This is a genomic window from Secundilactobacillus kimchicus JCM 15530 (genome assembly GCF_001433995.1).
Lineage (GTDB): Bacteria > Bacillota > Bacilli > Lactobacillales > Lactobacillaceae > Secundilactobacillus > Secundilactobacillus kimchicus.
On record NZ_AZCX01000002.1, the window covers coordinates 1 to 438,769 of the forward strand.

Sequence of the window (438,769 nt, forward strand, 5' to 3'; positions counted from 1 at the left end):
CAGCATTGGCACTTGGCTTACCACTGTTGTTATTGACCTTACCACTGTGGTTCTTGCCAGCACTGCTGACGTTACCACTCTGGTTCCCAATTGCGCTTTGGGCATTACCATTGTTACTGGGTACTGGCCTTGGCATGATTCTTAAGGGTCTTGCTGACTTGCTTAAGTTCGCACTTGGTTCACTGTTTGGCTGGTTATTCCCACTGTTGGTACTCGGTGCCTTGGCACTTGGGTTGCCGCTGTTGCTATTGACCTTGCCACTCTGGATCTTACCTGCAATCTTAACTGCGCCATTCTGGTTGCCAATCCTTCTTGGATTGTTACCATTCTTAGCTGGTGCAATCTTAGCAGCTCTTGCTAAGGGTCTCTTGGATCTATTGAAGTTCGGTCTCGGCGCTATCTTAGGCTGGCTCTTTGCTCCAATTATTCTGGGTGCCCTGGCACTTGGCTTACCACTATTGTTATTGACCTTGCCATTGTGGCTATTGCCAGCATTGCTGACATTACCACTCTGGTTGCCACTCTTGCTTGCAGCACTGCCACTGTTGTTAGGCAACTTGTTGGGGGCATTCGCTAAGGGCTTAGCCGATCTTCTTAAGACCCTCGCTAAATTCCTGTTAGGCGCATTGCTCGGGACCTTATTTGCACCAATTATTCTGGGTGCCTTAACACTTGGTTTGCCACTCATACTACTGACACTCCCACTGTGGATTCTGCCAGCATTGCTGACATTGCCACTCTGGTTACCATTGTTGCTTGCAGCATTACCATTCTTACTTGGTAATCTGTTAGGTGCATTCTTCGGAAATGGATTAGGTCATCTGTTATTTACGGCAGCCTTGTTCTTGCTTGGCTTACCATTGTTTGGCCTTTTACACTTCTTGAGTAAATTGCTGAAGGGGATCTTCCTGTACCCATTGTTGGCACTCTTAGGGACGCTTCTCGGTGGTCCACTTTACTGGCTATTAATGCCACTCTTCATCTTGTTGCACTTGTTGCGCAAGGGCTTGAAGGACTTGTTGATTGGGGCATTATTATTCCCACTCGGCTTGTTGCTCGGTGGACTTCCATTCTTGCTGAGCTTGTCATTGCTGATTGGTGGGTTCTTACTCGCCAAGGCAATTGCGGATGCTTTAGCACTTGGTTTAGCTGGCCTCTTGACTGGTTTGCCATTCTTGTTAGCCTTGCCATTGGCCTTCTTGGGTCACTTACTTGGCTTGCTTGCTCTTGGCCGCTTACTGTTCACTGGTGCCTTGTTCTTACTTGGTTTACCACTGTATGGTTTGCTTCACGCTATTAGCAAGTTCTTGAAGGGTCTCTTCCTCTATCCATTGCTTGCATTGTTAGGGACGTTACTCTTCGGACCATTGTACTGGCTAGCAATGCCACTCTTGATCCTCTTGCACCTTCTTCGGAAGGCCATCACAGACGGATTGAAGTTCCTATTGTTCTTGCCACTCGGTCTGTTACTCGGTGGTTTACCATTCTTGTTATCACTACCATTCTTAATTGGTGGGTTCCTGTTAACAAAGGCACTCGCTGACTTGATTGGTTTGTTGCCAGCAGCATTGCTTGCAGCACTGCCATTCCTACTTGGTTTGCCATTAGCATTCCTAGGTAACTTCTTATTAAACAACTTGCTGGGCCACTTACTGTTCACGGCAGCCTTGTTCTTACTCGGCTTACCACTGTTCGGCTTGTTGCACTTCTTGAGTAAGTTGTTGAAGGGCATCTTCGTTTACCCATTATTGGCATTACTTGGTACGCTTCTCGGCGGCCCACTCTACTGGTTATTAATGCCACTCTTCATCTTGTTGCACTTGTTGCGCAAGGGGTTGAAGGACATGCTCATTGGGGCATTATTGTTCCCACTTGGCTTGTTGTTCGGTGGATTGCCATTCTTGCTAAGCTTGCCATTGCTCATCGGTGGGTTCTTACTCGCCAAGGCGATCGCGGATGCTTTAGCCTTCGGTTTAGCTGGTCTCTTGACTGGTTTACCATTCCTGTTAGCACTGCCACTGGCCTTCTTGGGTCACACCTTGTTACTCGGGTTGTTGTTGAAGCTTGGGTTATTAGGGAAGAGCCTGCTTGATTTGATCGGCTTCTTAGCCGCAAATGGATTGGGCGCGCTACTTGGTTTCGCCTTGTTGCCATTGTTGGCACTTGCCTTACCATTACTTCTAGCTGGTTTGCCACTCCTGTTATTAGCACTGCCACTGCTATTACTTGGCTTACCACTATTAGGCCTTGCATTACCGTTGTTAGCATTACTTGGTTTGCCATTAGCCTTGTTAGCATTACCAGTATTGGCCGGGTTAAAACTTGGCTTACTTGGTGGGGTACTCGCTTGGTTGGCCGTTCAATTTGGCAAGTTCTTATTGTCATTGTTACCAGGTTTCATCCTTGGAACGCGCTTATTGTCGTTACTTGGACTGGGACTGTTAGCCTTGCCACTGATCTTGTTGCTCGGTTTGCCACTGTTCTTCTTGGCACTGCCACTCTTACTGTTGGCCTTACCACTCTTGATCGGTCTTGGTTTATTAGCTTCACCATTGCTATCGCTTCTTGGGTTACTTGCATTGCCAATCTTGCTTGGCTTAGCATTGGGCGGCGTCTTCGGATTGCTAGCTCACTTGTTAGGCGACTTGATTAAGTTCTTACTTGGTTTACCAGTTGGGTTCTTACTTGGTTTTGCTTTGTTACCATTACTTGGCTTTGGTTTGCTACTCTTACCACTGTTATTACCGTTGTTGCTGTTAGGTTTGCCAATCACTTTGATTGGTGGCTTACTGGCACTTCCGTTCATTCTGTTAGCACTGCCACTGTTGGGAATTCTTGGTCAATTAGCCTTGCCGTTCGTTTTAGGCTCAGTCCTAGGCGGCTTAGCAGGCTTGATTGCATACCTGTTGACTAAGTTGGTTAAAGGGCTGATCAAATTGGCGTTGGCAGCAGCTGTGCTGTTACCATTGCTCGGCTTGCTAGCCTTACCAGTTCTGCTTGGATTACCATTCATTGCAGGATTAGTTCTCGGTGGACTGTTACTTGGCAGCTTGCTACTACCACTTCTGTTAGGTAAGTTCTTACTTGACGGGTTGAAGGGGATTAGCAGATTATTAATCGGTGGATTATTGCTTGGTGCTTTGTTGCTAGGCTTGCCACTATTGCTTCTTGGCTTGGCCGGCTTGATTGGCTTACCATTAGTCCTTGGTAAAGCCTTAATCGATGGGTTGAAGTTCCTGGGTAAATTACTCTTGGGTGGTTTGCTGTTAGGGCTTGCACTATTGGCCTTGCCACTGATTCTTCTGGGGTTGGCGACACTCCTTGCCGTACCTGTACTGCTTGGATTGGGCTTACTTCTGTTACCACTAATGCTTGGTAAGTTGTTCTTAGATGGGCTTAAGTTAGGCTTGTTGCTTGGCTTACCAATCATTCTTGGCTTGTTATTCTTGCTAGCCTTACCACTGCTACTTGGTTTACCATTCTTGGCCGGTCTTGCTCTGGGTGCATTGCCATTCCTTTTGGGATTACCATTGTTACTCTTAGCCTTGCCGTTGCTGCTTGGCTTACCATTTATTGCAGGAGCCTTGCTTGGATTGTTGCCACTCGGCTTACTCTCACTCTTAGCCTTGCCGCTTCTCTTAGGGAAGATGTTCTTAGACGGGTTGAAGTTGGGCGTTAAACTGATGTTGCCACTCCTCGCATTGCTAGCCTTGCCACTATTAATGGGGTTACCATTTGTAGCTGGTCTTGCCCTTGGTGCATTGCCACTCCTTCTAGGACTGCCATTGTTGGCCTTGGCTTTACCGTTACTCCTTGGATTACCACTATTAGCTGGATTGTTGTTATTACCACTATTACTGGGTAAGTTGTTCTTAGATGGTCTGAAGTTAGGCCTTCTGATGGGCTTGCCAGTCGTTCTTGGCTTATTGTTCCTGTTAGGCTTACCAGTATTACTTGGCTTGCCATTCCTGACTGGTCTTGCTTTTGGTGCATTACCGCTTCTTGGTCTTGGATTATTAGCTCGGCCAATTCAGATTGCGATTGCCTTGCAATTTGGCTTGCCGCTCTTGGGTGGTCTTGTGCTTGGCGCTTTACCACTACTAGCAGGATTGCTGTTATTGCCACTATTACTGGGTAAGTTGTTCTTAGATGGTCTGAAGTTAGGTCTTCTGATAGGCTTGCCAGTCATTCTTGGCTTACTGTTCCTGTTAGCCTTACCACTATTGATTGGGTTGCCATTCGTCGCTGGCCTGGCATTGGGTGCGTTGCCAATCCTTCTTGGGTTGCCATTGTTGCTCCTTGCTTTGCCACTCATCCTTGGCTTACCATTCATTCTGGGGCTGGCTCTTGGCGCGTTGCCATTGCTGTTAGGGCTACCGATCTTATTAGGTCTCTTAGGACTGCCAATCTTATTAGGTCTACTAGGTTTACCGTTGCTCCTCTTAGCACTGCCACTGCTCTTGGGCTTGCCACTGTTGTTACTTGGTTTGCCGCTGTTGGCCTTGCCATCACTGGCACTGCCGCAACTGTTAGGCTTACCACTGTTGTTACTTGGTTTGCCGCTGTTGGCCTTGCCATTACTGGCACTGCCGCAACTGTTAGGCTTACCATTGTTGTTACTTGGTTTGCCACTGTTGGCTTTACCATTCTTGGCCTTACCACTGTTGTTAGGCTTACCATTGTTGTTGCCACTATTGCCGTTGTTATTGCTAGGATTACCGTTACTTGGATTTGCCCTTGGCCGTCAAAAGCCACAGCAACCCGATGACAGTATTACGCCAGCAGAACCAACTCCAATTGTGCCAACGACTCCGGTTAAGCCAGAACGACCGGAAACGCCTGTTCAACCAAGTAACTTCTATCCGTTTGCCGTATATGGCTTGAAGAATATGTACCTGTACAGCGATCCAACGTTTAGTAAGAAGAATCGAGTTGCTTCTTACCGCGCTAAACCTCGTGTTTACCGTCCAATGTGGGTAGTTGTTGGGACTGCACGTTCTAAAGCAGGTCGGCTACGCTTTAAGGTTAAAGACGTGAACCACTTGTCTGCAACCAACGGCAAGACCGGCTACATTACAGCTCGGAAAGACTTTGTTGTGCCGGTATATTACCAGCAGGTTCATCAGACGGTCACGGTGATTAATCCTCGGGGTGTTAATGCTTATACCCGCAAGAATTTATCCGGGAAAGTCACGAACTACAAACAAGGCACAATTTTACATGTTAAGGGGATTGTTCGCCATCACTTGACGACCCGTTACGAACTAACGAACGGCAAGTTTATCACGACGAACAAAAAGTATGTGATTTATGGCAAACGGACCTTTGTTAAGGCCGTCCGGGCCAAAACTGCTTTGAATCGCTATAACAATGTAAATCTCACAAAGCGTAATAAGCACTACGCAAAGAAGCTTCATAAGTTATTCAAAGTTTACCGTTGGGATTATTCTCACGGTAACAGCAACAGGGTCCATGGGACCAAACGTTACCGGATTTCAGGTGGTTTCATCACCGCTAATCCACGGTACGTGTCTGTTGTTCGTTAGAACTGAGAACTAAAATTTGGAACCCTTTGCTAGTGTGAAAATCGCACTATGAGATCATCTATGACTGAGGAGTCTACCCGTAAAATTGCCACTTTTACGGATAGGCTTTTCGGCCATTCTGATGGGGGCCTTGCAAGGGGTAATTATCGGGGGATAATATAAATGCTTGAAACGAGAGAAACAGAAAAAAAGCTGTTCGATGCTTTTGTTTCAATGGTGCTGACTGAACAGTTGCCGATTAAAAAGGTAACGGTGACGCGGATTACCGCAAAGGCTGGCGTCAACCGACGGACATTCTATACCCATTTTGAAGATGTGTATGATTTGCACCGCCAGCTGCAAAATTGGTTGGTAGCTGAATTTGATACTCGGGTTGACCATTTGGTTGAACGGGGCGTCTTCGCTGCTAAGCCAATGATTTCGGATATTTTGGACTGCTTGGTGGTTAATCGCGACTACGCGTTAGCGATTGCGCAACTCGACCCAGAATATTTGCCAACCCACGTCGCCAATTTCATTGGCAAAGCGATTTTGGCAAGTTCGAAACTTTTGACGTTTGCTGATCAGAAGGGGATATCTGACAGCGAAATCAAGTATCAAGCTTATTTTCTGAGCGATGCGACTAGCTGGATCAGTTATCGTTGGCTAAAAAACGATATGGATATGTCTAAGGACATGTTGGTGGAGATGATTTATCGCCACGTTTTGGTCAGCGTGAGTCAGGTCTTGGACACAAATGTGACCGATTTGATTGATTAGGTGATATCGCAAAGAAGCGGCGTTCCGGAGTTTTCCGGAACGCCGCTTTTTGCGGGTGTGGTTGCTTAATGGGTCAGCAACCACACCCTTAAAGTCAGAAGATAGGATTCAATGATCGGTAAGCTAGTGGGTACTTTTAATTCCGATTCAACAACGTCAATGCACTGTTGGGACCAGTGGTGAATGGCGCTTTCGGTTGAGATCAAGGCGAGTTGGTCAGGCGTGAAGAGTCGGTCCAGTGATGCGCGCTTGACTCGGCCGTACTGATAACGCATATTAAGTGTCCACAAGTAATTGTATACTGCCTGCCAAGTGTCAATGTTAACGGTTTCCAGTTCACTTAACTGGTCAACTTGGGCGGCTAACTTGGTTTCCATGGTTGGGGCATCCAAAACGTAACGCGTTTGCCGGTCGCTCGTTTTTAGGTGGCCAAGTAACTCTTGAATGGCGCGAAAGACGTTGGCTTCCCGGCCATAAATGGCGACTCGTTGGTCAACGGAAGGATCCACCACGAGGTCAAAAGAATGAAGGAAGGTCGCCATCCAATTGAGATCGTGGTGCAAAACATCAGCGGGTTCGCCAAAAAACGTTTCAAGGTCAGTAAACGCCACGTGTCGTGGGGTATGAATAAGTAACCAGAGGGTGAATTTTAACTGACGCTGAGTTGGGGTGGATTCAATGACTTTAGGCATAGTAATAGCTCCCTTCATGAATACAGTATGAGTTGTAAGCGATTTCTTACTGTGTTAATCTAATCATCGCAGTTTATGATTATGGTGTCAAATTGAAAGCGACATGAAAATAAAATGAATGATAATTTAAGTTTGACATTTTATTTTAATTACCGTACAATTCAGAAAAACCCGAAAAAGGAGGAAACCACCACGTTTAATTCAGTTCAATGTGCTATGTGTATGTGTCTGACTTGCCAGCGAACTGACGGTGGTTTCTTTTAGATTGGAAAATTTTTAAGGCCAGCTCTGTGTGGGTGGCGAAGTTCCCAATCTCGAAGTGCCTAACTGTCAGTGATGACAGTTAGGCACTTTTTTTGTGGCGGTAGCGTTGGAGGTGATGAGATGGTTAGTGGTTGTTGGATGAATCGTCAAAAAAATTTCAAAAAAATAAAAACTAGGGGACGAAAAAAATGAAAATAACCGGTCGGAAATTTGGAGCAGTCTTATTAGCCATTGGGGTGGTACTGGTATTAACCGCCTGCGGCCAAACAAAAAAGTCGCAAGACAAGCAAACCCTAAACCTAAGCGCAACAGCGCCCTTGCCGACTATAGATATCTCAAAATCAACGGGTTATGGTCAAACCGGAAACGTGTTTGAAAGTTTCTTTCGGTTGGGTGCAAACGGACAAACTGAACCAGGACTGGCCAAGTCGGCCACCGTTTCAAAGAACGGCTTAACATGGACGTTTAAGTTGCGCGATGCGAAATGGAGTAATGGTGATCGAATTATCGCCCAGGACTTTGTTTATTCGTGGCGTCGGACCATTAATCCAGCTACGAAATCGCAGTATGCCTATTTATTTAACGGCATCAAGAACGCTTCAAAAATTAATGCTGGCAAAGCGAGCCCCAACACGCTGGGGATTAAGGCTTTAAATAGCCGGACTGTTGTGGTCTCGCTAGACAAACCGATGACTTACTTTAAAGTCCTCATGGCTTATCCGTTATTTGCCCCGCAAAATCAGCGGGTCATTAAAAAGTATGGTAAAAAGTATGCGACAAAATCCGAATACATGGTCTATTCGGGCCCATTTAAAATTCAACACTGGAACGGGACCGGTAATAAGTGGCAGTTTGTCAAAAATCCGAATTACTGGGATGCCAAGGTTGTAAAGCTTAAGAAAGTGAACTTTACAGTCGTTGCGGATCCTGGAACGGGATTGGATTTGTATCAGCGTGATAAGTTAGACTTAACGCCGCTAGCTAATCAGCAAGTTAAGAATTACAAAAACGATAAGGCGTTCAAGGAATATCCTTACTCGTATGTCAGTTTTTTAAAGTACAATTTACGTGACAGTAACGCAACACTCCGGAAGGCGCTTAACAATCGTAATATTCGCTTAGCCTTGTCGCTGGCGCTGAATCGGCAAGCCTTAACAGAAAAGGTGTTAGGCGATGGTTCAGAAACACCAACTGGGTTTGTGGCCAGTGGATTGGCGACAGACCCAAAAACAGGAGTCGACTTCTCTAAGCAACAGGCGGTTAAGAACACAGTTAATTACAATGTTAAGTTGGCAAAAGCGGACTGGCAGAGGGGCATGCGCCAAATTGGGGCCAAAAATTTACACTTTACCTTGCTGGCTGGAGCTGATCAGACGGTAACGAGCCCGTTGACCCAGTATCTGAAAGGCCAGTGGGAGAAGGAATTACCCGGTTTAACCGTTGATATTAAGACGATGGCGACTCAACAGATTGCCTATCAAAGTGCCGCAAAGGGTGACTTCGATGTGCTGATTTCTGGTTGGGGTGCCGATTTCAATGACCCAATTTCATTTTTACAAATCCCGATGAGCGGCACCTCCTATAACTTCGGTCACTATCGCAATGAGGCGTATGACCGGCTAGTCAACCGAGCGGTAAATGCGGATGCTAACAATCCTGAGAAACGTTGGCAAGACTTGGTTTCAGCGGCTAAGATCTTCAATGCTGATCAGGGGATGACCCCGCTATACCAACAGGTGACGGCTTATCTGCAACGCAGTGATGTTCACGGCATCGTCCACAATACGGCGGGGACTCAATGGAGTTATAAAACAGCTTACATCAAGTGAGGGTGACTAATTGACATTAAAAAATGGCGGTGGGCTCAAAGCCTGCCGCCATTTTTTGTTATTTCTCGTGATGAGTGATTAGAGGACGTGGGTTGGTGTGGGGTTCACTGTGAGGGCCCGAACTGTATCCTGAGCAGTGAACAATGGTGTTTGGTGGCTCAAAGCAGTGGTAATAAGCTGTTGAGCCGTTGCGTGTTCATCATCCGAGGCAAGGGCGAAAACGACGTCGTTAGGCCACTCTTGGTCGGCTTGGAACGTGATAGGGGAATAGCCAGATTCACTTAAATGTGCCATTAGAGCTGTGTTTTGGGTATCTAACGGTGAAACCACGACGGTCCCAACCTGCGAGCTATCATAGTGATAACTATCAAATAATGCTTGGTGAAGGGCCTCAGTAAAGGTGGCACCGCGACCGAGATCTTCGCCCGTTGATTTCATCTCGGGACTCAGAGCCGTTGGGGCGCCTGGCAACTTGGCAAATGAGAAGACTGGGGCCTTAACATACACGTCAGCGGGTTCGGCGCCCAGTCCCGGAGTCAAGCCCAAGGCTTCAAGGGATTGGCCGAGAATTAAGTGGGTGGCGAGTTGCGCAAGGTGCTGGTGCGTAATTTTACTCATGAACGGCACTGTCCGAGAGGCCCGAGGGTTGACGTCGATGACGTAGACTTTATCTGCAATGATAAACTGGATGTTCATCATGCCGATGCAGTTGACAGCCAGGCCAATAGCTGTAGCAATCCGAACAATTTCGGCTTTTTGGTCAGCTGACAGGTGTTGTGGTGGAAACATCGCGATAGAATCACCTGAGTGCACCCCGGCACCTTCTAGATGTTCCATAATACCGGGAATATAAACTTGGTGGCCGTCGCTTAAGATGTCAACTTCACATTCAATGCCCGAGATATCCTTATCGACCAAAATGGGTTGGCCGTGGCTATTTTTTAAAGCGGGAATCAGGTAGTCATCTAGTTCGGCTGCAGTGTGGACAACGGCCATTCCTTTGCCACCCAGCACAAAGCTTGGCCGGACAAGGACCGGGAAACCAAGCTGAGTAGCGATTGCATGAGCTTCAGGTAAGCTCATGGCCGTATCACCTGCCGGATGGTCAATGTGGTGAGTGGTCAAGAGCGCCTCAAAGTCGTGCCGGTTTTCGGTCAATTCAATGCCATGCATTGAGGTACCGAGAATCTTAACCCCCCGATCGACGAGGGCTTGGGTGAGGTTGATAGCAGTTTGCCCGCCAAACTGAACGATGACCCCAAGCGGCCTTTCGAGGTTAATGATGTTCATCACGCTATTGATGGTTAGAGGCTCGAAGTACAATTTATCCGAAATCGAAAAATCAGTTGAGACGGTTTCGGGGTTGTTGTTGATAATGATGGCGTTGTATCCCGCCGCTTGAATGGCTTTGACCGAATGCACGGTTGTGTAGTCGAATTCAACGCCTTGCCCAATTCGGATGGGTCCAGCACCAATGACGACGATGCTGTGACCAAGCGGTTGACTTTCATTTTCGCTTCCAATAGTGCTATAGAAATAAGGTGTGCTACTCTCAAACTCGGCGGCGCAAGTATCCACCATTTTATAAACCAGATGTTGATCAGCCATCGCATGAAGCCGGTCGAGTTCATGATCCGTCACCTGACGAACCGATTGAATCATCATGTCACTAAAGCCGATTTCCTCAGCCGTTTGGACCAGATTAGCCGTCAGCATTTCAGTCATGAGCTGTTTTTGCACGGTCATGATCCGCTCGAGTTTGGCCAGAAAGAATGCATCAATCTGGGTTGCAGCCTGGAGTTGGGCGAGCGTAGCCCCCTTAGCGATGGCTCCGAAAAGCTGGAACAGCCGGATGTCAGTTGGGGTTTTAATGCTGGTCAACAGCGTTTCAAGATCAGTTGTGGCGAGATTCTCGGGGACCAGTTTGTTTTGTAAATCAGTATTGAGTTCTAGTGATTGGACCGCCTTTAAGAGCGCTGCTTCGATGTTGGTCCCAATGGCCATGACTTCGCCGGTGGCTTTCATTTGGGTGCCAAGGGTCCGGTCCGCATGGGTGAACTTATCAAAAGCAAAGCGCGGAATCTTAGCAACCACGTAGTCAAGGGTGGGTTCGAACATGGCGTAGGTGGTTTTGGTAATGGGATTCATAATTTCGTCAAGGTTTAGCCCCACCGCAATCTTGGCGGCAATTTTGGCAATGGGGTAGCCGGTAGCCTTAGAGGCCAGGGCTGAGGAACGACTGACCCGGGGATTCACTTCAATGACGTAGTAGGCTTCACTGGTGGGATCCTGGGCAAGTTGGACGTTACAGCCCCCCTCGATGGCTAACGCGTTAACAATGGTGAGTGACGCGTCTCTTAGGCGTTGATATTCCTTGTCAGTCAATGTTTGGGTGGGTGCAAAAACAATTGAGTCGCCGGTGTGGACACCGACGGGATCGAAGTTCTCCATACCGGTCACGATGATTGACGACCCCTTATGATCCCGCATGACTTCAAATTCGATTTCTTTATAGCCCGCGATGCTTTTTTCAATCAGGCATTCGGTTTCTGGAGACATCGTTAATCCCCGAGCCAGGATGGTCGTCATTTCGGCTTCATTATGGGCAATCCCGCCACCAGTTCCGCCAAGGGTGTAGGCGGGGCGAACGATGACAGGGTAGCCGATGGTTTTGGCAAAGGCCAGTCCAGCATCGAGGTCGTAAACGGTTTTAGAGGCGGGGATCGGTTGCTTCAACTCGTCCATCAACGCTTTGAAAGCCTCCCGGTCCTCTGCTTGGTTAATCGTTTGCAGGTTAGTACCTAGTAAGGCCACATTTAAGCGGTCGAGCACACCGGCTTGACTGAGTTGAACGGCTAGATTAAGGCCGGTCTGGCCACCCAATGTCGGTAGCAGCGCGTCGGGACGTTCCTTTTCAAGAATGGCGGTCACACTTGGGACGGTCAGCGGTTCTAAGTAAACCTTATCGGCAATCTCAGAATCAGTCATAATCGTAGCTGGATTCGAGTTGATGAGGACAACTTCGTAGCCTTCATCTTTCAGGCTTAAGCAGGCTTGACTGCCCGCATAGTCAAATTCAGCAGCTTGGCCAATCACGATTGGGCCGGAGCCGATGATCACAATTTTATTAATATCAGTTCTTTTTGGCATTATTTAATCCCCCCGTTTGCGTGCATGAGTTCAACAAATTGGTTAAACAATCGTCGCGCTTCATGGGGGCCTGGAGCGGCCTCAGGGTGATATTGGACGGAAAAGACCGGCCGGTTAGGATATTCTAAGGCTTCGCAGGTGTTATCGTTGATTTCAATTCCCGTGACTTCAAGGGGCGTATTATCAACGGAATCAATGTCGACCGCGTACCCGTGATTTTGGGAGGTCATGATGACTTCGCCAGTTTTTAGGTTCTTAACGGGGTGGTTGATTCCCCGGTGGCCGAACGGCATCTTATAGGTATGCGCGCCGTTAGCGAGGGCCAATAACTGGTGGCCGAGACAGATTCCGAAGAGTGGGTACTGGTTTTGGAGCTGGCTGATGACAGGCAGAAAAGCCGAGAAGTCTTCAGGATTACCAGGCCCGTTTGATAGTAAAATTCCGTCTGGGTGGAGCGCTTCAATATCTTGGAATGTGGCTTCGGGTGTCACCACAGTTACGCTGACGTTAAACGCCTGAAGGGACTTGATGATGTTGGTTTTGACGCCAAAATCAACAAGGACAACGTGCGTCGCTTGAGCACCGTCGGCTGGGCTGTAGGTGGCTGATTTTACAACGTCAGCGACCGTTTGACTACCGTTGAGCTGACTTTTAGACAGCGGCTGATTTGTCAGACTGGCCGCCATGGTACCGTGTTCCCGGATAACCTTCGTTAACTTTCTGGTATCGACACCGATAATGGCCGGGACACCAGCTTTTTCAAGAAATTGAGAAACTGTCATAACACTTTGATAGTGATAGACCGTCTCCGCAAATTCTTGAGCCACCACGGCTGCTGCAGCAACGCTTGGTGATTGATTGGCACCAAGGGAGATGCCGTAGTTACCGATTAGCGGGTACGTAAAAGTAATCATTTGGTTTGTATAGGAAGGATCCGTCAGGGTTTCTTGGTAGCCGGTCATACTCGTCGTAAAGACCAACTCACCGTGAATTTCCTTAGTGAGATTCCCAGCGGCTGTTCCAATGAACACATCGCCATTTTCTAACGTTAGGTATTTTTTCATATTGAATGCTGCCTCCTCAATGTCGCCTCTCTGGACGTGGTTAATTGCTTTTTTGAATAAGATAAGAGAAACATTAGAAAATGTCAACTCTTTTTATTCATAAAAAGTGGATATTCTGGGTTAATATAAGTAAATCACCCCACAATTCAATATAATATACATTTTGATGAAACTCATAATGAGAAATGAGAGATCCATCACACTTCTAAGTAGTGTACTGTAACCACACTATCTACGCAAGGGAACCGTCGAATTATTTTTAGTTGGCATGACGACTTGATTGTCAGTTATTCAGAGATTTGAATATACATAAAAAAATTTGAGTTTTTTTGGTTTCTGATAGAAGCGAGCCAATAAGCCCGATCGTAGATAAAAAAAGACTTTGACCAGCAAAGTGCTGACCAAAGTCAAACCAACAGGTATTCACGATAATGATTATGAATGAACCGTCTTTAAATGAGCTGTGACGAACTTTTTGACGTCGCTATCGGCCATTGTCATAAATGGTTTCATTTGTTCTTCCGTTTTGAGGGTATCGTGTCCATTGTGAGCCATTAAGTAATCCCAAACGGCGTCGCGAATTGGCATTTCGTCCTTACTCCAATCAAAGACCACGTTCATATTTTCATCAATCAACAGTGTTTTTTCGACTGTCATGATAATCCCTCCTCTTACAATTCTAATTATAATCAGATTGGCTCAAATGGTAAGTATTTTGCCGTCATAATGGCAACTTTAACAAATGATCGAAAAGGTGCTATGATGAACTTGTTGGACTAGCTTCTAACAAAATTCACATCAAAAAGGGAGCGGAATCATATGGCAAAATTAAGTAAAGAGCAACGTAAAGCTATGATTCAAAAAGCGGAGGAAGAGCGCGCAAAGCACCCAAAGCCAAAGAATGCGAAATCCGGTTTCGAAACCATCGATGAAGAAGCCGAAAAGTTAGAGAGCGAACGCTAATTTCAACGGTTGCTTTTTGATCTCAAACATCCGACTTTCGGGGCAGTCCAATGGGCTGTCTTTTTTTATACCCAAAGTTAAGTATTATCCGTGAGTTTAACGGGAGATATGAGTAGGTGCGGGGTTATTAGGATCCGTTCCAATAAGCCGAATAGTTTGTCAATTTTTACGCCAATTTTACAGACGTTTACCTGGCCTTTACAGGGGTTTTACGTTCGCTTTGTATAGTGAACTTGTACAAAAAGTAGAGGAGGAGTTGGAGTTGTTCAAACGTGGGATGAAAGCAGCAACGTTAGTCACGTTGCTGATGGGCAGCAGTTTGATCATGGCAGCGTGTTCCAATGGGAGTGCGACTGGGAACGCTGATAACAAGACGTTAACGGTTGTTTTTTTACCGGGGGATTCTGCAAAGGAAGTCACGGGCGCTCGCCAAGCCTTTTCAAAAGAGATCAGTAAAGCAACTGGAAAGAAGGTTAACATTTTAACGACGACGGACTATAACGTTGCGATTCAATCGATTGCGTCTGGAAAAGCCCAAATTGCCTTGCTGGGACCAGATGCTTATGTTGAGGCGAATGCTCAGAATCGGCAGGTTCAACCATTGGTCACGGCCACGGGTGCTTCGGGGACGTTAAAGGATGCGCAATATCACAGTTACATCATGGTCCCTAAAAATAAGGCTAGTCACTATAAAGTTCAGGGTAAGTATCGCTTGAAAAAAGTGGCGGGTCAGACAATGTCGTTTGTCTCGGCGACCTCGACTTCGGGTTTTGCGGTGCCAGCTGGGGCGATCAAAACAGCGCTTGGCGTTAAACAATCGAGTCAGTTGCAACAAAGCGGTGGGGTGTTTAAAAAGGTTCTGTATGGGGGTTCTCATCAAGGCTCGGCCCTTAACCTGTTTAACGGGGATGCGGATGTAGCGGCCTTTGATGACATTGACATGACACCATACGGCGAACTTATTGGGAATCCTAACAAGGCAGGGGTGATTTATAAAGTTAAAAAGGATGCTCCAGCGCCCTTTACAAAAGTGGCAGGTGCGCAGAGTCAGGCCATTGCGGCGTATCCGGTTCAAAATGAACCACTTGTTGCCAATCGAAGTCAGGTTTCTGAAACGGATGCAGCCAAAATCATTCAGCGGTTAACGTCAAAGCAAGCGACCAATAATCCGAACTTTTTTGCGCCAATAAATTCGAAAACACATGGGATTTTTACCAAGAAGGGAAAAATGCACTTTATAAAGGTCACCGATCGCTGGTATGAACCGACCCATAAAATTATTGGTAAATAGGAAAGGAAGCTGATCATGATTCAAGTGACCAATTTAACCAAGTACTACTCAGCTGATAAGGCGTCGTTGGCGGATGTCTCAGTGACTTTTCAACCAGGTGAAGTTACCGCGATCATTGGACCTTCTGGAGCGGGGAAGACCACGCTTTTAAGAAGCTTAAACCAATTGATTCGAGACGATTTGGGCACTATTTTGTTCAATGACCAAGACGTCCGACAACTTAATCGCCGCGGTCTTAAGCAGGTTCGACGAAAAATCGGGATGGTTTTTCAAAACTATAATCTGATTGAACCCCTAACGGCCATTGAGAATGTCCTTCATGGTCGACTAGGAGAAAAGGGTACTTTGGCTGGGATGTTATCGTTATATTCTCAAGATGAAAAAGACCAGGCTCTGGGGTTGCTGAGTGAAGTTGGGCTAGGCGACTTTTGTTATCAGCGCTGTCACGATTTAAGTGGTGGTCAAAAGCAACGGGTGGGCATTGCCCGAGCGTTAATGCAAGCGCCAGACGTTTTACTCTGTGACGAACCTATTGCGTCGTTAGATCCCAAGTCAGCCATGGTTGTGATGGATATTTTGAGCCGGTTGGCGCGCACTAAGAAAATGACCGTGATTGTTAATTTGCACCAAGTGGATGTTGCGAGGACATATGCAGACCATATCGTGGGCATTAATCAGGGACGCGTCGCTTTTGATGCACCGGTTAGCGCGCTTGATGATTGGGCGGTCACCCAGATTTATCGGTAGTTCACTTTACCAGAAAGGACACATTTATGGACCAACAAACAACCAAACAATGGGCCTTTTTCCGTCGAAAGCACACGCGATTGTTCTTAGTTTTATTAAGCGCCCTGATGCTTTACATGGGGACGGCCAGCTTGATGAACTTTCAGACCCGTTCATTGTTAGGCATTGGAAGTGGTTTTGCCTGGATGGCGACTAATTTCGTTCCTAATCAAGCGTCGTTAAGTCTCTTACCAGCCATCTTATATCAGCTATGGCGAACGTTTTTAATTGGGATCAGCGCGGCAACGTGTGCAGGTGTGGTGGCCTTTTTACTAGCCTTGATGGGTGCCCGAAATATTGGGTGTCGCGTTACATTAGTTCGGGTTGTAATCCGTGGTTTTGCGTCGGTTTTGCGGAACGTTCCAATCGTCGCTTGGGCTATGATTTTATTATTTTCTTTCAAACAAAATGATTTAACCGGATTTTTAGCTCTGTTTGTCATGAACCTTGGCTTTTTGATTCGAGCATTTATTGAAACAATTGAGGATTTTGATGGCGACAAGGTCCTCGCATTGAAGGCAACTGGTGCCACTTACGGCCAAATTGTTGTTCAAGCAGTTCTGCCAGAAGTCAGTGTTCCCATCGTCGAGTGGCTCTTGTACATGATTGAAAATAATATCCGGGACGCCACCCTAGTGGGGTTGCTGACAGGAACCGGGATCGGATTTTTGTTTGACCTGTACTACAAGGGATTGCAGTACGGTGCAGCAGGCTTGGTGGTGTTGGTCATAGCCATATTAGTGATTGGAATCGAGTTAAGTGCTAGTAAAATTGGGAGGGTGATCGCATGATCGAACAGTCAAATAAACCGGTGAGTCTCCGACCAACCGTTGCAGCTAGTCTGCACCGTCGAACCGGAATACACGATCGTCGAAAAATTACGATTTCCCTGCTTCTAACGAGTCTTTTAATCCTCACCGGGTACACTTTGACGACGCTTGCGCCCGCCCACTTTAGATGGGGGGCAGCTGTGGCGAGCTTTGTCGATAACGTTCGGGTCATGATGATTAGTCCTTCATTGGGCAATGATACATGGTCACAATTGATGGCGGCCATGGGTGAAACCGTCGGATTAGCCATTTTAACGACGCTGATTGGGGCGGGTGGCGGTTTTGTCATGGCGTTACTGTCTGCCGATAATCTGGCCCCGAAGGCCGTTGCAAGCGTTGTTAAGGCAATACTGGCCTGGATTCGTGCCGTTCCCACGATTTTGTGGGTATTGATTTATAGCGTTTCACTGGGATTAGGACCAAATGCGGCAGTGATTGGCATTAGCTTTCACAGTGTTGCTTATCTTGGAAAGGTCTATGCGAACAGCTTAGAAGCAATACCGGCAGCGAGTATCGAGGCTCTTAAGGCTAGCGGTGCCGGGCTATTCCCAATTTTATGTCAGGCGGTATTGCCCGTAGCAGCAGCCCGGCTATTGAGCTGGACGTTCATTCGTTTTGAAATCAACTTTGCTGATGCAGTGGTCGTCGGGGCTGCAGCGGGCGCCGGCGGCATTGGTTATCAGCTGTTTACGGCCAGCAACTTCTACTTTGATTTTCATGAGGTTGGGCTTCTCATTTATTTGATTCTTGGCTTTGCAATCATTGCAGAGTTGGTGGCAGTTAAGCTTCGTGCTAAGTTCATGGATTAAAACCAGTGGAGGAATAAGTATGAAAATTAAAGCAGTAGTGTGTGATTGGGCTGGAACGACAATTGATTATGGAAGCCGTGCACCGATTATTGGGTTTCAACAAGCATTCGCTAAATTTGGGGTGACGTTGGACCCGGCACTTATTCGACAGGATCTGGGCTTAGATAAGCGAGCACACGTTCAAAAGATGTTAGAGGATGCAGCGATATGGCAACCGATAAGCCAGCAGTTGGCCAGCACATCACAACAATTTGTAACGGATACTGTATACAAAGAATTTCAAGAAACTATCAATCAGGCGTTGGTTGAAACCGCAATCCTTAAACCGGGTGTTTCGACCTTACTAGCGTACCTTACCGAAAAGCATATTGCGGTTGCAACTACGTCGGGATACACTCAAGCGATGATTGAAAAGCTACTGCCAACCGTTGCTTCTCAAGGCTATCATCCCCGCGTTAATATTACGTCGGAACTAACAGGTGGTATTGGTCGCCCACATTCGGCCATGCTCGATCTGGCGATAAAAAGGTTAGGGTTAACTGATTCAAGTGGTGTCATTAAAGTGGGTGATACGATTAACGACATTAAAGAGGGCGTGGCGGCTGGTGCGATTTCAGTCGGGGTTGTTGAAGGCAGTAATTTGATTGGGATGAGTGAGACGGAATTCACCGCTTTACCACAATCTGAACAGACTCAATTAAAAGTTGCTGCGCGGGCGCAGTTCTACGCCTCTGGTGCAAATTACGTGGTGACAACAATTGCCGATGTCATTCCCTTGATTGAACAGCTTGAACAGCAGGCAGCCCGTTCAAATGCCCCGTTGTTATTAACTCCCGGACCATTGACGACAAGTGAGAGTGTGAAGGCCGTCATGATGGTTGATCACGGAACTTGGGATGATGAGTATAAAAAAATGACGCAGCATATTCGTCGGCAATTGCTCGAACTCGCAAGTGCAGAGGCATCAGACTTTTCGGCCGTTTTGCTGCAAGGGAGTGGTACGTACGGGGTCGAGGCAACACTTGAGACGATTCCAAAGGATTCTAGCGCCACTTTATTAATCGCAATTAATGGGGCCTATGGGCAACGAATGAGTGAAATTGCTGACCGAATAGGGGTGAAACACTTAGATTTGATCTTTGACGAAACAGAACCCGTTGATCTGGATAAAGTGTCCGATTTTGTAACCGTTCATCCTGAGATCACCCATTTTGCGGTCGTTCACGGCGAAACGACCACCGGTATTTTGAATCCCATTGAAACGCTCATCCCAGCAATGGTAGATCGCAACATTGTCACAATTGTGGACGCCATGTCGACCTTTGGTGGGATACCCATTAACGTCAACCAGTTAAATGTGGATTACTTGATCAGTAGTTCGAATAAGTGTGTCCAGGGTGTCCCAGGGTTTTCGTTTGTTATTGCAAATGTCCACCAATTAACGCAAACCGCTGGGAATGCCCGTTCGCTCTCACTTGATTTATATGACCAGTGGCGGTGTTTTGAAGACCATGATGGGAAGTGGCGATTCACGTCGCCGACCCATGTTGTGTACGCTTTTGAACAAGCCCTATTGGAGTTGAAGCAAGAGGGCGGGGTGGCAAAACGGTATCAGCGGTACAGCGAAAACGAAGCCCGCTTGCGTCAGCGGATGGTCGCGGCGGGATTTACGCCGATTTTAACACCAACCGTTCAGTCGCCGGTGATTACATCCTTTAAGTACCCTTCTGAGTCGTTTCGTTTTAGAGATTTTTATCTGTATCTCAAAGAACGGGGATTCATCATATATCCGGGTAAAGTATCTAAAATGAACAGTTTTCGAATTGGGAATATTGGCGAAATTTACCCAACGGATATCGATCGGTTAGTCGATTTAATTCAAGCGTACGTTAGTGAACCGGTTCAGAGTTAACCACGGAGGCGGGCCGTTATGACAATTTCGGTTAAAGCACAGATTCAATCACTCTTACAGTTACCGACGACTAATCGGCTATTTTTAATCGTTTCACCCCGGCTTGATTTAACGGTTCTTCAACCCCTAATTCAACGGTTTTCAGGGCATCAGTTAGCGCTTTTTCAATCGTTTTCTCAGCCACCGACCGCTGCTGATACCCTTAAGGCTTGGCATCAGTACCGTGTCAGCAAGGCGACGGTCATTGCCGCAGTGGGCGGGATGGATGCGATTAGTCTGGCCAATAATCTTAGGGTTGTTGCTAATATGAATGATCAGGTTTTCTTCTTGTTTCCCAACATCATTGCCGAGATTATGAAACATTTAGTCGTTAATAACCCAGTGGGCAGACACTAACCATTGAACAAGCACTGAAAAAGGCTCAGAACACAATGCTGAGGAATACCTCAGCGTCATGGTCTGGGCCTTTTTCGTGGCCGGTTAACTGACTTGGACTTCCACCAGCCAATTTTCTTTTGGCTGGTGTTGATTGACCAGTTCCGGCTGGCTAATTAGAGTCGAGTTCCGGTTGATAATTTGACCGGTTACCGGTGATTTTAAGGTTTCAACAGCCTTTTCACCCTCTAACTCAACTAAGTCATCGCCTGTCGTAATTGCCGTCTCATCGGTTGAAAAATCCAAGAAGGAAATGGTCCCAATATCGTCGGTAGCCATGGCGCTGATCCCAACGCGGACGAGACCGGGTTTGATGACTTGATACCAGACACCATCTTTTTCTTGCGGGTCAAACGCGGTCTGCTTATGGAACAAACCAGTAAACCACTGTGAAAATCTATGCCAAAAAGTGGGGGATGTGTCCTGCATGTCAATGCCTCCTTAATCGTTAATCACTGTCCTTAGTATAACGGTTACATTGGCGAAAGAAAAGGATTGTAACGTAGGTAGCCGAACGTTGCAAAATCGCTTACAATAGACTAAAAGGGTTCGGAGGTAGGGTGACATGTTTTTAATTGATACGAGTCGCGATGGCAAGCCGGTCTATGACCCAATCGTGAACCAATCGCTAGATAATTATTTGATTAACGACAAGAAAATTTCGGGTCACGGCTTTATGATGTATATTAACCGACCGTCAGTGATTATTGGGGTTAATCAAAATGCTTTTGCGGAGGTCAATATGACGTATCTCCGTGAGCATGGCGTTGAGTTAGTGCGGCGGACCTCCGGTGGTGGAGCCGTCTACCATGACATGGGCAATCTAGTCTTCGAAAACATCGTGGTGGGTGATCCAGGAGATCGGAGCCAATGGGCAGACTATGAGGGGTTTGCCAACCCCGTTTTAACGGCGCTACACGAAATGGGGGCCACAGCAGCCACGTTGCGCCCACATAGTGATCTGGTCATTAATCAGCATAAGTTTACGGGGATGACGATGGTCAAATCGGGTGACGCATATGCAGCTGGCGGGACACTGATGTACGATATGAATATTGAAGCGGCAAGCCAAGCGTTACACCCCAGTGAACAGCGAATTGTTGGGAAGTGGGTTGATTCTAACCGGAGCGAGATTGAAAATTTGCGTGGCTATTTAGCGCCCGAATACCAACAATTAGACAGCGACGGGTTTCGTGAAGCCTTTTTGAAGCACCTTTTTCATGTCGACCGGCTAGCTGATATTGAAACGGTTCGGCTAACGGATGAGGACTGGGCAATTATTGACCAACGATTGGCCGATAAATATCAAACAGTTGACTGGAATTATGGGCAAAATCCTGGGTTTAACCGCTACCGGGAAATTGATGTCGCCGCGGGCCGGCTTGGGGTTAACCTCATGGTCAGCGACGACGTCATTACTCGGGCGGTCGTGTACTCGGATTTTGGGTCTGAAAAGATTGCCGCAAAACTCGAGAAAGCACTGACTGGCACCAGATTGACAGCTGATGATTTACGGGAAGCTCTGGGTAAGCGGTGGCTCAAAAAGGTCTTAGATGATTCTGACCGATCAGCGTTTATGACAGCCCTTCTAATTCCAAAACAGTAGGTGAAGAATTATCGCAAAAACTAAAACAAAGTATGACGTCACCCAATACATTGGCGTTCCCGTCGAACAGGATGCAACCGGTCGATACGTGATTAAAAATGCTGAGGAAATTCAGCTTCATTCTTGGCGAACAGGTAAACACACCAAGGGCCGGTATACGAAGCTAGGACAGGTCTTTTTAACGGAAAACAACCTCACAGTGGCAGTGGTTGCAACGGCCCCTGTGGCGTTTAAAGATCGTCATGACTTTACACCGTTACAACGATTTACCAGCGAATTTATCGAAGAAAACGTGCTAGCAGTGGCTCAACAACAGTTAGGCCACTCATAAATCAGGCCCCATTCCTTGAACGAATCACCAAGGAATGGGGCCTGATTTATGCATAAACTTAAGTTAAATGGGTCTTTATTCTTTAACGGCAATTGCTGATACACTGGGCAGGCCCGCTACGAAGGCTTCGTAAGCGGCCTCTTCATGAGTTGTTGCTACCGTAGCCGTTGCCTCAGTGACGTTGGCCTGGTGCAATTGGGCGTCATCAACCGTAATTAAATGGGTTTCGGTCGCATTGCCAATCAGCTCGATTGTATCGCGAGCTTTTGAATGATGAACCACTGTTTTAACCATACCGCCGGGATTGTAGATCGTCATTTGACGACCAAAATGGCCGAGTTGTGGGTGGGTCATCGCAAAGGCAAGACTTGTCGCAGACATTCCAGTCCCACACGCATTCGTGAAGCCAACGCCACGTTCAAACGTGCGAACAAAGAGTTGGTCGGGACCAAGAATCTGAGCAAAACTAACATTGACCCCGTCCGGGAAATACCGGTTCGGCCGGTTTAACCGGGCGCCAAGGTCGCCCAGTAACGGTCCGTTCATGGTGGTAGTGTCCACAAAACTAATGAGGTGGGGGTTTGGAACGGCAATAGCTGTGAAGGTTAGTCCGTCAGCAAAGGCCCGGACTGGCGCATCAATGAGGGTCTCGCCGCCGAGATGATCAAACGGAAAGGCGGTTTGATTAAATCGGACAGGTGAAATCTCAACGCTGAAGGCGGGGACGTCTGTGGCCAGGTCACTTTGCCGACTGACTTGCAGGTCAGCCGTAAGCGTCTCAACCTTAAACTGGTTACTGTGGTACTTTTCGGCTAAGTAGCGAGATACCGTTCGTAACCCATTACCACACATGGAGGCTTCGGAACCGTCGGCGTTGATCACCCGCATCTGACCTAAAACGTTGTCGTGGTTGGATGCGTTAACGACAAGAATCCCGTCAGCACCGTTCAAAAGCCCCGTTTTAGGGTGAGTCATTTGTTGTGCTAAAGCCACTAGCTCTGGGTCAGTAAGTGGCTGTTCAAGGGTGGTTTGATCCAGTAAGAAAAACCGGTTTTGGGAACCGTGAACTTTGTGTAATACGACCATGAATGAATCCTCCTCAGTTAATGGGCAGCTGTGACTGCCTGGTCTGTGAAAAAACGGCTGTAAATATCCTTAACCGCGGCGTCGGCGTCGGCTCGTTTTGTGCCTAGCATAATGGAAATTCGCGAGGCTCCTTGATTGATCATGTGAACGCCAATGTGGTTATCGGCCAGTGGGGCAATGATGTTTTCAATCACGCCGACCTGGTTGCGCATCCCTTCACCGACAACCATCAAAATTGCATAGTCATCAATCCATTCGAGGGTGTCAGGATGGAGGGTCTCTTGAATATCATGGCACATTGCCTGAATGGTGGCCGCGTCTAATTGTTGTTTATCAAAGATAATGGTGAGGTCATCAATTCCGGATGGCATGTGTTCATATGAAACGTTGTATTTATATAAAATTTGTAATAGTTTCAAGGTAAAGCCGACTTCTTTGTTGAGCAAGTAGCGGTGCAGATAAAGGGCTTCAAATCGGTTAGAACTTGCCACCCCAGTAATCGTATGAGCAGGGGAGAAATCTTTCTCCGGCACGATGAACGTGCCTGGTAGGTCAGGCCGGTTTGTATTTTTTACGTTAATTGGTACCTGTCCTTCAATGGCCGGAATAATGGCTTCATCATGGAAAACGGAAAACCCGGCGTACGATAATTCTCGCATCTCACGGTAGGTCATTTTATTGATAGCCAAGGGGTGTGCGACAATGTTGGGGTTAACTGCGTAGATGGCGTTAACGTCCGTAAAGTTCTCGTACATGTCAGCGCTTAAGCCGCGGGCCAAAATGGCCCCTGTAATATCAGAACCGCCACGGGAAAATGTGGCGATGTCGCCGGCTTCCGTAAAACCGAAAAACCCGGGAAAGATGAGTCGCTTGGTTCCCACCGTCATCGTTGCTAAATGCTGGTAGGTTGCTGGTAGGACCGTTGCGTTGTTTGGATCTGCGCTGACTAGTAATCCAGCATCCTTGGGGTCAACAAAGGTGGCGGGGATATTCAAGTGGTTCAAGACGGCAGCCATTAGCCGTGCGTTTAACCGTTCCCCATGAGCTTTAAAAGCGGCCATGAGATAGTCGTTATTCGGATACGATTGTGTCGGCAGTTGTTGAATGGCCGTTTCGATGGGAGCCATGGCTGGGGCTTCAAGCTTAAAATAATCGGCAATGGCTTGGTATCGACCAATCAATTGACGCACAATGGCGGTTGAGTCACCGTGGTTCATCGTTAATTTTGCATATTTAATCAAAAGGTCGGTGACTTTGGTGTCGGTTTTATCGCGTTTACCGGGTGCTGAGGTGACGACGACTTGCCGGTCGGCATCACTCTTGATGATATCAATGACTTTTTGAAATTGCGGCCCGTCCGCTAGGGAACTACCGCCAAACTTAACGACTTTCACGATTTGACACTCCTTTGAGTGGCCAATTATGAGATTGGTCACTAATAATTAAATTGCATTCTAACATTTTAATTTTTGAGTGCAACCGTTAAATAGCTTAAAATCAGCCTAATTCTGAGCCCCTTTATAGTAATAAAGAAATTTTGATGAGTTAATTATTAAAAAGCCCTTGACACTCTCACGGATTAATAATAAGCTGTTTGTAAATCGAAGAGGTTGCAACCAACATGAGTCAGTTAGCTGAGTTCCCATTGCGAACGAGGAAGTTAACCAAAAGGGGCGGTTGCCGAAGCGCTGGCGAGGATGGTCGTCAGTTCGCTGGGACGTGGTTTAAGAGACCGCGGACTGTCGCGAAGGCTACCTTCGCGGGGCGCTATCGACAAAATTGAGACCGAATTATGAAGATGAACATTTATCTTTGGGATCCTTTTGTTTGTGCGCAAACAAAGGGTCCCATTTTTTTATCCCTTCGAAAAACTTGAAATCTCTGGAGGTCACTTATGAGTGAACAATTATCAATCAACCAACAAAACGCAGCCGGTCAGTTAACGATCGGCGGAGTCGCTGCAAGTCAGTTAGCTGAGGAATTTCAGACCCCGCTCGTGGCGTACGATGTGACTAAGATTCGGGATCAAATCAGACGATTTAAATCAGTTTTTGAAGATAACGGCGTGTCATACGCGGTCAGTTATGCCAGCAAGGCATTCGCAGCAATTGCGATGTACCAGGTAGTTGACCAAGAGGGTGGCCACATTGATGTCGTTTCGGCAGGTGAACTATACACCGCCATGCAAGCGGGCTTTCCAATGGCAAACGTTAGCTTTCATGGAAACAACAAATCCCGAGAAGAACTGGAATTAGCAGTGGCCCAACACGTTGGTGTCATCGTATTAGATAACTTCCACGAAATTGAGTTGTTAGATGCTGTGTTAGCTGAGGCGAACACAGCAGTTCGGGTGATGCTTCGCATTACCCCGGGGATTTCGGCCCACACTCACGAGTATGACCAGACCGGTCAGGAGGACAGCAAGTTTGGGTTTGACCTCAATTCCGGTCAGGCGGCCCGCGCCCTCCAAACCGTGCTGAAGAACCCACGGATGAACATGATTGGGATTCACGCGCACATTGGGTCTCAGATTTTTGAACTGAACGGCTTTCAAATGGCGGCTGAAAAACTGGTCCAAGTTGCCAGTGATTGGCGTGACCAGTATGGTTATCAGCCAAGCGTTATCAACGTTGGTGGTGGCTTTGGAATCCGCTATACTCAAGCTGATGATCCCATTGCACCAGAAGCGTTTGTGGATGCCATTATCAAAACGATTAAACAGAGCGCTAGCGATCATGGGCTTGACCTACCGGCAATTTGGATTGAACCAGGCCGTTCAATTGTTGGCCCTGCCGGGTACAACCTCTACACAATTGGCTCCCGAAAAGATGTACCAGGGTTAACCTCATACTTAACGGTCGATGGTGGAATGGGTGACAACATTCGCCCAGCACTGTATCAAGCGGGATATGAAGCAGTTTTGGCTGACAACCCGATGGGGGAACCAGTTGAAACGGTTCATGTCGCCGGTAAGTATTGTGAATCAGGTGATATCTTGATTGACCAACAACCACTTCCTGAAAGTCAGCCTGGCGACGTCTTAGTGATGCTGGACACTGGCGCTTACGGCTACTCGATGGCATCAAATTATAATCGGAATCCACGGCCGGCCGTTGTGTTTGTCGAAAAAGGGCAGGCCCAGTTGGTCATCAAACGTGAAACACTCGCTGATTTGACGCGGTTAGATCAGCCGTATCGTCCTTCAACAGACTAAAACTTCCTATTATATGAAAAGGAGATTTCACTCAATGGCACAGTTAAACGCGCAAGAGATTATTGATTTTATTGGTAACGCCCCTAAGAAAACCCCCGTGAAGGTCTACCTCAAGGGCCAACTTGGAGAGCTAAAGGTCCCAGCAACGGTGAAGGCGTTTATTGAAACAACAACGGGCGTGGTGTTTGGTGACTGGGCCGATGTTGAACCATTTTTAGCAGCAAATGATGTGGTGATTACTGATTACGAGGTCGAAAATGTGACCCGTAATTCGGCGGTGCCGTTACTGGATCTTAAGCCGATCAATGCCCGTATTGAACCTGGCGCCATTATTCGTGATCAAGTTTTGATTGGCGATAATGCTGTCATTATGATGGGGGCGCTGATTAACATCGGTGCTGAAATTGGCGAGGGCTCCATGATTGACATGGGGGCCGTTCTTGGCGGCCGAGCCATCGTTGGAAAACACAGTCACATCGGTGCCGGGACCGTGTTAGCCGGGGTCGTGGAACCTGCGTCAGCCCAACCGGTTCGCGTTGGTGACAACGTGATGATTGGCGCTAATGCTGTTGTTCTTGAAGGCGTCCAGATTGGTGACGATGCAGTGGTGGCCGCTGGGGCGGTTGTTACCCAAGACGTAGCCCCTCATACGGTGGTTGCTGGGGTACCGGCACGCTACATAAAAGATGTGGATGGCAAGACAGAATCAAAGACGGGACTAGAAGACGATTTAAGAAAGTTGTGATGAAAATGGCTGTACTAACAGAGGATCGGTTAATTCAAATTCGGCGCGACCTGCATGCAATTCCAGAGTTGGCGCTAGCGGAAAAACGCACGCATGCGTACTTAAAACGGATTATTGACGGCTTAGACCAGCGGTTTATCACCGTTAAAACGATCCCCGAATTACCGACGGCTCTGTTGGTCCGCGTGGCTGGACGGCAACCAAAACGCACGATTGGGTATCGAACGGATATTGATGCGCTACCAGTGAGTGAACAGACTGGATTGCCGTTTGCCTCAAAAAATCCGGGAGTCATGCACGCTTGTGGGCATGATATTCACATGACGGTGGCATTAGGAATCCTCAGTTATTTCAGTGAGCATCAGCCTGAAGATAACCTAGTTTTCTTTTTTCAACCGGCTGAAGAGAGCCGCAACGGCGGTAAGTTAGCCTATGAGTTGGGCGTGTTTCAAGGCAAATGGCGACCGGATGAATTTTATGGTCTCCACGACAATCCGGACTTACCAGCTGGTGCGATTGGCGTTCGGATGGGGACCTTATTTGCGGGGACAACTGAAGTCAACATTGATTTGGTTGGAAAGGGTGGTCATGCGGCTTACCCCCAAGATGCCAATGATATGGTGGTGGCCGCTGCGCAATTGATAGGTCAAGTTCAGACCATCGTGTCTCGCAGTATTGATCCGATTGAAGGGGGCGTTATCACCCTAGGCAAGTTGGAAGCCGGCACAATTCGAAACGTTATTGCCGGTTCAGCGCATATTGAAGGGACTATTCGCGGCCTGACCCAGGCAATGATTGAACGCATTGATGGGCGGCTAAAAGACGTCGGAGAAGGAATCGCCCGGTCGTATAACGCAGAGGTTACAGTGACTCTGAATCAAGGTGGCTATCTCCCGGTTGAAAATAATCCCGCGCTGACCAAGAACCTGATTCGGTACATGAAGGGCGCGCCAGACGTGACGTACATTGAAACCAAACCGGCTATGACGGGGGAAGACTTTGGTTACCTCCTATCAAAAATTCCTGGGACGATGTTTTGGCTAGGGGTTGAAGATAAGTCGCAACTTCACTCGGCGACCTTGAACCCTGATGAACGGGCAATCCAAAGTGGCGTCAACGCGATTACTGGTTTTTTAACTGACAGAATGACTCAGAACTAAGAAAGAGGTTGAGACTTATGACAAGTTTTGAAAATGCAGATTTAATGACGGCAATCGTGACCCCATTTGATGCTCAGGATCACATTAATTATGAAAGTTTAGCTCAATTGACGGACCACCTGATTGAGACGGGTTCTCGGGGGTTCATTATCGGCGGGACAACTGGGGAGACGCCTACTCTTACCCACGACGAAAAGATCGAGCTCTACACCCGGTTTGCCGCCATCGTTGCCGGCCGGGTCCCCGTGGTCGCTGGTACAGGGAGCAACAATACCCGCGAGACGGCTGAATTTAATGCCAAAGTGAGTCACATTGATGGTATCGATATGGGACTGGTCGTTGTGCCATACTATAATAAGCCCAATCAACGAGGATTAGTCGCCCACTTTACCGCCGTGGCCGAACAATCTGAAATGCCAATTATCATGTATAATATTCCGGGTCGAACCGGGGTGACGATGGCAAATGATACCATCGTCGAACTTGCTCAGAACCCAATGATTGCTGGGGTTAAGCAGTGTACTTCAATTGAAGATATCGAATACTTGGTCGAACACACACCTAATGACTTCATGGTGTATAGCGGCGAAGATGCTCAGGCTCTTGCAGCCCGGACAGTCGGTGGCGCGGGTGTAATCTCCGTGGCAGCTCACGTTTATGGCGCTCAAATTCGGGCCATGTATGATGCCTTATACGCGGGCGATTTTGCAACGGCGGGCCAACTGCAACGACGGCTAACGCCTAAGATGCAAGCGCTCTTCATGTTTCCATCGCCGTCGCCAGTTAAGGCGGTCTTAAACGCTCAGGGCTATCAGACCGGCGATTGTCGGTTACCCATCCTGGCGTTAAACGACGCTGAAAAGCAGCAATTAGCCGACCGGTTGGGGCTGGCAAGCGATGCCTTGATTCACCAAGTTGCCGTAGAGTTAGGAGTTTAATCATGACAAAAGTATTAGTAGCTGGATTTACCGGGGCCATGGGTCAACAAGCAGTTGCTCTGGTCAATCAGACCGACGGCTTCGAACTAACCGCCGTTTTCGCACCAGGCGTGACGTCAACTGATCCGTCAGCATACGGATTACCCGCCACTGTCACCGTTTTTGACCAGTTATCGAGCATTACGACGGATGCTGAGATCTGGGTTGATTTTACCTTACCGGAGGCGGTTTATCCCAACACGCGATTTGCGATTGACCATGGTATCTCGCCCGTTATCGGGACAACCGGCCTCACTGATGAGCAGGTTGCTGACCTTCAGCAACGGGCAGCTAGCCAGCACCTCGGTGGGTTAATTGCGCCAAACTTTGGGTTGTCTGCCGTTCTCTTGATGAAGTTTGCCCAAGAAGCAGCGGCCTATTTTCCAGACGTTGAAATCATTGAAATGCACCATGACAATAAAAAAGACGCGCCATCCGGGACTGCGCTAAATACGGCCAAGTTAATTGATGCGGTTCGTCCAGCACATCAACAAGGAAATCCAGACGAGCACGAAACCTTAGCACATGTTCGCGGTGGTGACTACCATGGCATCAAAATTCACGCGGTTCGGCTACCGGGATATGTCGCGCATGAACAAGTTTTGTTCGGCGGGGCTGGTGAGGCCCTCACAATTCGTCAAGATTCATTTGACCGGAGCTCCTTCATGAAAGGCGTCAAAGTGGCCTTGCAGAAAGTTCGCCACCTCAACGAATTAGTTGTGGGGCTCGAAAAAGTGCTCTAATTGTTTTATAATGTTAGAATCAAAAGGAGTGAAGGCCATGCCAGAACTGGCAAATGAACTAACCAACCGCGTCAACTCGCGGTTAAACCAAGTTGGACCCTCCGGTATTCGGGAGTTTGACCAACGGATATCGGCAATTCCTGGGATCGTCAAATTAACGATTGGTGAGCCGGATCTCAATACCCCGGAGCACGTTAAACAGGCTGCAATCGCAAGTATTGCCGAAAATGATTCGCACTACTCGGCCCAAAAAGGCACCCTCGCGTTGCGTCAAGCAATCAGTGGGTTTCTTAAACGGAGCCAGGGGTTAACCTACGATCCTGATACGGAAATTATTGCGACGGTGGGCGCAACTGAGGCATTGACCGCGACCACGTTGACCATGTTAAACCCTGGGGATAAGGTCATTGTACCAACCCCAACCTTTGCGTTGTATTTTCCAATTATTACCATTACCGGGGCAACCCCTGTCATGGTCGATACGTCACAGGACGACTTTGTCTTGACGCCAGAAAAATTGGAACAGACGTTGCAAGCAGAAGGCGACGCTGTTAAGGCCGTTTTGTTGAACTATCCAAGTAATCCGACCGGGAAAGAATACCCGCAGGATGTTATCACAGGGTTAGCAACAGTGATTGCCAACCACGGGCTGTTTGTCATTTCAGACGAGATTTATAGTGAATTAACCTATGGTGTTGACCATTTTTCGATTGCCAAATTAATTCCAGAACGGACCGTTTTGATTAACGGGTTGTCCAAGTCCCACGCCATGACCGGGTACCGGATGGGATACGTTGTTGGCCCTAAAGCCTTCATCGCAAACGTGACGAAAATGCATGCGTTTATGGTCACGTCACCGTCTAACCCGGCACAAGCAGCTGCAGCGGAAGCGTTGAACAATGGTGATCAGGACCCGATTGAGGCGAAGGCCATTTACCAACGTCGGCGCGACTTTATCACGACGGCGTTAGCTGATATGGGGGTCTCGACCGTTTCGCCGGAGGGCGCGTTTTACATCTTCGCCAAGATCCCTGACCAGTTCGGGACGGATGATGTGGCTTTTGCTGAGAGACTAGCTAATGAAGCAAAGGTTGGCGGGACACCTGGTAGTGCTTTTGGTGCTGGCGGAGAGGGCTATATTCGGTTCTCGTATGCGGCATCCGACGCAGCACTAGCAGTAGCCATGACCCGAATGAAAGATTTTTTGACGGCGACGGCAGAAGTTCAGTAAATTTGATGGGAGCGTTATAAAATGAGTAAGGATTTAACGGTTGCAATTTTAGGGGCTACGGGAGCCGTCGGGACACGGCTAATTCAACAGTTGGCCGATTCCACAATTCCGGTCGGTCAGATTAAGTTACTGGCTTCAAGCCGCTCAGCGGGGGAAACCCGTCAATTTCGAGGCCAGGACGTGGTTGTTGAAGAAGCGACCAATGATTCTTTCGACGGCGTTGATTTAGTTTTGGCGTCGGCTGGTGGTGGAGTTTCAAAGAAGTTCCTGCCAGAGGCTGTTAAGCGTGGGGCCGTTTGTGTGGACAACACTAGTGCCTTTCGGATGGATCCGGAAGTCCCACTTGTGGTGCCGGAAGTTAACGAGCAAGCGCTGTATCAACACAAGGGCATTATTGCAAATCCCAACTGCTCAACGATTCAGATGGTTGTGGCGTTGGAACCGATTCGAGCCGCATACGGGTTGAACCGCGTGATTGTGTCCACCTACCAAGCCGCTTCGGGGGCTGGCCAGTCGGCCTGGAATGAACTAGACCGAGAAGCACAAGAACACTTGGATGGTCAGGAAATGCACGCCGAGATCCTGCCAACGAAGGGCGATAAGAAGCACTACCCACTAGCATTTAACTTACTGCCACAAATTGATGTTTTTGAAGATGATGGTTACACCCACGAAGAGTGGAAGATGATTCACGAAACTAAGAAGATTATGCTCGGTGACATGGATGCGCCCGACATCAAGGTGACGGCTACCTGCGTTCGGGTTCCCGTTGCTGTGGGTCATGGTGAATCAGTTTACTTTGAAGTTGCTGATGATAGCGCCACGACTCCTGAGCTACAACAGAAACTAGCAGATGCGCCAGGCGTGACGCTGCAAGACGATCCCGATCACCAGATTTATCCGCAACCGATTTTGGCTGAGGGGAGTCGGGAAACCTTTGTGGGTCGGGTTCGTCCAGATCAAGAAAATAAAGGGGCTTTTAACATGTGGGTCGTTTCTGACAACCTGTTAAAGGGCGCTGCGTGGAACACGGTCCAGATCGCTGAACGCTTAGTTGCGGATGATTTAGTTCGGGTGCCATAAGAAACTGCGGTAATGAGTGACAATCGATTTCTCAAATCAAAATTAAAAAATTGACGCTAGCTAACCACCATTAGCAATAGCAAAAAAGCGTTCCGATTGACTTATGTTCAGTCGGAACGCTTTTTGTGAGCTTAAAAATGAGGCTATTTGACCAAGTAGGCACTCTTATAATCGGTGGGTACGCCACTCACGTTATAAACGACCCCGTTGAGACGGGGGTTCGTTAAGTATGAATTTGCTTGCTGGTACAAAGGGACAACCGGTTGATCCTTCATTAACAAGTTTTCAGCGCGAACCATTTGTTGCCAGCGGGTCTCTGGATTATCTGTTCGGTATTCGGTAACTTCAGAAACCAGCTTGTCGTAGTATTCGTTGTGCCAGTGCCCAAAATTGTACTGGCTATTGGTTGTCATAATTTGGAAGAAGGCTAACGGGTCAGGATAGTCGGCCCCCCCAACCAGTTAGCAGTAATTGATAATGGCCACTTAGACCTACGTTGGCGGTATTGTCTGACTGGTACGAGACCACCTTGACCGTCAGACCCGGCAGTGTGTCCTGCAACTGCTTTTGAAGATTTTGGGCAGCGGCTAAACTAGTGGGATCGTTGGGGGTAGTCAGATTGATCGTCACGTCTTTTTTCCCCAATATTTTTTTGGCTTGAAGCCATTCTTGTCGGGCTTTCGGACGATTGTCTCGGACGAACCCCGGGTATTTATTTTGATCCGCAAAGTCAGCGTTTGTCCGGTTATTGTTGGTCAGTCCTGCTGGCACGAAGCCGCGGGGCGCGAGTGAAGCGGTCTTAATGCCGTGATCAATTAAGTCGTTACGGTTGATGGCATGGGTAATTGCGAGCCGAGCAGCCCGAATGTGAATCAGTTTTCTGATCGTTTTGTCAGCTGTGTTAAAATTGTACGAGATAAATCGCATGAGTGCGAATGGCCGAACCACGTAATCAGTGTCGCCTTCGTTCTTAGGAATTTGATCACCGATGAGCTGAATCTCGGCGACTTTTCCAGCCCGAAACTGCGCTAAATTCTGCTGAGGCGATTTTGAACAAGTAAACGTCAGCGAGTGTAGATAGACGTGCCGACGATCCCAGTAATAAGGGTTCGGTTCTAGGGTCCGACTGTTCGCATTATGGTGCCACTTGACGAGCTTAAACGGCCCGCTGTACAGTTGATGAGCAGCACTTTGTCCGTATTGCTTGCCATACGTGGCGACCATTCCTTGATGCTGAGGCGCAAATAGGGGGTAGGCCAAGAGTCGCGTAAAGTAGTAAATCGGGTGGTCCAAGGTGATTTTTAGCGTCTTTTTAGCCGTTGCTTTGACCCCTAACTGATTGGCTGGTAATCGTTTCTCCCGAATGGCGGCCGCATTTTTAATGCCGTCAAACATGTTTGCGTTGACGGAGTGGGTGCTTGGGGTGACGGTTCGTCGCCATGAATAGACGAAATCCTGAGCGTTAATCGGCTCACCATTGCTCCATCGCGCATTAGGTCGGAGTTTAAAGACGTATTGTGTGCCCGCGTGAGAGACCTTATATGATTCGGCAAGGCCAAGTGCCACATGGCCGTTTTTACCCAATCGGAAGAGTCCCTCAGTCGAACTGGTCAGCATTCTAAAGCTAGCCACTTTTGAAATATCGACAGTGCTCAAGCGGGTATTTTCAATAATATGCACATTTTGGTTGTGAACCATCAGCCCCTTATTATCGGTGTTTGACTGCGATGTTTTAGGGGCTTGGCAACCGGTCAGGGCAAGGGTCATTAGCCCAAGGGCGCCGATTTTTAACCGAGTTAATTTCATGAGCGACAACCTTTCATGAAAACGTTAATTTTAATTGATGATAAGAAACAAGTAACAGCTTGTCAAGTCGAGCGACGAGCTGATTGGGAAACGAGGAGTCCAAATGAACGATGAAAAATACTTAACAGCTGGCCAGTTTGCCGAGATGCTTCACATTGACCGGCACCTACTGGACACCTACGATAAACGCGGATTATTTCAACCTGAGTACCGGGAAAATAACGGCCATAAGTGGTACTCACTTGGTCAAATTAATGACTGGCAACTGTGTTTTAGCTTAAATCAACTGAGCAAAGCGTCGCCGGCATCCCGGCCGACTGACTACCAAAGTGCTCTGCGGCAACAACAACGGTTGTTAGAGGCCCAAATTAATCAGTTGGTTCTGGCTCAAGAGCGGGTCTCAGAGAGCCTGACGCGGCTTGAAACAGCCGCTCAGGTGGTTCTCGGCCGAATCACAGAAGTTGACCGCACAATCGCCCCCTTACTCGTCACACCACGCCCCAAAACCAGTGATGACCTGGCCGCGTTAGTGGTGAAGCATGTTAACCGGTACGTTTTGGCTGGGACCATGCCATCGCCAATCGTGGTTGGGCAGCGCGTCCGGCGTGGGGAGGCGACGGTCAATGCGGTGTATACCCCGTTGACTGAGGGAACTAGCCACGAGGCGGATGTGACGTTACCGGCTGGCCGTTACCTGTTGAGTTATCGAGCTGGCGATCAGCCGGCTGAGACCGCATTTCAAAGCATGCATGACTATGCTCACGACCACCGACTAATTCTGGGCGACAGCTTCTACCAGACCCCGGTCCAAACGACGGTGGGTGAGTCGCCGTTAGCCCCCAAGATCGTTAAAATATTAATCAAAGTTCGGAGTTGACGAGATGATTGAATGGTCGCCATCAAAAATTAAGGCGTTTCAAGAAACCCTATTAGCTTGGTACGACAAGGAAAAGCGGGACTTACCTTGGCGTCGTGATCACGCGCCATACCATGTGTGGATTTCAGAAATTATGCTACAGCAAACACAGGTTCAAACGGTCATTCCGTACTACGAACGGTTTATGGCGCAGTTTCCAACGGTTGAAGCCCTGGCTAACGCTAAGGAAAGCGACCTAATGAAAGCTTGGGAGGGGCTCGGCTATTATTCACGAGCCCGGAACTTACAGCGGGCGGCCCAACAGTTGGTTACTGATCACCACGGTGTTTGGCCGACGACTGCTGAAGGTCTTCGAGAACTGGCAGGCATCGGTCCCTATACGGCGGGGGCGATTGCCTCGATTGCTTTTGGTCAGCCCGTTCCTGCAGTTGATGGGAACGCCTTTCGGGTATTTTCGCGCTTATTAGAAATCGACGATGATATTGCGAAGCCCAAAACGCGGTCCGTATTTGAAGCCGCCATTCAGCGCATGATGCCAGCGGACCGACCGGGTGACTTTAATCAAGCGATTATGGATCTTGGCTCAAGCTATATGACGGCTAAGAACCCGGATTCAGCCCACTCCCCGGTCAAGGCGTTTAACCAAGCTTATTTGGATGGCATTGAAGACCAGTTTCCCGTTAAGACCAAAAAGCCTCGCCCAGTTCCGGTAGACTTGTTAGCGTTAGTGATTCGTCGGGGGGACCAACTCTTGCTGCTTAAGCGCCCAAATTCGGGGCTACTCGCGGGGTTTTGGACCTTCCCCATGGTGGATGTCGCTGAATTACAGGCCGCTTCCGAACGGGACCTAGTGCTGGAATCGGACCTCAGTCGGGCCCTTCAAAAGTGGGCGATGGACGAGTTCAAATTAGCATTGACGGCGATCGGATTTACGGGTGGGCAGCAGGTCACTCATACTTTTACCCACCGAAAGTGGCGCATTTCACTGGTTGTGGCAGACCTAGCAGTCGATGCCGATTTAAGTTACTTTCCCGGGCAATGGCTAACGCCAAAGGCAGTGGCAAAAACGGCTTTTCCGAAGGTTCAAACAAAACTTTTTGACCAAGCGCGAGCCTTAAAACTCATGGAATAGGATTAAAAAAGACGGGCTGCCCCGTCTTTTTTCGATGAATGATATACCGGTTTAATCGACTGATTGTTGGTTGTGCAGTCGTCTACGAGTGCGCCACTGGGTCCAGGCAAAACCAATGAGTCCAATGAGACTCGCTAGGATACCAGCGGTTAAACCAGGCACTTTATAGGCCAGTTTAACGGTGGCATGGCCTTTTGGCAATTGAACGCCCATCATGCCGTTTATGAGCTTGGTGGGCTGGACTGGCCGATGGTTAACGGTGAGCTGCCAGCCTTCGTCAGCCGGAATGCTCATGTATAACAAGCGAGCGGATGATGTTTGAGCTGAAATCGTGAGGGCGTTATACCGGGTCTGTTTGACCGTTACCGGTTGGGCAGCCAGACGGTCAGCAACCCGGTTGACCGCCGCGATATCAAGTGTTGCGAATTGGTAGTTGCGGCGTTGATCCTGCGGGTGGCCGGTGATGGCGACGGTGACTTTATCCCCAGCCTTGAACGTGCCAAGTGGATTAACGGCCGGACTAAAATCATCGGCGACGTTTCGGTTCTTGACGTGGCCATTCACGGTCAGATTGGTGTATTGAACCTGAGTCCCGTTGGCTGGATAGAAAAACAGTGGGCCAGAATGGCGAACGGTAAAGGTGAATCGATAGTCACTTAGGCCGTCATGCCGGTCTTTCTTGGTTGAAACTAGGTGGGAAACGTCAGTCAGATAGGTACTGCCCCGAGGCGAAAGCGCCTGCATAATTGTCTCAAGGTTGGTGAAGGCTTGCTTGGGTTGGAGTTGAACCCGATTGACAGCCTTAGGCACAAAGTACGCTGTTCCAGCAAAGGATGTCGGTTGGGTGACTGCGACGGTGTTGTCCGTTAAGAAGTCCAGTCGATGGGCCACCCCAAATAGCAGGTCAGTGACTGGTGTGGTTCCCGGAGAACCGATTCGCCGAGCATTTCGACTAAATAAGCCGAGGTCCCTAAGCATTTGCCGGGTCTGATCATTTAACGTTGAACTGTAGGAGGTCAATCCGTTATAGCCAAATAAAACGGGGTCGTTATAACTGTTCAATTTGTCGATTCGCACCCCGTTAAGTAGTGAAGCAGTGGTGTCAATTCGTGAAAAATCCGCACTATTTTGATACGGGGCAAGCATCGCTTTTTCGGTCTGGTACCGAGTGGCGTAGAGGCTGGCAGAGCCGTATCCGGCATTGGTCATATTAACCAGATAGTTGCCCCCCAGTTCAACGCCGACTACCAAGGTCAAAGCCGCTGCTTGAACCCGCCGATTCCTGAGGTGAAAGATGGCTAACCAAGTGAGGCCAATTGCCACAACGCTCATGAGTAATGAGGTGTAGGGTTGCTGGTTGCTCAGATAGTAGTAAGGCAAACCTGGATCGTGAAAAATCCCGAAAATGAGGTTTGGAATGGTCCAATCAGCTAGGTACCCCACGCCAATAAGACCAGTTGGAATCCAAAGGGCCAGTTGTCGTTGCCGGCGGGTAAACGATTGAGCTGGTCGTGTTCGCCACGTTTCGTAGCCTAATACGATACACATAAACGAGAAAAAGTAGACTTGCCGGAACGGGAACCCCTGAGGTTGTTGAAAGGCGTGCCAAACGGTATTAAGAGTTGTGAGTAGCATTCCCAGTCCAAGAAGTGTTAAGAACCAAGCACTGCGTCGTTTAGCTTGATGCTGAATTTGCTGGGAAAGGAAGTAACCCACTAAAAGGATTAAGACAAAGCTTCCCACGAAGACGGAGGGCGCGTGGAACTTCCGGTCTAAGAAAGTATTGGCGCCCATTCCGAGTTGGGCGAGGACCTCTGGCCCAAAGGATGGAAACGGCAACCAGCTTACCCAATTGAGGGAAGCCTTGCCCGTTTTCATCATTCCCAAAAGAGTGGGCAACAATAACCAAAAGCTCATCAGGCCGCTAAAGATAGAAACTAATAAGAAGTGGCCAATTTGTCGTAAGTGGCGACTGATAAACCGGCGCCAGCCTTCTTGCGGTTGACGGTCGGCAACCAATAAGTAGCCAAAGTATAAAACAACAAAAAGACAGGTCATGTAGCCCAGATAGTAGTTGGTCACCAAGGTCAACCACAGGGTGATCACATACAGGTCGGCCCGCTTATAGGTGACGAACCGTTGGACCCCAAGCATTACTAAAGGCAGCAGTATCAAGGCATCCAGCCACATGATGGTGTAATAATAACCGGCGACGAAGCCGCAAAGCGCAAAGGCGGTCGAAAACAAGACGCTCGCCAGGCGGTTTTCTCGGTAAGTGAATTTGAAATAAATGGAGGCAGTTAAGCCAATTGTTGCAATCTTGAGCATCAGTATCACGCTTAGCGCCAGTGGGACTTGATTGGCCGGGAAAGCTAGGAGTAACAAGTTGAACGGACTCATCAAGTAGTAAGCTAAGAGCGGGATGGTATTATCCCCAAGTGATAGGGCGAAGGAATAAGTGGGTAAATGGCCCGCCAATAAGTCAGCCCGAAAGCGACTGAAAAATGGCACATACTGGGCACCACCGTCACTGAACATCAAGACGTTATTGCCAAACGGGGCAATGTGGTTAATGGCAAATACGATGCCTGTAATCAATAACGGTAGTCCGAAGGCCAGCAATAGTAGTAGCCAAGTCGGAATCCGGTGTGGCGTGTGATGCGTTGAATGCATGTCAATTTCTCCTCAAAAACGATAGTTGATTAAAATAAGCTACGTTATCATTTTACACGGTTTTACCAGTTATTTTCGAAGTTTTAATAGAAACTGGTCATTGCGATGAGGACAGCCTTGAATTTCGTGTATAATGACAGCAATGATAAATTGATTAGAGAAGGGGTCAGACGGCATGGATAATCTATTCGATGTATTAAAGATGGTGAACGTTAACCACCGGGGGTTTGCCAGCAAACAAGTAGTCATTACGGACCTGGCAGGCAAGCCCAACGGATTGTTGACTGACCTATTTCGGGACACGGTGAGCAACATTCACTTGTTTTTGGACATGGCGCAACTGGAGTCCGCTGATGATGTTTTGACGGCCTTGGCGGACCACACGCCACTTCCAGATGATGTATTAGACGAATACGCTAAGATATTAAAAGAACCACTTTTAAAAATTAACTTTGCTCCCCAAAAGGGCCAAATTGAGTTAGTCGTCCGCGGCTAAATGAGCTTTTGTCACCCTTTTTTTAGTTGTCTGTGGTATTAATTAAGCTACAAATAGGACACGCGACAAAGGAGTGCGGTTATGGCAAACTTTCAACTAACTGGAATTCATCACGTCACGGCGATGACGAGTTCGGCACCAAAAATATATGATTTTATGACGCGAATTTTAGGGTTACGACTGGTTAAAAAAACGGTCAATCAAGATGCGATTGATACGTACCATCTATACTTTACGGATGATCAGGGATTACCAGGGACGGATCTGACGTTCTTCGATACCAAGGATGTTTCATGGAATGTCGCTGGCCACCATATGATTTCCCGGATTTCATTACGGGTCCCAGACGATGCGGCCATTGAATTTTGGCAGCAGCGGTTTAGTGATCTGGAGGTGACTTACGGGTTACCTGATCGCCACTTTGGGGCATTGACGCTGCCCTTTGAGGACTTTGATCACCAACAGTACCAACTGATTTCAGATGAACATAATCACGGTCTGGCGGGGGCCTACAATAAACTGGGGACGCTGGATGAGGCAGTGGCAATTCGGGGCTTGGGTCCAGTCTATGTGACGATGGATGATCTGGGCGCGATTGAACCGGTACTAACCACCTTAATGGGGTTCGAGCGGGTTGCCAGTTCAAACAACGAAACGTTATTTGAACTGGCTAATAATGGTCACGGCGCGCAATTGGTCGTAGTGGCGGACCCGGCGGCTAACCTAGGCTCATATGGTTGGGGCGGCGTGCACCACGTGGCCTTTAGAACCCCCAATCACGACACGTTGATGGCTTGGATTGAAAAGATTCAACAGACGGACTTACCAGACAGTGGTTACCGAAATCGCTACTACTTTGAATCCGAATACTTCCGGCCGGTCCCACGGGTCTTGTTTGAGTTAGCTACCGACGAACCCGGATTTTTTGAAGACGAAACGTACTTGGATGCGGGCAAGAAACTTGAACTGCCACCATTCTTGGAAGCGCAGCGGGCAGCCATTGAACGGTCGTTGACGCCGTTTGACACGGCCGACTAACGTAGAGGAGGCGCAAATTTGACGCAGTTTGAGCTAAAGTCGTTTGACGACTTAACCAATCGGGAATTATTTTGGATTTACCATTTACGAGTGGCAGTTTTTGTCGTTGAGCAGACCTGTTATTATCAGGAAGTAGATACGGATGATTTGGTGGCGAAGCACGTTTTTGCTAAGGATCCGAATGGTCGAGTGATCGCGTACGCGCGGATTATTCCCGAGCCTGATCAATCAGCCGTTCGGATTGGCCGCGTTGTGGTTGACCCGGATCATCGGCAAGATGGCCTGGGCCGCTCACTCGTCAGTGAGGTGCTTCGCCAAGTTACCCTTGAGTTTCCATGGGCGCAGCAAGTATTGGCGCAGGCTCAAGCCTATCTTCAGACGTTTTATGAGCGGTACGGTTTTCGGGCCACCAGCGACATTTACCTTGAGGATGGGATTCCTCATTTGGATATGGTTCTAAATGTTGCGGAGATTAAGGGATAATTGTTGCACTTTTTGAGATTAGCTGGTATTCTATGGTTAATGTATTTATGCTTCGGGATTAAGGTACAACGTTCTAATAAGAATGGCTCCTTTATTCAAAAGTTTCAAATGCAAAATATAATAGCGCTAAGCGCACGGAGGTTTCATTCTTATGGAACAAGGTACTGTTAAATGGTTCAACGCTGACAAGGGTTACGGTTTTATCACTTTGGAAAACGGCTCAGACGTTTTCGTTCACTTCTCAGCAATCAACGCTGACGGCTTCAAGACTCTTGAAGAAGGTCAAAAGGTTACTTTGGACGTCGAAGACGGCGACCGTGGCCCACAAGCTGCTAACGTTACACCAGCTTAATGTTAAATTAAGTGAAAGTCGGTCACTTCAGTGGCCGGCTTTTTTATTTTCAAAATTTAAAATGGTGAAGGTGAGAGTGTGAACAATTACGTTAAAAACCCAGTCATGATTGTTATCGTTGTGGTGACCATTGGATTATTTATTCTTAGTGGTCTGGGCCGGCTTAATCAAGGGTACGCGTTAATGGGGGCCGCCGCTTTCCTATTTGGCCGGGCCATACTGGGGTATTTGAGTCTGCGAAAACTGGACCTGAGCGTTTTTTACTGGGGAATTCTCGGCTTGATCTTTCTAATTTGGGGAATTGTTTCAATCTTATAAACTACGGGAGGTGGTAACGTGAAAACTTTGATTTTAGTGGCCCATCCACGGATTGAGGATTCATACAGTCAGCAGTTTTTAAAGCACGGCGCGTTAGCTGAAGCTGCCACCTGGCACGTGTTGGATGACCACCAGCCGTATGATATTGACCACGAACAGGCGCTATTGCGGGCTCATGATCGGATAATCTTTCAATTTCCCCTGTACTGGTATAGTGCACCGGCTAGCCTAAAGGCCTGGCAAGACGCGGTTTTAACGCGCCAGTTCGCTTATCCTAGCTTGGGTGGAGCCCTCGTGGGTAAGGACCTTGGGTTGGCGATCAGCCTGGGGCTCCCCGAAAAAAATTACGCAGTTGGTCGTCCCGAACAGTTTTCGTTGGATCAGTTAACGGCACCTTTTCAAGCGGTGGCCAATAAAGTCGGCATGCGGTTTTTACCAACCTTTATTATTGATCGGTTTGGGAGCCAGACAGCACCGCAAAAACAGCACCTACTGACGCGTTATCGCCGATTGATTAGTCAGCCCACGCTCGGACACTTAGCTAATGACGTCGATTGGACTGTGTCGCGATTGCAGGTCTTGCAATCGCAACTGCCTGCCGATCAAGCTCAGCGCCTTGGATTTGTCATTGAGGCCTTAGAAACCGGTCAGCAGGACCTCAGTGATCTCACGACAACGCTGGCCATGATTCGTGATGCGGAGGATCAATGATGGAAAATACGACGTGGTTAATTGACGTTCTCAAAGAGTTACAATCCCAACAGCCGAAGTTTGTCGATCAGGCGCTCTTAGCGGATACAGCCGTGGTTGTGACAGCGCTTGACCAGCGGTTAACCGAGTTAAACGGCGAGTTGGATGGCCGCACTTGGAATCCGGCTAATTGGTAGGCCGTTGACTTTGGTGGGCGAATTCGATATACTTTGGCCATTAACTAAGAGAGGGACCGGTGTGTGAACCAATGAAATAAGTAACCTATTGACGCAATTGTTAGAGAGAACAGTCGTTAGTTGTTAGACGATGTTTCTTTAGCTGGGCGATAGGTTACAGACGCTACCGGACCATAAAACGGGATAAGTCTGCCGCCTATCAACGATAGGGGGCTTTTTTCGTGTGAATTTAAAGTTAACTTCCAACGAATTTACTAAAAGGAGTGACTTTAATGTCAGAATTTCAAGTTCAACCACTGGTCCAAACAATTGGGGCGCGTCCGCTCTTTAAAACACCACTGTTAACAATGAATCATCGCGATCGAATTGGCCTGGTTGGTCGGAATGGTAGCGGTAAAAGTACGTTTCTCACCCTGCTCGCTAACGGCGCGATTCAGCCTCAAGTCAGGGCCAGGCTGGTGCCACAATTGCAACCTAAGGCGGCCCTTAGTGGCGGTGAGCAGGTCAAAAAGGCCCTAGGAGCGGCACTGGCGACGCACCCTGACGTGTTGTTGCTGGATGAGCCCACCGCTAATCTGGATATTGACACCATTCACTGGCTGACCCAACAACTGAGTCGATTTCGAGGAGCTGTTGTGGTGGTTTCACATGACCGTGATTTTCTTGATTGCGTCGCCACAACAATTTGGGCGTTAAACAATGAAACCATCGTTTCATATCCGGGCAACTATCAAGGGTATATAGCGCAACGCCAGACTGAGCAACAACGGGATGAGAAGCAGTATCAGCAATACCGAGATGAAAAGCGACGACTCAAAAAAGTTGCTGAGGTTCAGCGTCAACGGGCTGAGCATGCCACCGTTGTTCCTAAAAATAAACGTGGCACGTCAGAGGTTCACGGCTCAAAACCCTACTTTGAAAAAATGAGTAAAAAGGGCTTCCAAGTGGCCAAAGCCACTGAGTCACGTTTGGCCCAACTGAATCACGTGGGCCGACCTAAGGCCGAAAAACCCATTAAGATGCAGGTTCCGGATGCGCCAAAATTGGCTGGGAACACGCTTTTAACCGTTCACGACTTAACGGTTAAAGCTGGCAGTCGGCCCTTAATCAAGGCCGTCTCATTCAAGGTAAAAGCGGGCCAGCACCTTGCTATTACAGGACCTAACCGGGCGGGGAAGACAACGTTAATTGAGACGCTTTTAACTGCAAATGTCCCCGAGATTAAGTGGTCGGCGTTAGCCAAGTTCGGTTACTTTCACCAGAATTTAGCTGATTTGAACCCGGCTGTGACCTTGATTGAAACGGTTAGTGCCACAGCTGTTCAGAGTCAGGAAGTCATCCGGTTGGTGCTGGCAAGGCTAGGCTTTCCGGCTGCTACTTGGTCAAAACCCATCAGTGTGCTGAGTGGTGGGGAACGCGTCAAGGTGGCCCTAGCTAGGCTGCTAGTCAGCGATATTAACGGCTTAATTTTAGATGAACCCACCAACTTTTTAGATGTTGAGACGGTTACGGCGCTCGCCGATATGTTGCGCGACTACGGTGGGACGTTAATTGTCATCTCCCACGACCGTTGGTTTGTACGACAGGTGACCGACACGATTTACCGGATTGGAAATCACCGGTTGGTGTTGCCGGCCAATCAGGTGGCTGAAAAAGCCCCGGATCGAACGGCGACCCTTATGCAGCTTCAACTTCGGCAGGCTCAGTTGTTAGATCAGTTGAGCACTAACTCAGCATCTCAAGAAATTGAGGATGCCTACTTGGCGGTTTCAAAGCAGATTAACGAGTTAAAGTAACAGGTTTTAGATTAATTTGACGTCATGAACGAGCAAACGCCTTGGTGCCGAAAAGTACCAAGGCGTTTTAAATCCTGATGTTTTAAATAAGATTGCAAGAACCATGTCATCGCACTTGCTAACCGCAAGTGTCACGGTGGTCATGTTCTTCAAAATGCCTAAGAATCAAGGGGTCTTCAATTCGTAGCTTGCTTAATTGGGCACTTTCCTAGAGGATAATGAGTGGTATACAACGAACATTTTGAACTAATTGGTGAGGTGTTGAAGCATGCATTTTAATTATCGATTTTATAAAAGCTTTGATTTCTGGGTCGGTATTATTCTGACGATAACAAATCGAGATATTTTCTGGCGGGTTGATCTATCAAATCCGTTTTGGTATATCAACGTTATCCTGTTTATTAGTGGGGTATACGGTCTGATAGCTGGGTTAATTATTAAGCAGGACCGAAAAAAAGAAAATCAAACCGTTAAGCATTCTTAATGTGGCAATTTTGGGTGGGCTTGTTGTGCTTCCCAGTGGCAATCTCAGTGAGCGATGATAATATGTCTTGCTTCCCCGAATGGTTTAATTTCGGGATGCTGGTTCTTCGGATCGTGATGGGGTTCTACATGATTGGGTACTCGATGTTTAGCCAACGTCGGTAATGCCGATTACAAAAAGTGCTAGGTAGTTGCAATCGCAACTACCTAGCACTTTTTGAATGGTGATTGTTAGAATTAAAATTACCGGTTCATCTCGTCTTGGGCGGCCCAATGGTTGATGGGGCCAAATTTATGACCCACCTCAATCGGGTTGCCGATTGCGATATTAACGTATTTTTTCGCTGTTCGAATTGCGGCCTCAACACTTGTGCCCTTGGCAATTTCAGCTGTGATGCAAGCGGATAACGAATCCCCAGTTCCATTAACGCGGTCGGTGTGGTGGTAAGGCTCGCTAAGCCAAAACCCGGTACCGGATTCAAGTAAGACGTAGTCGCGAACCTCGGATTGATCAGCGTCTTGGTGGTAACCCTTAGCCACGACATTTTTGGCCCCCATCAGTTGGAGCTTTCGGGCGGCTTTGACCATGTCATCCTCTGATTCAAGGGTCATTTCTGCCAGCTTTTGGGTTTCGTAAAAGTTCGGGGTTATGACGGTGGCGAGGGGAATTAGGTCAGTTCGTAGTGTTTCAAAGGCGCTTTCTTCCAGCAACATGTTCCCGTGCTTGGTCATAATGACGGGGTCCACGACGAGCGGGCCAAAGTCAAATTGAGTGACGTTTTTCGCCACCGTTTTGATTAGTGTCGAATCGGCTAACATCCCTGTCTTAGCTGCCCGAACCTCAAAATCGTCGGCAACGTCGGCAAATTCTTGGTCAATGAAGTCTGTGGGTAACGAAACGCTGGCGTGAATGCCATACGAATTTCCGGCCACTGCGGTCGTCATGACGGACATGCCGTAAACACCCCGCGTAAAAAAAGTATGTAGATCTGCTTGCATGCCTGCTGAGCCATCACTATCGGAGCCCGCAATGGTCATAGCTTGTGGATATTCATTTGCCATCAAATTCCTCCTTTACCGGTTGGGTCTACTTTATCACAAAAAACGTTAAATGGGCGCACTAGAACTGTTATGGATTGGCATCAAGGTTAAATTGTTCGACATCGTTAGTTTCGCCAACCACCGCGACAAGGTCGTTTTCGCGGAGAATATCGCTGGGCGCTGGCGAGGTATTGACCTTACCATTGCGGGTAATGGCAATCACGTTGACGTGGTATTTATTTCGAAGTTGAAGTTGATCGATACTTTTGCCGATAAAATCGGGACTGTCAACCTTGACCTCGGCCAGTGTCACCTGAGCGTTTAACACCAGATAGTTCACGATATTGGGTTGCAGTTGGTGAAAGACGATTCGACGAGCCATGTCCCGTTCTGGCTGAACAATTTGATCAGCCCCAATTTTCTCTAAGACGCGCGCGTGACTGGCATTCTCAGCCTTACAGATGACGTCTTTTGCGCCGAGCTCCTTGGCAAGTAAAGTCGCCATGATGCTTGCTTGAATGTTGGACCCGATTGAAATAAAGACGTGATCGAAGCTGCCAATGGCCAGTTCTTTCATGGTTTCTTCCTCCTGAGCATCTGCAATCACGGCTCGGGTCACCATGTGGGAATAGGTGTTGACCGTTTCTTCGTCAATATCGATGGCCAGGACTTCCTGCTTGGCTTCTACCAGCGATTCGCAGATGGCACTTCCAAACTGGCCGAGACCGATGACGGCATAGTTTTCGCGTTTTTGTAGTTTAACCAATGAGCACACTCTCCTCTGGGTAGCGGTAGCCTTTTTGCTTGTGATCCGCGTTTAAAATTGAAAACATGACGGTGAAGATGCCGACCCGACCAATGAACATGAGGGCCATGATGAGGACCTTGCCAAGAAGCGTGAGGTGCGGCGTTAGGCCTAGAGAAATACCAGATGTTCCAAAGGCGGCAAAAGCCTCAAAAGTGACGTATTCGATTCCCGACGTTTTGGGGATAGGCTGTGTGGCTGCCAAAATTAGGATGGCAATGGCCAAGATGGTAATGGCCACAAAAATTAACGTTAATGCTCGTAAGACATTTTCCTGGGTAAATCGACGATGGTTGAGCTCCGTGTCTTTGCGGCCACGCAACGTGGCGATACTCTGGAGCGCCAGTAGCCCAATTGTGGTGGTTTTAACACCACCGGCTGTAGAGCCTGGCGTCCCCCCAACGAACATCAAGAACATGGTAATGGCTATCCCGGCAATTGAGAGGTGACTATAAGGAATGGTGACTAATCCCGCGGTTCGTGGGGTGATGGCCATAAAAATGGTGTTCATGAATCGGTTAGAGGCCGACAGTTGATGGCTCAATTGCCCAAGATTATTTTCCGAGAAAAAGTAGATGATAGCTGAAATGATGGTGATAATGCCACCAGTGCCCATCGCTAGCTTGGTGTGAAGGCTGAGACGGTGACGTTTGCGGTATAGCAACAGGTCCTGCCAAACCAGAAAGCCAAATGATCCGGCGATGATCAGAGCGGCCATCACACTGAGAAGGTAAGGGTCGTTAGCAAACGATTCAAGACTGTTCCCGAATAAATCGAATCCGGCGTTACAAAAGGCGCTAACCGCGTGAAATAAGCTAAACCATAGCCCACGAACTAACCCGTATCGGGGATAAAAATCCGCAAAGAGCAAAGCCGTTCCGGTAAGCTGGATAATCATGGCAAGAACGATGATGAGACGAATCAGGGACAGTTGCGATAAGTTTTCGAGGTTTAAGGATTCTTGGGCCAGCAGTCGCGTGGAGAGCCGTAATCGACGGCGCATGAAGAAAAATAAGATAACGGTAAAGGTCATGAATCCGAGACCACCGATCTCCATGAGAACTAAAATAACGAGTTGTCCAAACAAGGACCAATGGAGGGCTGTGTTGACGAGGGTCAAGCCAGTTACACATGTCGCGCTGGTGGCTGTAAATAAGGCGGTCATAGCGGACGTTGAATGGCCCGATTGCGTGGAAAGGGGCAACGTTAACAAAACTGTTCCGATTAAAATAATAATCAAAAATCCAAGAGTCAGGGCTTTTGGAAGCGATAAGTGACGCTTATTTAGATTAATCACGCGCGTTCTCCATTCTGATTGATATATTTAGTATACGGCATGTCGAAAACGCCTTCAATGGTTCTGGTGCGCAGTGGTATAATGTACCGAATAAGAACTGGGAGGGTTTAACGTGTTAATTAAATCTGTCACCATTGAAAATCAAGAACAACCAAAGGACGTCCGGATTGAGGAAGGGCAATTTAAAGCGATTGCCGATCATTTGGAACCGTCTGGCAATGAAAAGGTCGTTGATGGTCATCACAAGCTGTTGCTGCCACCCTTTGTTGATCCTCACGTCCACTTAGATGCAACGTTGACAGCCGGTGATCCGGAATGGAATCAGTCTGGGACGTTATTTGACGGGATTCGAATCTGGTCAGCCCGAAAGCAGAAGCTGACGATTGAAGATGTGAAACAACGAGCCACGCAAGCACTGAAGAAGCAGGCGAGTCATGGTACCCAGTTTGTTCGCTCCCACGTTGATGTTACGGATCCTAATTTGACGGCGCTTAAAGCCCTCCTGGAAGTCCGCGAAGAAGTGAAAGACTTCATCGAATTGCAGCTTGTCGCCTTTCCACAGGAAGGCATCCTGTCATTTCCAAATGGTAAGGCGCTCATGACTAAGGCGGCTGAGATGGGGGTCGACGCCTTGGGTGGGATTCCCCACTTCGAATTTAACCGTGAGTACGGCGTTGAATCGCTACATTTTGTGGAGGATCTTGCCGAAAAATACCATAAACTGATTGATGTTCACTGTGATGAGATTGACGATCCGGCAGCGCGCGGACTTGAAACGTTGGCAACCATTGCTTACGAGTCGGGAATGCGGGATGCTGTGACGGCGAGTCACACGACGGCTTTAGGCTCATATAACGACGCCTACGCTTATAAGTTGTTCCGGTTACTTAAAATGTCAGGCATCAACATGATTGCGAACCCGTTAGTCAACACCTTTCTTGGTGGCCGGTTTGACACGTATCCCAAGCGGCGTGGCATGACCCGGGTTAAGGAATTAGCGGCGGATCAGATCAACGTGGCCTTTGGTGAAGATGATATTAAGGACCCGTGGTACCCGATGGGGGACGGTAACATGCTTGACCCACTTCATTTGGGCTTGCACGTGGCGCAAACGATGGGCTACGACCAAATTAGGTCATCATACCGCTTTGTGACAACTAACGGTGCCAAAGCAATGCACATTTTGGATCACTACGGTATTGAAGAAGGAAAACCAGCTAATTGCATCCTGATGAATCGTAAAAACTTCTACGATGCGTTAAATGAACGGGCAGAAGTGTTGCTATCAATTCATAATGGGCGGGTGGTTGTCGAGACCCAGCCCCAACAAGTCTCAACTTTTTTTGACTAAGTACCGCAAAAAAACCAGCCAATTTTAATGGGTCCTGTCAACTTGACGGGAGCCATTAAGATTGGCTGGCTTTACTTAATTAGTGCTTTTTTGTGGGTACCTTTTTCTTGGCGTGCGCTTTGTGCAGATCGCGAAGTTCATTTTTTAACTCGTCAATCTGGTCTTGGTTGTGATCCATCCAGTCTTTAAAAGACATCGAGGAGTCGGAATCACCAGGCTTTAACCCGGTCGCCAACCAGAACAACGCTTGACTGAGACTTGAAAAATTATGCATCCAAAGGGTTTGACCGTTTTCTGAATCAAAGGCAACATAGGACTTATACTGCCGTTTGAGGAAAATGTGTTTGCGAATTTTGAACGCTTCACGCTTCCGAGTGAGACGATAGTCAGGTAAAATATACTGGCCGGTTGTCGCTAGTTTTGGAATGAATTCGTCTTTTTGGCTTTTGGATTCCTTGAGAAGGGCGCGGGCTTCGTCAAGGGTAATTAAATTTGCGCGGACTTCTGACATCTGAGATCCCCCTATGCGATTGTGGTAACTGAGTCGATACTAACGATGATTGCTCTACCAATAACTTTAGCATATTATAGTTTAAATGAGAATGATTTACGTTTACATATTTGTTTCTTAATAAGATTTTACTAACTAAAGGAGCGGTTGAATTGGCTGGTAAGAAAAAAGTATACGCCGTTAAAGCTGGACGCAAGACAGGACTATTTACGACGTGGGACGAGACAAAGGCCCAGGTAGACGGGTTTCCGGGTGCTAAATACAAGGGATTTACGACTCGAGAAGAGGCAATGGCCTACCTAAAAGAAGCGGCGGCTCAACCGCTGAGCAAGCAACCGGCAGCGGCCCGGTCAGCCGACCGGCACGCTGCCGGTGATGTGATTATTGGGTATTCAGATGGTGGATCGCGAAACACCGGGAACGTTAAAAACGGGCATGTTCGGCAAGGTGACAAAGCGGCCTGGGCGTACCGTCTCGAACTAGCCGGGCGGGTTGTCGCCGATACCGGTGGTGAGTGGGGGGCAACCAACAACCGCATGGAAATCATGGCCCTCATAAAAGCCCTCCAAAAACTCAAAGCACTCGGTCAGACCAAAGCAGAAATTGCCATGGTCTTGGACTCCAAGTATGTCCTAGACGCTGTTACCAAGGGCTGGTTAAAGAGTTGGAAACGCCGCGGGTGGCAACGGTCAGCTGGTGAGCTGAAAAACGCCGAATTGTGGCGAACGCTAGACCAGCTGTTACCCCAGTTCCCGAATTTGACCTTTAGCTGGACAAAGGGGCACGCAGACAATGCAGGAAACGTCTTTGTTGACGAATTATTGAATCAAACCATGGACCATATGGGGACTGGCGGGGCCCAATCAGCGCCGACTGCTAAGCCAACCCCAAGCACCAAAATCAGTGCAACCAAGCCAACGCCACCAAAAAAAGCGCCAACGACGAAGCCTACTCAGGCCGAGCCGATGACGCCAGACGTTCAGAAGTCGGTTGGTGATATTGAAAAAGCACTGTCTCAACTGGATCTATTCAAAGACATTGACTAGCCCTATTTCCGGTCACGATTCACTGCCTTTCGGAATCGTTGATCCACTTCCTTGCTCCAGAACCCGCCGGATAGTTCGGTCGGTTCGTTAACCATGACGAAGGCGTTTGGAGCCAGCTCGCGAATGAGGGTCATCAAGCGGTGGTCGGCCCGGCGCGGCGCCAAGATACTCATGATGAGTCGCGACCCGTTCCGGCCGTAGCCCCAGGTTTCGGTGACTCCGTAACCTTGATTTCGGATATCTTCAGGCAATTGCTTATTGCGCTGATAGTCGGGACTATCATTGTCGATTTCGACCGTGACTTGAAAGTTGACGTAACCCAGCGCGATACGATCTTCAATTAAGATTCCCAAGTAGATCCCAATCCCGAAGCCGATGGTGTAGGCGGCCACATTAACGGGTGAGTTGATGTTTTGCAACGCAATGGCTAAGGCAATCACGTAGACGAGTTCTTCGACCACGGCGAGTAGGGGGGCCCACAGGCGCTGTCGGCGAACCACCAGCATAGTTCGGAAGGTGTTTAAGGTAATATAAAGTGCATTTAATAGAAAAATCGTTATCGCAAGTTTCAAAGTCAACGCCCCTTTCATTTAACGTTTAGTTTATCACTTTGACGAACGGATAAAAGTAACTCGCTCTGTGGTAGAATGACGTTGAAAGGGGTTTTAACCTAGAATGAAAACAGAACGGCAAAAAATGACGGCGGGCGAGCCGTATAATCAGTTTGACCCAGAGTTGATTGAACGGCGCGTCTTAATGCGCAAAAAATTGGCGGTAATTAACGCCGAGCCAGATAACACGAAACGCAATGAGGGCTACAAGGCGCTGATTGAAGACACGGGTGCGGATTTCTTTGTGGAAGCTGATTTTAAGTTTGATTATGGATTTAACATTCACATTGGCGATCACTTTTATGGCAATTATGACATGACGTTCTTGGATACGTGTCCAATTACAATTGGGAGTCACTGTTATTTCGGCCCCAACGTTGGGCTGTACACGCCCGTTCATCCGCTGGACTACAAGCAACGCGATGCGGATGTTGAACTGGGAGCGCCCATTACTATTGGAGATTCGTGCTGGTTTGGGGGCCGGGTCACTGTATTACCTGGCGTGACCCTCGGCAACCACGTTGTGGTCGGCGCCGGGTCCGTGGTGACCAAATCATTTGGTGACGATGTTGTCATCGCGGGCAATCCAGCCCGAATTATTAAACATCTATAAAAATAGGGTTTTGCTTATTATCCATCTCGATTTTACTTATTTAAGAAAACGTGTATAATGAAATTCGTAAATTCAACCAAGAGTCTTTGGAGAATGGCAATTTGTTGCAGAAACGCTGTTGCAGGTGGTCTTTAAGATCTGAACAGCGTTTTTTTGTATATTGAGTTGTGCTTGGCTGAAAATACCCACCGGCTTAGGGGCTAATTTGTCCACAAGTTGGGTATAAGAGAGTATTAGAGGAGGATTATTATTTTAAGAAGCAAGTTTATCAACAAGTGGGTGTATATTCCTACCGTTGGTCTGTTCTTGTTGGCAACTGTTGCGTTGATGATTGGTGGGCAAGGTCTACGAGGGCCACTGACCGATTTTCTTCATGTGATTGATCTCAAGATGGGCTGGTTGTTTCTCGGAATTTACATTATCAACTTTGTCTTCTTAATTGGTCTGGCCATCAGTAAGTTCGGTAAGATTAAAATCGGGCATCCGGACGATGAGCCAGTCTATAGTGGATTTAAGTGGGGCGCTATGGTGTTCGCTACGGCAATCGATGCAAGTATTATGATGTTATCGATTACCGACCCGTTACAGGTCATTCAAACACCGCCGTTTCACCTTAAACCGTTTTCCCATGGGGCCTACATTGCTGGGACCATGTTGGGGCAGTTTAACTGGGGACCGATGGCTTGGATGATGTTTGCGCCAGCCGCAATCTTAATCGGCTACCTGATGTACCGGCGCAACCGGCCGATTCAAAAGCTTAGTGACGGGCTTGACATCTTGGCTGGTGACAATTCGGTCAAGAAACTGTTGCGCGGGCTAGTGAACTTTCTGGTGGTCGTTGGCATCATTGGTGGCGTTGGTAGTTCAATCGGGATGGAAGTGCCGATTACGGCTAGAGCATTCTCAAGTGCCACTGGCATTAAGTTTGGTTTACCGCTTGAAAGTGCCTTATTCGTCGTGTTGTTTGGCCTTTTTGCCTTCACGGTATTTAAGGGATTAAATGGTGGAATTGACCGGTTGAGTATGGCGCACATTTGGCTGGCCATTGGCTTTTTGGTATTGATTCTACTGGCCGGGCCAACCCGTTACTTAATTGGTAATGAAGTGCAGAGTTTGGGTCAGTTGGTCACGCACTTTATTCCGCTAGCAACGGATGTCACACCAAGTACGACTCAGCAAAACACGTTGTTTTATTGGGGCTGGTGGTTGTCTTACATGCCTGTCATGGGGCTGTTTATTGCGAAAATTTCGCGGGGTCGGACAATTCGCCAATTACTTGGTGGCATGATGCTGTACGGTTTCACGGGATGTGCTTTGTTTTACGCAGTCATGGGTGGTTACGCTTTGTGGTTGCAAGAAAACGGCGTCTTCAACTTAGTTCATATTCTCAATACGCAAGGTCAAGCTGCGGTTATTGCAACGGTCATTGGGACGCTGCCAATGAAGCAATTGATGACGTTGGCTTACTGTCTTTCATGCTTTATTTTCTTAGCGACGACGATTTCTGGATCCGCCTATATCCTGTCGTCGTTCACCAGTACGCCGCTGAAGAATCGTGAACCCAGCCGGTTTAACCGGATGACCTGGGTTGTTGTTTTTATGATTTTTGCCTTTTCACTCGTTCTCGTTGGTGGCTTTCAGGTCATTCAAACCATCTCAGTTATTGCCGGATTACCATTGATTGGTGTCTGCGCGATTGTTTTGGTTTCGATATACCGGTTGGTCAAGCGCGATTCCGAATTGGTCTTTGTTCCCAATCCACATCCGGTTCGACCGCAACCAACAGTGGAGCGTCGAGCCGCAATTCGTGGCCGGTTAATTTTACCGCCAACGCGCATTAGCGAAGCGACTCAGAATAATTAATGATCTTAAAAATCAAACTTGATGAATCGTTAACTGATGTTAATAACTAGGGTGCCCTGAGTTTTTCAGGGCCCCTTTTTTCTTGGCTTTGAATGGCTTATTTGCGGCTAGCAGCAATTAGGATCGACTGAAGCCGCCATATTTTGAAGCATTTTCGGTGGGTTTCCATAACAGAAATGCGTATAATGTGACAATAAAGAGGAGGACGTTTTCATGACACAAAAAGTGATCGTTCCAGCGAACAGTATCGCATTGACGGATGACTATTTACGAAAACAGGGTTATGACGTGATTGAAGTCGCTGATCCGACACCGGATGCCATTTTGAGTGCAGCTCCAGATGTCGCGGGAATTGTGATGCTTGTAGCACCATTTCCCAATACGCTATATGATCAATTGCCCAATTTAAGAGTGCTCGCTCGCTACGGTGTTGGCTATGACAACATCGACGCTGATTTTGCGGCCACCAAAGGCGTTTGGGTCACGAATACGCCCGGCGCTAACGCGGTTAGTGTGGCTGAATCAGCCGTGACCGATATGTTAATTATGGCTAAGCACGCCGTTCAGGTGACGGAAGCCATGCGTCAGGGTGAAAATGCCACGTTTGGTGGCGGTGTGATGGGGCGTGAATTATCAGGCGCTACCGTCGGCATTGTAGGCTACGGCAACATCGGCCAAATGGTTGCCAAGATGTTGCGGGGCTTCGGTGGTAGAACGTTGATTTATAATCGGACGCAAAAACCAACCGAAGACGGCACGTATGTTGACTGGGAGACGTTATTTCGCGAATCAGATTTTATTACGGTTCACTTGGCAGCGGTTCCCGAGACGGAAAAATTAATTGGCGCAAAAGAATTTGCGATGATGAAGTCGTCTGCGATTTTGGTTAACCTGGCGCGAGGCAGTATTCTTGACGAGCCCGCATTGATTCAAGCGCTGTCTAATCACGCCATTGGCGGCGCAGCACTCGATGTCTTCACTCAAGAACCGTTACCCGCGACTAGTCCGTTATTTGGTCTCGATAACGTTTACCTGACCCCGCACACTGCAGCCAATACCCTTGAAGCGCACCAGAATATGGCGATGGGGGCTTCCAAAATGGTGGCAGATGTCCTATCAGGTCACACACCAAAATGGGCGGTTAATAAGCCGGTTTAAAGGAGTCTCATGGCTTGATTTGGTCAAGGAAAGCGGTTACACTTGCGTTAAATATGCAAGGAGGTCCAAGCCAATGACAGTTGAAGGTTCTTTGTATCATGCTGAAGCGGTAAATGAAAAGGGATTAAGTGGCGTTAGCTTTATTCGTGGTAATGAGCAGTTAGCATTAGGGGTTTCAAGTTCGCTGGTGAAGGGGGCCGGAACAAATGCTGAACAGTTGATTGGGTTAACGGTCAGCACTTGTTTTAACGGCACCCTTGAGTTGGTTGAGCGGAGCCATAATTTACCCCACAAGAGTGTGGTCCACACCGGGGTTGACATGGTGAAGGACGGCGAAGGCTATGCGTTTATTTTACGCATCCAGATCTTGATGGAAGGGGTTGCTCACGATCAGGCTGAGGCGCTGGTCGAAGAAGCCAAGGACCGCTGCCCCGTTGCGAAATTGATCAAGGCAAACAGTAATGTGACCTTTACGGTTGTTGACCAATTTGAGTTTTAATCTCAGTGTGAGATAATAAAAGCCAAGGCATAAGTGCCTTGGCTTTTATTAGGCTTGAAACAACTTTTGGTGTTTGAGTCGGGGAAAGAGGAGCCGGTCGCTAATGCCGATAAAGGTCCCTTGGAATAGCAGAGAGACCAAGGTGCCAACGTTCACAGCCCAAATGGCCTGGCTGATAAAAAAGCAACTCACAATTAAGATAATGGGCGGCAAGTAGGCGACAAACTGAGCGATGATCGGATTGCCGTGAAGGTAGCGAAAACGTAGAATCTGCATGAGGTCGTCATTGGGATGAAGCACGATGTTAATGCGCTGATAAATTGAGATTCCAGCGCCAATCATCATGACACCGACCACGTCAATGATAACCGCTAGCCAAGTCGGCAGAGATTGGATTCCAGTCACCACCAAGAGCCGGGTTAGCCCGCCTACTAGGTAGCTGAAGGGGATCATGAAGATGAGGTTACCAATCATCCGGTGCCAGTCAATACTTCGTAGGAGCAAGGCATTGGCTAAAATAACCGCAATTCCTTCGAATAGGAGCATGTTGCCGAGTGAAACTGAAAATAGGTGGCCCAGGTTGACCGCTGAGGCTGTCCAAAGGGCGCTCCCAAGGTTAAGCGACACGGTCAGTGCGTTGCCAAGTGAATTGATGAGAATTGAGATACAAAGCAGGATAATCTGACCCAGCCCAGTTGGGCGATCGTCAGGATAGTACATGTCGTCTGTCAGCTCCTTTAGTTCCAATTAACAATTATTATCATTGTAGCAAATTTTGGCGTTAAGCATGGAGGAAATCACGATTATGACAGTATTTGAACCCTTAGTTTTTAACCGCATCTTATTGACGATTGACGAGGACGATAGCGCCTCAACCAAACGAGCCTTTCGATATGCAGTGACACTTGCTCAAAGCGCAAACGTTGAGTTGGGCATTTGTTCGGTCATCGAAAATCACGATATTAACATTTATGATTCCATGATGCCGGCTAAACTCGACGAAAAACGTGAACAGTTGCAGACAGTTGTGGATGGTTATGTGAGCCAAGCCCAGGTGGCGGGGGCTAAGAATGTGACGGGCTTCATTGCTGAAGGCGGCGATGTTGATGATGTTATCTTAGAACAGGCTTTACCTGACTTTCATCCTGATTTGATTGTCTGTGGCGCCGATACAGAATTTACGGCGCATCGGGTGGCAGGTGCGGTCAGTCTTAGATTGGCCAAGAAGGCACCGATATCCGTAATTGTTGTTCGGTAAATTAGACTCGGATGAATTAAAAAAGCTGTTAGGCGTTGGCCTAACAGCTTTTTTGTTATCGGTATCAGTAGCGAATGTTTAATAATGGTGCGTGCTTAACGTCTTCAATTGTTTGAGTTCCGGCTAATTGCATAATGATCTTCAATTCGTCGTTCAAGTGGTTGAAGACGGAAGCCACGCCTTGAGCACCACCCAAAGCCAAGCCGTAAATGGCTGGTCGTCCGATGGCGACTAAGTCGGCTCCGGAAGCCAACGCCTTAAAGACGTCAGAACCCCGCCGAACGCCGGAGTCAAAAATCACCGGAACCCGACCGTGAACCGCCTTGGCTACGTCTTCTAAGACGTCAAAGCTAGCCGGGCCACCATTCAACTGACGACCACCGTGGTTAGAAACGTAAACCCCGGCAGCACCGGCTCCGACAGCATACAGGGCATCTTCAGCTGATTCGATCCCCTTCACGATGACCGGGAGATCGGTGTATTCAATAATTCGACGAACGTCGTCTGGGCCGATTTTTTGAGCCGCAGCCGCGTAAATTTCGCCGATTCCCTTACCTGCGCCATCACCTTCGCTAAACTTCGTCAGGTTGGCCATTGGGATTGGAAATTGGAAATGGTTAACGATATCCTCTTCACGATAGCCATCGACAGTTGCATCAACCGTTAAAATAATCGCTTTAACGCCAGCTCTTTTAGCTTCGTCTAGGAGTGATTCGTTGAACGTCCAGTCCTTACTCATATAGAGTTGGAAAAACTGTGGGGCGCCATCGCCAGCTGCTGCCGTATCAGCGATTGACGTTGAAGAATAAGTACTCTGAGCCATGAGGCCGCCCACGCTAGCAACGCCCTTAGCCGTATCAACTTCACCCTTCACGTGAGCGAGGCCTTGAGCTGCAGCTGGTGCCATCATAATTGGGGTTTTGAGATTCAATCCAAAGACCGATGTATCAGTTAATGGATTTTCAATGTTGCTGAGGGCCTTCGGAACAATCTGCTTGTGGGTAAATGCCGACCGGTTTGCGTGCAGTGTCCATTCGTCTTCAGAACCGCCGACAATGTAGCCAAAACCACCCTTTGGGATAATTTCCTTAGCTTGGGCCTCTAGTGACGGTAAGTTTAAAATGTCTAGTTCTTTTTCGTTTTCGCTTTGTTCGTAACCATTAATAATTGCCATAATATGGCGCCTCCAATAAAGTTCGTTTTGAATTAACAAATACACTCTACATCACTTACTAAAAGTAAGTCAACGGAAACGTCTTATTTTGGGCGTTTTTTTTAAAGGCCGGTGAGGTATTCTTGCAGTACGACGGCCTGGTTATGCGTCTCGTCCTTGGCCCCATATAGGAGAATGACGTCGCCATCCTTAGCGTGATCCGCCACAAGTTGCTCGAAAGCGGCTCTGTCGGGGTTAGCCTTAATTTCAGCTAGGTAGCGTGTTTTAAAGGCCGGAAATTTTTCAGGTTCGTGGTTAAACCATTGCCGAAGTTCTTTTGTTGGGGCGATGGTTTTGAACCAGTCGTCCAAAGCGGCCTTTTCCTTTGAAATACCACGGGGCCAGACCCGGTCGACCAGAATTCGGTACCCGGACAGATCGGCGGGCTTCGTGTAAATTCGTTCAATTTTAATTGCCATTTGCGTTTCCCCCTTTTCATGATTAATATTACAGTTAGAACGTTAAATTGTTAAGGAGGAAAGTTGATGACCGCATTAGCTGATTTTTTTAGTGGCCGCCCCACGCCAGAAATTGCCCAAGCAGTGCTTGGAAAGCAGCTGATTTATGAAGGGCCAAGTGGCCCGGTAGGTGGCTTGATTGTGGAAGCAGAGGCTTACCTGGGACCAAAAGATTCTGCCGCCCACGCTTATGGGGGTCACCGTAGTCCTGCTAACGAGGCTTTGTATGATGAGCCAGGCACAATCTACATTTATTCGCGGCACGGTCAGTACCTCTTTGATATTGCGGTTCAGGAAAAGGATAATCCTCAGGGCGTGTTAATCCGCGGGTTAGAGCCAACCATTGGGGTTGCACAGATGGCGGCAATGCGAGGCAAAACAGGCCCGGAAATTTCGAACGGCCCTGGGAAGTTGATGGCGGCTTTTGGCATTCATGATAAAGCCTTAAACCGCCAGCTCTTAAACGCTGGCCCGTTACAGTTGAAACTCGTGGGTGGGCGAGTACCTGCTAGAATCGCAACGACTGCCCGCATCGGGGTGAGCCAGCGAGGAAATTCAACGGATGCGCCATACCGGTTTTACGTGGCAGGCAATCCGTATGTTTCAAAGATGTTGAAGCGAGACGTTGACCAGAAAAACCATGGTTGGCAAGCCTAAACTAAAAGCCACCGGTATCTTGAGCGCTGAACGGCTCATCCGGTGGCTTTGAGGGTTAAGGTTTATAGGGCCGGGCACCGATGTGTAATGCGGCGGCACCAAGGTCGAACGTGCGATAATGAACGGCTTTGAATCCGGCGGCACTGAACATGTCTGCCAGCTTTTCAGCAGAAACAAACTCAGCCGTCGTTTTCTGTAAATAGGCGTACTCTTTTTCCTTGTTAACTGCTAGTTTAGCCATTTTAGGCACCAGGTTGAAGTAGGCCTGCCAACCGAGTTTAACAACCGGTTGGGTGGGTTGTGAGGTCTCCAGGCAAGCGGCTAAAGCGCCTGGCACAATCACGCGGTATAATTCGCGAAGCACTTGATTGGCATCAGGAACGTTTCGAAGGCCAAAGCCGATTGTTGCGACGTCAAATGTGCGATCATCATACGGTAAGTGCATTGCGTCGCCCTGAACAAGGGTAACACGGTCTTGAAATCCAGCTGAAATGACCTTTTTCCGAGCGATTTCGAGCATTTTTTCACTGAAATCTAGACCAACTACGTGGCCTGCAGGTCCTACGGCTTCAGCAAGGGCGATGGTCCAGTCACCGGTGCCGCAGCAAACGTCAATGGCAAATGCACCGCGCTTGACGTGGAGCTGTTTCATGGCCACTTTTCGCCAATGTTTATGGGTACCAAGACTGATCAGTGAGTTCATTTTGTCGTAGTTATCGGCGATTTGATTGAACATGGTCGAGACTTTCTCTTCAGGTGTGTGATTAGTAAGTGCCATTGTCGTACTCCTTTTAAACTGATTGCTTGTATTATACCCCTTTCTAAAAGTGGGGTGAAACCAAGTAGTCTGAAGGTATCAAACATATTAATATTTGAAGACAATTAAACAACATGGTTGAAAGCTTGAAAAACTTCCGGTAATCTATACTTGAAAGTTAAAACTTTCAAATCATTCGGGGGAGTGATCAAGATGGATAAAAAACATGTCGCCATTAGCCGGGCTATCGTTTTGTCTGGTCTACGGACCATGGCTTGGTGGTTTTTCGCTAGTGCGTTGATTTTGTTAGCTGTTAGTTATCAACATCTTGGCCAATCATGGCTTAGCGCTGCTGTTATGGCTTTGGCTGTCGCAGTAGTTGCAGCGGTATTTCGGTTTGTCATCGGGATGAACCGAAACCGAGCAGGGGAGCGGCAAGAACGTTAGATACATATAAAAGGCCCGAATACGGCAATCTGATGCGTTGACAATCAGATCGTGGTATTCGGGCCTTTTATGGTTGTTTACAGATACTTAGCATCCATTTCAGAATCTTGAGACGTTAAAATTTTGGGACCGTCTTTTGTGATGACTAACGTATGTTCATATTGAGCGGATGGCGTACCATCGGCTGAAACGTAGTATTCCCAGGTATCACCAGGCACTTGTTTAGAAGAGATTCGCCAAGTGCCAAGGTTAACCATGGGTTCAATCGTGATGGTCATCCCTTCGCGCAAGCGCAATCCTTTGCCTTGTTCACCGTAGTGAGGTACGTTAGGCTGTTCGTGCATGGTTGGCTGAATGCCATGACCAATCAGTTCGCGCACATCTCCCATGTGATTTTCAGTTTCAACATACTGCTGAATCGCGTAACCAATGTCGCCAATGCGGTTCCCCACAACGGCCTGATCAATCCCTAAATACAGGGCCTTTAAGGTCACGTCCATCAGGTGTTGCTTCTCTTCAGAGATGTCTCCAACGGCGTAGGTCCAGCATGAGTCACTCATGAAGCCATCTAGGTTCACCACCATGTCAACCGCAACAATGTCACCACTCTTTAAGAGTAAGTCCTTGCGTGGAATGGCGTGAGCGACTTCTTCGTTCACACTGACACAGGTGGCGTATTTGTACCCTTCAAAGCCAATTTGTTCGGCAATAGCGCCATGGTCTTCAATGTAATGACGGGCGAATTTTTCAATATCCCACGAACTAATACCGGGTTTAATGATCTCTTTTAATCCGTTATGAACGCCGGCTAACACAGCGCCTGATTCGCGCATTTTTTCAATTTCTCTTGGTGATTTTAATGTGATCAAGGTAATGGCTCCTTTTTTGACGTGCGCACCAAAGCAACCCTCCAATAGATAACCACTAATTGAGTTGGGTTAATGATTGAGTGCTAATGACTTTGGGCCACACTGCTATCCGTGAATGCACCCTCTAATTTACACCTTTTTAGCCTAAGATGCGAGGCAACCGGGTTCGTAGTGGCTAAGATAGACTGGTGATTTGACCGTCATGGACAGCCTGCATGATTTTCTTGGCTTCGTCCAACCGGGATTCAACCAAGTACGTCATCGTCACGTTTTGGTCTTTTTGGGCCTGTTCGTACTGGTCCGTTAGGAAGTTAATTTGGTCGTTTAAATATGAGATGAGATCCATTGGCTTGGCCTGCTTTCTTAAAATTCAATAGTTTAAGTATAGGCCAATTCGACCTAAATCGCATCCTTTGCGGTGATTAATTATCATCACGATTACCACCGAATAGCAAAACAAGGCGGAGCAACTGAAGAAAAGTTGCAAGAGCGGCTGCCACATAGGTCAAAGCAGCTGCAGTTAATACGCGACGCACCATTGGGACTTCGGCTGCGGTTAACAAGCCGCCGTCTGACAGGATGTTGATGGCTCGTCGCGACGCATTGAATTCGACGGGGAGCGTCACAAGTTGAAACAGGAGGGCAAATGAAAATAGAAAGATGCCAATGTGAATCAACGTTTGATTAAAGCTAAGAATCACGCCGAGAATAATCAGCGGGAGTGAGGCGGACGATCCGATGTTGGCCAATGGGACAATGGCGGTTCGCAGACGCATCGGCCAGTAGTTCTTGGCGTCTTGAACGGCATGGCCGCATTCGTGCGCGGCCACCCCAATGGCTGCGACGGATTGAGACTGGGCGGTGGCTTGTGACAGACTTAAAACCTTCGTCTGGCCGTTATAGTTATCGGTTAAATTGCCGGCAATTTCTTGAACGGCTACGTCGGTGATCCCGGATTGCTGGAGGATATACTGAGCAGCTTGCGTTCCGGTTACCCCACTCTGAGAGCGGTAGCGGTTGTATTTTGAGAACGTGGAATTCACGTACCCCGATGCAGCCATTGAGATCACTAAACCAATGATCACGAGGAAGTAAGTCGGGTCAAACAGGGCAAAAATGGGTGAAGTCAAGTTATCGTCTCCTTTTTTCTAAATTGTAACAAATCACCAATCAATTCGTCACGTAATGGACCAGCAAGGTGTCATTTTAGAGGGAAAATTAAGAAATTCGCGATTTTACAAAGGTCGCTGCAGGCGCTATGATAAATGGGTAGTTGATAATTATTCTAATTTATATCAGAGGGGCGACGAGTTGTGAGTGAACCAGCAGTTTTGAAGGGCAGTCAGCGGCGGTGGTTCGTCTTCACGCTGTTAATGGGGACGTTTACCATGTCCATCAGTCAATCGGCGTTGTCGACGGCCTATCCAACACTAATGAGGTATTTTCAGATTCCAGCCTCAACGGTCCAGTGGTTAACCACCGGGTTTATGTTAATTATGTGTGTCATGATGCCGGTCAGTCCGTGGCTGCTTAGCAACATTGGCTTTAAGTCGCTATTTTTAGCCGTCTTAGCGATTTTTGACTTGGGAACCCTATTAATTATTGTGGCCCCTACTTTTTGGTTGGTTCTGTTGGGGCGGGCAATGGAAGCCGTTGGCGTCGGTATTCTGTTTCCGTCTTACCAAACCGTTTTGTTAAGCATCACGCCGCGGACTGAGCGTGGTAGTGTGATGGGGGTTGCTGGATTAGTCATGGGTTCAGCGTTAGCTGTCGGGCCAATTATTTCGGGCCTGGTTTTACGCGTTACCACTTGGCAGGGGCTGTTTGTGACCTTTTTGCTGATTATTACGGCGGTGCTGTTGGTCGGTTTTGGGACCATTAAAAACGTGCTACCCAGTTCACAATCGGCCCTTGATTGGCTTTCGGTCGTGAGCTTAGTCGGCTTTATCGGGATTTTATACGTGGTCAATTTGATTGGACAGCCAGCCGTTAATTGGGGCACGGCAGCTGTGCTTTTGGCCGTTAGCCTTGTAGCGGTCGTTGGTTTTGCAGTGCGGCAGTTCCGCCTGACGACGCCGCTTTTGGACTTGCGGGTGTTCGCTGTTCGGCAGTTCAATGTGGGGGCTTGGTTGACCAGTTTTTCCTATATTGCGCTCATTGTTGTCACAATTATTTGGCCCCTTTATTACCAAGAAGCGCTGGGGGTGAGTCCGTTCATCTCGGGGATGGCGTTAGTGCCAGGCGCAGTGGCGTTGAGTTTATTAAACCCTGTGACGGGACGGTTAGCTGACCGCTTGGGCTTTAAAACCGTCCTACTTATCGGTATGTTGATGATTTTGCTTGGCTGGGGCATGGTTGCCTTGATACCGGGGCGGCTGCCGCTCTGGGCCATGATGGGCGTTGCGATGTTGATTGAGGGCGGTAATGCCTTTGTGATGATGCCGGCGGTAACCCTTGGAGCAGATGCGCTACCTGACCACTTGGTTGCGCATGGCACAGCCGTTATCACGACAATGCGACAGTTACTCGGTTCTACCGGGGTTGCTGTGGCGACGTTAGTCCTAGCAGCTGGCGGTTTTCGGCTAGTTTTTTGGTCCTTTTTCGTCCTTGAACTCGTCGGATTGGGATTAGCCCTAACGTTAAAGGAGCGTCGTCAGGAAAAACCGAATAATTAGAGAGTGCATATTATCGGTATTAATTTTCAAACACCGATTAAAGTCAATGGTGCCTTACTATAGCGGGAGCGAGCGCTCTTTTATTGTTTCTCTTTTTTTAATAAATTTATTTTTATCTAATTTTTCGGTTTTACCCGGTTGTTAAATGGGCTACAATGCTAATATGGTGGTTAACGGAATTGGAAGGAGCCTGTTTTATGACGGAGTCAAAAAATGTTGAAACGTCAGCACTTTACATGAACCCAAACCGGTCCGTGGCGGTGTTGAACTACAGTAACAAGTATATTTCTGATATTTTCACCCTGATGAATAGTCCAGAGTTACGTGAGGTCGTTCGACTGTTTTTAGCTGAACGCGGCCACGAAGCCAATGGCAACAGCTTTGAAGATACAAATGCAGAAACATACCTTGAAACCATTAAATCGGTTTTACTCGATCGCGGTGATGCTTATGAGCACTTTACGCGTGAAGAAATGTTGCAAAGCATTGAAGACCTCTATTCATTTTACCGGTCATACTTGCGAATTGCGGTGTTGAACATGCACCGGTCTGATGTGATGGCCAATAACTTTATGGAAATCGATAATCAGTTCAATGATTTGGTTATTCGGTTATACCGGACCGTTGAAGAAAAACTGCAGGGCTTTTCCAACAAGACTTACCGGCAAGTGAGTGCGGGCTCATCAGCCTGCATTTTGACCCAATCGCAAGACTGGCCAATGCCGAAGGGTTACGAGGCACTGAAACCTATCCGGTTCATCGATACGTTGATGTTGCGACCACCAATGATGATGACAACGCCCAGCAACAAGCGGGAAGGGACGTTTAGTGCGGTTCCCGATAACCCGATTGCAAAATTTCATGGTGATCGGGATGAATGGTACTGCTTCCCAGCAAAAATTGGCGAAAGTTTAGCTTACATTTATTTCCACCGGGACTATTTTGTGAGCGGAATTTCTCTAGCCAATTTGTTTGAAGTTGCGAGTGCTAAAGACGTTGCGGGTCACAAACCGGATGAAATCTTGCTGTTTGGCCTGGCCGAGACCGAGGGCGATGTTTCTCATTATTACCACGATGAAGAAAACGACATCTGGGTCGGGGAAGTGCCATACAATGACAAGACAACTTACTTCGGTTATATGAAAAAGATGTGCTTGACGCTTCATAACTTGCACATGATTTATGAAAACCGGTTGCCCATTCACGGTTCAATGGTTCGAATTAAATTCTCAAATGGTAAAAAGAAAAACGTGGTCTTCTTTGGCGATTCAGGTGCCGGGAAGTCAGAATCGCTCGAAGCGTTACAAGAAATCGCCGATGATAAAATCATCAGTCTTGAGACTATCTTTGATGATATGGGCAGTTTTACCTTTGATAATCAGGGTAACATGTATGCACAGGGAACTGAAATTGGGGCCTTTGTCCGGCTCGATGATTTGAGCTCTGCCGTGGCCTTTAATAACATGGACCGCGGTGTGTATCTGAACCCTGACCGGAAAAACGCTCGGGTCATTATCCCGGCCGATTCATATAGTCGGGTGGTCAAGCATCATAAAGTCGATATGTGGGTCTATGCTAACAACTACGACAAAGAAATCGGCATTCACCGATTCGATAACAAAGAAGCCGCCAAGGAAACCTTTATTACAGGTAAGCGGTTTGCGCTTGGCACGACCGATGAAGTTGGCATGAGCACCACGTTCTTTGCCAACCCATTCGGCCCAGTTCAAGAGGAAGCTAAGACCCGTCCAATCATTGATAAGGCCTTTGACTACTTCTTTGACAACGATATCTATGTGGGTGAAATCTATACCCACTTAGGCACCGACAAATCGTCCGAAAGTCTGAACGAGTCGGCTCGTGAGCTGTTAGAAGTCTTAATGAATTCATAGCGTCAATCAAAACCGCCTTAAGCGTCTCGTGCTTAGAGCGGTTTTTGTGTTGTAGCGGTGGTGGCCATGCTGGTTCGGCGCTGGGGCTTATTTCCAGTAGTGGCGCAATGGAGAAGCTAACCGCGGGCTTCGACCGAAGTGGATCTCCTCCATCACGCGTGTTTCTAAGCGGTGCCCGCTAAGAAACACCGACACTACAGGAAACCGCCCCAGCGCCGAACCAGCATTACATAGTGTTTGTGGCTCCACTCAACCGGTTATCGGCTAGGATTTCGGTGCCTCATGACTTGTGGGCCGACTTGACAATGAATCGCATCATCACAGAGGCAGTGCCAAACCAGCGTTACGGCAGTGTTTGTGGCCTCGTTCAACCGTTTCTAGGATTCCAGTACCTCATGACTCGTGGACTAATTTGACAATGAATTGGATGGCGCTCGGTGTGCTGTGACAATGCAAAGGACGGCCGCAGAAGGTAGCTCAACTGATTGTCAAACCACTGGCTGAGTCTCGGCACCAGTAACAGCATCAGCCAATCAACCGACCCACGGGCGAAGCATAACCACTACTCTGAACCACTATTTTCAACAAGCTTTGCAACCCACTTAACTCGGCATTGAAATTCAAATGAACAAATCGAGTTAATTTTCTAAAGAAACAAAGAAAAAAACGATTCTTTAGCTTAATTTCAGGCAGACCCAGTATAATGAAAGGGTAACCAATTATGATTTTAGTAAAACTTTTACTACAACGGGGTTCTGCGTTATACTGAACCTGTTAATAATTGAGACTTAAGGAGCTGACAAGAAATGACCTGGCAAGACACTTATCAATTGTGGAAAAATAACCAAAATTTAGACCCAAAGATTGCAGCGGAACTGCGTGACTTGGAAACGGACCAAGACGCCCTAGAGGCGGCCTTTGCGCAACCAATGTCGTTTGGGACTGCCGGAATGCGGGGATTAATTGGTCCGGGGATTGGCCGGATGAACTTGTACACGGTTGGCGCAGCAACTGAGGGGTTAGCCAGTTTTATGGATACCCTGGATGAGGCGACTAAGCGGCGCGGAGTTGCCATTAGTTTTGATTCTCGTTACCAATCACGCGAGTTTGCCCACCATGCAGCTGAAGTGCTGGGTGCCCACAACATTCCAAGCTTTGTATTCGATGATATTCGGCCAACACCGGAGCTTTCGTTTGCGGTACGCCATTTAAATACGTATGCCGGGATTATGATTACAGCCAGTCATAACCCAAAGCAGTACAACGGGTTCAAAATTTATGGTCCAGATGGTGGGCAAATGCCACCAGTAGAATCGGACAAAATTACGGCCTACGTTCGAGCAGTCAAGGACATGTTCGCTGTGGTGACGGTTCCCGAAACTAAATTACGTGACCAAAATCTCGTGACCATTATTGGGGAAGACGTTGACGAAGCTTATCTAAGTCAGGTTAAGTCGGTCGCCATTGATACCGACCTCATTGATGAAATTGGTTCCGATATGACGTTGATTTACACACCTCTTCACGGAACAGGACGAGTTATCGGGTATCGCGCACTTAAGGAGGCCGGGTACGCCCACTTTACGATGGTGGCGAAACAAGCTGTTGCTGATCCTGAATTTCCGACGGTTGAACACCCGAACCCTGAGTTCCCGGAAGCCTTTGATATGGCGGTGAAAATGGGTAAGGATCAGGGGGCTGACCTTTTGATTGCGACTGATCCGGATGCTGACCGGTTAGGGGCTGCTGTTCGGATGCCAAACGGCGATTATCAGTTGATGACGGGTAACCAGATTGCCTCGGTTCTGCTGAATTACATTTTGAAGGCGAAGCAAGCGGCGAACGATTTACCAAAGGATGGGTTGGTCGTAAAATCGATTGTTTCGACGGAATTGGCGACTAAGATTGCTGCCCACTACGGGGTCACAATGAAAAACGTGCTGACCGGATTTAAGTACATTGCCGAACAGATTAAGTTAGCAGAAGAACACCATGATCATACCTTCCTATTTGGTTTTGAAGAGAGTTTCGGTTATTTGATCAAGCCGTTTGTTCGGGATAAGGACGCGATTCAGTCCACGATTTTACTAGCTGAAGTTGCCGCTTACTATAAGAAACAGGGAATGACGCTTTACGATGGGATTCAGGCGCTATACCAAGAATATGGTTACTTCGCTGAAAAGACGACTGCCAAGACCTTTGATGGATTAGATGGTGCGACACAGATGGCTAATATCATGAAATCGTTGCGGGAGAAACGGCCAGCGGCATTTGCGGGAACGCCGGTTGAGACCGTCGACGACTATCAGACACAAACAGCAACGCACGCTGATGGAACAACTGATTCAATCAGTCTTCCTGTTTCGAACGTGTTGAAATACTGGTTGGCAGATGGGACTTGGATCGCGGTCCGCCCATCGGGAACAGAACCGAAAATTAAATTTTACATTGGCACAAATGGTGAGACTCAAAACGCTGCTGATGCTCATTTAACGGATTACGAGCAAGCTTTAACGGCCTGGGTGAATCAGTTAAACGGGTAAAAAATAAGAAACCGCTTTCAGTTGACAATTACTACCGTTCGGCGTAAATTAAAAGCAGTAAAACTTTTAGTAAAAATAACGGAGGCGCAATCTAATGGACACTCAAGGGTTAAAACAATCATTCAACGATGCATTTGGCTACACGGCTGAACGGGTCTACTTCTCCCCAGGTCGGATCAACTTGATTGGTGAACATACTGATTACAATGGCGGGAACGTTTTTCCCTGTGCCATTAGCATGGGGACTTACGGCGCATATGCCAACCGTGAGGACGACACCATTCGGGTCCAATCGGCGAACATTCCAGATGCCGGCCTGATTGAGTTTAAGACGACCGATATTGCATTTGACCAGTCTGTGAGCTGGGATAAATTTGTTCGGGGCGTCATGTTTGAGTTGGGTAAGCTCGGTCACACGGTTGACCATGGGTTTGACTTGTTTGTCCATGGGGACTTACCTGATGCGTCAGGGTTATCAAGTTCCGCCTCTATCGAGTTGCTGATTGGCAATATTTTGAACGAAGAATTTAACTTTGGTCTCGATCAACTGAGCTTGGTTAAAAATGGTCAGGCCGTTGAAAACGACTACCTTGGCTTGAACACGGGGATTATGGACCAATTCGCAATCGGAATGGGTAAAAAAGACCACGCTGTGTTGCTGGATACCAATACCTTGAAATACGAGTACGTTCCGGTTGAACTTGGGGATAACGTGGTTGTGATCATGAATACCAACAAGCGACGTGAGTTGGTGGATTCAAAGTATAACGAACGGCGTAGTGAATGTGAGACTGCCCTGGCTCGAATCCAAGCAGGGGGCGAAGGTTTTAGTACGCTAGGTGATATGACTCAGGAGGACTTTGATAAGGACACGTATTTGATTGATGACGATACGTTGATCCGACGAGCCCGGCACGCAGTCATTGAAAACCAACGGACATTGCGGGCAAAAAAGGCGCTGACAGCCGGGGATTTAACGGAATTCGGAAAGCTGGTTAACGCGTCTGGTGTGTCGCTTCGTTATGATTATGAGGTGACTGGTGCTGAACTTGATTGTTTGGTTCAAACCGCGCTGAAACAGCCTGGCGTCTTAGGGGCTCGGATGACGGGAGCCGGCTTTGGTGGCTGTGCCATCGCCATTGTGAACCAGGCCAATGTCGCCAGTTTCACTAAGGCCGTAGGTGATGTTTATAAACAAGAAATTGGCTATGACGCCAGCTTCTATGTGGCTAACATTGCTGACGGTCCACGGGTTTTAGAGGGATAGTTTTGAGAAAAAATTAGGAGGGTATCTTACATGACAGTAGTTGTATTAGGAGGAGCCGGTTATATCGGTTCTCATGCCGTCGATCAATTGGTTCAAAAGGGCTATGATGTTGCAGTAATCGATAACTTGATTACTGGCCACCGAAATGCCGTTAACCCGAAAGCACGGTTTTACCAAGGGGATATCCGGGATCGCGCCTTTTTAGACGAAGTCTTTGGTCAAGAACAAGATATCGAAGGAATTATTCATTTTGCTGCCTTTTCGGTAGTTCCAGAATCAATGGCTAATCCGCTTAAATACTTTGATAACAACACGGGTGGCATGATTACCCTGTTAAAGGCGATGAAGGATCACGATATCAAGAGAATCGTATTCAGTTCAACCGCTGCAACGTATGGTGAACCTAAGCAGGTGCCAATTAAGGAAACGGATCCGCAAGTTCCAACTAACGCCTATGGTGAAAGTAAGTTAGCCATGGAAAAAATTATGCATTGGTCAGACGTTGCGTACGGCATCAAATTTGTGGCCCTTCGGTACTTTAACGTCGCTGGTGCAAAAGCCGATGGTTCAATTGGGGAAGACCATTCTCCTGAGACTCACTTGGTTCCGATTATTTTGCAAGTGGCAGCAGGCGAACGCGATGGTCTCAAAATTTTTGGCACGGATTATCCAACTAAAGATGGGACCAACGTCCGCGACTATGTTCACGTGGTCGACTTAGCGGATGCCCATATTTTAGCCTTAGAATACCTGAAGGCAGGCCATGATAGTGACGCCTTCAATTTGGGGTCATCTAACGGTTTTTCTAACCGGGAAATTTTAGCCGCTGCAAGAGAAGTTACGGGTCAACCAATTCCAGCAGAGGACGCGCCACGTCGGGCGGGTGATCCAAGTACCTTGATTGCGGCAAGTGATAAGGCACGATCAATTTTACACTGGGAACCAAAGTATGATGATGTTAAGGAAATTATCAAAACGGCGTGGAACTGGAAACAATCCCATCCACACGGTTACGGTGATCGGGGGCAATAAGATGACGGATACAGTAAAGGCGTTTGTGAACGTGATTATCAACAGCGGGACCTACGAACCACTAGATCGGATCTATGTGACCAACAAAGTGTTGGGGTTTGTCGGTGACCAGCCAGCTGTTGAACCCGTTTCACTGGATATCTTAGATTTGTTAAGTGCGTTAATTTCAACGGCGATTGAAAACGGCAAAATCGAAGATACGCCTAGTGACCGCGATATTTTGGAGGCCCAACTCACTGATTTGATGACCCCGACACCAGCGACGGTCAACGCTTCTTTTTGGAATCGTTACGCGGATGATCCTAAGGTAGCCACTGACTACTTTTACAAACTCAGTCGGGAAAATAACTACATTAAGACGCGGGCCATCGCTAAGAATGTGAGTTTTAAGACCCCAACAGATTATGGTGATTTAGAAATTACGATTAACCTGTCGAAACCGGAAAAAGATCCAAAGGCGATTGCAGCGGCTCGAAATCAAACGAGTCATACGTATCCACTTAGCCAGTTGGCGATTGAAAACGAAGGTTACCGCGGTCGGCTTGGATTCCCAGCTCGGAGTAACCATCGGATTATTCGACTCACACTGGGTGGCGAAACCTGGGGATTTCAGTATTCGCCTTATGCGTACTTTAACGAGCACGCCATTTTCTTAGCGGCCGCCCACAAGCCAATGGTCATTAACCAGCATACGTTCACTAATTTATTGAGTATCGTGCGGTTGTTGCCACACTACTTTGTTGGAAGTAACGCTGATTTACCAATCGTTGGCGGCTCTATGCTGGCTCAGGACCATTATCAAGGAGGCCGGCACGAATTTCCGATGATGAAGGCCCCGGTTGAACGCGTCGTAACATTACCAGGATTTGCCGACGTATCAGCAGGAATCGTGAAATGGCCAATGTCAACGATTCGACTGAAGGCGGCCAATCAAGAATCATTGATTAATGCGGCCAACCAGATTGCTGAAAGTTGGCAGCATTACAGTGATGAAAGTGTGGACGTTCGGGCGTATACTGGTGAGGTTCGGCACCACACCGTGACGCCGATTGCTTACCGTCAAAGTGACCAGTACGTCTTAGACATTGTGTTGCGAGACAATCAAACGTCGGCGGAATTTCCGGACGGCATTTTCCATCCGCATCCTGATGTTCAGCACATTAAAAAAGAAAATATCGGGTTGATTGAAGTGATGGGACGGGCAATTTTACCAGCTCGACTCAAAACCGAGATGCAGGAAGTGAAAAAGTATTTGTTAGGTCAGACCAATGAAATGGCCGATTATCACCGTGAGTGGGCGGATGCACTGAAGGCTACGACGCCAATTACGGCTGATAACGTTGATGATGTGATCAACCAGGCATTGGGTGACGTGTTTGCCCGCGTGCTGACGGATGCTGGTGTCTTCAAGCGAGATGCACAAGGTCAGCACGCCTTTGATCGGTTTATTGACCAACTTTAAGTGAAACTGAGGTGTTCAGGGATGAAGACAACTTTAAAAGACATTGCCGAACGAGCGGGGGTTTCTCTGTCGACGGTGTCGCGGGTGCTCAATTATGACACCACCCTTTCCGTGAGTGATACCACCCGTCAAAAAATTTTCGAAGTTGCCGAAGCCCTAAACTACTCTAAGTTTAAGCGCCCGGCAGCGGGCCCGGGTGGGCGACGGATTGCGGTTGTTCAGTGGTATTCCGAGAATAAGGAAATGGATGATTTGTATTACATGGCCATCCGAATGGGAATTGAAAAACGAAGCCAGGAATTACAAATCCAAACAACGCCGGTCTTTCAAAATCAGGTCTCAGAAATTACGCCAGATATGGATGGCATTATTGCCGTCGGAAAATACAGTGACGCTCAGGTTGCGGAGCTCGGTAAGTTAACCGACAATCTGGTGTTTGTGGACTGGAACGAACTTGATAAGGGTTACGACAGTGTTGTCACTGAATTCAAACGGCCGGTTGCTGAGGTGGTTAACGAACTCAATGGTGATCGCGAACCCGTTGGGATTATTTCCGGATCTGAACTCACGACCGACAAAAAAATGCGGATTCCAGATCCAAGATTGCGGGCCTTTAAAGCCGCTATGGGGGATCAATTTGATGACCGATTGGCCTTCGAAGGGGATTACACCAACCAGTCGGGTTATGATGAGATGATGAAGGCCGTAACAACTTTGGGAGACCAGCTTCCCCGGGCCTTTTTTATCAGCAACGACCCCATGGCGATTGGCGCATTAAAAGCCTTGGGGGAGGCCGGAATTGCGGTGCCACAACGGGTGAAACTGATTAGCTTCAACGACACTTCGGTGGCCAAGTACGTCTATCCTGAATTAAGCGCAGTCCACGTGTATACAGATCAGATGGGCGTTACAGCGGTTGATATGATGAAGAGCCGCTTAGATGGTGGCCGGATCGCCCCAATGAAGGTTAAGGTTGGGACGAAGTTGGTGAAGCGGGCAAGTAGTTAAACAGATGATGAACGTTTAGTTCTTGGCGAATCAACCTAAAAAAGCCGACTTTGAAGTCGGCTTTTTTAGGTTGATTTTTTAATTAGCTACCAGATTTTCACCCGGTCGGTTTCTGCTTTAAACATGCCGTCGCCATCATGGATATCAAAGGTTTGAAAGAAATCCTCGAGGTTTTGGACCTGAACGTTAGCCCGGAGTTTTGCTGGGGCGTGGACGTCGATTGAAAGGAGGAGCTGTTCGCGTTCTGTCGTGGCTTTTTGCCGCCAAATTGTTGCCCAATTAATGAAAAAGGCGCGTAGGTCAACGTCCGGTTCGCCTTTGGCCGCCTCTAAGGCGCAACTCAAACCGCCGGCGTCAGCGATATTTTCTGAGACCGTTAGCTTACCATTCACCTTTTGACCAGCAAATGGAAGACCATCAAACTCTTTGACCATATCGTCAGCCAAAGCCTGGAAGTGCTTGTTATCGTCGGCGGTCCACCAGTTATTCAGGGTGCCGTATTCGTCAAATAACGACCCGTTGTTGTCGAAAGCGTGAGAGATTTCGTGGGCAATCACCGCACCAATGCCGCCAAAGTTTTGGCTTGAGGTTTGGTCCAAACTGTAGAATGGGGCCTGTAAAATGGCTGCTGGGAACACGATGATGTTGTGGAACGGATGAAAATAGGCGTTGACTGTGTTAGCACTCATTTCCCATTTTGTCCGATCGACAGGTTGATTCCATTTGGCAAACGAATCTGCGGTCGCAATCCGATCAAAGGCCAAGACGTTGCTTAAAAGTGTGCCACCTTGGGCCGCTGAAGTCACCTTAAACTTCGAAAAAAGTGGGTCGATTTTGTCGGGATAACCAACTTGAATGCCCAACTTATCAAGTTTGAGGACCGCTTTATCGCGGGTAGCCTGACTTAGCCAGTCATTGTTGGCAAGCCGCTTTTTATAAACGTTGACCATTTTAACCACCATGTCATGGACGTCATTTTTCGCTGCTTCGCCGAAGTATTGGCGACCGTAATAGTCACCAACGACTTGATCAAAGGTGTTGATGGCGAGGTAATAGGCTGCCTTTTTTTGGCTTCGCGGTTCTTTTTGGCCCGACAATGCCCGACCGAACAAACCACCGGTTACCCGAAAGTCCTCAGTCAAATAAGCCGAAAGGGCATTCACCGTTTTAACAATCATCCAACTCTTCATCAAGTCGAAGTGGTCAGGCGTGAGAATGGTGTTGAGCGCTTCAAAATAAGCGGGTTCTTGCGTAATAATTTTTTCTGGCGTTGCGCCGACTAGCGTGATGATCGCTTGTTTCAGATCTAGCTGGTTAGTGCTGTCTGCGATTTCTTGAAGGGATCGCGGATTATACATTTTACTGTAGTCTGCGGACTCTTCAGCCGACTTAACGTGGGGCGCAATCAACTGGTCAAACTGTTTAGCTTGATCAACAATTTCCTTGGCTGAGTCAGCTGGGTAGTTTGCCAATTGAAGGAGTCGTTCACTCATGTCTGTGAAAATGGGCATCAGTTGGGCGGCCGCTTGGTTACCCTCGCTGTAGTAGGTTTTATCTGGCAAGAATAGGCGTGGGCCACTTGCAAATAATGCGTAAATCTTAGAGTTTTTCATGTCCGAGTCAATGTCTAACGAAAAGGGCGTTGGTAGGCCACTTAGTATCCAATCAGCCAATTGATCGGACAGATCGGCATAGGATTTTAGACCCTCAATCCGTTGTAAAATTGGTTGAAGAGGGCTGGCGCCATCTTTTTCGCGTTTGTCAAAGTTTGAGACCAGTGTGTAGAAGTTCTTAAATTCGGCCATTTCAGGATTTTGTGGGGCCATCTTACCTGCTAATAGGTCGGCAAAGTCACTCATTAATGTTTCTTCGATGTTATCTGCCAAGTCCATAAAACCACCGGTACTTGAATGGTCTGATGGAATGGTCGCCTGGGCGATCCAATCGCCGTTGACCGCTTCGTACAAATCGGTTTTAATTGCGGCGTTATCAATGTGTTCGGCCATTAAAATCCCTCCAAATAAACTAGAATAATGCCATTATACACCGTGTTTAGGTCCTGTTAAAAAAGAAAACCCGGACTATGGCGTTCTGCCCTAGTTCGAGTCGTCGTTATTATTCTATTTTAAGTAACCGCGCCAGATCCAGCCGCCATGTTGGCCATCAGTGCTCTTGACGTGATAGTAAATAATGTAGTCATGAGTGGCTTTGCGGTATAGTTTTTCGTGTTTATCCGTCACCCAGGTCACATCGGGTAAGTCACTGTTGTACCCGTAGCGTGTGCCGAGGTGGGCAGAGTACCGGGCGCCCTTAGTGGTTGTATAAGTGTGGTGGCCCATGTTACCCCGCCAGACTAACTTCACGCTGTATAATCGGCTCTTGGAATACTGACTCCCGACCTGCTTGGGAGCTGGTAACTTCACCATTGTGGGGTCTTCTTGCCCCGATTGTGGCGTCGTCGTTGGTGTTGTTGACGTTGTTTGATTTGTTGGGGTCGTGCTAGTTGTCGCACCACCTAAATAATAGCTGTTATTCAACTGACTCACATCAAGGTTTTGATGTTCGCCGTTGAAGACGTAATCACTAGCCCACTGCCATGCGTTGGCACTAGTATAGTTTTCGCCAGTGGGATTGGCCGGCCAATTGGCGATCCAGCCCTTGTTGGCGTCATTGGTATCAATATGGTTGCCTACCCAACTCGACATGGTGTAAAGGTCGGTTTTATTATAACCAGCTTGGTTTAATACGCTATCAAACGTCGCTAGGTTAGCGTTGTTAGCGGTTTTGGAAAGGCCAGCTAACTCGGATGATTCAAAGTCGACGACCATCACAATATTGGTGCTACTGGTGACGGACTTGACTGCGTTGATAAAAGCCTGGGCCTCGGCCGTGGCTTCGCTGGCAGAGGTGAAGTGAGCGAAGTGGTAGAAGTTGACAGATAAACCCGCGTTTTGAGCGTATTGGACTTGTTGGCTCAGATAAGGATTGACATAGCTTGTCCCCTCGGTTGCTTTGACTGTAACGGCTTTGACACCTTGCTGAGCCAGGTTATCGAAGTCGCTCTGGCCCAAATTTCCCTGATAACTTGCCAGATCTACCATGTCAGTCCGCGGTAGTGTCGATGACGGTGTTAAGCTCGCATGAGCTGGACGGGTTGATAACATCAAACCAACGGCAAGACCCGACAACATCAGGCCAGTTAAACGTGTTGTTTTCTTCATTTTTAATTGCTCCCCTAAAGTTGATTCGTCTCGTGAGATGACTACGTTTAGGGTACCATCTTTGACCGGTGTGATAAATGGTGCGGGGACGATTCCGACAAACTGTAATATTTCTGTGTTGATTTTGCAACCTTAATGGGACCCAGCCCCTTCCGAGTGCCAGAAATTCACTGACAATTAACAGTTGCGAGACCGTTTTGAAATCAGTTGATTAATTTGTTGAACCTGTGCTTTGATAGACTGACTGAAAATGATCCAGAAGAAGACGTAAATCAAGACGAAAATGAGGGTGTAAAGCAACAGCCAAAGTGAGTTAACTGGAAACCAACCCGCCCAAATAGCTAGCGGCGTGAAAAGTAAGTAGCTGATTAGAAAGTGAACAATGGTCTGCTTGAGACTACTCCAAAATTCAATCTCGAATATCAGCGCCGTACCAGAGAATAGGAGCCCAATAGTGGCCCAAATGAAGGTCGATGCCCAAATGGCTTGTAAGTGAGTAGCAAAGTGAGACACAAACTGTGGGGCGGATGGTAAGAAGTTAGCGGCCTTAAACACCGTTGAAAAGGTGAGTGCCGTCAAAAAACCGATGCCAATACCACTAAAGGCACCAAAGGTGAGTTGCAGTAAGCGCCGTTTAAAGTTTTTCATTTTAGAAGCTCCTTTCGAAGTTTGGTCATGAAGCGTCGAGAAATGTATGAGTGTTTGCCCGTTGTGAAGTTCACCTGATACACACCGGATGGGCTAGCACTTAAGTTGGCTAAAAAGTTTAAATTAATAATTTCTGAACTCGATATTTGAATAAAGTCGTCCTTTTCCAAGAGCTTGGCCAGTTCGTAAATCCGATATTTGACCCTATAAGTTGCCTCAATCGTCTCGCAGACAACATGTTTTTCAGCCGTTTGAAACCGGATGATTTGATAAAGCGGGATTGGGACGGTCTTAGCCCCAGATTGACCCACAATCAGCCGTTTTGAAATCAGTCGCTCAATGTTGCGACCAAGCTGGAGGAGATCAGCCGATTCGGTCTTGGTGTTAATTGAAATAAACGGAATCGAAAATCGGGGCGATATGTTGAACTTAACATGCATGACGGCTCACCACCTTTCAAAGCTAACTATAAAGTAAGTGACTGCCGAAAAGCGACCCAATCCCGATAATTGGTCAAATTTAGGTGGTCGGTGGTCGACTAAGCCATCAAAAAAAGACCTGCTCGGTTCATGAGCAGGTCTTTGTAGCGTTACTTTGTCATTAAATCATCAATTGAGTTAATGTTTTTCATATAAGTTGGGACAGCCAGACCGGTTTTAGCGCCCTTTAAGTTAATGCGAACATCAACAAACTGGCCCTTATACTGCTTGGCATAGATGCCTGAAGTAGTGGGGAGCCAGGCGGAGACGGAAGCATCAGCTGCGTTGGTTGCAATTGACGCCCACATCGGCTGGGCTTCCATTGGTTGAATCGTCGTTTCATACCCCTTGGTATCTAGTAATTGCTTAACCACGTTGGTTGAAGCAATTTCTGAATCCCATGCAACATAGGTCATTTTGACGGCTTTGCCGTGACCATCTGGCACACCGGCTAGCCATTGTTTGACCTGGTCGGGATGCTGTTTGATGTAGGTCTTGGCAGCCTTGGCTGGATCAACCCCATTGTTGACCTGCAGCATCACACTTGAACTTTCAGCCGGTGTCCAGTTGAAATTCTGGAGTAATTTATAGGCACCTGGATTGTCTTTTTTTAGACCAACCCGGGCAATGGTGTGAATGCTTTCGGCTTTCCCATAGACGTTTTTCGGATCCTTCAGAAACTTTAAAGGATACTTCGTAAACATCCAGTGCGGTTGCCAGCCGGTCACAACGATAGGTTGATGGTACTTAATTGCCTTGTCCAAGGTACTCGTCATCGCTGCTGTTGAGCTGGTCTGAAGTTGCCAGTTGTGGGCCTTTAAACCGTATGCCGACAAGGCCTTTTGCGTACTGGCCATGATTCCAGCCCCAGCATCGATCCCGGTGATCGTATAGTTGATTTGAGGGCCAAGCTTTTTAGCAGGGTCGTAGGCTGCAGGTTTACTATTGCAAGCTGCCAGCACAACCGTTAATGCGAGGATGGACAGGCCGCTTAACACTTGTTTTAGTCGTTTCACGGAATCCCTCCTTAGCTGTGTTGTTGACCCTTATTCAGGGCTTGGGTAATGCGGTCCAAGATGATGGCCAAAATAACAATCGCAATTCCGGCAGTGAATCCGGAACCGGCGTCGTTTCGACCGACGGCAAAGTAGACTTGAGTTCCCAAACCGAGCGCCCCAATCATTGAGGCAATGACGACCATGGATAGGGACAGCATCATGCTTTGATTGACCCCAGCCATTAACGTGGATTTAGCAAGTGGTAGCTGAACTTTGATCAGCTTTTGCCAGCTTGTTGAGCCGTAAGAATCGGCGGCTTCAATTAAGTCCGCTGGTACTTGGCGAATCCCTAGATTGGTCATCCGAACGGTCGGTGGCATGGCGAAAATGACGGACGCCAGGACGCCGGGAACCATACCGATTCCGAAGAACGCAACAGCCGGAATTAGATAAACGAAGGCTGGCATGGTCTGCATGAGATCCAATACTGGCTTCATGATCAATTCCACAATGTCACTTTTAGCCATCCAGATTCCCAGCGGAATCCCGATAACTAAGGCAATTAGACTTGACGTGAGCACCAGTGTCAACGTTTGGGTCATATCACGCCAGTAACCAAGGTTCCAGATTAGCAGTAACCCGAGTAATTCAAATGTCAGCAAGGACCACTTCTTGCCCCTTCGCGTTGCCCAGAAGGTGAGGGCGAGAATCAGGACAATGAATAGCCACTGGGGAATTAGGTCGAAGACCCATTGAAAAGCGTTAACGATCGCACCAATGAAGTTTGTAATGGCGTTAAAGAAACCAGTAAACTGTGTCAGCCATTTAACCAGTGCGTTAATCCAGTCGGCTAACGGCAATTGGCCCATTAAAATTGGCATTATTCAGTCACCTCATTTCCTGCAATGGCGCCTAATACGGCACCTCGAACAATGATACCAACCAAGTGTTTTTGATCGTCCAGCACGGCGAATGGAACTGGCGTGCTAGAAATTTGATCCATCAAATCACGAACTGGCGTGTCCGGTGACGTGATTGGAACTTCCCGTTTTGTGACAACCGATGATAGGTCCCGATTCCCTTGTTGAATAAGGGCTGCCACGTCATCGGCATCCGCAAAGCCGACGAACCGACGCTCGTTATCAACGACGTAAATGGAAGAAATATCGTTATCCCGCATCCGCCGTAGCGCAATCCGAGGACCGTCCTTATCAATGTTGACGGTGTTTGGCCGAATCATGACGTTGGCAACGGTCAGGACCTTTGTCCGGTCAACGTCTTCAATGAAGCGTTCAACGTAGTCATCGGCGGGATTGGTCAAGATGTCTTCTGGCGTCCCGGTTTGAACGATCACCCCGTCTTTCATGATCATAATCCGATCACCAATTCTGAGCGCTTCGTTTAAATCGTGACTGATAAAGATAATGGTTTTGTGCATCTTTTCTTGTAATTCCAGCAGCTCGTCTTGCATGTCCTTTCGGTTCAAAGGATCTAAGGCTGAAAATGCTTCGTCCATTAGGAGCACCTCAGCATCATTGGCCAGGGCCCGAGCCAGTCCGACCCGTTGCTGCATCCCACCAGATAACTGTTGCGGATACTGGTCATCGTAACCATGCAACCCAACTAACTCTAAGGAATCATGAGCCTTTTTGTCACGGGTGTCTTGGTCAACGCCCTGAACTTCAAGGCCATATCCAACGTTTTGGAGAATGGTTCGATTCGGGAAAAGGGCAAAGTTTTGGAACACCATGCTCATCTTTTTGCGGCGAACCTCACGGAGTCCGTTTTTATCGAGTGTCATGAGGTCTTCGCCGTCAATGGCAATTTCGCCTTCGGTGGGTTCAATCAACCGGTTAATCATTCGGATCAACGTTGATTTCCCGCTACCTGAAAGTCCCATGATCACGAAGATTTCGCCATCTTGAACCGAGAAATTTGCCCGGCTGACCCCAACGGTCGCACCGGTTTCTTCGAGAATCTCGGCTTTACTCTTACCTTCACTCAAAAGTTGTTGTGCGCGTGGAATTCGACGCCCAAAAATTTTGGTTAGGTTTTTCACTTCGACTTTTGCTGTCATGTAATACCCCCTTTGGTATATCGTTACCGCCGTTTTTCTGACGCAAATAAGTTGTCGATATTGTTTGTTTTAAAAACAATAGATACAAGTATAACAAAAGATGACCGGGGTAAGTCAAATGATTGCCTTGACTTTTGGCCAGGACGGTAACGGTTTACGTGGTGGTTTAATAGGCTTTTGAGCGGACAAAAAAAGTCGTATTGAAAGTGACTTCAAGACGACTTTGATTAAGATTCGGCAGCTGTTTGCCACCATTTTTCGCTCAATACTTTAACGGTTTCGAGGTCGGCCAAGCTAAATTGCTCAATATCACCTTCGTGAGTTAAGTAGAAGTGACCGTCACTAAAGTAGGTATTCACCATTCCAGTCACTTGGGTTTGCCGTTTAAGCTTTAATTCGATCACCCAATTATGATGATAGGCATCCTTAATCGTGGCTAATAAGTTTGTGGTTTCCATGCATATTCCTCCCCCGAAATCGACTGACTGAATTCCATTATAGGAACTGAAAAAGTGATATTCAATCTTGACTTTTGGGGCACCTAGGCAATCCCAACAGGGGCGTGGGTTTAATAATGTTGCTCATTTTTAACCCGTTGGGTACAATGAACCTAAGGAGTCGAAATGCCCGTCACATCAACGTTTATCCTATCTTGGTTAACTGTTAGTGCGGTGGGCACCACGTAAAATGAAGTGAGGGATGATCCTATGACGGTATTTCGAAACGGTAAAATTTTCACGGCGGAAACGCAAACGACGACGGTGTCGGCCATGCAAATTATTGATGGGCAAGTCGTTTGGACGGGAACCGCTGAAAAGGCGCCTGATGATTCTGAGGTGGTGGACTTGGCAGGCAAAACGGTCTTGCCAGGACTCTTAGATATTCATACTCACCCTAAGTACATTGCTGACGCTTTGCACGGGGTTGCTTGTACGCCACCCGATGTGATGAGTATTCAAGACATGCAGGCGGCTTTGCGCTTATCACCGGCGTATGGGCAGGGCGCTAATGTTTGGATTGAAGGCTGGGGTTTTGATGAAAGTAAGTTGGCAGAGCACCGGACCCCAACAGTCACCGATTTGGACGAGGTTTCAACAACCCAACCCATTTTTATTTACCGTTCTGATTGCCATTCTTCGGTCGGCAATTCCAAGGCGCTCGCTCTAGCGGGAATCACCGCGGGAACGCCGGATCCAGTTGGCGGTGAAATCGGGCACTTTAAATCCGGTGAGCCCAATGGGTACATGAAAGAAGTGGCGGCAACCCAACTGTTAATTCAAGCAAAATCCGCTCAAAATTTTGAGACGGACGTGACCAACATGACTCAAACCTCGAGGCACTACCTAGAAAACGGACTGGTGGCAATTGGCGAATTAATGGGACGCAAATTACCTTACGATACCCTTCAGTTATATGAGGCGGCTTATCAAAAGGGCTTTCAACCGCGGACGGCCATCTACTATGTTTGGAACGAACTTAAGGGTCTGAGCGAACCGTTACAACACCCGAACCATCGCGACCTGACGATTGCGGGGGTCAAGGTTTTCATGGATGGCAGTATTTCTGGCGAGACCGCGTGGAATAAGGTCCCATACCCTAGCGGCAAGACCGGCGTCTCACTGACTTCTACGGACGAATTATTGGCAGCGGCGACGTTTGCTCGTGAGCATCAGATGCAATTAGCTGTTCATGCGATGGGGGATGCTGCGATTCAACGGGTGTTAGACGCAACCGCGTCGCTGACTCCCTGGCTAGGGGTGGTACCATCGGTTCGAATTGAGCACGCCACGCTGTTAAGTGACGCTATGTTGGCCGAGATTAAAGCAGCTCCCATGAACTATGGGTTAGTCACCCAGCCGATTTTCTTGTTTGCTGAAGATGAGTCCTATCGCCAGTTTTTGAGTGACGAGCAGTTTAAAACCGCTTATCGAATTAAGTCAATGAATCAAGCCGCTTTGACGGCGCTAAGTTCGGATGCACCATGTACGCCGTGGGCAAAGCCGGATGATCCGTTTATTGCGATGCAAGCGGCTGTGACCCGAACGGCTGCCAATGGTGACGTGGTGAACGCGAACGAGGCCATTTCGGTGACTCAAGCGGTGCTGGGGTATACGGCTTGGGCCGCTCAGGTTGCAGGGTTGGCGGATAGTGGTCAACTTAAACCAGGTTATCGTGGTGATTTTGTCGTGTTGTCACAAGACGTTTTGACGGTTGCTCCCGACCAGATTGGCCAAACCAACGTGACTCAGACGTGGTTGGGCGGCCAGTTAGTGTACGAGCGTTAGCGCACCATTTGTGGTAGCATAATGATAAGTTAATGAGATGGAGGTGGCAGCGGATGTTTGAAAAAATTCTCGTTCCGTTGGATGGTAGTGAAAATGCGTTTGAAGCACTTCGGGCGGCGTTTGATGTTGCTAAGCATTATCAATCAGAACTCGTGGCAGTTGTGGTGGCTAGTGACCAGAGTTACTCCCAATATGGGGCGGTCTTTGGTGGTGACATCATGGAGCATTTAAAACAACAGTCAGAGTTGACGCTGAAAAAGGCCAGTGACGAGGCTGAAAGGGCGGGTGTCAAACTGGCGACTAACTTTGAGATTGGGGTTCCAAAACAAGCAATTTCAGTGAGTCTACCCGAAACCTATCATACTGGGCTAACCGTTATCGGAAAAACTGGGGTTCACGGATTAAGCCGGGCGGTTCTTGGTTCCACCACCGGATACGTTGTCAGACACTCGACGACTCCCGTCTTAGTCGTTTAGTTACCGGATAACCAATAAGTGACAAACGCGCGTAGCCGGGAACGGTTACGCCTTTTTTGATGGTGAAACCGGTGCTAGATGTGACCGCTTAACGGTTAGTCTGCTTGGTCAGGCTTTCCGACCGGGTTCTGGCAAAAGTTGCGGTAAACTATGATTAAAAGGACTAAGGAACGGGGGGGTTATATGATCCGGACATTACTTAAATCGGTGCGCGAGTACCGGAAACAGACCATCACAACGCCAATCTTAGTTGTGATTGAGGCTGCGATTGAAACGTTAATTCCGTTTTTAATGGCGATGATTATTGATCGGGGGATCAATGCCGGAAACATGACAATTGTGATTCGAGTGGGTGTTTTGCTCTTAATTATGGCAGTTTTATCATTAATGATGGGGGCGGGGGCCAGCTGGATCTCAAGTATTGCGGCGGCAGGATTCGCTAAAAATCTGCGGCAGGATTTGTTTTATCATATCCAAACATTTTCTTTTCAAAATCTGGACCAGTTTCCAACATCAAGTTTGGTAACCCGGTTGACCACTGATATTACAAACCTTCAAACCGCATTTCAGATGGCTATTCGAATTGCCTTTCGGGCGCCGTCCATGCTTATTTTTTCAATTATTATGGCGTTTACGGTCAGCTCGGAAATGGCGAGTCTCTTCGTCGTTGCCATTCCAATTTTAGCAATCGGTCTCTGGCTGATTGTGCGCTACTCGCGGCCATTGTTTCGCCAGGTATTTCAACGCTATGATCAGTTGAACCGGGTCGTGCGTGAAAACTTACGGGGCATTCGGGTCGTTAAAACGTACGGGCAACAGGCAGCTGAAATTAGTAAGTTTAAGGCGGCTTCAGGTAGTATTTTTAAGACCTTCTCAAAGGCTCAACGGATAGTGGCCTTGAACATGCCCGTGATGCAATTTGTGATCAACACAACGATGTTGCTCCTTTCCTGGTATGGCGCGCATCTGATCGTAGGCAATCAGCTTCAAGTCGGCCAACTCGTTAGTTTGTTCTCATACAGCATGTCGATCCTGTTCAGTTTAAACATGTTATCCATGATTTTTTCACAGTTGTCCGTCGCTCAAGCGTCGGCCGAACGGGTGATTGCAGTGATGCAAACAAAGCCGTCAATCACTGATGACGACCAGGCGTTGACCACCGTCACTAATGGAGAGGTCGTTTTTGAACATGTTTCGATGCAGTATCCGGGGACTCATACGCCACAGTTAAAAGATGTGAATCTTCGCATCAAATCGGGCAGTATGGTTGGCATTATTGGCGAGACTGGATCGGCCAAAAGTACGTTAGTTGAACTCATCCCACGTTTGTATGATGTCAGTGAAGGGCGTGTTCTCGTGGCAGGCCACGATGTTCGAGACTATGACCTCAAGGCACTTCGGGATAACGTGGCGATGGTGCTGCAAAACACCATGCTGTTTTCCGGAACGATTGCGGAGAACTTGCGGTGGGGGAATGCTGACGCGACCGATGAGCAGCTTCAAACAGCGGCTAAAATGGCGCAAGCTGATGAGTTTGTCCAATCATTGCCGCAGAAATATGACACCTACATTGAACAAAACGGTCAAAACATCTCGGGAGGCCAACGTCAGCGGCTCACAATTGCCAGGGCACTCTTAAAGCAACCTCAAATCTTGATTTTAGATGATTCTACGAGTGCCACGGATACCCGCACTGACGCGGCCATTCGAGCGGCTTTTAAGACACAATTGCCAAACGTGACAAAGCTCATGATTACACAACGGGTCACGAGTGTTCAAGAGGCCGACGAGATTATCGTCATGCAGGCTGGTCAGGTTGCCGCGGTGGGAACCCATGCCGAATTGCTGGCGACGAATGGCTGGTATAAACAGTTGGCTGACTCACAAGAAAAACAGGGAGGTGACGCCCATGCAGGTCTCACGCAATAAGCAAGTGTTAACGGTCTCGAAAGCCAAACGGATTGAAACGTTTCGCCGGTTGCTTCGCCTGATTTTTTCTCAGTACCCGGCCTGGCTAGTTGTTAGTTTTGTGGCGATTGTCATCAGCGCCCTAGCTTCGGTAGCGGGGTCCCTGTTTATTCAACGGTTGATTGACCACTACATCATGCCGCTGATGCGGGCGAGCCATCCTAATTTTCAACCGTTATTGCTGGCGATTTTAGTAATGGCTGCCATTTTTTATGCCGGGGTCTTAGCCACCATTTTATATACGCAAATTATGGCCACAATGGGTCAACGGATTCAAAAGTCCATTCGAGACCAAATGTTTACGAGAATGGAATCGCTCCGGCTTCAATATTTTGATCAAAACGACTACGGCAATGTTATGAGTCGTTACACTAACGATATTGACACCCTAACGCAATTGATCACCCAAAGTTTGCCCCAGTTCATCGTTGCATTATTTAATGTTACATTTGCGCTAGTCGCCATGGTGTCACTGAGTCCCATTCTAACGATTGTGTCGCTCTTGATTTTTGCGACTAGCATTACCGTTGTTCGCTGGCTGACAAGCCGCTCATCAAAGTATTTTCGGGCTCAGCAAGCGTCGTTGGGAACCTTGAACGCGTTTATTGAAGAAATGTTAAACGGTCAAAAAGTAATCAAGGTGTTTTCCCACGAACGGGAGGTCAAGGACCAATTTGATGGTGTGAACGGTGCGTTACGTCAAGATGCACAGTATGCGAATGGCTATGCCACCATGTTATTTCCAATCATGGGAAACCTTGGGAACCTTCTCTACGTTTTGATTGCCATTATTGGTGGTGCTATCGCTGTGGGGCATTCTAGCCTGCTGACGCTTGGGACGATTGCAGCTTTTCTACAGCTGAGCCGTTCTTTTAGTCAACCGATTGCCCAGATCTCGCAACAGTTAAATGCCATTATTCAAGCGATGGCCGGGGCCGGTCGGATCTTTCAGTTGTTAGACGAACAGCCAGAAGAGGATGATGGAACGGTGACGCTGGTTAAGAAGGGACCTCAGCAAGCCGAGTGGTACTGGCGGGTTGACGATGATCCGACGCACGATATTGCGGTCAAGGGCCATATTCAGTTCAATCACGTTAACTTCACTTATCCCGGCTCCGACGCTGGACTTCATGATATTACGTTCGAAGCCGATGCCGGTGCGAAAGTGGCACTGGTTGGGCAAACGGGAGCTGGTAAGACCACGATTACAAATATGTTGAACCGCTTTTACGATATCGATAGTGGCGAGATTTTATATGATGGTTTAAACATTCAGACCATAAAAAAAGCGGACTTAAGACGGTCGTTAGCCATTGTGTTGCAAGACAATCACTTGTTTAGTGGTAGCATTGCGGATAATATCCGTTATGGCAAACCTGAAGCGACGGATGCAGAGGTCCATGGGGCTGCTCGGTTGGCTAATGCGGATCACTTTATTGATGATTTACCCGATGGCTACGAAACGCAGGTGACCGGGGACGGGTCCGACCTATCTTCAGGCCAACGGCAAATGTTGGCGATTGCGCGGGCGGCCATTGTTGATCCGCCAGTCATGATTTTGGACGAGGCAACCTCTAATATTGATACCCGGACTGAACAGCTTGTTCAAGCTGGGATGGATAATTTGATGGCAAATCGGACGACGTTAGCGATTGCCCACCGCCTCTCTACAATTTTTAACGCTGACTTAATACTGGTCGTTGGCGGCGGCCGGATCATCGAGCAAGGGACCCACGATGAACTGTTGGCTAAGCGGGGCACGTACTACGAACTTTACACGGGTCAAAAAGGTGACGATTAGTGATGAAGACTGAGCGTCCGTTCTATCTGTACGGCTTTTTGCGTTAAACAAAAACAGGTTGTGACTAACGCTGACAAGTGTCAGGGACAGTCACAACCTGTTTTTGATTTTAAAGCGACAAAAAAGCGACCCTGTAAAACAGCTGCTTTACGTGTCGCTTCTTGCTTACTTCTTGTTTTTAAGCCATTGTTGCAAGTCGGCAATTTCTTTTTGGCGTTTTTCGCCCTTTTTGGCGTTAATTGGACGACGTCCTTGCACGCCATTTGGATGTGCTTTTCTCATTGTCTAACCCTCACTTCGTCAAAATGTTTGTAGTAAACCAATCGTTTAAACAGTTTACACATTATTGGTCAAAAAATCAAGTTTCATTTCGTCGTTGACGCCAGTAAAGCCCGCCAACGAGGATTAGGGCGAAGAAAATTAACCCGACGGCGTACCAGTATGAGTAACGCATCCCGGCTAAAAACCAATCGGGATGCCCCTGAGGGTAGTGGGTCACCGGCCGCCCCACTTGCCGCTGCATGCCCCAGTACAAGGTCGTGGTGGCTAAAGATAAGCCAACAGCCATTCCCAGATTTCTGAAGAGGGCGGCAATGCTGCCGGCAACACCTTGAGCTTCAGGAGGGGCCGCATCCATAATCATGGGGTTATTTTGAAAGGTACCGTTGCCAACTCCTAAGGCCAGTAAAACCAAGACGAGTTGCCAGAAAATAGGCGGGTTAGGCAACCAAGTTAAGTACAAAACCGGTACCGCGTATATGATGAGGCCAATGACCGAAACTGAGACCGGGTTAAAGCGATCAACAAATTGGCCGCTTACTGGAGCTGCTATCATATTGGCAATCGGGATCAACATTAATATCAAGCCAGCCCTGGTGGCTGAAAATGCCAGGGTCTCTTGGAAGTAGAACGGTAGTGCGACGTTTGCAAAATACCCGACGGCGTATACCATCAGGGCACTGATTAGACCGAGGCTGAACCTCGGAGCCTTAAACAGACTCAGGCGAATCATTGGCTGAGCAACTCGATGCTCAATTGCGATAAAACCAATTAGGAAACCAAGGGCAATCGCCATTAATATCAAAACTCCGGGGGTGGCAAAACCAGCTGCCTGACCCCAATAAATGGCAATAAAGAAACTAGCAGTTGTCACAGCATAGCTTGCAAATCCTAGCCAGTCAATACTTGGCGTCAGATACTGCCGGTCATTTGGTAATACATGGCGACCATATAGGTAAATGATGAGGCCGACGGGGAGGTTGATCAAAAATAGCCAGTGCCAAGATAAGTGCCCCAGTAAAAGCCCCCCAAGACCGGGACCGCTGATGTTTCCTAATTGAGCGATAACGCTATTAAGACCGAAGGCCCGACCATGTTCTGTCATCGGGAATAACTTTGCGATAAGGCCAAAGTTCGTGGACATGGTCATACTAGCGCCAATTGCCTGAACGATTCGACCGGTGAATAACAGCCAAAAGTTGGGGCTGAGCGCACACATTAGCGACCCAGCTAAAAAGTAGAGTGAGCCGGCCTGAAACAGCCGAACGCTACCAATCTGATCGGAAAGGCGCCCCCAAAAGAGCAGCAGAATACAGATTAACACTAGATAGACGGATACCAGCCACTCAGCCTGATTCATTGGGACGTGAAGTTGTCTTGATAGCTGGGGCATTGCAACGTTGACGATACTAGCGTCTAACGTATTCATGAACGTGATCATGCTGATTGCAAGCAGGGTGAACCAGTGTTTCATTTTAAAAACCTCCAAAGGTTAACGGTTTTCTAAAACTAGTCGCACGGCCGTTGGCGTTGCGAACGCCTGTGATATGATGAAACTTGAATTCATAAGGAGAGAGGCGCAGCTATGAAAACCAAGCGGCTTCGGTGGCCGGGATGGTTGACGGTTCTTATCATTGCCGTCGGTGGGTTAATCGTGCTAGGCGTGGCCCATGATGATGGGCTCTATAAGAACCCTATCATGAAAATCACGGCAGTCAAAACAATTTCCTCGGATAAGTTAACGGATCAGTACCAAAATGCCGATCGTGCGGTGACGCAGCAGTTAACCGGGGTTATTACAAATGGCCAATACCGGGGAAAACGGGTGAGCGTGACTAATACGTACAATGTGTCACAGGCTAATAGTCAACAGTATCGGCGTTCACAGCGCGTTTTTTTAACGGTCCACAGTACCAATCATAAATTTGTCGCGACCATTTCTGATTTAAAACGGGATACGAGTATGGCTATGACCGTGTGGCTTGTGTTGAGCTTGTTAGTCGGGTTGATGCAGTTTGGCGGGTTAATGGCATTTACCAGCGTATTGGCCAACGGCGCCTTGTTTTGGGTGGCGGTTAGGTGGAATGCCCACACCCAGGGTGCCCTCGTGTTGACCATTTTCGGTGGTTTAGCCATTTTATTTACCGCCATGACGTTAAGCATTGTCATTGGTCTCAACAAACAAATGTTGATGACGTTTTTGACGACGGTGGTGGGGACGGCCTTAGCCGTTCTAATTGCGGTCGTCGTCTTTCAGTTGACTAACCGAAAAGGGGTTTACTTTGAGTCAATGCAGTACGTGACGCAATTACCACTCCCCTTATTTTTAGCTGAAGCTATGCTGGGATCGCTAGGCGCTGTTATGGACGAAGCAACAGACATTATTGCGTCGCTAATGGCGTTGAAGGAAGAGCGTCCGGATATTAGCGCCCACCAAATTTTTCGGTCGGGTCGCGAAATTGGCGGTGAGATTATGGGACCACTCGTTAACGTCTTGTTCTTCATCTTTGTGGCCGATACATTACCCATGGCGATCTTGTTTTTAAAAAATGCCAATTCGTGGGGCTACACCTTCAACATGACCATGTCGTTGGGGGTCATTCAAAGCCTGATTAGTGGCATTGGAATCGTGTTAACGGTGCCCATTGCTTGCTGGATTACGAGTAGTTTGATGGGAGGGTTGCCGCGATGGATACAATTTCGGCGTTAGGTTTAATCCTACTGATTGCGATGGTTTTAGTCGGCGGCCAGCAGGGATTTCAGGCTTTTTTGAGCCTATTATTTAACTTTGGGGCGCTATTTTTTGCGGTGGTTCTCATAGCTTTTCATTTTCCACCCCTGGTTGTCACATTGATTACCGGGGTCATCGTGTTGGCTCTAACCGTCTTTTTGGGTGGGAAAGATAATGCAAGCACTCAAATTGCGTTTTTTGCCTCAGCTGCGGTATTACTGATTCTGGTGCTGGTTATTGTCCCAATTGAGCACTGGGCTGTCGTTCCCGGCTTTGGCCCCGAGGACAGTGACGATTTAGAGCAAATGTCACTGGTGCTCGGGATTAACTTTTTAGAGGTGGCCATGGCGACGGCCATTTTAAGCACGTTAGGGGCTATTGCGGAAGCGGCGATGGCCATTTCAGCAGGACTGGCAGAAATCCTTGACCAGCACCCTAAAATTACGCTGTCTCGGCTTCGAGGAGCAGGGTTGAAGGTTGGCACCCAGATTATCGGAACGACGTTTAATACGTTATTTTTTGGGTTCTTTGGTGGGTTCTTAGCACTCTTTATTTGGTTTGCTGGTGTTCACTATTCGCTGGGGCAAATTATTAACGACAAAATCTTTGTGGCCGAGTTGTTGATGGTCCTATTCTCAATGGTTGGGGTTATTTTAACCATCCCATTAACAACTTGGTTAATGACGATGCAGGAAGCTAAAAAAAGAAAAATGAACAACTAAAAACCACCGTTGCTGTGAAAAGCAACGGTGGTTTTGTTCGTTTAAGTGAGATTGCTGTGGCTTACAGGTCTAAAGCTGGACCGTAAACCCAGTAGTTTTTAGCGGAGCTTGAGTTACTGAATGTAATTCGGTACCAAGTAGTGCCTTGCTTGTCCTTAACACCTTTTTTGTTGACGTAAACGGTTTGACCAACTTTGGCGCCAACTGAAGACCATGAGTAACTCTTCATGTTAGCGTAGGCGTTTTTAACATGGTTGTACAATTTGTACTTGCTGTAAGAACCTGACAACATCGAAGTGGTGTTAACGTCAGAATACGTCACAGCGTCCAGCGAAGAAGCAGCCGGTTCAGTGTCGCTTGAACCGTTGTTGTAGTACTGCTTAACCAATGTGTAGAACTGCGCCATAGTGTATGTTTGGCCGAACCAGTTACGGCCAGAAGCGGCGTAGTAGGAAACTGGGTCTGTATGGTCAGAACCACCGAGGTACTTGGCAACGGCGCGGTGAGACCAAACCGTTCCCTTTCCGTCATAATCAGCACGGTTTGGCGTTAACCCGTATTGGTGCAACAACTGAGCGGTATACCAAGCGGCGTTTGCCACTTCATGGGCGAATGCTGACTTACTGTGAACCCGGACTTGTTCGAATTGGATGAAGCGCGAGTTCCCTGGGTAGCCAACACCCCAAGAAAGATAGTTGGTGTTGGCAATGTTAATAATGCGACTTGCATCAACGAAGGAGTGCACAAAGGCGTTTTGGTAGTTCGACTTCATGTAGGCAATTTCGTTATAGATGGTCGAACTGTTGTTGGCCGTTTCGTGAATGACAATCCCCTCTGGCTTGCCAACCCCATTTCGGTACTTATACTTGGGGAAACCGCTCCAAACACTTGATGTGACCTGTGCAGGTGTGATGTTTTCACTTTCGATATAGTCGTTAACGGCTGAGGCCGCATTGGCGTGGATTGAAGTTGCGGTACCCATAGCAAGGAAGGCTACGAGCCCGGCAAGTACTGTTGAAATTTTTTTCACGTTAGTCATCTCTCACTTACTGTTTAGTATTTTCTTCACGGTATGAATCATTTCTGCGATTATCATACCGACAATAGGACCAAAATACAACCGTCCCACCGGTTCCCACTAATTATGTGACAGCCTAACCATGCGTGGTAACAGGGTTTTGAGCAATGTTTTCAATCATGTTAAAACTAAGTAACAAAAACAGCCAACCCGTGAACAACTGATAGTTCAATGGGGTGGCTGGTCTAACTCGATAAATTTAGTGGTCGGCTAGTCGTCGCTGGCAATCGGCGCAGAGGCCATAAACAGTGACGTGACTGCTGTCGATCTTGTAGTCCGTGAGCCGTTCTGCCTCTGATTTTAAGCTAGCTTCAATCTGGGGGAACAGTGGCGAGTAGATGTCAGTTACCTTGCCACAATTCTCACAGATTGCATGGTAGTGGGGCTTGCCAAAATAATCGTACCGAATCCCACCATTTTCATTGGGAATCTCAATCACCAAGCCTAGTTCGACGAATAGGTTAAGGGTATTGTAAACGGTCGCTAGGCTCAGTGTCGGCATTTCTGGTGCTAGTTCTTGGTAAATCGTTTCAACGGGCGGATGGTTTTCATGGGTCAACAAATAGTTGAGGATGAGCTTCCGCTGCGGCGTGACCCGAATATGATATTTGCGCAGTTCACCGACTGCTTCATCGATTGTTGTTTCAGCCATGTTGATTCCTCCCTTCCGATAAACGCTTACCCCTATTAAACCACTTTTTTAGAACAATTCCAATATAGTAGTATTAGGCAAGTCGGCAGGCTAATACACCAGCCTCTGGGGTGGTCGCAAAGCCCATGGCAGCCCAATCATCTAAATGTGATGACGCGGCTACGGTAAGCGTTTTTAAGTGAAGTTCCTCATTGGCAAATGCCATCATATGGGGAAGAAGTTCAGTGAAAATAAAGTCGCCGGCTGATTGGCTTTTATCGCTGAGTTCTAGGACAATCTCGCCCGTTTGATTAGTCAGATCAATGGGGTGAAAGCCGAAGAGGCCGAGAAAGTCGTCAGACTCGCGATCACCGATCCCCCAAACAAGCGCGTTAGCCTTCATAATTTGGCTCATTTGGCGGTTAACAAAATCGGCCGTTTCCACAATTCCTTCGTGGTGACCGTTCTTAATTCGCAACTCATTGATAGCATTAACCCGAAATTGGGTCAGCCAGTCGAGCTGGAAATGGGCGGTTAAAATGGGATGGTACTTTTCAAACTGCGCCATGCTGGTGCCCCCTTATTAAAAGTTACTCGGTTAGTTTACCACACGTGTCAAAAATGACCGTCCCAGCAGGTTTAATCTTCGTGAAATTTCGCTCATGTGCTATAATTAGTTACATTAAACGTGGATTAGGAGGGGTTTCATGATTGAAAAAATCCTGGTAGGAACGTACACCAAAAAGCACAGTGAGGGGATTTACGAACTTTCACTTGATACGGAAAAGCGTGAGTTAAGTGAGGTAACGCTGGTTGGTAAGGCCGGCAACCCGACCTATCTGGCTAAATCAAAGGCTAACCGGGTATATGCCATTGATGCGGAGTCTGACAATGGTGAAAAGGTTGGCGGATTAAAGATTTTCGATGCTAGCAACCGGCCCTTTGATGAAATTGGCAAGACGTTGGCTCCTGGCTCATCACCGGCCTATGTGACGGTAGACGAAGGCCGCCAACTGGTTTATACGGCCAACTATCATATGGGGACTGTCACAGTTTATAAGATTGAGGCTGATGGTACTTTGACGCAGGTTGATCAAGTGAAGCATACTGGCGCCGGTCCTCGACCTGAACAAGCCGATGGTCCGCACCCGCACTTTGCTGACCTAACACCTGATGGACGGTTAGTGGTCTGTGACCTGGGTAATGACACGGTTTATATTTACAATATTTCTGATGATGGTCACCTAGAAGAAAATCACCGGTTTAACTGCGCGCGTGGCTTTGGTCCCCGCCACATTATCTTTAACCCGGATACGAATATGGCTTACATGGTGGGCGAGCTGGCTAGCAAAGTGGCCGTCTTAGCTTATGACCCAGCTGCTGGGACACTAGCGTTACAACAGGGGATTTCAACAATTCCGCGTGATTGGACAGCTCACAACGGGGCTGCGGCCGTCCGAATGAGTGCTGATCACAAGTTTCTCTATGTATCTAATCGCGGGTACAACTCAATTGCGGTTTTTGAAATTGCTGAGGATGGCACTCTGACCCTGATTGATAACACCCCAAGTGAAGGCGATTTTCCACGGGATTTCAATCTAAATCATGATGATCAGTTTTTGGTTGTGGTCCATCAAAACAGTGATAACGCGACGCTGTTTGCTCGAGACGCAGTCACTGGAAAATTGACAAAGATTCAACAAGACGTTACCGTACCAGAAGGCGTCGCCGTTTTATTCGAAGATTAAATTAACATCCCCACAACTTACGAGTTTGAGACCTCCCCCTGAAGTGATGTCACTTTAGGGGGAGGTCTCGGTTTGTGGGGGATTTTGGGCGAGGAGACGGTTAAATGATTCCTGAATTTCAATTTGAAGGTAACCCAGAAAACGCAACCGCGATGGCGGCCTATATGCGGCAGCGTTATCAGTTTGTCGGCGTAAAGACACCAACTAGAAGGCAGCAGTCAAAGGCGCTTATCAAACTCACCAAAAAGACCGATCCGGCAACGGTTTTAACCTGGATCGCTCATTTTTATGCCCGTCAGGAACGCGAGTACCAGTACCTGGCGATTGACCTTGGGGTAGCCATTGTGCCCCAGTTAACACTGTCCCAGTTACATCAACTCGTCGCTTACATTCCGCAAAAGGCCTGGTGGGATTCAGTCGACGCCTGGCGCAAGGTCTATGATGGCTATTTGAAACGCCATCCAGCGGATAAAAGTCAGATATTTGGTTGGTTTTACGGGCAGCCCAATTTCTGGTTACGTCGGATTGCTATTACGCTGCAGCTATTAGAAAAAGACACGTTGGACACGACCTTGTTAACCCAAGCGATTGAAGCAGACCTGGAAACAGATGAGTTTTTTATCCAAAAAGCCATTGGTTGGGCGCTTCGAAACTATAGTAAGTTCAACCCGCAATGGGTGCGTCAGTTTATGGCTACTCATCAGCTACAACCGCTGGCACGTCGGGAGGGTGGCAGGTATTTGTAAATAGAGGTATCAAAAAACGCCGCACAACAGTGAAGTGACAAACTGTTGTGCGACGTTTTTTGGTAAATTAGTGTTCTTGCATCGTTTCTGGGTGCTTCTTTTCAAAACGGTACTCACTAAAGAAGTAAAGGGTAATGTAAAGGTAGCAAAGGGCAGGAACGACAAATGATAATTGCATTGAGCCAGTCAAGTCTGAAACGAGACCTTGGATAGCGGGAATAATCGCACCACCGATTAAAGCCATTACGATAATTGCGCCACCAGTTTCGGTGTATTTCTTTTCTTGAATATGATCCAACGTATGCGTGTAAATGGTAGGCCACTCTGGACCAAAGAAGAAGCTGGTTGCGATGGCGGCGTAAACGGCCGTCATGTTTGGTACCGTAAAGGTAATGACAAGGGCCACGACCCCGAGTAATGAAAAGCCGGTTAACGTACCAGTAATTGAGAAACGGGCCATGAAGAAGTTGGCCACCAGTTTTCCAACGAACCATGCAATGTAGCTGTAAATCATGAAAGTTGAAGCCGCACTATCGGTGATACTGTGGTTTAAGTTCAGGGCTAACCGAATGGTGAATGACCAAACAGTTGTCTGAAGACCGGCATAGATAAATTGAGTGAAGACACCCTTTTTAAAACCGGTGTTGTGCCAGAGGTACTTGATTGTTTCTCCCAAGCTTGGGCGTTCTTCTTCAGCAACTGAACCGTCAGCATTAGTAGCCGTCGCTTTAGCACGAGGCATTGGTACCAATGCGAAGATGATGAGCATTGCGATAAGAACAATCAAAATGTACTTGTAAGGACGAAGGGTGAGTTGGAGCATTTGTTCACCATAAGCAATTCGTTCGGCACCGTGCATGTGAGACATTTTTTCGGCAAGGTTACCAACGGAACCAAAAATCAGATATTTACCTAACAAGATTCCTGTAATGTCACCAAGCGGTACCAAGGTCTGTGAGAAGTTGAGTCGTAATGTCGCATATTTTTTCGGTCCGAGCATTGAACTATAAGTATCACAAGAAGTCTCAAGGAAACTCAAGCCAATGGCAATCGCAAAAATAGCGACAAGGAACATACTGTAAGTTGCAACACGAGAAGCAGGGAAGAAAATAGCACATCCAATAATGTAAAAAATAAGCCCTGTCATGATTGCAAATTTATAACTGGCCTTTTTGATGACCAATGAGGCAGGAATAGCGATTAAGAAGTAACCACCATAAAAGGCGCTTTGAACGAAAGCAGTGGCAGCATCATTTAACATGAAAACTGTCTTAAACTGTGTGATTAAGATATCGTTTAAACTAGCGGCGGCTCCCCAAAGTGGAAAAATTAGAGATACCATTAAAAATTGAAAGATTGGGGTCTTACTTAAATAACCGTCAGATAGTTGCACCCAACCATGTTTTTTCTCAGCAGTTTGTTGCATGGAAGATCTCTCCTTTACGTATGAGCGTTTTCATAAAACCTTTTACCTAAAATGGAATTTTAGAATGTTACGCCAGATTCTAAGATAATATTTGAGAAGGGTGTCATTTCACCAGTTCGAACAAAAGCGTGGGTTTTGGATAAATCCTTCTTTAACTGACTGTGAGGCATGAATTCGATTTCAACGTCTGGCAGCAATTCTTTGATAGCGGTGAGTTGCTTAGGGTTTTGTGTTTTGATTTCATCCGCTAAGTAAATTTTTTGCACTTCCAGTTCGGCCAAAATATTTTTCAAAACGTCGATAAAACTTGGCAATTGCTTGGTTAAGGCAAGGTCAATCTTCTTAGTGTCCATAGGCACTGGCATACCGGCGTCACCGATGCTTAGCCAGTCCATGTGGCCCATTCCGGCAATAACGGTTGAGAGTTCTGAATTAATTACAGTTGTTTTTTTCAACAAATATCATCCTTTCAATTTTGTTTGAGAAACAAATCGCAGATATGTAAACCGTTTTACTAAGTACATCACAACCGCTACTTAAGTTTCTCTTAAACGTTAAACACCATAGCACATGATGAAAACGATTGCAACGGCATAATTACGCGATAAATAACTGAACGGTTTGAAAGGATCCGATGAAAGCTTGTAGTTAAAAGGTTTTACTAAGGGCTTCACAAATCAAAAAAAGTTAACGGGGAATGAATGCTTGTTAAGCGATATTGGCCCACAAAGGAGATTTTGCAGAAGAAAAGACAGCCAGACTCAGGATACCAATCAGCTAGCTGTCATTGTTAATAGTTCAAATAACGATTCATCATCGTGAGGTGGTGCGTCAAAGTCAGGGCTTTAATGATGCCCATACCAGGAAAATGGTGCTCATTGGCGAGGGTTAATAATTGATCCGTAGCAGGGGTCTGATTGATAGTCGGGGCTTGGTTAATCCACATCACGGCCTTGGTAAGAGCTTGAAAGAACTTTTCGCGTTGGTGACGAAAGTCCGCGTGATCGTCAGACTGAAAGTGTCGAATTCGAACCCGGCCGTCTTTTAGGTAGGTGAGGTGGAGGGTGACCGCCTTTGTGGGAAAACCATGTTCGCTGTATGGTTGGCCGACGGTTAAGAAGTCACTGAAGCCAATTTCACCAAAGGTCGCCGCAAATGACCGGTCGTCGCTAAAAAAACTGTCCATGAGCTGAGCAGTATCTGTTGCGTATTCGCCAGGAACGAAGTGGTCCACAAGATGGCCAAACGGTCGGTCCCGAAGCTGGCGACGAATTCGGGCTTCGGGTGGCACCAAGAGAGTCAGGGTTTCGGGCAGCCAATCGCGAGCCAAGAATAAGGCGAGATCGTCGAAGTGTTGCACGATCACGATGGCAGTAGGATGGGCTTCTAGTTGTTCAGGAGGTAAAAGCGGTGAGAGGATAAAGGCCGGCGTGACAGCGCCCGTCGCTAAAACAGACTGGATTGGATGCTTCGCTGGCGCATCAAAGTGGTAGTGCCCTACTCGGGGATTTAATACCAATGCAATGGGCTGGTCAGCCTGAATAAAATCAGTTAGGGTCTGGGGAAGCGCTGGGATATCTCGCACGGGTTCAATAATTGGCGTTATGTTATTAAACGGGGTCTGAGCAAAGGCTTGCAGTGCTCGAAGGTCGTATTGGCGACCTCGAAAGTAGGGAAAATACCTCATGATGGATTCCCCCTTAATTGGGCTTGTAACTCGGCCAGTTCGTGGTTCAAAGCATCGACTTCTTCTTGGAGTGCTAAAACAGCGCTGGATTGGGTATCTTCGATGAATTGATCGTAGAAATTGGTTTCTGGGGTGCTAATGTCATAGTGCTGGTACCGCTTCTTGAGTTCCTTGTACAACCGGTGGGAGCTAAACTGTCCAAGTCCCTGTTCGGCCTGCTTGGCTTTATAAACTTCGCGGTTCAACGAGTGGATGAAGTGGTTCGTCAATAGATCCTCTGCGACGCCAAGGTCTTGATAACGGGCCTTTTTTTCCACTGTTAAATAACCCGGGGTCGTCACCGGATCGGTTGCTTGAGCCAATCGGATTGCATCGTAGGGTTGGTAGCTGAGGACCCCAATTTCAGTCGGAATTTCGGTTGCCACCGTGACATAAAGGTCATAGGGGAGCACGAAGTAATTGTAATGACCGATGAAAGAAAGCTGAGCCTTGGAGTGAAAATCGGTTTTGGTCACCTTAAGTTCATAGCACCGCCACTCGGTTTGACCGTCGGGTAATTGCTGGTAACTGAGTGTGTCCACAATACCGCGGTTGTCGGGCATGGTCACTTCCTCAACAGGAACGGCGCCATTTTCCATACAATAAGCGTATAACGTTTCCTCAAGTTGTTTAGTGAGTTTCGTTTTCATGAGGGCTTCCCTTCTGGTTTAATTGCCAAAATTGATCGAGCGTCGGAGCGAGTTCTTCGGGTGTGGCAAGCAGTCTAAAGTATTGCCAATGTGGGGGAAAGTAGCGGGTGTAACGACGCTCACTAAAGCGGCGATCCATCAGTAAGACGACGCCTTGATCAGCCACCGTTCGAATGAGCCGGCCCGCTGCTTGAAAGACGTGGTTGAGGCCAGGCAGTTGGTAGGCGTAGTCAAAGCCTGGTTCACCCTGACTATCAAAATAGTCGCGTAGGAGGTCATTTTCCTCGCTAATGCCAGGTAGTCCTACCCCAACGATGCCAACTCCGATTAGCCGGTCGCCTGTTAAGTCGATCCCCTCAGAAAAAATGCCCCCAAGAATGGCAAAGCCAACAACGGGTTCCTGCGGGTTCGGCTGGAAAGCGGCAAGAAAGGCGGCCCGTTTAGCTTCATCCATGTCACTAGACTGGATAATCGTGTCCACGTCGGGATAGGCCAAATGAAAGGCCTCATAAACGGTTTGGAGGTAGTGATAGGAAGGAAGAAAAATCAAGTAATTACCGGGTTTTGCGGAAATGAGCGTTTTGATACTTGTAATGGTTGCCGCTAAGTTGGCTTCGCGCTTACGATAAGTTGTCTCAATGTAGTTGGCGAGTAAAATAGCCTGGTGTTTGGGCGGGAAAGGGGAGGGAAGTTGGTAACAGAGCGAATCCGTGGCCCCACCCAACATCCGTTGGTAGTAGGAAAGGGGGGAAAAGGTCGCGGAAAAAAGAACCGCACCACGCCCTTTGAGCAGCGAGTCGTGCAGAAAAGCGCTGGGATCTAGACAGAGTTGTTTAAACGTGATTTCACGGTCCTGGTTCGGGCCAACAGAAATCTTGGTGCGAAAGGTTTCGTCGTAGAAATCGGCAATTTTTAAGTAGCTTAAACAAGCAAAATAATAGTCAAGGACGGCTTGGGTAAACGGGGTTTGTGGTTGTTGTTGAGCCAACCAATCGCTAATTTTTTCCGTTAGTTCGGTTACTGCCTTATTAAACCCGCTGACGCTGTCGTTAAAAATACTGTCTGCTTTGCCGCTTTCCATGACGGGACCGCTGTACTGATAAAAGGCTTTCCGCAATTTTCGGAAAGCTGATACAAGGGGCGGGTGAGTCTCGAAGGTTTCCTTAGCCAATGAAATGAGATCGGTTAAAGGGGCCACGGTGAGTTCAGCTGAATACATAGATCGAGCGCGGCTGACGAGGTTGTGGGCTTCGTCAACAAGAAAGAAGTTATCGTCATCGTGGTCGATAGCAAAGAACCGCTGAAGGTAAACTTGCGGATCGAAAAGGTAGTTGTAGTCGCAGATAATGACATCACAAAATAAGCTCAGATCTAATGAAAATTCAAAGGGATCGACCTGATGCCGACGTGCGTAAGTTTCGATGACGGCCCGTGTCAGCTGCGTTTCATTTTCTAAAACATCCTTTAGTGCGGGCTTTAACCGGTCGTAATAACCAACCATGTAGGGGTTTTCCTCCGGTGGTAAATCGGCTTCCTCAGGGAAGGTGATGGTATCCTTTGCCGTCAGCGTCACACTCCTCAACACCAGACCGTTTTGGGCTAACAGGGTCATCGCCTCTTCGGCTACGTGGCGCGTGCTTTGTTTGGCAGTTAGGTAAAATAGCCGTTGGATTTCATTTTCACCCATGGCTTTGATGCACGGAAAAACGGTGGAGATGGTTTTGCCAGTGCCAGTTGGCGCTTCGATGAAGAGTTGTTTCTTTAGCCGAATGGTTTTGTAGACGGAAACGGCGAATTCTCGCTGGCCCGCTCGGTAATGATCGAACGGGAATGGGAGGGTTGCAATACTGGCATTCCGGCTCGTCCGTAACTCACTACGAAGTAGTAACCAACTTTCATATTCTGAAGTGACTTGTTCAAAAAAAGCAGTTGCTTCTTGCTGGGTATAGTGATGCGTCGTTTGGGTGACGGTTTCAGTTGGTCGCTGAAAGTAGGTCAATTGAAGCGTGACCGCGTCAAGGTCTTCATCGGTCATGAGGATGTAGGCGTAGATTTGAGCTTGCGCCCAGTAAAGGGTCAGTGTGTTTTCGGACAGTTCTTCAAACGGTGCGTCGGATGTTTTAATCTCTTCAATCAAAGGATTATCGGTGTCTAGAATCACCCCGTCTGCGCGGCCATGAATCAGGAAAGGCCGGTCGGCTAAGGTAAGTTCTCGTTCTAAATAGTATTCTTTTTGGTAGTTCGCGCCCCGTTGCTTTTGTAGCCGTCGGTGAATAATGGCCCCTTCTAACGCTGTGTTGTTACTGTTAGCACGCGCATTAAGATCACCGGTTCGCAGTGTAAATTCGACGAGTTCACGAACGCCTATTTTTTGAGTTTCCATGCTGTCTCCTCACAATTCTCTTGATGATTATACCATCTCAATAGCCAGGATGGTAAAGACGTTGCGGAAAGCTGTGAAATCGCTTACAATATTAATTACAAGACTACGACGAGGTGATGATAATGAAATCAATCGGTGTTCCGTTACTGGTTAACCCCAGCCTACCAGAAGATGAAGCAACTGTTCTTCAAAAAATCCTGGCCAGTTACCAATCGACTGCGTATTTACGAGTGGGAGATCAGGTCTTGGATCTCGCGGTCCAACAGGATGTTGACCAACTCCGAGATGCAGACGGTCAGATGGTTCAGATCGTCGCGGATGGTGGTGCTGACGCTGGCGAATTATTGACCGCAGTTCATTCTGAATTGGTGAAACGGAAGTGTTGTTATTAGCCCAAATTTAAATCGCAGATTGGGCTTGTTATTTAGGATTCAATAAAGTATAGTAATACCAATCAAACCTTTAACATTAGTCCTGTGAGGCTAAGAAGGGTCGGTGCATTTTGCGAACAAATTTGTTCACAACCCCTCTGTCCACAGGCGACGGAGGGGTTTTTGATTATGGCGATTTAATTGTCTCCCGTGAGAGCAAAACGTCCTTAGGTATGAAACTCGACCTAACTACGCGCTTTGCGAACACGGCAAGGCGCGTTTATTCATTAGGAGGACGAGTTAATGTTAGAAACCACCAAGCCGTTAAGTTACGCAAATGTTTTGTCAATGAGTGACCTCAGTGCTGCTGAAGTCTTGCAATTTATTAAGGAAGCCCAACAGTTTAAGGCTGGCAAGCAGGTTGAATTTAAGCGGCCGGTTTACGCGGCCAATTTATTTTTTGAGAGCAGTACCCGGACCCATAGTAGCTTTGAAATGGCTGAACGAAAATTAGGCCTGCAAGTGATTAACTTTGATCCTAAAGCAAGCTCCTTGAACAAGGGTGAAAGTATGGCCGATACGGTCAAAACGTTCCAAGCTTTAGGCGTTGATATGGTCGCCATTCGTGATTCGCAAACCCGGTATTACGAGACGTTAATCAACGATCCAGCCATCCATTTGGGAATTGCTAACGGTGGTGATGGTTCGGGTGAACACCCGTCCCAGTCGTTGTTGGACATGATGACCATTTATGAGGAATTTGGTCACTTCAACGGGCTCCACGTGGGCATTGTTGGTGACTTGGTTCACTCCCGGGTGGCTCGATCAAACATGGAAATTCTGACCAAACTCGGCGCTCAAGTTAGTTTTAGTGGGCCTCAAGAATGGTATGATGACAGTTTTGCGGCCTACGGCGACTGGCAACCCTTGGACGACTTGGTGGCCACGACCGATGTTTTGATGTTTTTGCGGGTACAACACGAACGGTTGGCAGATTCTGAAAACACCGGGTTCTCAAAAGCGGCTTATAACGCCCAATTCGGGTTGACGCCAGCACGAGAATCACGAATGAAACCGGCTGCTATTATTATGCATCCGGCGCCAGTGAACCGGGGAGTTGAAATTGCTGACACCCTTGTGGAGTGTGACCGGTCACGAATCTTTCAACAAATGAGCAACGGTGTTTTTATCCGGATGGCGATTGTCACCAGCTTGTTGCGGTATCGCGGCCTGGTTGAGGAGGGCTATTAATGATGGAACGGTTGGTTTTAAGTCACGGTCAGCGACTCATCGGGGATCAGCTTGTTGCTTGTGACGTTGTGATAACGGCTGGAAAAATTAGCCAAATCTCCGATGCCGGTTCCGCGGATACCGGCGATAGTGACGTCATTGACTTGCAAGGGGCCTTTGTCAGTCCAGGATTAGTGGATGTCCACGAACATTTTCGAGACCCTGGTGAGACTGAAAAAGAAACCATCAAAACCGGGACTCAGGCAGCCGCTCATGGTGGATTTACGACCGTAGCGGCCATGCCTAACGTGTTGCCAGTCCCAGATACACCGGAACGGTTTGCCGCTCAGCTGCAACGAAACGCTGACCAAGCGGTTGTTCATGTTCAGCAATACGCCCCAATTACTCAAGGGCGAACAGGTGACCAGCTGGTGGCCTTTGACCAAATGGCCGCGTTAGGAGCCATGGCCTTTACTAACGACGGTAATGGTGTTCAAACGGCGGATACGATGTACTTAGCGATGCAACAGGCCGCCGTATTGGGGGTACCGATCGTTGCTCACGCGGAAGCGGACAGCCTGGTTCACGGTGGGGTGATGCACGAGGGCGAAATTTCGCGAAAGCTAGGCTTACCGGGAATTCCGAGTGTGAGTGAAACCGCCCAAGTCGCTCGAGACGTGACTTTAGCCGCTGCAACGGGTGCCCATTATCACGTCTGTCATGTTAGCGCTGCGGGAACTGTTGCCGTGCTTCGGGCAGCCAAGCAAAATGGCGTCGCCGTCACAGCGGAAGTGTCACCGCACCACCTGTTGTTAAACGACCATGATATTATCCGCGACGACGCTCAGTTTAAGATGAATCCACCGTTGGGCGCACCTACTGATCAGCAGGCGTTACTGGCGGGATTACTTGATGGAACGATTGATATGATTGCCACCGATCATGCTCCCCATACGGCCGCCCAAAAGGCCCAGTCGATGCGGCAGGCGCCCTTTGGAATTGTTGGCAATGAAACGGCGTTTAGCCTACTTTATACCAAGCTAGTTCGGCCCGGAGTGGTGAGCTTGGCACAACTGATTGACTGGCTGGCAAGCCGACCTGCGGAAGTCTTTGGCTTATCCGGGGCTGGTCGTTTAACCGTTGGTCAACCCGCTGACATCGCGGTCTTTGACTTGGCCACTACGGAGACGGTAACCCCTGAATACTTCCAATCAAAAGGGCATAACAGTCCGTTCATGGGTGAGACTGTAGCCGGACAGACAGTTTTGACAATGGTCGGTGGAACTGTCGTCTATCAGCGTTAGGCTTTCCTGAAAGTCCCTCATCCGCTACAATGGGTGAGAAAGGGAGTGGCACCATGACAGTTGAACAGTTGCGTCGCCTAAAACCGTTGCTGGCCCGTTACCAAATTAAGCTAGAAACGTCAGCCACGAAAATTTTGCGGGTCAATGGTCACGCCGCAACGTTAGATGCTAAGGATTACATGCCTGATCAATTGATTTCACTGTGTTTAGAGATTGTCGGGGCGGATTTGAGACGGGCCTTTTTCGAAGCCGACCACGCGTAATGTGTCAGTTATGTGACAAATATGTCAATTACGGTTGAAAGGTTAACCTAGTTGAGACTTTATCGTAACGTTAATTTTCTATAATGACAGGGTTGTGTTAACTCGGCGGGTGATGATTGTCACCCATAAACGTCTAAATGAGGAGAATCGACCTTGTCTTTAAAGAAAATTTCGTTGGTTATTGTGTTATTTGTTGCCCTAATTGGTGGGACATCGTTTCTGTTCGGCCGTCAAGCCGAAACCCATGTTGATGCAAAGTCCCAGTATAATCCGGCCACCGATGCTGTGATGACGGTTAAAGCGTTCAAACGGATGGGGCGGGTTCATTACCACAAGCGGGTGTTTACCTACTATTCACCAAACGGTTCCAGAGCACTTGGAATGGGTGCTTACACGTCTGATGGGACGTTCACATTGAATGGTAAGGATAAAAACGGTTACTTGATTCTGGCAAATAGCAAAAAATTTGGAACAAAAATCAAGACGCCCCTCGGCGTTGGGGTGGTTCACGATCGCGGGACGCGTGGTAACCACTATGATATCGTTGTTAAATAAACGACAAAAGCGGGTGCTTTCAAGCACCCGCTTTTTTTGTTTAATGGCGGTTGACAACTCATTGTTGTCTCGCTATAATCTAAATTAAATTTAATGTTAATCTAATCAAGCGTTGAAGAGAAGAGTAGTTGGTGGCCGCGTTAAAGTGAGCTGGGATAGTGTAAACCGGTACGCGTCAAGCTAATGAAGATGAGCTCTGAGCTGAAGTCGAGTTAACGCTGGGCTTCCGGGTGCCACCGATAGCTGGCCGGGTATCAATAGGTACCTTGAGATGTGGTCTGTGAGGGTCACATGAACTAGGGTGGTAACGCGAGCTTTCGCCCCTAAAACGAGTGGATCGTTTTGGGGCGGAAGCTTTTTGTTTTGCCGCAAAGGGGGTCTCGCAATGAGTGGCCAATGGTTAAGTACAGGCGGCCGTGCATTGATGCGGGAAACGAAACAGATGGATGACTGAAAATAAGGCACCAAGGAAAGGAAGAGTTAACATGAGTGAACAAGTATCAACCCACTATTCAAAACGGACAACGTCACCATTTCGGTACGACGTTGTCGGCAGTTTTTTACGACCAGATTCATTGAAATTGGCTCGGCAGCAGTTTGCGGAAGGTGCCATTAACCGTGAAGAATTAACGGCGGTGGAAGATCAGTCGATTATCGAATTGATTCATCGTGAAGAAAAGGCTGGTCTAAAATGCGTGACCGACGGTGAATTTCGGCGTAGTTGGTGGCATCTGGATTTCTTTTGGGGCCTACAAGGCGTGGCCAAAACGCAGGCTGCTGCGGGTTACGCGTTCCACGACGAAGTGACTCGAGCAGAAAGCGCTCAGTTGACCGGACAGATTGGCGGTGGTCAACACCCATTTGTTGACCACTTCAAGTTTACCCGATCCCACGCAAGTCAAAACGTGGAAGTTAAGCAAACGATTCCAGCCCCCGCCCAATTTTTGGCCGAACTGCAACGTCCGGAAAACAGAGCGACGACTCAGGCCATTTATGCGACGGATGATGAGTTGATTGAGGCGATTGCGACGGCTTACCGTCAAGTTATCCTGGACCTGTATGCGGTGGGTTGTCGTAGCATCCAATTCGACGACTGTACGTGGGGGATGTTGGTTAGTGCTCATGATGGTGCACAGCCTGATTTTGCGCCAAGTGATGAGCAGCTCGCCATTTTAAAACAGCAATACGTCACGGTAAATAATTTAGCCTTGGCCGAGTTACCAACTGATTTAACGGTGAACACGCACATTTGTCGCGGCAATTACCATTCGACTTGGGCGTCAGCTGGTGGGTATGATAATGTTGCAGACCCATTATTTTCACAGGAAAACGTCTCGGCTTACTTTTTAGAATACGATAGTGAACGGGCCGGGGGATTTGAACCCTTGAAGAAAGTGACAACTGACAAGTTGGTAGTTTTGGGCTTGATCACGTCAAAGGACGGGCAGCTTGAGGATCCAGAAACCATCATTGATCGAATTCATGAAGCGGGCAAGTATGTGCCACTTGATCGGTTGTGTTTAAGTACGCAGTGCGGTTTCGCTTCCACCGAAGAAGGCAATGTGCTAACGGCACAACAACAATGGGATAAAATTGCCTTGGTTAAAAAGATTGCCACGATTGTGTGGGGAGACTAAAATAAAAAAAGGATTGGCCATATTTTTGGTCAATCCTTTTTTGACGAAGGAGCCTAATTATTTTTCCAGCGATCAAAGTCGCTGAGGTGACTACCAAGGTAAGCCATCGCTTCGACAGCCATTTTATCGGCGGCCTGCTTGGCCTGTGCCTGGTCTAAAGCCGGTTGGTCGTCTGAAATGAAACCTTCAGCAACGGCAGTGTAGACGTGTTCTCGGGCTTCACCTTGGTCGTTGAAAAGGGTGTCGAGTCCTTTCAAATCGTTCTTAGCCGCGTTGTATACCGTTTCGGCTAGGTCATTTTTATTCCCCAAACGGCGGGCAGCGTACTCTAAAATAAAATCGTTCATGTCGATGATGACATTATGACGGGTTTTGCTTTCGTTTTGTTTTGTCATATGATTCACCTCTACAATTATTCTAGTGCAAACCAGTGGTGGCATGCAATGGTTCTGCGTTTGAAGTTAGTGGTGCATTTTGAATTCCAAGTATAAATCATTGTACAACCCGACCATATTTGGTGAGAGGTTCTTGTAAACCTGTAGGTGCTTCATGGTTTGGGTATCCGGGTAGAATTGACGGTCGTTTCGCACCCGCTTAGGCAGCCGCTTTTTGGCCGCCATGTTGGGGGTGGCGTAGCCAACGTAAGTCGCATTTTGCGCGGCGTTTTCGGGTTTTAACATAAAATTCAAGAATTGGTAGATGGCGTCAAAGTGTTTGGCCGTTTTCGGGATGACTAGGTTGTCGAACCAGAGGTTGCTACCTTCTGATGGCACGACATAGTGCAAGTGAGCGTTGTTACTAATCATTTCAGAGGCATCCCCGGACCAATCAACGGCTAGGGCTGCCGAATTTTGGGCCATATACATCTTGATCTCATCGCCGACGATGGCTAAAACATTGGGGGATAACCGCTCAAGTTTGCGCTGAGCCGCCCGTAAAGTAGCGGGATCAGTCGTGTTCATACTAGCGTGATTCGAGGCTAAGGCAAACCCCATGACATCACGTGCAGAATCAACTAACATCACTTGATTCCGGTATTTTTTAGCCCAGAGATCATTCCAGTGTTGAACGGCACCGGGTTTCACCATTTTATCGTTATAGACGATGCCCAGTGTGCCCCAGAAGTAGGGGATCGAATAACGATTGTTTCGGTCAAAAGGTTGATTCAAAAAGGCGTGGCCGATGTTTGAAAGGCCATGAACCCGCGATTGGTTTAAGGGTAATAGCAGGTGGGCCGACCGGAGCTTTTCAATCATATAATCACTAGGGACGGCTAAGTCATAGCTTGTTCCCCCCTGTTGAATTTTGGTGAACATGGCTTCGTTACTGTCGAAGGTTTCAAGGTTGACGTGGACGCCGGTTTGACGCTCAAACTTTTGGATGAGTGCCGGGTCAATGTAGTCCCCCCAATTGTATAAATTGAGCACTTTTTTGCCACCATCCGGCGCGTCATTTTGCTGGAGCTGATTGGCCGAAAAACCAAGCAGCCCACAAACAGCTAAAATGACGATGACAAGCGACATGAGTCGTTTCACGTTAACGCGCCTCCCTTCGACGCCGTCGGCTAGCTGATTGTTGAACAAAGTAGTAACCGACAATCATGATTAAAGTCACGATAAACATGAGGGCCGATAACGCGTTAATTTCAAGGCTAATTCCCTGCCGAGCGCGTGAGTAGATTTCAACAGATAGCGTTGAAAAACCGTTACCGGTAACAAAGAATGTCACTGCAAAGTCGTCTAACGAGTACGTTAAGGCCATGAAGAAACCGGAAAAAATGCCAGGTGTGATGAAGGGCAAGATAACAGAACTGAAAATCTGACGCCGATTGGCGCCCAAATCGGCCGCCGCATCCAACATACTCCGGTTCATTTCCCGTAGTCTAGGCAACACCATTAAGACCACAATCGGAATGGAAAAAGCGATGTGACTCAGCAACACCGATGAGAAGCCCAACGGCACGTGCAACATCGTGAAAAAAATCAGAAAACTAGCCCCGATGATAACGTCTGGCGACACAATCAAGATATTGTTGAGTGATAACACCGTGTTTTTAAAGAAGGGCCGGCTTAGGCGGTCAATCCATAAAGCGCCCATAGTCCCAATGGTTGTTGCTAATAAGGCTGACAATAAGGCAATCAAAAGGGTATTTAACACGATAGCAATCAGCCGGCTATCTGCCAGGAGTTCGCCATAGTGTTGTAGGGTAAACCCGTCAAAGTGGTCCATGGTGGTGCCACTATTAAACGAATAGAAAATCAAAAAGGCGATGGGTGCGTATAGGATCAAGAAAACAATCAGCAGATACACATTAGACCATCTAAATCGGAACTTACTCATCGCGTTAGCCTCCCTTCGGATGACTTGCGATCGCCAGTTAGAATCATGATAATCACCATTGCAATGATTAAAATCACCCCAATCGTTGATCCCATGCCCCAGTTCATGGTTGTGAGGAAGTGTTCCTCAATCGCCGTCCCAAGGGTGATGACTTTGTTACCACCGATTAGCCGGGTCAACATGAATAGGGAAAGCGACGGGATAAAGACCGATTGAATACCGGCTTTAACCCCTGGCAGCGTCAGTGGCCAAGTCACCTTGGAGAAAGTTTGCCAATTTGTTGCGCCCAGATCACGACTCGCATTAATAAATGAAGGATTTAGATCATCTAGAGCGTTATAGATGGGCAAAATCATAAACGGAATTTGGATGTACGTGGCGACAAATAAGAAACTGGCGTTCGTGAACAAAAACTGCTCGGGACCAATCCCGAATAGGCCCAGAAATTGGTTAATAATGCCAGATTGACTAAAGATACCAATGAAAGCATAGGCCTTGAGCAAGATATTGATCCACGTTGGCATAATCACCAGCAGCAGCCAAAGCTGAGCGTGTTTCAACTGGTGAATGAAATAGGCTGTTGGATAACTAATCAATAGGGTGAAAATAGTGATTAAAAAGGCCCACCAGACCGAATTAACCGTCATCATCAAGTAGGTTGATGACTTAAAAAAAGTGGCGTAGTTTTCGAGACTAAAGTGGTGGTCGAGGTTTAAAAAAGACTGGTAGATAATGAGTGCAACCGGTGCAATCACAAACAACCCAATCCACAAACCGTATGGAACGTAAAACGCCCAGTTAGAAAAACGCCGGTTACTCATGACTGGCCGCCCCCTCGTCTTCAGGGGTCTCTTCGGTATAGGTCTCAATTCGCGCATCAAACTCTGCTTCGGATTCGTGTAAACGCATGACGTGAATATCGTAAGGCTCAAAGGTCAAGCCAACGGTTTCGCCGTCCGTTGCTGGGTTGGTCGAATGAATTAGCCACTCGTTATGGTCACCGTCATAGGCGATAATTTCGTAGTAGTCGCCACGAAATAGCTGGCTGTCGATGGTGACGGTTAATTTTCCGTCGTCAACCGTGGTAATGTCGAGGTCTTCGGGCCGCAGAACCACTTCGACGGGTTCGTTAGGGGCCATCCCCCCATCGGCGCACTCAAACCGTTTGCCGACAAATTCCACTTCATAATCGCGAATCATTTTGCCGGTTAAAATGTTGCTCTCACCGATGAAGTCGGCGACAAAATGGTTAATCGGTTCATCGTAAATATCAACGGGAGAACCACTTTGTAAGACTTGTCCCACATTCATGACGAAAATTTCATCGCTCATCGCTAGGGCTTCTTCCTGGTCGTGGGTGACAAATAAGAACGTGATCCCAAGGCGTTCTTGCAAGTCGCGGAGTTCATATTGCATGTCCCGACGCAGCTTAGCGTCCAGTGCCGATAACGGTTCATCCAGAAGTAGCATTTTGGGTTGCATGACAATGGCCCGAGCAATCGCAACCCGTTGCTTTTGACCACCCGATAGCTCACTAATTTCGCGGTTGCCATAATCAGCTAACCGAACGGATGTCAGGGCCTGTTGGACCCGGTCGTCAATTTCGTTTTTGGCGGTTTTTTGAAGGTTTAACCCGTACGCCACATTATCGTGCACGTTCATGTGTGGAAACAGGGCGTAGTCTTGAAAAACGGTGTTAACTTTGCGTTTATTGGCTGGTAAATCATTAATCCGGTCGCCGTTAAAATAGACATCACCTTCCGTGGCGTCAGAAAAACCGGCGATGATTCTTAAAATGGTGGTTTTACCACATCCCGAGGGGCCCAGCAGAGTGTAAAATTTACCCTGCTCGAGGTCGATGGTGATGCCCTTTAAAACTTCGGCATCACCATAGCGCTTGTGAACGTTTTTCAAGGAAACGATAGGTTCTACCATTATTCCCCTCCTAATTATGTTAAAGTTTAAGTTCGCGTTGATTCGCAACTTTTATTATACGGTTAAGCAGCGGCAAAACCAACTTATTGCGTTTAATTACTAAGGTTGATTAGAGGCGGAATAGTGGACGATTAGCGCTGCTAAGGCACCGTGATGATGTGAAATAACGGTTAGTTAGGCGCTAACTTCTCCTTGCTGACACTCTTTCAGCCAAGTGGTTATATGCGGTATAATGACGGTAATCAAGCCAAATAAGGGGAGGGGTTTAGTGATGCATCATGATGCAGAGGCCTGTGTGCGACTAGTGCCAATTTTTACGGGGCTGTCGGATGCCGCGATTCAAGCGGTTGCCGGGTTGGTTAAAGAGCGGCATATTGAAAAGGACGGGTTTATTTTTATGGCCGGTTCGGCTGCTGATACGTTGATCATTGTGGCTTCAGGGCAGGCGAAGGTTGTGCAAGAAACGGCGTCTGGCCGTGAACAGTTGATCCGAGTATTGAACAGTGGCGATTTCGACGGCCAAGCTGGTCTTTTTACTGCAGGCACCCGCGAAACTACTGCTCAGGCCTTAACGGATACCGATGTTTGTGTCATTGAGCGGGCGGATTTCCAACAACTTCTGGTTGAGGCGCCCGCTGTTGCGCGTAATATGTTAAATGTCTTGGGCCAACGTGTTGTCCAATTGGAAAACCAGTCTGCGCAAACACTCACGGCGAGTGTTGCTGAACGACTGGCGAATTATCTGATTGAAACCAGTGCGGAACTTTCGAGTCGCGCCTTTAAGCTACCGTTAGCCAAAAAGGACCTGGCCGCGTATTTAGGGACGTCACCTGAGTCCATTAGCCGCAAGTTAACCGCGTTTTCAAAGGCGGGGCTAATCAACCAATCCGGTCGTAACCATATTGAACTGGTTGACGTTGATGGGTTAATGTTGGTTAAAAATTAACGTTTAGAAATTCTTTACTTGCATATTGAAACCTGGCGATATATAGTTAGCTAGTCAAGTAACTAACCTATTGTTTGGAGGACAAACGGATGAAAAAACTTTGGATTGGCCTAGCCGTGGTTGCCATTTTGATTGCCGCACCATTTGTTGTTGGAAAAGTCTACGATGGTTGGGGGACCAGTTATTACGGTCAGGTCGGCGAAGCAAGTAGCCGCCAGCCATCAAAGGACGATCAGGGCACCATACAAGGCTACTACTATGTCTACCACATTAAGGGGTATGATAAGGACGGAAAGTCCCGGATGCTGACAGTGAATACAATGGGTGACAAGAAGTTTACTAAGGGTCACTACATTAAGATTTTATGGACGGCCGCTAAAGGCGTTAAGAATTATGAAGGCGTTAAATGGGCAGCGGTGCCACAAAAGGCCCAGAACCATTTGCGTCATTAAATGATATGGATAGTGAAAAGCCGTGGATTAGGATTCGTCCTAAGATCGACGGTTTTTTTGCAATTAAGGTTGTTTAGGCCTTGATTGGCGGTACAATGAATTGCAGCAGAGTCAGTCGGCCAAGCCGTTGGCAAGTCGACTAAAGGAGGAAAATAAATGGCCACTGTAAATACGGGCCGGTTGCTAAGGCGCGCATCCAATCAGCTAGTTCACCAGTTTGATCGCTTTGCAGCAACTTACGGGTTAACCAGCATGCAGATGTCGATTATTGATTTTTTAAGTCGTAACAGCGAAAAACAGTTGATTCAGCGCGATATTGAACGCGAGTTTAACGTTCAACGTTCAACAATGACGATGATTCTACAACGAATGGAGAAAAAAGCGTTGATTCAGCGGGTTTCTGTGCCCCAAGATGCCAGGCAAAAGCAGGTTATTTTAACGGCTAAGGCCACGAATCTGGCTCACGATATTCGGGTATACATGACCCGCCAAAACGCTGAGGTCGAAGCCCGGTTTGGAGCGAGCCAAATGCAGGCATTTAACCAAATTCTGGACTACTATACGTCATTAACTAATGAGGATTTTACGACCGACTAAGCCGGGTCAACGTGGTCGTGATGAATGAATCGAACGGCCCCGAGTAGTAGAACGGCAATAACGCCGACGGTGATAAGCCGGATTCCGTCACCACGAAGTGAAGCGTCACCCCCCAAAGCATAGAGGGCGGCAGTCGGCAAACTGCCAAGAAAGCATAGGGTAAATCGTGTCGGACCGGATGAAATCAGACGAGAAGCGGCTAGGTTGACGACCATACTAGGGACAAAGGGAATGGCATAGCCAAGCACAAGTCCCAGTCGAGGGTGGCGAACCTTTAACAAATCCCGGTATAACCGACTTGTTGAGGGCGGTTGTTGGCGCCGTTTTTCGAGGAGCGGCAGCAGGCTAGTGACCGAATAGTTTCCTAGGGTGGCCGCTGTCAGATTTAAGGCAAAGCCAGTCCAATGGCCAAAACAGATGCCGGAGACAACGGCCAGGATTGAATAGGGGGCTCCCGGGAGCCAAATCATTAACATCAATAAGAGCGTGTAAAGGGCCAAGTCAATTGGCCTTTTATTTTGGAAAGCGTTAATTAAAGTTTGCCGATCGGTTGTGACGTCCGTTAGGTCTTGTAGTTCGGCCTTAAACCGCCAGATAATTAAAATCATGATAAGCGTTGCAGCAATCATCAAAATAGCTGCAAGCCGTTTGTGACAGCGAATAAAAGTCATCTCATCCCCCCCTTTTCAAGGTAGTATACCGTCAAATCAGCATTAAAAAAACCACCGTCATTGAGGGGGAATGACGGTGGCGAGGAGTGAAGCGTATGAAGTTTGTTTTGAATCGTTGTGGACTTTTAATGTAGGGGGACATTAAAAGCTCTAAAAGTGAATTTAATTCTGTTTGTTTGGGGAACAAACGTGAGGAGTGAAGCAGGTTTTAAAACCTATTTGAGTTCAATCATTGAGTGGTTGGACTGCGAATAACTTGTCATTTGCAGGACTTCCTTTCGCTTTCTATGGTCCCTACTTTACGTGGTGGAGCTTAATTCAAGCTTAAAAGCGTGTGACTTTTTTGTGATGATTGGTCAAGGTGAGTGTCGTGAATAATCGTACAATAATTTTGAAACCGGATAATGGGATTAAATCCGAAATACTAGTTTTCGGAAGCGATTACAACGGCGCTTTAGCAACCCTTATAAGTAATATTTATGACTACTGTGGTATTTGACTATGAAATCATCCGGGGCATAAAGTATAGACATCGTAATGTTGTACACAAACAAGTTAATTTTTTCACATATCTTGAAACCAATTATTGGAGGGTGTATTACTATGGAAAACTACCGTGTTGAAGAAGATACTTTAGGTCCAGTTAACATTCCTATTGATGCTTTATGGGGCGCGCAAACGGAACGGAGTCGGCACAATTTTCCGACCGGTGCCAAAATGCCGTTGGAATTGATTCGGGCGTTGTTACAAATTAAAAAAGCAGCGGCTCAAGCGAACAAGGAAGTTGCTGCAATTGCTGGCGAAAAAGCTGATTTAATCGTGAAGGCGATTGACGCATTGCTTGCACTGAGTGATGAAGAACTCCGTAAAGACTTCCCGCTGGTGGTTTACCAAACCGGCTCAGGTACGCAAACCAACATGAACGTTAACGAAGTTGTGGCCCACATGGCGGCCAAGATTGACGGTTCTATTGAAATATTGCCAAACGACGATGTCAATCACGGCCAAAGTTCGAATGACATCTTCCCAACGGCAATGAATATTACCGCTGCGGTTGCTGTTGATAAGCTGGAAGCCGCCGCTCAACATCTGCTTGACGAGTTGCAGGAAAAGCAGGAAAAATACTGGCGAACCGTTAAAATCGGCCGGACCCACTTGCAAGACGCGACGCCGTTAACCTTTGGTCAAGAGGTTAGTGGTTGGGCCAGCATGGTTGAGCACGATCTTGGTTACTTGAAGACTTTGAACGCAACTTTGAGTGAGGTGGCCATGGGCGGGACCGCTGTTGGAACCGGCTTAAATGCTGCGCCACACTTTGCTGACACCATTGCCGAAAAAATGAGTGCCGTTTATGAACATCCGTTTACTGCTGATTCAAACAAGTTTTATGGGTTGGCTGCGCACTCAGGGTTAAACGTGGTTCACGGTGCCATCAAGACGTTAGCCGCTGACTTGATGAAGATTGCAAACGATGTGCGGTTCCTTGCGAGCGGGCCGCGAGCGGGTTACGGAGAGCTTAACATTCCAGCTAACGAACCCGGATCTTCCATCATGCCAGGAAAGGTCAACCCAACCCAAGCTGAAGCCATCACCATGGCTGCGGTACGGGTGATGGGAAACGACGTCGTAGTTGATTTAGCTTCAAGCCAAGGAAACTTCGAAATGAACGTGTACAAACCCGTTTTAATCAGCGCCTTCCTCGAATCTGCTGAATTGTTGACTGGGACTATGACGGGCTTCGCAGACAAGATGATTCACGGCTTGACGGTTAATGCTGAACGGATGGAGGAATTAGTCGATCGATCATTGATGACGGTTACGGCTCTCTCACCTCACATTGGGTACCACGACAGCGCCAAAATTGCGCAACAGGCTGAAAAGGATGGCGACACCCTAAAGGAAGCAGCTGTTAGATCGGGCCAAGTGACCGCTGAACAGTTTGACGAGTGGGTTGTCCCAATTGATATGACCAACATTGACAAGTAATAGGAGGCAGTTTAATGGCTGACGGATTTAAATTTACACCAAGCAACCCGAATAACTTAGCTAACAACTACGATGTCATCATTATTGGATCGGGTGGTGCTGGCTTAACGAGCGCTATTCAAGCGTACGAACTTGGGTTGAATCCGGTGATTTTGGAGAAAATGGACAAGATTGGTGGCAACACCACGCGGGCATCATCTGGGATGAATGCGGCTGAAACGCTTGTTCAATTGAAACACAAAGTAGTCGACAGCTTCGAAGACTTTTACGCTGAGACCTATAAGGGCGGGGGCGAACAAAATAATCAGGAACTTTTAAAGTATTTTACGGAACATAGTGCGCTGGCGATTGATTGGCTTAGCGACCACAACATTGAATTAGACGACCTCACCATTACGGGTGGAATGAGTAAGATGCGGACCCACCGGCCAAGTTCCATGGCTGCCATCGGGGGCTTCTTGGTAACTGAATTATTGAAACAAGTTGCCCTTGATAACATCCCCTTATTCACTAATGTCAAAGTTGACGCTTTGTTGACTGACGATGATGGTGTCGTTACGGGCGTTAAGGCGACGGCAAATGATCAAGAAGTTGTCATTAGTGGGAAAGCAGTTGTCTTGGCAACCGGTGGGTTCGGTGCCGGAAAAGATTTGCTGGCAAAATACCGACCGGATTTAGACGGCCTCAATACCACGAATCAGCCGGGCGCTACGGGTGATGGTATTAAGCTTGCAACCGCCGTTGGCGCAAAGTTGGTGGATATGGACCAAGTTCAAGTTCACCCGACAGTTCAGCAGGATACGGATCACGCGTTCTTAATCGGAGAAGCCGTTCGTGGTGAAGGGGCCATTCTGGTCAATAACGAAGGGCAACGGTTTGTTAACGAATTGGATACCCGAAAGAACGTAACAGCGGCCATTGATGGGTTAGGCGGCACGGGCGCTTACCTGATTTTTGACCGTGGTATTCGTAATCGGGCAAAGGCCATTGAATTTTATGATTCGATTGGATTGGTCAAGACGGCCGATTCGCTACCAGAACTCGCAGAAGTGACAGGCCTGACCGGCCACCATCTGGCTGATACGGTTGCAATCTGGAATCAAGCGGTAGCCGATCACAACGATGCCGACTTTAACCGGACAACAGGGATGGACCGTGATATCGCGAGCGGACCGTTCTATTCAATTCACATTGCCCCGGCCGTTCACTATACCATGGGTGGCGTTGCCATTAACCACAAGACCGAAGTCCAAAACGAATCCGGTCAAGCAATTCAAGGCCTATATGCTGCTGGTGAAATTGTTGGTGGCCTGCACGGTAACAATCGAATCGGTGGTAACTCAATTGCTGAAACGATTATTTTTGGGCGTCAGGCGGGACAACAGGTGTTTAGTTATATTAACGCTTAAACGGTAAATAAAGCTTAGGCAATAAGGCTCCCAAAGTCGGTGACGGTCAAAAAACCAGGAACGGACGAGGGAGCTTTTTACTATAGTGAGGTGACGAGAGTTGAGAAAATTTATTGCGCTGGTAGGAACTAATTCAAGATTATCCACTAATCGACAGCTACTGGAATTTATGAAAAAATACTTTGCGAACAACGTGGCAATTGAACTCGTAGAATTAGGAAATCTACCAATGTTTGATAAGCCACTGGGGAAAGCATTACCCCAAGAAGTTCTGACGATTGCTCAAAAAATTAATGAGGCGGATGGTGTGATCATTAGTACGCCAGAGTATGATCACGCGGTTCCTGCTGTCTTGATGAACGCCTTAGAATGGCTTTCATTTGGCATTCACCCGTTTCTTGACAAACCGGTTATGATTATTGGCGCTTCTTTTGGGGCACTTGGGACATCACGCGCCCAAGCTCATTTGCGACAAATTCTTGATTCACCAGAACTTCAAGCACGGATTATGCCGAGTTCAGAATTTTTAGTTCCAAATTCGCTTCAGGCGTTTGATCAAGCAGGCGTTTTAATGGACGCAAACACGATTGAAAAGTTAATCAGTCTAGTTGCTGATTTCCAAGAATTTATTGACTTGAACCGGCATTTAAAACACGGTTATTTGTTGGATCAGGCCCAGATTTAAATCACGATTGAAAACGCTTTTAATTCTTGATTGAGCAATCAAAGGATTAATAAGGGTCGGTATTTTAGATTGAAAAATAGGAAAATGAGGGATTTTATCCCGAAAATTAAATGATATTTTTTAAAAAGATAAAAAAATCACCATTATTTTTAAAAAAGTTAACATTTTTCTTTGAAATGCGGTATACTCAATGTGACATTAATAACAAACCATTTCGCTCTGAAACAACGATGGCTTGTTAGTAAAGAAAGGGGTATCCACATATGGAAGATTCAAAGAGAAAAGTTGTTCTTGTCGGTGACGGTGCAGTGGGGTCTTCGTTTGCGTTCTCACTATTACAATCAACTCAGGTTAGCGAGATGGTCATCGTCGACCTTCAAGAAGAACATGCACAAGGTGATGTTATTGACCTTCAAGATACGCTACCAGAAACGACACCTGCAAAGTTTTATACTGGGACCTACGAAGATGCTAGTGATGCAGATATTGTCGTGATAACCGCGGGCGTTCCCAGAAAATCCGGTGAAACTCGGTTAGACCTAGTTAATAAGAATGCCAAAATTTTAGATAGCATTGTCACACCGGTGGTTAACAGTGGGTTTGATGGTGTATTCCTCATTTCTAGCAACCCAGTTGACGTTTTAACCTCAATCACGCAGCGGTTATCCGGATTTCCTAAAAACCGAATTATTGGGACTGGAACCTCATTAGACACTGCTCGTTTAAGGGTATTATTAGCGCAAGAACTGGGGATTGGAACCAAAGGAGTCAATGCCACTATCTTTGGCGAACATGGGGACTCATCATTTGCAAACTTTGATGAGGCTACTGTCAACGGAAAACCGTTACGTGGACTTCCTGGCATGACAAATGATCGTCTGGACGAGATTGAAGAGGCTGTTAAGCGGCGTGGTGGCCAAATAATTTCGAAGAAGGGGGCGACCTTCTACGGGGTGGCAGTTAATCTAGTTCGAATTTGTCAGGCTATATTAAATGATTCAGACGTTGTTCTACCGGTTTCTGCACCGTTAAGTGGGCAATATGGGTTGTCAGATATTTACATTGGTACACCAGCCGTCATTAATGCGAATGGTATTCAAAAAGTGATTGAATATCCGTTATCAGAAGCTGAACTTAAGAAAATGCGTTATTCAGCTGAAAAGTTAAACGAAGTCTTACTCGAAGCCAATTAGGGGTTTCGTTTTACAATCCTTTGTGCAAAACAGAACAATCAAAACGACTAATTATTTGGGGTTGTTTTAGCTTTTATTCATACCATTCATAAACTTGTTACAGCACACGGGAACTTGAATAGCGAGGAACGTAGGAGGAAGTTATGGAACTCAACAAAATAGAGTATAAAAAATTTATTTGGCCAATTATTATTGGTTTAATTATTTGGTTCTGTTCACCGTTTAAGCCAGCGTCGGTTTCGATGGCGGCTTGGCATATTTTAGCTATTTTTGTAGCAACGATTATTGGCTGTATTACCCAGCCACTCCCAATTGCTGGGGTGGCGCTAATTGGGCTAACTATTACAGTTTTGTTGGGCGTTGTGCCTTTGGATACGGCGGTTGAAGGGTTCGGTAATGGAACCGTCTGGATGATTGCAATGGCCTACTTTATGTCTCGGGGATTCATCAACACTGGTCTAGGTCATCGAGTGGCGTTAATATTTGTCAGACTGTTTGGAAAACGAACGTTAGGGTTGGCCTATTCGTTGATTGGTGTGGATCTCGTTACCTCACCGGCAACGCCAAGTAATACGGCCCGTGCTGGTGGAATCGTGTACCCTATCATTCAATCACTGGCCGAAACCTTTGGCTCAAATGCTAAGGATGATTCTCGAAGTAAGATTGGGTCATTTCTGGTTTTTGCTGAATTTCATGGGGATATTATTACCAGTGCAATGTTTATGACAGCCATGGCGCCTAACTTAGTTGCCGTGACATTAGCCAAATCATTGCACGTTCAGATTTCTTGGTTTAGTTGGTTTTTAGCGGCGATTGTCCCTGGATTAATTTGTTTAATCGTTGTTCCTTACCTGATTTACAAAATGTATCCACCTGAAGTTAAAGACACACCTAATGCTAAAGAGTGGGCAGACGGACAGCTCGAAAAAATGGGTAAAATGTCGCGTCCTGAAAAAATCATGGCAGTCGTTTTCGTTCTAGCTTTAATCCTATGGATGCTTTCAAGTTTCATTGGGTTGGAGGCTGCGACGGTGGCGTTCTTAGCCGTTTCAATTTTACTTGTTTGTGGCGTTTTATCTGTTAATGATATATTGCATGAAACGGGTGCTTGGAACACGCTGGTTTGGTTCTCAATTTTGATTTTTATGGCAAATGAGCTGAATACTCTTGGCTTTATTCCATGGTTGTCTGGTGCAATTGGTGGTGCGCTGCACGGCGTCAGTTGGGGGATCGTTTTACTGATCTTAGTTGTTTTCTACTTCTACAGCCATTATTTATTTGCAAGTGGAACGGCTCACGTATCAGCGATGTATGGTGCTCTATTAGGGGTTGCCATTTCAGCTGGTGCACCAGCAACATTATCAGCATTATTGCTTGGATTTACTGGTTCAATTTTCGCATCTACAACACATTTTGCTAATGGACCAGCCAGTGTCTTGTTTGGTTCAGGCTATGTGCCACAAAGTGACTGGTGGAAATACAACTTCATTTTAGGGTTGTTCTACCTAGTTGTATTCGGTGGAATTGGGACTCTTTGGATGAAGGTTATCGGAATTTGGTAATCAAAAAGCAGCCCTTGGCTGCTTTTTTAATACCGTGATGGTGTTGAAGGGAGGTGGTTAGTTGAAATTTAAAACAAGTGATCACGTTCTCATTGACTATTCGGATGTTGGTGAAGGTCAAGCTGTTGTATTACTTTGTGGGCTTGGTGGTAAGAAAGAAATATGGTACTCACAAGAGCAGTTTTTGTTGGATCAAGGTTATCGAGTCATTAACTTGGATGCTAGGAATCAAGGTTATTCAGGTAAAACCATTAAAGGGCGCCGAATTTTTCGCCATGCTCAGGATTTGTATGAGCTACTCGGGCATCTCGACATTAAACAGTTTATTGCAATTGGAAACTCAATGGGAGCGTCAACGTTTTTCGCCTACATGGCGCAGTATGGATGTGGTTCAATCCTTGGGATGATTGATATTGATCAAAGTCCGAAGATGATTGCTGATCATTCTTGGGCGTTTGGGTTTAAGCAACTGACCTGGGAGAATTTTCCGGATTATTTGAAGATTCCCTTTGGCTCAGCTTCGTATCATCGATTAGATGATTCGGTGTTTATTCACCTTCAATCTATTCAAAAAGCACCCAAATATGATGCTCATCTTAATTATTCTTTTTTAGTGGATCATGCGTTCCAAGATTGGCGTGATGTTGTCGCGTTGATGCCAGTGCCACTTTTAGTCGTTGCAGGAGAAAACTCCCCGTATTTTGATCCGGCATTTGCAGAAGCAACAGCTAGATTAGCAAAGTACGGGGAGTACGAGGTGATTGGTAACGCAGGACACGTTCTAATGGCCGAACAACCCTCGGCGTTTAACAATATTTTATTGAAATTTCTATCGAGGTGGAACTGAGTCTACGAAGTTGTTTCCATTTCCATTAAGACTCGGTTAGCGACTGATTCGTTTGTAACAAAATCGGTAATTAACTTTCCACGTAGTGCACCAAGTAAAGGACGGGCTTTAAACTTACTTTTTACAATAGCAATTCGGGTTGGTACGGCTAGTAAGGTATCGATAGACGCACCAAATAGTTTATCAGTTGTTGGGTTTAAGATGTTTCCTTGAATGTCAAATGGTCGTCCGTACAACATTCCGACAATTTGAGAAAGATCAACGCCCTCAAAAATTTCACTCAGGTGTTGTTTCCATACGGGAATGGTATCGACTGAGGCTAGAGTGCCAATACCTGCAAATATCATGTCCATTTTTGACATTGTTGAAAAGGCTGGTATAAACGCTGGTTCCTTTGCAAGCTCCGTCCTGACGTCGTTATTCAAAATATACAATGGTGCGGGGACTGTTTGATATTGGGCGCTATACCTGGCAGCCGCTTTTTGAACTAACGGAGTAGAACCAGAAGCGTAGTTATGTTTTAAGTTATGGCCCATAATTTGATTAAACGTCAGGTCGTCACGAACTTCAGCTTGAAAGTGGTTAATGACGTTCATGACGGTTCCCCCCCAAGAGACACCAACTGTTCGACAAGTCCGGATCCGGTCTTGAATGTTTTGAGCAGCGAAATTAATAATGTTTTCGTAATCGTCATTCGTTGTGTCAGCGTCCTTTATGATGAAAGCATTTCGAAGATCAAAGAGTCGCTTGAAACGGGCTTCTAACTCGAAATTTCTATTTATCGGGGTGTTAATGCTAATTTTAACTAAGCCGGAAGCTAATGCTTCATCTAATTGTTTAGTGATTAGGTATCGACTAATATTGTATTTACTTGAAATTTGAGCAATTGTCAGGTCGGAGAGGTAATAGTCTCTGGCAATGTTTGCAAGCTGTTCTTGGTGTTTCATATTTTCCAATGATTGAGACCTCCTAAATATTTTTGTTGGTTTTATCATACCAATTCTTTTTCAAAGTTGCTTGAATTTTTAACAGCGATTGAATAAGTTTAATCGCATTTTTAAATTATTGAAAATATCTGATAATAATTTGAAAAAATTAAAAAAACGCGGTACACTATGAGTGACAAAAGAATTGATAACAATTGCACAATCCGCAGTTGCTTAAACTAAGGAGTAATGTGTATGACGGAATCAGAAGATATTTTGAGACTGCATGCCGCTCACACCGGTGTGTTGGATATTAAGTCCGATTTAAGTGTGACATCTAAGGCAGATCTGGGGAAAGCATATACTCCTGGAGTTGCAATTATTTCTAAAAAGATTGCTGCTGAGCCAGAGCTTAAGAACAAATACACAATGAGTGGAAAATTAGTCGCACTTGTAACAGATGGTTCTGCCGTATTAGGTCTCGGAAATATTGGCCCTGCTGGTGGGTTGCCTGTTATTGAAGGAAAGGCCTTATTATATAAAGATTTGGCTGGTATTAATGCCATCCCGATTGCAGTTAACCAAGTACCTGCTGATGAGGTAGTCGCGACAATTAAAAATATTTCATTATCGTTTGCGGGTATTCATCTTGAAGATATTGCGGCACCGCGGTGTTTTGAAATTGAAGAAAAATTAAATCAGGAACTGGATATTCCGGTTTACCATGATGATCAAGAAGGCACTGCAATTGTCGTGCTGGCGGGTTTAATAAATGCTTGCAAGGTCACTGGACGCGATTTGAAATATGCTCATGTTGTGATTAATGGCGTGGGGGCTTCAGGATTAGCGACCGCTAAGTTACTCTTTCATGCGGGCGTCAAGAACCTAACCCTTGTTGATGTATACGGGGTTGTGACAGCAGAAGATAGCCGGTATAACAAGTATCAGCGGGATTTTGCCCGTCAGTTGGGAACTGCACCTTCACTGAAGAATAAAAAGTTAGCTGATGTTATCAAAAATCAAGATGCTTTTGTAGGACTTTCTGATAAAAATGTTTTATCAGCTTCTGAGGTTGAGACCATGAATGCGGACCCCATTGTTTTTGCGCTTGCTAATCCAGATCCTGAGATCAATCCCAAAGTGGCGATTGGTGCGGGGACTAAAGTGATGGCGACGGGATCTAGTCAGTACCCCAACCAAGTTAATAACATTTTGGCTTTTCCGGGACTATTTAAGGGCTTGTTAGGTAGCGGTTTGAAAAAGGTCGACTTTGGTTTGCAAGTCGCCATTGCTTCTGCGCTGGCTGATACGGTTGAAAGCGTCACGGCAACGGAAATTGTGCCAAGTGTTTTCAATGAAAACGTGGTTAAGAAGGTTAATCAGGCCGTTATTGATTATGCAAAGCATCAAAAGAAATAGCAGATTCTGGAGGTGAATTATGGATAGTGAAGTACGTGAGCTTCGCCTAAGAAATCCTAGCGATTACAAAAAATGGCGAACATTTTTAGAGTCGCTTAATATCTTTAATTTCGAAGAAAGCGAAGTTTCCGGGATTGATTTAACGCTGGGTATTTTTTCTGGCGAGGATCTCGTTGCAACAGGATCTTTAGCAAACAACACGCTAAAATACATCGGTGTTTGCAATAAAAATGTTGTCACGGGTTCCAGATTTAACGTCATCGTTAGTGCTTTAGTCAATCGGGAATTTCAACGCGGCATTTTTCACATGTTTGTGTTTACCAAGAAAAAATATTCGGCTAGTTTTCAACACGTTGGCTTTTCTGAATTAGCCAGTACAGAAGATGCAGCAGTACTTGAAAACGGTAAGCCAGGCATTGAGGATTATTTGGGTGAAATAGCTGAGTCTAGTGTTAGTCCCAGTGAAAAAATTGCGGGGATTGTGATGAATGCTAACCCGTTCACTAATGGTCACCGCGCACTTGTTGAAAAAGCGGCTAGTGAAAACGATTTTGTTTACGTTTTTGTTGTTCAGACAGAAGCCTCTCTATTTCGATTTGATGAGCGACTGAGATTGGTTCAGGAGGGAACTCAGGATTTAACCAACGTGAAGGTTGTTAGTGGCGGTAATTATATGGTCAGTTACCTCACTTTCCCAGCGTACTTTTTACCATCTTCTGAAGATACCATCCGATATCAGACGACATTAGACGCCCGAATTTTCAGAAATAAAATTGCACCAAGGCTAGGGATCAACAAACGGTATGTCGGAACCGAGCCCTTTTCAAGGACGACAGGTGTGTATAATCAGGTTCTAGCCGAAGAATTACCACCCAATGTTGAATTAAGCGTCGTCGATCGAGTTCAGGCTGAAGACAAGCCGGTGACGGCGACCGCTGTCAGGCAAGCAATAAAGGCGGACAAGCTGAGCGCAATTAAAGCATTAGTCCCAACGTCAACCTATGATTTCATCAATAACAATAAAAATGAACTGATTGCTCGTATTCAGAAAGGAATGAACATTAATGGAAATTAAAGAAACAGCAATTGCAGGCACCCTTGAATCATCAGATATTCAAATCATGTTAGCGAAAGGGGCTAACGGAATTGAAATTGACTTAGAATCAGATGTTAAAAAGCAATTCGGACAACAAATTGAATCAGTAATAACAACGACACTCAATCAATTGGGGATTGAGTCAGCCAGTGTTAAAGCAGTTGATAAGGGTGCGTTGGACTGTGTTATTAAGGCCAGAACTATTGCCGCGGCTCAGCGGGCAGGTCAAACGACTGATGAACCAGCATGGGAGGTATTGTAAGATGGCACAAAAGAACGAAGAACGATTACGCCGAACAATGATGTTTGTTCCCGGCAACAATCCAGCGATGGTTAAAGATGCAGGAATTTATGGGGCAGATTCAATCATGTTTGATCTTGAAGACGCTGTTTCAATGGCAGAAAAAGACGCTGCCCGCGATCTTGTTTACGAGGCAATTCAGTCTCAAGACTATGGGAATGCAGAATTGGTCGTTCGAGTTAACGGTCAAGATACGCCTTATTATAATAATGACGTTAAGGCTATGGTTAAAGCGGGCATTGACGTTGTCCGATTACCGAAAGTTGAAGATGCTCAAATGATTCAAACGCTGGAAAAAGATGTCTTAGCAGCCGAAAAACAGTTTGGTCGTGAAGAAGGTTCGACGCATGTGATGGCAGCGATTGAAAGTGCCAAAGGCGTGTTGAACGTCGCTGAGATTGCAGCAGCTTCGGATCGGATGATTGGTGTCGCTCTTTCTGCCGAAGACTATACGACAGATATGAAGACCCATCGTTATCCTGATGGTGCTGAACTTGAATTTGCTCGGAATATGGTTCTGCATGCAGCGCGGGCGGCTGGAATTGCAGCCTTTGATACGGTCTTTACTAACATGGATGATACGGAAGGCTTTTACCGTGAAACGCGCTATATTCATCAACTTGGTTTTGACGGCAAGTCTTTGGTTAACCCCCGTCAGATTTCGATGGTTAATAGCGTTTATGAACCCACCCAAAAAGAAATTAAAAATGCCCAAAATGTCATTACCGCAATTGAAGAAGCTCGTATTAAAGGTTCAGGGGTTATTTCAATGAATGGTCAAATGGTTGACCGTCCGGTGGTATTACGAGCTCAACGCGTTATGCGACTAGCTAAAGCATCAAACCTAGTTGATGAGGAGGGAAATTACATTGAAAAATAGTGTAAATCGCGAACTACCAGAAGATATTATGAATGAGTTGGACTACAAGGGATTCGAGTCAACCGAAATTGGTAACCCTGAAATTCAACGGGTAGCCCCAAAGGTCCATGTTTCCACTGGAGACAACAAAGTTGTTAGTTCTATTGAAGATGTTGTTAAAAAGACGGTTAAAGATGGGATGACAATTTCGTTTCACCATCATTTTCGGAATGGAGACTTTGTTTTTAATAAAGTGATGCGGGTCATTATAGATGCTGGAATTCAAGATTTGACCTTAGCACCGTCCTCATTAACGGGCGTGATGAATGACATGGTGATTGAAGCGATTAAAAAAGGTACGATTACCAACATTACGAGTTCTGGGATGCGTGGTTCACTGGGAGACTTTGTTTCTCATGGGGGCTTAAAAAATCCTGTCATTTTCCGTTCTCATGGTAACCGGGCAAGAGCGATTGAACATGGTGATATCAAGATTGATGTCGCTTTTCTAGGGGTACCAAATGCTGATCGATTAGGAAATGCAAATGGTATGAACGGGAATGCGGTATTTGGTTCACTGGGCTATGCATTGATGGATGCACAATACGCAAATTCTGTGGTGTTATTAACCGATAACATTGTCCCATACCCTAATACGCCAGCGTCAATTAAACAAACCCAGGTCGATTACGTAGTTGAAGTCGATAAGGTTGGCGATCCCGAAAAAATTGGATCTGGTGCGACTCGATTCACTAAGGATCCTAAAGAACTAAAGATCGCAGAGACGGTTAACAAAGTGATTACGAATTCACCATACTTCAAAAATGGATTTTCGTTCCAAACTGGGACGGGTGGTGCGGCGTTAGCTGTGACCCGTTATCTTAGACAAGAAATGATTGATAATAAAATTAAAGCATCCTTTGCCCTAGGCGGTATTACTAAACCAACAACCGATTTACTTGAAGAGGGGTTGGTTGAAAAAGTCATGGACGTTCAAGACTTTGATAAAGGTGCGGCCGATTTCATGCATACTAATCCAAAGCAGCAAGAAATTGATGCTTCGTGGTATGCTGATCCTGATAATAAAGGTGCGATGGTGGATCAACTGGATGTTGTTATTTTAAGTGCTTTGGAAATTGACACTAAGTTCAATGTGAATGTGATGTCCGGTTCTGATGGTGTCATTCGAGGGGCGATCGGGGGGCACCAAGACGCTTCGACCGCTAATCTCACCATTATTTCTGCACCATTGATTCGGGGGCGGATTGCAACCGTTGTTCCCGACGTTACAACGGTTGTAACGCCAGGGGATTCGGTTGACGTGCTAGTGACGGAGTATGGAATTGCGATTAATCCTAAACGAGACGATTTGAAAAAGGCTTTGAGCAATATTCCGGGAGTTCCGATTTACGATATTAGTGAACTTCAGCAAATGGCTGAAAAACGGGTTGGCAAACCAACACCGTTACAGTTTACCGATAGAACAGTTGCTATGATCGAGTATCGCGACGGTTCAATTATTGATACAATTAAGCAGGTTAAGGATTAATTTAAAAGCACCGTAATTCAATTTGCGGTGCTTTTTAGTTAACCTGGAAAGGCGTAAAAATGTTTTCAGAAGGTCAAAAACAAACAATTGAAGCGGTATTGGCAAACCGAGACGCCCGCGTGGTTAAACAAACGCAACTTATGGATGAGTATCCGAGGCGGACAATCGTCGCAGTAAAATTAAATATCCCTGGACCGATTAAAAACAACCCTAGCATTAAACGGCTGTTTGATACTGGCATGACGCGAATGCTCCATTTATTTGCCAATCGGAATATTCCGGTTAAAGTGATTGAGACATGGGATAAACCGACTGGAAACGAACTTTTTTTGGTAGCCAATGCCACCCCTGAAATGACGAAACAGGCCACCGTTTATTTTGAAGATGAGGATGGATTGGGTCGACTATTTGATGCAGATGTTCTGGATTCAAGTGACCAGATGCCAATCTCTAGAACAAAATTTGGGTTTCCCGTTCGACGATGTTTCATTTGTAACCGGATTGCGAAGGATTGTGCTAGGTCACGTCGTCATTCCGTTTTAGAACTTCAGGCAAAAGTTGCCCAAATCGCTGAAAGTGAGATTAATTGAAATGATTAAACGACCCCAGTCCGAAGAAATGAAAGCCAAACAAAACAAAATTGTGACTAATGCGGTGAGGGCGCTTCTATATGAAGTGAGCGTACAACCTAAGCCAGGGCTAGTTGATCCGGTTTCAAGTGGTCCGCATCCTGATATGGACGTGTTCACGTTTTTAGATAGCTCAGTCAGTTTAACCGCTTATTTTAAAGCGTGTGTTCAGACGGCTTGGTCGTTTAATGATGAGGCCACACTTCCGACTTTATTTGAACAAATTCGGCCGTTAGGTATTCAGGCGGAGGCAACGATGTTTGATGCAACTAGTGGGATTAACACTCATAAAGGAGCCGTTTTCTCTCTGGGAATTGTCGTGACCGCTACCGCCTATGCTGAGAGTCATGACCGACAGGACGTTTTTAAAATTGTGAAAGAGATGCTCGTTGGCCTAGTGGAACGTGATTTTTCAAAAGTGACCGAAAAGGCAGAAAATGAGATGACGGCTGGCGAACGAGAATACGTGCATTTTGGCATTACTGGAATCCGAGGCGAAGCTGAGCATGGTTATCTGACGGTTACTCAAGTGGCGCTTCCTCAACTCTCAACAGCACGGGGAACACTTAATGAACGGCTGCTTGACACACTGATGGCCATTGTCGGCCATTCTGTTGATACAAATTTGGTTAAGCGGGCGGGTAGTATCGATATTATACCGTGGGCTAATGACCAAGTTAGCCGTTACTTTTTGGCTGGGGGTAGCCGAACCGAGGCGGGAATGGCTTATCTTAAACAGCTAAACCAGGTTTTTCTGGAAAAAAATTTGAGTTTAGGCGGGTCTGCTGACCTCTTAATTGTGACTATTTTTGTGGCTTTAAGCCAAGGAATAATCTAAAAAAGTCTGTGAAACTTATGGGAAAAAATGGTTACCCAACTAAGTTTCGCAGACTTTTTAATTGACAAAGATTGAGACGATTTTTTTCTCTATTGGACTAAGAATATGGGAGGACCGGTAGGCCAGGTACACGTTAAATGATAATGGCGCATCAAATAAGATTGAGTGTTGAATAAGCGGATCGTCGTTATCAATCGCCAAATCGGTTAATAATCCAATTCCCGCGCCAGCTTCCACCATTTTTTTAAGTGATTGAATTTCACTAGTCCGGAAAATGATTTTTTTATTAAAGTCACCCTGTTCAAATAAGTAATTCATTACGGTGGCATGAATAAAATTGTCGTCAAGGGCAATGAGAGGAAGATTCAGGAATTCCTCAGGCAGAAGAGGACCCGTCTTGGAGATAAGAGGCTGTTGAACGTTATCAATAATAGAAAATGAGTGTTTAGCTAGTAAAATTTTTTGGCCAATTTCGCCCCAGCGATTACTTTGGGTAATAGCGGGCGCGTGGGCAATTAACGCAATGTTAATTGTGCCAGAGACTAGTTCATCCAGCAATTTATCTGATCCAATAGTAACTGGGTTAATTTGTCCCAGCAAATTCTTCTGAATGAGTTTTGGGACGTATTTTGGAAAGAAATATGTCGCAATGATTGGTGGTAATCCGAGGGGAATCACTTCTTTTTTTAAGTTGTCAATTTCTCTTTGGGCTTCTGCAATGTCTTGTTTGATTCGGTTGGCATGGACGAGTAACTGGCTTCCAGCAGTTGAAAGCTGAATTGAGTTTTGTTTCTTATCTCGAAGAAATAAAGGTGTGTCAAATTGTGATTCTAGTCGTTTAATAGCTAAAGTAATCGTTGGTTGAGTGACTTGAAACTGCTTTGCGGCGCCAGTAAAGCTTAGGTTTTTAGCAACTGCGATGAAGTAATCTAAATCTCGAGTTTGCATCCAACCACCTCCATTCCTTATAAAGTTATTTTATCACATTGGCCACATTTGACTATCAATATTTATAGGGGGTAGGCTGACGATGATGAATAAATGGGAAGGGTGATTGAGATGCAAGCACAAGAGCGATTAAATAATCCATTTTTGAACAAAGGGACCGGATTTACGGCGAAAGAAAGGCAACAGTATGGACTCGAAGGCTTATTACCACCCGTTGTTAGAACAATTGAGCAGCAGGCTGAGGAGGTTTATCGCAGTTACCAAAATGAAGCAACGGCGTTAGGAAAACGGGAATTTTTGATGCATATTTTTGATACGAATCGGCGTCTTTTTTTCTATGTTTTTTCGCAACATGTTGCGGAATTGTTGCCCATTGTTTACGACCCAACCATTGCGGAAAGCATTAAAAAGTATAGTCATATCTATCAAAAACCTCAGGGAGCAGTTTTCTTATCGATGGATGAAGCACCTGATAAGATTCAGACGAGTCTTCTAGCAGGTGCGGCTGGTCGTGATATTCGTTTGATTGTTGTGACAGATGCAGAAGGCATCCTTGGCATTGGTGACTGGGGCGTCCAAGGGGTTGATATTGCGGTTGGCAAGTTAATGGTGTACACGGCTGCCGCCGGTATTGATCCTACTCAGGTGCTACCCGTTATTATTGATGCCGGAACGAATAACCAAAGCCTGTTAGACGATCCATTGTATCTAGGAAACCGACACCCGCGGATTACGGGAGCAGCCTATGACGGCTATATCGATGCCTTTGTGGCAGCTGTTAAAACGGCCTTTCCCCAAGTCTACCTACACTGGGAGGACCTCGGTCGGGACCACGCAGCCCAGATTTTGCAGCGGTATCAAGACCAACTGACCACCTTCAACGATGATATTCAAGGGACTGGTATTATCACGTTGGCGGGCGTCTTAGGGGCTTTAAAAATATCGGGGCAAAAGCTGGCAGACCAACGTTACATTCAATTTGGCGCTGGGACCGCAGGCGCTGGGATTGTTAAGCGAATGTATGATGAAATGCGCGAACAAGGGCTTGATGACAAGACGGCTAAGGCTCACTTTTACCTGGTGGATAAGCAGGGCTTGTTGTTTGAGGATACCCCGGGATTAACACCGGAGCAACGACCGTTTGCGCGGCGGCGCAGTGAATTTGATCAGCCCGATGACTTGGTTGATTTGCTGTCGGTGGTCAAAGCCGTGCATCCGACCATCTTAGTCGGGACATCAACGGTGGCTGGCGCCTTCACAGAACAAGTCGTTCGTGAGATGGCTACCCACACAGATCGGCCCATTATTTTTCCAATTTCGAATCCTACTGAAAAAATGGAGGCCAAAGCGGCCGATTTAATTCGGTGGACTAATGGTCGCGCGCTTGTTGCCACGGGAATTCCGAGTGAGCCGGTAACCTATGATGGCGTTACTTACAACATCGGCCAAGCGAACAACGCACTTGTTTATCCAGGACTCGCATTGGGCACCATTGCTAGCACCGCCAGCCGGCTAAGCGATGAAATGATTAGCGCGGCTGCCCATTCTTTAGGTGGGATCGTCGACGCGGCCCAGCGTGGGGCAGCTGTATTGCCACCAGTTGAAAAATTAACCGAGTTCTCCCAGGCAGTTGCGATTGCGACAGCCCGTGCCGCAGTTAAGCAAGGGGTGAATATGAAGCCAATCAGCGATGTACCAGCGGCTGTGACCGCAATGAAGTGGACGCCACAGTACTAGCTTCATGAGTGATGAATCGTATCAAGAAGCGACCCGATGAATATCTAAGGGTCGTTTTTGACTACTTAGGGTTGAGTAGCTGTTTGTTTGGAACGGTTTTTAGGAAGAGTTACCAAGAATAGCTTGATTAACCACTATAACATTGACGTGGCGGCACTTTCATGTAGTTCGTCCAGTGCGCAGTAAGGGTGGCGGTTAAAAACCTAAACTAGGGCAATCAATATCAAAAAAGCCAGCTTGCAAACGGCAAGACTGGCTAGTCACTGTAAAAATTGGTCTTATCTTGAACCCGGTAATAATGGCAAACCATAGAAGATCTAATAGTTGAAACCGTTTACAAGATAATGATTTAAGGTTACACCATTGATGACTATTTGTGAAGAATAGCGTCTCGGAAAAAAGCGTTATTCGGGTAAGGTCAGGTGCCGATTCCGTTGACATTACAAGGGTTGCGCGGTAAAATTGTAGACAATTAATTCTAACCGAAATTCATAGAGTTGGCAGTGATGAGAAGAGTAGAAAACAGGTCTGTGACAAGCGACCGCCGAGGGTGAAAGGGCGGCACAGATCAATTTTTGAAGATGAACTCGGAGCCTTTACGTCGAGTGAGAGCTCAACGTACGCGGCATCGCGATATCAACCTTGAGGCAGCCAGTGTTGCAAATTTGGGTGGTACCGCGGAGCTCCCGTCCCTGTGCGTGTTTGCACGGGGATTTTTTTGGCTAGAAGAGGGGGGAACAAGATATGTGGCACATCATCGTCACATCAACGCCTCAGCTGATTGAAGCTGGGCTAAAATACACAATTCCAATTTCAGTTATTTCATTTATTTTAGGATTGGTTCTAGCATTGGTCACAGCGTTAATCCGAATTTCGACAAAGAAGGGTGCCTTCTGGATTTTAAAAGGCATTGCGCGGTTTTATGTCTGGCTATTTCGGAGCACGCCCCTACTGGTGCAATTATTTATTGTTTACTTTGGGCTGCCCTATTTAAAAATTGCGGGGCTGTTTCCTAACGGGATTCAGATGAGTCCCGTCACCGCCGGAATTTTGACCTTTTCGCTGAACACTGGGGCCTACTGTGCGGAGACGATTAGGGGCGCCATTTTATCCATTCCCAACGGGCAGTGGGAAGCTGCTTATTCTATCGGCATGACGCGGACAACGGTCCTACGGCGCATTATTCTGCCACAGGCCGTCCGGGTGTCGCTGCCACCGCTGGCGAACAGTTTTATTGGCCTTGTCAAAGACACTTCGTTGGCCGCTTCAATCACCATTGTCGAAATGTTTGAAGTCAGTCAGCAGATTGCGGCCCAAAATTACCAACCTCTGGTTATGTACTGCTTGGTTGCGGCCCTTTACGCCGTTGTCTGCACGGCCTTATCCTGGTTACAAGGGTATCTTGAAAAAGTGACGTCACGGTACGTCACAACGTCGAATTAGGAGGGCGCCATGATTGAAGTAAAGCACTTAAATAAGACGTTTGATGGTCATAACGCGTTAACCGATATTTCGGTTCAGTTTCCGAAGGACCAGACCACGGTGATTGTGGGCCCCTCGGGTTCCGGCAAGTCCACTTTGTTGCGATCACTGAACTTTTTGGAACGGCCAGAATCCGGCATTTATCAATTTGATTCAGACGAGATTGATTTAAGTCAACCCATCTCGAATAAAACCATTTTAAGTATTCGGCGCCGCACGGAAATGGTCTTTCAAGGTTACAATCTATTTCCCCATCTTTCCGTCTTGCAAAACGTGATGGAAGGCCCTATCCAGGTTCAAAAGGTCAAAAAAGCGGCCGCCCAACAAGCGGCTATTGACCTTTTGGGGAAGGTCGGGTTGGCCGAAAAAGCATCGGTCTATCCGAGTCAACTATCTGGTGGGCAGGCCCAACGAGTTGCCATTGCCCGCTCATTAGCGATGCATCCTGAATATATTTTTCTAGATGAACCGACCAGTGCCTTGGATCCGGAGTTGGAACTTGAAGTGTTGAAGGTGTTACTGCAAATTGCAAGTGAAAAGCAGTCAATGATTATTGTGACGCACAACATGGCCTTTGCTCAGCAAGTGGCGAACAAAATTGTGTTTATTGAAGATGGTCATGTGTTGTATGATGGCGGGTCAGACGCCTTCTTTGAGACAGATAACCAACGAATTAAGGATTTTATCTCAGCAATGACATTTTCGAATATATAAATTGAGGAGTGTTTTCAAAGTGGTATTTTCAAGAATCGTTAAAAGAGTAGCCTTGTTGGCAGGGGTCGTTTTGGTTGGGGTAACCTTAGCGGCTTGTGGGAGTCAGTCGTCTCAATCAGGAAATTATAAAGATAATTTGGCCCAGTCTGGGAAACTGACCATTGGTCTTGAGGGCACTTATCCGCCATACTCTTACCGTCAAAATGGTAAGCTGACGGGATTTGAAGTGGAGCTAGGGAAGGCAATTGCGCAACAGCTTGATTTAAAAGCCAACTTTGTCCCGACTAAGTGGGATGGATTAGTTGCCGGGCTGGGCAGTGGTAAGTACGACATTATTTTAAACAACATGTCACAGACCCCAGACCGAAAAAAGGCGTACCTTTTCTCAACACCGTACATTTATTCAAAATACGCCATGATTACCCGTTCAGATAATAAGGACATTAAGACGGCTAAAGATATTAAAGGTCGTAATTTCGTGGCGTCTACTGGTTCAGATAACGGCGTTGTGATCAAGAAGTTTGGTGGCAACCTGCGACCAATCGAACAGTTCCAAACCGAACTCGACCAGATTCGTGAAGGACGTGCAGACGGTGCAATGAATGCGGAATCTGCCATCACCACCTATGCTAAGGATCATTCCCTTAAGGGGCTCAAGTACCATGTGCTGACTGAAAACGAACAGCCAGCTGCAAAAATTTCGGCGCTGTTTAACAAGCAGGACGGAAAGTTGCGGGACAAGGTTAATGACGCTTTGAAGCAATTAAAAGAAAATGGCACGTTGAAGAAGCTGTCTGTGAAGTACTTCGGGACGGATATTACTACAAAGTAAACTAGCTTGGACTAATAAAACCACCCCGATTGGGGTGGTTTTATTAGTTGTTGATCGTTAATCATTAACCATGGTGGGTCGAACGATGACCACCAGAGCGCCGACCTTTCAACACCTTACGCTTGAATTTTGGCCGTGCATCGTCTGCGACAAATTGAAAGTGACGAACCTTACCGGCGTACGGTTGGCCGTTCATGCGAATCCGTAGCCAATCATGCATGGTATCAACGAGCTGGTTGGCATTGGCCACTTGGGCGGGTTGGCCAGCTTTTTGAGCTGTGGGTAAGACGTCTTCTTGGATTTGTTTGATAAGTTTTTGGTGGTAGCTCACCAATTCCATGGTTAGCGGGGCCTGAAGGTACTGGTTAAAGAGTCCTTCGATATAGCGGAGCGCATCCTTTGCGTCCTTAGGCTGATAATATCGATTTTCGTTCATACATTCACCTCAAAAGTTATCATAGGCACGATTGGGATGTTTGTCAAAAGCTTCTTGGGGTAAAATATCATTAGATGGGAAGGGGGAATTAGTGTGGAACTGCGATTGCTACGATATTTTTACACGATTGCTGAGGAGTTAAATATTTCGCGTGCTGCGGAGATATTGCATATTACGCAACCAACGCTGAGTCGGCAACTGCGAGAATTAGAAATAGAGTTAGACACTCAGCTGGTTGATCGCACCGGCCGCACGTTAGCCTTAACGGAGGCGGGCCATTTTTTAAAGAGTCGGGCGGCTGAGATACTGACCCTTACAGACGCGACCACTGAGGAGTTTATGGACCGCAAAAAGAACCTGTTTAGCGGTCATGTGGTCATTGGCTGCGTAGAAGCAGATAATTCTGACACGTTAGCCATGTTACTGGAGGATTTTGTGAATGACTATCCGCGAGTCACGTTTGAGATTTTTAGCGCAACCTCAGACTTAATTATCGAACGTTTAGATCGAGGGCTGTTAGATATGGCCATCTTGCTAGAGCCTGTAAATACGGCTAAGTATAAGACGCTAGCTTTACCTCGAACTGAAACTTGGGGATTATTGGTGGGCAGCGACAGCTATCAGGCTAGCCAAGAAGTCATTACACCAGAGATGCTGCCGGGATTACCACTGATGCTTTCAGCCCGCCCAGAGGTCTGTCAAATGTTACTTGACTGGGCCGCTGTCCCGGCGGAAAAGTTGAATGTTGTTGGCAATTTCAACCTGAGTTTCAATGTTATTCCCCTCGTAGCTCACGACGTCGCAGCCGCCTTAATGATTGAAGGCGCTGTGACAGGTCGAACCGGTGATGAGACCGTTTTTGTCCCATTGGCGCCTAAAATGGCTACCGAGTGCGTGCTTGCCTGGCGTCGCGAACGACCATTATCGCCCGTCGCGGCCGAATTAATTCAATACTTCAAAGATGCTTTTGGACATTAATGCGTTTCTTTCCCTTGGAGCCAAGGGGAGGAGGCGTTTTTTTGATTGTTGTATTCATGACAGGCATGATTTGGTAGCAATTAGGCATTGGATGGCAGTCAGTTTAAGTCCTAAGATAGACCTAATCTGGCGAAGATAGGAGGCTAAGGTGGTGCCCATCTATTATTTTTCGGCTCAGCAAATTGGTAGCGTGACTGAGCAAGTTGCTCACAAAATCGGTCAGGCGACAGCATCGGTTCCAATTCGGATCCAAGTTACGCCAAAGTACCCCAATGACTGGCACCAGCTGCTGGATCGCGTTCAAGCCGAGAGAGCTGGGGAGCAACCGTTGACGGTTCATCCTATTCTAGTGTTGAGTCAAGCAGAGCCATTGTTGATTTGCTATCCCAATTGGCAAAATCACCTCCCCCCAGCCGTTACCTGGTGGCTGCGACGACTAGAAATAAAGGGGCCGACAATCTACCCAGTCTGCGTGCATGAGGGGAGTGGGATGGGTGATAGTGAAGCCGACATTAAGCAGTGTATTCCCGCGGCCAAGTTGCAGCTAGGACTGCCCATCCGAGCCTCCCGGGTCGAGCTGGCAGGAAAGGCGATTGAACACTGGTTAGTTGAAACTCATTTTGTGGGGGCCAACATATCCACGACTGATTTGAAGAAAAGGAGTATCTAGAAAATGACAAAAAACGAAGCTGTTAAACAAGGTGTGATATTTCCAAGGGGTCCGGAGAATACGGACTATGCCCAATACTTTACGGGTCAGAGCTATCTTCAAGGGTTAGTCAGTGACCCGGAAGTGACCGTTGGTGTTGGTAATGTGACTTTTGAACCAGGATGCCGCAATAACTGGCACATCCACCATGACGGGTTTCAGATTCTGTTGGTAACGGGTGGAGAAGGCCTTTATCAAGAAGCTGGGAAACCGGCTCAATTACTGAAACCAGGCGACGTCGTGGTGACCCATGACGGGGTGAAACACTGGCATGGCGCAACGGCATCAAGTTGGTTTTCACACGTGGCCATTACGGCAGGAACACCAGAATGGTTAGAAGCTGTTGATGATGACGACTACCGGAGCGCCAACAATACAACTAAGGGGGCTGAGTAAAATGACTAAAAAACAGACAGCTGGTCGTGAGAACCTGGGCGAATTTGCCCCTCAGTTTGCAGCTTTAAACGACGATGTTTTATTTGGCCAGGTTTGGGCCCGTGAGACCGTATTATCCGCACACGACCGCAGCCTCATTACGGTAGCGAGCTTACTGACTCAGGGTGTTCCGCAATTGGAAGCCCACATCAGACTGGCGAAACAAAATGGGGTGACAGAAAGCGAAATGGTCGCGTTAATTACCCACTTGAGTTTCTATGCCGGTTGGCCTAAAGCATGGTCAGCATTTAGCCTAGCTAAGGCAGTCTATGCGACGACTGATGATCTTTAAGCCCAATTGACGAATTTCAAAAACGCTGACCTAACCGGACATGTCTACGGGTTAGGTCAGCGTTTTTAACTCATTATTGAGGCCGTTTTAAGAGTTTCTTGAAACTTGTCAGCAACCAGTCCCAGGCGGGTCCCCAGTTCATTAGACCACCAGAACTTGGTGGTGTTTTGACATCTACTTTAATCTCAGGTAAGCCATTTTTTTCGGATTTCTTTTGGGTCAACTTCCCACCTCCGATACGACCCTCATTATACCCCATCCGGCCCGTCATCGAAATGTGCAAAGCGACCCGCGACGGTCATTAGGTAGTGGTTTTGGGGGCAATGTGTTAAACTTAGACATCAGTTATGAAAGTGGGTGAACCGATGAATTCTAAAGTGAATGACCTTCAGTATGCGTTACGAACAGGAGCATTAGTCAATGTGTACCAAGTTGATGATGATATTGTGTACACGGGATTTGTGCTAAACATGGACGAACAAGGCATTATCGTGGCCACATATGACGATGGTGGCGAAGAAGACGGTGCGGTTTACCTATCTTATTCAACCGTCGAAAGCGTCGAATTTAGTAGTAGAGACTTAGATAACATTGAATTTCGAATTAACTATGCCGAGGATCATCAATCGCTGGGCTTAGGGCAGATTGCCACTGATTTTAATGATGAGGAACCGTTATTGAACCAGGTTGTTGAATCCGTCATGCAAAACGAAGCGTTCGCCATGGTCACCCTTAAAAATACAGATACCTATCTCGAAGGTAAGATTACCCGGGTGTTTGACAGCGACTTGGAGTTTTCGCTATTTGACAAGTTTGATTTAGGGCACCATGAGCGGTTAACTATCGCATTTGAATCGGTGGGACTCATTGAATTCAACGGAAAGGAACTCAGCATCCAGGACCTGGCCATGGCAGGGATTGAGAAGTTGAAACCGGTTGAGGAAAGTAGTGTTGAGAGTGCATCGGCCATCGGCCAAGTGTTAGAAATGGCGCAGGCTGAAGACCAATTCCTGTCCTTTGTCCCGAAGTCGGATCCGGAGATGTTTTTTGTGGGCCAAATCAACACGCTGACTGCCGATACTGTCATTGTGAACCTGGTCGACATGGCCGGGCAGTTTGGTGGGTACTGGTTAACCAAGCGGTCAGCAATCGACCGAGTCACGTTTGAGTCGGATTATTTGCAGGTGATCAGTCAGTTTGTCATGCTGAATAAGGCATTGGCGGGACTGATACCAACGGCCTTAAACGATGAACGGTTATTTGATCCGACAACCGATTTGTTTCAATCCGTATTGGGCCAAGCTGCACAATTCAAACGGGTGCTCAGAATCCGACTGCATAGCGGTGAGGTGATGGTCGGTTATCTCAGTCAAATTGGCGCCGCCCAGTTTATTTTTCATGAAGTGGATGAGGGTGAGGTCCAAAACCCGGTTGGTCAACTGATTGCCACCAAGGATGTTGAAGAGATTGCCTTTGATTATTTAGAGGCGATTCTAATTGAAAAACAGTTAAAAGTGCAGGGTGACCTGTAAGTTTGGAGGATGTTGAGGTGTTTGATTTTTGGAATAAATTACCCCGTTGGTTACGGGATTCGGTTTCGGTAACGGTGCTCATGGCCATTTTATTGATTGCCTACGATTTGCTGATGCCGTTGCTGACGCATCAACCGTATTCCATCACAGCGGTGATGTCTTTTCCATTTCAAGTAATCGTTGCTTTTGTGGTCGTTGCGTTATACAACCGGCATAAGACGCAGTCGCAAGAAAAGGAACGTCGCGCCAAGCAGGCCAAGCTAGAAGAGGAAGCGCGACGGGCAGAACTAAAAAAACAACAGCAGGCGCACCAACATCAGGTCAATGAGAAACGAAACCAGGTTGCCGCTCAAAAGCAGCACCGGACGAAATAACAAATTAATTAAAAAAGCGTTCCAGCAAGCAATATGAAATGCTTGCCGGGACGCTTTTGTCATCTTAATCAGTATAATATTCGATAGCTAATGCCCCAATACCAGTGTAGGTACTGATGACGGGACCCGCCTCATGAATCGTGACGAGGGTCTCTGGAAGGGCCGCTTTTATTCGTTGAGAGATTTCGCTAACGGTGGTGAGGTTGTCCACGTGGGTCAGACCGACCTTTGCTGGGGAAACAGCCTTAATGTCATCAATGACCGCGTCAATTTGTTTATTCAGAAACTTCTTGCCGCGGCCTTTGGCTGCAACTTGTAGTTCACCATCGACAACTTCTCCCATGACCTTAATGTTCAACAGACTTGCGATACCGCCAGCTGCTTTACTCAGCCGACCACCCTTGATTAGGTTTTCCAACGTGTTTAAAAAGACATAGATTTTGGTGTGGCTACGGTGAAGGTCAACGGCTGCGATAATGGCTTCTAAAGGTGCGCCATTTTTAGCCAGTTTAGCTGCCGTGATGACTTGAAAGGCCAATCCCCTATCGATGGACAGGGAATCAATAACCGTCACGTCGGTTGCCGACATATCGGCTGCTTGGCGGGCCGCATTGACGGTCCCGCTTAAAAAGTGAGTTAGCGATAAGCATAGAACGCTGTCGCCATTCTGGCCAAGGCGGTCAAAAACTTCTAAGAATTGACCGATTGAGGGTTGACTCGTTTTAGGCAGCTCGGTGTCGTTGATTAAATGAGTCAGAATCTCGGTATTTGTAATATCTTGACCGTCGTTAAAATATTCTTGATTACCAATTCGAACGATTAGCGGAACGACTGTTATTGGTAATGTTGCAAGTTCTTCCGCAGTTAATTGGACGGTTGAATCTGTTACGATTTGAATTGCCATTAAAAGCACTCCTTTTGTCAATGCCGTTAACCAATTGAACCACATATTTTGCAAAATGTAAAATTGCGGGCGTTTTTTCGCACTGCGGCGAAATTGCCGGTATAATGGTTTTAATTAGAAACGGAGGTGGCCTTCATGAGCCAACAACAAAATTTTTGTGCAAACTGTGGTGCTCCGGTGACGAGTGACATGACCACCTGTCCAAACTGTGGGGCCACGTTAAAGCCAGTGGTGGTTTCAACGGATGACCGGCCACCACTAAGCCTCAATGCGTTAGCCGGAAATCCGATGAAGGTGGGGATGGCCCGGATGAAAAAGAACGCACCGTCAAAGCAGGGACGTTCGTGGTGGCAATTTTGGAAATGGGGGAAGCAGTGATGGCTAATCTTCGGATTGTTCGGGGTGACATTACTCAAATCCCGGCCGATGCCATTGTGAATGCTGCCAACCCAGGTTTATTGGGAGGTGGTGGTGTTGATGGGGCGATTCACCGGGCGGCTGGGCCAGAGCTGGATGTTGCATGCCGTCGACTAAATGGTTGCCCGACGGGGGAAGCCAAGGTAACGCCAGCATTTCGACTGCCAGCAACCATCATCATTCACACGCCAGGACCAATTTGGCGTGATGGGTCCTTTGAAGAACCTAAGTTACTGCAATCCTGCTACGTCAATAGCTTGAAGCGGGCGGTTGAGAACGGCTGTCAAACGGTGTTATTTCCGTCTATCAGCACGGGGGTCTATGGCTATCCACTGGCCCTAGCCGCACCCATTGCGGTTCAGGCGATTCAAACTTTTCCGGCTAACTTAGACGTCAGGATGGTCTGTTTTGACGACGTCACTTATCAGGCGTACCAGGCTCAAATGGATTAAAAAAGAAGCGGGTTCATTTGAAGGACCCCCAAATTAAAGAGATTTCACTTTAACTTGGGGGAGACCTCAATTAGCGAGCCTGCTTCTTTTGACGTTCTGATTGACGTTTAGATAATCACTAACCAATAAACTTCCGAAGTTGAGCGACTTCTTCGGGGGTTGGTTGGTACTCCATTGACTTGATGTCATGGAGTTTTTCAATTGTGGTGTGAATATTAAGGGCCAGGTCCCCGTCTGTCATTTCGTGTTTCTTCTGGTATTGAATAATTTCTTCAGCAATGCCGCTTACTTCTTCTTCCATGTTATCCCTCCGTCTTGAACTACCTTAATCCACTTTATTATAGCCGATTTTTCAAAAAAAGGGCAATTCAGCGACCTGATTCCATTTAAAAGCAATGGTTCAAGGGCTGGTTGATGTGATATGATAAGAGTTGCGTAGTTCAGCGTGTAAACGATCCCTTATTAGGGATTGAATTCAATGAGGTGAATTTTTTTGAAGTTAAAACAGATGGCATTAGTCGCTATTGCGGGGCTCGGTTTTTTAGGCGGCGCAGTGGTGAATGCTAATGCAGCAACCATTCAAGCGTTACCTAATCAAACTGCAGCAGATCAGGCCTATAAGGCAGTCACGGGTCGCAATTACGTTTACCCCGCAACGACGGCGACCACAACCGTTTCAGCTGCAACGACTAGTCAGGACGTGACCGAAAATGCAACGCAGGCCCAAAAGGTCGTGGCGATGGCGAAGGACTTGGCCGGTGACGGGATTCCATACGTCTGGGGTGGCGAATCCATGAGTGGGATGGACTGTTCAGGGTTGACGGACTGGGTCTATCAACACGCGGCTGGCATTTCACTAGGACACTACACAGTGACCCAAGAAAGTCATGTGGCAAAAAAGTCGGTAGCGGATGCGAAACCTGGTGACCTGCTCTTTTGGGGGGACCAAGGGGCTTCTTACCATGTCGCGATTTACATCGGCGACAACCAATTCGTTGCGGCACCACAACCCGGCCAAAATGTTGACATTGAAACAATCAGTACGTTCTTCATGCCAAGTTTTGCGGGAACAGTGACTCATTAACAGCGAAAAGTAGGCCTTAGCCTACTTTTTTATTTTTCCGAAAAAGCGCCAATCCGACGACATTTAGGTTGACGGTCTGCGCTGGGTTTGTCATCATGGACTTAGCTTACTAACGGAGGAACGACGATGTATAAAATGATTGTGAGTGACCTAGATGAAACGTTACTGCGCGCGGATGGTAGCATTTCTGACAGCAACATTGCTGCGATTAAGGCGGCAACGGCACGTGGCATCAAGTTTGTTCCCAACACGGGTCGGAATTACTTAACCGTTCAGCCACTCTTAGAAACGTTAGGACTGGTTAATCAGCCAGACGAGTATGTGATTTCCTATAACGGTGGCGCAATTGTTGAAAATGCTGGTAATCAGGTTTTGGCAACAAATGGGATGCCGCAATCGGAAGCCCAAAAGGTTTTCGATGTGATGCGAGCATTTCCTGAGACAGACGTTCACGTGTATACCCTAACCAATCTGTACATTTACCGATTACGCGCCGATGATCAGGCGTATTTGAAAACCCGTGGTGTGCCGTTCAGTGCTCTTGAAACGATGGATTTAGGGTCGCTAGCTGGAGAGACCATCATTAAGGTCATTGCCATGAACCCAAGTGCTAACGTTCAAACGGCGCTATTTCAAGCAGTTAACGCGGCCTTTGACGGTCAGATAAATTGTACGTATTCGTCTGGCATCTACGTTGAAGCCAACCACTATGGTGTCGACAAAGGAACCGCTACGATTGAGCTGGGGGATCGACTGGGAATTTCACCAGCAGAAATTATTGCAATCGGGGATAACGCCAATGACTTGCCGATGTTACGACGAGTGGGCATGCCGGTGGCCGTTGCTAACGGGATTCCTGAAGTTCAAGCTGTCGCTAAGTTGATCACGACAGCCGATTATGAATCAGGGGTCGCTGAAGCAATTGAAAAGTTAGTTTTGAGCGATAACTAAATGGTCTCAATTGGCAATGATGATATAATGAACTTAGAACAACAAAGGGGGGAGGGTGTGGCCAAGTGGCCATCACCAAAACAATGAAAAAAAAGGTTATTGGATTGTTAATACCTGTGTTACTCGCTGGCGTTTTAGTGGGGTGTGGCGGTCAGCATCAGAAGTCCGAAGCCACCTCTTCAACGGTTTCTTCAAGCTCTAAGCCTAGTGAATCAAGTTCAAGCGTGGCGTCGCAGTCAAGCGATTCATCATCAACAGCGACGAGTTCGCAAAGTGCCACGGTCGCTTCGTCTAGTTCGCAAGCTTCGCAGCAGTCTTCAGCGGCTGATCAATCAACGAGTGCCAGTTGGAACTCACCAACGCATAAACGAAAGAACCGGGTTTCCAAAACGGCCGTTCTAAATGCTGTAGCCAACCAGATGAGCAGTCAGTACAAACGGCAGGATCTGCTTATGGCTGCAACCCAGTTCAACGGTATTTACACCGTTCAGGTCCAGGAAAATCACCAATCAAAGAACATGCAAAATCAAGGGGTTGACCCCTCAGTTAATCCGACCGTTGCTTGGTTTCAAACCAACACAAGCGGTCAACTATTACGGTCCGATAATGGTGGCGCCAGCTACTACGTTGTCGGTCGCGTGAAATAATAAGCGCAATCAAAAACGACACGTGTGATGAGTTCACACGTGTCGTTTTTTGGTTGTTCATTGATTAATCTTGCCAAGTATTATGGTTGATGCGAACCGTTTCTCGGAGTTTAAGCAGCGAAATCATAAAGGCTACAAATGCGATAACCGCAACGATAAACCATAGCCAATTAAAGTGAGTGGAGACGAAGACAAAGTAACCAACGCCCAGTGACCCGAGAACAGAAAGTGTCAGCGATAATTTGAGAGAATGCGAAATCATAAACGCATTACCCACGCTCAAGGCTATTGCACCGGTAAAGACGGCCTCAGCACTATCCCGTGAGCCGATATGGTAAAACAGGGCTCCAATTTCAAGGATTAAGCCAATGGCAATCATAGCAATGCCAAAAACGGTGGTAAATTTTAGCGGCTGTTTTGTCATTTCGAATCACCTTCTTTAAAAACATTATAAAACTTTTTAATGGGATTGGGTATCCCTAAGCTAAATGCAGGCCAAATAATAGGCCTTGAAGAAGGATCAAACTCCCAATGGCGATTATCCAGTCGCGAGACCGAATCCGAACTGTCACGCGATGGGTGCGCGGCGCATCCTCAACAAACCCGTGGGATGTCATGGCCTCTGCCAGATTTTCAGACCAGCGTAACGCTGCAATAATGGCCTTAAAGTACAGTTGCGGTGACCAAAAGTGGAGGGTCTCGCCGCGCATTAAAGCGGCAACGCGAATCGTTTTAACCTCGGTAACAATTTTTGGCATCAGGTTAAAGCCCCCTAAAAAACCATAAGCGAACTTTGTTGGAACGTGGGCGTTTTGTTCTAGAGACATGACGAGTTCATAGATTGGCGTCGTCAAAGTGGCCGCCGATCCAATAAACACGTAGGCGTAAATTCTTGTAAACAGAACTATTGCGAATTGTGTGTTTCCTGTCGAACGAGATTGCATGAGAATGGCAACGGCAAGGGCAACAGCGGGGATTAACGGCCAGAAGATAAGGCTCAATAATCGTTTCCAGCCGGGCCGGGCGGCCAAAATGATCACCAGTCCGATGACCGCTAAAATAACGTTAACAGTCCAGCTACTGGTAAATGAAATTTCTAGGGCAATTAACACGGCTAAAACGAATTTTAGTGTCGGGTTCATCGAATCGCCTCCACATACGTTAGCGTTTGATTAGCTAAAACAGCATGGTAGTCAATCAGTGGGGCTAGGCCCTGTAACTGGTGGCTGATCATGATTAACGTCAGCTTAAACGCCTGTTGCACGTCTTTGACCAAGGCAACCACGGTGTTCAGTGATTGTAAATCCAGCCCAGTAAAAGGTTCATCCAGCAGTAAAATCGGGGTGGCCATGATTAACATGATAAGAATTTGGAGCTTCTTTTTTTGCCCACCGCTCAAACTATAAACGACATGTTCCCGCAGGTCAGCTAACCCCAGGTTGTTCAAATCATCATCTAAGCGTGCTTGAAAGTATTCAGGATGGCGACTATGTTTGAGAGATAGCGCCAGTTCCTCGGCTACCGTAACGTTTAAAAACTGGTCATCAGCCTCTTGGAACACCAGGCCAACTTGTTGATAACGTTGGTTTTTATGAAAACGCGAAGTCGATACCCCAGCTACCGTAATGTCGCCAATGTAGTTGGAAAGGTTAGTTATAGCTCGTAGTAGGGTGGACTTGCCGCTTCCGTTGATTCCGGTCAATAGAATCACGCGGTGTTCGGGAAAAGTAAAAGATGTCGGTTTTAAAAGGGTTCGGTCGCCGGCAATTAGACTCGTCTGATTCAATGTCACCGCAGTTGGTTCATTCGGTTGCGGCAGTGTTACGGAAATATCCAGTTGAGCTGAGTTTTTAAAGGCCTCAAAAACATCGTGTGCTGCGTCGCGATCAAAAAATCGTAGTTGGTGACCATCATCACTTAAGCGGACAAGGCCGTCAACATAGGGCTCGTAGTTCAGCAAATCATGATCGGCGATAATCACAGTTTTATGCGCCTCTTGGTTTAGTTGACGTAACTTGATAAGCAGCGTCTGGCGAGCGGCAGGGTCAATACTAGCAAACGGCTCGTCCAGCAAAATAACCTCACTATCCATAGCCACGATAATGGCTAGAGCGACCTTCTGCTTCTCCCCACCCGACAAGTTATTGAGTTGTCGGTGACGAAGATTGGAAATGCCAACGTAATCGAGCGCGGCTTGAACCTGGTCGTCAATTTTATCCGCCTCAACTTGGAGATTTTCTAAAGCAAACCGTAACTCACGTTCGACGGTGTCCATGGCAAACTGTTGGTTGGGATCTTGAAACATCATGGCAACTCGTGGTTGGGTGGATGACGTCTCAATCGTGACTGATCCACTCACACTGGCTTCCCCAAACTTAGGATACAAGCCAGCAATGGTTTTAAGTAGGGTGGACTTTCCCGACCCCGACGGCCCCGTTAACAGGGTGAGCGTCCCTGATTCAAACGTTGCCGACAGATGGTCAATCGTGGGCGGCCACGCCACCTTAGAATCGTAACTTTGATATTGAATCGTTAAATCTGAAAGTTTCACAAATGCCATGGTGGCGCCTCATTTCAACAGTTTAAGCACTTCGACGACTCAGTAAGTGAGTCCGGTCAAGCAGGTTGGTGATGGCCCGCGTCAAAACGCCCGCAAAAATGAACGTAGAGGCCAAACGAATAACAAACAGCGCCACCAGCAAGCCGATATGGTAAGCAGCATAGCCGTTTCTAAAGAGGTCCCAGCCGAACGTCACAATGGTGGTGGTCACCACACTTAAGCCGAGGCTGGTCCAGTCGTATCGCTTGTACCCTGTTAGGGCGAACCCTAATTCAGATCCAAGACCTTGAACGACACCTGAAATCATCGTGCTAGCACCCCATTGACCGCCGAAAAACATTTCAACGACCGCACCCAAGAATTCGCCAAGGGTGGCGGCGCCGACCTTCCGAAAGACGTAGCCCGCTAGTGGCCCGGCCATAACCCAGACCCCCATCAAAATATCGTTGGCCGCTGGCCCTAATCCAACTGGTGTTAGCGCAACAGTTAGTAGGTTATAAAGCGGTCCAATCACCCAATAAATGACGCCAAAGAAAATCGCAATCAATGTCAGTAAAATAATGTCACGTAAATGCCAAGCGTTTGTTTTTGACATCTCATAGCCTCCTAAAAAAATTTTGAGACTAAACGCATCGAAATGAAAAAAAGGACCACTCCCAGAAAAATGGGAATCGTCCTTTTGGCATTTGGATTCAGTCATGTTCCATTATGCTCCCTTCGCTGGTACTAACCAGATCAGGTTCAATGGGTGTATCTCAGCCAAAAGGCACCCCAGATAACGTTTAGTTCAGTAGTAGTGTACCTGCTTCTCTGGTGAAATGCAACTAGGAGTTGTTTTTTTGAGTGCGTTCCGGGAGCTAAACGCTTTGTGTCACCCTTCTTGTTCATTCACCACGCCCAGGTGCTTGAGCGCCGGGATTGTGAGCATTGTTGCGAAACTGATGACGTATAAGCTGGCCAAAAATCCCATGACAATCAAGAGCGAGTAGTGGTCCATCAAAAGGCCAATGACGACGGATGAGAAACCACCAATAGCTCGACCCACGTTGACGATGACGTTATTGGCCGTCGAGCGGATTTCTGTTGGGTATAAGCGGCTAATAACGGCGCCATACCCGCCAAACATGCCGTTAGAGAAGAATCCGAGCACGGCGCCCGCGATAAGTAGGGTCACCTGATTGTAGGCGAATGTCATGCCGAAAACGGCGAAGGCTGAAGCCAAGAGGAAGAACCCGAATGCGCGCCGCGGTCCAAAGTAATCCAGAATGCTACCAAACGTCATCATACCAACGCTCATTCCAGCAATGGTGGCAATCATCCAAATGGAAGAACCAGAGACACTCAAGCCAAGTTTTTGTTGCATAATTGAGGGTAACCAGTTCATTAGGCCAAAGTAACCAGCAATTTGGACGACGACCATGACCATTAAAGCCAGGGTCTGGTAGGCAAGACGGGGGGTCTTGAAAAGCTCGCGCATCCGGACGCGTTTCTTGGAATCAGATTGCGCTCGTTTAGCCGCGATAAATTCGTCGCTTTCATGCAAGTGGCGTCGAATGAAGTAAGTCAGTGCAACAGGGACCAAACCAAAAACAAAAAGGGCTCGCCAACCTAGCATTGGAATGATAACCGATGCCCCGATAGCTGCCAATACAGCCCCAATTTGACCGCCAATTGCTGCAACTGACGTCATTTTGCCAATCTTGTTATGGGCAAAATTCTCGGCAATCAACGTGATACCGACGCCGTATTCCCCACCGGCACCGATACCAGCTATGAACCGGAACAAATAGACGAGGGTGATGTTATTGGCAAAGTACATTGCGGCCGTGGCGAAGGCGAAAATAAAAACGGTGTGGGAAAACGTTTTGACCCGGCCAAATCGATCAGCAAGAAGGCCAAATAAAATACCACCCGCTAACATCCCCAGGTTGGTAATCGACGAGATGAGTCCCGCCTGAGCACCATTAATGTGGAGATCGCTAATGATCGACGACAGGGCAAATGAGAGGAACATGACGTCCATATTCTCAAGGGCAAACCCTGCTGAAGTCGATGCAATTGTCCACTTCTGGTTGGTTGTTAACGTGTGGTCGCGTAAGGTAGATTCCATTATTCAATTCCTCCAAAATGAATGCTCACGGGCATTCGTTATTTCTGACGGGTAGCCGTCGTTGTTGCCTGTATAATGCCACAGACTTTTTAAAATAGCAACACTTACCCAAAAATAAGAATTATAATTCGGAGTTGACGGCAGGCCTTGAATTGCAGTAAGCTAATAAAAATAACTTTAACTTAGCCCTGTGAGACTAAAAAGGTGATCGGACAAACTACTAGTGGGTAGTCTTTTGATGAACCGTTTAGCCGGGTGCTGAACGGTTTTTTTGTGCAGAAAGGATAGACGTTATGGGACCCGTTATTATTGCGTTAGATTTTCGCGACGCCAATGAAACGCTGACGTTTCTAGACCAGTTTAAGCAGCAATCTGATTTATTTGTGAAAGTTGGCATGGAACTTTTCTATTTCGAAGGACCCGCTATTTTACGGGAATTAAAGCGACGTGGCATTCGCGTTTTTCTAGATCTTAAGCTCTATGATATTCCGAACACGGTTGAACAGGCGATGTTTCAACTGGGCCAGCAGGGCGTGGATATGGTGACGGTCCACGCTGCGGGAGGCGCTGAAATGATGCGTCGGGCGCGGATCGGCTTGGATCAGGGTAGCCAAATTGCTGGCGTAAGTGCCGCTAAGTTGCTGGCGATCACCCAGTTAACTTCAACATCCGAACAGCAAATGCAAAGCGAGCAACTCGTTAGCGTGCCACTGGCCAAAGCGGTGACCCACCTAGCTCAGCTAGCAGATGCAAGTGGGGCGGATGGGGTGGTTAGTTCCGCACTAGAGGACCGCCAGATTCATGCGGCAACGCGCGACGAATTTTTGTGTATCAATCCAGGCATTCGCTTAGCAACCGATGTGGCGGATGATCAAAAACGGGTCGTGACACCGAGTGATGCGCGCCGCCTTGGGAGTAACGGCCTAGTCGTGGGTCGAACAATTACTCAGGCACCAGATCCAATAGCAGCCTATCAAACAGTGTTACAGGAATGGAGGATGACCAAATGACAGAAATGGCGACTCAGATTGCAAGCGACTTATTGGACATTGAAGCGGTGACTTTTAGCCCGAGCCAACCTTATCAGTGGGCAAGTGGTATTTTAGCCCCAATTTACACGGATAATCGCAAAACAATTGGCTTTCCGACGGTTCGGTCTCACATTGCCGATGGTCTTGCAACTTTAATTGACCATGAGTATCCTGAAGCAACGGTTATCGCAGGCGTAGCGACAGCTGGCATTCCCCATGCCGCTTTAGTTGCAGATCGATTACAACTGCCGATGAGCTACGTTCGGTCTAAGCCGAAGGACCACGGAACGGGCCGGCAGATTGAAGGCCAGTTAACGGTATCCGATCGCGTGGTATTAATTGATGATCTTATTTCAACCGGCGGCAGTGTTCTTCAAGCCGCCGAAGCGGTGCGTCAAGCTGGTGCTACCGTGCTTGGCGTTGCAGCCATTTTTAGCTATGAGCTGCCCGATAGTACCCAAAATTTTGCCAATGCGAAAACAATTTTGCACACCCTAACCACTTATTCGACGCTGGTCGAGCAAGCTCAAAAAGCGGGGAATATGACGCTTGAAGAAGTCCAGTCTCTGTCAAAGTGGCGCGAGGATCCCTGGCATTGGCAATCTAATTAATCGGGGCTGACAGCCCCCACTTCCTTCTTGTATAATGAACATACATTGGAGGTGGCGAGACTTGACAATTAAATTGATTGCAACTGATATGGATGGGACTTTTTTGGACGATGATGGACACTATAATCACCTTCGATTTCAGCAATTAATGACGCAAATGACACAACGTGGGATTCGCTTTGTGGTTGCTAGTGGCAATCATTATCCACACTTACCACCATACTTTCAAGATATTAAAGGTGATATCACTTACGTTGCCGAAAACGGCGCGTATATTGTGGACGAAGAGATTGTCCTCAGCGAAGATGTGATCGCGCCTGACTTAGTCAAAAAAGTGTTAAGCTGGCGGGAAAATGATGCCATGTTCAAGCCAGCCTGGCTGATTTTGTCTGGCCGCCAGGGGGCTTACACCGAAATGCCAGCTAGTAGTCAACGGTTTGCTCGCTCTCAGTATTTTTATAACAACCTCACTTCGGTGCTTGATTTGAACGACGTCAAAGACGATATTTTTAAACTCGATTTTACGTGGTTAAACGCCGATGTCAGTGCCCAGGAACAACGATTTAATACCGCATTTGCGGGACAACTAAGGGCCACGTCAAGTGGTTTGGGCGGTCTCGACGTTATTTTACCCCACGTTAATAAAGCCTATGGCCTAAAAAAACTCCAGCAAAAATGGGGGATTTCAGCGGCTGAGACAATGGCATTTGGCGACAATGCCAACGATATCGAAATGTTGCACTTAGCGAAGTTCGGTTATGCGATGGCCAATGCAACGCAGCGTACGCAAACGGCAGCCGCAAATGTGACCAAATTGGATAATAATCATGACGGCGTCTTGGACGTCATCGCTGACCACTTAAACCGTGAGGCAAATTAGATGAGAAATGGAGTAAATTCGATGATAAAAATGATTGCGTTAGACCTTGATAACACGCTGTTAAAGGACGATAAAACAATTAGTGTTGTGAATGAAACGGTCTTGAAACAGGTGAGAAAACAGGGGATCTACGTGGTATTATGCACGGGTCGGCCAATCAATGCTATTTGGCACTTGATTGAACAGCTCGGATTAACAAACCCAGCAGATTTTACTATCACGTTTAACGGGGCGTTGGTGATTAATAATACAAGTCGCGAACCGATTGCAAAACAGGGGATCACCAAAGCAGAGTTAGACCCGCTGTACCACTTTTTAAAAGACAATCATTTTGTGATGGATGTCTTGGATTTTGATCAGGTCTACCCGATTACCGATATGAAAAAATCAATTTATGAGGACGGTCTTGGTGGCTTGATTCCGTTCTCAGCATTGACTTTTTCTGAGTTACCAGATAAAACGTACGCAAAGGTTGTCGTTGCGGCCAAACCGGCAGAGGTTGATACGGTTATTGCCGCCATTCCTGATGAATTGCGCCAACAGTATCACATTGTTCGGTCACAACCTCACATTTTAGAATTTCTAAGTCCAACCACGGATAAGGCGGCTGGATTAAAAGCTTTACTTCACCATTTTGACCTTGACTTTAGTCATCTCATGGCTTTTGGTGACGCAGAAAATGATGCGGGAATGCTGAAGGCAGCATCAGTGGGCGTGGCCATGGCCAATTCTATTCCCGAAATTTTGGCGTTAACGCCTTACCATACGGATACGAATGAAAACGATGGTGTTGCGAAATTTGTGACGAATTATTTTGAGGATAAAGGTGCGAAACCCAATCCAATCGGTCGCTAGAAACTGATTGAAAACGGCCTAAACGCCGATTTGAATGGTACGCAAAAGGCGATGAGCTTGCTGGTTACGAGCTCATCGCCTTTTAATTGGCCTATTTAGTGGGTCGTTATTTTAATGTTGCTTAAACAGCCCGGTTAAGTGGTCCATAAAGGCCGTTAAGTAACGTTGTCGATCGACGGTCAACCCAACTTTGACGTTGGTTTCGGGATCGTTAATTCGTGCCTGATCGCCAATTGTCCGGCCGTAGTGATCAGGGTCCGTCGCCACGAACATATTGAGGTCTAACGTCGTGATAAAGCTTGGATCAATGGCCACTCCGACGGCCAAGGGGTCGTGCAGTGCGCAACCGTCAAGCTGGGAGTTGGTATCGGCGTATGCGTCGATGTAGTAATCCACAATGTCGGCGAACGCAGTGCCGGCAGCTGTGTTTAATTCACGCCACTGAGCCGTTTCCTTGCGGGTCAAAAGGGTCCGCAACGTGACGTCTAAACCGACCATGGTTAACTTGAGGGGACTCGTTAATACGACGTTTGCCGCCTCGGCGTCCTGGTTAATGTTAGCTTCGGCGTAGGCGTTGACGTTACCCTCAACGGTTAAAGCGCCGCCCATAAACGTGACGTTACCAATACTCAAAATAGCGTCACGGTCCTTTTCAAGGGCCTTGGCCAAGTTGGTCATGGGACCGGTTGGGACAAAAATCAAGTTTTGGCCATACTTTTTAGCTGACTCAATTAAGAAGTCGACACCAGAACCAGCCTCTAATTGGCGTTTTGGTTCAGGTAAGTTGACTTGACCAATCCCATTTTCACCGTGTATTTGAGCACTAATTGGCATCCGGTCAAAGTGGTCGGTCGTTAGAGAGTGGCTCTCACCAAGGTAAACGGGAACGTCGGTTGCCCCGAGGAGTTCCAAAATCTTGAGTGAGTTGATGCCGCCTTCTTTGACGTAGACGTTACCGTACGACCCAACGATACCGATTAAATCGACTTCTGGATCAGCGACAGCGTAAGCAATTGCCATTGCGTCGTCGATCCCGGTATCTAAGTCTAAGATCATTTTTTTAGTAGCCATGATGTCCCTCCAGGTTGTTAATAATAAACTAGGTCACTCATCAATCATAATGTAAGCGTTCCCCGAAAACAAGGGGAACAACAGGGTTAAATGAGGATCACCACCTGCAAAAACACCTATTTTGGGTTAGAATGGAAGAATCGAATTAAAGGAAAGTTGGTGAAGCGATGGCGGAGAAGTCAGATAACGAGACGTTCAACCAAAAACACCGTGAAAATCGGTTATTAGCGGACGCTACAAAGGAGCTTAACGAATGGACAGGTGAAGATGAGGCCGTTGAAATTCACATGTTTCGGATGTTTTCTGAGGTGTTCAAACCCCATAATAAGGACGAAGCAGATGCATTGTTTATTGTGGGAACCAAAACAACAACCCCGCCGTTAACCACTGTTTCATCGGCCCCAGTGAAGCCGTGGTTATTTTCCCGGGTATTAGCCTTACTGGGGATTAGTTTTGGATTACTGACCATGTTATTTATGGTCTTCCATAGCAATAAGGCCGTTCCGGGAATGATTTTTATTGGCTCGCTAGCGGTTCCTTTTTCGCTAACAATTATGTTCTTTGAAATTAACGTGTATAAAAATATTTCGGTTTTCCAGGCCATGCAGGTCTTCTTGATTGGCGGCATTGCGTCACTAGTGGCAACCATGATCTTTTACGAAATCATTCCGTCTGGAAACGGGGTAGGGCTCGGTTCAGCACTGGCCATCGGGTTTATTGAAGAAACGGCTAAAATGTTGATTATTGGGTACTTTATCAATTCATTTAAGGTCAATTACATCTTCAACGGGCTGTTGATTGGGGCTTGTGTGGGCGCTGGCTTTGCGGTTTTTGAAACCTCAGGCTACACGGATCAATTCGGGTTAGCTACGCTATTTGTTAGAAGCTGGCAGACCATTGGGACCCATACAATTTGGTCAGCCATTATTGGGGCGGCTATCATTTTAGCTAAGGAGCGGCGTCAGCCAGTTCAGGGGAAGATTATGGTTCGGCCGAAGTTTCTCCGATTTTATGTTTTAGCCGTGCTCCTTCACGCGGTTTGGGATTGGCAGATTCCCTTGCCATTTAACGACCCGTTCGACATTCAAACGTGGATTCTCATTGCCATTGCCTGGATTGCAATTTTTGTGTTGATTAATGCGGGTTTACGTGAAGTCCGAACCCTTCAGGGTCAACGAATTATTAATTAAAAGAGAGTGTGGAACAAGGCGATTGGCCTTGGGAAGCCGAATTAAAGGAATGACAAATATGGAAACGACTTACGATATCACAATTATTGGTGGCGGACCGGCTGGGATTTTTGCGGGCTTTTATGCGGGGCTCCGTGAAGCTAAGGCCCAACTAATTGAAAGTCTCCCGGATCTGGGTGGCCAGGTTCAAGCGTTGTATCCGGAAAAGAAGATTTTAGACGTTGCCGGCTTCCCAGCCATTCGGGGTCAACAATTGATTCAACAGCAAATCACGCAGCTCAATGATTTTCCAATTGAGATTAAAACCAATCAAGCGGTGACCGACATTGTTCGGACGGCAACCGGCTTTGATGTGGTCACACCAGTTGAAACAACCCACACGAAAACCGTTATTATTGCGGTGGGAAACGGGTCGTTTTCACCCCGCCGCTTAGCAATTGAGAACGCAGCTGACTTGGAAAATAAGCACCTTTTCTATTCTGTGAGTGACCTTTCCCACTTTGCTAACAAGCGAGTCATCATTGCTGGTGGTGGGGACGCTGCTCTTGATCAGGCGATGATGCTTGAGGAGGTTGCCACCTCAGTCACCCTAGTTCATCGACGAGACACTTTCCGAGCGTTAGAGCATTCGGTATCTAGGCTTGAAGCTTCTGATGTAAACGTCATGACACCTTACCTGATTAAGGCTGTGACGGAAAAAAACGGTGAGTTAAAAGTTGGCCTGAAAAAGATGCGCACCGATGACCCGCTGGTCGTGCAGACGGTTGACGACGTGGTGGTCAGTTATGGCTTCACGTCGGATCACAAAGTAGTCGATGGTTGGCATCTTGATCTCGACGCGGAGCATCACCTCTTTAAGGTTGACTCAACAATGTTAACCAGTGAACCGGGGATCTATGCGATTGGCGATGGGGTCACATACGCCGGCAAACAAGCCTTGATTGCAAGTGGTTACGGTGAAGCACCAATTGCGGTGAACGCAGCGATGAATCAACTATACCCGGATCGGCGTGGGCCGGTTCACAGTACCTCTTTGTCTAAGGAATAAAAAAAGCCTGAAACGACGACTCATTGTCATCGTTTCAGGCTTTTTAATTAGCATGGGTTACTGACCACTTGGATCATCCGGATTCGTAATCTTAATGCGGTTAGAGTCGGTTGATTTGTGGTGAATTTCAGGTGCGTCGGTTGCGAAGAGACTTTGCGTACTCTTATTACCGTTTTGACTAAATAGACTGGTTGATTTGTTACCGAGTTTCTTTTCAATTTCCAGTTCTTTTCGGTACTCATTAGCGTAGTTATAGTCCTTGGAGTTAACGGCCTTGAATCCCTTGGGATGATAGAATCGTAGCAGGTCCTTCTCATTCAGCGAATCAGAGAGTGAGAGTGCGTTGTCCACATGATCAGAGACTTTGTCAGCATAGTCTTGTAACTTCTTATCGGGCTCTTCGATACGCAGTCCTGTGTGATTATTGTACAGTTTCCCGGACAAGTCAGTGTATTTTGGCGAGACCCAGTCTTGATTTCTAAAAATAACGATTTGATCATGATCTTTAGAGAACAAGTCCGTCCCAAATTGCACGAATTGTTTCGTGTTGATTCCCATCAGGTGAAGAAGGGTCGGTAAGACGTCAATTTCGCCGCCGTACTGGTGCTCAATGTGACCGCCGGTAGTGCCCGGCATGTTAAACATGAGCGGGACTCGCTGCAATTGAGCGTTGTCGAAGTCGGTCCAATTGTCTGAATTCTTCCCTAAGACTTTTGCGAGGTTCGGGTTTTCAGAATCGGAAATCCCGTAGTGGTCACCGTACAACATGATAATCGACTTTTTGTCGAGCCCGGTCCGGTGAAGGTAGGCGTAGAATTCACGGATAGATTGATCCAGATAGTGGGCCGTTTTAAAATAGTTATCAACCGCTTTATCGCCCGTATCCGGGGTTTTAAAGCTCGAGTCCTCGGCGTCAAGATCAAACGGGAAATGATTGCTGACGGTCAGATATTTGACGTAGAAGGGCTGTTGTAAATGTTGCAAGTACTTCACTGAATCGTTGAATAGGAGTTTATCCTTAAGACCAAAGCCCAGCGATTTATCGCCGGAAGTATCGTAATAACTGGCATCAAAGAAGTATTGATACCCCAGGTTTTTGTACGTGTTATTTCGATTCCAGAAGCTGGCCACGTTACCGTGGAAAACAGCGGAGGTGTAATCACCATTTTGTTTTAGAATGGCCGGTGCCCCTTGGAAGGTGTTATCGTTGCCAAGTTGGGCGAATAACGATCCTTGTGGGAGCCCAAACGTACTGGTTTCCAGCATGTTTTCTGCGTCACTAGTTTTTCCCTGGCCAACTTCATGGAAGAAGTTATCGAACGCATAGGTGGACCGGCTATGATAGAGTTTATTCAAAAACGGTGTGACAGCCCGACCGTTGATCTTTTTGTCAATCAAAAACTGTTGGAAACTTTCAAGGTGAATCACAATGATGTTTTTACCCTTGGCCTTGCCAAAGTATTTCGGATTAGGCTTTGCATAGTGGTTTTTAGTGTACTTCAAAATCCCTGTTAACTCGGACTTTTTGGCTGTTGCGCGGACATCATTAGTGTGTTGGGTGCGGATGCCATCATAGATGGTAAACGCATCTAGCCCAAGGTATTTAACGATGTAATTGCGGTCAAATCCGCGGGTCAAGAGTTGCGGCCGGTTAGCCTCGGCCAAGGCTAAATTAACGCCAAAAAGTAAGAAGCCTAACGATGTCGTAGCCGCCCCAGTCTTCCAATTGAGTGGGCGGTTGTCAGGCTTTATTTTCCGAAAGATTAATAGCGCTAAAATGACGATAAAATCGAGCCAGTAAAAAATATCATGCCAGGTGAAAAGGGCGATGGAGCTACCACTTAGCCCCTGACTGACTTTGGAATAGCCCAGCATCGTGGCAACCGTCATAAAATCGGTGAATTCTCGGTAATAAACGACGTTCAGGAAGAGTAAAACGGTCCCTAACACGTCGAGAATGATTAAAACGGTATAAAACAGTGACGTTCGCCTGATATAGAAGGCCAAGCTGAAAAAGATGACCGTGACGGCAATTGGATTGACAATGTATAAGAAAAATTGTAACGGATCGTTGAGCTCAATGTGGAAGTCCACAAAGTAAGCAATTAACGTCTTAAGCCAAAAGCAGACAAGTAATAGCGCCGCAAAGCCAAGACGGGTATTGGTTTTTCCCCATAAACGTTTTACAAACTCCAAAATGATGGCTCCTTTAGATGATGCATTAATGGTAACCAGTTTATCAGATATTAGCGTCCCTTGCAGGTTCATCCTGACAATTTAAGCAAATTGTTAATTGCGTCTGATGACCGGTGGAAATCAATTGAAAGGTGCTATACTAAAGTCGAAACGACCAAATTTAGGGAGGTAAAATCATGACACGCTTAAACTTATACGTTGTTCGGCACGGGCAGACCTACTTCAATATTTATAACAAGTTACAGGGATGGAGTAATTCGCCACTGACTCAAAAGGGGATTGACGGGGCAGTAGCGACTGGCGAGCGTCTTAAAACCACCAAATTTGCGGCCGCTTATTGTTCAGACACCACTCGGGCAATGGAGACGGCCAAGTTGATTTTGCAGGCTAATTTAGTCTCAGACGTCAAAGAACCCCTCACAGCAATGAATTTCCGTGAGGAGTTCTACGGGTACTTTGAAGGGACTGATATGAATCAAGCGTGGTACTTGGCAGGGGCACCACATGGCCTACCAACGTTCAAAGCAATTCAGGCCAAGTATTCAATCGGAAAAGCCAAGGACTACTTAAAGGCGGCTGACCCTTTTCACCAGGCCGAAGATAACGATGAATACTGGAAACGGGTTGACCGTGGCTTTGATCTCATTCGGGCTAATCCAGACTTAAAAGACGGCAATAATGTCTTGTTGATCAGTCACGGCAATACGCTGTTGAGCTTGATGGAACGGTATGCAGCAGGGCGCTATGATCTTAGTGAGCGACCTGCAAATGGTAGCCTGACGCGGTTGACGCTAACTGATCATGATATTGTTGTTGAAAGCTATAATCAGTAGTTAATCGAGCGTTTCAGCTTCGTGAAAGTCCACGTTTTGGGTTGCGTAATAATCAAGAATTTCTTGCCGGTGGGACTCAAACTTTGGGGTAAGGCCAAGGTCGTGTCCCATGGTTAGAATGGGCTCATCAAGTGAGAATCCCGGCGTCGGAGTGGCAAGTTCAATCCGGTTATCGCCGGGTTCTCTGATATAGAGACTCTTAAACCAACCGCGATCACGGTACATTTCAATGTCCCATCCCTGTTCTTGGGCTTTTTGATAATAGTCGAGTAACGTTTGTTCATCGGCAACACGCAGGGCAACATGGTCGATACTACCACGGCCGAATCTGGTGACCTGCTCGAAGTTTGTGGTCGGCGTCAAGGTCAGCTCAGCTTGTTGATCGAGCTGGACAGTCTGATTCGCCACGGTGAGGTTTAAGAACCGTTCAAAGAATGTTGCGGTTGCCTCAACGTCTGGGACGGCTAATTCGGTACCCAGAAAGCGGGTAATTTGGTTCTTGGCCTCAATGCCGTTATTCGGGACGACTTGCCAGTCGGTTAGGGTTTCTGGCGTTTCAACTAAGGCGATTGGAATCTGATCAGGATCGTCAAACGTGAGGCCGGTCGTCGTTTGGGTTGGGACCACGTGATTGTTGGTGAGCCGAGTCATCCAAAAATCACTACTCCCCTGGGGGATTGCGAGTCGGATACCGTTGATAAAGTGGTTGCCATCCGTTCGGCGGCCCAGCAGTGGTAGGACAAAAAAGGTCACGACTGAACCGGGTGTTCCCAAGTTATCGCCGTAAAACAGATGACGAATGTGGATGTTTTCTTGATTGACAGTATTTTTGACGAGGCGTAACCCTAAGATGTGGGTGTAAAACCGGATGTTTTGATTAGCATCCTTTGTGAGTAGCGAAATGTGGTGAGTTTGCATAACTGCCGCCTACTTTCATTGATTGTTTGGCCCCAGTATAGCATAAGCGCTTACATTTGATGAGATTGAAGATGTGGAGCAAAAAAATGATTGTTAAACACGAACTTGGCAACACTGGTACCATCTATCAAGCGGCTAAAATGATTCGCTTAGCGGTTTTTGTTGATGAACAGGGAATTGACCCAAAACTTGAATTTGATCCGTTAGACGCAACGTTGGTGCATTATGTGGGCTATGTGGCGGACGAACCGGTAACGACGGCCCGTTTAGCGCCCAGTGGCAGTACTGTGAAGGTGCAACGGGTGGCGACGCTTCCCGAGTATCGTGGTCAACATTTGGCCAGTGAGTTGCTCAGGACAATATTGGCAGCTCAACCAGCGGGCACCGAGGTGACCTTAAATGCGCAGCAGACAGCCATCGGTCTTTATGAGCGGCTAGGATTCAAGCCAGTGGGAGCACCATTTGAAGAAGTGGGCATCTTACATCAGGCGATGGTGCTCACCATTGAGGCATAATAAAAGCGCGACCCATTGCTGAGTCGCGCTTTTTATGTGATAGGGTGTTACCTGAAACAATGATATGTCAAAAATTAATCTAAATCAGTAACGTGGGCATAGCCAACAGCGTTCCACCAAGGGGCGTTGATCTTTTCGATGACGACCCCACGGTTTTGGGCGTCAATCATCTTACCGTTACCGATGTACATTCCAACGTGACTGATGCTAAGCTTGCTAGCACCGAAAAAGACGAGGTCGCCCTTTTCGGCAGTCTTGGCTGACACGTGGTCGTACTTGTTATATTGAGCTTGAGCCGTCCGAGGTAAAGTGACCTTAGCCGCTTTCTTGTAGACATAACTCGTGAAGCCTGAGCAATCAAATGAGGTAGGACCTGTGGCGCCGTAAACGTATGGCGTACCAAGGTAGTTCTTAGCCGTTTGATAAACGCTTGTAAAGCTGGCAGCGTGAGCGTCTGTTTCGTGGAAACTCACAACTGAGAAACTGATAATGGCAACGAAGGCCAACAAAACTTTAGTGAAAAACTTCTTCATGATTAAGTAACACTCCCCTATTTATGTACGCTCCCAATACTACTAATGGAATGTGACAGTCGTGTAACAATCAAGTGTCAATGTGGTTAAATAAATTCGTAATAATTGTAACTTAATTGGTCTTCATGAAATAATAGGGTCAGGTTTAAAAAAGGGGACATTGAAATGGCCATACCGTTTGAAGAACTCACAACCGTATTTTCGTTCGACGACTTCGTATTTAGAATTGGTGAACTTAGTAAGATGACCGGCGTCTCACCGCGTCAACTCCGTTATTGGGAGCAGCGTGGCTACATTAAATCCCTTGATCGCACTGATGACAAGCGGGCGCGGTCGTATAATTACGCTGCTTACGTCTCGGTTAAAATCATCAAGCACTACCTTGATGATGGGTATACGTTGGAAGGTGCAGTTTCGCAAATGCGCAGCGCCATTAAATACCTGACGGCAGTTCGTCAGTTTATTCGGCACAGCGTCACCAGCGTTGATTTTGAAGATGGCGGGGCCGTCATCGACCTTGGTGTGTTTGATGGGGACCAACAAAAGCACTTATATGCCCACACTCGGGGGACCGACATTAACTATGAGATTCGTTGAGAACAAAAAAGGCTATCGGATTTAATCCGATAGCCTTTTTTTATTGTTAAGCACGGTGCTTAGACTTAGGTTTATGTTGTGGTAATGTGACCGTTAGCTTGCCAAACGCTGCGATTAAAATTGGCAAGATGACGTTGAAAATGAGAACGGTGAAAATCATGATCCAACCAACCGTTACGATTGGGGCGTACCCAGTAAAGAGAAGGCCCAAACTGAAGGCGACAACCGCAAATAGGCGGTGACGAAGCGTCTGGCCCATCTCAGTGAGACTTGGGAGTAGCCAGTCAATGAACGGTAGGTCGTTGTACCGGTAGTTAATGGCAACTTGCATCAGTTGCGTCACACCAAGAATGAGGATTGGAACCATCGCAATGAGCGGCACTTGCCAATTGAAGGTTGTCTCGCCGCTTAAAAAGGCGGTCATCATCTGAGCGAGTTGCGTTGCCGCTGCGGCTGCCAAGCCAAAGGTGAGTAACCAATAGAAAGCTTGGAGGACAGAGCGGCTCACGATCGCTAGAACAATGAAGAAGACGCCGACAATCAAGAGGGCAATCCAACCAATTTGACTCAGCAGCGCAGATTGAACGGTGCTTTGCACAACCGGTTGACCAGCATAAGCCACGTCTGCGTTCTTTAAGGAAGTTCCTTGAAGTTGGGTTGAGACTTCGTCTTGAAGGCGTTGAACGGTGGCAGCGGTATTCTTTGCGTTAGCCGCGTCTTTCAACGTCACCTGCAAGGTCGTGGTTTTATAGTTTTCGCTGGTGTTGGTCATTAGGGATTGTTGGAACTGAGAACTTGTCAGTTGCTCTGGCGTCAGATAATAGATTTTAGCAGCGTCAGAAGCCTGTAGTGCTGACAAGTAATTGTAAATGTCATTGTAAGACTTAACGAGTCCTGATAGGCTCTTTGTGGTCTTTTTCAAATCATTTTGCACATCTTTGATCTGCGTGGTGTAACTCGAAACATTTGAGCTGACATCGCTAGCATCCGTTTGGTTCTGTGATAATTCGTCGCTTAAGGCGCGCATGTTGCTGGATACGGTTTGAAGTTGCGTGTTGATCAAGTTCAAAAGGCGTTGGTACCGACGAACAAGCTTGGAAGCGCTCCGACGTTGGCTAACGTTTGCCCGACCGGCGATTTCATCAACCTGGGAGTGAACTGTCGTTGTGTCACTGACCAGGCGCGATGAACGGGAAGCCAACGAATCGATTTTGTCAGCGTCGGATGATAGCTTGACCTGATTTAAGTTAGTTCGGTCATCCTTCAGGCTGTCCGTCAAATCATCAAGTTGGTCTGTTGCCCCCTTAAGCTCAGTTGTGAAGTCATTAAGCTGGCTATTGACGTAGTTTTCAGCAATGGGCTGACCATTTGGTTGGGTGAGTGAAGTGACACCTGAGACGCCGGGCATTGATTGTAACTTAGTGGTTAAATTATCCAGTTGGAGCAGGGATTTTTCGTTGTCTAAGCGGTCACTTGACTTAACGTAAATGGTAACTGGCGTTGCCTTTCCCTGAGTGAAGTGGGCGTTTAGAACCCGCATTCCGGTCAGGGATTGTTGTGAGGATTCGAGGGTATTAGAAGCATTAAAATTCAGATTATTTCGGTAGCTATAAGCAAACGGACCCACGAAGTACAAAACAGCGATAATGGCCACAATGGGTTGCCAGAGGCCAAAACGGGTCATTCGGTTCCAGAAACCGTGTTGGTGCGGTTCGCTAGCAACAGCTGGCCAGAAGAAGCGTTCACCAAGGAGGTTCATAAAGATTGGTGAGACGGTTAACGTTGCGAGAATCGTTAGGATAACGGGAACTACAAGAGTCGCAACCGCCCGTAGCGTTGAGAACTTGAAGAGTGCGAAACCAGCAAAGGTGAGGCCTAACGTGATGCCAGTGACAAGTAAGAAGTAGCGAACGTAACGAATGCTGTCCTTAATGGCCGCATTGGCGGGTTTGCCGTCCTCAAGCTGTTGGCGAAACTGTCGAAGTAAAACGAAGTGACTCATTAAGCCGAGTAAAATGGTGGTTAACATCACCATAAGTGGCGTATATTCAGAATAAGCAAAGTTCAAGTGAACCGCTAAGTTGTTAACAATGCTTAAAGACACGACGTAAGCCATTAAAATGGCCAGCGTACTGATAATTGGTGCAACGAGGGATTTGAACAAAATCCCCATAATGATGAGTGCTAAAATAAAGAGAATGACCGTTGCGACCGTCGTCACTTGACTGATTTTTTGGTTTGCAACATCGTTAACGATTTCGGGACTCGTCACATAGCTATCCAGCCCGGTGGTGCTCAGTTGGCCTTGAAGTTGGTTAGCAATGACCCGAATTTCTCCCTGATTTCGATCAATTGAAAGTTGGACAATCTCAGTTGATTTGTCAGCTGACAAAAATTGGTCTTGGGCAGTTGGGTTGGTTGCAAGTGTTTGGATGGCTTTAATGCCATAGAATTTTTGGTGACTTTGAAGCTTGCTGATGGTGCTGTCAATTGCAGCCTGCTCGGTTGACCCAATTTGACCAGAGGCCTTATTGAAGACCGCAGTCACGTTATAGGTATTACCAACGTCACGTCCCCAATCACGTTGGATACTTTGAGCGACAACCGGCTGGCTATCATTTGCCAGTTGTGGTTGTCCCTTTTGTTGAATCAGGCTGGTAGTGTTTTGCATCAGCACAATAGCCGCAAAGATCGCGATTAACCAGATAATTAACGCGAAAATTCGGTTCTCGTGCAAACTTCGAATTCGCTCTTTCATTCGTATGTATCTCCCTTAATTGTTGCAGTTCTTTTTCAAATTGTACCATTTATTCTAACATAGCTTTTTGTCTGATGGCAGGGTTAGTCGCTTTTTTTAAGGTATGTGCCATTTTCAGGTGGTTTTTCTGTTCTTTCTAGGTGGCCTTGACTACAATGAAATTTCCAACAATCAGAGGAGGAGTTCTAATGAACCAACACGATGAATTTCAATCATTCGCAGCGTTAAATGGCGACAATCGATATGCGGTCGCCAATCAATTGGCAAAACAGTACGGAATGGATGCGAGCCAAATTCTATTTGCCTATCTCAAAGTGGCTGCCCCAATTTTAAACCAGCAAAAAAGTCAGCAATTGACTGAACGGCAACAACGGCAAATTGACCAAGTCTTTACCGCTTTCTTAACGGGTACTCAGACAGGAGATGAACCATAATGTGTACGAGCATTTACCAGGTGGCCTTGGATGGGACTCACATCCTAGGCCGGACAATGGACTGGCATACGTTGGGAGCAGCGCCCCTGTTTATTCCGCGGCAGTATCGGTGGCACTCTGTTTACGATAACGCGGCCTACACGAACAAGTACGCCATTGTCGGCGGCGGTGGGCCCCATGATGATGAAATTGACGTGTCAGATGGGATTAACGAGCACGGCCTGAGTGTTCAGAAATTAACGTTTACGAACGGTTCGGTGTTTGCTCGATATGCCGACGATGATAAGATTTCGCTAGCTCCGTTTGAATTTCCCTTATACTTACTGGGCCATTTTAAGTCGATTGCCGAGATTGAAGCTCACATTGCTGAATTTGAAATGATGGACGGCGAATCAGCTCGGCAGAATTTTGGTCGGCCAGAGTTGCACTTTGTTGCCAGCGATGCCACGGGACGGGTGGTGGCAATTGAGACGTCACATCAGCCCATGCGCATCGTTGATAACCCGTTGGGAATTCTAACAAACGCCTATAATTTTGAACGTCAGCTGGAACAGTTAAACGATTACGTGACGTTTACGCCCGCCTTCTTGGCTGGAAAGGTTGCTCCTAATACGCCACGTGTGACGACCGGAAACTTTTCGGGGAAAAAAGTGCCAAGTGGTTCCTACACGCCAAGTGCCCGGTTTATCCGAGCCGCTTATTATAAGGAAAAGGCGGACCAGCCCAGAGACGAAGCGGACGCCGTTATTAGTGAGTGGCATTTATTGAATAGCGTGACGGTGCCCAAATTGACTGAGTACCAACGTAACTATTCAATTTACCGAGCCGCCACGGTCACGGAGTCACTCACGTACTATTTTGAACCCTATAACCGACTGGGCTTGGTTAAATTGCAACTGACTGAAGCGATGCTGACGTGGCAAGAACCCCGGTTTTACGGGGCCTTTGACGAACTGCTAACAAATTCCTTAAACTAGCTGCTCAATGCTTCGCGTCGGTTAACCGAACATGGTAAACTATAAGTAATCTCATAATAAATGTTTGAATTTGGAGGAATGATTAAATGGAAGATGGCCCTAAGCAGCAGCCACGCACGGATTCGGTTTTTACGATGCCCGAAGAAACGGTTTTACGGACACTCCAAACTGATACGGCGGATGGTTTGTCGCAAGCGGAAGCTGATAAGCGACTGGCCGAAAATGGCCCCAACGCCCTTACCGCACACGTGACCCCTAAATGGGTGATTTTTCTGCGCCAGTTTAAGAATGTGATTATTTATATTTTGTTACTGGCCGCTGTGTTAACGCTAATCATGCGACATTGGTCAGATGCAACCGTTATTTTGTTGGTTGTCATCATTAATGCTTTCATCGGGTACTATCAAGAGGTGAGCGCCGCCAACGCTCTAGATAAAATCCGAAATCTGTTGAGTAAGGAAGCGACGGTGATTCGGGATGGTAAGCGCCAAGACATCGACGCAGAACAGTTGGTGGTCGGCGACATCGTCTATCTTGAAGCGGGCGATAACGTACCTGCAGATCTGCGAATCGTGGACGCCGATAACTTACGAATTCAAGAGTCGATGCTCACGGGGGAACCCGATTCTGTCGAAAAGAATTTCGCCCCGCTGGCGGATGCCAAGACACCCCTTGCGGAACGTCAGAATATGGCCTATGCCTCGACTGCTGTGACGAACGGATCAGGAACGGCAGTTGTCACTGCTGTGGCCGAAGCAACTGAAATTGGTCAGATTTCAAAGAGTGTCGGTTCAGTTAAGGAAGTCAAGACGCCGTTAATGCGCGAACTGGATGGTTTAGGAAAATGGATTTCCTACGTCATTGTCGGGATTGCGGTTGCCCTGTTTATTTACGGTTGGATCATTCATTTATACGCCTTGCCAACGCTGGCATTGGCTGTTGTGACTATGATTGTTGGGTCGTTACCAGAAGGGTTACCGGCTTCAACGGCGGTCATTTTATCCCTTGGAGTTGGGAATCTCACGAAGCACCAAGCAATCGTGAAGACGTTGCCTGCGGTTGAAACGCTGGGTGCAGTTGACATTATTGCAACGGACAAGACCGGAACGCTAACTAAAAATGAAATGACGGCCCAAGACGTGTACACTAAAACTCACCACTATACAGTGACGGGAACCGGATATGCGCCTGATGGGACCATCTTGTTAGATGGTCAACCAGCTGATTTGTCGGCGGACCCCGATTTAACGCAATTGTTAATTTCTGGCTTCGAAGCCAATGACACCTTTTTAAACGAAGAAAACGGTCAGTGGACGATCAACGGGGAACCAACTGATGGGGCGTTTTTGACGCTCTACCGGAAGCAGTTTGATCAAGAGCCCGAAAACGTTGAACTGGATCGCATTCCGTTTGACTCGGATTATCGCTACATTGCAAAACTGGTCGTGGACAAAACGAGTGGGCAACACGTCATCATGATCAAAGGCTCACCAGATAAGCTCTTCTCAATGGCAAGTTCTGCCGGTGGATTCGATGCCGCCGAGTGGCAACCAATCATTGATAGCCTGACTCAACAGGGGAAGCGGGTGGTGGCCGTCGGCGTGAAACCAGTCAGTGATCAGATTACTGAAGTTGACCATGATGCACTGACTTCAGGCGTGACCATGCTGGGGGTCGTTGGCATTATTGATCCGCCGCGTGAAGAAGTCATTGACGCGTTGAAGCAAATGCGTCGGGCTGGGGTTAAAGTGAAGATGATTACTGGGGACCATCCAGTGACAGCCACGGCTATTGGTGAAAAGCTCGGTTTGTCAGATAATATTAAAGCCATCACAGGACCTGAAATCGATGCATTGTCGTTTGACGAGCTCAAAGCCGTTATTACCCGATATGACGTGTTTGCTAGGGCAACCCCGCAAAACAAGTTAGACATCGTGCGCGCTTACCAAGCGAACGGGTTAGTGACTGCGATGACTGGAGACGGCGTCAATGACGCGCCCGCTTTAAAACAAGCTGATATTGGTGTGGCGATGGGAATTAAAGGGACCGACGTTGCTAAGGACTCAGCAGACATGGTGCTGGCAGATGATAATTTTAGTACGATGGACTTTGCGATTCGGGAAGGTCGGCGGCTTTACGACAACATTAAAAAGTCGATTCTCTTCTTGCTACCAACAAGTTTTGCCGAAGGTTTGATTGTTGCAATTTCCATTATGTTCCAACAAGCGTTACCGTTAGTACCAACTCAGTTGTTGTGGATTAACATGGTTTCGGCAATCACGATTCAGTTCGCCTTTATTGCCGAGCCTGCTGAACCGGGCATTATGGATCGACCGCCACGTCAAACCGGCCGGTCGTTGATGAATAAGCACGACGTCTTCCAGATGACGTATGTCTCCATCATCATTGCCGTTATGGGATTAGTGGCTTTTGATGTGCTAACGGGACAAGGCGTCAGCGAAATGGTGGCTAGTACGGTTGCCGTTAACATTATTGTGTTGGGGAAGGTCTTTTACCTCTTCAACATTCGGACACCCCTGCTGGCCATCTCCAAGACCTTGTTTGAAAACAAACTTGCGTTTATTGTCATTGGCATCTTGATGGTGCTACAACTCGGCTTGACGTACTTGCCGTTTATGCAGACTATTTTCAAGACAGCCCCAATGACTTGGCAACAATGGGCGATTTCAGCCGCCTGCGGACTTGTCGTTCTTGTGGTCGCTGAAGTTGATAAAATGATTCGGATCCAACTAAATCGTCGGCGGGGTGGTAAGCCCTTAAACAACTAGGAGGCAACGGGGTGGCTAACAAGAAACGCCAAATTAAAAAATTCCAACAAAGTGCCGCACCAATTATTTTTGTGATTGCGTTGATCGTGATTGGTGGTGGCTTTTGGGTCCGGGGGTTACTGGATCACGTCAGTCGGACCGCTGATCAGCCGACGACCCAGTCGTCTCAGCTGTCTGCAACCCAGTTGAAACAACGTCGATTCATTCGGAAGCTAGCAACACCAGCGGTTCGGGTTTACCATGCGAATCGTCAAGTGCTTCCAAGCATTGTCATTGCGCAGGCAATCATCGAGTCCAGCTGGGGAGATTCGCAACTTTTCAAGGAAGCAAATAACCCGTTTGGGATGAAGGGGAGTTATAACGGTCAAACTAAGTTGTACCCAACGGCTGAGGTTTATAATGGCAAACGGGTGATGATCAATGATTACTTCCGGGTTTATCCCAACCTTCAGGCGGCGATTGTGGATCATGACACGGTGGTGGCAGACAAATTCGTGCCAGCGGGAACGACCGATTATGCCGTGGCGGCTCGAGCGCTTCAAAATAACGGTTATGCCACTGATCCCAACTACGCGGCTAAGGTCATTCACGTTATTGATGCGTACCGGTTAACCCGGTTTGATACGACGCAATAAGCGACTGACTACACTCAAAATTTAGATGGACGACTATCGGATGCGGTAGGCTTGATGACGTTCAGGCTTACCGTATCTTTTTGTGCTGTTGATGGTTAACAACTTTGTATCGTTTTTGTAAACATTACATCATTTTAATCACAAGCCAGGTAAATTGGTTGTTCATTCAAACGATAACTTGTATGATATGGCTAGGCAAATAAAAGGAGAGATTCATGCAATTGTTCGATTTAATTGGCAAACTTTATGGGCCGTTTTTCGATCTTCATAACTGGGAAACGGTTATTTCATCAGGTAGTGACTGGCTTATCATTTTTTCATTAGTTTTGATTGAATGTTTGTTGTCGGTGGATAACGCGGTTGTGCTAGCAGCTCAGACGCAAGCATTGCCCACGAAGGAACAACGAGAAAAGTCTCTGTTCTATGGGATTTGGGGCGCTTATATTTTCCGGTTTATCGTTATCGGGATTGGCGTTTACCTGATTCATTTCTGGGAAATAAAAGTGATTGGCGCCGGCTACTTAATCTGGCTGGTCTTCCAGTACTTTTCAAAGTCGCGCGTTAAGCATACCCGTAAGCTCGTGAACGAGAAAAAGCGCCGAATTCCACTTTTCTGGTCGGTTGTGATCCAAATTGAAATGATGGATATCATTTTTTCAATTGATTCGGTTTTGGCATCCTTGGCTGTTTCACCGAACCCAGTAATTGTGCTGATTGGTGGAATGATTGGGATTTTGGCCATGCGTGGAATCGCAGAGTTTATCATGCGGCTGATGCGGAAAATCCCCGAATTGGAGCCCATGGCCTACGTGTTGATTGGTTTGATTGCGATTAAGTTGTTTATCAGTATCCCAGCAATTGACATTGAATTTCCAGCCGCGTTGTTTGGTCTTATCGTGTTGGCCGCGGTGGTCATTACGTTGATCATTCATGCGGTTAACAAACGTCAAAAAGGAGGCAATCAGGCGAATGGCAACGACACTCACGAAGGATAACCTCGCAGATGAAACGGCTGATGGGTTGGTATGGGTCGACTTTTGGGCGCCGTGGTGCGGCCCTTGTAAGATGATGGATCCCGTCTTGGCTCAGTTGGAGGAAACCTATGGGAGCCAAATTAAGTTTGCTAAGCTAAACGTCGACAATAACCAGGAATTAGCCATGACCTATAAGGTGATGAGTATTCCGAGCTTAGTGCTTTTTAAGGATGGCAAAGCGATCGAAAAAGTGACTGGATTATACCCGAAAGATAAATTAGCGACTTATTTAGATAAGAAGTTGGCGTCACAGTAGCGGAAAGAAGGGCCTTTCATGAAGTTGGGATTTATTGGAACCGGCGTTATGGGTGCTGCAATGGCCAGTCATCTATTGGCTGCCGGTCACGAGGTCGTCGTCTATAACCGGACAAAACAACGGGCGACGGGGTTAATCGAGCAGGGTGCCAAATGGCGAGAGACGCCCGCGGCAGTTGCTGCTGATAGTGACGTGGTCTTTTCAATTGTGGGCTACCCCAAAGACGTACGTGAAGTGTACTTTGGGACCGCCGGAATTTTTGCTGGGATTCATGAAGGGGCCGTCGTTGTAGACATGACGACGAGCTCGCCTGCTTTGGCTCAAGAAATTGCGACTCAAGCAACAGCGCAAAAGGTGGCAGCGTTAGATGCTCCCGTCTCCGGTGGCGACGTTGGGGCCAAAAATGCCACGCTGACCATCATGGTTGGCGGTGACGACGCAGCCTACCAGCGGGTTTTGCCGCTGTTTGAATTAATGGGAACGCACGTTAACCGTTTTGGCACAGCCGGAATGGGCCAACACACCAAAATGGCGAATCAAATCATGATTGCGGGCACCATGACCGGGATGGTTGAGATGATGGTCTATGCTAAAAGTGCTGGACTACCAGTTGACCAGGTATTGACCACGCTTAATGGCGGTGGTGCCGCTAACTGGAGTATGGCAAATTACGCCCCGCGCATTATGGCCGGTGACTATAATCCGGGGTTTTATGCGAAGCATTTCTTAAAAGATCTCCGGATTGCGTTAGAAGAAGCTGACAAGATGCAAATTGAGCTTCCAGCAACGCAGTTGGCGCACGATCTTTATGCTAAAATGGTCGATGAAAAACAGTTAGGAAATTTGGGCACCCAGGCGCTTATTAAGCTCTACGCCGGGTGGGTGTAGCAGCGTTAAAAAAAGCCACCGTACTTTTTAAAAGGACGGTGGCTTTTTGGTGCTAGCCTTCGAAATCGTTAAAGAATTCGAGTAACTTATCTTGCGTCAGCGCTTTTTTAGCATCGCCTGAAACGTCAAAGGTAATCTGACCATCGTTGACAACAATCAGTCGGTTACCATACGTCAAGGCATCGTCCAAGTGATGTGTGATCATCAAACAAGTCAGATGTTGGTCAGTGATGCGCTCATTGGTCGTTCGCATTAATTGTTGCGAGGTTTTGGGATCTAAGGCGGCTGTGTGTTCATCCAATAATAAGATGTCTGGCCGTTTTAACGTTGCCATCAAGAAACTCAGCGCTTGTCGTTGACCACCGGATAAGTTGCCAGTGGGGGTGTTTAACCGCTGCTCCAAGCCGTTGTTCATGGTTGAAGTGATTTCTTTAAAATGTGGCATCGCCTGCTTTAAATGCCGAGGCACCAGCCCACGACGCTGGCCACGCTTTTCAGCCAAAAGGAGGTTTTCAGCGACAGTCATTCGTGGTGCCGTTCCGAGCTTAGGGTCTTGGAAAACCCGACTCAAGAAGCGTGTCCGCTGTTCCTCAGATTCGTGGCCGACCGGTTTACCGTGGAGTAAAATATCTCCGGAATCAATGGGGAGGTTTCCGCCAATTGCATTAAATAAGGTTGACTTTCCGGCGCCGTTTGACCCGAGAACGGTAATAAAGTCGCCATCGTTAATTGTTAGGTTCAGGTGTTTTAAAATCATAATTTGCTCGGCCGTGTTCTGGTTTACGTTGACCACAACATCGCGCAATTCAAGAATCGGGTTACTCATGAGCAGTCACCCCCCGTTTGATCACTTTTTTAATGTTAAATAACCGTTGAAAGACCGGTAGCATCATGCATAAGGCCAAGACGACTGAGGAGAGTAGCTTTAAGTCGTTGGTTGAAAAACCGAGTTTCAACACAAGAAGTAAAACGAAACGGTATAGAATTGATCCAAGGGTCACGGCGATGAGTCGCTGATTCAAAGTCAACTCGCCAAAAACCACTTCACCGATGATGATGGACGCTAGTGCAATGACGATGACGCCGATTCCCATGCTGACATCTGCGTAACCGTCGTTTTGGGCGACCAACGCACCACCTAAGCCGATGATGCCGTTGGAGACCATCAGGCCCATGATTTTCATGTTATCGGTACGGATACCCAGCGAGCGAGCCATTTTTTCGTTATCACCGGTTGCGATGAAGGCCTGTCCTAAATCGGTCTGTAAAAAGTAGACCAAAAGAAGGGTCAAGACGACAATAATGATCATTCCAAGGGTCACACTGTCAAAGTACATTGGCATGCTTTTTAAGAAAGGCAGCTTCAACAGAGTCGGTTTGTTAAGGAGGGTCAAGTTCGCCCGGCCCATAATTCGAAGGTTGATCGAGTAAGCAGCGGTCATGACCAAAATCCCAGCTAAGAGAATGGGAATCTTGCCTTTGGTATAAAGTAAACCGGTGGCGAGGCCGCAAAGCATTCCGACACCAAAGGCCAAAAGAGAGGCCAAAAGTGGGTCAACGCCCTGATTAATCGCCGCAACACAGGCGGCTGCCCCCATTGGAAAGGTCCCTTCAACGGTCATATCAGGAAAATCAAGAATTCGAAATGTTAAAAATAAACCGAGGCCAAGCGTGGCCCAGAGCAGTCCTTGGCCGACTGCGGATACGCCTAATCCAATCATTTAAAGATCTCTCCTTTCGCTTGTGCTTCTTTAATGAGGGCTGCTGGGAATGTAATACCCAATTTTTTGGCTGCCGTCATGTTGAGAGTCAGATCGCCGTGCTTGAAGTAGTTGATTGGCATATCGCCAGGCTTTTCACCCTTCAAGATGCGGGCGACCATTTTTCCCGTTTCGATCCCGAGTTTGTATTGGTTAATACTGTATGTTGCAAGGCCACCGTCTTTAACCATAGTATCAACGGCTGGGAAGACTGGTACTTTAGCGGCCGTGGCATTATTGGCCAGCGTCTGCATCGCACTGGCCACTGTGTTGTCGGTTGGGACATAAACGGCGTCCACGTTTTGAACCATTTGTTGAGAGACTTGTTGGACGTCATTAGTGTTTGAGATTGAGTAGGCTTTCAAAGCCACGTGTTCCCGATCGCACAGGGCTTTAAATTCCTTGTACTGGGTCACAGCAGAATCGTCACTTGACGTGTACATGATGCCGAGCGTCTTCATATGTGGCATCAAGCGTTTGATTAAGCCTAGTTGTTGGGCGAGGGGGGCTTGGTCCGACACCCCAGTAATATTAGCGCCGGGATGTTGGTTATTTTTGACCAAGCCAGCCCCCTTGGGATCCGTTACCGCGCCCAACACGATTGGCATCTTGGAAGAGGCGTTAGCTAGTGCCTGAGCCGACGGTGTCGCAATACCGACAGCCACGTTGGCCCCCTCCGTCACGAACCGGTTACTCATGGTCTGAAGGTTACTCTGATCATTTTGAGCGTTTTGAAAGTCAATTTTGACATCTCGATCGGCTTTAAAACCATCGTCAGCCAATCCCTTGATGATTCCGTGGTGAATGGCATCCAAAGCGGGATGTGACATGAGTTGAAGAATGCCGACCGTGGGTTTTCCGGCACTGGGTCGCCCGGTTGAGGAAGTTTGTTCCTGAACGAAAGCAAACCCTAGAAAGACGAGAATAATAGCAATTAATCCGTACAGTCGTTTCATAGTTAACCACCTAACATAGTATTTTTTAAAACAAAAAAGACGACTCCCTGCACAGAAAGTCGTCGTAAGCGACGTGCAAGGTTGGTCTCATGCAGCGTCACTCGCATTACAAAGTAACCGGCATGGATGCGTGTTTCACATTCCTCAAACCGCACCCGAAGTAGCAGTTTGATTACCGGCTTTGCCAATAGGTATTCAGTTGTTGACAAGAAGTTGTCATGCGAATTCCCCCATATAAAGTACTCTCATTATAATCAAATCACCTAAAAGGCGTCAAGATGCAAAATATCTTGCTTGACCAGAAGAACATGGCGTGATAAATTAACAGTCAATGAGAATAGAATGAGTCTAAGAAGAGAAGAGTAGTGAGTTATCGGTTTAAAGAGAGCGCTGGGATGGTGTGACAGGGTAGCCGATTGTCATGAAGATGAACTTGGAGACTGGTGCGGTCGGATTACCGGCTAGGGCCACGGTCGGCGTCCGATACAGTGCCGAAGTCAATTGACTTCATGCGATTTATTTTGTGAGAAATAAATGAATTTGGGTGGTATCACGCGAAAACGTCCCTGGTTAAGGAATTAATCAGGGACGTTTTTTTGATGTTATAAGGAGGGCTTGCGATGACCGTCACGTTAGAGAATGGATTTTTAAAACAGCAGTTAGCTGCGCAGAGTAGTACGACCGCTTCGGCGGTAAAATTGGTGATTGTTAATTTGATGCCGAATAAGCTGGAGACAGAACGGCAATTTGTTAATTTACTAGCGGCACTCAGCCAAGATGTTAGGGTTACGTTTGCTAGAATGGCCACCCATCAAAGTCGACATACGGATGAAGCTGCGCTGCAAGCCCATTACGTGACACTTGATGACATTTTTTATCAAGATTTCGACGGTCTGATTGTCACTGGAGCACCGGTTGAGACCTTGGCATTCGCTCACGTCGATTACTGGGCGGAATTTCAGGCTTGGTTAGACTGGCGTGACCAGCACGTTGATCAGACCATCTTTGAATGCTGGGCAGCTCAGGCGGCGTTATTCGTGGATGCGGGGATTGAAAAGCAAGTGACTGCTCAGAAGGTCTTTGGGGTCTATCGTTCTCAGGTAGTCGCCAACACGCCGTTGACAACCGGCTTAGCCACCGTTTCGATGCCTCAGTCCCGGCATGCGACGTTGCCCGAGCCCGATACCTCCAGCATCACCACCTTAGTTGAAGATGGTCAGGCTGGCCCAATCGTGTTATCTAACCCCGCAAAGCGCAGCTTGTACATCAGTGGGCACCCAGAATACGAAACAGAGACGCTCATCAATGAATTTCGCCGGGATCAAAAAAAGGGCCAAGCCATTCAGTTGCCGAAAAATTACTTTGCGGCGGCTTGTCCCGTGAATACGTGGCACCAAGATAGCGTCAAGTTATATAACAACTGGTTGTCTCAAGTTCGAACCCATACCCTAGCTAACCTATAGGATCGCCCATAGGTTATTGAGAAAATGAAGGGCGATGCTGTACCGGATGTCTTTAAAGTGTAGGTACGTCCACGCCATCAGACAGCCTAGGGCTGAATAGAACAGCATCGTTGGGGACAAGCTTAGGGTGTGCATGTAACCAAAAACCAAACCGCTCATGAGAATGCCTAACCAGGTGTCTCGTGGGCGATTTTTAACAAAGAAAAAGTTAAAAAAGAACCCACGGAAAATAAATTCTTCAAATATCGGTGCTAGGAAAACGTCGTAAGCGTTGTTCCAAAAGGGCAGTTGATTGGTCGCTGCCTCCACTGCCGCTTGATTATCGGGCGTCGGCAAAATGTGATTGACAATGAGGAGCATCCAGAGAAATTGGACGGCTAAAAGTGCAATAAAAGTGGTCATGACAATTAAAATCGAGTTAAAGCGGACGGGCGTCTTGCCAAAGTTTCTTGGGTTTTCAGCCTGAAGTTGACGCCGGTAGTACCAAGTGAATAGGGCAAGGAGTCCCGCGGCACTCATCAGGGTCAGACCAATGAAACGCATGGCCAAGCTAGGAGCTGAATGGGCCGTGGCGGTGGCAACCTCTAGGAGAAACGAATTAGTTAAGTAAGCGGCCAGTAATAAAATCAGCAAAACCACGTGCTTTAGCCAATGAAGGACTTTATGGGTCATCTGGTACCTCCCACTAATAGCAGACGAGTTTAATTAGGTTGTGATCAGGATCGCGCAGCCAAAGGGCAGTTGCTGGTCCCGTAGCGCCTTGATAGGCGACTGGACCATCGTCAATTTCAACGGCGTAGTTCGTCAAGTGGGCGAGGGTCTTGGCCAGCGGATCTTTAGTGGCGAGGGCCAATTCGCTGTTGCCCGGCGCTCCATGACTGTGGAGCCCTGCCGTGTCAGGGGTGACGAATTGAAGTTGTTGCTTCCCCCCCACTTGGAGGGTGGTCTTACTCCCATTAACCATGGGGAGGTCAAAGACTTCGTGGTAAAACCGTATGGCCCGCGCAATGTCGGTCACGACAATGGTGATACTATCAATTGATTTAATATTCACAGTTCTCATCCTTACTATAATATGTGGTGTTGGGAACAATTATAGCACGAGAAAGCGGCAAACCAGTTGCCCAATCCGCCACTTTCATGTTACCTTTTAAAAGACGCATTTTTTGGCGACCTCTTTTGGTCGCTTGTCTATTTTAAGGAGGCCATGACATGGCGTTATTAGATGTTGAAGACCTGAGCATGAGTTTTGCTGATAAAAAGCTTTACGACGATGCCAGTTTTCAACTTAACAAAGGTGAACATATGGGAATTGTCGGCCAAAACGGCGTCGGCAAATCGACCCTAATCAAAATCTTGATTGGCGATGAACTGCCACTGACAGGGGCTATCAAGTGGCAACCACGCATCCACGTGGGCTACTTAGACCAGTATGCCGATATTCCAGAAGGGATGACCCTGATTGATTTCTTGCATACGGCGTTTGATGAACTGTATCAGTTAAATGATCAGATGAACCGCTATTACGCAGATTATGCAGAAACAGCGGATGATAAGCTACTGGAGCGGGCCGGGACGATCCAAGAGCGGTTAGAGGCTGCCAATTTTTATGATCTTGATACGGAGATTGAGCGAATCATCACTGGTTTGGGGCTAGACGATATTGGTCGGGCTCATGAAGTTGCTGAAATGTCGGGTGGTCAACGGTCAAAAGTTATTTTGGCGAAGCTACTGCTACAACACCCGGATGTGATTTTATTAGATGAGCCGACGAACTATTTGGACACTGCTCACATCAATTGGTTGATTGACTATCTGAACGAATTTGATGGTGCGGCCATGATCATTTCCCATGATTATGACTTCTTGGACCAAGTGACAAATTGTATTATTAACGTGGCTTTTGGTAAAATAACAAAGTACCGTGGTAGTTTTAAGTCGGCCATGCGCCAACGGCAAGAGCGTGAAGAAGCGCAACGTCGCGAGTACGAAAAGCAGCAAATTGAAATTGAGAAAAACGAGCGTTTCATTCGGAAATTTAAGGCCGGAACACGATCAGCCCAAGCAAAATCTCGCGAAAAGAAACTAGCGCGGATGGAGCGGGTTGATCCGCCGTCAACGAATGTGCAGGCCCAGTTTAATTTTCCATATGCCGATACTGGGTCGCAAAATGCCTTAGTCGTGGATCAGTTATCCGTGGGATACAACCGGCCACTATTGAAACCGGTGACGTTCTCGGTCAATACGAATCAAAAAGTTGGTTTCGAAGGGTTTAACGGGGTTGGTAAATCAACCTTGATTAAGACTATTTTGGGTTTGATTGACTCAAAGGGCGGTTCCGCCCAGTTTTCGCCGTCGGCTCGCGTGAGTTATTTCAGCCAAGATCTGGTTTGGGATGATGAATCGAAGACGCCGTTGCAGATTATTCAAGAAAAATACGATAAGCTGCCACAGAAAGCCATTCGCACGAAATTGTCTAAGTGTGGGTTGGATTCGGCTAATGCGATGAAGCCAATCGGCCAGCTCTCTGGTGGGGAACAGACGAAAGTGAAGCTCGCCATGATGGAATTTGAGCCAAGCAACTTTTTGATTCTGGACGAACCGACGAACCACTTGGACGACGAAACCAAGCAGGCGCTAAAGGATGCCATCAATGCCTTTCCGGGTAACGCAATTATCGTGAGTCATGAAGTGAGCTTTTATGATGGGCTCGCCGATAAGGTGCTAAACGTTGAAAAACTGAGTTTAAAAGCAGCCAAGTAGTCGAGATTTAGGGGGTCTTCAGATGAAAAAAGAAACCGGAATGATCGCTTTAGCGATATTCGTTGCTGTGGTGTGTGTGCTGGGCATTGGGACCATTGTTCACACGCAGGTAGAGGGCATGCAAACGCAGACAGCCAAGCATGCGACGAAGTCAAAGACGACCAAGAAGCCAACTAAGACGGTCAACATTAACTGGCGTAAGCCTTCGCAAAATAAGCCATACCCGAAGTGGCAAGCGCTGAAAAAGCCATCGCTGTTGGTTTCGACGAAAAACCAGCGGGTAGCCGTTCGTGACGGTCATAAGACGGTGTACATGATGTACGCTTCGACCGGTAAGAACAACACGACGCCCAAGGGTCACTTTCGTATTCAACCCGAGCGGGGAACTTTTTTCTACAACCAAGGGTCACGAGAGGGCGCACGGTACTGGGTATCCTTTAAGGATCACGGCATTTACCTGTTCCATACGGTACCGACCAACGCCAGTGGTCAGTACAATCGTCAGGAGGCCGCTTATCTAGGGAAGAAATCCAACTCTCATGGCTGCGTCCGGTTGAGTGTTCCGGATGCAAAGTGGCTGTATCAAACAGTGCCGGTTGGAACGCCGGTTAATATTTATTAGTGACCCCACAAAAGCGTGTCACGCAACAAAACCCGATTCCGGCGAACTTGTTGGAATCGGGTTTTGTTGTATGATATGGCTGGTTAAGGTAATCCTTGTCGACGGTAACCTGTGGTCTAACGCTCTCTTAAAATCCCCCAGTCATTACCGATTCTTTGAAAACCGGTAATGGCTGGGAGATTTTGGGTTAAGTGCTATTTATTAAACGTACCGTCTTCGACTTGGCGGATGAATGTTGCTAAATGATCATAGTAAACAGGTGCATTATCGATCATATGATGGTGGCCACCTTCAGGCGTCGTCACCAACTTAGCGTTTGGAATTTCGGTAGCCATGCGTTTTGCGGTTGCTAGCGGCATCGTCTCGTGCTCGCCAAAGGTCAACAGAGTTGGCACCTTGATGTCCTTTAAATGGTCTTCGAAGTGCCATTCTTTCAACTTTCCGGTGATAACAAATTCGTTGTCACCCTGGAAGGCATTATAAACAGGAGTGGCCATGGTGCTAATCAGGTGGGAAATGGCAGCAGGCTTTTTGCGGTCGACGTAGTTGTCGTTTAAGACATCCACGTATTCCTGATACTTAGCGTCGTCCCATTCACCGGCTGCTTCACGTTCCTTCATGTAGGCAACGGCATCTGCAGGCAGCAAGTCTTCGCGCACTTGGTTAACATGTTCAACGTATTCTTCGATGTTATCGACCATGCTGGAAATAATGGCCCCTTTCAAGTGGTCACCGTATTTGGCCGCATACATTTGGACCAAAGCGCCACCCCATGACTGACCAATCAGGTAGAAGTTGTCAATACCAAGCTTTTGACGGACTTCTTCTACTTCATCTAAGAAGTAATCATAAGTTAAGTATTTGTCGGCAACGGCCTTATCGCTGTAATCAGGTTGGTCGGAATACCATGAGCCAAGTTGGTCGTACATGTGAACTTGGACGTTTAAGCCTTGCTTTTTAAGTTGTTGGGCCGTGTCTTCCCAGTATTCGTGATTGCCACCGGGGCCACCGTGAAGGGCAAGAAGGTGGATGTCACCTTCGCCTTGAGTGTTAGTCCAGAGGTGATAACCGTTATCAAGCGTTAAAATGGTTGTGCCTTGTTTCATCAAGAATCCCTCATTTCTCTTAAAAATAATTCCTTACTAGTTTATCACTGAATGCCGTCTGTGACCGTAAAAGTTCATTTGGTTAGGATTGGGAGGTCAAGCCGGGTTGTCGCCATATCGATCGTATAGGTAATGGGCTGGTTACCACGGATAGTCATTTCAAAATCCGTCGCGTAAAGGATCAGTCCCAACTGGTGGCCAGCCGGTAAGACGTAATGGGTCGGTTGCAGTGCCAGTTGAACGGTCATTTTTTGCCCCGGAACGATGGGTTGGACCACGTCGGGAGCCTGCCGGTTTTGAAGGTTTAGATGGCCCAACGAAATCAACTGGTAGGGACTTGCGGTTGGTGCAAGTTGGTAGTCGCGTAGCACTTCCTTGCGGTAGTGAAATCCGAGATCCATAGCCTGGCCCGCCAGTGTTGCTGGTAATCGGCCCAGTCGTTTGAAAAGCCCGTAATCAACCAATCGAGCACTCAACAGACCAATTGGTTGAGTGCTGGCCACCGTGACCGTTAACTGAGGCACGCCATCCATGGTAATGGCAGCATTCAGCGGCGCACTTTGAAGCAAGAGTCGGTGCCCCGTTAACGGGGTAATTGTGGGTGTCATCAGGTCGTGCGCCCACTGCGACAGGTTGTGGATGTAGTGGGCGAAGGTCTGGGTCGAAAGCTGATCGTTAAAACGACTTTCGGTTGCGTGAGTTGGCGCTTGCTGGGTTAAAAGGCCATTTTGCCCGTACCAGGTTTGAAGCGGGGTTTCCGGCGCCGCCCAGTCGGTCTGTGGATGCCAAGTCTCAGGTTTGGCATTATCCTGAATCAAAACTGGTGGGAGCAGTTGATCGGCATCATTATCAACGTCGTACAGTTTATAGCTCAGCCAGAGGTTCATCATATCTGTGAAGTCTAATGATCGAAAGTTGTTAATGTAGATGTGAGGGCCCTGGTGTAAAATCAGCTTTTTAGTGACGGGAACGTCACGCAGCGCTTGCCACAAACGTTCGACTTGTCGGGGCTTCACGTTCCAGTCGTTTAGGCCGTGAACCAACACGATATCAGCTTTGATGTGGGCGACGTTTTGGCGGTAGTTCCGGGCATCCCAAAAGGCGTTATAGTTGCCAGTTTCTCGGTCTTGATCGTGGGTTAACCGGTTAAGCTGCGTTCGCCACTTTTCCTGGATTTTGTGGGCTTCACCAGCACGTTGCTGCCGAGAGAACGTTTCAAGGGCCAAAACGTCAGTGTCTTCACCAGGAAAGCCGCCAGGTGCAACGACCAGACCATTTTCACGGTAGTAATCGTACCAGCTGGAGATTGCGGCTTCTGAGATGATGGTTTTAAGGCCGTCGATGCCAGTCGTTGCCGCTGCAGTTGCCAATGTTCCCAGGTAAGAGCGGCCAGTCATTGCAACGTTTCCGGTACTCCAAAAAGCCCGTGTTGGATGGTTGGCTTGCCGGTCGGTAAAGGCTGGGAGGGTCCCGGTGAGCCATTGAATGACCGCGACCGTGGAGATGGTTTCTTGCGGATCCCCGGTGGTTCTTAATCCATCTGAGTCTTTGGTTCCAATCCCTGCGGCGTAGACGACCGCAAAGCCTCGAGCCAAAAAGTAGTCATTTAGGCTGTATTCAAAGCCATTCCCGAGGGTTTCGTTAGCTGGTTCTTCTGGTGCCGTGATGGTCCGAGCGGCAGGCAGTGGGGTTGTTGACGATGACGTCTCAGATATCCCACTGGTGGGCCGCTTTTCGGTGAGCGGCACGTTAACATCGTGCATGAGTCGATCACCTGCCGCGTCATTGGTCCCTTGATTGTAAGGGGATGCGGTGTAGAGAACAGGTACTTTGATGCCGGCTGCAGTCTCACCAGGTCGGGTAATTTCAACTTTTAAGAGGTCACGCTGGCCGTCGCTATCACTGTCTTGAGGGGATTCGACATATACGGCTTCGCGAATAAGGGTCGTCACATCATAGACCGGTTGGGCCTTACCGTTGAAGAACAGCGGTCTTGGGGTGGTTGGATCGTGAACGAGGGGTTCAAAATAACCGCGCGAGGTCAGGTCGTCAAGGTAGGTCTGTCCCATGACGGTATGGGTCACGAGCAATTGGTACCAACCGTGGATGAGGTCAATCGTGGTCAGGTCGTGCGTGAAGCGCGGCAAGTTGACTAAATGATTGATGGCATAAGGATCAGCCAGGTCAAATTGCTCGCCGGGCTCGAAACCAAGTAGTTGTAAATACAAATTAGCGAAAATCGTCGGTGTGATTGTTGCTGGCGCCTCAAGGTCGGCCACGGTCAGTGTTGTCGTTGCCATGAGTCCAGCTCGCCGATTCCGCTTGGTTGCTGCCGATTGGGCTTCTGGAAAGCTCTGGTCAAGTAAGACGATTAAAGCTGCTAACGGCGGTAGCTGGCTAGTTTGGTCATCGATAAAGTGAATCCGTTTAAGCTCCCTCACTTCTGTTTCCAGAGTGGTGGGGGTGATTGCAAATTGATTAAGTCGCATGAGAAACCTCCAATTTTGCGGGTTAAACGTATTATACAACGAGGATTCCAATTGGGTACGGGAAAAGTGGCATGTTATACTAAAAGCGATAAGTTAAAAGGAGGGCCATAGATGGGCTATATTGGTGAAATTGCACTGATTTTATTTGCGACAACGATTGCTGGGGCCCTAAGTCAGCGGGCGTCCATGCCAATTGTGATCGGCCAACTGCTAGTTGGCATTCTGCTTGGACCAGCGGTATTAGGTTGGGTTCGACCCGATAGTTTGCTGCACGCTGGCGCTGAAATTGGCGTCATTATCTTGATGTTTATCGCAGGACTCGAAAGCGACTTGCAGTTACTGAAAAAATATTTCCGACCTGCAATCAGTGTGGCAACGCTAGGTGTCATTTTGCCAATGGTAGTCTTTTACATCTATGGCGAAGTGATGCACCAAGGGTTTGAACGCTCGCTATTCTGGGGCGTCGTCTTTTCAGCGACCTCCGTTTCAATTAGCGTCGAGGTGTTGCGAGAATTTGGCCGGCTCAATTCCAAGGAGGGCGCTACCGTTCTAGGAGCGGCTGTCGTTGATGATATTTTGGCCGTGCTGATTTTGAGTGTGTTTGTTAGCATGTTTGGAAATGTCACTGGTGGGCAAGATTCTTCGATGCCGTTATGGCAAAGTCTCCTGCTGCAAGTGGCCTACTTTGTCATGGTCTACCTGATTATTCGCTGGTTAGCACCGCACTTTATTCGCCTATTTGAACGGCTTCCAGTGCCGCAAGCGACGTCAATTATGTCACTCGTGCTGTGTATGGGAATGGCTTATTTGGCCGATTTAACAGGATTAAGTGCCGTTATCGGGGCCTTTTTTGCCGGTATTGCGATTGCCCAAACGCCAGCGCATAAGGAAGTGACGTCGACAATCAGCCCGATTGGGTATGCTTTCTTTGTGCCAATTTTCTTCGTCAGCGTTGGGCTTGATATGCGCTTAGATCACCTGTTAACGAACCTCTTACTCATTATTGGACTGACCATTGCGGCCCTCCTGACTAAGTTGATTGGTGGCGGTCTTGGTGCGAGATTCCTCGGGTTTAATCTGAAGAGTTCTTACGTGGTCGGGGCGGGGATGATTTCCCGCGGAGAGATGGCGCTAATTATTGCTCAGATTGGCTATGAGGCGCACTTATTAGCACCTGAGTTATATTCAGAAATTATCATCGTTATTGTGTTATCAACGGTATTAGCACCATTAATGCTGAAGCACGCAATTTCATTATTACCTAGTCCAAAAGCGGCTCGCAACGATGACTAGTCACTAGTTAGGATGAATGTTTCCTAGTTGGCCACGACATCAAAAAAACGGGAACCCGGTTCATTCACCGGATTCCTGTTTTTTTGCGTTAGGTAAAAAGCTCAGGCTTTGTTAGATGTGAACAACGCTTTAAAAAGCAAGCCAAAGGCAATTATTGAGCCTATTAAGAGAACGATAAACGCGTGTTGCGTTCCGGTAGCTGTTGCAATAACGGTACCCGAGGCTTTTAAAGAGGTTTGGCTGAGGGCCACAAGCGTCGAAACAATCGCAGTCCCGGTTGCCCCGGCAAACTGTTGAATGGTGTTCATAACGGCATTTCCATCGGCTTGAGCAGCAGGCGAAAGTTGTTTTAAACCATTTGTCATCGTATTGCCAAAACCCAGACCAGCGCCGAACATCAAAACGGCGTACAGACCGGCAATGGCAAATACGGACAGATTCTGAGCGAAGATGGCAAATCCAGAAAGGGCAACCATGTACAGGATAGTTGAGGCCATAATCGGGCGTTTTGCGCCGAATCGGTCTAAGAGTCGGCCGCCGAAGGGTGCCATAACGGCCCCGAGTGCAGGACCAGGCAAGACAGTAAGCCCTGCTTGGAAAGCACTTTGATGGTTGACCAGCTGGATATAATTAGGCAGTAAAAAGGACATCCCAATCGTGATGAATTGAAGTAGGAAAAACGCAACGAGGTGCAATAAGAATGTCGAATTATTGAGACTTTCCATGTGAATAATGGGGTTTTCAATGTGGAGTGAGCGGAAAACGAGAAAGACCAAAGCGGCCAGACCAACCACGATTGGCCCTAGGACGCGAGGACTTAGCCAGCCGGCTTCACTTAGTTGGTTAAATCCTAAGATGAGGCCGGTAAAACCGGCTGCTACGCTCAGTAGACTGAGCCAGTCTAAAGCTGACCGTTGTACTGTGCTGACCTGTTTAATCGTGGTAATTCCCATAATGAGCGAAATTAAAATGAGGGGAATGAGTGTGACGAAAATGTAACGCCAGCCGACGCTAGCCACAACAAGGCCACCAAAGGTTGGTCCAATGGCAGGGGCAACCGCCGTAATCAACGTCCCAATTCCCATCATTTGACCGATTTTAGAAAGGGGGACCTGTTCCAAAATGATGTTAAACATGAGTGGCAACGCAATACCGGTCCCAAATCCCTGAATTAACCGACCAGCTAACAGAATCGGAAATGTGGGGGCAAAGACATCGATGATGAGGCCTGCCAAGAACAGTAGATTAGCGATAATAAACAGCGTTTTCGTGCGGAAGTTGCGCTTCAAGGTCGCTGATATTGGCACGATGATTGCGACAACTAGCAGGTAACTAGTTGTCATCCACTGAACGGTACTAGTTGTAACATGCATATCGGTCATTAGCGTTGGAAACGTGATGTTCATAGCCGTTTCTACAATGACGCCACTGAAGGACATCAGACCAGCAGCCAAAATAGCTAAGATCAAATTAAGTGAGATTTTTGTGCTTCGAGTTGTTGTCATAATACCTCCTGAATATGTTAGCTAACTAACATAATTATCTTACGCTGATTAGCGGTCAATGGCAAAAAAAACTGCGGAATTTTTTCCGCAGTTTTTCACGAGTATAATTAGTCAACGTTGTTTGGGTCATTCAATCGGCTGTGACGCATCCCATAACCGAAGTAGAGGATTAGGCCGAAGCCAAACCAGATAATTGAAGCAATCCAGGTTTCAGCCGGTAATTGGGTCAACATAGCAAGACACAAAATGGCTGAAATAATCGGTAGTACCGGGTAAAAAGGCACTTCAAAGCCTTGGTTATTTTCAATCTCCTTATTGTGACGGAGGGGAATAATCCCAACTGAAACAGCTAAAAAGGCAATCAGAGTCCCAATATTAACCAAGTTGGTCAGTTGATCGAGCGGGACAAATCCCCCTAAAATCGCAATAACAATGGTAATGGTCACCAGGCTGTGAATGGGGTTACCATTTTTATCTAATTTACCAAGAAACTTTGGTAATAAACCGTCACGACCAATGGAATAGATGAGTCGCGAGGAACTGTAGATCATGGTGACCATCATGGTGAACATACCTGCCAGTGCGCCGAGGGCGATGATGCCAGCTGCCCAGTTTTGGTGCACAACTTGAAGGGCAAATGAAACCGGGTCAGCCACGTTTAAGTTGGTGTAACGAATCATCCCAGTCAAAACAATTGAAACGCCGACGTAGAGAATCGTTGCGATGATCAAGGTCCCAATAATCCCAATTGGCATGTTGCGCTTGGGGTTTTTGACCTCAGCTGCGGAACTGGAGACGGCGTCAAAACCTAAGTAAGCGAAAAAGACGGCGGCAGATCCAGCAAACACGCCTTTCATCCCGAACGGCATGAAAGGGTGCCAGTTCGTTGGTTTGACGTAAAAAGCACCAACGATGATGAATAAAATAATGATGGCAATTTTAACGACCACGATAATGTTGTTCAAACGAACAGATGCTTTCATGCCACGACTTAACATGAAGGAAATAAATAATACGATGATAATGGCAATCCAGTTTCCATATGAGCCGTGAGCCGGGTCTAACGGACCGACAATTGAGGCGGGAATGTTGACATGAAAGCCGGTCATAAAGGACTTAAAGTAGGCCCCCCAGGCGGTTGAAACGGCCGCCACAGCTAACACGTATTCCAAAATCAGTGCCCAACCTAAAATCCAGCCGATGATTTCACCAAACACTAAGTTACCATAGGAATAGGCACTTCCGGCAACCGGAATCGCTGAGGCAAATTCGGCGTAACACATCGCGGCAAATGAACAGACGACGGCCGCAAAAACAAAGGATAAAATAGTACCGGGGCCGGCTTTAGTTGCCGCGACAGTTCCGGGTAAAATGAAGATCCCAGTTCCAATGACGGCTCCAATCCCAAGTGCAATCAAATCAAACGCTGACATGGTTTTGGCAAACTTTTTGTCAGTTTCCAAGTAGCGGTCAATCTTCTCACGACGAAAAATACGTGATCCAAGTGACATAGTAGTTCCTCCAAAATATGAGATAATGAATAGAATGTTAGATTAATTTTAACTGTATTAAGGGCGTAAATCAATCATAATTCGTTTTGTGACCGCTTTCTTGATGATATTTGACGTGCACATTAGTGTGAGAATGTTAAAATATGTAGAAACACAAGTTGTAGGAGGCAGTTAAATGGTAACTGAAGTAGCGAGTGGCGCTGTTGTTTACCGAGTTGTGGCAGATCAGCCCGAGTATTTACTATTAAAAAGTGCAACCAGTGATTTCTGGGGATTTCCGAAGGGCCACGTTGAGGGAACGGAGACGTTAGTAGCAACCGCCGAACGTGAGATTCGGGAGGAAACTAAGCTGACGGTCACCATAGATGAACAGTACCACGATGAACTGAACTACGATATGGCAAACGGTCACCATAAAACCGTGCATCTGTTTGTGAGTCAAGTACCAGCCACCGTCAACATTGATAAGCAAGATGAAGAAATTGCAAACTTTGGGTGGTTTAAGACTGCTGAGGCCGTCGATCGGTTAACTTACGACAATTTGAAAGCAGCATTGGCGCGAGCTGATCTGTACATTCGGCGGCAAATCAACAATCATGACTAACCGAGGGGGAACCACGATGCAGCGAGTGATTGTCATAACGGGCGCGACAGGGACTGGTAAGACAACCGTCAGTCAATATTTAAGGGACCGCTATCAGGTACCACGAATTATTACGCACACGACCCGACCAAAAAGACCGGGTGAGCGTGATCGCGTGGACTACTACTTTGAGACTAAGGAAAGCTTTTCCCACAACCATTTTTTGGAATCCGTGACCTATTCCGGCTATCAATATGGATCGTCTTATGAAGGCTTGGAACGGGCGTTTCAAACGGCACCCATTGTTTCCATTGTTCTAGATACCAAAGGTGCCCTGACCTACGTCCGCGAACTGGGGGATCAAGCGCTGGTCCTTTTCTTGACTGTGAGTCAGACCGGTGTCTTAAAGGATCGCATTGAGCGACGGGGGGACCAGCTTGCCATGATTGAAGCGCGGATTCAAAGTGATGAATACCGCCGTGATCTGCAGCTGCCGACTGAACTCGACGGTGCCGCAACAGTCATCCAAAATGATGATTGGGAGCAAACAAAAGGGCGCCTTGGCTCATTAATGGCTGATCTAACGCGGGTAAAAGAGGGCTAACCTCTCCGGTTGCGTTTGGGGTAGAATATGTTACACTTACTTAGATAGTAATTGTTATTATTTACTGAACTTAGAGGTGACAACAATGCAACAAACATTAACCCAAGCACTAGATTTTTTAAAAAAGAATCATTTAAAAGTAACCAAACAACGTAAGGCGCTTTTAACCTATCTGCTAGACCACCAAGACCAATACCACGACGTGACATTGGTCGACGAGTATATGCGTCAGGAATTTCCCGGTATGAGTCATAACACCATCTACCGTAATATTCGTGAGTTTGAAGAAGCCGGCATGGTGGAGCAACAAATGAATGGCGATCAGGCACGGGTGAAGTACCAGTGTGATTTTGCTCATATGCACCATCATCATTTTATTTGTCAAAACTGTGGGCGAGTGACTGAATTAGAAGAATGTCCACTAGATGTGTTTCAAGAACAGTTACCAGGTTATCAAATCGATGGTCACCGCGTTGAACTATACGGTTTGTGCCCGGACTGTCAAAAAGCGGCAACCGCATAGGGATTTGGGACAAACCTTAGTGAAATATTAAGGTTTGTTTTATTGTTTCTTGACAAGTTTTTGAGATACTAGATTCACGACTTAGTGAGGGAGGATAACAACATGGCTTACCGGACACCACCATTTATTACACCATTTGCAATCGTGTCGGTTGCGCTTGCACTAGGCGCCACCAACGTGGTGGTTAATACGGCGACACACTCAAATGAAGGGGCGCCGAAAACGGCTGTTTCGTCGAGTCTAGTTGAATCCGTTGATTCGACAGGCCTAAGCTCAAAGTTTAGTAAGTCCAGCGATGACGACAGTGAGTCGGATTCAAGTGACTCAGAGTCCAAAAAAGCGTCCTCGAAATCCTCTGGAGAGGAAACCGAAACGAGTGAAGCTAATAGCACTCAGACTTCTGAGGCTAAAACCACTAACAATAAGAAGAAAACGACAAATAACGGTAAAAACCAGTCAGTAAATGACGAATCGGGTAACGAGTCGGAGTCGTCAACCCCAACCAATCAGCAACGAACGTCCTCTGGTGCGACGGGGGCGGGTAATCAAGAAAACCAAACTAATGATCAGACAACGACTGATGATGGTCAAACGACCAATCAACAAGTGACAAGGTAGGAGGAATTAGCTTGTTTAGTCTCTTAGATATGGTCAATCATTATCTGGGGTACGTCAACTTGAATGTGAAGTTGAAAAACCGGATCTATACAATTTTGGGCGTTCCAGGGGTGGCCTATCTCCTATACGTTGGAATTCGTTACCTCCAAAACGGATTTCATTTGCGGGGTGGCTTGATTTTACTGGCCTCAATCGTCTTGGCTTACTTTTTAGTGATGAATATTTTTTATTATTTTACAAGCAAGCAACCACCATTTGATATTTCGCCGAAAATTGAAAAATTACTTGGCGTGCCGCTGGGTACGGATCCAGCGGCGGAGGCGAAGGCGGCCGAGACCCAGCAAAATCCCATGGGCATTCGCAATGTGCCAGCGAACGGGTATTTTGATGAAAAGAAGGTGCTTCCTGGGAAGGTGAGCGTTTCGGCCGTCCAACAGGAAAATATTAACCGACTTGTCACCAAGATGATGAGTCTGAACCTAGTCAAGCCAAATTATGGTGGGCTGTCATCACGTCAGATTGCGACCCAACTCAAGACGGACACCAAGCCAGTTTGGGCGATTGGCTTGGGGGTTTCAGTGCCGTACTTTGAACTACAACGCCAATCGGGTCAGCTGATTGTGCTAGCGGGTATTAACCAAGCTGATAAAGCACCGGTTGGTCGAATCACGACGGTCGGCCTGCAACCCATTAGCCAGGTGGCTGATCAGGTGAAGCTATACCTCGCCAATGCGATTTTAGTGGGGGGGCCTCACATGGCAATGGGCCGAAATGCACCGATCGAACAAGATGCGCCCTATGCGATCCGGGTCCAGTTAGCTTATGAACGGACAACGTCATAATCAAAACCAAAGCGTCAAATGATTTCATAGTGAAATCATTTGACGCTTTTTATATGAAATGCCATGAAATTCTCATTTTAGGCTGAATATTCAATGTAAAAGTGAATATTCTTTCGGTCAATAAAAGTTTTTTTCAACGCCGGAAACGATTGCTATTCATCATTTTTGTCTCAATTTTAGGCTGATATTAAGCGCTTCTTGGCGATTAATATTTTGACCGAACTTAATTTTTGGTATAGAATTTATATTGAGTGTAGATTAAAAGTGAATGAAAACACCCTAGCGAGGGGTGGGGACTGTGCGTTTGGCTCACTCATATCTGTACAAACACGCTGATGTGTCGGGCTTTCGACATGTTAATTTGAAAAGGCGGAGGGAAACAGCTATGTCAATGATTGAATTTCACGACGTTGAAAAGTATTACGGTGATTTTCATGCTTTGCATGATATTAACTTAACCATTGATTCTGGTGAAACGGTCGTTTTAATTGGCCCATCAGGTTCTGGTAAGTCAACGTTGATTCGGACCATTAATGGATTGGAAACAATCCAACAGGGGCAGTTGATCGTTAATGGTCAGGACTTGGCTAATAAGAAGACGGACATGAACCGGATTCGCAAGAACGTGGGGATGGTCTTCCAACACTTTAACCTGTATGCGAATAAGTCCATTCTTGAAAACATTATGCTGGCACCACGGTTAGTGTTGCACCGACCAGAAGATGAAAACAAAAAGATTGCGATGGATTTGCTCGACCAAGTTGGCTTAGCTGATCAGGCACCAAAATTACCAGAACAACTTTCAGGGGGTCAACAGCAACGGATTGCCATTGCGCGCTCCCTTGCGATGCGACCAAAAGCACTTTTATTTGACGAACCAACAAGTGCCCTTGATCCTGAAATGATTGACGATGTGTTGAACGTTATGAAAGATATCGCTCGTGATTCCGATATGACAATGTTAGTTGTGACCCACGAAATGGGCTTCGCTCGAGAAGTGGCTAACCGGGTCGTCTTCATGGCTGACGGTCAAATTTTGGAAGACGATAGCAAGGAGAAGTTCTTTGACGGCCAACCAAGTAATGAACGGGCCCGTCAATTCTTGAGCAAGATTATTACGCACTAACCAGTAAAGGGGACTAAGAGTATGAAGAAAGTTATCCGAACAATCGGTTTACTCATCTCTAGTTTCGCGGTGCTGTTGTTGCTTGCCTCATGTGGGACACCACTTTCAAAGCAAAACGTGGTGACTCGAGCGGAGGAGACCAACACACTGACCTGGGGTGTGAAAGCTGATACGAAATTATTTGGGTTGATGGATGTTAAGGATGGCCAAATCAAAGGGTTCGAAGTGGATTTAGCCAAGGCTTTAACAAAGCAAATTTTGGGACCAAAGGGCAAAGCTCAATTTGTCCAAGTGACAAGTTCGACGCGGATGCCGTTACTCCAAAACGGGAATATTGACGCAATCATTGCAACGATGACCATCACGCCAGAGCGGGCGAAGCAGGTTGATTTCTCCCGGTCTTACTTTGACGCCGGTCAGTCATTGCTGGTTAAGAACGGCAGCCCGATTCACAACATTAAGGATCTGAATCACAGTGGCCGAACTGTTCTTGGTGTGGTTGGTTCTAACTCCGTTCAAAACGTGGCAAAGGCGGCACCAAAAGCACGTGTGTTACAACTATCTGACTACGCTCAAGCCATGACGGCTTTGAAGTCTGGCCAAGGGGACGCTTTGACGACTGATAACGGGATTCTTTACGGGATGGCTGTTGAAAACCCAGGCTATTCGGTAGTTGGTGGAACGTTTACGAAGGAACCGTATGGGATCGCAACGCGAAAGGGTCAGGGTGATTTTCAAAAGAAGATCGCTAAAGCTCTGACTGAAGTTGAAAAGAGCGGGCAATACAACAAGTTGTTAGCTAAGTGGTTCTCAAACGTTCCCGGATTTAACTATAAGGAGATGGAACGATGACAACAATTTTCGCTCATTATGGTAGTGAATTGCTTCAAGGATTCGGTCAAACGCTGCTATGTAGTGTCATCTCACTTTTCTTTAGTTTGATCATCGGATCGATGTTTGCAATTTTTGAAACCACACCGATCAAGTTCTTGCGAGTGATTGCTCGAATTTACATTGAAATTTTCCGAAACATTCCATTATTGGTTATCACCATGTTTTTCTACGTAGTTATTCCGTTGTACTTATTCAAGATCGATGGATTTACTGCCGGAACAATTGGGTTGACGATTTACACGAGTGCCTTTATTGCTGAAACCGTTCGGGCTGGGATTAACTCAGTGGATCCAGGACAAATGGAAGGCTCCCGGGCTAATGGGTTGTCATGGTGGCAATCAATGCGCTACATCGTGTTACCGCAAGCCTTTCGGTACGTGATTCCACCACTGGGTAACCAGTTTATTAACCTGGTTAAAAACTCGTCAGTGCTGGCCTTCGTTGCCGGTTTTGACTTGATGTATCAAGGCAACGTCATTGCCTCGGATTCGTTAAGTACAATGAGTACTTACGTTTGCGTTGGGCTGTTGTACTTGATCATCACGTTACCATTAAGTTACTGGATGAGATATCTTGAAAAGAGACTAGCCTAAGGGAGGGACTTTCATGCAATCATTTATCGATGCGTACTCATGGCTCAACATGCGCTACCTGATTGAAGGGCTTGGAGTTACCGTGCTTGTGTCAGTCGCTTCCATTATTGGTAGTTACGTGATTGGTGCAATTTTAGGGATTATTCGCTATGTTAACATTCGATTTTTATCGCCACTGGTTGGGTTATTCATTGATATCATTCGAAACCTACCGTTGCTGTTGATTATCTTCTTCACCTATTTTGGGTTGCCCAACTTAGGGTTACGGCCCAGTTCCATTTGGGCGACAATCATCGCCATGGTGATTTTTGAATCAACCATGCTGGCCGAAATTGTCCGGTCCGGGATTCAAGCCGTGCCGAAGGGCCAAATGGAAGGTGCCCGGGCTTCTGGGTTATCATACTGGCAAGCAATGTGGCATATTATTTTGCCACAGGCCATGAAAAAGATGATTCCAGCGATTGTGAGTCAGTTTATTTCATTGATTAAAGATACGTCACTGGCCACAATTATCGTGTTGCCAGACTTGATGCACAATGCCCAGATTATTTACGGGCAAAATACGAACTACATCTTGCCGATGTTCTTGATGTTGGCCATCATGTACTTCATTGTGTGCTACATTCTGTCTGTGATTTCACGCCGGCTTGAAAAGCGCTTGGGATCAACCAGAAAACAAGCAGCATAAACCAGCAAATTAAAAAACGGTGAACTTGTGAATTTGACAAGTTCGCCGTTTTTTGTTGGCTCTAAACTCAATTATTGGCTGAATCACGGTCTTCAACGAGGTAGTCGCTGAACCGGTGAAAATCAATGGTGGTGACTTCAGCTTTGATCAAAGTTCCAGTTGCTTCATACTCCGTTGCAAGCACTGACGCGTGGTCGTTTAAATAAGACACAACATCACCTTTGTCAAACGGCACGAGGAACGTGGCCGTCACATAGTCTTTGAACACTTTTTCCTTGATGACGTCAACGAGGAGGTTGATGGAAGCCTCATCATTGGCCGAAATAATCAAATCGTCGCCAGTTCGGAACGGATAATCCGTCTCCGTTAGATCGGCCTTGTTGAAGACGGTGACCATGGGGAGGTCAGGCACGCCAATTTCGTGCAACGTGTCCATCGTAGTGGTCATCATGTCATCCCGGTTATCACTGGAATAGTCGACGACCTGAACAAGCAAATCGGCGTTAGCGGCTTCATACAACGTAGATTTGAAGGCTTCTACCAGAGTGGTTGGTAGTTTTGAAACAAACCCAACGGTGTCACTTAACAGGAGTTTCTTAGCGTCGTCAAACTGAAGCTGACGAACACTGGTATCAAGAGTGGCAAATAACATGTTTTTCACCATCACCTGTTTATCTTCATTAACACCGAACCGCTTAATCAACGCGTTCATAATCGTGGACTTGCCGGCGTTCGTATAGCCAATTAGGGCCACGTTCGGGAGTTGGACCCGTTCGCGCTGTTGACGCTTAGTTTCGGCCGCCTTGTTGACATCTTTTAATTCGTGCCTAATGTGGTTGATTTGCCGTTGCAAGACCCGGCGGTTTAATTCCCGTTGGCCTTCACCAGCTCCACGGTTGGTGAAGCCACCACCCGCACTGGTCCCGGTTTGTTGGTCCAGCCGTTGGGAAGCCGCTGTGTGTAGACGTGGCATTTGGTACTGCAACGATGCCAGCTCGACTTGGAGCTTGGCCTCGCGACTCTGCGCCCGATTGGAGAAAATTGCCAAAATCAAACCCGTTCGATCCATAACGGGCACTTTAACCACAGCCTCAAGGTTTCGAATCTGGCTGGGGGTCAGCTCGTCGTTAGCAACCACCATGGTGGCGCCGGTGTCCAGTACAATGGTGGCGAGCTCGTCGACCTTGCCACTACCGAAGTAGGTGGCCGCTACAGGCCGGTTTAGGTTTTGGGTGACGGTTTCCACAACGGCCAAAGCATTAGCTTCACACAAAGCGTCTAGTTCTGCCATGGAATAGTCATAGTCCGTTTCGCCTGTGTTCAGTCCAATGGTAATCACAGGTTCCGTTTCGATTTCTGCCAAAGTGGTACCTCCTTAGTTTTCTCTTAGTATGAGTATAACACGCCACCGTTGATTACATGTGAATCATCATTGTAGAGTTCATGCATCATAACGAAAAAATATTCACAAGAACCGTACTGCTTGCTCAAATAAAGTGTGTCCAATTGAATAAAATGATAAAATATGGTTGATTTTAATAAAGCTCTAATATAGAATGGACGTTGTACTTAAATAGCGTACATACTGTGTCGTAAAAAACACGAAGAGGGGTTGAAAGGGTATGAAGTTAAGTTCTAGTTTAAAGTTGGGCGCCGTTGCTATTGCCTCGGTAGCGTTATTAGCTGCATGTGGCTCTAATAGCAGCAACAGCGGGTCTAACAAGCAGGTGTTGAATTGGGTGGAAACGGCCAACTTACCGACGATGGATCCGTCAAAGTCGGTTGATAATGTCAGTGCTCGGACGTTAAATAACGTCGATGAAGGGCTATTGAAAACGGGAAGTGGCAATAAAGTCCGGCCGGCAATGGCGAAAAGCTATAGCATTTCTAAAGACGGCTTAACATGGACTTTTAATCTTCGTAAATCAAAATGGAGTAACGGTGACCCCGTAACAGCTCAAGACTTTGTTTACGGTTGGCAACGGACTGCTAAGCCAAGTACGGCATCTCAGTACGCTTATCTTCTAGATCACGTTCAAAATTTTGATGCCGTCAACAAGGGGAAAATGGCCCCGTCAAAATTGGGAATTAAGGCTGAGGGTGATGATAAGGTTGTTGTGACGTTATCGAAGCCGCAAAGTTACTTTAAATACATCGTTGGGATGTCAGCTGCTTATCCACAAAACAAAAAGGTTGTCGAAAAGTATGGGAATAAGTTTGCTGCCAACGCCCAGAGTGCTGTCTACAATGGTCCGTTTAAGTTAACAGGCTGGACCGGAACAAATAACAAGTGGACGCTTGTTAAGAACAATCAGTACTGGGATAAGAAGAACGTGAAGTTGTCAAAAATTAACTTCCAGGTGATCAACGACCAACAAACTTGGTTAAGTCAATACCAGAGTGGTAAAGCTGATGAAATTATTCTGGATGGTACTCAGTTCAAGAACTTTAAGAACTCAAAAGAATTGAACAAACGCGAATTGGCTTCAACGTTCTACTTAGATTTGAACCAACAAAAGCAGGCAATTTTTAAGAACCAAAAAGCGCGTCGTGCCATTTCAATGGCTATTAACAAAGAAGACTTCTCTAAGAATGTCTTAGCAGATGGCGCTACGGCACCTAAAGGACTTGTTTCAACAGGTTTGGCTAGCCGTGACGGAAAAGACTTTGCGGATCAGGCATACGTTAAAGCGGGCACCGAATATAATTTAGCCCAAGCTAAAAAGTTGTGGTCGCAGGCCTTAAAAGCAACTGGCAAGTCAAGCATGACCTTGAACCTTGTTACGGATGACACGCCGGCTGGTAAGAAGGCAAGTGACTATGTTCAAAACGCTTTGTCTAAGTTGCCGGGTCTCAAAATTGAGGCGAACAACGTCCCATTCAACGTTCGATTAACGCGGTCAACTAAGGGTCAATTTGACGTCTTAGTGGATGGTTGGATTGCCGACTACCCAGACCCAATTTCGTTTAGTTCGCTGCTGACATCAACGAACTCATATAACTATGGTCACTGGAAGAACAGTCAGTACGACACGTTAGTTAAAAACGCAGAAGGTAAAGATGCAAATGACACAGGTAAGCGTTGGAATGATTTAGTTGATGCTGAAAAGATTTTGATGCAAGATCAAGGAATTGTGCCACTGTATCAAAAAGCACAGCCACAATTATTGAAGTCTAAGGTCAAGGGTGTTGAGTACTTTACTACTGGTGCTCAGTTTGACTTCAGTCACGCCTACATCAAGTAACCTAACGAATTGTGAAACGGGGATTGCACAGGCAGTCCTTGTTTTGCGTCAAGGCGGTTACTTGAATCTGACAAGTAGCTGGTAGAAAAGAGAGGTAAGAGTCATGGCGAAGTATTTAGGTAAACGAATTTTTTACCTGCTATTAACGTTATTTATCGTCATCACCATCACGTTTTTCCTGATGAAACTCCTGCCGGGGACGCCGTTGACTAACGAGCAGAAGTTGTCGCCGGAACAACGGGAACTCATTTTGAAGCAGTATGGGTTAACGAAGCCGGTATGGCAACAATATCTGATTTACGTCGCCGGCATCTTCCACGGCAACTTTGGGACGTCCTTCCAGTTTAGTGATCAAGCGGTCTCATACTTGATTTCAAGTCGGATTGGACCATCACTGTTATTGGGGTTGCAAGCGATGATTGTGGGTGTTATTCCTGGGATTTTATTTGGCGCACTTGGTGCCATTAAGAAAAACACTTGGGTCGATACGGGGACAACCATTGTGTCGATTCTTGGGATCTCCATTCCTAGTTTCGTGTTAGCCGTGTTGCTGCAGTACTACGTCGGATTAAAGTTGGGCTGGTTCCCCATCGCTGATTGGGGCGGCTTCGCCTACACGGTATTGCCAACGTTAGCGCTAGCCGCGTCGCCGTTCGCCGATACCGCCCGGTTTATTCGAACCGAAATGGTGGATGTGCTGAATTCAGATTATATCGAATTGGCGACAGCTAAGGGGTTATCACGGATGCAGGTGATTTTCCACCACGCGTTACGGAACAGTTTGATTCCCGTGGTGACCATCATTGGCCCGTTGGCGGTTAACATCATGACCGGATCTATGGTGATTGAAAACATCTTCTCCGTTCCCGGGATTGGGGAGCAATTCGTCAAGTCCATTTTGACGAATGACTACCCGACCATCATGGCTGTGACGATCGTCTACTCCGTCATGTTGATGGTCGTATTGTTGATTACCGATATTATCTATGGCGTGATTGACCCACGGATTCGACTGACAGGCAAGAGTAATTAATGGAGGCAAGACACATGGCAGACGAAGTCAAATTGACTGCGAAGAGTTTTGAACCGTTAGACCGGTCCAAGAACCTCGACAGTGAAAAAATTTCAGCGCCAAATCTGACGTTCATGCAAGATGCATGGCGCCGGCTGAAAAAGAATAAGAGTGCCGTCATTGCGATGGTGATTTTGATTCTCTTTTTCATCATGGCAATTCTTTCGTTTTTCCCGAGTGTGTTGCCGCATCAACCAAATGCGATTAACACCCAGTATGCGAACTTACCGCCAAAGTGGCCGGGAGTTGACATTAATGGGGTTAACGGCACACTCGTTCAAGGTGGCAGTCGAATTAACGCGTACGCCCAAGCTGGGGCGGCCAGCAACGTGCACTTTTGGTTGGGGACCGACTACTTAGGCCGGGACCTGCTTTCCCGGATTCTGACCGGGACGCGAATTTCACTGACCGTTGCGGTGGTGGCGACCCTAGTTGACCTGTTATTCGGTGTCACTTACGGGATGTTTTCCGGCTGGAAAGGCGGGCGGGTAGATAACTTCATGCAACGGCTGATTGAAATTATCATGTCAATTCCCACCCTCGTTATCGTGGTGTTATTGATGTTGATTTTGAAGCCCGGTATGTGGTCCATTATCCTGACCATTGCCTTTTCAAGCTGGACGACGATGGCCCGGCTAACTCGGGCGCAAACGCTAGAATTAAAGGAACAGGAATATATTTTAGCGGCGCGAACCCTGGGCGAAAGTCCGATTAAGATTGCGTTCAAGCACTTGTTGCCGAACCTATCAAGTATCATTATCATTCAAACGATGTTCACGATTCCAAGCGCCATTTTCTTTGAAGCCTTCCTGTCATTTGTCGGGATTGGGATTCCGAACCCAACGGCTTCGCTTGGGACCTTGTTGAACGACGGGCAAAAGAACTTCCAGTTCCTGCCATATCAAATGTGGTATCCCGCAATTGTGTTATCCATTATCATGATTGCCTTTAACGTATTTGCTGACGGGCTCCGGGACGCCTTTGACCCACAAACGAAAGAGTAGGTGACTGGCGTGCAAAGTAATGAATCAATTTTAAAGGTCCGAGACCTCAAAATTAACTTTAAGACGTATGCCGGCACCGTCCAAGCCATCCGCGACGTGAGCTTTGACCTCAAAAAGGGCGAGACACTCGCGATTGTAGGTGAATCCGGATCCGGTAAAACGGTCACGACTCGTTCAATTATGGGATTGTTGGCCAACAATGCGTCAGTGGCCGGTGGGTCCATTATGTTTCATGACAAGGACATTTTAAAAATGTCGCAAAAAGAACTTCAAGGTTTGCGCGGTGCCCAAATTGCGCAAATCTTCCAAGATCCCATGACTTCGCTTGATCCGACGATGAAGATTGGTCGCCAAATAGCAGAGCCGCTCATGGTTCATAAAAATATGAGTAAATCTAAGGCCCTGGCCCAAGCACTAGAAATGATGAAGTTGGTTGGCATTACGGATGCTGAACACCGAATCAATGATTATCCGCACCAGTTCTCGGGCGGGATGCGGCAACGGATTGTGATTGCGATTGCGTTGATCAACTATCCGGAAATCCTGATTGCGGACGAACCGACAACTGCTTTGGACGTGACGATTCAAGCTCAAATTTTGAATCTGATGCGGGAACTACAAGAAAAGATCTCAACGTCCATTATTTTTATTACCCATGACCTCGGCGTTGTGGCGGGAATGGCCGATCGGGTCGCCGTGATGTACGCTGGGAAAATTGTTGAATACGGGACGGTTGATGAAATTTTCTATAACCCGAAGCACCCGTATACTTGGGGTCTGCTGAGTTCAATGCCGACCCTCGACACAAACGGTGCCGAGTTACCGTCCATTGAGGGAACGCCGCCAGATCTGCTGGACCCACCCGTTGGCGATGCGTTTGCGCCGCGTAATGAGTATGCGTTAAATATTGATACGGAACAAGAACCGCCGTTCTTTAAGGTTTCTGATACCCACTATGCGGCCACCTGGTTACTTCATCCGGATGCGCCTAAAGTGACACCACCGGAACAGATTATCGCGCGGCAACAGCAGTATGCCAAAATGCAGCAAGAACTTGCTGAACAGGCTCGGGAACACCATGTTGAAGAAGAGGAGGAGCAGCCATAATGGAGGACCAAAACGCTAAAAAAGTATTGGAAGTCAGCCATTTAAAGCAATACTTTAACGTCGGTAAAAAAGACGAAGTTAAAGCGGTTGATGACATCTCTTTTGATATTTACGAAGGTGAGACCTTTGGCCTGGTCGGGGAGTCTGGCTCTGGTAAGACGACGGTTGGTCGGGCAATTATCCATCTGTATCACCCAACCGACGGGTCGATTAAGTTTAACGGTGACGAAGTGGTCGGAATGAAGGATAAGGCCAAGCTCCAGTCGCTCCGCCAAAATATGCAGATGATTTTTCAAGACCCGTATGCGTCGCTTAATCCACGGATGAAAGTCCGTGACATTATCGCTGAGGGGATTGATATTAACCATTTGGCAAAGTCCAAAGAAGAACGGGAAAAGATGGTAGCCGATTTATTGGACACCGTTGGGTTAAACCGCGACCATGCGAGTCGTTACCCTCACGAATTCTCGGGTGGGCAACGCCAACGAATTGGCATTGCCCGCGCGTTAGCGGTAGAGCCTGAGTTCATCATTGCTGACGAACCCATTTCCGCCTTGGACGTGTCCATCCAAGCTCAGGTTGTCAACTTGCTTAAGCAGTTGCAACGTGAACGTCATTTGACGTACCTGTTCATCGCGCATGATTTGTCGATGGTCAAGTATATTTCGGACCGGATTGGTGTGTTGCACTATGGCCGGATGCTGGAAATTGGCGATGCGGACGAAGTGTACAATCATCCATTGCATGATTACACACGGAGCCTGCTATCCGCGGTTCCGGCGCCAGATCCTGAGTACGAACGGACGCGAACGCAACTTGCCTATGACCCAAAGTACGAAGACGGCTCAAAAGACCGGGAACTCGTGGAAATTGCCCCGAGACACTGGGTTCAAGCTAGCCAAGATGAAATTGAAATGTACCAAAAACGCGCGCAAGAGCAGGGGTTGCCCCTGGTTTAGCGCTGTATTAAAAAGCCGACTACTGAAAATCAGTGGTCGGCTTTTTGAGTGGCGGGTGATTAAAGTGTGTCGGCAACGTTGTTATAGTAGTCAACTTGAATGTGGCCATCCGTGACCGTTAACTTGGTAACGGAACCGTTTATGGCGGACACAGCAACGTCGATATCCCGGTTGTATTTTGCCACGATACTGCGAATCGTGGTGCCGTGAGTGGCCACCAGGACGTTATCCCCGTCTTGGTGGGTGGCGATAAGACGATCAATCCCAGGTTGAACCCGAGCCCAAAACGTGGCGTTGTCTTCTGCGTCGCCATACGGATCAGCAGCTGCAATGAGGTCCTTGGAGCCTTCGATGGTCTTGGCCCGAATGATGTCGTTAAAGGTCCGTAGCCCAAGCGGCCCGCCTATCATGTGCCAGGCTTGGACGTCATCGTTGCCTTCAAAGTAACCGAAGTTTTCTTCGTGGAAGGCGGGTTCGATAACCGCCTTGGTTGCGGTCCCAGTGTTTGCGGCAAGAATGTAGCGGGCAGTGTCTTGCGCCCGGCTGGTGTTGCTGGCGTAGGCGTGGGTAAAGGCGACGTTGGCAAGCCGAGCGCCGGCGTGCTTGGCATCGGCAATGCCCTTTTCGGTTAGTGGCGAATCACTAATGCCTTGAATTCGGAAGTATTTGTTCAAATAGGTCTGGCCGTGACGCACCAGATAAACGTTAAATTGAGTCATGGTATCGCTCCTTAAAGTCATTACAACTAGTGTATCACAGGCATTAGTTCAACATGCCCAGTTCTTGCCGAATTCGTGGGGCCTCTTGCTTGGTGCTGGTAAAGATGATGCGGTCGTTTAACTTCAATGGGGTGCCGCCAGTCGGTCGAATAAAGCGGCCTTCGCGGTAGATTTGTGCAATGGTGATGTCGTCAATAAACGGCAAATTCCGGAGTTGAATGTCGGCGTATTTTCGGTTGTGAAGGGCGACTTCGTAAACGGCAGAGTCCGTTGAGGTTAACAGTTCAATGGTCGATGGTGACTGAATGAGGCCCCGGAGCATGCTGATGTTAACGTCTGGGGTGCTGTAGACCTCCACGCCCATGTCGCTGAGGACATCGCGCCGGTCGTCTAGAATGTTGGTGTCCTCAAACCGGGCAATCACCCGGGGCACGCCGTATTGTTTGGCGGCCTTGGCTAGGCGGTAGTTTTCCTTGGTGTTACTTTGGCCCAACACGATGATGTTAGTGTCGAAAACACCTTGTTCAACTAAGTCATTGGGATTCAAATTCTCAAGCAGTTGGACGTCAACTTCGCTATTGAAGGCTCGGTAATTGGGTTGGCGGTCCGTGTACATCTTGATTTCATACCACCCTTTTGCCAGTTGTTGGGCAACGGGGACGGTGAGCAGGTTGGTGCCGATAAAATGCACGCGCGTTTTCTTCATATCTTCGGCCTCAGCAGAGTAGCGCTTATTAAAGAGCAGTGGGCCCACCACACAGGTGATGATGGCGGCAAGCAGGAAGGCGCCGGACTGTTGGGTCGTAATTTTGTGAAGATGCTTTGCCACTTGGAGAACGGCCAAGACAACGGTCAGCGTTGTTGTGGTCATCGCTGTGCCAGCAAAGGCGTTACCTGTTTTGAATCGCAATTTGAGGACTGGAAAAACCGCTAGTTTAGCAACAAAATAAGCGATTAAAAAGACCGGAATTAGAATCAGCGTGGCTGGGTCAGCCAGCAAGGTTCGAAGGTTTAATCCGACACCGCTCATAATGAAGAAAATCGGGATAAAGAACCCGTATCCGATGGAATCCAACCGGACCTTGGTTTCTTCGTGCGGTTGGAGGAGTTTGACCACGATCCCGGCAAGAAAGGCGCCCAGAATTCCTTCTGCACCGACTGATTTTGCGATTGTGACCATGGTGACGATTAGGAAAAACGAGAGTCGGACGTCTAACTGCGTCGTGGATTTGTTGATCTGATCGAAAAATCTGAAGAAGGCTTTGAACCGCCAAAACAGTAGGGCCGCAGCCAACAGTATAATCAACAGTAGCCATAACGACTTAGAATCGGGGCTGTAAGCTGACGCGTAGAAGGTCAGACCCATCATTGGGACCACTTCACCGAGGGCAGAAATGAGGAGCACCGTTTGACCGAAAGGCTTACTGAGCAGTTCTTTTTCTTTTAGGGCCGCGATGACAATCCCCAGCGAAATGGTCATGAAAATGATGCTAGCGAGCCATACGTCGTTGAAAAGGTGAAGTGCGCGGAGACTAAATCCTAGGAGAATGGACAATCCCACGATGGTGGCGTAACTCATAAAAGCCAGTTGAACGGCCGAGTATTTGGGCGTGCTGACCGCTTCTTTTTGTTCAAGTGGTGATAGGTCTCGTGGTCGCTTGGTAAACAGACTGAAGTCAATTTCCAAACCGCTTAAAAACAGTAAGACAATGACGCCGACGTCTTTAAGTAGGTCCAAAGTGGTGCTTTCAGAAATGAGGTTAAACACGCTGGGACCCAGGACAACACCAACGATGATTTCAACCACCGCGGTTGGCAATAAGGTCAGCTTAAACCGGGCCATGGCCAGCGGGATGATGAGGGCGGCTAATAAGATAATGACTAATGATAATTGATCCATAAAAAGTACCTCGAATCATTGACAGGATAACTGTCAGAATTGGTGGTGCAAGGGTTTGGTGGGACGGTTTCAAACGCTTTTTTTCAGGTTTCGATAGTGGTAAAATGGATTATCGACTTTACGAATGGAGGGGTCATCATGGCAGCGTCGATTAAACAACAAGAACAAGCGCATTTAGACAACGTCATTGGAAAGATCAAGGTGGCGCAAACCAAGTCTCAAGAACGCATTGATCAAGCTGAACAAGATGAAGGCGCAATTCGTGATAACTTCCAAAACGACTTGCGGCTGAAGACTGATTCTTATGAAGGAATGATGGAAACTGCGTTGTCCGTTCGCCAGCAACAACAGTTGTTGAGTGAACGGCAGAACAGTTGGCAACATGCCACGGACCAGTTAGCCACGCTTCAAAAGTTGGAGAAATCCCCGTATTTTGCGCGGATTGACTTTCACGAGACGGGTGAGCCCAAAACTGAAACCATCTACATTGGTCTCGCGTCCTTTTCGGATCGGCCGGACCATTTCCTAGTATACGATTGGCGGGCGCCGATTTCTAGTATCTACTATGACGGCGGCCTAGGTGAAGTGACGTATTTGACGCCAGATGGCGACCAAACAGTCAACGTTAAATTAAAGCGCCAGTTTCAAATCGAAGACGGCCAGATTAAGACCGTCTTTGACACAGACGAGGCGGTTGGTGATCAAATGTTGTTGGACGCGTTAAGTGAGCAGTCCGACACGAAGATGAGAAGCATTGTGACCACCATTCAAAAAGAACAAAACCAGATTATTCGGGATACAAAGTCCGATCTGCTGTTCGTTCAAGGTGCGGCCGGTTCCGGGAAAACGGCGGCTGTTTTACAGCGGGTTGCATACCTTCTATACCGGTACCGCGGACGGTTGAATGCTGGGCAAGTGATTTTATTTTCACCTAATCAGTTGTTTAACGACTATATTGACCAGGTGTTGCCTGAATTGGGCGAACAAAACATGGTCCAGATGACCTATTATCAATATGCGGGCCGGCGGTTACCCAAAATTCAGATTGAAACGTTGTCACAGCGGTTCAGTGAGGATTATTCACAGGCTCAGCAGGCCATTGACCGGCTTAAGAGCAGCCTAACGTTCTTTAATGCCGTGACGGCTTACACGAACCACCTCGAAAAAGAAGATATGATTTTCCGAAACATTAATTTCCGTGGGAAGCCCTTCTTTAGTAAGGAAAAAATTCACGATATTTATTACAGTTTTAACGATAACTACAATTTGAAGAACCGCATTGATGGTACGAAGGAGCAGTTGATCAAGCAATTGAATCGACGGGTGAGCTCTGAAACGCGAACGAAATGGGTGGAAGAGGCAGTTCAGTCCTTAAGTAAGGAAGAAATGGACCGACTTTTCGGAGATGAACCACGAGAGTTTGATTCCGAGGAAAAGGAATTTCAATTCTTAGCTCGAAAGATTGTGATTCGTGCGTTCCAACCAATTCGCCAAGCGGTTGTTCGAAACCGGTTCTTAAGTATTAATTCTCAGTTCATTCACATGTTAAAGGCAATGCCGTTGATTGTGGACTTGCAACAAGCCGGAATTTCGCCGGCCGACTGGCAAGCTAGCGTGGATCAAGCAGTCGCTGATATGAAGGCGGGGACGATGACGTTGAGTAACGTCACTCCATACCTGTACCTTTATGATCAAATCGCGGGCAAGCACGGTGAACGGGATATGCGCTACGTGTTCATTGATGAAATTCAAGATTACACGCCGTTCCAGCTCGCCTTTTTGAAGTTTTCGTTTCCACGCGCACGCTTCACGTTACTTGGTGATCTGAACCAAGCCATTTTCACAAAGGAAAATAGCAAGACGCTATTGTCGGAACTTAGTACGATGTTTGACCCTGAAAAAACCCGGGTCGTGCAGCTCACACAGTCGTACCGGTCCACACAACAGATCACGGACTTTACCCGCCATATTTTGATTAACGGGGAAGCCGTGACCGCCTTTGCGCGAAACGGGGATTTGCCGCAAATCAGTGTGCCTAAGACTGTCTCAGCGGCTGTGGACCGCTTGATTGATCAGGTTGAGGTTAACAATGCGGCTAAGGAAACGACGGCTATCATTGGTAAAACTCTCAGTCAATGTCGCGACCTTTATGAGATTTTACAAAAACGAGGGGTTGCAGTGACGTTGATTCAATCCGAAAATCAACGGCTTGCAGCAGGCGTTATTATCGTACCGTCTTACTTGGCGAAGGGGCTCGAGTTCGACGCAGTCGTTGTTTGGGACGCGTCGGCAGCCAACTATCACGATGAGGGTGAACGGCAACTGCTTTACACCATTTGTTCGCGAGCTATGCATCAGCTCACCGTTATTGCGACCGATGAATTATCGCCGTTATTTGACACAGTGCCAACGGATGAGTACGAGCGGGTTGATTAGTCAAAAAAACGAATCTGGATAATAACCAGGTTCGTTTTTGATAGTACCGTATTTTTTGGCCAGTTTAGGGTATAATAAAGCCATTATTGAGAGAGTTAAGACGAAGTTTTGAGGCGGACGCAGCATGGCAGATTTTATGAATTACGATGTTTATACGAAGGCCCAGTGGCGCGATTTTTATCAGGATGCGTCGGTGCCCTTGACCCAGTCGAGTTTACGGCAGGTTCAAGCTTTTAACGACCAGATTTCACTTCAAGATGTTCAAGACATTTACATCCCGTTGATCCACTTGCTCGACTTGGAGATTCGGCAGTTTGATCAGCACCAAAACATGCGGGCGGGATTTTTGCAACGCGAACCGCGACACGTCCCTTACATCATTGGCATTGCCGGGTCGGTGGCCGTGGGAAAGAGTACGACCGCACGCTTATTAGAGGTGTTGATGAACCACTTTTTTCCCACGAAACGCGTGGAACTCGTGACAACGGACGGTTTCTTATACTCAACGGATGAACTGAAACACCGCGGGTTGCTGGATCGCAAGGGATTTCCAGAGAGCTACAATATGAAGGCGCTCATCAAGTTTTTGAACGATGTAAAGTCGGGGAAGCCGTTGTTGGAGATTCCGGTGTATTCTCACCGAGTTTATGATATTGTGGCTTCCGAAGTCCAGCAGGTGGTTAAACCAGACGTCTTGATTGTGGAAGGTATTAATACGTTGCAGCTACCAAGTACGGAGCAGGTTTACGTGTCTGATTTTACAGATTTTTCAATCTACGTTGACGCTAATGCCGGGTTAATTGAAAAGTGGTTTCTCGAACGGTTTCACGCTTTATTAGAGCTAGCGCGTGATGACCCATCAAACTACTACTACAAATACGCCGTCGGGGATCCGCGGGTGGCAACAGAGGCTGCAAAACGAACCTGGCGGAGTATTGACCTGCCCAACTTAGCCGATTATATTTTGCCAACTCGTAACCGGGCCGAACTGATCATTCATAAGGGCGAACACCATATTGTCGACCGGCTATTGCTACGAAAATACTAAGTCAAACCCGAACAATTAAATGTCTCTCATTATAATTGACCGGAATTTAATTTATCTGTACAATGTTTAATAATGTAAGATGCTACCAGTGACTAGATTAAGAGGTGAATGGATTGACCAAGGTGGACTTATCGTCCTTTGATAAAATCATTGTGCTGGACTTCGGTAGTCAGTACAACCAGTTAATTACCCGTCGAATCCGGGACTTCGGGATTTACTCAGAATTACTATCCCACAAGATCACGGCCGACGAAGTGCGTGCCATCAATCCCAAGGGCATCATCTTCTCAGGTGGTCCCAACTCCGTCTATGACGAAGACGCAATGCGCGTGGATCCTGAGATCTTTGAACTTGGAATTCCCGTATTGGGCATTTGCTACGGGATGCAGCTGATGGCCTATACGTTGGACGGCGGTAGCGTCGATTCGGACAACGGTCAGTACGGCCGGGCAGCCATTGAAGTGACGGATCCAAACGCGACGCTCTTCAAAGGCACGCCGAAAACCCAAAATGTATGGATGAGCCATGGTGACCTCGTGACCCAGGTGCCGACCGGCTTTACAGCGGTGGCAACGAGTCCTGATTGCCCGATCGCAGCCATGCAAGATACCGACCGTAACTTCTATGGCATTCAGTTCCACGCCGAAGTTCGGAACACGGATTATGGAAACGAGATTTTACACCACTTCGCCTTTGACGTTTGTGGCGCCGAAGCAAACTGGTCAATGGATGACTTCATTGACTTGCAAATTCAACACATTCGCGAAACCGTTGGCGACCGTAAAGTATTGCTCGGCCTCTCCGGTGGGGTGGACTCATCAGTGGTTGGCGTGCTGTTGCACAAGGCCATTGGTGACCAACTCACGTCAATCTTTGTTGACCACGGCCTTCTACGGAAGGGCGAGGCCGAACAAGTGATGGCGAGCTTGGAAGGCAAGTTTGGGTTGAACATCATCCAAGTTAACGCCCAAAAGCGGTTCTTGGATAAGTTGGCCGGCGTTAGCGACCCTGAAAAAAAGCGGAAGATCATCGGTAACGAGTTCATCCAAGTCTTTAACGACGAGGCCCAAAAGCTCGACGGGATTGATTTCTTAGCCCAGGGAACGCTGTACACCGATGTGATTGAAAGTGGAACCGACACAGCCCAGACCATCAAGTCACACCACAACGTGGGTGGCTTACCAGAAGACATGCATTTCGAACTCATCGAACCACTCCGGTCCTTGTTCAAGGACGAGGCACGGGAACTCGGTGAAAAGTTGGGCATGCCTTCAGATCTTGTTTGGCGTCAGCCATTCCCAGGCCCAGGTCTCGGTATCCGGGTTATTGGTGAAATCACCGAAGAAAAACTTGAAATCGTCCGTGACAGTGACTTTATCCTCCGTGACGAAATCAAAAAGGCCGGCCTCGACCGCGATATCTGGCAATACTTCACCGTCTTACCAGGTATTCGCTCTGTCGGTGTCATGGGCGACGGCCGAACTTACGACTACACAGTCGGCATCCGGGCCGTCACCTCAATCGACGGTATGACCGCCGATTTCGCCCACATTCCATACGAAGTTCTGGCCCAAATCTCCACTCGCATCGTTAACGAAGTGAAGCACGTTAACCGCATTGTGTACGATGTGACGAGTAAGCCGCCTTCGACGATTGAGTGGGAATAATTCCGATTAAAAAATAAGACAACCAGAGTGAAATTAAGTTAATGGCAAGGCGGCGTAAAGCCGATTAGCCAAAACAAAATTTCGCGATGGTTGTCTTTTTTGTTTCTTTTTGTGGTGCCAGAAAATTATCTTATCTGGTACCCCCTAAATTTGTTTATCAAAACCTGAGTATTGCTGTTCCAAAGTCCTACTTCGCTAGCTTCAAATATGACGTAAACGTTGAATCCGGAGCAGTCATATTCTTAATCATATTCTGATCGAATGATTTGCTAGGAAAGGTTAGGGCAAAGGGGATTTTTGTTGTTTCGTAAGAGGTTGCGCTCTTGCTTGAGTTTGTGGGCCGGTAGTTCACAACTGTCATCGAATACTGACCTGAATGGTACTGGCCATACGAACTGCCTTCATCATCATCCCAATCTGTCTTGAGGTCGGTGAACTGGACACCATAGTCTCGATTCCATTGCTTACCGTCATATTTTGAAACGATAAAGGAATTGTTAGAATTAAAACTCCGGTAAGTATCGCCTGTTTTGGGATTTGCAGGCTGTCCGCTGAAGACTTTTTTCAGGTCGCTGGAAATACTAGAAATAGCGTTCTTTTTAGCATAAAAGAATGAATTGTTGTCTGAAACGACTGCCAACGAGCTACCTTTAATTGGAAATACGTGTGTTGCTCCAGAATCGCGGCGCATGAACGAGTATGCGGGGAATGTGTAAGCTATGCCACCGACTAATGTTTGACGACTTGAAGTCTCAGGAGTCGATGTTGCAGCATCGTAGAAGGCTCTAAATGTGCCAATTAAGTTGTTATTATTATCAACAACGATAGGGATTCGATAGCCCACCCGAGTTGCCTTTGAATCCTTGTTAACAGTCTTGGGGAGTACGAGTGGCCGGCTGATTATCCGATAGTTGTTTTTTGCAAAGTAGGCTTCTTTATAGCCGACAACCGTGTTGTTGATGAAATTCACGACTGTTTTGATTTGAGCTTTACTAGGTAACTTTGCAAAACGTTTATATGATTCTAGATTTGTGGCGGAAGACGACAGGTCATAACGACGAGTTAAACGGCCGTACGAGGTAGGTGCTTTAGCGCCGTTTTTTTCATATAGGCTAGCGGCACTTTCAAAGGCGCCACGTTTCAAATAGCCGCGCCAAACCCAACCGTATTTATAGCCATTACCTACAAAGCCACCAATGTGGTAGTAGACAGCTCTTTTACGACCATTTTGCAATACTGCGCTACTCTTCAGGTTGTAAGTGACGGTCGGGTAGTTATTTAAATTTCCAACTGTTTGTGTATGACTCCGATTCCACATAGAGGCGCTCTTGCCCCAAGTTTTCTGAAAATAATACTGGTTATTATACTTTTTGGTCTTAACCACACGATACGCTGCTTGCGCGGGGACTGGCGGTGTTGATTGTAACATGGCGGCAGTGGCTAGGCTAGCTAGTATACCGAGACCTAAACTGAGATATTTGGTTTTCATAAAGTGAAGCCCCTTTTCAAATAATTAGCATCCCAAACATTCTAAATTATAGCACAACCGTTAATTTACCCCATGACCCCTCCATGACGCCACCCCTGCTTGAGCCCCCAATTCCAATCATGCTATACTAAACCAACGTTGATGTGCCAAGCCATCCTGGTGAGCGATCATTCAACAACTGAATGGAGGATCGACATATGGATGACGTGTTTAGTAAAGCGCCGGTACCTAAGGCGTATATGCATCTGGCGTTGCCAGTTGTTTTGGGGATGGTTAGTAGCATGGTTTACAACCTGGCTGACACCTTTTTTGTTGCCAAAACGGGCGACGCTAATTTAGTGGCGGGGGTTGCTTTGGGGGCGCCGCTTTTTACATTTATGCTGGCAGTTGGTGATATTTTTGGGCTTGGTGGGAGCGCCTTGATTTCGCGATTGCTGGGGACGGGTGACCACACACAGGTTCGCCTGCTTAGCTCATTTTGCCTCTATGCCTCAGTAATCATTAGTTTGGTGATCACCGCCTTGATGCTGATTTTTGAGCAGCCGATTCTGACGCTCCTTGGGGCAACAGCGGCGACTCGCGCCGATGCGGCGGGATTTTATCGGATGCTGGTCGGTGGGGCCGTGTTCATTATTGTGTCGCTCGTGCCCGGTAATATCATTCGGACGGAGGGCTTGGCCAAACAGTCGATGGTCGCCACCATTTGTGGGACAGTTTTGGCGATTATTCTGGACCCAATTTTTCTGTTCGTGTTCAATTGGGGCGCTGCCGGTGTGGGTTTGGCGAACGTGATTGGATTCGCCTTAAACACCGGAATGCTGCTGTGGTTTACGAAGCGTCAATCCCAATATTTGAGCATTTCACCTCGCGTGGCCAAGGCTTCCAAAAGTGCGCTACTGGCAATTTTGGTCATTGGCATTCCGGCTTCACTGACGAACTTCATGCAAAGTTTCGGGATGATGATTCTGAACCAACAGTTGGCGGGTTATGGCGCAAATGCGGTGGCCGCCATGGGAATTGCTCAGAAGATCTACTCGGTCGTGATGCTGGTTATGGTCGGGTTCGCCTTTGGTGCTCAGCCACTGATTGGCTATAATTTTGGTGCCAAGGCTCACAAACGGTTGCGGGAGATTTTACGGTTTGATTTCAAAGTGGAGCTCGGCTACGCTTTAGTGGTAGCGGTCATTTTGATTGTCATTGCCCGGCCACTAGTGTCGGCCTTTATGGCCGACCCCAAAATTGTGGCCATGGGCAGTGAGATGTTACGAGCCCTACTCATGACAACGCCCGCGGTTGGTGCCATTCTAGTTTTTACAACCGTCTTTCAGTCCACTGGACAGGCTATCGGAGCGCTGGTTCTGGCTATTTCTCGTCAAGGGGTTGTTTTCGCCCTTGCCGTGTTCTTGATGGCGCACTGGTGGGCGTACACCGGTGTGATTTTCGCCCAAGCGGCTGCGGATGTGGTCACGTGTGCGATTGGCTGGTGGCTGTATAAGGTCACTCAGAACCGACTTTATCAATAATTATTGCGGAGCATCGCCAGTTGGCGGTGCTTTTTTTAGGTTGGTTAATAAGTACTTGAACCTGGATAACTGGCAACTTAGATGGTTATTCGTCTGATAAGTGAAGAAATCCTGTTTTTGGATTATTTCTGGACCTCTAGTTAAGAAGAAAGAGTCAGCTATAATTGTTGCAAATTAGTGTTTCAGTCCCCAATTTTAAAGTTGGAAGAGGTGTTAAAAACGGCTAGTAAACTGATCAAAAATAAATTAGAACACTATACATTTTTCGAAAAGTGTGTCATTATTATGGCATAATATTATGAGTCTAAACGATTGATAGATGATTCGTTGAGGGCATTTGTTGAAGTCATTACTCGATGAAGTCAATAACCGAACTGAACCTTTTTTGAAATTTGAGTGATGGCTTTTGAAATGGGAGGAATTTAAGATGTTAGGAAAAAATAACTGGCAACGAGTTGGTCAAATGAACTCAAAAAGGCATTATAAGGCCTATAAAGCAGGCAGCCATTGGGTTTTTGCGACCATGACGAGTTTAGTTCTAGGTGCGGGGGCTCTTTTTGGGACTAGCGTGACGGCTGATGCCGCAACAACTGACCCAGCGACTGAAACAGTCGCAGCTAAAGCGGCGGCTAACAAACAGTCAACAGATTCGCAGTCTCCTACTAATCCAGCAACTGCACCCAGTGTCGATAACACTAATACCCAAAAACTGGCGACCTCAGCTTCGGATTTACAAAGTGCTGTTGATACAGCAAAATCGACCGGGGTGGCGGTCACTCAAAATCCATCAAAAACGATTACTACAACGCCGGATAAATTAGCGACAACGGCAGATCAAGTGAAGGCTGACTACGAAAGCCAAACTCAGGCGTTAAACCAAGCAACTGATAAGCAAAAGGCGAATAACAGCACGTATGCGAGTGATAAGGAAAAATATGACAAAAATGAGGTCACCATTAATCCGGTCAATTCCGGATGGACTAAGGAAGCTTTGGTTAAATTATTAGCCGGAAAAGGTCATAAAACGGATGTGACCGACGCAACAAAAGTTACCCAAGAAGAAACGACTGCTGCGTCGGATGAGGCCAAAAAGGCTGCTCAAGTGACTTTAAAAGCGGGTAATACGGTAACTGATAAGGATGGTCAGTCAATTAAGGATGGTTACCAAATTACTTTAAGTGGTGATACAAATCCAACTTGGACGTATAATAATGCGTTTGTCGACCCAGCAACGGGTCGGATGATCAGTGTGGTTGAAACAATCTCTGGTTTTGTGCCGCTTGATGGCGCAACCGATACTCATTTGAATGTTCACACCGACAGTATCGGCTTTCAGCCATATAATACTAAGAGTATTTCCGCACAGGTAAAATACATTTACGCTGATACGGGTGAGGCTGCTAAGATCGATGCAGTTGTTGGCTTTGGTGATCTTGATGGCAACCAGGGAATCAGTGTTGACAACGATTATGCCACGCTCGTTAGAGGGAAGGCTATCTCTGCAGTTTCACGGGATAATACGGTCGTTTACCAGGACACAGCACTGCACACGTTTGATGCTAATAATCCTGATGGTCAGGTGTGGGTTTTGCAAAAGGGAATTAGTGAAACGGATTATACGTTCTATGACGGGTTTAGAGCTGACGGTAAAGTTGACAATAATTGGCCGCTCCAAAGCATTGGTGGCCTTTCATTTTCTGTCAATGTTCCGGTTGCACCAACTCTAACCACTGAAAAAGGAAGTTACACGGAAACGACGATCAAGGTGGCGACTAACTATACGGTGCACTATGAAGGCGCCGGGACCGCAACGCCTGCAGACGCCGTGATCCCGGTTAATTGGACTGGGACGTATGACTCGGCAACGAATAGCTACACATGGACACCAGATAACCCAAACATCAATGTTGAAACGCCAAAAGTTGAAAATTATAGTGCTCAAGCCCGGGCAGGATGGACATTAACTAACACGACCAACGATCCGGCCAATCAGACATTGACTGTTGCTTATCAGCAGCATGGACAAGTCGGCGAGACCGACACAACGGAGTTAATCGTTCGGTACGTTGATGAAAAAGGTAACCCAATCTACCCTGAGAGTACTACTACGGGTAAAATTGGTCAGCCTTTCGAGGTAACAGCAGTCACGATTCCTGGGTACGTTCCATCGGCACCAACTAGTGTGAAGGGCACTTATGATGGCAACCAGATGACGGTGACATTTGTTTACCACCAAGTTTCGGGGAATCCGATCCCAACAACACCAACGACACCGACAGGAACAACCACGCCAACACCGACAGGAACAACCACGCCAACACCGACAGGGACACCCACGCCGACACAGCCTCAGACGCCGACGGATACACAGCCTCAGACACCCGGTAACGAACCTGGTAATCCCACGCATCCTGAAGAAAATGAGCCAACGGTTTCTGAAAAGAAGTTAGTTCAGGAATCGAAGAAAAAGCAACATCAGGCGCCAACAGTTACATCGACCAAGCACGTTGGTTCTGCGACCAAGACGGCCAACCACCAGACAACTGACAGTTCAAAGACTGCTACCAACGGTGACGCTGCGGCTAAATTACCACAGACTGGTGATCAGTTGTCTCAAAGCTGGACCGCAGTTGGGGTTAGCTTACTGGGAATGTTAGGTTTATTAGGATTAACGAAAAAGCGTCGTCATACCCATTAAAATGTCAAAAAGTTGTTACCGTTTTTTGATGAGGGTGAGTCGATAACTTGAAAAATACTAAGATTAAATTAAACGCTAATAATAGCCGGTTAATCCTTGATGATTAATCCCTATAATTAGAGGCTCCAAAAGGGGCCTCTTTTTGTTGGGTTAAGCAATGTTCGACAAAGGCAAGACATCATAGCCAAAGAAAACCTTTTCAGGTGCTATCATAGGTCCGTAATATCGTTGCCGTAATGGGTTTTAAACATTCTAGGAGGCTAACTATGGGGATAGACCAAGAAAAACGAAACTTAACCGAAGCACAAAAGCTACGACTCGTTTCAGGTCATGATTTTTGGCAGTCTGAGTCAATTGCAGACGTGGGGATTCCGGCAATTCGGATGAGTGATGGCCCTCATGGCCTACGCTATCAGGCGACGGAAAGCGATCATTTGGGGATTAACGAAAGCGTTGAAGCGACGGCTTTTCCGACGGCTAGTGCTTCAGCGAATAGCTGGGATTTAGGGTTACTGCGGCAAATGGGTGAAGCCATTGGTGGTGAAGCGCGTAGTTTAGGCGTGGATGTTGTGCTCGGACCTGGGGTTAATATCAAACGCAATCCGTTGGGCGGCCGTAACTTTGAGTATTTTAGTGAAGACCCACAGTTAGCAGGTCAACTAGCGGCTGCGTGGATTTCTGGGTTGCAGAGTACCGGCACTGGCGCCAGCTTGAAACATTTTGCAGGCAATAATCAAGAAACGGATCGGTTATTATCGGACTCGTTGATCGACCAAACCGCGCTCCACGAGCTTTATTTGGAAGCCTTTCGGATTGCAGTCATGACGGCACAACCCGAAACAGTAATGAATGCTTACAACAAGGTCAACGGGACCTACATGAGTGAAAATACTTATCTACAAACCACTGTGTTACGGGATCAATGGGGTTTTCAAGGCGCCATCGTGACAGACTGGGGCGCCCTGAATAACCCGGTTGAAAGTGTCAATGCGGGCACCGATTTAGAAATGCCCGGTAATCAACACTTTTTCATGGGAAATCTCAAAAAGGGATTAGCGTCAGGCGCTTTAAAACCGGCAGCATTGGATCGTGCTGCGGACAAAGTGACCGCTATTGCCACGACTCAACGGCCCAAAGGTATCAGCAATCGGGAAAAATTGTTGAGCAGTCATGCAGCCTTATCACAGAAAATTGAAGAAGAGTCCGCCGTTTTAATGATTAACCGTGATCAGGTTTTACCTCTAGATCAACATCAAGACGTTTTATTGGTCGGTGAGATGGCGCGGCATACGCGGTTTCAAGGTGCGGGGTCCTCGCACATTAACGCCCCTGAGGTCGTGTCAATCGAGAAGGGGTTACGACGAGCTGGGGCTACAGTGGATTACGTTGCCGGCTATTCGCTCACAGGCAAAGGTGACGCCAGCCTAGTGGCCGAAGCCGCTCAAGCTGCCCAGAAGGCGTCGCAGGTTGTGGTGGTTGTTGGCTTACCCAATGAGGCTGAGTCTGAAGGGTTTGACCGGCAGCATATGCGGTTACCTGACAATCAAAATGAAGTGGTATCGGCGTTGACTGCCGTTAATCAAAACGTTGTGGTTTTACTCGTGGCAGGCGCGCCAGTCGAGCTGCCTTGGCGGTCCGAGGTTGCCGGCTTAATGGCCTTGTATTTGGGGGGTGAGCGGGTCGGCGCAGCAGCGGCTAACCTGTTATTGGGCGAGATTTCTCCAAGCGGGCATTTGGCAGAATCCTATCCCGTTTCGTATGCGGACGTCCCCAGCAGTGCGCTGTATGGTCAGAACCTGCGGTCGGTGCCGTATGCCGAAAGTCTTTACGTCGGGTATCGGTACTATGATAAGGCGAATCTGGCGGTGGCCTTCCCGTTCGGCTACGGATTAAGCTACACGACGTTTAACTACGGTGAGCCACAACTCAATCGACACGTACTGGGCGCTGATGAGGCCGGTTTAACCTTGACCTTGACAGTTGAAAATACGGGTAACGTAGCGGGAGCAACCGTGTTACAGCTATATGTGAGCGCCACTGACCAAGACCAGTTGATACCAGAAAAGGCCTTGCAGAAGTTTAGAAAGGTGTGGTTAGCACCGGGTGAACGACAAACGGTCAAATTACCAATTGAAAAGCATGCATTTGAACGCTGGCAGGATGACCGTCAAGCATGGCAAGTTGCGCCTGGTGGTTATCAGATTTTTTTGGGGACTAGTAGCCGGAATAAGATTGCAACCTTTGACGTCCAAGTTGCGGGTTCGCCGTTAGAGAAAGCCTCGATTCCAGTGTGGTATCGGCAGCCCAATGGTCAGCCGACAGTTGGCGACTTCGAATCATTGAGTGGGCTAAAGCCAGCACCGTTGCCAGAGCTTCAAGCTGGTCAATTGACGCAGATGAATACGCCACGGGAGTTGAGCCGTTTTTCAACTATCGTCAAGAAGGTCACTGAGATGATTTTAAGCCAAATGCAATCCCAAGCTGGTAACCAACCAGGATCACCGGAAGCTGCATTCTTAGAAACCATTGTCTTGGATACACCGTTGATTCGACTCGCTCAACAATCAAGTGGGTCGCTTAAAAAGTGGCAAGTCACATCATTAGTGTGGCTTGCCAACCATTCGCTGCAACGGCACTAATTAAAGGGGGAAGGCGTTATGGAACAACCACAGCACCAACTAACCACCCAGACAAGCTCTCCAGAACGGTTTAGTTTCTGGAGCTACTTCACCGGTCAGGCGATGGTTCAAACGATCCTGACAAATTTTATTGCGACTTACCTGATGCTTAACGGTATTCCGCTTGAACACATCGCGCTGAGCATGTTTGCAGTGAAACTCTGGGACATCGTCAATGACACTTTTTTCGGCGTCGTTTTTGATAAAATTAAGTTTAAAAGTGGCCATCGCAGCATTCCGTGGATTCGACTAACCCTAGTCCTACTGCCCGTAATGACCGTGGTTGTGTATCAGATCCCCGATGGCTTAACGCCCACGGGTAAGTTGATTTGGTTCATTGTCACCTATGTTTTGTGGGATAGTGCCTATACAGTAAGTGACGTGCCCATTTATAATTTGGTTACGATGATGACGACGAATTTAAACGAGCGCAATTCAATTCTGTCATTAGCCCGGCTATTTGCGCTCATTGGAGCTTTTATCACTGGGATGTTGACGCCAATTTTGGTCAGCGAAAGGGTGGGGTTCTCGTTTGGAAACACCGCAATAGTGGTTGCCCTTTTGGCCGCATTAACGATGATTCCCATTGCCTTTTCAGCTCAGGAACGGGTTCATCCTAAGGGCGAAAATCAAAGGTATGGATTGAAACAAATTGGCGATTCAGTACGAAAGAATAAATATTTGTCGCGCTTTTATTTAGGCTATATTGCGGCCGGGGTCTCTCTGACAAATGCGCCATTGGATCTATTTGTGTCCTATTTCTTATTTGGCAGCGCGTTGTTTTCGTCGATTGCATTAATTGTTTCGTCGGTACCAATTGGATTAATGTCGGTGTTAATGGGGACAATTCTGAAGCACGTTGATAAGTTTAAACTGTATTATTGGTCAAACGTGGCGTTCATGGTGTTAGGAGTGGTGGTCTATCTGGGTGGCTGGCACAGCGCGGTATTGTACCTCGTATTACTGGGACTCAGGTCGATTCCTCAAGGGATTGTTTTGACCCTGAACCTGACGTTCACACCGGATATTGTGGAATACGGGCACTTTGTGACTAAAAAAGACATTCGTGGGATTGCTTTTGCGATTCAATCCTTCGCAGCTAAATTTATCACATTGGCCCAACCACTGGCCCTGCTCGTCCTAAGTCTTTTTCCGTGGCAAACGACTCAGGCTGGTAGCTTTTCGGAACTGGCTCGCGACCACATTGTTCAAACATTGCCGGCTTTAAATGGCCTTTGGATCACGGCAACCCTCGTTCCGGTGGTTGGGACACTCATTGCATTGATACCCTACAGCCGCTACCATCTGCACGACAAGGACGTGCAGTTAATGGCACGAGCGAACGCTGGCGAGATTGCCCGGGAAGAGGCGGTGGCAGGATTGTCGGCTGAGTTTAAGCGACGGGAAAAGATTGGCTGAAAAGTCATGTCAGTTATTTTCCGCCCCAATTTTTGAATGAAAGGCTAGCCTTACTGTTTTTAGAGATGAATTACAGGATGATAGGTTCCCATAAAAAGATAGCTTGCCAAAAGTATATACAGTGTATATACTTTTTTAAAAGGGAGGTGAATATCAAATCATGGCTACCACTAAATTAACCGCTTGGGGCAACTCGTATGGTATTCGGATTCCTAAAGCACTACTTAAAGCGCTTGACTGGCAACCGAATACCGAATTGAGTTTAAGTCTGGATCATGATCAACTCATCATTCAACAGCTTGCCAAGGTTAGTACGGTTAACCAACCGCTTGACGACCAGCTAATCAACCGTTATTTTCCAATTCCTGATCAACTGACAGGCGTTGCGTTAATTGATGGTAATCCCTACGCTTACAACATTAAAAATCCTTGGCAAATAACGACACCACAATATGCCAAAATTATTGCGGTCAATCAAGGTACCGTCTATGCGGTTGTCATTGAACCACCAGCTGATATTACTCAAGCTTTAAATTTCAAACTTTAAAGGAGTCGATTCAATCATGTTAGCCTTTTTCATTACCTTAGTCATTGTTGTATTAATTATTTTACTATTGATTGCCAGTATCAAAATTGTCCATTCTGGTGACGTGAAGGTCCTTGAACGCTTTGGGAACTACGTTAAAACGTTACAACCAGGGCTTCATCTTGTCGTTCCAATCATATATGCTGTTCGTCAAACCGTTTCACTGCGTCAGCGGCCGCTTCAAATGGATCCGTTTGATGTGATTACCAAGGAAAACGCCACGATTCAAGTAGAGGTTTCGCTGAAATATCACGTTAATGACGTAGAATCTTACGTGTACAAAAACGAAAACTCCGAAGAAAGCGTCATTTTAGACTGTCAATCTAGTCTTCGCGGTATTATTGGAAATATGGAACTCAACGACGTTTTAAATGGGACAACCAAGATTAACGCTAGTTTGTTTACTGAAATTAAAGACGTTGCTAGCAGTTATGGTGTCTCGGTTGATCGGATTAACATTGGTGAAATTACCCCAAGCACTGAAGTTCAAGCATCAATGGATAAATTAATTACCGCTAACCGAAACAAGGAAGCCATGATCACGGAGGCCCAAGGTTTTAAAGAAAAGACAATCCAGGAGGCTCAAGGACAAGCACAACAAGTGACCATCAACGCGCAGGCTCAAGCTGAACAAGTTCGGATTGCGGCTCAGGCTCAAGCCGACCAGATTAATCTGTTAGCTAATGCTGATGCTAAACGAATTTCGGTCGTAAACCAGGCCGTCCAAGACAGTGCACTTGACGATAAAATGTTACAGTATCTGGGTCTGAAAGCCTTTGGATCCTTAGCTGAGAGTGATAGTAACACGATCGTTATTCCTAGTAATTTAACCGGTCTTGCTAATATTCCGGCTGCTAAACAGTTGTGGAATAGCGATGAAGTAAAATAACTATGAACACTACCGGTACGGTAAAGATTGTATACGTGATGGGATGCTTGGGGTGTGAGGAGAAACGTATTTAATCTATCTTTTAGTCTGCCCAAGATATAAAAAAGTGGCCTGGAACGTACGGTCGGTATTTTTGAGAGGATTGACGGAATGTGATTAAAATTGAATTTAATCAAGGCCTGCAATTGGAAGAATTATTGACTTTATACAAAACCGCTGATTTTGCTACGGAAAAGTTGACCGACGATTTAACAAGGTTACAAACGATGGTTGATCACACACCTTTGATTGTAACCTTGAGAGAAAATGAACGATTAATTGGAATGGCCCGTTGTTTAACAGATTTTGAGTATAGTTGTTATTTAAGTGAGATTGTGGTTCTATCGGCGTATCGCGGCAGGGGAATGGGGAAACTCATTCTACAAAGTATCGAGAATTATTTAGGTTGTCGAGTTGCTATAAACTTACGAGCGGATCCCAGCGCGATTGGATTTTACTCCAAAGTGGGATATGAACCAGTTGATAATATGTTTCGGATTCATCGGGAGGGTTAGGCATGATTAATTATTCTGCAACGGTTAAAATCAGTTCGCAACAACTCATTGAGTTATTTGAAGATTCTGGAATTCAACGGCCAACAAATGATAAACTAAGAGTTTCGAGAATGATTAATAATGCAAATTTATTGTATACAGCCTGGGATGGAGAAACGTTAGTTGGTGTGGCCAGAGGGTTTAGTGATCAGGCGTATTGTTGCTACCTATCAGATTTAGCCATAAAAAAAGACTATCAGAAGCAAGGTATTGGTCAACAATTAATTCAAAAAATTCATAGCGATCTGGGTCCCAATATATCACTTGTGTTAACTGCAGCACCGACAGCTAAGGGGTATTATCCTAAAGTTGGATTTGAAAACATTGACTCGGGGTTTAAGCTGGCACGGAAATACTAATTGCCAATATTTTATGAAATTTTTTGAGGGTAGCGCTCAGAACCGTTTGTTCATATTCTGATGGTCACCAAAATACCCAAATAAAAAATCGTCGCAATGAGGCCTACCCCTAAAGTTAAAGTGATTTCACTTTAACTTTAGGGGTAGGCCTCACAATTTGCGACGATTTTTTATTAACCAGTTTATTCAGCTTCTACGCCATTTCCACGACTCTGAAAAGCACTCAGAGCAGCTCGGGCGATGGGGCCAACAATCAACAACTGTAAAGGCAAGGCCATGAACAAGTTGAAGATCCAAGTGTGTAGGTAAGTTAAGACAATGTTGCCACCAAAGTTGGCGGTCACGATCATGCCGAATGCTGACATCAGGGTCACCATTCCAGCAACCATTAAAACGGAGATCCAGATCCCGATAATAGCGGGTGTTTGTTCCATTTTAGGTTTGAAAATATGGTTGAAGAAAATCTTCTTGGCAGTTGGGCCAACAACGCCAAGGTCAAGAATTAACGCAATGACGAGTGCAAGGGGGTAGCCTTTGAGGACTTCAAGCACGTAACCTGCAGAGAAGCCGTCACTTAATGCGACGTTGTAACCGGCCATGACGAAAACCATGAGACCGGCCATGATGAGACTGAAAAAGATTTCTTCTTTAAAGTTTTTTGGCACGAGTGTAACTCCTTGGTGTGAGTTCAGAATTTTGGCAGGTAGAGTCAGCGTCAAAACGCCTATACGGAACCAATGACAAAAGTTTGTCACTCACAGCAACTATTAACACTACCAGAAAAATTGGCGGAGCGTAAGGATTATTTTCAGAAAATAGTAAAAAAATCGGTTTTTTTCTGAAAAAGCGCTACCAGCCATCGCTCAAGCGAGTCCTTATCAGTGACGTCTCGAGTCAATCCATTATAATGTAAGAAAAACGATGTTGTGAGGTGGTAGCGAATGGATAAAACCAAGGCAGCCTTATCATTTAATAGTGTCTTATTGCTAGGAATTAACGGGATTATTGGCTCGGGAATTTTTCTCTTACCGGGGACCTTGTTCAAGGCCGCGGGTTGGGCAAGCTTGGCAACCATCGGTTCAGCTGGTTTGGCAACCCTAGTGATTGCGATGAACTATGCAGCCATGGCTTCTAAGATCGATGAAGACGGTGGTGCGTGGGTGTACGCCAATCAGGCCTTTGGTCCTCATGCCGGGTTTCAAATTGGCTGGTTTAGCTGGTTTCTTGGCGTGATCACGATTAGTACGGAAACCGCGGCTTTCCTGACGACGCTAAGTGGGTTCTGGCCAGCAGCACAGCATCGATCGGTCTACGTTGGAATTGCGTTGCTTATTCTTGGCGGCATTACGCTTTTAAACTTTTTCGGACCTGGAACGATGAAAGTGATTGATAACTTATCCAGCACAGTCAAAGTTGGTCTTATTTTGCTATTCATTGTTGGGGGCGGGATTTATTTAGGCCTTCACAGTGGTCACCCAGTAACAACCGGAGGCGCCGGCCATCATCCGATAAACGCCTTCACAACGGCATTTTACATGTTCACTGGTTTTTCATTTTTGCCGATTGCGGCTAAGCAAATGAAAAACGCAGAAAAGACGCTGCCGCGTGCCCTTGTTGTGGTCATGATCGTGGTGACCTTGCTCTATATGTTGACGCAGTTTTTAACAATCATGCTGTTGGGTTCCACTGTGATGATTGAGAAGCTACCAGTAGCCGCAGCGTTTATGCACGTTTTAGGGTCTGCAGGGCGAGGCCTCATATTGGCCGGAATGTTAGTGTCGACCTTGGGAGTTGCGATTGCCGTATCATTCGATACACCAGTGGAGCTGGCATCGTTAGCGACAGAGAAGAAATTGCTGCCACGTGAATTCGGTCGTCAAAACCGCTTTGGGGCTCCGATTATTGCGTTGTTATCTACCATGGGCCTGGCGATTTTACTGGTCTTAAGCGGCAGTTACCTCTTCTTAGTTAACCTCATCGTGTTAAGTTCGTTTGTGCAATACATTGCCACAGCGTTGTCCCTACTAAAATTACAGCCTGATCAAACATTACCCCGTGGGGTCCGGCTATGGGGTGGGCCAGCAATTCCGCTAGTTTCACTGGCGCTGCTAGCTTACCTCATATTTCAGTTCAATTCTCAGACCTATGCGATTGGGGTGGCGTTTGCCATAGTTGGTGAATTGATTTACTGGGCGGATAATCAGCGAAAGAAGAAATCTGTCTAAGCGATTGGATTACATTTTACAACATAAAACGTCACTAGTTTTGAAGACCATAAAGCCCTGCTCAACGGATTGGCATTATCCAAGGAGCAGGGCCTTTTGTGTTGAAATAAATCGCAAATGGTTAGTTAGTAGTGGCTGTAGTAGACTGGCGGTGAATCCGACTAGTCATAAACAGGGACGGAATAATAATGAGCAATGTTAAACCAGTGGCCCACAAGAAACCTGTCTGATAAGCGCCAACGAGTTGAGCCGTCGACGTCATAGTGTGGCTTGACACGTAAGCACTGATGACAGTTGCTAGAATCGCGGAACTGAATCCGCTGCCCAATTGTTGAAATAAGTTTGAAGCGACTGACGCGGCGGCTGAGTCTTTTCTGTCGATGCCGACAAAAGCGTCTGCCTGCGTTGCGGATTTAACAGCTGCACCGCCAACGCCACGAATAAACATCGTCACCGCAATCAGCCAGTAAGGACTTGAATGGTCATAGAAAATAAACGGGGTCGTACTGAGGGTTGTGATGATGACGCCACCAACGGCCACGAATCGGCCTCCAATTGAATCAATCAATCGACCGACGAGGCCACGGGAAAACAGCATACCCAGGCTTTGGGGAACAAGAGAAATTGCGGCCATCACGACGGACTCTCCCCGCACGTCTTGAAAAAACAGCGGCAAGATGAGCATGGGGCCACTGGTGACAAAACCAGCAAGAAAGGTGGCGACCATCGTGGCGGAGAAATTACGGTGGGTGAACAGTGTCAAGGGCAGCACTGCCAACGGGCCGCGGCGATAAGCGAAGAGAAGGTAGCCGATAATGCTAATCAGACCCACTGTTAAGCTGAGTAGCGTGGTACGATTGGTAAAATTCCCATGGTTGCCGGCGAGAACAATGCCGTAGACGATGCTGCTTGAACTAATGACCAGTAGGATCGTACCAATCCAGTCAAGCCGCTTGGTAGGATTTTTAGGTTCAACGGGTGGGACAAACTGAATGAGAAGAATAATGGAAAGAATGGCGATTGGTAAGTTGATGTAGAAAATCCAGCGCCAAGAGAGGTATTGAACGAGCAGACCGCCAATAATTGGTCCTACCATGGGGCCAATGGTCAGTGGGACGCCGACAATGGCCATGATCCGGCCCATTTTATCGGGCCCAACCGAATCAACTAACATGGTGAATAGGAGCGGTAAAATTAAGCCCGCAGCAAACCCTTGAAAAATTCGGGCGATAATGAGGAAGTTAATATTGGGCGAAACACCAGCGGCCAATGAGGTAACCGCAAAGGCAATTTCGGCGTTTCGGTAGACCTTATTAGCGGCGAAATGGTCGGTGAACCAACCCGAGAATGGGACAGCGGCTCCCATTGCTAGTATGAAGTTAGTGACCACCCATTGCACTTGGCTCAGGTTGGTATTAAATTCATGACTCAGTTGATTAACCGCGATATTGACCATGGTTGAATCAAGCATGGGTGCAAAAGCTCCCAGAACAAGTACCCAGCCAATAATGATGAGGGGACGGGGAATGGGATCAAGTTTAGTTTTATTAAGGTTCAAGAAATGTCCTTCTTTCTTTATAGATACAAAATGTAATTAAAACAACAAACAGTACTATACGCGCTCAATTTATAAAGTCAACGTGTATCTAAAAATAAAAAATTGTATCTAAAATCCACGGACCGTCATATAATAATTTTTGAGGTGATCAGATGACAAACCGCGCGCCTAGGAAAACAAATCAAGAACTACTTCATGATATTTACTCGGCCACTCATGAATTACTGAAAACGGAGGGCTATCCAGCCATCACGTTTAGTCGGGTAGCTAAAATGGCTCATACTGGTCGACCGGTCCTATACCGTCGTTGGAACAGTCCGTTCTCAATGGTAGTTGCGGCCGAAGAGTATATGAATAATGAATCCGATGATTACTATGAGTCAGTTGACTATTCTGGTCACACGTTACGCGAGAACTTGATTGCGACAATTAGCCATTTTAATGGGTCCCCGGAATATATTAAGGCCTTTCTAATTGAGCTGGGAAAAGGGTCGGCAGACGTGATGACATTTATGGCTGACATGCAAAAACAAAACATTAGAATCATGGATCGAATTTTTGCCCAGGCTCAAGTAACTGGTGAAATTCAGCGGTCGACCACTGAATATGTCAAACTATTACCGTTTAACTTGTTGATGCATCAAGTGATGATGACGCAAGACGGGCTGGACGACCGGTTTGTGGCAGAGATGATTGATACGGTTGTATTGCCAGCAATTATGGCGCAACAACCGGCGTAATATTTGCGACCAATTAAAAAGGGACTTCTATCCATCGACTTATATAAGTCATTGGATAGAAGTCCCTTTATTGATTAAACAATCGCTATGATCAAGGCTCAAAATCTGCTGTTGTCTGAATCCGCGTCAATAAGGAGAGTAACACTTGCTTTTCCTCTGAAGTGACCGGGATACTCACGCGTTCCTCTAAATCAATGAAAATTTGGCGCACAGACTGAACTAAAACCTGTCCCTCAGGCGCCAAGAAGAGCTGTTTTTGGCGTTCATTATCTTTGGTGATCTGGCGACTAATTAGATCGCGGGCTTCAAGGGCCTTGATGATGTTGGCCGTGGTGGCCTCAGGCTTCCCCAGATACCGAGAAAGCTCTTTTTGGATGGCGCCAGGATGGTGTGAAATAAAATTGAGCGTCTGGGCCTGGCGCATATTAAGATGGTGTTGCTTGAGCCTTTTTTGAATAAAATGTTGCTCACCACGGGTGACCTGAAAGATGGTCTCCACTAATTCATTGTCGTTTCCAAGGTCCATTTAAGGCGCCTCCAGTCCATTGTTTTAAAGTTTGTGTCTATTTTAAAATTTACAAGTCATCTAGTTGACAAAGCTTTTAAAGTAGGATATTCTTCATACTTGTAATTACAAGTATAAGTTTACCACAGGGAGGCCATTATGTCTTTAACAATCGCTCAAATTGAAGCTACAAAACAAGAATTCAAGGAAAATATTGCCCGGAGCGGCTTAAGTCTGGATGATCTAGCGCTGGTATTGAATACCACCCCAGACGTGATTGCTCAGTCGATTGCTATGCATCCCAGAAGAATAGAAGATAATTGGATTATTCGCAATTTTTTGATGAAGTACATGGCAGACAACGGTATTGAGGTGGTGCCCTTTACGGCTTTGTTGGGTGACTACCATGATTATTGGTTTTTAGACGATCGAGTGGTTGAAAGAGGGCTCATCGGTTAGTGGTATTTGAACGTTGCGAGGTTTTAATAGCATGGATAATGAGTTTGTAACTTGTATTTTGGAAACGCAAGATCAGAGAGCCTAGTTTAAATGAAAAACATACTCACTGTGGTGAGTTAGTCCTAAAATAAAAACGCTCAGGATACGGAGGCAAGAGTGAATGCAAAAAGCAATTGTCATTACCGGTGCTAACTCGGGTCTGGGATATGAGGCAACAAAACAAATCGCTCAGACAACGAACGATTATCAAATCATCATGGCGTGTCGGAACGTAGAGAAGGCAGAGGCGGCGCGGCAAAGAATTGTTCAATTTGTTCCTGAAGTTGATCTAGTATGCTTGCCGCTTGATACGGCTTCGTTAGTGAAGGTTCGGGCTTTTGTCGATGACGTTCGCCGACTTGATGTTCAGTTAGCGGGCTTGATTTGTAATGCCGGAGTCGCCGGAACAACCGTTTATCAAACAGAGGATGGGTTTAATAACATCTTAGAAACCAACTATCTTGGCCATTTCTTGTTGACCCATTTGCTGATGCCGATGATGACCCCAGACGCTCGAATCATCAACGTTAGTAGTGACCGCCACGACGCGCCGAAGGATCTCACTTGGCCAGGTGTTGAGCAATTAGCAACTAGCGGTAAAGATGAACTGGTTGATCGGCGGAGTTATTCGTACTCCAAGCTTTGTATAATCTTGTTTACTTACAAATTAGCTCAGCAATTAAAAGTGAATCATTCCCGAATGACGGTCAACGTTGTCAACCCTGGACTCATGATTGAGACGGGGTTGGCTAAGGACAAGTCGCGGTTTACACCTGAAATGTTGGATCACTTCAAAGACCTTAGGGCTACCGCCGAAGCATCAGGTGACATGTTGACGGATCTGATGCTAAACGCCAAGTTTGCCAACACTTCAGCGAAGTACTATGACCGTCGTAGCACCAACCCAATTCCGTCATCAAAACTGTCATATCAGAAGGATATTCAAGACGAGTTATGGCAATTCAGCATGGAAAATGTTGGTCTTGCCAGGTAATTGATTTGTCCCCGAAATAAATTAAATAATCGTTAATGCCCCACGACGTGCGCTGGATAACCAGTGCACGTTTTTTTAGCCGAAAATTGGGGTAAATTCTAGTTGACAAATGTAAACGAAAGATCTAAAGTTTAAGTACAATTACAAATGTAAACGAAAGAAGGCGATTCATTTGACAGTGACCGCAACGGAAATGACTCCCGCTGAGTGGGAAGTCATGCGGGTGATTTGGACGATGGGCGATCTTGGTAGCAATGACATTATTAAAGCGGTGCAAGAGAAGCGGGCCTGGACGGAATCGACCATTAAAACGTTGCTTCGCCGGTTAGTGAAGCGGGGCGCGTTGTCGACGAGCGCGGCGGGTCGGAAGTTTATTTACCATCCTGAAATCGCTGAAAAAATCGCGATGGAGGAGACGAGTACCGCGTTATTCGATCACCTGTGTGCGATGAAAAAGGGTGGTGTGTTGGTGAATTTGGTGGCAGAAACCGAGTTGAGTCAGACCGATATTCAACAACTACAGGATTTGCTGGCAGCTAAAGCTAAAACCGCCCCTGAACAGGTGGCGTGTGATTGCTTAGGGCCTAATCACGAACAAGATTGTACTTGCAGTCAGGAGGCGTCAACAAATGATTAAAATAATGGTGTTAGTTATCGGCGTGGCTTTAATCGGCTTTATTGCCTGGTGGTTCTTTGGTAAACATGAGGTGGCAACGGAAGTGGCGGATGTATCAGAGCAGGGCCAAAGCGTTGACATTACTGTTCAAGGTGGCTATTCGCCCGAAGTGGTGGAACTAAAGGCGGGTGTGCCAGCCACGTTGAATTTTACGCGAACTGATCCTTCGACGTGTCTGGATCGCGTGGTGTTTTCAGACTTTGGTGTTAATCAAGAATTGCCGATTAACGAAACGGAATCCGTGACAATTGATACCAGTCAACCTGGCGAGTATCAGTGGGCTTGCGGAATGGATATGTTTCATGGAAAAGTTGTTGTGAAATAAAACGGAGGAGGAATTAGATTATGGAGACGGAAAAACAAATAGTTAACGTGACGGTGGCGGGCGGTTACGAACCAGCTGTCGTGAACTTGAAGCAGGGGGTCCCGGCCGAAATTACCTTTACCCGAACAAGTGACCAAGGGTGTTTAGATGTGGTGCACAGTCAAGAGCTCAATTTTTCAACCGAGTTGCCACTAAACTCAGCTCAGACCGTCAACGTACCAACTGATAAAGCGGGTGAATTTGCCTTCAGTTGCGGCATGGACATGTTTTTCGGAAAGGTGGTTGTTTCTAAATGAGTGTGACGAAGCGCTTTTGGGTGGCGCTAATTCTTTCAATTCCAATGTTACTTAACATGGTTTTGATGCCGTTTCACGTGATGGTGCTGAGCAACGAATGGCTCCAGTTCGGCTTGACCACAGTTATTATGGTGGTGGCTGCCGGGCCGTTTATTCAGAGTGCTTGGGCGTCCTTTTTAAAGCATCACTCTAATATGGATACCTTGGTTGCGATTGGCACCGTTACCGCTTATGTATACAGTATTTATGCAATGTTGACTGATCAGGCCATTTTCTTTGAGAGTGCGGCTTTCGTGATCACCTTCGTGTTGCTTGGCCAGGTTCTCGAAGAACGGATGCGCAACAACGCCTCGAGTGCCGTCGAAAAGTTGGTTGATTTGCAAGCAAAGGATGCAGAAGTGGTTCGCGATGGCCAGGTCTTGCGGGTGCCGCTTGAAGACGTTCGCGCTGGCGATCTTGTTCGGGTAAAACCGGGCGAAAAAATTGCGGTTGATGGCACGATCACCGATGGTGGTTCAACGGTTGATGAATCGATGGTGACAGGTGAAAGCATGCCAGTCACCAAAAAAGTGGGCGACAAGGTCATCGGTGCCACCATCAACGGAAATGGCACTCTCACGTTTCAGGCAGACAAGGTTGGTGCGGACACCTTACTAGCTCAAATTGTGGAAATGGTGAAAAAAGCCCAGACCAGTCATGCGCCAATTCAGAAATTAACGGATAAGGTGTCTAATATCTTTGTGCCAGTCGTGGCTATTTTAGCCATTGTAACGTTCTTAGTTTGGTACGTCTTTCTTGACGCCAGTGTGGCCAACAGTTTAATTTTTGCCGTTTCAGTGGTGGTTATTGCGTGCCCGTGTGCGCTAGGGCTGGCCACACCAACTGCATTAATGGTGGGCACTGGTCGGGCAGCTAAGATGGGCATTCTGATCAAAAACGGTGAAGTGCTCGAGTTGGTCAACGAAGTGAAGACGGTCGTCTTTGACAAAACGGGAACAATCACCATTGGCAAACCGGTCGTTACCGATATTGTGGGTGATGAGAACCACGTTTTGCAGATTGCTGCCAGTTTGGAAGCCGCTTCTGAGCATCCGCTGGCAACCGCGATTACGCAGCGTAGTCGGGAGAATCAGGTGACCGTTTCCGCGGTAGATCACTTTCAAGCCGTCAAAGGTAAGGGCGTGACAGCGACCGTGGCTGGTGAGTCAGCCTTTGTTGGTAACGCTAAACTGATTTCAAATAATCAAATGACCGATGAGTTGCGGCAACGAATGACACAACTCCAACGCGAGGCGAAAACGGTTGTCGTCGTTGGACTGAATGAGCAAGTCATTGGGCTAATTGCAATTCAAGATGCGCCTAAAGCCACGTCGAAGGTTGCTATCGAAGCCTTGCATGCCCGTGGGTTAAAGACGGTAATGCTGACCGGTGATAATGAACAGGTTGCCCAGGCAGTGGCTAATCAGGTGGGCATTGACCAGGTCGTCGCGGACGTTCTACCAGGCGATAAGGCTGATGCTGTCAAGCAGTTGCAAGCTAGTGGCAAAGTAGCTTTTGTTGGTGACGGAATTAACGACGCGCCAGCTTTGACACAGGCGGATGTTGGGATTGCGATGGGGTCTGGGACCGACATTGCGATTGAGTCAGGCGGAATTGTCCTGGTGAAAAACGATCTTAGGGATGTTGACCGCGCCCTAGCGTTGAGCCAAAAGACGTTTAGCCGAATTAAATTAAACCTCTTTTGGGCTTTTGTATACAATGTACTGGGAATTCCGGTTGCGGCCGGGCTGTTTTATGCCGTTGGCTTAAGCTTGAGCCCTGAATTAGCGGGGCTTGCCATGGCGTTTAGTTCGCTATCGGTTGTGACAAGTTCGGTCTTATTGAACAAGACAAAGATTTCTCCTAAGAATCAATTTGCTTAAAAATAAAAGTCGCCTTGGATTAAAATCCAAGGCCATTTTTTTACCTCCACTCAAAAATGTTTACAATAAACGTAAACATGTGTATATTGATTTATTGAAAGGGAGATGCTTGATGTTTGACCTGACACAATTAAATGAAGTGGAACTGATTAGTGGTTACCACAATATTGGCAATCTCTTGATGTGCAATTATTGTCAATTGACAATGGCCCGTGATCAGGTTTCTGAGATGGTCACGCATATCATGGTGAGCCATGGCGGGCCGAAGGAAGCCCTGTTGAAAGTGACCTCAAAGTATAATTCACTGACAGCCACTCAAGAGCAGATTTTAAGGGCTTTTTTGACGGCTAATAAGGACCAAGAGGTTGCGGACCGGTTGAATCTAAAGTCAGCTACGATTCGTCATCAAAAATTTACTTTCCGCGAAAAGGCAAAGGCAGCACGGCTTTACATTGCCCAGTACCAAGCTGTTTTTGGCGATACGCCGGTAAAAGCCACACAGTATTTGCCTGTTCCAGCTAGTATCACGCAACCTGACGACAGGTTCAAATTGACCGAAGGCGCTTATGCTGACCTCGTTACACGGTACTTTGCGCCAAACCAGGCGCGACTAACATTGAAGCAGTGGCCGAAAGGTGAAAAAAAGCGCTTCGGGTTAATGATTAGAATCAGTCAGGAATTTGAAATGAATCGGCGGTATTCCTTACGAGAAACCGATAATATCTTACGCTCAATTTACAGCGATTATAGCTTATTGAAGCGATACTTAATTGATGACGGGTTTTTCGACCGAACACCAGATGGTCGCGAATACTGGCGTATTTTTTAACCACCCATTTAGGAGGAAACGATGCAACCAACAACAATCCCGGTTGATTTGAATTCATGGTCCCGGAGAGATTATTTCTATTATTTTACTAAAATGATGCCAACTGGTTTTAACGTTAATGTTGACGTTGATATTACGGCGACATATGATGCAGTTAGAGCGGCTGATTATCATTTTTTTCCTGCTTACTTGTACTTAGTGACGAAAGTGATTCAAGGTCAGCCAGAGTTTATGATGGTGATGCAAGATGGCCGGTTGGCACAGTTCACTGAACTGACCCCTTCTTATTCGTTGTTTCACGATGATGACCACAGTATTTCGGGGATGTGGACAGACTACAATTCAGACTTTCAAGTTTTCTACCAAAATTATCTCGATGATGTCACTGCTTATCAGCACCAACAGGGGGCCGTTGGTAAACCAAATCAGCCAGAAAATGCTTATATGATTAATATGATGCCGTGGCTCCATTTTAATAGTTACACTCCGCTTGTATTCAACGGTCTGCCGAACTTTTTGCCAACGGTTGAAGCTGGCAAATATGAAATCAAAAACGGCCGGCGAATAATGCCTGTGTCATTTACGATTCATCATGCCGTTGCGGATGGTTACCATGTTAGCCGGTTTTTTGATCGGCTTCAAACGGCTTTTGATCACCCCCAAAAGTGGTTGAATTTACCAGTTTGTCGCTAAAATAGAGATTGAGTGAAGTGGGGTGAGTAGACGGAAACTCTTAACATTAACAACTTCAAAACAGCCACTCAGGAGGGCCTTGTCATCATCGACTTCGGTGCCGATTGGTGTCCACCATGTCAGATGATGGCGCCCATTATTGAGAGTGCTGCTGGTGATTTTGCTGGGCAAATCCAGTTTAAAAAAGTGGATATTGACGCCAGTCCAGAGATTGCACAGGCTTTTGACATTCAAGGTATTCCAACCTTTCTGGTTAAAAAAGAGGGTCATCTCATTGACCGGTTTAGTGGGTTCGTTCCGGCCCCGGTATTTAAATCACACGTGGTGCAGTATTTGAAGTAGGACTTCAGTTCCTTTGAGCGTTAAAACCTGTTAGACTATTAGAGAACGGATGGTTCTAACCATCCCATGGAAAGGATGAGTGTCTATGTTGGGCATTGTAATGGGCGTTGCGACGTCACTGGAGGACTACAAAGCCTAGTTCTCCGCGGTTGATAGGAGAACAAAATTGAATTTGAACGATTATGGCGCAACTCATGAGCAACCCTTAGCTAACGGGTTAATGTTAGCCAGAATTATCGCAACGAGTCACCAGCAGTATACGATTGTGACGGATGCGGGCCGATACCGAGCTCAGATTGCCGGTCGGTTGGCGAATCAAACGGTTGAGGCGGTGGATTTTCCGACGGTTGGTGACTGGGTTCAGGTCCGGTTACCCGAAAACGCGGATGATACAGCAACTATTGAACGGCTAAATCCCCGTCAGACGGTGTTTTTAAGGAAGACGGCTGGTCGTCGGTCCGATGCCCAATTGGTGGCGGCTAACGTTGACTGGTTACTGTTGTGTATGGCGTTGGATGCCAACTTCAACTTGCGCCGACTGGAACGCTATTTAGCCGTGGCAGCCGCTTCTGGTGCGCGCGCCGCTATCGTCTTAACTAAGGCGGATAAAGCGGCTGATTTAGCGGCTCAATTAGCTGCTGTTGCCGAGATTACGAGTGATCAGCCCGTTCTGGTCTGTGACGCAACGACAGCGGCGGGGCTGACCGAATTAACGGCTTTCATGCAACCAAGGGTTACGTACGCGTTTCTGGGATCATCAGGGGTTGGGAAGACGACCTTAATTAATCCCCTCCTGGGCCACGGAGCGTTGCTGACGGCGGCAGTGCGCGAGCATGATGCCCACGGACGGCACACAACGACTTCGCGTCAATTATTAGTGTTGGCAAACGGCAGTGTCGTGATTGACACACCAGGCATGCGCGAACTAGGCCTACTTGATGCAAATGTTGATGCTGCATTTGATGACGTTAAAGCCCTGGCAGCTCGTTGTCGGTTCAGTGATTGTACGCACCAACAAGAACCTGGCTGCGCAGTTCGAGCGGCGGTCTCCGCTGGCGAACTCGACAAAGATCGGCTCGAGAGTTACCTTCAATTGCAGACTGAGCAGGCGCAAAATAGCCATTTACGCGGTAAAGCGCGGGAAAATGCTAAAATTGAGCGGATGTTTGGTGGGAAAAAACAGATGAAGGCCATGATGAAAGAGGCCCGGAAGAAGCGCCGTTAGATTGTAAAAGTGATCACCAATCACATAACTGAAAGTTGAATATGAGGACCCTCGTTTGTATAAAATCGGGGGTCTTTTTTTGTATATTTCAAAGGGAAAGTGAGGCGCTTTTAGACTAAATAACATCAACTCGGCTGATCGTTTCCATGGAAATAAATTGACAGATAAGATTTGAAATTTAGAAAAAGCGCTAATATATAAAGAAATTAGGTGATTAATTGAGATGAAAAAAAGACTGAAACCGACGAATCAAAAAAACTAATCAATATCCAATAATCTCATCATGCAAATAAATATTAAAATGTATATTTGTATAAAGCTGAAAATATGCACTCATGATATTCATTTTGTAAGCCTATACATTCCTAAATTAAAGTGTGAAGGATTGTACATTTGAAATGTGAAGTTTCTCTAGAAAGCGTTTCCAAAAGGGGTTACGATGAACTCGTAAATGAGATAGGAGGCAACGATGATGACAAAACCAATTCATGTTACATCCGAAATCGGTAAGCTCAAAGTAGTGATGCTGAAACGGCCTGATGTTGAAGTGGAAAACTTCACGCCCGATATGATGCCACGGTTACTGTTTGATGACATTCCATATCTCCCAGAAGCGCAAAAGGAGCATGACAACTTTGCAGATACTCTCCGGGACAACGGGGTTGAGGTGTTGTACCTGGAAAAGCTGTCGGCCGAGGCGTTAGATGCAGGTGGCTCGGCGGTTAAGGACCACTTTTTGGAAACGATGCTGGTCGAATCCGGCTATGCCGCAGGCGTTCTCCACGATGCCTTGAAAGATTATTTAAATTCGATGGATACTTTTGCAATGGTCAACAAGATTATGGGTGGGGTCCGGAAAAACGAACTGGACTTTGTACCAAGAGACCTTGTGAGTGCCGCAGAAGAAGAGGACTACCCGTTCTTTATGGATCCAATGCCAAACTTGTACTTTACTCGGGACCCTGCTGCTTCAATTGGCGATGGGTTGAGTATTAATCATATGACCTTCCCGGCTCGGCAGCGGGAATCCTTATTCATGGAAACAATCATTAAATACCACCCGCGATTTGCTAACCAAGGTTTATCGGTATGGCGCGATCGCAATCACACGACCCGAATTGAGGGTGGCGATGAACTTGTTTTGAGTGATACGGTCTTGGCTATTGGCGTGTCACAACGGACTTCAGCAAATGCCATCGAAGACATTGCCCGTAACTTGTTGAAGAGTGATAGCGGATACGAAAAGATTATCGCAATTCGCATTCCGCATAACCACGCAATGATGCACTTGGATACCGTCTTTACCATGATCAACCGTGATCAGTTTACGGTCCATCCCGGAATTCTTGGCGAAGGTGGTCACATTGATACTTGGACCATCACGTTGGGTGGTGACGGTGAACTAAATCTTGATCACCGCACGGACCTAAAGCAGGTCTTGAAAGACGCGTTGCACTTGGATGACCTTGATCTGATTCCAACTGGTGCTGGTGATCCCGTTATTGCTGCTCGTGAGCAGTGGAACGATGGTTCAAATACGTTGGCGATTGCCCCAGGAACGGTTGTCACTTACAACCGGAACTACGTATCAAACAAGGTCTTGCGTGAACACGGCTTAAAGGTCCTTGAGGTTCTTTCAAGTGAATTGTCCCGAGGTCGTGGGGGTCCACGTTGTATGAGCATGCCACTTGTTCGTGAAGATTTATAATTGGTTACTTTTGGAGGTTAAATGGAATGACAGATTTTAAGAATAGTGTTTTTCAAGGGCGCTCAGTTTTAGCTGAAAAGGACTTTACTGCAGATGAACTGCAATACTTGATTGATTTTGGTCTGCATCTGAAAGCACTCAAGAAAGCCGGAATTCCGCACCACTACCTAGAAGGTAAAAACATTGCGCTGTTGTTTGAAAAAACGTCGACCCGGACACGGTCAGCTTTCACAACTGCCGCAATTGACTTAGGTGCTCATCCGGAATTTCTCGGCGCCAACGATATTCAGCTTGGTAAAAAGGAGTCTGTCGAGGATACCGCTAAAGTGTTAGGGAGCATGTTTGACGGGATCGAATTCCGCGGATTCAGCCAACGGGCCGTTGAAGGCTTAGCCGAGTTTGGCGGCGTTCCTGTCTGGAATGGATTAACGGATGAATGGCATCCAACCCAGATGTTGGCCGACTTTATGACGGTTAAGGAAAACTTTGGCCATCTTAAGGGCATTACCCTGACATTTATGGGGGATGGTCGCAATAACGTCGCCAACTCGCTGTTAGTGACCGGCGCTATTCTCGGGGTTAATATTCACATTTTGGCCCCGAAGGAACTCCATCCTACCCAAGAGATTCAAGATTTGGCTAACCAATTTGCTGCTAAATCGGGTGCTCAATTATTGATTACTGACGACCTCGATGAAGGCCTTAAGGGATCAAACGTGGTTTACACGGACGTTTGGGTATCAATGGGTGAGAGCAACTGGGAAGAACGTGTTAAGTTGTTGAAGCCTTATCAAGTTAACATGGCCGCTTTGAAAAAGACTGGCACACCAGATGACCAGCTGATCTTCATGCATTGTTTACCAGCTTTCCATGATACCGCTACCGAATACGGCAAAGAAATTAAAGAAAAGTACGGCATCACTGAGATGGAAGTGACCGATGAAGTATTCCGTAGCAAATATGCTCGTCAATTTGAGGAAGCAGAAAACCGGATGCACTCCATCAAAGCAATGATGGCTGCAACCTTAGGGAACCTCTTCATTCCAAAAGTTTGATTAGATGAAACGGGCATATAGTCATCGGACTATGTGCCCGTTTTTAGTTAAGAAGGAGAATGATTATGAAAAGTCGAAAAATCGTTGTTGCGCTTGGTGGGAACGCCATTTTATCAAAGGACGCCTCTGCGCAAGCTCAGCAGGCAGCACTCTTAGACACGGCTCGTTACTTAGTTGAATTCATAAAGCAGGGCGATCAATTGATTATTTCCCACGGTAACGGCCCTCAAGTGGGTAATTTACTGCTTCAACAAGCCGCGGGTAGTACGGCTGAAAATCCAGCCATGCCTTTGGACACGGCGGTTGCAATGACACAAGGTAGCATCGGCTATTGGATGCAAAATGCCCTTGATCAAGTGTTGGCTGAGGAGGCACTATCGGTTGACGTTGCCACGGTAGTCACCCAAGTTGAAGTTAGTCCAGACGACCCAGCCTTTCAGTCGCCGACGAAACCAATTGGGCCATTTTATTCAAAAGATGAGGTTGAAACGCTCAGAGCTCAACATCCAGACCAAACATTTGTTGAAGATGCGGGCCGTGGGTTTCGACGGGTAGTCCCGTCACCGAGACCAATCGGGGTAAACGAAGCTAGTGTGGTCAATAAGTTGGTCGCCGCTGATATTGTCCCAATTGCAGTGGGCGGAGGCGGTGTTCCCGTTGTTCGAGAGGGGAGTCGGTTTGTTGGCTGTGAAGCTGTTATTGATAAAGACTTTGCCTCCGAAAAATTAGCCGAGTTGGTTGACGCGGATTTGTTAATTGTTTTGACGGCGGTTGACAACATTTACGTGAACTTTAACCAACCAGACCAAAAGCAATTAGACCAAGTGACGGTTTCTGAGCTGGAGACCTATATCGATCAGGGACAGTTTGCTAAGGGGTCCATGTTACCAAAAGTTCAAGCTGCCATTGAATTTGTGAAAAACAATCCGAAAGGAAAAGCCGTCGTGACTTCCCTTGAAAATGTTGGGCGATTCCTGAGCGATGGTGACGGGACAATTATCTCAGCGGATCACGTGGAGAGCGAATTGGCTAAGTCATAAGTAACCTTGTCGCGTTTGCCTAGATTGAGAAAGGATGTGTGGACACATGGAAGAATCGAACAGTGGTAAATTGAACCTGCTTGAGTTAGTGGCGTTAGTCGTCGGTTCAATTATCGGGGGTGGCGTTTTTAACCTCATGCACGACATGGCTTCAGGGGCCGGTGCAGGTGCCATTATTATTGGCTGGGTGATTACAGCAATTGGAATGTTAATGCTTGCTAAAACATTTCAGAACTTAACGATGAAACGGCCAGACCTTGACGCAGGAGTGTATAGCTACGCTGAAGCTGGTTTCGGTAAGTACATGGGCTTCAACTCCGCTTGGGGTTATTGGTTATCTGCATGGTTAGGAAACGTGGGGTACGCCACGTTACTAATGAGCGCCGTCGGGTACTTTTTGCCGATTTTTAAAGATGGTCAAAATATTTGGTCAATTGTAGCTGCTTCAGTTATTTTATGGGCCTGTCATTTTATGATTCTTCGCGGTGCCGAATCAGCCTCGTTTGTGAACGCCATCATTACGGTTGCTAAGTTGATCCCAATCTTTATTTTCTTGGTGACGATGATCATCGCCTTTAAACTTGGCGTTTTTACCCACGGCTTTTGGTTCACCTCTACCGGTAGCTTCCAGTTTGCAGATGTGATGAGCCAAGTCCGGAATACGATGCTGGTGACGGTTTGGGTCTTTATCGGGATTGAAGGGGCCGTTGTTTTCTCGGGTCGTGCTAAGAAGCGATCGGATGTTGGAAAGGCAACCGTTCTCGGTATTATTACGGTTATTTTGATTTACGCGCTTGTCACATTGCTGTCGCTAGGTGTGATGCGTAGGGCGGGGCTGGCCAATTTAGGCCAACCTGCTATGGCCTACTTGCTACAAAGTGTCGTCGGTAAGTGGGGCGCTGTGGTTGTTAACGTCGGCTTAATTATTTCGGTTGTTGGGGCTTGGTTATCATGGACGATGTTTGCGGGTCAGCTGCCGTATGAAGCAGCTAAGGAAGGATCTTTCCCAAAAGTTTTTGCGAAGGAAAACCGTAACGGTGCGCCGATTAATTCACTACTGTTCACTAACGTCTGTGTTGAACTATTTATGTTTTCGTACTTGATTACCGCATCGGCCTATAACTTCTTTTATTCCATTGCGAGTGCCGCTATTTTGATTCCTTACGCCTTTTCAGCTTTTTATCAATTAAAATACTCCATGCAAGAGGCACCCGGCACTACCGGTCGGACTGGGAATTTAACCGTTGGTTGGATTGCAAGTATCTATGCAGTTTGGCTGTTATTTGCTGCCAATCTCGGGTATATCATGCTCATGAGTTTGCTGTTCGCAGCGGGAATTCCGGTTTATATGTGGCTGCAGAAAAATGACAACCATGCACCGAAGGTCTTTACGGCAACGGAACGACTAACTTCACTGGTCATTTTGATTTTGGCCCTGTTTACCTTATTCGAACTCGTTCGCCTTGGTGTTAATGGGGTAACAGGTTTGACGTGGTCCCAGTTTGGCGAGTTATTTTAGAATGTGAGTGAATAAAATGTCGAAAGAAAAGCGCCAAGAAAAAATTGAGCAGTTGTTAAATCACTATAAGATTACCACGCAAGATGAGCTGCGAGAACGGCTGCAGGAAGCGGGGATTAAGGCCACACAGGCCACCGTTTCGAGAGACATTAAGGATATGCAAATCGTCAAGCAACAGGACGTCGACGGGAATTTGTATTATGTCATCTATAAAGCTGGCAACCAAAACGAGATTAAACATCTCTACCGTGCCATTTCGGAAACCGTCACGAAATTGGAACGAGTCTCATTTATCAACATTGTGCATACACTTCCGAGTTATGCTAACATGTTGGCCGCAATTATCGATGACCTTGAGTTGAGCGAAATCTCAGGGACACTGGCTGGTCACGATACCATTGTGATGTTTTGCCCGGATGAGGCTGCTGCCAAGCGGTTATATGCGACTTTCCATGAACATTTGAGCGATGATATTTTGACGGATTAAGTGATCATCGCAGGGGCATTTTAAAAACCATCATGCTAAGATTCTTAGCGCGATGGTTTTTTAGGTTTATGGCATTTGTTCCTACAGGGAATCTAGTGCTAAAGGAATAGCTAAAATCATCGGTGACGCTGACGGCCATCACGCGCTAGACTGGCGTAACATAGTAATAGGAGGATAGTAGCCCCAAAAATAGTCATTAAATTGTTTTCTACCTGATGGTTCACGACCATCCAAGCCAGCGCAATGAAGATGAGTTGGAGGGCCCAAGAAATGAGGGATTGGCCGGCAATTAATTTAGTAAAAATATTCACGGTATATGACCTCTTTTAAGTTATTTAGTTGGTAAGTCGCCGTTTTCAGGAATGTAATCAATGGTGTCTTCGATTCGTTTTGGAATTGGAATTTGAGGATCAACGTGGGGATTGTTGTGATGGATAATGTTGTAGCTCGTCCGATATTCTGTCGGTGATAATCCCGTTTCGTGCTTGAATTTCCGGGTGAAGACCTTCGAATCATTAAAGTATGACTCACTAGCAACCTGCTTAATGGGCATCTCGGTTCTAATGAGTAGCAGCGAAGCAACTTCGATTTTGAGGTGGTTCAAATATTGCAGGGTCGTTGATCCAGTATATTTTTTGAAAATTCGGGTCAGGTAGTCCGCATTTAAGTGGACGTTATCCGCGATTTCTGACACGGTTAAAGTGGCTGAAATGTTTGCCCGGATCCATTCTTTGATGTAATTGACCTTGGCACTTTCATTCGGCACGTGTTGGTTAACCCAGGTTTTAAAAAGGGTAATTAACAAGGCGGTCGTTAAATAATCGCGCTCGTCAATGTAGGAGATACTTTCTTGGGCAGATAAAATCTGATGGATTAATATTAAGCTCTGTCTTTCATCCGCAATTCTAAAAAACATGGGTAAGATGATTTCGGGCCGGTCAGAGTTGTGATCTTTTAGGCTATTGATAACCGGTGCAATCTGGTCTTCAAAGGGGTGGTCTTGTTGGCGACTGAAAAAATGAAGCCAATAAAAGTCCACACCTTCAGTGCTGTCATCGAATCCTTGGAAATGCGTGAATGGCGGCAGAACAATAATGTCATCTCGTTGCAGTGTGAAGTGCTTGTGCTCAACAGCGAGGTGAATGGGCCCCTTAATGCACAAGATGACCTCGTAATCGCCTTTGTGAAACATCGGCTTGTGCCGCCAAGAAGATTGGCTGATAAATTCGCCACCCTTATAAAATAAGACACTTTTATTGAGAATAAATGAAAAGAATCGCAAGTCGAACACCCTTTTAAATTTAGTCGGAAATAGTCACTATAAATGCAAAAATATGAACGGTAAGCTTGATGAATTTGAGTCAAAATATGAAGTGAGCAAAAAAGTCATGGTTTTAAGTGACCATGAAACAGTCGCCAATTGAATGGAACCGTAAATTCGATATTAGATAACACCGCAGATTTTAGCAAGTTTGTCAGACGGCCATTTTTGGGATTAGTCGGAAATAACTACCTCTTGTGTCATTATAGCGCTTTCATCACACTTTGAAAACGGTTACTATTTTACTTGTAAACAAACGAACAAGCAAAGTCACCGGTCTGATCCTATTGAGATGAGTCGTGCTATTTTTAGAATTTGGTCAGCGGGGACAGTTGCCATTTGAGTGTTCGCTATTAAAAAATTTTGGAGGCTGATATTATGAGTTCCAATGCAACACACGCTGATCCAAATGTAACAGCTGCTCAGACGTTACTGGCAAACGACCACTTATCCTTTAGGCGAAAAGTGACGTACGGGTTTACTGATATGTCAGGGAACCTATTGTACTGTATTATCAGTTCATACATGCTGTACTTTTTTACAAACGTTTTTGGTTTAGGAGTTGGTGTCGCCGGGACGCTGTTGCTGATTGGTCGAATTTTTGACGCAATTGGAGTTCCAATCATGGGGATCTTAGTGGATCATACGCATAGCAAGTACGGTAAGAGTCGGCCGTGGTTTTTGTGGATGGCCTTACCATTTGCGATTTTTGTCTGGTTACTGTTTACGACACCCGCATTGAGTACCAATGCAAAAATTGTTTATGCCGGGGTTATGTACGTGTTGGCCGACTTGTCGTATATTGCGGTTTCCACGCCAATTACGTCCGTTTTACCAAACCTAACCTCAGTCTCTGATGATCGGATGTCTGCCAATTCAATTCGGTTAGTCCTGGGAAATGTCGGGAACTTCTTTGCAGTGACTTTTATCATCCCGTTTGCGACTTTTCTAGGGAAAGGTAACGAACAGCGGGGCTGGTCAATGGCCGTCGGGGTGTATGCCATCGTTGCGTTCATTTTGTTGATCGTTGCTTTTCTAGATATGCGTGAGAGAAACATTGAAAATAGTGAGATTGTGACCGTCAAACAAAGTTTAAAAGCGACTAAGGGCAACTGGCCTTGGGTTTTAATTGTTGTGGCGAACCTAGTTTACTGGACGGCGTACACCATCAGAAATTCCGCGTTACCGTATTATTTCCAATACAATTTGCACGATAAAAACTTAATTTCTTTCTTCAATGGGTTTTCAATTATTCAAGTGCTTGGAATGGCGGCGGTACCGTTGTTTGTCAAAGTCTTACACAAGTGGGGCACGACCGTCTTTATGCTGGCGTTAACGATGCTTGGCCAAGTTTGGATGGGGTTGGCTGGTGCCAACGTCACCTCAGCGCTTATTGGCTGGTGCATTGCCTGCATCGGGGCAGGCTCTGCATGTACAATGTTTTTCGCCATGGTCGGTGACACAGTTGATTTTGGTGAATGGAAAAATGGCATTCGAGCAAACGGCTTTTTAACCGCTTTTGGGGCCTCGTTTTGTATTCAAATGGGCTCTGGATTTGGGGGATTCATTGCCGCGAAAATATTGGCTGGGTTTGGATTTGATGCGACCAAAGTCGTTCAAAGTCAAGCAACGGCTGGCGGCATTAACCTAACGTTTATTTGGATTCCAATTATTGTGTATGCGATTAGCTTGATTTGCATGGTTATCTATCGGAAATGGGAAAAACACGAACCCGTGGTTCAAGAAGAGTTAGCGGAGCGAAATGCGGAAGCCAAGCTCAGTCATTGATCTTAGGCGCATCCATTTTTTAAACGAGTAACATTACCAAGGAGGAAATTAAAAATGAAAGTAGCTACAGCACCCGGATTAAAACACGTGGAGATCACGTCTGATTTCTGGCAGCGGTACCGTGAGCTTGTTGTGAAAGAGGTCTTACCATACCAGTGGGCCGTGATGAACGATCAGGCTGACATCAAAATTGCCGACGATCCGCAAAACGGTGGTCAAGACACCAACAGTCATGCCATTGAAAATTTAAAAATTGCGGCTGGCCAGTCTAAGGGCCACCATTATGGCTTCCCGTTTCAAGATACGGACGTTTATAAATGGTTGGAAGCAGCGGCTTATTCATTCAGCTATCATGCTGATTCGGATTTAAAAAAAATCACGGATTCTCTAGTGGACTTGATTGGTGACGCGCAAGAGTCTGATGGCTATTTATCGACATATTTTCAGATTGATGCTCCAGAGCGTAAATTTAAGCGGCTTCAACAGTCTCATGAACTGTATACAATGGGTCACTACATCGAGGCTGGGATTGCCTACTATGAACAAACGGGGAATGATAAAGCCCTTCAGATTGCAATTCGAATGGCAGATTGTATTGATGCCAGCTTTGGTCTGACCAGTGGAAAAATTCCGGGATACGATGGTCATCCGGAAATCGAAATGGCGTTGAGTCGGCTATACGAAGTGACCCATGAACAGCGATACCTTGATCTAGCGCATTACTTTTTGACCCAGCGTGGTCAGGACCCGGCTTTCTTTGACAAGCAAAATGCCGAGGATGGTGAAGAACGCGATATTATCGCTCATATGCGTGAATTTCCACGTTCATACTACCAGGCTGCGGAACCGATTAAGGACCAGCAACTGGCAGACGGTCATGCGGTCAGAGTCGTTTACCTTTGCACCGGTATGGCGTACGTGGCGAGGTTTATTGGGGATCAAGAGTTGCTCGACGCGTGCGAGCGTTTCTGGAATGACATCGTTAAGCGGCGGATGTACGTGACGGGCAATATCGGTTCAACAACTACGGGAGAATCATTCACGTATGATTATGATTTGCCAAATGACACCATGTACGGTGAAACGTGCGCATCGGTTGGTATGGCCTTTTTTGCCCGACAAATGTTAGCGCTCAAAGCAAAGGGTGCCTACGCCGATGTGCTCGAAAAGGAGCTGTTTAACGGTGCTATCAGTGGCATGTCCTTAGATGGAAAACACTTTTTCTACGTGAATCCGTTGGAGGCTGATCCGCAGGCTTCTGCGAAGAATCCAGGAAAGGCACATGTCTTGACCCATCGAGCAGATTGGTTTGGGTGTGCTTGTTGTCCAGCCAATTTAGCTCGGTTGATTACCTCAGTGGACCAATATCTATATACTGTTCAAGACCAACAAATACTGAGTCACCAATTTATCGCAAATAAGGCGTCATTTGACCATAATGTGACCTTAACGCAAACCAACAACTTTCCGTGGGACGGCGATATTCACTATTCAATTGAAAATCCCGATCGCTACCCCTTCAAGTTGGGTATCCGGATTCCGAATTGGTCAGCTAATTTTGAGTTAACAATTAATGGTCAAAAGACTGAAAAGACCGTTCAGGATGGTTTTATTTATTTGGAGATCGAAGAAGCCACAACTTCGATTGATTTGGCACTCGATATGAGTACTAAGTTTTTACGAAGTAATAATCGGGTGAGCGCGGACTACGGGAAAGTTGCCGTTCAAAGGGGACCTATCGTATATGCAGCAGAGGCTGCCGATAACGACGCGCCATTGTGGCTTAATAAGATTGAAACAACCAAGCAGCCAACCTATCAGTTTGAGCCCGACCTTTTGAATGGTGTGGGTACCGTCACGCTTACTGCGGACCGGCCATTGTTAGATCCGACTGAGGCACCTTTGTATACGCTATTAGAGCAGTCATCAACCGACCAGAAAACAGCGGTTAAATTAATTCCGTATTACGCTTGGGCCAATCGTGCTGATGGTCAAATGATGGTCTGGCTCCATCAAAAAAACTAGTCTTTTATCGCTAAATAGTCGTTAGCGCGGATGCCGCGTTAACCGGAACAATCAAAAAGGCGCTCTCCCAAAGATCATGACATCTTTTGGGATAGCGCCTTTTTTAGCCTCGGATCACGCCCGTCGGCTGGTGACCAAATTCGACAGCATTTACCGCCTGTCGGTTACTTTTTCTTCAAGAACGCTGAATACATCGGCATCAAAACGGCATCAATCAGATGATTCAACTGTGCGGAGTCGATGGCTTGAGAATGAGGGGCATAAATTCGATTTAATAAAAGAAATGCCGGCAGATCGTAGAGTGATTCATCGATCTGGTCAAGGTCAATCTCGCCGCGGTCTGCTGCTTGCTTGAAGAAAATTCGCACCATCTGGCTGAGCCAATTTTGCTGGAGAAACTTGTCAAAGTAGTCTCGGATTGAAATGCCGCCAAGTCGCTCGCGCATGAGGCCGAACAAGTTCTCGTAGTGAAGCGTTGCCAGCAAGGTGTTAATTTGGGCGAACAGTTGGTGGAAGTCACCAGCTAATGATCCGGTATTAGGCACTTGTTTCAACTGTTCGGCAAGGCCGGTTGTCTGGGTGCGGAGTGCTGCGATGACAATGTCTGATTTGGATGACCACCGCCGATACAGGACCGTTTTGTTGGTCTGGGCATTTTTAGCAATCATGTCCATGGTCAGGTCTTCGTATTTAGTTTCCTGAACCAAGTTCAAGGTGGCTTTTAAAATGTCTTGTTCCAATTCTTGGCCACGGCGGCGATGAGTTGGGTGGTCCGATTTGAGAGATTTGTTGTGTGAGTTCTGCTGATAATTGGGCATTGTGAGTCGGTCTCCTTTGAAAGTAAACAATCAAAAAGAATCGTTGACAAACTGAGTTAAAAGAACTAAGGTACCACAGTACCTAATTTAGGGTACTCAAGTTCCTTAATTTTATTTTAACTCATCTTTGGAGGCGTCACAATGAATAATCAATCAAAAACATCAACTGAGGGATTGCCCCAAAACGTCATCACTCAGGCTTGGATTATTGTTTTAGGAGCCATTGCGCCAATGTTAGATTCGACGATGGTCAATATTGCGATTAACAAATTATCGTCGGATTTCAACCAATCGTTGAGTACGGTGCAGTGGGTCGTCACGGGATATCTGCTTGCGATGGTCGTGGCCGTCCCGTTTACGGGATGGTTGAATGACCGAATTGGTGGTAAGAAAGTCTTTTTGGTGGCTGAGCTTTTGTTTGGTCTTTCATCACTAGCGGCGGCGTTATCGGGTAGTATTACAATTTTAATTGCTATCCGGTTTATTCAAGGGTTCAGTGCAGGGCTTATCACGCCGTTATTGACGACGCTATTAGTCGACGTAGCGGGGACGGGTGCAATGGGGCGAATTATGGCGATTGTTGGTTTACCAATTATGCTGGGCCCCATTTTTGGACCAGTTATCGGTGGATTAATCGTGCAGTATTTATCCTGGCGGTGGATTTTCTTTGTTAATGTCCCCGTTGTTGTTATCGCTTTTTTGCTGATTTTGTTTAAGTTACCGATGACGCCACCGAAAAATAAAACGGCGGTTTTTGACTGGATAGGGGTGGCCTTGCTATCTACGGGTTCGGCCACAATTGTCTACGGAATCGTGCAAGCTAGCGCGAAGGCAAGCTTTGCGAATCAGACGACGGAATTCGATGTCGCCGTTGGTGTTGGCTTGATTCTGGTCTATGGTCTGTATGCGTTTTTCCGACGGGATCAAGCGGTGGTACCACTGTCGTTGTTCAAACGGCGGAATTTCACGGGATCAATATTCGGCTTGATGCTCGCGGGAATTGTCACGAATGGGCCGATGTTGTTATTGCCATTGTTTTTCCAAAATTTACGTGGACAATCGGTCGCAATGGCAGGGCTCTCGTTAATTCCTCAAGGCATCGGGATGTTGTTAGCCCGGCCGGTGATTGGTCGGTACATTGACCGAATTGGGGCCCGCTGGGTATTAATTGCGGGTCTGCTAGTCACGCTAATTGGGACGGTGCCGTTTCTATGGTTTGATCAACACACTAATTTCTATTTACTGATGGCCGTTTTATTTGTTCGTGGCCTCGGGGCTGGTGCAATTGTGAGCCCACTGATGACCGACTCATTTGTGGGCCAAGAGCTCAAGTTTTCCGGGCAAATTTCAATTGCAGGTCGAATTACGCAAAACGTTGGTGGGGCGTTGGGGTCAGCATTAATGGCAACGGTTGCCTCAGCCTATTTAACGACTCATGTTCAGGAACTAGCGCAGGCTAAATTAACGGTGCTGTCGCATGCTTATCAACAAGGGTTCTTTTGGGCGGTTGTTTGCACAGTGGCACTCATGGTGCCAGCGGTATTGTTAACCAATAAATTGAGTCACAAGTAGTGACTAGCAGCCACTGGATAGAAAAATATTTAGTTAGCCTTGACTTAGTGAAACTAACGGTATAGAATGCCGTTTGTTAGCTTTCTTAATATAAAACTAACTAAATAAATAATAATCGAAGGTGTTCAAAATGGCAGCACGTTCTGCAAGTTCAGTAACCGATGGCGAAAAAATGATCCGACCAAAATCCAAATTTAACTTTCGTGATTTTATGGTCTTAATCGGTCAGGTAAAGCCTAAGTATTGGCAGTTAATGGTCGGCCTGACGATTGGACTAGTAGCTAGTGCAGCACAATTAGCTGTGCCAACGTTTGCCCAGTCCCTGATTAATTCACTACGGTCACAGGTTAATGGCCAATTAATCGCATTAGTGGTGGGGCTATTTGTTGCTGGGATGCTGCTTAACACCCTGTCGGCCACGCTTCTTGGTTTTTTTGGTGAAAACGTCGTGGCAAAACTCCGGGATACGCTTTGGGATAAGTTGTTGCGCTTACCCGTCAGCTATTTCGATGAGCAAAAAGCTGGTGAGATTTCCTCCCGGTTGGTCAATGATTCGACTCAGGTGAAGGACTTATTAGCGACGGCCTTTCCCAATTTTGTGACGGCCATTTTGCAGATTGTAGGTTCCCTAGCCATTATGTTGTTGATGGACTGGAAGATGACCCTGATTATGTTTTTAGCGATTCCGCTAATGATGCTGGTGATGCTGCCGTTGATGACCAGAACGCGAGCCATTGGTTTTGCACGGCAAAATGCCATGGCGACATTTAATGGCAAAGCGACTGAAACGCTGGGGGCAGTTCGATTAGTTAAGTCATCCGGTGCGGAAAAATTTGAACGGCAATCAGGCAAAGCAGACGTTCGCAACTTGTATCAAATTGGCCGGAAGGAAGCTATTTATACCGCGGTTGCGCAACCTGTCATGGGCGGTATTATGATGGCGCTAGTGATTGGGATTCTAGGCTACGGCGCGGTTCGAGTGTTGCGAGGTTCCATGACGATTGGAATGTTAATCGCATTTTTGATGTACCTGTTCCAAATCATGCAACCAGCGACCCAGTTGGGATCATTCTTCTCGGAATTGGCCAAGACTAGCGGCTCAACCGAACGAATCGCCGAATTGTTGACGGCTGATGAAGAAAATCAAACAGCTGGGCAATTGGTCAACTTAAAGGGCCAGTCATTGACGATGAATCACGTGAACTTTGAGTATGAACCGGGCCATGAGGTCTTACACGATGTGTCATTTACGGCAAAACCCAACACTGTGGTTGCTTTTGCGGGACCAAGCGGCGGTGGAAAGTCGACAATTTTCGGATTGCTTGAGCGGTTTTATGATCCAACATCAGGGACGATTAAGGTGGGCAATACGGATGTGGCGACCATCAATTTAGTTGATTGGCGGCGCCAAATTGGCCTGGTCAGTCAAGATTCAGCGATTATGGCCGGCACGATTCGCTTTAATCTGACGTATGGATTGACAGGGCACTTTTCGGATGGGCAACTTTGGCGGGTTTTGAAAATGGCCTATGCGGATGAGTTTGTGCGGCAAATGACCGATGGCCTAGAGACGCAGGTTGGCGAGCGTGGTGTGAAAGTGTCCGGCGGTCAGCGTCAGCGAATTGCAATTGCTAGAGCCTTTCTGCGGGACCCTCAACTCTTGATGTTGGATGAAGCGACGGCGAGCCTGGATTCTGAATCCGAAATGATGGTGCAAAAAGCTCTGGAAAAGTTGATGGAAGGTCGGACAACGCTCATCATTGCGCACCGACTGAGCACCATTGTTGATGCGGATAACATTTACTTTATCCAAAACGGTCGGGTCACGGGAAGCGGTACTCACGAGCAGTTGATAGCGTCTTTACCACTGTACAAAGAGTATGTCGAAAACCAAATGCGGTCGGATAAGGTCGCAAGGTAAGCACTACCAAATTGTAGCCGTGAGTGGGCCGTTTAACACGGTGACCCCTAGGCAACTTTGGGTAACACAAAACAGCAGGCCCAACTGACAACGAAAAGAGCGTTCAATCCCCAAAGTGGGTTGAACGCTCTTTTTTTAACCTTGGAAGTGAGATAAGTAATGGGTCGTTGGTTGTCAGGCTGGCGAAACAGTTTTGTTTGGTACATCGTCACGGTGAATTAATGTGATGGCTTCGCCATTTGCGCGCCGCTCGTCAATGTTTTGTTCCCCCCAGGTGCATAGTTGGTTGAGCACATGATTCAAAGTTTCACCCCGTTCAGTCAGGGAATATTCCACATGAGGGGGAACTTGGTTGAATATTTCGCGGTGGACAATGCCGTCAGCCTCTAATTCCCGCAGTTGCTGGGTTAGCATTTTTTGCGTAATGGTTGGAATTGCTCGCCGAAGTTCGCCACTGCGCATAGTGCCGTGACGCAAATGGCAGAGAATGATGGCTTTCCATTTGCCGCCAATAATTTCCATTGTTGCTTCAACGCCAATATTATAGGTTTTTTCAGTCATAGTGCCTCCGTAGGTACTAAAAGGTGCGTATCGCACTTTTTAGTGCGTTCTTGTCTTTACGTACCTGCCCAGTATAATCAAACATTGTCGGGTTTACAAGTTGAGATTAACCAGGAGGTAGAATATGGAAACCACAACATCAAAGTCACAGGCGCGGTCAGCGTCACTCACTTTACTAGCGCTTGCCCTGAGTGCATTTGCCATCGGCATGACCGAATTCATCAGCGTCGGTGTGATGCCACTCATTGTGACGACTTTTGGCATTAAACTAAGTACGGCCGGCCTTACCGTGTCGATTTATGCGGCTGGGGTGACCATTGGGGCACCTGTTCTGACAGCCTTAACCGGTCGTTTGCCCCGTAAGGCACTGCTTTTGGCCGTGATGATCACGTTCATTGTTGGAAATGCCTTGACCGCGGTTGCGCCGATTTTCAGTGTTTTACTAGCTGGCCGGGTCATTGCCGCTTTTGCACACGGTTTATTCATGGCTGTAGCCACTGTGATTGCAGCTAGCGTCGTCGCCGAAAACCGGCGCGCATCCGCTATTGCGACCATGTTTACTGGTTTGACGGTCGCGACGGTAACCGGTGTTCCGCTGGGGACGTTCATTGCGCAACACGCCAGTTGGCGGGTCGCATTCGGCTTCATCGCAGTTTTGGGTGTCCTTGCCCTGTTGTTAAATGTGTTCTTAGTCCCCAGTCATTTACCACAGCCGGAAGCAGGCCGCCGCGGCGCCTTTTTACGTCTCGTACGCGAGCCACGGCTGTTAGCAGGACTGGTCATTACCGCTCTTGGATATGGTGCTAGTTTTCCGATCTATACCTATATGAGTGCAATCCTGACTCGTCAGGGCTGGAACGGCAGTCAAAGTGTGATTGTTTTGCTTGGCTACGGAATTGCCGTTGCGGTTGGAAATACCCTTGGCGGGCGCTTCGCCAATCACAGGCCACTCCACGCCTTGAGCAAAATGTTCGCGGCTATGGCTATTTTGATGACGGTGATGATGCTGGGACTGGGCAACCACATGATCGGTCTCATTTTAGTGCTCGGAATGGGTCTATTGGCCTTCATGAACGTGCCGGGCCTCCAACTTTTCACCATGCAGGTGGCAGAAACAAAACTGCCGGCAGACGCCCAGCTTGCTTCGGCCCTGAACATTTCTGCCTTCAATGTGGGCATCGTTGTTGGGTCCTTTACCGGCGGTCAGCTGCTCAACACTACCGGACTAATGAGTACCCCCGCGGGCGGTGTTGTGATGGCACTTTTGGCTTTGGGGTTGACGATGATGTTGGGTCGGGCGGAAGCGTAACCTCCGAGGTTTTTTAACATTTTTAGAGATGACACAAAACGAGCCACAACTCACCAATTTGAGTAAATTGTGGCTCATTTTTTGAGGATTAGTTGACAAATTTAATAGTCTCGGAAAGTTGCTATTACCACCGCCATATTGATACGGGGACGATATCGCTGGTTGGGATCTCTACAATATTCAACTATCAGAAATAGACTTTAATTAGTCTATAGAAATATACTTTTTTCGCTTAAACACGAAGATGGTTGCAATAGCCAGGATTGTGAATAGCAACGCGTTTTTATACGGTGCCAAAAAGGCGGCCGTCATGTGCTGCTTTTCTGATTGTTGGAGAGAATTTTGATACTGTTTAAGTGCCAGATTAAAGTGAGTTAAGTGGTGAAAGGTTGCACTTTCTACTCTCAAGAGGACGGTTTTTTTGGCCAATCCCAATCGGTGATTGACAGCGTATCGCTTAGCTGTCTTTATCGCAAGCTGTTTGCACTTGGCAGTAGAAAGGGCAGTTGTAGCAGGTCGGCTGTATTGTCTTTGAAAAATGGCCCGGTGAGTTGTTGTTAAAATAGCTTCCTGTTCGTGTGGTGTAACTCTCAGCTTTTTGACGTTTGTCTGAGCATCCTGGTAAAGTGCTTGCTTGGCTGTTTGAAGATTCCCACTAAGAGAGGAAACGAAAATTGCCACAGCTAGGACGGTTCCAATTTGGCGAAAAACGCCGAGGACGCTTTGAGAGCTTGAGAGTTGTTGGCCAGTAAAATCGCTGGCACTAAGGACGGTAACAGGGCCGATGATGAGCCCATACCCACTCCCTAGCAGTAAGCAGCAAAGCATAAATTGCCAGTAAATAGTGGGCGTAATAAGACTTAACCCAATGTACGCAAGACTGGTCAAGCCAAGACCAAAGCCAATCAATAGTCGTGGACTCACTGTTTTAAGAAGTAACCCTCCAATTGGGGAGAGCATAAAGACCATAAAGGATGCTGGTGTGACCAATAAGGCGGCTTGCAGTTCGCTGGCGCCTTGAATTTTCGTAAAGTAGCTAGGCATTAAGACCATGAGTGCCACAAAGAAGATGCCAGCAAGGACAGTCACAATGACAGAACCAGAAAACTGGCGATCTTTAAAAAGGGATAAATCAATAATTGGATCATTGGCTAACATTTCACGGCGGATAAAGAGGGCTAGCGAAAGGCTAAATACACAGAGCAAAGCGTCCGTTTCGGCGTTGATCCATCCCAGCGTTCCGGCCTGAACCAAGGCAAGGGTCAAAGAAAATAGAGTAAGAATGATCAAAATAAGGCCGGGGACGTCAAGGAGGCTTTTGACTCGTTTTTCATTTTTGAACGGTAAAAGCACGAATGATAGTCCAATTGCAATCACTAAAAGTGGCGTGTTTATGAAAAAAATACTACGCCAGCCAGCATACTGCGTTAAAATTCCACCAACGACCGGACCGAACGCAGCGGCTAGTCCTTGTGTGAGACCAAGAATCAGAATGACTGTTTGGCGCTGATTTGAGTGAACTAGGCTAATACCAATGGTCATGCTAGCGGGGAAAACGATAGCAGCTGCAATGCTTTGAACACAACGACCAACGATCAACATTAAAATATTAGTAGCGCTTCCTGATGCAAGGGACCCAATGAAAAAAAGCCCTAAGCCAATCAAATAGATTTTATTCCGGCCGTAATTATCAGCGAGTCGACCTAGGGGAATAGTGAGAGCAGCAAATGTGATGGTGTAAATGTTGAGTGCCCATTGAAGGCTACTCAATGAGGTATGAAGCCCAGATTGAATGGTGGGCAGCGCGATATTCATAACGGTTGTATCGAGGATGCAAAGGAAAAGACCAATGGCCATAACGAGTATTGATAATTTAAGTTGACGTGTCATTTTAGCAAACTCCTTTTAAGTTAATGCAAGGAGTATAGCCGTGGTATACTGAACCGTAAATAAATGAGTGACAGAATGTGGGGAATTTGTAAACCATGTCACCACAAGAAGTTAAGCTTGTTAAGCTTAAACAATTGCACACTGCAACACTAGAACTTCTGGCACAGAAGCCGAAAAATAATATAACGATTTCAGAACTTTGCCGAAAAGCTAGAGTCTCTCGTACGTACTTTTATCGGCGATACCAAACCATTGAAGACGTCTTGCTCCAATATCAAGAAATGGAAATGATGATTTATCTCCGTAAGATTCCGAATACTGATAGATTATCGTTTTCATTTTTGATGACCGCTTATTTTGGCTTGGTTGAAACAATGGCTAGCGAAACGTTACTTCTGCATCGAGTTGGGCTGGACGATGTGATCTTGGGTTCGTTCAACACGGTTCATGCCTATTTAAATGCGCATCAAAAAATCAGAAATCGCTCGTCTAACCGTGTAAAAAACCGCTACTTTAGGACTTTTATGGCGGGAGGGGTTGTTTCAGTTGCTATTGAGTGGTTAGAAAGTGGTATGCCAAATACGCCTGCGCAGATGGGACAGGTGATGGCAACGCTGTTTGCGATTGAGGATTAGAAATGGGAGACTTTGCAGGCCTTTAGATAAGCTGGACTAATCCATTTAAAAAGTGTTGAACTGAGACTTTCCCTCCGCTAGATCGTTTACCCTGAAGAAATAGCATTTCGGTTCGAACATTTTTGTATTCGTACAGCGAGTTTGCGTACTCGGTAATAATTTCATCACCCATGTCGTCAAGGTACATGTTGGCTAAATTGGCTAATCCAGTTCGGATGGCTCGCCGAAGACGTTGAAACAGCACTTTGCGTTCCTGATCACTAATTTGGTAGGTTTCCCTTAAGTCGAGGTCTTGAAAACTGGTGTTTTGATCGGTCATCATTTGGGTGATGGCTAGAATATCTGAGGCCCCTTTTTCAGAGGCAATTCCAAGGAATCGGAGAACGCCCAAAATTCGCGTTTTTTGGTTATTTTTGAGTTGTTGTGTTTGATGGTCGTCAGTTACGGAAACGCCTGAGACCAGTGATTGAATGTTACTGAGTTTGTGTGACATTTGAATGCTTTGGATGACCTTTTCTGTGACTGTTTTGACTTCGATTAAGTTGATGGGTTTATCGATGAAAAATTCAATTCCAGCTTCGTATGCTTGAGCGCGTAATTCACTGTCTCGAACCTGTGAAATCATGATGAAGTGTAAATCAGATCTAATTTGACGTAGTTTATTGATAAGCTCAATGCCTGACATTCCAGGCATTAGCAGGTCAATTAACACAATATCAACATTTAATTGTGCGAGGGCGGCAAAGGCCTTAGTTGAATCACTGGACTCACCCACTACAGTATTATTCATGTTCTGTTCAATTATTCGCCGTAGAATCATAGGGACGGCGGGGTCATCATCTACAATGTAAAAATTCATGAGATATCCTCCTGAACTAATCTTATTTTAGCTAGTTTGACCTCAAAAGTGGTGCCCTTTCCGAGCTCTGAACAAACTTTTAAATCACCTTGAAATTGTTCTTGCACAATTAATCTAACGTGAGAAAGGCCGATGCCACGGTAAACGTCACCGGTATTTTCGTTAAATTTGGTCGTAAAACCAGGTTGGAAAATCATCGCTTGTGTTTTGTCGTCCATTCCGATGCCGTTATCACTGATAGAAAATAGGAGGTTATCGCCTTGGTCCGAAACAATCAGCCGAATAAGACCATTGTGAGCGTCCTTTAAGGCATCGACACTGTTAAAGATTAGATTGGATAGAATTGAAACAAGGTAATAGTGGTTGGGGACCACGATATCGACCTGGCTATGAACCTCAATGACGATGTCGGCTTGCTGATTTTTAATGGTCTCTCGAATATAACCGACGACCACTTTTAAGATGTCGCTTAATTGCATGGTTGATTCGTCTTCACTGAAGTAATCGCCCAAACCGCTAATGACATTGCGGTAATCTTTTTTCACTTCGTGGACGTCTCTGGCAATACTGAGTGCCATTTTTTGTTCTTCTTCAAAGCCAACGCCCCTGGCATGTAATTTTTGGTTGAGCAGATAGGCATTTTTCATGACGTTTTCGATTTCTGTCAGATTTTTTTGCATGAAATACACTTCGCTTTTAACGGAAGCCGCTACCCAGATAAAATTATAATATTTTTGTTCGTGGCTCTCCTGTCGGACTAACAATGAAAAATAACGGTAGCAGAAGGCTAATACACAGGCTAGCACGCTTCGGATTAAAGCAGTTGCGAATAAAACCTGAAAAAGCCGGTAACTAAACTGACTAAAACCGGTTAGTAGGCAGATTTCTAAAATATTTGAGAGATAGTCACAGATAATGATGGATAGAAAAAAGGCGCTATTAGTTCGTTGACCACGCCGCCAATATAAAATGTAGTAAAGTGTGCCGTAACATAGGTAAAAAGCAATTTCAGCAAGCATATGTAGGAGAATTTGGGTTCCGGTTCCGTTGTGGGTTAGCAATAATTGAAATCCCCGAAACATGGGCGATGCAAAGGCGACGGCTAGCACAAGTTGAAATGGGTTGACGTCATCGTTGTAGTATAAAAATATTGGCATGATTAATGGTGAAAAAGCGAGGATAAAACCTGAAGTGAAAATCTGAAAGTTGACCTGAGATGCTAAAGAAATGCAGATAGCGGCTAATAAGATGCGTTGCCATCTACCATACTTGATAAATCGTGCCTGTTTAAACAAAAAAAGACCCTCCATGTAATTTTTTTAACAATCCGGTGAAGCTATATGAAGTTTTGTGAAACCGCTTTCTATACTTGTCATTGTAAAGAATAAAGGAGGAATACACAAATGTTTAATTTACGTCACCGGAGCTTTTTAACCTTATTGGACTTCTCGCCTCGTGAAATGGGTTACTTATTGCAACTTTCTGAAGATTTAAAGCGGGCTAAGTACGCTGGGACGGAGCAGCAGAAATTAGCTAAGAAAAACATTGCGTTGATCTTTGAAAAAAGTTCAACTCGAACGCGTTGCGCCTTTGAAGTTGCAGCCTACGATCAAGGGGCCCATGTGACCTATTTAGGCCCTAGTGGCTCACACATGGGTAAAAAGGAAACGGCCAAAGACACCGCGCGGGTTTTGGGCGGCATGTTTGATGGGATTGAATATCGTGGTTTCTCGCAACGGACTGTTGAAACGTTAGCTGAATACTCAGGGGTCCCAGTTTGGAACGGCTTAACCGATGAAGACCACCCAACTCAAGTTTTGGCTGATTTTTTAACAGCCAAAGAAGTATTGCATAAGTCATATAACGACATTCACTTTACCTACGTAGGTGATGGGCGAAACAACGTGGCCAATGCATTAATGATTGGGGCAGCTACTATGGGGATGACCTTCCACCTGGTATGCCCATCAGAGTTAAACCCAACGGATGCATTATTAGCCAAGGTGAACGCCATTGCCGCTAAGACTGGAGCGGAAATTATGGTCACCGATGACATCGATAAAGGTGTTCTTGGCTCAGACGTAGTGTACACCGATGTTTGGGTATCAATGGGGGAACCAGATGAGGTTTGGACTTCCCGGATCAAGTTACTCAAGCCTTACCAAGTGAATAAAGAATTGATGGATAAGACTCAAAACCCTAACGTTATTTTTGAACACTGCTTGCCATCCTTCCACAACGCTGAAACTAAGGTTGGCCAAGATATTGCCGAAAAATTTGGTATCACGGAAATGGAAGTCACCGATGAAGTCTTTGAAAGTGACGCATCGGTTGTCTTTCAGGAAGCTGAAAATCGGATGCATACCATTAAAGCCGTTATGGTTGCAACGTTAGGAGAATAGGGGGCTTAAAAATGGCAAGAATTGTAGTTGCCCTGGGTGGTAACGCGCTGGGCAAGTCGCCAGAAGAACAACTGAACTTAGTTAAGCATACAGCTGAATCACTCGTTGGGTTGATCAGTGCTGGTAACGAAGTGGTAATTAGTCATGGTAATGGCCCGCAGGTGGGTGCCATCAACCTTGGGATGAATTTCGCTGCAGAGAATGGTAAAACAGCTGCTTTCCCGTTCCCAGAATGTGGTGCGATGAGCCAAGGGTATATTGGCTATCACTTACAACAAAGTCTTCAAAATGAACTCCATAGCCGTTGGATGGCCACAAACGTGGCATCAGTTGTGACCCAAGTGGAAGTGGATCCGACTGATCCAGCATTTGAAAATCCCACCAAGCCCGTAGGCGATTTCTACTCCAAAGAAGAGGCTGAAAAAATAGAGCGGGAAAAAGGGTATGTGTTTAAGGAAGATGCCGGCCGTGGCTATCGTCAGGTGGTGCCGTCACCTCAGCCCAAGTCAATTGTCGAATTAAAATGTATTAGTGATTTAATTGCCACTGGTAACCTCGTGATTGCTGGCGGTGGTGGTGGCGTTCCCGTTATCAAGACTGAAAATGGCTTAAAGGGCGTACCTGCTGTGATTGATAAAGACCGGACAAGTGCACTATTGGCGGATAACATTGATGCTGATCAGTTAATTATTTTGACAGCAGTCGATGACGTCTACATTAACTACGGAAAAGCATCACAACGACGTCTAAACCATGTCTCTAGTGCGGAGGCAAGTCAGTATATTGACGAAGGACAGTTTGCCCCAGGCAGTATGTTGCCTAAAATTGAGGCGTGTCTAGACTTTGTTTCATCCAAGGATGAACGAACTGCCATGATTACGTCATTAGATCATCTCGACGACGCATTGGCAGGAAAGATGGGCACAATTATCAGCAAGCGGGGCGCATCCGTTACAGAATAGAAAGTGCTTAAAAAGCGCAGCAGATGAAGGTCGTCTAACCCAATACCGACTTTGACGGCTGCGCTTTAATTAATTACAAATGGAGGAAACGTCATGGATACAGTTGCAGAGGGGCGGCCGAAACGTCACTTCAAGCTAAAAATGCCCGGCGCCTTTACGATTCTATTTATTTTGACCATTGTCGCAGTTATTGCAACCTGGTTTGTTCCTGCCGGTAGCTACTCTAAGTTGTCCTATAATGAGCCAACGTCGCAGTTGGAGATTAAAAAACCAAACGGGACGGTTGAAAAAGTACCAGCGACACAAGCGCAGCTAGATAAAATGGGCGTCAAAATTGATATTAAACAATTTACATCTGGTGGTATTAGTCAGGCGATTTCGATTCCCAATACGTATCACCGATTAAAACAACGGCCAGCGAGCGTTGCGGCCGTTCCTGAAAGTATGGTTCAAGGAGTTATGGAAGCTGTGGACATCATGGTTTTCATCTTCGTATTGGGTGGCTTGATTGGCGTTGTTAGAGCGAGTGGGGCCTTCGAGTCGGGGCTAATGGCGCTGACTAAGAAAACCAAGGGCCATGAATTCTTACTGATTTTCTTGGTTTCCGTTTTAATGGTTCTAGGAGGGACGCTTTGTGGGATCGAGGAAGAGGCGGTGGCTTTCTACCCGATTCTTGTGCCCGTCTTCATTGCCATGGGCTATGATTCGATAGTCTGCGTGGGGGCCATATTCCTGGCAAGTTCCATTGGGACGTGTTTTTCAACGATTAACCCGTTTTCAGTTGTGATTGCCTCAAATGCAGCAGGAATTAGTTTTACCCAAGGACTAAATTGGCGAATTGGTGGTGTGATTGTTGCAGCGGCTTTCGTTGTCGCATACCTCCACTGGTACAGCAAAAAAGTAAAAGCGAACCCGAAGTTCTCATACTCATACGAAGATCGTGACTCTTTTGATAAGATGTGGTCCGTTTCGGCAAGTGGTGAAGATACTAAAAATTTTTCAATTCGTAAAAAAATTATTCTTATTTTATTTGCCATTACGTTCCCGATTATGGTCTGGGGCGTTATGGCAGAAGGATGGGGCTTCCCGATTATGGCGGCATCCTTCCTAACCTTTGCCATTGTTATCATGTTTATGACGGCGACCGGACGCTATGGAATTGGCGAAAAGGGTGTTGTCGACGCATTTGTTGAAGGTTCATCAAGTCTAGTTGGTGTTTCGTTAATTATTGGCCTGGCACGTGGGATTAACCTGATTCTAAATAACGGGATGATTTCAGATACCATGCTACAATTCTCATCAAATTTGGTTTCAAACATGAGTGGGCCAGTCTTTATCATTGTGATGCTCCTAATTTTCTTTGTGCTTGGATTTGTGGTGCCATCATCATCAGGGTTGGCTGTACTGTCCATGCCAATCCTTGCACCATTAGCTGATACGGTGCATATCCCAAGATTTGTCGTCGTTACGGCCTACCAGTTCGGCCAGTATGCCATGTTGTTTCTAGCACCAACTGGTTTAGTAATGGCCACCTTGCAGATGCTTGATATGAAATACTCACACTGGGTACGGTTCGTTTGGCCGGTGGTCGCATTTGTCCTGATTTTTGGTGGGGGAATATTGGTGGCTCAGGTGTTGATGTATTAAAAAAGCAAACTAGCCTTATTTTTGCCCTAAAAGTGAATGTATAGGATAGTTAATACGGATTTTAGTAGACGTAGACTACTTAACCGTCATAAATGATGGTAAAATGTTTGTTAACTGGTCCTTGCATTGCGAGGGTGATCCACTTGGATTGTTGTTTTGTTTAACTGAATTAAATGTAGTCCCCGCAGATGCGGGTTTTTTTTGTGACTGTAATGATCTGACTATTTAGGTTTAAAAACAAATTGACGCCAATGATTTTTTGGTAACCTTGGTTTGTATTTTTAGTTAATCTTGGATTGGTTTTTTGTTTTACAACCAAATTTGCATTTAAAATTCGTAAGGTGTACACTGTATTTGTGATAAAAGTGAGGTGTTGAACATGTCTAGAGCTAACCGATATTCAGACCAAGTGAAGTGGCTGGTTTACTTGATGTATAACGAATATGACTGGCCGGCGAAGTTGTTGGCTGAAGGCTTTGGCGTCAGTCGTTCAACTGTGTATAATTGGATAAAAAATAGACCAGAAGAGCTTTCATTAGAAGATCAAGCTGTAATGGGATCAGACTTCATAAATTCGGAAAATGGCCGATCACTATTCCAGAGCCTGGAGAACTTAACTACTTTTTTGTTAAATGATAGAGTTTAGCGGGTAGTCTTATTTAATACGACTCCTAATCACATAGTTATTGCCTTTATTGAAAAAAAGCTTGGAGGTGACAAAATGAACTTAAAAAAATTAAATAAGATCGCCGGCTACCTTTGGGCGAAAAAAACAACAACCGAAAGTGGCCAAGAACTTTGGCTGCCACTAATAACTCATCTTTTAGATGCTGAGCAGACAATGCACTGGCTTTTCAATAATTGGATGAGTGAGGGGACCAAACAACTATTAAGGAGTGAAATCGATGATGAGAAACTTCAAAGTTTGGTCAAGTTCTTAGGATTTTGCCATGATTTTGGTAAGGCAACACCATCATTTCAGAGCAAATCGTCGTATGACGGAAATGTGTCGATTGATAGTGAGCTGATTGCTCAATTGATTCAGTCAGGATTCGAAGGCTTGGCCGACATGACGCTCACTAATGCGAACGAATCACCACATGCAATGGCAGGGGAGGCACTGCTTAATTACTTCAAAGTTCCCAAAAGTATCAGCTCAATCGTTGGTGGCCATCATGGAGATGCCGGCAATAGCGAACCTAGAGGACAACTCCGCGACTATACGGCAAACTATTGGCAAACGGATTCAGAAAGTGATGTTTGGGTAAAATGGAAGCGCGTTCAAAAAGCAATTTTTGAACATGGACTAGAGCTTTCTGGGTTTCGAGATGTTAGTGAAATTCCCAAAGTCTCGCAGCGTAGTGCAATAATTCTTGAAGGCTTGCTGATTACGGCTGATTGGTTAGCTTCTAGTGAATACTTAAATAATGACTATCAAAAGCCACTTTTCCCCTTGATCCCGATTAATTACACGATTGATGATATTGATGAAGACAAGCGGTTTAGAGCAGCCGTGGAAACCTGGTGGTTGGACGGCGTATGGGAACCCAAAAAAGTTTTAGAGGATAGTGACCCGTATTTGAAACGGTGGTCGTTCAAAGCGCGACCCGTTCAACAAGCCATGACACGTACTATTGGTGAGACAACGGATCCCGGTATTTTTATTATTGAAGCGCCGATGGGACTTGGGAAAACTGAGATTGCGTTAGTAGCTGCTGAACAGTTGGCATACAAAACGCAGCGACCGGGGCTATTTGTTGGGTTACCAACTCAAGCAACGTCAAATGCCATGTTTGATCGGGTACAACAGTGGGAAAAACGGCTTGCACAAGAGCAGGGTGACCATTTCCCGATTAATCTAATGCATGGGAAAGCACATTTTAACGAAGCGTACGAGAAAATACCGAGGGCTTCAAATGTTGATATTGAAAGTGGCGTCGACATTAACGAATGGTTTTCTGGGAAAAAATCGGTTTTATCGAAATTTGCTGTGGGAACGATTGATAATTTATTATTGATGGCTTTAAAACAGAAGCACTTATTCTTAAAACACTTAGGCTTCAGTGAAAAGGTTGTAGTGATTGATGAAGTTCACGCGTACGACGCCTATATGAGTCAATACTTATTTGAGGCAATTAAATGGCTGGGAACTTATCACGTTCCGGTTGTTGTTTTATCAGCAACCCTACCGCGTGAAAAGAGAAAGGCGTTGATTAGTTCTTATTATAAGGGCAAGTATTTTTCAAAATTGAAGATCGCAAAAGATATTGACGAAAACCATTGGTCACGCTCTAAAGCCTATCCGGTGATGACCTATCTGGATGGTCCGGATGTGAAGCAAGTGACGGAATTTCCTGGCGAAAGCGATCAGAAGACGGTAAAAGTTAAGGTGGAAAGACTGGCATCAGATGCTCATGATGCAATGGCATCTGTTCTAGACAAAATTCAAAATGGTGGTGTTGCAGGAGTTATTGTCAATACCGTTAGCCGAGCTCAGGAACTTGCTAAAATGGTCCCGGCGGAGGTGCCGTTTATGTTGCTTCATTCGAGTTTTTTAGCGCCGGATCGTGCTAAAAAAGAGAAGCAAATCCAAACCGCCATTGGTAAGAACGGTCACCGGCCTAAAAAGCTAATTGTGATCGGAACACAGGTTTTAGAACAGTCTCTTGATATTGATTTCGATATTCTGTATACAGACGTTGCTCCTATGGACTTGATTTTACAGCGGGCTGGGCGATTACATCGACATGCAATTCAGAGGCCTCGGGGGCTAGATAAACCACAATTATTTGTGATGGGAGCTACTGAATTTGGAAACTATGGAGACAGTAACGAGACGGTTTATGAAAAGTATCTTTTGATGAAAACTGATCATTATTTAAAGGCCGATTTAAGTCTACCGCAAGATATTTCCGATTTAGTTCAATCTGTATACAATTTTGAGGATGAGCTAGATCTTCCAGGACTCGATTCAGCTAAAGAGAAGTTTGATAGCAACTTAAGAAAAGAGGAACAGAAGGCTAAGCAGTACCGAATAAACGACCCTGTCAAAGGAGGGACTATTCATGGTTGGTTAACTAGAGGGAACGATGAAATCGGTCAAAGTGACCAAACGGCAAGTGCAGCAGTGCGTGATATTAAAGAAACCATCGAAGTGATTTTACTTCAACAGACTAGCCAAGGCGTCGTTATGTTGGATGGGCGGCCAATTGAATCATGCAACTCCAAAGAAATTGCCGAACAGCTTATTCGGCTCCCGGGCCGAGTGGTGCCAGAATACCAAATGTTAGAGGCAATTGAATTACTGGAGACACAAACATTGGAGCGGTTTCAAAGTTGGCAGTCAGATAGATGGTTACATGGAGCGATTAGCTTAGTTTTAGATGAAACAAGTCAAACCCGCTTCAATGGTTATAAATTGGCATACTCATCGCAATACGGATTGATTGTAGAAAAGGAGGACGATGATGACTGAAAATTTAACGTTTAACTTGACGTCAGATCCATGGATTAAAGTGCTGGATAAGCAGACTGGCACCACAAAAACAGTGTCATTGACTGACTTATTTTCAAACGCTCAAAATTATCGAAGATTGGCTGGGGATACCCGGTCGCAAGACTTTGCAATCCTGCGATTTTTATTAGCAATTGTTCACACTGTGTATTCAAGAGTTGGCCTCAGCGGCGAAGCGTACAGTTGGCTGGAAGTCGATTCAAAGACTTTTCAGGTTTTGAATACGGAAGATGCAGAGGACGGTTCAATTGATGAGTGGTTGCAAACTTGGGATGACTTATATGTGAACGGTCAATTTTCAAATGCGATTATTCAGTATTTGGAGGGGAACTCAGCGCTTTTTGATTTATTTGGGCCACATCCGTTCTACCAAGTGACTACCGAAGATTACGATTCTTTTGTTCCAGAAAAGAAAAAAGTGGCGACGGGAACCGGAACGGTTGCTGTTAAACAAATCAATCGCGTTGTGTCTGAAAGTGCCAATTCGCCAGCAATATTTGCACCCAAGGCGGGGAGCTTTAAAAATAGACTAACTTTGGCAGAAATTACAAGATGGTTAATTACGTATCAAAACTATACTGGTGTGACCGATAAGACCAAAATTGACACAGCAGAAAAATTTTCCACACCTAGTGGTTGGGCTTACCGCTTAAATTCGGTTTACGCCCCAGGCAATTCTTTGTTTGAAACACTCATGTTAAATTTTGTTGTTAATCCAGAAAGAAAAAATGAGACGCCAATTCAGAGACCAACTTGGGAATATAACAATATTTCAGATTATGTTGAATTGCGAAAAAGTTTGTTGCAACCGACTAATCTTGCTGCTTTATACACTACGTGGTCACGCCTGCTTCACATTGAGTGGCAAGAAAATGGGCAACCGACAATTTTTAGTGCGGGGATCCCGATGTTTAGTCAGGACAACCTTTTTTTAGAACCGATGACGACTTGGCGCGAAGATAAACAAGCCAAGGATGGGTCGAAGAAACCGGCTACAAAGGGAACCGGTTCACTAGGGATTGCAATGTGGCGAAACTTTGGTGACTATGTTAGCGATAAAACCGCCAAAGACTCTCATGGGCCAGGGATTGTTGACTGGTTAAATCAGTTAGTTGGCAAAGACTTAATTGATGGTGACAAGACAATTTATCTGAATTCCATTGCGCTAGTGAGCGATGGTAATGCAACTTCTCAATCGCCGGTTGCAGAGGTCTTTGATTACATGGGGTTAAATGCAGACGTGCTGTTTGATGACAAGGAAGAGCTCAGATGGCCGAATAGAATTAACGGCGTTATTGATACGACTCAAAAAGTCGCTCGGCAATACTGGCAATTTACGACGAGGATTGCTGATGTTCGGAACCTTGATTCGCGTTCGTTTTCAAGTCGTGAGACCGGGAAGTTTTATGATCGATTAAACGAACCTTTTAAACAGTGGTTGGTCTCACTTAAAAATAATGATGATCGGGAAGTGAAAATTGAGGAGTGGTATCGCGAATTGCGTGACGTTGTTAATCAATCTGTCGATATTTTCGAACGCTCAAGCACCCCTCGAGATCATCATGGAAAATCTTTAAAGGTAAATGGGCAGAAACAGGAGAAACCTATGAATATATTTATTGCTGAAAATATTTTGAGGGCTCAGGTTAATAGTCTTTTATTTGGTTAAGAATGGAGGAACTGTGTAATGGCAGAAGAAGGTACAAAACACCCTAAAAAGAGTGCGCGTCAGAGAATCGCAAATAAGACGCGCCAAATTATTCATGTACTTTACAACTCTGGGAATATCAATAAAGCCGGCTTAGCTTATTTACGGCAATCGAAGAGTCTGAATAGCCCTAAAGCGATGATGGTCTTACCAGATATGATGCGGTTCATGGATGTAGCCATGATGAGTCGGAATGGAGAGCCGACTCGTGCGGAAGTAGCAATCTTTACGGCGGTTCGGCTCTATGCTTTCCACCAGCAATCTAAAGACGTTTCAGTATATGGGCCAGTCAATAATGACGACCCAGAAGAGCCATTGGGAAAGCAGACTTTTACGGTTTTAAGAGAACTTCGTAAAAATCAGAAGACTCGTCCAGCGTTGGATGGTCGTGTGCAACAAATACTGGGCGCAACAAATATTGCAAGCGTCAATAATTCACTCAATCAATTAATTAGGATTATTAAGTCAGCAGACCTCTCAATACCAATTGATTATGGCCTTTTAGCGCGAGACCTTTTTGATTTTCAGATGAGTTACGAACAAGCTAATCGGGTCCGCTTGCGTTGGGGCCAACAGTACTTTAAAAACATTGTAGATGACCAAACTGATAACAACGAAGGAGAGAAATAAAATGACTAATTCAAATTTATATATTGACGTTCACGTACTTCAAACGGTTCCATCTTCTAACATTAACCGGGATGATACTGGTTCACCAAAAACTGCTGTGTACGGTGGCGTGACACGTTCACGGGTTTCCTCTCAGAGTTGGAAGCACGCGATGCGGGCCGGATTTAAAAATGATGACTACTCGGTCGGTGTTAGAACCAAAAAAGTTCTCAACATGTTAGCGGATGCTTTGGTTGAGAAGATGCCAGATTTATCGGCGGAAGATTCTGTGGAACAAGCAACTGAGATATTAAAAACGGCGGGGATAAAGATCAATAAAGATGGCGAAACCGGTGCACTATTGCTGATTAGTCGAGGTCAGATTGAAAAAATAGCTGAGTATGCTTTAAACAACGAAGAATTAGATAAAAAAGAGTTGAAGGCAGTTATTAACGGCAATCAATCGTTAGATCTTGCTTTATTTGGTCGGATGGTTGCTGACAATCCGGAACTTAATGTGGAAGGATCGGCGCAGGTTGCTCATGCCATTTCAACTCATGAAATTCAACCAGAATTTGATTACTTTACAGCTTTAGATGATTTATCGCCTAAGGATAATGCTGGTGCGTCTATGCTAGGTTCCATTGAATTCAATTCTGCAACTTTGTATCGTTATGCGAATTTGAATGTTAAGGAACTGATTCATAATATTGGATCAGAAACGGCGATAGAAGGAGTTCAAGCGTTCATTAAAGAATTTGCGCTGACCATGCCTACGGGTAAGCAAAAAACATTTGCTAATAAGACGTTGCCTCAGTACGTTATGGTTACTTTGCGGCAAGATACGCCAGTGAACCTGGTATCAGCTTTTGAATCAGCGATACGCTCAAACGATGGCTATGTTAAAGATTCAATTTCCCAGTTAGAACTTGAGTACAATAAAGCCGGTAAGATAGTTGAAAATCCATTATTTAATGTTGTTTTGAGTCAGGAAGGCACTGAATTGGGGGCCCCTGCTGATAACTTGTCGGACCTATTAAATAAAGTGAGTGCTGCGGTGGAAGAGGTGGTATCGGATGAAGACTTTAACGCTTAGATTAACTTCTCCTCTGCAATCCTACGGTAATCAGGCCTCTTTTTCTCGGAGGACTGCGGCAACCTACCCATCTAAGAGTGCTGTCATTGGACTGATTTCAGCCGCTTTGGGGTATCAGCGGACTGATCCGCGTATTCAAGCATTAAATGAGCTAGCTTTTGCAGTTCGAATTGATCAGCCTGGTCGAACACTGACGGATTTCCAAACAGTTGAATGGAAGAAAAACACACGAAAAGTGACATATCGTGATTATCTTCAAGACGCGGTTTTTGTTGTTGCCTTTGAAGGTGATGACGAGCAAATCGAGAAAATTTCAGATGCGTTGAGGCACCCAGTTTATCAATTATATTTAGGCCGGCGGGCTAACGTACCAGCTGGACCACTAAGTTTAACAATTCATAGAAACAGTCAGCCTGTTGATGTGCTGAAAAAATTGAAATGGCAGGCATCGACGTGGTATAAGAAACGCCAGCATGAGGAGACCATTACTGTTGAATTAATTGCGGATGCAAAATTGTTGCCTAATCAGCATGAAGACTTAGCCAAGGATCGCGTTATTTCATTTGATCAACGGAATCGTCAGCTTGACTACCGGCCGGTTGTACAAGAATTTATTTTGCTGAAAAATGACACATTCACGGCTGACTCAACTTTTCATGAAGGCAGCCATGATGCAATCGAAGGTGTATAGGGGGAAATGCGATGTATTTATCTAGAATTAAAATCGATACAGAAAATCGCCAAAAAATCCGACCGTTAACCCACCTAGGTGCGTATCATGATTGGGTGGAAAAGAGCTTTCCGGCAGAGATTGAGGCAGGCGTTAGACGGCGGCACTTGTGGCGAATTGATCCATTGTATGGTGAATTATACCTAATGGTGCTAAGTGAAGAAAAACCATCGTTGAAGGAGTTTTCGAAGTATGGTGTAGAAAATACTTTCCTTTCGAAATCCTATGACCACTTGCTCACCTCAATCAAAGTCGGCCAAGTGCTTCGGTTTAGAGTGACCGCGAATCCCACCTATGCTGACCCGCAGCCTGGTAAAGAGAGGGGGAAGGTTTATCCTCACGTCACTATTGAACAGCAACGTCATTGGTTAATTAAAAAATCAGCAAATGCTGGTTTTGAGATTATGACGCGAACAAATGACATGATACCGGATGCAGATGATCAATATTTGTTTGACATTGTACATCGGGATCATCCAGTGCTCAATCGGAAAGGTAATCGTGTTGTTCATTTGAGTAGAGTGACTTTCGAAGGGATACTCAAAGTGACTGATTCTGACGTGTTTCGGCAAATGTTAATTCAAGGATTGGGCCGAGAAAAGGCCTTTGGGATGGGACTTATGACAGTTTTATCTGAGGTGTGATGGATGAAAAAACAGGTTGGTGCTAAAAAACCAGAATTGTCAGAATTAAGTCGGGTTAAAAACCGGGTAAGCTTTTTATACCTTGAGCATGCGAAACTTAATCGACAGGACAGTGCAATTGTTGTTGCGGATTCAAAAGGGACGGTGTTCGTCCCCGCTGCCATACTGAGTGTGTTATTGCTGGGGCCAGGAGTTGATGTGACTCACCGGGCTATGGAATTGATGGGCAGTTCAGGTTTGAGTGTTGTCTGGGTTGGAGAGCACGGGGTCCGACAATACGCGCATGGCCGTTCTTTGAATCACTCTTCTGCACTGATCGAAGCACAAGCAAAGTTAGTTTCCAACCGTCGTAGTAGAGTCGCTGTGGCTAGGCAAATGTATCAAATGCGGTTCCCGGACGAGGATGTTTCTCAGTTGACCATGCAAGAATTAAGAGGTAAAGAGGGCGCCCGGGTTCGAAGAGTCTATCGGATGCAGTCTCAAGAGACAGGAGTCGCGTGGTCACGGAGGGAATACAATCCTAATGATTTTGATTCTGGAACGCCGATTAATAAAGCTTTAACAGCCGCTCATCAAGCACTTTATGGGTTAAGTTATAGTGTTATCGTTGCTTTAGGCGTATCTGCAGCGCTAGGGTTTGTCCATACGGGTCACGATTTATCTTTTGTGTACGATTTTGCAGATTTATACAAAGCAGAATATTCTATTCCGATTGCCTTTCAGGTCACTGCGGAGTTTGGCAACGATAAAGATATTGGAACTAGAACTCGGCAAGCGATGCGCGATGCATTCATGGACGGTAAACTTATGGTTCGCATGGTGGCTGATCTGAAGAAGCTATTGGGTGTTGATAATTCTGACGAGGTGTCGGTCTTGAATTTGTGGGATGATCGACTTGGTCTTCAAAAATTTGGTGTTCAGTATGCAGAATACGAGGAGTAGACCATGATTGTGATTACATTAAGTAAGGTACCACCATCGTTACGCGGTGATCTGACGAAGTGGTACCAAGAAGTCCAAACGGGAGTTTATGTCGGTAATGTGAATGCTAAGGTTCGAGACCAAGTCTGGGAGCGGATTATTAGAGATATCGGTTCGGGGCAAGCGGTCATGGTTTACAATGCTCAAAACGAATTAGGTTATCAATTTCGAACAACCAGGACTGATCATGAAATTGTCGATTTTGATGGGATTCCGCTTCTAAAGAGGCTCAATCAAGTAAAATCGCCTAGCTCTAAAAAGTTAGGCTTCAGTGATGCAGCCAAATTCCATCGGATTAAGATGTATTCTAAGCGGTCAAAGAAGTCAAAAGCTTACCAGGTTAAAATGCCGTTATTTGTGGCAGTTGATGTTGAGACGACCGGATTAGATCTTACAAAAGATGATTTAATTTCCATTGGAGCCATTAAAAAAGGCGAAGATGGGGAATTAAAGAAACTTTCTCTATTGATCCAGACAGACCGGGTTATTTCGCCTGAAATAACAAAATTAACCGGGTTATCTACTGAAATACTTGAGAAAAAAGGTGTTTCACTTCAAGTAGCGTTAACTCGCTTCCTTGAATTTATTGATGATGCACCATTAGTGGGTTATAACTTACAATTTGATGATGCTTTTTTGTCTAAGAGTCTAAAGCTAGTCCAAGAAAAAACGCTACACAATCAAATGATTGATTTATTGCCGATTGTCAAAAAGAGGAATCGCTTTATTGATAATTATAGGTTGAGTACGGTTTTGGCTGAATATGATATTACAAATTCTACCCCGCACCATGCGGATTCGGATGCTGAAGCAACTTTTGCCTTAGCGGAGAAGCTCATAGAAAATCAAGACTTAATTTTTTGAGAAAATAGTTAAATTGAGAGTGTTGATTTAATAACAGATTATCTTGCTGAATCAAAGAAAGTCATGAAAAAATGGTATTTGGGATTTTGGAAATGTTGATAGGCCGGGGATCTTTTACTGTACTCTCTGCATGCGCAGAGGTGATCCCATGACCTCCGAAGAGTTCTTTGCCCTATCAACGTACTCTCTGCATGCGCAGAGGTGATCCCTGGTTTGGTAATGTAAAAAAATCCTTAAATGAGTACTCTCTGCATGCGCAGAGGTGATCCCTTCACGCAGATGCAGTATTACGACTACGATAAGTACTCTCTGCATGCGCAGAGGTGATCCTACGATTCGGGTGGTCCGATCGGATAAGACGAAGTACTCTCTGCATGCGCAGAGGTGATCCCGTGAAGACGGCTACCCAGAAGCTCAAAGAGTAGTACTCTCTGCATGCGCAGAGGTGATCCCATCTATTTGTCGGATAAGACCGGGTTAACGTCGTACTCTCTGCATGCGCAGAGGTGATCCCAATTACCAACGTCGCCATCGCAAATCAAACCAGTACTCTCTGCATGCGCAGAGGTGATCCTGGTAGTGCCGACTCGGACACTACTGAGAAAATGTACTCTCTGCATGCGCAGAGGTGATCCCACAAGACCGAAATTAAGCTTGTGGGTAGTGCCGTACTCTCTGCATGCGCAGAGGTGATCCTCGACCAAATCTTTTCCGGCACGGTTTCGTAGTGTACTCTCTGCATGCGCAGAGGTGATCCTGACAAATAGAATTACAGAAATATCTAGGATAGGTACTCTCTGCATGCGCAGAGGTGATCCCACGTCGTCAACGTCAATTGCGCCCGCTCGTCGGTAGTCTCCGCATGTGCAAAGGTGATCCGGAACCGCGGCAGACCATTGTTTTAGGATTCAACGATAGATTCCGCACACACGCAAAGGTGATTTCAGGTCACAAATTGTGTACTATAGTGGTAGTAAGTTTTCTCCTAACGCACGGCCGTAATCTCAACTCAGACGCAACGGTTCAACCAATTCCAATGTATTCTCTGCATATGCGGAGGTGGCTTCCACATCATTTCGATAGTCGAGCATTCGACTTTAAATGATAATCGGCCTACAGATGCCATCATCTGTCGTAAACGAACTGGAGGAATGTTTAGTGCCAAAAGAGGATATGCAAATGCAGCTTCGGCGGCTCACTGCTCTCAAAACAGAAATGGCCAATTTCGGCCGTTGTCGAAACAGCAGGTACGCCAATTAGAAAAAGAGACCCGAATTGAACACGTTTGGTCCTCGAACGCAATTGAGGGGAATCATTTAGACCGTTTTGAGACAGCGTCCATTCTGAATACTGGTGTTACCGTTCACGGTGCATCGGTTAAAGATATTAAACATTAGACTTAAACCAGGCCTACGAGTACATGATGTCTTTAGCCTCTCAAAAAGAACCCCTGACTCAAACGACCATCCGTGATTTAAATCGTATCGTTACCATGCAGACTGCTCCAGACAAATCTGAGGTGGGAGTTTATCGTGCGGTTAGTGTCTGGCTAAACGGTCTAGAAAATCACCCATACCTTGACCCAATGAACATACGGCCGAGTATAGATCGACTCATTGAGTGGGCTAATGCGAATCAGGAGAAATTACACCCGGTTGTTTATGCCGCAGACTTTCATTTGCGGTTTGTTGCAATTCGCCCATTTATTGACGGTAATGGTCGGACAGCCCGCTTACTAATGAATTTCGCCTTGGCACAATCAGGACACCAAGTCAGCAACGTTCAACCCGTTCGTCAAGAGCGATACACGTACATGGATCGACTAGAGCAAGCCAGAAGCGGTGATGAGCACGCTTTCGACCAGTTAATTGTAGGCTACGCTGAGGCTGAGTTAAAGCGTCGGATTGAGACGCTAAAGCTGAGTGAAAAAAGTATTCGCAAAGCTGAAAGTGAAACACGTTTTGACGAAAAAAATTAGACTGATGATCCTAATTCCGATTTTCATTAATTTAAGATCGATAACAGGTGTAACTTTAAATGGACGCAACTAAAATGCGTTTCGGTATTTCTGGAGATATTCCCATTGTCGTTTCAGACTACTGACCAATATAGGAAACCTCAATTGAAATTCTTAAAGCATTGGTTTCAACAACAAATTTTGGCTGGTATAGTGATTCTTTTGATCTATACTTAAATTCTGAGGAAAAATTTATCGCACGTTAGAGGGGTGGGGAGCGAGAATCATTTCTCAAAAAAGGATAGCATCCAGACATTAAGACTTAAATTAATGGTTCTCAGTTCCTGAGTATTGGTGGTATTAGTAATGGTGATAGGAAGCATCACAGTGCATCTTGAGGAGTATCATGAATTTTAGGGAAAGAATCAACTAACAGTATCCCGCCCACAGTTATTATTAAGTTAGCATTGTTTGAACGGGATCGACAAGAAAATAAGATCAGGTTTTTAAAAACTTGGAAAAACAGAGACCGACTCAAATGACAGGGAGACTTTGATATCCTGGTAAAACGTCAAAAGATTAAGCTGATTAAGAACTTTACCAACGTGTTTGTTGCGTACGGCGAAAGTAATTAAAAATGCTCATTGGAGATTTGAAAATACTGTTAAAATAGAATTAGTTTACGTACTCTCCGCACCTGCGGAGGTGATCCTAAATTCGGCTAAACCGGGATTTTGAGGTCATAGTACTCTCCGCACCTGCGGAGGAGAATTCTAATGATCTGGCGTCTCAATTTTTTACTTTGCATCTGAAGCGTCTAGAAAGTCGTTTTTTGTCATAGCAAATTAATGCTGTTTGATGCTGGTTTTAATTTCTCAGCCGTTCGTTTCAGGGCAGAAAAAGCTAGGTATACTTGGCCCCGATTAATTAAAGCGCAACGTAAAGATTTGACGAGATTTGACCAAAATTCATATTATTTGTTGGGTATTTTTTTGCCGATTACGGTTAAAATGAAAGTGTGTATTTATTATTGAATTATTTTACTCGCTGACGGAAACTAATGAAAAATTAGTGTCAGGGTAATCTAAAAGGGTATTAAACCGCCGATTTTTTACTGTACTCTCTGCACCCGCAGAGGTGATCCCAAGCTACCCAAATGGCGGCATTGCCAAAGGTCGTACTCTCTGCACCCGCAGAGGTGATCCTATATTCTTGTTTGAAATAATCGGCCGGAATTGGTACTCTCTGCACCCGCAGAGGTGATCCTTTCCAGCACTATCAAATCACAGAACAAGGTACGTACTCTCTGCACCCGCAGAGGTGATCCTGTGACTGGTCAATGGCAGCTTGCTTGGCGTCAGTACTCTCTGCACCCGCAGAGGTGATCCTACAATCGATCTGAGTTGGATAGCGATTCGACAGTACTCTCTGCACCCGCAGAGGTGATCCTCATCTTCTTGACTGGTTCGTTATACCCAAAAGGTACTCTCTGCAGGCGCAGAGGTGGTCCTAATCCGTGACAGTGGTTTTTAGAAAAATTTGCGTACTCTCCGCCTGCGCAGAGATGGTTTCAAGTCACATATTGTGTACTATAATAAATGTAAGTTTTCTCTGAACGTACAGGGTTGATTTCAACTCTAATGACACGATTCGTACAATTTTAACGTAGTTTCCGCACCAGCGGAGGTGGCTTTCAAATCATTTTGATAGTCGGACATCGACTTTAAATGATAATCGGCCTACAGATGTCATAATTGAACGAATTGGAGGAATGTTTAGTGCCAAAAGGGGATATGCAAACACTGCTTCGACGGATAACTGCTCTCAAAACAGAAATGGACCGATTTCGGCCATTGTCGCAACAGCAGGTGCGTCAATTAGAAAAAGAGACCCGAATTGAACACGTCTGGTCCTCAAACGCTATCGAAGGGAATCGTTTAGATCAGTTCGAGGCAGCTTCCATTTTGAATACTGGCGTTACCGTGCACGGTGCATCGGTCAAAGATATTCTAGAAACGTTAGACTTAAACGAAGCCTATGAGTACATGATGTCTTTAGCCTCTAAAAAAGAGCCTCTGACTCAAACGACCGTCCGAGATTTAAATCGTATTGTTACCTTGCAGACCACATCAGACAAATCTGAGGCGGGCGTCTATCGTGCGGTTAGCGTTTGGCCAAACGGTTTAGAAAATCATCCATATGTTAGTCCAATAAATATTCGGCCAAGTATGGATCAGCTTATTGAGTGGGCCAATAAAAATCAAGGGAAATTGCACCCGGTTATTTATGCTGCTGATTTACATCTTCGGTTTGTTGCGATTCATCCGTTTATCGATGGTAATGGTCGAACGGCTCGGCTACTAATGAATCTTGCCTTGGCCCAATCAGGATATCCAGTCATCAACATTCAACCAGACCGCCAAGAGCGATATGCGTACATGGATCGATTAGAACGAGCCAGAAGTGGTGATGCGCAAGCTTTTGAACAGCTAATTGCGAACTATGTTGAGGCTGAATTAAAGCGTCGGATCGAAACGCTTAAGTTGGATGAAAAAAATATTCGCGAAGCTGAAAATGAAAAACGTTTACCTGAGAAAAATTCGACCAATTATCCTAATTCAGATTTCAACCAACCCAAACCATTTTCAGATCGATAACGGGCTCTGGTTGGTATAGCGATGCTTTTGCCCCGTCTTAAATACTAATACAAATTTATTGTACTGTAGAGGGATGAGAGATAAGTCATTTCTCAAAAAGGACAGAGTTCAAACACGAAGATTTAAAATAATGGCTCATGTTTACAGTTTAGGATTGTCTCATTACTGGCGATAGGGAGTATCATAGCTAACTTTAAGAAGAATATTGAATCCCAGATATAGAGTGTGCTATCGTATCTTGTTTGCAGTTATTCTCAAGCTAGAGTTGATTAAACAGAAACGAAGAGAGCGAGACCAGCCTGTTTTGAAAACCTGGGAAATCAGAGACTGACTCAAATGATAAGGCGATTTTGATAACCAGGTAGAACGTCAAAAGATTAAGCTGATTAAGTACGTAACTTAGGTGCTTGTTGCGTGCGACGAAAGTAATCGAAAAATGGTTCTTGGAAATTTAAGGATGCTGTTAAACTAGGATTAGTTTACTGTACTCTCCGCACATGCGGAGGTGATCCTTGAGATCCCTGTGGAAGCCCGGAACTCACTACGTACTCTCCGCACATGCGGAGGTGATCCTCTCATACTTGCGATACGTGTGCATCACTCGACGTACTCTCCGCACATGCGGAGGTGATCCCGGATCGTCCAGCCCTCGGAATAGAATCTTTTGGTACTCTCCGCACATGCGGAGGTGATCCCCGGTTTATTCAAGGCGGAATCATTACAAATGAGTACTCTCCGCACATGCGGAGGTGATCCTAGTACACTGTCTCCATGCCGTCATGATCACTTAGTACTCTCCGCACATGCGGAGGTGATCCTCTCGATGAGCTTACGCTGATTTTCCTCGAGAAGTACTCTCCGCACATGCGGAGGTGATCCCGCCACGACGGCTCCTGTGGTCGCCACACGAGGGTACTCTCCGCACATGCGGAGGTGATCCTAACAAAGTTTCTAAAAAAGATACGAAAAGTTGGTACTCTCCGCACATGCGGAGGTGATCCTAAGCTGGTCTTACATCTTCACTCATTTGATTAGTACTCTCCGCACATGCGGAGGTGATCCCTTTTTCTTCAAGTGATGGAGAATTAATCATTTGTACTCTCCGCACATGCGGAGGTGATCCTATCCTTGGCGCATGAGTTCCGGGTGCTCACCAGTACTCTCCGCACATGCGGAGGTGATCCTAGCACCGGTGCTTGGTTCAAGATTGGTGACTGGTACTCTCCGCACATGCGGAGGTGATCCCTACCTTACAGTGCCGAAAGACTGGTTAGGGAAGTACTCTCCGCACATGCGGAGGTGATCCTAAGCCGTCCGCGTCTACGGTGGCACCTTCCCCGTACTCTCCGCACATGCGGAGGTGATCCATGAGAAAGGTATTTCAAATCTTCGGAAGCTACGTACTCTCCGCACATGCGGAGGTGATCCTTATTGTGGCTACTGAAACCGACAAGCGGTAATGTACTCTCCGCACATGCGGAGGTGATCCTCGATTAGCTCACCCTGAAATAATTTCGAGAAAGTACTCTCCGCACATGCGGAGGTGATCCCGTGGCATTTAACTATAATATTTCCTACGAGATGTACTCTCCGCACATGCGGAGGTAATCCCGACCAGCTATCAGTCGAAGATTACCGTCAAACGTACTCTCCGCACATGCGGAGGTGATCCTTTGAAAGCGACCGTGGTGGAGATATCCTAAAGGTACTCTCCGCACATGCGGAGGTGATCCCGTGAAGCCCGCAAGGCTGGTGGGCGTACCAACGTACTCTCCGCATATGCGGAGGTGATCCCAGGATAAGGGAGTCCGATACCACAAGTGGTGCGTACTCTCCGCACCTGCAGAGGTAATCCCGGCCTGGAGGTCTTGCTGGTACCGGTTAAAACTACTCTCTGCATACGCAGAGGTGACCCTGGGCAGGGCTAATTGCTTACATCTAACTAACTACCCCAAAAGCCCAAAAATATCAAACCAAATCACCACCACTCAAAAAAGCGATGCCCCAAGGCATCGCTTTTAATATTCCCATCTAACGCCCCTCAATACGGCCGCGCATACTGATTGCCGCGCGCTGCTCGGGCTGCGCCACCTGCCTGAGCTTGTGTTTCGCTTTCGTATTGGTAATTGGCAGGGTTGGTGACTTTGGCGTAATACTTGTGACTGTCAGAAACGTAAACCATGCCTGGTGCTGCGACGTGCCACTTTCCGGATGTTGTTGCGGAAGCGGGCTTGCTGACGCGGCGAGTTTGACGAGCCGTTGTTGTGGCATGGCGTCGAACTGGGGCAGAGGTTGCGACTACTGAATGGTGAGTCGGTGTCGTGACCGGCTTAGCATCACTGCTACCGTTGTTATAGTCGACTTTAATGCCCTCTGCGGCGTTGATGACGACGATTTCAGTGTTAATCGTGCCATCGGATGACTTAATGTCGACGATTGAACCACGGGGGATTTGCTCGTTACCTTTATAAACCGGTGTTGTCTGGTAGTCAACAGTTTGCTTGCTGTTGGGGTGACTTTCCCAGTAATTCTCGACGGTCTCTTCTGCATACCGCATACCACCATCTTGGTCGGCGCCGACATTTTGTGGCCGGGTACCGGTGGTGAAGTTGTTGGCTGATGTGTACGATTTGGCTCCTAATAAGCTATCACCAATTGAGTGACTGCGATTATATAAATATCCGTGGTAAGTGCGGCCAGTTAGCTTGTATGAGATGGCCACTTTCGGGTTGCTATCAGGCCATCCTACGGGTTGTAGCGGAGCGCCTTGACGCGAACCGCGGGAATTGCTGTAGTCGCTGTAGGTCAAAACGGCCTTGGCGGTTGTCGGTCGACCTTGTTGATCACTAGCAAAATGAGCATCACCTGCTCGTAGACCACTAAAATTAGAGAGCCGAGCATGGCCGACTTTATAATAATAGTCTCCGTTAGGGCCTCCTGATTCCTGATTGGTATAGCGGGTAAGTTGGGTCAGGATGGCTCCATGATTCGACTTAGCCCCGGGAGTTTTTGATGATGCTGAATGGTTAGTCGCATGATTAATCGTTGACTGTCGGTGGGCCGTTTGAGACGCCTTTGAAACCAAGGCTGCCTTATGGGCGCCGTCGTGTTTTGCAGAACTTGATGAGGACTGAGTTGAGTTAGTCCCGACAAGAAAAAAGCCCACAACTACCAATAGAATCGCCGTCCAGCCAGTGTGTTTCGAGTGGCGGTGACGCATTACGCTGGCACCCCAGTAGATTGCGGTTCCGATACCTCCCAGCATGGCTAAGGCACCGATAAATTCCATAATGTTAGACAATGTAATCTCCCCAAACTTTTAATGTGGTGGCTTCACCCCCTGTTGTCAGTGTGACACTGATTAGTGAAGCCGGAATTGGTCTTCCTCCTTTTCGTTGGTTACTTCTTTAATATTACCTGTTGTCCTAGAAAATCGCTAGAAAAAGTGACATCGTAAGCGATTTGCGTAGTACGCCGTTTCCCCGTGCATCGCCGTTAGCATTTAAGTTATTGATCGGCGTTGCACACTTTGGTCAATATTGAGTAATGACGTTTGACTCAAAAGGGCTTAGTATTAAGTCAGTGTCGATTCAAGGAAACGGGGTGACACCATGACTAAGAAAAATAACAAATCCAATCCATATAAATTCGGCTCGCGAAACATGTCTGGCAAAGGAAAAATGCCGAAAGACGCCTACAAGGGATACAAAGATATGCACTTGACGCCAGTTCAAAAGCGGATGCTCAAGCAGATGGGCGTTGATCAAAAGGAGTCCATGAACCAACTCGGTCAAATGGGCGAGCTATTTGAAAACATGCAAGAATCCATGGCTGATATGTATCAAAACATGGATATGGATAAGATGAAGGATATGTTGAATGGGATGGGTGGCATGGGCAGCATGTTCACCACACCGGATGACGATGATGACGGTCGCCGTTTTTACCGGGATGACCCTAAAAATAAAAAGTAACAAGGCAAAAAAATAGCGGCTCTCGACTTATGTCGAGGGGCGCTATTTTGCTGCTTTATTGAATTTAAACCGCAATGACGGTTCCACGAACCATAGCATCAAAAAGTTAAGGGCAAGTAGACATGCGGTTGAAATGAATACAGTGTTGTAGCCAAACAGTCCGGCCAATGACCCACCCAAGAGAGACCCAAACATGTTACCTAGTGCCTGAAAGGACTGGTTCCACGAGAAAATGGCTGATGTTGCTGAAATCGGTGAGTTTTTCGTTAACAGCGTCTGAATCGTTGGGAACAAGGCACCGTCCGAGATTCCAATCATCAGCCGAAGGAATCCCAGCACCCAGATGCTGGTCACGAGCCCCTGTGGAATGTACATCAGCATCGCAAAGAGGTAGCCGGCCATCAACACGCGACCGGAGCCGCGACTATCGCCATAGGCACCCAATCTCGGAGCTGCTAAAATGTTGGATATTCCGGGTAGGGCAGCGATAATGCCGGCGACCAGCGCGATGGGACCTTGATTGCCCATCAGTTGCTTAACGTATAAACTGATAATCGGTGCAATTGAAGTATTGCCCAGCTGAACAAACATGGTCGAGAGAAGTAGCACCATAATCAGGCGGGGGCTCTTAAATTGCGCTAGGAGACCGCCGATGCCGCTCTTCCCGGACTGATTGGAACGCTTGACCGGGGTGAAATACTCCTTAACGAGGGTGGCCGACAAAACGCCGGCTAACGCGAGGAGGGCCGCTGTGATGAAAAACGTGTCACGAATTGAGAACACTTCTGCAAGCGCGCCGCCAATAATGGGACCCATTAGCATCCCAGACGTGGATCCGGTCACTAAGGTGCCGAGTGCCTGCCCACTGTGGTCGCGTGGTGTTTGAGTGGCAATTAACGCTTGAGCATTTGAAATAAAGCCGGAAAATAAACCTTGCAACGCCCGCAAAGCGAGTAGCTGCCAAACGTTGCTAACGAGGCCCATTAAAAACATGGCCACCGCCATCCCAAAGGAGGCGCGAATCAGCATAATTTTTCGGCCTTTTCGGTCAGCCAAGGCGCCCCATAATGGTGAAACAATTGCAGTGACCAAGAAGGTGGCTGCGTAAACTAAGCCACTATAAAAGGAAACTTCGGCCTTGGTAAAATGGCCAAGTTCACTCACATACAGTGACATAAAGGGCATGATTTCACTAAATGCGATCCCGGCAATAAACGTACAGCCCCACAGAACAATTAAGTTCCGTCGCCAGGGGCTTTTTTCCTGTTGTGTGTCATCCATGATGCTAACTTCGCCTCGATTAATAATGTGCTAGATTAGAGTACAGCCTTGCTGCTGTCACTTTAATCCGAGTGTCTGAATTAACGGTTGTAAATTTAAATTACAAAGAGTAATAATAGGCGTATTGAAATTAAAATGCAAGTGGGGGTCAAAATGGTTCAAAAACGGAACTTATCTGAAGCAAAAGTGGTGACCGCTGCCGCTAAACTTGTCGATGAACAGGGGGGCGACGCACTGAGCTTTAGTCGCGTTGCTGCCGAGCTAGCGGTGAAGCCGCAAGCGCTCTATGCTTATTTCAGCAGTAAGGAAACCTTGAAAGTGGCGGTCATTGTGCACTTTTTAGACGGAATAACTGCGGCTATCAGCCAAGCTTTGATTGGCATTTCTGGTGAGCGGGCCTTGGAAGAATATGGGCACATGCTCCGCCGACTGCTACTGGCGCAACCAGAGCAAGCGCGCTTAGCCTTTGGTGGCATTAACTACCGTCATCAAGAAGTCGCAATTCACCATTTACAGCAATTAATCGATATTTTAGAAGCGCTGATTCAACCGTATACCAGCACCGCCACCATGACCCGGCACCGCGCCCGACTCTTTCGTGCCATGGTGTTGGGGTTTGTCCAAAATGAGCTTTGGGGGTTGTTTCAATACGGCGAGATTCCGGCGGATGAAAGTTTTGAGTACGGGCTACAGCGACTGATTAACCAGTTGACCACGATCGAAAAATAACCGCTTTCATCTAGTTAACCGGATGAATTGTGTAGTATAATATTTGTACGGACAAATATAATGAGGTGGCAATATGGATAATCAAATCGAGTACGAGCGAATGATGAACGGCGAACTCTATCATCAGACCCCTGAGTTACTGGAGATGCGGATGAAGGCCAGAGACTTACTGTACGATTACAACCAACTCCATTACCGGGACTTGGATAGTCGAAAAAAGATCTTGAAGGCCCTATTAGGTCAAGTCGGGGAAAACTATTTTATTGAACTCCCCTTCCACTTGGATTACGGGTTCAACGTGAAGCTTGGCAATAACTTCTTTGCTAATGCTAACTTGATGCTGTTAGATACGGCTTCCATTGAATTTGGTGACGATGTTTTGGTGGCACCTAATGTCAGCATTTACACGGCGGGGCACGCGTTAGATCCAGAGCTACGCCTTCGGACGGGGGCGGAGTATGCGTTCCCGGTTAAAATTGGGAACAACGTGTGGATTGGCGGTAGCGTGACGATTTGCCCAGGCGTTACCATTGGTGATAACAGTGTGATCGGTGCGGGTTCGGTTGTCACCAAGTCAATTCCGGCCGACTCTTTGGCCTACGGAAATCCGGCTAAGGTTGTTCGACAGTTTAACGATCATGACAAAGAATATTACTTTAAGCAACGAAAAGTGACACAAGAATATCTTGATAAGGTAAAAAACGGTGAAACCTTCCACCGTTAAACCATTTTGATAAACAGCATAGAGGCCCCGGAACGACTGAAAGACTTGGCGTTCTGGGGCCTTTTTAGGTTTGATTGGTAACTTAGACTGGTGAATGCTGTATACACCATGTTAAACTGAACTATCGGGCATTGCCCAGTATCTTAGATGAGGAAGTCTTAAAATGCCAATTCCTAAAACTAAAATAATTGAAAAAGAAACCAGTAAGGATAAGGCCTATCGCCAAATTCGTGACTGGATTATTGACGGGACGTTGGAACCCAATGAAAAACTGGCGGAAACGTCACTGGCGCAAGCCGTGGGCATCAGCCGGACGCCGGTACGGGAAGCATTGTTGAAACTTAATGAGGTTGGGTTTGTGATCTTAGCTACGGGGAAAATGACGCGGGTCGCCCCATTAGATGCCTCTGAAACAGCTAACCTATTTTTGACCATGTCATCCCTAGAAGGGATTGCCGCTGCTCAGGCGGTGGGGCAGTTAAAAGCGGCTGATTTGGATCGGCTAACGAAACGTCAGGCTGCTTATGAAAAGGCCGTCACAGGCGGCCATTGGCAACAAATCTTTAAAGCTGACCGAGCGTTTCACGAGGTGATCTTGCAAGTGGCCGATAATCCGTACGTCACGCAGTTTTCCAATCAGTTATACGGGCATATTCTGCGCGTTGAAACGCACTACTTGGCCCAGCAAAGTGGCCAATTGGTTCTTGACGACCGCCATCACGATGTCTTAACGGCTATGAAAAATGGGGTAGCGTTAGATGCTAAAGCGGCCATTGAATCTGACTGGCTCGCGGTCATGGCCCAGGTTCAATCGGTCGCAACGACGGTGTCAGAATAAAGCAGGAGGGGTATTATGTTTGCCATTATTGTGGGCCTTGCCATTGGATTTGGGGTGCCGCTTCAAACCAGTATTAATTCCCGGTTGCGAGACGCCTTTGGCTCGCCGTTTGTATCCTCGTTCTTGTCATTTTTAATTGGCACTATTTTCTTGGCCATCGTCACGGTGGCAACTGGAGCAAGCCTTGGGGTAAGTGGCGCGATATTGACACAACAACCGGCTTGGCTGTGGCTTGGTGGGGTGTTTGGGGTGATTTACTTGACGTCTAACATCTTGTTGTTCCCCAAGCTTGGTAGTGTTCAAACCGTCATCTTTCCCGTGCTGGGGCAGATTTTGATGGGTTTGTTGATTGACAATTTTGGTTGGTTTCATGCAAGGGTTCAAGCGCTGTCCGCCGTTCGGGGAATTGGCGCCATGTTGGTGGTTATTGGGGTCTTGGTGACGGTTGCCTTACCTGGTTATTTGGCCCGGCGTGCTGATAAGCTTGGGGAGAACGGCCGGCTTCACGGCCGACCAGAAGCCAGTCTGTGGTTTTGGCGGTTATGGGGAATCTTTTCGGGGATGCTCAGTGCCAGTCAGACTGCTATTAACGGTGACCTAGGCCTTGTCCTGCACTCCGCAGTCAAAGCGGCGCTTATCTCGTTTTTAATTGGGACGGTACTGTTGGCCCTGATTGTGATCGGCCAGCATCCCCGCTTAACTTATCGTGAAACCGTTCCGGTTCATCGATGGTGGATGTGGCTAGGGGGGTTCATCGGCGCCTTTTTCGTGTTGGGAAATGCCTACCTCGCACCAACCATCGGAACCGGCCTAGCCGTGGTCATTGTGTTGATTGGGCTAATGACCGGGAGTTTATTGGTCGATCAATTTGGGTGGCTTGGGGCCAAGCGCAATCCCATTACCGGCCTGCAAATTCTTGGCTTACTCGTGATGGTCGGCGGTGTGGTCTTGATCCGGCTAATCTAATAAGAAATCGTTGTGACTCCACATCAAAAAATCGCGCTAGACTGCAACCAAGTCTAGCGCGATTTTTTAGTGAATCAGTCGTTTGAAGTTCAGCGATGGTCCGCCGTATAGATGAGCGACCAATTGGGATGAACAATGTGATTTATGGTAACCGGAAAATAGGCAAAACGGTAGTCGTGGCTTTTGACCAGATCAATGCCTTGGGGATGGTTGGTTGGATTGAGAATGTTGACGGTGTAACGTCCTGCTGGCATGGCGGGGGCCATGAGGTTAGGTCCCTTCAAGTGAAGCGGGAGGTTGACGCCGTTAGGTCCCGTTATATTGGCTAGCAGGGCGGCGTGAGGTGGCGCTTGAATCACGATTCCGGACACGGCTTGATTGAATTTGATGGTTTGATGGAGCTGAGCGTGAGGGACCATAAGCTGAGGATGTGCCCCATACTGAGCGGAAAGTTGACTGCGTTGAGCCGCCACAATTTGCGGTTGGCGGCTGGTCGCGCTGGTCCATGGGCTGGCTCCAATGACGCAAGCGAGGGCAGTGGTGCTTAGCCAAATCGCTGATTTTTGCGGGTGAGGCGTTAAACGAGCCGGCGAGTCCGGCGCCGCCGCATTCAATAACAATAAAAGTGGGGTCAGAACTTGCCCATAACGGCCACTAACTTCCCAAAGTAGGCTGTGAAAGGCGAGGTAACCCAGCGCGGTTAAAATAGCAAGAAGACTAACAAAATAGTGGGGTGCAGCGGGGACAAACGCGGTTTTGAATAATTTTTGGCTGGTAGCCAGCAGGAGGCTGATGGTCGCGAGTTGAAAGAGGAGCGCCCCAAAAGTCTGCCAGAAGGTGAGTGTGGGTCGGCTCAGCGGAGGCGCTTCACGAAGGCCGCCATTGTACCAGTCTTGAATGCTGTCGACGTGCAGCAGCGTGCCAATTTTAATCACCACCAACTTGATCCACCCAATTGGGCCAAGGGCGTGAAGAGTTTGATTAATGACGCGTTGATCATTTTCAGCCCGCGCCGCTTTATTCGGAAGCTGCGCTTGGTGGCGGACAAAGCGGGCGTTGTACGATCCAAATCGGTCTGGCTGGAGACCCATCGCAATCCATGACGTCACTGGGAATTCATAACGGTCATTTGGCTTAAAATGACTCTGGTGTTGAGCAATGGCAACAAACGGGACGCTGAGTGCCATGCCGATTAAGAGCGTAGCAAGGGGCAAGATGAACGGCTTGATGAGGTGCCGGTGGTGGCGAGCAGCGATTAAAACGGTGAGTAGCGTGGCTGGGACCATGACGATCATGTTGGCGCGCAAAGCTTCACCTAAGAGTCCCAGTCCAACAAGACCAAAGCCTGCCCACCACTTTTGCGACCGGCTTTTGCTGGGCCAACGATAGAGGATTCGAAATAGGCACAATAAAATGACCATCGCCGGTAAATCAGTATAGTAAACCTGGAGAAAGTAGGTGTAGGCGAACGGCGTTAGAACGAAAAAGCCCAGCGCCCCAAGAATGATGCTGGGACGCTTGGTTAACTGGCGGATCGTGGTGAGTGTTAAGCCAACGAAACCGTCTAAGGTAAGTAACGAGAGCAAGTGAACGCCGGTCAGCGTCGTGAGGTGCAAGCCGTTGGTCAGCCGAAACCAAAGGGACAGTAGGTACGTCACCGGGACGTTATTAGGATAACGCCAAAAGTAATTGCTGGTGACGTGATAATCGCCATTGCTCATTTGTTCAGCCCTCAAAAGCACCCGGATGGGGTCGTGGTAAACGGTGACGGGAAGCCAAGTGAGTATGGCCAGTTGACCGAGCAGCATGAGGGTGAGTCCAGCGATAATCAGCCAACGCAACTGGATTGGTGAAATGCGCTGAAACAGTTGGGTGATCGGTCGTTGACCTATCGTAATAGCAATGCTGGCCACGACCATGAACCCCCAAATTGCGGGATGATATTGATTAAATAGGTTGCCAACCGCGCCGATGATTAAGCAGCCTGCTAGGATGAGTTGAAGAGTTGCAAAGTGGTGTCGCTCAAATAATTGCATGGTGCCTCCTAGATCTGAAAAAGGTCGTTAAAATTGTTGACTCAATAACGGTTATAGTGGTTGTTGGCCGATGATGGGGCATTACATCAGACGGTCCGATCAGACCACGACCGGTTAACACTTAAGACTATACGCTAACCGGCTAAAATCCACTACTGGAGCCCCTAACTTTCAGTGAAAACAACGTACGTTTTTTACCGCAAAATAAGGGCCGCGGCCTGCTTGAACTAGTGTTTTGGCGTATAATGAGAATAGTTTAATAAATCGGAGGGAACGACATGACAGAATTGACGCACTTTTATGACTTATTCAAGCCTTCGCACTACGCTATTGCGCTTGATATTGACCGTGAAAAGAAACTAATCAGTGGTCAGACGACGATTGACGGCACAGCAACTCAGGCTGCCATCTCCATTCACCAAAAGGACCTCGCCATTGAGACGGTTCAAGCAAACGGTGAGACGGTGCCATTTACCGTTGATAATGCTGCTGATGCCATTAATATCAGTCTTAAAGCAGCAGGGGACGTCACACTTGCCATTACCTACACGGCGCCGCTGACGGATTCAATGATGGGCATTTATCCGTCCTACTACGAAGTGGCGGGTCAAAGAAAGCAATTGATTGGGACGCAATTTGAGACTAATTTTGCTCGGCAGGCCTTTCCTGGCGTTGACGAACCGGAAGCTAAGGCGACGTTTGACCTAGCCGTCAAGTTCGATGAACAACCAGGTGAAACCATTATTGCTAACATGCCGGAAGAACGGGTAGTAGACGGTTATCACTACTTTGCGACAACGGTACGGATGTCGACGTACCTCATCGCCTTTGCGTTTGGTGACCTGCAAAGCAAGCTGACGACGACTAAGAGCGGGGTTCAGGTTGGCGTGTTTGCCACAAAGGCTCACCAGCCCAAGGAGTTGGATTTCGCTTTAGACATCGCAAAACGGTCCATTGAATTTTATGAAGACTTTTACCAAACGCCATATCCGTTACCGCATTCGTGGCAGTTAGCGCTGCCCGACTTTTCAGCGGGTGCCATGGAAAACTGGGGACTGGTCACATATCGGGAAGCGTATCTGACCCTCGATCCAGACAATACAGCGTTGGATACTAAGCAGCTTGTAGCCACAGTTATTGCCCATGAACTGGCCCACCAATGGTTTGGGGACCTTGTCACGATGAAGTGGTGGGACGACCTATGGTTAAATGAAAGCTTTGCTAACATGATGGAGTACGTGGCCATTGACGCGATTGAACCTGATTGGCATATTTGGGAACTTTTCCAAACTTCTGACGTGCCAGCAGCGTTGTCGCGTGATGCGACAGACGGGGTTCAATCGGTCCACGTTCAAGTTGAGAATCCGGCAGAAATCGACGCGTTGTTTGACGCAGCAATTGTTTACGCGAAGGGTGCTCGAATGCTGGTGATGGTCCGGGCACTCATCGGCGATAACGCGCTCCGGCAGGGCTTGAAAGCCTACTTTGAGGCGCACCAGTACGGCAACGCAACCGGCGCGGACCTATGGGCAGCCTTAGGCGAGGCGGCTAAAATGGACGTGGGTGCAATGATGCAGTCGTGGCTGGAACAACCTGGCTATCCGGTGGTGACGGCCAGCGTGATTGACGGTCAATTGACGCTGAAGCAAGCCCAATTCTTCATCGGCGATGGGCAAGCTACCGGTCGCCAATGGCAGATTCCGTTAAACAGTAACTATTCGGCGGTTCCTGCCATTATGAAGGATCAAGCGGTCGTTCTTGGTAACTACGATGATTTACGCACCGCGGCGGGTGAACCGTTCCGATTAAACGTGGGGAACAACTCGCATTTTATCGTGAAGTACGATCAACAGTTACTTGATGACATCACCAGTCATGCGGAAGAGCTGGATGCAATTTCAAAATTACAGTTGCTCCAAGATCTGCGGTTGTTGGCCGAGGGCAATCAACTGTCATATGCGGAAGTTGTGCCATTACTGACCCAGTTTGCTGACGACCCAGCGACCGTTGTTAATGCTGCCCTGTACCGGGTAGCAGGCGATTTGAAGCGCTTTGTGACCCCTGATTCGGCTGATGAAACGGCCTTGAAGCAACTTTACAACAAGTTAAGTCAGACCCAAGTGGCGCGGTTGGGATGGACCCCTAAGAAGGGTGAGGCTAATGACGACCAGTTGACCCGGCCATACGTGTTGAGCGCAAGTCTGTATGCCGAAAATGAGGCAGCGATTACGACTGCTCACCAGTTATTCACCGCCAATCAGGACCGATTAGCAACCCTCCCAGCGGATACGCGGGTGTTTATTTTGACGAATGAAGTTAAGCACTTTGGCAGCCAAGCCCTGTTTGATGAGTTGCTTGAGGCGTACCGTCAAACTTCAGATGCAAGTTATAAAGCTGATATTCGCGCCGCACTGACAAGTACCCCCGACCCTGAATTGATTCGGCAAATCGTTGCCCAATTTGAAAATGCTGACACCATTAAGCCGCAAGATTTGCGCGGATGGTTCCGTGGCGTTCTGGCCAACGATAAGGGTCAACAAGTCGCTTGGGATTGGATTCGTAACGACTGGCAGTGGCTGGAAGACACGGTTGGCGGTGATATGGAATTCACAACTTATATCACCGTGATTACTGGAATCTTCAAGACGGCTGAGCGCTTAGCTGAATTCAAAGCCTTCTTTGAACCGAAACTGAACACCCCCGGGTTGACCCGAGAAATTAAGATGGATATTCGCGTGATTGAAACGAGAGTGGCGTTGATTAATTCGGAGAAAGCGGCCGTTAATGAAGCCGTTCAAGCCGCAATTCAATAGGAAACCCAAAAACACCAGCTAAGCTGGTGTTTTTTTAGGGCAATCACTAATTGTTAGTGACGGAGATGATGGTTAAACTGGCAAGGTAAATAACTTGGGTAAGGGAAGGAAAACCATGATGAAAACGTCTTTGAAACGACTCTCGGTGATAGGCGCAAGTTTGTTGGCTTTAGTGACGCTTGCGACGGGATGTGGTAGTCAAAATAAGCAGTCATCGAGCGAAACTCGGACTGTAACAGATATGAGCGGAACGCAAGTGAAGATTCCCAAAAAGGTCAACCACGTCGCTGACATGTGGCACGCCAACAACCAAGTGGTGATGCTATTAGGTGGCCAAAAGAAACTGGTTGCAACGACTCAAATGATTCAGTCACAACCATGGTTTAGGACGGTGTATCCGGCCATTAAAAAGGTCAGCGCACCGCTTTCGGGTATGGATATTCAGGTTGAACAATTGCTGAAAACAAAACCAGACGTGGTGATTTCATCCGATCCTGGTCAGATAAAAACGGCGCGGGAAGCTAAGTTACCAACCGTTAATGCGATGTACCAAGATTTTGCCGGCCTACGAAAATCGGTTAATTTAACGGCTGACGTTCTGGGCGGTAAAGCGCCAGAAATTGCGCAGGACTACCAAAAGACGTTGACTCATAATTTGACCTTCGTCAAAGAACAGCTAAAGGGAATCGCAACGAAGCCGAAGGTGCTCCATATTGTTGACAGCACCAACCTTAATCAAGTTGATGGCCGAAAGACAATCGTTGATGAGTGGATTCGGGCTGCCGGTGGTCAAAATGCGCTTTCGCAGAAGGGTAACATGATCAGTGTCACCACGGAACAGCTAGCAAAAGCTAATCCAGATGTGATTATTGTGGGCAGTGCCACGGATGCAGCCGCTTTAAAGGCACTGAAGAAAAATCCCGTTTTGAGCCAACTTAAAGCGGTGAAAACCGGCCGAGTTTACGGGAATCCTCAAGGCACATTTCCGTGGGATCGGTATAGTGCCGAAGAAGCGCTTCAGGTATTGTGGGCAGCCCAAAAGTTACATCCGGACCAGTTCAAATCACTTAATATGGTTAAGAAAACCCAGGCGTTTTATCAGCAATATTACAACTATCAGTTGACCACCCAGCAGGCTCAGCGCATCTTACGAGGCCAATTGCCAGCTTAGTGGTACTCAAGAAGCGTGGACTTCGGCTGCTCATCACCGTTGTTGACGCTTTTTATGTGGTGATCAGGCTAGATGAGGCGTCGGCCAGACCGTCATCGCACCCGCTAAACGTGTTCAACAAGGCAAATTGCTAACGTAGAAGGGAAAAACTCACAAAATCCAGACCCGGGATTTTCCGAGTTTCTGTCTTCTGCACTGCAATTTAACCGCCTTGTCGCACCCGCTAAACGTGTTCAACAAGGCAAATTGCTAACGTAGAAGGGAAAAACTCACAAAATCCAGACCCGGGATTTTCCGAGTTTCTGTCTTCTGCACTGCAATTTAACCGCCTTGTCGCACCCGCTAAACGTGTTCAACAAGGCAAATTGCTAACGTAGAAGGGAAAAACTCACAAAATCCAGACCCGGGATTTTCCGAGTTTCTGTCTTCTGCACTGCAATTTAACCGCCTTGTCGCACCCGCTAAACGTGTTCAACAAGGCAAATTGCTAACGTAGAAGGGAAAAACTCACAAAATCCAGACCCGGGATTTTCCGAGTTTCTGTCTTCTACACCGCTATTTAACCGCCTTGTCGCACCCTCTAAACGTGTTCAACAAGGCAAATTGCTAACGTAGAAGGGAAAAACTCACAAAATCCAGACCCGGGATTTTCCGAGTTCCCCCCTTCTACACCGCAATTTAACCGCCTTGTTTCACACTCTGTACTTGTGCTACACTCGTTCTTGGACATTTGAAAGGCGGAGAAGACACTTGATTACACTTAAATCAGAACGTGAAATTGAAGGGATGGCCCATTCTGGTGCTATTCTAGCTGGTATGTTAAAAGGGTTGACCGACGTGATTAAGCCAGGTATTTCAAGCTGGGAAATTGAAACTTACGCGATTAATTACTTTGACGCTCATGACGCGGTTGCCGAAGAAAAAAACGTTGATGGCTATAACTATGCCACCTGTGTTTCGGTTAACGACGAGGTTGCACACGCCGCACCCCGGAAGGCGTTGATTTTACACGAAGGCGACATCGTTGCGGTTGATACGGTGGTGAACTGGCACGGCTACATGTCCGATGCATGCTGGACGTATCCGGTTGGAACGATTAGTGACGAACGCAAACGGCTGATTGAAATGACTCAAAAATCGCTGTACTTGGGAATTGACCAAGCAGTGGTCGGCAATCGGTTAGGGGATATTGGATATGCCATTCAACACTACACGGAAGATGAGAATGGTCTCGGCGATGTTCGTGAATTAATTGGCCACGGTATCCAGCCGTCGATGCACGAAGCGCCGGATGTTCCGGCATATGGTCGCGCCGGTCATGGCCTCCGACTTAAAGCGGGCATGACTATCACCATTGAACCGATGATTACCACCGGTGGCTGGGAGATTCGGGCCGTCGACATGCCCGGTGAAGACTGGGAGTACTACGTGACTGCTGACGGTTCAGATTGTGCGCAGTTTGAGCATACAATCGTCATCACGGAAGATGGGCCTAAAATCCTGACGAGCGTGGATTCGGAGATGGATGCGAAGTATTTGCTATAAAAAAGGTTATGTTCAATTTTTGAACATAACCTTTTTTATATGCAAACTATTCGGAAAAAGCTTCTTTCCCTAATTCTTTAAGAGCTGACGGTAGAGCCACGAAATATCCCTTTTCTGTTTTTGTTAAATATCCTGATGAAACAAAATCTGCAATAACATAAAGCAGGTGTCGATAAGAAACGCCTAAGTATTGTGCGACTTGCGTGTGTTTTTCTTGATAATAATTGTCATGATTAGTCATAAGGATAAAGGCGGCAAGCCGTTGAGCCAAAGTAAACCCTTGATTTCGGGAGGCCGTTTTAATATTTCTAGCATTTTTATCAGCCAGGTACAAACAAATATTTTTCAAGAACGTGGCGTCACTAAGTAACGTTGATTTTAGTTTTTTGACCGGTAGTGCAAGACAATAACAATCATTAATCGTTTGTACACCAAAAGGAAGCCGCCCGGCATCGAATAGCTCCATTTCACCAATGAAACACGGTGCCATAAAAAAATCTATTAATGCAATTTTTCCATTGGCTAGTTCATCATACAATTTGGTCTTACCTTTTACGAGATAAAACAAGTATTGTGGTGTAATTCCATTTTGAACAATGTATTCACCTGATTGGAACATGAGCAACTCCGTGTCAGGGACAATATCGGTTGAAAATAAATTTGCGAATTTTGTTTTCTCTAATAATTGTGTTTTAAGTCTATTATCTGTAATAGTTTGCATTTTATGACCTCAAGTATGAGATTTCTCATACATAGTGTAGGACAAGGGCCGTTATAATTCAACTTGTAAGTAAGGGCTTACATAATTATACGGAGGTGTCACTACAATGACAGCAAGAAAAATTATTTTAGATTGTGATCCAGGACATGACGATGCAATTGCAATGTTAATGGCGTACGCTCATCCTAAAATTGACTTATTGGGGATCACAATAGTGGCTGGTAACCAGACTTTGGCCAAAACGGTTACAAATGGGCTAAATGTTGCACAACTGCTCGATATGAATACAAAAGTATACCCGGGGATGCCTCAGCCGTTGGTTAGACAACAGGTGGTCGCGGGAAATGTTCATGGTACGACGGGCTTAGATGGTCCGGTTTTTAATGAATTAAAGCGTGAAGCAGAAAAGAAGAATGGCGTCCGATTTATTATTGACACATTGATGGCTAGCGATGGAGATGTGACGCTAGTGCCAACTGGGCCACTTACCAATATCGCAACAGCAATGCGAATGGAACCAAGAATTTTACCTAAAATACAAGAAATCGTCCTTATGGGGGGCGCTTACGGAACAGGCAATTTTACGCCGTCTGCTGAGTTTAATATTTTTGCGGATCCAGAAGCTGCTCAGGTCGTCTTTAAGGCAGGGGTTCCAATTGTCATGATGGGCCTAGATTTGACGAATCAGACAGTTTGCACGCAAGATGTTATTGAACGGATGGAAAAAATTGGAAATAAAGCTGGTAAATTATTTGGCGATTTGATGCGGTTCACACTAAAAACGCAGTTTGAAGAGTTTGGCCTTGAGGCAGGCCCAATTCACGATGCGACGACAATCGGATATTTGATTGATCCAACACTATTTAAAACGCAAGACATGTTTGTCGAAGTAGACATTAATCGTGGGCCTTGTTACGGGAGAACCGTCTGCGACGAATTGAACGTTTTAAAGAAACCCGCAAACGCTAAGGTTGGGCAAAAGGTAAATCGAGAGGTGTTCTTTGACCTTGTTGCTGAGTGCATTAAAGCATATTAAGTAGCCAGCACCAGTGGGAGGAGTGAGGCTAGATGTACCTCGTTATAAATTGTTTTGGTTTACTAGTATTCTTACTAATTGGATTTATTTTTTCTAAAAATAAAAAGCAAATTAACTGGCGTTCAATTGGCATTATGTTATTCATAAATTTAGTTTTAGCTTGGTTTTTTACTAGTTTCGAAGCGGGGCGAATAGCAGTTCAAGCCGCAGCAAACGGTTTTAACTGGCTGTTGGAAGTGTCCTATAAAGGAATTGTGTTTGCCTTGCCTAATTGGGTAACACCGGCATTTGGTGGGACAGCACAATCGATGAATTTTGTGACTAGTGCGCTGCTACCTGTATTATTAATCGTCCCGTTATTCGATATATTGACCTATGTAGGAATCTTACCTTGGATTATTAAGTGGATTGGTCGGGCGATGTCATTTGTGACCGGACAGCCAAGATTTGAATCATTTTTCGCTATTGAGATGATGTTTTTGGGGAATACTGAAGTACTCGCCATTTCTGGCAGGCAGTTACGTCAAATGAGAGCTGAACGTAACGTGACTCTAGCTATGATGTCAATGAGTTGCGTCACGGCTTCAATTTTGGGTGCTTATACTCAGATGGTTCCAGGCCAATTTGTTCTGACCGCTGTTCCCATTAACGTCATTAATGCGTTGATTGTGACAAATCTATTGAATCCGATTAAGGTAACCGCGGAGGAGGATACGATTGCGTCAGTTGAATCCATAGATAGTGGTAAACCCAAAAAAGAGCCGTTCTTCTCGTTTTTGGGTGATTCAATTCTGGGAGCTGGTCGCTTAATCTTAATCATTACAGCTAATGTTATTGCTTTTGTAGCTTTAGCCGCATTAGCGGATAAAATTTTAGGGTTAATTTGGCATCCACTATCATTGGAAAGCATATTGGGATGTATCATGTTTCCCTTTGCGTGGTTGTTAGGTTTTCCTGTCCATGAAGCGTGGACATTGTCTCAGGATATGGGATTAAAACTGGTGACTAATGAGTTCGTTGTGATGGGGCGAGTTGCTGGACACGTGATTAATGGCTACTCATCTCATTTACGGGCGGTTCTCACGGTCTTTTTAACCTCATTTGCTAATTTTGGCACAACTGGAATGATTATCGGCGCATTTAAAGGGTTGGTGGATAAACAGAAAAATGATCTGATTGCTAAGAATGTTGGTTATATGTTGCTATCCGGTATTTTGGTCTCGCTACTATCGGCGGGGCTGGTTGGCTTATTTGTTTGGTAAGTAAAATAACAAAACAAAACCCCGTTACGACGGACTCCCGTATCAGTGTGAGATCACTTATACTGAGGGAAGTCCCCGTAACGGGGTTTTACATAACACTTATTTTATTTATGTGTCCCTTGTTCTTCGATTTCTTCCAAGGTCCGGCCACGCGTTTCTGGAACGCGGGTCATAATGAAGATAACACCTAAGATACAAATAATTCCGAAGATTCCAAAGACAGCTTCTTGACTCATGTTGGCAGTCATGATTGGGAAGAGTAATCCAACTAACCATGAACCAATCCAGTTAAATGATGAAGCCAAACCGGATGCCCGGCCACGAATTTGAAGTGGGAAGATTTCCCCAACAAGAACCCATGTCAGTGGGGCCCAAGTGAATGAGTAGAAAGCCACGTAGATACATAGGAAGACAACGATCATCATTGGGTTCGTGTGTGGCATTAACCAGTTGATAACAGCTGGCAGTAAGAATGACAGACCCATGACCGAACCACCCATAATTAAGAGGGTCCGACGGTTGAACTTCTCAGCAATGACGATGTAAAGCAATGAACCAAGCACGAGGATAATCCCTTGAATGATTGGCCACATTAAAGCTGAACTAGCAGCACTACCAGTTGCTTTTTCAACGATCAGTGGAATGTAGTAGAAGATCGCGTTAGCACCTTGGAATTGTTGGAAAGCGGCAACGCCGACACCGGCAATGACCAAGTAACGGTACTTGCCTGAGAATAACGTCGCCCAAGACGTGGTCTTAGCAGCAACCGTTTCTTCTTTAGCCGTTTCTTGAATGTTGGCTAATTCGTCGTCGATAACAGTATCGTCTTTCCGAATGTAAGTTAACACTTTACGAGCTTCGTCAGGGTGGCCCGTTTTAACTAAGAACCGTGGTGATTCTGGAAGGCGCATAACCCCGAAGTACAAAATAATAGCAGGAACAGCAGCAAGCCCTAGCATCAAACGCCATGCGTAAGTTTCAGGCAAGTCCTTGAGCAAGAAGTCGACAATGTAGGAAAGTAACATCCCACTCACAATCATGGTTTGGTTCAAACCTGAAAGTGAGCCCCGTTTGTCGGCCGGCGCCATTTCGGACATATACGCTGGCACGAGCGCCGAAGCAGCCCCAACAGCTAACCCTAAGAACATCCGAACAATGATCAAATAAATTTGACCGTCATGCGGTGACATTGCTGATAATACAGACCCAATAACAAAAATGATTGCTGAAATCAAAATCATCTTCCGGCGGCCTAACCGGTCAGCTAATTGGCCAGCAATGGCACCACCGAAGATGGCCCCAAACATAACGGCACTGGTGATCCAACCAGTAACTCCTGCCGCATTTTGGAGTGCCCAATCATGTTGCAAGAACGGAAGGGCCCCCGTCATAACACCAATATCATAACCGAAAAGGATGCCGCCAAATGACCCGAAGAAGTATATGAAGCCACTTGGGATTTTCTTTTCTTTCTCCATCGTATTGCCTCCTAAAAATATAAATATCGCACCAAAGATCCACTTTGGTAACGCTATCAAAAACGGATAGTATGCGTTTGGTGAAATTGAGCTTAATAAATGAGCTATTTTTTCGACCGAGATAACGCTTACAAGAACTACTTTAAATTAATTGTCCGTATAAATCAAGATAAATCTGTATTTATGTTATCAATTTTTTAAAGAAAGGGAGGTTAACGACGAGGATTAACCGCTATTGACCATTGATATTGCGCGGTTTTGAGCATACCAGTGTCTGGTTACCAGTTTGTGTGAAAATGGCGACTTAATTTATCCGTATAAGTGTGATTCACAGTTTGCGCTTGGTGGGGATGGCGACTCAACAGGAGATTTGCTAAAATAAACTCAATAACAAAGCCTGGAGGTGGCTCGGTATGGTTCAGATTAAAGCGTCGCGAGCATTGGTCCGTGAATTGGCTCAGTGGGGGATTCAGCGGGTCTATGGGATTCCTGCGGATTCGTTAATCGACGGTTTTTCGGCGGAACGCCAATTAGTCGACTACGTGCAAGTTCGTCATGAAGAGGTGGCTGCGGTCGCGGCAGCGGCGGCGGGAAAGCTAACCGGTAAAATTGGCGTGGCCATGGCGTCGGTTGGGCCGGGGGCCACCCATTTGTTAAATGGCCTGTATGACGCCAAAATGGACCATACCCCAATGCTGGCCATCGTTAGTCAGGTGCCAACGACGATGATGGGCACTCATTATTTACAGGATATGGATGAAAATGAACTGTTCGCTAGTCTGGACACCTTTCACGCTCAAGTTTCTGATGCCCGTCAGATTCCGGGAACAGTTAGGGAAGCGATTGAGAAGGCTTATGCCACCCAGTCGCCTTCAATCGTGATTATTCCAGATGATTTAGCCGATCAAGAAATTAACTATCGGCCCGTTGACAAACGCCAGCACGTGGGGCAACCGCTAGCTGGCACGAATGACGAAGTGACGCAGACTCGCGCACTATTGGAAGCGGCCAAGCGCCCACTGCTATTTGTCGGTGCGGGAATTGCGCAGGCGCAAGAGGAAATGGTGGCCTTTGCCACTCGGTATCAGTTGCCCGTTGTTTCAACAGCACCAGCGGTGAGCTTGATTTCCAGTGACTTTGATCACTATCTTGGCGCGGTGGGCCGCATTGGCACGGCGCCAGCGTATGAGGCGGTTCAACTGGCGGATCTCATTGTCATGGTTGGGACTCAGTACCCGTTTGCCCGGTTTTTTCCAGAGCAGGTTAAGACGATTCAAGTTAACAACCACATCGCAGATCTTGGAAACCAAGTGGCGGCTGAACAGCTTGTGTTGGCGGATGCGGCGACGTACTTTAAACAGCTCAACGAATCTCAGCCCAGTCCTAAGCAGGCTGGGGCCTTTCTGGCGGCCTGCCAAACGGCGAAGCAAAACTGGCAGGACTACCTGAATCGGCGAGTCGAAAGGGCTACGGATTCGCTAACAGCTGAGGCTGTAATTGCGGGTCTTAATACGGTGATTGATCCGGGTGCTGTGTACGGTTTAGACGTTGGAAACAACACGGTTTGGTCGCTGCGACAACTGCGATTTGACCAGCACCAGCGTATGACGATGTCGGCGTGGTTTGGTACAATGGGCTATGGCCTAGCTGCGGGAATCGCCGCAAAGTTTGAGTATCCAGAGCGTCAAGTCGTGACGGTTTCAGGCGATGGTGGTTTTGCGATGGTTGTCCAAGATTTATTAACCCAAGTTCAGTACAGACTCCCAGTGTTGAACGTGATTTTAGAAAACGGGGGCTACGGTTTCATCCAACAGGAAAAACAAGCCGTTGGTGAAGGGGATTATGGCCTCCGATTTAATAATGCAAATTGGGCCGGGGTTGCTCAAAATATGGGAGCGGTCGGTCTCCGGGCAACAAACCCGACCGAATTGGCCGCCGCCTTGGCTCAGTACCGCACGTTAGTTGCCGCAAATGATCTTCGGCCGGTCGTTTTGGAAGCTGTTATTTCAGACGAGTTGCCGCTCGATACAAGCCGGATGATCTTGGACACTAGTCGTTACGGTCAAGCTGAAGTTCAGCAATACCGTGATAATCAGCAATTTGATGCGACGACGTATCCGTCATTGGCTGATTTGCTGGCCAACAATTTTTAAGTGATGAGGATGTAAAATGCAATTTAACTGGACGGTGACCGATGAGGCCATCAGTATCAAAAAATTTTTAGCCCAACGTGACATTAGTCACCGATTATTTGCCCAGCTAAAGGCCACTACTGGGGCGCTGACGGTCAATGGTCATTCAGCAGACCCCCAGATTGCACTAGGCGTAGGCGACGAGGTGACGGTTATTTTACCGCCGGAACCCAGTGACCCCAATGTTCCAATTAGCCACGAACCCCTTGAGTTAATCGATGAAACGGCTAACGATTTGGTAGTGGCCAAACCGGCCGGTCTGACGGTGGTGCCGGGACCTAGTAATCGGACGGACACCTTGGTTAACCGGGTCAAAGGTCGGTTAGCCGACGAGAATGCCACTTTTATGGTTCCCCACATTTTGACCCGATTAGATCGGGATACCAGCGGACTTGTGCTAGTTGCCAAGCACCGACTGGCGAATTCTTGGTACAGTCAACAAGCAACTGCTGGCACGCTACAAAAACGGTATTTGGCCGTAGTCAGTGGGATCTTAGCGGACGATCACGGGTTAATTGACCGCCCACTAAGACGCGCGAATGACGGGTTTAACCAGATTGTGAGTCCGGACGGAAAGCCCGCTCAGACTGAGTACTGGGTTCGCCAACGGGGGACAGCCGTGACTTTGGTCGAGGTCCAGCTACACACGGGCCGGACCCACCAGATTCGGGCGCACTTTGCTGCCATTGGCCATCCGCTATTAGGGGATGCGCTGTACGGCGGCCCCCTTGATCAGATTGACCGTCAGGCATTACATGCGTATGACTTGCGGTTCAGAGATCCACTAACTGACTCGGAGCGTACGTATGAGTTGCCGCTACCGGATGATCTGCAGCACCTTATCTGACGCTTCATGACAGTTATAAGCGTGACCATTATTTGAATTTTGATCAATCTAAAAGCCGGGAACCACTTGATTAATTCAAATGGTTCCCGACTTTTAGATTGATATAGTTGTTAACCGCGTTTGATTAATCGCGTGGGCAGTCGCATCATGGTTGGCTGGCTCGAACGCCCCTTAATCCGGTCAATGAGTAAATTGACCGCTTGATGACCCATTTGGTCGGTGGGCTGCTCAGCCGTTGTGACCGGCTGACTCAAGTAGTCGAACCAGACCACGTTGTCAAACGCCCCCAGCTTAATGTGCGTTAAATGGCGGGCTTCAATTTCTGCCAAAGCGGCTTGAATCAGCGTCACGTCCGCCGCAAACAAGCCGTCACACGCCTGATTAATGAGTAGTTGGCTCGTATGTTGCCGGGCCTTAGTTTGTTGAACATCGCTGAAGTAGACGATATCAGGATCGTAGGGCATGCCGTGGGCTTGTAAAGCCCGCAGATAACCTCGCAGTCGTTCCTGGCCAGCGGTTGAAACCCCGCTAGCAATCATGCCGATGCGGGTTGCGCCTTGGGCAATCAGTGTTTCCACAACAGCTTGAGCGCCGGCCGTATTATCGACTAAGAGGGTGTCATAGTCGTGGTCGGCCTGGCCACCAGGCTCGCGGTCGATAAAGACAGCGGGGTCCGGGCCCAAGAGGGCGTGGTAATCCGTGAGACGACTCGTACTAGCGATGATAAATCCAGCCACCATGTGACCTTGAAGCATTTGAATGGCCGCTTTTTCGTGGTCGGGGTTTTCGTCTGTGTTGGTGATGATAACCGAATAACCTTGGTCGGCGGCCGCTTCTTGAATGGCGCCAATGATAGCAGTAAAAAAAGCGTTCGTAACGCTCGAAATGACGACGCCAATCGTTTTAGATTGATTGGTGCGCATGCTTCTTGCTAAGATATTGGGCCGGTAGCCCATTTCGTGGATGATTGACTCAATTCGCTGTTTCGTTTCGGGTTTGACCAGCGGACTCCCGTTCATTGCCCGCGAAACGGTTGCTTCAGAGACCCCAGCTCGTTTAGCAACGGCTTTAATGGTCGGCTTATCAGTTGGATGGGCCATTTTGATTCCTCCCGTTCTTCACTAAAACCATTATACGGCAAGAATTAAATCTAAGGGTTTGCAAAGATTTAGACGTCAAAATAAGAATTTGTCTCATAAAGCGCTAAAGATGAGACAAAAAGGTTGCATTTTATTGTGATTTCGGTATCATGCAACATAACAAAGACTAAGGAGTGAATTTAGATGACAGGAAATGACGAGTCACAGCAGGCAATCGAAAAGATTTTGAACCAGATGGAAGAAAATCTGGTGGAATTATCTTGGTTTGACCGTGACTTGAAGGATGATCAATTTGCAGAACACATGGCTCAGGTCAAGGCATCCCTCAAGAAGGCCAAGGCTTCGTACGCCGATCAATTGGTCACCGAATAATATCACTTTCGACGCATCTGGCAGACACTTAGTATTGAACGATCGTAATCAAACGCAAGTGAGGCGGTTTCCGCTTCACTTTTTTTATGCGCTGAGGCAAAATAGACTAGAAACTGTTAGAAAATTGAGGAGGGATGACCTTGGAAACAACCAATCGCGTCACGTGTCTGGTGGATGGTGCATCGTTTACCATTGACGAGGGTTTATATCTAAAGGATTTGGCCCAACCGGTCCGGAACCGGATCAAGCGGGATTATCCCCGGGCTAAAAACACCGATTTTATTTGCAGTCACCATTTATTAAAGTACCGACTTGATAGTGTGGATGCGATGATTAATGCTGATTTGAAGCAAAGTCAAAAAATTGACCGAAAGCTGACTCGGGCCTTACAGAGCGATGATTACGAAATTACCGATGTTAACCAAACACTGAGTAAAAGCCTCACCATGGGTCAACGAATTTCAGATTCTGTCGCTCGGTTTGGTGGAAGTTGGGGATTCATTGGGTCGTTTTCATTTTTCTTAGTTGCTTGGATGATCATTAATGGGTTGCAGTTATTCGGAATCAAGTTTGATCCTTATCCGTTTATCCTGCTCAATCTATGTTTGAGTTGTATTGCGGCTCTTCAAGCGCCAATCATTATGATGAGTCAAAACCGGGCGGCCGATCGGGATCGAATGGACGCTGAAAATGACTATCACGTCAATCTGAAGTCCGAACATGAGTTACGTATTTTACACGCCAAGTTGGACCACTTATCACAAAACCAAATTCCCCACTCTCTTGAAATTGCCAAGTTGCAACTTGAAATTATGGGTGAAATGCGTCATGAGCTCAATGAACTGCGCGATTGGCAGGAAAAAACTGAAGCGGGGTCACACGAAAAGTAGTGTCTTTTTTTGACAAATTGCGCGGACTTCGGTATCCTCTTCCTTAACACGAATGGAGGATTTTTTGTGATTGTTTTACGTGAGGCCAAATCTGAGGACGCCCCCCAGATAGCCCCTTTAATTAATTTGATTTTTGACGAAATGCAACTTGAGGAACTGGAAGACGTTCCCGAACCCGATTTAGAGAAGGTCATCGCGATGGCGTACCGGACTCGTGCTTACTTGTCCGGAATCGCAAACACCGTGGTGGCCGAGGCCGATGGCCAAGTTGTCGGGGTCGCCTTCGGGTACCCCGGCGAAAACGAAGATCGGGTTGATGAAGTCCTGCGTCGGCTTTCAGATAAGAGCGCGGCTTTTGACCAACCATTTGAAGCAGAATCCGAAACGGATGGCAATGAATGGTATTTAGATTCTATAGCGGTTTCACCAGATTATCAGGGCCATGGGGTTGGCCGACAGTTGTTAAATGCACTGCCAAAAGTTGCCGCCAAAAATGATGAAAAAGTCATTGGCCTCAACGTGGACTTTGATAATCCAGGGGCCATGAAATTGTATGCTAGAAATGGTTATCAGGTGGTGGGAACCCGAATGATTGGGGACCACGCCTATTACCATATGCAACGGGATGTCCTGGAGCCAGCTCTAGCTCAAGCTTAAAATTGATAATGATAACGTAAAACGGTGTCACTGCAACCAGTTTGGGTTGCGGCAGACACCGTTTTTTAGTCGTCTTATTCGCTATAAATACTTTAATCCAAGGTTTTTAGTTTGCCTTTGAAGTCAGCAATGCTTGTATAGCCTTTGGTCGCCATTATCGCGCTGAGTTCTTGATTCAGCCGGTCAAAGAGCGGGGTCCCTTCAAATCCAAACTTGGAGCCAATCTGAACCATGTCAGCACCACATAAGAGGTGTTCAAAGACATCTTGGCCGTTGACCACGCCGCCCGTTCCAATGATGGCAATCGTGGGATTCAAACGGAGACGAAGTGCTCGAACATTAGCTAGGGCGATGGGCTTAATGCTGGCTCCACCAATCCCGCCAAACCCGCCCTTAGGTTTTAGAACAGCGGTTTCTGTTTCAGCATTAATAACCAAACCGTTTCCCACACTATTGATCGTGTTAACAAATGCTAAGGGGTAGCGGTTCAAAATAGCGGCTATCTGGTCGAAGTGGGCCATGTCAAAGTAGGGGGGTAACTTAACACCCAAAGGCTTCGTAAAGAAGTCAAAGACGGCGGTGAGGACCTCCTGAACCCGCCCAAAATCGTAGCCAACCTGGGGTTTACCAGGCACGTTAGGACATGATAAATTCAGTTCAGTGAACCCGTTAAAGGCACTGTCTTGAATGGTGTGAAGCATTTGAAGATTATCATCAAGAGTGATGCCGGCCACTGATAGGAAATTCATCCTATCTGGGCGCTTTTTTTGATCGGCTAACACGTAGTCCAAGTAGTAGTCTAACCCGTGATTAGGCAAGCCCATGGCATTAATGCTGCCATTGGGGAGACCCTTCATTCGGGGACTCGGATTCCCCACTCGCGGGTCCGGGGTCGCACTCTTTGTGACGTATGCGCCCGCATTTGAGGTAATCAAGTTGTCTAGGTCGTCAGTCGTGGCGCAGCGAATCCCCGCTGCGTTCATTGTGCACGCTGGAAATGTGTGGCCAGCAATGCTTGTGCTTAGTGATATCATCAAAAAGTCAGCTCCCTGTCTGAGGTTATTTTGTGAATCAAAGTCATTTTGTTTAGGGATACTTTACCCGTCAAAGTGAATTTCGTCAACCTAATTCTGCCGTGACGTGGTTGGATATACTTGGTACAATAGCTTGAAAGAATTGAAGGAGGCCTTGTTATGGCAGAGGATTCATCCGCGCTGCACTTAGGTGATAGTCAGCTCGAAAAATTAATGTTGTTTCTGAAAGATCCTATTACCGAACAAAACCATTTGGACTATCGGTTTGAAAATAGTGAGTTACGCGAACTTCGGCCAGGAATTTGGGCCATGCCAGCGTATTTACAAGATGACGACGACTTTAGCCTGTTTTTCCTGTTCACAACGATCGAAACGGGCGACATGGTGGTCGCTTTTGCTGAGGGGACTCGTCAAGAAAAACAGCTTGCGTTGGGGACGCCGATGACGACTGGGGCGGGGCTAAACCTGTTGAACACCCACAAGGACAAGCGGGCGGTCCGGGTTTTTAAATTTTTAACGGATATTTCCCGGGCTGACGAGGGGGCTTGGCGGCAAATTACGGATTAACTGAGAAAGGAAGCGCAATGAGTGATGAAAAGCCGATTTAACTGGCCACTTTTTCTCTCACCGTTTATTTCGCGGGTCGGCGACTCTTTGTACTTATTTGCGCTTAATTGGTTTGTTGTTAAGGCCACTGGGAGCACGGTAATTCTTGGGATTGTCGAGGGATTCGGTGGCCTTGTTTTGGTTGTTGGCGACCTTTTATGTGGCGTTTTGGTGGATAATTTCAACCGCAAGCACATTTTGCTAGCTTCGGAGCTGGTCTGCTTATTGTCGTGTTTTGGATTTGCACTGATCATTGATCCGGAAAATCCTGCGACCTGGCAATTGTTATTACTGACGGCTGGACTGGACACCGGGATTGCGTTTAGTTTTCCCGCCGCTAAGGCCATTGTGCCAGAATTACTGGCGCCGAGTGCGTTGCAGCGGTTTAATGCGTTATCCAATACAACGTTAAACCTGGCCGACATTGTGACGCCGCTCCTTGGTGGCCTATTGCTGACGATTAACTGGATTGATTTTCGGACTTTTCTGCTACTTAACGGGAGTTCGTTTTTATTATCGTTTGGTTTATTGGTTAGCTTAAAGTACCAGTCCAAACGGGTTAGTGATCACCGATTGAGTTTATTAGAGAGTTTACGATCTGGTTTCCACTACGTTTTTCAGCATCCTGTGCTGGTTGAAAATGTTATTTTGAGTGGCTTTGCTAACGTGTTGTTTGCAGCGGTTCGGCTGGTTTTGCCGTTTGTTGTCACCCATTTCTACGGTGGGGACGCCCAATTGTATAGTTACTTACTGACCGGCCTAGCATTAGGGGGCATTTTAGGCGGGCTTCGCTTGACGGTGAGCCACCGGCCAGCGTCCAGAACGGCCAATTATCAAGATTTGCTTGTGGCTGCTGGTGCGGCTATCATTGCCGGAATTTGGCAGGTGTATCCCGTTTTGTTAGTTTTTGCTGTTGTTTACGGTTATGCAATGGCCTCGTTTAATATTCGAGCTTTCACGTTGACCCAGGACTTGACGGAAAACCAGTATTTGGGCCGGATATTTGGCATCTGGTTCATTGCACTGGATGGGTTCCAGCCAATTGGCTCCTTTGGCTTTGGATTTTTAACTGACATCACTCAAAATGCGACATTAACCGTCATTGGTCTGACCTTGGTAGCTGGATTGTTTGGTTTTCACCGCTTTTTTTCTGGTTCGATTAAGAGTTGACAGTCCCGACTGGCTCCGCTACAATTTAAATAATTATTGAGAACCTTTAACTTAGTCCCGTGAGGCTAACAAGGCGTCGTTTAACGTGTGGCGAAATTTGACCACCGACTAGACACCTCTGTGCCCACGGGCAATGAGGTGTTTTTCGTTAGGAGGGCGATTGCCATGGCAAGTAAGCAACCACGTTACCGTAATCCGGATGCGGTTTTAGATATTTGGGAAAAGCCCAAATTTGGGCAGTGGGTTGGACTGTCGATTCAGCACTTATTTTCAATGTTTGGTTCAACTGTTCTGGTGCCGATTTTGGTCGGGTTAAATCCTGGAATTGCGTTGTTCAGTTCTGGGGTCGGGACGTTAATGTACATTTTGATTACGAAGGGGAAAATTCCAGCATACATGGGCTCGAGTTTTTCGTTTATCGTGGTGATGCAAAGTTTGATGAAGGCGGGCGGTTATCCAGCTATTGCTCAAGGAACGCTGGCGGTTGGACTGGTCTATTTACTTGTCAGCCTTTTAGTGGCCTTCATTGGTTCGGACTGGATTGATAAGGCCTTGCCACCAATTGTGGTGGGACCAATCATCATGGTGATTGGATTATCGTTAGCTGGGAGTGCTGCGACGAATGCCACAATAGTGAATCATCACTACAGCTTGTTGTCGTTTGGGATCGCCATCGCAACGTTATTGATCACCATTATTTTTAATATGTTTTTGCGCGGCTTTCTGGGATTGATTCCAATCTTGTTGGGAATTGTTTTTGGTTATTTGATTGCCGTTTTGGCAGGGGTCGTCGACCTAGCGCCCGTTGCTGCCGCACCGTGGTTTAAGGTGCCGGCTTTCCAAATTCCCGGTGTCACGTATCCGATTGGCCTTCATCTTGACGCCATTTTGAGCATGGCGCCGATTGCTTTTGTGACCATGACAGAACATATGGGTCATATCATGGTCCTCAATAAGCTGACCCACCGTAACTTTTTCAAGGACCCAGGGTTAACGCACACGCTAGCCGGGGACGGGACAGCTTCAATGATTGCCAGCTTTGTCGGTGGACCGCCGATTACTAGTTATGGTGAAAACATCGGTGTTCTGGCAATTACCCGGGTGCATTCCGTTTATATGCTTGGTGGGGCCGGACTATTTGCAATTATTTTTTCATTCGTTGGTAAACTGAGTGCTTTAATTGAAAGTATCCCATCACCGGTCATTGGTGGTGTCAGTTTTCTACTATTCGGGGTTATTGCCTCAAGCGGGATGCGGGTGTTGGTGGATAACCACGTTGACTTTAATGAAAAGCGCAACCTGATGATTGCCGCAACCATTCTGGTGATTGGTATTGGCAACGCCAGCCTTCAAATTTGGGGATTAACCTTTTCGGGCTTGTCCGTTGTGACCGTTTTAGGAATTGCCATGAACTTATTACTACCAAAACACGCATCAAATGAGGAGGTCACCGATGGCACAGACGAGTAAGTTAGGACGGGTTGAGGCCATTCCGATGACGCGGCGTCACATGTCCTACTGGGATATGTTTGCCACTTGGGTGGGCGCCAACGCTAACAACGGGACGTGGTATATTGGCGGGGTCATTGCCGCTTGCGGGTTTATGACGGCGTCTACCACCCTCATAATTTCTGGAATTTTAGCCTATCTATTATTAGCTGCTGCAAGTTATATGGGGTATAAAACAGGTTTACCCGCAATGACCCTCACCCGGGCTTCATTTGGAATTCGGGGGAGTTGGTTGCCTTCTTTGATTAACCTGGTGCAGTTTATAGGTTGGGCAGCCGTTAATACGTTTATTGCAGCGCAGTCCATGAGTTATTTATTTAACGACCTCTTTGGTTGGCCAGTTTTTGGGCACAGAGGCGGTGTTTTTGGGCTCATCGTGGGTATCTTGATTATGAGCGTTTTTCATTTGCTGAGTGTTTCGGTCGGCCAACGATCTGTTCAACTCATTGAACGGGTTGGAATCGTCCTGGTATTTGTTTTCGTCATCTGGGAGACGATTGTTGTTTTTAAAACAGTTTCGTTTCACCAAATTTTGGCTTGGCGACCGCCGCATTCACTAGCAATGACACCAGGGGCTGCCATGGATGTATTGGCAGCGTTTAGTCTTGCCTGGGTTACAGCTGGCAGCGATTTCTCGCGGTTTACAAGTCGCCGGCAAAATGCTACTGGGGCGGCTTTTTGGGGCGCTAACCTTGGTTTGTTATGGTTCGCCTTTATTGGGGTCGTGGCCACGATTGGAACAGCGATTACCCTTCGCCATTTTGACCCTAATAATTCTGATCCGAGCACCATTGCTAGCCGGCTTGGTTTGGGCGCTTTAGCGATGGTCGTGATTGTTTTGACCAGTACCACGGCCAACGCCGTTAACCTAATGTCAGCTGGTTCCGCACTGACTAATATGACCCACCGGTTGAACCTGAAAGTTAGCTTGTGGATTGTAACTATCGTGGCCACAATCGTCACTTTTGTCCCGATTATTGCGGCGTCATTTTTGACCGTTTTTACCGCTTTCTTGGATGGTATTGGGATGGTATTAGGTCCCGAGATCGGGGTCTTTCTAGTCGACTTCTTTGTGATTAAAAAGCGCCAGTATCAACTATCAGCCTTCGGCGATCCAACCGGTCCGTACTGGTACCGGCAAGGGTTCAATTGGATGGCGTTGGGTGTTTGGTTCGTTTCTGTCATCGCATACCTTGGCTTAAAACACGTTGCGTTTATTGCTGACACGGTCGGGTCAACCTTCATTACTATTTTACTCAGTATGGCGTTGTACTACATTGGAATGACGGTGATTCAAAATCAAGCAAAAGCAAATCGTTAATGGTACACTGAATGTGGTAGTAGTTTAGTGCTTATCGGCCTTGAAAAACTTTCGATGCCACTTCATCGATGGGGTGGCGGACGTCTTAGTCGCTAGACATTGACTTGATTCAATCACGCCTATGAATGGCGCTTCAATGCGCTTTGAGTATCCGGCGCAAGCTGGATCAGTAATCGTATCTGAATGACGGGTAACGGAAAATTAAGAAATTGATTTTCTCTTCGCCGATGAGTTCTACTATCAGGAGCAGCCGAGTTTGGAAAGTTCTCGGCTGCTTTTTATTATGAGAAAAACGACCAAAAACGCTTTCAAACGTTGAATTTAAAGGACCAAAAATGAGAATATTTGTCATGAAAATGTTATCAAAAAACTGATATATTTTTGTAGGCAATCCTTATAAATGGTGTTAATATTGCAAAATCTTCTAAAAAAAACAGGGAGGGATTGCAGATGTATTTACGTCGAGCTGAAATGAGAGACTTACCACAAATTGAAACGATTATCCAGGATGGTAAGGAGCTGTTAAGGGCCCAAAATATTGATCAATGGCAGGGCAACTATCCGGATACAAAAGTCTTAGTCGACGATATTCAAAACGGCCATACGATGGTCCTGGTAGACCATAATGAAGTGTTAGGAACGGCGGCTGTGATCCCCGCGCCTGATAAGAGTTACACGGGCATTGATGGCGAATGGTTAACGAAGGACGACCATTACGTTTCCATCCACCGGGTCGCGGTTTCCGCAAAGCACCGTGGTCAGGGACTATCAGGTAAACTGTTTGATGCCATGTTTGCCGAAATTGACAAAGCGGCCACGGTAGACGGTATTCGAATTGATACCCACCCGCAAAACAAGGGAATGCAACACGTGATCAAAAAAATGGGTTTCACTGAAACGGGCCATGTTCAAGTCATGACCGACGGTGAGAACGTCACGGATTTTGCTTATGAAAAATACAATCACCAACAAGTGCCAGCACACGTTGAATAACGTTTAAAAAAGACCAATCTCACCGGGAAAATCCGGCTGGATTGGTCTTTTTTAGGCTGCGTTCCAGCGGTTTAATGCTCACCTGAATCGCGGCTTAGAATATGTGAGGTAATCAAAACATCTTGAAAAATGGCTGCCAGCACTGAGATAGATCCGACTAGGATGGTGACGATAACGAGTATTAAAATCATCCCGGGTGCGTCAGTTTTATCGGCAACGATGTACACGGGCCACCAATCAACGAGTAGTCCCGCGGTCATGACAAGCGCACCGCGTTTCAGCCAGTTGAGCACAGTGAGTGTTTGATAGCGAAACGTGGTTTCAAGGTTAACGATTGAAAATAAGCGCCAAACTTGAATGGTGCAAAAGAGGGTGCCACAGACTAGTAAAACGAGGCCGCCAACTAACAGGGCCTGTGATACTAGCCGGTGCGTTCCTGTCCGCGCAGCCACTTGCCACAGACTGTGAGTGGTCAAACCGCCAACTGCCATGAGGCTGACACACGCGATTAAGCTGACTAATTTCATCATCCGACTTTTCATAGCATGCCCCCCATTTGGCAATATCATAACATCGCCACCCCAAAAAGCCTAGATGACTGGCGGAATTGTAATATTTTAGGGTTTATTTTTTGGCTAACCAAAAAAGATGATTCTTATGTGCAAACATTATTTAAAAATGGATGCAAACATGCGATAATGGAGAGGTAAAGGGGTGGCAAGAATGGCCGAAAAGAATCAACTTTCAGGGCGGCGTTTCTTCGTGGTAACGCTGCTAAATGCGGGGATTACAGTTGTTGAAATACTAGGGGGCCTCTTTTCTGGTAGTTTATCATTGCTATCAGATGCTTTTCATAACTTGGGTGACACCTTTTCAATTTTAATCGGCTACGTCGCGCACCGAATTAGTCAGCGCACCGAGGATGAACGGAATACGTTTGGGTACGGTCGGGCGCAGATTTTAGCGGCGCTGTTAAATGCGACGCTGTTGATTGTCGTTTCACTCTTCTTAATCGTGGAAGCGGTGCGACGATTGTCACAGCCAGAATCCATCGATGGTGGGTTAATGTTGACGGTCGCAGTGATCGGGTTGTTAGCCAATTTAATTTCAACGGTGATGATGCACCGGGGTTCCAAGCATAATATGAACATGAAGGCGACTTACCTTCACTTATTAAGCGATACTTTGTCGTCATTTGGGGTCATTATTGGGGCATTGCTGATAGAGTGGTACAATATAACAATTGTGGACCCCATCATTACGGTTTTAGTTGCTGGATATATCATGTTTGAGTCTTGGCCTATTATTCGCCACGCTATTCAGATTTTGATGCAGGGCGCGCCGGACATTGATTATGACGCAATCAAGGCCGACTTAAAGGCCATTCCAGGCATCACGAACGTTCACCATTTACACGCGTGGATGATGGATGAAAACCGGATTGTTTTGTCGGTTCACGTCAATATGGACGATATGAAGCTAAGTGAAGCAGAGAGATTGTATCGCCAGATTGAACATGTTTTAAAGGAAAAGTACCACGTGTATCACGTAACGATTCAAGCTGAGGACTTGCGTGGTCATGATGAGGAACTGATCTGCAATGATTCAGAGCTTCACGAACAACACGAACATTAACGAGGTGGAAACAATCATGACGCCCATGAAAGAGGATTATTTAAAATTAATATTTGAGATTGGTGGTGGGTCTCAAAAAGTATCAAATAAACAAATTGCCATCAGCTTGGACATTGCAGCGGGTTCCGTGACCGAGATGGTGACGAAAATGGCGGCAGAAGGGCTTGTTGAACATGAACCGTATGCGGGCATCTCGTTAACAGAGACTGGTGCAAAGCTAGCGGTTGAGCTTGTCCGAAAGCACCGAATCTGGGAGACGTTTTTGGTCAGTGAACTCAAGTATGCGTTACCTGATATTGACGATGATGCGGAAAAGCTGGAACACGTGACGAGTACCAAGTTGTTAAACGCGCTGGACGATTTGCTGGGCCATCCCAAGCGGTGCCCTCATGGCGGGGTTATTCCAGACCGCAATGGGCACTACGAAGAAGATAGTCACCGGATTTTAAATGACGTTAAAGACGGCGAAACGGTCGTTGTTGACCGGTTTATTGATAATCGGGACCTTTTAAATTATTTGGGTGATATCAAGTTAGACTTAGGCGATCAATTGCAAGTCATCAAGCACGATTCGTTTGAGGGTCCCATTCTTGTTGAAAACTTGACGGACGATTCTGAACTCAGTATTGGTTACAAAGCCGCTCACTATATTTTCGTTAAGTAGTGGCTGTTAAAATGAAGACGCCGCGTTTTGGTGGCTGTTAAGCTATCAAAGCGGGGCGTCTTTTTTTGGCTTCTGGCTTGAAAGAACACGTGCCAAACGCGTTCAGCTAAGCTATAATTTAGACAAGATAAGTCGGGAAAGAAGTGGATGATGTGACGACCAGCAAGGGAAACTTGACGCTAAAAACAGCCCTTCAGGCGGGCCGAATCATGATTGAAAACGGTTCTGAAGTCTCGCGAGTAGAAGACACAATTAACCGAATCGCGCAAAATGCAGGGTTTCCCAACAGTAAGGTCTACGTCACGATCACAGGCATTATGATGTCGATCTCAGACCGGGGGGAAGCCCAAATTGAGCCGATCTCAACGCGGACCTTAGACTTAGAAAAAATAGCGCAAGTCAATGATTTGTCCCGGAAATTTGCTGCCGAGGCTATTGATCTCGAAGCGTTTAGTGATCAATTGGACTATCTCGAGCACCATAGCGCCTATTTCCCGGTTTGGGTTCAGGCATTATCGGCGGCATTAGTCAGCGGGACCCTTGAAGTGGTTTTTCGAGCTAATCCGCCGGACTTTTGGATCACTTGTATCATCGGAATGGTCGGTTGGTTAGTTTATTTTGGCATTAACCAGTTGGTCAAAGTTCGCTTTTTAAGCGAATTTCTTGGGTCAGTTGCCATTGGTCTGCTAGCTATTCTGGCGGTTAAGTACCAGTTCGGTCACTCGATGGATGACATCATCATTGGATCTGTTATGCCGTTAGTTCCTGGGGTTCCTTTGACGAATGCTGTGCGCGATATTTTGGCTGGCGACCTTGTTAGCGGCATTGCCCGGGGGGTGGAGGCGCTAATGAGTGCCATCGCTATTGGGTCCGGCATCGCAATGATGTTGCAAATTTTGTGAGGTGATGACGATGCTAATAATTGATTTGTTATTCACCTACATTGCAACGGTAGCGTTTGGTGTCTTGTTAAACTTGCCACACCGAGCATTGAACATGGCCGGGCTTATTGGAACCCTCAGCTTTTTGGCGTACAAGCTATTGATGATGGCTCATAGTGGCCTCGTAACAGCTAATTTAGTCGGTGCCGTGTTAATCGGGGTCTTAAGTATGCAGGCCGCGAAGTGGCTCAAGATGCCTGTGATTATTTTCAATATTCCAGCGCTGGTACCGTTCGTTCCAGGAGGCCAGGCCTATCAAATGGTTAAAAACTTTGCCTTAGCGGATAACACGGTTGCCTTTAGTTTTTTGTTTCAAGTAATCGAAATTGCAGGTGCTATTGCCTTTGGCTTTTTACTGGCAGAATTATTTATCCGGTTACAACAAAAGTTGTTAGACTGGCTGGCCAGTCGGCGGAAAGCAAGTGACCGTGACATCAAACGGTATTAAGCCCCAACCTAGAGACTTTTCGCTGGTCACAAGATACGGTAAAATAAACTATGCTATACTCGAAACTACAGCGTGACTGTAGTTTTACAATTGGGAGGATTCAACATGATGATTGTGTCTGAACGGGATCGACCGTTTCGACTGCTGCTGAGCGGAGGGCTATTTGTTTTTCTCGCTATCGCAGTGATGCAAGGTTCAAGTTTGTTACTGGTAGTGGATGATTTAGGGATTCAGCTTGCTCAAAAAACGCAAACGGGCCTAAAAGATGGTCTTTTCCACTTGATTACCACGCTTGCCAGTCCAACCCTAGATATCGTTTGGGTCTTAGTGTTAGCGTTTTTTCTCTGGGGATTTAAGTACAAGATTCCAGCGCTGTGGGCCATCGGGGTCATGATCAGTGGTGACGTTGTGGCGTTTATTGTTAAGCATCTCGTGGGTCGGGCCCGGCCCATCGGCCATTTAGCCGCTGACGATGGGTTTAGCTTTCCAAGCGGCCACGTGTTTGGAATGTTCTTACTGGTTGCCATGATCTGGTTACTGGTGCTGCCCCGAGTTAAAAAGTACTGGCAGCTGATCCTGTTACGGGCGATACTGATGATTTGGGTATTACTCGTCGCTTTCTCAAGGGTCTATATGGGTGCTCATTTTCCAAGCGATACGGTGGCCGCAATGTTGTTGGGCTACGCTTGGATTCAGGTCTGTGAGTATCTTTACGTCAGTCTTGCTCCCCGGCTAAAACAGGTATCATTTGTTAAAAATTCCATTATCTAAGGAGTGGTTCAAATGCAAAAGCGACTGGTTAAATCTTCGGATAAGATGATTGCAGGTGTGCTTGGTGGCCTTGCAAATTATTTTGGTTGGGACCCAACAATCGTTCGAATTGGTTATGCAGCCCTGACCATTTTTACGGGAATTGCCCCCGGTGCGCTAGTTTACCTGGTTGCACTAGTGGTCATGCCTAACGACTAACGAAAAAAGCGTTGACCGATTCAACCGGTCAACGCTTTTTGAAATTAGGATTGAAGGTCTGCGTACCATTCACTAAATAAAGTCATCCAGTGGGCAACGTGGGGGTTGTTTGAGGTTGCGTCCCAAGCTGTCGTGGCATCTGCTAACGCAAGGCCGTGGGGTCCATGGTGAAAGAAATGAGCCTCGACATCAACGCCGGCCGTGGCAAGAGCAGCTGTATACGCGCCAGTATTTACGGCTGGCACGATTGGATCGTCTACCGTTCCCCAGGCAAAGGTTGGTCGATTCGTTTTAGAAACGTGTTTTTCGGCGGCAAACCGTTCTGGAGTATCCGTCCATTTTGCAATCGTTTCGGCGTCTTTTGGGAAACCCAACTGGGGACTGATGACTGGATACCCTAGGAGGACGGCTTGGGGTCGCAGGATGGTCGAGGTCGACTGAGCATCGCGGGCCAGCCAATCGGTGTTCCAGTAGTCGTTGTAAAGCGCCACAATGTGACCACCAACGGAAAAACCAGCGATGACGACTTGGTTGGGGTCAATGGCCCAGTCGGCTGCGTTTTGCTTAACGACCGTCACAGCTCGTGCGAGATCGACGATAGGTGCTGGCAGGAGCGGTGATTGGTCCGATAAAGTCGTATAATTAAGATAGAAGCTTTGAAAGCCGAGTCGATTAAAGGCTAGAGCTAGCGTTTCGGCCTGCGCTTGTGGTATATGGGTGTAAGAACCCCCAGGTACGACGATGATCGCGGGCCAATTCTTGGGGGTTGGCCCATCGCTGCGATTCTGAATATAGCCTGTTAGTGTCGCCGGTGAGTCGGTAGTTAGACGTTTTGATATGAGTTGCATAATATCACCTGATTTTAAAAAATTCAAAGATCGTCCAACTCCATTATAAGCACGAGAGACTAAAAACGAAAGTAAGGGAGCACTATGTTAGAGCCTGTCATTCAAACATCACGGTTGACGTTACGAGCGTTTTTAGAGTCCGACCTAGAGGACTATTATGAAATCGTGAATAATCCAGAGGCTGCTCGAAAGGCCGGTTTTCACTATGCCCGCGATCTGCAAGAGGCTCGGTATCTGCTGATGCAGTCGTTGCGAAGTCAGTCAGTTTTTGCTGTTGTTGAGACCCGAACCCAAAAGGTGATTGGAAGCATTGGCTTGTACGATCACTTGACTGAGGCGGGAGATGTGGCAGAGACTGAGCGCGAATTAGGATACATGCTTAATGCGGCGTTTTGGAACCGGGGCTACATGACTGAGGCAGGGCAGGCCGTTTTGACCTATGCTAAGCAAACCCTGCAGTTGACGACGGTCTGGGCGAGTTTTCTAGAGGATAACTTCGCATCAAAACACGTTTTGACGAAGTTGGGATTTACATACGTGGACACGTACCACCACCCACCAATGGCAATTTACCTACCAAACGTCACAGAATTATTCTATAAATGGGAAGCAAATTGAAAAAACAATTGCAAACTGGTTATGATTCGCTATAATAGAGTGGAATTGATAGAAGAGGCGCGAAGTCCAAGAGTCGCCACAGCAAGGTTGATCAGAACCGGTGCGGTGTGGTAAAAGGGGCCTTCGCCGAAATGCGGTCTGACTGATTTCAGGCGGTGTTGGGTCTTGGCTTAATAGGTCAAGGACTGTCGCAACGAAGGAGTTGCGGGGCGCTTTCTACGATAATGCTAACTGATGACGATCAAGTGGCTTTCTCGGGGTGTGTCTCGCGAGAAAGCTTTTTTTGTATCAGAAACTTCGTTGCGGAAACTAAGGTTTTGGAAAGTGAGTGAACTTTTTATGGCAGAAAACGCAACGGATCATCAGGTTAAGCGTGAACTCAAAACGCGACACCTTTCGATGATTGCGCTAGGTGGCAGTATCGGGACGGGGTTATTTGTGGCCAGTGGTTCAGCAATTTCAACAGCTGGACCGGGTGGTGGCCTACTCGCGTACGTCGCGATGGGGCTCATGGTTTATTTCTTAATGACAAGTTTGGGCGAAATGGCAACAAACATGCCAATTTCAGGATCGTTTGCTGCCTATTCGACCAAGTATGTTGATCCGGCTCTCGGGTTCGCCATGGGGTGGAACTACTGGTTTAACTGGGCCATTACGCTAGCGGTCGATATTAGTACTGCTGCCATTGTGATGAAGTATTGGCTTCCTAATGTGCCAGGTTGGATTTGGAGTGTGTCCGTTTTAGTCATCATCTTTTTGATCAACGCGCTCACGGTCAAGGCCTTTGGCGAAACAGAGTATTGGATGGCCATGATCAAAGTGGTCACGGTGCTGGTCTTTTTAGTAGTCGGGGTTTTAACCATTTTCGGTATCATGGGTGGCCATGCGACCGGTCTGGAAAACTTCACGTATAAAAAAGCACCGTTTGTTGGTGGTGTCCCAGCCATTTTAGGCGTCTTCGTTGTGGCTGGGTTCTCGTTTCAAGGAACCGAACTTGTTGGGATTACGGCGGGCGAATCAGCAACGCCTGAAAAGAGCATTCCTAAGGCAATCAACCAAGTCTTCTGGCGGATTTTGCTATTTTACATTTTGGCAATCTTTGTGATTGCATGTATTATTCCATACACGAGCCCAGATTTATTGGGTTCTGAGGCTTCTGATATTGCTATTAGCCCATTCACGCTGGTCTTTCAGCGCGCTGGGTTGGCTGCAGCGGCCAGTGTCATGAATGCCGTCATTTTAACGTCTGTGATTTCTGCCGCCAATTCCGGCATGTATGCGTCGTCGCGGATGCTTTATTCGTTAGCCATTCAAGGCAATGCACCACGCTACTTTGAGCACACGACGAGCCATGGGGTGCCACTGCGAGCTCAAGTTGCAACGACAATTGTCGGGGCACTGGCTTTCATCACCAGTATTGCAGGGCCAGAGGTCTACACTTGGCTAGTTGCTGCCTCAGGGTTGACCGGGTTTATTGCTTGGCTTGGGATTGCAATTTCACATTTTCGTTTCCGACGGGCCTTTGTTAAGCAGGGTCATGACGTGAAGGAATTGAAGTACCATGCCAAGCTGTTCCCGGTTGGGCCATTACTGGCCTTGATTTTGTGTTTGCTGGTGATTGCTGGGCAAAACACGGGGGCATTTATTCACTTTGACTGGGAACAAATTTTGATTACGTACCTTAGTGTGCCACTGTTTGTTGTCTTGTTTGTTTACTACAAGATTCGGCACAAAACGAAGTTGATTCCACTTGATCAAGTGGATATTTCGTCGACGCGAACGGAACAACGACATGATTAAGCGATTTGAAAGCGCGGTTTAACGCGCTTTTTTTGTGCATTTCAAATAAAAGTGGCACGACATATTGAAAAACGAATTGAGCATGATACAATATATTGTGCTGATTAAACGTGAGGGAGACAAACACATGATTGTATTATCTGGAACGATTGGGGCCGGCAAAACCAGTTTAACGAACTTACTTGCTGACCATTTAAACAAACCGGCTTTTTACGAGTCGGTTGATGACAACGAAATTTTGCCCTTATTTTACCAAAACCCTAAAAAGTATGGTTTCTTGCTCCAAATTTACTTTTTAAACAAGCGCCTTGGTAGCATTAAGGAGGCTTATCAGGATGATGAAACGGTCTTGGATCGTTCCATTTTTGAAGACTCCTTACTGTTTAAGCTGAACGCTGACTTGGGTCGGGCGACCCAAACAGAAGTCGAGATTTACGACTCTTTGCTGCAGAATATGATGGAAGAACTGCCAGATATGCCTCACAAAAAGAACCCGGATCTGTTGATTCACATTAGTATTTCATTTGATACGATGCTAAAACGAATTAAGAAGCGTGGCCGGTCGTACGAACAGTGGGACCAAGACCCGAGCCTATACAACTACTATAAAGAATTAGATGAACGGTACTTTGACTGGTACGAACAATATGATAAGTCGCCAAAGATGGTTATTGATGGTGATCAGTACGACTTTGTGGAAAATCCTGATGCTCAAAAAGACGTCTTGAAACTTATTGATGCCAAAATGACGGAACTCAGCCTGTAAAGACTTGCACTTAGTGGTCAGGTATCGTAAGATGTTGGTAACAAAGATCAAACGCGATGTGTCTTAAGTAGACGGTCAGTGAGACGGAGTTAGTGGAAACCGTCACGTCGAACCTCCAATACATCTAAGCGGACAGTTAATCCTGTACGGCTCATCCCCGTTACCGATCAAGAGGGTATGACAATGGTCATAAACTTGGGTGGTACCGCGAAGCTTTCGTCCCAATTTGGGGCGGAAGCTTTTTTTGATCTAAAAATGCACACCGAGAGGAGATTCACTATGCTTGATTTAAAATTGATTCGAACGGAAACTGATTTTGTCAAAGAAAAGCTGGCGACTCGAGGCGTTGATGCGTCAGAAATCGATGCGTTATTACAGCTCGACCAAGATCGCCGGGATCTGATTGTTAAGAGTGAGACGATGAAGGCCCAACGAAATCAGGTCTCAGATGAAATTTCGCAGTTAAAACGAAACAAGGAAGATGCCAGTGCTAAAATCACCGAGATGAAGCAGGTCGCTACGGATATTAAGGCGATGGATGAGACGCTGACAGCCTTGACTGAAAAAGTTCGGGATGCCCAATCGCGGTTGCCTAACATCCCCAACGATAATGTTCCTGTCGGGTTGACGGAAGACGGGAGCGTTGAACTTCGCAAATGGGGAGACGTACCAAGCTTTGACTTTGAACCGAAGGCCCATTGGGAAATCGGCGAAACCCTCGGTATTTTAGACTTTGAGCGAGGGGCCAAGGTTTCTGGTAGCCGCTTCCTATACTATGTCGGACAAGGTGCGCGTTTAGAACGTGCCGTGTATAACTTTTTCTTAGATGAAAACGAAAAGGCGGGCTTCAAGGAAATCCTCCCGCCTTACATGGTGAACAGCGAGTCAATGTTTGGCACGGGCCAGTTTCCGAAGTTTAAGGAGGATGTCTACTCGTTAAAGGAGGCTGACGAAACCTTGATTCCAACGGCGGAAGTACCGTTGGTCAACTACTACCGTGACGACGTTATTGACACCGAAAAGTTACCCGTTCGATTCACCGCACTTTCACCTGCTTTTCGGTCGGAAGCTGGTAGTGCTGGGCGAGATACCCGTGGCTTAATTCGTCTTCACCAGTTTAATAAGGTTGAAATGGTGAAGTTTACGAAGCCTGAACAATCATGGGACGAACTTGAACACATGACGAACCACGCTGAGGACCTGTTGAAAAAGTTAGGGCTTGCCCACCATGTCATTACCTTAACGACCGGGGACATGAGCTTCACAGCGGCTATGACTCACGATTTGGAAGTCTGGTTCCCACAACAGGATCGATACCGCGAGATCTCAAGCTGTTCCAATTGTACGGATTTTCAAGCGCGTCGGGCTCACATTCAGTATCGTGATGAAAACGGTAAGCTCCAATACGTTCACACGTTGAATGGTTCAGGCTTAGCAGTTGGGCGGACGGTTGCGGCTATTTTGGAGAACTACCAAAACGCCGACGGGACTGTGACAATTCCAGAAGCGCTACGGCCGTATATGGGTGGTCAAGAAACAATCGTCAAAGAAAACTAACTCGCAGCACTTTAGAAACTGGTGGTTATCGACTTGTTCGATGCTCACCAGTTTTTATTTATTCGGTCAAAATGGTGATTTAGCATCGAAAAAATGAAAAAAACACTAGTAATTGTGGTTGGTTTCGTGTATTATATTTTGAGTGATGAAGTGAGTCGCAGCGGATGAATAACTATTCAATTTAGTTTTAAAAAACCGTTGACACATTTTCATCCAGATGATAAACTATAATAGTTGTTTCGGAGAGGTCGATCATTTATTGTTCACCTTTTGAGCACATGGAGGATTAGCTCAGTTGGGAGAGCGTCTGCCTTACAAGCAGAGGGTCACAGGTTCGAGCCCTGTATCCTCCATTTGAGCCGTTAGCTCAGTTGGTAGAGCATCTGACTTTTAATCAGAGGGTCGACAGTTCGAGACTGTCACGGCTCATTCCCAGTTTTCCATGCGGGTGTGGCGGAACTGGCAGACGCGCTAGATTTAGGTTCTAGTGTCTTACGACGTGGGGGTTCGAGTCCCTTCACCCGCAGTTTATTAATTTAATAGCTTTACTTTCGCCGACTTAGCTCAGTTGGCAGAGCATCTCACTAGTAATGAGGGGGTCGGAGGTTCGAATCCTCTAGTCGGCATTATGCGGAAGTAGTTCAGTGGTAGAACATCACCTTGCCATGGTGGGGGTCGCGGGTTCGAATCCCGTCTTCCGCTTTTAACATTGTATTTCCCTGCCGGGGTGGCGGAATTGGCAGACGCACAGGACTTAAAATCCTGCGGTCAGTGATGACCGTACCGGTTCGATCCCGGTCCTCGGCATTCAATTTAATATTATTATTATGCACCCATAGCGCAACTGGATAGAGTGTCTGACTACGAATCAGAAGGTTGTAGGTTCGACTCCTACTGGGTGCATTTTTGCTGTATTACAGCAAAAGCGGGAAGTAGCTCAGCTTGGTAGAGCACTACGTTCGGGACGTAGGGGTCGCAGGTTCAAATCCTGTTTTCCCGACTCAGAGGGTCGTTACGTTGGTAACGGCTTTTTTTGTGCATTTAAAGCAACGCTGTCGGCATTCGCTTGTAAATTGAGATCAATTTAGGTTTAAGTCTTTGCATTTTAGCAAAAGATTCGTATAATGAAAGTCAACATTAGTCAAAGTAAATTGCGAAGTTGATGGACGGGGGTGAGTAGCGTGCAGAATCAAAACATTTCCGATATTATCGAGAAGTACCTAAAGGACATTCTTTCTGATTCTGAACACTTAGAGATTCGCCGTTCTGAGATTGCTGATTTGTTCAATGTCGTGCCGTCTCAGATTAACTATGTCATCAAGACCCGGTTTACGATTTCGAACGGCTACCTAGTCGAAAGTAAGCGTGGTGGCGGTGGGTATATTCGAATCGAGAAGGTCAACCTTTTGGATGATACGGATGTGCTTGACTCGTTAATTGAAACGATTGGTGATGCAATTGGGCAACGAGACGGTTATGCTGTGGTTCAAGGCCTTTTTGAAAGTGGTGTGATTGGGCGACGAGAAGCCAATATTATTTTAACCATCATTAGTAAAGATACTTTAGCGATGGATAACCGCGCACAGGAGAATGGCTTAAGGGCGCGAATTTTAGTTAGTATTTTAAATCATTTGCGTTATGAGAGCTGAGAAAGTGAGGAATTGATATGGACAATCTTTTTACCCCAAGTGCCAAAAGCGTTTTGGCGTTAGCACAGGAACAAGCCAAGTATTTTAAGCATCAGGCTGTCGGCACGGAGCACTTACTTTTAGCACTCACGATCGAAAAAAACGGGATTGCCAACAAGGTGTTACAGCAGTTCTCAATCACCGAAGACGATGTGCGCGAAGAAATTGAACGTTTTACCGGTTACGGCACGTTAAACAACGTTGATAAGGATACGTACCTTCCTTATTCACCAAAGGCAAAAGACATGTTGTCTGTTGCCGGCGAAGAAGCTAAACGCCTTGGTGCTACTAAAATTGGTACCGAACACATCCTATTGGCGTTGCTCAGTGACGAAACAATTCTTTCCTCACGAATCTTGATGAATTTAAATATTGATTTGAGTCAGGCTCGTAAAGTTATTTTACGGAAGCTTGGCGTTAGTGAAAACCAGGACCGGCGGCGCGCAAACCAACGGTCAAGAAAAACCCCTGAAGGGACCCCAACGTTGGATTCGCTGGCTCGTGATTTGACTCAACTAGCTCGTGATAACCGGATGGATCCAACGGTCGGTCGGGACAAAGAAGTTAAACGGGTCATTCAAATTTTGAGCCGTCGAACGAAGAACAACCCGGTTTTGATTGGTGAACCTGGGGTTGGTAAAACGGCGATTGCTGAGGGGTTGGCCCAACGGATTGTTGCGGGCGACGTACCGGAAGATATGCAAAATAAACGGTTGATGGCTCTTGATATGGGGTCGTTAGTTGCAGGGACCAAGTACCGTGGTGAATTTGAAGATCGCCTTAAAAAAGTGATTGAAGAAATTTATAACGACGGCCAAGTTATTCTCTTCATTGATGAGCTCCACACTTTGATTGGTGCGGGTGGTGCTGAGGGGGCTATCGATGCCTCTAACATCTTGAAGCCTGCGCTGGCCCGTGGTGAACTGCAAACCATTGGGGCAACGACCTTAGATGAATATCAAAAATATATTGAATCAGACGCGGCGCTAGAACGACGTTTTGCGACGGTTCAGGTTAATGAACCAACTGAAGATGAAGCTAAACAAATCTTATTGGGGCTCCGTTCTCGCTATGAGGACCATCATCACGTGAACATTACCGACGAAGCGGTTGACGAAGCGGTCGAATTATCGTCTCGCTATATTTCAGATCGATTCTTGCCAGACAAAGCGATTGATTTGATGGATGAAGCATCTGCCAAGGTTCGAATTGATAAGATGGCAACGACGACAACGGTTTCAAGTGACGAAACGAAGCTGTCTGAACTATCAGACGAACGTGAGGCGGCCATCTTAGACCAGCGTTTCGAAGAAGCAGCTCGGCTTAGAAATGAAGAGCTTGCTTTGCGTGAAAAAATTGAAGCAAAGCCGGAGACCCCAACTGATCACAAATACCAGTTGGAAGTAACGGGTGAAGATGTGGCTGAGGTGGTTTCCGAATGGACAGGGGTACCAACGACTCAGCTTGAAAAGAGCGAACAAGATCGACTCATCAACTTGGAAAACGTCTTGCATAAGCGGGTCGTCGGGCAGAAAGAAGCCGTTTCTGCCGTTTCTCGGGCAATTCGGCGAGCACGAAGCGGGCTAAAGGACCCGAACCGGCCAATTGGTTCGTTTATGTTCCTTGGGCCGACTGGTGTTGGGAAAACCGAATTAGCAAAGGCCTTGGCTGAAGCGATGTTTGGCTCTGAAGACAACATGATTCGGGTGGATATGAGCGAATACATGGAGAAGTATTCCACGAGTCGGCTCATTGGGTCAGCACCCGGATACGTGGGCTATGACGAAGGTGGTCAACTGACTGAAAAGGTTCGGCAAAAACCGTATTCAGTGGTTCTTTTCGATGAAGTTGAAAAAGCACATCCCGACGTCTTTAATTTGTTATTGCAAGTTCTGGACGATGGATTCTTGACTGATTCAAAGGGCCGACGGGTTGATTTCCGAAACACCATTTTGATCATGACTTCCAACCTTGGCGCAACAACCCTTCGTGATGAAAAGACGGTTGGGTTTGGCGCAGAAGATAAGGCCGATGATTATGAAGCAATGGCTGACACAATCAGACAGTCGCTGAAGAATGCTTTCCGACCTGAATTCTTGAACCGAATTGACGAAGTCGTGATCTTCCATTCATTGAATAAGGAAGAACTTCACCAAATCGTGAAATTAATGGCGCGGACGCTGCTTCAGCGGATTGCAGACCAAGGCATTCAGGTCAAAATTACACCAGCAGCTATTGACGTAGTTGCAGGCGCTGGTTTTGATCCAGAATATGGGGCTCGGCCAATCCGGCGGGCGTTGCAAACTCAAATCGAGGATCGCTTTAGTGAAGACCTTCTTTCTGGGGCCATCAAGCCGGGCGATCAGGTTACGATTGGCGCCAATCGAGGTCAGATTCGAATAACGTCAAAACCTGGGGTTGCTGATTCACGTCAGGAGCCTGTGACGAGTAAGTAGTCCCATGAGAGTCGGTCATTGACCGGCTCTTTTTATTTGTTAGGCGCTAGCCGGTCAGTTGACTTTCATGTTAAACTATTGAGCGAAGCGTTAATCGACTTTGAAGAAGGAAGTTCGCCATGATAAATAATGGATCTAGATACGAGCAATCACATCGCGCCATTTTAGATGCAGCCCGTCAGCTTTTTTTGCGGCGGGGATTCAACGGAACATCAACCCGAGATATTGCTAAGGTCGCCAATATTACTCAACCGGCTCTGTATAGCCACTTTGCTGATAAGGAAGTGATCTTTATCGCGGTGATCTCTGAGGTTGGTGAAATGATTCGGGAAAAAATTAGCGCGCTCAACGCGTCCAGTACCCAGATGTCAACCAGCGCTCACCTTGAAGCCATCACCAACGTTTTAACGGAGGCGCATCCGCGAGATGTTTACACGGTGATTCATTCTAGCTTTGCTTATTTGAAGCCGGAAAACCAGCGCCAACTTGGGATTATCTTTGGCCGTGACTATTTGGCTCCGATTGAGGCGTTCTTTGCGGAGGATGCGGTTGAATTGCGAGGCCAACTGACTGCAAAACAAGCAGCAGAGTTTTATATGACAAGCTTGAGCCCTTTGTTTGGGTCGTTTCACCGGCTTGGTGGTGCTGAGATGACTCAGGAGGAAAATGTTCGGCTGTTGTTGGACCTTATTTTGCATGGGATAACGACGCCTGAATAGGGGAGAGTCGTCGCTCTTGACAAACAACTAAATATTGAGTACACTACTAAACAGTATGGAACTGCGAATTGAAATTGAGTGCTGCGATCTATTGTCCGTAGCACTCATCATAAAAAACCAAAAGTAAGAATTGTTTCTTATTTTTGGATTTTTTTTGCCAAAAATTCGGTTTTTTCATGGCTTTTCATGAAATGTAACACAACTGTAATATTTGGTTTCGATTCGCTGAATAATCTGGAGAGGTGAAGAACTTGGCAGGACATTTGGTTAATTATGGCAAGCACCGGACCCGACGAAGCTACGCACGAATTAAGGAAGTATTGGATCTCCCTAACTTGATTGAAATTCAAACTAATTCGTACAACTGGTTTCTCGATGAAGGGCTGCGCGAGATGTTCGATGACATTATGCCAATCGAAGATTTCCAAGGTAACCTTTCATTAGAGTTCGTTGATTATCAATTATTAGAACCAAAGTACACCGTTGATGAAGCACGTGAGCACGATGCAAACTACTCAGCACCATTGCACGTTACGTTACGGTTGACGAACCATGAGACGGGCGAAATTAAATCGCAAGACGTCTTCTTTGGTGACTTCCCGTTAATGACGGAGCAAGGCACTTTCATTATTAATGGTGCAGAGCGGGTTATTGTGTCTCAATTAGTCCGTTCCCCAGGCGTTTACTATAACGAAGAAACTGACAAGAATGGCCGCGAAGTATACGGCGCAACTGTCATTCCTAACCGTGGTGCATGGTTAGAGTTCGAAACCGATGCAAAGGGTCTCTCATATGTTCGAATTGACCGGACACGGAAGATTCCGATGTCCGAACTTGTTCGGGCACTGGGTTTTGGCTCTGATGACGAAATCATTAAAATGTTTGGCGACAACGATTCGTTGATGGCGACGCTTGAAAAGGATGTTCATAAGAACACCGAGGACTCACGTGTTGAGGAAGCGTTGAAAGATATCTACGAACGACTACGGCCAGGCGAACCTAAGACGGCTGACTCTTCACGGAGTCTGTTGACTGCGCGGTTCTTTGATCCGAAGCGTTACGACATGGCCCCCGTTGGTCGTTACAAGACAAACAAAAAGTTGCAACTTAAGAACCGGTTACTTGGCTTAACGTTGGCCGAAACGCTGGCTGACCCTGAAACTGGTGAAATCTTAGCCCAAAACGGGACTTTGATCGATAAGGATCTTTTGAAGACCTTAACACCTTACCTCGAACGGGATGATTTCAAGACGGTGACTTACACACCTTCTGACGAAGCTGTGGTCACGGAACCCGTTGTTCTGCAAACCATCATGGTCCAATCACCTGATGATCCAGAACGCGCATTACCGGTTATTGGTAATGGTCATATTGATCTGAAGTACAAGCACATTACCCCAGCTGATATTTTAGCTGCTGTTAACTACTTCTTTAACTTACAAGAAGGCATTGGTAGCACTGATGATATCGATCACTTGGGTAACCGTCGGATTCGTTCTGTTGGTGAATTATTGCAGAACCAATTCCGAATTGGCTTGTCACGGATGGAAAGAGTGGTTCGGGAACGGATGTCGATTCAAGACGCCGCAACTGTTACCCCACAACAGCTGATCAACATTCGGCCAGTTGTTGCTTCCATTAAAGAATTCTTCGGCTCATCACAACTGTCACAATTCATGGATCAAACCAATCCATTGGGTGAATTAACGCATAAGCGTCGTTTGTCAGCCCTTGGACCTGGTGGTTTGACTCGTGACCGTGCCGGTTATGAAGTCCGGGACGTCCACTATACTCATTATGGTCGGATGTGTCCGATTGAAACGCCTGAAGGGCCTAACATTGGGTTGATCAACAGTCTTTCTAGTTATGCTCGGATTAACAAGTACGGGTTTATTGAAACGCCGTACCGCCGGGTAAGCTGGGACACTCATAAGGTAACTGATAAGATTGACTACCTGACAGCAGACGAAGAAGATAACTACGTTGTGGCTCAAGCGAACTCGCCATTAAACGACGACGGTTCATTTGTCAACGACGTGGTTATGGCCCGTGCAAAGTCTGAAAACATTGAAACTAACATTGACAGTGTTGACTACATGGACGTTTCGCCTAAGCAAGTTGTTTCGGTTGCCACTGCCTGCATTCCTTTCTTGGAAAACGATGACAGTAACCGGGCCTTGATGGGGGCCAACATGATGCGTCAGGCCGTTCCGTTGCTTGATCCTCATTCACCATTAATCGGAACTGGGATTGAATACAAGGCGGCCCATGACTCAGGTGTTGCGTTGATTAGCAAGCATGAAGGTACTGTGGAATACGTCGATGCTCGTGAGATTAAAGTGCGTCGTGACGATGGTGCTTTAGACACTTACAAGTTGATGAAGTTCCAACGGTCTAACGGTGGTAAGAACTACAACCAACGGCCGATCGTTGAAGTAGGCGACCACGTTGACACTGACGAGGTGTTAGCTGATGGCCCATCAATGGAAAATGGAGAACTTGCCTTAGGGCAAAACCCATTGGTTGCCTTTATGACTTGGCAAGGTTACAACTTCGAAGATGCCATTGCGATTAACGAACGACTTGTAACGGATGACGTTTACACGTCAATTCACATCGAAGAATACGAATCAGAAGCTCGAGACACAAAGCTCGGACCTGAAGAAATGACGCGTGAGATCCCTAACGTCAGTGAAGATGCGCTTAAGAACCTCGACGAAGAGGGGATTATCCGAATCGGTGCTGAGGTGCATGACGGGGATATCTTGGTAGGTAAGGTAACGCCTAAGGGTGTTACGGAATTATCAGCTGAGGAACGGTTATTACACGCAATCTTCGGTGAAAAAGCTCGTGAAGTCCGTGATACCTCCCTTAAGGTACCTCATGGTGGCGGCGGGATCGTCCAAAATGTCCGAATCTTTACTCGTGAAAATGGTGATGAATTGTCGCCTGGTGTTAACATGATGGTTCGGGTCTATATCGCTCAGAAGCGTAAACTTCAAGTCGGTGACAAGATGGCCGGTCGTCATGGTAACAAGGGGACCGTCTCGGTCGTAATCCCACAAGAAGACATGCCTTACATGCCAGATGGGACGCCAATTGATATCATGTTGAGTCCAATGGGTGTGCCTTCCCGGATGAACATCGGGCAAGTGCTCGAAATTCACTTAGGAATGGCTGCTCGTAAGTTGGGCGTTCACATTGCAACGCCAGTCTTTGATGGTGCTCAGGATAAGGATATCTGGGACGCTGTTAAGGAAGCCGGAATGGCTGATGATGCCAAGACCGTCTTATACGATGGTCGGACTGGTGAGCCATTTGACAAGCGAGTTGCCGTCGGGGTCATGCACTACATGAAGTTAGCGCACATGGTTGACGACAAGATTCACGCCCGGTCAATCGGACCGTACTCACTTGTTACGCAACAACCACTTGGTGGGAAAGCGCAATTTGGTGGCCAACGGTTTGGTGAAATGGAAGTTTGGGCACTGGAAGCCTATGGTGCTGCTTACACGCTCCAAGAAATCCTTACTTACAAGTCTGATGACGTTGTCGGTCGGGTTAAGACTTATGAAGCCATTGTGAAGGGTGAACCAATTCCAAAGCCTGGTGTGCCGGAATCATTCCGCGTGCTGGTCAAAGAATTGCAGTCCCTTGGACTTGACATGAAGGTTCTTGGCAGTGACGAAAAAGAAATTGAACTCCGTGATATGGACGATGAAGACGACGATGTTGTCAACGTTGATGCCTTGAGTAAGTACGCTGAAACTCATCAGGATGAGCAGGCTGCAAAGCCCGCTACCGATGAAGGTCAAACGCCAGCAGCTGCTCAAACGGATGAAGCGAACACAAACGCTAAAGATTAAAAAGGGAGGTCAGTCCTTTGGTCGATGTCAATAAATTCGAGAGTATGCAGATTGGACTTGCATCTCCTGATAAAATTCGGAGTTGGTCATACGGTGAAGTTAAAAAGCCGGAAACGATCAACTACCGGACGTTAAAACCAGAAAAGGATGGGTTGTTTGATGAACGAATCTTCGGCCCAACCAAAGACTGGGAATGTGCCTGTGGTAAGTACAAGCGAATCCGCTATAAAGGCGTCGTTTGTGATCGTTGTGGGGTTGAAGTGACACGTTCTAAAGTTCGTCGTGAACGGATGGGCCATATTGAACTTGCCGCACCAGTGACTCACATCTGGTACTTTAAAGGGATTCCTAGTCGGATGGGTCTTGTCTTAGACATGAGCCCTCGGGCATTAGAAGAAGTCATCTACTTTGCTTCATACGTTGTGATCGAACCTGGTAACACACCGCTTGAAAAGAAGCAGTTGCTTTCTGAACGTGAATACCGTGAAAAGAAGGAAGAGTACGGCAACGCCTTCACAGCTGAGATGGGTGCTGAAGCCATCAAAAAGTTGTTGCGAGGGGTCGAACTCGAAAAAGAAGTGACGGAATTAAAAGAAGAACTGCGTGACGCAACCGGTCAAAAACGGACCCGTGCTGTTCGCCGTTTGGATATTTTGGAAGCCTTCGTCACATCTGGTAACGAACCAGAATGGATGGTTATGGACACTATTCCAGTTATTCCGCCTGACTTACGTCCAATGGTTCAATTGGAAGGCGGCCGGTTTGCCACTTCCGATTTGAACGATTTGTACCGTCGTGTTATTAACCGGAATAACCGTCTTAAGCGCCTGCTAGATTTGCATGCGCCTGGCATTATCGTTCAAAACGAAAAGCGGATGTTACAAGAAGCCGTTGATGCTTTGATTGATAACGGCCGTCGTGGCCGTCCGGTTGCTGGTCCAGGTAACCGACCACTGAAATCTCTTTCTCACATGCTGAAAGGGAAGCAAGGTCGGTTCCGTCAAAACTTGCTTGGTAAGCGGGTTGACTACTCTGGCCGTTCAGTTATCGATGTTGGACCAAACTTGAAGATGAACCAAATGGGACTTCCTGTGCCAATGGCAATGGAACTGTTCAAACCGTTTATCATGAAGGAATTGGTCAGTCGCGGTTTGGCATCAAACATCAAGAACGCTAAGCGCAAGATCGATCGGCAAGACGATGACGTCTTTGATGTTTTGGAAGATGTTATTAAGGAACACCCAGTTCTACTGAACCGGGCCCCTACGTTGCACCGTTTAGGAATTCAAGCTTTCGAACCAACGTTGGTTAGTGGGAAGGCAATGCGGTTACACCCGCTAGCCTGTGAAGCTTACAACGCCGATTTCGATGGTGACCAAATGGCCATCCACGTGCCGCTATCTGATGAAGCTCAGGCTGAAGCACGTTTGCTGATGCTGGCAGCTCACCATATTCTGGCACCTAAGGACGGAAAGCCGGTGGTCACGCCATCTCAAGATATGGTTATTGGTAACTACTACCTCACCATGGAAGAGGCTGGCCGTGAAGGCGAAGGCATGATTTTTAAAGACATGAACGAAGCAATGTTAGCCTATCGTAACGGACTTGTGCACTGGCACACCCGAGTTGGACTACAGGCTTCTTCATTACCAGAAAAGCCATTCACTGACGAACAACGGAGTAAAATCCTTGTGACCAGCGTTGGGAAGATTGTCTTTAACAACATCTTGCCAGGTTCATTCCCTTACTTGAACGAACCAACCAATACAAACTTAAATGGTTATGTGCCAGACAAGTACTTTTTGGATAAGGGTGAAGATATTAACGCTTACCTCCAAAATGCTGAATTGGTGCTACCATTTAAGAAGGGCTTTTTGAGTGATATCATTGCCGAAGTTTACAAGCAGTACAAAGTGACGGCAACGTCGTTACTGTTGGACCGCATGAAAGACCTTGGTTATGATGAATCAACACGATCTGGTTTAACGGTCGGAATTGTTGATATTACTGAAGTTCCTGAAAAGCCAGAAATTATTGAAGAAGCTCACAAGCAAGTTAACACGGTGACAAAACAGTTCCGGCGTGGTTTGATTACTGATCATGAACGTTACGAACGGGTTATTGGAATCTGGAACGACGCGAAAGACGAGTTGCAAGATAAGTTGATCCATAACTTCGATTCTCAAAACCCAATCTTTATGATGAGTGATTCTGGTGCGCGTGGTAACATTTCAAACTTTACTCAGCTTGCTGGGATGCGTGGTTTGATGGCTGCGCCTAACGGTGAAATTATGGAATTGCCAATCACGGCTAACTTCCGTGAAGGCCTTTCTGTTTTGGAAATGTTTATCTCGACCCACGGGGCCCGTAAAGGGATGACCGATACGGCCTTGAAGACTGCCAACTCAGGTTACCTGACTCGGCGGCTTGTCGATGTTGCCCAAGACGTTATTGTGCGTGAAGAGGACTGTGGAACTGACCGCGGTTTGACCATTAGTGCAATTACTGAAGGAAACGAAATGATTGAACCATTGTACGATCGAATTCTTGGTCGGTACACAATGAAGTCAGTCAAGAATCCTAAGACTGATGATTTGATCATTGGCGCTAACAAGATGATCGACGAAAGCATCGCACAACAAATTGTTGATGCAGGTGTTGAAACAGTTACGATTCGGTCGGTCTTCACTTGTAATACTGCCCACGGTGTCTGTGAACGCTGCTATGGCCGGAACATGGCGACTGGTGATCAAGTTGAAGTCGGTGAAGCAGTTGGGACTGTTGCCGCTCAATCAATCGGTGAACCAGGGACGCAATTAACCATGCGGAACTTCCATACCGGTGGTGTGGCAGGGAACGAAGATATCACTCAAGGGTTACCTCGTGTTCAAGAAATCTTTGAATCTCGGAACCCTAAAGGTAAAGCTGAGATTAGTGAAGTGACTGGGACGGTTGAATCAATCGAAGAAAACCCAGCTGAACGGACGAAGGAAATCACCATCAAAGGTGAGGCTGATACCCGTTCATACACATTACCGATTACAGCACGTTTGAAGGTCACTGAAGGCGACTTTATCCGTCGTGGGGCAGCGTTGAACGAAGGGTCAGTTGATCCTAAGGAATTAATCCGTGTTCGTGACGTTCTGTCAACGGAAAACTATCTCCTTCATGAAGTTCAAAAGACTTACCGGATGCAAGGTGTGGCTATCTTGGATAAGCACGTTGAAATCATGGTTCGTCAGATGCTTCGTAAAGTTCGGATTATGGATCCAGGTGACACTGATGTATTGCCAGGGACCTTGTTGGACATTGCCGACTTTAAGCAACACAACTACAAGACGTTGATTGCTGGTGGTAATCCAGCCACCGCTCGGCCAGTCATTCTTGGAATTACTAAAGCTGCCCTTGAAACGAACAGTTTCTTGTCAGCCGCATCATTCCAAGAAACAACTCGGGTCTTAACGGATGCAGCTATTCGTGGTAAGAACGATCCGTTGATCGGTCTGAAAGAAAACGTTATTATCGGTAAGATCATTCCAGCGGGTACTGGGATGCCTGACTACCGGAAGATTAAGCCAAAGGAACAAGGCAGTTCTTCAACAGATGGCGTCTACTCGATTAACGAGTTGGAACGTCGGATGAAGGAAGAAGAAGCTAAGTAAACTTTCGGTTTTAAAAAGCCAACCTCAAATTTGGGGTTGGCTTTTTTAGTTAATATAGAGGATCAGGAGATAGGCGACTGTCAGGTGTGGCAAAAAGGGAACGCCGTTTCGTTGGTGGGTTAGACAGCTGAGCAAAGCTGAAATGCTGGCGATGAGAAATAACCATGTGGCTGTGATTGGCGAAAAAAGGACTAGTACAAGACACGCGACATCGAGATCAGCCAAGCCGACGCCTGGAAATTCAATTGTCACGATTTGGAGGGCGGCCCATACGAAAACAACGAGAAGGGTCCAAAGAGTTGGTGGCGTAAAGAAGACACGGGTTATCAAGGCGAAGACAAAGGCTGCGATTAGCCAAAGTTGAGAGAGGTTAGTCGTTGTTTGGTCACGATTCGCCAGTAAAATCAATCCAAGGCCCAGGAGGCTCTGTAAGGTTGACGGCCCAGTGGGAGTCCACTGCAATAGACAAAGTCCGCCGAACAATTCACTGAAAAGGGTGGTGTGCGGGATTGAGACCCGGCAGTAACGACAGCGTCCGCGCAAACTAAGATATGAAATGATGGGCACTAGCTCATACCACTTTAGTGGTTCGCGACATTGATCGCAGCGCGACCGTGGGGTTATCCAGGATTGATGAGCTAATTGCCGCTGGTTAACGACTTGAAGAAAGGATCCAATGACGGTACCAATGCAAAACTGAACGATAATCATGATCGACCTCCTGTTTTTGATACCTACGCAGATTGAACTGATTTGTAACTCACCGTTGACATTGTTTTACTAGGCGTGGTATCCTTTTAAAGGTGCTTTTTGTAGACCGGTTTCTGCGTTTGCAGACATGCTGACGGAAAGCAGTAGCACAGGATCCCATTCTGGGGCGATTTTTTTGCTCAAAAAAGAACCGCCTGGATGTGTGGACTTAAAATCATACAATGACAAGGAAGGAGGACTCTTAGATGCCTACAATCAACCAATTGGTTCGTAAAGGTCGTAAATCTAGAAGTTCTAAATCAAATGCCCCAGCTCTTGGCTTCGGGTATAACAGTTACAAAAAGAAGCAAGTCGCTAACGCTGCGCCTCAAAAGCGTGGGGTTGCTACCCGTGTTGGGACGATGACACCGAAGAAGCCTAACTCTGCTTTGCGGAAATATGCCCGTGTTCGTTTGTCAAACCTTATTGAAGTGACTGCTTACATTCCAGGTATCGGTCACAACCTTCAAGAACATAGTGTTGTTTTAATCCGTGGTGGTCGTGTGAAAGACTTGCCTGGGGTTCGTTATCACGTTATCCGTGGTGCTTTGGATACCGCCGGTGTTGAAGACCGTCGTCAAAGCCGTTCTAAGTACGGGACAAAGAAGCCTAAGGCCTAAATCGAAATAAAACAGCTAAGTTCAACAAGGAGGGTATTATAGAATGCCAAGAAAAGGAAACGTCCAAAAGCGTGAAGTCCTCCCTGATCCAATCTATAACTCAAAGATGGTCACTCGTTTGATCAACCGTTTGATGTTAGATGGTAAGCGGGGCACTGCATCACAAATTTTATACGGTGCATTTGAATTAATTAAGTCAGAAACTGGGAACGATCCAGTTGAAGTATTTGATGAAGCAATGAAGAACGTTATGCCAGTTCTTGAAGTTAAGGCTCGTCGGGTTGGTGGGTCAAACTACCAAGTGCCGATCGAAGTTCGTCCAGAACGCCGGTCAACTTTGGGTCTTCGTTGGATCGTCCAATACGCGCGTTCACGTGGTGAACACACGATGACTGAACGGTTAGCACGCGAAATCATGGATGCTGCTAACAACACTGGTGCATCAGTTAAAAAGCGTGAAGACACGCATAAAATGGCTGACGCAAACCGGGCATTTGCACATTACCGCTGGTAAGAGTGCTGTTCGGTTCCTATCAGCTGCCTAGCTTTATGAGTTAGAAACAGCGATAGGAGGGGGTGGCTACGGCCGCCCCTATTTGTAGGTGATTAAACTGAGAGGAGTTACAGACTAAACATGGCTAATACTCGAGCTTTTCCACTAGAAAAGACGCGTAACATCGGGATCATGGCTCATATCGATGCTGGTAAGACCACAACGACTGAACGGATCCTGTATTACACTGGTAAAATCCATAAAATTGGTGAAACTCATGATGGAGCTTCACAAATGGACTGGATGGAACAAGAACAAGAACGTGGGATTACCATCACTTCAGCTGCTACGACCGCTGAATGGAAAGGCCACCGAATTAACATCATTGATACCCCAGGACACGTGGACTTCACAATCGAAGTTGAACGGTCATTGCGGGTGCTTGATGGTGCCGTTGCGGTGTTGGATGCCCAAGCTGGTGTTGAACCCCAAACTGAAACGGTTTGGCGTCAAGCATCTGACTACAATGTTCCCCGTATCGTTTTTGCCAACAAGATGGACAAGTTGGGGGCCGACTTTGATGCTTCTGTGGAATCATTGAAGGACCGTCTCCAAGCCAATGCCTTGGCTATCCAAATGCCAATCGGTGCCGAAGACGACTTCGAAGGGATTATCGACTTGATTGAAATGAAGGCCGATATTTATGACGAAGACGAATTGGGAACTGAATGGGACGTTGTTGACGTGCCAGAAGCATACCGGGAAGAAGCCCAAAAGCGCCGTGATGCTATGATTGAACAAATCGCTGACGTTGATGACAGCATCATGGAAAAGTACCTTGACGGTGAAGAAATTCCGATCCCTGAAATCAAGGCTGCTATCCGTAAGGCAACCTTGAACCTTGAAATGTTCCCAGTTTTGGCTGGTTCAGCTTTCAAGAACAAAGGTGTTCAAATGATGCTTGATGCGGTTGTTGATTTCTTGCCTTCACCACTTGACGTGAAGCCATACCCAGCAACTGATCCTGATACTGGCGAACAAGTTGACTTAATTGCCAACGACGATGCACCTTTCGCTGCATTGGCATTTAAGATTGCTACTGACCCATTCGTTGGTCGTTTGACGTTTATCCGGGTATACCAAGGAACCTTGGAATCAGGTTCATACGTCTTAAACGCCACTAAGGATAAGCGTGAACGGGTTGGTCGTTTGCTGCAAATGCACTCGAATTCTCGTCAAGAAATTCCAGAAGTCTTTTCAGGTGACATCGCAGCCACTATCGGCTTAAAGAACACCGTTACTGGTGACTCTTTAACCGACGTTGACCACCCACTTCACTTGGAATCAATGGAATTCCCAGACCCAGTTATTCAGGTTGCGGTTGAACCTAAGACTAAGGCTGACCAAGACAAGATGAATAATGCTTTGCAAAAGCTCTCTGAAGAAGATCCATCGTTCCGTGCAGAAACTAACCCTGAAACCGGTGAAACTTTGATTGCCGGAATGGGTGAATTGCACTTGGATATCATCATTGACCGGATGAAGCGTGAATTCAAGGTTGAAGCAACTGTTGGTGCACCTCAAGTTGCCTACCGTGAAGCATTTACCAAGGCTACTAAGGCACAAGGTAAGTTTGTTCGTCAATCAGGTGGTAAAGGGCAATACGGTGATGTTTGGATCGAATTCGAACCAAACGAAGAAGGCAAGGGCTTCGAATTCGAAGATGCCATTGTCGGTGGTGTTGTTCCTCGTGAATACATTCCATCAGTTGAACAAGGTTTGAAGGAATCAATGGAAAATGGTGTTCTTGCCGGTTACCCATTGATTGACGTTAAGGCCAAGTTGTACGATGGTAGTTATCACGAAGTCGATTCTAGTGAAGCTGCCTTCAAGGTTGCCGCTTCAATCGCCTTACGGAACGCCGCTAAGTCTGCTGGACCAGTTATCCTAGAACCAATCATGAAAGTCGACATTGTTGTTCCTGAAGAATACATGGGCGATATCATGGGTCAAGTAACTGCTCGTCGTGGCCGAGTTGATGGTATGGAAGCACGTGGGAATGCTCAATTGATTCACTCGTTTGTTCCATTGTCAGAAATGTTTGGTTACGCAACGACATTGCGTTCAGCCTCACAGGGTCGTGGGACGTTTACGATGGTCTTTGACCACTACGAACCAGTTCCAAAGTCGATCCAAGAAGAAATTATTAAGAAGAATGGTGGCACACCAGTTTCTGAATAATTTTTAAATGATCGCCTACATCGTCGAGATGTGGGCGATTTTTTGATCCTTTAAAAAAATAACGATAAACCCTTGTCAGATGGGCATTTATTTAGTATTATAGATAGGTGCTGAATTTCAGGGGCAGTCTGTGCCCTTGTGGCAGTGCTAATAGAGCGATGATGTGGAAGGTTGCGACACACCCGGCCGCTTTGCCACGAGGGGTGGCGGTAATTTCCACGGAGTTAGTCTAATTTTGAAAATAGACGTAAGGAGGGAATCCAATGGCAAAACAAAAAATTCGTATCCGTTTGAAGGCTTATGAACACCGCATTTTAGACCAATCTGCTGACAAGATTGTCGAAACTGCTAAGCGTACGGGCGCTGAAATCTCAGGTCCTATTCCGTTACCAACGGAACGGACTGTGTACACGGTGCTTCGTTCACCACATAAGTTCAAGAAGTCGCGTGAGCAATTTGAAATGCGTACGCACAAACGGTTAATCGATATTGTTAACCCAACGCCAAAGACAGTTGACTCATTGATGAAGTTAGACTTGCCTTCAGGTGTAGATATCGAAATCAAGCTTTAATTTTAACTATTTTAAACAATACAACATATCGGAGGTGTACTCATGACCAGAAAAGGAATCTTAGGTAAAAAAGTCGGTATGACGCAAGTCTTTACTGATAACGGGGAATTGATCCCAGTTACTGTTGTTGAAACCACGCCTAACGTTGTTTTACAAGTGAAAACACTGGAAAACGACGGTTACGAAGCCATTCAATTGGGTTACGACGACAAGCGCGACGTTTTGAGCAACAAACCAGAAAAAGGTCATGTAGCAAAAGCAAATACGACTCCTAAGCGCTTCATTCATGAAATCAAAGATGTTGAGCTGGGAGATTACAAGGTAGCAGACGAAATCAAGGCGGACATCTTTGAAGCCGGTGAGTACGTTGACGTCACTGGTACTACAAAGGGTCATGGTTACCAAGGTAACATCCATAAAGACGGCCAAAGCCGGGGCCCTGAAACCCACGGTTCTCGTTACCACCGTCGTCCAGGTTCTTTAGGGGCCGTTATCAACCGTGTGTTCAAAGGTAAGAAATTGCCAGGTCGCATGGGTAACAAGACGGTTACTATTCAGAACTTGCAAATTGTTCGTGCCGATGTCGACAACAATGTGTTGTTGATCAAGGGGAATGTCCCAGGCGCAAACAAATCATTCATCGAAGTTAAGAGCGCGGTTCGCGCACCAAAGAAATAGGAAAGGAGGAAACGTAGATGACTAGTGTAACTTTATTTAAACAAGACGGCAGTCAAAATGGTGACGTTACTTTAAACGATGCCATTTTCGCCGTTGAACCAAACGATAACGTTGTGTTTGACACTGTTTTGATGCAACGCGCTTCACTTCGCCAAGGAACTCATGCGGTCAAGAACCGTAGTGCTGTTCGTGGTGGTGGTAAGAAGCCATGGCGTCAAAAGGGTACTGGTCGTGCCCGTGCTGGTTCGACTCGTTCACCAATCTGGGTTGGTGGTGGTACCGTCTTCGGTCCTACACCTCGTTCATATGCTTATCACTTACCAAAGAAAGTGACTCGGTTGGCTTTGAAGTCGGTCTTATCACAAAAGGTACTTGATAACGCCTTAGTTGTTGTTGATGCTTTAAGTTTTGACGCACCTAAGACCAAGGCATTTGCCCAAACCCTTGCTGGTTTGAACGTTTCTGAAAAAACATTAGTGGTTCTTGAGGAAGACAACGAAAATGCCGCATTAGCAGCTCGTAACCTTGACAACGTTAAGGTAATTGATGCTAAAGGGATTAACGTGCTTGACGTGATTAACAGCAAGAAGCTGGTTATGACGCAAACTGCTCTTTCTCAAATTGAGGAGGTGCTCGCATAATGGAAGCACGCGATATTATTTTACGTCCGGTCATTACTGAAGCATCAACTGATTTGCTTGATGACAAGCGTTATACATTTGATGTTGACGTTCGGGCAACTAAAACACAAGTTAAAAAAGCAATTGAAGAAATCTTCAACGTTAAGGTTGTTAAAGTTAACATCATGAACGTTAAAGGTAAGAAGAAGCGTCAAGGTCGTTTCGTTGGGTTTACCAAGAAGCGTCGGAAGGCCATTGTGTCCTTGTCTGCTGATTCAGAAGAAATCAAATTATTCGGTGAAGAATAATTAATCTATCGTAATAGGAGGGAATTCACTTGGCGATTAAGACATATAAACCAACCAGCAATGGTCGGCGTAATATGACTAGCCTTGTCTACAGTGATGTTATCACGAAGACAACGCCCGAAAAGTCATTGTTAGAATCAAAGAGTCACACTGCCGGTCGTAACAACTACGGTCATAAGACTGTTCGTCACCGCGGCGGTGGGAACAAGAACCAATACCGGATTATCGACTTCAAGCGTAATAAGGACAACGTTCCTGCTACGGTTAAAGCTATCGAATACGATCCAAACCGGACCGCAAACATTGCTTTGTTGGTCTACAAAGATGGTATTAAGGCCTACATCTTAGCTCCTAAGGGGTTAAAGGTTGGCGATAAGGTTCAATCAGGAACTGAAGCTGATATTAAGGTCGGTAATGCATTGCCATTACAAAATATCCCAGTCGGAACAACCATCCACAATATTGAATTGAAGCCTGGTCACGGTGGCCAATTGGTCCGTTCAGCCGGTACTTCAGCGCAATTACTTGGTAAGGAAGGCAAGTACGTGTTAATTCGCTTGGCTTCTGGTGAAGTTCGTCGGGTTTTAGCTGTCAACCGTGCCACTATTGGAACTGTTGGTAACGAAGAACACGAACTGGTTAACGTCGGTAAAGCTGGTCGTAACCGTTGGATCGGCAAGCGTCCTCAATCTCGTGGGTCTGTTATGAACCCTAACGATCACCCTCATGGTGGTGGTGAAGGTAAAGCACCTATTGGTCGTCCATCACCATTATCTCCATGGGGTAAGAAGACTGCCGGTAAGAAGACTCGTTCGAAGAAGGCACAAACCGAGAAATTTATTGTTCGTCACCGTAAGGGTAAATAATAAATTAACTTAATTGTATTTAATCTCGCTTGTAAGGAGGGACATCTAAATGGGTCGTAGTTTAAAAAAGGGACCATTCGCCGATGAGCATTTATTGAAGAAGATCGATGCCCAAAAAGATTCAGACAAAAAGTCTGTTATCAAAACTTGGTCACGTCGTTCAACCATCTTCCCTAGCTTTATTGGCTACACCATTGCGGTTTATGATGGTCGCAAGAACGTTCCAGTATTCATTCAAGAAGACATGGTTGGTCACAAATTAGGTGAATTCGTACCAACTCGTACTTTCCGTGGCCACGGCGGCGACGATAAGAAGACACGAGCATAATAAGGAGGATATCAAATGGCTGAACAAGTGACATCAGCAAAGGCAACTGCGAGAACTGTTCGTATTGCCGCACGTAAGGTCCGCCTTGTTGTTGATCTTATCAGAGGCAAAAGTGTGGCAGAAGCGATTGCTATTTTGAAGTTTACCCCTCGCGGTGCTTCACCAGTCGTTGAAAAAGTTCTAATGTCTGCAGTTGCTAACGCAGAAAACAATTTTGATTTAGACCGTACTGACTTGGTTGTCAGCGAAGTTTTTGTTAACGAAGGACCAACGCTTAAGCGGTTCCGTCCCCGTGCAAAAGGTTCTGCTTCACCAATCAACAAACGGACTAGTCACATTACAGTAGTTGTATCAGATAAAGAGGAGGGGTAAAGCGTGGGTCAAAAGATTAATCCAACCGGATTACGTGTCGGTATTATTCGCGACTGGGAAGCAAAATGGTATGCTGAAAAAGATTTTGCTGCCTACTTAGGCGAAGACCTTAAAATCCGGAAATATATCGCAAAGCGCCTTGCAGATGCCTCAGTGTCAACAGTTGAAATTGAACGTGCCGCTAACCGCGTCAACATCTCAATTCATACTGCTAAGCCTGGTATGGTTATCGGTAAGGGTGGGTCAGAAGTTGAAAATCTCCGTAAGGAATTGAACAACTTAACTGGCAAACGAGTACACATCAACATCATCGAAATCAAGAAGCCTGATTTGGATGCTAAGTTGGTCGGCGAAAACATCGCTCGTCAACTTGAAGGTCGGGTCGCATTCCGTCGTGCAATGCGTGGTGCAATGCAACGGACAATGCGGTCTGGTGCAAAGGGTATTAAAACCCAGGTTGCCGGTCGTTTAAACGGGGCTGACATGTCGCGGGTAGAATCTTACTCAGACGGAACAGTGCCGTTGCACACATTACGTGCAGATATCGACTATGCATGGGTAGAAGCCCACACAACATACGGTTCATTAGGTGTTAAGACTTGGATCTACCGTGGCGAAATTTTGCCAGCAAAGCCTAACGAACAAAACTCTAACGAACAAGGAGGGAAATAAGCATGCTAGTACCTAAGCGGGTTAAGTTCCGTCGTGAGCACCGTGGTAAGTTACGCGGTGAAGCAAAAGGCGGCAAATCAGTTGCTTTCGGCGAATACGGTTTGCAAGCATTAGATTCAAGCTGGATTAGCAACCGTCAAATCGAAGCAGCTCGTATTGCTATGACGCGTTACATGAAGCGTGGTGGTAAAGTTTGGATCAAGATTTTCCCTCACAAATCCTACACTGAAAAAGGTGTTGGTGTTCGGATGGGTAATGGTAAGGGTGCCCCTGCAGGTTGGGTTGCACCAGTTAAGCGCGGCAAGGTTATGTTCGAAGTTGGCGGCGTTTCTGAAGAAGTCGCTCGCGAAGCCCTGCGGTTAGCTGCTATGAAGCTTCCGGTTCGGACTAAGACCGTAACACGCGAGGAAGTAGGTGGCGAATCAAATGAAGGCTAAAGAAATTAAAGAATTAACCACTGCTGAAATGCTTGAAAAAGAAAAGAGTTACAAAGATGAATTGTTCAACCTCCGTTTCCAATTGGCTACTGGTCAATTAGAAAACACTGCTCGTTTGAAGCAAGTGCGTAAGAACATTGCGCGGATCAAGACAGTTCTCCACGAACAAGAATTAAACAAGTAAGAATACGATAAAGGAGGAACCTATTAATGGCTGAAGAACGTAATGCTCGTAAGACTTACCGTGGTCGTGTCGTATCTGACAAGATGGACAAGACGATTACTGTTGCGGTTGAAACTTACAAGAACCACCCAGTATACGGCAAGCGGATCAAGTACACGAAGAAATACAAAGCTCGTGATGAGAACAACGAAGCTAAAATGGGCGACCTTGTAGAAATCATGGAGACCCGGCCGTTGTCTAAGACCGTTCGTTTCCGGTTACTTCAAGTTGTCGAAAAGTCAGTTATCATCTAATTTATCGTATTCAATTTACTTAATTGTGAAAGGAGGACACTTACGGTGATCCAACAAGAATCTCGTTTAAAAGTCGCTGATAACTCTGGTGCCCGCGAAATCTTAACTATTAAAGTGTTGGGCGGTTCAAAGCGTCGCTATGCAGGTATTGGTGACGTGATTGTCGCTACTGTCAAACAAGCAACACCAGGTGGCGTTGTCAAAAAGGGTGACGTCGTTAAGGCAGTTATCGTCCGCACCACTTCACGTGTACGTCGGGCAGACGGCTCATACATTAAGTTTGACGAAAACGCTGCAGTTTTAATCCGTGATGACAAGAGTCCACAAGGTACTCGTATTTTCGGACCGGTTGCGCGTGAATTACGTGACAATGACTACATGAAGATCGTTTCATTAGCACCAGAAGTGCTGTAATCGTTTCGAAAATAAGGAGGTGCCAAACAGGATGAACATCAAAACTGGTGATAAAGTTCGTGTAATCGCTGGTAAGGACAAAGGTAAAGAGGGGACTGTCACTAAGACAATCGCCGCTAAGGACCGCGTCGTTATCGAAGGCGTCAACATGATCAAGAAGGCCCAAAAAGCCTCTCAATCAAATCCTCAAGGCGGTATCGTTGAAGTTGAAGCGCCAATCCACGTTTCTAACGTAATGTTGATTGACCCTTCATCAAACCAACCAACCCGTGTTGGTTACCGCGTTGAAAATGAGAAGAAGGTTCGCTACGCTAAAAAGTCTGGCGAAACCATCGACAAATAATGCCGAAAGGAGGCAACATTAACTAATGACGAGTCGTTTACAAGAAAAATATACAAAAGAAATCGTGCCATCAATGATCGAAAAGTTCAGTTACTCTTCAATCATGCAAGCACCTAAGCTTGAAAAGATTGTTTTGAACATGGGTGTTGGTGATGCCGTTGCAAACGCCAAGAACTTAGATGAAGCCGTTGAAGAATTGACCTTGATTGCTGGGCAAAAGCCATTGATTACCAAGGCCAAAAAGTCAATCGCCGGTTTCCGTTTACGTGAAGGTAACGCGATTGGTGCCAAAGTCACTTTACGTGGCCAACGCATGTACGAATTTCTTGACAAGCTGATCAACGTTTCATTGCCTCGAGTTCGTGACTTCCATGGTGTTAGTTCACGGGCTTTTGACGGTCGTGGGAACTACACATTGGGTGTACGTGAACAATTGATTTTCCCAGAAATTGATTACGATAACGTTAACCGCGTTCGTGGTTTGGATATCGTTATCGTCACTACCGCTGAATCAGATGAAGAATCTCGCGAGTTGTTAACACAACTTGGCATGCCATTTACTAAGTAATCAAGGAGGTTATATTGTGGCTAAAAAATCATTAGTTGTAAAGAGTCAACGACCAGCTAAGTACTCAACGCAAAACTACACGCGTTGCGAGCGTTGTGGACGTCCACACTCAGTTTATCAAAAATTCCACTTATGCCGACTTTGCTTACGGGAACTTGCTCACAAGGGCCAAATTCCTGGCATGAAAAAAGCCAGCTGGTAAAAATAACACTCAAAAGGAGGATAAACGTTAATGTCCATGACTGACCCAATTGCAGACTTCTTAACTCGGATTCGTAATGCCAACATGGTATACCACGAATCATTAGAAGTTCCTGCCTCAAAAATCAAACGTGACATTGCTGAAATTTTAAAGCGTGAAGGCTTTATTCGCGATGTTGAATACATCGATGATGATAAGCAAGGTATCATCCGCGTATTTCTTAAGTACGGTCGCGATAAGCAACGCGTTATTTCAGGTTTGAAGCGTATTTCAAAACCTGGTTTGCGGACTTATGTCAAATCAGATTCAGTACCGAAAGTGCTTAACGGTTTAGGTATCGCAATCATCTCAACATCAGAAGGTGTTGTCACTGATAAAGAAGCACGCGCTAAAAAAATTGGCGGCGAAGTTCTCGCCTACGTATGGTAATTTAAAAAACTGCAAGGAGGTGCCTACTAAATGAGTCGTATTGGTTATAAAACTGTAACTATTCCTGAAGGCGTTGACGTTAAACGCGATGGTGATGAGGTTACTGTAAAAGGCCCGAAGGGGACAATTACTCGTACTTTTTCATCAATCATCACGATGAACGTTGCCGACGGTGAAGTTAACTTTGATCGTCCAGACGATAACAACAAGACCCGTGCCATCCACGGAACAACTCGTGCTAACTTCAACAACATGGTTGAAGGGGTAACGAATGGTTTCGCTAAGACACTTAAGCTTGTCGGTGTTGGGTACCGTGCTCAATTGAAAGGTAAAACCTTGACGTTGAGTGTTGGTTACTCAAACCCCGTTGAAATGGAAGTTCCTGAAGCATTAACGCTTGAAGTTCCTGACAACAACACCATCAAGATCAGCGGCATTAGCAAGCAAGAAGTCGGTGACTTCGCAGCTGAAATCCGTGCCGTTCGCTCACCAGAACCTTACAAGGGTAAAGGTATTCGTTACGAAGACGAACACATCAGCCTTAAGGAAGGTAAGACTGGTAAGTAACATTAGATTCATCATTAATTTAAAGAGGTGACTATTTTGATTTCGAAACCAGATAAAAACAAGACACGTCAAAAGCGTCATATGCGTGTCCGGAACAAGATTTCTGGTACTGCAGAGCGCCCACGCTTAAATGTATTCCGTTCTAACAAAAACATCTACGCTCAAGTAATTGATGACGTAGCGGGTGTGACGCTGGTCAGTGCCTCGACATTAGATAGTGAAGTAAAGGGTGCAAACAAGACTGAACAAGCACAAGCTGTCGGTAAGTTAATTGCAACCCGTGCTAACGACAAGAAAATCTCAGATGTTGTTTTTGATCGTGGTGGCTACCTTTACCACGGCCGGGTTCAAGCTTTAGCTGAAGCAGCCCGCGAAAACGGCTTGAAATTCTAAGAAAGGGAGGAATAACCACTAATGGCAAAGTTTATCGATCCTGAAAAGTTGGACCTTGAAGATAACGTTGTTGCAATCAACCGTATTACCAAAGTCGTTAAGGGTGGTCGTCGGCTTCGTTTCGCAGCATTAGTTGTTGTGGGCGATCATCACGGTCACGTTGGTTTTGGTACTGGTAAAGCTCAAGAAGTTCCAGAAGCAATTCGTAAAGCTGTTGAAGCTGCTCGTAAGAACTTGATTGAAATCCCAATCGTTGGTACGACGATTCCTCATGAAATCATCGGAACTTACGATGGTGGTCGGATTCTTTTGAAGCCAGCCGCTGAAGGTTCTGGAGTTGCTGCCGGTGGCGCTGTTCGTGCCGTCATGGAATTGGCCGGTGTCGACGATGTTACCAGTAAACGATTAGGTTCAGATACCCCAATCAACGCAATCCGTGCTACTTTTGAAGGTCTTAAAGCCTTGAAGCGTGCCGAAGAAGTCGCTGATTTACGTGGTGTTTCAGTTCAACACTTAGCTGAATAGGAGGAAGATCAACATGGCTCAATTAAAGGTTACTTTGGTTCGAAGTGCTGCTCACCGTCTTCCTAAACAACGTAAGATCGTTGAAGCTTTAGGTTTGAAGAAAGTTAACAGTTTTAACGTTCTTCCGGACAATGAAGCAACTCGTGGCGCCTTGTTCCAAGTCGCTCACTTAATCAAAGTTGAAGAAGTTAAATAATCATATTTAAATTAAGGAGGTGCCTAAATTCATGAATTTGAACGAATTACAACCGTCAGAAGGTTCACGCTTCTCACGTGCTCGTAAAGGACGCGGTCGTTCTGCTGGTAATGGTAAAACGTCAGGTCGCGGTCAAAAGGGGCAAAAAGCTCGTAGCAAAACGCGTTTAGGTTTCGAAGGTGGCCAAATGCCATTGTACCGTCGGATCCCAAAGCGTGGTTTTACAAACATCAACCGCAAGGAATATGCAGTTGTTAACTTAACGACTTTGAATGACCGGTTTGAAGATGGTGCTGAGGTAACACCTGCAGCACTTGTTGAAACTGGCATCGTTAAGAACGAAAAAGACGGTATCAAGATTCTTGGTAACGGCGAAATTTCTAAGAAACTGACTGTTAAGGCCAACAAGTTTTCGGCTAGCGCAACGTCAGCAATCGAAGCTGCAGGCGGTAAAACTGAGGTGATCTAATGCTTTCAACCATGAAAAGCGCGTTTAAAGTAAAGGATATTAGAAATAAGATCCTCTTTACACTATTTGTTTTGGTTGTCTTTCGGATTGGCTCGTTTATCACCGTTCCTGGGGTCAATGCAAAGGCACTACAAAGCGTTGCGTCTTCTGGGTTAGTTAGCATTTTGAACATTTTCAGTGGTGGTGGGTTGACCAACTACTCTATCTTTGCGATGGGGGTTTCACCTTACATCACTGCTCAAATTGTTATCCAATTACTGCAAATGGACATTGTTCCTAAGTATGTCGAATGGAGTAAACAAGGTGAAGTTGGGCGTCGAAAGTTAAACCAACACACGCGGTACTTAACAATTATATTGGCATTTGTTCAATCGATTGGGATTACCGCAGGTTTTAACACGTTAAGTAGTTTGAATTTGGTGCAACATCCTGGGGCTAAGACCTACATGATGATTGGTCTAATTCTAACTGGTGGGACCATGTTAACCACTTGGATGGGTGACATGATTACGGATCACGGCTTGGGTAATGGGGTTTCAATGATTATCTTTGCTGGGATTATCGCCAGAATGCCTACTGGGGCTTACAAGTTGTATCAAGACTACTTCGTGAATGTTTCAGGGAATTCTGCGATTTGGCAGAGTGTTTTAATCATTGCCGTCATTATTATTGCGGTTTTGATTATTACAACTTTCGTCACTTGGGTTCAACAAGCTGATCGAAAGATCCCGATTCAATACACTCGCCGAGTAACTGGTAATCAAGACAGCAGTTACTTACCGTTGAAGGTCAATGTGGCAGGTGTTATCCCGGTTATTTTTGCTAGTTCATTTATTGCGACGCCACAGACAATTCTGATGGCATTTGCAAATAACCATTCTGAAGACACTTGGTATCAAGTGATGACAAATATCTTCAACATGAATTCGACTGGTGGGATTACCCTATACACGATCTTGATTATTCTGTTTACTTTCTTCTATGCCTTTGTTCAGGTTAACCCTGAAAAGCTATCAGAAAACTTACAGAAGCAAGGGAGTTATATTCCAGGGGTTTGGCCAGGTCATGAGACCCAAGTGTACGTTTCAAACTTGCTTATGCGGTTGAGTACAGTCGGGGCTTTGTTCCTTGGTTTTGTCGCATTGGTTCCATTAATTGCTCAAAACGTTTGGGATTTAGATGAGTCAATCGGTTTGGGTGGTACCAGCCTCTTGATTGTTGTTGGTGTTGCTATTCAAACGATTCAACAAATCGAAGGATTGATGATGAAACGGCAGTACGTTGGTTTCATTCAAGATCCTCGCCCAGCAGAATAATGTTAACTCACTTTTAGTTAGATTATTCTGAAACGTTTAAGGAGGTAATTAAATGTCAATGGACCTAATTTTAATGGGTTTGCCTGGTGCCGGTAAGGGTACGCAGGCCCAAAAAATTGTTGAAGACTTCAACATTCCTCATATTTCGACTGGTGACATCTTTCGGGATGCCATGAAAAACGAAACCAAGATGGGAATTGAAGCCAAGAAGTATATCGACAAAGGTGACTTGGTGCCTGACGAAGTAACAAATGGAATTGTTGCTGATCGACTCGCGCAAGACGACGTTGCCGCTGGTTACATGTTGGATGGGTATCCACGGACTATTGAACAAGCACAAGCTTTGGATACTTTCGGTCATGAACTTGATCGACCAGTTGACGCTGTTATCAACATTCACGTTGAACCTGATGTGTTAATCGAACGACTTTCTGGTCGTTTCATCTGTCGGACATGTGGCGCAACTTATCACAAGTTGTACCATATGCCAAAAGTAGAAGGAACTTGCGATGTTTGTGGCGGGCATGATTTCTACCAACGAGAAGATGATAAACCTGAAACAGTTAAAAATCGATTAGCTGTTAACGTCAAGATGAACACCCCCTTAGTTGATTTCTATCAACAAAAAGGGTTGTTGCACACTGTTGATGGTGATCGGGATATCGACGTTGTTTACAGTGACATCAAGAAGATCTTAGATCTATTGGCATAAGAGATCTCCGGTCGTTGGATTTGCTTGCGTTGTTTAAGTTCGTATGGTAAACTAACTCAGGTTAGCGTCAAAATTATGAACGAGAATCCAAAGACCTTTTTTGGTCTGTAATTGAACAAATTGAAATGGAGGTACTTTTGTGGCGAAAGATGTCATCGAAGTCGAAGGTAAGGTTACTGAAACCTTGCCAAACGCAATGTTTCGGGTCGAACTAGAAAACGGTCATGAGATATTAGCACACGTGTCCGGTAAAATACGAATGCACTACATTCGTATTTTACCTGGAGACCGAGTTACTGTGGAGATGTCTCCGTATGATTTGACCAAGGGACGCATCACGTATCGATTTAAATAAATCGATATTTTTCGGTTTGCATTAGGACATTAGGAGGTATATAGACGATGAAGGTACGACCATCTGTCAAAAAAATGTGTGATCACTGTAAGATCATCAAGCGTAAAGGCCGAGTAATGGTTATCTGCTCAGCAAACGCTAAGCATAAACAACGTCAAGGTAAATAATCTAATTATTAAATAGGAGGTGCACTTTAATGGCTCGTATTGCTGGAGTTGACTTGCCACGTGACAAGCGTATTGTCATTGGCTTAACTTATATTTTCGGTATTGGTAACAGTACTGCTGAAAAGATCATCGCTGAAACGGGTGTCTCACCAGACGTTCGCGTTCGTGACTTAACCCCTGATGATGAAGACAAGATTCGTGCAGCCGTTGACACTTACAAGGTCGAAGGTGACTTACGTCGTGAAGTCAGCATGAACATTAAGAACCTTCAAGAAATTGGCTCATACCGTGGCATGCGTCACCGTCGTGGATTGCCAGTTCGTGGCCAACACACGAAGAACAACGCCCGTACTCGTAAGGGTAAGGCTGTCGCTATTGCCGGTAAGAAGAAATAATTTAAAAAGGAGGTAAAGACATTTCATGGCAACTAGAAGAACTACACGTAAGCGTCGTGTAAAAAAGAATATCGAGTCTGGTGTTGCTCACATTCATTCAACATTTAACAACACTTTAGTTATGATCACTGATATGCAGGGTAATGCAATTTCATGGTCATCAGCTGGTTCATTAGGCTTCAAGGGTTCACGTAAGTCTACTCCGTTCGCCGCTCAAATGGCTGCTGAAGCTGCAGGTAAGGCATCTATGGAAAACGGTATGAAGTCTGTTGAAGTTGCTGTTAAGGGTCCTGGTTCAGGTCGTGAAGCTGCAATCCGTGCCTTACAAGCTACTGGACTCGAAGTTACTGCCATTCGTGATGTAACACCTGTTCCTCACAATGGTTCTCGTCCTCCGAAGCGCCGTCGGGTATAGTGGGTCTTTTTTGAGAGATTTGCTATTACTAAATGATGGGACTTATCACAAGGCTCAACGCGTTTGAAAGGGGTAAAAGATAAGAATGATTGAATTCGAAAAGCCTAACATTCACAAAATTGAAGAAAGCGATGACTACGGTAAGTTCGTCGTAGAACCACTGGAACGTGGCTACGGGACAACCTTAGGGAACTCTCTCCGTCGAATTTTACTGTCCTCATTGCCAGGAGCAGCTGTTACCAGTATTCAGATTGATGGCGTGCTACACGAATTCTCAACTATTGAGGGTGTCGTTGAAGACGTCACACAGATCATTTTGAACACAAAGAAGATTTCGTTGAAGCTCGAAGGGCCAGATGACGAAATTGAGTCAATGGAAATTGACGTTAAGGGACCTGCTCAAGTTACCGCTGCTGACATTAGTGCCGACAGTGATGTAACCATTTTGAATCCTGATCTCTATATTGCAACCGTCGCTGAGGGTGCTACTTTCCATATGCGAATGACTGCAAACAAGGGCCGTGGATATCGTTCTGCCGACCAAAACAAGGCGAACGGAGACATGCCAATTGGCGTTTTGCCTATTGACTCTATTTATACCCCAATTGAACGTGTTAACTATCAAGTTGAAAACACGCGGGTTGGTCAACGCGACGATTATGACAAACTGACTCTGGATGTTTGGACGGATAGTTCGATTACGCCAAGTGAGTCAATCAGTCTGGCGGCTAAGATTTTAGCTGAACACTTAGCGATGTTTGTTGATTTAACTGACGAAGCTAAGAATGCCGAAATCATGGTCGAAAAGGAAGAAACCCACAAAGAAAAGATGCTTGAAATGACAATTGAGGAATTGGACCTTTCCGTTCGTTCATACAACTGTCTAAAACGTGCTGGAATCAACACTGTTCAAGAGTTGACCAACAAAACTGAAGCCGATATGATGAAGGTTCGTAACTTAGGCCGGAAGTCATTGGAAGAAGTTAAAAACAAGCTATCTGATCTTGGGTTATCACTTCGTAAAGAAGACTAATTAAATCAAAGGAGGGTTACTAACCAATGAGTTATCGTAAATTACAACGTGCCAGTTCACAACGTCGTGCGCTGCTTCGCGACTTGACTACTGAATTAATCATTCACGGTCAGATCCAAACAACTGAAGCACGTGCCAAGGAAGTTCGTTCAACGACTGACAAGATGATCACTTTAGGTAAGCGCGGTGACTTGCACGCTCGTCGTCAAGCCGCTACTTTCTTACGTGACGTTGTTGCTGATGTTAAAGAAGACGGGGACGATGTTAAAATCCAAACTGCACTTCAAAAACTATTTAGCGATGTCGCACCTAAGTATGCTGACCGTAATGGTGGTTACACTCGCATCATGAAGACTATGCCTCGTCGTGGTGATGGTGCCCCAATGGTTATCTTACAATTGGTTGATTAAACCAAATAATCACTCACCTTATTGGTGAAAACAATAGAATCACACCGAGTTTTGGGTATAAAGCGTTATGATGTTGAAGGTGACTTCGAGTCTAGCTTGAATGCGGTCTTTGGATCGAGCACCCGCTACTTGGTAGTGATTTTTTTGTGTCGTTTTGCAACTAGATTCATCAAAACAAGTTAGTGTGATACTAATCAATAGAGATTAAAAAGGCTCGAGCGATTTTGAACGCTCGAGCCTTTTTGGCTATTTATTTTTATAGATGGACCGCTGAGTTCCATAACGCCATTTGCCTAAGGTTTTTTGTAACCACGGGACAAACCACAGGTCTAATCCGAACGACCGACCGGATCCATTCATCAGTGCAAAAGCGACAAATAAGACCCAAACAGTTGCCCATGAATGTAGGAAAATAAAGAAGCAGATGATGACAATGAAGTTTGCACACCAAGTTGCCAATCCAAAGAAAATCAAGCAACCTAAGATTAATTCCCAGATTCCGAATCCTGAATGTCCCATGACCAACCAACTTGAATCGCCGTTCATTTTTGCTAATCCGTCAATGAAGAGTGCAATCCCAAAGTATAAACGAAGGGGTAGTGACCAAAGGACATTGCTACGGCGAGAGGTGTTGTAACCGAAAACGGTTCGGCCGTTTTCAACGTTGAAAAATTCGTCCATGAAATATTTCCAAGTATAATACATGGAAGCAATTCGCATGAAATACAAGAGATTACTGCCGTGCTTCATCAGTGTGGCGAAGCGACCTCTGAACCGCTTTCCGCCAAAGACTTGGGCGATTCCGTATTTTGAACCAAATGAAACGGTGAAGCCCATATTCTTATCTTTGAATTCTTTGTAATTAGTGGCGCCGTTAATGTCTTCGGCAACGTTATGGGCCACAATGAGGGCTTCTTGTTCAGCTTCCTGAGCAGTTTGTGGAACGGCCCGTTCAGCGCCTTCTTCAGTGGCGTTCGCATCGTCGCCGGCGACGTAGATACTTTTATCTTCGAAGCCCTGAGCTTGTAGGTACTTGTTAGTAATTAAGCGACCGCCACGGCCGGCTTCGATGCCAAATTCGTCAGCGGTGTGATTGGTCTTAACCCCAGCTGTCCAAATCAACGTGTTAGTTGCGATTGGAGACTGGTCCTTAATTTCAACAGTATCGGGATTGACTTGAGTGATCATTGAAGACGTCCGAATTTCGATATCGTTTTTCTTCAAGAAGTTTTCAGCGTGGCCTGCATTTGTGCGGTCCAGCATGTTAATGATAGTTGGTGCGGCTTCAACCAAGATAACTTTAATCTCACTTGGATCTAGTCGGTTTTCCTTAGCGAGTACTTCGCGGTATTCAATCAACTCGCCGACGGTTTCAGCACCAGTAAAGCCGGATCCACAGACAACCAGCGTCAATAAGGCCTTGCGTTTTTCTGGATCTTGCTCAGCTGCCCCCCGACGAATGACGTCGCCGATGTGATCGCGTAAAGCAATCGCGTCTTCCATCGACCAAAGTGTAAACCCATTTTCCTTAACGCCTGGCGTCCCAAAGTCATTTGGTTCGCCCCCCATACTAATGATTAAACTGTCGAAATCATAAGTGCTATGTTCACCATGAACTTGCTTGTTTTCCTTATCGATTGCAGTCACGTTATCCGTCACTAACTGCACGTTTTTTGCATGGTGGAACAGGCGCTCCAAGTCATATTTGACGGCGTCTGGTTGAACCCGCTCAGTGGCAACCTCGTGGAGTTGCGTCAAGTATGTGAAATACGAATGTCGATCAATCAATGTGATTGTGACATCAGGATTTGATTTAAAGCGCTTGGCAAGCTTCTTAGTTGCGTAGACGCCAGCGAAGCCAGCCCCTACAACGACAATGTTTTTAGCCAATTGCATAACCCCCCAAATAATATTATGGATAAGATGAGTTGAATAAATGCTGAAAATGATAGCGTTATCTTATCATACTCAATTATAGGGTTATCATGACGCAATGTCTAATAATATCGCACGTTCTTTTCAAAATAAAATTGAGCAAACTACCTTTATAACGGAGGATTTGTTATAATGACGGTTGACTTTATGGAGAGGTGGCCGATGGCTTGGCAATTATTTCTGTCTCAAATTTAACTTATCAATATGCACAAAGTGAAGCGCCGGCCGTTAATGATGTGACGTTTGACGTTGAGGCTGGTGACTGGGTCGCCATTGTTGGCCACAATGGGAGTGGCAAGAGTACGTTAGCCAAATTACTCATTGGTATTTTGGCAGCTGATTCGGGCACGATTGACATTGCCGGAACCCGACTGACCGAAGCCAGTGTTTGGGATGTTCGGGAGACCATTGGAATGGTTTTTCAAAACCCTGATAACCAGTTTGTCGGGGCTACGGTTGCCGACGATGTCGCGTTTGGAATGGAAAATCGCCACGTCTCTCGAGACGTGATGATTCGACGGGTTAAAGAAGCACTTCTGCAGGTTGGTATGTGGGAATTTCGGGATCGTGAACCCGCTAGACTATCCGGTGGGCAGAAGCAGCGGGTCGCCCTTGCTGGTGTGATGGCGGTTGCCCCCAAAATTTTAATTTTGGATGAAGCGACTAGCATGTTGGACCCAGAAGGTCGTTCAGATATTTTAAACACCATTAAGACGCTCAAGCAGAAATTGAATCTTACCGTTTTATCAATCACTCACGATATTGACGAAGCCGCGCAAGCCGACCGAATCTTGGTGATTGACGATGGTCGCTTTATTGAAGAAGCCACGCCACAGGCCTTATTTGAACATGGCTCAGACCTGATTGCCATGGGCCTTGATGTGCCGTTTTCGGCGAAATTAACCGAGTTGTTAGCACAGCGTGGGGTTGCGGTACCTGCACACTATCTTGACGAAGGGAGCCTTGCAGACTGGTTATGGAAATCTCGTTTGACAAAGTAGGGTTTTGGTATCAACCAGGCACACCATTTGCTTTTCAGGCGCTCAAAGACGTGTCACTGACGATTCCTAGTGGCCAATTTACGGCGGTTATCGGTCATACAGGGTCTGGTAAGTCAACGCTCATTCAACACCTTAATGCGCTTCTAAAACCGACCACAGGACGCGTTTTGATTGGCGATCGGACCATTGATGCCAAAACCTCTAATAAGCACCTTAAACCGCTTAGAAAGACCGTTGGAATTGTGTTTCAGTTTCCTGAGAATCAGTTGTTTGAAGAAACGGTTCTTAAAGACATCGCATTCGGCCCCCAGAACTTTGGTGTAACGTCGCAGGCGGCCACCGAGATGGCCCAGCAAGCAGCAAAGCAGGTTGGGTTAGCCGATGAGCTATTGACACGGTCACCGTTTGAGTTGTCAGGTGGGCAAATGCGGCGGGTCGCAATTGCTGGGGTTTTGGCGTTAAGACCGGATGTGTTAGTGCTTGACGAACCAACGGCAGGCTTGGATCCGCGAGGGCGGCGTGATGTCATGACCTTAGTCACCAAGCTGCAACGTGAACAGCAGATGACAATCGTTTTAATTACCCATCAAATGGATGACGTGGCCCGGTACGCCCAAAACGTGGTCGTGATGGCTAAGGGGGCCGTCGTTAAGCAGGGGACCCCACAAACAGTATTTAGCGATGCGAATTGGTTAGCTGATCATCAATTAGCCCTGCCCAGTGCGGCTGAATTTGCCGCCCAATTATCGCAGCACGGCTTTCATTTTGACCCACTCCCCTTAACTGAAGAAGCATTGGTTGCGCAGTTAGCGCCTCAGCTACCGCTTAAAGGGGGGCAGCACAATGAATAATTTCATGTTTGGCCGTTACATCCCGGGAAATTCATGGGTTCATCGGCTAGATCCGCGAGCTAAATTATTGCTTTGTTTTATCTACATTGGGGTTGTTTTTTTCGCAAATAATTTCTGGACTTACTTACTCTTAACCGTTGTTTTATTAGGCTCAATTATATTAGCGGCGGTTCCTGCTCGAATCTTCATTCGTGGATTGCGGCCACTCTTTTGGTTGCTATTATTTACCGTTGTTATTCAAATTTTTTTTGGTGCTGGTGGCCACGTCTACTGGCAATGGGGTGTTTTTTCCATCACCCATGATGGTCTAGTGAGTGCTGGACTCATTTTAATGCGGTTTGTGCTCATCATCTTAATTTCCACATTATTGACTTTTACGACTCAGCCGTTGGCGATAGCAGACGGGATTGAATCATTGTTAAATCCGCTACGAAAAGTTCATTTTCCGGTCGCTACCTTAGCGCTGATGTTATCTCTTTCTCTGAGGTTTGTGCCCACGTTGATGGATGAGGCAACTAAAATTATGAATGCTCAACGCTCGCGCGGGGTTGATTTTGGCAGTGGTGGTTTGCGCCAACAAATCAAAACCATTGTTCCGATTTTAATTCCCTTGTTTGTTAACGCTTTTCAACGAGCGGTTGATATTTCCATTGCAATGGAAGCCCGGGGGTACCGGGATGGCGAGAACCGGACAAAGTACCGGCAATTAAAATGGCGATCAGCAGACACTATTAGCCTGGTTGGCTTTGTTATCATGGCCGGACTGGTGATTGCCCTTCGACAATTGACTTAGAGAGGATTTTGAATTTGAGATATAAAGTAACACTTGCTTACGATGGCACCAATTTTGCCGGTTTTCAGCGGCAACCTAACCAACGGACGGTGGAAAGTGAACTGACACGAGTGGTTAATAAAATGGCGAAAATGCCAACACCGGCTATTGTCATCTACGGTTCCGGTCGGACGGATGCGGGCGTCCATGCACTTGGGCAAGTGGTGCACTTTGATTTTCCCTTTCCAATGAAAACTGAAAACATGCGTAAGGGATTAAATAGTATGCTGCCAGTGGATATGGAAGTGTTGAAGGTCTCGGCAGTTAGTGACCAGTTTCACGCCCGATATGACGTTTCAGGTAAGCGTTACGTTTATCGCATGGACCTTGGTGAGTTCCGTAATCCCTTTAAGCGTCATTATACCGGGCACTGGAAGTTCCCGGTTGACCTTAAGAAGATTCGGACGGCCTTGAACGATTTAATCGGTGAACATGATTTTACGAGCTTTGTTGCGTCTGGATCCAGTGCGCGTACGAATTATCGAACAATCTATGAGGCCACCGCCAAAATCGATGAAATTCAAAATGAGCTGGTATTTGAATTCTATGGGAATGGTTTTTTATATAATCAAGTGCGAATCATGGTTGGCGTCCTTGTTGAAATTGGTGCCGGGACCCGGCCTGTCGATGGCATTCAGGAACTCTACCGGATCAATGACCGCCGATATGCGCGCCGAACGGTGCCAGCTAGCGGTCTTTACCTGAAACACGTTTATTACGAGGGCGATGATCCAGCGCATCCTACCAAATTACCTAAGCATCAACGTTAGAAAGTATTAATTTGAGGTTGACTTTACCGACGAAAATTCGTATTATGGTTGTTGGTATTGTTTGCCCCACGATAAGCCCCGGAAACTTGTTGTTTTGGTGTCAAACAAACACAGAATATGGAGGAATATATTGTGCGTACAACATTTATGGCTAAACCAGGTGACGTGGATCGCAAGTGGTATGTAGTTGACGCAACTGACGTACCTTTGGGTCGTCTCGCATCTGCAGTTGCAAACATCTTACGTGGCAAGAACAAGCCTACGTTCACCCCTAATGTCGATACTGGTGATCACGTCATCGTGATCAACGCTTCAAAGGTTGCTTTAACGGGTCGGAAGGCTACTCATAAGATCTACTATCACCACACGAACCACCCAGGTGGTTTAAAGCAACGCACTGCTGGTGATTTCCGTGCGAATGATCCAGAAAAACTGATTGAAACTTCTGTCAAGGGAATGCTTCCTCATACTTCATTAGGTCACAACATTGGCTTGAAGCTTCACGTTTATGCTGGCGATCAACATAACAATGCTGCTCAAAAGCCTGAAGTTTTGGACATTACTAACCTAATTTAAGGAGGAAATTGAATTGGCTCAAGTACAATATCGCGGCACAGGCCGTCGTAAAAACTCAGTTGCTCGTGTACGTTTAGTACCAGGAACTGGTAAGATTGTCATGAACGACAAGGCAATTGAAGATTACATTCCATTTGCTAACTTACGTGAAGTAGTTGTTCAACCATTTAACGTTACTGAAACGCTTGGTAACTACGACGTTTTAGTTAACGTTAACGGTGGTGGCTTCTCAGGCCAAGCCGGTGCAACCCGTCATGGGATCGCCCGTGCTTTGCTCGAAGTTGATCCTGATTTCCGTGGTCCTTTGAAGCGCGCTGGTCTTTTGACCCGTGACGCTCGTATGAAGGAACGTAAGAAGCCAGGTTTGAAGAAAGCCCGTAAGGCTGGACAATTCTCAAAGCGTTAATATCAAATATATTACGCATTTTAAAAACATGCCATGTGGAGGCATGTTTTTTTATTTGCCGCTACCTTAATCTTTCTAAAATTTCTGAACAAGTTTTTGGCCTTTAGGCGGTTAATAGTGCATAATGCATGTCAAATAGGAATGTTAGGATGTCATGATTGCAGGGAGATCATATCATGGTTCAGTTTGATTGGCAAATTGCAGAAACGAATGAGTATTCCAGATCAGCAACACCGAGCTTTGTCACGTTAACAACGCGGAGTTACTTGACGATTAGTGGCGTTGCTGACCAGCGGACTGCTGATTCGGAATTTCAAGAAAAAGCCAGAGCTGTAGAACGTTTGGCCCAAAAGATTAGTGACGGTCCCGATGGCGGCATTCATATTGATCGATTTAAGAGCTACCGCCCCTACCCAGTACAAGCCGTCTGGTCGGGTGGTGAAACAGTTGATGACCGGCATGCGTTTAAAATTTGGCTCAAGCAACCGTTATTTGTATCGGCAGCTAACCTCAAGCAGGCTAGGGATCAGCTCGATGTTGGTCCACTAGGGCCAGAGGTTCAGTTCGAAAATTTAGCCGAAGGGACTGAAATTCAAAGTTTCAGTGCCGACTCGCTCACAACTGATAGTCAGGCGGTTGAGACGCTAAGACAAGCTATCGCAGATCGGGGCTTAAAACGTCTGTCAGAAACCCAACACCGTGAGGTTTATTTAGAAGGTCCTGAGGCCGGTCGACCGGTACTGCTGAGGGTTGAAATTGACCCCAATCAGGGTCAGATTGATGCATCAAACCACGCCTATAACTAATTAAAAATCCCGTTAATTTGACTAACTATTAGCCAAGTTAACGGGATTTTTGATGACGCCTACTCACTTAAGCGGGCGTATTTTAATTTTTCTAAGTGTTGGGCCCAGATGTTAATGCCGAGGGCAATGAGCATTAAGATGAGGGCCACTAGCATAATATGGTGCAAGCCGGCATGTAAAATAATTCGCATTTGGGGGATGAGTTGATGGGGTAGCTCGTTGACGCTGGCTGCGTCGCTAAGCTTATTCATCATCCGCATCGTAATTTGACCGTTAGACTGATTGACCCCGGTGCGTAGGGCGTTATTCATCAGAAGACCAAATAATGAGGCCGTAAAGGTCTGACTCAGCATTCGAATGAGAAAGCTAAAGGACGTGGCGACAGGGACGTCTGAAAATGCGGCGTCTTGTTGGACCTTCACTTGTAGTTCATTAAAACAGGCGCCATTGCCGAAGCCTTCGAAGGCGCCGGCGACTAACAAGACCCAGTAGGGCGTTTTAACGCCCATTAAAACCAACAGCAAGAATGATACAACTAGGGTCAAAATCCCAATTGCAATCACCTGTTGCGGTCGGATAAGCCGGCGAAGCGGGGCGACCGATCCAGAGCCAAGGAAATCAGTGATCGAACTCGGAATTTGAGTTGCTCCCCCAATCAGAGCGCTTGTTGCTAGCAGACCTTGGGCCCACATGGGGCTATAAATTAAAAAGCCAATGAAGGCTCCCCAGATTAATGCAAATAAGCCAAAGTCAATCATGAGTGGTAAGTTTGTAAAGAGCCGTCCCGGAATAATGGGATCGACTGCCCGCTTTTCGACGCTAACCATACCAGCAAAGCAAGCTGCAGCAATGGTCAATGCCACGATGAGTTGCCGTAATGGCGCGCTCCCCATTATTTCAAGGGCGCTGAGGAGACTAATCAATCCTAGGGTCATTAGCGTGGCACCAGCATAGTCCACCGGACTCTTGTGATCTAAGGATAGCGTTGTCTTGTAATAGAGCTGGACCAGAAAGGCGGATATGAGACCAATTGGGACGTTGATGTAAAATACCCAGTGCCAGCTGAAAGTATCGACAATGTAACCACCGACAAGTGGGCCGATGATGGTGGCCATACTGTAACTTGCAGAGACAAATCCCAAAACTTGCATCCGCTTGCGAGGATTTTTGTAAAGGTGAGCGTAGATAATGTAGGGCAGTGAGACCATGCCGCCGTTACCAATGCCGGCAATGACGCGAGTGATAATTAGAAAGTAGATGTTGGGGGCTATTCCCTGTAAAAAGGAGCCAACCACAAAAAAAGCGGCAGCGAGCTGATAACTCCGCTTGTTGCCGATATGTTCGCCTAATTTGCTCCATAATGGCGTGCTAACAGCCGTTCCAAGTAAGAATACAGCGACGATCCAACCCATCAGTTCAAGGCCGTGAAGGTCCGAAATAATAGCGGGTAGTGCTGTGTTGATAATGGTGTTGTCCAGTCCGCTCATGGCGTTCGACAGAAGCAGGGCGCAGGTGACAATAAAAATACTTCGTTTTGACAAGGTGGTCGCTTCTTTCGGTTATAAGTAAATGCAGTACGCTATCTATCGTACAACTTATTGGTGCGTAAACAAACATGACTTTAGCTGAAATTACTAATGTAACCGGTTTAATTTTGTGATGACAATAAAAACACCCCGATTTCTCAGGGTGTCCTGGTTGAACGATGTGTCATTTCAAATGAAATGGAATAAAGCATTATGTGTGGTGGGACGGCTTAAACTTTGACGGCGTTGGCCATCGTTTCCTTAATGGCGGTGCCTAATCGTTCAATTCCAATCTTGATTTGGTCTTCGGCCATCGTGGAATAGTTTAGGCGAAATGTCCCCGGTGTGGCGGCGTTCGGGTAGAAAGGGTCTCCTGGCACAAAGGCGACGTTGTGGGCAATGCAAGTCTCAAATAGGGCCTGAGTGTCAATGTTACCGGGAATCTCAACCCAAATGAAGAGACCACCTTCCGGCCGGGAGTAGTGAACGGATGCAGGAAAATGTTCCGCCATCGCAGCTACCATGACGCGTTCGCGCTGACCATAGACTGATTGAATCTTTTGAATATGGGCGTCAATGTCGTACTCTGCCATGAAACGAGCCACGATGTGTTGGGTCAGATTATCGGAGTGGACATCAGCCGACTGTTTCATTAGTGTAAATTTTTTGATCAGTGCGGTGTCAGCAACAATCCAGCCTAATCGCATACCAGGTGCCAAAATTTTAGAGAATGTGCTCATATAAATGACCCGGCCGGACTGATCAAAGTGCTTAATGGGGGCAACGGCGGTTCCAGCAAATCGAATTGCGCCATACGGATCATCTTCCAAGATGATCACGTCGTACTTTTCCGCCAGTTCAATCACTTTTTGACGACGTGCCACGGACATTGTTCGGCCAGTCGGATTTTGAAAACTCGGGATTGTATAAATAAACTTTGTATTTGGATGGGCTTGCAGAGCAGTCTCTAAGGCCATCATTTTCATGCCATCGTCATCCATCTCAACGCCGACTAAGTTTGCCCCGTATGACCGAAAAACATCAAGAGCGCACAGATAGGTGGGTTGTTCGACGATGACGGTATCGCCAGGATTAATGAACATTTTGGCGGTTAAATCAATGGACTGCTGGGAACCAGTCGAAATCATGACGTTATCAACCGTAGTGTTGATTCCGGACTGGGCCATGCGCGCCACAATCTGTTCACGCAGTTTCGGGTAGCCAGCAGCAATTGAGTATTGCAATGCGCTTCGGCCTTCCTGGTCGTAAACTTCATTTGTCACTTTTTTTAGGGCTTCGACGGGGAAGAGCTCTGGTGCGGGCAGTCCGCCGGCAAAGGAGATAACATCACTAGAACCAGCCACCTTTAAAATGTTACCAACGGGATCTTCATTTGTTTTGGGAACGCGGGTTGAGAATTGATAGTTCATATTGGACACTCCTTTACTTACTAAGCGTTGATTGTTGCCGTTGTATTGTCGGTTTGGGGCTGATGGTATTGGCGCATCATTTCGGCCATATGGACTTCGTGCACAACAAATTCGTGGGTTCGACATACGTAATCATGTTCGCGACCAAGTTTGGCGATGTAGCCATTAATGTAATCGACTTCGGTTGGACGCCCCTTGGAGAAATCTTGGTACATGGATGGATAGTGATACCGATAGGCTTTTGAGACGGTAATAACCGAGTCAATTTCTTCTTGACGGGTTTCAATGAGGTAAATGCCCGCCCGTTCACAGGCATCAAATACTTCGTCAAAGAGTTGCGCCGACATGGCGCGGACACCGTCGTATTCAATGAACTGGCCCATTTGCATTTCAAACATGGTACATAATGTGTTGGTCACGGCGTTGAAAACAACCTTAGACATACACATTCCTTGCCAGTCCGGCGCAAATTCCGGCCCCAATTTGGCGGTTGTAAAGTCGTCGAAAACGGCTTGAACAGTGGCGTCGGGTTCGGCGTTTGTGTAACGCGCCATGTGCATGTTTTCAGTTCCCTCGGCGCCCATAAAATCAACGTTAGCCGGCCCGTCCATTCTAGTGGCAATCATGGCTGTACCGCAGATAATGCGATCGCTCGGAAAATACTGGGCGATTTTTTCGAAGTGGCCCATGCCATTCATTGCACTAAAAACATACTGGTCGTCGGAAAATAGACCGGCTTTATTATCGCGTTCGAGTTCGTCAGCTAATTGCATTTGCTTTTTAAAAATAATCCAAACATCGGGATGGCCGCTGTATGCTTCAGGTGAATAAACGTTAATGGGAATAATTTGGCGGTTCTCATGATCGCGAGCCACACTGACGCCACCTTGTTCCCGAATTTTGACGACGTTGGGTTCCCAAGTTTCGATAAAGTCGACCGTGACGCCCGCGTTTTCTTGCAACATGACGCCGTAGCGAATGCCCATTGCCCCGGCTCCAATAATTCCGTATTTCATACGACTCACTCCTTCAAGTTTGGGCTAAATCCGAAAAAAACGTCCCTTGGTCATTAGACCAAAGGACGTTTTAGACGTGGTACCACCTTAGTTTGAGAATTTTTTGCAAAATTCCCCTCAATCCGTACGGCAAATTAATTGCGATACGTGGCACGATAGTGGGTGCACCCAGGTTACCTCGAAAAGTAACCCTGTCATTGGAATAGCCTTTTGCCAGATAGTTTTAATGTCGTTTCACCAAGCCGACACTCTCTAAGTAAAGCTATTTAGCGACTCCGCCAATCCATTCAGTTAATCGGATTTAGTTAATGAATGTAGGATAACCCCATAGATGAGAATGTGTCAACTGTTTTTAATTTAATTTTCATCGAATGAGAAGTTAGCGCGGTGTTACCGCGTTGATAGAATTTCACAGTAGCATTTCAAACAAGCAAAGGTTTTGACTTTCACGCCACTAGCCGGCTACACTTAAACCAAAGTGACAGTTGTAAACCACTGTGAACTGCAATCAAGGTTTCACTAGGCGAGGAGGAATGGGCATGCATGATATGCACGGTATGACTGATCAGACGGTGACGCATCAAATGGCGCATAGCCAAAGCAAGACGACGTCAGATGGAATGGGCAGCATGGCCCATATGGGGAACATGAAACGGCGATTTTGGGTCGCGCTAATTGCTGCCGTCCCAGTGTTTATTTTGTCGCCGTTTATGGGGCTAAACTTACCTTTTCAAACGACTTTTCCCGGGTCTGATTGGCTGGTCCTAGGGTTATCTAGCTTTTTGTATTTTTACGGGGGTCAACCATTTTTAAGTGGCACTAAGCAGGAGTTAAAGGACAGAAACCCTGCAATGATGACGTTAATTGCCATGGGAATCTCGGTGGCCTATATTTACAGTTTATACGCGTTCATCATGAATCATTTTATCGCATCAAGTGCCCCCGTTATGGATTTCTTCTGGGAACTGGCCAGCTTGATTGTCATTATGTTATTGGGCCACTGGATTGAAATGAACGCGGTGATGAATGCCGGTAATGTGTTGGAAAAAATGGCCGCACTGCTTCCCGGAACAGCCCACGTGGTGGCTGAAGCGGGGACAGTCTCAGATATCGCGGTGGCTGAGCTCAAAGAGGGTCAAACGGTCCTTGTTCGAGCTGGCGAAAAAATTCCCGCTGATGGTCAGGTGCTCAGCGGCGAAAGTGCAGTCAATGAAGCGTTAGTGACTGGAGAGTCCAAGGCAATCGTTAAAACCACTGGTGATCAAGTCATTGGTGGCGCGGTCAACGGGGATGGCAGTCTGACAGTCAAAGTAACCGGAACTGGCGAGACGGGGTATTTGGCCCAGGTTGCCAACCTTGTCAGTCAGGCTCAAGCCGAGAAGTCTAAGGCTGAGACGATGGCCGACCGGGTATCACGATGGTTATTCTATGCGGCAGTATCTGTAGGGGTTATCGCCTTTTTCATCTGGCTAGGCATTGCCGGCTTAAATACTGCGTTGACACGCATGGTCACGGTTTTAGTCATTGCTTGTCCTCACGCATTGGGGCTGGCAATCCCGCTTGTGGTGGCAAGAAGCACATCGTTGGCTGCGGCCAATGGATTATTGATTCGTAATCGGCAAGCGGTTGAAGCGGTTAAAAAGATTGATGTGATCCTAATGGATAAAACGGGGACCCTGACCGCTGGGGTGTTTCAAGTAAACCACGTGGTTAGTTTTGAAAATAGCTTGTCGCAACCGGCGGTATTACGCTTGTTTGCTGGCCTGGAGCAAGCGTCAAGTCATCCCTTAGCTACCGGCATTTTAACGGCGGCTAAGAATCAAAATCTTGATATTCCAACGGCAAAGAGCGTCACGACGATTCCAGGAGTGGGGTTAAAGGGCACACTTGATGGACGGGAATATCAAATTGTGACCGCCCAATTTTTAACGACCCACCAAATTGCTTTTGATCGCAAACGTTTCAGTGAATTGGCAGGTCAAGGGAGCACGGTTAGTTTTTTAGTAACGGAAGATCAGGTTGTCGGGCTCGTCGCTCAAGGTGACAAGCTGAAGCCTGATTCAAAGCGCTTGGTGAGTGAACTAACCAAGCGGGGGCTAAAACCAGTCATGTTGACTGGCGACAACGAACCAGCCGCTCAAAAAGTGGCGGCGCAACTGGGGCAAATTGAGGTTCAAGCTAACCTCAAACCGGCTGATAAAGCCGCGGTTGTCCAACAATTTCAGGCTGATGGCCATCACGTGATGATGGTTGGTGACGGGATCAATGATGCCCCGAGCTTGGCTCGAGCAGATGTTGGTGTCGCGATTGGCGCGGGCACGGATGTTGCCATTGATTCGGCCGATGTCGTCTTGGTGAAGAGTGAACCACAAGATATTTTAAAATTTTTGAGTCTGGGTCGGGCGACGACTCGAAAAATGGTGCAAAACCTCTGGTGGGGAGCAGGCTATAACGTTGTTGCAATTCCTTTGGCAGCAGGTGTTCTGGCCGGAATTGGCTTTGTTTTAAGTCCGGCAATTGGGGCCGTTGTAATGTCCTTATCAACCGTGGTTGTTGCCATTAATGCGATGACCTTGCACCTTTAATAACAACTGATCAGCTAGGCTAATCCTTTGGTCAGGTCGCTTTCAAGGCACCTGGCCATTATTTTTATCGCAATCAGTGATGGTTGGCAGCACTGGGGTAGAATTTTTTGATATTTTTGGTAATATCTCATAAAATTAAGGTAGTAAGCGCTTTAACCTGGAGGTGAGGTCATTGTACATTGGTGTGGATTTAGGCGGTACGAATATTAAACTTGGCCTGTTGTCGGACCAGTTCACAGCTCTTTGGCTGGGCAGTGTTCCGACCGAATCACTCACGAACAGTGAAGTGGTGATGACTAATTTGATTAACGGCTTAAGGCGGTTAATGACTGAAAATAACGTCACCCCGGCGGATATTAGCGCCATTGGAGTTGGCGTTCCGGGGCAAATGGATATTAAACGCGGGATTTCGATTTTTTCACCAAATTTTGCCAATTGGGACAACGTGCCAGTCGTCCAGCGGCTCACCCAAGAATTTGGCCTGCCAGTTTATATTGATAACGATGTCCGGGTCAACCTTTATGGCGAGTGGCAATTTGGTCAAGCAACCGGCCTGGACAATGTGGTAATGGTGACATTGGGAACCGGGCTGGGTGCCGCGGCTATCGTGGATGGCAAAATGTTGTATGGTCATAGCAATAGCGCCGCTGAACTCGGTCACATGAACATGGTCCGTCAGGGTGGCCGGCCTTGTGCGTGTGGGAGTTCGGGGTGTTTTGCCCGTTACGTTTCGGCTCGGGGAATCATTTGGACGGTTCGCGATCATTTAGCAGCCGGTGAGTCTAGCTTGCTAACTGAGTGGGTGGCTGGCGACGTTGACGCCATCACGCCCAAGATGGTCTCCGAAGCTTATGATCAAGGCGATTTGTTAGCTGAGCGTGTGTACACGGAAACGGCCGAAATGTTGGGATTTGGCCTGGCAAATGTCATCAACCTCTATAACCCCAAGCGAATTGTGATGGGCGGTGGCGTCGCGCAAGCTGGCGATCGGTTATTAAAACCGGCTATTGAAATTGCGATGAGTCACTCACTTAAAGTGGCCCGTCAGGACTGTGATATTGTTGCCGCAAAACTAGGCAGTAAAGCTGGTGCTTATGGGGCGGGGTACATGGCTGCAATACGGTTCGCGGAAGAATCGGCTGAGGAAGCGTGAAAAACAATATTGTGATAAAATGAACTTGGTGATTTAAACTATCTGGGAGGTCTTATCATGACACAAATATTTGGCAGTCCTTCAACGTATGAGCAGGGAAAAGGGATTCTCTTTCAAAGTTCGGAATCGCTTCATAAGCTTGGAAAAACGCCGGTGTTAATGGCCGATGCGACTGTGTATAACATTATTGGCAACCAGTTTCTTGATTACTTAAAACAATCTAAATTTGATGTTAAAAAAACAACCTTTAAAGGGGAAGCTTCAGAGACCGAAATTAACCGGATAACCAGTATTGGCTCGGAATTTGATGCAGATTTTATTATCGGTCTAGGCGGGGGGAAAACATTGGATTCGGCCAAGGCCATTGCTGATAATTTGGGCCTACCAGTGGCAATTTTACCAACTTTGGCCTCCACGGACGCCCCATGTTCACGGCTGTCTGTTATTTATACGGCGGACGGTAGCTTTGATAAGTACCGGTTTTATAGTAAAAATCCCGATCTCGTTTTGGTCGATACGCAACTCGTGGCCAATGCACCGGTGCGTTTATTAGCCTCAGGAATTGCAGACGCACTTGCCACTAACGTTGAAGCGCAAGCAGTTGCTCGGGCTGATGGGCAAACGATGTTGGGTGCTAAGCAAACACTTGTAGGTAACGCAATTGCTGAGAAGTGTGAAGAGACCTTGTTTAACTATGCTGTTCAAGCGTTAGATGCTGCAAAGGTGCACGTGGTGACAGATGCGCTGAACAAGGTCATTGAGGCGAATACGTTAATGAGTGGTGTTGGCTTCGAAAGTGGTGGTTTAGCAGCCGCTCACGCCATCCATAACGGGTTGACGGCGCTCAATGGTCCGATTCACGCCAAAACACATGGTGAGAAAGTGGCCTTTGGGACACTGACCCAGCTATTTTTAGAGGGTCGGTCGACGGCCGAGATTAACCGTTACTTGGACTTGGATCTTGCTTTGGGACTACCCACCACTTTTTCTGATCTTGACATCCCTTCGGTGACAGATGACGACCTGCACGCAGTGGGAGAGGCAGCTACGCAACCAAACGATACGATGACTGAAATGCCATTTGAGGTCACTGCTGACGACGTTGTCGCGGCCATGAAAGGCGCCGACGCATACAGCCGGGCCTATCAGGGACGTTAATGAACAACACTATCAAAACGAAGATGGACTTGACCGTTACGTCAGGCTCGTCTTCGTTTTTGCGTTGTTTAAAGGTGATTGGCTGCGTTTTTTAGCGTCAACGGCAAGTGGTGGGGCAGCCTGTGCTATAATTGCGGAAATAAGATTTGAAGGAGGGAACCGTTATCAAATCCCGCAGTAACGCTTATCGTTTAAGTTTGCTTTCGCTATTTATTGCGATTGTTTTGGTGCAATCGGTTGTTCCGTTCTTGGGCTATATTCCAGTTGGACCGTTTAGTTTATCCATTATTCAAATTACCGTTGTTGTGACGGCAGTTGTTCTCGGACCCAAAGAGGGGGCCCTTGTTGGCTTCGTTTGGGGGCTTGTCAATTGGATTCGGGCCTTTGTGTGGCCGACCAGTCCCCTTGCAATTTACGTCTTGGTTAACCCGCTAATTTCGGTTTTACCAAGGGTTCTGGTCGGTGTCTTTGCCGGAATTGTTTATTGGCAGTTAAAAAAGAAAACGAGCAAAATATGGCCAATGGCTTTTGCTGGTGTGGTAGGGGCCATGACGAATACGGTGCTCGTTCTCGGCGGCATGTGGGGCTTGTACACGCTTGGCTGGCTACCTCTGGATCGCCTAAATATCTCTGCGTTGATGCCATACCTACTTGGAATTATGGGGACAAACGGGATTCCGGAGGCGATTTTCACTGCAATTGTCGTTCCACTGATTGCCCATCCACTGAGTCGATTGACCGCTAAAAAATAAAAAAAGTGGGTTTTTAATGGCAACCGCTTTTACTGCATGGTAAACTTAAGGTTCTAAGAAAGAATCGGAGGAAAAGTACTATGAAGATCGTTGTGTTAGCAGGTGGACGCAGTACCGAACGAAACGTGTCCCTGTCTTCTAGCGCCAGAGTGGCGAATGCGCTTCGTGAGAAAGGTCACCAAGTGGCCGTGGCTGATTTGTTTTTGGGACTGCCAGGGTTAAGTGAAACTGAACTGGCTCATTTGTTTACTGATCAACAGCAAACGGTGGATCTCAATATTAGTGATGAGATTTTAACGGATGACGCGATCAATGCGATGCGGCCCGGTGAAGGAACCCAGTTGTTCGGACCAAACGTTTTAAAAATCGCAGGAATGGCCGACATCGTGTACGTCGGGTTGCATGGCGAAGACGGTGAAAACGGTAAGGTCCAAGCCGTGTTAGACTTGAACAACATCGCGTATACGGGGAGTGATACCCTGGGGTCTGGCGTTGCGATGGATAAGAGTATTTCCAAGCAAATTATGATGTTTAACGGCATTCAAACGGCTCGTTTTGTTGCGGTTCGCGAAGGCGACGACCGCGATGTTGACCTGCCCTTTGACTTTCCAGTAGTTGTGAAACCTTCAAACGGGGGATCTAGCGTTGGAACGTACATTGTGCGCCAAGAAGACCAGTTAAGGCCAGCCATTGATGATGCTTTACAATTTGATGACGAGATCTTGATTGAAGAGTTCATCAAGGGTCGTGAGTTTTCGTTAGGGGTTGTTAATGGGGTGGCGATGCCAGCCATTGAAATTACCGTTAACGACGGATGGTACGATTTTGAGCACAAATTCCAGTCAGACAGTACGACGGTGTTCCAAACACCGCCTGATATTCCTGCGGATGTTCACGCCGAAATGCAAGCCATTGCCAAGCGAACGATGAAAGTGCTTAAGATGAGCAACTACGGCCGGGTAGACTTTTTCTGGAATGATGATGGGTTATTTGTCATTGAAGCGAATTCGTTGCCGGGCATGACACCATTGTCGCTGCTACCGCAAGAAGCTGAAGCAGCTGGCATCAGTTACCCTGATTTGTGTGACTCAATCGTTCAGGGAAAGGTTGACTTGCTAAAACGTCAGGCGCTGCGGCGCGCATCAGTTTAGATAATAAAAAAGTTAGCGAAATTTTCGCTAACTTTTTTTTATTACTATTCTTCAGTTGCTGAGTCGTCAGAAGCCGTCTCAGGTGCTGCTTTAATCAGCTTGAGTTGCTTCTTATTAATAACGACGCGATCATGGTACTTGTCAGTGATTTCGACGTCATCACTCTTGAACGTGATCATGAATGAATTTTGGTATTCTTTGTCGATAAAACCGGTGTAGTTTTGACCCTCTAGCTTGAATGAAACTTGGTCGCCAACCTTCATTACTTTCATCTCCCATTTAGAACATTAGATTGTAATTTACTTGATTTTGCGGTGAATGTCAATGGATTAATCTCAATAAGTGTCGCTGAAACCGTGTTCTTTAAATATTTATTTAGAATTATTCCAGCAATTGATTGAAAGTTCACTTATCACTCGATATAATGTGGTTGTGAGCAGTTCTATTATTATTTTTAATTTGGGGGGGATAAAATGTTAAACGTTGGTCTATCTGTCTTATTCTTATCGCGATTTCAATTCGCAATGACCACCGTGTTTCATTTCTTCTTTGTGCCGTTTTCCATTGGCCTCGCTTTTGTAGTGGCAGTAATGGAAACGCTTTATGTTTTTAAGAAGGATGAAACCTATAAAAAGATGGCGATCTTTTGGGGCAAGATTTTCTTGTACAGTTTCGCCGTTGGGGTTGTAACAGGTATTATTCAAGAATTCCAGTTCGGGATGAACTGGTCCGAGTATTCACGATTCATGGGGGATATTTTCGGTGCACCACTGGCCATTGAAGCGTTGGCAGCCTTCTTCTTGGAGTCAACCTTCATCGGTATGTGGATGTTTACGTGGGGCCGCTTTAGTAAGGGAATTCACGCCTTATTTATTTGGCTAGTGGCCATTGGGTCGAGTTTATCAGCTCTTTGGATCTTAGCTGCTAATAGCTTTATGCAAAACCCGGTTGGGTACGCACTTAATGCTCACACTGGTCGGGTCGAGATGACAAGTTTCAAAGCAGTTATTACCAATCAACAGCTCTGGTATGAATTTCCGCACGTCATCATGGGGGCGGGGATTACCGCTTCATTTGCCGTGGCCGGAATGGCCGCATGGCGGTTGTTGAAAAAAGACCATGTGGACTTTTACCGAAAGTCGTTAAACGTCGCCCTCACAATTGGGTTAATTGCGTCACTTGGGTCGATCTGGTCTGGAGATGTTCAAACCAAGTACCTGGTTAATAATCAACCAATGAAATTTGCAGCTATGGAAGGGTTATACAATAACTCTGACAAGAATGGGGACTGGAAAGTCATCGGTGGATTTGATACTAAGAACCATAAGGAAACTTGGTCCGTTGACGTGCCAAAAGTATTGAATATTTTGACTTATCACCAGTTGACCGGTCCGGTTATCAAAGGTTCAAATGCCGTTAATCAAGAACTCAAAGAAAAGTATGGGACTTCCAAAGCCGCGGATTATTACGTGCCAACGAAGACGCTGTTTTGGAGTTTCCGGGTGATGGCCGGCTCTGGTGCGCTGTTTGCTTTAATTGCCATCATCGGGTTGTTCTTCAACCGACGGCGCTTTGAGGCAATCATTAAGCAACGCTGGTTCCTTTACATTATGGGCCTGTGCCTTTGGTTACCATTTATTGCCAATACGGCAGGCTGGTTTATCACTGAATTTGGTCGGTTCCCATGGGTTGTATATGGCTTACTAACGATTGCGGATGCCGTATCACCAACCTCGACGGTGGGATCCTTAATGTTTACAAATATCGTTTACTTCCTGTTGTTCGCTGGCCTGGGACTTGTGATGATTGTGCTATCTCACCGCGTCTTGAAAGCCGGTCCGGATGACGTTGAAACAAATGGTTATAGTACGGATACTGCTGAAGAAACCAGCACCGTTGATCCATACGCAAAGGGGGCATTCAACCATGACTAATTTACAATTACTATGGTTTTTGCTGATTGGCGTTCTCTTCAGCGGGTTCTTCTTCCTTGAAGGGTTTGACTTTGGGGTCGGCATGGCCATCCGGTTCTTTGCAAAGGATCGGGCAGAACGCGACGTGATTATTAAAACGATTGGTCCTCACTGGGATGGCAACGAAGTTTGGTTAATCACCGCGGGTGGTGCAATGTTCGCGTCTTTTCCAATGTGGTATGCCTCCTTATTCTCGGGCTACTACATCGTTTTGTTCCTCATCTTAGTAGCCTTGATTTTTCGGGGGGTCTCCTTCGAATTCCGAGCTAACATGAAGACGGTGCAATGGCGTAATTTCTGGGAATGGGCGGCAACAATTGGGAGTTTCTGCGCGGCCTTTCTATTTGGAATGATGTTTACAAGTATGATTCAAGGCGTCCCGTTAAACGCAAATGGTGATATCAGTGGGACGTTGACAACGTACGTCAACTGGTTCTCTTTGGTTGGTGGCGTCGCTGTCACACTGATGTGTTTCATTCACGGGATGAACTTCCTGCAATTGAAAACCACTGGTGAGATTCGAGACCGGGCGCAATCGTGGAACAAAGTATTGTATCCGCTCTTAATTGTTGGTGAAGTCCTCTTCGTTGTCTTACTATTCGTGACGACCGATTTCTTTGAGCGTAAGGCAGCCTCCACTTGGACGATTTTGATTGTGTTAGTTATTTTGACGCTGATCGCATGGTGGGGTGTTTATGGCAAGCATAATTGGATGGCCTTCGCAGCGAGTGGCTTATCACTGGTTAGCGTTGTGGTCTTAATCTTTAACGGTTTGTTCCCACGGGTTATGATTGGTGTGAATAACGTTAACTCAATTCTGATTAAAAACGCGTCTAGCACGCCTTATACGCTTCACTTGATGACCATTTTAACCTTAACAATTTTGCCAATTGTTCTCATTTACTTCATTTGGAGTTATTGGGTCTTTTACAAACGGTTAAAATCACCAAGTCAAAAAGCTGAATCGTAATGTGGTTGAAAACCTGCTTCGGCAATCCCGAAGCAGGTTTTTTTAGCCACAGCAGTCATTTTTAGGGAATTACAAGCGATAGGTCCGAAATTTGAGGTATCATTAGGGAAACGGGACTTTGGAGGGGTATTTTTGATAGATAGGCGATTATTCAAGATGACGGGGATGACGGCTAAAGTAGCGATTCTAGCTGTTTTGATCACGATTCAAGCCGTCATGATTATTATTCAAGCCCGGTCGTTAGCAGTCGCTGTTGTGGCTTTGTGGGAGTTGAAGCCACCGACCACAATTGCGGTGCCGACTGGCATTTTCGCGGTAAGCTTTTTAGCGCGTCATTTGCTGACGGTATGGCAAAACCGAACTTTTTTCCCGTTTGTTGAAAAGACAACTGGTAAAATGCGCGAAGATTTAATGGAAAAATTATTTCAGTTGGGACCTGAAATAGTTGAAAAAGAGGGGACCGGGAACATGGTCACCATGGCGTTGGAAGGCATCGATAAAGTGCAAACGTACCTGATGCTGATTATGATTAAAATTTTGGACATGTCGATTACGCCGTGGTTGATTTTGATCTACCTCGCTTTTATGCAATTCAAATCAGCAGCGTTTTTATTTGTGATTTATCCCCTTATTATTCTTTTTATGGTCATCTTGGGATTTGCTGCTCAAGACAAAGCGGACCGACAATACGCGGGGTATACGCGCTTGAGCAATAATTTTGTGGATACGCTACGAGGTCTTTCAACGCTGAAACAACTGGGACTATCAAAGCGGTATGCTGACAATGTTTATCAGGTGAGTGAAGACTATCGAAAATCGACCATGGCGACGTTGCGGATTGCGCTAACGTCTAGTTTTGCATTAGATTTTTTCACGACCCTGTCCATTGCGGTCATTGCGGTCTTTTTGGGATTTGACCTGATGGCCGGGCGAATCTTGTTACTGCCGGCTTTAACCATTCTGACCTTAGCGCCGGACTATTTTATGCCAATTCGTAATTTTGCTAACGATTACCATGCGACTCTGGACGGCAAAAATGCCATGCAGGCTGTGTTGGATGTTTTAGAAACGCCAGTGACACAGCAAAAAGATAGTTTACCAGCCCTAACCTGGGACCAAAAGGCCACCTTACGCTTTGAATCGGTGACCTTTACGTATGCGAATGGCCAACGACCGGCGCTAAGTGGCATCAGTTTTACAGCAACCGGATTTCAAAAAATCGGGATTATTGGTGCATCTGGTTCTGGAAAGTCAACGCTGGTTAACCTAATTGGTGGGTTTTTGACGCCAGATGTTGCCGGGCAAGTGATGATTAACGGCCAACCCTTACCACACCTTAGTCAAACCACCTGGCAGCAAAATTTCTTGTATATTCCCCAAAAGCCGTATTTGTTCCATGCCACTTTAAAGCAAAATATTGCATTTTATAAAAAGACGGCCACGGATTCGGCTATTGAACGGGCCTGCGAACGAGCCGGTCTGACGGATTGGATAGCAACACTGCCTGATGGATTAGCCACGGTTATCGGGGAAGGCGCCCGTGGTGTGAGTGGCGGTCAAGCCCAGCGGATTGCATTAGCCAGAGCGTTTTTGGATGATAGCCGAAAGGTGTTGCTTTTTGACGAACCAACGGCCCATTTAGACATCGAAACTGAAGCAGCTTTAAAACGCGATATCTTGCCCGCACTGACCGATCACTTGGTCTTTTTTGCCACCCATCGGCTGCACTGGATTGGGGAAATGGACTACGTGCTGGTTATGGATCATGGTCAGTTGGTTGAACAGGGGACACCAAGCGAACTTGCTCAGAAAAATGGCGCATATACAAAGCTTCGATCGGAAATGGAGGGATTGGGTCTATGAAATCAATTAGAGCCACATTCGCCCACGACACGTGGGTTATGCCGTATTTAAGGAAATATAAATGGCTGTTGACCCTGGTCTTATTTCTTGGTTTGATGACCTTCTTTTCAGCTGGGGCGCTGATGTTTAACTCGGGGTACCTAATTAGTGAAGCAGCTCGGCGGCCCGACGCAATGATCTATATTTACGTGCCCGTGGTGCTGGCTCGGGCGTTTGGGATTGCTCGGCCAACGTTTCGTTACGCCGAACGCCTAACGAGTCATAACTGGGTGCTTAAAATCGTTTCTGACTTTCGAAAAAAACTTTATGAGACGGTTGAACAAAAAGCGGTCGCCATTCACCAGTCACACCAGACCGGGGATCTGTTAAGTATCCTGGCCGATGATATTGACCACATTGAGAATTTATATTTAAGAACCGTGTTTCCCATTGTCATTGGGTGGCTATTGTACCTTGTCGTCATCATTGGCGTTGGTGTTTTTAGCTGGCAGACAGGGGTATTAATGCTATTGCTCCTTGGCGTTATCGTGGTCTTAATGCCGTTGATATCAGTCAGTGTTAACGGCGCGCGCGAGTTTCAGCAGCGCCAAATTCAACATGCGTTTTATACAAATTTAACTGATGAAGTGTTAGGCTTGTCAGACTGGGTGATTTCTGGCCGCCACGATGACTTTATGGCGCTTCAAGAAAAGCCCATCAAAGAAATTGCGAATCTCCGCCGTAAAGATCATTTTTTCCAATGGTGGCGGGGCTTTTGGGTTCAAGTCTTTTTCTTGGCTGCAGTGGTTGCGCTCCTCATCTGGGCAGGAATGGCGTTTACTGGTTCAAAGATGGCTGCTAACTGGGTGGCTGCCTTTGTATTGGCGCTGTTTCCGGTTGTTGATCCGTTTCTAGAAATTAGTCAGGGGGCTAGCGAATGGCCCGTTTATCAACAATCCATCGATCGAGTTAATCACCTCAGTCACGCGCCAGTAACACAAACGCCGCAACAGTCGTTACCAACGACCTTTGAGACCCTAGCAATCGAGGATTTATCTTTTGCTTATAAGGGTGAAGAATCCGCTGTTTTGCAGGATGTATCATTAACCGTTAAAGCTGGCGAAAAGCTGGCGTTATTAGGCCCTAGTGGAACGGGGAAGAGTACGCTTTTAAAGCTAATTCTTGGTGATGAACGACCAACAAAAGGGCACGTTCAAGTTAACGGGATCGACATTGCATCGCTTCAAGACGAGCGGGCCAACTTATTTGGCGTGTTAGATCAACAACCCTACTTGTTTGACACCACGGTGATGAACAATGTTCGACTGGGAAATTTAAATGCAACGGATGCTGAGGTTAAACAGGCCATTGAAGCCGTCGCTTTGAAACCGTTAATTGAATCGTTACCTAACGGCTATGATACAGAAGTCCAGGAAGCAGGGGCCCGCTTTTCCGGTGGTGAGCGGCAACGGCTGTCACTGGCTCGCATTTTACTTCAGGATGCGCCCGTTATCATCTTGGACGAACCCACCGTTAGTTTGGATCCAATTACGGAGCGACAACTGTTGGATACGTTGTTTGAAGTGCTTCACGACAAGACCATTATCTGGGTGACCCACCATTTGGCAGGGATCAACCACGTAGACGAAGTGCGTTTTTTGGAGGCTGGTCAGTTCGATATGCAAGGAACACCAGCTGACCTATACGCCACAGAGCCGCGTTTTAAGCAACTTTACGATCTCGATCGGGGTCATTAAAATGACCAATAAAAAACCAGCCAGACGCCCATATTAGTGGGTGTCGGCTGGTTTTTAAGTCGCTTTATTGGTTTCTAGTGAGTAACCAATTCGTGAGCTGGGCAATGTTATCCCGGGCTTTAGAGGCGGGTAGTTGGGCAATCAACGCTTGGGCTTCTGCCGTTAACTGGGTTGAAATGGCTTGAGCATCAGTGATGCCTTGATTAGCTAAGACGAGCCGGCGCACAGTTAAGACGTCCTCATCACTCATGTGTTCTCGCTTGTCTAAGAGTGGCTTAAAAACCGTCTGGTTGTGACTTAGCGCCATAAGTAAGGGAAGTGAGTACACCCCACTCTTTAAGTCTTCTAAGACCGGTTTTTGCGTTTTGGCGGTGTCCCCCGCATAGTCTAAAATATCGTCCAGAACCTGATAGGCCTGGCCAATTTTTCGGCCAATTTGGGGCGCCAGCTTCTGAACGCTCTCGGGGCTATTAGCCAACACGGCGCCCTGTTTACAAGCTAATTCAAATAAGACGGCGGTTTTACCCGTAATTTCGTGAAAATAATCAGTTTGAGTGGCGTCCTGACGAAAGTTTAAGGCCATTTGATCTAATTCGCCGACCAGAATTTGTTGCATGCTTGAAACGTGTTCCCGGAAGATGGCTTGATCATCAGTCGACAGCATCACTTGATTGAAATAACACGTAAACAAATAATCGCCAGCATAAATGGCATTTCGCTGGCCATATTCGGTATGAATGGTTTTAACACCACGGCGAAGCGGTGAGTCGTCGATCACGTCGTCGTGAATCAGGGTCGCCAAATGGAGGAGTTCAACGGCGGCAGCCCCGGCGCGCAAGTGCTTGGTGTTTTTAGCATCACCAAATTCACTGAACAAATAAAAGAAACCGGGCCGTAGGAGCTTGCCTCCGGATTTCAATAGTTCTAAAATCTTAGTATGGATGGGTTGATTCGGTAATGCAGCCGCTTTTAATAAGTAGGGCTGAAGTAAAAGAAGCTGTCGTTGCACTTTCGGAAATTGTCGCCAAAGTTGATGAACCATCATGCACCTCAAGGTTAAGAAATAGTAAAGACTCTTAGATTAAGATACAAATTCATGGCGCGGATGTCAATTCATGACACGCTGTTTATGAGATTATTTGGAGGGAAATTAGGCATGTCAGTGTCAGTTTTTTTAGAACTAGTGGAAGCGAAGGCCAAGATTGCCTCCGTATTCCCGTTTTTTATGGGCTTGTTTTATGCAAATACAGTTTTTCACCATGTCAATTGGCCGTTGATGGGGCTTTTTTTTGTCGCCATGTTGTTATTTAACATGGCAGTTGACGCTCATGATAATTATTCGGATTATCGGCATGCCACCGCTGAAGCGGACGAATGGAAACAACAAACTAACATCATCGGTGTTCACCATTTAAGTCTGGGATTAATTCGGTGGTTAATTATTTTGTTTGCCGGGACCGCCGCACTGATTGGAATCGTAATGGTGGCACTGACAGGCTGGCCACTTTTGGTAATGGGGATGTTTTGTTTTGCTGTCGGTTATTTTTACGCAGCTGGGCCACGGCCCATTTCAACCACGCCGTTTGGTGAGGTCACGTCGGGCCTTACGATGGGGTTTGTCATTTGCTTAATTACGGTTTATCTGAACCTACCGGCTAATCAAACGTTAACTTGGACAGTCTTTTGGCAAGTGTTGTTGGTGTCGGGGTTGGCGGTTTTTGCCATCAGCAACATTATGCTGGCTAATAATTTAAGTGACGCTGATGAGGACCGCTTATTAAAGCGTAAAACGATCGTTTACTATGTTGGAAAGCCCGCCATGTTGAAGGTCTTTAGCTGGAGCTATGTTTTAGGCTACGGTTGCTTGATTGTCAGCGTGGTGCTTCACCTGCTCCCTTGGTTTAGTTTACTGGTTTTGTTGAGTGCACCGATTGTCTTGAAAAATACACGGTATTTTTTGGCCAAACAAGTCAAGAAAGAAACGTTTAAATATGCAGTCCAAAACGCCCTTGTTATTGCATTATTCAGTATTATTAGTGGGGTTCTTGGGATGGTCTTTAATTAGGAGAAGGTTTCTTAACCATTGAAAAAGATAAGGGGTTTCGGGTAAACTAGGAATAACCATTTTTGAAGAAAGAAATCTCTAGGAGGCCATTCATCCATGAAGTTGTTAGAGGATCGGATTAAGCGTGACGGAACTGTTTTACCAGGTAACGTATTGAAAGTAGATAATTTTTTGAATCATCAGATTGACCCGAACCTCATGTATGCGCTGGGTGGTGAGTTTAAGCGATTGTTTGAAAAGGAGGGCGTGACTAAGGTCCTCACTGTTGAATCATCAGGGATCGCGCCAGCTTTAATGACAGGCTTACAGATGGATGTTCCGGTGGTTTTTGCCCGTAAGCACAGATCATTGACGTTGACGGACAATTTGTACACCGCCACGGTGTATTCTTACACCAAGCAGGTCAACAATGACATTAGTATCGATAAGCGGTTTATTGCGCCAGATGATAAGGTGTTGATCATTGATGACTTTTTGGCCAATGGTCAAGCCGTTCAAGGGATGTTAGAAATTGCTAAGAGTGCGCATGTGGCAGTAGCTGGTGTTGGGATCGTGATTGAAAAAAGTTTCCAAAAAGGCCATCAAATGGTCTTAGACGCCGGAGTTCGGCTGGAATCACTTGCCCGGATTGCTTCGTTAGACGATAATCAGGTGACGTTTGTGACTGAAGACGAGTAGAAACCGGGAGGCGTTAACATGACAATGACGATTGATGTGCCGACGCTATTACTGATTTTTTGCATTAATTTTATTTATATTACACTAAATACCATTCGGTTTATGCTGACGATGAAGGGGTTTCGGAATTTAGCCCCGGTCTTGAGTGTGATTGAAATCACGGTTTACGTTGTTGGGTTGGCCCTAGTGTTGAACCGACTAGATAACGTGTTGAACGTTATGGCTTATGCTCTCGGGTATGGCGTTGGCGTCCGGGTTGGTATTTGGGTCGAAGATAAACTGGCGCTGGGCTACATTATGGCAACGGTGATTTTACCAAGTACGGATACGGAACTGCCTAAATTATTACGAGAAAACGCTTTTGGTGTCACCCAGAGTTTAGCTGAGGGCTGGGAAGGGGAACGGTTGGTTTTGGACATCTTAACCCCTCGTAATCAGGAGCGAAAACTCTATGCGTTAGTTAACGAAGCAGAACCGAAGGCCTTTATTATTACGTATGAACCGAAGTATATATCGGGCGGATTTTGGGTTAAACGGGTTCGTAATAGCCGGTTTAAGCGCCGTTAACCCCACATAATTTGAAGAAGGTAGTGAGCGGATTGGACGATGAAATTTTATATCCGGGTGAAACCGTGGGCATTATCGGTGATAGTGAAAATGGACCGATGATCGTGACGGCAGCCCGTCGAGCTGGCTTTCAGGTCGGCGCATACGGGCCGGACGAAACGAGTCCGATGCTACAGCTTGCTGATTTTAGGTTTGTTGGTGAGTATTCTGACGCCCAACGGCTACAAGATTTTTCACAGAGTTGTGACATGGTCATTATCGCCTCAGAACATCTAAATGCGGGTGTGATTGAGACTATTAAACAGTACACGCGGGTGCCGCAGGGCTCGGATTTCCAGATGATGATGCAAGATCGGTTACTGGAACGGGCATTTTATGAGCAATTGAACGTCAACATTCCCCCTTACGCAACAATTGTGAGCCTGGATGACGTCTATCAAGCCATTAACTCAATTGGTTATCCGAGTGTGTTGAAGCCGATTCAAAAGGATTTGGAGCACGGTGAAGAGTTAATTATTAACACCCAAACGGACATTGCGAAAGCTAACGGGTTAACGGATTGGGGGACCTATATTTTAGAGTCTCTGGTCAGTTATCAGCGCGAGTTGGCCATGACCGTTGTTCGGACAGCAGATGGCGATTTTAAGCTGTTTCCACCAGTTGGCGTTGTGCGGGAAGGGGACCAGATTCAGTGGGCTTACACGCCGATTCAACTGGATCCGGAGGTCACGATCGAACTGGAGCGCATTTGTCGAGAAGTGGTGGCTAACATCGAATATGTCGGGGTTTTTGAAATTGACTTTATGATTACCGACGCAGGTAGTTTGTACGTCAAACAAATCGTTCCGACCTTTGGCCCAGCAGGCCGGATTTTTGATCGGGCCACGACAGTTACCCAGTACGAACAGCACTTGCGAGCAGTCGCCGGGTTACCCCTAAGTGAGCCCAACATAACATTACCTACAGCAATGGGAATTTTTAATGAGAGTCAACTTGGTGCTTTGCGGACGCAATGGGTGCTCAAAGCAAACTGGCACTTCACATACTACCGGTTGCCACCTCGGAACCTACCAACGGGCAAGCGGCCAGCTGGGAACGTTATCTTACAGGGGCCTAACGTTGCAAAACTAATTGATCAACTTGAAGATACGGGGATTTGGCGGTCAGAAACGGACGCTGAAGCCTAGTCGTTAATTGTTTAAAATGGTCGGTGAGCCGGGTTCACCGACCATTTTTGCGCGGTCAACTAGCAAACAAACAGCTACTTAAGAAAAAACAAACGTTCTCATTGATGGACGCAAGTCGGTGGGATTTTTGCTATAATTAGAGACGATTATGAGATAGAGAGGATTGGAGTTCACTTGGCTGAAAATAGCTTACTGTCATCACTCAATAACAAACAACAAGAGGCCGTGTTACAGACCGAGGGGCCACTATTGATCATGGCTGGCGCCGGAAGCGGTAAGACGCGGGTGTTAACTCACCGGATTGCCTATCTAATAGAAAAAGGGGTCATGCCCTGGCACGTTTTAGCCATCACTTTTACCAATAAGGCTGCCCGGGAGATGCGTGAGCGAATCGTGAAACTGCTCGGTCCCGAAGGAAACGATGTCTGGGCCTCGACTTTCCATGCGCTCTGTGTGCGTATTCTACGCCAGCATGCTGATAAAATCGGGTATAATCGGGCGTTCACCATTGCTGATACTGGGGATCAACGAACACTTATGAAGCGGGTCTTGGCAGAGTTGAATGTCGACTCCAAAAAGTTTGAACCGCGAGCCATTTTAAGTGCAATTTCATCAGCCAAAAATGATCTCAAAACGCCTAAGGCACTTGCAGAATCAGCAGGCTCATTATTTGAAGATATCACTGCTAAGGCCTATGAGGCTTACCAACAGGGGTTACAGCGAAATCAGGCCATGGACTTTGATGATCTGATTATGTTGACCATCCAACTCTTTCAGCAGGAACCAAGTGTGTTGGAACAATACCAAGATAAGTTTCAGTACATTCATGTGGACGAATACCAGGATACTAACGATGCGCAATACACGTTGGTTAACATGTTAGCTAAGAAAAACCGAAACCTGTGCGTTGTTGGGGATGCCGATCAGAGTATTTATGGTTGGCGGGGTGCCAACATGGAAAACATCATGAACTTTGAACGGGATTATCCGGACGCTCACGTGACCATGCTTGAACAAAACTATCGGTCAACCAAAACCATTTTGGATGCGGCCAATCAAGTGATTCAAAATAACTCGTACCGCCGGGATAAAAACCTTTGGACCGAAAACAATGATGGTCCGCAGATTTCGTATTACCGCGGTCAAAATGAAAATGACGAGGCCAGGTTTGTCGTGAGTTCAATTCAGGAATTGATGCAATCCCAGCATTTCGGTTACGGGGATTTTGCCATTCTGTACCGAACTAACGCGCAATCTCGGGTCATGGAAGAAACGCTCGTTAAAGCTAATGTCCCGTATACGATCGTGGGTGGGCACAAATTCTACGACCGAAAAGAAATCCGGGATCTACTCGCATACTTAACGCTCATTGCTAACCCTGCCGATGCAATTAGTCTTGAACGGGTGATCAATGAGCCCAAACGAGGGATCGGTTCGGGGAGTCTTGAAAAGCTCCGCGGGTTTGCCGACGAAAATGGCTGGTCAGAACTTGATGCTGCCAAGAACGTTGACGTGGCCAACGAGATTTCAGGGCGTGCTCGTGGGGCCATCAGTGGGTTTGCGACGACAATTGATAAACTTCAAGAAGTGGCGGCTCACAGTACAGTTACTGAGTTGGCCGAACAGATATTAGATACGACTGGTTACATGGCGAACTTAAAGGCTTCGCGCAGTTTAGAAGCCGAAACCCGAATTGAAAACATTGAGGAATTTTTGTCTGTCACCAAGCAGTTTGACGACCACTACGATGTCGAAGAGAGTGATTCAAACAACCGAGTTGTGGATTTTTTGGCTGATTTAGCCCTCGTTTCTGATCAGGATGACGTTGACGAAAATCCAGCACAAGTGACGTTGATGACCCTTCATGCTGCTAAGGGGTTGGAATTTCCAGTCGTCTATTTGATTGGATTAGAAGAAGGTATTTTCCCACTCAGTCGAGCCGCTGCTGAAAGTGACGAATTAGAGGAAGAGCGGCGGTTAGCGTACGTTGGGATTACCCGAGCCCAAAAACGGTTATTTATGACCAATGCCTTTTCACGGATGCTATATGGTCGGGTCCAACGTAATCCAGAATCACGGTTTATTGACGAAATCGATGCCAGCCTGATTCACAGTTTGAACCAGCAGAGTGGTGGTCAGAAGCAAGAAACGCTCAAAACGCCATTTGATCGGCGAACGGCATCGGCGACAGCGACGACTTACCAACCACGGGGCACAAAATCGACCGTCTCAACCGTGTCGGGGACTGGCGCGGAAAAGGTCCGTTGGCAATCCGGTGATAAAGTCAGCCACAAAAAGTGGGGCATTGGGACGGTTGTGAAAGTTAGCGGAACGGGTGAAGATACCGAACTAGACATTGCATTTCCAAAGGAGGGCGTCAAACGGCTTTTAGCAGCGTTTGCCCCTATCACACGAGTCGAAGTATAAACGGAGGATGACAGCGTCATGGCTAATCAGTCAATAGATGGGTTAACAAAAGCAGAAGCCGAAAAACTGGCCAGCGAATTACGGCCCAAGCTAACAGCTTGGGGAGCAGCATACTATACCAGTGATGCACCTGAAGTTGAAGATTCGGTATATGATCGAGAATATGCCAAGCTGGTTGCGATTGAGACCAAGTATCCGGATCTGGTAACAGCTGACTCACCAACTCAAAATGTTGGGGGGACAGCCTTGACCGAGTTCTCAAAGGTGACTCACGAGATTCCGATGTTGTCGTTAGGCGATGTTTTTTCTCGCGACGAGCTGGCGGAATTTGATGCCCGGGTCCGTGAGGCGGTAGGTGAGCCGGTCCCTTACAACTGTGAGTTAAAAATTGACGGTCTGGCTATTTCGCTGCGTTACGTGGCCGGCGAGTTGGTTCAGGGCTCGACTCGAGGCAACGGGGTAATTGGTGAAGATATCACCCAGAACTTAAAAACGATTCCGTCCATTCCCCAAAAGTTGAGTCGGCCGCTGACCATCGATGTTCGAGGAGAATGTTACATGCCTAAAGCGTCGTTTATTGAACTTAATGAACGGCGGGATGCTGAAGGAAAACCGGTATTTGCTAACCCGCGAAATGCCGCGGCTGGTAGTCTGCGGCAGTTAGACCCGCGGGTCACGGCTTCCCGAAAACTCAGTACGTTTATGTATAATGTGGCCGATTACACACCGTTAACAACGAGAACGCAAAGTGGTTTACTGACCGAATTAGCGGAGCTTGGGTTCACAACAAACCCAACCAACCGAGTGGCGACGACGATGGCTGAAGTTTACGATTACGTGGACGACTACACTGGGCAGCGGGACGCACTGTCGTACGGGATTGACGGCATTGTCATTAAGGCCAATTCGTTACCACTGCAACACGAAATGGGTGCGACGGTTAAAGTTCCGCGGTGGGCTATTGCATACAAGTTCCCGCCTGAAGAGGCCCAAACGAAGGTCTTGGATATTGAGTGGACGGTTGGTCGGACGGGAGTTGTCACACCAACAGCAATTATGAATCCCGTGCAATTAGCAGGGACAACGGTGGCGAGAGCATCGTTACACAATCCGGACTACCTGACGGAAAAAGACATTCGGATCGGGGATACCGTGATGCTTCATAAAGCGGGCGACATCATTCCAGAAATATCAAATTACGTAAAAGCGCTCCGGGATGACTCGACACAACCGTATGTGATTCCAACCCATTGTCCATCTTGTGGCGCCGAGCTCGTGCACTTAGACGACGAGGTGGCTCTGCGCTGCATTAATCCACGGTGTCCAGCTCAGCTGGCAGAACAGGTGAATCACTTTGCGTCACGCAATGCGATGAACATTGATGGGTTAGGTCCCCGGATTATTGCTCAATTGTTCGATAAGCAGTTGGTAGCCGATGTTTCGGACCTCTATAAGCTCCAGTTAGACCAATTAATGACACTTGACAAATTTGGTGAAAAATCGGCGACAAACCTACTGTCAGCCATTGATAACAGTCGTCAAAATTCGTCAGAGCGCTTATTATTTGGTTTAGGGATTCGCCATGTTGGCGCTAAAGCGGCCCGGGTCATTGCTGAGCACTTTGGTTCGATGGCTGCCATTGTGACGGCGTCGAGCGAAGAGATTGCTAACATTGACGCTGTGGGCCCAACGATTGCTGACAGTGTCGCCACTTATATGGCGATGCCGGAGTCAACTCAACTGATTGCCGAATTACAAGCTCAAGGCGTCAATATGACGTTCACAGCTGCCAGTGCTGCAGACGCCCCCGAAGACGGTTTCTTCAACGGCAAACGGGTGGTCTTAACCGGTAAGTTAAGGACGATGTCGCGGCCCCAGGCAACGGCTTGGTTAGAAAGCCAAGGCGCAACGGTTACGGGTAGCGTTAGTGCTAAGACGGACCTGGTTGTAGCTGGCTCGGACGCAGGAAGTAAGCTATCAAAAGCTGAATCCTTATCCATTGAAGTCTGGGACGAAACCCGGTTTGCACAAGAAATGACGGCTGAATCGGCTGATGGAGGAAACACGGATGAAAAAAATTAAAACGATGGTGGCCCTCGCCCTAATGGTGCTGGTGCTCAGTGCCTGTGGTAACCTGGGTGGCAGTTCAATGTCGACGGGGGGCGAGTCATCAAGTAAGTCGACCACTCTGACGGGAAAAGCGGAATCGGGTGATTATCAAGGCGTCATCCAAAATGGCCGCTATGTCACGAGTAAGTCTCGGGGTGTCAACGTCTCACAAAATGATAATCAATACAATCTTAAAAGCTTTGAAAACGGGCTCCTAACGGTCTCAAAACGAGTCTTTTCACCTGACAAGTACATTTTCCGAGAAGGACAGTTGCTCTCAACCAGCACCGTTCAAGATTGGTTGGGTCGACAATCTAAAAGTAATCCAACGGGGTTAAACCCCAAGGATAACGGTTCAACCAGTCCAACAAAACGGAACCCAATTTACCTGCAACAACTTGAAGAGCAGGACTACATGACCCAAAACGGTAAGAATCTCAAACTTTCAGGCGTCACGATTGGTCTTGGTTTGAACTCGGTTGATTATTACACTAAGGTGAAGTTTGGGGCGACGTACGAGACTAAAATCAGTAAGGCGGAGGCTCAAAAACAGGGTCAGGCCATTGCCAATACAGTGTTAGCACGACTAAGAAAACGGGCGGCACTAAAAAATGTGCCGATTACGATTGCCCTGTACCGCCAAGCTTCCAATGACAGCTTAGTGGGGGGAACATTTTTTGCATATTCAACCAACAAGGCTGGTACAACAAAGGTGGGATCATGGACGTCCATTAGCCAAGCGAACTACGTCTATCCACCTTCTTCCGGTAGTTCGAACACCGGGAACAGTAACGACTCTGGATCATTTGAAAACTTCAAGACCCAGGTTCAAAGCTTCTTTCCTAATCTGAGTGGGGTGACTGCTCAAGCTCAGTATACTGATAAAAAGTTGACGGGGATGAACGTGAACATCACGACTCAGTTCTACAGTCAAACTGAAATTATCAGTTTTACCCAGTATCTGCAGCAAGCGGCCCAGAAGTATCTGCCTGCAAATGCGCCCATCGACATTCTTGTGAAATCGGCTGATGGCGTTCAGAGTTATCTGAGTCGTTCAGCAAACGAAAAGCGATTCACATCGCATGTTTTCAATAGTTACTAAAGTTAATTTGGAGTTCAAAAAGGGGCAGAAATGGCCCTTTTTATGTGGTAAACTGTTTTTGTGTAGCGTTGAAAACAGACCATGATTCAACGCCCATGACAATATCTTGTGAAAGAGGGAAACTTGATGGCAAGTCGAATTGATCAGGATCAGGTAAAACACGTTGCCGGTTTGGCAAAACTTGAGCTTAAAGACAACCAGGTGGATTACTTTACAAAACAACTAGACGACATCATCGGTTTATTTGAAACCCTTGATGAAGTTAAGACTGATAACATCGAACCAACATCTTCCGTTAGCGATCAATTGAACGTCATGCGTGAAGACGTAGCGGACAACTGGGGCCAGCGTGGTGCATTGCTAGCAAACGCGCCAGAATCCGAAAATGGCTATATTAAGGTTCCGGCCATCATTGACGAAAGCGAGGATGAATAATACCCATGAACTACTTTGGAAAAGACCTCGCCACACTACACGATGATCTTTTAAACAAAAAAATCACAGTGGTCGATTTGGTTCAACAAACTTTTGACAATATTGATAAAACCGACCCAAAGATCGGTGCATTCTTAGCGCTGAACAAGGAAGCCGCCCTCAAAAAAGCAGCTGAAATCGATGCTGCCGGGGTGGACGCCGATAACGTCTTGTCAGGTATTCCATTAGCAATCAAAGACAACATTGTAACAAAGGGGCTCACAACGACTGCCGCATCTAAAATGCTCGAAAATTTCAAGCCTATTTACGACGCCACAGTTGTTGAAAAGTTAGCGGCACTAGGCACGGTTAATGTTGGGAAAACCAACATGGACGAGTTTGCTATGGGTGGTTCGACTGAAAATTCAGCCTTTAAGATTACTAAAAACGCCTGGGATCAAGACCGAGTACCAGGTGGCTCCTCAGGTGGTTCAGCGGCCGCCGTTGCCTCTGGTCAAGTGATCGCAGCTCTCGGTTCTGATACTGGTGGTTCTATTCGACAACCTGCTGCGTTTAACGGCATTGTTGGGATGAAGCCAACTTACGGTCGAATCTCACGGTGGGGTCTTATCGCCTTCGCTTCAAGTTTGGATGAAATTGGACCCATGACGCGGACGGTTAAAGATAATGCCACATTGTTATCTGCATTGGCCGGTCATGACGGCCACGATTTAACCTCGTCAACTCAAGAAGTTCCAGATTTTGCAGCCGAATTAAACGACACCACTTCTGTTAAGGGGATGAAGATTGGGTTACCAACTGAATTTCTCGGTGAGGGGGTCGATGAAGGTGTCAAAGCTGCCATTTTGGCCGCAGCCGATAAATACCGGGAACTAGGAGCAACCGTTGAAGAAGTCTCACTGCCACATAACAAGTATGGCGTCGCTGCTTATTACATCATCGCGTCATCTGAGGCTTCGTCTAACTTGCAACGGTTTGATGGTATTCGTTATGGTTACCGTGCTGACGACGTCACTAACTTGGAAGACGTGTACGTGAAATCGCGGTCAGAGGGATTTGGCGACGAAGTTAAGCGGCGCATTATGCTGGGAACGTTCTCACTTTCAGCCGGTTTTTACGATGCCTACTTTAAGAAAGCCGCTCAGGTTCGGACGCTTATTATTGACGATTTCAAGGCAGTTTTGAAGGATCACGATTTTATTATGGGACCGGTTACGCCAACCACGGCTTTCAAGATTGGTGACGAGATTTCGGATCCGATGACGATGTACATGAATGATATTTTAACAATTCCGGTTAATTTGGCTGGATTACCAGGATTATCATTGCCAGCTGGACAAGTAGCTGGATTACCGGTTGGGATGCAGCTAATTGGCCGGCCATTTGACGAAAGCACGCTGTATAAAGCAGGCTATGTCTTTGAACAAGCAACCGATTATCACAACCAGACACCAAGTTTAGGGGGGCAAGCATAATGAACTTTGAAACAACGATTGGCTTGGAAGTCCACGTTGAACTTAAAACAAATTCAAAGATTTTCAGTCCGTCTCCCGTTGAATTTGGGGACGATCCAAACGCTAACACTAACGTTATTGATTGGGGGTACCCCGGGGTATTGCCAACGACGAACAAAGGGGTTGTCGAAAGCGGCATTAAGGCAGCTTTAGCGCTGCACGCTAAAGTCGAACAACAGACTCACTTCGACCGAAAAAATTACTTCTATCCGGATAATCCCAAAGCCTACCAGATTTCTCAATCTGATAAGCCACTTGCCCACGATGGGTGGATTGAAGTTGACGTTGATGGTACCAAGAAGAAAATCGGTATCGCTGAAATGCATATTGAAGAAGATGCCGGGAAAAACACCCATGAACGCGACTATTCATACGTGGATCTGAACCGTCAAGGCACGCCACTAATTGAAATTGTGTCGAAGCCAGAAATTGCATCGCCTGACGAAGCATATGCTTATCTAGAAGCGTTAAGACAACGGATTCAATTTACGGGCATTTCTGACGTGAAAATGGAAGAAGGATCCATGCGGGTTGACGTTAACATTTCGGTGCGACCGGTTGGACAAACTGAATTTGGGACAAAAACTGAGTTGAAGAACTTGAACTCCTTTAACTATGTTCGAAAGGGATTGGCTTTCGAAGAACAGCGGCAACAACGGGTGTTAATGTCTGGCGGTGAGATCCAACAAGAAACTCGGCGCTATGATGAAGCTAGCGGTCAGACGATTTTGATGCGGGTCAAGGAAGGTTCTGATGACTACCGTTACTTCCCAGAACCGGATCTACCGGCCTTGCAAATTTCGGATGACTGGATTAACGACATTAACGCTAGTATGCCCGAGATGCCAGGTAAGCGGCGTGACCGTTACGTCAATGAGCTAGGCATCACGGACTACGATGCTATGGTTTTGACACAAACCAAAGAAATGTCAGATTTCTTTGACGAAACCGTTGCATTGGGCGCTGACCCTAAGATGGCAGCTAACTACCTGCAAGGTGACGTCAATGCCTTTTTGAATGACAAACAAGTTGATTTGCAGGATACGGATTTAACGCCTGCTAACTTGGCCGGAATGATCAACTTGATCAATGATGGGACGATCTCAACGAAGATGGCCAAGAAAGTCTTTAAGGCCATTACAGAAGGTCAAGAACCCAAGGCGTTTGTTGAAGAAAAAGGACTGGTTCAATTATCCGACCCAGCTCAACTCCAGCCAATTATTGATGGGGTCTTAGCTGACAACCAACAGTCCGTTGAAGACTTTAACAATGGTAAAGACCGGGCAGTTGGCTTCCTTGTGGGCCAAATTATGAAACAAACCCACGGTAAGGCAAATCCGAAAGTGGTTAACCAACTTTTGATGGCTTCACTGAAAAAATAAGCGGAATGGTGGCGGCAGGATATGCGTAAACGTGCGCGAGTAATCTACAACCCAACTTCGGGGCGTGAAGCTTTGAAGAAGGATATGATCGAAATCTTAAACGTATTTGAACAAGCAGGTTACGAAACAAGTGCCTTTGCGACGACTGCCGACCCTGACTCCGCTGCCAATGAAGCGAATCGGGCAGCGCGGGACGGGTTCGATCTAGTTGTCGCAGCCGGCGGCGACGGGACGATTAATCAAGTGGTCAACGGCATTGCTGGCCTGAAGAAACGGCCTAAGATGGCGGTTATTCCAGCCGGGACAACGAATGACTATGCGAGAGCCCTTCATATTCCGAGAGAAGATCCGTTGGAAGCGGCTAAAGTGGTGTTGAAACAACAAACGATTAAGATGGACATTGGCCAGGCGGGAGAGACGTACTTCGTCAACATTGCAGGGGGCGGACGGCTAACCGAATTGACCTATGATGTGCCCTCAGAATTCAAATCGCTATTTGGCTACCTGGCCTACCTTGTTAAGGGCGCCGAATTACTGCCACAAATTCGACCGTTCAACATGGATTTGAAGTACGATTCAGAGACTTATTCGGGGAAGGCGTCGATGTTTTTCTTGGCCCTCACCAATTCGATTGGTGGCCTAGAACAAATTGTGCCGGACGCCTCACTAAACGACGGTAAATTTACGATGATTATTGTGAAAACCAGCAACATGGTTGAGATCTTACATTTGATTACGTTAGTGCTAAATGGTGGTCGACACGTTAAAGATCCCCGAATTATTTATCGGAAAGTGTCAACTGTTACTGTTAAACCACAGGATGGTTCACGGATTATGATTAACTTAGACGGTGAATACGGCGGCGATGCCCCAATGACGTTTAAGAACTTGAAACAACACATTGAATTTTACGCCAACTTGGATGCGATTCCGGATAATGCGGTTGAAACTGAAGCCCAGGAGCTTCTTGAGGCTGAGCGTCGGTTTGTTGAAGGGGTCAAGGAACTTCCTGCCGACCAGCGACCAGATAGCATTAACGAAGAGTAATGGTGTTCTTTTGAAGGGTTTTGCTGTATGATACGTAGTGCAGTTAAACCCTTTTTCAGATTAAGGAGAACTAATGAAAATTTCAGCACCTGTAACAAAGAACCAAACAATCGAAGGCACAATCGAAGACCTCACATACGAAGGGCTTGGTGTCTTAAAAGTCGACCGTTACCCACTTTTTGTGGCGGATGCGCTACCGGGTGAAACCATCAAGGCCGTGGTCACAAAAGCGGGTAAAAACTTTGGCTACGCACGTTGCCTTGAACGAGAGACAACATCGCCAGACCGGGTTGAAGTCAAAAAAGAGGATCGTCGACTGGCTCAAGCGGGGATTGCGCCGTTACAACACATGACGTACGCCGCTCAATTGGTTTTTAAACAGCACCAGATTGAGTCTTTACTGGCTAAAGCGAAGTTGGATATTGAAGTGTCAGAAACGCTGGGAATGGAAAAACCATACCAGTATCGGAATAAAGCCCAAATCCCGGTTCGGTTGGTCAACGGTCAGTTGGAAACGGGATTTTATCGGCAACATTCTCACGATTTAGTGCCGTTAGAGGACTATTACATCCAAGATGCCCGGATTGATCAAGCAATTATTGTGGTTCGCGATCTTCTCAGGGAATATGGGTTGGCCCCATACAATGAAGCTGATCAGTCAGGGATAATTCGAAACATCATGGTCCGTCAGGGTTATTACAGTGATGACATGATGATTGGTTTCATTACCAACAGCAAGACGCTACCTCATGCTCAGGATTTGATCAAGGGGATTACGGCACAATTACCGCACGTTAAAAGCATCGTTCACAACGTCAATAACCGGGCGACAAACGTGATCATGGGACCAGTAACGAAGACAATCTACGGCGAAGACGTTATTTTTGATAAATTACTTGGCAATCAATTTGCCATCTCAGCACAGTCATTTTATCAAGTTAATCCACAGCAGACCGAGAAGTTGTACCAAATTGCGATTGATAAGGCACAGCTGTCCGATCGGGATGTTGTCATTGATGCCTACTGTGGGATTGGAACCATTTCGTTGGCCATGGCTCGGCATGCAGGTGATGTGTTTGGGGTTGAAGTGGTTAGCGATGCCGTTGCGGACGCAAAGCGGAACGCAAAGTTAAACCATTTAGACAACGTTGAGTTCGTGGCTAATAAAGCTGAGTATCAAATGAGCAAGTGGCAAGAAATGGGCATGAAACCCGATGTCATCGTGGTCGATCCACCACGAAAAGGATTAGACGAGACACTGATTGAAAGCGCCACTCAAATGGCGCCTAAACGGGTCGTTTATGTCAGTTGTAATCCTTCCACTTTGGTCCGGGATATTCAACGGTTCGCTGAACGTGGTTACCACGTGGTTGGTCCGATTCAGCCGGTGGACCAATTTCCACAAACGCCGCATATTGAAAGTGTTACGTTGTTGGAACGCGACTAAGTGGTCTTTATTAAATCCGACAGGTCATTGGCCTGGAGGATTTTTTAATTAGTTCAGTAGTTTGACCCTGAAATTTAAGGATTTCGATGAAAAGTCAGGCCATTCTACGTATAATACTTAAGAAAGACATCTCAGTTTACAAAGGACGGTTCTATGACCCCAGAAACATTATTAAAAACTAAATTTGGATATGATCAGTTTCGATCTGGTCAAAAAGAAGTCATCGATGATCTCTTGGCGGGCCAAAACGTGTTAACGATTATGCCAACAGGGGGTGGGAAGTCACTGTGTTACCAGATTCCAGCAATGTTAATGGCGGGGGTCACGCTGGTGGTTTCGCCCCTGATTTCGCTTATGAAAGATCAAGTAGATGCGTTAAACGATAACGACATTCCAGCGACGTTTATTAATAGCACTTTGGACTACTCAGAAATGCGAGATCGATTTGAAGTCCTTCAGGCGGGGCGAATTAAGCTTCTCTATGTGTCACCTGAACGGTTGGATTCAGAAGCGTTTGACCAATTGGCGACGTTACCCATTGACCTGGTCGCAATTGACGAAGCCCATTGTATTTCCCAATGGGGCCACGATTTTCGGCCAAGTTATTTGACACTAACAGATAATTTGAAGCGGCTACCTAGTCAGCCGACAGTGGTGGCGTTGACGGCTACTGCGACGCCTCAAGTTGCCCGGGATATCAAACAGCGATTGGGGATTAATAACGAAGTTAAAACTGGATTTGAACGCGATAATCTTGCCTTTAAGGTGGTCAAGGACCAGGATAGTGATCGCTACCTATTAGATTATGTGCGGCTAAATGCGGATCAGGCGGGTATCATCTATGCCAGTACGCGAAAAGAAGTTGAACGTGTCTATCATCTATTGAAAAAACATCATGTTAAAGTGGCGCTCTACCATGGCGGTCTCTCTAAAGAAGAACGGCAGGCCAATCAGGATGATTTTTTGTATGATCGTGCCAGTGTGATGGTTGCGACGAACGCTTTTGGGATGGGAATTGATAAGAGCAACGTTCGATTTGTCATTCACGATCAAGTGCCAGGTTCATTGGAGGCCTATTATCAAGAAGCTGGTCGGGCAGGTCGAGACGGGTTACCCAGTGAAGCAATTTTGCTCTTTAAATTGGCTGACGTCGCGATTCAACATTTTTTAATTGATCAGTCTGAGCGTGATGAAGCTGGCAAAAAGCGAGAATATGAAAAGCTACAGTTGATGAGTCAGTACGCGAATACGGAAGAATGCCTTCAAACGTTCATTTTGAGTTACTTTGGCGATGTGGGAGAAGCCTGCGGTCGTTGCAGCAACTGTTTAGATACCCGTGAATTGCAAGATATTACAGTCGACACGCAAAAGGTGTTATCCTGTGTTCGGCGGATGAACGAACGGTTTGGTAAAGGGCTTGTGGCTCAAGTATTAGTGGGATCCCAAGTCGCCCGAATTAAACAGTTTCAATTTGACCGGCTCTCAACGTATGGGTTAATGAAAGGCCAGTCTCAAAAGGCGGTCGTGGGTCTCATTGATTATTTAACCGCCGCTGGTTATCTGCAGGCCTCTGGCGGCCAATACCCTACGTTGCGCGTTTCGGCCCTTGGACTTGAAGTCTTGCAAGGCCAGCAACAGGTCTTTCGTAAAACAGCCCTCAAGGCGACTAAGAGCTTGCCGGTTAATGATGCGTTGTTTGAACAACTCCGACAGTTACGGTTGAGCCTTGCCAGTGAGCAAGGTGTCCCGCCTTTTGTTATTTTTTCTGATAAGACCCTTCGAGATATGTGTGCTGTTATGCCACAAACTGAGACGGAAATGTTAACCGTTAAGGGAATTGGTGAAAGTAAATTGGCGAAGTATGGGGCACAATTCTTAGCAATTATTCAAGCTAATCAGGCGGAGAAGTCAGAAATGTCGCCTAATCAGTGACGGTTAGCGTTGGCTAATCTTTAAAGCATCAGCGTTGTTTCACCATTTGCTTTAATGTATAATTAAAGTAATTTTAATGGTAAGGGGCAGGGCGCATGCTAGAAAACCTACTGGGTGTTATTCAACAAGAAGGCGTGTCTGAGCAACTCTTTCATAGCCTAATTGGAATTGAGATAGAAGAAAACCGAATTGATAAAGCCGGCCGGGTAAGCACCCGACCGCATCCCACAGCATTGGGTTCCCGGACGTTTCATCCGTACGTGCAATCCGATTTTGGCGAAAGCCAAACGGAGTTGATTACGGACCCCAACCCTAATATTAGCGGCGTTTTGGATCAACTTGATACCCTCCAAACCGTCTTATTTCGGACCCTCGAGGGAGACGACCGAATCTGGCCATTGAGTATGCCACCTGCAGTGAGTGAAGCCGATCGAGAGACCATTAAATCTCATTTTGGCCGACCGGCTTACCGGGCGTACCGAGACTATTTGACTAAAAAGTACGGTGTTGACCGAAAAATCGTGACGGGTGTGCATATTAACTTTAACTTGCCAGATCCGGTGATTAATCGATTATTTGGTCACTATCAAGATCAGTTCGACCACGTGACCGCTTTTAAAAATGCCCTCTATTTCCAGCTAGCCCAAAACATGGTCTTAAATCGATGGCTGTTAACGTATTTATTTGGCGCTTCACCGGTTGCCGAAAAGGGTTACTTTGAGAGTATGGGGACCGCACCACTCTCCGGACCTGCTAGAAGTCTTCGCAACAGTCAGTATGGGTATTCGAATCAGCCGGCTGACGGTGTCGGTGCCGGTATTTATCAGTCCTTGCCAGCCTTTATCGAGACGCTTGAAAAACAAGTGGCCGCCGGCGTGTTGTATTCACAAGCCGAATTTTACGGCCCCGTTCGTTTTCGGGGTCAAAAAGCGCTGCCGGATTATCTGACTCGAGGGATCAAATACCTGGAGTTCCGGGTTTTTGATAACACGCCATATACGTCAAATGGTGTTAGTCGCCATGCACTGAATTTTTTGAAAATATACTTTTTATATTTAATGGTCACACCGGTGACTGGGTCGACGCTTGAAGCAGACTTACAGGCGGCTGAACGTTTGAATAATCAGGTCGCACTAGAGGCCCCGACTAGCCATACGATTGCGGAACAACAGGGACGGCAAATTTTTGATGAGCTCCATGATTTGGCGGTGAAGTTGGCTGCTCACAGCGAACAGTTAACAGCCCTCGATGACTTTAGTGAAGTCATGACACATCCTGAATTAACACCGGCGGCCAAATTGACAAAACACATCAAAAACGGCAGTCTGATGGAATATGGTGTCACCCGTGCAGCGCAACTGAAGGCTGAACGAACGGGGGCAGCGGATTTACTACCAGTCTTTTCACGGCTGTCGGTGCGAGCCCAGGAGCTGATTTTTAGGGCGGTTCAGCTGGGTGTTCGTTACTATGAAGTCCGCGATGAAAATGGCGAGAGTATGTTAATGATGACATTTGACGGGATGACCCAAGTGGTTTCCGTTGATTTCTTGCCCGAAGAGGACGCGACAACCTACTTAAAACGACTCTTTCCGGATCTTCCAGTTCCAACAACACGATAAAAACCATGGTCTACTCGGCATCTGAGTAGACCATGGTTTTTTGTTAGTTTCGATAGCGATGACCGTAATAAACGGGAATTCCGAGTAAGGTCAAACCAACTCCCACCAGCGCTAGGCCAGTTTGGGTCACAATGGTGACCACAACGATAAACAGGCCACCAATGATGGCGATAATGGGAATGATGGGATAGCCCGGCACGCGATAAGGGCGCTTTAATTGAGGCTCTCGCCGCCGGAGCACAAACAAGGCCACAAACAACATGACATTGAAAATCCACATGACGAAAACCAACATGTCCGTTAAGGTGTCAAACGACCCCATAAAAATCATTAACAGAGAGATTCCTAATTGGACGAGGCCGGCGAAGTAAGGGACGTATGTGTGCGGTGACAGCTTCTTCAGTTGTTGACTGAAGGGGAGTGCATCCTCACTAGCCATAGCAAAGGGAATGCGCATCCCAGTCAGGGTGTAGCCGTTAATCGCGCCGTAGACTGAAATTAATATGCCCACTGTGACCAGTTTGCCACCTGCTGGTCCGAAGATGACTTGAGCCGCCTGGGAGGCGGCATTTTGATTACCAGCTAATTGGTCCAACGGTAACGTTTTAAGAAAAACAAAGTTAACGATAGCATAGATCAGGGTAATTAAAGTGAGACCACCAATGATGGCTTTGGGGAGGTCTTTTTCAGGGGATTTCATTTCGCCTGCAATATTACCAATACTGATCCAACCATCGTAGGCAAACATCGTGGCAAGTAACCCACTACTGAAGGCGTGCCAGAAGTCGAGGTGAGCACCAGCCGAAACGGGCCAAAGACTAACTGCCACGTTGCTGGGTGCGAGCAACCCGAAAATGACAATAATGGCGAGGGGAATGAGCTTAAAAATGAGGGCAATGGATTGGAAAGCACCACCGACTCGAGCCCCTAAGAAGTTCAGTCCTGCTAGACTGGCGGCGCACGCAACGGCAATCGGAATGTGCCAAATGGCCGATAAGTTAAACAGGTTCAGGACCTGAGTCGAAAAAATAATTGAGAGGGCTGCAATATTAGCTGGATAATAGACCAGAATCAGGGCCCAACCCATGAGAAACCCTGGTAACTTTCCGTAAGTGTATTCTAGGTATTTGATGGCCCCACCGGTTTTGGGGATGGCCGCTGCTAGTTCCGCCGCGGAAAGCCCACCACAAAGCGTTAACAAGCCGCCTAAGACCCAGGCAAGTAATGTTAGACTCGTTGATTGGGTTGCGCCAACAACGGCAGCAACCTTGAAAAATACGCCGCCTCCAATGACCGTTCCCATCACGGTAGATAGGGCGGAGAATAATCCAATTTCGCGTTTTAGACTTGGTTGTGACTTCAACTGACCGGACTCCTTTTTTGAATAACGATTTATTATAGCAAACAAAAACCCCCGCGACAATTAGCTGTCAGCGGGGGAAGGGTTATTCAAACAAAAATAGTTTAGTGGAAGAATAAATTCAAAATTAAGACAACGAGAATCCCGACAATGGAGATGATCGTCTCCAGCACGGTCCAGATCGAAAGTGTTTGCTTGACCGTCAAATCGAAGTATTCCCGGAACATCCAGAAACCAGCATCGTTAACGTGAGAAGCGGCCAGTGACCCAGCACCGATTGCCAGTACCATCAACGCAGGATCAACATTTGCTTGAACCATCAATGGCGCAACGATTCCGGCAGCTGTCAATGAAGCAACGGTTGCAGAACCAAGTGCAACCCGTAAGATCACAGCAACGAGCCAACCTAAAATGAGTGGTGAGAAGTTTGAATGAATGAATAATTTGGCAACTTCATCACCAACGCCACCTTCAATCAACACGTTCTTGAAAGCACCACCACCACCAATAACTAACAGCAACATGGCAATGGATTTAACCGCATTTTCAACGGTATCCATAATTTGCTTAGTTGACCGGTGCCGGTTCCAGCCCATGGCCCACATTGCAAACATTAAAGAAAGCAACATTGCCATCGACGGTGATCCAATGAGGGCAACAATCTGATCCATGATGGATAGGTTCTTGCTTGGCATGTGACCGCCGTGAAGGACCATGGTGTAAACGGTCGTGATGGCCATTAAGATAACGGGCATCAACGATGTCAAAACTGAGATCCCAAAACCGGGTGCTTCACCTGGAGCAGGGGTCTTCATTTCACCAAATGAACTCAAGTTACCCTTTTGGGCGAAAGCCGATGGGGCGAACTTTTGGGCTAATTTCGTGAATAATGGGCCGGCCACGTAAGCAGAAGGAATTGCCACAATTAACCCAAACAAGAGCACTTTACCGTCGTTAGCGCCCAAAACTTGAGCGATCGCAACTGGGGCCGGGTGAGGTGGCAAGAACCCGTGGGTGACAGACAACGCAGCTGCCATTGAAATCCCAAGATACAAGATTGGGACGCCGGCTTCAACTGCGATGGCAAAGACGATAGGAATCAGCAGAACCATCCCAACTTCGAAGAAGAGGGCGATCCCAATAATAAATGAGGCTAACATAATAGCTAATTGTAGCCGTTTCTTACCGAACTTTTGAATCAAGGTTGTTGCAATGGTGTGGGCCCCACCAGCGTCGGCAACTAACCGACCCAGCATCGCGCCAAAACCAAAGACAAGTGATAACTCACCAAGTTGGCTACCAATCCCAGTTTCAATCGTTGAAGCGATCGTGGAAAGGTTCATACCAAGTAAAATAGCGGTCAACACGGATGTTAAGATCAGTGAGACAAACGTATTGATTTTAAACTGAATAATTAAAACCAACAGGAAAATGACACCAATCACTAGAGCAAGTAGTTCCATGATTTTAACCCTTTCGTTTATAGATTTGGAAACAAAACTGTTTCCGGTATTCCAAGTTAAGACAAACCCTTTTTAATTTTTAAGAAGCTTGGAAACAATGTTAATAGTGATTACTTTTCAGCCTTTTTAGATTCATGTTGGCGTTGGTAATCAGCAATTGCTTTATATTCAGTCTGTAATTGACGACTTAAGCGAATATAAATTGGAACAAGGGCGCGATAAGCGTCGTAGGTCTCAGGATTAGGCTTGTGAACGTTTGTCACCCCGACAAAGTTTTTCACTTCACTGAGATCTTGAATAGCACCAAGGCTATACATGCCTAATACTGCAGCTCCAAGCGCCGTACCTTCAACACTTTCTGGAATGTTGACGTCTTGTTCAAAAATGTCAGCTAACATTTGGCGCCAAAGGGCCGAACGGGCAAATCCACCGGTAGCCTGGATACTCTTTGGTTTACCGACCACTTCTTCAAGGGCGATCATCACGGTGTACAGGTTGTAGACAATGCCTTCAAGAGCAGCCCGAACCATGTGCGCGCGAGTGTGTGTTCTGGTTAATCCAAAGAACGAGCCACGAGCATTAGCGTCCCAGATCGGTGCCCGTTCACCACCGAGGAACGGATGGAAAATGAGACCATCAGAACCAGCTGGTACCTTAGAGGCAATCTCCGTTAATAAGTCGTAACTATCGACTTGGAGTTGCTCAGCGGTAATTTTTTCAGGTGCAAACAGTTGATCGCGAACCCAACGGAAAACAATCCCACCGTTATTAACGGGGCCACCCACAACCCACTTGTTTGGTGCCAAGTAGTAACAAAAGACACGGCCCTTTGGATCGATTTTCGGCTTGTCAGTGACAACTCGCACGGCCCCTGAGGTTCCAATCGTCACAGCGACAACCCCGGGATCAATGGCATTGACGCCAAGGTTAGCAAGTGGACCATCTGAAGCACCCATCACAAATGGTGTGTTAGGGTCAATGCCAATCACCTTAGCATAATCCGCATTCATGCCGCTGACGGTAGCCGTTGTATCAACCAATTCTGGTAACTGATCGCGAGTGACACCAGCTAAGTCGAGGGCCTGTTGGTCCCAATCCATATTAAAGATGTTGAACATCCCAGTTGCGTTGGCAATCGAGTAGTCTTCTTTTAACTCGCCAAAGAGTTTATAGATGACGTATTCCTTGATTCCAACGAACCATTTGGCTTGATTAAATAAATCTTGATGCTCATTTCGCAACCAGATGAGTTTAGTGAAAGGCGTCATCGGGTGGATAGGGGTCCCAGTTTTTTCATAAATTTGCTTGCCAACGCCGTTTTCACGGAGCTCGTCGGCATACTTCACGGCCCGGTTATCCGCCCATGTAATAGCCCGAGTCAGCGGTTTATGATTCTCATCAAGTAAAATTAAGCTGTGCATGGCGGCTGAGAATGAAACCCCTTTCAGTTCGCCGGACCTTAAATCAGCTTTTCGTAAAACGGTGGTCAAACCGTCGACAATGGCTGAGAAGATTTCTTCAGGATCTTCTTCCGCCATATCAGGCACGTCTTGGTAGAGGGGGTAAAGGTTATTGGAATAGCCCTTAACCTGGCCCTTATCATCGAACAATACCGTTTTGACGCTGGTTGTTCCGATGTCTACACCAATCATGTAATCCATTTTTTAAACTTCCTTTCTTAAATCTAAGGTAAACGCTTTCTTGTCCATGTAGTTTAAACAAAACCAATTATATGAAAAAAATTTTCACATTTCAAGTATTATCTTGTAAAAGTTTTTCAAATGCCATAGAATGGTGATGAATTGAACTAAGTTTGTGACAGGGGGCTTATTAAAGTGGCACGCTCAGCTATCAGTACCATTCGCTCTTATTATCCGAATCTGAGCCGATTGCACCAAAAAATTGCCGATTATATTTTTGCCCAACCCCAGTCTGTGAGCGAGTTGACCATCAACGAACTTGCCGAGAAGGTTGGTGTTTCTACGGCGTCCATTTCGCGGTTTGCAAAAACAGTTGGCTATACTAACTACCGTGAGTTTAGCATGGAACTTGCCAACGTGAAAGCAGATGGTGCTCAAAGTACGATTTTTAAGAAAATTGACCCGGACGACTCGATGAATACCATGGCCCGTAAAACTTTTCAGGCCATGATTGATGCTTTGATTTCGACTCAAGCGGTTCTTCATGAGGAAACTTTAGATGAAGCAGTTGAGTGGATATTACGGGCCCATCAACTGGCATTTTTCGGGTTAGGTGGATCATCGGTCGCAGCGCTAGACGGTTATCACAAGTTCTTGCGGACTTCTATTAATAGTGAATATTATCCCGACTACGACGTCCAGTTGATGCAGGCTGCCAAACTAACGAAAAACGATTGCGCGATTATGATTTCTCATTCAGGAGAAAATCAGCAGACACTAACGGTTTTAAACCAGTTAAAGCGCAATCACGTGCCCGTGATTGCGATTACTAGTTATGGGCGGTCCTCGCTGGCACAAAAAGCAGATATTGCGCTGTTATCGTTAGCCGATCAAGTCAATCAACGCTCGGATGGAATTTATACGCTGATTGCTCAACTCGCGTTAATTGATAGTTTATTTACCATTGTCGCTATTAAGTTAAGTCATCGGACTGAAGCTGTGATGCACCGGGTTCGCCAAGCCATTGATGAAACGCGAAATCCTGAATCATAGGTGACTTTACCGATTTGCAGAGTATGGTAGAATAAATGGCAGATTGGTAAAGCGAGGACAATAGCGTGAAACGGCGAGATGTGCAACCCATTTACTCGAATACGTATCAACAAATGCACCGTCGATACTGGGTGACGCGATTCTTGATTATTTTAGCGGTCATCCTGTTATTTTTTTCGGTCTGGTTGTTTTGGCAACACGAAAAACAGGTGCGTTTGAGCCGGTTTCCAATTCACGGTGTTGCCTTGAACCAGCAGGCCGGCTTTGTGGACTTTCAGCAGCTGGCTAACCAGCATGTCGCCTTTGTATACCTGAAAGCCACAACGGGCGCGTCCTACACGGATGACCAATTCCAAAGCGGCTATGATCGGGCGGAGGGGACGAGGTTGAAGTTAGGTGTCGACCATTTTTTCAGTTTCTCGACAACGCCAACGGCGCAACTTGACCATTTTAAAAAGGCTGTCGGAACCCGACTTGGTGACTTGCCAATAGCGGTTCAAGTTGATTTTTATGGGGACTATACGGCTCAGGTCGTGAGCCAGCGCCACCTCGGCCGCCGCTTATTGGTCTTTCTTAATAAGCTCCGACTGACAACCGGGCACCCCGTTATCGTGTGGTGCTCACAGAAGGTCTGGCAGGCCGTTAAGGTGCGCGGATTAGGGGCCTATGGCCGGTGGGTTACGGATAGTAACCCGGGCCAGCTCAGTCGCCGGATTCGGTTTATTGAATACAATCCAGATGGGAAAATGACGATTAATGGGCAAGCTCAAACAGTGTCGTTATCCGTATTTAACGGGACCAAAGTTCAGTGGAAACAGTATCTCAATCGGGTTAATTAAAAAGACAAGCATCAGCATTTTGCTGACGGCTTGTCTTTTTTGGTTATGACGGGTTTATTTATTATTAGTCGGGTCAGTTGGACTGTTATGACCCTCAATCGTATAGGTCATCTCGCCAGCTTCATCGTACATTTCAATTGGTTGTGTCTCGTTACATTTGACGGCGAGATGGTAGCCAAAGCGATCCAAAAATAGCAGTTCGTTCGCCGTCACTTTTTCGACGTTGCCTGGAATGGTGTGGTTATCGATGGTGACCGTCAAGTCCGGGCCAATCAGTAGGGAGTGATGACGATTTGAATCACTGGCATGAAGCGTCCAGGAGCCAACAAAGATCATCGGGGATGCTGGCGCAGGCTGCTTTTTGGCGGATCGTTTGGCTAGTCCGAATAAGAGCGATTTACCATGTTCAATTAACCGCTTGCGTCGCATAATCTGCCCCTCCTTTTTCCAGTAATATAACACGTTTATGGGCTAAATTCATAAAATAAGCACAATGTTTCCTGTCTCTTTAAAATTATTGTACCATTCAAATGCACCGCTTAGTTGGTCGCCGGAAAAATAACGTGAATCGTCATTTCATCGGGGCCGTGGAACTGCTATCATATTAGGTGAAGCCAAATTAAGGAGGACGACCATGATTAAACTCGGAATTATTGGAACAAACTGGATTACCCAACAGTTTGTTGAAGCTGCCGCAAGCTCAGAACAGTTTGAATTAACTAGTGTCTATTCTCGCCGATTAGAGACCGCTGAGGCATTTGGTCAAAAGAACGGTGCCCAGGAATTTTTTAGCAATCTAGATGATTTTTTTAACAACGGGACCTTTAATACTGTATACATTGCGTCGCCTAACAGTCTTCATTATGAACAGGCCGTTATGGGAATCAAAGCCGGCAAGCATATCATTGTTGAGAAACCCGCATTTGAAAACCAACGCCAAATGGAAGCTATCATGGAGTTGTTGAAGACGCACCCCGAATTGAAATACTTTGAAGCTGCTCGAAACATTCATACGCCGAACTTCCACGCCATTGAAGCTCAAATCAAAAAAATGCCCGTCATTCAGGGGGCAACATTGACGTACATGAAGTACTCATCACGGTATGATAACGTGCTCGCAGGCGAAGAGCCCAACGTGTTTTCACGGCATTTTGCTGGTGGGGCGTTACAAGATCTCGGCGTTTATACCGTATATGACGCAGTGACACTGTTCGGCGTCCCTGAGGATGTGGCCTATTATCCGCAACTCATCCGCACTCGCGTTGATGGCAAGGGGACGGCCGTTTTAAGTTACGACGAGTACGATGTCACACTTAATTTTGGGAAGATTGTGAACTCCCACATGGTGTCGGAGGTGTACGGGCTCAAGGACACGATTGTGATTGACGATGCTGGGGAAATTAGCAACGTGGATTACTTTGATGAAGCGGGTGAAAAGCAAACAATCAGCCAGCCAGTGACTGATAATCCGATGTTGCCCGAAGTCCTGGATTTTGCCCGGGTTATTAACGATCCGGATAATCCAGACAACCACCGTGACTATCAACGTTGGTTAAATCTGAGTGTTCAGGTCAATAAAGTGCTGTTCAACCTTCGTCAATCTGGTAAGATTGTCTTTACTGACGAAAAATAGAATGGAGACACACATGATAACCGAGTTTCAACAACGATTTGAAAAATTAGGGTTTAGCCAACTATCACCCATTCAAGAAGCCGTGTACCAGCCGCTCTTAGATGGGGACAGCGTGCTCGGCCTAGCACCTACGGGTTCCGGCAAAACGCTTGGGTTTGTCTTACCCATGCTTGAGAAAATGACGCCTGGTGATGGCATCCAGGCCATGATTGTGGCTCCCTCCCAGGAGTTGGCGATGCAACTCACCAATGTTGCGCGAACGTTTGCGGACCTTGTGAACTTAAAGGTGACCGCGATCACTGGTGGGGCTAACGTTAAGCGACAAATGGAGCAACTTAAAAAGCATCCTGATTTAATTGTGGGGACACCGGGTCGGATTCAAAATTTAATTGATGACCGACGACTTAAGGTGGCTGGGGTCAAAACCGTGATTATTGATGAGGCGGATGATCTGCTGGAGGGCGAGACTTTCGACACGGTTCGGTGGATTTTGCAAGCTGTCCCCGGCGAGGTTCAGCTCGGCTTTTTCTCGGCAACCGAAACCCCACAACTGACCGGTGAATCGCTTGAAAAATGGTTTGGCCAACCCGTGACACGTTACGATGTTCGGGCTATTGACCAAACTCAAGGAGCGGTCCGTCACGGGTTGCTCACGATTTCTAATTTAAAGAAAAACGTCATGCTCAGGCGGTTGGCCGAAATGAAGCAGTTTAAAGGCTTGGTCTTTTTTGACAACGTCGCTGGCTTGCAAAAAACAGCCAGTTGGTTGCGCCATAACCACGTTGCTGCGGCCACTTTGACGGCCAACCAACGACAAACAGAACGTCAAAAAGCACTGACGGATTTTAGATTGGGCCGTATCAAGCTATTGTTGTCGACTGACGTAGCCGCTCGAGGGTTAGATATCGCTAAGCTACCAGCCGTGGTTAATTATGACTTACCGTCGACTGCTAACGGTTATACACACCGTGCCGGTCGAACAGGCCGCATGGGCGAACCGGGGCAAGTCATCAATTTTGGGAACGACCACGATTTTCGTGATCTGAAACGACTACTGGTTAAGACCGACCTTAATCTAGTTCCGATAGCTTACCAAGACCGCCAATTGGTCGCAGCTAATGAGGCAACGGACCAAGCACCAACGGTGACAGCAAAACGGGTGTCAGCTGGCGGTGTGCCTGCCACATCATCGACCCCAACGGAGAGGACCGTCACCCGGCCGGCCGCACCTGTTGAACCGACCGCAAAAAAGAAACATAAAAATAAACATTCCAAACGGAAGGGAATGCGCCATAAGCGGCAACAACAAAACTAAGGCCAACCTTTACAAGCAGTACCAGGCATGAGAAAATAGTTCTTGTGCTGGCCCCATAGCACAACTGGATAGGGCACCCGCCTCCTAAGCGGATGATCCCGGTTCGAGCCCGGGTGGGGTCATATTTATTACTTTTAGTCATTTTCTATCACTCAGAAACGTTGATTTAACGGCATTCTTGAATGACCCAACGTGATAGTAAATGAAATTACTGTGCACATTTGGTGCACAAAAGGCATTTTTTAACCGATTGGTGCACCAAAACCTACATGACTGCTAGAGCCGCAAGGGCTTTGGTGGTCTCCTTTTTTTCCATTTCTTTCAGCATGTGGCTGTAAACCCGGATCGTGGTTGAATAGTTCGAGTGCCCTAATCGGGACGAAATGTAGTAAATGGATACGCCCTTGTAAATTAAATATGAAGCATGGGTATGCCGTAGGCCGTGGAAGCTAATATCCTTGGCGCCAATGGCTCGTAAAACAGAGTGCAAGGTTTTGTTAGCGCCTGTTGAATCTCCAACTTTACCATACTGATTTAAAAAGATAAGGTTAAACGGGTTTTCAATGCCAAGGTCGCTAAACTTTAATAACTGCAATTTGCGGTAGTTTCTGAGTTGCTCGGCTAATCTATCGGTTATCTTGATAACTCGCTTAGATTGCTCGTTTTTTGTGGTGGTGAAGCCGTTTTTATTGATTGTGTCCCAAGCCTTTTCGATTCGAATGGTTTTCATTTCATATGAAAAATTGTCCCAAGTTAGGCCAGCAATTTCGGAAAATCGAGCACCAGTTTGGAGGGCAACTAAAGCCATGAACTTTGTGGCATGTTCAACACTGATATCGGCTTCTAGTGCTTTGGTCAATTCAGAAGCATCTGCCGCATCTAAGTATTTCATATCTTTGGATTTTTCAGGGCGTCCAGTGATAGTGGTCTTAGCGGTAAAATCACGAGTTATCAAACCATCTTCAATAGCATCACGGACGGATGCTTTAATTTGGGTGTTTACTTTCTCAGAACTATTAATGGACTTTTCTTTTTTACCTACTGGATGGGCATAGTCATTTAAAAACTTTTGGTACTCAGCCCTGGTAATTTGGTTGAGCTTACGCCCAGTAAAATACTGCATGACAATGGATATTGTATACCGGTAGCGGAGCTTTGAACTATCGGATAATACCGGTTCTTTGTATGTTTTGTACCAGTTTACGAAGTAGTCCACAAAGTTTTGATTACCAGCGGCTAAATTAACCCCATTATCCTTTTGAACTTCATTCTTGTTTGCCCACATTTGCGCCTCTTTTTTTGTTTTAAAGCCACCTTGATTGGCGAATTGTCGCTCGTTGTTTGCATCATAAAATGAAACCCGAACGAACCAAGTTTTGCCACGTTTTGTAATTGAAGCCATAGTTTATCATCCTTTTCTTTTTTTGATTACCTAGGCGGGTAATTGAAAAACGGATATTGTGGCATCACCTTCTTTCATGTAAAATGGGGTACACAAAGAGCCTATAAAGACGGCTTTCAGTGAAAACACATCGACTTTCTTGGCGGAGGGGCGATGTGTTTTTTTATTGTTTCTTTAAAAGTTCAGCAATTTCTTTTAGATACAGTTCCTCATTAGAAGGGGAAGCTTCTGCTTTTTTAGGTTTAGGCACTACTTTATTAATTGCCTTCACCATTAAGAAGACTACAAAGGCAATAATAAGAAAGTTGATAATTGAGTTAATGAATGCGCCATATTTAAAAGAAGCAGCGCCTACTTTTAACACCAAACTTGAGAAGTCTACTTGACCTAGAAAGACACCTAAAAGTGGATTGATCAAGTTATCGGTTAGCGATGCCACAATACTGGTGAATGCACCTCCAATAATGACACCAACAGCCAAATCAATAACGTTACCTCGATTAATAAAATCCTTAAATTCTTTAAACATAGCTAGTACTATCTCCTTCTAAAATTATTCTTTATCGGATTCCAATTGTTGACTTAATTCATCGATGGTTTGCTGTTGCTGGCCAGAGAGTTGTTTACCGTTGGAATTTTTAAGTCTAGTGGTAAGTAAACTATTTTCGGCCCGTAATTTTGTTAAGCGTTTGGTCTGTTGGTCAATTTTTTCTTGGTAACTTGTTTCTAAGGCTCGTATTTTTTTCTTGATTTTTAGAGAGTTTAGTGAAGTGACCAAAAAAGTCAAAAAAGCTCCTATTAGTAAATTCAATAATATTAGAATGATTAAAGGAATATTGAAATTAGCAACTAAAAAATTAACACGAACATTTTCTACATTGGCAATAGTGAAAATAGAAATAAGAATGATTAACAAAATTATAATAATGATATATATTTGTCTTTTCAAAAAGCACATTCCTTTCTTATTTGTTCAAGTGTTGAACCGCATAGTTTGCTTGTGATTCTGTAAATTGCTTGCCGACGCTTGATGTCAGTTGCGTTTTGATCCGTGCAGGTGACAAACTTTGTTGGTCCTGGTAATCCTTTGCTTTAGCCAATGCGTTTTCGTTCCAGTTGGCTTTTACGTGGTTAACCGCATATAGTGCAGGTTTCTTTTCAAAAGCCTCACCAGAGCTAGAAGTTAGCTGTCGGTACAAGCCCTTTTTAGAAAGGTGCATCGTGTCTGAGTACGTCTGTGCTTTATTTAAAGCCGATTGATACTCGGCAGGCAGCTTCTTTTGAGAACTCGAAGAAGCTGTGGTGTTTTGGCTGCTACTATTTGAGCTACTTGACGACGTGCTACCACACGCTGCCAAGGTAAGTGTTGCTAAAATAGTGGCCCCCATAGTTACTACTTTTCGCATGATTAAACCTCCAAACTTTCAGCTTTTTGCGCCATCAGGATTTGGGCGTTTTAACACGGTAACGCCGTTCGAGAATATGAACCAAATCAATTAGATCGTAGGCCTTTTGAATGGCGTCTTCACCAATATAGGTTTTGCCTTCTACTTCAATGGGACCTCCAATTAGTCCCTGACTAGATACTCTTAGTAATTCATCCCGTAAGTCAATTTTTTTCACCATAAAGGATCCCTTTATATTTTTGTGATGTTAACTCCATGAGTGAGGTCAAAATAATAGCCATTGTATTTAAATAGCTCGCCATTTTTAGAACGATAGTTGTCGATAGCTTCAAGCAGATATTTTGGGGAAACATTGAAATATTCCGCCATTTCGTCTACCGCCCACAGTTGTTCTTCGAAGCAATTGATCAGACCGTCAAGAGGAACCGCTTCTTGGTGAGCGACCGACCGAGCGTATAGCTCTTGCTTGACCTTATCTTGCGTATCCTGAGCCGTAATGTCACCCACAGTGGTAGCGTGGTGGGCTAGTTCCTCAAGTAGAACCTCATATTGAGTTACCGAGGACCGGTTAGGATTGATATAGATCTCATCCCCCAAGGTGAGACCGCTAAGCCCGCCTGGCATAGGTTTCATTTTAAATTTGAGTTTTGGATGTTGACTGATTAATTTCTCAAAAGGTGTCATAGGCAAGTCCCCTTAATCCTGATTACGGGCCTTTTTGAGGGCCTCGATAAAATTGATGATTTGCTCTTGCTCAGTTTCTGATGTGTCATCATCAATATGGGCGGCAACCACGTCGGCAGTTGAAGGCGCCCGGTTATCTTCATCTGGAAAAAAGTCATTTACTGATTTATGGAAGATACCAGCAAGCTCAAATAACACGTCCTGAGTGGTTTTACGATCCCCGTTTTCATAACGGCTGATAGTTTGACGGGTAGTTCCGAGCTTGTCCGCCAATTGATCTTGTGTCATACCCTGTGCTTCTCGAAAGATTTTTATTTGTGAGCCGATAAATTTATTTACGTCCATTTTCCATGCCCCTTATATGTAGGATTATGAGTTTATGGTAGCACATAAATCACCGAAATGGAACTAAATATTATTTTTTCGCACATTTTTGTTTACATGTCACCGAAACGGTGCTATTCTAAATGGCATAGAAAGGAGGTCGCCATATGCAACACAAATTATACGCACTGCGGAAAGAAAGTAGCATGTCTCAATCCGATGTCGCACGAGCTCTTGGAATTACTCCGAAGACGTATGGAATGAAAGAACGGGGTGATACACCGTTTGATAGCGATGAAATGTTTAAACTGGCAAAGCTTTTTCGTAAACCGATGGACGATATTTTTTTGCCCAGAAGTCACCAAATTGGTAACAAAAGTAAGGAGGCATAGTCATGGCAAAAATTCGACTGGTTAGCGATTTTTCAACGAAAGAGTTGCTAACAGAATTATCAAAACGAAAAGAAGTTCAGTATCTTCGAGCCGGACTTTACCAAAAATGGAAATTGATAGGGAAATACGGTAATCGAGATATTGAACTTCCAGATGAGTATGGTGTGTTGTTAATTACAGATGTTCTTCGGCCAAGTAATAATTAAAGGCATTTTTGATAGATTCGAACTCTGCTCCGGGATTTACAGCAAAGATGTAATCCTGCAAGTTATCCCAGTTAGATACGTTTTGAGGAAAGTTCTTATCTTCGGCTGCATCTCTTGCAAAATCTCCAATAGGTAAGTCTACATCAGAGAATTTCATTAACCAGTTGTAAAAGCTCATTTTATCACCACCTTTAGCAAAAATTATATCAGAAAGGAAGTTTTAACCATGGCAAAACCAAGACTAGTTCTAGAAAAGAAATCCAAAGAACCAAAAGTATCAAAGCTGATCAGCATCGATGTGAGTTTGCATGATCAATTGCTTGATATCAAGCACGAGACAGGCTTAACAGTCACTTCAATCGTTAATAAGTTTATTGCTTACGGCGTCAAGAACGTTGAAATTGAAGAGGCCGAGGATGAGGAGGAATGGCCATGCCAACTCAAGTACCAATGGAACTAATGACTCGCAAGGATTTAGCATCAAAGGTTCTCCATGTGGATGTTAACACGGCTGACAAGCGGTTCCTGTATGAGCCGGATTTTCCGTTCGTCATGGTCGGAACTCAACGACGATATTATTTACCAGCAGTTCATGACTGGCTAATGAAACATCAAATGTTTAATGACTAAAGACCTAGGCGGGTAATTGATGTTTTTGACCAGGAATGACTAGTAGGAGGAATAATTATGATTTTTACAGTTTTAGAAATCAGTTTAGTAATCGTAGGCGCGTCCACTGTGGTTTGGGGTTGGCTGGAATTTAAAAAAGACCCCGAAGAATTTTTCGGGGTTAAGTGATTATGGATAAGAAAGAGCTTTTGCTATACAACATCGACAATAATCTTTCTCGTATTGCTAATTCACTCGAAACTATCGCAAGTAGTTTAAGCGGAAAACGAGAGGCTGATGGAAAGGCTGTAGTAGATGCGATTGAGGACCACCTTAAGAATCTTGATCAACGAGAAAGGCTTTAAGCGTTTCATGGTTCATTTCTCGTTCGAAGACCGCTCTGTTATCAATGGCTTGCAGCACGTAGCGCATTAAGACTGACATCGAATTTTCTTCGGTTTCGATATCTTTGGCGGCTTTTTCTGAAGCTAATTGCATCTCTTTGTGGTATTTACTTTCCAACTTCGATAAAGCTGATTTTCGAGCTGTTTCGTAACGACTTTCAAAAGTTTTTTCGTCCATTTTTTTCACCTCCAATCTGTTTCAAGTATATCAGTGGAGGCCGGCTCAGAATAGACGAGTTTTCGGACAAGAAGGGACGGTGATAATCATAAACTTACAACTTAGAACCCTGAGACGAAAACGAGGGCAAACCATCAAGCAAGTTTCGGATGCCCTTGGCGGGACCGTGTCAGCTGATTTGTTGTCAAAGTATGAACGCGGCGAACGGGAGGCAGGATATCAGGTATTGATTTCCTTGGCGGACTATTACCGAGTTTCGGTTGATGAAATCTTAGGACACGATCCGAAGCCAGCCAACACGCTCGGCCAGAAAATTCGCGAATTGCGTTTAGCTCAGAATCTTTCAATGGAAGAGTTCATTGAACGTATTGACGGCAAGCCCGGCAAGGGGCGCAGCGGTACAGTCAATAACTGGGAAAAAGGGAAGAACCGGCCGAACAAAATGCGGTTGAAACGAATTGCTCAAATTGCGGGCGTTGAACCAGATGAATTTTTGAAAGGAGGTGATTCCAGTCAATGACCAATATGTTTACCGACGGATCGTTTTTAAAACCAAACGGCCGAATATCTTCAAACGGCTGTGGCGTAAATTTTGGCAGTAAAAAAAGCCAGCTACCGCAAATAGCTGACTAAAACAAAAAAACTTATCTAAAAGGAGTATATCACGTGACTAACAAAGAACAAGCCAATTACTGGCACGCTAAGCTAATGCGCACCCCGGTGAACTACCAAGCACTAGCAACTTACCGGTTTGAGCAATGGCAGCATTTTCTGGAACTGGCACGAGTTGAAGAAATGGGGGAGCTAGATGAGTGATGAGGATCGTTTTTATGCTAACCTAGCGGCTCGTCATGAAGACCGTAAGTCAATCAGTTATGAAGATTCAGATTTGGCCCGCTGCCAAGAACACGAATGGGAAGAAGAGGATAACAGATGAAGGCATTTGATGGAACATTTTCAACGCAAGCCGGTCTAGCAAGTCGAATTAGTTTTCTTTCCGGCAAGCTTGAAATCAAAGATTGCGACGTTGGACGAGTGGTAGATCTCGCCGCGGAATTTGGCCGAAAGCAAATGTTTTTGCAGTACGTTGAAAAATACGACCCGTTTAATAATGCAGAAATTTGGTCGGTACGTAAGGAACTAAACTCAATCGTAGACCAGTTAAATGGTCTACTGGGAAATGAATAGGAGGACACTCATATGATTCAAATTACTATTTCAGGTAACACGTTGGAAGATCTGAAGAAAAACATGGACGAGTTGGCTACATCCATGCTCACTGGCACAACCGTCGTAGCGGAAGCAATTCCAGACACGTGGACCCCCGGCGGTGAAAATGAGTCGGTTGCCGAGCCTAAAGCACCAGCTAAGCCTAAGAATGAAGCTAAAACAGAAACACCTCAAGTTACTAAGACCGACCTGCAAAGCGAAATCAAAGTTCTGTTGAAAGCTGGCAAAAAGTCGGAGGTAACAGCGCTTATGAAAGACCAATTCAAGGCGGACAAGCTGTCGGAAGTCAATTCTGATGATTATCCCAAATTTTTAGTAGCTTTAAAGGAGTTGGAGTAAATGGCAAGTCCAACATCACACGCGACACTCTCAGCTAGTGGGGCGGGTAAATGGATTAATAATCCGCCATCCCTATGGATGGAAATGGGGATCCCGGATACTGGATCTGCCTACGCAGCGGAAGGGACAACAGCGCATTCGTTGGTAGAGCTAAAGCTCCGTCAAGCTACCAATCAAATTTTAGACTCTGAGTATGAGACTCGGATGGCAAAAATTAAAGCGAGTGATTTCTACAACCAGTCAATGGAGGATTACACCGATGCTCATGTCGGGCTGGTGATGGAGGATTACAATGCTATCCCAGATGCGGATATCATGCTTGAAGAGCGAGTGGATTACTCCGAATGGGCACCGGGTGGCTATGGAACCTCTGACACGATTATTGCAACTACCGGGCGTCTTGAAATCTGGGATCTTAAGTACGGCAAAGGGGTTAAGGTTCGCGCTAATCACAATGTTCAACTTATGCTATACGCGTTAGGCGCCATCGCTGAGTACAATCTGGCCTACGAGTTTGAGACCGTCAAGATGACCATCTCACAACCGCGGTTAGGGAACGTGGATAGCTTTGAGATTAGCTATAAGGACTTGATGGACTGGGCTGAGACGGTGGTTAAGCCAGCAGCGGACGACGCTTTAAATGGCGCTGGTGAATGGAATTTCGACGATCCTAGCACTTGGCACTTTTACAAGGCAGCCGGTTTTTGTCGGCACTTAGCAGAGACTAACTTAAGGATCCGACAGTACGAATTTAAAGAAGCCAATAGTCTCAAACCCGACGAAATCGCAGACATACTAAGTCAAACTGACCGAATTCGAAAATGGTTAGATGCCGTAGAATTTTACGCCACCAAGCAGGTTCTTGATGGAAAGATGGCCCTACCAGGCTACAAAGTTGTGGCTGGGCGATCGAATCGTAAGATTACAGATGAAAGTGCAGCGGAAGACGTTCTTCGTAAGGCGGGTTATCTCAAGCGTGATATTGTTCAAACCAAGTTAGAAAGTATCACCAAGTTAGAAAAGCTGACCGGAAAAGATAAATTCGCTGAGCTACTCGGCTCCTTAATCATCAAGCCTGAAGGTAAACCAACTTTAGTACCAGACTCAGATTCACGCCCAGCAATGGGTTCAATTGCAGAAGCGCAAAACGATTTTAAGTAAAGAGGAGATTATACATTATGACAAACACACAAAACACTACCAAGGTAATCACTGGCAAGGCTCGGGCTTCATTTGTTCACTTATTGGAACCAGATGCATTTGAGGGCCAGGACCCGAAATACTCGGTAATGCTACTGATCCCAAAGACGGATAAGGCGACATTAACAAAGATTAAAAGTGCCCAAAAGGCTGCCGCTGAAGCAGGGAAGTCCAGCAAATTTAATGGCAAGCTTCCAGCAAACCTGAAGACCACGCTTCGAGACGGTGATGAGGAAATGGACACGGAGGAACGTCCGGAGTTCAAGGGCATGATGTTCATTAACGTGTCAAGCAAGACCAAGCCAGGGATTGTTGATGCCCAGTTAAACGAAATTATGGATGCCAGCGAAATTTATTCAGGAATGTACGTCCGGGCCTCAATTAATTTTTACGCCTACAACACTGCTGGTAATAAGGGCATCTCAGCTGGTTTGAACAATGTTCAAAAGGTGGCCGACGGTGACTTTCTGGGAGGTCGTTCCAAAGCCGAAGACGATTTTGATGACTGGGAAGACGATAGCGATGATGATGAAGATTTATTCGACTAGGAGGGGTTTTGATGACAGCAAAGAAAGTCCCCCGGGCCTTTACGGCCTTGGTTCAGTGGCAAAAAGAACAAATTAAAATTCAGCAACTAAGGAAGGATGGTCAAAATCGAACAATTAAACATTGATATTGAAACCTATTCCGAGGCTGATTTGCCTAAGGTTGGTGTCTACAGATATGTTGATGATCCAAGCTTTGAGATTTTAATTTTTAGCTATGCTGAAGACGGTGGAGAAGTTGAGACCATTGATTTAACAGACAAGAGTTCACAACTTCCTGCTGGTGTTTTAAAAGCCCTCACAGACCCAGCGGTAATTAAGATTGCTTATAATGCCCAATTTGAAAGAGTGGCTATTGGCAAAATGCTAAACAAAACACTGGATCCAAGTCAGTGGCATGACACCATGGTGGTTGCTAACGAGTTAGGGTTGCCAGCTGGGTTAGGCCAGGTCGCCAAGTATTTGAAGATTGACCAGCAAAAAGACACTCGGGGCACTCAGCTGATCAACTTCTTTTCTAAACCCTGCAAGCCAACTAAGGCCAATGATCACCGTACTCGTAACCTACCAGCTGATGACCCAGAAAAGTGGTCCCTGTACGTATCGTACAACCGGCAGGACGTGCGAACAGAAATGGCAATTGCGGACAAGCTAAAGAAGTTTCCAGTCCGTAAAAGCGAGTGGGACTTATATGCCATGGACCAGCGAATTAATGATCGCGGCGTGGGAATCGACGTCAAGCTAGCCCAAGGGGCGATTGAGCTGATGAATGGCTTAAACGACCTGCATAATGCTGAATTGAAGCAAGTTACTGGACTAGACAATCCCAACAGCCTATTGCAGTTTAAGGGCTGGCTAAAGACTCTAGGCGTGGAGTTCAAAACCCTAGGCAAGGCAACCATCCAAGCAGCGCTTGAAGAAGGCAATTTGCCGGCGGTGGTTCAGACCACTCTGCGACTTCGACTAAGCCTCAGTAACTCATCCACCAAGAAATATCTGACCATGGTGAACGCCCAATGTCGGTCAGATGACCGGATCCACGGTTTACTTCAATTCTACGGTGCCAACCGGACTGGGCGTTGGGCAGGGCGACTGGTTCAGGTTCAAAATTTGCCTCGCAACTACATGAACCCAACCCAGCTTGATATTGCTCGCGAGTTGGTCGAGGAACGGGATGGTGAAGCAATCGAGCTGTTGTTTGATGATGTGTCTGACACGCTTAAACAACTTATTCGAACCGCATTAGTACCAGCAAAAGACAAGCAATTTATGATCTGCGACTTCAGTGCGATTGAAGCTCGGGTAATTGCCTGGTTTGCCAATGAAAAATGGTCACTGGCAGAATTTGCGGACAACGAAGATATCTACAAAGCTACTGCCAGCCGGATGTTTAATATCCCAAAAACCGATATCGATAAAAAGATTCGGCAACGGGGCAAGGTGGCCACGCTGGCTCTGGGGTATCAAGGGGGCTCTGGTGCGTTAATTGCGATGGGTGCCCTTGATATGGGCATCCCAGAAGATGAATTGCCGGACTTAGTAACCTCTTGGCGCAAAGCTAACAAGCACGTCGTGGCGTTTTGGAAAGAAGTTCAAGCCGGTGTGATCGAGGCCATTGAAAATGGTGGCGCGCAACGAATGTCAAAAGGGCTTAAGGCCTTTGTTAAAGATGACTTTCTGTTTATCCAGTTACCCAGTGGGCGCCGGATAGCCTACGCCAACCCACGATTAGAAGAAGGTGATTACGGCTATCGTATTGTTTACGATGGTCAAGGTACACACGTTGGTTTTGCCAAGCTTGAAACTTACGGCGGTAAGTTGGTTGAAAACATTGTGCAGGCAACAGCGCGAGACCTCCTAGCTGAAGCCATGCTTCGGTTAGAATCTGCTGGTTTTCATGCCGTGTTCCATGTGCATGATGAGGTGGTGGCTGAAGTCAATTTAGACGCTGATTTAGCCCAGATGGAAGCTGTGATGTGTGAGGTGCCTCAGTGGGCGAAAGGCTTGCCACTCAATGCGGCAGGCTTCACAACGAATTATTACCGAAAGGATTAGGAGGTGCTGAAATGCAGGAGGCCAACACAATCATCAAAGCAGCGCATGACCGGGACGTGAACTTAGCGGTTGGCCAGTCCCGAACTGAGAAAAAGTGGCACAACGAGACTATGCGCTGGAGCGAGTTCGTTGACCGGCTGAGTAGACCGACTGTGACGCAAGAGACCTATGATCGGTTTATGAAGCTGGGTAAGGCTAAACGCGACGAAGTCAAAGACGTTGGCGGCTACGTTGGTGGCTTTCTGAAAGAAGGTCGACGCAAAGCTGACAAAGTTCAATCCCGGTCGCTGATTACGCTAGACGCAGATTTTGCCACCTCCGACATGTGGGATGAAATTCAGTTACTGTTTGATAACGCCATTGCAGTTTACTCAACCCACAGTCATGGACCTGGGCACACCCGCCTGCGGTTAATCATCCCGATGTCTCGGATAGTGACGGCGGAAGAGTATCAGCCAGTCGCCCGTAAGGTTGCCCAGATTTTCGGCATGGATCTGTTTGACGATACCACCTATCAAGCGGAACGGCTCATGTACTGGCCGAGCCACTCGATTGATGGTGAGTACTTCTTCGAGTACATGGACGGTGACTGGCTAGACCCTGACGAAATTCTAGCTAAGTATGATGACTGGCATGACGCCACGTTTTGGCCTGAAAGTTCACGGCAAAAAGACGTTCATGTGTCAGCCGCCAAACGGCAGAGCGACCCTCTGGAAAAGAAAGGCGTTATTGGCGCTTTTAACCGAACTTACTCAATTGTAGACGCCATTGAAAAGTTCTTGCCTGACGTATACGCGCCAACGAGTCACCCCGACCGGTACACCTACATTAACGGGTCAACGGAGGGTGGCCTGGTCCTGTACGAAGACAAGTTCGCCTACAGTCACCATGGGACTGACCCAGTGGGGGACACGCTCAATAGTGCCTTTGACCTGGTTCGTAAGCAGAAGTTTGGTGACTTAGACGACGAGGCGAAGCCGGGAACCCCGGTGACGCGACTACCAAGCTACAAGGCGATGGGTGATTTCGCCCGGGCGGACGATGAAGTGCGACAGGCCTTAGCTGAAGCCCAGATTAGTGACGCTCACGCTGATTTTGACATTGTTGAAGATGACAACAGTTGGATGCGTGAGTTAGATATGACCGACGCAGGTGTGATTGACAGTACAGCGACTAACTTGAAACTGATCCTTGATCATGACCCCAATTTGAAAGATGCGTTTGCTCTTGATAGTTTCAGTCAGCGGTTAGAGATTAAGCGGGACATGCCATGGCGGGAACTTCGTGATGAGCCGTGGTGGAAAGATAGCGATATTGCGGGTCTGAGAGCCTATCTTGAAATGACTTACAAAATTGTGAACAAGGGTAAAGTGGATGATGCTTTTATTCTTGAGGCCGAACAGAACCGCTATCATCCGGTGCGAGAATATCTCGATGGCTTGGTATGGGATGGCGTGAAGCGGGTTGAAACCCTGCTGGTCGATTATCTCGGTGCCGAAAATACCGAGTATGTTCGTACTGTCACTCGTAAGTTTTTAGCCGCAGCAGTGGCCCGGGTTGAACGCCCAGGCGTGAAGTTTGACTACATGCTAGTGACCAGTGGCCCACAAGGGATTGGGAAGACCAGTTTACCGCAGATTCTAGCTGGAAAATGGTTCTCAAACTCACTAGAAGGCGTTTCCGGCAAAGATGCCTATGAGAGCTTACAAGGTACTTGGATTATGGAAATGGGTGAAATGAACGCTACCAAAAAAGCAGACATTGAAGCTACCAAGCACTTTATTAGTAAGACAGAAGATATCTTTCGGGTAGCTTACGGCCATTACAAGAGTTACTTCAAACGCCAATGTGTTTTCTGGGGCACAAGCAATGACAGTGAATTTCTGCGAGACCGTACAGGTAACCGGCGTTTTTGGCCGGTAGATGTGGGCGTCAATACCCCCGAGAAATCCGTGTGGGATGACCTCACTAATGAAGTTCGTGACCAAATTTGGGCTGAAGCAAAATTCCTGTATGACAATGGTGAAAAATTGTACCTTACGGCCAGCGAAGAACAGTTAGCTGTTGAACAGCAAAAATTGCACACAGAAGTGAATGCCTTAGAGGGTATGATTCAAGAGTTTGTGGATATTCCTATTACTGGCGATTGGTATGAGAGGAGCGCTGACGACCGGCGTCGATACATTCAAGACTTTGGGGAAGATGAACTGGCACCAGAGGGGAGTGTTAGACGTGAAAAAGTTAGCGTCATGGAAGTCTGGAACGAACTTTTAAAGGGTGATCCTAGGAATTTGATTCCAGTTAAGGCGGCTGAAATCAGAAATATTTTGACCAATATGGACGGATGGCGAAAGGCTAATACGAATAAAGGTCAATCAAGTTTTGGTAAAGATTATGGCCGCCAAGTTGCATATCTCAGGTTGCTACCGGGGTCCTAAAAGGTAGCAGGTAAAGTAGCAAGGTAGCAGGCAGAAATTTTAGCCGGTAGTAATGTAGCAGGCAGGTAGCAAGCAAAGTAGCAGGCCCAAGTCATTGTGAGAGTAAGACGCATACAGCCCGTTGCTACAATACTACCTAAAACCTACTACTTTTAGAAAAAGGGTATTTAGGTATATATGTATACGCTATATACGCCTAATTGGCCTAATAATAGTTTCCGTGATTTTCGGTAGTAATGTAGCCGCCACCGAAAATCAATGAGAAAAGGGTGGGTGGGAGGCATAGGAGTTTGCTATGCAGATTGAAAATGATATTGAAAAATATTTGAACCAGCAGGCTAAAAAGTTTGGCTGGCTGTCGCTTAAGTTTGTCTCGCCTGGAAATGCTGGTGTTCCCGATCGAATTTTAATTCGAGAGGACGGACTGTTAGTCTTTGTCGAATTGAAGCGTAGCGCTGAGTTTAATCCCCGTCCACTTCAACAGCATTGGCTGGATAAGCTAAATCAGTTTCGACAACGCACCGCGGTACTTTGTACAAAGCTTGATGTGAATCATTTTTTCTTGAACTGGAGTTGATTATTTGGAAGCCAAACTGCATGAGTACCAGCGCTATTCGGTCGATTGGATTGAGGCTCACCCATATTCTGGATTATTTCTGGATATGGGGCTGGGCAAAACGTTAGCCACCTTGACGGGCTTACATGAACTCATGAAAGACTTTGAGGTTATTGATAAAGTGCTAGTCATTGCACCATTGAAAGTTGCCCAAAGTACTTGGCCCGCAGAGATTCATAAGTGGGACCAATTTTCAGACTTTACCTATTCAGTTGTGACTGGTACGCCCAATCAGCGGATGTCAGCACTAGCTGAAGATGTTGATATTTACATCACTAATCGTGAGAGTGTAGTTTGGCTGACGGAATTGTATGGCAAGAAATGGCCATTTAAAACTGTAGTCATTGATGAGCTATCCAGTTTTAAGTCGACCCGGTCAAAACGATTTAAAGCACTGCGTAAAGTTCGACCATTGATGGAACGGGTGATTGGCTTAACCGGTACACCTGCACCGAACACGTTGCTAGACCTTTGGCCTCAGTTGTATCTTTTAGACCGAGGCAAACGGTTAGGCCGCACTGTGACCCAATACCGCAACGATTATTTTTATCCGGGACAGGCTAGCGGGCATGTGGTCTATTCGTGGAATCTTCAAAATGGCGCTGAAGATGCCATCTATGATCGTATTGGTGACATTTGTGTCTCGATGAAAAAGGCTGATCATTTAAAATTGCCAGCCCGAACTGATGAAGTTGTGACCGTTTCACTTTCGGCTAAAGAGCGCGAGGTGTATGACACCATGGAACGAGATTATGTATTGAATTTGAATCAAGACGAAATTGTGGCAGCCAATGCGGCGGTCCTAGCTAACAAGTTGTTGCAGTTGGCTAGTGGTGCCATTTACGACGAGGACGGTAAAGCTTTGCCAGTTCATGAAGCCAAGTTAGAGGCCTTGGATGATTTGATTGAACAAGCTAATGGGCAACCTGTTTTGGTGTTCTACAACTTCAAGCACGATCGAGAGCGCATCATGAAGCGTCATCCAGAAGCGGTTGATTTAACCTCAGAGGTGATTGACGACTGGAACGCTGGTAAGATTCCCGTTCTTTTGGCTCACCCACAATCCAGCGGTCACGGGCTAAACTTGCAGGCTGGGGGCCACATTATCGTATGGTTCTCCCTGACATGGTCGTTGGAATATTACCAGCAGGCCAATGCCCGCCTGGACCGACAAGGACAAAGTCAACCGGTTACGGTATATCACTTGGTCACTGAAAATACGGTGGATGAACGAGTTATGAAAGTCTTACAGGGTAAGGCCAAAAGCCAAGATGAACTGTTAGCGGCTGTTAAGGCTCAAATTAAGAAAGCGAGAGTGAGTGATTATGACTAAGATTCAAAAAGCGTTAGCTAAAAACTTGCACTATTTTATGAACGAAAAAGGATGGAAGCGTACCCCGCTAGCTGTCACAGCCCGAGTTCCACAGGGAACGTTAGAAGCTGCGTTAAATGGTGAAGGGGCTAACGGCATGAGTTTAGTTTCTCTCGGGAGACTTGCGGAAACTTTGGACGTTGAGCCTGGTGACTTAGTAGATGATTGGAGAGAAGATTAAAGGAGGCATTAGATGGCAACTGCAAAAGTCCATGCGCATTGGTATGTGCAAGACGGACTAATTGAAATCTGGCTAGTCGGGAAATACCTGTATTACTATTCTTGGGAAGATCTACCGAATTTTAAATTGGGACAAGTCGTAAGTAAGGAAGAAATTGGGCATCCGATCAAGTGGTTGCCGTGGAATCCTAAGTACATTCCGATTCAATCCTATCGGGCGTTGAATTAAAAAAAGCACTCCGAGGAGTGCTAGCAAATCTTAGCGATAACATTGCCTGCCACTAACTGAGATGTGATGTTTTGAATACCACTTAAAGGTGGTACCCATTGATTTTTTAGACCAACTAACATCTTCTAAAATACGGTATTTATGGTGGCCTAAGTATGCGTAACGGGTGTTACGTGAGTGCGTATAACTAGGCGACCAAGCGTACGAGGTACTCCAAATCTTGATAATGTTGTTGTTAGGCGCAGCTGGGCCAGTATGCTTTGCTTTCCAGGTTCCTCGTAAAGCAGCGGGCATCCCTTTATGCCAAGTAGCAGCATCTGCTGATGTGGTTGTGGTTAACACACCACCAATCAATCCGGCGCTTAATGTGAGCATTGCGATAGTAGATTTTTTAAACATTCTTTCTCCTCCTAATTAGAACGGATATTAGCGGTGGTAACGATCCCAACCATCCTGTTGATTTTTAGCATAAAGATGATTGTGCTTAACAACAAAGGCTGGAACATCAGCATTTACAGCCGGTATGTATTCGTAACCGCCTTTGATTTTGAAGCGAATTACTTTTTTGAATTTTGCAACATAGGCAAACTTTTGCCCCTTTACCCCGTTGGCCCAAGTATGGGCAGTAAAGCGAAGTGATTGATTCCCACGATACCAGGTATGACGAAATGCTTTGGGCATTGCCGAAACGTATGTAGTTTTGGCAGAAGCAGATTGCGTACTAATGAGGCCTCCGACTAACCCAGCACTTAAAGCAAGCGTAGCTAAAACTGATTTCTTCATAAATTTCCCCTCCAAACTACTAAAAGTATACCAGAAAGGACTGATCACGATTAATCAAAATCAAATTAAATTCAAAACGTACTTCATTCAGCAACTGGAATTTCGTGAGTACGATCTAGAAAAGACCATTATCGCCATGAGTAAAAATTTTGCTTCGATGCCAAATACGGTAAGGGAAGCTCATGCAAAATTATCAGTTAGCGAACGAAATGAAATCATTAAAGAATTGGCTATGATGGGAAGTGACCAAAGTGGCAATTGAGCTATCAGATGAAACAATCGATAAACTGGTTGATAAATTGATTCTTCGTGGCAACAAGTTTGCAGCTATGGAATCAGAGTTGAAGTTACGCAATACCCGTGTTTTGTTGCAAAATTATCAGCTATTGCGAAATCATCTCGATGTGGAACTACCTGCGCTGGAAGATGATGCACCGTTATCCAAGAAGGAGTTAAACCTCTATTCACTGCTAGGGTATCGGGCCCGGTCCAAAGAGATGATGGAATTCGTGAATGAAGTGATTGATCGCTATCGTGTTATTTGTGAGGGTGGTTCGCCTGAACAGAGCCGTCGATTCACAGTGATTCAGAAACTTTATTTGCAATTACCCACTTTGACCATTAAGCGCATTGCCACCTATCTGAATGTGGATGAAAAGACAGTCCGTCGTGATGAGCATGCCGCTGTGAACGAATTAAGTATAATGTTATTTGGAATTGATGGTCTTAATGATTTGTCCAAATGATGCCCGAAACGTGTCAACACATGCCCTTTTCGCCGTAGTAAGATGATAGTATGAAAAATTTATCAATCAATACTACTGCCCAATTTATTGATTGAACCTCCAAACGGCCCTAGCAGAGATGCTGGGGTTTTGTTATGCTTAGGTTAATCTAATATGATTGGGGATGGCAGTTATGAGATTGACAGAAAAAACAAAACGCGCCGTTGAAGAGATATTGAAATATGGGAATTTCGAAAACGTTGTTGAGCTTCGCAATGAAGTATGGGCATTCGCAGATGAAGATGGCATTAAACAGGCCATTGAAAATTTAGCGAATGAAATTAAATATACAGACAATTTTATTGTGTACCCAAATAATTTTGATAAAAACATTCAAAAAGAATTTTTGAAATTATATGGTAAAACCCCATTGGGTAGAGATACTGACAGTGAAGAGCTGCCTAGTAAACAAATAGAATTAATTGGTCTCAGTAAAGCTAATAAACACGTTAGAGATAATCGGCCGGTTTTGACTATTTCGTTTGAGTAGGAGGAACTATGAGTAAAAGAGTTTCTGATGGCTTTAATGAAGTCTATGAAAAGTATGAGTCTGAACCCAAGAGTAAGATTGCTAGCTTAAAAGATGTATTGATGTTGACAATTAGTTTGTACAGAGATGCCAAGTCAAAATGTGACATTAAGACTGCTGCAAAAATGATTGATGAGTATCAATCGGACCTCGAGAATTACGACTTGTGGAAGTATATTGATGAGAGCGAGTTAAAAGCAGTTCTCGAAAAATAGCTTTTTTGAGAGTGGGATTATTGCCCGCTCTTTTTATTTGAAAGGAGGTCTGTGAAATGGCTAAGCTAACGATTAAGCAACAGAAGTTCATTGAATCATACATTGTCAGCGGTAACGCTACGCAGGCCGCCATCGAAGCAGGATATTCCAAGAAAACAGCTGGTCAAACTGGCAACGAAAACCTTAAAAAACCACAAATTATGAAAGCACTTGAAAAACGCACCGAGCGATTGCAATCAGAAAAGGTTGACTCACAGCAAGACATTGTTGAGTTTTTATCATCCGTCCGGCGAGGTGAAGTTAGAGAACAGATTGTTACACCTAGTGGTTATGTGGTTGAAGTACCGGCTAAGATTTCTGATCGTGTTAAGGCTGCGGAACTCATGGGTAAAAGATATGCAATGTGGACGGATAAGCATGATGTCAGCACCGATGGCGGGCCCGTTAAGATTGTAATTCGACCACGAGGTGATACCGATGGCTGATGAAATTAACCTGCTAGATCATACGGCGCCAGCGTTCGACGAACTGGTTTGGGATATCTTGGAAAACAAACATTCGAATTATTGGTTAAATGGGGGCCGTGGATCAACCAAGTCCTCTTTTATTTCGCTTATAATTATTGTAGGTATGATGAATGACCCGGATGCGAATGCGGTAGTTCTACGTAAGGTTGCAGACACGTTGAGGCGTTCAGTTTTTGACCAATATTTATGGGCGGTTGACTCGCTAGGAGTTGCTAGTAAATGGCTGGACTCATACAGCCCTTTGATGCTGACGTACTTACCAACAGGACAACAGATTCGTTTTCTGGGTGCGGATAAACCCCGTAAAATCAAATCGCAGAAATTCAGACATGGTTATACGAAGTTCAAGCATTACGAAGAAGCAGACGAATTTGATAGTTGGTTGGATTTACGTAATATTAACCAATCGCTCAACCGTGGCGGTAGCGACATCATCACCTTTTACTCCTACAATCCACCAGCCAACGTTAATAATTGGGTGAATCAGGTAAGTACAAAAGAAGGACTGCGCGACGATACACTAGTCCATAACTCAGATTACTTGACGGTCCCTAAAGAGTGGCTTGGTAAGGAATTCTTAGCCGATGCTGAACAACTTAAAAAGGATAACCCTAAAGCTTACGCTCATGAATACCTTGGCGAGGTAACTGGGACAGGCGCTGAGGTTTTCAATAACCTCACAATCAGAGAGATTACCGATGAGGAAATCTCACATTTCGACAAGATATATCACGGGCTGGACTTTGGTTTTGCTCACGATCCACTAGCTTATGGTGATGCGTACTACGACTCAGCTCGTAGGCGCATTTTTCTTTACAACGAGATTTACAGCGTTGGCATGACGAACAGGGAAGCGGTTGAGGCAATTCGCAAGCTTAATCCAATGAATGAACCGATCATTGCAGACTCTGCTGAACCGAGAACCATTGCCGAGTTTAGAGACCTTGGCTTAAATGTCCTAGGTGCTAAGAAAGGCCCTGGTTCACGTGAGCATGGATTCAAATGGCTACAAGATTTACGAGAAATTATTATTGATCCAGTGCGGTGCCCGAATACAGCTCGTGAATTCTCAGGTTATGAGTTAGCAAGAGATGCTAACGGGAACTTTAAGAGTGGTTATCCCGATGGTGACGATCACTCCATTGATAAAACACGTTATGAACTTGAAACACTGATGAAGAAAGGGGGCTTCGTGCCTTGGAAGTAAAACAAATGCAAGAACTGCTTCGCAACACCGATAAGCGACGCCTTGAATTTTCCCGTAAGTATAAGAAGTCCCTGGACTACTACTTCAATAAAAACGACATCACGATTCGTAATAACGGCGAGTCGAAGCTCAAAGAAGACGGCAAAGATGAGCCGTTGCGTAAGGCTGACAACCGAGTGTCTAGCAACTATCACCAGTTGCTGGTTGATCAGGAAGCTGGCTACGTGGCAACTGTTCCTCCGCAGATTGATGTGGAAGATGATGGGCTCAACGATGAGATTGATGAGGTACTAGGTGATAACTTCAATCTGCGTATGAACCAATTAGTAGTTGACGCTGCCAACGCTGGCGTTGCTTGGGTTCACTATTGGATTGACGAGGACAAGAAGTTTAGATACGGTATTGTGCCACCTGATCAGGTTATCCCAATTTACACAAGTGACTTAGACCGTAAGCTTTTAGCAGTCAGACGGTCATATAGCCAGCTGGACCCCGATACTGGCAAGCTTTTTAAGATTCACGAGTATTGGACGGATAAAGACGTGACGGTCTTTAAGGATACCAGCAATAACTATGAAGAACTGCAACCGTACAATGACCGCTTTACTTTTTATGATACGACTACCGGTGTCGAGACTGGTACAAGTAATCGGCTAGTCCATAATCTCGGTCGAATCCCATTTATTGCGTTCCCCAAGAACAAGTTTGAACGGCCGGAATTGTACAAGTACAAGGGCCTGATTGACGTGTACGACAATGTATACAACGGTTTCGTGAATGACGTTGATGACGTGCAAGAAGTTATCTTGGTGCTAACTAACTACGGTGGTGAAGACCTGGCTGAGTTCAGACGTTCGCTTAAAGAAGACAAGGCTATCAAGATGAATTCCATGGGTGGTACCGATAAATCCGGTATCGACAAGCTCACCATTGATATCCCTGTGGACGCCCGCAACTCCCTAATGGAGGTCACCAAGTCAGATATTTTCGTGCATGGTCAGGGTGTGAACCCGGTCGACTTTAAAGCGATTGGCAATGCCAGCGGGACAGCAATTAAGGCACTCTACGGTCATTTAGAGCTAAAGGCTAGTAACACTGAGGCTAACTTTAGAGATGGCTTATCCGAATTGGTTAGAGCCATCATGAAGCAGTTGAACGCTGCTCAATGGGATAGTCGCAAAATCAATCAGACCTGGACTCGTACAGCCATTCAAAATGATTTAGAGCAAGCCCAAATGGTGAGCCAAGTGGCAGCGGTTAGTTCTGATGAGGCGATTGCCAAGGCTAACCCAATCGTGACGGACTATCAGCAAGAATTGGAAGATCGTCAAGATGATATCGTAAAACGTGACGGATACTCGAACCCCGGTGCCTTAGACGATGTAGAGGATGATGAGGATGAGTCGGAAGAAGAGTAATAACCAGCTTTACTGGGAGAAACGTTTTCTCCAAATTAAAGCACGTGAGATACGATCAACCGAAGAATTTGAAAAGGCCTTGCAACCACAGCTCGGAGTGCTTGAAAAAGAACTTCAATCTGAGATTGAGAAGTTCACCGTCCGATACGCCAACAACCAAGGTGTGGATAAAGACGAAGCTCGTAAACTACTCAAGGATGTTAAATCTAAGAACTGGCGAATGACTTTGGAGCAGTTTGCTGCGCGTGCTAAGGCCGGTGAATTTCCAGAATTACTTGATGCCGAGTATTTACGTTCGAGAGTAGCTCGGTTGCAAGAACTGGAGAGCCAGCTAAAGATACTCACTGCTAGCTTTAGCGACAATCAAACCGATCAGATGGAGCAACAGCTAGTCCATCAGTACATCGATACGTACACTCGTACCTCTTATGCTTCTCAGTCGATGATGCAAAATTTTGCTGTGATTTATGCTGTATTTGACGAGCAACTACTCCGGGCTGTGGTGTCACGGCCATGGGAAGGTAGTAACTTCTCACAACACGTCTGGGGCACCTATCGCAATACGATGGTTGACGAGGTTATGGACGTAATTGTCCGTGGCACTCTTATGGGATATGGTCCGGCCAAGGTAACTTCGATGTTTCGGGCCAAGTTTGGTGATATCAAACGCTATGATGTTCACCGCCTGATCGTGACTGAGATGGCTCATGTGGCTGAGGAAGCGACTTTTAAATCCTATGAAGACAATGAGATCGATTGGTATGAGTATTCAGCAACGCTTGAATCTCATACTTGTGATGTGTGCGCGGCACTTGATGGCCAGCATTTCAAAGTTATTGATAAGGTGGAGGGCAAAAATGCTCCAGTTATGCATCCGCATTGCCGTTGCACAACGATGCCTTGGCTGGAAGGGTTACCGCCAGTGTTGTTACGGGGCTATCGTGACCCTGATTCCGGAAGATGGAAGACTGGCCCAAATATGAGTTTCAAAGAATGGAAAAAGAAATATGTAGTTTAACCTTTGACCTCAGCACGTCGTAAAACTGCTTTTTGTTTTACCCTGATCGTGGTCGCCCCACGTAAATCTAGCGAGAAGGAGTGTTTTATATGAAACGTGAATTATTGAAAGGCTTGGGTTTAACCGAGGAACAAATGGACAAAATTATGGCTGCCAATGGCGCTGATATTGAAAAAGCTAAGTCAGGCTTAGGTGATGTGGAGGCTTTAAAGACCGAAAACGCATCACTTAAGGAGCAATTGACCGGGCGGGATAAGGATCTAAAATCACTGCAAAAACAGGCAGGCAACTCCGAAGAACTGACAAAGCAACTCGAAGACCTGCAAAACCAGTACAAGACCGATACCGAAGCCCTGCAAGGACAGTTACACCAGACTAAGCTTAACGGCGCTTTAGACACTGTTCTAAGTGGCGCAAAGGTCCGTAACACCAAAGCCGCTAAAGCCTTGTTAGATATGGATAAGATTGAGCTCACTGATAATGGTGATTTAAAGGGCGTTGACGATCAATTATCAGCCCTGAAGCAATCGGACGCTTACCTGTTTGATGAGGGCAGTCAAGGGAACTACAAGCCACAAGGTGGTGACGGTTCTCAAGACACGGACCCGGCTCAAGCAATGATTGACGCTTTCAAAAATTAATTCGAAAGAAGGAAAATGATTTATGGCAGACGCAACTGTAAATTACGCAGAGGCTTATCAGCAGGCTATTCAACAAGCCTTTTATGATGGTCATCTGTTCTCACAAAAATTGTGGAACTCACCATCTAACAGCGTTATCAAGTTTGATGGCGCTAAGCATATCAAAGTACCCCGATTAACTATTAACGAAGGTCGTAAGGATCGCGCCCGTCGGACCATTACACCGGTCGCTGCTAACTATTCCAACGACTGGGATTCATATGAGCTGACCAATGAGCGTTACTGGAGCACTTTGGTTGACCCATCAGATATTGACGAATCAAATATGGTCATCTCAATCGCTAATATCACTAAGCAATTTAATCTGGATGAAAAAATGCCAGAAATGGATCGTCAAATGTACAGCAAGCTCTATCAAGAAAAGGTAGCAGCTGCTGATGGCGGCATCTACACCGATACGCTTGACGAAAAGAACATCTTACAAGCTTTCGATGATATGATGGTTAACTTTGACGAAGCCCGGATCCCAGGCAATAACCGTGAGTTGTACTTAACTCCAAAGGTTAACGCCATTTTGAAGCGTGCTGAAGCTATCAACCGTCAATTGACACTTGAAGGTAATGGCAACATCGCTCGGACTGTGTACTCATTAGATGACGTGAACATCAACGTGGTGCCATCTGACTTGATGCAAACTGCTTTCGACTTTACTACTGGCTCAAAAGCTGTGGATGATGCCAAGCAGATTCAAATGTTCTTGATCTACAACGGCGTTCAGATTGCACCTCAAAAGTATAGCTTTGTTGGCTTTGACGCTCCTACTGCTTCAAACAGTGGGAACTATCTGTACTACGAACAATCTTATGATGATGTGCTCTTACTCAAGACTAAGACGGCTGGTATTGAATTCGTGACTGCTGATAAAGTCGCTCCTACGGAACCAACCGACCCAAAAGCCTAGCGGCTCCCACCACAGTTAAGGTAGAAGCCAGTGAGGGCGGAGCCGATTTTAGTGCAACATATTAGTGAGAGGAGGCTAAATTTTGGCCGATGAAAAATATACCCTGAATGTTTTTCAGGGTGACAAGCAAGTTGGTACTGGCGATAGTGCAAAAGTCCACGTCGATTTAGAAGCTAAAGAATATCCAGCTGGTACTTTTACCGGTGAACTTGTAAACGCTGAGGGTGCTAAGTCCAAGCGGTTTGATTTCCCAGCAGTGACTGTGGTCCCTAAGACGGTGGCTGTGACTGGTGTCACGATGAGTCAAGCGACTGCAACCGGCGACATTGGTAAAACCGTTGTCTTAACTGCTACGGTAGCTCCGGAAACTGCTACTGATAAGACGGTGGTATGGGCATCTAGCGATGACAAGATTGCGACTGTTAAAGATGGGACCGTGACCTTTGTCGCTGCTGGTACTGCTGATATTACAGCAACTGTTGGCGGTAAATCAGCAACAACTAAGGTAACCGTCAAAACACCGGTAGTAGCTGTGACTAAGATTACCTTAGATCCAGCAACTGCTAGTGTGGAAGCTGGTAAGACTGTCGCTTTAACCGCAAAGGTTGAGCCAGATAATGCTACTGATAAGACAGTCGCTTGGACTTCTAGTGACGATAAAATCGCCACGGTGAAGGATGGTACTGTCACTGGTGTGGTGGCCGGTGAAGCAACGATTACTGGCACATCAGCAGACGGTAAGGTTACTGGTACTGCCACAGTGACGGTGACGGCACCCGCAGCGGGCTAGGAGGTGACTGACAATGGAGCAACACAAACGATTAGAAACTTTAACTAAGCTCGTATTAGACCTTAACGATAGCGATACCGATAATTCCGGTACCGTCATTAATTTTGTGGTGAACAAAGTCATTTTAGACGTTGCCAACTACACACATATTCCTGTGAGTGAACTTCCAGAGGAATTAGATCCGACTATTGTAGCTTTGTGCCAGCAGACAATCGCAACTCATGGCTTGCTCACTCCCCAAAGCGAACAGACCACAAACGTTGCTTCACTGTCGGAGGGTGATACAAGTGTCACTTTCAAGTCACCGGCCCAAGTCTATGCGGAGTTAGCAGCTGTCAATACAATCACTGACAGCTATATCGCCACGCTCAATGGATTCCGGAAAGTGAAGTGGTAGCTATGGGACTAGAAGATGCTTTTAGATCCATGCCACTCTCTAAGCTGTGGTTTGATAAAGCGACCATCTACGGCGTTATTCCGGGAGTTGATGCCGATGGTTTCACCAACGGAAAAGATACCGTAATCATCGAAAACGAACCATGCAAAGTGGTGCTTAAAGGTCTTAAGGCCAGTGAGCAATCGTTTTTCGGTACCGACAACTATGACGCCAAACTTTTGATTAGAGTAGGCATTGATATTCCGGCCGGCGCAAAAATTACGATCAGAGACGCCAATGGGCGTACCACAAACTACAAGCGCGCCAGCAAGGGATATTCGGGCTATCTCAGTCACCAAGAGGTGGCTATGGTCAGGGATGAAAAGGCGAAGGAGGTAGTCAAATGAGTGCTTTCTTTGAAGTAGGTGATGCGGAGTTTCAAGCATGGGTTCAAAAGGTTCAAGCCAAAGCTAACCCCGAAGCCATCAAGCGTGAGATGCAGACCAGCGTGAAACGTGTTGGCGTACAGGCTCAACGAACTGTTGAGAATGTGACTCCAGTTGATACCGGTACACTTCGCCGAGGCTGGACGCTTTCGAGTGGCGGACTTATGGCTGTTACACTTAGCAATGGTGTTGAATATGCACCGTTCATCGAGAATGGTCACCGTACTCGTGGCGGTGGTGGCTGGGTGCCTGGGCATTTTATGCTGAGAGATTCAATAAAAGCTGTTGAATCTCAACTTGGCTCTCTGATCACACCACAATTTCAAAAGGTTCTGGAGGGGATGCTATGAACATTCTTACTAGAATCGCCCAATTACTAGCTACCATTGCCCCAGGTCTACCAATTTATAAGGAACAACAGAGTGGCGGTTTTCAAGAACCGTCATTTTTTGTGTCTTCGATTGGAGACCAGGTGCAGCCCGAGCTTTTCTCTAGGCAGAAGCGCACTCACAGCTACCAAGTGGTTTACTTTCCGGACCCTGCTAAACCGAACTCGGATATGAACGAAATGAAATTCAAACTCATGGATCAGTTCCTTGAGTTGAAAGATTTCGCTACTATCCGTGATCGGAATTTTAAGCCTGTGGATGGTGCTCTTACAGTCACTTTTGATGTGTGGGTCTGGGCATATCCGCAGGATGATACACCTAAGCAACAAACGCTCAAGCCGGTCAATCCGACTGCCAAGCCAGAACCTGAGCTGCCTGAGCGAATGAAACGTATTGGAGGTTCTACTCATGTCGAGTAAATTCTCAAAAGCTTCGCTAGTAATGAGTAAGGGCTTTAAACCTATTGAGCGAGATATTCTCTCGCTTAAATTGGAGGATGGCAAGACTTACTCAAGAGTTGAAGCTGAAAAAATCATTAAAGAAACTAAAGGAGGCCTACGTTAATGGCTGGTGGAAACTGGAACAAGCAAAACAAGGTGCGACCTGGTGCTTATATCAACACCAAGGGCACACCACAACCCAAGCCGAACACCTCAATTGGTCGGACGCTACTTATCGGTAGTCAAGACCTTGGCTGGGGTGCTAAGGGCATCACCGAGTTAGACGCCGACAGTGACTTTAAAGCGCTATTAGGAACTGACCTGAACGACCCTAAGTTATTGGCTTTGCGTGAAACACTTAAAGGTGCACTCACAGTGCTTTACCTCAACAACAATGACGGCGAAAAGGCCAAGGCCGAGGAAGCCACTTTGCCTTGGAACTTTACTGCAAAGTACGCCGGGGTTAAAGGGAATGACCTGACCGTTTCGATCGAAAAAGACCCTAATGACGAAACGTTGATCACTGTGAACACCATTTATGGCACTGAGATTGTGGATCAACAACAAGTACGGACTACTACCGCCCGTGGTTTGGAATCGAATGCCTATGTAGATGTTACTTTTACTGGTGATAACACTGAACCAACCCCTGAAGTGACCGCTACTGATGGCGGGGCTGACTTTTCAGCAACTGCCGGCAAGGCAAAGCTAGAAGCACTCGCTGCTTCTTCTACCTATAAGTTGGCTGGTGGCACCACTGAAGCAGCTGAAATTACCGAATTGCTAGACGAAGCTTTAGCAACAGAAGTCTACCAAACGGTTACTACCGCTGGGTTCCCAATTGACAACGAAATCCACGAAATTGTGGGCCAAGCCGTCAAGCGGTTACGCAAGGAAGACGACTTCAAAGCTCGGGCTGTGGTGCCAGTACTGGAAGGTGCTTCTAAGTATGATAACTATGGCATTTCTAAAGTGTCGAATGGCGTTAAGCTGGCTAGCGGCGAAATTATCGAAAAGACTTACGCCACTGGTTACTTTGCAGGAGCTTCATCAGCAGCTAATTTTGATGAGTCTTTGACTTACGCTCAATACCCTGGTGCTGTGGGGGCTTATCCGAAGCTATCCAACGAACAGACCATCAACGCTTTGAATGACGGTGAAATTGTCTTCACCGGCCGCCGTGATGGCACAGTTGTGATTGAACAAGATATTAATTCACTGGTCACTTTCACCGATGATACTCCAGCTTCTTTCCGTAAAAACCGGATTGTGCGGACTCTTGATGAGATTGCTAATAATACTAGCGAAGTCTTCCACACTACTTTCATTGGCAAGGTTGATAACGATCCTACCGGTCGCGACCTGTTCAAGGCCAACCGGGTAGCTTACTTGCGCAGTTTAGAAAACGCTCACGCTATTCGTGACTTCGATCCAACTGATCTGACTGTGGACGCTGGCAATGACAAGGATTCTATCTTGGTTAGCCTGGCAGTTACACCAGTTGACGCTATGGAAAAACTGTACATGACCTTGTGGGTTAACTAGGAAGGAGCGATATAAAGTATGGATGAATCACAATCAGTAGTTGGCCAATTCTTAAATGGTCGAGATTCAATTTCAACCAAGGATGCCAAAGTTTTCGTCAATATGAACGGAAAAATTTGGCCAATGATCGAGTGTAACCAATTTGCGGCCAAACTCGAAAAGAACAAGGAAGACGTGCAAACGCTCGGTTCCCGGTGGAAACACAAGAAGACGACTTCAGTGGAAGGTACTGGTACCCTGGGCGGATATGTTATCAGTTCGAACTGGGTTAAATATGCTTTACCGTACATTCAAGGCGGTAAGGATTTGTACTTTGAAGTTACTATGACCATCGAAGACCCTACTTCGCGGGCCGGCAAGCAAACGCTCCACTTTACTGACGTCAACCTTGACGATGTGCCATTTGCTGATTTCGAAGCAGATGATGATGTGATGCAATGGGAGTCTGACTTTACTTTTGAAGGTGTAGAGTTAGTCGAGCCTTTTACTGGATTCGAAGAATAACAACTATTAGGAGGGCTATTTAATGGCTGATCAAGTGTCGATTCAAGATTTTATTGTTAAAAAAGAAAACGAAAAACGTGAGCTTAAGTTTGCCCGTTTCAAATCACCGTTCATTGTGCGTGAAATTACCAATGACGAAAATGAGGCCTTGCAAAAGAGTGCCACTAAACGTGTGAAAAATCCCAAAACGGGGCAGCTTGAACCGCAAGTTGATCAAAACTTGTATGTTGACTTACTATTAGCAAAATCGGTAGTCCAACCAGATTTACAAGATGCCGAGTTACAAGAAGCATATGGAACCATGGGAGATGAAGCCGGAACTTTACGCGCAATGCTGAAGGTCTCGGAACTCAACCAAATCACTAAAACTGTTACCGACTTTGCTGGCGTTACGGAATCAGTAGACAGCGATGTAAAAGCGGTAAAAAACTAATTCAAGCCGGTCAGGGGGCGGAGTTTCAGTATTATCACTACACCATGAATGAATTTGGTTGGTTGCCCTCCGACTGGCTAAACTTGTCGGTCCGAGAAAAAGCCCTCGTGATTGCTGGTATCGACATTCGAATCAAGGAAGAAAAGAAGCAACAAAAAGAAGCAGAAAGGAAAGCCAGAGCTAAGGGCCGTCGCCACTAGGCCTCTGGCTTTTTTTATTATCTGAGAAAGGGGGATAGGAATGGCAGGTACGGAAGTTTCAGCCACAATTAAACTGGTGGATGCCTTCAGCGGAACGCTTGGTAAGCTGAAATCTGGTCTAGGTGGTGCAGGGGCAGCCCTGAGTCAACTATCCGGAAACGCTGGGAAAACTGGTTCAATGTTTAAGTCAGTTTTAGGTGGAACATTGGTAGGCCAGGGGATTACTAAAGGGATTAGTGCAATTGGTGGCGGATTGAAAAGCATGTATGGTGAGCTCGATGAATCTAGTCGAGCTTGGCAAACCTTTAACGGTAATATGGGTATGCTTGGTAAGTCCGATTCACAAATCGCCACTACCCGTGCAGGGTTGCAAAAATTTGCTCAACAAACGATTTACTCGGCTTCTGATATGGCTTCCACATATAGCCAATTGGCTGCTGTTGGAACTAAAAACACCGGTAAACTGGTTAAAGGGTTTGGTGGGTTAGCTGCTGCGGCCAGTAATCCACAGCAGGCCATGAAAACTTTAAGTCAACAAGCCACACAAGCCGCTGCTAAGCCTAAAATTCAATGGATGGACTTCAAGTTGATGCTTGAACAAACTCCTGCCGGTATGGCAATGGTCGCTAAGACCATGCACAAGTCCACTGGGCAACTGGTTAAGGATGTGCAGGCTGGCAAAGTCAAGACGCAAGACTTCTTTAACGCTATCGCCAAAACGGGTACTAATGCTAACTTTAGTAAGATGGCAACCCAGTACAAGACAGTTGGTCAAGCCATGGACGGTTTGCGGGAAACGGCCGCTAACAAGCTTCAACCAGCTTTTGACGCTGTTAGCAAAGTTGGCATTAAAGCTGTTTCAAAGCTGACAGATAGTCTTGGAAACATCAACGTCGGAAGTTTAACTAAATCCTTAGTGCCAATGGCACAGGGTGTGGTTAACGGAATCACGTCAGTTTTTAAATTGATTGGTCAAGCTATGAGCAATATCGGCAAGATGGATCCAGGAGTACTGAAAGCTTTAGGAGTTGCGTTTGTTGCACTAAAGGCCGGCACATCAGGGTTAGTATTAGCTGGTGCGGTTGCTGGACTTAAGGCCTTAGCTAGTCTTAGCCCGGGAACTCTAAATGCTGTTGCCATTGGGATTACTGCGATTGCAGCGGCCATGGTGGCGATGAAGGCAGCTAAGGGCATAGCTGGAATTTTTAATGTTTTTAAAGGATTGAAAGCCCCTAAAATACCTAAGGTGCAAGTCCCTGATGGAACCGCAGCAGGAAAATCTGCACTGGGCTTCTTAAAATTAGGCGCCGCTTTACTCATGGTAGGTGGTGCGATTGCTCTTGCTGGTGCAGGCTTCTTCTTAATGGCCCGGGCTTCGACACAACTTGCTTCCGCCGGAGGTGCCGCAATTGCGGTGTTCTTTGGCATGATTGTTGCAGTTGCCGCTTTGGCTGCTATTGTTGCCTTGCTGGGGCCAGCACTGCTAACCGGCTCAGCAGGGTTACTGGTCATGGGTGCGGCCCTGTTACTAATCGGCGTTGCGATTTTCTTAGCTACGGCTGGTATGGCACTGTTAACAACCCAGCTTCCGTTGATCGCTCAATACGGTTTGATGGCCGCACTCAACATTGCAGTTCTTGGGGTGGCGTTGGCACTATTTGGTGCGTTGTCGTTGATTGCCACCGTTGGAATCGTGTTACTTGGTGTAAGTCTCGTTGTATTGGCTGCTGGATTAATGATTGCAGCCGTGGGAGCTATTGTTTTTGCGGCTGGTATGTTTATGGTCATGGCTGCTTCTATGATGGCCTTCGTCGGGTTGCTCCTGGTGTTCACTGGATCGATTATGGCATTTGCCGGATTAATGATGGTGATGGTCGGCGGTATGATGGCGATGATGGGACTTATGATGGTCATGATGGGAGCTATGATGGCGTTTGTTGGGTTAATTTTGGTTATGACCGGTGGCATGATGGCAATGATGGGGTTAATGATGGTCATGGTGGGTGGAATGCTTGCGATGGTCGGACTAATGATGGTGATGGTTGGTGCTATGATGGCAATGGTCGGACTGATGATGATCATGATGACGGCTATGATGGCCGCAATGGGCTTAATGCTACTAGGTACAACAGCCATGGTAGCGGCGGCGGGAATGCTACTTTTAGCAGCCGCTGTTACCTTAGTCGCGACTCAGGTTTCTTCGATTGCCTCAAGCGCAGCTGCAGCTGCTGCCAGTTTAACTGGAATGGTTGCTGCTGTGGATGTTATTAAAGCTGGCTTAAACAGTTTGAAGTCTGCCGCGCAATCAGCAGTTCAAGGCTTCATCTCCGCACTGCGTGGTGGTGTTGGTAGTGCCACTGCTGCAGGTCTCGCTCTGGCAGATGCGGCTACTAACGGTATGAAGAGTGGTGTGGGTGCTGCTCGGTCAGCAGGTGTCATGATTGGTGCAGGGTTGGCTTCAGGGTTGCGCTCGCAAATTGGTGCTGTACAAGCTGCTGCTAGCGCTTTAGCTAATGCCGCAGCTAGTGCTGCAAGAGCTGCCGCTAAGGTCCATTCACCATCACGGGTTATGGCTGAGATTGGTGGCTATATGGGCCAAGGGTTGGCAAACGGGATGAGCGCGACTAACTCGCTGGTTGCCAATGCTGGTTCTGCTATGGCAACCGCTGCTTTAAACGGCGCCGGAATCAATGGTAATAATCCAGGCGATTTGTTGGCCGCAGGTTTTAACCGGGCATATGCAGCGGTCAATAATGTGGTTGGTGCTATGCGTGGCATTGGTGGTAATGGACTGGCTGTAAATGGTCAAATGACCAGTAGTACCAGCCTAGCCACACCCACAACTTCACCGTTTAGTTATGGCCCTGGTACTACCGGTGCTGTTACTAATGCGTCCACAGCAACTCAAACGAGTAGCTCTAACACGATCAACATTCAACCAGGTGCTATCAGTCTTACTAGCACTGGTGACGCGGATATAGATGGCGAAGCAATTGCTAGGGCGCTTGAAAATCACCTAATGAAAGTTAATGAAAGGATGGGTTAAAGATGAACTTCTATCTGACTGATTACAAAAATCGGACGTGGCCACTGCCGCTTAACCCGTCCGAATTCAAATTAACCGCGGAACGAGATGACAAGACAGTGACGGTCGTCCGACTTGGTGAGATATCAACACTAGGCGAAGATAAGCTTCAATCTTTAGAGTTGAAATTCACTATCCCAACCGATATCCGAGCTGAGCACTACACCAGTGCCCCAAAGAAAAAGCTGGCCAAAAACGGGCAGAGTTACCTGACTTGGTTTAATTGGATCAAAAACCAACGGCACCTTTGCCGATTAGTGATCAGTGGGACCAAGGTTAACTTTCAGGGCGTGCTAAACACCTTTGAATATGGCATGGAGGAAGGTTACGCCGGTGACTACATCGTCACGATTAAAATTGCTCAGTACAAGCCACACCGGGCGATCAAGGTTGGGGCTTCAAAAAAGAAGAAAACTGCCAAGAAAGGCAAGCAACGCTCGGCTCCACCGAAAAAGGTGGGTCGGGGGTCTAAAGTCGTTGTGAATGGCGTGCTCCACCGTAGCAGTACGGGGAGCGGGCCAGGAGTCACTGAGCGTAACGCTCAACGAAAGATTTCATTAGTTGTCCCTGGCGCTAAATATCCTTACCACGTCACAACATTGTCCGGTGGTGCTCGTGGATGGGTTAGCGCCAGTGCTGTAAAGGCGGTGTAGCTATGACAGTGACATCGTTTTTTATCCAACACGGCAAGGGTGGTGAGTCATGGGACGCTCGACAGGCCTTGCAGACCGATATCAAGTGGACCACGGACATTGATTTCTCCGCCGGCCAACTTGAATTTAAGTTGACTGAAGTTGACGAAGGTTTTATTCCCCGTATGGGTGATATCGTTTGGTTCCGCTGGGACAAGAAGCCGGTCTTTCGTGGCATTATTTTCAAGTATGGCTATGACGAATCCGAAAACTTTTCAGTCACTGCCTATGACAGTTTGCGGTATTTCAAAAACCAAGATTCATTAGTTTGGCCAGTTTCTACGATTGGCCAACGGTTCGACAAGATTATCAAGTTGGCCGGTGTTAAGGGTAAGAAAGTGGCCACTAGTTCGCACAAACTGAAAGCAGAGGTTTGCGACAGTAAGAGTTATTTTGACATGCTGAAATCAGCAGTCAATAACACTTACAAGGCCACCGATGACCATTTCTTTTTGTGGGACAACTACGGTACGGTGGAGCTTCGTAAAACCGGGGCTAAGGCCAAGTATTACATTGGCGACAAGTCTAGCGCTACGGGCTTCACCTACAACCGTAGTATCGATAACTTGGTCAACACCATCAGGGTGGTACGGAGTGATAAGACGAAGAAACAGCAGTCTTCATCCACAGCCAAAGTTAAGGCAGACTCCACCAAGGATGATGCTAAAAACACCAAACTGACTACTGAAACAGCTGCAAGTAAGAACTCCGTTACTCGCTATGGTGTTCTTCAAAAGGTTGTTAAGGCTAAGGACAAGGCCAATGCGGCCCAAATGAAGCAGCAGGCCATCGATGAACTGAAAAAGGCCGGCAAAATGGAACACACCCTCACCGTTAAGACCCGTGGGAGTCTGTACATGACGCCGGGCTACTACTGGCCGATCAAATTTAAGTCTCTTAAAGATATCGGCGTCGGCACTCACTACATGATGATTACTAAGTCAACTTTGACTTTTGGGACTAATGAAATTACAGCGGAACTTGAAATGAAGGTGAGGTTGTAATGGCTGGAGAACGTATTCTAGAAATGATGAAACAGCGGGGCGGGCATGACTCCGATTACGCCGATGTGGTATTTGGCACGGTCGTGAGTGCCAGCCCCCTAAAGATTCAAATCAGTAACCAAATGACGTTAACCGACGCCTTTTTGGTACTAGGCCGTTACGTTCAGAAACACAAGGAAAAGCATACCTACCATGACTACAAGCAAGACTCTGACACCACTCGCACTGAGGCGGTGGTTGTGGATGATTCGCTTGAGGCTGGTGACGGTGTGGCTATGATCCGGATGGACGGTGGCCAACAATTTTACGTTTTTGAAAAAACTGAGGGAGGTGACGTAGATGGATGATGAGGATTTACAAGAGGTCGATGGCCTAGAAGTCGAAGATGATTTTGACGATGAGATTGAGGAGGAAACTCTGCCCAGTCTTGATTACAAGGTTGCCAACGGCCACATCGCTGGTTATGTGGATGAGCGTGAAGCTATGGTGCAAGCTATCGATAAGATCGCTAAGACTGACCGTTTCACTTATCCGATTTACTCTGATCAGTACGGTAATGATTTGCAAGAGTTGTTCGGCAAGGATTTTGACTATGCTAAAGTCGAAGTTGAACGGATGCTTGAAGAAGCTTTTCTAGCCGACGACCGGGTTAACTCAGTAACTGTGGATGATATCCGACAGACTGATTCGACTAGTTTGACTGTGACAGCCTCGGTCGATACCATCTATGGCACTGTCCCAGTTGAAAGTGAGGTGGCAATTAACAGTGACACCGAATGACTTAATAGCGATTTATGAATCGCAAGATTTTGATTACTGGCTGAATCGGATGCTTGATGAGGTCAGCGATAAGTTCAACAAACGTGAGGGTTCAATTATCTATGATGCCATTGCTCCAGCTGCAACCATGCTAGCCGAAGGTAGTCTCGATAGAGCCCAAGTGGTCAAGCAAGTGTGGATTCCAACATCCACTGACGAGTTCTTGGACTTGCACGCAAGTGACAAAGGGACAGCCCGACAAGCTGCCACCTTTGCTCAGGTCACGGCTAAGTGGACTGATTCCGATGGTAAGCCAATTAATAACGTAGAAGTAGGGGACAGATTCGCTCAAGTGGGCGATGCCCCTATTTTTTATACCGTCGTTAAGGTGGAACCGGACGGGACGGGCTTACTGGTATCTGAATCTGATGGCGTGGGTGCAAACTCCTACATCGGCCAGATTCTACCAGTCACGCCGAATGATTCGTTATCGTGGGCCGAGGTGACTGAAGTATCAGTTCCGGCCCGTGCTACTGAAACCGATGAAGATTTGCGGTCCCGGTTACTATCGGGCACCGATTACATCGCCTATGGCGGTAATGTGGCTGACTACATCGATATGATGGCAAAGATTACCACCATTGGCGCCGGTCAGGTCTATCCGACTTGGCAAGGCGGTGGAACAGTCAAACTGGTGATTTTGGATAATGACTTGAAACCTGCCAGTTCAGAATTGATTGAGCAAGTTCAAGAAACCATTGACCCTGCACCACAAGGTGAGGGCTATGGACTGGCACCAATTGACCATGTGGTTACCGTGGTCGCTCCAGAAGCCTTAAAAGTGGATATCACTTCCACAGTCGAAGTGGCCACCGATACCACACTGGGTGCAGTAACCGAAAAGATTAAGGCAGCCATCGCAGACTATTTCAAAGCTTTATCTGAAAAGTGGGACACGGTGGACGCTAAGACTGGTCGGGGCTACTCCATGACGGTTTACCGTAGTCAGTTATTGGCTGAGATGATGAAAGTAGAGGGTGTGACGAACGCCACTTTGCCGGTCTTGAATGGTGCTGAGGATGATTTAATTTTGGAGTTCACAGATGAGACCAGTCAGCTACCAGTAATAGGTGAGGTGGTTTTAAATGCTTGAGCTAATGCCAGCTTATTATGATGGCGTGCAAGAAATGATTGCCCTACTAAAGGCTGAGGAAGTCGGCTTCAGTAAGGTTGAGACTGACACCACTCGGTTACTGCTCAACACCTTCGTGGACCAGGCGGACAGCGACGGCTTGTCAATCATGGAAACCCAACTCCACATTGATACCGATCTAAGTCTGTCGCTTGAATCTCGTCGTTACGCTATCAAGATGCGGATGTTACCACCGCACCCAATCACTTTCAAGTATTTGAAAGACCTGATCAAGAGCTTCAATATTCCGGCGGACGTACAGAGAGACGTTCAAAAGCAAGTTCTGACAACTATTAGCGACTATGATGTTTTGACAAAAGAGCAGCTTGACCGCTTAAAGTACCTGTTGAACGTCTATGTACCGGCCAACATGGTACTGGATATCCAGACCCACGCCGAGACGTCCACAGCGATTAAGCTCACTATCCTGACGGGTATGACCACTTACGTACAGACTTCAATCCCCGCTAAGACCAGTTGGGGTGGTAGCTCGGATATGCACATGGTCATGGCCCCGGCGATTGCCGGTACAACTGTTCAAACTACTATTAATGCAAAGGAGGGGGATTAGTTGGCAAAATACAAAGATACAATTTTAACGGCCAAGGGGCTTGAATTTGCAACCAAGGCAGCCAATGGCGACTTTAAGTTTGAGATTACTAAAGTTGAGACTTCAGGCACTGACCTGAGCGACAAGACAGAAGCTGATTTAAAGGCCCTGACGGCTTTACCTGATGTAGTCGGTACCGGCTCAATTGTGGGCCGGGACGATGGCAAAAAGGACAACGGGATTGTTGGGACGCAAGTCCAAATTACCAATATCAATCTGGAAAAGTCGTACACGCTTAACGCTTTGGCTTTGTGGGCTAAAGCAGATGGTGAGGATACAGAGTATCTTTACGCCGTTGCCGTAGCTGAAAAAGACCACGGTGAGTATATCCCTGATTTTAATGACAAGGTGACTTTAACGTTTGGGGTGACCATCTACATCATCGTAGGTGATACTGATCAGGTAACAGTTCAATTTGACCCAGCAGGCTTAGCTACGATTAAGTTTGTGGAAGATGCCATTGCCGGGATTGATTTAAGCAAGTACGTTCTTAAAGATGACTTGGAAACACTGCTGCCAAAGGGAATCGTTTCACTTTCAGAGGATGGTAAGTCCGTCTCGGCCACGACCAAGGACGGGGAGCAGACGGGGGTCTTTGTTAGACAAGAGACACTCGACAAACTGGCAGACAAAACGGAAGTCGTTAAGAAGAGCCCTGATACCGGTGAAGTCACTGAGCAGGTTAACTTTGGTACGACAAACCCGATCAATCATGCGGGCGACATGTACCTAGGCGCTCATCAATCAGCTGACGAGGACACAGCGGTAGCGGCTGCCAAAGCGGCGACGATGCCAGGATTTTTCTGGTTCCCTGAAGAATAGGAGGCGCATTATGGGACTGTATTATGCAGACGGTAAGGGTAATGCCATTAAGGTTTTTCAAAATTTCGTTCCTGCGGGCAAAGTTCTTTGGCAAGGGCCTAGGGCATTCACAACCGTCAAAAGTACAGACGGCAAACTGGATTCACGCCTTGTGATGAACCAGCCAATTGAATTGGGTGTCCGTCTCAGCAATTTACAGACCGGGTTGAAGATACATTTGAGCCAGGTTCTGAGCCATGTTGTTTACAATGACACATGGGTTATTGACAATTTTGGTAACGCCGCTACGGGACCTGGCGACCAAGTCACATTGAGCTTAACACCGGGCGATTACTCTGTGACTCTAGATGGCTCCTCCCAAGTACAGCTGGTCAACGGCCGCCAAGCTATGCGAGATCTTCGCGGAAGTGGTTTTCCTGATAAGGGCCCAATTTTATACGTGAAGCCATCAAGCGACACTGCGATTAGTGTCATTTCAAGCAGTATGATGGATGTATCTCGAGGATTCCCCGAGTTTACAACAGCTGTCAATAGCAGCATGATCGCAGAGAATCCAAAGTCTTGGGATTCTTGGCTCATGATCGATTCAATCACAGCTTACTAGGAGGTGCACCATGGGATTAATTTTTGCGGACGGTAAAGGGAATGCGATTCCGGTCGGAGGTGGGCATAGTCAAAAATTTATTTCTGTTGCGTTAGACCCGACTTATGTTGACCGCGGTAACTTGGCCATTATGCTTGACCCAGCAAAAAATAACAGCGCCAGAATTATTGGTAGTTTTCATTTAAGTAAGGAAATCAAAGCGGATACGGTTTTTGCCGTAGCTGATACAAAAAAACAAATCTCGTTTGCTACTAAAGCAACCGAGATAGGCAATAGTGCCCAGGTTGTTCATTTGAAAACTGATGGAAACAAATTGATGTTTGATTTTGCGATGACAGCTAATCAGGACATTTTAGTATGGAACACTCTAGATAACGAATTGGTTTTAAAGTAATTGCCAGAAAATAAAGGAGGATTCAAAATGAAATACTATATCAAACCAGATTCAAAGCTTAATAGTGAGTTCCCGGACAAGGACACTGCCCCCGTACTAGAAACAGCTG

Annotated in this window: 436 protein-coding genes, 9 tRNA genes, 1 pseudogene, 3 CRISPR repeat arrays and 3 riboswitches; of the genes and pseudogenes, 331 read left to right on the top strand and 115 right to left on the bottom strand. The window is 46.6% G+C overall.

All coding sequences use genetic code 11. The annotated features are described in order from the left end of the window. The coding region (locus FC96_RS12990) for a DUF5776 domain-containing protein (RefSeq protein WP_235804705.1) at positions 1 to 5,546 on the top strand (5,546 nt) is incomplete at its 5' end. Positions 5,547 to 5,708: 162 nt separating this feature from the next. Then, entirely contained in the window at positions 5,709 to 6,305 is a 597-nt protein-coding gene (locus tag FC96_RS02465) for a TetR/AcrR family transcriptional regulator (RefSeq protein WP_056941892.1), read from the top strand. A gap of 65 nt (positions 6,306 to 6,370) precedes the next feature. Here FC96_RS02465 and FC96_RS02470 read toward each other — a convergent pair whose 3' ends face one another. Next, the gene (locus tag FC96_RS02470) at positions 6,371 to 6,997 is read right to left on the bottom strand and encodes a hypothetical protein (protein ID WP_056941893.1); all 627 of its coding nucleotides are present in this window, start codon (positions 6,995 to 6,997) and stop codon (positions 6,371 to 6,373) included. Between the two features lie 452 nt (positions 6,998 to 7,449). Here FC96_RS02470 and FC96_RS02475 point away from each other — a divergent pair, with 452 nt between their 5' ends. Further along, on the top strand, positions 7,450 to 9,090 hold the full coding sequence (locus FC96_RS02475) for a peptide ABC transporter substrate-binding protein (RefSeq protein WP_056941894.1): 1,641 nt from the start codon (positions 7,450 to 7,452) through the stop codon (positions 9,088 to 9,090). A gap of 78 nt (positions 9,091 to 9,168) precedes the next feature. Here FC96_RS02475 and carB read toward each other — a convergent pair whose 3' ends face one another. The 3 genes from carB to FC96_RS02490 all read right to left on the bottom strand — a co-directional run bounded on the left by carB (position 9,169) and on the right by FC96_RS02490 (position 13,961). Next, a complete protein-coding gene (gene carB / locus FC96_RS02480) occupies positions 9,169 to 12,240 on the bottom strand; it encodes a carbamoyl-phosphate synthase large subunit (RefSeq protein ID WP_056941895.1) in 3,072 nt (1,023 codons plus the stop codon). After that, positions 12,240 to 13,304, bottom strand: a complete 1,065-nt coding sequence (locus FC96_RS02485; protein WP_054659104.1) for a carbamoyl phosphate synthase small subunit — start codon at positions 13,302 to 13,304, stop codon at positions 12,240 to 12,242. Before FC96_RS02485 ends, carB begins: the two co-directional genes overlap by 1 nt. Positions 13,305 to 13,739: 435 nt before the next feature. Continuing rightward, entirely contained in the window at positions 13,740 to 13,961 is a 222-nt protein-coding gene (locus FC96_RS02490; RefSeq protein WP_054659106.1) for a P8 family protein, read from the bottom strand. A gap of 162 nt (positions 13,962 to 14,123) precedes the next feature. Between FC96_RS02490 and FC96_RS13105 the strand changes: the two genes are divergently transcribed. The 8 genes and pseudogenes from FC96_RS13105 to FC96_RS02520 all read left to right on the top strand — a co-directional run bounded on the left by FC96_RS13105 (position 14,124) and on the right by FC96_RS02520 (position 20,291). After that, on the top strand, positions 14,124 to 14,267 hold the full coding sequence (locus FC96_RS13105; protein ID WP_164478852.1) for a hypothetical protein: 144 nt from the start codon (positions 14,124 to 14,126) through the stop codon (positions 14,265 to 14,267). Between the two features lie 262 nt (positions 14,268 to 14,529). Then, positions 14,530 to 15,558: a phosphate/phosphite/phosphonate ABC transporter substrate-binding protein gene (locus tag FC96_RS02495; protein WP_235804706.1), complete on the top strand. Its 1,029-nt coding sequence runs from the start codon at positions 14,530 to 14,532 to the stop codon at positions 15,556 to 15,558. Positions 15,559 to 15,573: 15 nt separating this feature from the next. Next, positions 15,574 to 16,305: a phosphonate ABC transporter ATP-binding protein gene (gene phnC, locus FC96_RS02500; protein WP_054659112.1), complete on the top strand. Its 732-nt coding sequence runs from the start codon at positions 15,574 to 15,576 to the stop codon at positions 16,303 to 16,305. A gap of 26 nt (positions 16,306 to 16,331) precedes the next feature. Further along, the gene (locus tag FC96_RS02505; protein ID WP_056941897.1) at positions 16,332 to 17,135 is read left to right on the top strand and encodes an ABC transporter permease subunit; all 804 of its coding nucleotides are present in this window, start codon (positions 16,332 to 16,334) and stop codon (positions 17,133 to 17,135) included. Next, complete coding sequence (locus FC96_RS02510) at positions 17,132 to 17,983, top strand: PhnE/PtxC family ABC transporter permease (RefSeq protein WP_054659114.1); 852 nt, start codon at positions 17,132 to 17,134, stop codon at positions 17,981 to 17,983. Before FC96_RS02505 ends, FC96_RS02510 begins: the two co-directional genes overlap by 4 nt. 19 nt (positions 17,984 to 18,002) lie before the next feature. Further along, positions 18,003 to 18,752: pseudogene (phnX, locus tag FC96_RS13155) on the top strand (phosphonoacetaldehyde hydrolase); the annotation flags it as partial. A 51-nt stretch (positions 18,753 to 18,803) separates the two neighbouring features. Further along, entirely contained in the window at positions 18,804 to 19,895 is a 1,092-nt protein-coding gene (gene phnW, locus FC96_RS13160; protein ID WP_056942159.1) for a 2-aminoethylphosphonate--pyruvate transaminase, read from the top strand. An 18-nt stretch (positions 19,896 to 19,913) separates the two neighbouring features. Next, entirely contained in the window at positions 19,914 to 20,291 is a 378-nt protein-coding gene (locus tag FC96_RS02520; RefSeq protein WP_054659116.1) for a hypothetical protein, read from the top strand. An 84-nt stretch (positions 20,292 to 20,375) separates the two neighbouring features. On the opposite strand, the gene FC96_RS02525 is transcribed toward FC96_RS02520, so the two are convergent. After that, positions 20,376 to 20,759, bottom strand: a complete 384-nt coding sequence (locus FC96_RS02525; protein ID WP_054659118.1) for a glycine cleavage system H family protein — start codon at positions 20,757 to 20,759, stop codon at positions 20,376 to 20,378. A 136-nt stretch (positions 20,760 to 20,895) separates the two neighbouring features. Here FC96_RS02525 and FC96_RS02530 point away from each other — a divergent pair, with 136 nt between their 5' ends. After that, on the top strand, positions 20,896 to 21,936 hold the full coding sequence (locus tag FC96_RS02530; protein WP_056941898.1) for a lipoate--protein ligase: 1,041 nt from the start codon (positions 20,896 to 20,898) through the stop codon (positions 21,934 to 21,936). Positions 21,937 to 21,946: 10 nt separating this feature from the next. Further along, positions 21,947 to 22,267 carry a DUF7671 family protein gene (locus FC96_RS02535; protein ID WP_054659120.1) on the top strand — a complete coding sequence of 107 codons (321 nt, stop codon included), beginning with the start codon at positions 21,947 to 21,949 and terminating at the stop codon, positions 22,265 to 22,267. A 75-nt stretch (positions 22,268 to 22,342) separates the two neighbouring features. Here the strand turns inward: FC96_RS02535 and dapF are convergent, their stop codons facing one another. Both dapF and FC96_RS02545 read right to left on the bottom strand, forming a co-directional pair. After that, positions 22,343 to 23,353, bottom strand: coding sequence for a diaminopimelate epimerase (gene dapF, locus FC96_RS02540; protein WP_056941899.1), 1,011 nt, complete (start codon positions 23,351 to 23,353; stop codon positions 22,343 to 22,345). 17 nt (positions 23,354 to 23,370) lie between these two features. Beyond that, positions 23,371 to 24,747: an aspartate kinase gene (locus tag FC96_RS02545; protein ID WP_056941900.1), complete on the bottom strand. Its 1,377-nt coding sequence runs from the start codon at positions 24,745 to 24,747 to the stop codon at positions 23,371 to 23,373. Between the two features lie 202 nt (positions 24,748 to 24,949). Then, a riboswitch (Lysine riboswitch) is annotated at positions 24,950 to 25,132 on the top strand. 115 nt (positions 25,133 to 25,247) lie between these two features. Between FC96_RS02545 and lysA the strand changes: the two genes are divergently transcribed. The 7 genes from lysA to FC96_RS02580 are packed head-to-tail and all read left to right on the top strand — an operon-like array spanning position 25,248 to position 32,506. Further along, entirely contained in the window at positions 25,248 to 26,567 is a 1,320-nt protein-coding gene (lysA, locus tag FC96_RS02550) for a diaminopimelate decarboxylase (protein WP_056941901.1), read from the top strand. 34 nt (positions 26,568 to 26,601) lie between these two features. After that, entirely contained in the window at positions 26,602 to 27,312 is a 711-nt protein-coding gene (gene dapD / locus FC96_RS02555; RefSeq protein ID WP_056941902.1) for a 2,3,4,5-tetrahydropyridine-2,6-dicarboxylate N-acetyltransferase, read from the top strand. Between the two features lie 5 nt (positions 27,313 to 27,317). Then, positions 27,318 to 28,472 (top strand): N-acetyldiaminopimelate deacetylase, encoded by a 1,155-nt coding sequence (locus tag FC96_RS02560; protein ID WP_056942160.1) that lies wholly within the window; start codon positions 27,318 to 27,320, stop codon positions 28,470 to 28,472. 17 nt (positions 28,473 to 28,489) lie between these two features. After that, a complete protein-coding gene (gene dapA / locus FC96_RS02565; protein WP_056941903.1) occupies positions 28,490 to 29,410 on the top strand; it encodes a 4-hydroxy-tetrahydrodipicolinate synthase in 921 nt (306 codons plus the stop codon). 2 nt (positions 29,411 to 29,412) lie between these two features. Further along, on the top strand, positions 29,413 to 30,192 hold the full coding sequence (gene dapB / locus FC96_RS02570; RefSeq protein ID WP_056941904.1) for a 4-hydroxy-tetrahydrodipicolinate reductase: 780 nt from the start codon (positions 29,413 to 29,415) through the stop codon (positions 30,190 to 30,192). A gap of 37 nt (positions 30,193 to 30,229) precedes the next feature. After that, positions 30,230 to 31,423 (top strand): aminotransferase class I/II-fold pyridoxal phosphate-dependent enzyme, encoded by a 1,194-nt coding sequence (locus FC96_RS02575; protein ID WP_056941905.1) that lies wholly within the window; start codon positions 30,230 to 30,232, stop codon positions 31,421 to 31,423. Between the two features lie 21 nt (positions 31,424 to 31,444). After that, complete coding sequence (locus FC96_RS02580; protein WP_056941906.1) at positions 31,445 to 32,506, top strand: aspartate-semialdehyde dehydrogenase; 1,062 nt, start codon at positions 31,445 to 31,447, stop codon at positions 32,504 to 32,506. Positions 32,507 to 32,649: 143 nt separating this feature from the next. Here the strand turns inward: FC96_RS02580 and FC96_RS02585 are convergent, their stop codons facing one another. Together FC96_RS02585 and FC96_RS02590 are read right to left on the bottom strand one after the other, a co-directional pair. Then, on the bottom strand, positions 32,650 to 32,919 hold the full coding sequence (locus tag FC96_RS02585) for a hypothetical protein (RefSeq protein WP_054659124.1): 270 nt from the start codon (positions 32,917 to 32,919) through the stop codon (positions 32,650 to 32,652). Between the two features lie 22 nt (positions 32,920 to 32,941). Next, positions 32,942 to 34,312 carry a peptide ABC transporter substrate-binding protein gene (locus FC96_RS02590; protein WP_056941907.1) on the bottom strand — a complete coding sequence of 457 codons (1,371 nt, stop codon included), beginning with the start codon at positions 34,310 to 34,312 and terminating at the stop codon, positions 32,942 to 32,944. A gap of 103 nt (positions 34,313 to 34,415) precedes the next feature. Between FC96_RS02590 and FC96_RS02595 the strand changes: the two genes are divergently transcribed. Beyond that, positions 34,416 to 35,189: a MerR family transcriptional regulator gene (locus FC96_RS02595; RefSeq protein ID WP_054659130.1), complete on the top strand. Its 774-nt coding sequence runs from the start codon at positions 34,416 to 34,418 to the stop codon at positions 35,187 to 35,189. 4 nt (positions 35,190 to 35,193) lie between these two features. Beyond that, complete coding sequence (gene mutY, locus FC96_RS02600) at positions 35,194 to 36,321, top strand: A/G-specific adenine glycosylase (RefSeq protein ID WP_056941908.1); 1,128 nt, start codon at positions 35,194 to 35,196, stop codon at positions 36,319 to 36,321. Between the two features lie 51 nt (positions 36,322 to 36,372). Here mutY and FC96_RS02605 read toward each other — a convergent pair whose 3' ends face one another. After that, positions 36,373 to 38,994 carry a YfhO family protein gene (locus tag FC96_RS02605; RefSeq protein ID WP_056941909.1) on the bottom strand — a complete coding sequence of 874 codons (2,622 nt, stop codon included), beginning with the start codon at positions 38,992 to 38,994 and terminating at the stop codon, positions 36,373 to 36,375. A 175-nt stretch (positions 38,995 to 39,169) separates the two neighbouring features. Here FC96_RS02605 and FC96_RS02610 point away from each other — a divergent pair, with 175 nt between their 5' ends. From FC96_RS02610 to FC96_RS12825, 10 genes are all read left to right on the top strand, one after another. Further along, positions 39,170 to 39,490 (top strand): hypothetical protein, encoded by a 321-nt coding sequence (locus FC96_RS02610; RefSeq protein ID WP_054659140.1) that lies wholly within the window; start codon positions 39,170 to 39,172, stop codon positions 39,488 to 39,490. A gap of 81 nt (positions 39,491 to 39,571) precedes the next feature. Beyond that, positions 39,572 to 40,528, top strand: coding sequence for a VOC family protein (locus tag FC96_RS02615; RefSeq protein ID WP_056941910.1), 957 nt, complete (start codon positions 39,572 to 39,574; stop codon positions 40,526 to 40,528). 18 nt (positions 40,529 to 40,546) lie between these two features. Further along, complete coding sequence (locus FC96_RS02620) at positions 40,547 to 41,011, top strand: GNAT family N-acetyltransferase (protein WP_054659142.1); 465 nt, start codon at positions 40,547 to 40,549, stop codon at positions 41,009 to 41,011. A gap of 151 nt (positions 41,012 to 41,162) precedes the next feature. Next, positions 41,163 to 41,363 carry a cold-shock protein gene (locus FC96_RS02625; protein WP_054659145.1) on the top strand — a complete coding sequence of 67 codons (201 nt, stop codon included), beginning with the start codon at positions 41,163 to 41,165 and terminating at the stop codon, positions 41,361 to 41,363. A gap of 78 nt (positions 41,364 to 41,441) precedes the next feature. After that, the gene (locus tag FC96_RS02630; RefSeq protein ID WP_056941911.1) at positions 41,442 to 41,681 is read left to right on the top strand and encodes a hypothetical protein; all 240 of its coding nucleotides are present in this window, start codon (positions 41,442 to 41,444) and stop codon (positions 41,679 to 41,681) included. Between the two features lie 18 nt (positions 41,682 to 41,699). Further along, complete coding sequence (locus FC96_RS02635; RefSeq protein ID WP_056941912.1) at positions 41,700 to 42,392, top strand: NAD(P)H-dependent oxidoreductase; 693 nt, start codon at positions 41,700 to 41,702, stop codon at positions 42,390 to 42,392. Continuing rightward, positions 42,392 to 42,568 carry a hypothetical protein gene (locus FC96_RS12820; RefSeq protein ID WP_156403138.1) on the top strand — a complete coding sequence of 59 codons (177 nt, stop codon included), beginning with the start codon at positions 42,392 to 42,394 and terminating at the stop codon, positions 42,566 to 42,568. Before FC96_RS02635 ends, FC96_RS12820 begins: the two co-directional genes overlap by 1 nt. 272 nt (positions 42,569 to 42,840) lie before the next feature. Further along, a complete protein-coding gene (gene abc-f, locus FC96_RS02640; RefSeq protein WP_056941913.1) occupies positions 42,841 to 44,364 on the top strand; it encodes a ribosomal protection-like ABC-F family protein in 1,524 nt (507 codons plus the stop codon). 268 nt (positions 44,365 to 44,632) lie between these two features. Further along, positions 44,633 to 44,848, top strand: a complete 216-nt coding sequence (locus tag FC96_RS02645; RefSeq protein WP_056941914.1) for a hypothetical protein — start codon at positions 44,633 to 44,635, stop codon at positions 44,846 to 44,848. Beyond that, entirely contained in the window at positions 44,848 to 45,012 is a 165-nt protein-coding gene (locus FC96_RS12825) for a hypothetical protein (protein ID WP_156403139.1), read from the top strand. The genes FC96_RS02645 and FC96_RS12825 overlap by 1 nt, the downstream gene beginning before the upstream one ends. 78 nt (positions 45,013 to 45,090) lie before the next feature. On the opposite strand, the gene thiD is transcribed toward FC96_RS12825, so the two are convergent. The 3 genes from thiD to FC96_RS02660 form a co-directional block, all read right to left on the bottom strand. Next, the gene (thiD, locus tag FC96_RS02650; protein WP_056941915.1) at positions 45,091 to 45,909 is read right to left on the bottom strand and encodes a bifunctional hydroxymethylpyrimidine kinase/phosphomethylpyrimidine kinase; all 819 of its coding nucleotides are present in this window, start codon (positions 45,907 to 45,909) and stop codon (positions 45,091 to 45,093) included. Positions 45,910 to 45,976: 67 nt separating this feature from the next. Continuing rightward, positions 45,977 to 46,654, bottom strand: a complete 678-nt coding sequence (locus FC96_RS02655) for a potassium channel family protein (protein ID WP_056941916.1) — start codon at positions 46,652 to 46,654, stop codon at positions 45,977 to 45,979. After that, positions 46,647 to 47,990, bottom strand: coding sequence for a TrkH family potassium uptake protein (locus tag FC96_RS02660; protein WP_056941917.1), 1,344 nt, complete (start codon positions 47,988 to 47,990; stop codon positions 46,647 to 46,649). Before FC96_RS02660 ends, FC96_RS02655 begins: the two co-directional genes overlap by 8 nt. A gap of 112 nt (positions 47,991 to 48,102) precedes the next feature. Here FC96_RS02660 and codA point away from each other — a divergent pair, with 112 nt between their 5' ends. After that, a complete protein-coding gene (codA, locus tag FC96_RS02665) occupies positions 48,103 to 49,341 on the top strand; it encodes a cytosine deaminase (RefSeq protein ID WP_056941918.1) in 1,239 nt (412 codons plus the stop codon). A 79-nt stretch (positions 49,342 to 49,420) separates the two neighbouring features. Here codA and FC96_RS02670 read toward each other — a convergent pair whose 3' ends face one another. Then, a complete protein-coding gene (locus FC96_RS02670) occupies positions 49,421 to 49,852 on the bottom strand; it encodes a hypothetical protein (protein ID WP_056941919.1) in 432 nt (143 codons plus the stop codon). A gap of 152 nt (positions 49,853 to 50,004) precedes the next feature. Here FC96_RS02670 and FC96_RS02675 point away from each other — a divergent pair, with 152 nt between their 5' ends. After that, positions 50,005 to 50,898 carry a ribonuclease H family protein gene (locus tag FC96_RS02675; RefSeq protein WP_056941920.1) on the top strand — a complete coding sequence of 298 codons (894 nt, stop codon included), beginning with the start codon at positions 50,005 to 50,007 and terminating at the stop codon, positions 50,896 to 50,898. Between the two features lie 2 nt (positions 50,899 to 50,900). Here FC96_RS02675 and FC96_RS02680 read toward each other — a convergent pair whose 3' ends face one another. Continuing rightward, on the bottom strand, positions 50,901 to 51,470 hold the full coding sequence (locus FC96_RS02680) for a DUF2179 domain-containing protein (protein ID WP_054659159.1): 570 nt from the start codon (positions 51,468 to 51,470) through the stop codon (positions 50,901 to 50,903). Positions 51,471 to 51,573: 103 nt separating this feature from the next. On the opposite strand from FC96_RS02680, the gene FC96_RS02685 reads away from it, so the two are divergent. The 4 genes from FC96_RS02685 to FC96_RS02700 all read left to right on the top strand — a co-directional run bounded on the left by FC96_RS02685 (position 51,574) and on the right by FC96_RS02700 (position 55,642). Beyond that, positions 51,574 to 52,122 carry a sugar O-acetyltransferase gene (locus tag FC96_RS02685; protein WP_056941921.1) on the top strand — a complete coding sequence of 183 codons (549 nt, stop codon included), beginning with the start codon at positions 51,574 to 51,576 and terminating at the stop codon, positions 52,120 to 52,122. Between the two features lie 279 nt (positions 52,123 to 52,401). Further along, complete coding sequence (locus FC96_RS02690) at positions 52,402 to 53,985, top strand: BCCT family transporter (protein ID WP_268872561.1); 1,584 nt, start codon at positions 52,402 to 52,404, stop codon at positions 53,983 to 53,985. Between the two features lie 213 nt (positions 53,986 to 54,198). Next, on the top strand, positions 54,199 to 55,143 hold the full coding sequence (locus FC96_RS02695; protein ID WP_054659161.1) for a phosphoglycerate dehydrogenase: 945 nt from the start codon (positions 54,199 to 54,201) through the stop codon (positions 55,141 to 55,143). A 73-nt stretch (positions 55,144 to 55,216) separates the two neighbouring features. Continuing rightward, a complete protein-coding gene (locus FC96_RS02700; protein WP_054659162.1) occupies positions 55,217 to 55,642 on the top strand; it encodes an OsmC family protein in 426 nt (141 codons plus the stop codon). Between the two features lie 48 nt (positions 55,643 to 55,690). Here FC96_RS02700 and FC96_RS02705 read toward each other — a convergent pair whose 3' ends face one another. Further along, positions 55,691 to 56,362 carry a DUF6198 family protein gene (locus FC96_RS02705; RefSeq protein ID WP_056941922.1) on the bottom strand — a complete coding sequence of 224 codons (672 nt, stop codon included), beginning with the start codon at positions 56,360 to 56,362 and terminating at the stop codon, positions 55,691 to 55,693. 85 nt (positions 56,363 to 56,447) lie between these two features. On the opposite strand from FC96_RS02705, the gene FC96_RS02710 reads away from it, so the two are divergent. After that, positions 56,448 to 56,900 (top strand): universal stress protein, encoded by a 453-nt coding sequence (locus FC96_RS02710; protein ID WP_054659164.1) that lies wholly within the window; start codon positions 56,448 to 56,450, stop codon positions 56,898 to 56,900. Positions 56,901 to 56,964: 64 nt separating this feature from the next. On the opposite strand, the gene FC96_RS02715 is transcribed toward FC96_RS02710, so the two are convergent. Both FC96_RS02715 and FC96_RS02720 read right to left on the bottom strand, forming a co-directional pair. Beyond that, positions 56,965 to 58,074 carry a lactate oxidase gene (locus FC96_RS02715; protein WP_056941923.1) on the bottom strand — a complete coding sequence of 370 codons (1,110 nt, stop codon included), beginning with the start codon at positions 58,072 to 58,074 and terminating at the stop codon, positions 56,965 to 56,967. Between the two features lie 101 nt (positions 58,075 to 58,175). Next, positions 58,176 to 58,532 (bottom strand): DUF488 domain-containing protein, encoded by a 357-nt coding sequence (locus FC96_RS02720; protein ID WP_054659166.1) that lies wholly within the window; start codon positions 58,530 to 58,532, stop codon positions 58,176 to 58,178. A gap of 66 nt (positions 58,533 to 58,598) precedes the next feature. Here FC96_RS02720 and FC96_RS02725 point away from each other — a divergent pair, with 66 nt between their 5' ends. Continuing rightward, a complete protein-coding gene (locus FC96_RS02725) occupies positions 58,599 to 59,228 on the top strand; it encodes a DNA-3-methyladenine glycosylase (RefSeq protein ID WP_056941924.1) in 630 nt (209 codons plus the stop codon). Between the two features lie 55 nt (positions 59,229 to 59,283). Here FC96_RS02725 and FC96_RS02730 read toward each other — a convergent pair whose 3' ends face one another. Next, positions 59,284 to 60,006 carry a demethylmenaquinone methyltransferase gene (locus tag FC96_RS02730; protein ID WP_056941925.1) on the bottom strand — a complete coding sequence of 241 codons (723 nt, stop codon included), beginning with the start codon at positions 60,004 to 60,006 and terminating at the stop codon, positions 59,284 to 59,286. A 192-nt stretch (positions 60,007 to 60,198) separates the two neighbouring features. Between FC96_RS02730 and FC96_RS02735 the strand changes: the two genes are divergently transcribed. Beyond that, entirely contained in the window at positions 60,199 to 60,432 is a 234-nt protein-coding gene (locus FC96_RS02735) for a hypothetical protein (protein ID WP_056941926.1), read from the top strand. Positions 60,433 to 60,509: 77 nt separating this feature from the next. Here FC96_RS02735 and map (FC96_RS02740) read toward each other — a convergent pair whose 3' ends face one another. The 3 genes from map (FC96_RS02740) to FC96_RS02745 all read right to left on the bottom strand — a co-directional run bounded on the left by map (FC96_RS02740) (position 60,510) and on the right by FC96_RS02745 (position 62,431). Beyond that, complete coding sequence (gene map, locus FC96_RS02740) at positions 60,510 to 61,301, bottom strand: type I methionyl aminopeptidase (protein ID WP_056941927.1); 792 nt, start codon at positions 61,299 to 61,301, stop codon at positions 60,510 to 60,512. A gap of 175 nt (positions 61,302 to 61,476) precedes the next feature. Continuing rightward, positions 61,477 to 61,647, bottom strand: a complete 171-nt coding sequence (locus FC96_RS13110; RefSeq protein WP_164478853.1) for a hypothetical protein — start codon at positions 61,645 to 61,647, stop codon at positions 61,477 to 61,479. A gap of 76 nt (positions 61,648 to 61,723) precedes the next feature. After that, on the bottom strand, positions 61,724 to 62,431 hold the full coding sequence (locus FC96_RS02745; RefSeq protein ID WP_054659487.1) for a zinc metallopeptidase: 708 nt from the start codon (positions 62,429 to 62,431) through the stop codon (positions 61,724 to 61,726). Positions 62,432 to 62,674: 243 nt separating this feature from the next. Between FC96_RS02745 and FC96_RS02750 the strand changes: the two genes are divergently transcribed. The 7 genes from FC96_RS02750 to FC96_RS02780 all read left to right on the top strand — a co-directional run bounded on the left by FC96_RS02750 (position 62,675) and on the right by FC96_RS02780 (position 73,180). Beyond that, positions 62,675 to 63,976 carry an MFS transporter gene (locus FC96_RS02750; protein WP_056942162.1) on the top strand — a complete coding sequence of 434 codons (1,302 nt, stop codon included), beginning with the start codon at positions 62,675 to 62,677 and terminating at the stop codon, positions 63,974 to 63,976. A 197-nt stretch (positions 63,977 to 64,173) separates the two neighbouring features. After that, positions 64,174 to 65,868, top strand: a complete 1,695-nt coding sequence (locus FC96_RS02755) for a hypothetical protein (protein WP_056941928.1) — start codon at positions 64,174 to 64,176, stop codon at positions 65,866 to 65,868. 806 nt (positions 65,869 to 66,674) lie between these two features. Then, positions 66,675 to 68,411 carry a phospho-sugar mutase gene (locus FC96_RS02760; protein WP_054659170.1) on the top strand — a complete coding sequence of 579 codons (1,737 nt, stop codon included), beginning with the start codon at positions 66,675 to 66,677 and terminating at the stop codon, positions 68,409 to 68,411. Positions 68,412 to 68,505: 94 nt separating this feature from the next. Next, complete coding sequence (locus tag FC96_RS02765; RefSeq protein WP_056941929.1) at positions 68,506 to 69,678, top strand: galactokinase; 1,173 nt, start codon at positions 68,506 to 68,508, stop codon at positions 69,676 to 69,678. A 30-nt stretch (positions 69,679 to 69,708) separates the two neighbouring features. Then, positions 69,709 to 70,710: a UDP-glucose 4-epimerase GalE gene (galE, locus tag FC96_RS02770; protein ID WP_056941930.1), complete on the top strand. Its 1,002-nt coding sequence runs from the start codon at positions 69,709 to 69,711 to the stop codon at positions 70,708 to 70,710. Between the two features lies 1 nt (position 70,711). Beyond that, on the top strand, positions 70,712 to 72,172 hold the full coding sequence (locus FC96_RS02775) for a UDP-glucose--hexose-1-phosphate uridylyltransferase (protein WP_056941931.1): 1,461 nt from the start codon (positions 70,712 to 70,714) through the stop codon (positions 72,170 to 72,172). A 21-nt stretch (positions 72,173 to 72,193) separates the two neighbouring features. After that, positions 72,194 to 73,180 carry a LacI family DNA-binding transcriptional regulator gene (locus tag FC96_RS02780; protein ID WP_056941932.1) on the top strand — a complete coding sequence of 329 codons (987 nt, stop codon included), beginning with the start codon at positions 72,194 to 72,196 and terminating at the stop codon, positions 73,178 to 73,180. Positions 73,181 to 73,266: 86 nt separating this feature from the next. Here the strand turns inward: FC96_RS02780 and FC96_RS02785 are convergent, their stop codons facing one another. The 8 genes from FC96_RS02785 to FC96_RS02820 form a co-directional block, all read right to left on the bottom strand. Next, positions 73,267 to 75,186, bottom strand: a complete 1,920-nt coding sequence (locus FC96_RS02785) for a M13 family metallopeptidase (protein ID WP_056941933.1) — start codon at positions 75,184 to 75,186, stop codon at positions 73,267 to 73,269. A 114-nt stretch (positions 75,187 to 75,300) separates the two neighbouring features. Next, the gene (locus tag FC96_RS02790; protein WP_056941934.1) at positions 75,301 to 76,401 is read right to left on the bottom strand and encodes a GH25 family lysozyme; all 1,101 of its coding nucleotides are present in this window, start codon (positions 76,399 to 76,401) and stop codon (positions 75,301 to 75,303) included. A gap of 177 nt (positions 76,402 to 76,578) precedes the next feature. Beyond that, positions 76,579 to 77,049 (bottom strand): DUF3021 domain-containing protein, encoded by a 471-nt coding sequence (locus FC96_RS02795; protein ID WP_056941935.1) that lies wholly within the window; start codon positions 77,047 to 77,049, stop codon positions 76,579 to 76,581. Beyond that, positions 77,046 to 77,489, bottom strand: coding sequence for a LytTR family DNA-binding domain-containing protein (locus FC96_RS02800; protein WP_056941936.1), 444 nt, complete (start codon positions 77,487 to 77,489; stop codon positions 77,046 to 77,048). The genes FC96_RS02795 and FC96_RS02800 overlap by 4 nt, the downstream gene beginning before the upstream one ends. 149 nt (positions 77,490 to 77,638) lie before the next feature. Beyond that, positions 77,639 to 78,544, bottom strand: a complete 906-nt coding sequence (locus FC96_RS02805) for a glycine betaine ABC transporter substrate-binding protein (RefSeq protein ID WP_056941937.1) — start codon at positions 78,542 to 78,544, stop codon at positions 77,639 to 77,641. 11 nt (positions 78,545 to 78,555) lie between these two features. Beyond that, a complete protein-coding gene (locus FC96_RS02810; RefSeq protein WP_156403140.1) occupies positions 78,556 to 79,407 on the bottom strand; it encodes an ABC transporter permease in 852 nt (283 codons plus the stop codon). Then, a complete protein-coding gene (locus FC96_RS02815) occupies positions 79,407 to 80,603 on the bottom strand; it encodes a quaternary amine ABC transporter ATP-binding protein (protein ID WP_056941938.1) in 1,197 nt (398 codons plus the stop codon). The genes FC96_RS02810 and FC96_RS02815 overlap by 1 nt, the downstream gene beginning before the upstream one ends. Before the next feature lie 227 nt (positions 80,604 to 80,830). After that, a complete protein-coding gene (locus FC96_RS02820) occupies positions 80,831 to 81,061 on the bottom strand; it encodes a hypothetical protein (RefSeq protein WP_054659176.1) in 231 nt (76 codons plus the stop codon). Between the two features lie 249 nt (positions 81,062 to 81,310). On the opposite strand from FC96_RS02820, the gene FC96_RS02825 reads away from it, so the two are divergent. The 4 genes from FC96_RS02825 (at position 81,311) to FC96_RS02840 (ending at position 87,133) form a co-directional block, all read left to right on the top strand. Further along, entirely contained in the window at positions 81,311 to 82,888 is a 1,578-nt protein-coding gene (locus FC96_RS02825; protein WP_056941939.1) for an amidohydrolase, read from the top strand. Between the two features lie 53 nt (positions 82,889 to 82,941). Beyond that, positions 82,942 to 83,364: a universal stress protein gene (locus FC96_RS02830; RefSeq protein ID WP_054659178.1), complete on the top strand. Its 423-nt coding sequence runs from the start codon at positions 82,942 to 82,944 to the stop codon at positions 83,362 to 83,364. Positions 83,365 to 83,547: 183 nt separating this feature from the next. Next, entirely contained in the window at positions 83,548 to 85,293 is a 1,746-nt protein-coding gene (locus FC96_RS02835; RefSeq protein WP_056941940.1) for an ABC transporter ATP-binding protein, read from the top strand. After that, entirely contained in the window at positions 85,274 to 87,133 is a 1,860-nt protein-coding gene (locus FC96_RS02840; RefSeq protein WP_056941941.1) for an ABC transporter ATP-binding protein, read from the top strand. Before FC96_RS02835 ends, FC96_RS02840 begins: the two co-directional genes overlap by 20 nt. 358 nt (positions 87,134 to 87,491) lie before the next feature. Here the strand turns inward: FC96_RS02840 and FC96_RS02845 are convergent, their stop codons facing one another. Further along, positions 87,492 to 88,886 (bottom strand): MFS transporter, encoded by a 1,395-nt coding sequence (locus tag FC96_RS02845; protein WP_056941942.1) that lies wholly within the window; start codon positions 88,884 to 88,886, stop codon positions 87,492 to 87,494. Positions 88,887 to 88,997: 111 nt separating this feature from the next. Between FC96_RS02845 and FC96_RS02850 the strand changes: the two genes are divergently transcribed. After that, positions 88,998 to 90,122, top strand: a complete 1,125-nt coding sequence (locus FC96_RS02850; RefSeq protein ID WP_056941943.1) for a YibE/F family protein — start codon at positions 88,998 to 89,000, stop codon at positions 90,120 to 90,122. Then, positions 90,101 to 90,865: a YibE/F family protein gene (locus FC96_RS02855; protein WP_056941944.1), complete on the top strand. Its 765-nt coding sequence runs from the start codon at positions 90,101 to 90,103 to the stop codon at positions 90,863 to 90,865. The genes FC96_RS02850 and FC96_RS02855 overlap by 22 nt, the downstream gene beginning before the upstream one ends. Positions 90,866 to 90,926: 61 nt before the next feature. On the opposite strand, the gene FC96_RS02860 is transcribed toward FC96_RS02855, so the two are convergent. The 3 genes from FC96_RS02860 to FC96_RS02870 all read right to left on the bottom strand — a co-directional run bounded on the left by FC96_RS02860 (position 90,927) and on the right by FC96_RS02870 (position 93,142). Beyond that, the gene (locus FC96_RS02860; RefSeq protein WP_082593211.1) at positions 90,927 to 91,904 is read right to left on the bottom strand and encodes a peptidoglycan recognition protein family protein; all 978 of its coding nucleotides are present in this window, start codon (positions 91,902 to 91,904) and stop codon (positions 90,927 to 90,929) included. Positions 91,905 to 92,142: 238 nt separating this feature from the next. Then, a complete protein-coding gene (locus FC96_RS02865) occupies positions 92,143 to 92,595 on the bottom strand; it encodes a Fur family transcriptional regulator (protein ID WP_054659180.1) in 453 nt (150 codons plus the stop codon). 73 nt (positions 92,596 to 92,668) lie between these two features. Then, entirely contained in the window at positions 92,669 to 93,142 is a 474-nt protein-coding gene (locus FC96_RS02870) for a GNAT family N-acetyltransferase (RefSeq protein WP_056941946.1), read from the bottom strand. A gap of 139 nt (positions 93,143 to 93,281) precedes the next feature. Here FC96_RS02870 and FC96_RS02875 point away from each other — a divergent pair, with 139 nt between their 5' ends. Next, on the top strand, positions 93,282 to 94,322 hold the full coding sequence (locus tag FC96_RS02875) for a lactonase family protein (RefSeq protein ID WP_056941947.1): 1,041 nt from the start codon (positions 93,282 to 93,284) through the stop codon (positions 94,320 to 94,322). Between the two features lie 104 nt (positions 94,323 to 94,426). Further along, on the top strand, positions 94,427 to 95,068 hold the full coding sequence (locus FC96_RS02880) for a DNA alkylation repair protein (RefSeq protein WP_056941948.1): 642 nt from the start codon (positions 94,427 to 94,429) through the stop codon (positions 95,066 to 95,068). A 67-nt stretch (positions 95,069 to 95,135) separates the two neighbouring features. Here the strand turns inward: FC96_RS02880 and fucP are convergent, their stop codons facing one another. The 5 genes from fucP to FC96_RS02905 all read right to left on the bottom strand — a co-directional run bounded on the left by fucP (position 95,136) and on the right by FC96_RS02905 (position 101,253). Next, positions 95,136 to 96,494, bottom strand: a complete 1,359-nt coding sequence (gene fucP, locus FC96_RS02885) for an L-fucose:H+ symporter permease (RefSeq protein ID WP_056941949.1) — start codon at positions 96,492 to 96,494, stop codon at positions 95,136 to 95,138. Between the two features lie 59 nt (positions 96,495 to 96,553). Next, the gene (gene rbsD, locus FC96_RS02890) at positions 96,554 to 96,949 is read right to left on the bottom strand and encodes a D-ribose pyranase (protein WP_056941950.1); all 396 of its coding nucleotides are present in this window, start codon (positions 96,947 to 96,949) and stop codon (positions 96,554 to 96,556) included. A 335-nt stretch (positions 96,950 to 97,284) separates the two neighbouring features. Continuing rightward, the gene (locus FC96_RS02895; RefSeq protein ID WP_054659184.1) at positions 97,285 to 98,181 is read right to left on the bottom strand and encodes a sce7725 family protein; all 897 of its coding nucleotides are present in this window, start codon (positions 98,179 to 98,181) and stop codon (positions 97,285 to 97,287) included. Continuing rightward, a complete protein-coding gene (locus tag FC96_RS02900) occupies positions 98,178 to 98,870 on the bottom strand; it encodes a hypothetical protein (RefSeq protein WP_056941951.1) in 693 nt (230 codons plus the stop codon). The genes FC96_RS02895 and FC96_RS02900 overlap by 4 nt, the downstream gene beginning before the upstream one ends. Further along, positions 98,851 to 101,253: a helicase C-terminal domain-containing protein gene (locus tag FC96_RS02905; protein ID WP_056941952.1), complete on the bottom strand. Its 2,403-nt coding sequence runs from the start codon at positions 101,251 to 101,253 to the stop codon at positions 98,851 to 98,853. The genes FC96_RS02900 and FC96_RS02905 overlap by 20 nt, the downstream gene beginning before the upstream one ends. Positions 101,254 to 101,375: 122 nt before the next feature. Here FC96_RS02905 and FC96_RS02910 point away from each other — a divergent pair, with 122 nt between their 5' ends. The 6 genes from FC96_RS02910 (at position 101,376) to FC96_RS02935 (ending at position 106,613) form a co-directional block, all read left to right on the top strand. Beyond that, positions 101,376 to 101,645, top strand: coding sequence for a hypothetical protein (locus FC96_RS02910; RefSeq protein WP_056941953.1), 270 nt, complete (start codon positions 101,376 to 101,378; stop codon positions 101,643 to 101,645). A gap of 282 nt (positions 101,646 to 101,927) precedes the next feature. Next, a complete protein-coding gene (locus tag FC96_RS02915) occupies positions 101,928 to 102,875 on the top strand; it encodes an aspartate carbamoyltransferase catalytic subunit (protein ID WP_056941954.1) in 948 nt (315 codons plus the stop codon). Positions 102,876 to 102,877: 2 nt separating this feature from the next. Continuing rightward, positions 102,878 to 104,158, top strand: a complete 1,281-nt coding sequence (locus FC96_RS02920; protein ID WP_056942163.1) for a dihydroorotase — start codon at positions 102,878 to 102,880, stop codon at positions 104,156 to 104,158. 53 nt (positions 104,159 to 104,211) lie between these two features. Beyond that, positions 104,212 to 104,421 carry a hypothetical protein gene (locus FC96_RS02925; RefSeq protein WP_054659188.1) on the top strand — a complete coding sequence of 70 codons (210 nt, stop codon included), beginning with the start codon at positions 104,212 to 104,214 and terminating at the stop codon, positions 104,419 to 104,421. Between the two features lie 153 nt (positions 104,422 to 104,574). Continuing rightward, positions 104,575 to 104,976, top strand: coding sequence for a hypothetical protein (locus tag FC96_RS02930; protein ID WP_056941955.1), 402 nt, complete (start codon positions 104,575 to 104,577; stop codon positions 104,974 to 104,976). Positions 104,977 to 105,461: 485 nt separating this feature from the next. After that, a complete protein-coding gene (locus tag FC96_RS02935) occupies positions 105,462 to 106,613 on the top strand; it encodes a 5-methyltetrahydropteroyltriglutamate--homocysteine S-methyltransferase (protein ID WP_056941956.1) in 1,152 nt (383 codons plus the stop codon). A gap of 53 nt (positions 106,614 to 106,666) precedes the next feature. Here FC96_RS02935 and FC96_RS02940 read toward each other — a convergent pair whose 3' ends face one another. The 5 genes from FC96_RS02940 to FC96_RS02960 all read right to left on the bottom strand — a co-directional run bounded on the left by FC96_RS02940 (position 106,667) and on the right by FC96_RS02960 (position 110,888). Then, positions 106,667 to 107,008: a hypothetical protein gene (locus tag FC96_RS02940; RefSeq protein WP_054659192.1), complete on the bottom strand. Its 342-nt coding sequence runs from the start codon at positions 107,006 to 107,008 to the stop codon at positions 106,667 to 106,669. A gap of 66 nt (positions 107,009 to 107,074) precedes the next feature. Further along, a complete protein-coding gene (locus tag FC96_RS02945) occupies positions 107,075 to 108,148 on the bottom strand; it encodes an ABC transporter substrate-binding protein (protein WP_056941957.1) in 1,074 nt (357 codons plus the stop codon). Position 108,149: 1 nt separating this feature from the next. Beyond that, positions 108,150 to 108,953 (bottom strand): ABC transporter permease, encoded by an 804-nt coding sequence (locus FC96_RS02950; protein WP_056941958.1) that lies wholly within the window; start codon positions 108,951 to 108,953, stop codon positions 108,150 to 108,152. Continuing rightward, positions 108,950 to 109,774, bottom strand: coding sequence for an ABC transporter permease (locus FC96_RS02955; RefSeq protein ID WP_056941959.1), 825 nt, complete (start codon positions 109,772 to 109,774; stop codon positions 108,950 to 108,952). The genes FC96_RS02950 and FC96_RS02955 overlap by 4 nt, the downstream gene beginning before the upstream one ends. Next, positions 109,767 to 110,888: an ABC transporter ATP-binding protein gene (locus FC96_RS02960; RefSeq protein ID WP_056941960.1), complete on the bottom strand. Its 1,122-nt coding sequence runs from the start codon at positions 110,886 to 110,888 to the stop codon at positions 109,767 to 109,769. The genes FC96_RS02955 and FC96_RS02960 overlap by 8 nt, the downstream gene beginning before the upstream one ends. A 271-nt stretch (positions 110,889 to 111,159) precedes the next feature. Between FC96_RS02960 and FC96_RS02965 the strand changes: the two genes are divergently transcribed. The 3 genes from FC96_RS02965 to FC96_RS02975 all read left to right on the top strand — a co-directional run bounded on the left by FC96_RS02965 (position 111,160) and on the right by FC96_RS02975 (position 112,883). Further along, a complete protein-coding gene (locus FC96_RS02965; RefSeq protein ID WP_054659194.1) occupies positions 111,160 to 111,834 on the top strand; it encodes a Crp/Fnr family transcriptional regulator in 675 nt (224 codons plus the stop codon). Positions 111,835 to 111,923: 89 nt separating this feature from the next. Further along, positions 111,924 to 112,286 (top strand): YxeA family protein, encoded by a 363-nt coding sequence (locus tag FC96_RS02970; protein ID WP_056941961.1) that lies wholly within the window; start codon positions 111,924 to 111,926, stop codon positions 112,284 to 112,286. Between the two features lie 156 nt (positions 112,287 to 112,442). Then, the gene (locus tag FC96_RS02975) at positions 112,443 to 112,883 is read left to right on the top strand and encodes a MarR family winged helix-turn-helix transcriptional regulator (RefSeq protein ID WP_056941962.1); all 441 of its coding nucleotides are present in this window, start codon (positions 112,443 to 112,445) and stop codon (positions 112,881 to 112,883) included. On the opposite strand, the gene FC96_RS02980 is transcribed toward FC96_RS02975, so the two are convergent. Further along, the gene (locus FC96_RS02980) at positions 112,880 to 113,554 is read right to left on the bottom strand and encodes a VTT domain-containing protein (RefSeq protein WP_056941963.1); all 675 of its coding nucleotides are present in this window, start codon (positions 113,552 to 113,554) and stop codon (positions 112,880 to 112,882) included. The genes FC96_RS02975 and FC96_RS02980 overlap by 4 nt on opposite strands. Before the next feature lie 603 nt (positions 113,555 to 114,157). Between FC96_RS02980 and FC96_RS02985 the strand changes: the two genes are divergently transcribed. The 6 genes from FC96_RS02985 (at position 114,158) to FC96_RS03010 (ending at position 121,236) form a co-directional block, all read left to right on the top strand. After that, the gene (locus FC96_RS02985; RefSeq protein ID WP_056941964.1) at positions 114,158 to 115,540 is read left to right on the top strand and encodes a class II fumarate hydratase; all 1,383 of its coding nucleotides are present in this window, start codon (positions 114,158 to 114,160) and stop codon (positions 115,538 to 115,540) included. A gap of 14 nt (positions 115,541 to 115,554) precedes the next feature. After that, positions 115,555 to 116,949 carry a flavocytochrome c gene (locus FC96_RS02990; protein WP_056941965.1) on the top strand — a complete coding sequence of 465 codons (1,395 nt, stop codon included), beginning with the start codon at positions 115,555 to 115,557 and terminating at the stop codon, positions 116,947 to 116,949. 100 nt (positions 116,950 to 117,049) lie between these two features. After that, a complete protein-coding gene (locus FC96_RS02995; protein WP_056941966.1) occupies positions 117,050 to 117,634 on the top strand; it encodes an NADPH-dependent FMN reductase in 585 nt (194 codons plus the stop codon). A 263-nt stretch (positions 117,635 to 117,897) separates the two neighbouring features. Continuing rightward, the gene (locus FC96_RS03000; RefSeq protein WP_054659202.1) at positions 117,898 to 118,827 is read left to right on the top strand and encodes an L-lactate dehydrogenase; all 930 of its coding nucleotides are present in this window, start codon (positions 117,898 to 117,900) and stop codon (positions 118,825 to 118,827) included. Positions 118,828 to 118,970: 143 nt separating this feature from the next. After that, positions 118,971 to 120,389, top strand: a complete 1,419-nt coding sequence (locus FC96_RS03005) for an anion permease (RefSeq protein ID WP_056941967.1) — start codon at positions 118,971 to 118,973, stop codon at positions 120,387 to 120,389. Between the two features lie 61 nt (positions 120,390 to 120,450). Beyond that, a complete protein-coding gene (locus FC96_RS03010) occupies positions 120,451 to 121,236 on the top strand; it encodes an alpha/beta fold hydrolase (RefSeq protein ID WP_056941968.1) in 786 nt (261 codons plus the stop codon). 2 nt (positions 121,237 to 121,238) lie between these two features. On the opposite strand, the gene FC96_RS03015 is transcribed toward FC96_RS03010, so the two are convergent. Further along, positions 121,239 to 122,192, bottom strand: coding sequence for a sugar-binding transcriptional regulator (locus FC96_RS03015; RefSeq protein WP_082593215.1), 954 nt, complete (start codon positions 122,190 to 122,192; stop codon positions 121,239 to 121,241). Positions 122,193 to 122,417: 225 nt separating this feature from the next. On the opposite strand from FC96_RS03015, the gene FC96_RS03020 reads away from it, so the two are divergent. The 7 genes from FC96_RS03020 to citG are packed head-to-tail and all read left to right on the top strand — an operon-like array spanning position 122,418 to position 128,853. After that, a complete protein-coding gene (locus tag FC96_RS03020; RefSeq protein WP_056941969.1) occupies positions 122,418 to 123,581 on the top strand; it encodes an NAD(P)-dependent malic enzyme in 1,164 nt (387 codons plus the stop codon). Positions 123,582 to 123,600: 19 nt separating this feature from the next. Continuing rightward, positions 123,601 to 124,656 carry a [citrate (pro-3S)-lyase] ligase gene (gene citC, locus FC96_RS03025; RefSeq protein ID WP_056941970.1) on the top strand — a complete coding sequence of 352 codons (1,056 nt, stop codon included), beginning with the start codon at positions 123,601 to 123,603 and terminating at the stop codon, positions 124,654 to 124,656. After that, positions 124,646 to 124,939 (top strand): citrate lyase acyl carrier protein, encoded by a 294-nt coding sequence (gene citD / locus FC96_RS03030; protein WP_054659206.1) that lies wholly within the window; start codon positions 124,646 to 124,648, stop codon positions 124,937 to 124,939. The genes citC and citD overlap by 11 nt, the downstream gene beginning before the upstream one ends. Position 124,940: 1 nt before the next feature. Beyond that, positions 124,941 to 125,858 (top strand): citrate (pro-3S)-lyase subunit beta, encoded by a 918-nt coding sequence (gene citE / locus FC96_RS03035; RefSeq protein ID WP_054659208.1) that lies wholly within the window; start codon positions 124,941 to 124,943, stop codon positions 125,856 to 125,858. Beyond that, positions 125,848 to 127,386 (top strand): citrate lyase subunit alpha, encoded by a 1,539-nt coding sequence (citF, locus tag FC96_RS03040; RefSeq protein ID WP_056941971.1) that lies wholly within the window; start codon positions 125,848 to 125,850, stop codon positions 127,384 to 127,386. The genes citE and citF overlap by 11 nt, the downstream gene beginning before the upstream one ends. Positions 127,387 to 127,445: 59 nt before the next feature. After that, positions 127,446 to 127,976 (top strand): citrate lyase holo-[acyl-carrier protein] synthase, encoded by a 531-nt coding sequence (gene citX, locus FC96_RS03045; protein ID WP_056941972.1) that lies wholly within the window; start codon positions 127,446 to 127,448, stop codon positions 127,974 to 127,976. Between the two features lies 1 nt (position 127,977). Beyond that, complete coding sequence (gene citG / locus FC96_RS03050) at positions 127,978 to 128,853, top strand: triphosphoribosyl-dephospho-CoA synthase CitG (protein ID WP_164478854.1); 876 nt, start codon at positions 127,978 to 127,980, stop codon at positions 128,851 to 128,853. A gap of 57 nt (positions 128,854 to 128,910) precedes the next feature. Here citG and FC96_RS03055 read toward each other — a convergent pair whose 3' ends face one another. Beyond that, positions 128,911 to 129,801, bottom strand: a complete 891-nt coding sequence (locus FC96_RS03055; RefSeq protein ID WP_056941973.1) for a LysR family transcriptional regulator — start codon at positions 129,799 to 129,801, stop codon at positions 128,911 to 128,913. 111 nt (positions 129,802 to 129,912) lie between these two features. Between FC96_RS03055 and FC96_RS03060 the strand changes: the two genes are divergently transcribed. The 4 genes from FC96_RS03060 (at position 129,913) to FC96_RS03075 (ending at position 134,566) form a co-directional block, all read left to right on the top strand. Then, entirely contained in the window at positions 129,913 to 131,538 is a 1,626-nt protein-coding gene (locus FC96_RS03060) for a malolactic enzyme (protein WP_056941974.1), read from the top strand. A gap of 744 nt (positions 131,539 to 132,282) precedes the next feature. Then, positions 132,283 to 132,981, top strand: coding sequence for an amino acid ABC transporter permease (locus FC96_RS03065; protein ID WP_054659220.1), 699 nt, complete (start codon positions 132,283 to 132,285; stop codon positions 132,979 to 132,981). A 9-nt stretch (positions 132,982 to 132,990) separates the two neighbouring features. Continuing rightward, positions 132,991 to 133,734 (top strand): amino acid ABC transporter ATP-binding protein, encoded by a 744-nt coding sequence (locus FC96_RS03070; RefSeq protein WP_056941975.1) that lies wholly within the window; start codon positions 132,991 to 132,993, stop codon positions 133,732 to 133,734. 19 nt (positions 133,735 to 133,753) lie between these two features. Further along, positions 133,754 to 134,566 carry a transporter substrate-binding domain-containing protein gene (locus tag FC96_RS03075; protein ID WP_056941976.1) on the top strand — a complete coding sequence of 271 codons (813 nt, stop codon included), beginning with the start codon at positions 133,754 to 133,756 and terminating at the stop codon, positions 134,564 to 134,566. Positions 134,567 to 134,630: 64 nt separating this feature from the next. Here FC96_RS03075 and FC96_RS03080 read toward each other — a convergent pair whose 3' ends face one another. Further along, complete coding sequence (locus FC96_RS03080; RefSeq protein ID WP_056941977.1) at positions 134,631 to 135,002, bottom strand: hypothetical protein; 372 nt, start codon at positions 135,000 to 135,002, stop codon at positions 134,631 to 134,633. A 93-nt stretch (positions 135,003 to 135,095) separates the two neighbouring features. On the opposite strand from FC96_RS03080, the gene FC96_RS03085 reads away from it, so the two are divergent. The 4 genes from FC96_RS03085 to FC96_RS03100 all read left to right on the top strand — a co-directional run bounded on the left by FC96_RS03085 (position 135,096) and on the right by FC96_RS03100 (position 137,416). After that, positions 135,096 to 135,980 (top strand): LysR family transcriptional regulator, encoded by an 885-nt coding sequence (locus FC96_RS03085; RefSeq protein ID WP_056941978.1) that lies wholly within the window; start codon positions 135,096 to 135,098, stop codon positions 135,978 to 135,980. A gap of 151 nt (positions 135,981 to 136,131) precedes the next feature. Next, on the top strand, positions 136,132 to 136,650 hold the full coding sequence (locus tag FC96_RS03090; RefSeq protein WP_054659224.1) for a flavodoxin: 519 nt from the start codon (positions 136,132 to 136,134) through the stop codon (positions 136,648 to 136,650). 3 nt (positions 136,651 to 136,653) lie between these two features. Beyond that, positions 136,654 to 137,085 carry a cupin domain-containing protein gene (locus FC96_RS03095; RefSeq protein WP_056941979.1) on the top strand — a complete coding sequence of 144 codons (432 nt, stop codon included), beginning with the start codon at positions 136,654 to 136,656 and terminating at the stop codon, positions 137,083 to 137,085. A 1-nt stretch (position 137,086) separates the two neighbouring features. Then, on the top strand, positions 137,087 to 137,416 hold the full coding sequence (locus tag FC96_RS03100; protein WP_054659228.1) for a carboxymuconolactone decarboxylase family protein: 330 nt from the start codon (positions 137,087 to 137,089) through the stop codon (positions 137,414 to 137,416). A gap of 73 nt (positions 137,417 to 137,489) precedes the next feature. On the opposite strand, the gene FC96_RS12830 is transcribed toward FC96_RS03100, so the two are convergent. Then, the gene (locus FC96_RS12830) at positions 137,490 to 137,639 is read right to left on the bottom strand and encodes a hypothetical protein (RefSeq protein ID WP_156403142.1); all 150 of its coding nucleotides are present in this window, start codon (positions 137,637 to 137,639) and stop codon (positions 137,490 to 137,492) included. Positions 137,640 to 137,781: 142 nt separating this feature from the next. Here FC96_RS12830 and FC96_RS03105 point away from each other — a divergent pair, with 142 nt between their 5' ends. Both FC96_RS03105 and FC96_RS03110 read left to right on the top strand, forming a co-directional pair. Next, the gene (locus FC96_RS03105; protein WP_156403143.1) at positions 137,782 to 138,948 is read left to right on the top strand and encodes a hypothetical protein; all 1,167 of its coding nucleotides are present in this window, start codon (positions 137,782 to 137,784) and stop codon (positions 138,946 to 138,948) included. Positions 138,949 to 138,965: 17 nt separating this feature from the next. Continuing rightward, positions 138,966 to 139,322, top strand: coding sequence for a hypothetical protein (locus FC96_RS03110; RefSeq protein ID WP_056941980.1), 357 nt, complete (start codon positions 138,966 to 138,968; stop codon positions 139,320 to 139,322). 64 nt (positions 139,323 to 139,386) lie between these two features. On the opposite strand, the gene FC96_RS03115 is transcribed toward FC96_RS03110, so the two are convergent. After that, positions 139,387 to 140,226, bottom strand: a complete 840-nt coding sequence (locus FC96_RS03115) for a DegV family protein (RefSeq protein WP_056941981.1) — start codon at positions 140,224 to 140,226, stop codon at positions 139,387 to 139,389. A 135-nt stretch (positions 140,227 to 140,361) separates the two neighbouring features. On the opposite strand from FC96_RS03115, the gene FC96_RS03120 reads away from it, so the two are divergent. Next, on the top strand, positions 140,362 to 140,604 hold the full coding sequence (locus tag FC96_RS03120; RefSeq protein ID WP_054659234.1) for a zinc-ribbon domain-containing protein: 243 nt from the start codon (positions 140,362 to 140,364) through the stop codon (positions 140,602 to 140,604). Next, the gene (locus tag FC96_RS03125; protein ID WP_056941982.1) at positions 140,604 to 141,095 is read left to right on the top strand and encodes an O-acetyl-ADP-ribose deacetylase; all 492 of its coding nucleotides are present in this window, start codon (positions 140,604 to 140,606) and stop codon (positions 141,093 to 141,095) included. Before FC96_RS03120 ends, FC96_RS03125 begins: the two co-directional genes overlap by 1 nt. Before the next feature lie 118 nt (positions 141,096 to 141,213). Here FC96_RS03125 and FC96_RS03130 read toward each other — a convergent pair whose 3' ends face one another. After that, positions 141,214 to 141,396, bottom strand: coding sequence for an LBP_cg2779 family protein (locus FC96_RS03130; protein WP_054659236.1), 183 nt, complete (start codon positions 141,394 to 141,396; stop codon positions 141,214 to 141,216). A 192-nt stretch (positions 141,397 to 141,588) separates the two neighbouring features. Here FC96_RS03130 and FC96_RS13270 point away from each other — a divergent pair, with 192 nt between their 5' ends. The 3 genes from FC96_RS13270 to FC96_RS03145 all read left to right on the top strand — a co-directional run bounded on the left by FC96_RS13270 (position 141,589) and on the right by FC96_RS03145 (position 143,777). Beyond that, positions 141,589 to 142,179 (top strand): C40 family peptidase, encoded by a 591-nt coding sequence (locus FC96_RS13270; RefSeq protein ID WP_056941983.1) that lies wholly within the window; start codon positions 141,589 to 141,591, stop codon positions 142,177 to 142,179. 126 nt (positions 142,180 to 142,305) lie between these two features. Further along, positions 142,306 to 143,130 (top strand): HAD family hydrolase, encoded by an 825-nt coding sequence (locus FC96_RS03140; RefSeq protein WP_054659238.1) that lies wholly within the window; start codon positions 142,306 to 142,308, stop codon positions 143,128 to 143,130. A 65-nt stretch (positions 143,131 to 143,195) separates the two neighbouring features. Then, on the top strand, positions 143,196 to 143,777 hold the full coding sequence (locus FC96_RS03145; RefSeq protein ID WP_056941984.1) for a hypothetical protein: 582 nt from the start codon (positions 143,196 to 143,198) through the stop codon (positions 143,775 to 143,777). Between the two features lie 64 nt (positions 143,778 to 143,841). Here FC96_RS03145 and FC96_RS03150 read toward each other — a convergent pair whose 3' ends face one another. The 5 genes from FC96_RS03150 to FC96_RS03170 all read right to left on the bottom strand — a co-directional run bounded on the left by FC96_RS03150 (position 143,842) and on the right by FC96_RS03170 (position 148,447). After that, positions 143,842 to 144,201: a hypothetical protein gene (locus FC96_RS03150; protein WP_056941985.1), complete on the bottom strand. Its 360-nt coding sequence runs from the start codon at positions 144,199 to 144,201 to the stop codon at positions 143,842 to 143,844. A gap of 55 nt (positions 144,202 to 144,256) precedes the next feature. After that, positions 144,257 to 144,919 (bottom strand): energy-coupling factor transporter transmembrane component T family protein, encoded by a 663-nt coding sequence (locus tag FC96_RS03155; protein ID WP_056941986.1) that lies wholly within the window; start codon positions 144,917 to 144,919, stop codon positions 144,257 to 144,259. Beyond that, positions 144,916 to 146,337: an ABC transporter ATP-binding protein gene (locus FC96_RS03160; protein ID WP_056941987.1), complete on the bottom strand. Its 1,422-nt coding sequence runs from the start codon at positions 146,335 to 146,337 to the stop codon at positions 144,916 to 144,918. The genes FC96_RS03155 and FC96_RS03160 overlap by 4 nt, the downstream gene beginning before the upstream one ends. Before the next feature lie 22 nt (positions 146,338 to 146,359). Continuing rightward, on the bottom strand, positions 146,360 to 146,932 hold the full coding sequence (locus tag FC96_RS03165; protein WP_054659242.1) for an ECF transporter S component: 573 nt from the start codon (positions 146,930 to 146,932) through the stop codon (positions 146,360 to 146,362). A 99-nt stretch (positions 146,933 to 147,031) separates the two neighbouring features. Further along, positions 147,032 to 147,121: riboswitch (TPP riboswitch) on the bottom strand. A gap of 87 nt (positions 147,122 to 147,208) precedes the next feature. After that, on the bottom strand, positions 147,209 to 148,447 hold the full coding sequence (locus tag FC96_RS03170) for an MFS transporter (RefSeq protein WP_056941988.1): 1,239 nt from the start codon (positions 148,445 to 148,447) through the stop codon (positions 147,209 to 147,211). A gap of 293 nt (positions 148,448 to 148,740) precedes the next feature. Between FC96_RS03170 and pyrF the strand changes: the two genes are divergently transcribed. The 4 genes from pyrF (at position 148,741) to FC96_RS03190 (ending at position 151,824) form a co-directional block, all read left to right on the top strand. After that, entirely contained in the window at positions 148,741 to 149,457 is a 717-nt protein-coding gene (gene pyrF / locus FC96_RS03175; RefSeq protein WP_054659244.1) for an orotidine-5'-phosphate decarboxylase, read from the top strand. Beyond that, positions 149,454 to 150,089: an orotate phosphoribosyltransferase gene (gene pyrE / locus FC96_RS03180; protein ID WP_054659246.1), complete on the top strand. Its 636-nt coding sequence runs from the start codon at positions 149,454 to 149,456 to the stop codon at positions 150,087 to 150,089. The genes pyrF and pyrE overlap by 4 nt, the downstream gene beginning before the upstream one ends. Positions 150,090 to 150,150: 61 nt before the next feature. After that, on the top strand, positions 150,151 to 150,969 hold the full coding sequence (locus tag FC96_RS03185) for a Cof-type HAD-IIB family hydrolase (RefSeq protein ID WP_056941989.1): 819 nt from the start codon (positions 150,151 to 150,153) through the stop codon (positions 150,967 to 150,969). A gap of 21 nt (positions 150,970 to 150,990) precedes the next feature. After that, a complete protein-coding gene (locus tag FC96_RS03190; RefSeq protein ID WP_056941990.1) occupies positions 150,991 to 151,824 on the top strand; it encodes a Cof-type HAD-IIB family hydrolase in 834 nt (277 codons plus the stop codon). Between the two features lie 111 nt (positions 151,825 to 151,935). Here FC96_RS03190 and FC96_RS03195 read toward each other — a convergent pair whose 3' ends face one another. Continuing rightward, on the bottom strand, positions 151,936 to 152,895 hold the full coding sequence (locus tag FC96_RS03195; protein ID WP_056941991.1) for a nucleoside hydrolase: 960 nt from the start codon (positions 152,893 to 152,895) through the stop codon (positions 151,936 to 151,938). A 167-nt stretch (positions 152,896 to 153,062) separates the two neighbouring features. Here FC96_RS03195 and FC96_RS03200 point away from each other — a divergent pair, with 167 nt between their 5' ends. After that, on the top strand, positions 153,063 to 154,085 hold the full coding sequence (locus FC96_RS03200; protein WP_054659254.1) for a PrsW family intramembrane metalloprotease: 1,023 nt from the start codon (positions 153,063 to 153,065) through the stop codon (positions 154,083 to 154,085). Positions 154,086 to 154,143: 58 nt separating this feature from the next. After that, complete coding sequence (locus tag FC96_RS03205) at positions 154,144 to 155,133, top strand: NAD(P)/FAD-dependent oxidoreductase (protein WP_156403145.1); 990 nt, start codon at positions 154,144 to 154,146, stop codon at positions 155,131 to 155,133. 57 nt (positions 155,134 to 155,190) lie between these two features. On the opposite strand, the gene FC96_RS03210 is transcribed toward FC96_RS03205, so the two are convergent. Next, positions 155,191 to 157,329 carry an LTA synthase family protein gene (locus tag FC96_RS03210; protein ID WP_056941992.1) on the bottom strand — a complete coding sequence of 713 codons (2,139 nt, stop codon included), beginning with the start codon at positions 157,327 to 157,329 and terminating at the stop codon, positions 155,191 to 155,193. Positions 157,330 to 157,505: 176 nt separating this feature from the next. Between FC96_RS03210 and FC96_RS03215 the strand changes: the two genes are divergently transcribed. Then, entirely contained in the window at positions 157,506 to 158,162 is a 657-nt protein-coding gene (locus FC96_RS03215) for a histidine phosphatase family protein (RefSeq protein ID WP_054659256.1), read from the top strand. Here the strand turns inward: FC96_RS03215 and FC96_RS03220 are convergent, their stop codons facing one another. After that, entirely contained in the window at positions 158,163 to 159,080 is a 918-nt protein-coding gene (locus tag FC96_RS03220) for a VOC family protein (protein ID WP_056941993.1), read from the bottom strand. 86 nt (positions 159,081 to 159,166) lie between these two features. Between FC96_RS03220 and FC96_RS03225 the strand changes: the two genes are divergently transcribed. Then, the gene (locus FC96_RS03225) at positions 159,167 to 159,595 is read left to right on the top strand and encodes a GNAT family N-acetyltransferase (RefSeq protein ID WP_054659258.1); all 429 of its coding nucleotides are present in this window, start codon (positions 159,167 to 159,169) and stop codon (positions 159,593 to 159,595) included. Positions 159,596 to 159,669: 74 nt separating this feature from the next. On the opposite strand, the gene FC96_RS03230 is transcribed toward FC96_RS03225, so the two are convergent. Continuing rightward, entirely contained in the window at positions 159,670 to 160,128 is a 459-nt protein-coding gene (locus tag FC96_RS03230; protein ID WP_056941994.1) for a C40 family peptidase, read from the bottom strand. Positions 160,129 to 160,293: 165 nt separating this feature from the next. On the opposite strand from FC96_RS03230, the gene FC96_RS03235 reads away from it, so the two are divergent. After that, the gene (locus tag FC96_RS03235) at positions 160,294 to 160,725 is read left to right on the top strand and encodes a MerR family transcriptional regulator (protein WP_054659262.1); all 432 of its coding nucleotides are present in this window, start codon (positions 160,294 to 160,296) and stop codon (positions 160,723 to 160,725) included. A gap of 46 nt (positions 160,726 to 160,771) precedes the next feature. On the opposite strand, the gene FC96_RS03240 is transcribed toward FC96_RS03235, so the two are convergent. Further along, positions 160,772 to 163,483 (bottom strand): MMPL family transporter, encoded by a 2,712-nt coding sequence (locus FC96_RS03240; protein WP_056941995.1) that lies wholly within the window; start codon positions 163,481 to 163,483, stop codon positions 160,772 to 160,774. A gap of 188 nt (positions 163,484 to 163,671) precedes the next feature. On the opposite strand from FC96_RS03240, the gene FC96_RS03245 reads away from it, so the two are divergent. The 7 genes from FC96_RS03245 (at position 163,672) to FC96_RS03275 (ending at position 170,496) form a co-directional block, all read left to right on the top strand. Next, positions 163,672 to 163,917: a hypothetical protein gene (locus FC96_RS03245; RefSeq protein WP_056941996.1), complete on the top strand. Its 246-nt coding sequence runs from the start codon at positions 163,672 to 163,674 to the stop codon at positions 163,915 to 163,917. After that, positions 163,917 to 164,894: a linear amide C-N hydrolase gene (locus FC96_RS03250; protein ID WP_056941997.1), complete on the top strand. Its 978-nt coding sequence runs from the start codon at positions 163,917 to 163,919 to the stop codon at positions 164,892 to 164,894. Before FC96_RS03245 ends, FC96_RS03250 begins: the two co-directional genes overlap by 1 nt. 86 nt (positions 164,895 to 164,980) lie before the next feature. Beyond that, positions 164,981 to 167,683, top strand: coding sequence for an HAD-IC family P-type ATPase (locus FC96_RS03255; protein ID WP_056941998.1), 2,703 nt, complete (start codon positions 164,981 to 164,983; stop codon positions 167,681 to 167,683). A gap of 11 nt (positions 167,684 to 167,694) precedes the next feature. Beyond that, positions 167,695 to 168,318 (top strand): glycoside hydrolase family 73 protein, encoded by a 624-nt coding sequence (locus FC96_RS03260; protein ID WP_082593226.1) that lies wholly within the window; start codon positions 167,695 to 167,697, stop codon positions 168,316 to 168,318. Between the two features lie 215 nt (positions 168,319 to 168,533). Further along, positions 168,534 to 169,313, top strand: a complete 780-nt coding sequence (locus FC96_RS03265) for a TerC family protein (RefSeq protein WP_056941999.1) — start codon at positions 168,534 to 168,536, stop codon at positions 169,311 to 169,313. Next, a complete protein-coding gene (gene trxA / locus FC96_RS03270; protein WP_056942000.1) occupies positions 169,288 to 169,608 on the top strand; it encodes a thioredoxin in 321 nt (106 codons plus the stop codon). Before FC96_RS03265 ends, trxA begins: the two co-directional genes overlap by 26 nt. Before the next feature lie 18 nt (positions 169,609 to 169,626). Continuing rightward, the gene (locus FC96_RS03275; RefSeq protein WP_054659268.1) at positions 169,627 to 170,496 is read left to right on the top strand and encodes an NAD(P)-dependent oxidoreductase; all 870 of its coding nucleotides are present in this window, start codon (positions 169,627 to 169,629) and stop codon (positions 170,494 to 170,496) included. A 52-nt stretch (positions 170,497 to 170,548) separates the two neighbouring features. On the opposite strand, the gene FC96_RS03280 is transcribed toward FC96_RS03275, so the two are convergent. Genes FC96_RS03280 through trpX form a run of 3 tightly spaced genes read right to left on the bottom strand, consistent with a single transcriptional unit; the run spans position 170,549 to position 173,212 of the window. Further along, on the bottom strand, positions 170,549 to 171,322 hold the full coding sequence (locus FC96_RS03280; protein WP_056942001.1) for an ABC transporter ATP-binding protein: 774 nt from the start codon (positions 171,320 to 171,322) through the stop codon (positions 170,549 to 170,551). Further along, the gene (locus FC96_RS03285) at positions 171,315 to 172,214 is read right to left on the bottom strand and encodes an ABC transporter permease (protein ID WP_056942167.1); all 900 of its coding nucleotides are present in this window, start codon (positions 172,212 to 172,214) and stop codon (positions 171,315 to 171,317) included. Before FC96_RS03285 ends, FC96_RS03280 begins: the two co-directional genes overlap by 8 nt. Beyond that, positions 172,214 to 173,212, bottom strand: a complete 999-nt coding sequence (trpX, locus tag FC96_RS03290; RefSeq protein WP_056942002.1) for a tryptophan ABC transporter substrate-binding protein — start codon at positions 173,210 to 173,212, stop codon at positions 172,214 to 172,216. Before trpX ends, FC96_RS03285 begins: the two co-directional genes overlap by 1 nt. Positions 173,213 to 173,832: 620 nt before the next feature. On the opposite strand from trpX, the gene FC96_RS03295 reads away from it, so the two are divergent. Continuing rightward, positions 173,833 to 174,675 (top strand): homoserine O-acetyltransferase/O-succinyltransferase family protein, encoded by an 843-nt coding sequence (locus FC96_RS03295; protein ID WP_056942003.1) that lies wholly within the window; start codon positions 173,833 to 173,835, stop codon positions 174,673 to 174,675. On the opposite strand, the gene FC96_RS03300 is transcribed toward FC96_RS03295, so the two are convergent. Both FC96_RS03300 and FC96_RS03305 read right to left on the bottom strand, forming a co-directional pair. After that, on the bottom strand, positions 174,670 to 175,347 hold the full coding sequence (locus tag FC96_RS03300) for a CPBP family intramembrane glutamic endopeptidase (RefSeq protein ID WP_056942004.1): 678 nt from the start codon (positions 175,345 to 175,347) through the stop codon (positions 174,670 to 174,672). The two genes, FC96_RS03295 and FC96_RS03300, sit on opposite strands and share 6 nt — an antisense overlap. Positions 175,348 to 175,360: 13 nt before the next feature. Then, positions 175,361 to 175,738, bottom strand: a complete 378-nt coding sequence (locus FC96_RS03305; RefSeq protein ID WP_252192357.1) for a VOC family protein — start codon at positions 175,736 to 175,738, stop codon at positions 175,361 to 175,363. Between the two features lie 149 nt (positions 175,739 to 175,887). On the opposite strand from FC96_RS03305, the gene FC96_RS03310 reads away from it, so the two are divergent. After that, positions 175,888 to 177,438: an ABC-F family ATP-binding cassette domain-containing protein gene (locus tag FC96_RS03310; RefSeq protein ID WP_054659278.1), complete on the top strand. Its 1,551-nt coding sequence runs from the start codon at positions 175,888 to 175,890 to the stop codon at positions 177,436 to 177,438. Positions 177,439 to 177,460: 22 nt separating this feature from the next. Continuing rightward, a complete protein-coding gene (locus FC96_RS03315) occupies positions 177,461 to 178,060 on the top strand; it encodes a L,D-transpeptidase (RefSeq protein ID WP_056942005.1) in 600 nt (199 codons plus the stop codon). A gap of 194 nt (positions 178,061 to 178,254) precedes the next feature. Here FC96_RS03315 and FC96_RS03320 read toward each other — a convergent pair whose 3' ends face one another. After that, entirely contained in the window at positions 178,255 to 179,166 is a 912-nt protein-coding gene (locus FC96_RS03320) for a proline-specific peptidase family protein (protein ID WP_054659282.1), read from the bottom strand. 74 nt (positions 179,167 to 179,240) lie between these two features. Next, complete coding sequence (locus FC96_RS03325; protein WP_056942006.1) at positions 179,241 to 181,655, bottom strand: Xaa-Pro dipeptidyl-peptidase; 2,415 nt, start codon at positions 181,653 to 181,655, stop codon at positions 179,241 to 179,243. Between the two features lie 111 nt (positions 181,656 to 181,766). On the opposite strand from FC96_RS03325, the gene FC96_RS03330 reads away from it, so the two are divergent. Continuing rightward, positions 181,767 to 182,948 carry a cation:proton antiporter gene (locus FC96_RS03330; protein WP_056942007.1) on the top strand — a complete coding sequence of 394 codons (1,182 nt, stop codon included), beginning with the start codon at positions 181,767 to 181,769 and terminating at the stop codon, positions 182,946 to 182,948. Positions 182,949 to 183,049: 101 nt separating this feature from the next. Here the strand turns inward: FC96_RS03330 and FC96_RS03335 are convergent, their stop codons facing one another. Both FC96_RS03335 and FC96_RS03340 read right to left on the bottom strand, forming a co-directional pair. Continuing rightward, on the bottom strand, positions 183,050 to 184,453 hold the full coding sequence (locus FC96_RS03335) for a DHA2 family efflux MFS transporter permease subunit (protein ID WP_056942008.1): 1,404 nt from the start codon (positions 184,451 to 184,453) through the stop codon (positions 183,050 to 183,052). 107 nt (positions 184,454 to 184,560) lie between these two features. Continuing rightward, positions 184,561 to 185,964 carry an amino acid permease gene (locus FC96_RS03340; protein WP_054659284.1) on the bottom strand — a complete coding sequence of 468 codons (1,404 nt, stop codon included), beginning with the start codon at positions 185,962 to 185,964 and terminating at the stop codon, positions 184,561 to 184,563. Positions 185,965 to 186,139: 175 nt separating this feature from the next. On the opposite strand from FC96_RS03340, the gene FC96_RS03345 reads away from it, so the two are divergent. The 9 genes from FC96_RS03345 to FC96_RS03385 all read left to right on the top strand — a co-directional run bounded on the left by FC96_RS03345 (position 186,140) and on the right by FC96_RS03385 (position 192,435). Continuing rightward, complete coding sequence (locus tag FC96_RS03345) at positions 186,140 to 186,568, top strand: bis(5'-nucleosyl)-tetraphosphatase (RefSeq protein ID WP_054659286.1); 429 nt, start codon at positions 186,140 to 186,142, stop codon at positions 186,566 to 186,568. Between the two features lie 16 nt (positions 186,569 to 186,584). Then, positions 186,585 to 187,151: a nucleoside/nucleotide kinase family protein gene (locus FC96_RS03350; protein ID WP_056942009.1), complete on the top strand. Its 567-nt coding sequence runs from the start codon at positions 186,585 to 186,587 to the stop codon at positions 187,149 to 187,151. 85 nt (positions 187,152 to 187,236) lie between these two features. Beyond that, positions 187,237 to 187,674, top strand: coding sequence for a Fur family transcriptional regulator (locus tag FC96_RS03355; RefSeq protein WP_056942010.1), 438 nt, complete (start codon positions 187,237 to 187,239; stop codon positions 187,672 to 187,674). 102 nt (positions 187,675 to 187,776) lie between these two features. Beyond that, positions 187,777 to 188,292 carry a hypothetical protein gene (locus FC96_RS03360; RefSeq protein WP_056942011.1) on the top strand — a complete coding sequence of 172 codons (516 nt, stop codon included), beginning with the start codon at positions 187,777 to 187,779 and terminating at the stop codon, positions 188,290 to 188,292. A gap of 11 nt (positions 188,293 to 188,303) precedes the next feature. Continuing rightward, positions 188,304 to 189,134: a DUF6681 family protein gene (locus tag FC96_RS03365; protein WP_056942012.1), complete on the top strand. Its 831-nt coding sequence runs from the start codon at positions 188,304 to 188,306 to the stop codon at positions 189,132 to 189,134. A 385-nt stretch (positions 189,135 to 189,519) separates the two neighbouring features. Further along, positions 189,520 to 190,260, top strand: coding sequence for an amino acid ABC transporter ATP-binding protein (locus FC96_RS03370; protein WP_054659292.1), 741 nt, complete (start codon positions 189,520 to 189,522; stop codon positions 190,258 to 190,260). 21 nt (positions 190,261 to 190,281) lie between these two features. Beyond that, complete coding sequence (locus FC96_RS03375) at positions 190,282 to 191,112, top strand: transporter substrate-binding domain-containing protein (RefSeq protein WP_056942013.1); 831 nt, start codon at positions 190,282 to 190,284, stop codon at positions 191,110 to 191,112. Continuing rightward, positions 191,109 to 191,747, top strand: coding sequence for an amino acid ABC transporter permease (locus FC96_RS03380; RefSeq protein WP_054659293.1), 639 nt, complete (start codon positions 191,109 to 191,111; stop codon positions 191,745 to 191,747). The genes FC96_RS03375 and FC96_RS03380 overlap by 4 nt, the downstream gene beginning before the upstream one ends. Positions 191,748 to 191,760: 13 nt before the next feature. Continuing rightward, positions 191,761 to 192,435 (top strand): amino acid ABC transporter permease, encoded by a 675-nt coding sequence (locus FC96_RS03385; protein ID WP_054659295.1) that lies wholly within the window; start codon positions 191,761 to 191,763, stop codon positions 192,433 to 192,435. Between the two features lie 67 nt (positions 192,436 to 192,502). On the opposite strand, the gene hflX is transcribed toward FC96_RS03385, so the two are convergent. Beyond that, the gene (gene hflX, locus FC96_RS03390; RefSeq protein ID WP_056942014.1) at positions 192,503 to 193,798 is read right to left on the bottom strand and encodes a GTPase HflX; all 1,296 of its coding nucleotides are present in this window, start codon (positions 193,796 to 193,798) and stop codon (positions 192,503 to 192,505) included. A gap of 259 nt (positions 193,799 to 194,057) precedes the next feature. Between hflX and FC96_RS03395 the strand changes: the two genes are divergently transcribed. From FC96_RS03395 to FC96_RS03415, 5 genes are all read left to right on the top strand, one after another. Further along, on the top strand, positions 194,058 to 195,680 hold the full coding sequence (locus FC96_RS03395) for a peptide ABC transporter substrate-binding protein (RefSeq protein ID WP_056942015.1): 1,623 nt from the start codon (positions 194,058 to 194,060) through the stop codon (positions 195,678 to 195,680). A gap of 103 nt (positions 195,681 to 195,783) precedes the next feature. Further along, on the top strand, positions 195,784 to 196,713 hold the full coding sequence (gene opp3b, locus FC96_RS03400; protein ID WP_056942016.1) for an oligopeptide ABC transporter permease: 930 nt from the start codon (positions 195,784 to 195,786) through the stop codon (positions 196,711 to 196,713). Positions 196,714 to 196,727: 14 nt separating this feature from the next. Then, positions 196,728 to 197,756: an ABC transporter permease gene (locus tag FC96_RS03405; protein WP_056942017.1), complete on the top strand. Its 1,029-nt coding sequence runs from the start codon at positions 196,728 to 196,730 to the stop codon at positions 197,754 to 197,756. A gap of 9 nt (positions 197,757 to 197,765) precedes the next feature. Then, positions 197,766 to 198,863 (top strand): ABC transporter ATP-binding protein, encoded by a 1,098-nt coding sequence (locus FC96_RS03410; RefSeq protein ID WP_056942168.1) that lies wholly within the window; start codon positions 197,766 to 197,768, stop codon positions 198,861 to 198,863. After that, positions 198,863 to 199,822, top strand: a complete 960-nt coding sequence (locus tag FC96_RS03415; protein ID WP_056942018.1) for an ABC transporter ATP-binding protein — start codon at positions 198,863 to 198,865, stop codon at positions 199,820 to 199,822. Before FC96_RS03410 ends, FC96_RS03415 begins: the two co-directional genes overlap by 1 nt. Before the next feature lie 59 nt (positions 199,823 to 199,881). Here FC96_RS03415 and FC96_RS03420 read toward each other — a convergent pair whose 3' ends face one another. Next, a complete protein-coding gene (locus FC96_RS03420) occupies positions 199,882 to 200,541 on the bottom strand; it encodes a histidine phosphatase family protein (protein ID WP_054659299.1) in 660 nt (219 codons plus the stop codon). 43 nt (positions 200,542 to 200,584) lie between these two features. After that, positions 200,585 to 202,441 (bottom strand): cation:proton antiporter family protein, encoded by a 1,857-nt coding sequence (locus tag FC96_RS03425; protein ID WP_056942019.1) that lies wholly within the window; start codon positions 202,439 to 202,441, stop codon positions 200,585 to 200,587. Between the two features lie 138 nt (positions 202,442 to 202,579). On the opposite strand from FC96_RS03425, the gene helD reads away from it, so the two are divergent. The 3 genes from helD to guaA all read left to right on the top strand — a co-directional run bounded on the left by helD (position 202,580) and on the right by guaA (position 207,592). Further along, complete coding sequence (gene helD / locus FC96_RS03430) at positions 202,580 to 204,877, top strand: RNA polymerase recycling motor HelD (RefSeq protein ID WP_056942020.1); 2,298 nt, start codon at positions 202,580 to 202,582, stop codon at positions 204,875 to 204,877. 124 nt (positions 204,878 to 205,001) lie between these two features. After that, the gene (gene coaA / locus FC96_RS03435; RefSeq protein WP_056942021.1) at positions 205,002 to 205,925 is read left to right on the top strand and encodes a type I pantothenate kinase; all 924 of its coding nucleotides are present in this window, start codon (positions 205,002 to 205,004) and stop codon (positions 205,923 to 205,925) included. Between the two features lie 113 nt (positions 205,926 to 206,038). Beyond that, positions 206,039 to 207,592 (top strand): glutamine-hydrolyzing GMP synthase, encoded by a 1,554-nt coding sequence (guaA, locus tag FC96_RS03440; RefSeq protein WP_156403146.1) that lies wholly within the window; start codon positions 206,039 to 206,041, stop codon positions 207,590 to 207,592. A gap of 187 nt (positions 207,593 to 207,779) precedes the next feature. Here the strand turns inward: guaA and FC96_RS03445 are convergent, their stop codons facing one another. Next, entirely contained in the window at positions 207,780 to 209,081 is a 1,302-nt protein-coding gene (locus FC96_RS03445) for a hypothetical protein (RefSeq protein WP_056942023.1), read from the bottom strand. Positions 209,082 to 209,278: 197 nt separating this feature from the next. Between FC96_RS03445 and FC96_RS03450 the strand changes: the two genes are divergently transcribed. The 8 genes from FC96_RS03450 (at position 209,279) to FC96_RS03485 (ending at position 219,826) form a co-directional block, all read left to right on the top strand. Then, positions 209,279 to 210,604, top strand: coding sequence for an MATE family efflux transporter (locus FC96_RS03450; RefSeq protein WP_056942024.1), 1,326 nt, complete (start codon positions 209,279 to 209,281; stop codon positions 210,602 to 210,604). 427 nt (positions 210,605 to 211,031) lie between these two features. Then, positions 211,032 to 213,302 carry a MucBP domain-containing protein gene (locus FC96_RS12835; protein ID WP_056942025.1) on the top strand — a complete coding sequence of 757 codons (2,271 nt, stop codon included), beginning with the start codon at positions 211,032 to 211,034 and terminating at the stop codon, positions 213,300 to 213,302. Positions 213,303 to 213,568: 266 nt separating this feature from the next. Then, entirely contained in the window at positions 213,569 to 215,941 is a 2,373-nt protein-coding gene (locus FC96_RS03460) for a glycoside hydrolase family 3 C-terminal domain-containing protein (protein ID WP_056942026.1), read from the top strand. Positions 215,942 to 215,959: 18 nt separating this feature from the next. Then, positions 215,960 to 217,399 (top strand): MFS transporter, encoded by a 1,440-nt coding sequence (locus FC96_RS03465; RefSeq protein ID WP_056942027.1) that lies wholly within the window; start codon positions 215,960 to 215,962, stop codon positions 217,397 to 217,399. A 160-nt stretch (positions 217,400 to 217,559) separates the two neighbouring features. Then, positions 217,560 to 217,946 (top strand): AbrB/MazE/SpoVT family DNA-binding domain-containing protein, encoded by a 387-nt coding sequence (locus FC96_RS03470; RefSeq protein ID WP_054659316.1) that lies wholly within the window; start codon positions 217,560 to 217,562, stop codon positions 217,944 to 217,946. Between the two features lie 16 nt (positions 217,947 to 217,962). Beyond that, positions 217,963 to 218,874: an SPFH domain-containing protein gene (locus tag FC96_RS03475; RefSeq protein WP_054659318.1), complete on the top strand. Its 912-nt coding sequence runs from the start codon at positions 217,963 to 217,965 to the stop codon at positions 218,872 to 218,874. A 152-nt stretch (positions 218,875 to 219,026) separates the two neighbouring features. After that, complete coding sequence (locus FC96_RS03480) at positions 219,027 to 219,428, top strand: GNAT family N-acetyltransferase (RefSeq protein WP_054659320.1); 402 nt, start codon at positions 219,027 to 219,029, stop codon at positions 219,426 to 219,428. A 2-nt stretch (positions 219,429 to 219,430) separates the two neighbouring features. Next, a complete protein-coding gene (locus tag FC96_RS03485; RefSeq protein ID WP_056942028.1) occupies positions 219,431 to 219,826 on the top strand; it encodes a GNAT family N-acetyltransferase in 396 nt (131 codons plus the stop codon). A 182-nt stretch (positions 219,827 to 220,008) separates the two neighbouring features. Here FC96_RS03485 and FC96_RS03490 read toward each other — a convergent pair whose 3' ends face one another. Continuing rightward, positions 220,009 to 220,491, bottom strand: a complete 483-nt coding sequence (locus tag FC96_RS03490; protein WP_056942029.1) for a DUF2798 domain-containing protein — start codon at positions 220,489 to 220,491, stop codon at positions 220,009 to 220,011. A gap of 276 nt (positions 220,492 to 220,767) precedes the next feature. Between FC96_RS03490 and FC96_RS03495 the strand changes: the two genes are divergently transcribed. Beyond that, a complete protein-coding gene (locus FC96_RS03495) occupies positions 220,768 to 222,051 on the top strand; it encodes an APC family permease (RefSeq protein WP_056942030.1) in 1,284 nt (427 codons plus the stop codon). A gap of 121 nt (positions 222,052 to 222,172) precedes the next feature. Here FC96_RS03495 and FC96_RS03500 read toward each other — a convergent pair whose 3' ends face one another. After that, entirely contained in the window at positions 222,173 to 223,609 is a 1,437-nt protein-coding gene (locus tag FC96_RS03500; RefSeq protein ID WP_056942031.1) for an MDR family MFS transporter, read from the bottom strand. Between the two features lie 152 nt (positions 223,610 to 223,761). On the opposite strand from FC96_RS03500, the gene FC96_RS03505 reads away from it, so the two are divergent. Then, positions 223,762 to 224,349 (top strand): TetR/AcrR family transcriptional regulator, encoded by a 588-nt coding sequence (locus FC96_RS03505; RefSeq protein WP_056942032.1) that lies wholly within the window; start codon positions 223,762 to 223,764, stop codon positions 224,347 to 224,349. Between the two features lie 91 nt (positions 224,350 to 224,440). Here FC96_RS03505 and FC96_RS03510 read toward each other — a convergent pair whose 3' ends face one another. Continuing rightward, positions 224,441 to 224,875: a MarR family winged helix-turn-helix transcriptional regulator gene (locus FC96_RS03510; protein ID WP_056942033.1), complete on the bottom strand. Its 435-nt coding sequence runs from the start codon at positions 224,873 to 224,875 to the stop codon at positions 224,441 to 224,443. A gap of 138 nt (positions 224,876 to 225,013) precedes the next feature. Here FC96_RS03510 and FC96_RS03515 point away from each other — a divergent pair, with 138 nt between their 5' ends. From FC96_RS03515 to argR, 15 genes are all read left to right on the top strand, one after another. Next, the gene (locus FC96_RS03515; RefSeq protein ID WP_056942034.1) at positions 225,014 to 225,313 is read left to right on the top strand and encodes a DUF2316 family protein; all 300 of its coding nucleotides are present in this window, start codon (positions 225,014 to 225,016) and stop codon (positions 225,311 to 225,313) included. Between the two features lie 160 nt (positions 225,314 to 225,473). After that, a complete protein-coding gene (locus FC96_RS03520) occupies positions 225,474 to 226,346 on the top strand; it encodes an SDR family NAD(P)-dependent oxidoreductase (RefSeq protein WP_054659328.1) in 873 nt (290 codons plus the stop codon). 172 nt (positions 226,347 to 226,518) lie between these two features. After that, positions 226,519 to 226,983 carry a CopY/TcrY family copper transport repressor gene (locus tag FC96_RS03525; protein WP_235804708.1) on the top strand — a complete coding sequence of 155 codons (465 nt, stop codon included), beginning with the start codon at positions 226,519 to 226,521 and terminating at the stop codon, positions 226,981 to 226,983. Then, positions 226,976 to 227,347, top strand: a complete 372-nt coding sequence (locus tag FC96_RS03530) for a cupredoxin domain-containing protein (protein ID WP_054659330.1) — start codon at positions 226,976 to 226,978, stop codon at positions 227,345 to 227,347. Before FC96_RS03525 ends, FC96_RS03530 begins: the two co-directional genes overlap by 8 nt. A 20-nt stretch (positions 227,348 to 227,367) precedes the next feature. Next, complete coding sequence (locus tag FC96_RS03535) at positions 227,368 to 227,643, top strand: cupredoxin domain-containing protein (RefSeq protein WP_054659332.1); 276 nt, start codon at positions 227,368 to 227,370, stop codon at positions 227,641 to 227,643. Then, positions 227,640 to 229,565: a copper-translocating P-type ATPase gene (locus FC96_RS03540; protein WP_056942035.1), complete on the top strand. Its 1,926-nt coding sequence runs from the start codon at positions 227,640 to 227,642 to the stop codon at positions 229,563 to 229,565. Before FC96_RS03535 ends, FC96_RS03540 begins: the two co-directional genes overlap by 4 nt. Before the next feature lie 112 nt (positions 229,566 to 229,677). Continuing rightward, on the top strand, positions 229,678 to 230,394 hold the full coding sequence (locus FC96_RS03545; protein ID WP_056942036.1) for a DUF2087 domain-containing protein: 717 nt from the start codon (positions 229,678 to 229,680) through the stop codon (positions 230,392 to 230,394). A gap of 21 nt (positions 230,395 to 230,415) precedes the next feature. Continuing rightward, positions 230,416 to 231,087, top strand: coding sequence for a chloramphenicol acetyltransferase (locus tag FC96_RS03550; RefSeq protein ID WP_056942037.1), 672 nt, complete (start codon positions 230,416 to 230,418; stop codon positions 231,085 to 231,087). Positions 231,088 to 231,132: 45 nt separating this feature from the next. Next, positions 231,133 to 231,429, top strand: coding sequence for a thioredoxin family protein (locus FC96_RS03555; RefSeq protein WP_082593232.1), 297 nt, complete (start codon positions 231,133 to 231,135; stop codon positions 231,427 to 231,429). 166 nt (positions 231,430 to 231,595) lie between these two features. After that, on the top strand, positions 231,596 to 232,654 hold the full coding sequence (gene rsgA / locus FC96_RS03560) for a ribosome small subunit-dependent GTPase A (protein WP_056942039.1): 1,059 nt from the start codon (positions 231,596 to 231,598) through the stop codon (positions 232,652 to 232,654). Between the two features lie 472 nt (positions 232,655 to 233,126). Then, entirely contained in the window at positions 233,127 to 234,362 is a 1,236-nt protein-coding gene (gene arcA, locus FC96_RS03565) for an arginine deiminase (protein ID WP_056942040.1), read from the top strand. Positions 234,363 to 234,388: 26 nt separating this feature from the next. Further along, positions 234,389 to 235,417: an ornithine carbamoyltransferase gene (argF, locus tag FC96_RS03570; protein WP_056942041.1), complete on the top strand. Its 1,029-nt coding sequence runs from the start codon at positions 234,389 to 234,391 to the stop codon at positions 235,415 to 235,417. 65 nt (positions 235,418 to 235,482) lie between these two features. Continuing rightward, on the top strand, positions 235,483 to 236,457 hold the full coding sequence (gene arcC, locus FC96_RS03575; protein WP_054659345.1) for a carbamate kinase: 975 nt from the start codon (positions 235,483 to 235,485) through the stop codon (positions 236,455 to 236,457). Between the two features lie 46 nt (positions 236,458 to 236,503). After that, entirely contained in the window at positions 236,504 to 237,976 is a 1,473-nt protein-coding gene (gene arcD / locus FC96_RS03580) for an arginine-ornithine antiporter (RefSeq protein ID WP_054659347.1), read from the top strand. A 16-nt stretch (positions 237,977 to 237,992) separates the two neighbouring features. Next, positions 237,993 to 238,463 (top strand): arginine repressor, encoded by a 471-nt coding sequence (gene argR, locus FC96_RS03585; protein ID WP_056942042.1) that lies wholly within the window; start codon positions 237,993 to 237,995, stop codon positions 238,461 to 238,463. Positions 238,464 to 238,579: 116 nt separating this feature from the next. On the opposite strand, the gene FC96_RS03590 is transcribed toward argR, so the two are convergent. After that, positions 238,580 to 238,774 (bottom strand): hypothetical protein, encoded by a 195-nt coding sequence (locus FC96_RS03590; protein WP_054659349.1) that lies wholly within the window; start codon positions 238,772 to 238,774, stop codon positions 238,580 to 238,582. Positions 238,775 to 238,794: 20 nt separating this feature from the next. After that, the gene (locus FC96_RS03595) at positions 238,795 to 239,655 is read right to left on the bottom strand and encodes an AraC family transcriptional regulator (protein WP_235804709.1); all 861 of its coding nucleotides are present in this window, start codon (positions 239,653 to 239,655) and stop codon (positions 238,795 to 238,797) included. 507 nt (positions 239,656 to 240,162) lie between these two features. Here FC96_RS03595 and FC96_RS03600 point away from each other — a divergent pair. Both FC96_RS03600 and FC96_RS03605 read left to right on the top strand, forming a co-directional pair. Further along, positions 240,163 to 241,572: an MFS transporter gene (locus FC96_RS03600; RefSeq protein ID WP_056942044.1), complete on the top strand. Its 1,410-nt coding sequence runs from the start codon at positions 240,163 to 240,165 to the stop codon at positions 241,570 to 241,572. A 54-nt stretch (positions 241,573 to 241,626) separates the two neighbouring features. Beyond that, entirely contained in the window at positions 241,627 to 243,597 is a 1,971-nt protein-coding gene (locus FC96_RS03605) for a glycoside hydrolase family 127 protein (RefSeq protein WP_056942045.1), read from the top strand. Between the two features lie 164 nt (positions 243,598 to 243,761). Here the strand turns inward: FC96_RS03605 and FC96_RS03610 are convergent, their stop codons facing one another. Further along, positions 243,762 to 244,415 carry a TetR/AcrR family transcriptional regulator gene (locus FC96_RS03610; protein WP_054659351.1) on the bottom strand — a complete coding sequence of 218 codons (654 nt, stop codon included), beginning with the start codon at positions 244,413 to 244,415 and terminating at the stop codon, positions 243,762 to 243,764. A 141-nt stretch (positions 244,416 to 244,556) separates the two neighbouring features. Here FC96_RS03610 and FC96_RS03615 point away from each other — a divergent pair, with 141 nt between their 5' ends. Together FC96_RS03615 and FC96_RS03620 are read left to right on the top strand one after the other, a co-directional pair. After that, positions 244,557 to 245,987 carry an MDR family MFS transporter gene (locus FC96_RS03615; protein ID WP_056942046.1) on the top strand — a complete coding sequence of 477 codons (1,431 nt, stop codon included), beginning with the start codon at positions 244,557 to 244,559 and terminating at the stop codon, positions 245,985 to 245,987. Between the two features lie 130 nt (positions 245,988 to 246,117). Continuing rightward, positions 246,118 to 247,908 (top strand): ABC transporter ATP-binding protein, encoded by a 1,791-nt coding sequence (locus FC96_RS03620; protein ID WP_056942047.1) that lies wholly within the window; start codon positions 246,118 to 246,120, stop codon positions 247,906 to 247,908. Positions 247,909 to 248,082: 174 nt separating this feature from the next. Here FC96_RS03620 and FC96_RS03625 read toward each other — a convergent pair whose 3' ends face one another. Continuing rightward, positions 248,083 to 248,469, bottom strand: coding sequence for a winged helix-turn-helix transcriptional regulator (locus FC96_RS03625; protein ID WP_056942048.1), 387 nt, complete (start codon positions 248,467 to 248,469; stop codon positions 248,083 to 248,085). A 124-nt stretch (positions 248,470 to 248,593) separates the two neighbouring features. Here FC96_RS03625 and FC96_RS03630 point away from each other — a divergent pair, with 124 nt between their 5' ends. Next, on the top strand, positions 248,594 to 249,778 hold the full coding sequence (locus FC96_RS03630; protein ID WP_056942049.1) for an MFS transporter: 1,185 nt from the start codon (positions 248,594 to 248,596) through the stop codon (positions 249,776 to 249,778). Between the two features lie 204 nt (positions 249,779 to 249,982). On the opposite strand, the gene FC96_RS03635 is transcribed toward FC96_RS03630, so the two are convergent. Beyond that, on the bottom strand, positions 249,983 to 251,668 hold the full coding sequence (locus tag FC96_RS03635; protein WP_056942050.1) for an MFS transporter: 1,686 nt from the start codon (positions 251,666 to 251,668) through the stop codon (positions 249,983 to 249,985). A gap of 95 nt (positions 251,669 to 251,763) precedes the next feature. On the opposite strand from FC96_RS03635, the gene FC96_RS03640 reads away from it, so the two are divergent. Further along, entirely contained in the window at positions 251,764 to 252,303 is a 540-nt protein-coding gene (locus FC96_RS03640; protein ID WP_054659353.1) for a TetR/AcrR family transcriptional regulator, read from the top strand. Positions 252,304 to 252,325: 22 nt separating this feature from the next. Here FC96_RS03640 and FC96_RS03645 read toward each other — a convergent pair whose 3' ends face one another. Beyond that, on the bottom strand, positions 252,326 to 253,162 hold the full coding sequence (locus FC96_RS03645; RefSeq protein WP_056942051.1) for a DNA-binding domain-containing protein: 837 nt from the start codon (positions 253,160 to 253,162) through the stop codon (positions 252,326 to 252,328). Continuing rightward, on the bottom strand, positions 253,159 to 254,457 hold the full coding sequence (locus FC96_RS03650) for a sensor histidine kinase (protein WP_056942052.1): 1,299 nt from the start codon (positions 254,455 to 254,457) through the stop codon (positions 253,159 to 253,161). Before FC96_RS03650 ends, FC96_RS03645 begins: the two co-directional genes overlap by 4 nt. Before the next feature lie 108 nt (positions 254,458 to 254,565). Here FC96_RS03650 and argF (FC96_RS03655) point away from each other — a divergent pair, with 108 nt between their 5' ends. From argF (FC96_RS03655) to FC96_RS03720, 14 genes are all read left to right on the top strand, one after another. Beyond that, on the top strand, positions 254,566 to 255,564 hold the full coding sequence (argF, locus tag FC96_RS03655; protein ID WP_056942053.1) for an ornithine carbamoyltransferase: 999 nt from the start codon (positions 254,566 to 254,568) through the stop codon (positions 255,562 to 255,564). A gap of 11 nt (positions 255,565 to 255,575) precedes the next feature. Beyond that, positions 255,576 to 256,526 carry a carbamate kinase gene (gene arcC, locus FC96_RS03660; protein ID WP_054659355.1) on the top strand — a complete coding sequence of 317 codons (951 nt, stop codon included), beginning with the start codon at positions 255,576 to 255,578 and terminating at the stop codon, positions 256,524 to 256,526. Between the two features lie 93 nt (positions 256,527 to 256,619). Next, positions 256,620 to 258,173 carry a YfcC family protein gene (locus FC96_RS03665; RefSeq protein WP_056942054.1) on the top strand — a complete coding sequence of 518 codons (1,554 nt, stop codon included), beginning with the start codon at positions 256,620 to 256,622 and terminating at the stop codon, positions 258,171 to 258,173. 721 nt (positions 258,174 to 258,894) lie between these two features. Further along, entirely contained in the window at positions 258,895 to 261,648 is a 2,754-nt protein-coding gene (locus FC96_RS03675; protein WP_056942056.1) for a CRISPR-associated helicase/endonuclease Cas3, read from the top strand. Beyond that, a complete protein-coding gene (locus tag FC96_RS03680; protein ID WP_235804710.1) occupies positions 261,641 to 263,356 on the top strand; it encodes a type I-E CRISPR-associated protein Cse1/CasA in 1,716 nt (571 codons plus the stop codon). The genes FC96_RS03675 and FC96_RS03680 overlap by 8 nt, the downstream gene beginning before the upstream one ends. A gap of 18 nt (positions 263,357 to 263,374) precedes the next feature. After that, positions 263,375 to 264,025, top strand: a complete 651-nt coding sequence (casB, locus tag FC96_RS03685; RefSeq protein WP_054659360.1) for a type I-E CRISPR-associated protein Cse2/CasB — start codon at positions 263,375 to 263,377, stop codon at positions 264,023 to 264,025. Between the two features lies 1 nt (position 264,026). Then, on the top strand, positions 264,027 to 265,100 hold the full coding sequence (cas7e, locus tag FC96_RS03690; RefSeq protein ID WP_056942058.1) for a type I-E CRISPR-associated protein Cas7/Cse4/CasC: 1,074 nt from the start codon (positions 264,027 to 264,029) through the stop codon (positions 265,098 to 265,100). Continuing rightward, positions 265,081 to 265,791: a type I-E CRISPR-associated protein Cas5/CasD gene (gene cas5e, locus FC96_RS03695; protein WP_056942059.1), complete on the top strand. Its 711-nt coding sequence runs from the start codon at positions 265,081 to 265,083 to the stop codon at positions 265,789 to 265,791. The genes cas7e and cas5e overlap by 20 nt, the downstream gene beginning before the upstream one ends. An 11-nt stretch (positions 265,792 to 265,802) precedes the next feature. Then, entirely contained in the window at positions 265,803 to 266,474 is a 672-nt protein-coding gene (gene cas6e / locus FC96_RS03700; protein WP_056942060.1) for a type I-E CRISPR-associated protein Cas6/Cse3/CasE, read from the top strand. A gap of 3 nt (positions 266,475 to 266,477) precedes the next feature. Further along, the gene (gene cas1e, locus FC96_RS03705) at positions 266,478 to 267,416 is read left to right on the top strand and encodes a type I-E CRISPR-associated endonuclease Cas1e (protein WP_056942061.1); all 939 of its coding nucleotides are present in this window, start codon (positions 266,478 to 266,480) and stop codon (positions 267,414 to 267,416) included. Between the two features lie 3 nt (positions 267,417 to 267,419). Beyond that, entirely contained in the window at positions 267,420 to 268,319 is a 900-nt protein-coding gene (cas2e, locus tag FC96_RS03710; RefSeq protein WP_056942062.1) for a type I-E CRISPR-associated endoribonuclease Cas2e, read from the top strand. A 119-nt stretch (positions 268,320 to 268,438) separates the two neighbouring features. Beyond that, a CRISPR array of direct repeats spans positions 268,439 to 269,198; the repeat unit is 28 nt; unit sequence GTACTCTCTGCATGCGCAGAGGTGATCC. 272 nt (positions 269,199 to 269,470) lie between these two features. Then, complete coding sequence (locus FC96_RS13165; protein WP_235804711.1) at positions 269,471 to 269,716, top strand: hypothetical protein; 246 nt, start codon at positions 269,471 to 269,473, stop codon at positions 269,714 to 269,716. Positions 269,717 to 269,739: 23 nt separating this feature from the next. Further along, the gene (locus FC96_RS03715; protein ID WP_235804712.1) at positions 269,740 to 270,297 is read left to right on the top strand and encodes a Fic family protein; all 558 of its coding nucleotides are present in this window, start codon (positions 269,740 to 269,742) and stop codon (positions 270,295 to 270,297) included. Between the two features lie 1,095 nt (positions 270,298 to 271,392). Then, positions 271,393 to 271,787: a CRISPR direct-repeat array (repeat unit 29 nt; unit sequence GTACTCTCTGCACCCGCAGAGGTGATCCT). 282 nt (positions 271,788 to 272,069) lie between these two features. Next, the gene (locus FC96_RS03720) at positions 272,070 to 272,933 is read left to right on the top strand and encodes a Fic family protein (protein ID WP_056942169.1); all 864 of its coding nucleotides are present in this window, start codon (positions 272,070 to 272,072) and stop codon (positions 272,931 to 272,933) included. A gap of 484 nt (positions 272,934 to 273,417) precedes the next feature. Next, positions 273,418 to 274,788: direct repeats of the CRISPR family, unit length 28 nt; unit sequence GTACTCTCCGCACATGCGGAGGTGATCC. A gap of 186 nt (positions 274,789 to 274,974) precedes the next feature. Here FC96_RS03720 and FC96_RS03725 read toward each other — a convergent pair. Then, positions 274,975 to 276,234 (bottom strand): DNA/RNA non-specific endonuclease, encoded by a 1,260-nt coding sequence (locus FC96_RS03725; RefSeq protein WP_235804713.1) that lies wholly within the window; start codon positions 276,232 to 276,234, stop codon positions 274,975 to 274,977. A gap of 310 nt (positions 276,235 to 276,544) precedes the next feature. Here FC96_RS03725 and FC96_RS03730 point away from each other — a divergent pair, with 310 nt between their 5' ends. Beyond that, positions 276,545 to 276,907, top strand: coding sequence for a hypothetical protein (locus FC96_RS03730; protein WP_054659361.1), 363 nt, complete (start codon positions 276,545 to 276,547; stop codon positions 276,905 to 276,907). A gap of 42 nt (positions 276,908 to 276,949) precedes the next feature. On the opposite strand, the gene FC96_RS03735 is transcribed toward FC96_RS03730, so the two are convergent. Then, positions 276,950 to 278,188 carry an MFS transporter gene (locus tag FC96_RS03735; protein ID WP_056942063.1) on the bottom strand — a complete coding sequence of 413 codons (1,239 nt, stop codon included), beginning with the start codon at positions 278,186 to 278,188 and terminating at the stop codon, positions 276,950 to 276,952. A gap of 153 nt (positions 278,189 to 278,341) precedes the next feature. Here FC96_RS03735 and FC96_RS03740 point away from each other — a divergent pair, with 153 nt between their 5' ends. From FC96_RS03740 to FC96_RS03755, 4 genes are all read left to right on the top strand, one after another. Continuing rightward, positions 278,342 to 278,917 carry a TetR/AcrR family transcriptional regulator gene (locus FC96_RS03740; protein WP_056942064.1) on the top strand — a complete coding sequence of 192 codons (576 nt, stop codon included), beginning with the start codon at positions 278,342 to 278,344 and terminating at the stop codon, positions 278,915 to 278,917. Between the two features lie 73 nt (positions 278,918 to 278,990). Beyond that, entirely contained in the window at positions 278,991 to 279,641 is a 651-nt protein-coding gene (locus FC96_RS03745) for a sugar O-acetyltransferase (protein ID WP_235804714.1), read from the top strand. A 163-nt stretch (positions 279,642 to 279,804) separates the two neighbouring features. Then, complete coding sequence (locus FC96_RS03750; RefSeq protein WP_056942065.1) at positions 279,805 to 280,479, top strand: GntR family transcriptional regulator; 675 nt, start codon at positions 279,805 to 279,807, stop codon at positions 280,477 to 280,479. Between the two features lie 15 nt (positions 280,480 to 280,494). After that, positions 280,495 to 281,445 (top strand): DMT family transporter, encoded by a 951-nt coding sequence (locus FC96_RS03755; protein WP_056942066.1) that lies wholly within the window; start codon positions 280,495 to 280,497, stop codon positions 281,443 to 281,445. An 89-nt stretch (positions 281,446 to 281,534) separates the two neighbouring features. On the opposite strand, the gene FC96_RS03760 is transcribed toward FC96_RS03755, so the two are convergent. Then, positions 281,535 to 283,481: a hypothetical protein gene (locus FC96_RS03760; RefSeq protein WP_056942067.1), complete on the bottom strand. Its 1,947-nt coding sequence runs from the start codon at positions 283,479 to 283,481 to the stop codon at positions 281,535 to 281,537. Positions 283,482 to 283,759: 278 nt separating this feature from the next. Between FC96_RS03760 and FC96_RS03765 the strand changes: the two genes are divergently transcribed. The 3 genes from FC96_RS03765 (at position 283,760) to map (FC96_RS03775) (ending at position 289,010) form a co-directional block, all read left to right on the top strand. Then, a complete protein-coding gene (locus FC96_RS03765; RefSeq protein ID WP_056942068.1) occupies positions 283,760 to 286,294 on the top strand; it encodes a M1 family metallopeptidase in 2,535 nt (844 codons plus the stop codon). A 118-nt stretch (positions 286,295 to 286,412) separates the two neighbouring features. Further along, positions 286,413 to 287,465 carry an ABC transporter substrate-binding protein gene (locus tag FC96_RS03770; RefSeq protein ID WP_054659376.1) on the top strand — a complete coding sequence of 351 codons (1,053 nt, stop codon included), beginning with the start codon at positions 286,413 to 286,415 and terminating at the stop codon, positions 287,463 to 287,465. A gap of 750 nt (positions 287,466 to 288,215) precedes the next feature. After that, positions 288,216 to 289,010 carry a type I methionyl aminopeptidase gene (gene map / locus FC96_RS03775; protein ID WP_056942069.1) on the top strand — a complete coding sequence of 265 codons (795 nt, stop codon included), beginning with the start codon at positions 288,216 to 288,218 and terminating at the stop codon, positions 289,008 to 289,010. A gap of 46 nt (positions 289,011 to 289,056) precedes the next feature. On the opposite strand, the gene yeiL is transcribed toward map (FC96_RS03775), so the two are convergent. After that, positions 289,057 to 289,731 carry a transcriptional regulator YeiL gene (gene yeiL, locus FC96_RS03780; RefSeq protein ID WP_056942070.1) on the bottom strand — a complete coding sequence of 225 codons (675 nt, stop codon included), beginning with the start codon at positions 289,729 to 289,731 and terminating at the stop codon, positions 289,057 to 289,059. A 106-nt stretch (positions 289,732 to 289,837) separates the two neighbouring features. Here yeiL and rihB point away from each other — a divergent pair, with 106 nt between their 5' ends. Further along, positions 289,838 to 290,767, top strand: a complete 930-nt coding sequence (rihB, locus tag FC96_RS03785; RefSeq protein ID WP_056942071.1) for a ribosylpyrimidine nucleosidase — start codon at positions 289,838 to 289,840, stop codon at positions 290,765 to 290,767. 32 nt (positions 290,768 to 290,799) lie between these two features. Next, positions 290,800 to 292,029 (top strand): NupC/NupG family nucleoside CNT transporter, encoded by a 1,230-nt coding sequence (locus FC96_RS03790; protein ID WP_056942072.1) that lies wholly within the window; start codon positions 290,800 to 290,802, stop codon positions 292,027 to 292,029. Between the two features lie 104 nt (positions 292,030 to 292,133). Here FC96_RS03790 and FC96_RS03795 read toward each other — a convergent pair whose 3' ends face one another. Next, positions 292,134 to 293,507, bottom strand: coding sequence for a sugar porter family MFS transporter (locus FC96_RS03795; RefSeq protein ID WP_054659377.1), 1,374 nt, complete (start codon positions 293,505 to 293,507; stop codon positions 292,134 to 292,136). Between the two features lie 413 nt (positions 293,508 to 293,920). On the opposite strand from FC96_RS03795, the gene FC96_RS03800 reads away from it, so the two are divergent. Both FC96_RS03800 and FC96_RS03805 read left to right on the top strand, forming a co-directional pair. Beyond that, complete coding sequence (locus FC96_RS03800) at positions 293,921 to 295,660, top strand: thiamine pyrophosphate-dependent enzyme (protein WP_056942073.1); 1,740 nt, start codon at positions 293,921 to 293,923, stop codon at positions 295,658 to 295,660. A gap of 16 nt (positions 295,661 to 295,676) precedes the next feature. Continuing rightward, on the top strand, positions 295,677 to 296,546 hold the full coding sequence (locus tag FC96_RS03805) for an RluA family pseudouridine synthase (protein WP_054659383.1): 870 nt from the start codon (positions 295,677 to 295,679) through the stop codon (positions 296,544 to 296,546). A gap of 110 nt (positions 296,547 to 296,656) precedes the next feature. Here FC96_RS03805 and FC96_RS03810 read toward each other — a convergent pair whose 3' ends face one another. Then, complete coding sequence (locus FC96_RS03810; RefSeq protein WP_056942074.1) at positions 296,657 to 297,646, bottom strand: LacI family DNA-binding transcriptional regulator; 990 nt, start codon at positions 297,644 to 297,646, stop codon at positions 296,657 to 296,659. A 183-nt stretch (positions 297,647 to 297,829) separates the two neighbouring features. On the opposite strand from FC96_RS03810, the gene FC96_RS03815 reads away from it, so the two are divergent. The 3 genes from FC96_RS03815 (at position 297,830) to FC96_RS03825 (ending at position 299,565) form a co-directional block, all read left to right on the top strand. Then, positions 297,830 to 298,018, top strand: coding sequence for a hypothetical protein (locus FC96_RS03815; protein WP_056942075.1), 189 nt, complete (start codon positions 297,830 to 297,832; stop codon positions 298,016 to 298,018). Positions 298,019 to 298,152: 134 nt separating this feature from the next. After that, on the top strand, positions 298,153 to 298,908 hold the full coding sequence (locus tag FC96_RS03820; RefSeq protein ID WP_056942076.1) for a DUF1003 domain-containing protein: 756 nt from the start codon (positions 298,153 to 298,155) through the stop codon (positions 298,906 to 298,908). 66 nt (positions 298,909 to 298,974) lie between these two features. Beyond that, entirely contained in the window at positions 298,975 to 299,565 is a 591-nt protein-coding gene (locus FC96_RS03825) for a GNAT family N-acetyltransferase (RefSeq protein WP_056942077.1), read from the top strand. A 92-nt stretch (positions 299,566 to 299,657) separates the two neighbouring features. On the opposite strand, the gene FC96_RS03830 is transcribed toward FC96_RS03825, so the two are convergent. After that, positions 299,658 to 300,599, bottom strand: a complete 942-nt coding sequence (locus FC96_RS03830) for a dihydroorotate oxidase (protein WP_056942172.1) — start codon at positions 300,597 to 300,599, stop codon at positions 299,658 to 299,660. Positions 300,600 to 300,758: 159 nt separating this feature from the next. Between FC96_RS03830 and FC96_RS03835 the strand changes: the two genes are divergently transcribed. The 5 genes from FC96_RS03835 to FC96_RS03855 all read left to right on the top strand — a co-directional run bounded on the left by FC96_RS03835 (position 300,759) and on the right by FC96_RS03855 (position 306,198). Next, the gene (locus FC96_RS03835) at positions 300,759 to 301,166 is read left to right on the top strand and encodes a hypothetical protein (protein WP_054659389.1); all 408 of its coding nucleotides are present in this window, start codon (positions 300,759 to 300,761) and stop codon (positions 301,164 to 301,166) included. A gap of 24 nt (positions 301,167 to 301,190) precedes the next feature. Further along, positions 301,191 to 302,375, top strand: coding sequence for an MFS transporter (locus FC96_RS03840; RefSeq protein WP_056942078.1), 1,185 nt, complete (start codon positions 301,191 to 301,193; stop codon positions 302,373 to 302,375). Between the two features lie 165 nt (positions 302,376 to 302,540). Beyond that, positions 302,541 to 303,845, top strand: a complete 1,305-nt coding sequence (locus FC96_RS03845) for a uracil-xanthine permease family protein (protein ID WP_056942079.1) — start codon at positions 302,541 to 302,543, stop codon at positions 303,843 to 303,845. Then, entirely contained in the window at positions 303,829 to 305,205 is a 1,377-nt protein-coding gene (locus FC96_RS03850; protein WP_056942080.1) for a cytosine permease, read from the top strand. The genes FC96_RS03845 and FC96_RS03850 overlap by 17 nt, the downstream gene beginning before the upstream one ends. Positions 305,206 to 305,655: 450 nt before the next feature. Further along, entirely contained in the window at positions 305,656 to 306,198 is a 543-nt protein-coding gene (locus tag FC96_RS03855) for a GNAT family N-acetyltransferase (RefSeq protein WP_056942081.1), read from the top strand. 71 nt (positions 306,199 to 306,269) lie between these two features. On the opposite strand, the gene FC96_RS03860 is transcribed toward FC96_RS03855, so the two are convergent. Beyond that, positions 306,270 to 306,740 (bottom strand): DUF2975 domain-containing protein, encoded by a 471-nt coding sequence (locus tag FC96_RS03860; RefSeq protein WP_056942082.1) that lies wholly within the window; start codon positions 306,738 to 306,740, stop codon positions 306,270 to 306,272. A 181-nt stretch (positions 306,741 to 306,921) separates the two neighbouring features. On the opposite strand from FC96_RS03860, the gene FC96_RS03865 reads away from it, so the two are divergent. From FC96_RS03865 to FC96_RS03890, 6 genes are all read left to right on the top strand, one after another. Then, positions 306,922 to 307,833 carry a cation diffusion facilitator family transporter gene (locus tag FC96_RS03865; protein ID WP_054659393.1) on the top strand — a complete coding sequence of 304 codons (912 nt, stop codon included), beginning with the start codon at positions 306,922 to 306,924 and terminating at the stop codon, positions 307,831 to 307,833. A 16-nt stretch (positions 307,834 to 307,849) separates the two neighbouring features. Beyond that, positions 307,850 to 308,497 carry a metal-dependent transcriptional regulator gene (locus FC96_RS03870; RefSeq protein WP_056942173.1) on the top strand — a complete coding sequence of 216 codons (648 nt, stop codon included), beginning with the start codon at positions 307,850 to 307,852 and terminating at the stop codon, positions 308,495 to 308,497. A 152-nt stretch (positions 308,498 to 308,649) separates the two neighbouring features. Then, positions 308,650 to 309,399, top strand: a complete 750-nt coding sequence (locus FC96_RS03875) for a threonine/serine exporter family protein (protein ID WP_056942083.1) — start codon at positions 308,650 to 308,652, stop codon at positions 309,397 to 309,399. A 10-nt stretch (positions 309,400 to 309,409) separates the two neighbouring features. Beyond that, positions 309,410 to 309,886, top strand: a complete 477-nt coding sequence (locus FC96_RS03880) for a threonine/serine exporter family protein (RefSeq protein ID WP_056942084.1) — start codon at positions 309,410 to 309,412, stop codon at positions 309,884 to 309,886. 105 nt (positions 309,887 to 309,991) lie between these two features. Further along, entirely contained in the window at positions 309,992 to 310,657 is a 666-nt protein-coding gene (locus FC96_RS03885) for a phosphatase PAP2 family protein (RefSeq protein WP_082593250.1), read from the top strand. A gap of 12 nt (positions 310,658 to 310,669) precedes the next feature. After that, positions 310,670 to 310,855 carry a PspC domain-containing protein gene (locus tag FC96_RS03890; protein WP_054659396.1) on the top strand — a complete coding sequence of 62 codons (186 nt, stop codon included), beginning with the start codon at positions 310,670 to 310,672 and terminating at the stop codon, positions 310,853 to 310,855. 44 nt (positions 310,856 to 310,899) lie between these two features. Here the strand turns inward: FC96_RS03890 and FC96_RS03895 are convergent, their stop codons facing one another. Further along, positions 310,900 to 311,703 (bottom strand): lp_1002 family arylesterase, encoded by an 804-nt coding sequence (locus FC96_RS03895; RefSeq protein ID WP_054659497.1) that lies wholly within the window; start codon positions 311,701 to 311,703, stop codon positions 310,900 to 310,902. 84 nt (positions 311,704 to 311,787) lie between these two features. On the opposite strand from FC96_RS03895, the gene FC96_RS03900 reads away from it, so the two are divergent. From FC96_RS03900 to rpoC, 17 genes are all read left to right on the top strand, one after another. Continuing rightward, positions 311,788 to 312,321 (top strand): GNAT family N-acetyltransferase, encoded by a 534-nt coding sequence (locus FC96_RS03900; protein ID WP_054659398.1) that lies wholly within the window; start codon positions 311,788 to 311,790, stop codon positions 312,319 to 312,321. Between the two features lie 44 nt (positions 312,322 to 312,365). Further along, positions 312,366 to 312,544, top strand: a riboswitch (Lysine riboswitch). 116 nt (positions 312,545 to 312,660) lie between these two features. After that, positions 312,661 to 314,121 carry an amino acid permease gene (locus FC96_RS03905; RefSeq protein ID WP_056942175.1) on the top strand — a complete coding sequence of 487 codons (1,461 nt, stop codon included), beginning with the start codon at positions 312,661 to 312,663 and terminating at the stop codon, positions 314,119 to 314,121. A 127-nt stretch (positions 314,122 to 314,248) separates the two neighbouring features. Further along, positions 314,249 to 314,887, top strand: coding sequence for a deoxynucleoside kinase (locus FC96_RS03910; RefSeq protein ID WP_054659400.1), 639 nt, complete (start codon positions 314,249 to 314,251; stop codon positions 314,885 to 314,887). 279 nt (positions 314,888 to 315,166) lie between these two features. After that, entirely contained in the window at positions 315,167 to 316,444 is a 1,278-nt protein-coding gene (serS, locus tag FC96_RS03915; protein WP_054659402.1) for a serine--tRNA ligase, read from the top strand. Positions 316,445 to 316,724: 280 nt separating this feature from the next. Next, positions 316,725 to 316,797: transfer RNA gene (locus FC96_RS03920), tRNA-Val, on the top strand. Positions 316,798 to 316,800: 3 nt separating this feature from the next. Then, a tRNA-Lys gene (locus FC96_RS03925) sits at positions 316,801 to 316,873 on the top strand. A 15-nt stretch (positions 316,874 to 316,888) separates the two neighbouring features. Continuing rightward, positions 316,889 to 316,970, top strand: a tRNA-Leu gene (locus FC96_RS03930). A gap of 27 nt (positions 316,971 to 316,997) precedes the next feature. Then, positions 316,998 to 317,070: transfer RNA gene (locus FC96_RS03935), tRNA-Thr, on the top strand. Between the two features lie 4 nt (positions 317,071 to 317,074). After that, a tRNA-Gly gene (locus FC96_RS03940) sits at positions 317,075 to 317,146 on the top strand. A gap of 19 nt (positions 317,147 to 317,165) precedes the next feature. After that, positions 317,166 to 317,251: transfer RNA gene (locus FC96_RS03945), tRNA-Leu, on the top strand. Between the two features lie 22 nt (positions 317,252 to 317,273). Continuing rightward, positions 317,274 to 317,347: transfer RNA gene (locus FC96_RS03950), tRNA-Arg, on the top strand. Positions 317,348 to 317,370: 23 nt separating this feature from the next. Further along, positions 317,371 to 317,444, top strand: a tRNA-Pro gene (locus tag FC96_RS03955). 181 nt (positions 317,445 to 317,625) lie between these two features. Further along, complete coding sequence (locus FC96_RS03960; RefSeq protein WP_056942085.1) at positions 317,626 to 318,093, top strand: CtsR family transcriptional regulator; 468 nt, start codon at positions 317,626 to 317,628, stop codon at positions 318,091 to 318,093. A 17-nt stretch (positions 318,094 to 318,110) separates the two neighbouring features. Continuing rightward, entirely contained in the window at positions 318,111 to 320,588 is a 2,478-nt protein-coding gene (locus tag FC96_RS03965) for an ATP-dependent Clp protease ATP-binding subunit (protein WP_056942086.1), read from the top strand. Positions 320,589 to 320,707: 119 nt separating this feature from the next. Further along, on the top strand, positions 320,708 to 321,307 hold the full coding sequence (locus FC96_RS03970; RefSeq protein ID WP_056942087.1) for a TetR/AcrR family transcriptional regulator: 600 nt from the start codon (positions 320,708 to 320,710) through the stop codon (positions 321,305 to 321,307). Between the two features lie 251 nt (positions 321,308 to 321,558). Continuing rightward, the gene (rpoB, locus tag FC96_RS03975) at positions 321,559 to 325,173 is read left to right on the top strand and encodes a DNA-directed RNA polymerase subunit beta (RefSeq protein ID WP_056942088.1); all 3,615 of its coding nucleotides are present in this window, start codon (positions 321,559 to 321,561) and stop codon (positions 325,171 to 325,173) included. A 17-nt stretch (positions 325,174 to 325,190) separates the two neighbouring features. Further along, positions 325,191 to 328,835 carry a DNA-directed RNA polymerase subunit beta' gene (gene rpoC, locus FC96_RS03980; protein WP_056942089.1) on the top strand — a complete coding sequence of 1,215 codons (3,645 nt, stop codon included), beginning with the start codon at positions 325,191 to 325,193 and terminating at the stop codon, positions 328,833 to 328,835. A 45-nt stretch (positions 328,836 to 328,880) separates the two neighbouring features. On the opposite strand, the gene FC96_RS03985 is transcribed toward rpoC, so the two are convergent. Further along, on the bottom strand, positions 328,881 to 329,546 hold the full coding sequence (locus tag FC96_RS03985) for an A24 family peptidase (protein ID WP_056942090.1): 666 nt from the start codon (positions 329,544 to 329,546) through the stop codon (positions 328,881 to 328,883). Between the two features lie 245 nt (positions 329,547 to 329,791). Here FC96_RS03985 and rpsL point away from each other — a divergent pair, with 245 nt between their 5' ends. The 32 genes from rpsL (at position 329,792) to rplQ (ending at position 347,178) form a co-directional block, all read left to right on the top strand. Next, positions 329,792 to 330,205, top strand: a complete 414-nt coding sequence (gene rpsL, locus FC96_RS03990; protein ID WP_056942091.1) for a 30S ribosomal protein S12 — start codon at positions 329,792 to 329,794, stop codon at positions 330,203 to 330,205. Positions 330,206 to 330,248: 43 nt separating this feature from the next. Then, the gene (gene rpsG / locus FC96_RS03995; RefSeq protein WP_054659408.1) at positions 330,249 to 330,719 is read left to right on the top strand and encodes a 30S ribosomal protein S7; all 471 of its coding nucleotides are present in this window, start codon (positions 330,249 to 330,251) and stop codon (positions 330,717 to 330,719) included. Positions 330,720 to 330,839: 120 nt separating this feature from the next. Then, entirely contained in the window at positions 330,840 to 332,939 is a 2,100-nt protein-coding gene (gene fusA / locus FC96_RS04000) for an elongation factor G (protein WP_056942092.1), read from the top strand. Positions 332,940 to 333,202: 263 nt separating this feature from the next. Next, a complete protein-coding gene (rpsJ, locus tag FC96_RS04005; protein WP_056942093.1) occupies positions 333,203 to 333,511 on the top strand; it encodes a 30S ribosomal protein S10 in 309 nt (102 codons plus the stop codon). A 42-nt stretch (positions 333,512 to 333,553) separates the two neighbouring features. Then, complete coding sequence (rplC, locus tag FC96_RS04010) at positions 333,554 to 334,189, top strand: 50S ribosomal protein L3 (RefSeq protein WP_056942094.1); 636 nt, start codon at positions 333,554 to 333,556, stop codon at positions 334,187 to 334,189. A gap of 17 nt (positions 334,190 to 334,206) precedes the next feature. Next, a complete protein-coding gene (gene rplD, locus FC96_RS04015) occupies positions 334,207 to 334,830 on the top strand; it encodes a 50S ribosomal protein L4 (RefSeq protein ID WP_054659414.1) in 624 nt (207 codons plus the stop codon). Then, entirely contained in the window at positions 334,830 to 335,117 is a 288-nt protein-coding gene (gene rplW, locus FC96_RS04020; RefSeq protein ID WP_056942095.1) for a 50S ribosomal protein L23, read from the top strand. The genes rplD and rplW overlap by 1 nt, the downstream gene beginning before the upstream one ends. A 29-nt stretch (positions 335,118 to 335,146) precedes the next feature. Further along, complete coding sequence (gene rplB, locus FC96_RS04025; protein WP_054659416.1) at positions 335,147 to 335,983, top strand: 50S ribosomal protein L2; 837 nt, start codon at positions 335,147 to 335,149, stop codon at positions 335,981 to 335,983. 49 nt (positions 335,984 to 336,032) lie between these two features. Further along, on the top strand, positions 336,033 to 336,311 hold the full coding sequence (gene rpsS / locus FC96_RS04030) for a 30S ribosomal protein S19 (protein WP_056942096.1): 279 nt from the start codon (positions 336,033 to 336,035) through the stop codon (positions 336,309 to 336,311). 15 nt (positions 336,312 to 336,326) lie between these two features. Further along, a complete protein-coding gene (gene rplV / locus FC96_RS04035; RefSeq protein ID WP_054659420.1) occupies positions 336,327 to 336,683 on the top strand; it encodes a 50S ribosomal protein L22 in 357 nt (118 codons plus the stop codon). A 3-nt stretch (positions 336,684 to 336,686) separates the two neighbouring features. After that, positions 336,687 to 337,355 carry a 30S ribosomal protein S3 gene (rpsC, locus tag FC96_RS04040; protein ID WP_056942097.1) on the top strand — a complete coding sequence of 223 codons (669 nt, stop codon included), beginning with the start codon at positions 336,687 to 336,689 and terminating at the stop codon, positions 337,353 to 337,355. A gap of 2 nt (positions 337,356 to 337,357) precedes the next feature. After that, entirely contained in the window at positions 337,358 to 337,792 is a 435-nt protein-coding gene (gene rplP, locus FC96_RS04045; protein WP_054659424.1) for a 50S ribosomal protein L16, read from the top strand. Further along, complete coding sequence (gene rpmC, locus FC96_RS04050) at positions 337,782 to 337,976, top strand: 50S ribosomal protein L29 (RefSeq protein ID WP_054659426.1); 195 nt, start codon at positions 337,782 to 337,784, stop codon at positions 337,974 to 337,976. The genes rplP and rpmC overlap by 11 nt, the downstream gene beginning before the upstream one ends. 26 nt (positions 337,977 to 338,002) lie before the next feature. Further along, positions 338,003 to 338,269, top strand: a complete 267-nt coding sequence (rpsQ, locus tag FC96_RS04055) for a 30S ribosomal protein S17 (protein WP_054659428.1) — start codon at positions 338,003 to 338,005, stop codon at positions 338,267 to 338,269. 45 nt (positions 338,270 to 338,314) lie between these two features. After that, entirely contained in the window at positions 338,315 to 338,683 is a 369-nt protein-coding gene (rplN, locus tag FC96_RS04060) for a 50S ribosomal protein L14 (RefSeq protein WP_054659430.1), read from the top strand. A 31-nt stretch (positions 338,684 to 338,714) separates the two neighbouring features. Beyond that, a complete protein-coding gene (rplX, locus tag FC96_RS04065) occupies positions 338,715 to 339,026 on the top strand; it encodes a 50S ribosomal protein L24 (protein ID WP_054659432.1) in 312 nt (103 codons plus the stop codon). A gap of 25 nt (positions 339,027 to 339,051) precedes the next feature. Beyond that, positions 339,052 to 339,594, top strand: coding sequence for a 50S ribosomal protein L5 (rplE, locus tag FC96_RS04070; RefSeq protein WP_054659434.1), 543 nt, complete (start codon positions 339,052 to 339,054; stop codon positions 339,592 to 339,594). A gap of 16 nt (positions 339,595 to 339,610) precedes the next feature. Then, the gene (locus FC96_RS12690; protein WP_082593255.1) at positions 339,611 to 339,796 is read left to right on the top strand and encodes a type Z 30S ribosomal protein S14; all 186 of its coding nucleotides are present in this window, start codon (positions 339,611 to 339,613) and stop codon (positions 339,794 to 339,796) included. A gap of 30 nt (positions 339,797 to 339,826) precedes the next feature. Beyond that, complete coding sequence (gene rpsH, locus FC96_RS04075; protein ID WP_054659436.1) at positions 339,827 to 340,225, top strand: 30S ribosomal protein S8; 399 nt, start codon at positions 339,827 to 339,829, stop codon at positions 340,223 to 340,225. 30 nt (positions 340,226 to 340,255) lie between these two features. Continuing rightward, positions 340,256 to 340,792, top strand: a complete 537-nt coding sequence (gene rplF / locus FC96_RS04080; RefSeq protein WP_056942098.1) for a 50S ribosomal protein L6 — start codon at positions 340,256 to 340,258, stop codon at positions 340,790 to 340,792. Positions 340,793 to 340,819: 27 nt separating this feature from the next. After that, a complete protein-coding gene (gene rplR, locus FC96_RS04085) occupies positions 340,820 to 341,185 on the top strand; it encodes a 50S ribosomal protein L18 (protein WP_054659440.1) in 366 nt (121 codons plus the stop codon). Positions 341,186 to 341,206: 21 nt separating this feature from the next. Next, positions 341,207 to 341,710: a 30S ribosomal protein S5 gene (rpsE, locus tag FC96_RS04090; protein ID WP_054659442.1), complete on the top strand. Its 504-nt coding sequence runs from the start codon at positions 341,207 to 341,209 to the stop codon at positions 341,708 to 341,710. Between the two features lie 13 nt (positions 341,711 to 341,723). Then, positions 341,724 to 341,906: a 50S ribosomal protein L30 gene (gene rpmD, locus FC96_RS04095; RefSeq protein WP_054659444.1), complete on the top strand. Its 183-nt coding sequence runs from the start codon at positions 341,724 to 341,726 to the stop codon at positions 341,904 to 341,906. Between the two features lie 31 nt (positions 341,907 to 341,937). Beyond that, positions 341,938 to 342,375, top strand: coding sequence for a 50S ribosomal protein L15 (rplO, locus tag FC96_RS04100; RefSeq protein WP_054659446.1), 438 nt, complete (start codon positions 341,938 to 341,940; stop codon positions 342,373 to 342,375). Next, the gene (gene secY / locus FC96_RS04105; RefSeq protein WP_054659447.1) at positions 342,375 to 343,691 is read left to right on the top strand and encodes a preprotein translocase subunit SecY; all 1,317 of its coding nucleotides are present in this window, start codon (positions 342,375 to 342,377) and stop codon (positions 343,689 to 343,691) included. The genes rplO and secY overlap by 1 nt, the downstream gene beginning before the upstream one ends. 58 nt (positions 343,692 to 343,749) lie before the next feature. After that, positions 343,750 to 344,403, top strand: coding sequence for an adenylate kinase (locus tag FC96_RS04110; protein WP_279403662.1), 654 nt, complete (start codon positions 343,750 to 343,752; stop codon positions 344,401 to 344,403). Positions 344,404 to 344,542: 139 nt separating this feature from the next. Further along, entirely contained in the window at positions 344,543 to 344,758 is a 216-nt protein-coding gene (gene infA, locus FC96_RS04115) for a translation initiation factor IF-1 (RefSeq protein WP_010619611.1), read from the top strand. 47 nt (positions 344,759 to 344,805) lie between these two features. Further along, positions 344,806 to 344,925 (top strand): 50S ribosomal protein L36, encoded by a 120-nt coding sequence (rpmJ, locus tag FC96_RS04120; RefSeq protein WP_056942099.1) that lies wholly within the window; start codon positions 344,806 to 344,808, stop codon positions 344,923 to 344,925. 29 nt (positions 344,926 to 344,954) lie between these two features. Then, a complete protein-coding gene (gene rpsM / locus FC96_RS04125; protein WP_054659451.1) occupies positions 344,955 to 345,320 on the top strand; it encodes a 30S ribosomal protein S13 in 366 nt (121 codons plus the stop codon). Positions 345,321 to 345,345: 25 nt separating this feature from the next. Continuing rightward, the gene (gene rpsK / locus FC96_RS04130) at positions 345,346 to 345,735 is read left to right on the top strand and encodes a 30S ribosomal protein S11 (RefSeq protein ID WP_056942100.1); all 390 of its coding nucleotides are present in this window, start codon (positions 345,346 to 345,348) and stop codon (positions 345,733 to 345,735) included. A gap of 85 nt (positions 345,736 to 345,820) precedes the next feature. Next, complete coding sequence (locus FC96_RS04135; RefSeq protein ID WP_054659455.1) at positions 345,821 to 346,768, top strand: DNA-directed RNA polymerase subunit alpha; 948 nt, start codon at positions 345,821 to 345,823, stop codon at positions 346,766 to 346,768. A gap of 26 nt (positions 346,769 to 346,794) precedes the next feature. Beyond that, positions 346,795 to 347,178, top strand: coding sequence for a 50S ribosomal protein L17 (rplQ, locus tag FC96_RS04140; protein ID WP_054659457.1), 384 nt, complete (start codon positions 346,795 to 346,797; stop codon positions 347,176 to 347,178). Positions 347,179 to 347,424: 246 nt separating this feature from the next. Here rplQ and FC96_RS04145 read toward each other — a convergent pair whose 3' ends face one another. Then, positions 347,425 to 349,068: an NAD(P)/FAD-dependent oxidoreductase gene (locus FC96_RS04145; protein ID WP_056942176.1), complete on the bottom strand. Its 1,644-nt coding sequence runs from the start codon at positions 349,066 to 349,068 to the stop codon at positions 347,425 to 347,427. A gap of 212 nt (positions 349,069 to 349,280) precedes the next feature. Between FC96_RS04145 and FC96_RS04150 the strand changes: the two genes are divergently transcribed. The 7 genes from FC96_RS04150 to FC96_RS04180 all read left to right on the top strand — a co-directional run bounded on the left by FC96_RS04150 (position 349,281) and on the right by FC96_RS04180 (position 354,355). Further along, positions 349,281 to 350,114 (top strand): energy-coupling factor ABC transporter ATP-binding protein, encoded by an 834-nt coding sequence (locus FC96_RS04150; protein WP_056942177.1) that lies wholly within the window; start codon positions 349,281 to 349,283, stop codon positions 350,112 to 350,114. After that, positions 350,090 to 350,965 (top strand): energy-coupling factor ABC transporter ATP-binding protein, encoded by an 876-nt coding sequence (locus FC96_RS04155; RefSeq protein ID WP_054659459.1) that lies wholly within the window; start codon positions 350,090 to 350,092, stop codon positions 350,963 to 350,965. Before FC96_RS04150 ends, FC96_RS04155 begins: the two co-directional genes overlap by 25 nt. Then, positions 350,958 to 351,758 (top strand): energy-coupling factor transporter transmembrane component T family protein, encoded by an 801-nt coding sequence (locus FC96_RS04160; RefSeq protein ID WP_056942101.1) that lies wholly within the window; start codon positions 350,958 to 350,960, stop codon positions 351,756 to 351,758. The genes FC96_RS04155 and FC96_RS04160 overlap by 8 nt, the downstream gene beginning before the upstream one ends. Before the next feature lie 14 nt (positions 351,759 to 351,772). Then, positions 351,773 to 352,567 (top strand): tRNA pseudouridine(38-40) synthase TruA, encoded by a 795-nt coding sequence (gene truA, locus FC96_RS04165; RefSeq protein ID WP_056942102.1) that lies wholly within the window; start codon positions 351,773 to 351,775, stop codon positions 352,565 to 352,567. A gap of 132 nt (positions 352,568 to 352,699) precedes the next feature. Next, positions 352,700 to 353,143 (top strand): 50S ribosomal protein L13, encoded by a 444-nt coding sequence (rplM, locus tag FC96_RS04170; RefSeq protein ID WP_054659461.1) that lies wholly within the window; start codon positions 352,700 to 352,702, stop codon positions 353,141 to 353,143. Positions 353,144 to 353,156: 13 nt separating this feature from the next. Next, the gene (gene rpsI / locus FC96_RS04175) at positions 353,157 to 353,549 is read left to right on the top strand and encodes a 30S ribosomal protein S9 (RefSeq protein WP_054659463.1); all 393 of its coding nucleotides are present in this window, start codon (positions 353,157 to 353,159) and stop codon (positions 353,547 to 353,549) included. A 176-nt stretch (positions 353,550 to 353,725) separates the two neighbouring features. Then, a complete protein-coding gene (locus FC96_RS04180) occupies positions 353,726 to 354,355 on the top strand; it encodes a hypothetical protein (RefSeq protein WP_054659465.1) in 630 nt (209 codons plus the stop codon). Positions 354,356 to 354,414: 59 nt separating this feature from the next. Here the strand turns inward: FC96_RS04180 and FC96_RS04185 are convergent, their stop codons facing one another. The 3 genes from FC96_RS04185 to FC96_RS04195 form a co-directional block, all read right to left on the bottom strand. Further along, a complete protein-coding gene (locus tag FC96_RS04185; protein WP_082593264.1) occupies positions 354,415 to 355,896 on the bottom strand; it encodes an MFS transporter in 1,482 nt (493 codons plus the stop codon). A 215-nt stretch (positions 355,897 to 356,111) separates the two neighbouring features. Then, a complete protein-coding gene (locus FC96_RS04190; protein ID WP_056942103.1) occupies positions 356,112 to 357,311 on the bottom strand; it encodes an aminotransferase-like domain-containing protein in 1,200 nt (399 codons plus the stop codon). 20 nt (positions 357,312 to 357,331) lie between these two features. Beyond that, positions 357,332 to 358,327, bottom strand: a complete 996-nt coding sequence (locus FC96_RS04195) for a ketopantoate reductase family protein (RefSeq protein WP_056942104.1) — start codon at positions 358,325 to 358,327, stop codon at positions 357,332 to 357,334. Positions 358,328 to 358,875: 548 nt separating this feature from the next. Here FC96_RS04195 and FC96_RS04200 point away from each other — a divergent pair. The 5 genes from FC96_RS04200 (at position 358,876) to FC96_RS04220 (ending at position 365,126) form a co-directional block, all read left to right on the top strand. Then, complete coding sequence (locus FC96_RS04200; protein WP_082593307.1) at positions 358,876 to 360,912, top strand: heavy metal translocating P-type ATPase; 2,037 nt, start codon at positions 358,876 to 358,878, stop codon at positions 360,910 to 360,912. Positions 360,913 to 361,084: 172 nt separating this feature from the next. Beyond that, entirely contained in the window at positions 361,085 to 362,065 is a 981-nt protein-coding gene (locus tag FC96_RS04205) for an ROK family protein (protein WP_252192350.1), read from the top strand. A gap of 57 nt (positions 362,066 to 362,122) precedes the next feature. Continuing rightward, positions 362,123 to 363,223 (top strand): glycerol dehydrogenase, encoded by a 1,101-nt coding sequence (locus FC96_RS04210; RefSeq protein WP_056942107.1) that lies wholly within the window; start codon positions 362,123 to 362,125, stop codon positions 363,221 to 363,223. Positions 363,224 to 363,387: 164 nt separating this feature from the next. Next, positions 363,388 to 363,975, top strand: coding sequence for an ECF transporter S component (locus FC96_RS04215; protein ID WP_056942179.1), 588 nt, complete (start codon positions 363,388 to 363,390; stop codon positions 363,973 to 363,975). Positions 363,976 to 364,055: 80 nt separating this feature from the next. Further along, the gene (locus FC96_RS04220) at positions 364,056 to 365,126 is read left to right on the top strand and encodes a D-alanine--D-alanine ligase family protein (protein ID WP_056942108.1); all 1,071 of its coding nucleotides are present in this window, start codon (positions 364,056 to 364,058) and stop codon (positions 365,124 to 365,126) included. A 44-nt stretch (positions 365,127 to 365,170) separates the two neighbouring features. On the opposite strand, the gene FC96_RS04225 is transcribed toward FC96_RS04220, so the two are convergent. Next, the gene (locus tag FC96_RS04225; RefSeq protein WP_054659469.1) at positions 365,171 to 365,389 is read right to left on the bottom strand and encodes a hypothetical protein; all 219 of its coding nucleotides are present in this window, start codon (positions 365,387 to 365,389) and stop codon (positions 365,171 to 365,173) included. Between the two features lie 210 nt (positions 365,390 to 365,599). Between FC96_RS04225 and FC96_RS04230 the strand changes: the two genes are divergently transcribed. The 4 genes from FC96_RS04230 (at position 365,600) to cydC (ending at position 371,668) form a co-directional block, all read left to right on the top strand. Continuing rightward, complete coding sequence (locus tag FC96_RS04230) at positions 365,600 to 367,060, top strand: cytochrome ubiquinol oxidase subunit I (protein WP_056942109.1); 1,461 nt, start codon at positions 365,600 to 365,602, stop codon at positions 367,058 to 367,060. Continuing rightward, positions 367,053 to 368,069, top strand: coding sequence for a cytochrome d ubiquinol oxidase subunit II (gene cydB, locus FC96_RS04235; protein WP_054659471.1), 1,017 nt, complete (start codon positions 367,053 to 367,055; stop codon positions 368,067 to 368,069). Before FC96_RS04230 ends, cydB begins: the two co-directional genes overlap by 8 nt. Positions 368,070 to 368,201: 132 nt before the next feature. Then, the gene (cydD, locus tag FC96_RS04240) at positions 368,202 to 369,932 is read left to right on the top strand and encodes a thiol reductant ABC exporter subunit CydD (RefSeq protein ID WP_056942110.1); all 1,731 of its coding nucleotides are present in this window, start codon (positions 368,202 to 368,204) and stop codon (positions 369,930 to 369,932) included. Beyond that, a complete protein-coding gene (gene cydC, locus FC96_RS04245; RefSeq protein ID WP_056942111.1) occupies positions 369,929 to 371,668 on the top strand; it encodes a thiol reductant ABC exporter subunit CydC in 1,740 nt (579 codons plus the stop codon). Before cydD ends, cydC begins: the two co-directional genes overlap by 4 nt. A 64-nt stretch (positions 371,669 to 371,732) precedes the next feature. Here cydC and FC96_RS04250 read toward each other — a convergent pair whose 3' ends face one another. Beyond that, positions 371,733 to 372,710, bottom strand: coding sequence for a polyprenyl synthetase family protein (locus FC96_RS04250; protein ID WP_056942112.1), 978 nt, complete (start codon positions 372,708 to 372,710; stop codon positions 371,733 to 371,735). Positions 372,711 to 372,824: 114 nt separating this feature from the next. Between FC96_RS04250 and FC96_RS04255 the strand changes: the two genes are divergently transcribed. From FC96_RS04255 to FC96_RS04320, 14 genes are all read left to right on the top strand, one after another. Continuing rightward, the gene (locus tag FC96_RS04255) at positions 372,825 to 373,733 is read left to right on the top strand and encodes a 1,4-dihydroxy-2-naphthoate polyprenyltransferase (RefSeq protein WP_056942113.1); all 909 of its coding nucleotides are present in this window, start codon (positions 372,825 to 372,827) and stop codon (positions 373,731 to 373,733) included. A gap of 96 nt (positions 373,734 to 373,829) precedes the next feature. Next, positions 373,830 to 374,411: a xanthine phosphoribosyltransferase gene (locus FC96_RS04260; RefSeq protein ID WP_056942114.1), complete on the top strand. Its 582-nt coding sequence runs from the start codon at positions 373,830 to 373,832 to the stop codon at positions 374,409 to 374,411. Between the two features lie 24 nt (positions 374,412 to 374,435). Beyond that, positions 374,436 to 374,978: a DUF2179 domain-containing protein gene (locus FC96_RS04265; protein WP_056942180.1), complete on the top strand. Its 543-nt coding sequence runs from the start codon at positions 374,436 to 374,438 to the stop codon at positions 374,976 to 374,978. Between the two features lie 32 nt (positions 374,979 to 375,010). Beyond that, entirely contained in the window at positions 375,011 to 376,165 is a 1,155-nt protein-coding gene (locus FC96_RS04270) for an ATP-grasp domain-containing protein (RefSeq protein WP_054659475.1), read from the top strand. A gap of 174 nt (positions 376,166 to 376,339) precedes the next feature. Continuing rightward, positions 376,340 to 378,592 carry a DNA helicase PcrA gene (pcrA, locus tag FC96_RS04275; RefSeq protein WP_056942115.1) on the top strand — a complete coding sequence of 751 codons (2,253 nt, stop codon included), beginning with the start codon at positions 376,340 to 376,342 and terminating at the stop codon, positions 378,590 to 378,592. A gap of 18 nt (positions 378,593 to 378,610) precedes the next feature. Further along, entirely contained in the window at positions 378,611 to 380,674 is a 2,064-nt protein-coding gene (gene ligA, locus FC96_RS04280; RefSeq protein ID WP_056942116.1) for an NAD-dependent DNA ligase LigA, read from the top strand. Next, positions 380,661 to 381,803: a CamS family sex pheromone protein gene (locus FC96_RS04285; protein ID WP_156403152.1), complete on the top strand. Its 1,143-nt coding sequence runs from the start codon at positions 380,661 to 380,663 to the stop codon at positions 381,801 to 381,803. The genes ligA and FC96_RS04285 overlap by 14 nt, the downstream gene beginning before the upstream one ends. A 126-nt stretch (positions 381,804 to 381,929) precedes the next feature. After that, positions 381,930 to 382,238 carry an Asp-tRNA(Asn)/Glu-tRNA(Gln) amidotransferase subunit GatC gene (gene gatC, locus FC96_RS04290; RefSeq protein ID WP_054659477.1) on the top strand — a complete coding sequence of 103 codons (309 nt, stop codon included), beginning with the start codon at positions 381,930 to 381,932 and terminating at the stop codon, positions 382,236 to 382,238. Positions 382,239 to 382,243: 5 nt separating this feature from the next. Beyond that, positions 382,244 to 383,713 (top strand): Asp-tRNA(Asn)/Glu-tRNA(Gln) amidotransferase subunit GatA, encoded by a 1,470-nt coding sequence (gene gatA / locus FC96_RS04295; RefSeq protein ID WP_056942118.1) that lies wholly within the window; start codon positions 382,244 to 382,246, stop codon positions 383,711 to 383,713. Beyond that, complete coding sequence (gene gatB, locus FC96_RS04300) at positions 383,713 to 385,134, top strand: Asp-tRNA(Asn)/Glu-tRNA(Gln) amidotransferase subunit GatB (RefSeq protein ID WP_056942119.1); 1,422 nt, start codon at positions 383,713 to 383,715, stop codon at positions 385,132 to 385,134. The genes gatA and gatB overlap by 1 nt, the downstream gene beginning before the upstream one ends. A gap of 21 nt (positions 385,135 to 385,155) precedes the next feature. Continuing rightward, complete coding sequence (locus FC96_RS04305) at positions 385,156 to 386,181, top strand: diacylglycerol kinase (RefSeq protein WP_056942120.1); 1,026 nt, start codon at positions 385,156 to 385,158, stop codon at positions 386,179 to 386,181. A gap of 73 nt (positions 386,182 to 386,254) precedes the next feature. Beyond that, a complete protein-coding gene (gene rlmD, locus FC96_RS04310; RefSeq protein WP_056942121.1) occupies positions 386,255 to 387,628 on the top strand; it encodes a 23S rRNA (uracil(1939)-C(5))-methyltransferase RlmD in 1,374 nt (457 codons plus the stop codon). 153 nt (positions 387,629 to 387,781) lie between these two features. Further along, the gene (recQ, locus tag FC96_RS04315) at positions 387,782 to 389,560 is read left to right on the top strand and encodes a DNA helicase RecQ (protein ID WP_056942122.1); all 1,779 of its coding nucleotides are present in this window, start codon (positions 387,782 to 387,784) and stop codon (positions 389,558 to 389,560) included. Between the two features lie 95 nt (positions 389,561 to 389,655). Then, positions 389,656 to 391,179: a gamma-glutamylcysteine synthetase gene (locus FC96_RS04320; protein ID WP_056942123.1), complete on the top strand. Its 1,524-nt coding sequence runs from the start codon at positions 389,656 to 389,658 to the stop codon at positions 391,177 to 391,179. A 43-nt stretch (positions 391,180 to 391,222) separates the two neighbouring features. Here the strand turns inward: FC96_RS04320 and FC96_RS04325 are convergent, their stop codons facing one another. The 3 genes from FC96_RS04325 to gntK form a co-directional block, all read right to left on the bottom strand. Then, a complete protein-coding gene (locus FC96_RS04325) occupies positions 391,223 to 392,542 on the bottom strand; it encodes an APC family permease (RefSeq protein ID WP_268872566.1) in 1,320 nt (439 codons plus the stop codon). Between the two features lie 101 nt (positions 392,543 to 392,643). After that, on the bottom strand, positions 392,644 to 394,002 hold the full coding sequence (locus FC96_RS04330; protein ID WP_054659479.1) for a gluconate:H+ symporter: 1,359 nt from the start codon (positions 394,000 to 394,002) through the stop codon (positions 392,644 to 392,646). A 110-nt stretch (positions 394,003 to 394,112) separates the two neighbouring features. Continuing rightward, positions 394,113 to 395,663 (bottom strand): gluconokinase, encoded by a 1,551-nt coding sequence (gene gntK, locus FC96_RS04335; RefSeq protein ID WP_056942124.1) that lies wholly within the window; start codon positions 395,661 to 395,663, stop codon positions 394,113 to 394,115. A 174-nt stretch (positions 395,664 to 395,837) separates the two neighbouring features. Here gntK and FC96_RS04340 point away from each other — a divergent pair, with 174 nt between their 5' ends. Together FC96_RS04340 and FC96_RS04345 are read left to right on the top strand one after the other, a co-directional pair. Beyond that, positions 395,838 to 396,695, top strand: coding sequence for a MurR/RpiR family transcriptional regulator (locus FC96_RS04340; RefSeq protein WP_056942125.1), 858 nt, complete (start codon positions 395,838 to 395,840; stop codon positions 396,693 to 396,695). Between the two features lie 65 nt (positions 396,696 to 396,760). Beyond that, positions 396,761 to 397,534, top strand: a complete 774-nt coding sequence (locus tag FC96_RS04345; RefSeq protein WP_056942126.1) for a GH25 family lysozyme — start codon at positions 396,761 to 396,763, stop codon at positions 397,532 to 397,534. A 54-nt stretch (positions 397,535 to 397,588) separates the two neighbouring features. On the opposite strand, the gene FC96_RS04350 is transcribed toward FC96_RS04345, so the two are convergent. After that, positions 397,589 to 397,963 (bottom strand): DUF4828 domain-containing protein, encoded by a 375-nt coding sequence (locus FC96_RS04350; protein ID WP_054659483.1) that lies wholly within the window; start codon positions 397,961 to 397,963, stop codon positions 397,589 to 397,591. Between the two features lie 205 nt (positions 397,964 to 398,168). Between FC96_RS04350 and FC96_RS04355 the strand changes: the two genes are divergently transcribed. From FC96_RS04355 to FC96_RS04365, 3 genes are all read left to right on the top strand, one after another. Continuing rightward, positions 398,169 to 399,167, top strand: a complete 999-nt coding sequence (locus FC96_RS04355; RefSeq protein WP_056942127.1) for a Gfo/Idh/MocA family protein — start codon at positions 398,169 to 398,171, stop codon at positions 399,165 to 399,167. A gap of 13 nt (positions 399,168 to 399,180) precedes the next feature. After that, positions 399,181 to 400,482, top strand: coding sequence for a DEAD/DEAH box helicase (locus tag FC96_RS04360; protein ID WP_056942128.1), 1,302 nt, complete (start codon positions 399,181 to 399,183; stop codon positions 400,480 to 400,482). A gap of 49 nt (positions 400,483 to 400,531) precedes the next feature. Further along, positions 400,532 to 400,604 (top strand) — tRNA-Arg (locus FC96_RS04365). A 143-nt stretch (positions 400,605 to 400,747) separates the two neighbouring features. On the opposite strand, the gene FC96_RS04370 is transcribed toward FC96_RS04365, so the two are convergent. The 7 genes from FC96_RS04370 to FC96_RS04400 form a co-directional block, all read right to left on the bottom strand. Continuing rightward, the gene (locus FC96_RS04370) at positions 400,748 to 401,884 is read right to left on the bottom strand and encodes a site-specific integrase (protein WP_056942129.1); all 1,137 of its coding nucleotides are present in this window, start codon (positions 401,882 to 401,884) and stop codon (positions 400,748 to 400,750) included. 163 nt (positions 401,885 to 402,047) lie between these two features. After that, positions 402,048 to 402,413, bottom strand: coding sequence for a large-conductance mechanosensitive channel protein MscL (gene mscL / locus FC96_RS04375; protein ID WP_056942130.1), 366 nt, complete (start codon positions 402,411 to 402,413; stop codon positions 402,048 to 402,050). Between the two features lie 24 nt (positions 402,414 to 402,437). After that, the gene (locus tag FC96_RS04380) at positions 402,438 to 402,833 is read right to left on the bottom strand and encodes a lipopolysaccharide assembly protein LapA domain-containing protein (RefSeq protein WP_056942131.1); all 396 of its coding nucleotides are present in this window, start codon (positions 402,831 to 402,833) and stop codon (positions 402,438 to 402,440) included. A gap of 16 nt (positions 402,834 to 402,849) precedes the next feature. After that, positions 402,850 to 403,290 (bottom strand): Ltp family lipoprotein, encoded by a 441-nt coding sequence (locus tag FC96_RS04385; protein WP_055679894.1) that lies wholly within the window; start codon positions 403,288 to 403,290, stop codon positions 402,850 to 402,852. A gap of 34 nt (positions 403,291 to 403,324) precedes the next feature. Then, positions 403,325 to 403,510, bottom strand: coding sequence for a hypothetical protein (locus tag FC96_RS04390; RefSeq protein ID WP_056942132.1), 186 nt, complete (start codon positions 403,508 to 403,510; stop codon positions 403,325 to 403,327). Between the two features lie 11 nt (positions 403,511 to 403,521). Beyond that, positions 403,522 to 403,974: an ImmA/IrrE family metallo-endopeptidase gene (locus FC96_RS04395; protein WP_055679893.1), complete on the bottom strand. Its 453-nt coding sequence runs from the start codon at positions 403,972 to 403,974 to the stop codon at positions 403,522 to 403,524. A 12-nt stretch (positions 403,975 to 403,986) separates the two neighbouring features. Continuing rightward, positions 403,987 to 404,319, bottom strand: coding sequence for a helix-turn-helix transcriptional regulator (locus FC96_RS04400; protein WP_056942133.1), 333 nt, complete (start codon positions 404,317 to 404,319; stop codon positions 403,987 to 403,989). A 146-nt stretch (positions 404,320 to 404,465) separates the two neighbouring features. Between FC96_RS04400 and FC96_RS04405 the strand changes: the two genes are divergently transcribed. Together FC96_RS04405 and FC96_RS04410 are read left to right on the top strand one after the other, a co-directional pair. After that, on the top strand, positions 404,466 to 404,690 hold the full coding sequence (locus FC96_RS04405) for a helix-turn-helix transcriptional regulator (protein WP_056942134.1): 225 nt from the start codon (positions 404,466 to 404,468) through the stop codon (positions 404,688 to 404,690). Positions 404,691 to 404,692: 2 nt separating this feature from the next. Beyond that, positions 404,693 to 404,896, top strand: a complete 204-nt coding sequence (locus tag FC96_RS04410; RefSeq protein WP_055679892.1) for a hypothetical protein — start codon at positions 404,693 to 404,695, stop codon at positions 404,894 to 404,896. Here FC96_RS04410 and FC96_RS04415 read toward each other — a convergent pair. After that, on the bottom strand, positions 404,865 to 405,074 hold the full coding sequence (locus FC96_RS04415) for a YozE family protein (RefSeq protein WP_056942135.1): 210 nt from the start codon (positions 405,072 to 405,074) through the stop codon (positions 404,865 to 404,867). The genes FC96_RS04410 and FC96_RS04415 overlap by 32 nt on opposite strands. Before the next feature lie 48 nt (positions 405,075 to 405,122). Between FC96_RS04415 and FC96_RS04420 the strand changes: the two genes are divergently transcribed. The 3 genes from FC96_RS04420 (at position 405,123) to FC96_RS12840 (ending at position 405,870) form a co-directional block, all read left to right on the top strand. Beyond that, positions 405,123 to 405,356: a hypothetical protein gene (locus FC96_RS04420; protein ID WP_055679891.1), complete on the top strand. Its 234-nt coding sequence runs from the start codon at positions 405,123 to 405,125 to the stop codon at positions 405,354 to 405,356. After that, entirely contained in the window at positions 405,329 to 405,526 is a 198-nt protein-coding gene (locus tag FC96_RS04425; RefSeq protein WP_056942136.1) for a hypothetical protein, read from the top strand. The genes FC96_RS04420 and FC96_RS04425 overlap by 28 nt, the downstream gene beginning before the upstream one ends. Before the next feature lie 170 nt (positions 405,527 to 405,696). Next, positions 405,697 to 405,870 carry a hypothetical protein gene (locus tag FC96_RS12840; RefSeq protein WP_156403154.1) on the top strand — a complete coding sequence of 58 codons (174 nt, stop codon included), beginning with the start codon at positions 405,697 to 405,699 and terminating at the stop codon, positions 405,868 to 405,870. Here FC96_RS12840 and FC96_RS04430 read toward each other — a convergent pair. Further along, on the bottom strand, positions 405,839 to 406,087 hold the full coding sequence (locus tag FC96_RS04430) for a hypothetical protein (RefSeq protein ID WP_056942137.1): 249 nt from the start codon (positions 406,085 to 406,087) through the stop codon (positions 405,839 to 405,841). The genes FC96_RS12840 and FC96_RS04430 overlap by 32 nt on opposite strands. A 79-nt stretch (positions 406,088 to 406,166) precedes the next feature. Here FC96_RS04430 and FC96_RS12695 point away from each other — a divergent pair, with 79 nt between their 5' ends. The 13 genes from FC96_RS12695 to FC96_RS04485 all read left to right on the top strand — a co-directional run bounded on the left by FC96_RS12695 (position 406,167) and on the right by FC96_RS04485 (position 416,291). After that, on the top strand, positions 406,167 to 406,607 hold the full coding sequence (locus FC96_RS12695; RefSeq protein ID WP_082593267.1) for a helix-turn-helix domain-containing protein: 441 nt from the start codon (positions 406,167 to 406,169) through the stop codon (positions 406,605 to 406,607). Between the two features lie 146 nt (positions 406,608 to 406,753). After that, the gene (locus tag FC96_RS13115; RefSeq protein ID WP_164478855.1) at positions 406,754 to 406,903 is read left to right on the top strand and encodes a hypothetical protein; all 150 of its coding nucleotides are present in this window, start codon (positions 406,754 to 406,756) and stop codon (positions 406,901 to 406,903) included. After that, the gene (locus tag FC96_RS13230; protein ID WP_268872567.1) at positions 406,896 to 407,024 is read left to right on the top strand and encodes a hypothetical protein; all 129 of its coding nucleotides are present in this window, start codon (positions 406,896 to 406,898) and stop codon (positions 407,022 to 407,024) included. The genes FC96_RS13115 and FC96_RS13230 overlap by 8 nt, the downstream gene beginning before the upstream one ends. Next, positions 407,021 to 407,275, top strand: coding sequence for a hypothetical protein (locus FC96_RS04440; protein WP_055679888.1), 255 nt, complete (start codon positions 407,021 to 407,023; stop codon positions 407,273 to 407,275). The genes FC96_RS13230 and FC96_RS04440 overlap by 4 nt, the downstream gene beginning before the upstream one ends. Before the next feature lie 12 nt (positions 407,276 to 407,287). After that, positions 407,288 to 407,656, top strand: coding sequence for a hypothetical protein (locus tag FC96_RS04445; protein ID WP_055679887.1), 369 nt, complete (start codon positions 407,288 to 407,290; stop codon positions 407,654 to 407,656). After that, positions 407,657 to 408,817, top strand: a complete 1,161-nt coding sequence (locus tag FC96_RS04450) for a DUF2800 domain-containing protein (protein ID WP_055679886.1) — start codon at positions 407,657 to 407,659, stop codon at positions 408,815 to 408,817. 17 nt (positions 408,818 to 408,834) lie between these two features. Beyond that, on the top strand, positions 408,835 to 409,404 hold the full coding sequence (locus tag FC96_RS04455; RefSeq protein ID WP_055679885.1) for a DUF2815 family protein: 570 nt from the start codon (positions 408,835 to 408,837) through the stop codon (positions 409,402 to 409,404). A gap of 105 nt (positions 409,405 to 409,509) precedes the next feature. Continuing rightward, a complete protein-coding gene (locus FC96_RS04460; RefSeq protein WP_156403157.1) occupies positions 409,510 to 411,456 on the top strand; it encodes a DNA polymerase in 1,947 nt (648 codons plus the stop codon). Between the two features lie 11 nt (positions 411,457 to 411,467). Beyond that, positions 411,468 to 413,894, top strand: coding sequence for a virulence-associated E family protein (locus tag FC96_RS04465; protein ID WP_056942139.1), 2,427 nt, complete (start codon positions 411,468 to 411,470; stop codon positions 413,892 to 413,894). Positions 413,895 to 414,189: 295 nt separating this feature from the next. Beyond that, complete coding sequence (locus tag FC96_RS04470; protein WP_055679884.1) at positions 414,190 to 414,471, top strand: PDDEXK family nuclease; 282 nt, start codon at positions 414,190 to 414,192, stop codon at positions 414,469 to 414,471. Between the two features lie 4 nt (positions 414,472 to 414,475). Beyond that, on the top strand, positions 414,476 to 415,843 hold the full coding sequence (locus FC96_RS04475; RefSeq protein ID WP_055679883.1) for a DEAD/DEAH box helicase: 1,368 nt from the start codon (positions 414,476 to 414,478) through the stop codon (positions 415,841 to 415,843). Next, positions 415,836 to 416,063: a helix-turn-helix domain-containing protein gene (locus tag FC96_RS04480; protein WP_055679882.1), complete on the top strand. Its 228-nt coding sequence runs from the start codon at positions 415,836 to 415,838 to the stop codon at positions 416,061 to 416,063. The genes FC96_RS04475 and FC96_RS04480 overlap by 8 nt, the downstream gene beginning before the upstream one ends. A 12-nt stretch (positions 416,064 to 416,075) precedes the next feature. Further along, positions 416,076 to 416,291: a hypothetical protein gene (locus FC96_RS04485; protein WP_055679881.1), complete on the top strand. Its 216-nt coding sequence runs from the start codon at positions 416,076 to 416,078 to the stop codon at positions 416,289 to 416,291. Positions 416,292 to 416,321: 30 nt separating this feature from the next. On the opposite strand, the gene FC96_RS04490 is transcribed toward FC96_RS04485, so the two are convergent. Both FC96_RS04490 and FC96_RS04495 read right to left on the bottom strand, forming a co-directional pair. Then, entirely contained in the window at positions 416,322 to 416,690 is a 369-nt protein-coding gene (locus FC96_RS04490) for a hypothetical protein (RefSeq protein ID WP_056942140.1), read from the bottom strand. 27 nt (positions 416,691 to 416,717) lie between these two features. Beyond that, positions 416,718 to 417,074: a hypothetical protein gene (locus FC96_RS04495; RefSeq protein ID WP_056942141.1), complete on the bottom strand. Its 357-nt coding sequence runs from the start codon at positions 417,072 to 417,074 to the stop codon at positions 416,718 to 416,720. Between the two features lie 251 nt (positions 417,075 to 417,325). Here FC96_RS04495 and FC96_RS04500 point away from each other — a divergent pair, with 251 nt between their 5' ends. From FC96_RS04500 to FC96_RS04630, 28 genes are all read left to right on the top strand, one after another. Beyond that, positions 417,326 to 417,820, top strand: coding sequence for an HTH domain-containing protein (locus FC96_RS04500; protein WP_055679878.1), 495 nt, complete (start codon positions 417,326 to 417,328; stop codon positions 417,818 to 417,820). Between the two features lie 172 nt (positions 417,821 to 417,992). Continuing rightward, complete coding sequence (locus FC96_RS04505; protein ID WP_056942142.1) at positions 417,993 to 418,349, top strand: hypothetical protein; 357 nt, start codon at positions 417,993 to 417,995, stop codon at positions 418,347 to 418,349. A gap of 8 nt (positions 418,350 to 418,357) precedes the next feature. Next, positions 418,358 to 418,603, top strand: coding sequence for a hypothetical protein (locus FC96_RS04510; protein ID WP_055679876.1), 246 nt, complete (start codon positions 418,358 to 418,360; stop codon positions 418,601 to 418,603). A 56-nt stretch (positions 418,604 to 418,659) separates the two neighbouring features. After that, positions 418,660 to 419,088: a terminase small subunit gene (locus tag FC96_RS04515; RefSeq protein WP_056942143.1), complete on the top strand. Its 429-nt coding sequence runs from the start codon at positions 418,660 to 418,662 to the stop codon at positions 419,086 to 419,088. Then, the gene (locus FC96_RS04520) at positions 419,081 to 420,337 is read left to right on the top strand and encodes a PBSX family phage terminase large subunit (protein WP_055679875.1); all 1,257 of its coding nucleotides are present in this window, start codon (positions 419,081 to 419,083) and stop codon (positions 420,335 to 420,337) included. The genes FC96_RS04515 and FC96_RS04520 overlap by 8 nt, the downstream gene beginning before the upstream one ends. Further along, positions 420,328 to 421,755, top strand: coding sequence for a phage portal protein (locus FC96_RS04525; protein ID WP_056942144.1), 1,428 nt, complete (start codon positions 420,328 to 420,330; stop codon positions 421,753 to 421,755). The genes FC96_RS04520 and FC96_RS04525 overlap by 10 nt, the downstream gene beginning before the upstream one ends. After that, positions 421,736 to 422,773 (top strand): minor capsid protein, encoded by a 1,038-nt coding sequence (locus FC96_RS04530; RefSeq protein WP_055679874.1) that lies wholly within the window; start codon positions 421,736 to 421,738, stop codon positions 422,771 to 422,773. Before FC96_RS04525 ends, FC96_RS04530 begins: the two co-directional genes overlap by 20 nt. 89 nt (positions 422,774 to 422,862) lie before the next feature. Further along, positions 422,863 to 423,414 carry a phage scaffolding protein gene (locus FC96_RS04535; protein ID WP_056942145.1) on the top strand — a complete coding sequence of 184 codons (552 nt, stop codon included), beginning with the start codon at positions 422,863 to 422,865 and terminating at the stop codon, positions 423,412 to 423,414. 22 nt (positions 423,415 to 423,436) lie between these two features. Further along, positions 423,437 to 424,375, top strand: coding sequence for a hypothetical protein (locus FC96_RS04540; RefSeq protein ID WP_056942146.1), 939 nt, complete (start codon positions 423,437 to 423,439; stop codon positions 424,373 to 424,375). 82 nt (positions 424,376 to 424,457) lie between these two features. Beyond that, on the top strand, positions 424,458 to 425,165 hold the full coding sequence (locus tag FC96_RS04545; protein ID WP_056942147.1) for an Ig-like domain-containing protein: 708 nt from the start codon (positions 424,458 to 424,460) through the stop codon (positions 425,163 to 425,165). A gap of 13 nt (positions 425,166 to 425,178) precedes the next feature. Continuing rightward, positions 425,179 to 425,562, top strand: coding sequence for a head-tail connector protein (locus FC96_RS12700; protein WP_082593272.1), 384 nt, complete (start codon positions 425,179 to 425,181; stop codon positions 425,560 to 425,562). A gap of 2 nt (positions 425,563 to 425,564) precedes the next feature. Continuing rightward, positions 425,565 to 425,948, top strand: coding sequence for a hypothetical protein (locus FC96_RS04555; protein ID WP_055679871.1), 384 nt, complete (start codon positions 425,565 to 425,567; stop codon positions 425,946 to 425,948). Beyond that, positions 425,945 to 426,337 carry an HK97 gp10 family phage protein gene (locus FC96_RS04560; protein ID WP_056942148.1) on the top strand — a complete coding sequence of 131 codons (393 nt, stop codon included), beginning with the start codon at positions 425,945 to 425,947 and terminating at the stop codon, positions 426,335 to 426,337. The genes FC96_RS04555 and FC96_RS04560 overlap by 4 nt, the downstream gene beginning before the upstream one ends. Further along, complete coding sequence (locus tag FC96_RS04565; RefSeq protein ID WP_056942149.1) at positions 426,334 to 426,795, top strand: phage tail terminator family protein; 462 nt, start codon at positions 426,334 to 426,336, stop codon at positions 426,793 to 426,795. The genes FC96_RS04560 and FC96_RS04565 overlap by 4 nt, the downstream gene beginning before the upstream one ends. After that, positions 426,785 to 426,940: a hypothetical protein gene (locus FC96_RS12845; protein ID WP_156403155.1), complete on the top strand. Its 156-nt coding sequence runs from the start codon at positions 426,785 to 426,787 to the stop codon at positions 426,938 to 426,940. Before FC96_RS04565 ends, FC96_RS12845 begins: the two co-directional genes overlap by 11 nt. Continuing rightward, complete coding sequence (locus FC96_RS04570) at positions 426,940 to 428,361, top strand: phage tail sheath family protein (protein WP_056942150.1); 1,422 nt, start codon at positions 426,940 to 426,942, stop codon at positions 428,359 to 428,361. The genes FC96_RS12845 and FC96_RS04570 overlap by 1 nt, the downstream gene beginning before the upstream one ends. Before the next feature lie 18 nt (positions 428,362 to 428,379). Further along, positions 428,380 to 428,865 (top strand): phage tail tube protein, encoded by a 486-nt coding sequence (locus FC96_RS04575; RefSeq protein WP_055679866.1) that lies wholly within the window; start codon positions 428,380 to 428,382, stop codon positions 428,863 to 428,865. Positions 428,866 to 428,887: 22 nt separating this feature from the next. Continuing rightward, entirely contained in the window at positions 428,888 to 429,298 is a 411-nt protein-coding gene (locus FC96_RS04580; RefSeq protein WP_056942151.1) for a phage tail assembly chaperone, read from the top strand. Positions 429,299 to 429,538: 240 nt separating this feature from the next. Continuing rightward, a complete protein-coding gene (locus FC96_RS04585) occupies positions 429,539 to 432,544 on the top strand; it encodes a tape measure protein (protein ID WP_056942152.1) in 3,006 nt (1,001 codons plus the stop codon). A 2-nt stretch (positions 432,545 to 432,546) separates the two neighbouring features. Further along, complete coding sequence (locus tag FC96_RS04590; protein ID WP_056942153.1) at positions 432,547 to 433,236, top strand: hypothetical protein; 690 nt, start codon at positions 432,547 to 432,549, stop codon at positions 433,234 to 433,236. Between the two features lie 2 nt (positions 433,237 to 433,238). Continuing rightward, positions 433,239 to 434,279: an XkdQ/YqbQ family protein gene (locus FC96_RS04595; protein ID WP_056942154.1), complete on the top strand. Its 1,041-nt coding sequence runs from the start codon at positions 433,239 to 433,241 to the stop codon at positions 434,277 to 434,279. Then, positions 434,279 to 434,626 (top strand): DUF2577 domain-containing protein, encoded by a 348-nt coding sequence (locus FC96_RS04600; protein ID WP_055679857.1) that lies wholly within the window; start codon positions 434,279 to 434,281, stop codon positions 434,624 to 434,626. The genes FC96_RS04595 and FC96_RS04600 overlap by 1 nt, the downstream gene beginning before the upstream one ends. Then, positions 434,619 to 435,059: a DUF2634 domain-containing protein gene (locus tag FC96_RS04605; RefSeq protein WP_055679856.1), complete on the top strand. Its 441-nt coding sequence runs from the start codon at positions 434,619 to 434,621 to the stop codon at positions 435,057 to 435,059. Before FC96_RS04600 ends, FC96_RS04605 begins: the two co-directional genes overlap by 8 nt. Next, positions 435,046 to 436,191, top strand: a complete 1,146-nt coding sequence (locus tag FC96_RS04610; protein ID WP_056942155.1) for a baseplate J/gp47 family protein — start codon at positions 435,046 to 435,048, stop codon at positions 436,189 to 436,191. The genes FC96_RS04605 and FC96_RS04610 overlap by 14 nt, the downstream gene beginning before the upstream one ends. Next, positions 436,184 to 436,801, top strand: coding sequence for a putative phage tail protein (locus tag FC96_RS04615; RefSeq protein ID WP_056942156.1), 618 nt, complete (start codon positions 436,184 to 436,186; stop codon positions 436,799 to 436,801). The genes FC96_RS04610 and FC96_RS04615 overlap by 8 nt, the downstream gene beginning before the upstream one ends. Continuing rightward, positions 436,802 to 437,662, top strand: coding sequence for a hypothetical protein (locus FC96_RS04620; RefSeq protein WP_056942157.1), 861 nt, complete (start codon positions 436,802 to 436,804; stop codon positions 437,660 to 437,662). Positions 437,663 to 437,672: 10 nt separating this feature from the next. Then, positions 437,673 to 438,266, top strand: coding sequence for a hypothetical protein (locus FC96_RS04625; RefSeq protein ID WP_055679853.1), 594 nt, complete (start codon positions 437,673 to 437,675; stop codon positions 438,264 to 438,266). Positions 438,267 to 438,276: 10 nt separating this feature from the next. Next, positions 438,277 to 438,660 carry a hypothetical protein gene (locus tag FC96_RS04630; protein ID WP_056942158.1) on the top strand — a complete coding sequence of 128 codons (384 nt, stop codon included), beginning with the start codon at positions 438,277 to 438,279 and terminating at the stop codon, positions 438,658 to 438,660. Positions 438,661 to 438,769: the final 109 nt, after the last annotated feature.

What these genes read in the sequence shown, in the direction of transcription:
- FC96_RS02465 (WP_056941892.1), top strand. Translation starts at nt 5,709, where the DNA reads ATGCTTGAAACGAGAGAAACAGAAAAAAAGCTGTTCGATGCTTTTGTT.
- FC96_RS02470 (WP_056941893.1), bottom strand. Translation starts at nt 6,997, where the DNA reads ATGCCTAAAGTCATTGAATCCACCCCAACTCAGCGTCAGTTAAAATTC.
- FC96_RS02475 (WP_056941894.1), top strand. Translation starts at nt 7,450, where the DNA reads ATGAAAATAACCGGTCGGAAATTTGGAGCAGTCTTATTAGCCATTGGG.
- carB (WP_056941895.1), bottom strand. Translation starts at nt 12,240, where the DNA reads ATGCCAAAAAGAACTGATATTAATAAAATTGTGATCATCGGCTCCGGC.
- FC96_RS02485 (WP_054659104.1), bottom strand. Translation starts at nt 13,304, where the DNA reads ATGAAAAAATACCTAACGTTAGAAAATGGCGATGTGTTCATTGGAACA.
- FC96_RS02490 (WP_054659106.1), bottom strand. Translation starts at nt 13,961, where the DNA reads ATGACAGTCGAAAAAACACTGTTGATTGATGAAAATATGAACGTGGTC.
- FC96_RS13105 (WP_164478852.1), top strand. Translation starts at nt 14,124, where the DNA reads ATGGCAAAATTAAGTAAAGAGCAACGTAAAGCTATGATTCAAAAAGCG.
- phnC (WP_054659112.1), top strand. Translation starts at nt 15,574, where the DNA reads ATGATTCAAGTGACCAATTTAACCAAGTACTACTCAGCTGATAAGGCG.
- FC96_RS02505 (WP_056941897.1), top strand. Translation starts at nt 16,332, where the DNA reads ATGGACCAACAAACAACCAAACAATGGGCCTTTTTCCGTCGAAAGCAC.
- FC96_RS02510 (WP_054659114.1), top strand. Translation starts at nt 17,132, where the DNA reads ATGATCGAACAGTCAAATAAACCGGTGAGTCTCCGACCAACCGTTGCA.
- FC96_RS02520 (WP_054659116.1), top strand. Translation starts at nt 19,914, where the DNA reads ATGACAATTTCGGTTAAAGCACAGATTCAATCACTCTTACAGTTACCG.
- FC96_RS02525 (WP_054659118.1), bottom strand. Translation starts at nt 20,759, where the DNA reads ATGCAGGACACATCCCCCACTTTTTGGCATAGATTTTCACAGTGGTTT.
- FC96_RS02530 (WP_056941898.1), top strand. Translation starts at nt 20,896, where the DNA reads ATGTTTTTAATTGATACGAGTCGCGATGGCAAGCCGGTCTATGACCCA.
- dapF (WP_056941899.1), bottom strand. Translation starts at nt 23,353, where the DNA reads ATGGTCGTATTACACAAAGTTCACGGTTCCCAAAACCGGTTTTTCTTA.
- lysA (WP_056941901.1), top strand. Translation starts at nt 25,248, where the DNA reads ATGAGTGAACAATTATCAATCAACCAACAAAACGCAGCCGGTCAGTTA.
- dapD (WP_056941902.1), top strand. Translation starts at nt 26,602, where the DNA reads ATGGCACAGTTAAACGCGCAAGAGATTATTGATTTTATTGGTAACGCC.
- FC96_RS02560 (WP_056942160.1), top strand. Translation starts at nt 27,318, where the DNA reads ATGGCTGTACTAACAGAGGATCGGTTAATTCAAATTCGGCGCGACCTG.
- dapA (WP_056941903.1), top strand. Translation starts at nt 28,490, where the DNA reads ATGACAAGTTTTGAAAATGCAGATTTAATGACGGCAATCGTGACCCCA.
- dapB (WP_056941904.1), top strand. Translation starts at nt 29,413, where the DNA reads ATGACAAAAGTATTAGTAGCTGGATTTACCGGGGCCATGGGTCAACAA.
- FC96_RS02575 (WP_056941905.1), top strand. Translation starts at nt 30,230, where the DNA reads ATGCCAGAACTGGCAAATGAACTAACCAACCGCGTCAACTCGCGGTTA.
- FC96_RS02580 (WP_056941906.1), top strand. Translation starts at nt 31,445, where the DNA reads ATGAGTAAGGATTTAACGGTTGCAATTTTAGGGGCTACGGGAGCCGTC.
- FC96_RS02585 (WP_054659124.1), bottom strand. Translation starts at nt 32,919, where the DNA reads ATGACAACCAATAGCCAGTACAATTTTGGGCACTGGCACAACGAATAC.
- FC96_RS02590 (WP_056941907.1), bottom strand. Translation starts at nt 34,312, where the DNA reads ATGAAATTAACTCGGTTAAAAATCGGCGCCCTTGGGCTAATGACCCTT.
- FC96_RS02595 (WP_054659130.1), top strand. Translation starts at nt 34,416, where the DNA reads ATGAACGATGAAAAATACTTAACAGCTGGCCAGTTTGCCGAGATGCTT.
- mutY (WP_056941908.1), top strand. Translation starts at nt 35,194, where the DNA reads ATGATTGAATGGTCGCCATCAAAAATTAAGGCGTTTCAAGAAACCCTA.
- FC96_RS02605 (WP_056941909.1), bottom strand. Translation starts at nt 38,994, where the DNA reads ATGCATTCAACGCATCACACGCCACACCGGATTCCGACTTGGCTACTA.
- FC96_RS02610 (WP_054659140.1), top strand. Translation starts at nt 39,170, where the DNA reads ATGGATAATCTATTCGATGTATTAAAGATGGTGAACGTTAACCACCGG.
- FC96_RS02615 (WP_056941910.1), top strand. Translation starts at nt 39,572, where the DNA reads ATGGCAAACTTTCAACTAACTGGAATTCATCACGTCACGGCGATGACG.
- FC96_RS02625 (WP_054659145.1), top strand. Translation starts at nt 41,163, where the DNA reads ATGGAACAAGGTACTGTTAAATGGTTCAACGCTGACAAGGGTTACGGT.
- FC96_RS12820 (WP_156403138.1), top strand. Translation starts at nt 42,392, where the DNA reads ATGGAAAATACGACGTGGTTAATTGACGTTCTCAAAGAGTTACAATCC.
- abc-f (WP_056941913.1), top strand. Translation starts at nt 42,841, where the DNA reads ATGTCAGAATTTCAAGTTCAACCACTGGTCCAAACAATTGGGGCGCGT.
- FC96_RS02645 (WP_056941914.1), top strand. Translation starts at nt 44,633, where the DNA reads ATGCATTTTAATTATCGATTTTATAAAAGCTTTGATTTCTGGGTCGGT.
- FC96_RS12825 (WP_156403139.1), top strand. Translation starts at nt 44,848, where the DNA reads ATGTGGCAATTTTGGGTGGGCTTGTTGTGCTTCCCAGTGGCAATCTCA.
- thiD (WP_056941915.1), bottom strand. Translation starts at nt 45,909, where the DNA reads ATGGCAAATGAATATCCACAAGCTATGACCATTGCGGGCTCCGATAGT.
- FC96_RS02670 (WP_056941919.1), bottom strand. Translation starts at nt 49,852, where the DNA reads ATGTCAGAAGTCCGCGCAAATTTAATTACCCTTGACGAAGCCCGCGCC.
- FC96_RS02685 (WP_056941921.1), top strand. Translation starts at nt 51,574, where the DNA reads ATGAAAACAGAACGGCAAAAAATGACGGCGGGCGAGCCGTATAATCAG.
- FC96_RS02695 (WP_054659161.1), top strand. Translation starts at nt 54,199, where the DNA reads ATGACACAAAAAGTGATCGTTCCAGCGAACAGTATCGCATTGACGGAT.
- FC96_RS02700 (WP_054659162.1), top strand. Translation starts at nt 55,217, where the DNA reads ATGACAGTTGAAGGTTCTTTGTATCATGCTGAAGCGGTAAATGAAAAG.
- FC96_RS02705 (WP_056941922.1), bottom strand. Translation starts at nt 56,362, where the DNA reads ATGTACTATCCTGACGATCGCCCAACTGGGCTGGGTCAGATTATCCTG.
- FC96_RS02710 (WP_054659164.1), top strand. Translation starts at nt 56,448, where the DNA reads ATGACAGTATTTGAACCCTTAGTTTTTAACCGCATCTTATTGACGATT.
- FC96_RS02715 (WP_056941923.1), bottom strand. Translation starts at nt 58,074, where the DNA reads ATGGCAATTATTAATGGTTACGAACAAAGCGAAAACGAAAAAGAACTA.
- FC96_RS02720 (WP_054659166.1), bottom strand. Translation starts at nt 58,532, where the DNA reads ATGGCAATTAAAATTGAACGAATTTACACGAAGCCCGCCGATCTGTCC.
- FC96_RS02725 (WP_056941924.1), top strand. Translation starts at nt 58,599, where the DNA reads ATGACCGCATTAGCTGATTTTTTTAGTGGCCGCCCCACGCCAGAAATT.
- FC96_RS02730 (WP_056941925.1), bottom strand. Translation starts at nt 60,006, where the DNA reads ATGGCACTTACTAATCACACACCTGAAGAGAAAGTCTCGACCATGTTC.
- FC96_RS02735 (WP_056941926.1), top strand. Translation starts at nt 60,199, where the DNA reads ATGGATAAAAAACATGTCGCCATTAGCCGGGCTATCGTTTTGTCTGGT.
- FC96_RS13110 (WP_164478853.1), bottom strand. Translation starts at nt 61,647, where the DNA reads ATGGATCTCATCTCATATTTAAACGACCAAATTAACTTCCTAACGGAC.
- FC96_RS02750 (WP_056942162.1), top strand. Translation starts at nt 62,675, where the DNA reads ATGGGGACGTTTACCATGTCCATCAGTCAATCGGCGTTGTCGACGGCC.
- FC96_RS02755 (WP_056941928.1), top strand. Translation starts at nt 64,174, where the DNA reads ATGACGGAGTCAAAAAATGTTGAAACGTCAGCACTTTACATGAACCCA.
- FC96_RS02760 (WP_054659170.1), top strand. Translation starts at nt 66,675, where the DNA reads ATGACCTGGCAAGACACTTATCAATTGTGGAAAAATAACCAAAATTTA.
- FC96_RS02765 (WP_056941929.1), top strand. Translation starts at nt 68,506, where the DNA reads ATGGACACTCAAGGGTTAAAACAATCATTCAACGATGCATTTGGCTAC.
- galE (WP_056941930.1), top strand. Translation starts at nt 69,709, where the DNA reads ATGACAGTAGTTGTATTAGGAGGAGCCGGTTATATCGGTTCTCATGCC.
- FC96_RS02775 (WP_056941931.1), top strand. Translation starts at nt 70,712, where the DNA reads ATGACGGATACAGTAAAGGCGTTTGTGAACGTGATTATCAACAGCGGG.
- FC96_RS02780 (WP_056941932.1), top strand. Translation starts at nt 72,194, where the DNA reads ATGAAGACAACTTTAAAAGACATTGCCGAACGAGCGGGGGTTTCTCTG.
- FC96_RS02785 (WP_056941933.1), bottom strand. Translation starts at nt 75,186, where the DNA reads ATGGCCGAACACATTGATAACGCCGCAATTAAAACCGATTTGTACGAA.
- FC96_RS02790 (WP_056941934.1), bottom strand. Translation starts at nt 76,401, where the DNA reads ATGAAGAAAACAACACGTTTAACTGGCCTGATGTTGTCGGGTCTTGCC.
- FC96_RS02795 (WP_056941935.1), bottom strand. Translation starts at nt 77,049, where the DNA reads ATGAAAAACTTTAAACGGCGCTTACTGCAACTCACCTTTGGTGCCTTT.
- FC96_RS02800 (WP_056941936.1), bottom strand. Translation starts at nt 77,489, where the DNA reads ATGCATGTTAAGTTCAACATATCGCCCCGATTTTCGATTCCGTTTATT.
- FC96_RS02810 (WP_156403140.1), bottom strand. Translation starts at nt 79,407, where the DNA reads ATGCCAATTTTAATGGGCCAATTGCCGTTAGCCGACTGGATTAACGCA.
- FC96_RS02815 (WP_056941938.1), bottom strand. Translation starts at nt 80,603, where the DNA reads ATGACAGCAAAAGTCGAAGTGAAAAACCTAACCAAAATTTTTGGGCGT.
- FC96_RS02820 (WP_054659176.1), bottom strand. Translation starts at nt 81,061, where the DNA reads ATGGAAACCACAAACTTATTAGCCACGATTAAGGATGCCTATCATCAT.
- FC96_RS02825 (WP_056941939.1), top strand. Translation starts at nt 81,311, where the DNA reads ATGACGGTATTTCGAAACGGTAAAATTTTCACGGCGGAAACGCAAACG.
- FC96_RS02830 (WP_054659178.1), top strand. Translation starts at nt 82,942, where the DNA reads ATGTTTGAAAAAATTCTCGTTCCGTTGGATGGTAGTGAAAATGCGTTT.
- FC96_RS02835 (WP_056941940.1), top strand. Translation starts at nt 83,548, where the DNA reads ATGATCCGGACATTACTTAAATCGGTGCGCGAGTACCGGAAACAGACC.
- FC96_RS02840 (WP_056941941.1), top strand. Translation starts at nt 85,274, where the DNA reads ATGCAGGTCTCACGCAATAAGCAAGTGTTAACGGTCTCGAAAGCCAAA.
- FC96_RS02845 (WP_056941942.1), bottom strand. Translation starts at nt 88,886, where the DNA reads ATGAAACACTGGTTCACCCTGCTTGCAATCAGCATGATCACGTTCATG.
- FC96_RS02850 (WP_056941943.1), top strand. Translation starts at nt 88,998, where the DNA reads ATGAAAACCAAGCGGCTTCGGTGGCCGGGATGGTTGACGGTTCTTATC.
- FC96_RS02855 (WP_056941944.1), top strand. Translation starts at nt 90,101, where the DNA reads ATGGATACAATTTCGGCGTTAGGTTTAATCCTACTGATTGCGATGGTT.
- FC96_RS02860 (WP_082593211.1), bottom strand. Translation starts at nt 91,904, where the DNA reads ATGACTAACGTGAAAAAAATTTCAACAGTACTTGCCGGGCTCGTAGCC.
- FC96_RS02865 (WP_054659180.1), bottom strand. Translation starts at nt 92,595, where the DNA reads ATGGCTGAAACAACAATCGATGAAGCAGTCGGTGAACTGCGCAAATAT.
- FC96_RS02870 (WP_056941946.1), bottom strand. Translation starts at nt 93,142, where the DNA reads ATGGCGCAGTTTGAAAAGTACCATCCCATTTTAACCGCCCATTTCCAG.
- FC96_RS02875 (WP_056941947.1), top strand. Translation starts at nt 93,282, where the DNA reads ATGATTGAAAAAATCCTGGTAGGAACGTACACCAAAAAGCACAGTGAG.
- FC96_RS02880 (WP_056941948.1), top strand. Translation starts at nt 94,427, where the DNA reads ATGATTCCTGAATTTCAATTTGAAGGTAACCCAGAAAACGCAACCGCG.
- fucP (WP_056941949.1), bottom strand. Translation starts at nt 96,494, where the DNA reads ATGCAACAAACTGCTGAGAAAAAACATGGTTGGGTGCAACTATCTGAC.
- FC96_RS02895 (WP_054659184.1), bottom strand. Translation starts at nt 98,181, where the DNA reads ATGAGGTATTTTCCCTACTTTCGAGGTCGCCAATACGACCTTCGAGCA.
- FC96_RS02900 (WP_056941951.1), bottom strand. Translation starts at nt 98,870, where the DNA reads ATGAAAACGAAACTCACTAAACAACTTGAGGAAACGTTATACGCTTAT.
- FC96_RS02905 (WP_056941952.1), bottom strand. Translation starts at nt 101,253, where the DNA reads ATGGAAACTCAAAAAATAGGCGTTCGTGAACTCGTCGAATTTACACTG.
- FC96_RS02910 (WP_056941953.1), top strand. Translation starts at nt 101,376, where the DNA reads ATGAAATCAATCGGTGTTCCGTTACTGGTTAACCCCAGCCTACCAGAA.
- FC96_RS02915 (WP_056941954.1), top strand. Translation starts at nt 101,928, where the DNA reads ATGTTAGAAACCACCAAGCCGTTAAGTTACGCAAATGTTTTGTCAATG.
- FC96_RS02920 (WP_056942163.1), top strand. Translation starts at nt 102,878, where the DNA reads ATGGAACGGTTGGTTTTAAGTCACGGTCAGCGACTCATCGGGGATCAG.
- FC96_RS02925 (WP_054659188.1), top strand. Translation starts at nt 104,212, where the DNA reads ATGACAGTTGAACAGTTGCGTCGCCTAAAACCGTTGCTGGCCCGTTAC.
- FC96_RS02935 (WP_056941956.1), top strand. Translation starts at nt 105,462, where the DNA reads ATGAGTGAACAAGTATCAACCCACTATTCAAAACGGACAACGTCACCA.
- FC96_RS02940 (WP_054659192.1), bottom strand. Translation starts at nt 107,008, where the DNA reads ATGACAAAACAAAACGAAAGCAAAACCCGTCATAATGTCATCATCGAC.
- FC96_RS02950 (WP_056941958.1), bottom strand. Translation starts at nt 108,953, where the DNA reads ATGAGTAAGTTCCGATTTAGATGGTCTAATGTGTATCTGCTGATTGTT.
- FC96_RS02955 (WP_056941959.1), bottom strand. Translation starts at nt 109,774, where the DNA reads ATGAGTAACCGGCGTTTTTCTAACTGGGCGTTTTACGTTCCATACGGT.
- FC96_RS02960 (WP_056941960.1), bottom strand. Translation starts at nt 110,888, where the DNA reads ATGGTAGAACCTATCGTTTCCTTGAAAAACGTTCACAAGCGCTATGGT.
- FC96_RS02965 (WP_054659194.1), top strand. Translation starts at nt 111,160, where the DNA reads ATGCATCATGATGCAGAGGCCTGTGTGCGACTAGTGCCAATTTTTACG.
- FC96_RS02970 (WP_056941961.1), top strand. Translation starts at nt 111,924, where the DNA reads ATGAAAAAACTTTGGATTGGCCTAGCCGTGGTTGCCATTTTGATTGCC.
- FC96_RS02975 (WP_056941962.1), top strand. Translation starts at nt 112,443, where the DNA reads ATGGCCACTGTAAATACGGGCCGGTTGCTAAGGCGCGCATCCAATCAG.
- FC96_RS02980 (WP_056941963.1), bottom strand. Translation starts at nt 113,554, where the DNA reads ATGACTTTTATTCGCTGTCACAAACGGCTTGCAGCTATTTTGATGATT.
- FC96_RS02985 (WP_056941964.1), top strand. Translation starts at nt 114,158, where the DNA reads ATGGAAAACTACCGTGTTGAAGAAGATACTTTAGGTCCAGTTAACATT.
- FC96_RS02990 (WP_056941965.1), top strand. Translation starts at nt 115,555, where the DNA reads ATGGCTGACGGATTTAAATTTACACCAAGCAACCCGAATAACTTAGCT.
- FC96_RS03000 (WP_054659202.1), top strand. Translation starts at nt 117,898, where the DNA reads ATGGAAGATTCAAAGAGAAAAGTTGTTCTTGTCGGTGACGGTGCAGTG.
- FC96_RS03005 (WP_056941967.1), top strand. Translation starts at nt 118,971, where the DNA reads ATGGAACTCAACAAAATAGAGTATAAAAAATTTATTTGGCCAATTATT.
- FC96_RS03020 (WP_056941969.1), top strand. Translation starts at nt 122,418, where the DNA reads ATGACGGAATCAGAAGATATTTTGAGACTGCATGCCGCTCACACCGGT.
- citC (WP_056941970.1), top strand. Translation starts at nt 123,601, where the DNA reads ATGGATAGTGAAGTACGTGAGCTTCGCCTAAGAAATCCTAGCGATTAC.
- citD (WP_054659206.1), top strand. Translation starts at nt 124,646, where the DNA reads ATGGAAATTAAAGAAACAGCAATTGCAGGCACCCTTGAATCATCAGAT.
- citE (WP_054659208.1), top strand. Translation starts at nt 124,941, where the DNA reads ATGGCACAAAAGAACGAAGAACGATTACGCCGAACAATGATGTTTGTT.
- citX (WP_056941972.1), top strand. Translation starts at nt 127,446, where the DNA reads ATGTTTTCAGAAGGTCAAAAACAAACAATTGAAGCGGTATTGGCAAAC.
- citG (WP_164478854.1), top strand. Translation starts at nt 127,978, where the DNA reads ATGATTAAACGACCCCAGTCCGAAGAAATGAAAGCCAAACAAAACAAA.
- FC96_RS03055 (WP_056941973.1), bottom strand. Translation starts at nt 129,801, where the DNA reads ATGCAAACTCGAGATTTAGATTACTTCATCGCAGTTGCTAAAAACCTA.
- FC96_RS03060 (WP_056941974.1), top strand. Translation starts at nt 129,913, where the DNA reads ATGCAAGCACAAGAGCGATTAAATAATCCATTTTTGAACAAAGGGACC.
- FC96_RS03065 (WP_054659220.1), top strand. Translation starts at nt 132,283, where the DNA reads ATGTGGCACATCATCGTCACATCAACGCCTCAGCTGATTGAAGCTGGG.
- FC96_RS03070 (WP_056941975.1), top strand. Translation starts at nt 132,991, where the DNA reads ATGATTGAAGTAAAGCACTTAAATAAGACGTTTGATGGTCATAACGCG.
- FC96_RS03080 (WP_056941977.1), bottom strand. Translation starts at nt 135,002, where the DNA reads ATGAACGAAAATCGATATTATCAGCCTAAGGACGCAAAGGATGCGCTC.
- FC96_RS03095 (WP_056941979.1), top strand. Translation starts at nt 136,654, where the DNA reads ATGACAAAAAACGAAGCTGTTAAACAAGGTGTGATATTTCCAAGGGGT.
- FC96_RS03100 (WP_054659228.1), top strand. Translation starts at nt 137,087, where the DNA reads ATGACTAAAAAACAGACAGCTGGTCGTGAGAACCTGGGCGAATTTGCC.
- FC96_RS03105 (WP_156403143.1), top strand. Translation starts at nt 137,782, where the DNA reads ATGAATTCTAAAGTGAATGACCTTCAGTATGCGTTACGAACAGGAGCA.
- FC96_RS03115 (WP_056941981.1), bottom strand. Translation starts at nt 140,226, where the DNA reads ATGGCAATTCAAATCGTAACAGATTCAACCGTCCAATTAACTGCGGAA.
- FC96_RS03120 (WP_054659234.1), top strand. Translation starts at nt 140,362, where the DNA reads ATGAGCCAACAACAAAATTTTTGTGCAAACTGTGGTGCTCCGGTGACG.
- FC96_RS03125 (WP_056941982.1), top strand. Translation starts at nt 140,604, where the DNA reads ATGGCTAATCTTCGGATTGTTCGGGGTGACATTACTCAAATCCCGGCC.
- FC96_RS03130 (WP_054659236.1), bottom strand. Translation starts at nt 141,396, where the DNA reads ATGGAAGAAGAAGTAAGCGGCATTGCTGAAGAAATTATTCAATACCAG.
- FC96_RS03140 (WP_054659238.1), top strand. Translation starts at nt 142,306, where the DNA reads ATGTATAAAATGATTGTGAGTGACCTAGATGAAACGTTACTGCGCGCG.
- FC96_RS03150 (WP_056941985.1), bottom strand. Translation starts at nt 144,201, where the DNA reads ATGACAAAACAGCCGCTAAAATTTACCACCGTTTTTGGCATTGCTATG.
- FC96_RS03155 (WP_056941986.1), bottom strand. Translation starts at nt 144,919, where the DNA reads ATGAACCCGACACTAAAATTCGTTTTAGCCGTGTTAATTGCCCTAGAA.
- FC96_RS03160 (WP_056941987.1), bottom strand. Translation starts at nt 146,337, where the DNA reads ATGGCATTTGTGAAACTTTCAGATTTAACGATTCAATATCAAAGTTAC.
- FC96_RS03165 (WP_054659242.1), bottom strand. Translation starts at nt 146,932, where the DNA reads ATGTCAAAAACAAACGCTTGGCATTTACGTGACATTATTTTACTGACA.
- FC96_RS03170 (WP_056941988.1), bottom strand. Translation starts at nt 148,447, where the DNA reads ATGGAATCTACCTTACGCGACCACACGTTAACAACCAACCAGAAGTGG.
- pyrF (WP_054659244.1), top strand. Translation starts at nt 148,741, where the DNA reads ATGGGACCCGTTATTATTGCGTTAGATTTTCGCGACGCCAATGAAACG.
- pyrE (WP_054659246.1), top strand. Translation starts at nt 149,454, where the DNA reads ATGACAGAAATGGCGACTCAGATTGCAAGCGACTTATTGGACATTGAA.
- FC96_RS03190 (WP_056941990.1), top strand. Translation starts at nt 150,991, where the DNA reads ATGATAAAAATGATTGCGTTAGACCTTGATAACACGCTGTTAAAGGAC.
- FC96_RS03195 (WP_056941991.1), bottom strand. Translation starts at nt 152,895, where the DNA reads ATGGCTACTAAAAAAATGATCTTAGACTTAGATACCGGGATCGACGAC.
- FC96_RS03200 (WP_054659254.1), top strand. Translation starts at nt 153,063, where the DNA reads ATGGCGGAGAAGTCAGATAACGAGACGTTCAACCAAAAACACCGTGAA.
- FC96_RS03205 (WP_156403145.1), top strand. Translation starts at nt 154,144, where the DNA reads ATGGAAACGACTTACGATATCACAATTATTGGTGGCGGACCGGCTGGG.
- FC96_RS03215 (WP_054659256.1), top strand. Translation starts at nt 157,506, where the DNA reads ATGACACGCTTAAACTTATACGTTGTTCGGCACGGGCAGACCTACTTC.
- FC96_RS03220 (WP_056941993.1), bottom strand. Translation starts at nt 159,080, where the DNA reads ATGCAAACTCACCACATTTCGCTACTCACAAAGGATGCTAATCAAAAC.
- FC96_RS03225 (WP_054659258.1), top strand. Translation starts at nt 159,167, where the DNA reads ATGATTGTTAAACACGAACTTGGCAACACTGGTACCATCTATCAAGCG.
- FC96_RS03230 (WP_056941994.1), bottom strand. Translation starts at nt 160,128, where the DNA reads ATGAAGAAGTTTTTCACTAAAGTTTTGTTGGCCTTCGTTGCCATTATC.
- FC96_RS03235 (WP_054659262.1), top strand. Translation starts at nt 160,294, where the DNA reads ATGGCCATACCGTTTGAAGAACTCACAACCGTATTTTCGTTCGACGAC.
- FC96_RS03240 (WP_056941995.1), bottom strand. Translation starts at nt 163,483, where the DNA reads ATGAAAGAGCGAATTCGAAGTTTGCACGAGAACCGAATTTTCGCGTTA.
- FC96_RS03245 (WP_056941996.1), top strand. Translation starts at nt 163,672, where the DNA reads ATGAACCAACACGATGAATTTCAATCATTCGCAGCGTTAAATGGCGAC.
- FC96_RS03250 (WP_056941997.1), top strand. Translation starts at nt 163,917, where the DNA reads ATGTGTACGAGCATTTACCAGGTGGCCTTGGATGGGACTCACATCCTA.
- FC96_RS03255 (WP_056941998.1), top strand. Translation starts at nt 164,981, where the DNA reads ATGGAAGATGGCCCTAAGCAGCAGCCACGCACGGATTCGGTTTTTACG.
- FC96_RS03265 (WP_056941999.1), top strand. Translation starts at nt 168,534, where the DNA reads ATGCAATTGTTCGATTTAATTGGCAAACTTTATGGGCCGTTTTTCGAT.
- trxA (WP_056942000.1), top strand. Translation starts at nt 169,288, where the DNA reads ATGGCAACGACACTCACGAAGGATAACCTCGCAGATGAAACGGCTGAT.
- FC96_RS03275 (WP_054659268.1), top strand. Translation starts at nt 169,627, where the DNA reads ATGAAGTTGGGATTTATTGGAACCGGCGTTATGGGTGCTGCAATGGCC.
- FC96_RS03280 (WP_056942001.1), bottom strand. Translation starts at nt 171,322, where the DNA reads ATGAGTAACCCGATTCTTGAATTGCGCGATGTTGTGGTCAACGTAAAC.
- trpX (WP_056942002.1), bottom strand. Translation starts at nt 173,212, where the DNA reads ATGAAACGACTGTACGGATTAATTGCTATTATTCTCGTCTTTCTAGGG.
- FC96_RS03295 (WP_056942003.1), top strand. Translation starts at nt 173,833, where the DNA reads ATGACCGTCACGTTAGAGAATGGATTTTTAAAACAGCAGTTAGCTGCG.
- FC96_RS03300 (WP_056942004.1), bottom strand. Translation starts at nt 175,347, where the DNA reads ATGACCCATAAAGTCCTTCATTGGCTAAAGCACGTGGTTTTGCTGATT.
- FC96_RS03305 (WP_252192357.1), bottom strand. Translation starts at nt 175,738, where the DNA reads ATGAGAACTGTGAATATTAAATCAATTGATAGTATCACCATTGTCGTG.
- FC96_RS03310 (WP_054659278.1), top strand. Translation starts at nt 175,888, where the DNA reads ATGGCGTTATTAGATGTTGAAGACCTGAGCATGAGTTTTGCTGATAAA.
- FC96_RS03315 (WP_056942005.1), top strand. Translation starts at nt 177,461, where the DNA reads ATGAAAAAAGAAACCGGAATGATCGCTTTAGCGATATTCGTTGCTGTG.
- FC96_RS03320 (WP_054659282.1), bottom strand. Translation starts at nt 179,166, where the DNA reads ATGAAACAAGGCACAACCATTTTAACGCTTGATAACGGTTATCACCTC.
- FC96_RS03325 (WP_056942006.1), bottom strand. Translation starts at nt 181,655, where the DNA reads ATGCGACTTAATCAATTTGCAATCACCCCCACCACTCTGGAAACAGAA.
- FC96_RS03330 (WP_056942007.1), top strand. Translation starts at nt 181,767, where the DNA reads ATGGGCTATATTGGTGAAATTGCACTGATTTTATTTGCGACAACGATT.
- FC96_RS03335 (WP_056942008.1), bottom strand. Translation starts at nt 184,453, where the DNA reads ATGACAACAACTCGAAGCACAAAAATCTCACTTAATTTGATCTTAGCT.
- FC96_RS03340 (WP_054659284.1), bottom strand. Translation starts at nt 185,964, where the DNA reads ATGTCACTTGGATCACGTATTTTTCGTCGTGAGAAGATTGACCGCTAC.
- FC96_RS03345 (WP_054659286.1), top strand. Translation starts at nt 186,140, where the DNA reads ATGGTAACTGAAGTAGCGAGTGGCGCTGTTGTTTACCGAGTTGTGGCA.
- FC96_RS03350 (WP_056942009.1), top strand. Translation starts at nt 186,585, where the DNA reads ATGCAGCGAGTGATTGTCATAACGGGCGCGACAGGGACTGGTAAGACA.
- FC96_RS03355 (WP_056942010.1), top strand. Translation starts at nt 187,237, where the DNA reads ATGCAACAAACATTAACCCAAGCACTAGATTTTTTAAAAAAGAATCAT.
- FC96_RS03360 (WP_056942011.1), top strand. Translation starts at nt 187,777, where the DNA reads ATGGCTTACCGGACACCACCATTTATTACACCATTTGCAATCGTGTCG.
- FC96_RS03370 (WP_054659292.1), top strand. Translation starts at nt 189,520, where the DNA reads ATGTCAATGATTGAATTTCACGACGTTGAAAAGTATTACGGTGATTTT.
- FC96_RS03375 (WP_056942013.1), top strand. Translation starts at nt 190,282, where the DNA reads ATGAAGAAAGTTATCCGAACAATCGGTTTACTCATCTCTAGTTTCGCG.
- FC96_RS03380 (WP_054659293.1), top strand. Translation starts at nt 191,109, where the DNA reads ATGACAACAATTTTCGCTCATTATGGTAGTGAATTGCTTCAAGGATTC.
- FC96_RS03385 (WP_054659295.1), top strand. Translation starts at nt 191,761, where the DNA reads ATGCAATCATTTATCGATGCGTACTCATGGCTCAACATGCGCTACCTG.
- FC96_RS03395 (WP_056942015.1), top strand. Translation starts at nt 194,058, where the DNA reads ATGAAGTTAAGTTCTAGTTTAAAGTTGGGCGCCGTTGCTATTGCCTCG.
- opp3b (WP_056942016.1), top strand. Translation starts at nt 195,784, where the DNA reads ATGGCGAAGTATTTAGGTAAACGAATTTTTTACCTGCTATTAACGTTA.
- FC96_RS03405 (WP_056942017.1), top strand. Translation starts at nt 196,728, where the DNA reads ATGGCAGACGAAGTCAAATTGACTGCGAAGAGTTTTGAACCGTTAGAC.
- FC96_RS03415 (WP_056942018.1), top strand. Translation starts at nt 198,863, where the DNA reads ATGGAGGACCAAAACGCTAAAAAAGTATTGGAAGTCAGCCATTTAAAG.
- FC96_RS03420 (WP_054659299.1), bottom strand. Translation starts at nt 200,541, where the DNA reads ATGACTCAATTTAACGTTTATCTGGTGCGTCACGGCCAGACCTATTTG.
- FC96_RS03425 (WP_056942019.1), bottom strand. Translation starts at nt 202,441, where the DNA reads ATGGATCAATTATCATTAGTCATTATCTTATTAGCCGCCCTCATCATC.
- helD (WP_056942020.1), top strand. Translation starts at nt 202,580, where the DNA reads ATGGCAGCGTCGATTAAACAACAAGAACAAGCGCATTTAGACAACGTC.
- coaA (WP_056942021.1), top strand. Translation starts at nt 205,002, where the DNA reads ATGGCAGATTTTATGAATTACGATGTTTATACGAAGGCCCAGTGGCGC.
- FC96_RS03445 (WP_056942023.1), bottom strand. Translation starts at nt 209,081, where the DNA reads ATGAAAACCAAATATCTCAGTTTAGGTCTCGGTATACTAGCTAGCCTA.
- FC96_RS03450 (WP_056942024.1), top strand. Translation starts at nt 209,279, where the DNA reads ATGGATGACGTGTTTAGTAAAGCGCCGGTACCTAAGGCGTATATGCAT.
- FC96_RS12835 (WP_056942025.1), top strand. Translation starts at nt 211,032, where the DNA reads ATGTTAGGAAAAAATAACTGGCAACGAGTTGGTCAAATGAACTCAAAA.
- FC96_RS03460 (WP_056942026.1), top strand. Translation starts at nt 213,569, where the DNA reads ATGGGGATAGACCAAGAAAAACGAAACTTAACCGAAGCACAAAAGCTA.
- FC96_RS03465 (WP_056942027.1), top strand. Translation starts at nt 215,960, where the DNA reads ATGGAACAACCACAGCACCAACTAACCACCCAGACAAGCTCTCCAGAA.
- FC96_RS03470 (WP_054659316.1), top strand. Translation starts at nt 217,560, where the DNA reads ATGGCTACCACTAAATTAACCGCTTGGGGCAACTCGTATGGTATTCGG.
- FC96_RS03475 (WP_054659318.1), top strand. Translation starts at nt 217,963, where the DNA reads ATGTTAGCCTTTTTCATTACCTTAGTCATTGTTGTATTAATTATTTTA.
- FC96_RS03485 (WP_056942028.1), top strand. Translation starts at nt 219,431, where the DNA reads ATGATTAATTATTCTGCAACGGTTAAAATCAGTTCGCAACAACTCATT.
- FC96_RS03495 (WP_056942030.1), top strand. Translation starts at nt 220,768, where the DNA reads ATGGATAAAACCAAGGCAGCCTTATCATTTAATAGTGTCTTATTGCTA.
- FC96_RS03505 (WP_056942032.1), top strand. Translation starts at nt 223,762, where the DNA reads ATGACAAACCGCGCGCCTAGGAAAACAAATCAAGAACTACTTCATGAT.
- FC96_RS03510 (WP_056942033.1), bottom strand. Translation starts at nt 224,875, where the DNA reads ATGGACCTTGGAAACGACAATGAATTAGTGGAGACCATCTTTCAGGTC.
- FC96_RS03515 (WP_056942034.1), top strand. Translation starts at nt 225,014, where the DNA reads ATGTCTTTAACAATCGCTCAAATTGAAGCTACAAAACAAGAATTCAAG.
- FC96_RS03520 (WP_054659328.1), top strand. Translation starts at nt 225,474, where the DNA reads ATGCAAAAAGCAATTGTCATTACCGGTGCTAACTCGGGTCTGGGATAT.
- FC96_RS03530 (WP_054659330.1), top strand. Translation starts at nt 226,976, where the DNA reads ATGATTAAAATAATGGTGTTAGTTATCGGCGTGGCTTTAATCGGCTTT.
- FC96_RS03535 (WP_054659332.1), top strand. Translation starts at nt 227,368, where the DNA reads ATGGAGACGGAAAAACAAATAGTTAACGTGACGGTGGCGGGCGGTTAC.
- FC96_RS03540 (WP_056942035.1), top strand. Translation starts at nt 227,640, where the DNA reads ATGAGTGTGACGAAGCGCTTTTGGGTGGCGCTAATTCTTTCAATTCCA.
- FC96_RS03545 (WP_056942036.1), top strand. Translation starts at nt 229,678, where the DNA reads ATGTTTGACCTGACACAATTAAATGAAGTGGAACTGATTAGTGGTTAC.
- FC96_RS03550 (WP_056942037.1), top strand. Translation starts at nt 230,416, where the DNA reads ATGCAACCAACAACAATCCCGGTTGATTTGAATTCATGGTCCCGGAGA.
- arcA (WP_056942040.1), top strand. Translation starts at nt 233,127, where the DNA reads ATGACAAAACCAATTCATGTTACATCCGAAATCGGTAAGCTCAAAGTA.
- argF (WP_056942041.1), top strand. Translation starts at nt 234,389, where the DNA reads ATGACAGATTTTAAGAATAGTGTTTTTCAAGGGCGCTCAGTTTTAGCT.
- arcC (WP_054659345.1), top strand. Translation starts at nt 235,483, where the DNA reads ATGAAAAGTCGAAAAATCGTTGTTGCGCTTGGTGGGAACGCCATTTTA.
- arcD (WP_054659347.1), top strand. Translation starts at nt 236,504, where the DNA reads ATGGAAGAATCGAACAGTGGTAAATTGAACCTGCTTGAGTTAGTGGCG.
- argR (WP_056942042.1), top strand. Translation starts at nt 237,993, where the DNA reads ATGTCGAAAGAAAAGCGCCAAGAAAAAATTGAGCAGTTGTTAAATCAC.
- FC96_RS03595 (WP_235804709.1), bottom strand. Translation starts at nt 239,655, where the DNA reads ATGTTTCACAAAGGCGATTACGAGGTCATCTTGTGCATTAAGGGGCCC.
- FC96_RS03600 (WP_056942044.1), top strand. Translation starts at nt 240,163, where the DNA reads ATGAGTTCCAATGCAACACACGCTGATCCAAATGTAACAGCTGCTCAG.
- FC96_RS03605 (WP_056942045.1), top strand. Translation starts at nt 241,627, where the DNA reads ATGAAAGTAGCTACAGCACCCGGATTAAAACACGTGGAGATCACGTCT.
- FC96_RS03610 (WP_054659351.1), bottom strand. Translation starts at nt 244,415, where the DNA reads ATGCCCAATTATCAGCAGAACTCACACAACAAATCTCTCAAATCGGAC.
- FC96_RS03615 (WP_056942046.1), top strand. Translation starts at nt 244,557, where the DNA reads ATGAATAATCAATCAAAAACATCAACTGAGGGATTGCCCCAAAACGTC.
- FC96_RS03620 (WP_056942047.1), top strand. Translation starts at nt 246,118, where the DNA reads ATGGCAGCACGTTCTGCAAGTTCAGTAACCGATGGCGAAAAAATGATC.
- FC96_RS03625 (WP_056942048.1), bottom strand. Translation starts at nt 248,469, where the DNA reads ATGACTGAAAAAACCTATAATATTGGCGTTGAAGCAACAATGGAAATT.
- FC96_RS03630 (WP_056942049.1), top strand. Translation starts at nt 248,594, where the DNA reads ATGGAAACCACAACATCAAAGTCACAGGCGCGGTCAGCGTCACTCACT.
- FC96_RS03635 (WP_056942050.1), bottom strand. Translation starts at nt 251,668, where the DNA reads ATGACACGTCAACTTAAATTATCAATACTCGTTATGGCCATTGGTCTT.
- FC96_RS03640 (WP_054659353.1), top strand. Translation starts at nt 251,764, where the DNA reads ATGTCACCACAAGAAGTTAAGCTTGTTAAGCTTAAACAATTGCACACT.
- FC96_RS03645 (WP_056942051.1), bottom strand. Translation starts at nt 253,162, where the DNA reads ATGAATTTTTACATTGTAGATGATGACCCCGCCGTCCCTATGATTCTA.
- argF (WP_056942053.1), top strand. Translation starts at nt 254,566, where the DNA reads ATGTTTAATTTACGTCACCGGAGCTTTTTAACCTTATTGGACTTCTCG.
- arcC (WP_054659355.1), top strand. Translation starts at nt 255,576, where the DNA reads ATGGCAAGAATTGTAGTTGCCCTGGGTGGTAACGCGCTGGGCAAGTCG.
- FC96_RS03665 (WP_056942054.1), top strand. Translation starts at nt 256,620, where the DNA reads ATGGATACAGTTGCAGAGGGGCGGCCGAAACGTCACTTCAAGCTAAAA.
- FC96_RS03675 (WP_056942056.1), top strand. Translation starts at nt 258,895, where the DNA reads ATGAACTTAAAAAAATTAAATAAGATCGCCGGCTACCTTTGGGCGAAA.
- FC96_RS03680 (WP_235804710.1), top strand. Translation starts at nt 261,641, where the DNA reads ATGACTGAAAATTTAACGTTTAACTTGACGTCAGATCCATGGATTAAA.
- casB (WP_054659360.1), top strand. Translation starts at nt 263,375, where the DNA reads ATGGCAGAAGAAGGTACAAAACACCCTAAAAAGAGTGCGCGTCAGAGA.
- cas7e (WP_056942058.1), top strand. Translation starts at nt 264,027, where the DNA reads ATGACTAATTCAAATTTATATATTGACGTTCACGTACTTCAAACGGTT.
- cas5e (WP_056942059.1), top strand. Translation starts at nt 265,081, where the DNA reads ATGAAGACTTTAACGCTTAGATTAACTTCTCCTCTGCAATCCTACGGT.
- cas6e (WP_056942060.1), top strand. Translation starts at nt 265,803, where the DNA reads ATGTATTTATCTAGAATTAAAATCGATACAGAAAATCGCCAAAAAATC.
- cas1e (WP_056942061.1), top strand. Translation starts at nt 266,478, where the DNA reads ATGAAAAAACAGGTTGGTGCTAAAAAACCAGAATTGTCAGAATTAAGT.
- cas2e (WP_056942062.1), top strand. Translation starts at nt 267,420, where the DNA reads ATGATTGTGATTACATTAAGTAAGGTACCACCATCGTTACGCGGTGAT.
- FC96_RS13165 (WP_235804711.1), top strand. Translation starts at nt 269,471, where the DNA reads ATGTTTAGTGCCAAAAGAGGATATGCAAATGCAGCTTCGGCGGCTCAC.
- FC96_RS03715 (WP_235804712.1), top strand. Translation starts at nt 269,740, where the DNA reads ATGATGTCTTTAGCCTCTCAAAAAGAACCCCTGACTCAAACGACCATC.
- FC96_RS03720 (WP_056942169.1), top strand. Translation starts at nt 272,070, where the DNA reads ATGCAAACACTGCTTCGACGGATAACTGCTCTCAAAACAGAAATGGAC.
- FC96_RS03730 (WP_054659361.1), top strand. Translation starts at nt 276,545, where the DNA reads ATGACTAAGAAAAATAACAAATCCAATCCATATAAATTCGGCTCGCGA.
- FC96_RS03735 (WP_056942063.1), bottom strand. Translation starts at nt 278,188, where the DNA reads ATGGATGACACACAACAGGAAAAAAGCCCCTGGCGACGGAACTTAATT.
- FC96_RS03740 (WP_056942064.1), top strand. Translation starts at nt 278,342, where the DNA reads ATGGTTCAAAAACGGAACTTATCTGAAGCAAAAGTGGTGACCGCTGCC.
- FC96_RS03745 (WP_235804714.1), top strand. Translation starts at nt 278,991, where the DNA reads ATGGATAATCAAATCGAGTACGAGCGAATGATGAACGGCGAACTCTAT.
- FC96_RS03750 (WP_056942065.1), top strand. Translation starts at nt 279,805, where the DNA reads ATGCCAATTCCTAAAACTAAAATAATTGAAAAAGAAACCAGTAAGGAT.
- FC96_RS03755 (WP_056942066.1), top strand. Translation starts at nt 280,495, where the DNA reads ATGTTTGCCATTATTGTGGGCCTTGCCATTGGATTTGGGGTGCCGCTT.
- FC96_RS03760 (WP_056942067.1), bottom strand. Translation starts at nt 283,481, where the DNA reads ATGCAATTATTTGAGCGACACCACTTTGCAACTCTTCAACTCATCCTA.
- FC96_RS03765 (WP_056942068.1), top strand. Translation starts at nt 283,760, where the DNA reads ATGACAGAATTGACGCACTTTTATGACTTATTCAAGCCTTCGCACTAC.
- FC96_RS03770 (WP_054659376.1), top strand. Translation starts at nt 286,413, where the DNA reads ATGAAAACGTCTTTGAAACGACTCTCGGTGATAGGCGCAAGTTTGTTG.
- yeiL (WP_056942070.1), bottom strand. Translation starts at nt 289,731, where the DNA reads ATGCAAACTATTACAGATAATAGACTTAAAACACAATTATTAGAGAAA.
- rihB (WP_056942071.1), top strand. Translation starts at nt 289,838, where the DNA reads ATGACAGCAAGAAAAATTATTTTAGATTGTGATCCAGGACATGACGAT.
- FC96_RS03790 (WP_056942072.1), top strand. Translation starts at nt 290,800, where the DNA reads ATGTACCTCGTTATAAATTGTTTTGGTTTACTAGTATTCTTACTAATT.
- FC96_RS03795 (WP_054659377.1), bottom strand. Translation starts at nt 293,507, where the DNA reads ATGGAGAAAGAAAAGAAAATCCCAAGTGGCTTCATATACTTCTTCGGG.
- FC96_RS03800 (WP_056942073.1), top strand. Translation starts at nt 293,921, where the DNA reads ATGGTTCAGATTAAAGCGTCGCGAGCATTGGTCCGTGAATTGGCTCAG.
- FC96_RS03805 (WP_054659383.1), top strand. Translation starts at nt 295,677, where the DNA reads ATGCAATTTAACTGGACGGTGACCGATGAGGCCATCAGTATCAAAAAA.
- FC96_RS03810 (WP_056942074.1), bottom strand. Translation starts at nt 297,646, where the DNA reads ATGGCCCATCCAACTGATAAGCCGACCATTAAAGCCGTTGCTAAACGA.
- FC96_RS03815 (WP_056942075.1), top strand. Translation starts at nt 297,830, where the DNA reads ATGACAGGAAATGACGAGTCACAGCAGGCAATCGAAAAGATTTTGAAC.
- FC96_RS03820 (WP_056942076.1), top strand. Translation starts at nt 298,153, where the DNA reads ATGACCTTGGAAACAACCAATCGCGTCACGTGTCTGGTGGATGGTGCA.
- FC96_RS03830 (WP_056942172.1), bottom strand. Translation starts at nt 300,599, where the DNA reads ATGATATCACTAAGCACAAGCATTGCTGGCCACACATTTCCAGCGTGC.
- FC96_RS03835 (WP_054659389.1), top strand. Translation starts at nt 300,759, where the DNA reads ATGGCAGAGGATTCATCCGCGCTGCACTTAGGTGATAGTCAGCTCGAA.
- FC96_RS03840 (WP_056942078.1), top strand. Translation starts at nt 301,191, where the DNA reads ATGAAAAGCCGATTTAACTGGCCACTTTTTCTCTCACCGTTTATTTCG.
- FC96_RS03845 (WP_056942079.1), top strand. Translation starts at nt 302,541, where the DNA reads ATGGCAAGTAAGCAACCACGTTACCGTAATCCGGATGCGGTTTTAGAT.
- FC96_RS03850 (WP_056942080.1), top strand. Translation starts at nt 303,829, where the DNA reads ATGGCACAGACGAGTAAGTTAGGACGGGTTGAGGCCATTCCGATGACG.
- FC96_RS03855 (WP_056942081.1), top strand. Translation starts at nt 305,656, where the DNA reads ATGTATTTACGTCGAGCTGAAATGAGAGACTTACCACAAATTGAAACG.
- FC96_RS03860 (WP_056942082.1), bottom strand. Translation starts at nt 306,740, where the DNA reads ATGAAAAGTCGGATGATGAAATTAGTCAGCTTAATCGCGTGTGTCAGC.
- FC96_RS03865 (WP_054659393.1), top strand. Translation starts at nt 306,922, where the DNA reads ATGGCCGAAAAGAATCAACTTTCAGGGCGGCGTTTCTTCGTGGTAACG.
- FC96_RS03870 (WP_056942173.1), top strand. Translation starts at nt 307,850, where the DNA reads ATGACGCCCATGAAAGAGGATTATTTAAAATTAATATTTGAGATTGGT.
- FC96_RS03880 (WP_056942084.1), top strand. Translation starts at nt 309,410, where the DNA reads ATGCTAATAATTGATTTGTTATTCACCTACATTGCAACGGTAGCGTTT.
- FC96_RS03885 (WP_082593250.1), top strand. Translation starts at nt 309,992, where the DNA reads ATGATGATTGTGTCTGAACGGGATCGACCGTTTCGACTGCTGCTGAGC.
- FC96_RS03890 (WP_054659396.1), top strand. Translation starts at nt 310,670, where the DNA reads ATGCAAAAGCGACTGGTTAAATCTTCGGATAAGATGATTGCAGGTGTG.
- FC96_RS03895 (WP_054659497.1), bottom strand. Translation starts at nt 311,703, where the DNA reads ATGCAACTCATATCAAAACGTCTAACTACCGACTCACCGGCGACACTA.
- FC96_RS03900 (WP_054659398.1), top strand. Translation starts at nt 311,788, where the DNA reads ATGTTAGAGCCTGTCATTCAAACATCACGGTTGACGTTACGAGCGTTT.
- FC96_RS03905 (WP_056942175.1), top strand. Translation starts at nt 312,661, where the DNA reads ATGGCAGAAAACGCAACGGATCATCAGGTTAAGCGTGAACTCAAAACG.
- FC96_RS03910 (WP_054659400.1), top strand. Translation starts at nt 314,249, where the DNA reads ATGATTGTATTATCTGGAACGATTGGGGCCGGCAAAACCAGTTTAACG.
- serS (WP_054659402.1), top strand. Translation starts at nt 315,167, where the DNA reads ATGCTTGATTTAAAATTGATTCGAACGGAAACTGATTTTGTCAAAGAA.
- FC96_RS03965 (WP_056942086.1), top strand. Translation starts at nt 318,111, where the DNA reads ATGGACAATCTTTTTACCCCAAGTGCCAAAAGCGTTTTGGCGTTAGCA.
- FC96_RS03970 (WP_056942087.1), top strand. Translation starts at nt 320,708, where the DNA reads ATGATAAATAATGGATCTAGATACGAGCAATCACATCGCGCCATTTTA.
- FC96_RS03985 (WP_056942090.1), bottom strand. Translation starts at nt 329,546, where the DNA reads ATGATTATCGTTCAGTTTTGCATTGGTACCGTCATTGGATCCTTTCTT.
- rpsL (WP_056942091.1), top strand. Translation starts at nt 329,792, where the DNA reads ATGCCTACAATCAACCAATTGGTTCGTAAAGGTCGTAAATCTAGAAGT.
- rpsG (WP_054659408.1), top strand. Translation starts at nt 330,249, where the DNA reads ATGCCAAGAAAAGGAAACGTCCAAAAGCGTGAAGTCCTCCCTGATCCA.
- fusA (WP_056942092.1), top strand. Translation starts at nt 330,840, where the DNA reads ATGGCTAATACTCGAGCTTTTCCACTAGAAAAGACGCGTAACATCGGG.
- rpsJ (WP_056942093.1), top strand. Translation starts at nt 333,203, where the DNA reads ATGGCAAAACAAAAAATTCGTATCCGTTTGAAGGCTTATGAACACCGC.
- rplC (WP_056942094.1), top strand. Translation starts at nt 333,554, where the DNA reads ATGACCAGAAAAGGAATCTTAGGTAAAAAAGTCGGTATGACGCAAGTC.
- rplD (WP_054659414.1), top strand. Translation starts at nt 334,207, where the DNA reads ATGACTAGTGTAACTTTATTTAAACAAGACGGCAGTCAAAATGGTGAC.
- rplW (WP_056942095.1), top strand. Translation starts at nt 334,830, where the DNA reads ATGGAAGCACGCGATATTATTTTACGTCCGGTCATTACTGAAGCATCA.
- rpsS (WP_056942096.1), top strand. Translation starts at nt 336,033, where the DNA reads ATGGGTCGTAGTTTAAAAAAGGGACCATTCGCCGATGAGCATTTATTG.
- rplV (WP_054659420.1), top strand. Translation starts at nt 336,327, where the DNA reads ATGGCTGAACAAGTGACATCAGCAAAGGCAACTGCGAGAACTGTTCGT.
- rplP (WP_054659424.1), top strand. Translation starts at nt 337,358, where the DNA reads ATGCTAGTACCTAAGCGGGTTAAGTTCCGTCGTGAGCACCGTGGTAAG.
- rpmC (WP_054659426.1), top strand. Translation starts at nt 337,782, where the DNA reads ATGAAGGCTAAAGAAATTAAAGAATTAACCACTGCTGAAATGCTTGAA.
- rpsQ (WP_054659428.1), top strand. Translation starts at nt 338,003, where the DNA reads ATGGCTGAAGAACGTAATGCTCGTAAGACTTACCGTGGTCGTGTCGTA.
- rplX (WP_054659432.1), top strand. Translation starts at nt 338,715, where the DNA reads ATGAACATCAAAACTGGTGATAAAGTTCGTGTAATCGCTGGTAAGGAC.
- rplE (WP_054659434.1), top strand. Translation starts at nt 339,052, where the DNA reads ATGACGAGTCGTTTACAAGAAAAATATACAAAAGAAATCGTGCCATCA.
- rpsH (WP_054659436.1), top strand. Translation starts at nt 339,827, where the DNA reads ATGTCCATGACTGACCCAATTGCAGACTTCTTAACTCGGATTCGTAAT.
- rplF (WP_056942098.1), top strand. Translation starts at nt 340,256, where the DNA reads ATGAGTCGTATTGGTTATAAAACTGTAACTATTCCTGAAGGCGTTGAC.
- rpsE (WP_054659442.1), top strand. Translation starts at nt 341,207, where the DNA reads ATGGCAAAGTTTATCGATCCTGAAAAGTTGGACCTTGAAGATAACGTT.
- rpmD (WP_054659444.1), top strand. Translation starts at nt 341,724, where the DNA reads ATGGCTCAATTAAAGGTTACTTTGGTTCGAAGTGCTGCTCACCGTCTT.
- rplO (WP_054659446.1), top strand. Translation starts at nt 341,938, where the DNA reads ATGAATTTGAACGAATTACAACCGTCAGAAGGTTCACGCTTCTCACGT.
- secY (WP_054659447.1), top strand. Translation starts at nt 342,375, where the DNA reads ATGCTTTCAACCATGAAAAGCGCGTTTAAAGTAAAGGATATTAGAAAT.
- FC96_RS04110 (WP_279403662.1), top strand. Translation starts at nt 343,750, where the DNA reads ATGGACCTAATTTTAATGGGTTTGCCTGGTGCCGGTAAGGGTACGCAG.
- rpmJ (WP_056942099.1), top strand. Translation starts at nt 344,806, where the DNA reads ATGAAGGTACGACCATCTGTCAAAAAAATGTGTGATCACTGTAAGATC.
- rpsM (WP_054659451.1), top strand. Translation starts at nt 344,955, where the DNA reads ATGGCTCGTATTGCTGGAGTTGACTTGCCACGTGACAAGCGTATTGTC.
- rpsK (WP_056942100.1), top strand. Translation starts at nt 345,346, where the DNA reads ATGGCAACTAGAAGAACTACACGTAAGCGTCGTGTAAAAAAGAATATC.
- FC96_RS04135 (WP_054659455.1), top strand. Translation starts at nt 345,821, where the DNA reads ATGATTGAATTCGAAAAGCCTAACATTCACAAAATTGAAGAAAGCGAT.
- rplQ (WP_054659457.1), top strand. Translation starts at nt 346,795, where the DNA reads ATGAGTTATCGTAAATTACAACGTGCCAGTTCACAACGTCGTGCGCTG.
- FC96_RS04155 (WP_054659459.1), top strand. Translation starts at nt 350,090, where the DNA reads ATGGAAATCTCGTTTGACAAAGTAGGGTTTTGGTATCAACCAGGCACA.
- FC96_RS04160 (WP_056942101.1), top strand. Translation starts at nt 350,958, where the DNA reads ATGAATAATTTCATGTTTGGCCGTTACATCCCGGGAAATTCATGGGTT.
- FC96_RS04180 (WP_054659465.1), top strand. Translation starts at nt 353,726, where the DNA reads ATGGTTCAGTTTGATTGGCAAATTGCAGAAACGAATGAGTATTCCAGA.
- FC96_RS04190 (WP_056942103.1), bottom strand. Translation starts at nt 357,311, where the DNA reads ATGAACTATCAATTCTCAACCCGCGTTCCCAAAACAAATGAAGATCCC.
- FC96_RS04195 (WP_056942104.1), bottom strand. Translation starts at nt 358,327, where the DNA reads ATGAAATACGGAATTATTGGAGCCGGGGCAATGGGCATTCGCTACGGC.
- FC96_RS04200 (WP_082593307.1), top strand. Translation starts at nt 358,876, where the DNA reads ATGCACGGTATGACTGATCAGACGGTGACGCATCAAATGGCGCATAGC.
- FC96_RS04210 (WP_056942107.1), top strand. Translation starts at nt 362,123, where the DNA reads ATGACACAAATATTTGGCAGTCCTTCAACGTATGAGCAGGGAAAAGGG.
- FC96_RS04220 (WP_056942108.1), top strand. Translation starts at nt 364,056, where the DNA reads ATGAAGATCGTTGTGTTAGCAGGTGGACGCAGTACCGAACGAAACGTG.
- FC96_RS04225 (WP_054659469.1), bottom strand. Translation starts at nt 365,389, where the DNA reads ATGAAGGTTGGCGACCAAGTTTCATTCAAGCTAGAGGGTCAAAACTAC.
- FC96_RS04230 (WP_056942109.1), top strand. Translation starts at nt 365,600, where the DNA reads ATGTTAAACGTTGGTCTATCTGTCTTATTCTTATCGCGATTTCAATTC.
- cydB (WP_054659471.1), top strand. Translation starts at nt 367,053, where the DNA reads ATGACTAATTTACAATTACTATGGTTTTTGCTGATTGGCGTTCTCTTC.
- cydC (WP_056942111.1), top strand. Translation starts at nt 369,929, where the DNA reads ATGAAATCAATTAGAGCCACATTCGCCCACGACACGTGGGTTATGCCG.
- FC96_RS04250 (WP_056942112.1), bottom strand. Translation starts at nt 372,710, where the DNA reads ATGGTTCATCAACTTTGGCGACAATTTCCGAAAGTGCAACGACAGCTT.
- FC96_RS04255 (WP_056942113.1), top strand. Translation starts at nt 372,825, where the DNA reads ATGTCAGTGTCAGTTTTTTTAGAACTAGTGGAAGCGAAGGCCAAGATT.
- FC96_RS04260 (WP_056942114.1), top strand. Translation starts at nt 373,830, where the DNA reads ATGAAGTTGTTAGAGGATCGGATTAAGCGTGACGGAACTGTTTTACCA.
- FC96_RS04265 (WP_056942180.1), top strand. Translation starts at nt 374,436, where the DNA reads ATGACGATTGATGTGCCGACGCTATTACTGATTTTTTGCATTAATTTT.
- ligA (WP_056942116.1), top strand. Translation starts at nt 378,611, where the DNA reads ATGGCTAATCAGTCAATAGATGGGTTAACAAAAGCAGAAGCCGAAAAA.
- FC96_RS04285 (WP_156403152.1), top strand. Translation starts at nt 380,661, where the DNA reads ATGAAAAAAATTAAAACGATGGTGGCCCTCGCCCTAATGGTGCTGGTG.
- gatC (WP_054659477.1), top strand. Translation starts at nt 381,930, where the DNA reads ATGGCAAGTCGAATTGATCAGGATCAGGTAAAACACGTTGCCGGTTTG.
- gatA (WP_056942118.1), top strand. Translation starts at nt 382,244, where the DNA reads ATGAACTACTTTGGAAAAGACCTCGCCACACTACACGATGATCTTTTA.
- gatB (WP_056942119.1), top strand. Translation starts at nt 383,713, where the DNA reads ATGAACTTTGAAACAACGATTGGCTTGGAAGTCCACGTTGAACTTAAA.
- FC96_RS04305 (WP_056942120.1), top strand. Translation starts at nt 385,156, where the DNA reads ATGCGTAAACGTGCGCGAGTAATCTACAACCCAACTTCGGGGCGTGAA.
- rlmD (WP_056942121.1), top strand. Translation starts at nt 386,255, where the DNA reads ATGAAAATTTCAGCACCTGTAACAAAGAACCAAACAATCGAAGGCACA.
- recQ (WP_056942122.1), top strand. Translation starts at nt 387,782, where the DNA reads ATGACCCCAGAAACATTATTAAAAACTAAATTTGGATATGATCAGTTT.
- FC96_RS04320 (WP_056942123.1), top strand. Translation starts at nt 389,656, where the DNA reads ATGCTAGAAAACCTACTGGGTGTTATTCAACAAGAAGGCGTGTCTGAG.
- FC96_RS04330 (WP_054659479.1), bottom strand. Translation starts at nt 394,002, where the DNA reads ATGGAACTACTTGCTCTAGTGATTGGTGTCATTTTCCTGTTGGTTTTA.
- gntK (WP_056942124.1), bottom strand. Translation starts at nt 395,663, where the DNA reads ATGGATTACATGATTGGTGTAGACATCGGAACAACCAGCGTCAAAACG.
- FC96_RS04350 (WP_054659483.1), bottom strand. Translation starts at nt 397,963, where the DNA reads ATGCGACGCAAGCGGTTAATTGAACATGGTAAATCGCTCTTATTCGGA.
- FC96_RS04355 (WP_056942127.1), top strand. Translation starts at nt 398,169, where the DNA reads ATGATTAAACTCGGAATTATTGGAACAAACTGGATTACCCAACAGTTT.
- FC96_RS04360 (WP_056942128.1), top strand. Translation starts at nt 399,181, where the DNA reads ATGATAACCGAGTTTCAACAACGATTTGAAAAATTAGGGTTTAGCCAA.
- FC96_RS04370 (WP_056942129.1), bottom strand. Translation starts at nt 401,884, where the DNA reads ATGGCTTCAATTACAAAACGTGGCAAAACTTGGTTCGTTCGGGTTTCA.
- mscL (WP_056942130.1), bottom strand. Translation starts at nt 402,413, where the DNA reads ATGTTTAAAGAATTTAAGGATTTTATTAATCGAGGTAACGTTATTGAT.
- FC96_RS04385 (WP_055679894.1), bottom strand. Translation starts at nt 403,290, where the DNA reads ATGCGAAAAGTAGTAACTATGGGGGCCACTATTTTAGCAACACTTACC.
- FC96_RS04390 (WP_056942132.1), bottom strand. Translation starts at nt 403,510, where the DNA reads ATGGTGAAAAAAATTGACTTACGGGATGAATTACTAAGAGTATCTAGT.
- FC96_RS04395 (WP_055679893.1), bottom strand. Translation starts at nt 403,974, where the DNA reads ATGACACCTTTTGAGAAATTAATCAGTCAACATCCAAAACTCAAATTT.
- FC96_RS04400 (WP_056942133.1), bottom strand. Translation starts at nt 404,319, where the DNA reads ATGGACGTAAATAAATTTATCGGCTCACAAATAAAAATCTTTCGAGAA.
- FC96_RS04405 (WP_056942134.1), top strand. Translation starts at nt 404,466, where the DNA reads ATGCAACACAAATTATACGCACTGCGGAAAGAAAGTAGCATGTCTCAA.
- FC96_RS04410 (WP_055679892.1), top strand. Translation starts at nt 404,693, where the DNA reads ATGGCAAAAATTCGACTGGTTAGCGATTTTTCAACGAAAGAGTTGCTA.
- FC96_RS04415 (WP_056942135.1), bottom strand. Translation starts at nt 405,074, where the DNA reads ATGAGCTTTTACAACTGGTTAATGAAATTCTCTGATGTAGACTTACCT.
- FC96_RS04420 (WP_055679891.1), top strand. Translation starts at nt 405,123, where the DNA reads ATGGCAAAACCAAGACTAGTTCTAGAAAAGAAATCCAAAGAACCAAAA.
- FC96_RS04425 (WP_056942136.1), top strand. Translation starts at nt 405,329, where the DNA reads ATGCCAACTCAAGTACCAATGGAACTAATGACTCGCAAGGATTTAGCA.
- FC96_RS12840 (WP_156403154.1), top strand. Translation starts at nt 405,697, where the DNA reads ATGGATAAGAAAGAGCTTTTGCTATACAACATCGACAATAATCTTTCT.
- FC96_RS04430 (WP_056942137.1), bottom strand. Translation starts at nt 406,087, where the DNA reads ATGGACGAAAAAACTTTTGAAAGTCGTTACGAAACAGCTCGAAAATCA.
- FC96_RS13230 (WP_268872567.1), top strand. Translation starts at nt 406,896, where the DNA reads ATGAGTGATGAGGATCGTTTTTATGCTAACCTAGCGGCTCGTCATGAA.
- FC96_RS04440 (WP_055679888.1), top strand. Translation starts at nt 407,021, where the DNA reads ATGAAGGCATTTGATGGAACATTTTCAACGCAAGCCGGTCTAGCAAGT.
- FC96_RS04445 (WP_055679887.1), top strand. Translation starts at nt 407,288, where the DNA reads ATGATTCAAATTACTATTTCAGGTAACACGTTGGAAGATCTGAAGAAA.
- FC96_RS04450 (WP_055679886.1), top strand. Translation starts at nt 407,657, where the DNA reads ATGGCAAGTCCAACATCACACGCGACACTCTCAGCTAGTGGGGCGGGT.
- FC96_RS04455 (WP_055679885.1), top strand. Translation starts at nt 408,835, where the DNA reads ATGACAAACACACAAAACACTACCAAGGTAATCACTGGCAAGGCTCGG.
- FC96_RS04465 (WP_056942139.1), top strand. Translation starts at nt 411,468, where the DNA reads ATGCAGGAGGCCAACACAATCATCAAAGCAGCGCATGACCGGGACGTG.
- FC96_RS04470 (WP_055679884.1), top strand. Translation starts at nt 414,190, where the DNA reads ATGCAGATTGAAAATGATATTGAAAAATATTTGAACCAGCAGGCTAAA.
- FC96_RS04480 (WP_055679882.1), top strand. Translation starts at nt 415,836, where the DNA reads ATGACTAAGATTCAAAAAGCGTTAGCTAAAAACTTGCACTATTTTATG.
- FC96_RS04485 (WP_055679881.1), top strand. Translation starts at nt 416,076, where the DNA reads ATGGCAACTGCAAAAGTCCATGCGCATTGGTATGTGCAAGACGGACTA.
- FC96_RS04490 (WP_056942140.1), bottom strand. Translation starts at nt 416,690, where the DNA reads ATGTTTAAAAAATCTACTATCGCAATGCTCACATTAAGCGCCGGATTG.
- FC96_RS04495 (WP_056942141.1), bottom strand. Translation starts at nt 417,074, where the DNA reads ATGAAGAAATCAGTTTTAGCTACGCTTGCTTTAAGTGCTGGGTTAGTC.
- FC96_RS04505 (WP_056942142.1), top strand. Translation starts at nt 417,993, where the DNA reads ATGAGATTGACAGAAAAAACAAAACGCGCCGTTGAAGAGATATTGAAA.
- FC96_RS04510 (WP_055679876.1), top strand. Translation starts at nt 418,358, where the DNA reads ATGAGTAAAAGAGTTTCTGATGGCTTTAATGAAGTCTATGAAAAGTAT.
- FC96_RS04515 (WP_056942143.1), top strand. Translation starts at nt 418,660, where the DNA reads ATGGCTAAGCTAACGATTAAGCAACAGAAGTTCATTGAATCATACATT.
- FC96_RS04520 (WP_055679875.1), top strand. Translation starts at nt 419,081, where the DNA reads ATGGCTGATGAAATTAACCTGCTAGATCATACGGCGCCAGCGTTCGAC.
- FC96_RS04530 (WP_055679874.1), top strand. Translation starts at nt 421,736, where the DNA reads ATGAGTCGGAAGAAGAGTAATAACCAGCTTTACTGGGAGAAACGTTTT.
- FC96_RS04535 (WP_056942145.1), top strand. Translation starts at nt 422,863, where the DNA reads ATGAAACGTGAATTATTGAAAGGCTTGGGTTTAACCGAGGAACAAATG.
- FC96_RS04540 (WP_056942146.1), top strand. Translation starts at nt 423,437, where the DNA reads ATGGCAGACGCAACTGTAAATTACGCAGAGGCTTATCAGCAGGCTATT.
- FC96_RS12700 (WP_082593272.1), top strand. Translation starts at nt 425,179, where the DNA reads ATGGAGCAACACAAACGATTAGAAACTTTAACTAAGCTCGTATTAGAC.
- FC96_RS04555 (WP_055679871.1), top strand. Translation starts at nt 425,565, where the DNA reads ATGGGACTAGAAGATGCTTTTAGATCCATGCCACTCTCTAAGCTGTGG.
- FC96_RS04560 (WP_056942148.1), top strand. Translation starts at nt 425,945, where the DNA reads ATGAGTGCTTTCTTTGAAGTAGGTGATGCGGAGTTTCAAGCATGGGTT.
- FC96_RS04565 (WP_056942149.1), top strand. Translation starts at nt 426,334, where the DNA reads ATGAACATTCTTACTAGAATCGCCCAATTACTAGCTACCATTGCCCCA.
- FC96_RS12845 (WP_156403155.1), top strand. Translation starts at nt 426,785, where the DNA reads ATGTCGAGTAAATTCTCAAAAGCTTCGCTAGTAATGAGTAAGGGCTTT.
- FC96_RS04570 (WP_056942150.1), top strand. Translation starts at nt 426,940, where the DNA reads ATGGCTGGTGGAAACTGGAACAAGCAAAACAAGGTGCGACCTGGTGCT.
- FC96_RS04575 (WP_055679866.1), top strand. Translation starts at nt 428,380, where the DNA reads ATGGATGAATCACAATCAGTAGTTGGCCAATTCTTAAATGGTCGAGAT.
- FC96_RS04580 (WP_056942151.1), top strand. Translation starts at nt 428,888, where the DNA reads ATGGCTGATCAAGTGTCGATTCAAGATTTTATTGTTAAAAAAGAAAAC.
- FC96_RS04585 (WP_056942152.1), top strand. Translation starts at nt 429,539, where the DNA reads ATGGCAGGTACGGAAGTTTCAGCCACAATTAAACTGGTGGATGCCTTC.
- FC96_RS04590 (WP_056942153.1), top strand. Translation starts at nt 432,547, where the DNA reads ATGAACTTCTATCTGACTGATTACAAAAATCGGACGTGGCCACTGCCG.
- FC96_RS04595 (WP_056942154.1), top strand. Translation starts at nt 433,239, where the DNA reads ATGACAGTGACATCGTTTTTTATCCAACACGGCAAGGGTGGTGAGTCA.
- FC96_RS04600 (WP_055679857.1), top strand. Translation starts at nt 434,279, where the DNA reads ATGGCTGGAGAACGTATTCTAGAAATGATGAAACAGCGGGGCGGGCAT.
- FC96_RS04605 (WP_055679856.1), top strand. Translation starts at nt 434,619, where the DNA reads ATGGATGATGAGGATTTACAAGAGGTCGATGGCCTAGAAGTCGAAGAT.
- FC96_RS04615 (WP_056942156.1), top strand. Translation starts at nt 436,184, where the DNA reads ATGCTTGAGCTAATGCCAGCTTATTATGATGGCGTGCAAGAAATGATT.
- FC96_RS04625 (WP_055679853.1), top strand. Translation starts at nt 437,673, where the DNA reads ATGGGACTGTATTATGCAGACGGTAAGGGTAATGCCATTAAGGTTTTT.
- FC96_RS04630 (WP_056942158.1), top strand. Translation starts at nt 438,277, where the DNA reads ATGGGATTAATTTTTGCGGACGGTAAAGGGAATGCGATTCCGGTCGGA.